Raw genomic sequence first — 461,373 nt, forward strand, 5'->3', positions numbered from 1 at the left:
GGCGCCGAGTTCCGGCGCCGGCAGCGCACGCCGGTCGAGCTTGCCGTTGGTGGTGAGCGGGAAGGCGGTGAGCGGGACCACGACCGGCACCATGTGCCGCGGCAGCAGGCGGGCCGCGTGCAGGCGCAGCGCCGAGGCGTCGGCCGTCGCACCCGGGGCGGTGACGACGTAGGCGACCAGCCGCTGTTCCCCGGGGCGGTCCTCGCGTACGACGACCGTGACCCGGGCGACCTCCGGATGCCGGGCGAGTACGGCCTCCACCTCCCCCAGCTCGATCCGGAAGCCGCGGATCTTGACCTGGTGATCGAGCCGGCCGAGGTACTCCAGGTCACCGTCGGGGCGACGGCGCACCAGGTCCCCGGTGCGGTACATCCGGGAGCCGGGTTCGCCGTACGGGTCGGCGACGAAGCGCTCGGCGGTCAGTGCGGGGCGGCCGAGGTAGCCGGTGGCCAGGCCGGGACCGCCGAGGTGGAGCTCGCCGGGAACACCGGGCGGCACGGGGCGCAGTCCGTGGTCGAGCACGTAGGCGCGGGTGTTCCAGGACGGCCGGCCGATCGGCGGCGCCTGGTCGAACGGGCCCTCGCCGAGCCAGCCCGTGGCGTACACCGGGGCCTCGGTGGGACCGTACACATTGGCGATCCTGGCGCCCGGGAAGGCCGTCGTGATCTCGTTCGCCACCAGGGCGCCGAGTGCTTCACCGGCCAGTACGACGGTGCCGGCCGTCACCCGCGGGTCCAGGCTCGGGATGAGGCCGGAGAAGACGGAGGGCACGCCGCTGACCACGGACGGTGCGGATATCGGGCCGTCCGCGAGTGTCTGTGGTTCGCCCAGGGCCAGAAGGTCGCGATGGATCCGCACGGTTCCGCCCGAGGAGAGCGGCCCGAAGATCTCGTAGACGGAGACGTCGAAGCTGATCGAGGTCGTGGCCTGCACCTGAGCCAGGCCGTCCGGAGCGAGGAACCCGGCGATCCAGGCCAGCAGGTCGGTGAGGTTGGCGTGGGAGACGATCACGCCCTTGGGGCGCCCCGTCGAGCCCGAGGTGTAGATGATGTACGCCGGATCGGCCGGTCGCGGGGCCCTCGGGCGTTCGGCATCGGTGAGGTCCCCGCCGGCATGGTCCGCGAGCCGCGGCTCGGTTTCCGGACCGTCCAGTACGAGCAGTGGGGTATCGGTGGGCGGCAGGGTGCCCGCCGTCTCGACGGTGGTCACGAGGAGTGTCGGCTCGGCGTCCCGGAGGAGCAGGGTGATCCGCTCCGCCGGGTAGTCCGGGTCGACCGGCAGATATGCCGCGCCGGTCTTCAGTACGGCGACCATGGCCACCACCAGCTCGGCCGTCCGGGGCGCGGCCAGTGCGACGATGCGCCCCGGGCCCACTCCCCGGGTGACGAGTTCGCGGGCCAGCCGGTTGGCCCGGGCGTTCAGCTGCGCGTAGTCGAGGACGGTTCGGCCGCAGACGACGGCGGGGGCGTCCGGGCGGGCCTTCGCCGTCGATTCGAAGAGCAGGTGGAAGGGTCGGCCCTCTTCGCGGGGACGGGTTTCGCCGTGCCACTGGTCGAGTTGGCGCAGCTCCGCGGTGGAGAGCAGGTCGGTCTGGTCGTAGCGGTCCTGCGGGGAGGTGGCCAGAGCGGTGAGCGCGCGGCGGTAGTAGCCGCCGATCAGATGCACCTGTTCCTCGGTGAACTGGGCGGCGTCGTAGCGGAGATGGAGGGCCACCGAGGCCGACGCGAGGTCCTGGGAGAACTCGGCCCCGAACGGGATGCTGGTGTTGGTGATCCGCCGTTCGTCGAGCACGTCGAGCTCCGCCGCCTGGTCCAGTACGGACTGGTAGACGTGGAAGCGGGTGAAGTTGAAGAAGCTCTCGAACAGTTCGCGGCCGCCGAGGTCGCGCCGGATCTCTCCCATGGGGTAGCGCCGGTATCGCTGGACTTCTATGTCGGTCCGGTTGACGGCTGCCACCAGGTCGTCCCAGCTGCCGCCGCTCAGAAGGGTGCGGAACGGGAGGGTGTTGAGGAACATGCCGAGGACGCGCTCGCCGTCCCGGTCCTCGGTGCGGCCGTTGTAGACGACACCGCTGACGACGTCCGGGGTGCCGGACAGCAGGCCGATCACCCGCAGGTGGACGGCGAGCAGGGCGGTGCGCACGGGTACGGCGAGGCGCTGGGCGCAGCGTTCCAGCCCGGCGGACACCTCGCCGGGGAGGTCCACGGGCAGGATGCGCATGTCGGGCCGCTCGGCGGGCTGGATCAGCCGCGGCAGGCTGTTGAGGTCGCTGTCCGCCAGAGCATCGACCCAGAAGGCCCGGTGCTCGGCGCTGGCGATGGCCGCCTGTTCCTGCTGGATGAACGCCCCGAAGCGGGCCTGAGGGGGGTCCGTCGCAGGGGGCCGCGAGTCCGTCAGGCCTGCGCGGTAGCGGGCGAACAGCTCGGTGATCAGGGAGCGTTCGCTCCAGCCGTCCAGGATCGCGTGGTGTTCGGTGACCCACAGCTCGAAGGTCCGGTCGGTCAGGCGCTGCACGTGCAGGCGGATGAGCGGGGCTTCCTGCCAGGAGAACGCGCGTCGCTTCTCCTCCTCGAAGCGCTGTTCCAGGGCGGCCCGGCGATCCGGGTCGGAGAGCTGGCGCAGGTCTTCGAAGGTGATCGGCGGCGCGATCCGGCGGTGCACCAACTGGAGCGGCTCGCTGAAGGACTCCAGGTCGAAGGAGACGCGCAGGATCTCGTGCTCGGCGACCATGCCGTCCAGCGCCGAACGCCAGGCCTCCTCGGACCAGTCGGCCCTCAGGTGATACCCCGTCACATTGTGATAGATCCGCTCGGCCGCGCTGAGACCGCTGTGGTACAGCATTCCCGCCTGGAGCCGGGACAGCGGGAAGGCGTCCTCGACGTGGGCCGGGAGCAGCGCGCGGTCCTCGTCGGAGACGAGCGACAGCGGCTGGTATCGCGGACGGGACGCGCCCGGGACGCCGAAGGTGGTGTGCGGAGCGAGGGCCTGGATGGTCTGGTGGCGCAGCAGGTCCTGGAGCTCGAAGTTCAGGCCGAGTTCGCGCGCGCGGCTGACGATGGCGATGGTGCGGATCGAGTCTCCGCCGAGCAGGAAGTAGTTCTCGTCGGTGCCGACCCGCTCGTGCCCGAGCACGTCGCTCCAGACCTGGACGAGGATCTCCTCGGCCCGGTTGGCCGTCGGACCGGCCGTCGAGCCGGCGGTACGGTCGAGGGCGGACAGGCGCCGCCGGTCCACCTTGCCGTTGGCGGTCAGGGGAAAGCGGTCGACCACGACGAAGGCGGCGGGGATCATGTGCGAGGGCAGAACGCCCTCCAGATGGGCCCGCAGTTCGGCCGCGCCCAGTGCGGGACGGTCCGAGACGGCGTACGCCACCAGCTGCCGGTCCGCGTTGCGGTTCTGCTCCGCGGTCACCAGAGCCTCCCGGACGTCGGGGTGGCCGGCCAGCGCGGCCTCGATCTCGCCCGGCTCGATCCGGAACCCCCGGATCTTCACCTGCTCGTCGATCCGGCCGCAGTACTCCAGTTCGCCGTCGGGCAGCCGCCGGGCCAGGTCCCCGGTGCGGTAGGCGCGCCCGGCCGCAAGGGTGACGAAGCGGCTGGCGTCGAGTTCGGGCCGCCCGAGGTAGCCGCGGGCCAGCCCGGCTCCCCGTACGTACAGTTCGCCGGGGACTCCGGTGGGTACCGGCCTGCCCCGCCGGTCGAGCAGGTCCAGGTCCAGGTCGGGGATGGGCTCCCCGATGACACTGCGGCCCTCGCCCTCGCAGTCCCGCCGGTCGATCGGACGGTAGGTGACGTGGACGGTGGTCTCGGTGATGCCGTACATGTTCACGAGCCGTGGGCCGTCCGGGTGCCGCTCGAACCACGGTTGCAGTGACCGCGGGTCCAGCGCCTCGCCGCCGAAGATGACGAAGCGCAGCGCCAGGGGGCGCTGCCGGCTGCCTGGGGACGCGTAGCCCTTGGCGTGCGCCTCCTCCGCCCGCATGAGCAGGGCGAAGGCCGACGGGGTCTGGTTGAGGACGGTCACGCCCTCTGTTCGCAGCAGCCGCAGGAAGTCCTCGGGGGCCCGGCTGATCTCGTGGGGGACGACGACGAGGCGGCCCCCGTGGGCCAGGGCGCCCCACAGTTCCCAGACCGAGAAGTCGAAGGCGTAGGAGTGGAACAGCGTCCAGACGTCGTCCGGGCCGAATCCGAACCAGTGCCCGGTGGCGGTGAACAGCCGGGTCACATTGGCGTGCGGGATCAGGGTGCCCTTCGGCTCGCCCGTGGAGCCCGAGGTGTAGATGACGTACGCCAGGCCGTCGGGCGCGACGCGGTTCGCCGTCGGCTCGGCCGGGCGCGCGGCGATGGCCTCGGCGTCGGCGTCGAGGGAGACCAGGGTGCCGGTGAAACCGTCCAGCCACTCGCCCGGCGGGCCCTGGACCACTACGTGGGTGAGTGCGGCGTCACGCACGACGTAGGCCAGCCGGGCGTCCGGGTAGGCCGGATCCAGCGGTACGTACGCCCCTCCCGCCTTCTGGATGCCCAGGATCGCGACGACCAGGTCCAGGGAGCGCTCGGCGCAGAGTCCGACGAGGACCTCGGGCCCGACTCCGAGCGACTGCAGATGCCGGGCGAGCCGGTTGGACCGCTGGTCGAGCTCGCGGTAGGTGAGGTGCTCGGCACCGAGACTGACGGCGATGGCGCCCGGGCGGGCGGCGGCGTGGCGGGCGAATTGGTCGAGGACGGTTTCCTCGGCCTCCGGCCGGCTGCCTGCGGCTCGTACGGGCGCGGAAGGGTCGGGGTCGCCCGGCGAGCGCAACTCCAGTTCGTGCACCGACAGGCCCGGGTCGCGCACGGCTTCGGTGAGCAACCGCACGTAGTGGTGGGCGAACTGCTCCGTCAGCCACTCCGGCCACGCGGCTTCGATCCGGGCCTCCCGGTCGTCCGTCACGACGAGGCGTACGGCATGACCGTGGGGTGCGGGCACCTCGTGCCGGGTGACGGTGACACCGCCCGGGATCTCGCGGACGGCGGTCGGCGTCTCCCGCCGGACGAAGGCCACCGGGAGCGGGGACGGCTCCGCGTCGTGCCAGCCGTCGTCCTCGGTGGGCTCGCCCGCGGTGCCGGGTGGGGCCAGCCTCCGGAGCCGGCCGATCACGGAAGCCAGGCCGTCTCCGTCTCCGTCGGAGAGGTCCGCGTGGACCGCTTGGGCACGGGTGAACGGACCTACGGTCCGACGGAATTCGTCGCCGCGGTCGTCGGAGTCCGAGGTCGCGATCAGGATGTCGTCGCAGTCGCTGTACCGGTTGAGCAGGATCGCGAAGGCCGCGAGCAGGCCGTCGCCGATCGAGGCTCCGGAGGCCTCGCACAGCGTGCCGAGCGCGGCCATGGTCTCGGCGGGAAGAGCCACCTCATGGGCCTGACCGGCCGAGTGTCCGGTCAGCAGGGGCAGTTGCAGCGCCGGGAACTCCCCCGGGAGTTCCGGGGCATCCGGGGCGAGGTCCATCGCCCGGCTGCCGGCGGCGCGGGCGAAGTCGGTGAACTGGCTCTTCGGAGGTTCGGGTGGGAGGACGCCCGGGGAGAGTCGGGCGTGGTAGGCGGCGAGCAGGTCCTCCAGCAGGATCTCCGCGGAGCGCTCGTCGGCGATGATCCGGTGGAGCGTCAGGCTGAGGAGCAGACCGGTGTCGCCGACGGGCTGAAGACAGGCGCGCACCAGGGGCCCCTGCTCCAGGTCGAACGGGCGGGAGAGATCATCCGCGCCGTGGCAGTGGCCGCTGCCGCTGCCGTGGTCCTCCGCCGTTTGCCAGAGTGGCGGCAGATGGTCCTCAACGGTCTGCACCAAGGTCGTGCCCTCGAACGTGAAACGAGTGCGCAGCGCGTCGTGGTGTTGCACCACCTCTTCCAGCGCTGCCCGCAGCGTGCTCGCGTCGCTCGTACCGTCGAAGGTGAGGCGCAGCGCCAGATGATGGGGGGCGTGCTCCTCGGTCAGCTCGTAGGCCAGGTACAGCTGTTGCTGGAGCGGTGTCGCCGCAGCCATGCCGACGAGCCGTGCGTAGTGCGGTGCCGTTTCCCGGCCCGTCTCATGGGTGCCCACTGATCGTCGACCCTTCTGTCGCCGGTGTCGCTAAGGAGATTGCTCGGTCCGCCTGCGCCATCCGCCCAGGGCTCTGCTCCTCGCGGCGGCGCGCGCAGCGGGCCGGGAGGGCCCCGGATGCACGGGGCCTGCGTCCTCGTCCACGGCGTCGAGATGGCGGGCCAGAGCGCGGACCGTCGTATGACGGAAGAGGTCGGCCGCGTGGAGCTGCGGGTACTGCCGCCGCAGGAGCGCGAGCACCCGCAGGATGCCGCTGGACGTGCCACCGAGGTCGAAGAACCCGGTGTCCAGCCCTGCTACGGGAGCGCCGAGGACGTGTTCCCAGGTGTCCCGGACCAGTTCGGCGGCGGCCGGGGGCTCCCCCGCTGCCGGGACCGCCGGCGGGAGGGAGACCGGTGCGGCCTCGGCCGCCCAGTCGGCCACGGTGGCCCGGTCCAGCTTGCCGTTGGGAAGTTGGGGCAGCTCTGCGGCGAGCAGCCAGCGGGCGGGGATCATCGCCGCGACGAGCGAGGTCGCGGCGTGGCGGCGCATCTCGTCGACGAACGCCGCCGGTGCGGGCACCGCCTGCTTCGAGGAGCCCGGTTCGGTGGGGACCAGGCAGGCGGTGATGGCCGTACCGTCGGCCGTGACCGTGGCCACGGCGTCCCGGACGGTGGGGTGCGCGCGCAGGACGGACTCGATTTCGGCCAGTTCGATCCGCTGGCCGAGCACCTTGACCTGGGTGTCGGCCCGGCCGAGGAAGCGGACTCCGTGCTCGGGGTCGAGGACCGCCAGATCGCCGGTTTCGTAGCAGAGGCGGCCCTCGTGCTCGCGGAACTTCGCGGAGGTCAGCTCCGGCTGCTCCCAGTAGCCGGAGCTCACGCCTTCCCCGAGGATCAGCAGTCGGCCGGGGACGCCCGGTGGCATCCGACGGCCATGGACATCGACCACCCTGCACTCCTGGCCGGTCAGCGGGTGACCGATGTGTACCGGAACTCCGGGCACCACTCGCCACACGGTGGACCAGATGGTGGTCTCGGTCGGGCCGTAGCAGTTGAGGACGGGGCCGGGGACCAGATCGGTCAGCCGGTCGGCCAGGTCGCGGGGCAAGGGCTCGCCGCCGACCAGCAGGGCACCCAGCCCGCCCAGCAGCCGGCGGCCCGCCGGGTCGTCGGCCAGGATCCGGGCCATGGTGGGGGTGCACTGGTAGAGGGCGCCGTGGGGTACCCGGGCGTCGGCGACCTCGCGGTGGCTGGTCAGCAGTACGGTGCGACCGGCGGCGAGGGGCCAGTGCATTTCGAGCCCGCTGATGTCGAAGGAGATGCTGGTGCCGGCGACGGTCACCCGGGGAGTCGAGGGCAGCTGTTCCTCGAAGGCCGCGAAGAGCGCGGACAGATTCTCGTGCCGGACGACCACGCCCTTGGGCCTGCCGGTCGTGCCGGAGGTGTGGATGACGTAGGCCTGGTCCTGCGGGCGCACCACCGGCCACTGTCCCGGCATGGTGGCGGCCACCGCGTCCGGGGCGAGTACGGGGATCTCCACGCCCTGCGGGACCAGGCCCGGGACCGCGTCCCCGATCACCGCGGCCGGCCGGGTGTCCTCGATCATCAGGCGCAGTCGACCGACGGGGTACTGGGGGTCCAGCGGAACGTAGGCCCCGCCCACCCGCCAGACGGCGAGCAGGGCGACGACCAGGGACGCCGTCCTCGGCAGACAGACGCCGACCCGGTCGCCGGGCCGCACGCCCGCCTCCATCAGCACGGCGGCAAGGCCCCGGACGCGGCGGTCGAGCTCGGCGTAGTCGAGCTGCTCCCGGTCGGTCACGAGCGCGACGGCCGCGGGCCGGCGCAGGGCGTGCTCGCCGACGCGGTCCGCCACCGTCGCCCAGGGGCTGCGCGTGACGGCCCGCCGGGGCGGTACGTCCGGGTCGGACAAGGCCAGCTCGGTGAGGGGAACGGCCGGTGTGGCCCCGAACGCCGAGAGCGCCCGGATCAGGTGCTCCGCGAACAACCGGGCCGCGGGCCCGGCCAGTGCGTCGAGTTGGTGCTCGACCGTCAGAGCGAGCGCGCCGGAGGGGTCCTGGTGGAGCGTGACGGCGAGTTCGTACTCGGCCTCCGTGGGGACGGGAGGAAGGAGCTGCCAGCGCAGGGGGCCGACGTCGAGCGCGGCCGGAGCGGTGGACTGGGTGCAGATGATCTGGGTCAGCGGTTTGCGCCCCGGGCTGCGCGCCGCTCCGACCAGCCGGAGGATGTCCTCGATGGGCAGATCGGCGTGATCGACGGCGTCGAAGAGTGCGTCGACCGCCCGGTCGAGCACCGAAGTGGTGTCGGCCCCAGCCAGCTCCAGGCGGACCGGGAGGGTGTTCTGCAGGCAGCCGATCACTTCGCTGTCCTGTGGGGTGCGGTTGGCCGCGACCGTGGCGAGCACGATGTCCTCGGTCCCGCCGTACCAGCCGATGACGGCGGCGACGGCGGCCAGCACTTGGGCGAAGGGCGTTGCGCCGCTTTCCCTCGCACGCCGGCGCAGCGTCGCGGCCGACTCGGAGGTGAGCGGCACGGACACGATGCCGTGCCCGCCCGGCCCCGTGGACGCGATCCGCGGAAGGGCCACGTCTTGGGGGCAGCCGTCGAGCCGGCCGGACCAGAACGCGTCCAGGATCGCGGCACGTTCGGGGCTCGGGAGCCTCGGGCGGTGGGTGGCGTGGGGCAGGGCCTGTGGCCCTTCCTCGTACGCACGGGCGAGCTGCCGCATCAGGACGCCGGTGGAATCCTCGTCGAACACCGCGTGGTGGACGCCCACCAAGCAGTGGGTGGTGTCCGGCGTGGTGACGATCCGGATCCTGCACAGCGGCCCCGCGCCGTGTTCGAAAGGGGCCCGGGTCTCGGCGATCCGGTCGGCGAGATCACTCCCGCGGGCCGCCCGCTCGGCCGTGATGTCCACGTCGGACGCGGGGTGGGCGTACTGCACCAGGCCTTCCGGAGTCAGGTGCAGCGAGGTCCGCAGGGCCGGCTGCGCCTCGCAGACCGCCCGTGCGGCCGCGAGCAGCCGGTCCGGATCGACGGGGCCGTGCACGCTGATGTGGTGGAGCAGTGTCGCCCTGCCACCTTGCTGGTCGAGCAGGAAGAACCTCAACTGCCCGGGATCGGCAGACCTGCCCGCAGTCCCATCCCATTCGCTTCCCGACATGGGACAGCTCCCCCGAGTGGAAATTTCGGCCGAATTTCTGCCGGTCACACTAGGAAGATCATTTTTGCCTGTCAAGCGAGTTTCACCGAAAATACACAGAGGCTGTGATTCGCAGGCGAAATTCAGCCGGATGGAATGGTTCAAGACACTGTGAGCGGGGTCACATTGATTCGATTGACCTGCGCTCTGTAACGTCGCCAAGGCTGTTCGCCCTGCTCATCGACCGACAATCGGCAGTAAGTTGACTTAGCGTCGGCTACGTGTCGATATCGCGCCCAAACGGTCGCGGATGCAGTGCGAAATCGAGACCGTCGGCCTACGGGGGCTTTTCCATGGAATTCGACACTGACTCTTCTCCAATCCTTCCCGGCAATGCAAATAATTCCGCGGAGGTTGCCGAGGGACTCTGGAGAGAAATCCTCGGCCCCGAGGCGAATATCGGTACGGGGTTCCTGGAGAACGGCGGCGACTCGTTCCGTGCGGTCCTCCTGGTCGGCAGGATCTACGAGCTGACCGGTCGGGAGATCGACTACCTCGACGTCCTGCAGGCGACCGAGGCCGACGCGATCGCCCGCCTGATCGCGATCGACAACGCGGGGAGCTGACCATGCGCCGGGAACTGGCCCCCAACCAGGTCGACCTCTACACCGCCGACCGGGCCGCGGAAGACCCCGCCACCTACAACGTCACCGCGGTCTACCGGATCACCGGGAAGCTCGACCCGGTGCGGCTCGCCGAGCGGTTCGAGCTCCTGCTCGACACCCATCCCGTACTCGCCGCGCGCGTCCTGGAGGACGGCGGGACCTGGTACCTGGAGACGGCGCCGAACCGACCGCGTCTGCACCGCGTCGACCTTCCGGTCGAACGCGACGGCGCGGAAGCCCGCCTGCGGGTGCACAGCGAGCTGACGCACCCGCTGGACCTCGCCACCGGACCGCTGCTGAGGGCGACCCTCCTCACCTACCCGGCAGGAACCGCCGACCTCGTACTCGTCGCGCACCACCTCGTGGTCGACGCACCGTCCCTGGAGCTGATCGCACGCCGGCTCCTGGTGGGCGAGGAGACGAAACCCGTCCACACCTTTGCCGACTGGTCGGCCGCGGCTCGCGACCGGCTGCCCGGGCGGGCCGGACGAGCGGCCGAGATCCGGGCCGAACTGGCGGCCGCCGACACCCTCCCCTCCCTGGACTGGGCGGGCGAGCCCGGCGGCACGGGAGCCGCCGGAGGCGGCACCGCCGAGGCGGACGTCCCCGCCCACCTGCACGACGGCGTCCGGAAGCTGGCCTCGGAACTCGGGATCGCCGCCCATTCGGTCTTCCTCGCCGCCGCCGGCTTCGTTCTCGGCCGGAACTCCGCCTGCGCCCGACCGGTCGTCGGCACCACCGTCTCCCGGCGTTCGCCGGCGCACGCCGCCACCATCGGGTACTTCAACAACACCGCGGCCATCCCGGTGCACCTTGACGAGGACTCCCTCGTCACCGACTTCCTGCGGGCCGTGCACGGCCGCAGCGTGCAGGCCTACCGCGACGCCGACTTGCCACTGTCCAGCGTCCTGCCGGAGTCGGGTCTCGCCGCACCCCAGCTGGTCGTCTCGGCCATCGCCGCTCCGCCGGAGCTGCGGGACGGGGACCTGCTCGCCGTTCCGCACCGGGACGAGGGGCTCGGGACGGCCCATTTCCCGTTGACCCTCGGCCTGTACCAGGAGCCCGACCGCCCGGCCGGCATCAGGATGCTGCTCCGTCATCAGCGGAGCCTGGTCACCGAGACGGCAGCCGCCCTGTTCTGCCGTCAGGTGGTGTCCGTACTCGCCGCCTTCACCGAGAACCCCGGGCAGCGGCTCGACGCGGTGGACACCTTGCCGGCCGCCGAACTCGCCCGTCTGCTGGCGACCGGCCGGGGCGAGGCGCTCGGTGAGCCCGCGGCCGCGCTGACCGAGCTGTTCCAGCGGCAGAGCCGTGATGCCGCCGGGCGCACCGCCGTGGTCTGCGGGAACGACCGGCTCAGCTACCGCGAACTCGACGACCGATCCAGGTCGCTGGCCGCCGCGCTGATCGAGGCGGGTGTCCGGGTGGGCGACCGGGTCGGTGTCTGCCTGGACCGCGGGGTGGGCCAGGTGCTCGCCGTGCTCGCGGTGCTGCGTGCGGGCGCCGCCTACGTCCCCCTCGACCCGGACTACCCCGCGCAGCGCCTCGCCTTCATCGTCGAGGACACCGCGATGCGCACCGTCGTCACCCAGCCCGGGATGCTGGCCGACATCGAAGGCCTGCGCAGCATCCCGGTGACCGCGGAACCCGAAGACGGCTCCCGGCCGTTGCCGGCCGTGGGCCCCGACACCACCGCGTACGTCATCTACACCTCCGGATCCACCGGCCGTCCCAAGGGCGTCCTGGTCAGCCATCGCAACGTGGCCGCCCTGCTGGCCGCGACGCGCGGGGAGTACGCGCCGGGCAAGGACGACGTGTGGTCGTACTTCCACTCGCTCGCCTTCGACTTCTCCGTGTGGGAGATCTGGGGCTGCCTGCTGAGCGGCGGTCGCCTGGTCGTCGTCCCGTACGACGTCTCGCGCGACGCGGAGGCCTTCCACGGCCTGCTGCGGACCGAGGGCGTGACGGTCCTCAACCAGACGCCGTCCGCGTTCGCCCAGCTGCTGAACACCGAGGCGTTCCAGGGCGGAGGCCTCGCCGTGCGCCTGCTCGTCTTCGGTGGCGAGGCCCTCGACCGGGGCATGCTGCTGCCCTGGCTGGACCGGTACCCGGCGGACGTCTGCCGGCCCGTCAACATGTACGGGATCACCGAGACCACCGTCTTCTGCACGTGGCACACCGTCGACCTCGCCGAGGCGCGGCGCGGCAGCCGTTCGATCGGGCGGCCGCTGCCCGGGTGGGACATGTACGTCCTGGACGGTCGCGGGCGCCCCGCTCCTCCCGGCGTACCCGGCGAGATCCACGTCGGCGGGGCCGGTGTGACGCAGGGCTATCTGAACCGGCCCGAGCTGAACGCCGACCGGTTCTCCGAGGACCATCTGAAGGGTTGGCCCGACCGGCGCCTGCTCTACCGCAGCGGCGACCTCGGACGCTTCCTCGCCGACGGCTCGCTGGAGTACCTGGGCCGGCTCGACGACCAGGTGAAGATCCGCGGACACCGCATCGAACTCGGCGAGATCCGGCACGCCCTGCTGGAGGACCGCAGGGTCCAGGCCGCCGCGGCGCTGGTCCGCACGCCCGGCGGGTCCTCGACCGCCAGGGTGGACGCGTACGTGGTCACCGAGGCTCAAGGGGACCTCGCCGACATCCGGCAGCTGCTCGCCGAGCGGCTCCCCGGGTACCTGCTGCCCGCCACCCTCACCGCGGTGCCCGAGCTGCCGCTCACCGCGAACGGCAAGCTCGACGCCGCCCGGCTCCCGGATCCGCAACCGGCACGGAGCGACGCGGCCGCGGTTGCGGTGCGGGCCGAACGCTCGGGCCCCGAGGCCGCCATGGCCGGCGTCTGGCAGGACGTCCTTCGCGTCCCCGTCGACCCGGACGACAACTTCTTCGACCTCGGAGGCACCTCCGTGCAGGCGGTGCTGCTGGCCGCTGCCCTGCGGGAGCAGGGCTTCCCCGACATCAAGGTGCGCGACGTGTTCCGCAACTCGACCCCCCGTCGGCTGGCGGCCGTCCTCGGTTCACGCCAGGACGACGCGCAGACCGTACGCACAGCAAGGAGCGGGGCATGACAGAGCCGGACAATGCCGTTGCCGTGATCGGGATGGCGCTTCGGGCCCCGGGGGCGTCGAACCCTGAGGCCTTCTGGTCGAACCTCGTCCGCGGCGAGGTATCGCTGCCGGCGGCCCGGGCCACGTCCACGGCCTCCGCGGATACGGACGCGGATACGGACGCGGACTCGGACGGCGGTGGACTGCCCGCCGGGCAGATCGACCGTTTCGCCGAGTTCGACACCGAGCTGTTCGCCATGCCCCCCGCTCACGCCGCCCTCACCGACCCCCAGCACCGGGTGCTCTGCGAACTGGTCTGGGAAGCGCTGGAGGACGCGGGCCTGGACACCGAGCGTTCCACCGACCGGGTCGGCGTCTTCGTCGGCAGCGGTCCCGACTCCTACCTGCACGGCAACGTCCTTCCCGCCCGGCGGACCGTGCGGGCCCATGGCTTCGAGCAGATCCAGTTCGGCAACTCCCGCGACTACCTGGCCACCTCGCTCTCCTACCGGCTCGGCTTCACCGGTCCCAGCATCACGGTGCAGACGGCCTGCTCGACCTCCCTCGTCGCCGTTCACCAGGCGGTGCGCAGCCTGCTCACCTACGAGTGCGACGTGGCCATCGCGGGCGGGGTGACCGTCTTCCCGGTCGAGCAGCCCCGGTACGACTGGTCCGAGGGCGGCATCCATTCGCCGGACGGGCGCTGCCGCAGCTTCACCCAGGGCAGCCTGGGTACGGTCCCGTCGAGCGGGGCGGGGGTCGTGGTGCTGCGCCGGTCGGCCGACATCGCCGCCGGCCCCGGGCCCGCCCGGGCCCACATCGTCGCCAGCGCCGTCAACAACGACGGCGCCGACCGGATGGCGATGTCCGCGCCCAGCCCGCGCGGCCAGGCCGAGGTGATCCGTGAAGCCCTCGAAATCGCCGGGCTCAGCGCCGGTGACATCGGCCACATCGAGGCCCACGGCACCGGAACGGTCCTCGGCGACCAAGTCGAACTGGCCGCGCTCGCCGAGGTCTACGGGACCGGCGCCGCCGGTCCCCGCTGCGCGATCGGCACGGTGAAGCCGAACATCGGCCACACCGACACCGCGGCCGGTGTGCTGGGCCTGATCAAGACGGTGCTGGCGCTCCAGCACGACGTGCTCCCCCCGGTGCCGGCCCAGCCGGGCGACGGTCCGGACGCCGAGCTCGGCGACGCCCGCTTCTTCATCCCCCGTCAGGCTCAGCCTTGGGGCGGCCGGCTGCCGAGGGGGGCCGCCGTCAGCTCCTTCGGCCTCGGCGGTACCAACGCGCACATGATCCTCGCCCCTGCCGACGCGACACCGGGCCCCACCGAAGCCGCGGCCGGATCCGCCGGTCACCGTGTGGCGGTGCTCTCGGCCGCCGGCCCGCAGGCACTGAGGGACAAGGCCGCGCACCTGGCCGACTGGCTCGGCGGAGCCGGTGCGGACACCGAGCTCCCCGCGCTGCTCGGCACCCTCTGGTACGGGCGCCGCCGGCTCGCCCACCGCGCGGCCGTCGCCCTGCCCGCGGAGCCGGCGGCCGCTCGCGAACGCCTGCAGGAGTTCCTGCGGGAGACCGCAAAGGACGCCGGGCCCCGGCCGGCGGTATCCGAGCCGGCGGTGGCCGTGCTGTTGCCGGGACAGGGCGTGAGTCTGGCGGGGATCGGCGCTCAGTCGGCCGAGGAGGACCCCGCCTTCGCGGCCGATCTCGCGCGGCTGCACGACCTCGTGCTGCGCGTCGGCGGTCCGGATCTGCGCGGCAGCGCCGCCTGGCCGGGCGAGGACCCGCGGCTCCTGGACACCGCCGTGGTGCAGCCGTTGCTCTTCAGCCTCGGTCTGGCGTCCCTGTGGCGGCTGGAACGCCGCGGGGTGCGCCCGGGCACGCTGCTCGGGCACAGCGTCGGCGAACTGACCGCGGCCGCGTACGCGGGCGTGTTCAGCGTCGAGGATGCCGCTGCGGCCGTCGTACGGCGCGGGGCGCTGATGGGTGAAGCACCCGCCGGGGCGATGCTCGCCGTCCCGCTGGGCGAGCGGGCCGCCCGGGATCTCGCGGCCGGGCTGCCCATCGACGTCTGCGGCGTCAACGGCCCCGACGCGACGGTGCTCGGCGGCGGACTCGACGCGGTGACCGAGCTGGAGCGGCGGTGCGCCGAGCGCGGGCTCGTGACGATCAGGCTCGGCACCGCCCACGCCTTCCATTCCGAGGCGATGCAGCTGGCCGCGGACCGGTTCGGGGAGTTCCTCGGCGCTACGAGCCTGTCGGCTCCCCGGCTCACGGTCATCTCCAATCTCACCGGATCCGCGTTGACCGACGCCCAGGCGACCGACGCGTCTTACTGGGCCGCGCAGTTGCGCGGAACCGTGCGTCTGGCGGACGGGGTCCGGACCCTGCTGGCCGGACGTCCCGATGTGGTCGTCGGCCTCCACCAGGGCCGGGCGCTCACCAACCCGGTGCGCAGGGCGGCCCGGGTCCAGGGCGGGGAGCCGGCGCCGAGGGTCATCGAGATGCTCGGCCGGTCCGGCCAGGATGAGGTACTGGCCTGGGAGGACGCGCTGGCCCGGTTGTGGGCGGCCGGTTGCGCGGTGGACTTCGAGCCGCCCAGGCCCCTCCGGCCCACGGCCCTCCCCGGCTACCCCTTCGCGGCCACCCGGCACTGGATCGACGCCCCGCTCCCCGCGCCTTCTCCCGCCCCGGCGGGCGACTCCGTACAGGCCCGGGATCAGGGTGTCGAAGGCCTGCCCCGGCCGGAGGAGCCGGCAGAGGACGGCGGGGAGATCGCCACCGTGATCACCGGCATCTGGCAGGAGGCGTTCGGCGGCGACCCGCTCGGCCCGTCGGACAACTTCTTCGCCCTCGGCGGCACTTCGCTGCAGGCCGCCCAGCTCATCTCCGTGGTCAACGACGCCCTGCTGCTCGGCGCGGGCCTCGGAGACCTCTACGAGCACTCCGACCTCTCCGCGTTCGTCGCCCGCGCCGAGGAGCTCGCCGCCGGGCGCGATGACGCCGAACTCCTCCGCCTGCTCGACGAGATGGAGGACACCCAGTGAACGACCTGTCCCGGCGGCTGGCCGCCCTGACGCCCGAACAGCGGCGCCTGATCGGCCAGGAGATGCGCCGGAGCACCAGCCGTACCGCTGCCACGGACACCGGCGCCGGGGCTTCGGGCGCGCCGGCCCGGCAGAGCCTGTACCTCTTCGCCAGCGCCGACGCCGTCCCCGCGCCGGAGTACTACCGCTTCGTCCTGGACTCGACGGCCCTGGCGGACACGGCGGGACTGCACGCCGTCTGGCTGCCGGAGCGGCACTTCGTGGACTTCGGCGGCCATTCGCCGAACCCGGCGGTGCTGGCGGCCGCCATCGCCGTGCGCACCGAGAAGCTGCACATCCGGGCCGGCAGCGTGGCCGCGCCACTGCACCACGCGGCGCGGGTCGCCGAGGAATGGTCGATGGTCGACAACCTGTCGGGCGGGCGCACCGGCATCTCGTTCGCCAGCGGCTGGCACCCGGACGACTTCGTGCTCTCCCGCACGGACTACGCGCAACGCCGCGAGAGCACCGGGCAGATCATCGAGCAGGTACGGGCGCACTGGCGGGGCGAGGCGGTGAGCCACCCCACCACCGCGGGCGGCCGGGCCGCCGTCCGCACCGGCCCCCGACCCGTACAGCCCGAGCTGCCGGTGTGGCTCACATCGGCCGGCAATCCGGAGACGTTCGCCGCCGCCGGACGTGCGGGGTACGGGGTGATGACGGCGCTGCTCGGCCAGACGCTGCCCGTGCTGCGGGAGAACATCGCCCGCTACCGCGAGGCATGGCGCCTCGCCGGTCACGCGGGAGAAGGCGATGTGGTGACGATGGTGCACGCCTACGTCAGCGACCGGCCCGACCTGGAGGACTTCCTGCGGCCCGCCATGCACGGCTATCTGAGGGCGTACCGCAACCAGACCACGGCCGTTCCCGGCGAGGACGAGGAACTGCTCCTGGAGAGCGCCTACCTCAACTTCCTGTCGGGCCCCTCGCTGCTCGGCCCACCGGAGAAGGCCGCCGCGGTGCTGGGCCAGTTGAAGGCGGCGGGCGTCGACGAAGTGGGATTCCTGGTGGACTTCGGCCTGCCCACCGCCGAAGTGCTGGCGGCCCTGCCCGCCCTGTTCGCCTGTGTACCCGCGGAGCGTGCCCGATGAGCTCCGACAAGGCCGCGCTCGCGGCCCGCCTCGCCGGGCTCGATCCGCGGCAGCGGGCCGCTCTGGCGGCCCGGCTGTCCCAGAACCGCTCGGGCCGCAGTCCCCTGCGGCCCAGGCCCGGCCCGCGCGACACCTTCCCCGTCGGCATGGACCAGGAACGGCTCTGGATCCTCGACCAGCTCTACCCCGGCACCACCACCTACACCCTGGGGTTCGGGCTGCGCTTCCTCGGCGAGTTCGACCGGCAGGCCTTCACCACCGCGGTGGACACCGTGGTGCGCCGGCACGAGCTGCTGCGCTGTTCCATCGAGGTGGACGGCGTACAGCCACGCCTGCGGCTGCACCCGGACCGCGGGGCCGACCTCGAATTCACGGATCTGGCGCACGGGCCCGAGGACGAGCGGGAGCAGCGCCGGGCCGCGTACGTCCGGCAGCAGGTCCGAAAGCCCTTCGACCTCTCGCGCGATCCGGTGCTGCGGATCGGGGTGGCGCACCTGGGCGGTGGCGACCACCAGATCGTCCAGACCATGCCGCACTCGTTCACCGACCAGTGGTCCTACGTCCGGCTGAACCAGGAGCTGATAGAGGCGTACCGGTCCGTCAAGGAGGGCAGGGAAGCGCAACTGCCGGAACTCCCGGTCCAGTTCGGCGACTACGCGCAGTGGCAGCGGGACTACTTCGCGAGCGAGAACGGCGAGCGGCACCGCGCCTTCTGGCGCGAGTACCTTGCCGACCTCCCCGACAAGCCGCTCCTGCCGTACGACCACTCCACCGAGACCGAGGACCGGACCGGCCGCCAGTACAACTTCGTACTGGACAAGGAGACGGCGGCCGCCTTCATCGCCCGTGCCAAGCAGGCGCGCAGCACCGTCGCCAACGCGATGACCGCCGCGTACGCCGCTCTGCTCTTCGAGGAGAGCGGCGTACGGGACATCGTCATCGGGGTGCCGAGCGTGACCCGCAGCCAGGCGGCGGTCAAGGACATGGTCGGCTTCCTGCTCACCAATGTGCCGATCCGGATCCGGATCCCCGAGGAGGCGACCCCGAACGCCATCCTGGCCGCCACCCAGGCGGCGGGCGCCGCCGTCGCGGAACACCACGAGACGCCGTTCGGCGAGATCGTGCGGGCCGCCGCGCCCGAACGGTCCGTCCACAGCTATCCGCTCCTGAAGACCATGCTCGTCCACCTCGATCTCGCCGAGACGGTCGCCTACGAGGTGCCCGGCGCCGTCGTCTACGCGAACGCGGTGCCCGAGGGCATTTCGTCGATGGATGCGACGGTCGCCTGGTGGCATCTGGGCGACCTCGTCTACGGGCGGTTCGAGTACCGTACGGCGCTCTTCGAGCCGGAGACCGTGGAGCGCCTGGCCCGACGGCTGCTGCAGTTGGTGGAGCTCTTCGCGACCGCCCCCGACACACCGCTCACCAGCCCGCGCGACGAGGCCGGGGCGATCGTCACCGCCGCATGGTGTGAGGCGCTCGCCGTGCCCTCGACCGCCGCGCACGAGGGTTTCGCCGCGAGCGGCGGCACTCCGCTGCTGGCCGTACGCCTGGCCCGGCTGCTGAAGGCCCGGGGGTTCACCGTCGGTCCCCGGGACATCGACTCCCGGACCACTCCCGGCGCCCTCGCCGAACTGCTGCTGTCGCGAGGGAACCCCGTCCTGGCCGACGGCGCCTCCGCCACCGAGATACCCGGCCGGGCCGGGGTCTCGGAGCAGTACCTCGAAGACCTCTTCGCCGCCACCCGCGGTGTGCACAAGGAGAACCGATGACCCCGGCCCCCCCGTCCGAAGCCGCAGTGGTGCGCCGTCGCCGGCCTCTGGTGATCCTGCTGATCGCCCACTACCTGTCCTCGTTCGGCAACGCGGTGACGTTGGTGACGGTGCCGCTGTACGTCCTCGGAGTGACCGGCAGCTCGTTCTCCACCGGCCTGGCCGGCTTCGCCAACACCCTGCCGCTGATCTTCGCCGGAGCGGTCGGCGGGGTCTGGATCGACCGCGTCGGCGGGAAGTGGGTGAGCGTGTTCTGCGATCTCCTCGCCGGCGTGTTCATCGGCCTGATCCCGCTCCTCAACGACACCGTGGGACTCTCGCTGCCGGTCCTGATGGGACTGCTCTTCGTCCGCAGCCTCGGCTCGACGCCGAGCGGCGCCGCCCGGCAGAGCACGATCAAGCCGCTCGCCGAACTGGCCGGAGTACGGCTGGAGAGCGCCAACTCATGGCTCCAGGCCGGTCCCAGGCTCGGTCTCCTGATCGGCGCGCCGCTGGCCGGCCTGCTCGCCGTCGCCGCCGGTCCGGTGCTCGGCATGTACATCGACTCCGCGACCTTCCTGCTCTCCGCGCTCCTGATCGCCCTGGCCCTGCCGGCCGGGAAGATCGCGCCCGGCTCCCGGCAGCAGGGCTTCCTGCGCCAGCTCACCGAGGGCGTGGCGCTGGTCAAGCAGATCCCCGTGATCGGCGCGATGACGGCGTTCGTCTTCGTCACCAACCTCCTCGACGACGCCTTCGCCCCGGTCATCCTGCCGGTCTACTCCGACCAGGTGCTCGGCGGCGGCCAGTACCTCGGCTGGCTGCTGGCCGCCTCCGGTTGCGGCGCCGTGGCCGGCACCTTCCTCTACGGTCCCGCCAGCAAGCGCCTGCTCACCAGCCGCCGCTGGACCCTGCTGGGATGCTTCGCGGTCATCGGTGTGCTGCGGCTGGCCTTCGGCGCCGAGCTCGGCCCGGTCCTGAGCATCGCGGTCTCCTTCCTCCTCGGACTGGCTGCCGGACCGCTCAATCCGGCGCTCTCCACCGTGATGCTGGAGAAGGTTCCCGAGGCCATGCGCGGACGGGTCTTCGCGCTGACCGGAGCGGTCGCGATGAGCGCCGCCCCGGTGGGCATCCTGGCGGCCGGCTGGGCCATCGACGGCATCGGCCTGCGCTGGACCCTGTTCGTCTTCGGTACCAGTTACCTCGTCCTGGTCCTCGTCTCGCTGCGCCGGCGTGCACTGCACGACATGGACACCCCGCCCCTGCCCGAGGAGCCGGACCCGGGAGCCGGGACGCCGACCACGGCGGACGCGGCAGACGCGGCAGACGCAGCGGACACGGCGACCACGGTGGACACGGCGGCAGGGGGCCCGCAGGGGACGTCCCGCGGGACGGTCAAGGAACAGGCCCGTGACTGACCGCTCCGAGGGGCGGGTGCGGCCCGCCTCCGCGCTGGAACGGCAGTTCTGGCTCGGTGAGCGGATCGCCCCGTCGAGCCCCGCCAACTGGGTTCTCGCCCACGTCCGCGCCGACGGGCCGGTCGACCTCCCGTCGCTCGACGCCGCGCTGGCCGCGGTGGCGCACCGCCAGGAGGCCCTGCGTACCGGCTTCCGCATCGAGGACGGCGAGGTGGTGCGCGTACTCCTCGCGGAGTCGGTCGCCGAGCCGGCGCTCCGCCTCGCTCCCGGCACGGGCTTCGACGAGGCCGCCGCCGCGCTGCTGGGGCCCGGAACCTTCGACATCACCGCCGGGCGGGTGCACCGCGCAGCCGTCGCACCCGATGCGCAGGGCGCCACGGTCTTCCTGGCGGTCCACCACATCGCCTTCGACGGCCTGTCCCAGGAGATCTTCGCCTCCGACCTGGCTCAGGCCTATGCCCGGGCCGTGGACGGCGGTGACCCTCACCTGCCCGTACGGGAGCGGCAGGCCGTGCCCTCTCTCGATCCCGGGCGGCGCGCGACGCTCGCGGCGCACTGGCGCGCCCTGCTGACCGGTGCGGACGACCTGCCCGGCCCCATCGGCGGCACGGCGGCCGCAACCGGCCCGAGCCAGCGGGAGCTGGCGGCGGCCGGCATGGCCGAGGTGCGCACCGCCTACCCGGCGGCCGGGTGGCAAGCGGTACGCGAGCAGGCCCGGCGCAGCGCCTGCTCCCCGTACGCGGTGCTGCTCGCCGCCTACGGCAGGGCGCTCGCCGAACTGACCGGCGGGGCCGGCTTCTGCATCGGAACCCCGGTGGCCGCCCGGGAGCCCGACCAGCTGGACGAACTGGGCTGCCTGATCAACACCCTGCCGGTCCGGATGCCCGAGCTGTCCGCACCCGGTGTGGTCCAGCGGGTGTGGGCCGCCGTGGGCGACGGCATTGTGGGCGCCGAGCTGCCCTGCGACGAGATCATCCGGGCCGTACGGACCACCGCGAGCCGCCGGATGCCCGTCTACCAGGCCCTGTTCGCCTTCGAGAGCTGGCGGCGTGCCGAGCACCCGGCAGGCCCGGTACGGATGCGCGCCCTGCCGGTGAGGCCGATCGGCGGGCAGGCCGAGATCCAGCTCCAAGTCGGCGAGATGCCCGACGGGACCCTGGAGTGCATCGCCCAGGCCTCGCTGAACGGGCCCTGGCCGCAGCATCTGCCCGGGCTCCTGAACGCCTTTCACGATCACCTCGGCCGTCTGGCCGCCTCCTGCGACTCACCACGCACCCTCACCACGGAAGGCCCCGCATGACCATCAGGCTGATGTGCCTGCCGTACGCGGGTGCGGGAGCCGGGGTCTTCCGCCCCTGGCTGCACCGGGATTCCGCGGTCCTACGGGCCGTTCCCATCCAAGTCCCGGGCCGGGAGGAGGAGTTCACGGAGCCCTTCTACGCGACCATGGCCGAGGCCGCGGCCGGCACCGCGGAACGCATCCGGGCGGCTGCCGGGACGGAGCCGTTCGTCGTCTTCGGGCACAGCTTCGGCGCGACACTGGCCTACGAGGCCACGCACCATCTGATGGCCACCGGCGGCCCGGTCCCCGATCACCTCGTCGTCAGCGGCGCCGTCAGCCCGCGCCACCGCCAGGCCGAAGCGCTCGACGGCGACGACGAGGAGGTGGCGGCCCAGGCGGCGGCCATCGCCGGCCGGCCCATCGCGGCCTTCGCCGACCCCGCTCTGCGCGCGATCCTGCTGCCGGCGATGCGCGCCGACGTCAACCTGCTGGCCGGCTACGCGCCGTCCACCCTCTCCCCTTTGCCCATGCCCCTCACGGCCGTCCGGGGCGAAGCGGACCACCTCGCGCCCGCCGCCGAGTGGCTGGACTGGTCGACGTTCACCTCCGGCGCGTTCCGGACGGTCCAATTCGGCGGCGGTCACATGTACTTGACGGAGCAGTGGTCCGAGCTGTGGAAGACGCTTGAGGAGCTGGTGTGAGCACGCCCGCCGCCATCGTGGCGGATCCGACCTTCACCCCGGCCACCCAGCGTGACCTGCTGCTGCGCGGAGCCGAGGCCCTGACCGCGGCAGACCCGGAGCTGGCCGGCCTGCTGGACGCCGAGGCCGCCGGCCAGCAGGCGACCCTGGCCATGGTGGCTTCCGCGAGCGTCGCCGCCCCCTCCGTGCTCGCCGCCGCCGGCGCGGCCATCGCCAACGTGACCGCGGAGGGCTATCCGGGCGCCCGCTACCATTCCGGCGCGGTCCGCTTCGACGCGGTCGAACGGCTGGCCGTCACCCGGGCCAAGGCCGCCTTCGGCGCCCTCTACGCCAACGTCCAGCCGCACTCGTGCTCGTCGGCGAATCTCGCCGTGCTGAACGCGCTCGTCCCGCCCGGGGGAACCCTGCTCAGCCTGGACCTGGACTCCGGCGGCCATCTGACGCACGGCTCCCGGGCCTCGATGACCGGCAACCACTTCCACGCCGTCCACTACGGGCTGGACCGCGACGGCCGCATCGACTACGCCCAGGTCGCCGCGCTCGCGCGCCTGCACCGCCCCAAGGTGCTGATCGCCGGCGCCAGCGCCTACCCCCGCACCATGGACTTCGCCCGGTTCCGCGCCATCGCGGACTCCGTCGGGGCCTATCTCGTCGCGGACATCTCCCACATCGCCGGACTGGTCGCCACCGGCGAACACCCCAGCCCGATCGACCACGCCCACGTCACCACCACCAGCACCTACAAGCAACTGGGCGGCCCGCGCGGTGGATTGATCCTGATCGGCCGGGACCACGACGCTCCCGCCCCGGGCGGCCGCGGCACGCTCGCCGGCCTCATGCAGCGCGCGGTCTTCCCGCAGTCCCAGGGCACGCCGAACCCCGCGGCGATCGCCGCCAAGGCCCGCGCGCTGAGCCTGGTCGCCACCCCCGACTTCCAGCGGACCGCCCGCCTGATCATCGAGGACGCCCAGGCCGTGGCCGCCGCCCTGGAGGCCCGCGGGCACCGGGTGCTCACCGGTGGCACCGACAACCACATGGTGCTGCTGGACCTCCGCGGCCAGGGCCTGACCGGGGTGATCGCCGAGGGCGCCGCGGAGGACTGCGGCATCCTCACCAACCGCAACCGGATCCCCGGCGACACCAGGCCGCCGCTGGTCACCAGCGGCCTGCGGCTGGGCAGCAACGTCATGGCCCAGCGCGGCATGGGCCCGGCGGAGGCAGCCGAGTGCGCCCGTCTCCTGCACACCGTCCTGACCGCGACCACGGCTCTCGGGGACACCTCGTACCGCCTCGACCCGGAGGTACGAGAACACGTACGGGGTGAAGTGGCCCGCCTGTGCGCGCGACACCCACTGCCGGGCTACGGCCGCTGAACGCCTCCGCCACCAAGAGGGAACCATGACATCGAACGAGACCATCGGCAGGCCGCAGGACGGCGCCGGACCCCGGCTCCCCCTTCCGCCGGACCACCCGCACCGCTCCGCGACGCCTCGCCGCACGGCCGTGCGGCACATCCTTCTCGATCCCGCGTACGAGAAGACACTGACCGCCGTCGGGGTGCCCGAGGACGTCCTCGTCGCCACCCTCGGCGCGCTGCTCCATCGCCTGACCGCGCAGACCGCGATGAACCTGCCGGTCGACTGGCAGGAGGCCGGGACGGTCGGTGTGGGGCTGTCGTTCGTCGGCGACCCGACCGTGGGCGAGTTGACCGAGGCGGTCACGGCCCGAAGGGGCACGGTCGCCGTACCCGCCGCCGTCCGAGTCGAGTTGGGCGAGGCCGGACCGGACGGCGCTCCGGCGGGACTCCAGATGGCCCTCCTGCCCCTCGGCGAGGACGGTCGCCGCCTCGAACTCCACTACGATGCGGGGCTGTTCGCCGCCGAGACCGCCGACCGCCTCCTCGGGCACTTCCACACCCTGCTCGATGCCGCGCTCGCCGAGCCGGACCGCCCGGTGTCACAGCTGCGGCTGCTCACGGCCGACGAGCTGCACCGGATCCTGGTGACGTGGAACAGCACGCAGACCCCTCTCGCCCATCGGGACTGCCTGCACCAGGAGTTCGAGGACCGGACGGCCGGCGCACCCGACGCCACCGCGGTGATCAGCGGCGCCGACCGGTGGACCTACCGGCAGGTGAACGAGTCGGCCAACCGCCTCGCCCACCACCTGCGCGGACTCGGTGTCGGCCCCGGCACCTGCGTCGGCATCTGTCTGGACCGTTCGCCCGAGCTGCTGATCGCCCTCCTCGGCGTACTGAAGGCGGGCGGCGCCTACGTGCCCCTGGACCCCGACTATCCCGCACAGCGCCTCGCGACAATGGTGTCCGGCTCCTCCTGCGCCGCACTGATCAGCCGCAGCGACCTCGCCGGCAACCTTCCGTCTCCGGCGGACGGCCACCGGGCCGAGCTACTGCTGCTCGACCGTGACCGGGCAGTGCTGCAAGCCGGCCCCGAGCACGACGTCGAGAGCGGCGCGGGCCCCGACGACCTCTGCTACGTCATCTACACCTCGGGATCGACCGGTGAACCCAAGCCGATCGCGCTGCGTCACCGCGGTGTCCTCAACAACCTCACCGACCTCAACACCCGCTTCGAGCTGGGCCCGCAGGACCGCGTGCTGGGACTCTCCTCGCCCAGCTTCGACATGTCCGTCTACGAGTTCCTCGGCATCACGGCCGCGGGCGGCACCGTAGTCCTGCCCGACCCCGGCCGGGCCAAGGACCCCGCGCACTGGGCGCACCTGCTGGACGAGCACCACGTGACGGTCTGGAACTCCGCTCCGGCCCTGCTGGAACTCATGACGGAGCACCTGGAGACCACGGATTGCGCCCGGCCGCTGCCCCGGCTACGGCTGGCCATGCTCGGCGGCGACTGGATCCCGCTCACGCTGGCCGACCGAATCCGAGCCCTGGCTCCCGCCCTTCGGTTCATCTCCCTCGGCGGCGCCACCGAGGCCTCCATCCACTCGACGATCTTCGAGGTGGAGGCGGTCGATCCCCGGTGGACGAGCATCCCCTACGGCCACCCGATGGCCAACCAGCGCACGTACATCCTCGATGAGGCCCGGCGGCCCGTGCCCCCCGGCGTCCCGGGCATGCTCCACCTGGCGGGCACGGGCCTGGCCCGCGGATACCTGGAACAGCCCGAACGGACGGCGGAGCGATTCTTCGACTGGTCGTACGGAGAGGTGTCAGGGGAACGCCTCTACCACACGGGCGACATCGCCCGGTACGGGGCCGACGGCCTGATCGAACTGCTCGGCCGCTCGGACTTCCAGGTCAAGGTCAACGGCCTGCGGGTGGAGCTGGGTGACATCGAAGCCGCGCTGCGCACCCATGAGGGCGTCAAGGAAGCCGTCGTCGTCGCGAAGCCGGGTGCGCAGGGCTCGCCCCGGCTGATCGGCTACGTGGCGGCCCGCTCCGGGCACCACCTGGACCCGGCCGCCCTGCGCGGGCATCTCGCCCGCACCCTGCCCGACTACCTGGTTCCCCGCGCCGTCGTGGTCGTGGCCGCCATGCCGCTCAGCCCGAACGGCAAGCTCGACCGCAAGGCACTGCCCGACCCCGCCCCCGTACCGGTCCACCTCGGGGAGAACCGCCCCGACGGTCCCTGGGAGGAGCGCATCGCCGCGGTGTGGCAGGAACTGCTCGGCGTGGACGAGGTGCTTCGCGACGACAACTTCTTCGCGCTGGGCGGCGATTCGATGGGAGCGCTGCGCAGCCTGACCAGGATCGATCCGGCCCTGCGCTGGGCCGACCTCTTCCAGCACCCCACGGTGCGGGCGCTGGCGGAGCACCTGCGCGCCACCGTGGGCACGGCCCCCACCGTGCCCGGCACCTGAACGTGCCGGGCAGGACCGCCGTACACAGGAACTTCTCGGATTCCGATGAACAGGACGTGCGCCATGGCTCCTGCCACCCTTTTCGAACTCTTCGCCGCCAGCGCCGAGCGGCATCCCGAGCGGATCGCGCTGGAGGTCCAGGGCGAGGTCCTGACCTACTCCGAACTGGATGACCTGGTGGCCGGGTTGGCGACGTCCATGGCGGAACGCGGCGACGGCCGGCCGAAGACGGTCGGCCTGCTCGCCTCCCGCAGCCTGGTCGCCTACGCCGGCTACCTGGCGGCGCTGCGCCTCGGTGCGGCCGTCGTACCGCTCAACCCGTCCTTCCCCTCCGCCCGGATCCGGACCATCGCGGCGACGACGAAGCTGGACCTGATCGTCGCCGATCAGGCTGCCGCCCAACAGGCCGAGCTGCTCTTCGCTCCGGAAGCGGAGCCGGCCGAGGAGCTCGGTCCGGCCCTGCTGACCGTCACCGACCCCGAGCTGACCCGGCTCAGGACGGGTGCGCCCGAGAACGGTCGGCTCGCTCCGGTCCATCCGGCGTCGCGGGAGGACGTCGCGTACATCCTCTACACCTCCGGCTCGACCGGGCGGCCTCGCGGCGTCCCGATACGGCATGCCAGGGTGCTGCCCGCGCTCTGGTGGCTGATCGGCAATCACGACTTCGGCCCCGAGGACCGCATCTCGCAGAACGTCGAGCTGTCCTTCGACGTGGCGGTGTACGAACTCTTCGCCACCTGGGCGGTCGGCGCGGCCCTCGTGGTGCCCCGGCCGAACGACGTGTTCCGCCCGTCGGCGTTCGTGAACGCCAAGCGGATCACGCACTGGTTCTGCGTCCCCTCGGTCGGGAGCATCGCGGCCCGCACGGGCGCGCTCGCGCCGGGATCGATGCCGACGCTCGCCGGCGTGATGTTCGGCGGGGAGCGCCTGCTCGCCGAGCAGGCCAGACAGTGGGCCGAGGCAGCCCCCAACTCCCGCTTGTGGAACGGCTACGGTCCGACCGAGGTCGCGATCTGCTGCGTCGAGCAGCCGCTCGGATCCCTGGATTCACTCAAGGCGCCCGGTTCCAACGGAACCCTTCCGATCGGCCGGCTTCCGGCTCACGTGGAGCACGTGATCCTCGACGAGTCGGGCGAGCCCTCGCAGACGGGTGAGCTCTGCGTCCGTGGCGACCAGCGCTTCGACGGCTACCTGGATCCCGCCGACGACACCGGCCGCTTCCTCCTCTGGAGCCCCGGCGGCCGCGCCGTGGTCCACGACGGGACCACCCCTCTGACGAAGGACCACTGGTATCGGACGGGCGACCGCGTACAAGTGGAGGGAGATTCCCTGGTGTTCCTCGGCCGGCTGGACCACCAGGTGAAGGTCCGGGGCCAACGCATCGAGCTGGGCGAGGTCGACACCGCCCTGGCACGGCACCCCGCCGTACGCGACGCCGTGGCCGTGGTCCACGAGACGGAACTCGAATCGGTACTGGTCGCCTACTACGCCGGCGAGGAGACGCCACAGGCCGAACTCACCGCGTTCCTCCGCGAACTGCTACCGCTGTACATGGTTCCGGGCCGCATCACGCACCTCCCGGAGCTGCCGCTCAACGCCAACGGCAAGGTCGACCGCACGGCGATCACCGCACGGGCCGCCCATGGAGCCGGAACCGGATCGTGAGGACCCCGGACGGGTGCCGGTCGAGCGGAACCCTGATGACACGGGCAACCGGTGGCCCGTGTCACGGGAAACGGATACCGTGATCGCCCGCGGCCTCCGTGGCCGTCGTGTGCGCCTGCCGTCCGGACCGGGGGGAAGATGGAAGAGCTCACAGGCCAGGATCCGCGGGTTCTCGGCGGCTACAGACTCCTGAGCCGGCTGGGGCAGGGCGGGATGGGGCGGGTGTATCTGGCCTCGGACGGTGGCGACGGCCTGTTGGCGGTCAAGGTCATCCATCCCGAATACGCGGGGAACGAGGAGTTCCGGCGCCGTTTCCAGCGTGAAGTGCGTGCCGCCGCACGGGTCAAGGCGGTGGGGGTGGCGCGAGTGATCGCGGCCGATCCGCACGCGGAACTGCCGTGGCTGGCCACGGAGTACATTCCCGGCCTGTCCCTGGCAGAGGCTATCGATGCCCATGGCGCTCTGCCGGCCGGCTCCTGCCACCACCTGGCGGCGCAACTCGCGCAGGCGCTGAGCGCCGTCCACACCGAAGGCCTGGTCCACCGGGACCTGAAGCCGTCCAACGTGATCCTGGGGGCGTCCGGCGCCCATCTGATCGACTTCGGGATCGCCCGCGCGGCCGATGACAGCGTCATCACCCATACCGGACAGACTCCCGGCACCCCTGGATTCATCGCTCCCGAGGTGCTGCGGGGCAAGGACTCGGACGCCCGTGCGGACGTGTTCGCACTCGGCGCGGTCCTCGCGTTCGCCGCCCAGGGCCGGCACCCCTACGGAACCGGAGCACCGATCGTCGTCATGGCCCGGCCCCTGGCGATGGATCCGGACCTGTCCGGAGTCTCCGATCCCGTCCTCGCCGACCTCTTACCCCGGTGCCTGGCCACCGACCCGGCGGCGCGCCCCGATCTGGGAACGATCATCCGCGCAGTCACCGACGGCTACACGCCCACCCGGTTCTGGGTACCGGCGACCGTCCTGGACGCCATCGGACAGCGCAGCCTGACCGCCCGGCACCTGACCGCACCACCGTTCCCTCGGCGCCCTTCCGGCCCTCCCGGCCATCTCGGCCCTCCCGGCGGGACCGCTCAGCCGGCCGGCGCGTCCCCGCCCTTGCACCACGCCGAGACCGTGACGCACGCCGGCGATCCGTCAGCCCGTACGCAGCCCGCCCCCGATGCCGCGAGGGCTCGCGCCACCTCACCGGACCCGGCCTCACCCCTGAGCACCATCCGGCCCAGCCGCCGGACCCTGGTGCGCGGGACGCTGGCTGCGGCAGTGATCGCGGCGGGCGCTGCCGGCGGCATCTCGCTGATCGACTCCTACACGAAGGACCGGGAGAAGGACCGTAAGGCGGATCAGCGGGCGAAGGACACCGACGCCAAGAACAAGGACAAGGCCAAGGAAGCACAACGGGCCCACGAGGCCGAGGTCCGTGCTGCCGCCGTGCCGTTGCAGGAGCGGACGATCTGGAGCCGGCCACTGGACGGATGGGTCCGCGCGACCCCGTGCTTGTCGGGGTCCACGCTGTACGTGACGGACAACGGCGACACGCTGCGGTCCGTGAGCCTGAAGGACGGATCCGTCCGGTGGACCCACGGCGTGGACGGATTCGGTACGGGCGATTCGCCCGTGGCCGTCGGTGGCGTGGTGGCCGCCCTCCACACCTCCGGCCTCGACGTCCTGGACGCCGGCAGCGGCAAACGCCTGTGGACCGCCGATGGGCCCATGGGACAGCTCTCCCAGCACCGCGGCCGACTCGTCTTCGACGACGGATACTTCATCTCCTGCTTCACCACCAGCGGTTCACGCGTGTGGAACCGCCGGTACAACACCGTTCAGAAGAAGTCCGGGCCCCTGGTCACGGCGGACGACACTCTGACGATCGTCAGTGGGGACGGGAAGCTGGTCGCCATCAACCTCGCGGATGGCCGGACACTCTGGGAACACCAGGTGGATACGGGCGGCGAAGCCGTGACCGCGGTGTCCGACGGATCGGTCGTCGTCTTCGGGTCGGCCGGAGTCAGCTCGTTCGAGCTGAGGACGGGCACCGAGCAATGGAACGTCAAGGTGCCCGGACTCGGAGGAGGCGTCGAGCTGGTGATCCACACGGACACCGTGTACGTCGGCGCCGGCAGCCACGGATTGTTCGCCTACGAGCTCTCCTCCGGCAAGGAGCGCTGGCACGCGTCCGACGGTCCGCATTCGGGCCTTCGCCCCGCATCCGACATGATCTACGGTTACGGCACCACGATCGTCGCCGTGAACAAGGCCGACGGCTCGACGGTCTGGAGCACCGTCGTGGACAACGATCCCGATCCGGACCTCGTCCTCGGCGCCGAAGGCATCTACATCCACGGCGATGGCGACAAGACGCTGTGCTGCCTGGACCACCGCACCGGACGCTTCCGCTGGACGATCCCCGGCATCCAACTCACCGACGGCTCCCCCGTCCCGACCCCGGACAAGCTCCTGGTCGGGATCGACGGAACCCTCCACGCCCTCAAGGTGTAGTCGGTCACCACGGTTGCAGATCGCCCGGGTCGAGCGCAGGAGAGCGCTCTCCCCCGGCGGGAACCTAACGCGCGTTCCCTGCCGAGGTCAAGGATCCGGGCGATCAACTCACTGACCGGGAAGCCGACTTTCCCCGCGCCACCGGGCGGCCGGGGACCATCGCCCGGGACCGGATCCCCCGATGTTGCGCCAAGGCGTTCCCTCGGCGGGGAGGCCTGGGCTAACTTCTGACCTCAACTCCCCCACCCCCCGCACTCACCCCACCATTCCGAGCTCCGGACGGACCGTCATGAGTCGTTCCATCGTGTTGCGCGATGTCAGCAAGAGGTACGGGCGCAACTCCCTCGCCGTCGAGCGCGTCTCCCTCACCGTAGAGCCGGGCGAGTTCCTGGTGCTGCTGGGGCCTTCGGGCTGCGGCAAGTCCACTGTCCTGCGGATGATCGCGGGCCTGGAGGACATCACCGAGGGCGCGCTGTTCCTCGACGGCGAGTACGCCAACCACATGCCGCCGAGCGAGCGGGACATCGCGATGGTGTTCCAGAGCTTCGCGCTGTATCCGAACATGACGGGGCGCGCCAACATCGGCTTCCCGCTGAAGCTGCGCGACCCCCGTGGTGATCACGAGCCGCAGGTGGAGGCGACGGCCCGGATGCTGGGCATCGAGGATCTCCTCGATCGCTTCCCCGGACAGCTCTCCGGCGGCGAGCGCCAGCGGGTCGCGATGGGCCGGGCCATCTCCCGCAAGCCGTCGGTGTTCCTGATGGACGAGCCGCTTTCGAGTCTGGACTCGAAGCTGCGCAGCCACCTGCGGGCCGAGATCGCCCGGCTGACTGCCGAACTGGGCGTCACCACCGTCTATGTGACGCATGATCAGTCCGAGGCCATGTCCCTCGGCCATCGCGTGGCCGTCATGCGCGGCGGCGTCCTGCAACAGGTCAGCTCACCGCGCGACACTTACGCCCTCCCCGCGAACGTGTTCGTCGCCGCGTTCATCGGCACGCCCCGCATCAGCCTCCTCCAGGCCGTCGTCCACGCCCCGCTGGGCGCCGGAATGTGGGTCGATCTGGGCCGGCACCGGCTCACCCTGCCCGAACCCCTGAGCACCGATCACCAGCTGCTCCGGATCCAGCAAGGGCGCCCGATCATCGTCGGCCTGCGGTCGGAGGCGGTGAGGATCGCCCCGCCGAGCCAGGCGCGGCCGGGTGAGGTGGCGATCACGGGCATCGTCGAGCACGTCGAATACCAGGGACACGAGGCGCTGGTCCACGTGGACACGGGCTCACGACCCGCGGTGGTCACGGATCTGGAGGCGCCCCGTCAGACGGTCGCGACCCGGCGCGCCCGCAAGCAGCGGCAGAGCGGCCTCGGCCGGTTCAGGGACCGGGCCGTGGAACGGCTGTCCGGGTCGGTGGCCGTCCTCGACCCGCCGCCGGAATCCATCCAGGGGCCGGACGCCGGTGCCGCACCGGAACGGTTGGGCGCGGTGCGCAGCGACCTCGTGGTGCGCACGGGACCCCATGTCCGAGTGCGGGTGGGGGCCCAGATCCCCCTGCTGGTCGATCTGGGGCAGCTGTACGTCTTCGACCACACGGGGCGTCGGGTGTCTCCGGCCGGGGACGGGTTCACACCACTGGAGAGGTAGTTCCCTCGCGCCCGTCGGCCCACCACGCAGGCTGCGGGGTGGGCCGGGGGGTCAGTGCGCCGCCCGCTCCTGCAGCGTGGTGCGCCAGGCCGGAAGCGGCTCCTCGCGTTCGGGTTGCGTGCGGTGGCCGCCGTGGGCGAAGAAGTCGGCGAGGGGCAGGATTCCCGCGCCGACCGTGACGGCGTCGGGGCCGAAGGTTCCGAGGTCGATGCGGACGTTGGCGGCCGGGTAGGACAGGGCGTAGGAGGTGGCGTAGGAGCGTACGGAGTCCAGGAAGCGGGTGCCGAGCTGCAGGCCGGCCCAGCCGCCGACGAGGATGCGTTCGGGCTGGAAGAGGTTGATCAGGTCGGAGAATCCCGCGCCGAGGTACTCGGCGGTCTCCTCCAGGACGGCCAGTGCCGTCGTGTCGGCCCCGGGGGTGGTGCCGTCGGTGTCCGGTGCCGGGTAGGCGGCGGCGAGCATCGCGGTCAGGGCGGTCTCCTCGTCCGTGTCGGCCGGCGGGCGCCCCCCGGCCTCGACCCAGCGTTCCAGGAGGGCCTCGGCCCCCGCGTACGCCTCCAGGCAGCCCTGGGCGCCGCAGCGGCAGCGGCGCCCGCGGACACGGACGGTCAGGTGGCCCCACTCGATGGCGCGGCCGGTTCGGGTGTCCTCGCTGACCACACAGGCGCCGACGCCCGAGCCGAAGAGCACGACGACGGCGTTGCGCGCTCCGCGGCCGGCGCCGAACCACATTTCGGCCTGGCCGAGGGTCTTGGCCCCGTTGTCGATGTAGTACGGGACGGTTTCGGGCAGCAGGTGCGAGTCGCGCAGCATCCGCTCCAGCGGGACGGCGTCCCAGCCGATGGTCTGGCCGTGGACGACGGCGCCGTCCGCGGTTCTGGCGACGATGCCGGGAACACCGATGCCGACGCCGAGGAGCCGCTCGGGGGCGATGCCGGCCCTGTGCAGGACCTCGGCGATGCCCTCGCGGAGGTGTCGCACGACGACGGCGACGTCGTAGCGGTCGATCCGGCGGGGCCCGGCAGCCTCCAGGGGGCGCTCGACGCGTGCGAGCTCGGTCAGGGTCAGGTCGAAGAGCTCGATGCGGATCCGGGTCTCACCGACGTCGACACCGATCATGTAGCCGCTGGCCGGGCTGACCCGGAGCAGGGTCCTGGGTCGCCCGCCGGCCGACTCCACGCTCCCGGCTTCCTCCACCAGGCCGTCGCTGACCAGCTCCGCGACCACGTTGCTGATGGATCCGGAGCTCAATCCCGTGGCGGGCCCCAGCGAGAAGCGGCTCAGAGGGCCGTCGAAATACAACCGTTGCAAAACAGCGGTTCGGTTCTCCCGCCGCAGGTCACGCACTGTTCGGCCGCTACGCACGCGCACTCTGTCCCCTGTCTTCGATACCCATAACTGCAAGATACCTGCGTGAACGCTCTTGACGAGTCCTTCGCTTGAGGTTTAACTCACATCCTAAATTAAGCCATGTGGTTTTGGGGGCGAACCGCGGAACGTCCGCCCCCCACCCCGCAGTCGGCATCCCCGTTCCTTCCTGAAAGGCCCATGGAGCCATGCGCAGAATCAGAGTCGCAGCGGTCGGCGCAGTCACCCTCTCCCTCGTCCTCGGAGCGGCCGCCTGTGGCGGCGGCTCCACCGACGGGAGCGGGTCCAACGAGCAGCCGAAGACGCTGACCTACTGGGCCTCCAACCAGGGATCGAGCCTGGAGGTGGACAAGCAGGTCCTCCAGCCGGAGCTCGACAAGTTCGAGAAGCAGACGGGCATCAAGGTCAAGCTCGAAGTCGTGCCGTGGGGCGACCTGCTCAACCGCATCCTGACCGCGACCACCTCCGGCCAGGGCCCCGACGTCCTGAACATCGGCAACACCTGGAGCGCCTCGCTGCAGGCCAGTGGCGCTCTGCTGCCGTGGGACGCCAAGAACTTCGAGAAGATCGGCGGCAGGGACAAGTTCGTCGAGTCGGCGCTCGGCTCCACCGGCGTCCAGGGCCAGGACCCGGCGGCCGTACCGCTGTACTCCATGGCCTACGCGCTCTACTACAACAAGAAGGCGTTCGCCGACGCGGGCGTCGCCAAGCCGCCGACCACCTGGGACGAGGTGATCGCCACCGGCAAGCAGCTGACCAAGGACGGCAAGGCCGGGCTCGGTGTCGAGGGCTCCAACCTGTCGAACAACATCCACCAGGTCTTCGTCCTGGGCAAGCAGCACGGCGCGGACTTCTTCACCGCGGACGGCAAGGCCGACTTCACCTCCGACGGCGCGGTCAAGGCCGTGAAGCAGTACGTCGACCTGATGGCGGACGCGCAGATCGTCGCCAAGGGCAACGCCGAGTACTCCCAGAACCAGTCACTGAGCGACTTCGCCAAGGGCAAGACCGCCATGGTGCTGTGGCAGACCGCGTCGGCGACCTTCGCGGCGCAGGGCATGAAGGAGGACGAGTGGGGCGTGGTCCCCGCGCCCGTGCAGTCCGGTGCGCCGGGGACGGGCACGTCCACCAACTCCATGGTCGCCGGCATCAACATGGCCGTCTTCAAGAACACCAAGAACATCGACGGCGCCACGAAGTTCGTGAACTTCATGACCGGTGACGAGGAGCAGAAGGTCCTCAACAAGGCCTACGGCTCCATCCCGCCGGTCAAGTCCGCGCAGACGGACCCCGCCTTCAACACCCCCGGTCTGGCCGTCCTGCGCGACACGCTCGCCAAGAGCGCCTCCGCCCTCCCGCAGGTCCCCGAGGAGTCGCAGTTCGAGACGGTGGTGGGCACCGCGGTCAAGGAGCTCTTCGCCGACGCGGCGGCCGGCCGTCCGGTGACGCTGGAGTCGGTGAAGGCCAAGCTCGAGAAGGCCCAGCAGCAGATGCCCAAGAAGTAGGCACGGACACCTCATGACGACCACCGCACCCCCTCGTACGGGCAAGCGGACGGTACGGAAGGACCACCCCGGAGCGGCGCCCCGCACGCGCCGCCCCGGGCGGCTCCGCCGCATCTCCCTGCCGTACCTGCTCCTGCTCCCCGCACTCGTCCTCGAGCTCCTGGTCCACCTGATCCCGATGGTCATCGGCATCGTCGTCAGCTTCAAGGAGCTCACCCAGTTCTACCTCCGCGACTGGAGCAACGCGCCCTGGTCCGGCCTGGACAACTACTCCCTGACCGTCGACTTCGACGCACCGGTCGGCGAGGCACTGCTCAGCTCCTTCTTCACCACGTGCCTGTTCACCTTCTTCTCCGTGGGTCTGTGCTGGCTGATCGGCACGGCGGCCGCGATCTTCATGCAGGAGACGTTCAGGGGCCGGGGCATCCTGCGCACCATCTTCCTGGTGCCGTACGCGCTGCCCGTCTACGCCGCCGTCATCACCTGGGCCTTCATGTTCCAGCGCGACAACGGCCTGGTGAACCACGTCATCCACGACCAGCTCGGGCTCACCGACAGCCCGCCCTTCTGGCTCATCGGCGACAACGCCTTCATCACCCTGCTGGTCGTCTCCGTCTGGAAGGGCTGGCCCTTCGCCTTCCTCATCATGATGGCCGGCCTGCAGAACATCCCCCGCGAGATCTACGAGGCCGCGGCCCTGGACGGGGCGGGCGTCTGGCAGCAGATCCGCCGCATCACGCTCCCGTCGCTGCGCCCGGTCAACCAGGTCCTGATCCTGGTGCTGTTCCTGTGGACGTTCAACGACTTCAACACGCCGTTCGTCCTGTTCGGCAAATCGGCGCCGGCCTCGGCCGACCTCATCTCCATCCACATCTACCAGTCCTCGTTCCAGACCTGGAACTTCGGCACCGGCTCCGCGATGTCCGTCCTGCTGCTGCTGTTCCTGCTCGTGGTGACCGGCCTCTACCTCCTGTTCACCTCCCGAGGAAGGAGCGCCACCGATGCCTAAGCACAGTCAGGTGGTGCAGTCCCGGTCGCCCATGGCGCCCCCCAAGTCGTTCCTCGTGAGCCGGCTGGTGTTCCTGACGCTCCTGACCGGGTTCGTCCTGCTGCCGGTGTACGTCATGATCTCCAGCTCGCTGAAGCCGCTGCAGGACGTGTCGGGGAAGTTCCAGTGGATCCCCTCGGGCCTGACCATCCAGCCGTACTTCGACATCTGGAAGACCGTCCCCCTCGGCGACTACTTCATGAACTCGCTGATCGTGGCCGGTGCGGCGACCGTCTTCTCCGTCGTCATCGCGATCTTCGCGGCCTACGCCGTCAGCCGCTACTCCTTCCGCGGCAAGCGCCTCTTCACCGTCACGGTGCTGTCGACGCAGATGTTCCCCGGCATCCTCTTCCTGCTGCCGCTGTTCCTCATCTACGTCAACATCGGCAACGCCACCGGGATCGCGCTCTTCGGCTCGCGCGCCGGGCTGATCCTCACCTACCTGACGTTCTCGCTGCCGTTCTCGATCTGGATGCTGATCGGATACTTCGACTCGGTCCCCCGGGACCTCGACGAGGCCGCGAAGGTCGACGGCTGCGGTCCGCTCGGCGCCCTCTTCCGCGTCATCGTGCCCGCCGCGATCCCCGGCATCGTCGCCGTCGCCGTCTACGCCTTCATGACGGCCTGGGGCGAAGTGCTGTTCGCCTCGGTCATGACCAACGACGCCACCCGCACCCTCGCGGTGGGCCTGCAGGGCTACTCGACCCAGAACGACGTGTACTGGAACCAGGTCATGGCCGCCTCGCTCGTCGTGAGCCTGCCCGTCGTCGGCGGCTTCCTCCTCCTCCAGCGCTACCTCGTCACCGGGCTGACCGCCGGCGCCGTCAAGTAGCCCCCTCCTCCCATTGATCTTCGAAAGGTTCGCTGTGTCGGATTCCATTGACCTCGGCGCCTTCCCTCAGGACTTCGCCTGGGGCACGGCCACTTCCGCGTACCAGATAGAGGGAGCCGTCAAGGAGGACGGCCGCGGCCCCTCCATCTGGGACACGTTCTCCCACACCCCCGGCAAGGTCGACAACGGCGACACCGGTGACGAGGCCTGCGACCACTACCACCGGTGGCCCGAGGACATCTCCCTCATGAAGCGGTTGGGCACCAACGCCTACCGCATGTCGATCGCCTGGCCGCGCATCGTCCCGGACGGCTCCGGGCCGGTCAACGCCCGGGGCCTCGACTTCTACGACAAGGTGATCGACGGGCTCCTGGAAGCCGGCATCACCCCCTCGGTGACGCTCTACCACTGGGACCTCCCCCAGGCCCTGCAGGACCGCGGCGGCTGGACCGTCCGCGAGACCGCCGAACACCTCGCCACCTACACCACCGCCGTCGCGGAGCGCCTGGGCGACCGCGTCACCCAGTGGGCCACCCTCAACGAACCCCTCTGCTCCGGCTGGATCGGCCACCTCGAAGGCCGCATGGCCCCCGGCCTGACCGACCTCACCGCCGCCGTCCGCGCCTCCTACCACCTCCTGCTGGGCCACGGCCTGGCCACCCAGGCCCTCCGTGCCGCAGCACCCGGCGCGCAGATCGGCATCGTCACCAACCACTCCACGGTGGTCCCCGCCACGGACCACCCCGAGGATGTCGCCGCCGCCGTCCGCATGGACGGACACACCAACCGCTGGTGGCTCGACCCCGTATACGGACGCGGCTTCCCCACCGACATGCGCGAGCTGTACGGGGTGGAGCTGCCCGAGCGCCCCGGCGACCTGGACACCATCGCCGCGCCCCTCGACTGGCACGGACTCAACTACTACTTCCCCGCCACCGTCGCCAACGACGCCACGGGCCCGGTCCCCTTCGCCCGCGAGGTCCGCCTCCCGGACGTACCGCGCACCGGCCTGGACTGGCAGATCGACGCCGACGGCATCGAGTCCCTGCTGCTGCGCCTCACCCACGACTACGGCGTGCAGAAGCTCTACGTCACCGAGAACGGCTCCGCGTTCCCCGACACCGTCGGCCCCGACGGGGCGGTCGACGACCCCGAGCGCACCGCCTACCTCGAAGGACACCTGGCCGCCTGTGCCCGCGCCGTCCGCCAGGGCGCTCCACTGGCCGGCTACTACGCCTGGTCCCTGCTGGACAACTTCGAGTGGGCCTACGGCTACGACAAGCGCTTCGGCCTCGTCCACGTCGACTACGCGACCCAGCAGCGCACCGTGAAGACCAGCGGCCGCCGCTACGCGGACATCGTCCGCAGCCACGGCCGGCTCCACGCGTAGTCCGGCGGCCGGACCGGTCCCGACCGGCTTCGCTCCCCGGGGCACGGTCGGCCGTCCTCACCCACGCAGAACGCCCGGCTGGGACACCCAGCCGGGCGTCTGGCTGTTCCGGGGCGCCGCGGGCCGGCCCCGTGGATCCGTTCAGGGGCGCCACTTCGGGTCGTTGCGCGCCGACTCGTGGCGGCTGTAGTCCGGGTGCTCGAAGCGGTGGTACTCGAAGATCTGGTCAGCCCATACCGGGTCGAAGGGGAGGTGGGCGCGGAGGGCGTTCACCTTTCCGACGGTTCCCTGCTTCGCCGCACGGTTGAAATCGGCGATCGCGGCGAGTTCTCCGGTCTCCTCGACGATGGACAGGATGTCGTCGAAGTAGCTCGTGACGCGTGGCAACAGGTGATCGTCGTCCGCGTCGCGGAACAGTGCCAGGGCCGACGTGGTCGAGGAGTAGTAGTCCAGGTCGAAGGAGACGAACCCCAACGGGTTCTTCGCCAGGTGGTCCGCGTGGGTGCGCAGGAACTCGGGTACGGTCTCGGACACGTCACCGAGCACGAGCCCGGCCGAACCGGCGAGCCCGGAGAGCGGCTCGCCTCGCCGCGGCGGGTACTGCCCCCGGGCCCACATGTAGGGCACGTCCCGGTGGTCGGCGGGTTCGGGCAGTCCCTCACCGGAGTCGAACCCGAAGACGTGGACGTCGATCCCGCTGCTTCGTGAGTACCTGCGCGCATGCCGGCTCAAGGCCTCCAGGCCTCCGCCGCCCCCCACTCCGAACTCCACGACGGTGATTCCGCCGCGCCCCAGCGAGCGAGCCAGTTCCACGGCCTTGCGCACACCGTAGGCGTACATGGGGCGGTCCACGAGGCCGAAGGAGTAGCGAAACGCTTCCGAGAACACCGGCATGCGCTCCGCAAAGCGAATCATCGACTGCAGCCGATATCCCGGCATGGACCAGTCCCGCAGGGCGTGGCTGAGATCGGGCATTATCACTCCATTTTCACAGTCGCCGAATCCGAGGTGGACGTCACAGGGTCGGAGCGAATCACAAAGCCCGACACACCAGAAATGCGCCTTTTCACATGGCGCCGCTGCAAACGTAGATCATCGCGGCTGGAAACCTACAGTGAATTTCGAGCCGCCCACCCGGGGGCGTTATATCCGGATCTGAAGCCCCATGGATGACGGAGCGCCGACGACTGGACCGCCACAGACGACACCCGGGCGACGCCCCGCGGAACAGTCTTCGCAGCTCAGGAAGGTGCGAGGCGGAGGACTCTTCCCTCACGAATTAATTGAAGCCATGCAGGACAGGAGGTGGCCGATTCCCACCCCACCGACAGGGCCACAACCTCCCTACAGGCGGCCTGCTCAAACCGCCTCAGCACCATAGGCACCTCAACCCCAGGGGCAACATTCAGCCAATCACCTTGAGGTATGGCTTTTATTAATACATGAAGGAAGAGAGTTCGCCTCCCTGCGCCCTGAGCTGCGAGGAGCCGCCCGCACCGCGCCGGGCGCACCGCGCGAGCCGGCCCGCACCACCGTTCGCAGCGGCCGCCAATTCATACCTGAACCATGACATCCCCCCACCAATCGATGAGGCGAGAAACATGCTGCCTCTTCCGGCCATCGCGATCTACGTTTGTAGTCGTGAATACCTCGTGGCAGCTCCGTTCGGGATCTCGCGAAGACGAGCAAATACCTCGAACGACAACACCGCGGGGTGCACCAAACCGTGAAGGAGGAAGAATGTCTCTGCCGCCGACCACGCGAGATCCCTGGGCAGACGTGGTGAGCGTCCGGGGTTTTCAGTGCGACGAACTGATATCCGCCCTGCAGAAATACATCCGCAGGGGAAACTTGGAGGAAGCCCTCCTCGTCGCCCGGGAGATGTACGAGACGAGCCCTGAGCTCGAAGCACACTTGTGGACCCGACTCCTGGTGATCTCCATTTCTGACTGCAACGACGGAACGTTCACACAGACCCTCGTCGTCGAGTCACTGAACCGCGTGGGCACACGCATGCAACGGGGCACCGGCGAGCGCTGGGGCTTCCTCGTCCAAGCCGTCCGCTACCTGGTGGCGCTCCCCAAGGACGAGACCACGGACGAGATCTGCATGTGGTCGCGGCACACGATGAACAAGGGCCTGCGCGGCCCGGTCATCCCGGACTACGCACTCGACATCCATACCGAGGCGGGCCGCAAGATGGGCCGCGGGATGGCCCATTTCCTCGGAGACGGCACCGTCGTCGCCCATCCCTACTCGGGTGCCGACCCGACCTTCGGCGAGCGGGTCCGGGAGATCGTGGCCCGCGGGGAGTGGGGCTAGACGTGGGCTCGACGGCACTCCCCTCTCCCTCGAGCGCGAGGAAGCGATGGACCGCATGCGCATAGTCGTCACCGGAACCGGTGGTGCCTCCGGCTATGCGGTGGCGTTGCAAGCCGAGCAGCTCGGGTACGACGTCCTGTGGGCCGACGCGGATCCCCTCTGCCCCGCCCTCCTGGCCAACTCCCACCGAGCGAGCCTGCTCCCTCCCGCCTCGGAAGGCCGCACCTACCTCGAAGCCCTCGCGAAGGTGGCGACGGAGTTCGGAGCCCGCCACGTCAGCTTCAACACGGACGCCGAGGTCCGCTACGCCGCCGGCGAAGTGGACGCCTTGAACGAGCTGGGCCTGGCCCAGTGGATGCCTTCGGCCGAAACGGTCCGGGTCTGCTCGGACAAGGCGGAGTTCGCGAGCCGGCTGAGCCGGGACGCCCGATTCCGTACACCGGTCTCCTTCCCGGCCGACGGCCTGCGGGCCGGCCCGCTTCCGGCCGCCGGCGTGTTCGTCAAGAAACGCGCGGGCAGCGGCGGGGCGGACTCCATGGTCTGCTCCAGTCGGCCGGAACTCGATGCCTGGCTCGCCCGGAACCCCGGCGGACTGGTCCAGGAAGTGCTGACGGGGCAGGAGTTCTCCGCCGACTGCCTGTACACGGGCTCGGGGCTGCCGCTCGTCGTCGCCCGACGGAGGCTGAGAACCCGCTCCGGCATGTCCACCGTCACCGAGACCTTCCACGACCCGGAACTCGAACAGCTCATTGCCGAACTGCTGCAGGAGCTGCACGTCGTAGGACCCTCCTGCGTTCAGGGATTCCTTCAGCCCGACGGCATCGTCTTCACGGAGATCAACGTTCGGTTCGGAGGCGGGTGCGCGGCCGCCTTCTGGGGCACGACGCACCTCGTGGAGCAGTACCTGGTGCTCCTGACCACAGGAGACAGGTCGCTGCCCGAGGGTCTGCACGAAGCACGCGCGTTCCGCACGACCAGGCTCGTGCGCGTTCCCGGCTACCAAACCCTCAGAGCCGGGCAGGAGCCCGCGGCGGAGGAGCGCACCGCATCCATGGAGACGCGAACGGGGGAGAAATGAGAACGAAGCGGGGGAGCGTGCTCGTGATCGCACCGCATCCCGATGACGAGACGTTCGGCTGTGGAGGCACCATCGCCACGCTCGCGGCCTCCGGCATGCAGGTCTTCGTACAGCTCATCGTCCAGCACGGGATCAACACGGGCGGCCCGGCGACGGCCCGGGTCGCCGCCGACAGGGGCACGGAGTTCGCGCAGGCCTGCAACAAGCTGGGCGTCAGCGACTTTCACGTGATGATCGAAGACGGGGATCACCACGACACACTGCACACGCAATCGGCGCGGCTCATCGCCTCCATGGAGTCCGGCTCGCCGATCTCCATCGACCGCGTAAGGCCCCAACTGGTGCTGCTGCCGACCCGCGGAGCCTTCCACCAGGACCACCAGGTGGTCCACCAAGCCGCATTCGCGGCATGCCGCAACCGAGGGGCCGGGCACCACACACCGTCCGTGATCCTCGGCTACCAGTGTCCCGAGGACTCCTGGAGCTCTCAACTCGAGCAGGCCACGGCCGTCCTCGACATCACCGAACACTACGGACAGAAGCAGGCCGCGATCGCGTGCTACCAGCACCAGACCAAGCCAGACCCGCACCCGCGGTCCACGAGCGGCATCGAGACGGCCGACGCCCTCCAAGGGGCGGCCATCGGAGTCCCGTACGCGGAATCGTTCGTGACCTACCGGACGGATCTGAAGTTCATCGCCGAGGCGACACGAGCCCAGGAGCCGACGTGCGGGAGCACCTAGAGGACTGGGAGTGGGCCCAGACCATCGTCAGGTTCACCGACCAACGGCCACCGGACGAAGTGGTCCAGAGCGTTCGGGCCATCCCCCTTGCCGAGCACGGCGTCGTGGTCTGTCGGCTCGCCGACGGCACGGCCTTCCTCCCCGGTGGAACCAGGGAAGAAGGCGAGTCGGTCGACGCGTGCATGAGCCGCGAGCTACTCGAAGAAGCGGGATTCCTCATGAAGGGGCGACCCCACTGGTTCGCCGCACACAGCGGCGTCTCCTACCACCGCGTCCCCTACAGGCCCCACGCCCCCTTCCCTTTGAAGGCCTGGCTGTGGGGAGTGGTCGAAGGGAAGCTCACCGGTCCCCCCACGAACCCCGTCGGAGCCGAACAGGTCACCTCCGTCAGCGTGCTACGACCGCAGGACGCCGTAGCCCTCCTCGAAAACGAAGGCCGGGGCTATGCGCAAGCGCTCCGGCACTGGATGAGCTCGGGAGCCCCCGTTGAGTTCTGAGCAGGACACCGAACGCGATCTGATCGTCGACACCGACACGCTGGGAATCAACGACGACGCCCTCGCGCTCCACTACCTCTTCGCCCTGCCACGCGTCCCTCGCCTGATCACCACGGTGTTCGGAAACACCACCGCCGCCATCTCCACGGGACACGCGCGCACGCTGACCCGCGATCACCTGCTCGACGTCGACGTCGACGTCGACGTCGTCCGCGGATGCGAAAAGCCCCTGTGGTGGCACACCCCCGTCCGGGAGGAGGTGCGCGGGATCGTGTCGGCTCTGCCCGCGCACACCTACCTGGCGTCGCTCCGTCCGGACAACGACGGCTTCTGGGACGCCGACGTCGCGGACGGATCGGCTCCCGACGTGCTCGCCGCGGCCCTGACCCGGTCCGAGGGCTCCGACGTGCTCGGCATCGGCCCCCTCACGAACATCGCCCGGGCCCTGCGCGCACTGGGGTCCTCGGGAGTGGCGCGGCACCGTCTGTGGATCGCCGGTGGATCCATCAGGAGCGGAAACGTCACGGAGCGCGCCGAGTTCAATGCGTTCGCCGACCCCGAAGCCCTGCAGGAGTGTCTGTCGGCGGGGTGGGAGGCCGTGGTGATGGTGCCGCTCGAAGTTCTGCAGGCCCCGCGGCTGAGACCGGTGGTGGTCGAACGGATCAGGCGTACCGGCACTCCGCTGGGAGCCGCTCTGGACAAGCTGGAGCGCGAGTCACCGCGCGGTGAGAGCACGGACCGCGAACCCATCTGGGACGTTGTGGCGGCCTTGATCATGGCGGACGGCGCCATGCCGTACGAGGCCGAGGCGGGAACGATCTGCGTTGACACGGATCCGGTGAACCGCGGGGCCATTCGATTCGAGCCGGGGCCAGGGACGCACCGCCGGGTGACGGACATCGATCCCGACACCCTGGTCAGCCGGTTCGAAGCAGCGGTGAGCCGGCCGAGGAGGTCTCCTTGAGCACCGGCGCAGACCTGACGGTCATCATCCCCGTTCGCGACGATCCCCTGGTCTATCGGTGCTTGGCCTCCATCGACGTTCCCTGCCCCGTCATCATCTCCACCAACGGTTCCCCGGACTGGTTCCTCGACGGGTTGAGGACCTATGCGAAAGCCGCATCGCACGTGACCGTCCTGAGCACCCCGGAGAGCGGCATCGGACTGGCTTACAACCGGGCGATCACGGAGGCGGTCACGCCCCTGGTCCTGCTCATGGACTCCGACTGCGTGTTCGAGCCCGGAGCCATCGCCTCGATGCGGGCCGAAGCGTCCCACGGTCTGGTCAAGGGGCGTGTCCGGTTCGAGTCCGAAGGCCGCGGCAGCCGACTGGTGGCCTCGGCGCGACGGCTGACGGAAGACCCTCTGGTCACGAAGAAGGTCAACGCCTACAGCCCGCCGCTGCTCTACCGCACGGACATCGTGCGGAAGATGGGCGGCTACCACTTCAGCACCGCCATGAAATGGCGCGAGGACCGAGATTTCGAGTTGCGCCGGCGAAGGTCGAACATACCCGTCCGGCTCGTCCCCGAAGCGGTCATCTGGCATAAACCCCTCAGCGTGCGGGACGACTTGAGAAGCGTCCGGGCCTACGGGGCGGGCCAGGCCCACGGCGAGTTCCTGAAGGTGCTGCCCATCATGTCGCTGCGCCACGAGCTGAGGAAGGCGCGCAGGGTGGCGTGGCGAGGCGTACGGAGCGGCGATCCCGGCGCGGGGTTCTACGCGGCCTTCAGGAACCTCGTGGTGTTGGTGAGCCGCGGAACCGCGATACGGCGTCAACGGGGGACGAATTGATCAGGGCCGTCTTCTGTGATCTCGACGGGACTCTCGTGCGTCCGGACGGTCTCGTCCTCGACGAGGACATCGACCTGCTGCGACAGGTCTCGGCGGGCGGGGCCCGTCTCGTTTTCGTGACGGGGCGCCCCTCGCGCTGTCTTTCCGACCTGCCGGCAGCCCTCAAGGAACTCTCCCTTCGGATCGTCACCTCGAACGGGGCGTCGGAAGTCGTGGACGGTCGGACGCTGATCCTCGCTCCGCTCGACGGGCAACGGGTGCGGGACTTCTGCGAGGCGCTGCGCCGGGTCGATCCGCACGTCAGCTTCGCGACGGAGTTCGAGTCCGCGTTCGGCTATGAGCCGGGATACGCCTGGTGGCCGGCCACCGATACGGGCGCGGACGGGTTCTGTGCGGACATCACGGAGCTCACCAGCAGTGTTCTGCCCATCACGAAGCTGCTCTGCCGCAGCGGGGACCTGAATGCCGGGGACTTGACCCGCAAGGCCCAGGCCCTGGGGTTCGAGGTCACCATCACCTACTCCTGCACACCGCAGGAGGGCGGACCGGTCGAGGTGCTGTCGCCCCTCGCCTCCAAAGGACACGCGGTGCGCAGGATTCTTGAGGAGGCGGGCGTGACACCGGCCGAGGCGGTCGCCTTCGGCGACCGGGCCAACGACATTCCGATGCTCGAATGCGTCGGTGAGGCGGTCGTGATCGGAGCCCCCGTCGAGCCTCGCCTCGCGGCCTTCCCGTGCGCGGATTCGGTCGGGACATGGCTGGCGGCCCACGACGACCGCTGGCGTACGCACCACCTGGACACCGGGGGAACAACGTGAAGCCCGCTCGTTCCACCACCGGCGAAACCGGGAAGGACGCCCCCGGCGGACGCCGGTCCAGCGGGACGACGGCGTCCCTGGGAATCGCCGCAGGATGCTACGCCCTCGCCATGTCGGTGTTCGGCACCACGCTCAGCCTGTTCCTCGCGGATGCCGTGGGTGCGGGGCCGGGGCTCATCGGCTTGTACTTCATGGGCTGCGCCGTCGCGGGCATCGGCATCAATCTGGCCATGGGTTGGCTCTCCGACCGGCTGCCCGACAGAAGGATCGCCCTCTCCTCGACCGCGCTGGCAGGGGTGGCCGGTGCGCTGGTCTTCGCCGGCGCCCGTGACTACGCCGTGGTGTTCGCCGCCGGAGCCGTCCTCCTCGGTCTCAACGAGGCCTACATCTCGCAGATGTTCGCGTACGTGAAGGAGTTCGCCGATCACACCGGCAGAGAGGTGACCCCGTTCAGCTCCTCGGTGCGGTCCGTCTTCTCCGCCGGATGGGTGATCGGTCCGCCGGTCGGCCTCTTCCTGTTGGTCCACGCCGGGTTCGGGCGCATGTACGCGGGCGCCGCGGGCCTGCTCCTCCTGACCGCGATCCTCGGGCGCTGGTTCCTTCCCGCCCTGCCCCCACCTCCCCGGCCGGAGCCCAGGGACAAGGCGGAGGGGCGTGGTTCGGCCCTCCGCCGCCTCGCCGCCACCGTGCCGTCCCGCTCCTGGCTCCTGCTCGGCGCGGTGACGGCGGTCAACGTCGCCAACGGGATGTACATCATCTCCATCGCCCTGTACGTGACCAAGGACCTGCACTTGTCGCCCTCCTTGGTCGGGTTGATGGCCGGAGTCTGCGCGGCGCTGGAGATCCCCCTGATGATCACGATCGGTCGGCTGGCCGATCGCATCGGGAAGATGCGGGTCGTGGCCGCCGCCGTGGTCCTCGCCGTCGTCTTCTTCAGCCTGCTGCCGATGGCGGGCTCGGCGCCCGTGCTGATCGCCCTTCAGCTGCCGAACGCCTTGTGGATCGCGGTGATCACGAGCATCCCGATGGTGGTGGTGCAGCAAGAGGTCCCCGGCGGGACGGGCACCGTGTCCGCGCTCTACTCCTCCACCTTTCCGATCGCCCAGTTGTTGGCCGGCGCCATCACCGGAGTGGTCGCGGCGCAGGCCGGCTACCGCAGCGTCTTCTGGATCTGCGCCGGTCTGTGCGCACTCGCCGCCGTACTCCTGCTCGTGCGGAGGGCTTCGCGCGGCGCCGGGGGCGACCAGCGTTCCGGCTCGCCCGGGACGGCGGCTCAGCACTCAACGAACACGGGAGAGATCTGACGTGACGATTCGATTCGTATCCGTTGTCGGAGCCGACACCGGCCTGCTGGACTCCGCGATCACCCACTACCGGAGCATGGGTGTCGAGTCCTTCCACATCGCCCGGCACATCGAGTCCTTCGACGATCCGGACTTCCGGCGCTCCCAGGACGTGGTCGCGCGCCACGGCATCTCCTTCGCCGCGGTGCACCAGGGCCCCTGGGACGAGGACCTCAACGGGTACTTGATCTGGGCGCAGATGAGGCGCCATCCCGACGACTGGTGGGTGATCGCGGACCTCGACGAGTTCCACGTCTACGACCGACCGCTGTCCGACGTCATCGCCGCGTGCGAAGCCGGCGGCTACGACCACGTCAAGGGTGCCCTGCTGGACCGGGTGGCCGCCGACGGGAGTCTGGCAGCACTGGACCCGAACGCATCCATCTGGACGCAGTACCCGCTCGCCGGATTCGTGACCCTGCGTCTGCCGGGAGGCGGATCGTCCAAGGTGACCCTGGCGCGCGGTGACGTACGGCTGCACCTCGGCCAGCACGGGGCCGTGGCGGGCAAGCTCATGCCCGCCGAGGAGGCTTTCCCGCAGGTCCACCATTTCAAATGGGACGACTCGGTGCTGGCCCGGCTCGTCCAGCGCGAACGGGCGTACGCGTCCGGCGACTGGCACCTGACCTACCCCGACACCGTGGACGAGTCACGCCGGATGCTCCAGCACCTGCGGGCCAACGGCGGACGCATCGACGTCACGGCCCGGGAGCTTTCACTGAGCCGTTGCGGCAGCGACTACGCGGATTACGCGGCGTGGCCGGAGCTCGTCTCCCAGCTCAAGGACATCAGGTAGGCGGACGCAGGTCGTGGGGGCCTGCCCGTTGCGCACGCCGGGCGTGCGGCACCGGGCGGGCCCCTTGCTTCGCCCAGCGGAACGGTTCAGGCTGAATCGCGTACGACCAGTTCGGCGTCGAAGACGATCGAAGCGGGTTCCGTGCGGGTGCCCTGGATGTGTTCCGCCAAGAGGCGTGCCATCTCAGCGGCCATCTTCTCGACGGGCTGGCGGACCGTGGTCAGCGCGGGGCGGCACGTCGCGGCGACGCTCGAGTCGTCGAAGCCGATGACGGCGACGTCCTCGGGCACCCGCTTGCCCTGTTCGCGCAGGACCTGGCAAGCACCCTGGGCCATCAGGTCGTTCGCGGCGAACACCCCGTCCACGTCCGGATGGCCGATCAGCAACCGGGTCATGGCCGCCGCGCCGCTGTCCACCGTGAAGTTCCCCTCGGCCACCGGAACCTCGGAGATCCCCGCCGAGGTCAGCGCCGCACGGAACCCGTCGAGCCGGTCCTTGGCCGCCGGGATCGACTGGGGAGCGGAGATCGTCGCGATCCGCCGGCGGCCGCGGGCCAGGAGGTGTTCGGCGGCCAGCCGGCTTCCGTCGGCGTGGGCGAGATCGACGTAGCTGACCGCCTGCGCGGGTTCCGGACGGGCGAAGAGCACCACGGGGATCCGTGCGGCGACGAGCATCGCGGGCAGGGGATCGCCGGCCTGGATCGACACCACCAGCGCGCCGTCGGCAGCGCCCTGGCCCAGGTAGTCCACCACCTGTTCCCTGGCGGCCCCGGACTCGGCGACCAGGATGACCGGGTGCATCGCGTGCGCCCGCAGGTACCCCATGGCCCCGCTGACCACCCGTCCGAAGAACGGGTCGGCGAAGACGCGCGAGGCGAAGGTGTCCCCGGCGCCGGAGATGATCAGCGCAACCGTTTCCGTGCGCTGGGTCACCAGGGACCGGGCTGCCCGGTTGGGCCTGTACCCCGTCCGCTCGACCGCGTGACGGACGAGTTCCTGGATGTCGGGATCCACGTTGCGGGTCCCGTTGACCACCCGCGACACCGTTGCCCGGGACACCCCGGCCCTGCGGGACGCCACGGCCGGTCCGGCCGGCCTCGCGAGCACGGGCTCGGCGGCCCCCCGCAGGGGAGCCCGGCCTTCCCTCCGAAGGCATGGCGACCGCGGAAGTCTCCATCCGTAAAGCCATGGTGACGGGGCGTGAGACGGCCTGCCGGACGATCCGCCCCGCACGCCCCACACGTCCACCCCCTCTCACCTCGGAACTTAATGAAAGACTAAAGAAAAGAGTGGCAAGGGCCTTGACCGGTCGATTGCGTTACGGGCAAGGTCTGGAGAGCGCTCTCCCGTTTCAGGTTCGTTAAGGAGCACCAATGCCTACTGGCATACCTGTTGACGCATCGCCACGCAGACGACGTCCTCTCGCAACCCGGAGGGGGATCGCCGGGGCCGTCACCACCGCCCTCTTCGGCACCCTGCTCGCGCTCGCACCCCCGGCCCCCGCCGCACCGGCCGAGCCGGCACTGCTCTCCCAGGGCAAGGCGGTCACGGCCTCCAGCCAGGAGCACTACGGCACCCCGGCCACCTACGCCGTCGACGGCGACAACGGCTCCCGGTGGGCCAGTGCCTCCTCCGACGCCCAGTGGCTGCAGGTCGACCTCGGAGCCGCCGTCGAACTCGGCAAGGTCGTTCTGCGCTGGGAGGCCGCCTACGCCAAGGCCTACCGGATCGAGCTGTCGACCGACGGCACCCACTGGACCACGGCCTACTCCACGACCACCGGAGCCGGCGGCACCGAGACCGTGAACGTCACGGGCAGCGCCCGCTACGTCCGGATGCAGGGTGTGACCCGTGCCACCGGATACGGCTACTCGCTTTGGGAGTTCCAGGTGTTCGGCACGGGCGGAGGAGGCACCGGCCCGGTCCTGCCGGGCGGCGGCGACCTCGGCCCGAACGTGCACGTCGTGGATCCGTCGACCCCCGGCATCCAGGCCGAGCTGGACCGGGTCTTCCAGGAGCAGGAGTCGGCGCAGTTCGGCAGCGGCCGGCACGCCTTCCTCTTCAAGCCCGGCACGTACAACAACCTCAACGCGCAGGTCGGCTTCTACACCCAGATCGCCGGTCTCGGCCTGCGCCCGGGCGACACCACCATCAACGGTGACGTGACGGTCGATGCGGGCTGGTTCAACGGCAACGCCACTCAGAACTTCTGGCGCGGTGTGGAGGGTCTGACCGTCAACCCGGTCAGCGGCACCAACCGTTGGGCGGTCTCGCAGGCGTCCTCCTTCCGCCGCATGCACGTCAAGGGCTCGCTCAACCTGGCGCCGAACGGCTACGGCTGGGCCAGCGGTGGCTACATCGCCGACTCCAAGGTCGACGGCCAGGTCGGCAACTACTCGCAGCAGCAGTGGTACACCCGCGACAGCACCATCGGCGGCTGGTCCAACAGCGTGTGGAACCAGACCTTCTCCGGCGTCGAGGGCGCTCCGGCCAACGCATTCCCCGAGCCGCGTTACACCACCCTCGACACCACGCCCGTCTCCCGCGAGAAGCCCTACCTCTACGTCGACGGCAACGAGTACAAGGTGTTCGCGCCGGCCAAGCGCACCAACGCCCGCGGAACCAGCTGGGCCAACGGCACCCCGCAGGGCGATTCCGTCCCGCTCAGCCAGTTCTACGTGGTCAAGCCCGGCACCACCGCCGCCACGATCAACCAGGCGCTGGCCCAGGGCCTGAACCTCTTGTTCACGCCCGGCGTCTACCACGTCGACCAGACCATCAACGTGAACCGCGCGAACACCATCGTGCTCGGCCTGGGCCTCGCCACGATCATCCCGGACAACGGGGTGACCGCGATGAAGGTCGCCGACGTCGACGGCGTCCGTCTCGCCGGATTCCTGATCGATGCCGGACCGGTCAACTCGCCGACCCTGCTGGAGCTCGGTCCGCAGAACTCCTCCGCCGACCACGCCGCCAACCCCACCACCGTGCAGGACGTCTACATCCGCGTCGGTGGCGCCGGCGCGGGCAAGGCGACCACCAGCGTGGTCGTGAACAGCGACGACGCCATCGTCGACCACACCTGGGTGTGGCGGGCCGACCACGGCGAGGGCGTCGGCTGGGAGACCAACCGCGCCGACTACGGGGTGCGGGTGAACGGTGACGACGTCCTGGCCACGGGCCTGTTCGTCGAGCACTTCAACAAGTACGACGTGGAGTGGTTCGGCGAGCGCGGAAAGACGGTCTTCTACCAGAACGAGAAGGCGTACGACGCGCCCAACCAGGCCGCCATCCAGAACGGCAGCACCCGCGGATACGCCGCCTACCGGGTGGACGACTCCGTCACCACCCACGAAGCCTGGGGCCTGGGCTCCTACAGCAACTACAACGTCGATCCGACGATCATCCAGGACCACGGCTTCAAGGCCCCCGTCAAGCCGGGGGTCAAGTTCCACAGCCTCCTGACGGTGTCGCTCGGCGGCAACGGCCACTACGCGCACGTCATCAACGACACCGGGGCGTCCACGGTCCCGGCCGGCACCTCGACGGTTCCCTCGACGGTCGTCTCCTTCCCCTGAGACGCCGTCCCTCCCCACCGGCTCCGGTGACCCACCGGAGCCGGGCCGACTCCCCGGGCCCGGTTTCCGCCCTGCCGCCGCGGCCCGGGGGTTCCACCGCCCGACCGGCCTCCGCTGACCCGACGGAGCCGGGCTCTACTCCCCTGGGCTGGGTGAACCGGTCTCCCCGCCCCGGCCCAGGGGCCCTGAGCACACCGACCAGCCCGGCATTCCCGGCCGGAGCGAGGCCCGAGCACCTGGCAGGGCCGTGCCCGACGACACAGAGAGCGCTGTCGCGCGGGCGAGGCGCCCCCACGGGAGAGCTGGTCAGTCCCCACCGCCATTGACACCAGGAGCCGCAATGTTCCCCCATCCCCCCTCCACCAGCACCCCACCCCGCCGCCGCACGCGCGGCGCGGCCGCCCTCGTCACGCTCGGAGCGCTCTTCGCGTCCTCGCTGGCCCTTGCCTCCGCTCCCACCGCGGTGGCCGCGGAGACCCTCCTCTCCCAGGGCAAGACGGCCACCGCCTCCTCGAGCGAGGGCGAGGCCTATTCCGCGGCCGCCGCGTTCGACGGAAACCTCACCGGCACCCGCTGGGCCAGCCAGTGGCGCGATGCCGAGTGGATCCAGGTGGACCTGGGTGCGAGCCGCAGCCTCAGCCGCGTCGTCCTCACCTGGGAGGGTGCGTTCGGCAAGAACTACGAGATCCAGGTCTCGGACGACGGAACGAACTGGCGCACCGCCAAGTCCGTCACCGGCAGCGACGGCGGCATCGACGAGATCGCCATCTCCGGCAGCGGCCGCTACGTGCGGATGAACGGCCTGGTCCGCTCCGGCGGCTACGGCTACTCCCTCTGGGAGTTCCAGGTCTACGGCACCACCTCGGTGGAACCCCCGGCCCAGGGCGCCGTGCGCGTGGCCGGATCGCAGGGCAACTGGCAGCTGACCGTCGGCGGGCAGCCGTACACGGTCAAGGGCCTCACCTGGGGCCCGTCCTTCGCCGACGCCCCGAAGTACATGCCCGACGTGAAGTCCATGGGCGTCAACACCATCCGCACCTGGGGCACGGACGCGTCGAGCAAGCCCCTGCTCGACACGGCCGCCGCCAACGGCGTCCGGGTCATCAACGGATTCTGGCTGCAGCCCGGCGGCGGCCCCGGCTCCGGCGGCTGCGTCAACTACGTGACCGACGCCGCGTACAAGAGCAACATGCTCACCGAGTTCGCCAAGTGGGTCGACACCTACAAGTCGCACCCGGCCACGCTCATGTGGAACGTCGGCAACGAATCCGTCCTCGGCCTTCAGAACTGCTACAGCGGCACCGAGCTGGAGGCGCAGCGCAACGCCTACACCACGTTCGTGAACGACGTCGCCAAGAAGATCCACACCATCGACCCGGACCACCCGGTCACCTCGACCGACGCCTGGACGGGCGCGTGGCCGTACTACAAGCGCAACGCCCCGGACCTCGACCTGTACTCGATGAACTCCTACGGAGACATCTGCGGGGTCAAGCAGGACTGGGTGGACGGCGGCTACAACAAGCCCTACATCATCACCGAGACCGGACCGGCCGGCGAGTGGGAGGTGCCGAACGACGCCAACGGCATCCCCGACCAGAAGACCGACGTCCAGACCGCCGAGGGATACACCACCGCCTGGAACTGCATCACCGGTCACCAGGGCGTCGCCCTGGGCGCCACGATGTTCCACTACGGCATCGAGCACGACTTCGGCGGCATCTGGTTCAACCTGCTGCCCGACGGGCTCAAGAGGCTGTCGTACTACGCGGTGAAGAAGGCGTACACCGGGTCGACCGCGGGCGACAACACGCCGCCGGTCATCAGCAACATGGTCGTCGACAAGGCCTCCAACGCGCCGGCCGGCGGTGAGTTCACCGTCCGCGCCAACATCAGTGACCCCCAGAACGACCCCCTGACGTACAAGGTCTTCCTCAGCGGCAACTACGCGAACGGCGACAAGCGTCTGGTCGAGGCCCAGTGGCGCTCCACGGGCAACGGGACCTTCGCGGTCACCGCTCCCGAGAAGCTCGGCGTCTGGAAGGTCTACATCCAGGCCGAGGACGGCCGCGGCAACCTGGGCATCGAGACCAAGTCCGTGAAGGTCGTCGCCCCGCCCGTCAGCGGCACCAACATCGCCCTGAACAAGCCCGCCACCGCTTCCTCTTCGCAGGCCTCCTACGGCGACTGCCCCTGCCCCGCCGGCAACGCCACCGACGGCAACACCACCACCCGCTGGGCCAGCGACTGGAGCGACCCCCAGTGGATCTCGGTGGACCTCGGTGCTTCCAAGGCGATCCGCACCCTGCAGCTGGTGTGGGACCCCGCCTACGCCAAGTCCTACGAGGTACAGCTCTCCGACGACGGCACCAACTGGCGCACCGTCCACTCCACCACGACCGGCAACGGTGACATCGACACGATCAACGTGTCGGCCAACGCCCGCCACGTACGACTGAACCTGACCGCGCGCGGCACCGGCTGGGGCTACTCCCTGCACGAGTTCGGCATCTACAGCTGAACGCGTGACGGCGCGGCCCTGACGGGTCCGTCCGCCCTCGCGGGGCTGCCGCCCCCATGACTCTCCGGCCGCCCGGCGGCGGCCGGAGAACGGGTGGCGGGAAACGAGCCGCTTCCCGCCACCCGCCCAAGAGCAGCCCACACCACCCCCACAAGAACGGCAGGAGAGTTCCATGACAGCACGTCCGAAACGGCTTTCCGCGCTCCTCGTCGGCACCGCCCTCGTCGCCAGCCTCCTGGGCGTCGGCGCGATCGCCAACGCGGCGGATCCCGGCAGCTCGGCCCCCTCTACGTCCGCCGCGTCACACAGCGGACACACGATGGCCGTCTCCCTCCAGGCGTCGGGCGACGACGCCGACGGGGACGGCTACATCCCGGCGGTTCCGCAGGTCACCGGTGTGACACCATCCACGGCCACCCCGCCGCCGGCCTACCACCACGAGTTCCAGGCCGGCTGCGCCGTCACCCACACCGCGCCGGACGACCCGATCGTCTACCCGGGCCAGTTCGGCAGGTCGCACGACCACACGTTCATGGGCAACACCTCCACCAACGCCGCCAGCACCACCGGCTCGCTCTACGGAGGCAACACCACCTGCAAGGCGCCTGCGGACGCCTCCGCGTACTGGATGCCCTCGCTGTACAAGGGCGACCAGAAGATCCTGCCCACCGGGCCGCAGGTCATCTACTACAAGGCGGGCGTGACCGACTACACCAGTGTGCGGCCCTTCCCCAAGGGTCTGCGGTTCGTCGTCGGCAACCCGATGCAGAGCGCCCAGGAGTTCCGCGACCACAAGGGCTTCGTCGAGGGCTGGGAATGCGGTGAAAGCTTCTTCAACACCGACTTCCCGGCGAGCTGTCCGAACCGGCCCGACGTCCAGCTCAACCTCCGCTTCCAGGCACCCAGTTGCTGGGACGGCAAGTACCTCGACACCCCCGACCACAAGAGCCACATGTCGTACACGGTCGTCAAGCCCGGCACCAACGACAACATGTGCCCGGCCTCCCACCCCGTCGCCCTGCCGATGATCGAGTTCAAGATGGCGTGGCCGGTCAACGGCGACATGTCCCAGGTCCGCCTCGCCAGCGGCCGCGGCTACTCCTTCCACTACGACTTCTTCAACGCGTGGGAGGAGCGCACCCTCAAGGCCCTCGTCGACCACTGCATCGTCGGCGGCCTGCAGTGCGACCCGCGCGGCTTCGACCTGTACCGCCCCGAACGCGGGACGGTACTGAACTCGGAGTACCGGCTGCCCTGACCCGGTCGGCCCTCCGTAGCGGCCCGGCCCGCCCCGTCTCCGCGACGGGGCGGGCGGGGCCTTCTCTCTTTGCCGAAGATTCGCCCTCAAAGGGGGCTTGACGCCGGGTCAGCACACACCAAAGCTTGGGAGAGCGCTCTCCCATAAGTGGGGAGCGGAAGACGTGGATGGGGTGGGGATGGGCGAGGACGTGCTCGATCGACTGCTGGAGAAGCTCGATCTCGTACAGAAGGTGCGGCTGCTGTCCGGGGCCACGACGTGGCGGACGGCCGGTGAACAGGCCGTCGGCTTGCGCGAGATGGTGACCTCCGACGGACCCGCAGGGGTGCGGGGAGAGGCCTGGGACGAGCGGCTCACCTCCGCACTGCTGCCCTCGGCGTCCACGATCGGCGCACTGTGGGACGAGGACCTGGTCGAGGAGCTGGGAGGCCTGCTCGCTTCGGAAGCGGCTCGCAAGGGCGTGGACGTCGTCCTGGCGCCCACGCTCAACCTGCACCGCACTCCCCTGGGCGGCCGGCACTTCGAGTGCTTCTCGGAGGACCCCGTACTGACGGGCCGTACGGGCGCGGCGCTGATCCGGGGCATCCAGGCGGCCGGGGTGGCGGCCACGGCCAAGCACTACGTGGCCAACGACTCGGAGACGGGGCGAATGCACGTGGACGTGCGGGCTTCCGAGCGGGTGCTGCGAGAGGTCTACCTGGCGCCGTTCGAGGCCGCTGTCGAGGCGGGCGTGTGGCTGGTGATGGCCGGCTACAACGGCGTGAACGGCGCGACCATGACCGCCAATCCACTGCTCGCCGAACCGCTCAAAGGCGATTGGGGCTTCGACGGGGTGGTGGTCTCCGACTGGGGCGCCCTGCGTTCGGCCCGCGAACCGGCGCTCGCCGCACTGGACTTGGCGATGCCGGGACCGCAGGGCCCGTGGCAGGAGTCCCTCGTCGAGGCCGTCGAAGACGGCCACGTCCCCGAGGAAGCCATCGACGAGAAGGTGCGGCGCCTGCTCCGGCTGGCCGGACGCGTGGGGGCACTCGGATCGAACCGGGGCCCGCGGAAACCGGCGTTCGGTGCGGACGAGACGCGGACGCTGCTGCGCCGCACCGTGGCCGCGGGATCCGTACTGCTGAGCAACCACGAGCTGCTCCCGCTCGCCCCGTCCTCCTTGTCGAAGGTCGCCGTCATCGGCGTGCACGCCGACTCCCCGCGGGTACAGGGCGGCGGCAGCGCGGGCGTCTTCCCCCCGCACGCGGTCACTCCCCTCGAAGGGATTCGCGCCCGGCTCGACGGCCTGGCCCGGGTCGTGCACGTACCGGGTCCGGGACTGGGCGTTCCCCCCGCGCCTCTCGGCACCCGCTGGTGCAGCGACCCGCGGTCGGGGGAGCCGGGTGTGCTGCTGCGCCTGCTGGACGAGGCGGGCGAGGAGCTCCACGCGGAGCACCGGCTGTCGGGTACCCAGCTCGAGCCGCCCGTGGGTCCCTCCGCACGGACCGTGGAGATCAGCGCGCTCATCCGGCCTCCGACGACGGGGGAATGGACCTTCGGCATCGCCGGCTTCGGCCTCATGAGCATCACTCTCGGCGGCCGGACCGTACTGGACGGCGAGTTCCCGTGCACCACCGACGACCCGGCCGTCGTCCATGTGAACCCGCCCCTCCACACGGTGCGGGCCACCGTGGACACGACGGAGCCCGTTCTCCTGACGGCTCGGCGCGAACTGGTCCCGGGGGCCGGGCGCGCCACGATCGTGGCGGCGGCGCCGCCGGAGCCCGAGGCGGCGGCCGCGCTCGCGGAAGCGGTACGGGCGGCACGTGACGCGGACGCCGTGATCGTGGTCGTCGGCACCACCGAGCACACCGAGACCGAGGGCCACGACCGCGGCGACCTCTCCCTGGGCGGCCACCAGGACGCGCTGGTCCGCGCCGTTGCAGCCGTCAACCGGCGCACGATCGCCGTGGTCAACAGCGGCGGCCCGGTCGAACTGCCCTGGCGCGACGAGGTGGGTGCGCTGCTGCTCACCTGGTTCCCCGGCCAGGAAGCCGGAGCCGGGCTCGCCGACGTCCTGTTCGGAGACGCCGAGCCCGGCGGCCGCCTCCCCACCACCTGGGCAGCCGCCTTGGCCGACGCACCCGTCACCCACGCACGGCCGGTCGGCGGCCGGCTCGCCTACGACGACGGCATCCACATCGGACACCGGGGCTGGCTCCTCGCCGGCAAGGAACCCGCCTATTGGTTCGGCCACGGCCTCGGCTACACCAGCTGGGAGTACGAGGCGGTTCAGGCCCCCGACGAAGCGGTGGAAGGCGCACCGTTCACGGTCCGCGTACAGGTACGCAACACGGGAGGCCGGCCCGGCCGTGAGGTCGTGCAGGTATACCTCGCCCGTCCGGAATCCACCGTCGAGCGTCCCGTCCGCTGGTTCGCCGGCTACGCCGCGGTGCACGCGGAACCCGGTGCTTCGGTGACCGCCGTCGTGGAGGTCCCGGCGCATGCGCTGCGGTACTGGTCCGAAACCGGGAAGGCCTGGATCACGGAGCCCGGGACCTACCAGATCATGGTGGGCCGGTCGGCCGACGACCTGGTGTGGAGAGGGGCTCTGCCCCTTCGGGGACCGAGCGGCACGAGGGTCGGGAAGACGGGTGGCAGCCGACAGATCCTGTCCGTCCGGTAAGCGCACGGCAGCTACTCGCGGCGTCCGGCCGCACCCGCGACACCGTCGGCGCCGCCCGGCGGCGGGGCCGGCCTCCCGGTCGGCCCCGTCCCCCGTGTGACCGTCAGCCCAACGACGGGATGATGTCGGAGCCGTACGCGTCGATCGTCGCTTCCCGGGCGTCGTGCATGGCGTACACGGCGAACTGGTCGACGCCGAGGGCCTGCAGGGCGCGGAGCTTCTCGATGTGGGCCTCGGCCGGGCCGAGCAGGCAGAACCGGTCGACGATCTCGTCGGGAACGAAGTCGGCGGACGGGTTCCCGGCGCGGCCGTGGTGGCTGTAGTCGTAGCCCTGGCGGGACTTGACGTACTCGGTGAGCTCGTCCGGGACCATCGAGGAGTGCTCGCCGTAGCGGGAGACCAGGTCGGCGACGTGGTTGCCGACCATGCCGCCGAACCAACGGCACTGGTCGCGGGCGTGGGCCAGGTCCTCGCTCACGTACGCCGGGGCCGCAACGCAGATGGTGATCGAATCGGGGTCACGGCCGGCCTCCACGGCAGCCTGGCGGACCGCCTTGATCATCCACTCCGTGAGGTAGAGGTCCGCGAGCTGGAGGATGAACCCGTCCGCCTTCTGACCGGCCAGGGCCAGCGCCTTCGGCCCGTACGCCGCCATCCAGACCGGGAGCTTTCCGTCCGTGATCCAGGGGATCCGGATGGCGTTGCCCTCGACCTCGGCCTCCCGGCCCTCCGCCAAGTCCCGGATGACGTCGATCGCCTGACCCAGGCGGGCCAGGGTGTTGGGCGCGCGCCCGGCGACCCGCATCGCCGAGTCCCCGCGGCCGATCCCGCAGACCGTGCGGTTGCCGAACATGTCGTTCAGCGTCGCGAAGGTGGAGGCGGTCACCTCCCACGTCCGCGTCCCCGGGTTGGTGACCATCGGACCGACGTGCATGCGTTGGGTGTTGGCCAGGATCTGGCTGTAGATGACGAACGGCTCCTGCCACAGGACCGCCGAGTCGAAGGTCCAGCCGTAGCGGAACCCGTTGCGCTCGCCGCGCTTCATGAGGCTGACGACCTGGGAGGCCGGCGGGTCGGTCTGCAGGACGAGGCCGAAGTCCATGCATGGCTCCTTGCTGCTGCGTGCGGGCTTGCGGCTTACAGGTACTGACAGGTGGAGCGGGGGATGAACGCCCCGTGACCGGCGCGACCGGTGAACTCGCGCCGGTCGATGACCAGTTCGCCCCGGGACAGGACCGTGTCGACGCGTCCGGTGATCCGCTTGCCCTCGTACGCCGAGTAGTCCACGTTCATGTGGTGCGTCTCGGCGGAGATGACCTGCTCGGCGTGCGGATCGTAGAGAACGATGTCGGCATCGGAACCCGGTGCGATCGTGCCCTTCTGCGGGTAGAGGCCGAACATCCGGGCCGGGGCCGCACAGGCGATCTCGATCCAGCGACGGCGGCTGATGTGCCCGTCCAGGACGGCCTGGTGGAGGAGGTCCATGCGGTTCTCCACCCCCGGCAGCCCGTTCGGGATCTTCGAGAAGTCCCCCCGGCCCAGCTCCTTCTGGCCCCGGAAGCAGAACGGGCAGTGGTCGGTGGACACCACCTGGAGGTCGTTCGTGCGCAACCCCCGCCACAGCGCCGCCTGGTGCTCGCGCGGGCGCAGCGGGGTGGAGCAGACGTACTTGGCGCCCTGGAAGTCGGGCTCCTCCAGGTTGTCGGTGGACAGGAAGAGGTACTGCGGGCAGGTCTCGCCGAAGACCGGCAGCCCCTTGTCCCGGGCCGCCGCCAGCTCCGCGACCGCCTCCTCCGCGGAAACGTGCACCACGTACAGCGGGGATCCGGCCACCCGCGCGAGCTGGATCGCCCGGTGGGTGGCCTCCGCTTCGAGGAGCACTTTGCGGACCTCGCCGTGGTGGCGCGGGTCCGTCTCTCCACGGGCGAGGGCCTGCTCCACGAGCACGTCGATCGCGATGCCGTTCTCGGCGTGCATCATGATCAGCCCGCCGTTGCCCGACGCCCGCTGCATCGCGCGCAGGATCTGCCCGTCGTCGCTGTAGAAGACCCCGGGGTAGGCCATGAACAGCTTGAAGGAGGTGACCCCCTCCCCCACCAGGTGGTCCATCTCCTTCAGGGTCCGCTCGTTGACGTCCGAGAGGATCATGTGGAAGGCGTAGTCGACGGCGCACTTGCCGTCGGCCTTGTCGTACCAGGTGTCGAGGCCCTCGCGCAGGGCGTGGCCCGGGGTCTGGACGGCGAAGTCCACGATGGTGGTGGTGCCGCCCCAGGCGGCGGCCCGGGTGCCGGTCTCGAACGTGTCGGAGGCCGCCGTGCCGCCGAAGGGCAGCTCCATGTGGGTGTGGGCGTCGACCCCGCCGGGGATGACGTACTTCCCGCTCGCGTCGATCGTCCGGTCGGCCGTCCAGGTGTCGGCGGCCGCCGTGCCGTGTGCCGCGAGGGCGGCGACCCGGCCGTCCTCGATCAGCACGTCGGCGTGGAGCTCGTCGGATGCGGTGATGACGAGCCCGCCGCGGATGAGGGTGCGGATGCTCATGTACGTCTCCCCCGGTGTTAGTTGAGGCTTCTGAGGGCCTCGGCGAGGATCTCGGCGCCCTCTTCCGCCTCGGCGACGGTGAGGGAGAGCGGCGGCGCGATGCGCAGCACGCTGGTGTTGTACCCGCCGCCCTTGCCGAGCAGCAGGCCGCCCGCCCGGGCGGCCTCCAGTACGGCGGCGGCCGCGTCCGGGTCGGCCTGGTCGGTGCCGGGTTTCGTCAGCTCCAGGCCGGCCATCAGGCCCCGGCCGCGCACTTCCCGTACGGCGGGCACGGTCGCGGCGATGGCCCGCAGCCGCTCCAGCAGCAGGCCGCCGACGCGGCGGGCGTTGCCCTGGAGGTCGTGTTCGAGGAGGTAGGCGAGGTTGGCGACGCCGGCGGCCATGGTGACCGGGGAACCGCCGAAGGTGGAGATGGAGTTGGAGTCGAGGCAGTTCATCACCTCGGCGCGGGCCACGACCCCGCCGATGGACATGCCGTTGCCGATGCCCTTGGCGAAGGTGATGATGTCCGGCGGGCCGTTCTGGGCGTGGGCCTGCCAGCCCCAGAAGTGGTCGCCGGTACGGCCCCAGCCGGTCTGCACCTCGTCGCTGATCCAGAGGATGCCGTGCCGGTCGAGGACCTTGCGGAAGGAGCCGTAGAGCCCGTCGGGAGGCGAGGTGAACCCGCCCACGCCCTGCACCGGTTCGGCGATGAGCGCGGCGACTCCGCCGCGCGCCTGGCCGAGCACGTCTTCCAGGTCGGCGACGGCCGCGGCGGTGAAGGCGGTGTCGTCGAGGTGGGCGAAGGGGCCCCGGGTGCGGACCGCGCCGTGGACGTAGTACGTCTGGAGCGGCGAGAGGCTGGTCGGGGACCAGCCGCGGTTGCCGGTGATCGAGACGGTGGAGAAGGACCGGCCGTGGTAGCTGTTGCGCATCGCCAGGATCTGGTTGGAGCGGCGGTACGTCGTCGCGAGCAGCAGGGCGGTGTCGTTGGCCTCGGTGCCGGAGGTGGTGAAGAAGACCCGGGCGTCGGGGATGCCGGACAACGCCGAGACGCGCTCGGCCAGTTCGATCATCGGGCGGTTGAGATAGAGGGTGGAGGAGTGGATGATCCGCCCGGCCTGTTCGGAGACGGCCTTGGTGACCTCGGGCAGGGCGTGGGCGGTCATCGTGGTGAGGATGCCGCCGAAGAAGTCCAGGTAGCGGTTGCCGTCCGCGTCCCAGACGTGGCGGCCCTCTCCGTGGGTGAGTTCGAGGGGACGGTCGTAGTAGAGCGCGAGCCAGTCGGGCAGGACGGAGCGGTGCCGGCTGTGCAGGGGGATCGGGTTGGTCACGGCTGTACGAGTCCTCCGTAGGCGTCGGGGCGGCGGTCGCGGTAGAAGGCCCACTGGTCGCGAACCTCCTTGATGAGGTCGAAGTCGAGGTCGCGGACGAGGAGTTCCTCTTCCTTGTCGCTGGCGACCTCCCCGACGAACCGGCCGCGCGGGTCGACGAAGTAGCTGGTGCCGTAGAAGTCGTTGTCGCCGTACTCCTCCTGGCCGACGCGGTTGATGGCGGCGACGAAGTACTCGTTGGCGACGGCGGAGGCGGGCTGCTCCAGCTGCCACAGGTACCCGGAGAGCCCACGGGAGGTGGCGGAGGGGTTGTAGACCAACTGGGCGCCGTTGAGGCCTAGTTCGCGCCAGCCCTCCGGGAAGTGCCGGTCGTAGCAGATGTAGACGCCGATCCGGCCGACGGCGGTGTCGAAGACGGGGAAGCCGAGGTTGCCCGGGCGGAAGTAGTACTTCTCCCAGAAGCCCCGGACCTGCGGGATGTGGTGCTTGCGGTACTTGCCGAGGTAGCTGCCGTCGGCGTCGATGACCGCGGCGGTGTTGTAGTAGAAGCCCTCGGACTCCAGCTCGAAGACCGGTACGACGATCACCATGCCGGTCTCGCGGGCGAGGGCCTGCATCCGCCGGACGGTGGGGCCGTCGGGGACGGCCTCTGCCCAGCGGTAGTGCTCGGGCTCCTGGACCTGGCAGAAGTAGGGGGCGTTGAAGACTTCCTGGAAGCCGATGATCTTCGCGCCCTGCGCGGCGGCCCGCCGGGCGTGCTCCTCGTGTTTGGCGATCATCGACTCGGTGTCTCCGGTCCAGGTGGCCTGGACGATTGCGGCGCGGACGACTTGGGCCATGAGCTGCTCCTCGCGACGGGTACGCCGGCTTCTACGCACGTAGAGGGTGTACGACGGCTGCGCGTAGGGAGTTGAAGGTAGGCCTCGGCCAGGCCCGGGGCAAGACCGCCTTGCGCGGTTGGAGTAGTCGATCAGCAAACGCAGGAGTTACGTCGCCACGTGGTCGATTCCGGTCAGGCGACGGGCAGATTCGCGACTCGAAGGGCGTGCAACAGGTCACGGTGATGAGCCCCCGAGAGGGCTTCGGCCGCGCGGAGCAGCCGGGGCGCGAACCACCGGGGGTCCCGGCGCGCGAGCCGGGCCGACTCCTCCGCGGTGCGGACCCGGACGAAGGCGGCGAGCAGCGCGTCCGCCTCCTGGGCGTGCCCGGCCTCCGCGAGCACGAGGGCGGCCTCGGCGATCTCGGCGGCCGGGCGGGCCGCGCCCTGGCGCAGCAGGGCGTCGCGGTCGGCCGGCCCGAGCGCGGCGGCGGCCGCGGCGAACCGGGCGGGCGGCAGCGAGGCCGCCTCCCAGAGCAGGGTGGCCCAGTCCGCCGCCAGGCCCGCCCGTCGCAGCTCCTCCCCCAGTCCGAGCAGCCGCTCGGCGGGCCCGGCGGCCGCCTCGCAGAGCAGCACGTGCGCCTCACCGCTCCGCCCCTGCCCCCGCAAGGCCACGAGCCCCGCCACGAAGCCGCCACCGGGAGCCCCGGCCCACGGGGCGGGCACGCCGTGCGGGTCGCCTCCGGCGGTGGAGCCGGGGGCGGAGGCGGGGCCAGAACCGGGGGCGGAGCCGGGTGCGGAGCCGGGTGCGGAGCCGGGCCACTGGGCGGAGTCCGCGGGCGCTCCGCCGGCGCGGGCCCGGTCCTGCCACGGGGTGGGCTCGCCCTGCGGGTGGGGCCGCGACCCCGGGTCGGCGGCGGGGGCGTATCCCGCGCTCCAGGCCGGGGTGCCGGGCGGGCGTCCGCCCTGGCCCGACGAGCCGGAGTCACCGCCCGGCCGACCGGAAGCCGGGCTCCAGGCGGCCTCGGCCGACGCCCCGGACCCGAGAGGCCGGGCTGCGGGCCCGGCTGCGGGATACCCGCCCGTACGCCCGGATCCGAGGTGCCCATCGGCGGGCCCGGCCCCGGGATGGCCGCCCGCGAGCCCGGCCCCGGGATGGCCGTCTGCGGTCCCGGCCCCGGGATGACCGCCCGCGAGCCCGGCCCCGGGATGGCCGTCTGCGGTCCCGGACCCGGGATGGCCGTCTACGGTCCCGGCCCCGGGATGACCGCCCATCCGCCCGGACCCGGCGTAGCCGCCCTGGCCCGAAGCCGCGGACGCCTGCCCGGGGCCCGGCCCTTCGGAGCCCGGGCGGGCGGGCTCGTACCGGGTTCCCGGGGTCGGGCTCCCCTGCCCGGCCACGCCTGCCGAAGCGTCCTGTTCCGGCACCGGCTCCCCCGCCGGGTCGGGTTCGGCCGCCGCCGGGCGGGAGGGCAGCCCGAAGCGGGCGCCGCGCAGGGGCGTGACGGAGGACGGCTGCCCCGGGGGCGTGGTGACCGCCGGGGCTTCGGGCGCGGCCGCACCCGCGTAGCGGGCTCCGCCGCTGCGCCGCGTGCCGCGCAGCCACCGCCCCTCGGCCCGCCCGACCGGGGCCGCCGCCCCTTCCGGCACCGGGCCCGCCATCGCGTCCGGGGTCGTGTCCGAAGCCGTGCCCGAGGTCGCCCCCCGGGCCTCCGCGGGCGCCTCGCCCCACGCCGCGTCGCGGGACTCCGCCTGCGCGTCCTCCCGCATCCCGTCCCGCGGCCCCGGCCACACCGCGCCCGGCGAGGTCGCGGTGCGCTGTGCGGGCACCCCGTTCAGGGGCTCCGGCCGTGCCGGCGACGGGTACCCGGGCCGGCCGGAAGCCCGGGTCGACGCCGGAGTCGGGGCCACCGCCTCCAGGCGGGTCGTCAGGTCCTCGTGGCGGGCGGTCGCGCGGGCGTCGTCGTCCCGGGTCCAGGAGAGTTCCCGGGACAGGGCCTCCGCCTCCGCCCGGTCCGTCGTTTCCGCCAGCCGCGCCGACAGCGCGCGCAGGGCCGCCCGGGCCCGGGCCCGCTGCTCGGCGGCCGAAGCGAGCAGCGTGCGCAATTCCTCGACCCCGCCGGGCAGCCGGTCCCAGACGCCTACGGCCGCGGCCCGCAGCCCGGCCGCGTACCGGGTCTCCCGCGCGAGCGCCACCGGACCCGTCGACACCGCCAAGTCCCCGAGCAGGGACTCCAGTACGTCCCACGGGGGCATCGCGGCTCCGTCCAGACAGGCCCGCATCCCCTCCGGGTCCCGCCGCAGGAACTCCCCGTACCAGCCTGTCCCTGGATCCAGTCGCTGCGTCAATCCCCGCATGTATCCGGAGAGTTGGCCGATCACCTGCGAAGTCGCGGTCTCCATCCCCGCATTGGATCCCACCCGTGTTACGGGCGGGCTACAGGAGTCTCAAAGCTAGACGGCGGGCGGGGCAAGCGTGACCGCGATCGCGGTGTGAGGGCGCTCGCGCCGGACCAGGGCGGCCGGCACGTCCAGCATCCAGAACTGCCACTTGTACTTGCGCGTCATCAGCTTCCGCACCCGCTTCAGCCCCGCCTCGTCGAGCAGCCGCGCCTCGCCCTCGACCGCGACGGCCCCGTCGGCGACCCGTCCGCGTACGTCACAGGGCACGACGGTGACCCGCCCGTTGTTGCGGATCCGCTTCACCTTCCACGCGTCGTTGCGCGTCCACACGTACAGCTCGCCGCCGTCCACCACGGCCCACACGGGCGTGGCCACCGCGGTGCCGTCCTTGCGGAAGGTGGTGAGACTGACGTACCTCGCTCGGCCCAGTTCCTCGATCGTCATGCCCCCGACCCTACGCGGCCCGCCAGCGGCACCGGCCCGTCAGCGGCATCGCCCGGCACGATCCGAAAGGGGCGTGCTAGCTCTCCCCGTGGGTGAGGGTCTCCCACGCCACGAACAGGTCGTCCGTCCCGGCCGGCCGCGTCTTCTCGACCAGCTCGCGGGTGTACGGGAGTTTCGCGCCCGTCCGCACCGCGTAGTGCTGGAGCGCCACTTCCAGGTCGGGGCCCATCGTGCGCTCCAGCTTGCCGCCGCACAGCCACCCGGGGGCCTCTTCCCCCAGCTGGTACTTCGCGTGGAACTCCAGTGCCGCCCGGAGCCGCTCGCCCTGCTCCCCGTACAGGTCGATGCCCTGGTGCCAGGCCGTCTCCGCGATGTGCGCGGACGCCGCGAGGGCGTAGCCGACGTGCATGAGGTTGCGGCAGGTCTCCTGGGCGATGCCGTCGGCGTACGTCCCCTGGCCGAACCAGTACGACGCGACCTTGTCCGGCGAGTCGATGCCGGTGCGCGGCGGGGCGAGCGGGTGCGCGCCGTCCCGCTCGAGGTAGAAGTACGCGGGGACGCGCTCGCGGAACCGCTCCAGGGACTCCCGGAAGACGGCCTGGTCCTCCAGGAAGACGGAGATGCCGAGGGCGGCGTCGGTCATGGCGAGCTCCCAGTTGCCGTTGTACGCCGGCACCTGCGCGCGGACGGCCGGGAGGTAGGCCGTGCGCAGCATCTCCTTGAAGCGGGCGACCCGCTCGTCCCCCCAGCTCGGGTAGTCGGCGTGGATGATCTCGGCGGTGCGCGCCCAGGTGGAGCCGGACCAGGCGGCCTGGAGGCCGGCGTTGTCCTCGGCGTGGCGCTTCATCACGGCCGACCATCCGTCCATGATCTGCACGGCCTTGCGCGCGTGGGAGGCCTTGCCGTTCACCGACCACAGCAGGGCGTGGGTGTACGCGGCGATCGCGTCCTGCCGTTCGTCGAGGCAGGACTGCGGCCCCGAGTCGAAGGGGCAGGGCACCACGCCGGCCGGGTGCGGCTGGTAGTCGAGGGAGGCGTAGCGGCTCGCGAGGAGCGCCCGGTACGCCGAGCTCCACGGCTCCTTGCCGGCGGCGACCATCTGCTTCGCGTGCTGGAGCCGGGTGTGGCTGACGACGACGCCCGGGTGGCGGAAGACCACGTCGCCCGGGTCCTTGGCGTGGGCCCGGCCCTCGGGGGCGGCGCACGCCGCGAGCAGCAGGCCGCCCGCGAGGAGGGCGCCCACGAGTCCGAGGCCGAGTCGCTTGGATGCGGATGCGTTCATGTCTGACACGCCTTCACGCTTGCCCCGCGCCCCGGCCCTCCCACCGCCGATTGGGCCGTTCGGCCGCCGGGCCCGCCCTAACGGCACGCCGGATGGCGGGCCCGGCGGCCGAACGGCCGCGGCCCACTCGCGGACCCGGACTTCACACGGGCACGAGGGCGCAGCGCCGCATCACTTCGTCCAGGGACAGCCCCAGGGCCCCGGCGAGGGCGGCGACGGTGAAGAAGGCCGGGGTCGGGGCCCGGCCGGTCTCGATCTTGCGGAGGGTCTCGGCGGAGAGCCCGGCACTGGCCGCGACCTCGACCATGCTGCGGCCACCGCGGGCCGTGCGCAACAGGGCGCCCAGCCGCTCGCCGCGCTCGCGCTCTTCGGGGGTGAGGGGGGTACGGACCATGACCTCATCCTACCCCGGAAACCAATAAGTATCCCGTTACAGTTATACCGGTATAGTTATTGGCATGATGGAACTGAAGACAGACCGATCGATCGACCGGATGCGCGCCGCCGGCCGAGTCGTCGCGCAGGCCCTCGCCGCCGTCCGGGACCGGGCCGCCGTGGGGGTGTCCCTGCTGGAGCTCGACCTGGTCGCGCGCGAGGTGCTCCGTGAGGCCGGTGCGAGCTCGCCCTTCCTCGGCTACCGGCCGCGGTTCGCGCCGGTCCCCTTCCCGGCCGTCATCTGCGCCTCCGTCAACGACGCGATCGTGCACGGCATCCCGAACGACTACCGGCTGGGCGACGGCGATCTGGTCAGCATCGACTGCGGCGCGAAGCTGGACGGCTGGGTCGGCGACGCGGCCGTCAGCTTCACCGTGGGCCGGGCCCGCCCCGCCGACCTGCACCTCATCGCGACCTCCGAGGCGGCCCTCGCGGCGGGCATCGCCGCCGCCCGGCCCGGCAACCGCGTCGGCGACATCGCCCATGCCATCGGCAGCGTCTGCCGCGCCGCCGGGTACGGAATCCCCGACGGCTTCGGCGGCCACGGCGTCGGACGCTCCATGCACGAGGAGCCGGGCGTGCCCAACGAGGGCCCGGCCGGGCAGGGTACGAAGCTGCGCGCCGGCATGGTGATCGCGATCGAGCCGATGCTGATCGCGGGCGGCACCGACGACTACGCCTGCGACGCCGACGGCTGGACCCTGCGGACCGTCGACGGCAGCCGCGCATCGCACTCCGAGCACACGGTCGCGATCACCGCCGCCGGCCCGAGGATCCTCACCGCCCTGTAAGGGCTACCGCTCCCCCCTCGGGTGCACCACCATCGCCGAGCCGCCGCCCCGCCGGGTCGTCTCGGCCGCGGCCAGCCACCGCCCGTCGGGCAGCCGCTGGACCCCGGTGGCCGCGCCGATCTCAGGGTTCTGCCGGAAGCCCTGCCCCAGGGCCTCCAGCTCGGCGCGGACCGGGCTGTTCCACAGGCCCGGCTCCAGTTCGGTGGTGGTCTGGTTGCGCTGGCTGGCCCGCGGCGCGGCGATGGCCTCCACCAGCGGCAGTCCGCGGTCCAGGTGCCCGGTCAGGGTCTGGAGCACCGTGGTGATGATGGTCGCCCCGCCCGGGGAGCCCAGCGCCAGCACCGGGCGCCCGTGCTCCAGCACGATGGTCGGGGACATCGAGGAGCGCGGCCGCTTGCCGGGGCCCGGCAGGTTGGGGTCGGGGACTCCGGCTGCGGCCGGGGCGAAGGAGAAGTCCGTCAGCTCGTTGTTGAGCAGGAAGCCGCGTCCCGGGACGGTGATGGCGCTGCCGCCGGTCGACTCGATGGTCAGCGTGTAGGAGACCACGTTGCCCCAGCGGTCGGCGACGGTCAGGTGCGTGGTGTTCTCCCCCTCGTAGGTGGTCGGGGCGGCCTGCCCGGAGCCGCCGCACGCGACCGGGTTACGGGGATCGCCGGGAGCCAGCGGGCTGGTCAGCGCCTTGGCCGGGTCGATGAGGCAGCCGCGCGTGTCCGCGTACCGCTGCGAGAGCAGCTCCTTCGTGGGCACGTCCTCGGCGGCCGGGTCGCCGACCCAGCGGCCCCGGTCGGCGAAGGAGATCCGGGAGGCCTCGATGAACCGGTGCAGGTACTGGGCTTCGGTGAGCGAACCGAGGTCGCTGCGCTCCAGGATGTTCAGCGCCTCCCCGACGGTGGTGCCGCCGGAGGAGGACGGGGCCATGCTGTACACGTCCAGGCCGCGGTAGCCGACCCGGGTCGGGTCCTGCCGCTTGGTCGCGTACGCGCGCAGGTCTGCGGTGGTCAGATCGCCGGAGCGGACCACGCGGGTGGCGGCCGGGTCCACCGGGGGCGTGCGCACGGCCCGGACGATGTCCTCGGCCAGCCGGCCCCGGTAGAGCGCGCCCGCGCCCTTGCGGCCGAGCTCGGCGTAAGTGGCGGCCAGGTCCGGGTTCTTGAAGGTGGAACCGACCACCGGGAGGGCCCCACCGGGCAGGAAGAGCTCCCTCGTGTCGGGGAAGTCCCGGAACCGGGCCTCGTTGAGCGCGGTCTGGGCCCGGAAGGTGGAGTCCACGGCGAAGCCCTCGCGGGCCAGCTTCTCGGCGGGCCCCAGGAGTTGGCCGAGCGGGCGGGTGCCCCAGGACTCCAGCGCGCTCTGCCAGGTCGCCGGGGTGCCGGGGACTCCGACGCCGAGGCCGCTGGTCTGGCCCTCGGCGAAGGGGATGGGCAGGCCGTTCTCCTGGAACAGCGCGGCGGTGGCGCTCGCCGGGGCGGTCTCGCGGCCGTCGATGGTGCGCACCCGGCCGGAGCGGGCGTCGTAGTACACGAAGTAGCCGCCCCCGCCGATGCCGGCGGAGTACGGCTCGGTGACCCCGAGCGCGGCGGCCGTGGCGACGGCGGCGTCCACGGCGTTGCCTCCGGAGCGCAGGACGGCGATGCCGGCCGCGCTGGCGTCGGCGTCGACGCTGGCGACGGCCCCGCCGTAACCGGTGGCGACCGGCACCTTCTCCGGAGCCCCCGGCGCGGACGGCGGGGCGGCGGCGCCGGTGGAGACGAGCGCACCGGTGAGTGCGAGGAGCGCTAACTGACGTGCTGCGGCGGGACGACGCATCCGTACCTCCAGTCGACGGCCTGTCGGCCCCCCTGGCCCAGGCCTGAGTCCGGCACTGTAACTTCACCGCACCCCCCGCGTCAGGACGGCGCAACCCCGGCTACCATCCGCGCCATGAACGACGACGTGCGCAATCTCGTACTGGGGGTGGCGGCCACTGCCATCAGCGGCGGTTTCGGCTGGTTCGCCCGGACCTACTTGTGGCGCCGCACGCTCCGCCGCAAGCAGGCCTTCTTCGGGCTGCCGACCGGTTCCGACTGTCTGTTCGTGGTCAACCGGCAGATGGGCGGCACCGATTCCTCCCTGCACCGCAACGACGCCTTCGCCCTGCTGGAGATATCCGCCCTGATCAAGGACTGCGGGGCGAACGTCCAGATCGTCACCCACGACGGAGCCCGGCAGGGCTTCGGCGAGCGGGCCGAGTTCTGCGTGGGCGGGCCGTCCTCCAACTCCCGGACGACGGCGCACCTGGGCTCCATGCTCCCCGGGGTGCAGATCATCGTCTCCAGCGATCCCGTACCGGACCGCGGGGCGATCACCGTCGGCGGCGAGACGTACCGCTGGGAGAAGGGGCTCGTCGAGCACGTGCTGCTCGCCCGGCTGACCGCCGGACCGGGCTCCCGGCCCGTGTTCCTGCTGTGCGGGCAGACCGCCGTCAGCAATCAGGCCGCGGCCCGCTACCTGGCCAGGAACCACCACAAGCTGGCCGGGAAGTACGGCCACGACTCCTTCTGCCTCCTGCTGAAGGTGATCAACTCCGACGCCTACGGCCCCGACGTGACGGAACTGATCGCCGATGTCACCCGGCCGGCCCGGACACCCGCAGCGGCAGCCGTGTGATCCCGTTGATGAAGTTCGACACCAACCGGCGCGGCTGGCCCGCGAGTTCCGGTGCGGGCATCACCGTGCGCCACTCCTCGTAGAGGACCCGCAGCTGGAGCCGGGCGAAGTGCGCGCCCAGGCACACGTGCGGGCCGTCCCCGAAGGAGACGTGCGGGTTGGGGGCGCGGCCGAGGTCGAGGCGGCCGGGGTCGGCGAAGACCCGCTCGTCGTGGTTGGCGGACGCGTGGAAGACCACCACCTTGTCGCCGGCCCGGATCGGCTGCCCGGCGAGCTCGGTGTCGGCGGCGGCGGTGCGCCTGAAGCTCAGCACCGGCGGGTGCACGCGCAGGAGTTCCTCCACCGCCCGGTCCAACGGGGCCCGGCCGTCCGCGAGTCCGGCGTAGGCGTCCGGGTCGCGGGCCAGGGCGAGCAGCCCGCCCGGTGCGGCGCTGCGCACGGTGTCGTTGCCCGCGACGGTGAGCAGGAAGAAGAACATCTCCAGCTCCGCGTCCTGAAGTCCGGCGAGCGCGAGGGCGGTCATCACGTCGTCGCCCGGGTGGGCCCTTTTGTGGGCGGCCAGTTCGCGGGCGTACGCGAACATCTCCCCCAGCAGCGCCGGTGAGCGCGGGTTGAGCGGCTTCCCGTCGGGGCCCGGCAGCGGAGCCGGGGCGTCCTCGGGATCCTGGTAGCCGATGATCCGTACGGTCCACTCCAGCAGCAGCCCCCGGTCCGCGGCCGGAACGCCCAGCAGGTCGGTGAGGTTCAGCAGCGCGTACTCGTCGGTGACGGTGCGCACCAGGTCGGCGGCCCCGTCCTCGGCGCCGTCGCGGGCGGCGCGCAGCAGCGTACGGGCGCGGCCGCGGACCCGGGCGGCGAAGGCGTCGACGCGGGCCGGGGTGAAGGCGCGTGCCACGGTCCGGCGCAGGGTCCCGTGCTCGGGGGGATCCTGGTTGAGCATGGTGCGCCGCAGGAAGGGCAGGTCGGCCGGGTCGGGGTCGCGGATCTGGGTGGCGCCCAGGTGCGAGGAGTACGTGCGGTGGTCGCGCAGCACCCGGACCACGTCGGCGTGCCGGGTGACGGCCCAGAAGCCGGGGCCGGCGGGCCAGCCGAGCACCTCCGGCTCGCGCTGCCAGGCCACCGGGTGGTGGTCGCGCAGCAGCCGGTAGCGCTCGTACGGGACGCCTTCGGCGTAGAGGCGCGGGTCGAAGACGTCGGGGGCCGGTCCTTGGTCCATGCGCCACACGGTGGCGGGGACGGGACCCTGCCCGCAAGGGGCCACACGGCGGCGGGGACCGGCCCCGGCCCGCAAGGGGCCGCGCGGGAGCGGGGGCCGGGCCTGCCGTCCCGCGCGCCCCGGCCGGGCTCAGTCCTCCGGCCTGACCTCGCACACGGCGTTCTGCTCCTTGCCGTCGGAGCCGATGAGGAGGATCTCGGGGGCCGGCCTGGTGGTCACCGCCGCCAGGGCCGTGCACGCCAGTTGGCGCCGGGCCGGGCCGGACAGCGGCTCGACCGGGACGGGCAGCACGACGCGCAGGGTCTTCCCGTCGCCGAAGGACTTGACGCCCGCCCGGGCGTAGTCCGGGCCGAACGGGTTCTTGGCGTCCGGCACCGGGATCTCGCTGGTCAGACCGGCCTCCCGCGCGGCCTCGTTCGGCCCCTCCAGCAGCTCCCCGATGGTGAAGCCGGCGTCCGACCGCTGCATCCGGTCGGAGACCGGGACCGGGACGAGCGCGCCGTCGGGCGCGATGAAGTACAGCAGGCCCGGATCCGGCGCGGTGGCCAGTTTCACGGTCCCGGCGCGGCCGCTCTCCACGACCCCGCTGGTGGCGATGCCGCAGCCGGTGGCGAGGAGCAGGGGGACGGTCAGCGCGGCCGCGGCCACGGCCTTGCGCACCCGGGTCATACGCGGGCCTCCAGCGGCATGTCGAGGGTGAAGAGGGCGCCGCCGCCGGGGGCGTTGGCTGCGTGCAGGGTGCCGCCGTGCAGGCGGACGTTCTCCAGGGTGATGGCCAGGCCCAGGCCGCTGCCCGTGGAGCGGGTGCGGGCGGCGTCGGCCTTGAAGAACCGGTCGAAGATGTGCGGCAGCACCTCGGGGGCGATGCCGGGCCCGCTGTCGGCGACCTCGACGAGCAGCCGCTCCCCCTCGGGCCCGCCCTCGGTGCGGACCGAGACGCGGACCGGGGTCCCGCCGTGTTTGAGGGCGTTGCCCACGAGGTTGGCGAGGACCACGTCGAAGCGGCGCGGGTCGAGCAGGGCGCGGACGTCCGGGGGCAGGTCGGTGCTGACCCGCCCGTCGGTCCAGTGGCGGCGTTCCAGGGTCTTGGTGACGGCCTCGGCCACGTCGACCTCGTCGAGGTTGAGCTCGGCGGCGCGGGCGTCGAAGCGGGAGATCTCCATGAGGTCCTCGACGAGCACCGCGAGCTTCTCCGTCTCGGCGCTGACCAGGCGCAGCGCCTTGGCGGTGTCGGCGTCGAGTTCCTCGGCGCCCTCGTCGAGGACCTCGGTGACGGCGAGCATCCCGGCGAGCGGGGTGCGCAGTTCGTGGGAGACGTCGGCGGCGAAGCGGCGGGCGCGGGCCTCGGCCTCCCGGAGTTCGCTGACCGACTGTTCGAGGGCGCGGGCCGTCTCGTTGAAGGTGCGGGCCAGTCCGGCGAGTTCGTCGGCTCCGCGCACCTCGATCCGGGTGTCGAGCCGGCCGCGGCCCAGCCGCTGGGCGGCCTTGCGCATGTCCCGTACGGGCCTCAGGACGCTGCGCGCCGCGAGCAGGGCGGGGATCAGGGCGATCGCCAGGCCCGGTACGGCGCCCCTTCTGGCGGCGGCGACCAGGGCCTCGACGGTGGTCTGCTCGGTGTCCAGGGGCACGACGGCGTAGAACACGGCGCCGGTGCTCTCGTAGGCCTCCTTGTACTTGAAGACGGCGGGCATGCCGACGACGAGGGAGAGGTTGCCGCTCCGGTCCTTCGTGCGCTGGAAGGCCCCGTGCGGATGGGCGGTCACCTGGCTGCGGAGCTGTTCGCTGACGGAGGGGGAGACGGTCTTGCCGCCCTGGTTCGAGCTGGCGCGGAGCTTTCCGTACTCCCCGTAGACGATCCAGGGGTGCGGCTGGCCGCGCTTGCCCAGTTCCCCGACGAGCCGCTGGAGTTCCGCCTGCCCCATGGGCAGTTGGGTGTACTGGGAGTCGACCAGGTCGCGCAGGGTGCTGACGGCGGTGTCCTGGCTCTGCTTGAGGATCGCGTTGCGGGCCTGCTGGTAGGTGAGCGCGGCCGTGCTCACCGCGCAGATGGCGGCGACCAGCAGGAAGGCGGCGATCAGCCGGGTGCGCAGGCCCAGCGGTGCGAAACGTCTCATGCTCGGCGCCTACAGCGGGCCGAAGCGGTAGCCGAAGCCGCGCACGGTCTGTATGTAGCGGGGGGCGCCGTCGGGGTCCTCGATCTTGTGGCGCAGGCGGCGTACGCAGGCGTCCACCAGCCGGGCGTCGGCGTGGTAGCTGTGGTCCCACACGTATTCGAGGAGCTGCTGGCGGGAGAAGACCTGCTCGGGCGAGGCCGACAGGTGCAGCAGGAGCTTGATCTCACTGGGGGCCAGGGGGAGGCGCTCGCCGTTCCTGGCGACGGTGAGCCCGGCGCGGTCGACGGCCAGCTCGCCGTGGAACTCCACGTCGGGGCGCCCGCCGGCGGGCTCGCTGAGGCGGCGCAGCACGGCCTTGATGCGGGCTTCGATGACCTCGGTGCGGGCGGGTTTGACGATGTAGTCGTCGGCTCCGGCCTCCAGGCCGACGACTATGTCGAAGTCGTCCCCGCGTGCGGTGAGCATGATGATCGGTACCTGGCTGTTCTCGCGGATCCGGCGGCAGACCTGGACCCCGTTGATGCCGGGCAGCATGAGGTCGAGCAGGACGAGCTCGGGGTGGAAGCTCGCCATGAGTTCGAGTCCGGCCTCGCCGGTCTCGGCGGCGCTCACGTCGTGGCCCCTGCGGCGCAGGCCGAGACCCACGCCCTCCCTGATGGAAGGGTCGTCCTCGATCAGCAGTACGCGTGGCATCGGGTCAGTATTCCAGGATCGTCGATCGGTCCCCTCCCGCTTTCGGCCGATATCGGCGGCCGCAGCGGGTCCGGCCGGGGACGGCCGGTCGCGGGCCTGTCCTATCGGCCGGTCTTGCGGCGTACGGAGTCCAGCAGGTCGGTGATCTCCGTGAGCCGCAGGGGGCGGGCGAGGAGTAGGACGACGAGAACGATCACCGCGGTTCCCGCCGCGACTCCGGCGAAGTTCCCGAGGGGCCCGGAGAGGTGCCCGAACCGGTCGACGGAGCGTGCGGCCGCGTACCCGGCGGCGGCCGCCGGGGTGCAGGCGGCGAGGAGCCGCAAGTGGGTCCGTACGGCGGTGTTCTTGCGCTGCGTACGGGTCCCCGTGCGCGGCCCGAGCCGCCGGGACAGGACGTACGCCGTGAGGGCCGCGCCCGCGGTGAAGGCGATCGAGCAGGCAGCGGCCATGCCGGTGACGGCCCAGCGCGGCGGCAGCACCAGGTACGCGGCGAGCGAGAGCCCGGCGTTGAGGGCGGCGATGGTGAGGTTGAGGAAGAAGGGGGTCCGGGTGTCGGAGAGGGCGTAGAAGCCGCGGGAGAGCACGTACTGCGCGGAGTAGGCGATCAGGCCGGGTGCGAAGGCCGCGAGCATGCCGGCCATGACGGCCACGTCGGCGGGGCCGGTGCGGCCGTACTCGAAGACGCTGCCGATCACCCAGGGGGCGAGGGCGGTGAAGAGCGCGGCGGCGGGGACGACCAAGGCCGCGCTGGAGCGCAGCGCGTAGGAGACGTCCCTGCGCACGGCCCCGAGGTCGCCGTCGGTGGCGGAGGAGCTCATCCGGGGCATGAGGGCGGTGACGAGGGAGACGGTGATGATGCCCTGCGGGACCATCCACAGCAGGTAGGCGTTGCTGTAGGCGGTGTAGCCGGCGCCGCCCGCGAGGCCCGCGTCGACGGCGCGCTGCCCGGTGGCGGTGGAGAGCCGGGTGACGACCCAGTACGCGATCTGGTTGGTCAGGACGAGCAGGACGAGCCAGCCCGCGTTGCGCAGCGGGCGGGCCAGCCCGCTGCCGCGCCAGTCGAAGCGGGGGCGCCAGCGGAAGCGGGCGGCGCGCAGCGAGGGGATCAGGCCGAGGGCCTGCACGACGATGCCGGCGGTGGTGCCGATGCCCAGCAGCCGGGTCTCGGAGGCGCTCAGGCCGTCCGTCGCGCCGTGGGAGACGTACAGGAAGAGCCCGAACACGGCGATGACGACGAGGTTGTTGAGGACCGGGGTCCACATCATGGCCCCGAACCGGCCGCGGGCGTTGAGCACTTGCCCGAGCAGGGTGAACAGCCCGTAGAAGAGGATCTGGGGGAGGCAGTAGCGGGCCAGGGCCACGGTGGTGGACTCCTGGCCGCCGCTGTAGCCGGTGTACGCCGAGACGATGAGCGGGGCGGCCAGTACGGCGGTGGCGGTCAGGACCAGCAGCGCGGCCGTGCAGACGGTGAGCAGCCGGTCGGTGTAGGCGGCGCCGCCGTCCTCGTGCTCCTTGGCGGCGCGGACCAGCTCGGGGACGAAGACCGCGTTGAGGGCGCCGCCGATGAGCAGGATGTACAGGATGTTCGGGACGGTGTTGGCGACCGCGTAGCCGTCGCCGAGCAGGGTGGTGCCCAGCGCGGCGACGATCACGGCGGAGCGGACGAAGCCGGTGGCGCGGGAGACGATCGAGCCGGCGGCCATGAGCGCGCCGCTGCGCAGCACCGAGGTCTTCTTCGGTGCTGCGCGGTCGGCGGCGGGCCCTGTCGCGGCCTCGGCGGCGGTGTCCTGCGGGGCCGGGGTGTCCTGCGCGGCGGGGGTGTCCTGCGCGGCGGGGGTGTCCTGCGCGGCCGGGGTGCCGGCCGCTCTGGGGTCTGCGAGGGTCACCGGCGGGCCATGTACGCCTGGAACGCCTTGTAGAGGGCCGTGTTGGCGTATCCGTCCATGGAGGTCTCCCACTCGCCGAGGGTTTCGACGACCTGTCCGCCGGTGCCGAGCTTCCAGCGCAGCAGCCCGAAGGAACGTTCGTCGGGGTCGAGGGTGGAGGGTACCCCGCGCATGTCGTATTCGTCCGCTCCGAGTGCATGTGCGTCACACATCATGCGCCACTGCAGGGCGTTGCTGGGGCGGACCTCGCGGCGGTGGTCGGCGGAAGCACCGGTCTGGTACCAGACCCGGCTGCCGGCCACGATCATGGTGTGCGCGGCGAGGATCTCGCCCTGGTGAACGCCCAGGTAGAGGCGCATGCGGCCGGGTTCCTCGGCGTTCAGGACCTCGTACTGCTGCTGGTAGTACGCCAGCGAGCGGCCGAGCCTGAAGCCGTCGCGCTCCTCGGTGATGCGCAGCAGCCGGTAGAACTCGGGCAGGTCCGCCGCGGTGCCGACGACGGTCTCGACACCCGCCTTGGTGGCCTTGCGCACATTGCGCCGCCACTCCTGGTTCAGGCCCGACCACAGTTCGTCGCGGGTGCGCCCGGCGAGCGGTACGCGAAAGACGTGGCGGGGCTGGGCGTCGCCGTCGTCCTCGCCTCCGCAGCGCTTCCAGCCGCGGGTGCGCAGCCGGTCGGCGAGCGCGGCGCCGACCGGGTCCACCTCGGTGGCGAGCACGTCGGAGATCTGCCGGCCCGGGCCGGTGCCCGCCTTGGCGGTGGCCGCGTCCCAGCGGCGGTAGGCGGGGGTGGGCCCGATGCGCACGGCGAAGGCGCCGGAGGCCTTGAGGTGGTTCTTGAGGGGGGTCAGCCAGCGGTCGATGTCGGGGTCGGCCCAGTCGGCGACGGGTCCCTCGGGGAGGTAGGCGAAGTATTTGCGGGTGCCCGGGAATTGACGGTAGAGAACGAGACCGGCTCCCTCTATTTCACCGCCGGGATAGTGCCATCCGACCCTTTCCGAGCGCCAAAGGTCCTTTACGCCACCCCAGGACGGGTACTGGAGAAAACTGGCCCGGCCGTTCCCGGAAAGGAATGCCTGGTATTCCGCTTCGGACAGCGAGCGCACGGTGAGCTCCCTGTCCCGGCTTCGGGTCTGGTGCGGCTGGGTGGGGGTCACGAGCAGTGCACACACGGCTGACCGGCCTTCCTGTACGTCCTGTACGCCCAAATCGGTGGATGCACAGGACTCTCACAGGTGACCGTGACGGCGGTGTCCGCCGATTGTGACCGGACGATGACCGTATCGCTGCGGTCCATGTCACATGGGAAATCCTGAAGTTTTCCTGATCTCCCGCAACCTAGAGTCGTTCCGTTCGCATCTTCTTTTGCGGACGATCATTACTTCGGAGGGGTTTTCGTTGAGCCGCACACGCCGGGTCTTCTCTGTACGCAGCCGTACCGCCATCGCGGCCGGTACCGCATTGCTGGCCGCCTCGCTCGCCGCCTGCGGGGGCGGCGGCGCCACCGCGGGTGGCGGAGCCAAGGCGGAGATGAAGGAGAAGCCGGCCATGGCGGTCTCGGTGAACCTCACCGGCGACCAGGTGAAGGCAGGGGCGCCGGTGACCGTGACGATCGCCGAGGGCAAGCTCGCGACGGTGAAGGTGACGGACGCCAAGGGCGGGGAGCTGGCCGGGCAGATATCCGCCGACGGGAAGACCTGGACCTCGCAGGGCAACGCCCTGCCCTCGGCCGAGTACAAGGTCGATGCGCAGAACACCGACAGCCAGAGCGCGACCACGACCTTCAAGACCTCGGCCCCCGACAAGGTGAACAAGGTCTCGATCAACATATCCAAGGGCAGCACCGTGGGTGTGGCCATGCCGGTCTCGATCGTCTTCGACAACCCGGTGAAGGACAAGGCGGCCGTCGAGAAGCAGCTGAAGGTCACCACCTCGAACAACACCGAGGGTTCCTGGGGCTGGATCACGGACTACTCGGGCAAGGACCGGGTGGACTGGCGGCCCAAGGAGTACTGGAAGTCCGGCACCGACGTGAAGGTCCAGATGAACCTGAACGGCGTCGACTCCGGCGCCGGCGGCGGGATGTTCGTCAAGGACTACAGCACCGAGTTCAAGATCGGCAAGGAGCGCCTGATCAAGGTGAACCTCGACACGAAGAAGATGTCGGTCACCGAGGACGGCCAGGCGGCCGGCACCATCCCGATCTCGGCCGGAACTCCCGGCGGCAAGAAGGCCTCCTGGGACGGCAAGATGGTGATGATGGCCAAGGAGGGCACCATCCGGATGGATTCCCAGACGGTGGGCCTGGGCGACTCCTACGACAAGATGGTCGACTACTCGATCCGGCTGACCTGGTCGGGCATGTACGTGCACGCCGCCCCGTGGAACACCGCCAACTTCGGCCGCGCCAACACCAGTTCCGGCTGTGTGGGGATGAGCGACGAGAACGCCAAGACGTTCTTCGGATCGGCCCAGGTCGGCGACCCCTTCGAGGTCGTGGGCCAGGGTTCCAAGGGCAACCCGGACGTCGGCAACGGCTACGGCGAGTGGAACCTGACCTGGGAGCAGTGGCAGGCCAAGAGCGCCGTGGCCGGCACCCCGCAGGTCGGCTGAAAGCCGCCGGGCCGAGACCGCCTCCCCCGCCGAGTTGACCATCGTTCAATCGTTACCGGCACGTAACTTACTCACGGGTTACTTCCGGTAAGCCCCTCCCGTTACCGTCGGGTCACTTTGACACCCCCGGCACACGCGAGGAGCGATCGATGGTCCGCACCGTCCGCACCACCAGCACCGCGACTGCCATGGCAGCCGTACTGGCAGCAGCCGCCCTGGGCCTGGCCCCCCATCAGGCCCAGGCGGCTCCCGCCCGTACGACCACCGCCGTCTCGGCGGCCTCTTCGGGGATCACCTTCCACGACATCCCCGGCTCCGGCGGCATCACCCTCAAGGGCAACGTCTTCACCCCGGCGGGCGCCGGGGCCGGGGCGAAATACCCGCTGATCGTGTTGCCGACCAGCTGGGGCATGCCGCAGATCGAATACATCGCCCAGGCCAAGAAGCTCGCCGACTCCGGTTACATCGTGGTCAGTTACACCTCCCGCGGCTTCTGGCTCTCCGGCGGCGAGATCGAGACCGCGGGCCCGAAGGACATCGCCGACGTCTCCGCCGTCATCGACTGGGCGCTCGCGAACACCCCGGCCGACGCCGCGCACATCGGCACGGGCGGGGTCTCCTACGGCGCGGGCATCAGCCTGCTGGCCTCCGCGAGCGATCCCCGCATCAAGGCCGTGGTCGCGCTCAGCGGCTGGGCCGATCTCATCGAGTCCATCTACTCCGGCCGCACCCAGCACCTCCAGGCCGCAGCCCTGCTCGGCGGCGCCGGATTCCTCACGGGGCGCCCCGGCCCCGAACTCCAGCAGATCCTCGGCGACTTCCTCGGCTCGAAGCTGGACCGGGAGCCGCAGATGATCGAGTGGGGCAAGAAGCGCTCCGCCGCCGAGAAGGTGGACGCGATCAACGCCAACGGCGCCGCGATCATGCTCGGCAACGCCTGGGGCGACACCATCTTCCCGCCCAACCAGTACGCGAAGTTCTTCGAGAAGCTGACCGGCCCCAAGCGCCTGGAGTTCCGCCCAGGCGATCACGCCACCGCCGAGGCCACCGGTCTCCTCGGACTGCCCAACGACACCTGGACCAACGCCCACCGCTGGTTCGACCGCTACCTCAAGGGCGCGGCCAACGGCGTCGACGCCGAGGCCCCCGTCCAGATCAAGCCCCGCAGTGACGGCGGTTACGAGGGCTACGCCGACTGGAAGTCGGTCGGCGACGGTGGCGCCCTGAAGCTGATGCTCTCCGACAGCGAGCACCTCTTCACCGGCATCGACTCCGGCGCCAACGGCGGGATCATCATGCTCTCCAGCCTGCTCGACCAGATCGCCCAGGCACCCCCCACCGCCTCCATCCCGCTGCTCCCCCGCGCCTTCGCCGCCGTCTGGCAGTCGCCGCGCTACGCAGAGGAGCGCCGCGTCCGGGGCACGGTCAAGCTGCACACCACCGTCACGCCCTCGAAGTCCGACGGCACCTTCGTCGCCTACCTCTACGACGTGGGCCCGCTCGGCATCGGAAAGCTGATCAGCAACGCCCCGTACACCTTCCACGGGAAGCCGGCCGGCCAGTCCTTCGGCGTGGACCTGGAACTCTTCTCCACCGCCTACGACGTCCCGGCCGGGCACCGTCTCGCGGTCGTCGTCGACACCGTCGACCCGCTGTACATCGAGCACAACCCGACCGGCGGGCAGCTGACCTTCTCCTCGCCGCGCACCGATCCCTCGTACGTCTCGGTGCCGCTGCGCGAGCAGTGATCCGCGGCTGCTGCCGGGCCGGGTGTGGCTCTGGGGGTACGCCCTCCGGGTCAGATCCGGCCCGGCAGCGCCGTTCCGGGGTCGGCCACGTCGATGTCGATGTCGACCGCCTTGGTCTTGGGGTTGCGCCGCTCGCGCCGGGCCACCCAGGTGGCGAACCAGGACAGGAGCATGCACATCCCGATGTAGATCGGGGAGATGATCATCACGACGGGGATGAAGGGCAGGTCGTAGTCGAGGTTGGAGGCGATCAGCTTGCCCGCGTGCAGGAACTCCTCGTAGGTGATCAGGTAGCCGAGCGAGGTGTCCTTCAGCGCGACCACGAGCTGACTGATGATCGTGGGCAGCATCGCCCGGACCCCCTGCGGGGCCAGGATGTAGGTCATCACCTGGGTCTTGCGCATGCCCAGGGCGTACGCGGCCTCGCGCTGGCCCTTCGCCACCGAGTTGATGCCCGTCCGGAAGACCTCGGCCAGCACCGAGCCGTTGTACAGGGTCAGTCCGGCGACCAGCGCGGGCAGCGGCTGGACCTTGAGCGCGACGAAGATGAAGAAGATCATCACCAGCACCGGCATGGCCCGGAAGAACTCCACGCACAGCGTGGACAGCCAGCGCACCGGCCGGTGGACCGAGAGCCGGCCCGTCGCGAGGACGGCGCCGAGCGCGAGCGAGAGCACCGAGGCGTAGGCGAAGGCCTTGAGGGTGTTCCAGAGCCCCTTGAGCAGCAGCTCCTGGATGCCCGTGTAGGCGAAGGGGCTCCACTTGGCGGCGGTGAACTGGTTCGTGTCGAAGAGCAGGTAGAGCAGCCAGCCGATCAGTCCGAGGATGACGGCCGTCGAGGCGATCCCGTAGAAGAAGTGGCGGCGCCGGGCGCGCGGACCCGGCAGGTCGTAGAGGGCGGTGGACTCCAGGTCACCGTGGAGCGCGTGCGCGGTCATCGGGCGACTCCGTAGCGCTTTTCGAGCACGTTGAACAGCGCGCTGATGGACAGGGTGATGATCAGGTAGCCCACCGCGATCCAGACGAAGGTCCAGATGATGCTGTAGCCCAGCTCGTTGAGGGTCTTGTACGTGCCCAGCAGCTCGGTGACGCTGAAGGCCCCGGCGATCGCCGAGTTCTTGGCGAGCGCGATGAGCGTGGAGCCGATGGGCGGGATGACGGACCGGAAGGCCTGCGGCAGTACGACCGTGCCCAGCGTCTGTCCGAAGGACATGCCGAGGCTGCGGGCCGCCTCGCCCTGGCCCTTGGGCACGGTGTTGATGCCGGAGCGCAGGACCTCGCAGATGAAGGCCGAGGTGTAGCAGCCCAGGGCCAGCACGGCGAAGAGCTGGAAGGGCAGGACCAGGCCGAAGCGGGGCAGGCCGAGCAGGACGGCGAAGAAGAGCAGGGTGAGCGGGGTGTTGCGCAGGATGGTCACCCAGACGGTGCCGAAGACCCGGAAGGAGCCGACGGGGGCGACGCGGAAGGAGGCCATCAGGAATCCGAGGACCAGGGCCAGGAGGGAGGCGTAGACCGTGAGTTCCACGGTGCCGAGGAAGCCCTTCCCGTAGAGCGAGAAGTTGTCGGTGAGTACGTCCATGGCGGTGCGCTCTCCCCTCAGCTCGCCGGGTAGCGGTCGATGGCGGGCGGCGAGGGCGCGGGCTGGCCGGAGAGGCCGAGCGTGGCCTCGTAGGCCTTCTTCCAGTTGCCGTTCTTCTCGTTCGCGGCGAGCGCGTCGTCGAGGGCGAAGCGCAGCGCGTTGTCGGAGCGCGGGACGCCGATGCCGTAGGGCTCCTCGGAGAAGGGCTTGCCGACCACCTTGAGCTCCTCGGGGACCTTGGCCGCGTAGCCGAGGAGGATGGAATCGTCGGTGGAGACGGCGTCGACCTGGTAGGTCAGCAGGTTGTCCACGCAGACCGAGTACGTGTCGTAGGCGACGAGGACGGCCCGCGGGAACTCCTTCTGGAGCCGCTGGTAGGGGGTGGAGCCGGCGGCCGAGCAGACCTTCTTGCCGTCGAGGTCCTCGGGACCCTTGATCTCGGTCTCCCCCTTGCGCACGAGCAGGGACTGGCCGGCCATGAAGTAGGGGCCGGCGAAGCCGACCTGCTTCTTGCGGTTGTCGTTGATCGTGTAGGTGCCGACGTAGTAGTCGATCTGGCCGTTCTGCAGGGCCGTCTCGCGGTTGGCGGAGGCGATGGTCTTGAACTCGATCGTCTTGGGGTCGAAGCCGAGCGAGGCGGACATCATCTTGGCGATCTCGATGTCGAAGCCGGAGTAGCGGCCGCTCGCGGGGTCCTTCTCCCCCATGTACGGCTGGTCCTCCTTGGCGCCGACCACGAGACGGCCGCGCTTCTTGGCCTTCTCCCAGGTCGGGGAGTCCGGCAGCTGGAAGCCGGCCCTGACCTGGTAGACGGGCAGGTCCTCGGGCTGCGGGCCCTTGACCGGCGGACTGCCGGACTTGCCGCAGCCTGCGAGGGCGCCCAGCAGGACGAGGGCGGCGGCGAGGGCGGGCAGGACCCGGGTGCGCGGGGCTTTCGCCCGGGCACCCGCGGCCTTCATCGGAAGCTGTCTCATCGGGCCGCCCCTCAGTGCTTGAGGATCTTGGAGAGGAAGTCCTTGGCCCGGTCGCTCTCGGGGGCGGTGAAGAAGGCCTCCGGGGTCCGGTCCTCGACGATCTTCCCGTCGGCCATGAACACGACGCGGTTGGCGGCGGAGCGGGCGAAGCCCATCTCGTGGGTGACCACGACCATGGTCATGCCCTCCGCGGCGAGCTGCTGCATGACCTCCAGCACCTCGTTGATCATCTCCGGGTCGAGCGCGGAGGTGGGCTCGTCGAAGAGGAGGGCCTTGGGGTTCATGGCGAGGGCGCGGGCGATGGCCACGCGCTGCTGCTGGCCGCCGGAGAGCTGGGCGGGGAACTTCTCGGCCTGGTCCGCGAGGCCCACCCGCTCCAGCAGCTCGCGGGAGCGCTTGTCGGCCTCCTCCTTCTTGCGCTTCCTGACCTTGATCTGGGCGAGGGAGACGTTGGCGAGGACCGTCTTGTGCGCGAAGAGGTTGAAGGACTGGAAAACCATCCCCACGTCCGCCCGGAGGGCGGCGAGCTCCTTACCCTCGGCCGGCAGCGGTTTCCCGTCGAGCGTGATCGTGCCCGACTCGATGGTTTCCAGCCGGTTGATCGCCCGGCACAGGGTCGATTTGCCGGAGCCGGAGGGGCCGATGACCACCACCACCTCCCCGCGGCCGACGGTGAGGTTGATGTCCTGGAGGACGTGCAGTTGTCCGAAGTGCTTGTTGACGTCCCGCAGCTCGATCAACGGATCGACGGCCATCCGCTGCCCTGCCCACTTGTCGGTGTGTCGAGGTCAGCGCAAACTATCCAGCCGCGGAAGGGCACTTCACCGCGACACGCCTAAAAGCCGCATAAAGGCCAGCGAGGTCAGCCTTACGTGGCAGCTCGGCCCTCTTACGTGACAGCTCGGCCCTCTTGCGCGGCAGCTCAGCCTTCCGAGGCCTCGGCGTAGGCCTGGCTGAGCTCGGGGGATCCCGTCATCGCCCAGGACACCCCCGACTCGACCACGTTCAGCTCGCGGCCCGAGGCCAGCCTGATCATCGGCTGGCCGTTGGGCCACACCTGCCAGGCGGCGCCCGGAACGGAGCGGACGATCACCGTTCCGAGGTAGAAGCCCGCGTCGTTGCCGAGCCACGGGGTGATCTCCGGATCCCGGCGCCAGCGCGGCATCAGCTGGTCGATGTCCTCCAACGAGCGCGGGCTCTCGTCGAGTTCGAGCCCGGCCGAGCGCGCCTGGGCGCGCAGCATCTCGCATTCCGCGAACATCTCGTTGATGCCCTCGGGGTCGTCCGCGAGGGCCGCGGCGAGTCCCGCACCCGGTTCCGTTTCGTGTCGATTGATCCAGTTGGCCAGGAAAGGGATGTTCATGGTGCCAGCCTGACACCCGGATCCGCGACGGGCCATAGGACGCGCCTGAAGGACCACAGGCCGTGGGCACAATCCGCGCGCGACGACGACGCACCCGCGGGGCCGGGAGCACGGCGCCGCCGCACCGCTGATCATCGGCGGTGTCCGCCGTACCCTGCCCGCCGTACCCGGTCCGCCGTACAGGGGCGGAAATACGCCGCCCGTTTCCCGGATCCGGCTGCTTTTCGACTCTGCCCACGGCCGGGGGTGCCGCACCATGGCGACACCCCGGAGGACAGCGGGGTGTGCGCAGGGCCAAGGCTTGGGGGAGCCATGACGCAAACGCGCGGCGAACAGAATCCGTTGATTCCAGCGAGCGCCACCGAGGCGCAGACCGGTCCGGAGCCGGCGCCGGAACCCGTCGCCGAGCCGGAACCGGCCGCGGCCGAGGCAGCCCCCACCGGGGACGCGGAACCGGCGGAGCCCGGGACCGAGGACGCAGCCGAAGCCGAGCCCGAGGGCGAGCCCGACTCGGAGCCCGGCACGGGAGCCGAGCCCGACGCCGAGCCGGAGCCCGAGGCCGAGCCCGAGCCCGAGGCCGAGCCGGAGCGGAGGTCGCTCGCCACCTGGTCGCGGGGACGGCTCGGGACGGTGCTGCTGGCCGCCGCCGGAGTAGTGCTCAGCGCCTTCGTCGCCGCGCTCGTGTCCGCGTACCTCGACATCTGGTCGGCGAGCGAACCACCGCCCGGCGCACCCAAGATCAGCGCCGGCACCGACATCTGGTGGGACCTGCCGAGCGAGCATCACCTGGTGCGCTCCGCGCCCGGGTCCACGTACGAGAAGAGCCCCTTCCTCTACAACGATCCCTCGGCCTCGCTCGACCGCATGGTCGACGAAGGCGGTGTCAACGCGGGCATGATGCGGGTCCGCTTGATCCTCACGAACTTCACCCGGGCACCCGCCACGATCACCTCCTTGCGCGCCCGGATCGAGCGCAAGCACCCCGCACCCGACGGCCCTCTCTACCACTGCGGTGGACCCGAGGGCGCCGCCGAGATCAGCCGGGTGCTCCTCGACCTGACCCACCCCGAGCAGCCCGCTGTCGAGCGGGATTCCGAAGACGGCCCGACCAGGCAGTACCCGGCCACCACCCCGGCCCAGGTCGCGGCCCAGGGCGAACCGGCCCACTTCGACATCGAGGTCAAGGCGGGCGACGTGACGGGCCCGGCCGTCACCTACGAGTTCGTGCTCGACGTCACCTACATGCAGGAGGGGAAAGCGGGGCCGCAGCACCTCATCGTGGACCACAACGGACGTCCGTTCGCCCTCGCCCAGGGGATCCCGACATGGCAAACGGGATTCCGCTGCAACTTGAACCTCCACGGGTGGGTGGCCGCTTCCCCCAAGACCGCGGAGGCCACGGGATGACGAGGGCCCGCTCCGCGGCCGCGGTGACCGCCTTCGTCCTCGTCCTCACGCTGTGCTCGGTCCTCACCGTCACCGTGCTGCGCGCACGGTTCCCCGTTCCTCCGGCCTCGGGTGTCCAGGCGACCGGTATGGCCCTGCTGAGGGATCCCTGGACCGCGACCCTGCCCAAGCCCGGCCGGCAGCCGCCGGCCGCGCTGGTGCGCGACGCGCTGGGCTGCCTCCCCCTGTTCCGGTGGGCCTCCGAATCGCGGGCCGTGCCCCGCGGGCAGGCCACGGTCGCCTACGTCGTCGGTGCTCCCTCCTCACACGCCGTGGTGGTGCGCGGGATCCGGGTGGTCAAGGGGCTGCGGCTGCCCGTCCCGCGCGGGGACGACGTCGGCTGCGCGGGCAACTACGGAGAACGGCTGCCGGGTCCGACCAAGTACGACCTCAAATCCGTGTCTCCGGTCCGCTTCTCGCTGGACGCCGGGGCCACCAGCCAGAGCACCACGCTCCCCGTCCGGGCCGGTGGTTCGGCCACCGGCTTGGTCAGCGTCACGACGGCCTCCTGCACCTGCGCCTGGTGGCTCGAACTGGACGTGGAGGAAGACGGCAGACAGGTCACCGTACGCGTGGACGACGACGGCCGGCCCTTCACCCTGGCACCACCGGTCACGACCCCGCTGGCCACACCCGCCGACGAGGAGCTCCATGGCCCGCGCCCGTTGTCCCGGGCCCTCGGCGACCCACGGCCGATGACGGCCGGGATCTCCGCGGCCGCCATGCTGCTGCCGAAACCCGAGAGCTGGGAGGCGGAGTCCGACACGCCGCAAGACCCGGCGCACACGTTCGGAACCGAGGCGGCCCTGCGTGGCGTGGGCTGCCGCCGAATGTACGCGTCCGTGCTGCAGGCCGGGGGCGTTCCGGCGGGCGACCACGAGCTCCGACTGGAAATCAGCGGCCCCGGCGGCATGGAGGGGGCCGTGCTGGACGCACGGGTGCGACTCGCATCGGTCCGGGAGGGCGCCGGGCAGCGCTACCGCTACTCTTGCGCGCCGGCCGGCGTGGACGCTCACGCGCCGTACGACTGGCCGGGCGTCCAACGGAAGCTGTACCCCGACACGCTGCACGCGCTCGGTCCGTTCCCCAGCGGCTCGCTGAGGTACGACCCGGACTGGACTCCCGAGCAAGGCGTCGGCGGGACGATGCCACTCGCCGTGGACGAGAAGTTCACCTTCCTGGAGGGACCCGTGGGCGGTGGCCCGGGCACATCCGGGATCTCCGCCGTCATCAGCCCCGAGCAGGCCACCTTCGGGTTCACGGTGGAGGTGACCGTCACCCTGCCGACGGGCGAGCGTGCCGAGTTGACCCTGTCCGACCACGGGAAGCCGTTCCTCCTCGGCCCGGGCACGGCCAAGCTGCAGCCCTCGCACCAGGAAGACCTCCACGAGCGCTAGTGCTGTGGCCGGAAAGGTTCACCGGGCCCCGGCCCGGGCCGACGGCCTAGACCTCCAGGTCGACGACGACCGGGGCGTGGTCGGAGGCACCCTTGCCCTTGCGCTCCTCGCGGTCCACGTAGGAGTCGGTGACCGCCTTGGCGAAGGCCTCGTTCCCGTAGACCAGGTCGATGCGCATGCCCCTGTTCTTCGGGAAGGCCAGCATCCGGTAGTCCCAGAAGGTGTACGGGCGGTCGTACTTGAGCGCGCGCGGGAAGACGTCGCTGAGCCCGGCCGCCCGCAGCTGCTCCAGGGCGGCCCGCTCGGCCGGGGTGACGTGGGTCAGGCCCTCGAAGACCGCCGGGTCGTAGACGTCCTCGTCGGTCGGGGCCACATTGAAGTCGCCGAGCACCGCGAACGGGCGCTCCCCCGCCGCGTCTTCGGCGATGGCGGCGGACAGGGCCCGGAACCAGTCCAGCTTGTAGCCGTAGTGGTCGTGCTCGACCTCGCGCCCGTTGGGCACGTACACCGACCAGACGCGCACGCCGCCGCAGGTGGCGGAGATGGCGCGGGGCTCCTGGACCCCCTCGTAGTCGGGCCCGCCGGGCAGCCCCACGACCACGTCCTCCAGACCCACCTTGGAGAGCAGGGCCACGCCGTTCCACCGGCCGGTGGCGTTGACGGCCGACTCGTAGCCCAGCGCGCGCAGCTCCTCGTACGGGAACTGCTCCGCGGAGCACTTGGTCTCCTGGATGCACACGACATCGGTGCCGGAGCTCTCCAGCCAGGCCAGCAGGCGCGGCAGCCGGGCGGTGATCGAGTTGACGTTGAACGTGGCGATACGCATGCCGTCCAACCTACCGCCCGGCACCGACAGTCACAGGTCGGCCGTGTCCCCGGCGGTGAGTCGGGTGTGCGGGGAGCCGCCGAGGGCGTTCAGGGCGGAGTCGTAGACCGGGCGGGCGATGTCCGCGAGGTAGGCGTCGTGGATGTCGATGGCCACGCGCGGCTTGACCGCGCGGACGTAGTCGACGACCTCGGCGATCTTGTTCCAGGGGGCGTGCACCGGGAGCATCAGCGTGTCGACGGGGGCGTCCGGCACGGTCAGCGCGTCGCCGGGGTGGAAGAGCGAGCCGTCGACCAGGTAGCCGACGTTGGTGACCCGCGGGATGTCCGGGTGGATCACGGCGTGCAGTTCTCCGTGCACCTGGACGTCGAAGCCGGCCGCGGTGAAGGTGTCCCCGTGGCCCACGGTGTGGACGCGGCCCGGATACGCGGGGGCGAGCTTCTCCGCGACGCTGCGCAGGGTCCACAGCCCCGCCGCCGGGTTCGCGTCGAGGGCGGCGCGCAGCCGGCCCTCCTCGAAGTGGTCGGGATGCTCGTGGGTGACGAGCAGGGCGTCGGCGCCGAGGCCGGCGTCCGCTTCGCTGAAGGCGCCCGGGTCGATGACGAGCACGAGCCCGTCCTTCTCCAGCTGGACGCAGGAGTGCAGCCGCTTGGTGAGCTTCATGATCGAAGGCTAGCGGGACGGTCGGCGGGAAGGCGGAGCCGACCGGATTCGAACCGGCGTCCTCGCGATTTTGGAGACCGCGCGCGACGACCTCTGCGCTACGGCTCCGCCCCCGGCCCCACCCTATCCGTGAGGGGGCGGGGCGCGCCCGGCGTCTACGGCACGGTCGTGGAGACCACGAACACCTTGGAGACGCGGGGGTCCGTGAGGTCGACCGTGATGTCCCGGGTGGGGCGCGGGTCGTCCGCTTCGAGGGTGGTGCCGAGCCACTTGATCTCGGGCGTCCAGGTCCAGCCGGCGACCGAGGCGTCGTGCGCGGAGATCGACGACCCGGGGGTGAGCGCCTCGCGGCTGGTGCCGACGGAGGCAAGGAAGGCGTCCAAGTCGCCCGGGACGACCGCGAACTGCGTGTACAGCCGGCTGGTGCGCCAGTTGTTGGTCTCCAGGAACCCGACGCGCCAGGCGTTCGGCGGGATCGGCACCTCGTAGATGCTGCGCTGCACCTTGGACGGCCAGCCGGGGCGCACCTTGGCGGCGCCGACCTTGGCGGCCTTGTCGCGGCCGCTCTGGCGGCTCTGCTGGGCGGAGACGGCGAGGTAGCCCGCAGGGACACCGACCAGCAGCAGGATGATGATCGCGGTGATCCAGCGGCGCCGCACCACGTGTCTGCGGTCTTCGGTGGGGGCCGGCTCGCCGGGCCGCTCGTCCGGGGACGGGGCCTGGCGGGGCAGGGAGGGCGGGGTCACTGCTGTTCCTGGTCCTCGGGGCCGGTGGTGGTGTCGCGCCGGCCGAACTGCGCGTAGCGCTCGTACCGCTCGACGCGCCGGCGGGTGGCGCGGCGGAAGCGGCGGGCGACGAGCCGGGAGAGGTCGGCGGCGCCGACCATGCCGGCCTCGGGGCCGAGCTGGGCCTTGGCGATGCGGGCCTCGGGGCGGTAGCCGCGGCCGGTGAGGTGGCGGCGGAAGGCGTCGCGGGCGGGGCCGATGAGCAGGTCGTCGGCGGCGCTGACGCCGCCGCCGATGACGAAGCAGGAGGGGTCGAGGGCGGCCGCGAGGTTGGCGATGCCGACGCCGAGCCACTGGCCGATGTCCTGGAGCAGCTCGACGCACATGGCGTCGCCCTCGCGGGCCAGCTCGGTGATGAGCGGCCCGGTGATCTCGGAGACGTTGCCGCCGACCCGGGCGATGAGGTTGTGCGCGACCGGGGAGTCGGCGGCGGCCAGCTCGCGGGCCTCGCGGACCAGGGCGTTGCCGGAGCTGTACTGCTCCCAGCAGCCGCGGTTGCCGCAGGGGCAGCGGTGGCCCCCGGGGACCACCTGCATGTGGCCGAACTCGCCGGCGACCCCGTAGCGGCCGCGCTTGACCTGGCCGCCTTCGAGGATGGCCCCGCCGATCCCGGTGCCCAGGGTGATCATGACGAGGTGGTCCTCGCCGCGGCCGGCGCCGAAGCGCCACTCGGCCCAGGCGGCGGTGTTGGCATCGTTGTCCACCATGACCGGGACCGCGAGCCGGGACTGGAGGGCGTCGCGCAGCGGTTCGTCGCGCCAGGCCAGGTGCGGGGCGAACAGGACGCGGGAGCGGTCGGCGTCGACCCATCCGGCGGCCCCGATGCCCACGGCGTGCACGTCGTGCCGGTCGGAGAGGTCCAGGACCAGCTCGACGATGGTGTCCTCGACCACCTTGGGGCTCTTGGACTTGTCCGGGGTCTCGGTCCGGATCTTCTCCAGGATGACCCCGTCGGCGTCGACGACCCCGGCCATCACCTTGGTGCCGCCGATGTCGATGCCGACGGTCGGAACGCGCGGTGCGGTCAGGTGCGAGCGGCGCTCACGGGTCCCGATGGTCCGCAGGACGGTGCCTCGCGCCGCCCCCCGGTGGGCGAGCGTGAAGTCCCGGTACGTGCTCATCGAGTCGTGTCGTCCCTCATGGTGCGGCGGGGCCCTTGGTGGGGCCGGATGCCTGATCGGATGGAGTGGCCGGTGGAGTGGCGGATGGTGTGGCGGATGCGCTGTCAGGACCTGATTCTGCCACTCGCTCCAGTTCGTGGCTCAGTTCGTCGAGCTCGGAGCCGCCCGCCATCTGCCGGGTGAGCTCGTCCAGGGTGATCGAGTCGCGGGTGTGGCTGCCCGCCATGGTGCCGCGTTTGAGCAGCACGAACCGGTCTCCGACCAGGTGGGCGTGGTGGGGATTGTGCGTGATCAGGACCACGCCGAGGCCCGCGTCACGGGCCGCGGCCACGTACTTGAGGACCACCCCGGACTGTTTGACGCCGAGGGCGGCCGTGGGCTCGTCGAGTACGAGGACCTTCGCGCCGAAGTGGACGGCGCGGGCGATGGCCACGCACTGGCGCTCGCCGCCGGACAGGGTGCCGATGGGCTGGTCCACGTCCCGCAGGTCGATGCCCATGCGCAGCAGCTCGGCGCGGGTGGTGGTGCGCATGAGCTCCACGTCGAGGCGGCGGAAGGGGCCGCGGCCCTTGGTGGGCTCGGAGCCGAGGAAGAAGTTGCGCCAGACGGGCATGAGCGGGACCACGGCGAGGTCCTGGTAGACGGTGGCGATGCCGTGGTCGAGGGCGGCGCGCGGGTTGGCGAGCACCGTCTCCTCGCCCTCGATCTCGAAGGTGCCGGCGTCGTGCCGGTGCAGCCCCGCGATGATCTTGATGAGGGTGGACTTGCCGGCGCCGTTGTCGCCGAGGACGCAGGTGATCTCGCCGGCCGAGACCTCCAGGGAGACGTCCTGGAGGGCGCGGATGTTGCCGTAGTACTTGCTGACCCCGGTCAGCTTCACCAGGGCGGGGGCGTCGGCCGGGGATGCTCCGGTCTCGGTGGTGTCGGTCATCGTCACTTCGCCTCCGCCCGCTTGCGGACCCATGCGTTGAGCAGCGTGGCCAGGAGCAGCATCGCGCCGAGGAAGAACTTGAACCAGTCCGGGTTCCACTGGGCGTACACGATGCCGTTGCTGGTCATGCCGAAGATGAAGGCGCCCACGGCGGAGCCGATGGCCGAGCCGTAGCCGCCGGTCATCAGGCAGCCGCCGATGACGGCCGCGATGATGTAGAGGAACTCGTTGCCGACGCCCTCGCCCGACTGGACCACGTCGAACGAGAAGAGGATGTGCTGCCCGGAGATCCAGGCGCACAGCGCGACGCCCATGTACAGGCCGATACGGGTCTTCACGACGGGCACGCCGGTCGCGCGGGCCGCGTCCGCCCCGCCGCCGACGGCGAAGATCCAGTTCCCGGCGCGGGTGCGCAGCAGGATCCAGGTGGCCACGGCGACCAGGACCAGCCACCACAGGATGGTGACCTTGAGGGTGACCGAGCCGAAGGTCCACTGCGAGGCGAAGAGCGCGCGGGCTGAGGGGAAGCCCTCCATGTCGGCGATGGTCTTGGTGGAGACCGAACCGCTGATCAGCTTGGTGAAGCCGAGGTTCAGGCCGGTCAGCATCAGGAAGGTGCCGAGCGTGATGATGAAGCTGGGCAGTTTCGTGCGGGTCAGCATGAACCCGTTGAAGAACCCGATCCCCAGGGTGACCAGCAGCGATACGAGGACGCCGACCCATACGTTGGCGGTCATCTGGTAGCTGAACATCGAGCTGAGCAGCGCCGACGAGGTGACCATGACCCCGGCCGACAGGTCGAACTCGCCGCCGATCATGAGCAGGGCCACGGGGACGGCCATGATGCCGATGGTGGAGGCCGAGTACAGGATCGTGCTGAGGCTGGAGGCCCGCAGGAAGCTGTCGGCGGCGAAGGAGAAGAAGACGAAGACGGCGGCCGCGCCGACCACCGCGCCGAGCTCGGGCCGGCCGAGCAGGCGGCGCAGCAGCGAGGTGGGTGCGAGCCGCTCGTCGCGCGGGCCCGCGGCGGGGGCCGGGGTCTTGGTGGCGGTGGTCATCGGCTGCCCCGGTTGATGAACTTCTCCAGGGTGGCGGCCTCGGTCCCCGTGACGATCTGCGGTCCGGTGAGCACCGGTCGGCCGCCGCCGAGCACGTCGGCGTTGTAGCGGTAGAGCCAGAGCAGGTCGACGGCCTCGTAGCCCTGGAGGTAGGGCTGCTGGTCGACGGCGAATCCGAGGGCGCCGGACTTCAGGTCGCGGGCGACGGAGGCGTTCAGGTCGAAGGTGTCGACCTCGGCCTTGCTGCCCGCCGCGTCCTTGGCCTTGACGGCCGTGGGGGCGAAGGGCGCGCCGAGGGTGAGGATCGCGTCGACGGAGGGGTCGGCCTGGAGCTTGGCCTGGAGGGCGGCCTGGACGGACGGCATGTTGGTGCCCTCGACGTACAGGTTCTCCATGGTCCCGCCGGACTCGCCGAAGGTCTTCTTGGCTCCGGCGCAGCGCTGCTCGTGACCCACGTTGCCCTGCTCGTGCAGGACGCAGACGGCCTTCTTGCGGCCGCGCTTGCCCAGCTCGGTGCCGACCGCCTCGCCGGCGATCTCCTCGTCCTGGCCGATGTGGGTGAGCGCCCCGTACTCGGCGGACTGGGCGGATCCGGAGTTGACCGTGATCACCGGGATGCCGGCCTTGACGGCCTTGGCGAGGACGTCCTTGAGCGCCTCGGGCTTGGCCAGGGAGACGATCAGCCCGTCGACCTTCTGGTCGATGGCGTTCTGGACGAACTGGGCCTGCTGCTGCGCCTGGTCGTCGTGGGCGTAGACGAAGTTGATGTTGTCCTTCGCCGCGGCCTCCTTGGCGCCCTTCTGCACGATGTCCCAGAAGGTGTCGCCGTCTCCCGCGTGGGTGACCATCGCGAAGGTCCAGCGCGGGGTGGAAACGGCGGGCCGGCCCGCCGCCTCGGCCTTCGCGCGGTCCTCGGCGCGCTTGCCGCCCGTACTGCTGCAGCCCACGAGGGAGGCACCCAGTACCGCCGCGAGCACCGCGCCCACGAGGCGTACCCCTGTCCGAACCCTAGCCACGTCTGCCCGTGCCTTTCGTTTGTCGCGCCGTACCGGCCGGCGCCGTCCCGGCGGCGCTGTCCCGCCGCGGCACCCGCTCGCCGGAGCGGTCTTTTCTTTCGAGTCGCAGCCGCCCAGTATCCGTCACAGTGCACCATGCAAGGTCATCGGGGCCATTGCGGACCGTGCCGGACACAGCGGGACAGATTGACAGCTCCCCCGGACGGGGTCACGTTGAGTGCATGCGCATCGGGCTCATCGGCACGGGCCGGATCGGTTCCTTCCACGCGTCGGCACTGGCCCGCCAGGCGGACGCGAGCTCGCTCCTGCTCGCCGACGCCGACCCCGCGCGGGCGGCGCGCCTCGCCGACCGGCTCGGGGCCACCGCCGCGCCCACCGTCGAGCAGATCTTCACCTGGGGCGTGGACGCCCTGGTGGTGTCCTGCGCCACCGAGGGGCACGCCGACCTCGTCGTACGGGCGGTCCGCGGCGGGCTGCCGGTGTTCTGCGAGAAGCCGGTCGCCCCTGACCTGGCCCGCACCCTGGCGGTGCTGCGCGAGGTGGCCTCGGCCGGCGGGGTGCTCCAGATCGGGTTCATGCGCCGCTTCGACGCGGGCTACACGACGGCGCGCGACCTGGTGCGCTCCGGAGCCCTGGGCCGGCTGCACACCGTACGGACCACGACCGCGGATCCCGCGCCGCCGAGCGCCGAGTACCTGCGGACCTCGGGCGGGCTGTACCGGGACTGCCTGGTGCACGACTTCGACATGGTCCGCTGGGTGACCGGGCGCGAGGTGCGCGAGGTGTACGCGACCGGGTCGGACGCGGGGCCGGCGCGGTTCCGGGAGGCGGGCGACGTCGACACCGCCTCCGCCGTCCTGACCCTGGACGACGGGACGCTGGTCTCCAGTACCGGTACGCGGTGCAACGGCGCCGGGTACGACGTACGGATGGAGCTGGCCGGGGAGCTGGACCAGGTCTCCACCGGGCTGGACGACCGTACGCCGATCGCCTCCACCGAACCGCAGGGACCGCCCCCGGCGACCAAGCCGTGGCCCGGGTTCCTGGAACGCTTCGCTCCCGCCTACGAGGCCGAGCTGGCGGCCTTCGTCCGGCTGGTGCGGGGCGAGGGCCCCAATCCGTGCGACGGCGTCGAGGCGCTCGCCGCGTTCCGGGTGGCGGAGGCCTGCGAGCTCTCGCGGCGGGAGCGGCGCCCGGTCGCGCTGGAGGAGCTCGCGGATCTCTGAGGCCCGCGCGCGGATGCCCGGGGTGCGTAAGCCGCCCGTCCCGTCCATGCCGGCTACCAGCTCACCGGGTGCCGGGTCGTCCCGCGGACCAGGGTCCCGGGCGCCCATTCGAGGACGGCCGGCTCCTCCCGGAGGTGGGGGAAGCGCTCCACGAGGGACCGGATCGCGATCCGGCCCTCCAGCCGGCCGAGCGGGGCGGCGACGCAGTGGTGGATGCCGTGTCCGAAGGCGATGTGGCCGCCGCGGCAGGTGCGGCGGATGTCGAAGACGTCGGGGCGGTCGAAGCGGGCGGGGTCCCGGTCCGCCGCGGCGAGGCAGACGAGTATGCCGGAGCCGGCCTCGATGAAGGTGTCGCCGATCTCCAGGTCCGTGGCGGCGAAGCGGAACGTGGCCGTTTCCACCGGACCGTCGTAGCGCAGGATCTCCTCGACGGCGCCGTCGATCAGTCCGCCCGGGTCGGCGCGCAGGGCGGCGAGCTGGTCGGGGTGGGTGAGGAGCGCCCGCATCCCGTTGGAGACCAGGTGCACGGTGGTCTCGTGCCCGCCGACCATCATCAGGACGGCCATGGCGACCAGTTCCTGCCGGGAGAGCCGGTCTCCCCCGTCCCCCCGGCTGGTCACCCAGTCGCTGAGCAGGTCCTCGCCCGGATCGGCGATCTTGGCGTCGACCAGCCCGGCCGTGTAGGCGGTCATGGCGCGCACGGCCGCGTTCTCGGACTCGACCCCGGTGGGCGAGACCATCTCGGTGATCCAGCCGTGGAAGGCGCCGCGGTCGGCCTCCGCGACGCCGAGGAGTTCGCAGATCACGGTCATGGGCAGTGGCTGGGCGAAGACTTCAATCAGGTCGGCGCGGCGCTCGGGGAGGGCCTCCATCCCGTCGAGCAGCCCGTCGACGATCTCCTGGATGCGCGGGCGCAGCGTCTCGATCCGGCCGGGGGCGAAGGAGCGGCCGACCAGCCGGCGCAGCCGGGTGTGGTCCGGCGGGTCGGCGCGCATCATGTTGGCGCTGGCCTCGGTCCGCTCCCGGTCGGCGTAGAGCCCGGAGGTCAGCCAGTTCTTGGACACCGCGGGGTGGGTGAGGACCTGGCGGGCCTCCTGGTGACCGACGATCAGCCAGACCTGCTGGCCGTCCGCCGCCTTCACGCGGTGAACGGGCCCCTCGGCGCGCAGGCGCGCGTAGTGGGGGTACGGGTTCTCGTTGAAGTCTTCGGCGATCGTACTGAGGTCCAGGACCGGCATGTGGCCACCCTAGAGCGGGAGTTGATCTACTCCGGAGCGAGTTTCGGCCATTCGCTCAGCCAGCCGCGCGCCGCCCCCAGGCGGTACCCGCGAGTACGAGCGCGACCCCCGCGAAGCCGGCCGCCCCGAGCCGCTCGCCGCCGATGGCGATGCCCGCGGCCGCGGCCCACAGGGGTTCGGTGCCGAGCAGCAGGCTGACGCGGGAGGGCGAGGTGCGCCGGACGGCCCACATCTGCACGAAGAAGGCGAACAGGGTGCAGAAGACGGACAGGAAGGCGAGCCCGGCCCACTCGGCCGCGCCGAAGTCGGCGGCGGCCGCCCAGGGGCTCGCGCCGGTGCCGGGCAGCAGGGCCAGTACGGCGAACACGGCGACCGCGGTCCCGAGCTGGACGGTGGTCAGGGAGAGCGAGTCCGCCTCCTGCACGGCCTTGATCCGGGCCATGAGCAGGACGTGCACCGTCCGCGCGAGCGCGGCGCCGAGGATGAGCAGGTCACCGAGGGTGGGGGTGGTGAACCCCGCCCCCTGGGTCAGCAGCACCACTCCGCAGACGGAGACGGCCGCGGCGCCGAGGAAGGCCGCCGAGGGGGCCTCGCGGCGGACGGCGGACTCGGCGAGCGGGGTGAAGATCATGGTCAGGCTGATGATGAGCCCGGCGTTGGTGGCGGAGGTGTGGACGACCCCGTAGGTCTCCAGCAGGAAGATGCCGCCGAGTACGAGTCCCAGCGCTCCGGCGCCGCGCAGTTGGGCGGGGGTGAGCGCGCGCAGCCGCCGGCGGCCGGCGACGGCGAGGACGGGCAGGACCAGCGCGAAGCGCAGGACGAGCACCGCGATCACGGTGTGCGTGGTGGTGACGCCCTTGGCGGCGAGGTAGCTGCCGCCCCAGACGACGGCGACGAGCAGGACCGGCAGATCGGCGAGCCAGGCCCTGCGGGGCGAGGCGACGGGAGCAGGGGTGGGGGCGGCGATGGTGGACACCGGTTCTCCAACGGCAGAAGGCAGGTGGAGACTTCGGCGGCTCGCACGGGGGAAGAGCCCAAGCTACCCGAGCGCGATCGGCCGGTCGAGCCTTTTGATCCCCGGGCGCCGCCGCCCGCCCGCGGGCCCGCAGATCCGTAGACCCGCAGGCCAGGGGCCCCGCGTCAGGCGAAGGTGCCGAACGCGGCGCGCCCCTTCGGCCGGTAGGTGTGGATGGCCGTGCCGGCCGAGGTGGTGCGGGAGTCCTTCAGCTCGAAGGCCGTCGGCAGCCCGCCCGTCGGGAACAGCCGCCGTCCGCCGCCCAGGAAGACCGGGAAGACCAGCAGGTTCAGCTCGTCCACCAGGTCCCGCGCCAGCAGCCACTGCGCGAGCGCGCCGCTGCCGTGCACCTGCAGCTCCCCCTCGGTCGCGTCCTTGACCCGTACGACCTCGCTCTGCAGCTGCTCCCCGTCGATCACGGTGACGGGGCCCCAGGCGGGCTCCTTGAGCGTGGTCGAAGCCACGTACTTGGGCAGCCGGTTGAGCCTGCTCGCGACCGGGTCGGCGTGGTCGTCGTGCAGCGGCCAGTACGAGGCGAAGATCTCGTAGGTCCGGCGCCCGAACAGGAAGGCCCCGGCCCGGTCGAAGACCTCGGTGACGAACTCCCCCATGCCCTCGTCGGCGAAGGGCACGAGCCAGCCGCCGTACGAGAACCCGCCGCTGGTGTCCTCCTCCGGCCCGCCGGGGGCCTGCATCACACCGTCGAGGGTCAGGAAGGTGGTGAGGGTCAGCTTTCCCATGGCTCTGCGCTCCTTGGCTCCGGTACGTCGTCTGTCACGGGTTCAGACTCCCGGGCCGGGCCGAACTCATCGATCCGGCGCGCGCGAACGCGATGTCCGTTTCCTGCCAGCACCGTTGACCTCCGGACGATTTCATTGAACTCGCAACCAACCGACGCGGGAGGAACGCCATGGACGGCAACGCAGTGGCCCTGGTGACAGGTGGCAGCAGGGGAATCGGCGCGGCGACGGCGCTGCGGCTCGCGCAGGACGGGGCCGACGTCGCGATCACCTACGTCAGCGACGTTGCAGCGGCCGCCGAGGTGGTCGGCAAGATCGAGGCGCTCGGCCGGCGAGGCCTGGCACTGCGCGCCGACTCGGGGAACGCCGAGCGGGCCGCCGGGGCGGTGGAGGAGACCGTACGGGGCCTGGGCCGGCTCGACGTCCTGGTGAACAACGCCGGGGTGGGCGTGCTCGGCCCCCTGGAGGAGCTCACCCCCGCGGACGTGGACCGGGTCCTCGCGGTCAACGTCCGGGGCACCTTCCTGGCCTCCCGGGCCGCGGCCGGCCGGATGGGCCGGGGCGGGCGGATCATCACCATCGGCAGCTGCATGACCCAGCGGGTGCCGGGCCCGGGCGGCACCCTGTACGCGATGAGCAAGGCGGCGCTGACCGGCTTGACCAAGGCCCTCTCGCGGGAGCTCGGCGAGCGCGGGATCACCGCGAACCTGGTCCACCCCGGCCCGGTGGACACCGGCATGAACCCTGCGGACGGCCCCTACGCCGCCCCGCAGGCGGCCATGACGGCGCTGGGCCGCTTCGCCACCCCGCAGGAGGTGGCCGCCATGGTGTCCTTCCTCGCGGGACCGGACTCCGCGTACGTCACGGGCGCCGAGTTCTCGGTGGACGGAGGCCACGCGGCGTAGGGCGTCAGGGCCGTCAGAGCGTCAGGACCCTCAGGCCGTCAGGACAGCCAGCGGCCGGCCTTCATCAGGTCGCGTCCGGCGATCTCGTTCACCTCGCGCCAGGCCTGGATCCACACCGGCGTGACCCGGAAGTACGGATAGGGCGTCTTGAGGCTGCTCGGGTCGAAGCCGGAGTGCGCCGCGAAGGCCTCGATCTCGCCGGGCGCGAGCTCCGCCGCCTCCAGCCGGGTCACGGTGCCCTCGACGAGGACCACGTCGCGGGTCGTGCCGAAGGCGAGGCGCACACGGCCGCTCGCCGCGAGGTTGCGTCCGGTGGGCAGGGTGCGACCGGTCGACAGCAGGAAGCCCTCGCCGTCCCACCGGAACGAGAGGGGCACGAGGCAGGCGACGCCCTCGGCGTCCGCGGTGGCGACCCAGACGTCGATGTCGCTCTCGAACCGTGCCAGCGCGTCCTCGCGCCGCTGCTCCGTCGTGCGTGGCGCGCTCTGCTCCATCGTGGCCCCCCTGGGTGTTCGCCGTAGCGGCAGGCTAGCGGGCCCGACCGGTCCGCACGTCCCGCGGGGCCACAAAGCCGGTGGGGCACGAAGCCCGCAGGGGCGCACCGTCAAACGGTGCGCCCCTGCGGGGTGTTCGAGCATGCCCCGGGGGTGTCGGCCCCCGGGGCGGTCACGAGGGTGGCGTCAGCCGCCCAGCTCCTGGTGACGGGCGGTGTGCGCGGCGGTGCCGGCCTCCGTCAGCGCGCCGAAGAGGCGCAGGCGGGAGAAGCCGCCGTCCGGGAAGATGTCGATGCGCACGTGCGTGCCGACCGCCGGGGCGTCGAGCACGAAGCGGTGGTTGGTGTCGGGCTGCAGGCGGGTGCGCGGCAGGAACTCCGTCCACTCGCCCTCCTCGCCGGTCTTGATCGACAGCGAGGCCCAGCCGGCCGAGTTGCCCTTGAGGTACGCGGTGTCGATCTCGACGGCGCGGATCTCGGACTCGGCGACGAGCTGGTAGCGGATCCAGTCGTTGCCGTTGTCACGGCGGCGGGCGGTCTCCCAGCCGTCGTCCATCTTGCGGGAGCGGCCCGGGTTGATGGTGTTGGTCGGCGGGGAGTAGAAGCGGTTGGAGGCGTCCTGGACGGAGCCGCCGTTCTCCAGGGCCACCACGTCGAAGGAGCCGAGCGCCGCGAGCCACTTGGGGTCGGGAACGACCTCGCCGTAGACGCGCAGGCGGGCGATGCCGCCGTCGGGGTGCTGGTTGACGCGCAGGTGCGTGAAGCGCTGCTCGGCGTCGATCTCGAAGCCGTTGGCCGCGTGGCCGCCGACGGTGGTGCGGGCGACGATGGTCGTCCACTTGATGTCGTCGCCCTGGAGCTCCGCCGGGGTCGGCGCGAGGGCGCCTTCCCAGTTGGTGGCCTCTACGGAGACGGCCTGCGGCATGTTGCCGCGGAAGTGGGCGGTGTCGACGACGATGCCGCGGATGACGCCGGGGGCGCCCAGGCGGACGAGCGCCCAGTCGTGGTCCTCGGGGGTCGGCCAGGGCTGGGTGGCGGAGATGCCGCGGCGGCGGCGGGTCTCCCAGCCGTCCATGACCTTGCCCTTGTGGCCGAAGTCCTCGGGGTCGAAGTGCGCGGCCTCGGAGATCAGCAGGTTCTCGCGCTGGGCGAAGAACTCGTCGTTGGCCTCGATGACACCGGCGCCGAGCTCACGGGCGGCGAGGTTCGCGTACTGGGTGAACGGGAAGTCCGCGCTGCGGTAGTCCGCGTACGGGTCGCCGCCTCCGTACGGGTTCGCGTTGCCGGTGAAGGATTCAATCGCCACTGTCAGTTCTGCCTTTCAAGGAGTCGGCCGGTGGGCTCGGACGGGGTGCCGTGGTCGGCGATCTGCGCGCCGCGCAGCCAGGTGGACTTCACGACGCCGTGCAGGGTCTTGCCCGCGTACGCCGTGACCTGGTTGCGGTGGTGCAGTTCCGCGGGGTCCACGGTGAAGGTCTCTTCGGGGGCCAGGACGGCGAAGTCGGCGTCGCGGCCGGCCTCGATCGCGCCCTTGCTCGCCAGACCGGCGAGGGCGGCCGGGGCTGCGGACATCCAGCGGACCACGTCCTCCAGGGCGTGGCCGCGCTTCTTCGCCTCGGTCCAGATGGCCGGCAGGCCCAGCTGGAGGGAGGAGATGCCGCCCCACGCGGTGGCGAAGTCGCCGGTCTTGAGGTCCGCGGTGGAGGGGGAGTGGTCGGAGACGATGCAGTCGATCGTGCCGTCGGCGAGCGCGTCCCACAGGACGTCCTGGTTGGCGGACTCGCGGATGGGCGGGCAGCACTTGAACTCGGTCGCGCCGTCCGGGACTTCCTCGGCCGTCAGGGTGAGGAAGTGCGGGCAGGACTCGACCGTGATCCGGACGCCCTCGGCCTTCGCGGCGGCGATGAGCGGCAGCGCGGAGGCGGAGGACAGGTGCAGGACGTGAACGCGCGCGTTCAGTCGCTTCGCCTGGTCGATCAGGTTCTGGATCGCGGTGTTCTCGGCGTCCTGGGGGCGGGAGGCCAGGAAGTCGGCGTACTTGGGGCCCGCGTTCTGCGGCGCGGACTCCAGGTGGTGCGGGTCCTCGGCGTGCACGATCAGCAGGCCGCCGAAGCCGGTGATCTCGGCGAGCGAGGCGGCCAGCTGCTCCTGGTCGAGGAGGGGGAACTCGTCGACGCCGGAGGGCGACAGGAAGCACTTGAAGCCGAAGACGCCGGCGTCGTGCAGCGGGCGCAGGTCCTTGACGTTGTCCGGCAGCGCACCGCCCCAGAAGCCGACGTCCACGTGCGCCTTGGTCCGGGCCACGTCCTGCTTGACCACCAGGTTGGCGGTGGTCGTGGTCGGCGGCAGGGAGTTGAGCGGCATGTCGAGGATGGTGGTGATGCCACCGGCCGCGGCGGCGCGGGTGGCCGTCCAGAAGCCTTCCCACTCGGTACGACCGGGGTCGTTCACGTGGACGTGGGTGTCGACCAGGCCGGGGAGGAGCACGTCGTCGCCGAAGTCCTCCAGCCGGGCACCGGCCGGTACGTCGGCCTCGTACGGCAGCACGGCCGCGATCTTCCCGCCGGCGACGGCCACCGAAGCGGCACGCGTCCCCTCGGGGGTGATGACGCGCGTCGAGCGCAGTACCAGTTCCACAGCCAGGTCGGACACCGGAACCTCCCCATCTACTTCCACAGAGCGAAATTCAACGTTCTGTTGACGGAGTCTTCACGTCGATCCGGAACCAGTCAAGAGCGCCCGGACGGACCACTGACGACCGCGTATCGCAATTGGATGTTTCCACAGGATGGAATTAAGATTTCGCTATGCAGAATGTAGCTACCGCCACCGGGAACCGGACGGGTAACTTCCCGAGGACGTCCGCCACCAGGACAAACCGCCTCTGACCGGCGGGGACGGCATCGACCCGGCCCTAGGGCCGACGCCGACCGACCGGTAGGCTGCTTGCTTGCCTGCCAGCACCGAAAGGACCGCGCCCGTGCCGACGTCCAGCGCCAGCACCACCGACGCCTCCACCAAGCCCACCGCCGCCAGCGGTGGCGTCCAGTCCCTTGAGCGCGCCTTCGATCTGCTCGAACGCATGGCCGATGCCGGGGGCGAAGTCGGCCTCAGTGAGCTCTCCGCCGCCAGCGGTCTGCCGCTGCCCACCATCCATCGCCTCATGCGCACCCTCGTGGCGTGCGGCTACGTCCGGCAGCAGCCCAACCGACGTTACTCCCTCGGACCCCGGCTGATCCGCCTCGGCGAGTCCGCGTCGCGGCTGCTGGGCACCTGGGCCCGCCCCTACCTGGCGCGTCTGGTCGAGGAGACCGGCGAGACCGCGAACATGGCCCTGCTCGACGGGGACGAGATCGTCTACGTCGCCCAGGTGCCGTCCAAGCACTCCATGCGCATGTTCACCGAGGTCGGCCGCCGGGTGCTGCCGCACTCCACCGGCGTGGGCAAGGCGCTGCTCGCCTACACCCCCGCGGACGAGGTACGGGCCCTGCTCGCCCGCACCGGGATGCCGGCCGCGACCGAGAAGACCATCACCACGCCCGAGGGCTTCCTGGACGCCCTGGAGGTCGTCCGCCGGGTGGGCTACGCGGTCGACGACAACGAGCAGGAAATAGGAGTCCGCTGCCTGGCGGTCTCCGTGCCGAACTCCCCGACCGCCGCCGCGATCTCCATCTCCGGCCCGGCCGGCCGGGTGACCGAGTCGGTGGCCGAGTCCTTCGTGCCGATCCTCCAGGGCGTCGCGGCCGAGCTGTCCGTGGCCCTGCAGAGCCAGAACCCTGCGTAGGCGACCCTCGTACGAGGAAGGCCCCGGTACCCCTTCGAGGGGGTACCGGGGCCTTCCTCGTACGCCCTACGGCGCCGGGACCGGCTCCACACCCTGAGTGAGGCGGCCGTCCGTCATCGTCGTGGTGCGGTCCATCCGCTCCAGGTGCGCGTGGTCGTGGGTGACCAGCACCGTGGCGGTGGAGCGCTCCCGGGTGAGGGTGACCAGCAGGTCCAGGATCGCGGCGCCGCGCTCGTGGTCCAGGGCGCTGGTGGGCTCGTCGACCAGCAGCACGGCCGGCTCGTTCATCAGGGCGCGGGCGATGTTGATCCGCTGGCGCTGCCCCCCGGAGAGCTGGTGCGGCCGCTTGTCGGCCTTGTCGGCCAATCCCACCGCGTCCAGCAGCTCCAGGGCCCGCCGGCGCAGGGCGCGCGCGGGCCGGCCGGAGAGGTGGGCCATGACCTGCAGCTGTTCGGCGGCGGTGAGCGAGGCCAGCAGGTTCGGCTGCTGGAAGACGATGCCGATCTTCTCCCGGCGCAGCGCCGACTTCTCGCCCGGGCCGAGCGTCGAGGTGTCCTGCCCGGCCACCACCACCCGTCCCGCGTCGGGCGTGACGAGGGTGGCGGCGACCGCCAGCAGGCTGGACTTCCCGGAACCGGAGGGGCCGACCACCGCCGTCAGGGTGCCGGCCGGCACCTCCAGGCCGACCGCGTCCAGCGCGGTGAGGCGGCCGTCGCCGTCCGGGTAGGTGAGCGTGACGTCGTGCACGAGCAGGGTCATCGGGCGCTCCCGAGAGCGGTCAGGGGGTCTACGGCGGTGATCCGCCGGATGGACAGGGCCGCGCCCAGCGCGCCGAGCGCGATCATGACGGCGGCCGGGACCAGCACGGTGGCGGCGTCGAGCACGAAGGGCACGTCCCCGCCGCTGATCAGGGCACCGAAGCCGGCCGCGAGCGCGGTGCCCGCACCGGTGCCGAGCGCCAGCATCACCACGGCCTGCCCAAGGGCGTCCTTGAGGAGGTACGGGGTGGAGGCACCCAGTGCCTTCAGCACGGCGATGTCCCCGCTGCGCTGGATGGTCCACACGGTGAAGAAGGCTCCTATGACCAGGGCCGAGATGGCGAAGAGGAACCCGCGCATCAGCTGGAGCGAGCCGTTCTCGGAGGTGTAGGAGCCGATCGCGCTCAGCGCCCCGTCGATGGTCTGCGCCTCGGTGCCGGTGGCCTCGTCCCCGGCCGCCCAGTCGACGCCGGAGCCGTCCAGGGCGACGACGGTGGCGAGGGTGTCGATGGAGGTGCCGGGGTTCCCGACGCGCTGCCAGTCGTTGAGGTCCATCCAGACGACCGGGGTGTGGCTGTAGGCGGCGGTGCCGGAGACCGCGGCCACGGTCAGCTCGACCTGGCCGATCCTGATCCTGCCTCCGGCGGTCAGCCCGCCGAGCTCCTTGGCGGCCTTCTCCGTGAGGACCACCTGTCCCTGGGCGAGCCCGCTCCCCCGGGGCGCCAGGGATCCCGCCGGATCCACGCCGAAGACGGACACGCCCGCCGTGCGCTCACCGGAGACGACGTTGGTGGTGCGGATGCCCAGCGGCTGCGCCGAGGTCACCCCCGGCTGCTCCCGCCAGGCCAGCCAGGCCTTCTCGGGCACCTGGGAGTTGGTGAAGGAGACCTTCTGGTCCCCGGCGGGCGCGGCGAACGCGAGGCGGGTGGTGGCGGGCAAGCCGGTGATGGCCGAGATGTTCTCCCGGGCCAGGCCGGCGGTGAGCCCGGACAACAGGCCGACCAGCAGCGTGATCAGCAGTACCACCGAGCCCATCAGGGCGAAGCGGCCCTTCGCGAACCGTAGATCTCTCCATGCGACGAACATGTTCCCCACCTTGGTCTTCCCCGTGGACACAAGGCATCGCGCCACAGTAGGGATCCTCGTATCGAAGGGCGCACCAAGACATCAATCCTTTGGTTGACCGGCGCCCCCGGACCCGGACTTACGCTGGTCAGGCCATGACCGCTCACCTCCCGCCCCCCACGCCCGGTGCCCCCGCCGACCCCGGCGCCCGCGCCCTCACCCCCGTCTCCCGCGTCCTGCGGCTGTGCCTGCACGCGCTGCTCTTCGGCCTGCTCGCCCTCGCCGCCGGGCGGGCCGTCGCCGACTCCGCGCCGCGCGCGGGCTGGGTGGTCGCGGCCTGCGCGCTGCTGGCCGCCGTGTACCTCGCGGGCGTACGGACCCCCGCGGTGCACAGCTCGGCGCGCGCCGGGGCGGTGTGGCTGGCCGCCCTGGGCGCGGCCTGGGCCGCGCTGCTCGTGGTCTCCCCCGACGGGCTGTGGATCGCCTTCCCGCTGTACTTCCTGGAGCTGCACCTGCTGCGGCTGCGCTGGGGCGTGACGGCCGTCACGGTCACCGCCTGTGCGGCGATCGCCGGCTTCCTCGCACACAGCGGCGCGGTGACCCCGGGAGCCTTCCTGGGGCCGCTGCTGGGCGGGGCCGTGGCGGTGGCGACCGTACTGGGCTACCAGGCGCTGTACCGGGAGAGCGAGCGGCGCCGCGAGCTGATCGAGGAGCTCATCACGACCCGGGCCGAGCTGGCCGCGGCCGAGCGGAGCGCCGGGATCCTGGCGGAGCGGGAGCGGCTGGCCAGGGAGATCCACGACACCCTGGCGCAGGGCCTGTCCTCCATCCAGCTCCTCCTGCGGGCCGCCGAGCGCGGTCTGCCCGAGGACTCGGCGGCCCTCGCGCACATCGGCCGGGCCCGGGAGGCCGCGCAGGAGAACCTCGCCGAGGCACGGCGCTTCGTACGGGCCCTCACGCCTCCGGACCTGGAGCACGGGTCGCTGCCGGCGGCGCTGGAACGCTTGTGCTCGGGGGCTCCGGGCCCCCGGGTCCGGTTCTCCCTGAGCGGCACCGCGCGCCCCCTCCCGACCCCCTACGAGGTGGCCCTGCTGCGGATCGCGCAGTCGGCGCTGGCCAATGTGGTGCGGCACGCCGGGGCCGGGCGCGCCGAGATCACCCTGACCTTCATGGACTCCTCCGTGACCCTGGACATCGTCGACGACGGCAAGGGCTTCGACCCCGGCGCGGCGTCCGCCGCCCCCTCGGACGGCGGCGGCTTCGGCCTGCCGGCGATGCGCTCGCGGGCCGAGAGCCTCAGCGGCCTGTTCACGGTGGAATCCGCCCCGGGCCAGGGCACCGCCGTGGCCGTCACCCTTCCCCTGCCCGCGGAGACCCTGTCATGACGATCCGGCTGCTCCTCGCCGACGACCACCCGGTGGTCCGGGCCGGGCTGCGCGCGGTACTGGACACGGAGCCGGACTTCGAGGTGGTGGCGGAGGCGGCGACGGCGGAACGCGCGGTGGAGCTGGCCCGCTCCGCCGGGGTCGACGTGGTCCTGATGGACCTCCAGTTCGGCCCCGGCGGCGGCATGCACGGCTCGGCGGCCACGGCCCTGATCACGGCCGGGTCCCCGTCCCCCCGGGTGCTGGTCCTGACCACGTACGACACGGACGCGGACATCCTGGCGGCGGTGGAGGCGGGCGCCTCGGGCTACCTCCTCAAAGACGCCCCGCCGGAGGAACTGGCGGCGGCGGTCCGCACCGCGGCGGCCGGCCAGTCCGCGCTGGCCCCGGCGGTGGCGCTGCGCCTGATGGACCGCATGCGGACCCCGGCGGAGGCCCTGACCAAGCGGGAACTGGAGGTCCTCCAACTGGTCGCAGACGGCCTGTCGAACCAGCAGATCTCCAAACAGCTCTTCCTCAGCCAGGCCACCGTCAAATCCCACCTGGTCCACATCTACGCAAAACTGGGCGTCGACTCCCGCACCTCGGCAGTAGCCGCGGCGGCCACCCGCCGCCTGATCCGCACGCCGTAGCAATTCCAGCGGTCCGGCGTTCGAGGACCGGCGTCCGGGGCGCAGCCCCGGGGGGTCCGGGGCACAGCCCCGGGGGGTCCGGGGCACAGCCCCGGGGGGTCCGGGGCACAGCCCCGGGGAACGGTGGAAGGGCGGGTAGGGGACTCCGCCCCGCAGGGCCCACCCACCCGCACCGGGGGCCGGGGCCCGCCGGCCCGGGGCGCGGGGCGCGGGGCCGCGGGCCCCGCTAAGCCACCCAGTACGGCCGCTCCACCGCCGAAGGCAGCGGCACGCCCCCGTGAAAGGCCTCCGCCAGTCTCCGTACGCCCTCGTCCAGCCGGTCCGCCGACAGGGTGTACGGGATCCGCAGCCGGTGCTCGAAGGTCCCGGGGTCCACCCCGAACCGCGCGCCCCGCCCGATGATGACCCCGGCCGCCGCCGCCCGGTCCGCCAGCGCGGAGCTGACCGGCTCCCCCAGGTCCACCCAGAGCGAGAGCCCGCCCGGCGGAACGTGCCAGGACCACTCCGGGGTGTGCCGCTCCAGCGAGGCGATCAGCGCCGCCCGCTGCCCGCGCAGCCGCTCCAGCCGGGCGGGCAGCGTCCGCTCCAGGCCCTCCAGCAGGGGCAGCGCCACCAGCTGGTCCAGGACCGAGCCGGTCATGTCGGCCGCCACCCGTACCGCCGTGAGCTCCGTGATCATCTTGGCGGTGGCCCGGATCCACCCGACCCGCAGCCCGCCCCAGTGGGTCTTGCTCAGCGAGCCGATGGTCATCACGTGATCGGCCCCGCCGGGCCCGCCCGGCGCCAGCGAGGCCAGCGGGGCGGGCGCCGGCACGTCGAGCGCGATGTCGGCGATGGTCTCGTCGACCACCAGCCAGGTCCCGGTCCGCCGGGTCGCCGCCAGCAGCCGCAGCCGCTGTTCCTCCGGCATCAGCGCGCCCGTCGGGTTGTGGAAGTCGGGGATCACGTACGCGAGCCTCGGCACGGTCTGGCGCAGCGCGGACTCGGCGATCTCCAGGTCCCAGCCCGCGTCGGAGACGGCGATCGACCCGGTGCGCAGCCGCGCGTGGCGCAGGGCGTCCAGGGCGTTGGCGTAGGTCGGGTTCTCGGTCATCACCCGGTCCCCGGGCCGGCACAGCAGACTCACCACCAGCGCGAACGCCTGCTGCGCGCCCGCCGTGACAAGGATCTGCTCGGGGCGGGTCGCCAGTCCCCGCCGGGTGAACCGCTCGGCTATGGCGGTCCGCAGGTCGGGCAGCCCGAAGGGGTGGTAGCCGGGGCTGCGGGCGAAGGCCGGGAGTCTGGGCGCGGCCCAGGCCACCGCGTCGGTGAGGCTGTCCTCGGGGGCGCCCATGGCGGCGATGGCGAGGTCGATGCCGGGATCTCCGTCGGCGCTGTAGCCGCCGGCGCCGACGATGGCGTGCGCGCCGACCGGGCGGTGGCCTTCGGGGAGCTCGGTCCAGGTCCCGGAACCGCGGCGGCTGCGGACGTAGCCGCTCTCGCGCAGGAGGTCGTAGGCGCCGGTGACGGTGGCCCGGCTGGCGCCGACCGCCTCGGCGAGCTCGCGTTCGGCGGGCAGGCGCACGTGCAGGGCGATCCGGCCGTCGAGGATCAGGGTGCGGACGGCGTCGGCCAGGGCCCGGTAGCCGGGGCGGGCCAGTACCTCCGCCGGGAGCAGGGCCGCGAGCTGGCGGCTGCCGATCATTCTGTCCGCCGTCTGGACCACTCGCCCGTTTGCCATGCCAACCTCCCCTGATTGGCTCTGCCGGCCAGGCCAATCCGGGTCCAGACTCGCTGCATTGGCCGCCGATTGGCAAGGAGATGCCGCCGATGTTGACCGACCGTGACGAACGGGCCCTGCTCACCGCCACCGAGAACCGGATCGCCGACCCCCTGCGCGTGGGGGCCGCGCTGGCCGCCGTACGGCGCCTCCTGCGGCGCGAGCGAGAATCGGTGACATGTCACCCCGCAACAGCACACCCGACCAGCAACGCAACCAGCAGTCCGCCGCGGCGGGCGCCGGCTCCGCTCCCCCGGTGATCGCCGGCCTGCTCCTCGCGGCCGGCGGCGGCCGTCGCCTGGGCGGCCACCCGAAGGCCCTGCTGACCTATCGGGGCCGCCCGCTGGTGGAGAACGCCGTACGGGTCCTGCGCGAGGCGGGCTGCGGCCCGCTGCACGTGGTGCTCGGCGCCTCCGCGGCCGAGGTGCGCGAGCGCGCCGACCTGAGCGGCTGCGTGGTGACCGACAACCCGGACTGGGCCGAGGGCATGGGCTCCTCCCTGCGGGTCGGCCTCGCCTCACTGGCCGGTACGGGCGCCGGGGCGGCCCTGGTCTCCCTGGTGGACCAGCCGGGCATCGGCCCGGAGGCGGTGGCCCGGGTCCGGGCCGCCTACCGCTCCCCGGCGAGCCTGGTGGCGGCGGCCTACGACGGCGAGCGCGGGCACCCGGTGCTCTTCGGGGCGGACCGCTGGCCGGACATCGTGGCGACGGCCACGGGCGACAAGGGCGCGCGGGTGCACCTCGCGGCGCACGCGGCGGAGCTCACACTGGTCGAGTGCGGGGACATCGCGGAGGCCTTCGACATCGACACCCCTCCCGACCTGGCACGACTTGCCTGAGCGGGCTGTGACCGCGATGGCACTGAGGGCCACGAGGAAGGGGTCGAGAAGCGGAATCTGTCGACTCAGAGAATCTCGACATCAACAAACCATTGAACTTCCACCATGAGGAAATTACTATCCACTGGTCAGAAGCGCCCTGAACCCCAGACGGCGCCCGCGACCGTATCCCGGAACTCTCCACACCCGACGGCACTGCGTGCCGTCCAGCGCGAGCATTCCCCGCGGCCGCCAGGCACCGCCGCTGAAGGAGTGACAGATATGTCCGCACCAGCGCCGTCATCGCTGGCCATCGTCGACGCCGAGCCCCTGCCCCGGCAGGACGAGGTCCTCACCGAAGCGGCTCTCGCCTTCGTGGCCGAGCTCCACCGGCGGTTCGCCCCCCGTCGTGCCGAGCTCCTCGCCCGCCGCTCCGTGCGCCGCGCCGAGATCGCCCGCACTTCCACGCTCGACTTCCTCCCGGACACCGCACAGGTCCGCGAGGGCGACTGGAAGGTGGCGCCGGCCCCGGCCCCGCTGAACGACCGCCGTGTGGAGATCACCGGCCCCACGGACCGCAAGATGACCATCAACGCCCTGAACTCGGGCGCCAAGGTCTGGCTCGCCGACTTCGAGGACGCCTCGGCTCCCACCTGGGAGAACGTGGTCCTCGGCCAGCTCAACCTGATCGACGCCTACGAGCGCCGCATCGACTTCACCGACGCCCGCACCGGCAAGGCGTACGCCCTCAAGCCCGCCGAGGAGCTCGCCACCGTCGTGATGCGCCCCCGCGGCTGGCACCTGGAGGAGCGCCACCTGCAGTTCGAGGGCGGCCCGGCCTCCGGCTCGCTCGTGGATTTCGGCCTGTACTTCTTCCACAACGCCAAGCGCCTCATCGCGCTCGGCAAGGGCCCGTACTTCTACCTGCCGAAGACCGAGTCCCACCTGGAGGCGCGCCTCTGGAACGAGATCTTCGTCTTCGCCCAGGACTACGTCGGCATCCCGCAGGGCACCGTCCGCGCGACCGTCCTGATCGAGACGATCACGGCCGCGTACGAGATGGACGAGATCCTCTTCGAGCTGCGCGACCACGCGGCGGGCCTGAACGCCGGCCGCTGGGACTACCTCTTCTCCATCGTCAAGAACTTCCGTGACGGCGGCGAGAAGTTCGTCCTGCCGGACCGCAACGCGGTGACGATGACGGCGCCCTTCATGCGGGCGTACACCGAACTCCTCGTCAAGACCTGCCACAAGCGCGGCGCGCACGCCATCGGCGGCATGGCGGCCTTCATCCCGTCCCGCAAGGACGCCGAGGTCAACAAGGTCGCCTTCGAGAAGGTCAAGGCCGACAAGGACCGCGAGGCCGGCGACGGCTTCGACGGCTCCTGGGTCGCCCACCCCGACCTGGTCCCGATCGCGATGGCCTCCTTCGACGCCGTGCTGGGCGAGAAGCCCAACCAGAAGGACCGCCTCCGCGAGGACGTCTCCGTCGCGGCCGGCGAGCTCATCGCGATCGACTCCCTCGACGCGAAGCCCACGTACGACGGCCTGCGCAACGCCGTCCAGGTCGGCATCCGCTACATCGAGGCGTGGCTGCGCGGCCTCGGCGCCGTCGGCATCTTCGGCCTGATGGAGGACGCCGCCACCGCCGAGATCTCGCGCTCGCAGATCTGGCAGTGGATCAACGCCGGCGTGGTCTTCGAGAACGGCAAGCTCGCCACCGCCGACCTCGCCCGCGAGGTCGCGGCCGCCGAACTCGCCGCGATCCGCGCCGAGGTCGGCGAGGAGGCCTTCACCTCGGGCAAGTGGCAGCAGGCCCACGACCTCCTCCTCCAGGTCTCCCTGGACACGGACTACGCGGACTTCCTGACCCTCCCCGCGTACGACCAGCTCATCGGCTGACACCCCGTCTTCGGCTGAAACGCACAGCAGCCGAAACGTCCACGACAGCGCCCCCGAGGCCTTTTGGCTCCGGGGGCGCTGTCGTGCGTCCGGGCCGGCTCCGGCCGGTTCCGGCCCGTTCCAGCCGAACGACCGATCGGTTGTTACTTGTTCGTAACTTGCCTGTACCTAGCGGTAACAACGCGCGGGGTGGCACCTTTCCGATTGCCACCGGCCGGAGGTAACCCCCACTTACCCAGCCATGCGCCGGAGTTGTTCCTGGCTCCCGCATGGCCGACCGCAGGAGTTCCGCAGTGATCGGATTCCGCAACGACAGCATGGACCGGGCCCGTCGGGTGCGACGACTGGCCGGGATCGGGACGGCGGCGGCGCTCGGCGCCGGGGCCCTGGTCGCCGGAGGGGCCGGGACGGCCGTGGCCGGGCCGGGGAACGGACCCACCGCCGTGGTGTCCCTCGGCGACAGCTACATCTCCGGCGAGGCCGGACGCTGGAAGGGCAACAGCCTGACCAACAGCGGGAACCGGACCGGGACCGACCGGGCCTGGGTGAGCGGCAGCTCCTACGACCCCGGCAAGGTCTACGGGGCCACCGCCGGCGGCTGCCACCGGTCGGACTCCGCCGAGGTGAAGAGCGCCGGGCCCATCGCCGACGTCGCTATCAACCTGGCCTGCTCCGGGGCCGTCTCGCAGAACGTGTTCCGCGCCTCCAACGGTGGCGTCGCCTTCAAGGGCGAGGCCCCGCAGGCCGATCAGCTCGCCGCCGTGGCCGCGAGCCACGACGTCAAGGTCATCGCGCTGTCCATCGGCGGCAACGACCTCGGCTTCGCCGACATCATCAAGGAGTGCGCGTACGACTTCGTGCTCTGGAACTCCTACTGCTACGACGACCAGCAGGAGGGCGTGAACCAGAAGATCGACGGGGTCATGGCCAACGTCGGCAAGTCCGTCGACGAGGTACGGGCCGTCATGCGCGGCGCCGGGTACGCGGACTCCTCGTACCGGATCGTGCTGCAGTCCTACCCGTCACCGATCCCGCGCGGCGCGGAGAACCGGTACACCCAGAGCGACTGGAGCCGGCTCAACACCGGCGGGTGCCCCTTCTGGAACCGGGACTCCGACTGGGCGCGGGACTCGCTCGTGCCGCAGATCGCAGGACGGCTCAAGGCCGTCGCCGCGGCCAAGGGCGCGCAGTTCCTGGACCTGAAGGACATGATGCAGGGGCGCGAGGTGTGCGCGAAGGCGAGCAAGCAGGTGACCACCGCGGCGCCGGCCTCGGCGAAGACCAGCGAGTGGGCACGCTGGATCGACAGCAGCGAGACGCAGGGGCTGGTCCAGGAGTCCATGCACCCGAACCACTTCGGACAGCTCGCGGCCGGTCGCTGCCTGGCACTGGCCGTGGCCCAGCCGGCGAGCAGCGGCTTCGGCTGCAAGAACACCGCCGGGGCCGACCAGAGCGGGATGTACCTGACCCCCGCGCCGTAGCGCCGAAGGTGCGGCCCTCCCGTTAATTCGGGTGATCGCGGGCGGTGCCGGCTGGGATGCTCCGGGCATGACCTCAGTCGGCACCTCCCGCTCCGCCCGTCCGCCCCGGCCCAGCCTCTACATCTCCGTCGACATCGAGGCCGACGGGCCCATCCCCGGGCCGTACTCGATGATCAGCTTCGGGGCCGCCGTCGCGGGGCGGCAGGACGGCGCTTCGTATACGGCCGCCGATCCCGAACAGGACACCTTCTACCGGGAGTTGCGCCCGATCAGCGAGGCGTACGTACCGGAGGCGCTGGCCGTCAGCGGGCTGGACCGGGACCGGCTGCTCCGGGAGGGGGCCGAACCGGCGCTCGCCATGGCGGAGTTCCGGTCATGGGTGCGGAAGGTCTCGGCGGGGGCGCAGCCGGTGATGTGCGCCTACCCGGCCTCCTTCGACTGGACCTTCCTGTACTGGTACTTGATGAGCTTCGGCGGCGACAGCCCGTTCGGGCACTCCGGTTGCCTGGACATGAAGACCCTGTACGCGGCCAAGGCCCGGGTCCCGCTCCGCGCAGCCGTCAAGGGGCGGATGCCGAAGGAGCTCCTCTCGCGCCGCCCGCACACCCATCACGCGCTGGACGACGCGGTCGAGCAGGCCGAGCTGATGAGCAACCTGATGGCGTGGACGCCGCCCGCCCGCGCCCCTCTCGTCACGCACCTCTCCTGGGGCCGCATGGAGGTCGAGGGGCTCCCGGCAGGGAAGGACTTCGTGCTGTACCCGGGTGGTGGCCGCGCCTGGGACTGGGGCCGGCACGGCACCCGGCACGAGCCGGGAATCCAGCCCGGCGATGTGGCCGAACTCCTCGACCGGGGCTGCACGGTGGTCGTCCTCAGCCGCGGGATGGAGCTGCGGCTCCACACCGCGCCCGAGACGCTGCGGCTGCTGCGGGATGCCGGGGTGGAGGTCCACACCGAGGAGACGACCGCCGCGGTCGCGCTCTACAACCGGCTGGCCGCGACCGAGCGCGTGGGCGGGCTCTTCCACTCGACCTGCTGAGAGATGCCCCCTTGAACTCCGCGTCTCAGCCGGCCAGTTCCGGCAGCAGCTCGCGCAGTGGCGTCCGGGCGCCGGAGGTGTAGGCCGCGCGGAAGGCCTGGGGGGTGAGGCGGGTGCGGACCGTGTGCTGGGCGCGGGGGGCGCAGGCCGCGTGCGGGCGGGTGCGGGAGACCGCGCCGAGGAGGCGGGCGGCCTCTGCGTAGCGGCCCTGGTCCGCCTCCAGTTCGGCGAGGAGTTCCACCGACAGGGCCTGCCCGAGCGTGTCGTCCAGCGCGAACTGGGTCCGTAGCGCGCTCAGCAGTTCGCGGCGGGCCAGCGCCGGGCGGCCCTCGTGGCGCTGGACCAGGGCGTGGGCGTAGCTCACCCAGGAGCGGGCCCACAGGTCGGCCGGGAGGTCCGGCGCGCCGTCCGGCGGGCCGTCCTCGACCGGGACCGAGGCCGGGTCCGTGCGGGCGAGCGCCAGCGTGTGCGCGGCCCGCAGGGCTTCCCGGCCGGGGCCGAACTCGGGATCGGCCGGCAGGGCTTCCAGGGCGTCCCGGTACTCCGCCGCGGCGTCTTCGTGCCGCTCCTCCCACAGCGCGATCGTCCCGCGCAGGTGCGCGAGGTAGGCCAGGCAGGCGTCCTCCCCCTCGTGTACGGCCGCGGTCCACGCCTCCACCATCAGGGGATCGGCGCCGTCCGCCTCGCCGAAGGCGGCGACCAGCCAGGCCGCGAGCCACAGCGCCCGGGCGGGCCGGGGCGCGGGGTGCACGGCCAGGGCCCGTTCCACGTGTCTGCGCCCCTCCGCCGGCATCCCGCAGGCGGACCACAGGAACCACAGGGACACCACGATCTCCAGGGCCGCCCCCGGCCCTCCGGCGGCCAGCGGGTTCATCGCCGCGCGCAGCTCGGGGAGTTCCCGCAGGGCGAGGGCGCGCGCTTCCCGCTGCGCGCCGGCGCGCCACAGCTGCGCGGCCCGCTCCGCCACCACCCGGCAGCGCTCGCGGTGGCGCCGGGCCGTCGTCGCGCCGTCCCCGGCCGCTCCGTGCGCGAGCCGCCGGGCCGCGTACGCCCGTACGGACAGCGGCAGCCGGTAGCGGCCCGGCCCGGCGTCCGCGAGCAGGCCCGGGGCCAGCCGGAGCAGCGCATCGACGGCCGTGTCCGCCGTGAGCGCCCCGAAGCCGCACACCTCGGCGACGGCCGCCCTGTCGAAGGAGCCCGCGAAGACGGAGAGCCGCTCCCAGAGCAGCCGTTCGGCGGGGGTGGCCAGCCGCAGCGAGCGTTCGGCGTCGACCCGGGTGCTGCGGCCGGCGCCGCCGGCGAGGAAGCCCAGCGGATCGGAGCCGAGTCTGCGCAGCGCCTGCGCGGGCGCGTACTGGTGCGAGCGCCCCGCCGCGAGCTCCAGCGCGCCGGGGATCCCGTCGAGCGCCCGGCACAGCGCGGCCACGGCGCCCGCGTTGCGGTCGGTCAGCTCGAAGAAGGGGTCGGCTCCGCGCGCCCGTTCCTCGAAGAGCCGTACGGCCGCGTAACCGGCGACGTCGGCCACCGGGAACCGCCGGCTGGGGTCGGGCGCGGCCTGTCCCGGCAGGGCCGACAGCGCGGCGGGCAGCGGCTGGACGGAGGGCGCGGTAGGCACCGACAGCGGCGGTACGGCGAACACCACTTCCCCCGGGAGCCGCAGCCGCCGCTGCGAGGTGGCCAGAATCCGCAGCCCCGGCAGGCGCCGCAGCAGCTCGGCCGCGAGCCCCGCGCCGGCCTCCCCGAGCTGTTCGCAGCCGTCGAGCACCAGCAGCGCCTCACGCCCCGCGAGGCGCTCCGCGAGCTCCGCTCCGAGGCGGTCCCAGCACCGCTCGGGCAGGGCACCCAGCTCCGCCCAGACGGTGTCCAGCCCGTCCCTGTCGCCCAGGGTGCGGACGGTGCGCACCGCGAGCCGGGTCTTGCCGATGCCGGCCGGTCCGGTGAGCGTGACCAGGCGCTGCGTGGCGAGCAGGGAGGCGAGGGCCGTGAGCTCCCGCTCCCGCCCGATGAAGCTCGACAGTTCGGCGGGCACCGCCTGCCGCACGCCGGAACCGGCCTTCCCCACACGTCCTCCAGCCATGTCCGACCCGTGCGCGCCCGTCATGTGGTCAACAGTTGAACGCACAAAGAGAGATGATCGGCTCATAATCCCGTTGTCCCGTCACCGACCGGGAGAACCACCAAGGGGAGGGTATGAACTCGGCCATTTCCGCCATCGACGACACGGACCGGGCACTGGTCCACGCACTCCAGCTCGCACCCCGCGCGAGCTGGGAGCTGCTGGGTCCGGTCCTCGGCGCGCGCCCGGACACCCTGGCGCGCCGCTGGGAGCGGCTCACCGGGTCCGGCGAGGCGTGGCTGAGCGGACTCGGGCTGCGCACCGGCGTCACGAAGCCCTGCATGGCGTGGGTGGAGGTCACGTGCACCGCGGGCACCTCGCCCTCGGTGGGGGACGTCCTCGTGGCGGATCCGCACGCCCTGGGGGTCGAGCACACCACCGGGGGCCGGGACCTGCTCGTCTTCGTGGCCGTACCCGACCTGCCCACGCTGTACTCGTACCTGTCCGCCCGGGTGCAGCGGATCCCCGGCGTGATCGGCACCCGCAGCTCGATGGTGACGGCGGTGCACTACGCCCCCGACCGCTGGCGCCTGGACCAGCTGACCCCGGCCCAGATCGGCCTGCTGACCAGGCGGACCCGGCGGCCGGTGGCTTCCGCCGGCCCGGACCGGCCGGCGGTGGCGCCGCTCCAGGAGGAGGACCGGTCGCTGGTCCTGGCCCTGGCCTCGGACGCGCGGCGCAGCGTGGCCTCGCTGGCGCGGGAGTTCGAGATGAGCGAGTCGACGGTACGGCGCCGGCTGGCGCGGCTGGAGGGCGGTCTGAGCCTGCGCTACAGCTGCGCGCTGGCCTCCGGGCTGTCGGGCTGGCCGGTGTCGGCGACGCTGTGGGCGGAGGCGTCGGAGTTCGAGCTCGCCGACTGCGCGGCGGTCGCCGCGGGGCTGCGCGAGACCCGTACCTGCATGTCCGTCAGCGGCCCCTGGAACTTCATGATCAGCGCCAGGCTGCGCACGGTGGAGGACCTCTCCCGCTACACGGCGGAGCTCACCCGGCGCCTGCCGGGCCTGCGCATCACGGACTCGGCGGTGGCCCTGCAGGTCCGCAAGACGGAAGCCCAGGAACTGGACCGCCGCGGCCACCGCGTACGTACGGTCACCCCGGACATCTGGTCGGACCCGGTTTCCACGGACACTGCCTGAGCCCCTCGCCGGGGCTCGGGAGGGCAAATCCAGCCCCGCCGGCGTTTGAGGCGCGGGGTCCGGGGCGGAGCCCCGGGGACCTCGGCCGGAGCCGGCCCGCACGCCACCGCACCACCCCGTCCCGCCAACGCGTACGGCGGTGCGGACGCCAACCCCGCAGTGGGTGACGTACGCACCGCCGTATCCCGCGCACGGGCCGGGCAGAGCCCGCTCGCCGCGCGCCGACCGGGACCGGCCCGGTCAGTGCACCGACCGGGACCAGCCCGGTCAGTGCGCCGGCCGGGACCGGCCCGGTCAGTGCACCAGTACCGGATCCGGAGCGGCCGCGGCCGATCCCTTCCTGGCACCGAGGTGGTTGAAGGCGAGGTTCAGCGCGATGGCCACGACGCAGCCGGTGCTGATGCCGGAGTCGAGGACGACCAGCAGGTCCTCGGGGAAGGCGTGGTAGAAGTTGGGGGCCGCGATCGGGATCAGGCCGATGCCGAGCGAGGCGGCGACGATCAGGGCGTTCTCGCCCTTCTCCATGGCCGCGCCGGCCAGGGTCTGGATGCCGCTGGCGGCCACCGAGCCGAAGAGGACGATGCCCGCGCCGCCGAGGACCGGCAGCGGTACGACTCCGATGACGGAGGCGGCGATGGGACACAGGCCCAGCAGGATCAGGATGCCGCCGCCGGCCGCGACGACGAACCGGCTGCGGACCTTGGTCATGGCGACCAGCCCGATGTTCTGTGCGAAGGCACTGCACATGAACCCGTTGAACAGCGGACTGAGCGCACTGCCCAGGGTGTCGGCGCGCAGGCCGCCCTCGATGGTCTTCGCGTCCGCCGGACGGCCGACGATCTTGCCCAGGGCGAGGATGTCGGCGGTGGACTCGGTCATGCACACCAGCATGACGATGCACATGGAGATGATCGCGGCGACCTGGAACTGCGGCGCCCCGAAGTGGAACGGCGTCGGGAAGCCGACGAGGTCGGCGTTCCGTACGGCGTCGAAGTTCGTCATGCCCAGCGGCAGCGCTATGAGCGTTCCCACGACCAGGCCGAGGAGGATGGAGATCTGCTGGAGGAAGCCGCGCAGGAACTTGCGCATCAGCAGGACGATCGCGAGGGTGACGGCGGCCATGGCGATGTTCTTCATCGAGCCGTAGTCGGTGGCGGTGCTGTTCCCGCCCTGCGACCAGTTGAAGGCCACGGGGAGCAGTGAGACGCCGATCAGGGTGATGACCGTACCGGTGACGACCGGTGGGAAGAACCGGACCAGTTTTCCGAAGTACGGGGCGGCGAAGAAGCCGAGGATTCCGGCGACGATGATCGCGCCGAAGATGATCGGGATGGCGTTGTCGCCCTCTCCCTTCCCGATGGCGATCATCGGGGTCACACCGGCGAAGGAGACGCCGTTGACGAAGGGGAGCTTGGCGCCGATCTTCCAGAACCCGAGGGTCTGGAGGAGGGTGGCGAGCCCTGCGGTGAAGAGCGAGGCGCCCATCAGGAAGGCGGTCTCGGTGGCGGAAAGGCCTACGGCCGGGCCGACGATCATGGGCGGGGCCACTACACCCGCGTACATGGCGGCCACGTGCTGGAGACCGCTGGTGAACATTTTCAGCGGGGGCAAGGTCTCGTCGACCGGGTGCTTCACCCCTGCGTCGCCTTCGGCCTGCGGTACTGCGACTGCGTCTTTGCGAAACCTGGGCGCCTGGGCCACGGCTTCCTCCGAACTGTTTAACACGCCGGCAGGGACGTGATGTGTCTGGGAGGTGGTGCGAAAGCTGTGCGAGTCGAGCCTGTATGGAGTTGTGGGTGCTGCGAATGCTTGTCCCAAGGGGTGCGGAAACGATTCGCCCGAGGCGTTTCCACGCGGTGGCGTCCGAAGAGCCGCCGGTCAGGAAGTCGAAAGAGAGCTGGAGGTGCCGTAGCGGCGGCGCGGTACACGAGCTGCGGGGCACGTGGCACGAACTGCTGAGCGACCGGCACGATTCACCGCCCCCGGGGCGCCCTCGGAAAAACCTCGGGCGCTACCCGGGAACGGCTGCCGCGAACCCCGCTCGGGTCCGCGGCCGCCGGCCGGGGGCCGTCCCCCCCGGCCGGACTCCGTGGGATCAGGCCTGCGCGGAGATCCGCGCGAGGCGCTGGGCCTCTTCCCGAGTGGACACCGCGATGGCGTCCTCGTCGGCGAAGAGCAGACGGTTGTTCTCGACGATCTGCTTGCCGTTGACGAACGACGCGGTGACCGGGGCCGCCGCACCGAAGACCAGGGCGGTGACCGGGTCGGCGATCGAGGAGTGCAGGAGGGTGTTCAGGTTCCAGAGCACCAGGTCGGCGCACTTGCCGACCTCCAGCGAACCGATGTTCGAGGCGCGGCCGAGGACCTGGGCGCCACCGAAGGTACCGAGGCGCAGGGCCTGACGGGCGTTCAGGGCACGCTCGCGGTGGACCGGGTTCAGACGGTTGATCAGCAGCGCGTTGCGCAGCTCGGTGTGCAGCTCACCGGACTCGTTCGAGGCGGTGCCGTCCACGCCGAGGCCGACCGGGACACCGGCGGCGAGCATGTCCGGGACGCGGGCGATGCCGGCGGCCAGACGGGCGTTGGAGGACGGGCAGTGCGCGACGCCGGTCTTGGTACGGGCGAACGCGGCGATGTCGGAGTCGTTCATGTGGACGCTGTGCGCCATCCACACGTCCTCGCCGAGCCAGCCGGTCGACTCGAAGTAGTCGGTCGGGCCCATGCCGAACAGTTCCTTGCAGAACTGCTCTTCCTCGACGGTCTCCGAGCCGTGCGTGTGCATGCGCACACCCAGGCGGCGGGCCATCTCGGCGCCCTGCTTCAGCAGCTCGGTGGAGACCGAGAAGGGGGAGCAGGGGGCGACGGCGACCTGGGTCATCGCGTCGAAGGAGGAGTCGTGGTACTTCTTCACGGTCGCCTCGGTGTCCGCCAGGGCACCTTCGAGGGTCTCGACCGCGTGGTCCGGCGGCAGGCCGCCGTCCTTCTCGCTGCGGTCCATCGAACCGCGGGCGAGGGTGAAGCGGACGCCCATCTCGGACGCGGCGCGGATGATCGACCCGGAGAGGTCACCCGAACCCTTGGGGAAGACGTAGTGGTGGTCCATCGCGGTGGTGACGCCACCCTTGGCCATCGCGGCGAGGGAGCCCTGCGCGGCCGTGTACGTCATCTGCTCGTCGATGCGCGCCCACGTCGGGTACAGCGCGACCAGCCAGTTGAAGAGGTTGTGGTCGGTGGCCAGACCACGCGTGATCCACTGGTAGAAGTGGTGGTGCGTGTTGACCAGACCGGGGGTCACGAGGTGCCCGGTGCCGTCGATGCGGCGGACGACGTTCTCGAGGTTCTCGGGGGCCTTGCCCGCACCGACGAACTCGATCTTGTTACCGGCGAGCACCACGTGACCCGAGGCGTACTCGGTGTCGTTGGCGTCGACGGTCGCAATCGCACAGTTTTCGATGACGATGCGCTCTACGGCGCTGTCATTGGCTGCCGATGCTGCCATGGGACTTCCTCGTGCTTTCAGTGGCGGTGCGGGCACGGCAAAACCCAGGGGATTTGAGTGCCGGAGCCGGGGGCCTTGACAGCTGACAGTACTGCCGCCCCGTGTGGTGCGTCCGGGTGCCGATTCAGGAAGTTGAAAGTGTTGAGAGCGCTGACGGGTGTCGCGCCGCCCCGGGGCCACTGCGGAGCCCCGGGACGGGCGTGCCACATCAGAGGTTGGTCATGTCCACGGGGATACGGGCGTCTACGCCGTCGCGGAGGACCGTCGCCTCGATCAGACCGTACGGGCGGTCCGCGGCGAAGTAGACCTCGTTGTCGTTCTTGAGACCGAAGGGCTCGAGGTCGACGAGGAAGTGGTGCTTGTTCGGGAGCGAGAAGCGAACCTCGTCGATCTCCGAACGGTGGTTGATGATGCGCGAACCCATCTGGTACAGGGTCTGCTGCAGCGACAGGGAGTAGGTCTCCGCGAAGGCCTGCAGCATGTGCTTGCGGGTCTCGGCGTAGGACTTCTCCCAGTTGGGCATCCGCTGGTCGTCGTCCGACCAGTTGAAGCGCCAACGGGCCGACACCTGGGTGGCGAGGATGCGGTCGTACGCTTCCTTCAGGGTCGTGTACTTGTCCTTCACGTAACCCCAGAACTCGGAGTTCGTGGAGTTCATGACGACGAGGTCCTTGAGGCCGGAGATGACCTCCCAGTTCTTGCCGTCGTACGTGATCTGGGTGACCCGGGTCTCCATGCCCTCGCGGACGAAGGAGTGGTTCACCTCGTCGGAGCCGATGAACTTGGAGTTCGCGTCCGAGGTCGCGATCCGGGACCAGGAGTACTCCTCGATCCGGATGCGGGCCTTCTGGATCGGCTCCTGGCTGTTGACGAACCAACGCGCCAGGTGGATGCCGAACTGCTCGGCGGACTCGATGCCGTACTCCTTGGCGAACGCGTACACCGTGTTCTTGGTGGTGTCCGTCGGCAGGACGTTGGCGTTCGAGCCGGAGTAGTGGACGTCGTCCATGTCGCCCGAGAGGGCGACCGAGACGTTCAGGTCCTTGATGTGGTGGGTGTCGCCGTCCCGCGTGATCTTGACTACGCGGTTCTCTGCTTTGCCGTACTGGTTCTGGCCCAGAATGGTGGCCATGCTAGCTCCCTCGGTAAACGGAGTAGCCGAACGGGTTGAGCAGCAGCGGTACGTGATAGTGCTCGCCCGGGTTCACCGCGAAGGTGATGGTGACCTCGGGGAAGAACGCACCGCTGTCCCTTACGCGGGGGGCGTCCTGCTGTGCCTCGGCGGCTTGCTTCTTGGAGAAGTACGTCTCGGTCTCGAAGTCGAGGCGCACGTGGGTGGTGCCCTCCGGCAGGGCCGGCAGGTCCTTGCAGCGCCCGTCGGCATCGGTGGCGGATCCGCCCAGGGCCGCCCACTCGCCGTCGAGACCCGTACGGGCCGACAGGGAGATCGCGACGCCTTCGGCGGGCTTTCCGATGCTGGTGTCCAGGATGTGCGTGGACACCGACGCGGTGGTCTCAGTGCTCATGCTCGGTCTTACTCTCCTTCTACGGATTCCACGAGACGGGTCAGGCGGATCCGGTTGATCTTGACGAGCTCGCCACGAGCGATTTCCCGCTCCTGTTCCGGCGAGTTCTCGATCCGGACCTTGACCGCGTCCCGCATGAACTCACCGGTCGCACCGGTGGCGCAGATGAGGAAGACGTGGCCGAACTTGTCCTGGTAGGCCAGGTTCAGTTCGAGGAGCTCGGTCTTGAGCTCCTCCGAGGCACCGGCCATGCCGCGCTGCTCGCGGGCGGAGGTCGGGTCTCCCGGCTTCGGCCGGCCGATCGGCGCGTGGCCGCCCATCGCCTCGCCCAGGTCCTCCGCGGTGAGCTCGGCCATGGCGGCCTCGTTCGCGGAGAACAGGGTGTCGACGCTGGTGAAGGGGCGCTGGGCGAGCAGCTTGCCGCCCCATGCCGAGCTGGCGCACACCTCGTGCAGCTCGGCCGTGGCCTCGCTGTCGTCCAAGGCGTTGAACCGGGTGAGACCCGGGGTCGGACTCGAAGTCACGGTAGGCCTCCGTGGCCTGTTGTTGCTTTGACGGGCTGCGCATAGCTAACGCCCTCGACAACACGGCGTCAACACTTTGTTGAAACTTCCCGTACACAAAAGCCGCCGCCCGGGTGAATTGGGCGGCGGCTCGTCACGGTGGGTCAATCAGGATTCACTCTTGGTTGGTCCCGGCGGACCCTTTGGGGGTGCTTGAGTCCCGGTTCAGGTAGTTGTAGACCGTGAAGCGGCTTACGCCCAGGGCTCCCGCGACCGTTTCCACACCGTGCCGGACCGAGAAGGCGCCGCGCGCCTCCAGTATCCGTACGACGTCCTGCTTGGACTTCCGGTCGAGCTGGGACAACGGTACGCCGTGCCGGCGCTCCAGGGCCGCCAGGATGTGATCCAGCGAGTCGGAGAGCTGCGGCAGCCGCACGGCGAGCAGGTCCTGCCCCTCCCAGGCGAGCACGACGTCGTCGGGCTGGGCCAGGGACGGATCCATCAGCTCGCCGCCCATCGCGTCCACCAGCGGCTTGACCGCGGCGACGAAGGGGTGGTCCCGGGGCTCGGTCATGGCGTCTCCTCCCCGGCCCTGATCACGTTGACCTGGAGCGAGACGCGCGTGGCTCCGGCCTCCAGGGAGTTGCGCAGCAGCGCGGCGACCGCGGTCAGCACCGCTTCGGACTCCCCCTCGGCCGTGTTGCCGAACGGGCCGACATCCACCGCGTCCAGCTGGGCCGTCTGGATGACCTCGCGAGCGGCTACGGCATGGGCAGGGGCCTCTTCTAGATCGAAGGGCTCGGTCGTGAACTCCACTCTCAATCGCACGCCGCTCAAGCTACCTGGCAGTCCGGACTTTTCGGGAGGCGGCACTTGACAAGCGGGCCGCCCTGCTTGCAGTCTTCCATCAGGCAGAAACTAACTTCCGCAATACGGAAGGAGCGCACACCCCTCATGGGATACACGGACCAGCGCTTCGATGTAAATCTTTCGATCCTCTTCACGGAACTCCCGCTCCTGGAGCGTCCCGCGGCTGCCGCCGCAGCGGGCTTCACGGCGGTCGAGCTGTGGTGGCCCTGGATCGAGACCCCCACCCCCGCTCAGGAGGAGCTCGACGCCCTCAAGACCGCTCTTGAGGACGCCGGCACCCAGCTGGTGGGCCTGAACTTCTACGCCGGCCAGCTGCCGGGTCCGGACCGCGGTGCGGTCTCGGTTCCCGGTGAGGAGTCGGAGCGCTTCAACGCCAACATCAACGTGGCTGCGGACTTCGCCGCCTCGGTCGGCTGCAAGGCGCTGAACGCCCTCTACGGCAACCGCGTCGAAGGCGTGGACCCGGCCGTTCAGGACGAGCTCGCGCTGAAGAACCTGGTCGTGGCGGCTCAGGCCGCGGACCGCGTCGGCGCGATCCTCCTGATCGAGACCCTGAACAAGCCCGAGTCGCCGCTCTACCCCCTGGTGAGCGCCCCGGCCGGCATCGAGGTAGTGGACAAGGTGAACGAGGCCACCGGCCTCGGGAACGCCAAGTTCCTGCTCGACCTGTACCACCTGGCGATGAACGATGAGGACCTCTCCGAGGTCATCGAAAAGTACGCCGCCAAGACCGGACACGTCCAGATCGCGGACAAGCCCGGACGAGGTGCCCCCGGCACCGGCGAGCTGCCCCTCGAAGAGCTGCTCGACCAGCTCCAGAAGGCCGGCTACCAGGGCTTTGTCGGTCTCGAGTACAAGGCCGCCGACGCCGCCGCCTCCTTCGCATGGCTGCCGGCCGAGGCCCGCGCCGCGAAGTAAGCGGAAAAGTCCGGGCGAACAGCCAGGCACCTGACGAACTTTTCGTACGAAGCATTAAGAGAAGGACCCTCATCATGAGCAACCTCCCCAAGATCGCGTGGATCGGTCTCGGCATCATGGGCTCCCCCATGGCCGAGAACCTCCTGAAGGCCGGCTACTCGGTCACCGGCTTCACGCTGGAGCAGGACAAGCTGGACCGCCTCGCCGCGGCCGGTGGCGGCGCCGCCGGTTCGATCGCCGACGCGGTCAAGGACGCCGACGTGATCATCACGATGGTGCCCGCCTCCCCGCAGGTCGAGGCCATCTCCTACGGTGAGAACGGCATCCTCGAGAACGCCAAGTCCGGCGCGCTGATCATCGACATGTCGTCGATCACCCCGCAGACCTCGATCGACCTGGCGAAGAACGCCGCCGCCAAGGGCATCCGCGTCATCGACGCCCCGGTGTCCGGTGGCGAGGCCGGTGCCATCGAGGCCGTCCTGTCGATCATGGTGGGTGGCGAGCAGGCCGACTTCGACGAGGCCCTCCCGATCCTCGAGGCCCTCGGCAAGGTCATCGTCCTGTGCGGCCCGCACGGCTCCGGCCAGACGGTGAAGGCTGCCAACCAGCTCATCGTCGCGGTGAACATCCAGGCGTGCGCCGAGGCCGTCGTCTTCCTCGAGAAGTCGGGCGTGAACCTCGAAGCCGCTCTGGACGTGCTCAACGGCGGTCTGGCCGGCTCCACGGTCCTGACCCGCAAGAAGGCCAACTTCCTGAACCGCGACTTCAAGCCCGGTTTCCGGATCGACCTGCACCACAAGGACATGGGCATCGTCACCGACGCCGCCCGCAACGTCGGTGCGGCCCTCCCGGTCGGCGCGGTCGTCGCCCAGCTGGTCGCCTCGCTGCGCGCCCAGGGTGACGGTGGCCTGGACCACTCCGCGCTGCTGCGCGCGGTCGAGCGCCTCTCCGGCGCCCAGATCTGAGCTCCGCTCGGATAGGCGGCCCCCTCAGCGGGCCGCCACCCGCCCCGCTCGCGGGGCCCTGAGTTTCCGGATGGTGCCGGTGCTGACACCTGTCCTGTCGCGCCCAAGTGCCGGCACCGTCCGGATTACCTCTCCCTCCACTCTTTCTTTCAACAAACTGTTGACGTCGAGTTCATGCCGAAATTAGGCTGTTCCGCATGACGGAAGACGGATTCCGTCAGCAGTTCCCCGTACGGAAGGTCACCATGTCGAAGCGCACGCTGACGACCGAGTCTGGCGCCCCGGTCGCCGACAACCAGAACTCCGCTACCGCCGGCGTCGGTGGCCCCCTGCTGATCCAGGACCAGCAGCTCCTGGAGAAGCTCGCCCGCTTCAACCGCGAGCGCATCCCGGAGCGCGTGGTGCACGCCCGCGGTTCCGCCGCGTACGGCCACTTCGAGGTGACCGACGACGTCACCGCGTACACCAGCGCCGCGTTCCTGAACACGGTCGGCAAGAAGACCGAGACCTTCCTGCGGTTCTCCACCGTCGCCGACTCGCTGGGTGGCGCTGACGCCGTCCGCGACCCGCGCGGCTTCGCGCTGAAGTTCTACACCGAAGAGGGCAACTACGACCTCGTCGGCAACAACACCCCGGTGTTCTTCATCAAGGACCCGATCAAGTTCCCCGACTTCATCCACTCCCAGAAGCGCGACCCCTTCACGGGCAAGCAGGAAGCGGACAACGTCTGGGACTTCTGGGCGCACGCCCCCGAGGCGACGCACCAGATCACCTGGCTGATGGGTGACCGCGGTATCCCGGCGTCGTACCGTCACATGAACGGCTACGGCTCCCACACGTACCAGTGGACCAACGCCCAGGGCGAGGCCTTCTTCGTCAAGTACCACTTCAAGACGAACCAGGGCATCCGCTGCCTGTCGGGCGAGCAGGCCGCCGAGCTCGTCGGCTCCGACGCCAACTCGCACCAGACCGACCTGCTGCAGGCCATCGAGCGCGGTGTGAACCCGAGCTGGACCCTGTACGTCCAGGTCATGCCGGCCTCCGAGGCCGCGGACTACCGCTTCAACCCGTTCGACCTCACCAAGGTGTGGCCGCACAGCGACTACCCGCTGCAGCGCGTGGGCCGTCTGGTCCTCGACCGCAACCCGGACAACGTCTTCGCCGAGGTCGAGCAGGCCGCGTTCTCCCCGAACAACTTCGTCCCGGGCATCACCGCCTCGCCGGACAAGATGCTCCAGGGCCGCCTCTTCGCGTACGCCGACGCCCAGCGCTACCGCCTCGGTGTGAACCACACCCTGATCCCGGTCAACGCTCCGAAGGCGACGAAGGCCGACAACTACGGCCGCGACGGTGTCATGGCGCTGCGCAACGGCTCGCGCTACGACAAGAACTACGAGCCCAACTCGCACCAGGGTCCGGCCGAGACCGGTCTGGCGCTGGGCGCCCCGAAGGCCGTCTCCGGCTACACGGGCACCCACGAGGCTCCGGCCCACACCAAGGACGACGACTTCTTCCAGGCCGGTGAGCTCTACCGCCTGATGTCGGAGGCCGAGAAGCAGCGTCTGGTGGCGACCATCGCCGGCGGCCTGTCTCAGGTCACCCTCGAGGACGTCATCGAGAAGAACCTGGCTCACTTCCACGCCGCGGACGCCGACTACGGCAAGCGCGTCGAGGAGGCCGTCCGCGCCCTGCGCGACGCCTGAGCCCCAAAGCTGCGCCGGGATCCTGACGGGAGGTCAGGATCCGGGTGCTGAGCCCACACTGCGGACCCGGATGAGGGGTGGTACGCGGTGAGGGCAGGACGAGGACCGTGGCGAGCGTGCGAGCCAGTGCGGTGGTAATGGGTTCCGAGGCCCGTCTCTTGACCTGAGGGAGACGAAGCCGGAGTTCTCGTCGCCGCTCGCCGCGGTCCCAGCCAAATTCACTCCTCTCTATACAGGGGCCACGCACAGAGCCCCCTGTATGCGGAAGAGAACCTCCCCCACCCTCTCCGCCCGGCGGTGCGAACGTCCTGTCGCGCCAGCCTCGTACCGTCGGGCGGTAACAAGCAACACACACTCAAAGAGCCGAGTCACGGACGGTCCCGTGACTCGGCTCTTTGTCATGCGCTGGGTGAACGACGCCGTCAGTACGCGCCGAAGGACCAGAAGACCCCGACCTCGTCCCCGGACACGGCGATGAGGCCCAGCTCTTCGAACAGGTCGAGGCCGTTGATGTACTCGCCCGTGATGAACGTGTGGACCCTCGTCCCTGTGAGGCCGGCCTGGACGAAGTCCCTGGCCGGGTCCGAGGCCGCATCCAGGGCGTTCGTCCAGAACCGGGCGTCCGGACCGTAGCGGTCCAGCAGGAACCGTGCGTCGGCCAGCAGCGCGTCCCGATCCGGCCGGCTCCGGACGGATCGGTGGTCGACCCACTCCTCCGCCATGACGGCGAGCGCGGTGACGGCCCCCGCCGCCTCCAGCTCGTGCAGGCGCTCCCGGAACCCGGCGGCGGGCGGCGGCTCGAAGGGGTACGTCGGCACGAACTGGCGGGCGTTGTTGGTGAGGTCGCCGTCGATCCGCAGCCAGCCGCGCGGGTCCGGGACCTCGCGGCGCATCAGGGCGAGCACGTCCTCGGCCCAGTCCTCGTGCCGGCGCGGCCCGGTGGCGAGGAAGACGTACGGATCCTCCAGCAGGCGCAGGGCCGCCGCGTTCCAGGGGCTGCGGCGTCGCCGTAGCTCCATGAGGGTAGTGCCGACGCCGTGGGCGAACACCTCGGCCGGTGAGCGCGGGACGCCGGCCAGCTCTCCGTAGCCCCACCGCAGGAGTTCCGTGGCCGCACCGTCCGCAGCGGCCCCACTCAGCTCCCGCGGCGCCTCGGGGACGACGGCCCGGTTTCCCCTCTGCAGTTCGATGGCTGCCCGCCACACGTCTTCCAGGTGGGCGTCGAGGAGGTCGAGGGCGGTGCGGTCGAGGGCGGTGCGGTCCAGGGCGGTGCGGTCGTCGTCTGCGGTGCTCATGGGGCAAGCCTAGGAGGCCTGACGTCGCGTACCGCCTGGTGGGACGGCTCCGGGACCTGGGGCCCGTAGGGAACGCGGAACGGCCCCCGTTCCTCCTGGAGGAGGGACGGGGGCCGTTCGGTGGTGCTAGACCAGCCTGGTGGGACTAGGCGGGCAGGGTGTTGCGGAGCGCGGTCGGGGCGTGGCCCAGCTCGGTCGCGACCTCTTCGAACTCGGTGACGTCGCTCATGTCGACCGTCTTGCTCATCGAGATGTTGGTGATGCGCTCGAGGATGGCCTCGACGACGACCGGGACCTGGTGCTCCTGGGCCCACTTCTTGGCCGTCTCGAAGGCCTCGCCCAGCTTGTCCGGGTCGGTGACGCGGATCGCCTTGACGCCCAGGCCCTCGGCGACCTTGACGTGGTCGACGCCGTAGACACCCAGCTCGGGGGTGTTGATGTTCTCGAATTCGAGGTTGACCTCGAAGTTGATGCCCAGGCCGCCCTGCGCCTGACGGATCAGACCCAGGTAGGCGTTGTTCACGAGGACGTGAACGTAGGGGACCTTGTGCTGGGCGGCGACCGCCAGCTCCTCGATCATGAACTGGAAGTCGTAGTCGCCGGACAGCGCGACGATCGGGGTCTCCGGGTCCGCGGTGGCGGCACCGATCGCGGCCGGGATGGTCCAGCCGAGGGGGCCGGCCTGGCCACAGTTGATCCAGTTGCGCGGCTTGTAGACGTGCAGCATCTGCGCACCGGCGATCTGGGACAGACCGATGGTGGTGACGTAGCGGGTCTCGGGGCCGAACGCCTTGTTCATCTCCTCGTAGACGCGCTGCGGCTTCATGGGGATGTTGTCGAAGTGCGTGCGGCGCAGCAGCGTCGCCTTGCGCTCCTGGGCGGAAGCGGCCCAGGCGCTGAAGTCGGGCAGCTTGCCCTCGGCCTTGAGCTCCTTGGCGATCTCGACGAAGAGCTCCAGGGCCGCCTTGGCGTCCGAGGCGATGCCGAAGTCCGGGGCGAAGATCTTGCCGATCTGGGTCGGCTCGATGTCGACGTGGACGAACTTGCGGCCCTTGGTGTAGGCGTCGAGGTTGTAACCGGTGTGACGGTTGGCCCAGCGGTTGCCGATGCCGAAGACGAAGTCCGACTCCAGGAACGTGGCGTTGCCGTAGCGGTGCGAGGTCTGGACACCGACCATGCCGGCGGCCAGCTCGTGGTCGTCCGGGATGACGCCCCAGCCCATGAGGGTGGAGATGACCGGGACGTTCGTCAGCTCGGCGAACTCGACCAGCAGGTCGGAGGCGTCGGCGTTGATGATGCCGCCACCGGCGACGATCAGCGGACGCTCGGAGTCGAGCAGGAACTGCAGGGCCTTGCGGGCCTGGGCGCGGGTGGCGCTCGGCTTGTAGACCGGCAGCGGCGAGTAGGTCTCGGGGTCGAACTCGATCTCGGTCAGCTGGACGTCGATCGGGAGGTCGATCAGGACCGGGCCCGGACGGCCGGAGCGCATCAGGTGGAAGGCCTCCTGGAACACGCCCGGAACCTGGGCGGCCTCCAGAACGGTCGTCGCCTTCTTGGTGACCGGCTTGGCGATCGAGGCGATGTCGACGGCCTGGAAGTCCTCCTTGTGGAGCTTCGAGACCGGAGCCTGACCGGTGATGCACAGGATCGGGATGGAGTCCGCGATCGCCGAGTACAGGCCGGTGATCATGTCGGTGCCGGCCGGGCCCGAGGTACCGATGCAGACGCCGATGTTGCCGGCCTTGGCGCGGGTGTAACCCTCGGCCATGTGCGAGGCACCCTCGACGTGGCGGGCCAGCGTGTGCGCGATTCCGCCCACGTTCTTGAGCTCGCGGTAGAACGGGTTGATCGCAGCACCGGGAACGCCGAACGCTTGTTCGACACCCTCAAGCTTGAGGATCTCCACTGCAGCGGCGGCGGCTGTCATACGAGGCATCGAGTTCTCCTGCGGGTCTGGCGGGTCAGGCTTTTCCGTAATCCGGAAGTTTTGTTCTGCTATACGGAACAAGCTAAGCGGGGACTCCCCGCAACGTCAAGGCGGTACGGCACCCCGGAACCCACCAAAAGCCGCCGATGGGGCAGTGAGTTGTACGAAAATCCAGTGCCCGACCGAAAATCGGGGGTCTGCCCACCCCTCCGGTGGCAGGTGGTGGACCATGGGCCTACGCACAGCTACGGAGGGGGTCCGGTTCTGATGGCGGATGCGGTACCGGTGCGCTGCCCGGCGTGCCTGCGCGAGAACGGCTACGCCGTGCCGGTGTTCCCCTGCGCCTGCGGGAACCCGGTCACCCCTCCCCTGGACCTGACGTCACCGCCCCGGGAGCTGACCCACCGCACCTGGACGCAGAGCTGGGTCGCGGTGCGCTGCGAGGCCTGCGGCCGGGAGAGCGAGTGGCCGCATCCGGAGGTGGGGTGCACCTCGTGCGGGACGGTGGTGCTGGTTCCGGTGCATCCGCTGGCGCCGGTGGGCGGGGTTCCGCGGACTGCCGCGGCGGCTCAGCCACCCGGGTCCCAGCCGCCCGGGTCTCCCCTTACCGGGTCCGCGCCCCGCGCGGCGGAATCGCCCGGGTGGCCGGTGTCGCCGGCGGGGCCGGCCGCGGCGGGTCCGGGACCCGGCCCGGCACGCGACCCGTCGGACACCCCTGGCAGCCGGACCCCGGCCGACCCCGCGGTGCCCCGTCCCGACTTCCGGCCCGTGACCATCCGTACGGCCCGGGACGCGGTGGTCACCGCCGCGCTGTACCTGCGCTGGCTCGGCTTCCAGGACGTGCGCCAGCCCGACGGACGGCCGATCCCGTCGACGGCGGTGGACCTGCGGGCCCCGGGCCTGGTCGCCCAGGTGGACCCGACCACGGCCCCGGCCGGGCTGCGGGCGGTGGAGTGCGTCTGGCTGAACGGGCTCACGGCCTGCGCGACCAGCGTCTACTTCTCGCTCGCCGGATACACGGAAGACGCGCGCGCCCGCGCGGACGACCTCGGGATACCGCTCTTCGTCATGGACCTCACGGGCATGCCCCAGCCGGTCAACGACCCGGCGGAGGACCTCCTCGGCATGGGGGCCTAGGCTCGGGGGGTATGACGCGTGTCTGCCTGCCGAGGAGAGCTTGATGAGCCTGTACGACATCCCGCTGACCACCCTGTCCGACGAGCCCACCAGCCTCGCCGCGCACAAGGGCAAGGCGATCCTGCTCGTGAACACCGCCTCGCAGTGCGGTCTCACCCCTCAGTACTCGGGCCTGGCCCGTCTGCAGTTCAAGTACGAGGAGAAGGGCTTCACCGTCATCGGTGTGCCGTGCAACCAGTTCGGCGGGCAGGAGCCGGGCAACGCCGACGACATCCAGACGTTCTGCGCGGCCGGCTTCGGGGTCACCTTCCCGATGCTGGAGAAGTCCGAGGTCAACGGCGAGAACCGCCACCCGCTCTACAAGGAGCTGGTGAAGGTTCCGGACGCCGAGGGCGAGGCCGGTGACATCACCTGGAACTTCGAGAAGTTCCTGATCTCCCCCGCCGGCGAGGTCGTGGCCCGCTTCCGCCCGCGCACCGAGCCCGAGGCCGCCGAGGTCATCGCGGCGATCGAGGCCCTGCTGCCGGCGTAGCACCGCCCGCGAGTCGAGGGCCGAGGGCCGGTACGGGGCTGCGCGCGCAGCCCCGTACCGGCCCTCGCTCGTCCGCGGGGGTCAGTTCACCTGCCGCTCCAGGCCCGACCAGTACGGCTCGCGGAGCTTGAACTTCTGGATCTTGCCGGTGGCCGTACGCGGGATGCCGGCGCGGAACTCGACCGTCGTCGGGGCCTTGTACCCGGCCAGCCGCTGCTTGCAGTGGGCGATGATCTCCGCCTCCTGGACGGACTCGCCCTCGACGAGGACCACGAGCGCCTTGATCGTCTCGCCCCACTTCTCGTGCGGCACACCGATGACGGCGACCTCCGCGACCGCCGGATGGCTGAAGATCGCGTCCTCCACCTCGATCGAGGACACGTTCTCGCCGCCGGTGATGATCACGTCCTTCTTCCGGTCGGAGATCGTCAGGTGGCCGTCGGCCTCGTCGACCGTGCCGCCGTCGCCGGTGTGGAACCAGCCGTCCCGCAGGGCGGCCGTGGTCTCCTCCGGCTTGTCCCAGTACCCCTCCAAGACGACGTTCGACCGGGCCAGTACCTCCCCGTCCTCGGACACCCGCAGCTTGACCCCGAGCGCCGGCAGCCCCGCGCGCGACAGCCTGCGCGCCCGCTCCTCGGCCGGCAGCTCCGCGTCGGCGGGCAGGGTCCGGTTGAAGGTGAGCAGCGGCGAGGTCTCGGTCAGGCCGTAGATCTGAGTGAACTCCCAGCCCAGCTCCTCGCCCATGCGCTGGATCGTCCGGCTCGGCGGCGGGGCGCCCGCGCAGACGACGCGCACCCGGTCGCGGCCCGGGATCTCGCCCTCCCAGCTCGCCGCCGCGTCCAGCACCGTGTTCCACACGGCGGGCGCGCCGCACATCAGCGTGACGCCGTGTTCCTCGACCCGGCGCAGGATCTCGGCGCCGTCGACCTTGCGCAGCACGACCTGCTTGACGCCGAGCCCGGCCATCACGAAGGGCATGCCCCAGCCGTTGCAGTGGAACATCGGCAGGGTGTGCATGTAGACGTCCCGCTCCCAGACCCGGGTGTGCAGGCCGAAGGTGAGCCCGTTCACCCAGATGTTGCGGTGGGTCAGCTGCACCCCCTTGGGACGGGCGGTGGTCCCCGAGGTGTAGTTGATCGTCGCCGTCGCGTCCTCGTCCGGGTGCGACCAGGGGCGCGGCTCCACTCCGAAGCGCATCAGCTCGGCGTCGGTCTGCGGGCCGAGGACGAAGCGGTGGCGTGCCTTGACGCCCGACAGCGCCTCGTCCAGCTCCGGGTCGACGAGCAGGACCGAGGCCCCGCTCTGCCGGACCACGTAGTCGACCTCCTCCGGCTTCAGCCGGAAGTTGACCGGTACGCAGACGCGCCCGCTCATCGGCACCGCGAACAGCAGCTCCAGGAGCCGGGCGGAGTTGTGGCTGACCACCGCCACGCGCTCGCCCTCGCCGACCCCCAGCGCGTCGAATCCCGCCTGCCAGGCCCGTACGCGCTCGCCGAGCCTGCCGTAGGTCGAAACGGGGACCGGTGGACCGGGCTGATCCGGCTCGTCCACCACGCCCGGACTGGACGAGAACCCCAGCTCCGCCCGGTCGAGGAAGTCCGTGACGGTCATGGGAATCCGCATTGCTCTCTCCTAGGTCCCGAATCCCGAACAGCTGCCTGGACGACGCGCCGCGCTGCCCCCCAGGGCGAGCGGCCCGCCACGAACGAGAACGATCGCGGGTGATCTCGGTCGTGCCAGGCATCGTGCCGTGTCCGGTGTACGGGCCACCAGAGCGCGGCGGGGCCGGGTCGCCCGGGTCGCCCGCCCTCCCGGCCGGCTCGCCCGCCCGGCCGGCTCAGCCGCGGATGGGCCCGAAGCGAACGGAGCCGCTGGAAGGCCCCTGGCCCTGGCCCTCGCCCTCGCCCTGGCCCTCCCCTCCTCCCGCGCCGCCCCCATCCCCCATGGCGGCGAGAAGCGCCTCCCCCTCGGCCACGATCTCCGCCTTGCCGGCCTTGGAGACCTCGGCGAACAGCTGGACGGTGAGCGTCCCGCCGTCCAGCTTCCAGAGCCCGGCGAGGAAGCCGTCGAGGAGCAGCGTGCAGTGGGCCTGGTTCCCGGACCAGGTGCTCCCCTTCAGCTCGGGCGCGATCACCCGGGAGCGGTCGGCGTGGGAGAGGAGCAGGTTGTCGAACTCGGGAAGGAACCGGGGCGGCGCGGGCTGCTCCGCATCGGGTCGGGGCCCGTCGGGCAGATCGAAGAGCTCGACGCCGTTCTCGTCCTGGAACACCTCCAGGCCGGGCCTGAGCCGCTCGAAGGCCTCGCGCAGCCGGGTGAGCCCGGCCCACGTCTGCATGTCCTTGACGGAGGCGGGCCCGAAGGCCCCGAGATACCGCAGAACCACCTCATCGATCCCCGGCGTCTCCCCGCCCGGGCCTCGCCCCTCCTCTCGAACCCACTCGGTCAGGGTGGTGAGGCGGACCTGCCCGCTCTTGCCCCACACCCCGCGCGGGGTGACCTGGACGAGCGGAAGCCGGCAACGCGCGGCGACGGACAGCGACTGCGGGTCGGCTCCGGGCCACTCCTTGAGCAGCTCCTCCCGTATCTCCGCCATGGTCCGCGGCTCGGCCTCCACGAACGCCCGCGCGCGCTCGGCCAGCCTGTCCAGGTCCACTCCGACCAGGCCCTTGCGGAAGTAGTTGATCTCCCGGTCGCGGGCGGGCTGGACGAGCGGGCGCAGGGTGAGCGCGTCGTGGACGGTGTGGGTGTGGATGGTGGACCTCATGGTGACCATCCGGACCACCTGACGGGACTCCATCAGCCCGGCGAGCTCGGCCGGCCCGAATCCGGCGAGTCGGGCGTGCAGCTGGAAGTAGGGCGGCTTCACGTTCTGTGCCTGAAGTCCCAGCAGGTGCTGCGTGGCGTCCTGCGCGGACATCTCGGCGCGGGTCAGGAGCAGCTGGCGGGCGAGCGTGGCACGGTTCAGCGCACGGGTGTCGAGTACGGGACGCGTCGTCTTGGAGGCCATGACAGCAACGTAGCGGCCCATGCGGACACCTTCTGTCCGCAACTCCGAACCGGTCGCACCCGAGCGCACGGACCCGCGTGAACCTCCTCCACCCCGGGATCCATCCACCCGGATATCCTGCCCTTTGCCCGTAAACACCCGTTCGACCGGGAGCTGACCTGCGATGTCGGAGCGACCAGACCGCCGCCCCTCGCCCCCGTCCGCCTCCGCGCCCGCGAAGCGTGCGGGTTGGCGGCGCCCGGCCGCCCCTCCCGCCGCTCCCCCGGCCACACCCCCACGGGCCCCGAAGCCGGCCCCGCCGGCCCCCACCCCCGCCGACCACCGCAGCGTGATCGACTCCGCCGTCTACCGCGACGGCGTCCGGGTCGCCTCCCCCACCACCCTGGCCGACACCTTCCGCCGACTGCGCGAACAGCCCGACGGCATGGCCTGGATCGGCCTGCACCGCCCCACGGAACCCGAACTCCACTCCCTGGCGGATGAGTTCAACCTCCACCCGCTCTCCATCGAAGACGCCCTGGAAGCCCACCAGCGCCCCAAGCTGGAGCGCTACGGAGACACCCTCTTCGTGGTCCTGCGGGCCGCCCGCTACCTGGACGCACTGGAGGAGGTCGACTTCGGCGAACTCCACATCTTCGTCGGCCCCGACTTCCTGATCACGGTCCGCCACGGCGCGGCCCCGGACCTCTCAGCGGTCCGCCGCCGCATGGAGGAGTCCCCCGAACTCCTCTCCCTCGGCCCGGAAGCCGCCCTGTACGCCATCCTCGACGCGGTGGTCGACGGCTACGCCCCGGTCGTCGAGGGCGTCCAGATCGACATGGACGAGATCGAGACCGAGGTCTTCAGCGGCGACCCGGAAGTCTCCCGCCGCATCTACGAACTCTCCCGCGAAATGGTCGAGTTCCAACGCGCGACCCGCCCCCTGGTCGGCATGCTCCACAGCCTGATGGCCGGCTTCGCGAAGTACGGCACGGACGAGGAACTCCAGCGCTACCTCCGCGACGTAGCCGACCACGTCACCCACACCAGCGAACGCGTAGACGGCTTCCGCCAGGCCCTGACCGAAATCCTGACGGTCAACGCCACCCTGGTCTCCCAACAACAGAACGCCGAAATGCGAGCGTTGGCGGAGGCTGGCTTCGAACAGAACGAGGAGATCAAGAAGATCTCCTCGTGGGCCGCCATCCTCTTCGCCCCCACCCTGGTGGGCACGATCTACGGCATGAACTTCGAGGACATGCCGGAGCTGAAGTGGGCAGGCGGCTACCCCTTCGCAATCCTGCTGATGGCCGTGGTCTGCGTCAGCCTGTACGTCATCTTCAAGAAGCGCGACTGGCTGTAGACCGCACAGCAGCACCATCGATCAACTTAGCTCCTGCGAACGTCGAGAAGTGGCCCACAGGACCCCCTGGGGAGAATCTGGGGAGAATCCGCAGCCCGCCCATGCCGGGCGCTCCCCCGGACCTTGGGGCCAGCCTTCCCGCACCGCCGACCACCTTCGACGGCACGCGATTGCGGAGGGTAACGACAACGGGTGGCACAGCAGATACTGTGCCACCCGTTGTCGCGACCAGGCCTGTCCTGTCTCCCCCGACGACTGCAAGCCGGCAGTCGTCCAACGACCTTGCCCGTGGGGCGTCGATGTCCGACCCCCTGTCTAGCCTGTCTCCGTGAAGCCCACCGATGACCGCCAGTTCCCCGCCGCGCTCGCCACTGCGATGGCCGTTCGATTCGACTACGCGGACGGGAAGACCGGGGTCGACTTCGAACCCTTCCCGGCCTTCCTGTCCGCTGCCGAGACCACCGACTGGTTCCAGGCATGGACCGGGAACAGCGAACTGGACGGCAACGACTTCCGCGTGTTCGGACAAGACGGCACGGGCGGGTACGCGGCGATCTGGCTCATCCGCCCGAGCCGCCCTCTGGCCGAGCAGCCCATCGTCTTCCTCGGCTCCGAGGGCGAAACCGGTGTCGTAGCACGCGACCTGGGCGACTTCCTGTGGCTCCTGGCCGACGGCTTCGGCCCCTGGGAAGCCGCCACGTCCTACGAGCCGGACTGGAAGGCGAGCCCCAACCCGGAGTTGGCAGCCATCGCCGAAGGATTCGCACCGCACCAACGCCGGTCGGCGGCAGCCGTGATCGAGCTGGCGACCCGGGAGTTCCCCGACTTCGACGACACCATCATGGAACTCTGCCGCTGAACCCAGCGCCGTCCCCTGCACGACCAGCCGGAATCACGGAAATGACGGAACGCTCAAGTCACCGCGCCCCTCTGTCGCGTTCGAGCATCGCTGTAGCCTCTGGCCATGAAGCACGGGGAAGGCGGGGACGCGCTCGTTCTGGAGGCCCGCGCGATGCCGGCCGCGGGACAGGGCGAGGAGGAGACCAAGTGCTGGACGGCCGCGGCGAGCGGATCCGCACCCTGTTGTGGACTGCCGCCTGCGCCCGCGGAGGCTTTCCTGGCGGCATGATCCCCTGGTTTCGTACCGGGGAGCTCACCAAGATCTTCCTCCTCTTCGCGCAGACCCGGTTCCGGAACGGGCGGCGCTCACCTCCCGAGTTCCGGGCGGCCATGGTTACGGCCGGGGAACTTCTGGCGACCGCGCAGGCGACCTCCCGCCATGCCGACGGCCCCCCAGCACGTCGCCCCCTTCGCCGCGCTCGTCCGCGACGAAGGAGCGGCCCGCCTTTGGCAGGGCCAGTCCCTCTGCGCCGACACCCAGCAGGTCTTCGCCTACCTGGCCGGTATGGGCTACCGCGTCCCGGTCGGGACCAGTGTCGCCCTCATGCCGCTGCGGCATCCGCTGGACGCAGCGATCCAGGCCCGCTCCCTGTCCGTCCTCACCGGACACCGCACGACCCTCGGACTCGGTCCGGCGACCCCCGACGTCGTCGCCGGACTGCACGGAAAGCCGTACGACAGCCCACGCGACGCCTGTGTGGAATACCTGACCGAGGTGCGGCGCCTGATCGGGACCGAGGACGGGGTCGCCGGACCCGGCATCGGCGCCGCCATCGGCCTGCCGGGCCTGTCACATCCGGGGGTGAAGACCGGACTCGGTGTGCTCCGGCCGACGCTCGCGCGGGCCGCGGGCCGGGTGGCGGACGCGGCGATCAGCTGGATGACCCCGCCCGGCTACGTCCGCGACACCCTGCTGCCCGCCATGGCGAAGGGTGCGACCGAGTCGGGCCGCCCGGTGCCCCGCATGGTCACCGTCGTGCACGCCGCCGTCGACCGCCCCGGGCGCCACGCCTACCGGCTCGCCTTCGCGGCCGCCCATGTCCACCTGGCCGGGCCGCACTACTGCGACATGCTGCGCCGCGCCGGACTGCGCGTCCACCACAGCCGCCCAGGGCTCGGCGCCCGCGCCCTGGTCGATTCCGGAGTCTTCCTCTACGGCACGCCCGGGAGCATCGCCGCACAGCTGGCCGAATTCGATCGGGCGGGGGTGGACGAAGTTGTCGTCAACGTCGCGGGAGTGTATTTCGAGCATGGCCGACCGGACGCCGTACAGGACCTCCAGGAGATCCTCGTGGCCTGCCGGAAGGCGACGAACTGACCCAGGAACGGGTGCGGAAGGCCGGGGCATGCCCGCGTGTCGCCCTCCCGTACGCGGTGAGGAGAGGCAAGACGGTGCCCGACGACATCGCCCGATGGCTGAACGAGCACGCCAACCCCTTGAGCACCCTGACCCCCGGCGCGCCGGTGGAGGACCTGAAACCCCTGGGCGAGGCACTGCGGGGAACACGGATCGTCGGTCTGGGGGAATCCACCCACGGCACGGGCGAGTTCTTCCGGCTGAAGCACCGCATCGTGGAGTTCCTGGTCCGTGAGGAGGGGTTCACCACCCTCGCCATGGAGGCCAGCCAGTCCGCGGCCCGCGCGCTCGACGCGTACGTCCGGTACGGCACGGGCGCCCCCGAACGGCTCGTCGCCCGGCTGGGCTTCTGGACCTGGCGCACCCGCGAGATGGTCGACCTCGTCGAGTGGCTGCGCGCCCACAACCGCGACCTGCCCGAAGGGCGCCGGGTCCGCTTCGTGGGAACCGACCCCCAACTCTGCGCCGACTCGGTCGAGGCCGTCACCGCCTTCCTGCGCCGCGCTGCGCCCGAACAGGCCAGGCGCGTCAGCGCCCTGGACGTCCTGGCCCGGGCCCGCCCGGGCTCGCTTCCGGACCCGGACAAGGCCCTGATGCGACGCGCCGAGGAGATCGCCCGCCTCGTCGCGGACCACGCCGGGCGGCCGGGTTCCGGCGACGACGCCTGCGAGGCGCTGGAACACGCGCGGATCCTGGTCCGCGCCGCCGACCTGGTGACCCGGCCCTTCGCGGCCTCGGCCGGCGAGGACGGCGTGTTCGCCGCGCGTGACCGCTACATGGCCGAGGCCGTCGCACGGCTCGTGGACGACGACCCCGGTGCGCGCGTCATGGTCTGGGCACACAACGGGCACATCGCGAAGGGCACGTACGGGGACCAGGTGCCGGCGCTCGGCAGCAGGCTCCGCGAACGGTACGGCGACGCCTACTACGCGCTGGCCCTCCTCTTCGGCAAGGGGTCCTTCCTGGCCCGCCGCGGCAACGACCTCCAGCGCCCGCCGGTCCGCCACCGCATCGGCACCGGCCTCCGCTCACTGGAGGCCAGACTCACGCACGCCCTGCCCGGCGACTACTACGCGGACCTCCGCGCCGCGAGTTCCCCCACCCGCCCCGCGTCCTGGCTGCACGCCCCGCACGCGCAGCGCAGCTTCGGCGCCAACGTCCAACGGTTCCTCTACCGCTTGAACACCGCCCCGCTCGTCCCTGCCGAGGACTATGACGGCATCGCGTTCGTAGCCCGCTCGACCTGCTCCCACCTGCTGCCCCCGGCGGAGGACTGACGTTCCCTCACGGCCACAGGTCGAGCGCGGCGTTCAGAGTGAGCTGCCACATCGGTTCGGCACCGGTGCCGAATGCCGCGGCGAGCCCGTACCCCACGGACGTGTCGTACGGGTCCCTGGCGCGCTCGGACTCGCCCGTCGCCTCCCAGTCGGCCGACACGCGCCCGTCGCCGCTCGATGTGAAGACGCCGAGCAGCCGCTCGTCCCGCAGCAGCCGGCTGGTGCCGAGGGAGTCCGGAACCAGCAGATAGCTGCACTCCCGCGCCCCTGACACGGCCTCGACCCGGTACGAGCGTCGGGTCAGGAACCCCTTGGACGGCCGCAGGGTCTCCTCTGCACCGTCGACGAGCAGAGTGAGGTGCTCGGGGTCGCGCGTCCCGATCGGCACATGGCTCTCCGGCACGGTGTGCGGGGCCCGCCGGATCTCGACCGGCGGCAGACCGTCCCCGCTCACGCCCAGCGTCCCGCCCTCATGGTCGAGTTCGATCCGGACCGCGCCGAAGAGCGGATCGTCGTCGGGCACGTACGCGTACGGATTCATCGGGACCCTTGCCTCCTGTTCATCCTGGTGATCGTCTTCCCCCAGTCTCGTCCGGACGCGGTGGACCGGTTCCCTTTCCGGCCAGAGGCGGGCCCGTGGGCGACGGCCACCGGCTCCCGCCTCGCTGCCACTACATCGCGTAGCCGGTCACGCCAGGCGCTTCGCGGTCCCGACCAGCGGCGATCCGTCTTCAGAGGCAGCCGCGGCTGGGGAGAATCCGGGGAGAACGAAGCCTCGTTGGGGAGCGGCTGGGGAGAATCGGCCGTACAAACGGGCAGCACGGTGAAAGGGGCGGAAAGGCCGATCACCGCAGGTCGGACCGTCTGTTCGGGCGATTTCCGCAGGTCAGCGGGGTGAGGGTGACGACTTCAAGAAGATCTCTTCCTGGGCGGCCATCCTCTTTGCCCCCACCCTCGTCGGCACGATCTACGGCATGAACTTCGAGGACATGCCGGAACTGAAGTGGGCCGGCGGCTACCCCTTCGCGATCCTGCTGATGGCGGTCGTCCGCGTCAGCCTGTACGTCATCTTCAAGAAGCGCGACTGGCTGTAGACCGCACACCAGCACTGTTGATCAACTTAGCTGTTGCGAACGCCTGAAAGTGGCCTGCAGGGCCCTCTGGGGATTACACCTCCCCCTCCAGGTCGGCTTGCCGCTTGCATTCGACATCGACCACAGCCTGCGCGATCTCCCCCATGGTGACAGTGGGATCGGACACCTCTCTATGCCCAGCTCTCCCAGGTCGTCCAGAGGGTGCCTGCGGTCGTAGCGCTTGGTCTTCATGCATGACACCCACTTGCTGGCCGCACCGGCCACCTTCGCGTCATTGCGTGAGTCCTGGAAGATCCGGCCCGAGATAGCGGTGGGTTCGGGCGTCTGCGGCAGGGGGCAGAAGTGCCTGGCCTCTCCCCGGCACCCGCCGTCCGGGATCTCCTTCCCCCTCTACGTGCCACCCTCGACCTCTGCGCCAGCTCCGGTGAACACCGCCGACTCGGCCCCGGCAGCCGGCTCCCAATGAGGCGGTCCAGGGAGGTCGTTCGGAAGGTGGTATCCGTACTTCCTCGCCGCGTCGATGTCGGACATCGGCCCGGCTGGAAGCGACCAGGTCGGTCAGGAGGTCACCCAGGTGGTGCGCCTGTCCGGCAAGTTGTTCCGTACGACAACGCCTCGCAGCTTGAAAGTCGTGGAGTACTGGCCGCTCTCGACGGTGCCAGGGTTTCCGTCGTCGGCCGGGCCGCTAGGTTCTGGGCAGGGAAATCGCGAAGCCCAGGGCCTGACAGAGGAATTGCTTCAGGTCCCGCCGGACAGGCTGCAGGCCCCCGCCTGCTGCCGAGCGGGCGGGCGGGCGGGCGGGCGGGCGGGCGGCATCATGGGGTCGGGTGTTGAGGGAGGGCTGACGGTGATACTCAAGTGTGACCCCGTGTGCGACGTGGTGGAAGTCCAGGGATCGGCCGAAGAGCTGGACCGCCTGGCGTACATGGTGGCCGGGGGAAAGGGGAGTCTCCGCTGCGCGCCCGTGCTGGACGGCGAGACCCTGGCAGGGGTCGAGGTCCGAACGGGTTCCGGCCCCGGGGTTCTCATCCACCTCGATCACGAGCGGCAGGTCCTCGTGATCGACGGCGACGCCGAAGCAAGGACGCTGCTCGCGGACGAGCTGCGCGGCATGGCCGCCGCCGAAGACGGAGGCCACCTCCACATCGAGTACTACGCCGAGTACGGCTACCTCGCGGAAGGGTCCGTGTCGTTGGTGGTCAACAGCCCGCACGGAGGTATGCCCAGGCGGCGAGCCGGGCGGGCCAGGCAAGATCCGAAAGAGACGGCCTAGGCCCGTTCTTGTTCCAGAAGGTCAGCAGGGTGCTGGAGTTGGCGTTGCGGTAGTACTCCGACTTCACCTGGTAGCCGGTGCCGAGGTCCCGGAGGTTCAGGATGCTGTTCGAGGCTTCGGTCCACGTGGCAAGCTCAGCCCCGTACTTGGTCTCGAGAGCGAAGGCGGGTGAAGCGGCGGTGAGAGCCGAGGTCGCGACGAACCCGGCCGCTAAGCGCGCAGCGGTTTTGCCTTTCGCAGTTTTCCTCCTGCCAGTGGAGCCTGAAGGGGTGGTGTGGGACCAACCATTCGGGTCGATGAATGCAGGTTATATGCATTTAGCGATCTATCCGAGTAGGTAAACTCGCCATTCCCTGCCCCGCACCGTGGAGTCCCGATGCCCGAACGCCGCTTTGACGCCTCCGGGTTCCGTAGCGCACGTGTCTTGAGGGCCATGACTCAGGCGCAGGTGGCTGCCGCGCTCGGAATCAAGGACCAGTCCGTCGTCTCGCGCTACGAGAGCGGAGACGCATCCCCACCTGCGGAGAAGCTGCCTCGACTTGCGGCCCTGGTGGGCGAGCGCCTGGACGACCTGTTCCCGCGGCCCGGCCTGCCGACTCTCGCGGATCTCCGGTGCGACGCCGGCATGACGCAGAAGGACACCACGGCCGTCACGCAGACCGGCTCGCCCTCTCCCGTGCGGGCGGCTGAAGGAGGTCGGCGCAAACTCGCCCCCCACTACGTCGCTCCTTTGGCAGAGGCGTACGGAGTAAGCGTCGAAGAGCTCCTCGCCGCGGAGAGGCGTTCCTTCGGTGAGGACGTGCCGGCAGCGCCTCAGCATCCCCAGGTCCGGCAGCCCGTGGGGCCGCAGAGCATCGCGAGGAAGATCACCGCACTCCTCGAAGGAGCCTCGGAGCAGGAGCGCCCCACCGACACCGAACTCGCCGAGCTCGGCAACGCTCGGGCGGGGCGGACGATCCTGAGCGGGCCTCTGGTGACAAGCCTCCGTCTCGGCCGGAGGACGCACGCCGGCCCCGAAGTCCTGGACGCGCTGGCGGCTGCCCTTGACGTGCCCGCCATGTTCTTCGAAACCGGCGACGCGGAAGTCACGGCCGTCGTCACGAACTTGCGTGCGGCGCGTATCGGCCTTGCCGCCGTGGTGGCCCGCGGAGCCGAGGGCGAGTCCCAGAACGCCGAACTCATGCGCTGGGTCGCCGACATGTTCGCAGGAGGCAAGCACGGGGATGCCTCCCCGCCCCAGGCCACGAGCTGACTCCACCGGCGCCACATGCGGTGGCCGGGACGGGCGTTCGGCAAACCTCCGTCGAGTTCCCTCTCGCCGCGACGTTCGGAGAGATGTGCGCTCTCAAGGAATGACGAAGAAGGCGCGATCGCACCTGCGGATCGCTCCTGCCCTGCAGAACCGGCTCAAGCTCGGTGCATTTTCGGATATCAGCGCCCTATCGGAGCACGCCATGAGCGCTGCGTCGCGCCCCAGCGTGATCCCCGCGATCCTCCCGGGAAACGATCGTTTCATTGCGGATCTGACCGTTCCGTGATCTAGTGGCGGCGGGGATTGTCGGCACATCTTGACCACAGGTTCCCCTTCCAGCCGACCGGGAGGGTCTGTGAGCTACGGGTACGAGCAGCTCGCCAGGACCGTGAAAGAAGTCGAGGAGCTCCAGTCGGAGGCAGGACTCGACAGAGCATCAGTCTTCAATCTGCGAGACCTCACCTTCCATACGTCCATTCCAGAGGCAGACATCCTGCGACTGCTCGACGGTGAGCTCGTGGAGTCGCCGAGGACTGCGGGGGCCGAGCTGGCCCGCCGCATCGTGTTCCTCAGGAAAACCCGGCTGACGGTGGACAAGCACACAGGTAGCCCGCGTCAGTACACGACCGCCGAGATCGCTGCGGGCAGTGGGATGACCCCGCAATGGCATGGCAAGTTGCTGAACCACAGCACGCCCAACATCTGGCATGGCGCCGGCCTCGCCAAGTTCTTCGGCGTTCCCATGGAGTACTTCACCCAGACTCCGCCGGAGGCCGTGAAGCGGGTTCTGGACAGCAAGGTCATCCCGGACCTCACAGCGTTCCTCAAGAGTCCATCCGGGGCTGTGAGGAACCGTCACGCCATGCAGGTCCAGCTCCGCCTTGGCGACAAGGAGCTGTCCCCGAATCTGGAGACGGCTCTGATCGCCTTCGTGGACGCGATCACACGAGACGGCTCCGAACCCTAAGGTGGTCCGGACGCGACGGCTGACCTGACCTTCAGTCACCGGCAGCAGCAGGGCGGGCCACGGCTTCACCGCCCATCGGAGGGGAACTCAAAGTGGGGGCATTCGGATGAACGAGGGGAAGATGGCGGGCTTTCACAAGGGGGCACTCGCGACCCTCGGCAGGCTGCCATCCCATCACGGCGTACTGAGAGTGCCAAAGGCCCACCTGGCGCGGCGATCCGCCGCGCGCAGGATCGCGAAATTCTGCGACGCAGTGCTCACGGGTCTCGACAAGCCGATCCCTTCGGATCCGGACAGCCTGTTCGCCGTGTTGAGGGCCGACGTCGAGCGGCGCTGCAACGAGGACCGCGCTGCGCTCCCGTTCCGCCCGGTCTTCCTGTACTTCCGTGAGTTTCCCGAGGAGACGGCCAGTGGCCTCACGGCGATGTTCGACGACCGGATCGTCATCGTCGTCGAAAGTCAGACGACCACGCTGCACCAGTTCGTGATCTTCGCACACGAGATGTGGCACGCCTTGATGGGAGAGTGCCTGTCTCACGGGGCCCACAGCAACGTCGCCACGGCTGCCGCCAGGTCACTCGGTGGTGAACTGGCGGGCGACGACCTCGTCGCCCTGGCCGCGAGGAGCCACGCCGACACCCAAGAGGAAAGCGATGCGGAGGAGTTCGGGCTGCAGATGGGAGCCCGGCTGCGAGAGTGTCTGCGAGGGGGCGGCGCGGTGCCGACAACCGGTTTGGCGGGCCGGATCCAGTCCAGTATGGGTAGAGGCTACTGAGCATGACCGGGTCGGACTATTACATTCCCGCCGGCGTTCTGGCGATCGCTTTGATGGTGAAGGCTCCCTCGTTCTGGCGCAGCTGGCACTCGCCGATGTCGAATTCGATTTTCGTGATCCTCACGGCCTCGGCGGCAGGTTTCGTGTTCGGTGCTCCGCCGACGATCGAGCGGGTCAACCGGATCACCGGCGTCCCCAACATCTCGGCGCTCATCGTCTACTGCATCCTGTCGTGCCTGTCGTGCGGCTCGATCGTGCTCCTCATCCACTGGCGAGGGGGGCCCGAAGAGATCCTCCGGAAGCACACCAGGGTGTGGATCGCGGCCACCGCCGTGGTGATCGCGACGTTCTGTGCCCTGTTCTCTCTCAGCAGCGTGCCCATCGAGCAGCAGCGCGACTTCGACACCTTCTACGCGAACACCCCGTACGTGCGGGAGATGATCGTGCTCTATCTGACCGCGCACTTCGCCATGAGTCTCGTCGTGGCGACGAAATGCTGGCGGTGGGCCCGTGAGCTTCGAGATCTCCAGGCGGCGTGGACCCACTGGGGCCTGCTCATCCTCGTAGCCGCGTTCGGTATCGGCTTGTCGTTCGCCCTGTTCAAATTCCTGGCTGTCGGTGCCCGATGGGCCGGTACGGACAGATGGGACTCGCTCAGCACCGATGTCGCCCCTCCCCTGGCAGGACTGGGCGCAGGCCTGACGACGATCGGCTTCCTGGTGCCTGTCGTCGGGCCACGGCTGGGGTCGATGTGGGTGTCCTGGCGGGCCTACCGGGCAATGGAGCCCCTCTGGCGTGCGCTTGAGCCCTTCGCGGGACCCGGGAAGCCCACCTGGATTCGCCTTACCTCGTCACCGGAGATCCGGGCGATGGCCAGGTCCACCGACATTTCCGATCGCCTGCTCAACCTGGCACCCCACCTGAACGGCAGCCACCGCGAGGCAGCCGAGCGATACGCCTCTTCGCAAGGCTGCGAACCGGAGGTGGCTCTCATCTTCGCCGAAGCAGCGACGATCCACGCGGCCTTGGCCGCTGCGGAGGCCGCCGGGAGGCTGTCATCCGGGCCGATGGCCATCGCTGCCGAAACGGGCGCCACCATCGACACTCGTGTGTCAGGAACGAATGGTCTTGCCCGGCTGAGCATCCAGTTCTCCAAGATCCGCCGCTCCGACCTGCCCGTCGGCGACGCCGCCCACTCAGAGGGCAACTGATCATGCTCACTCTCCCCCACGGGGCTTGCGGGAGTCGTTGGTGAACGCGGGAACGGCGTACCTGTCCGTGGCCGTCGGCTTCTTCGTCGCTACCGCCGTCAAGGTCTGGGCGCTGCGGAAGAACCCTCGAGACCCGCTCCTGAGGGCCGTCGCCGCGACTCTTTTCGTCGCCGCATTTCTCTTCGTCACGGCCGCTCCCCCGAATCTCGCGGTCATCAACGAGATGGTCGGCATACCGAACATCGCGGCACCCATCGTGTACTCGATCCTGACCGCGTTCGACGGCATCAGCATCGTGTTGCTGATCCACTGGCGGGGAAACGAGGATTCGCGTGTCACCCTGCGGCAGACCCGGCTGTGCCTGACCACCTACGCCACAGTGATGATGGCCATATATGCCCTGTTCGCGCTGGGCGACGCACCAGTCGAACGACTCCGGGACCTGGACACCTACTACTCCAGCACGCCCTGGATCCGCGAGATGATCCTTCTCTACCTGGCGGCACACACCGTCGCGGCCGTCACCATGGTGCTCCTCTGCCTGCGTTGGTCGAGGCAGGTCCCCGGCACCTTGAAGGTCGGACTGCTGCTGATCGCCGCGGGGGCGGTGTGCATGTTCGGCTACGACCTTCTCAAGTTCACGGCGATCGTTGCCCGCTGGCTCGGCCACGATTGGGACTCCCTGAGCACCGACGTCGCCTTCTCACTGGCCGGTTTCAGCGCCTTGCTCGTTTCTGCCGGTTTCATGCTCCCGCCCATCGGACAAGGCGCGGGCTCCCGGTGGCGGGCTCTTCGCCGCTTTCGCCGGCTACAGCCTCTCTGGTTGGAAATCCGCCCGGAGGTACCTCCTACGAGCCCACCGCCGATGCCGTGGTGGCAGCCCGTGGAGCGTCGCCTCATGCAGCGCGAGAGGGACATTTTCGACGCGGTACTGCGGCTGACGCCCTGGTTCGACCGGTCGACCGGCACGGAGATCTACGCACTCGCCTTGGCCGAGTACTCCGAGATCCGCCGTGCCCGCGTCGAAGCCGATGCCTGCGTCATAGCCCGCGCGGTGATCCGGAAGGGGGACGCCGTGCCCGCCCTCACTCCCGAGCGTCGATGGACGGTCAGCTCCATCGAGGATGCCGAAGACCTCGTCGACATGTCCGCCGCCATGCTGCGCTCCCCGCGGGTTCAAGTGACGCGGCAGTCCCTCGCACTGGCAGACCACAGTGCATGACCGCAGCGAGCAGTCTGAAAAGCCCCTGCCCGTCCGCCGCACCGAGACCCCCCACAGAGAGACGACCATGGTCACCACACACCCGAAGCACGTCGAAGCCCTCATCATCGGCGGGGGGTACGCCGGCCTGCTGGCAGCATCTGTGGTCGCCCTGGCCGGCTACGACGTACTCGTTCTCGCGGCCGGCCAACCCGCCACCCACCAGGAGACGGGTTTCGAGCGCGCTCAGCATGGCGAGGTGCTCCACGTCGGCGGGATGTGGGATGTCAACGATCTGGCCTACGGCTCGGGTGCGATGCTGCAGCGCCGCGGTGCGCGGACGTTCCCCTTCCCAGCTGGGGACCACCTGTCCCGGACACGCCCACGAGCCTGGGGGACCCGTGAGTTGCTGACGTGCAGCCGCGACCTCTTGACCAGAGTGCTGCGTGAGGTCGTTGTCGCCAACCCCGCACGTGAGCGGGACACCACGATTCTGGATGGCGCGCAGGCCGTCGGGCTCATCGGCGACGAGTCCGCTGTGCTCGGCGCGCGCGTGCGGTTCGATGACGGGACCGAGCAGGATGTCACCGCGCAGCTCGTCGTCGACGCGAGCGGCGCCGATGCGTGTACGGCGATCTGGCTGAAGGATCTCGGCGTTGCCGCCGTACCGGTCACCACACGTGGCACGGCCGGGTTCTCCGCCAGCCGTCTCTACCAGGTACCGGAGGGGGAGGCGGACGTTCCCCTCACCGCTGTTGCGGACGGCGCCCGCAGTGCGGTGCTCGTCCCGATCGAGGACGGATTGTGGGCCGTCACCCAGACCGCCCCGGATCGTGAGCAGATAGCCGACGCGGATGCCTTCGCGGGCGCCGCACTGGCCCTATCGGACCCCAGCGTCGGCCGGCTCATCGCCGGGGCAGAGCCCGCAGGCGACGTGGTCGTCACACCCACTTCGGCCCTGCGCTGGCACCGGTACGAGCGAATCCGCGGGCCCCGCGGCATCGTCGTCATCGGGGATGCCCTGGCGACCTTCAGCCAGCTGGACGCACGAGGTCCGCTGGCGACCGAGGCCGCCGCCAGAGCCCTGCGCGTGGCACTCGGACGGGGCATCAGCCACCCGGCGGCGTCCCGCAGAGCCCAGCAGGCGATCGCCGAGGAGGTCGCGCACCTGTGGGCCGATCCCCAGACGGACCTGATGGGTGGGGGTCGGCCCAGGCCCGTCGGCCCGGGCCTCTCCGCACGCCTCTCACGCGTACGGGCGGCAGCAGGTCGGGTTCTGAAGCTGCGGGCCCGCTGAACTGAAAACCACGCTGCTCAGACTGAGCACGGACCGAGAACGGCACCGCACACGCGGGCCACAGCCGGACCTCACATAACGACATCCAGAGGGGAATCTTCTATGCACCTGTCCACACCTCTTGTACTGCAGAGCGGCGCCCGCATTGCCAACCGGATAGCCAAGGCCGCCATGGAGGAGAGCCTCGCCCGCCAGCCCGGCCAACTGCCCGGGCCGGAGATCGAGGAGCTCTACGCCAGCTGGGCACGTGGCGGAAGCGGACTGATCATCACCGGGAACGTGATGATCGACCGACGGGCCCTCACGTCTCCGGGAACGATCGTGCTCGACGCTGAAACCGACCTGGCCCCCTTCCGTCGCTGGGCCGCGGCCGCCGGCTCGGAGGGCGGCCAGGTGTGGATGCAGATCAACCACCCCGGCCGGCAAGTCAGATCGGACCTGCCCGGTATCGCATGGGCGCCGTCCGACATCGGCGTCAGCCTCGGGAAGCACACGAGCGTGTTCGCCCGCCCGACCGCGATGACCGAGGCAGATATCCAGGCCACGATCGGCCGGTTTGCCACCACAGCACGCCTCGCGGAGGAGAGCGGCTTCCACGGCGTCCAGATCCACGCGGCCCACGGATACCTCCTCAGCCAGTACCTCTCCCCCCTGGTCAACCACCGCACCGACCAGTGGGGAGGCAGCCTGGAGAACAGGTCGCGGATGCTTGTGGAGGTGGTGCGAGCCGTTCGCGCGGCCGTGTCCCCGGGCTTCACCGTAAGCATCAAGATCAACACTGCCGACTTCCAGCGCGGCGGCTTCGACGTCGACGAGGTGGAACAGGTACTCGCGTCTGTCGCAGACCTCGGCGTAGACCTGGTGGAACTCTCCGGCGGAAGCATGGAGAGCGCGGCGACCATGGGCCGCACAGCCGATGACAGGAAGCTCGACCGGGAGGCCTACTTCCTGGAGATCGCCCAGCGGCTCGTCGCATCCGCGCCCATGCCCCTCATGCTGACAGGCGGCATAGGTCGACGCTCCTCCGCGGAGAAGGTCCTGACCAGCGGATTCGCAATGGTCGGGCTGGCCACCGCCCTCGCTCTCCACCCCGACCTCCCCGCACGCTGGGCTGAGGGTGACGACATCGAGGTTGCCGCACTGCGCCTCAACTGGCGGGACAAGGACATCGCCAGCGCGGGCGTACTAGCCGTCGTGCGGGCGCACATGAGCCGCATCTCCCGCGGCCTGCCGCCTCGCGCCCGGACCTCTGCGTACCTCGCCCTCATCCGCGACACCCTGCGGAATCGAGGACTGACCCGGAACTACGGACGGTGGCTTTCCCAGAACCCGGCCCCAGAGGTAACCATGCCGCTCAGCGGCTGACGGGCCCGGAGAGCGCCACAGCCTCTTCGGCGCAGGTGGGGTGGACAAGGTCACCTGGGGCCGGGGCCGGGGCCGGGGGCCGGGGGCCGGGGGCCTTGTCGGCGACCGGCCCGAGGTTTCTCCGAAACCCCTGCCGCGATACGGATCCTCCTCAGCCTAATCTTGGACGTGCAGCCGAGTCCGAAGTCAGCGCATGTCCACGCTGGACCCACGGAAGAACACCGATCAACGCCGAACGGCATGGGATGCGCAGGTGAGGAGTCAGGGATGAGAATCGTGAGGAACCGCCGGCTGGAGCAAGAGATGGTACGGCTGTGCGATGAGCTGTACGCCGGCCTGGGTGAGCCCGCCCCCCGCGACATCACCGAGCTGATCGACCGAATAGCCGTGCAACTCACCGCCTACCGCGGCGATCCCGAACGACCTGTGCGCATCGTGCGCCGGGACTTCCCGCAGGGCCTTGGCATCGTTTCGGGGCTCTGGCTCGACCGGGAGACCGAAGACATCATCGTCGTCGCGAAGAGCACCAGTCCCTTCCACGCTCTGGTCATCCTGGGGCACGAGATCTGGCACATGATCAAAGGCCACTGCGGTACGTACGTCCTGGGTGCGCAGGTCGCCACTCGTCTGATCGGTGATGACGTCCTGACCCCGGCGGACCTGGACGAAGCCGTACGGCTCGTCGCCGCGCGGACGCACGCCGCGGGGGGCGACGAAGCCGAGGCCGAGCAGTACGGGCGCATGCTCGGCCGGCGGTTTCGCCACCTGCTCGAAGTCGACTCCACCCAGCAGGTGCTCCATGGTCCCGCTGCCCGCATCCAGGCCTCTCTCGGCAACGGCTGATGAACGGCTCGGACTACTACATCCCGGCGGCTGCCCTTGGCGTCGCCTTCCTCTCCAAGCTCCCCGGATTGATCCGACAGTGGAGCAACCCCATGGTCCGGGCCGTCGCGGGACTGCTCCTCATGGCCAGCGCCGGATTCGTTTTCGCCGCGCCCCCCACGATCACCGTGGTCAACCGATCAGTGGGGCTGCCGAACGTCTCCGCGCCGCTGGTCTACGTCATCCTCAGCGTGTTCAACACGTGTTGCATCGTGCTCCTCGCGTACTGGCGCGAGGGATTCGGCGTCGAGGTTCAACGCCGCGTGCGGTGGTGGTTCGCCGTATGCGGCGTGGTCGTCGCTCTGCTCGCCCTGTGCTTCGTCCTGGGTGACGCCCCTGTGGAGAAACTCCGGGACCTCGACACCCATTACGCGTCCACGCCCTGGATCCGCGAAATGATCGTCATCTACCTCTCCTGGCACATCGTTGTCGGCACGGTCGTACCAGTGATGTGCTGGCGGTGGTCGCGTGTAGTCGACGGGTGGCTACGGGCAGGCCTGTTGACCCTCGTGGCCGGCTTCGTCTTCAGCACCGGTTTCGGTCTGGCCAAGGCCGCGGCCGTCGTCGCCCGCTGGACGGGCGGCAACTGGGACTTCCTCAGCACGGACGTCGCCCCGCCCCTGGCCAGTGTCGGAGCCGTCCTGACCACCTCCGGCTTCCTGTTGCCCCAGGGCCGCCGCCTGGCCAAGGCCTGGGAAACATGGCAGACCTACCGGTGGATGGGGCCGTTGTGGCGCAGGCTCCGCCTCCTCATGGGCCTGCCGGTGTCCACCAGCTGGTGGACACCGATCGGATCCCGGCTCTTCGATCGCGAAACGGACATCTACGATGATCTACTCGCCCTGGCCCCGTACTGCGACCTTGAAATCATGACGGCGTATCACGACAAGGCACTCGACGACGGAGTCTGCCCCCATGAGGCATGTGCCGCGGCCGCGGCCGTAATGATCGCGTTCGCCATAGAGGCCAAGGAATCCTCTACGGAGAGCGGCGGGGACTGCCCGGAACAAGGCGCTGCCGCACTCAGCGCTGTGCTCGGCGCCGGCACCAGGGGCATCGCCCGCATCTCTCGCCAGTACGGGGCTCTTCGCCCCCACACCTCGGCCACCCCGCCAGGAAGACATTCCCCGTGAACGGCACCCGTCGCTCCTTGCCGCGCTCAGCCCCGCCTTCCATGCTGTCGGCCTTGTAATAATTTCCCAGCCTCTGTCGATACTCCCCATCGTCCGAGCCACCCGCGAAGCGGCAGTCCTAGAGAGCAACACACGATGACCCAGCAGCCCAACGGCGCTACCGGCACCACCCGCGCCGTCATCCTCGGCGGCAGCCTTGCCGGTACACTCGCGGCCGCCGCACTCGCACCCCATTTCGCGGACATCCTCATCCTCGAACGCGACAAGAAGCTGCCCAGTACCGCCGCGCCCCGGCCCAGACTTCCCCAGGCCGCCCACGCCCACATGCTGTGGTCGGGTGGCGCGGACGCAATCGAAGCCCTGCTTCCCGGCACGACCGACCGGTGGCTTTCGGCCGGGGCCCACCGCGTACCGATCCCCAACGGCATGGTCTCCTACTCGGCCGCAGGCTGGTTCCGGCGGTGGACCGAGACCCACTACCTCATAGGCGCCAGCCGTGACCTCATCGACTGGGGCATACGCACCGCCGCCCTGGCAATCCCCAACGTCAGCGTGCGTACGGGCATGACGGTCACATCGCTGGTGGGCAACGCGTCGAAGGTGTGCGGTGTACACGTGCGGAACGAGGACGGCGAGGAAAGCGTGATCGACGCCGACCTCGTGATCGACGCCACCGGTCGTGGCTCCAAGGTCCTGGAGTGGCTCGAGCAGATCGGCACCCCCACGGTGGATGAGACCGTTGTGGACGCCGGGGTACGGTACGCCAGCCGCCGCTACCGCGCCCCTCAAGGCGCCGAATCCGACTGGCCCGTCATCCACATCCAGGCCGACCCTCGGCAAGGCAAGCCCGGCCAGGTCGTCTCGATCATCCCCATCGAAGACGGTCAGTGGCACGTCAGTCTCTCCGGCACCCGCGGCGCTGAACCGAGCGCCGACGAGAACCTCTTCGAGGAGTTCGCCAGAGGCGTCCGCCACCCGCTGGCCGCCGAGTTCCTCGCCCGCGCGGAGCCGATCAGCGACGTCATCGTCTACAGCCGGACCGCCAACCGGCAGCGGCGCTTCGAAAAGGCCACGATGCCCGCCGGCTTCGTCGTCCTCGGCGACGCCGCCACCAGCCTCAACCCCGTCTACGGCCACGGAATGTCAGCCGCCGCCCTCGGCGCGCTCGCCCTACGCGAAACCGCGGCGAAAACGCCCGTGACCGCACCCAAGTTCGCCGCCCGGGCCCAGAAGGCGATGGCCCGCCCCGCTGCCGCGGCGTGGCTGCTCGCCGTCGGCCAGGACCGCTTCTATCCAGGTGCTGTCGGCAAGACGCCCAACCTGGCTGACAAGCTCGCAGCACGCTACGTCCACCGCCTCAGCCACACCGCCATCGGCAACTTCCTCGTCGTCAAGGCGCTCACGGACGTCATGACGATGCAGAAGCCCGCCTCCGTCCTCGGGACCCCCGACGTCCTGATCGCTGCGGCACGCGGCTTGCGCAAACCCCTGCTGGACGGTCCCGCACTCACCACGAGGGAGCAGAACATCCTCGACCGCGAGCCGCTTCGTCGAGCAAAAGAGATCAAGACCTCCGACTGTTGAGCCTCCCCCGTCACGGCCGGACGGGGTGGCCCGCCGACCGGACTTCGCCTCCGGACGAGTCGGCTGCTCGAACGGGGCGAAAGCTCCGCGCGTGAACTTCGAAAGCCCGCCCATGCCAGGCGCTCCCCCGCACCTTGGGGCTGGCCGTGCCACACCGCCGATCAACTTCGACGGCACGGGATTGCGGAGGGTAACGACAACGGGTGGCACAGCAGATGCTGTGCCACCCGTTGTGGCGACCAGGTCTGTCCTGTCTCCCCCGACGACTACGAACCGGCAGCAGTCCAACAACCTTGCCCGTAGAACGTCGATGTCCGGCCCCCTGCCTAGCCTGTCCCTGTGAAGCACACCGACCGCGACCTGGGCGACTTCCTGTGGCTACTGGCCGACGGCTTCGGCCCCTGGGAAGCCGCCACCTCGTACGAGCCCGGCTGGGAGGCGCAGCCCAATCCGGAGCTGGCAGCCATCGCCGAAGGATTCGCACCGCACCAGCGCCGGTCGGCGGCAGCCGTGATCGAGCTGGCGGCCCGGGAGTTCCCCGACTTCGACGACACCATCATGGAGCTCTGCCGCTGAACCCAGCGCCGTCCCCTGCACGACCAGCCGGAGTCACGGAAATGACGGAACGCTCAAGTCACTGCGCCCCTCTGTCGTGTTCGAGCATCGCTGTAGCCTCTGGCCATGAAGCACGGGGAAGGCGGGGACGCGCTCGTTCTGGAGGCCCGCGCGATGCTGGCCGCCGGGCAGGGCGAGGAGGAGGTCTTCGCCGAACTGGCCGCGCGCACCGGTGACTGGGACGCCTGCGCGTTGGCCCTATGTCTGGCCCTGGGAGTGCCCCGGCCGGACGCCGAAGCTCGAATCCACGAGGAACGGCCCCTCTTCGACGAGTTCGAGGCGGGAGAGGAAGACATCGTCGCCATGCTCCTCGCCTGTGGGCACACCAGTGTGGTGGTCAACGGTCCGGCCGGCGCCTCTCTGTCGAGGGGCGCCGGCCGGGCCGTATTCATGCCGTACCGCTTCATGCCGTACGAACGGCTGGACTCCTCGCTTTGTCCAGCACCTAGCGGACGGTGAAGCGGGTCTGGATCACCTTGCCGTTGGCCAGGACCTCGGAGGCCATGATCGAGGCGGTGGCCGGGTCCTTCACGGTGAAGTTCAGTGCGAACGTGCCGTCCAGCCCGATCATCCGGGTGACACAGGCGTCTGAGGTCTTCGACCCGTCCGCCTTCCGGCCCGTTACCGCGACCGTCGCCACCGGGGCGAAGCTGCGCCCGGTGACCTGCACGACGGTGCCCACGGGGCCGCTGTCGGGAGACAGGGCGTACGAGGGCGCGGGCGGCGGCGGGGTGCCGCCGACGGCGAAGCGGGCCAGTGCCTTCTTCCCGTTGACGAGCCACTCGCGCGCCTGGAGGGCGACGGTGGCGGGGTCGTTGACGGTGAAGGTCTGGGAGAAGCTGCCGTCGAGGCCGACCACCTTGGTCCGGTAGGAGTCACCGGTCTTGGAGCCGTCCGCCTTCAGCCCGTCGATCTGGACGGTGCTGACCGGGGCGAAGCCCTGGCCCACGACGGTGACCTTCGTACCGGTCGGCCCGGTGGACGGGGAGAGGGTGATGAAGGTCTTCGCCACCGTGAGCGGGGCGGTGACGTGCAGCCCGCCGGAGCTGATCTGGACCCGGTAGGCACCTTCGCCCGCCGAGGAGGCGAGGGTGACCGTACCGGACAGGGCTCCGGAGGCGTTGACGCCCAGGTTCGTCGCCGAGAGCTTCGCCGGATCGCAACCGGAACCGTCCGCCGCGCACAGGGCCGCCGAGGCGGCGGCGCCCGCGGGCCAGCCGGTGCCCGAGAGGGAGACCGTGGCGCCCGGTTTCACCGTGGCCGCGCCCGCGGCGAGGGTGACGGGGTTGGTGGTGACGGTGAAGGGCACGTTGGTCTCGGTGCCTTCCACGGCGCCTTCGTCGGTGTGGATGAAGGCGATGGCCGGGTCGCTGATGGTGAACTCGGTGGTGAAGGTGCCGTCCGTGGTGGTGCTCGGATAGACGGCCGTGTCGTCAAGGGTGTTGCCCTCGGCGTCCAGCGCGACCACGTTGAGCTGCTGGTCCTGGTGGTAGTTCTTCCCCGACACCGTGATCACGGAGCCGACCGGACCGTGATCGGGACTCGGGGTCAGCTCGTACGGGCCCGCCGGGACGTACGCCTTCACCTGGAGCGGAGCCCTCGCCTGCTTCGTGCCGTCGCTCACCTGGACCGCGTACGAACCATCGGCGAGCGTCCAGGAACTCGCGAGGGCGATGCTGCCGCTCAGGCCGCCCGAGGCGTCGATGGCCAGGGTGCTCGACGCGATCTTGGCCGCGTCGCAGTTGCCGCCCGCCGCGTCGCAGAGGGTCGGGGTCGCGGTGGCGCCGGGGGTCCAGCCACCGCCGGCCAGCGGTACGGACGTACTCGGTTTCACCGAACCGGTCGGGGCCGACACCGTCGCCTCCGTGCTCCCGCCACCCTGGGCCGTCACCGTCGCCACGGTCCCGCCGCCGGCGGTCACGTCGCAGGGGGTCTGGTAGGTACCGCCGAAGACCACGGTGGTGGTCCGGGTCCGCAGGGGGGTCAGGTTGACCACACCGGACGCGGTGGCCGGGAGGAAGAAGTCGCCTTCGAACGGCGGCAGGACGACGGCTTGGCCGCTGGTGTAGTCGAGGTTCACCGTCGGGCCCTGGATGGTGACGGTGCCCGTGGCCCCGCCGGACAGCGCGAGGTCGATCGCCGGGGTGGTCGGGATGTTGCTGAGGTTGGTGGTGCTCTTCGCCGGGCTGACGCCGAGGGTGATCTTGGCGTGGACCTTGCCGCCCGGCGGGGCGCTCGTGGTGGTCAGGTCGACGGTCATGTTCTGCGGACCGGTGGCTTCGCCCTGCCCGGCGGGCAGGGAGCAGTGCACGGTGGGGGTGACGGTGCCGGCCTGGGCCACGGGGGCCAGGGCCAGGCCGCCCGCGGCCAGGATCAGGGCGATACCGCCCGTGGCCAGCGGCGTGCGCCGCAGCAGTCTTCGGTGCGAGAGCATGCGATCTCCCTTTGTCGGTGGGGGGGGTGGGAACGTGGATGTGGACGTGGATGTGGATGTGGGCGGGTGTGGACGTGGGGGTGGTGCGGGCCAGGACCCCGCGTGGTGTGCGTGGGATCCCGGCCCGGTGATGCGTGGTGCCGGTGCGGCCGAGCTTGGTGCCCGTGCCGCCGTAGGTGGTGCCGATGCCGCCGTGCTGCGTGCAGCCGACCCGCGTGCGGCTCAGGACAGCGAGAGCGTGAGCGTCGCCGCGTAGTTCCCGCCGGGGATGACCGCCGGGGTGTGGAGGTTCAGCCCGGCGGAGGCGTCGAAGACTCCGCCGACCACCTGGCCGCCGCCGGCCGGGAGTTCGCACAGGCCCGCCGGGGTGGCGCCGAGTGCTCCCGGCGCTCCCGCGGTCGGTGTGCCGATCGCGTCGGCGTGCGCCGCGCAGGACGGGGTCCAGCTCACGGCGCCGGCCGGGATCACGGCCGTACCGCCCCCGGCGGCGGCGAAGTCGCTGAGCGTGCCGGTCAGCGACCAGCCGACGGTGGTGCCGCGGGCGTCCGAGACCTGGATCGGGTTGAGGGTGCCGGGGACGTCGTGGCTCGATCCGTCCAACTGGACGGTCCCGAAGTTCACTTCCGCGCCGGACTGGCTCATCGAGAGCGGGCCGGGGGTGACGGAGAACGTGAACCTCTGGGTGCCGGTGCCGCCCTCGCCCGGGTCGGTGACGGTGAAGGGGACCTTGGTGTTGGTGCCTTCCACGCCTCCTTCGTCGGTGTGGATGAAGGCGATGGCCGGGTCGCTGATGGTGAACTCGGTGGTGAAGGTGCCGTCCGTGGTGGTGCTCGGATAGACGGCCGTGTCGTCGAGCGTGTTGCCCTCGGCGTCCAGCGCGACCACGTTGAGCTGCTGGTCCTGGTGGTAGTTCTTCCCCGACACCGTGATGACCGAGCCCAGCGCGGCCCGGTCCGGGTAGGCCCTCAGCTCGTACGGGCCCGCCGGGACGTGGGCCTTCACCTGGAGCGGAGCCCTCGCCTGCTTCGTACCGTCGCTCACCTGGACCGCGTACGAACCGTCGGCGATGGTCCAGGAGTTGGCGAGGGTGATGGCGCCGCTCAGGGCGCCCGAGGCGTCGATCACCAGCGAACTGCCGGTCACCTTCGTCGCGTCGCATCCACCGCCGCCCGCGTCGCACAGGGTCGGGGTCGCGGTGGCGCCCGGGGTCCAGCCACCGCCGGACAGGGGTACGGACGTACTCGGTTTCACCGAACCGGTCGGCGCCGACACCGTCGCCTCCGCGCCCCCGCCGCCCTCGGCGGTGACCGTGGCGACCACGCCGCCGCCGCTGACGACCTCGCAGGGGGTGTTGTAGTTGCCGCCGAAGACCACGGTGGCCGTGTTCATCTTGACGGGGGTGAACTGGATCGGCCCGGAGGCGTTCGCCGGGACGAAGAAGTCGCCCTCGTAGGGCGGGATCACGATCGGGGCCGGCTGCATGGGAACGTCCACCAGGACCGTCGGGCCCTGCACGGTCACCTTGCCCGTGGCGCCGCCCGACATCACCAGGTCGATCGAGGGCGTGGACGGTACGTCGTCGAGCTTCATCGGGCTGACCGCCGGGCCGGGGCCGAGGGTGATCTTGGCGTGCACCTTGCCGCCGGGTGCCACGGTGGCCGGGGACAGCTCGACGGTGACGTCCTGCGGGCCGGATGGGTCGCCCTGGCCGGCCGGCAGGACACAGTGCACGGTGGGGCGAATCGTTCCCGCTTGCGCGGCGGGCGCCAGCACCGCGCCCGCCAGGGCGAGGGCGGTGGTCACACCGCCCCCTAACAACACCGATCTCCGGGCCACCGGACTTCGCTGGAAGAACACCTGATCTCCTCATTCGCGAGTAGGAGTTCCGGCCCGCTCGTGGATGAGCCGGCCGGCGGTCCGAGCGGCCGACTGCGAGCGGTTTCCCTTTCGGGTAATTTCCGCATCCATCGCACAGAATGCCTACGGTGCGCCGAAATGGACAAGGGAATGCCCGGGTGTGGGAAACGCGCCTCTGTAACGCCCGACCACTCTTTGATACAGCCCGCCCAACCGACTGTCCGACCTGATCAACCGCATACGGTCCGGAGCGGCCGACGGACGCCACGGCCCCTCGGATCGACAGCTTTGCGCAGCGAAGGAGAGAAGGGAATAGGCAAGTTGACGATACGTCAGATGGCACTTTACGGGCCCACCCGCAAAGTCAAGTGGGGAGCGCCGGGCCACCTTTGCTTTACACCGCCGACTCACCTCCGTAATCGAAAAGAATTCAACGAAAAGCCTTGACCGCCACCCGAAAGCGCCGCTTCACTGCAATTCGGGATGCTGGATCCAGCCACACCCGGGGTACCGGCGAACCGGGCGCCACCGAGCCTCCGGACGTCGTCCCTCCGGGGAATTCCCGTCACCAAGCGGCACGCCTTCGATTCGGCGTGCCCGCGTTCCTGCGCCACCCCTCATGTCCGCCAGCCCCTCGAAGGGAGCACCACCATGTCCCGCCTCAAAATCGCCACCGTCGCAGCCGTCGGCGCGGCCGCGTTAACGGCCTCGGTCGCCCTGTCGACCAGCGCCTACGCCGTCGCCCCGGCCACCACGACCGCCACCTTCAACTGCGCCACCTGGGGAAGCGGCAGCGTGACCCTCACCGCCACCGACTCGGGCGGCGTCAAGAAGATCAAGCTCGCATCGACCGCGATCAAGGTCCCCGCGGGCACGGCCCCGATCGGGGCCAACACCATCGCGACCGTCATCAAGGTCACGAAGAACGGCGTCGCCGGAACCACGCAGTTCTCCGGCACCATCAACCCGCCCATGGTCGCCGGCGGTTCGGTCACGGTCGGCCCGCTCCCGCTCACCACGGGCACCCTGACCACGGGCAACAAGACCAACGTCGCACCGCTGGCCGGGGCCCCGGGTGCGGCCAACTTCACGGTCTCGATCACCCCGCCGGGCGTTCCCAGCATCTACTGCACCGCGACCAGCGCGCAGGCGTCGGACTTCACCTGGTAGCCCCGGCCGGCACCTGAGAACACCCGGCCACAAGGTCAGGGGTGGCTGGCCGGAACTCCCGGCCCGCCACCTTGGTCGAGTACGGCCCGCTGCACTTTCCGGTCGACCGACCGACACCCCGGCCGGACCGTGACAGGCCAGCCCAACACCCGTGGAAGGGGTGGCTCTTTGGGGCCGCGCCTGTTAACTTCCCTCCGCTGGTCATACATTCACGCATCACATGTATGAATGGAGGAAGCATGCAAGGGAAGACGGCCGTGGTGCTCGGCGGCAGCGTCGCGGGGCTGTGCGCCGCGGGAGTGCTCGCGAGGCACTTCGACGAGGTGATCGTCCTGGAGCGGGACCTGCTCCCCCCTGACGCGCAGCATCGGCGGGGTGTGCCGCAGAGCAAGCACCCGCACTTCCTCCTGAACTCCGGGCGTCGCGCGATCGGTGAGATCTTCCCCGGCTTCGAGGAGGCGCTGATCGCCGCGGGCGGGATGCACCTGATGCCGTCGATGGACGCGGCGTACTGCGAGGACGAGGGGTGGGCGCCGCGCAAGTCCGGGTCGATGACGATGGTCTACAGCTCCCGCGTGCTCATCGAGCGGGTGCTGCGCGACCTGGTCCGCGGGTTCCCGACCATCGAGATCCGCGAGGGCGTGACCGTCACCGGGCTTCGTTCCAGCGGGGTCGGCACCGCGCGCGGCCGCGTCGAGGGAGTCGAGTACCGTGCCGGCGACGACTCGGGCCACCTCTCCGCAGACCTGGTCGTCGACGCGCTGGGGCGCGGCTCCTCGGTGGGCGACTGGCTGACCGCGGCCGGATGGCCGACGCCGCCCGAGAAGACCCTCGACGCCAAGGTCACCTATACCTCGCGGTGGTACGACCTGCCGCCCGCCGAGCGGCGTCCGGAGTCGTGGTGGTGGAAGCACTTGGTCATCACTCCGACCCAGGACACCGGCACGCATCCCGAGGAGCACGAGTTCCTCAGCAACTTCTTCCCGATCGAGGGCGACCGCGCCATCGTGTGCATGGGCGCGTGGGGCATCCGGATGCCCCACGAGACCGACACCTTCGAGGCTGCGGTGGACCGGGTGCGGGCCACGGCGTTCGGGCAGGCGACGCGGGCCTGCACTCCGACCTCCGAGGTGCACCTCACCCGTTCGACCGGCAACAAGTGGCGCCGCTTCGACCTCCTGGACCAGCCACCGCTCGGGCTGGTCTGCGTCGGTGACTCGATCTGCGCCTTCAACCCGTTCTACGCCCAGGGGATGAGTTCGGCGGCCCGCTCGGCGCTCATCCTCGCCGAGCTGCTGCAAGGCCGCGACGTGCTCGACCTCGCCTTCTTCCGTACGTTCCTCACCCGGCAGAAGAAGTCACTCGACGTGCCCTGGATGCTCGCCATGGCCCGTGACCAGGCCTACGACTTCGCGACCGGGAGTGAGGTCGTGGCTCCCTGGCGCCGCAAACTGGCCGCGCGCTTCAGCTGGCCGATCTTCAACGCCATCAACGCGACCAGCCGCGAAGACGCCTACGTCGAGCGGACGTTCGCCCAGGTCTTCAACCTCGACAAGTCGCTCAGGGAGATGACCACCGATCCGCGGTTCTGGTTCGGCATCGTGCGCTACAAGGTGCGGCAGCGGCTGGGACGGACGGTCGTGCCCGGCGGGTTCGACGACCAGCAGGACCCGCCCGGCACCGACTTCACCGGCCACACCCGCGCCGGCCGATCACCGCTCGCCGAAGCGGCCCTGTCGACGACCGCCCCGAGGAGCAAGGAATGAGCTACTCCTGCGACTCGGCCGCCGAGCGCCTGGCCGAAGGGCTCGGCTTCTCCTGCCATGACGCCGATCCCGTGGTGGAGTTCCGCAACCCGTTCGGGCTTGAGAACGCCACCATGCCGTTCCTCGAACTGCTCGTCATCGGCGGCGCGGTGTTCGCCCTCGTCCACGCGTGGCGACGGTGGCGACGCGACGGCGACCCGGTCAACATCTCGCTGTGGTTCGCCTCGGTCGTCTACCTCGCGGTGATCGAACCGCCGTTGTACTTCCCGAGCTGGTTCGACCTGGAGAAGGACGTGGGACTCATCTTCTCCCACAACGTGTTCAGCGTGCAGTTCATGTACGACCGGCTGCCGCTCTACATCGTGGCCTTCTATCCGGCACTGTCGCAGCTCGCCTACGAACTGGTGCGCGCCCTCGGCGTCTTCGCGCGGCGCGGGCCCCTGGCCGGTTCCCTGCTGGTCGCGTTCACCTGTCAGGCGTTCTACGAGATCTTCGATCAGCTCGGACCCCAGCTCACGTGGTGGGCCTGGAACCCGGACAACAAGATGATCAACGAGCCGGCCCTCGCCTCGGTCCCGATGAACAGCATGTTCCTGTTCGCCTCGGTGTCCTTCGGCGCGATGACCTACCTAGTCGTCCGGCTGGTCGGCGCGAAGGAGGGCCGGGGCACGCTCACCGGCCGGCAGATCAGCCTGCGCACCGTCGCCGCCGGAGTCCTGACACCGTGGGCGATGACGATCGCCGGTCTGCCGAGCAACGCCTTCCGCGGTGAGGACCAGCGGGGAATCCAGCAGGCCGTCCTCGGTACCGAGCTCGCCCTGCTCTGGATCGTCGGCCTCTACCTCCTCACGGAAGCCTGGCGCGCATGGCGAACAGATCCGGCCCCGGCCGTGTCACCGCTGTTCGCGCGGACCTATCCGGCGCTGTACCTCGGCGTCCACATCGCGCTCTGGGCGGTCGCATTGCCGTCCTACTTCGGCGCGGTCGACGGCGTCACCGAGCAGGGCACGCCGATCGGCAGTCTCTGGTACGCCGCGCTGTGCACCGTCGCCGCGACCGGGCTCATCGTGGCCGCTGTCCGCTCGACCTCGCCCCGACGGACCGCAGCGCCTGTGCGATCCTGACGGCATGGGGCACCATGGTTGGGGAGGCAGGCCTCCCGCATCGGACGCCGAGGCACGGCAGCGCATCATCGACGCAACCGACCGCTGCATCGACAGGTACGGCGTCGCGAAGACGACCCTGTCCGACGTCGCCGGCGAACTCGGCGTCACCCGCCAGACCGTCTACCGTCACTTCGGCCGCATCAGCGACATCATCGGTGAGGTAGCGGCCCAGGGCGCCGAGTCGTTCGTCGAGCAGATGATCGCGCACCTGCAGGGGATCACCAACCCGGCGGAGGCCGTGATCGAAGGCATGGTCTTCTGCGTACGGACCATCCCCACCGACCCGCGGTTGAGCCTTCTGCTGCAACTCGGAGACCCCACCGCGTTCGGCCGCGGGGCCACCACCAGGGACACCATCGACCGCGGCGCCAAGATGCTGCAGCGCTTCCCCGTCGACTGGGCCGCCGCCGGCATCGGTGAGGACGACCTCAACGGCCTCAACGGCCTCGCCGAGATGATCATGCGACTCCTGACGTCACTGTTGCAGCACCCGAGCGAAACACCGCAGGACGAAGCCCGGCTCCGCACCCTCCTGGGCCGCTGGCTGGCACCGGCGCTGAACCGCAGCTTGTGACTCGCTTTCAGCTTGAAGATCACGAGTGAGCCCGTCGGGGCAGAACCGCGCACTGACGGGTGCGGGGGGAGTATCACGTGGGCAGGAAATCACCGGAGCGTCGGCCAATTAGATCATCCGAGTTGCAGCCATAACCAAGGGTGCCTTCTCTTTCCACTTCCGGCCAAAGAAGGACCTCGCGGTAGCGGTCCTGGAATCGACTCTTCAAGTCGACGGGATTGTCCCGCAGGGAATCAGGCTTCAAGAGGCGGTCGACGCCGGATTGATCCTGAGCCACAGGATCTCTCGGGACCCGAAAATCATGGCTGCCTTTCGCCTGTCGCCGCAAGACTGCCGACCAGGTGCACCAGATCTCCGGTACCTGGTCAGGCCTCGTTCGGACAGGTCACTCCGCCTACGGGACTACTCGCCCACTCGCGGTCGGGATCTCCATCAGGCCTTCCTCGGCCAGCGACCCCGAGGGCCTGCGACCCTTCCGTGAAGTGCGTGTGAACCCAGGGCGTTTTGCGCCGTCTGTCCATGAAAGCGACGATCCTTCGCACTCTCAAATGCGCGGTGTGACACAGATCGATGTGGGAAAACTCTCTTTTTGCGTGGACGTTCGACGGTGAGGGTAGGCAGCGCTGGCCATCACTGTTCGATCTTGCAAGAAAGAGTTGTTTTGAATACTTCCACGGCTATTCTCGGCGTCGACCGGCGGGCGCTGACGGCTCTTTTTTCCCGGCTGCGAACCGAGGCCGGACAGTCGGATCCATTGCCCGCCTATCGGCAACTCGCGAAAATGGGAGAGCTCATACCGGCGCCATGGGGCGGATCCATTATCACGTCCTACGCCCTCTGTGACCAGATCCTGCGAGACAAGACTTGGAGCGTTCCCGACGCCGATTGGCGGACAAGCCACTCGGCTCGATGGAATTCACCCGCCTCTCAGCAGATGGGCGCGTCTCTGCCGATGCTCAACCCGCCCCAGCACACGAGGGAACGGCGGTCTCTGGGGAGCCTCTTCCCCCACAGCTCACTCGAAGTCCTTCGTCCGTCCGTGGAGCGGGCCGTCGACCGGCTGCTCACCGACTTTACGGACCAACTGCGCCATGGGCCAGCCGATTTCCACACACTCGTCAGCGAAGAGCTGCCCATCATCGCCATCGGCGAGTGGATGGGGATACCTGCCACCGACTACGGACTCCTGCGCACCCTGACGCATGACCAGGTTTTCGCGCAGGAGCTCTTCCCCACGCCGAGCCAGCTGGCCCTCTCCGATAGCGCTACGAGGCAACTGCGGACCTACTTCGCCGAGTTGATCCGTGCGCGCCGTGAGAAACCGGGGAACGACCCGGTTTCGGAGTGGCTTCGGACCTGGGATGCGCTCGAACCTGACCGGCACCGCGCAGACCAGGCCGTTCACGCTCTCGCGCTCTTCATGATTCTCGCGGCGCTGGAGACAACCTCGCACGTCCTGTCCACGGCGGTGCGCCTGCTCCTCGAATACCCCGAGCAACTGGAATCACTCCGCCGTGACCCCGAACTCATCCCTGGCGCCGTCGATGAAATACTGCGCTACGACGCCCCTATCCACATGATCAGCCGTGTGGCCCAGACGGATACCGAGCTCGGAGACACCCTGGTGCCGGCCGGCGACATGGTGCAGCTCATGGTGGGGGCCGCCCATCACGATCCCGCACGCTACCCCGACCCCCATCGTTTCAGCGTCCGTCGCGGAGCGTCCCACCTGGCCTTCGGAGCAGGAATCCACTATTGCGCAGGCAACGCCCTGGCACGGCTGGAAGCCGTCACCCTGCTCACCTCGCTCCTCAGTCGCTCGATACGACCGCGCCTGAGCGGGCCCCCGCGATGGGCGCCCCGCGTGGCCTTCCGACGGATCACGTCCCTGCACCTCACCCTCGCCTGACCATCAACCGAGAAACGAGACGAAGCCCCACATGTTCACGGACTTCAAGGCCCTCCAGGTGACCGACGAAGGGCCCATCCTCAGGGTGCAGCTCAACCGCCCCGAGACAGGCAACAGCGTCGACGGTCAGATGCTCAGCGAACTGCTGGAGGTTCTGCGCGCCTTGGAGGACGACAGCACCGTCCGCGTGATGGTGCTGTCCGGTGCGGGAGACCATTTCTGCCAGGGAGGTGACCGCGCGGAGTTCCCCGCACTGCTGGAGAGAGACCCATCCGGCTCCGAGCTGAGGTCCCTCGCCGAGAAGGCCCAGCGCGTGTGCTCGACGCTCTCGCAACTGAGACTCGTGACCATCGCCCGCCTCCACGGCGATGTCATAGGCGCCGGCCTCGGCCTCGCGGTCTTCTGCGATCTGCGCGTCGGAGCGGACACCTGCCGATTCCGGATGCCGGAGGTCGGCCTCGGAGTCCCGCCCGCCTGGGGCGGTGTCCTTCCCCGTCTCGCGGAAGAGGCGGGCCAGGCCTGGGTTCGCCGACTCCTGCTCACGGCCGAGCCGTTCGACGCCGCCAGGGCGGAGCAACTGTCCATCCTGCATGAGGTGGTGCCCGAAGGTGATCTCGACGCTGCAGTCGCGCGCTGGGCGAAGCCGATCATTCGCCGCGACCCGACTGCCGTGCGGATCACGAAGAGCATGCTGAACGCGCGCGCGGGCGCAACTCAGCTTGCCGTCGCCTCGCACTTCGACGACGAGTTGCTGACGGCCGCTTTCGCCAGGCGGGCGTTGCACCGGCGGTAGCTTCAGGCAGCGGCAAGACCCCGTGCACACCCCCGGTACCAATGGACCGGGCGCCGCCACCCGCCGTCGAGGAGCAGTCGTCCGGGGTTCGGTTGGCGGTGCGTCAGATAGATGTGAGAGATCGCCGCTGCTCTCGTGAAGAACTGCTTAACAGATCGATTGCGAGAGGGCCGGTCGGCGGCGGATACAGGGGACCGAAAGGCCATGTCAACCCGGGCTCGTGGCAGTCGGGTTGGGGCCGTGAGGTGCCGTAGCGGGCGTCCAGGGGGTCGAACATCCGGTGATAGCATCCCGGCATCTGTGATCTTGTTCCGTTTCGACGCAGATGCTGATTTGGATCGGCGGCATGCTCTCCGCGTAACAGCAGGTGAACAGTGCTGATCAGCTGTGTTGCGGGGCCTCGCGAGGTGTATCTGCAGCCGTCCGCATGACACGCGCCGGGAAAGGTTTCCATGAATCGAGACGCACTTGTGTGGTGCCTGGTTGCGGTTGCGGCGATAGCCGTTGCCGCGGTCGTGGCACTCGTCGCCCGCAACAGAGCGCTGGGGGCGAAGAAGGAGCACACCGAGGCCGAGCTGAGGCACCAGCTGCTCACGGCGGACAGCTACTTGCACGCGTCGCACGCCGAACTGCAGAGGTTCCGCGGTGAGCAGGACGCCACGCTCCGCGCGGCCAAGGAAGCGGCGGAGGAGAACACCAAGGCCGTCCTCAAGGGCGCCGCCAGCCTCCTGCAGAGCCTCGCCGCCGAACAGACGACTCTTCTGGACGGCATCCAGCGCAAGTACGGCGGACACACCGTCCTCAGCGACCTGTTGGACGTGAACCACGCCAACGCCCAGATGGCGCGCAAGGCCCAGGGCATCGCCGTCATGTGCGGTGCGCCGCTCGGCCGTCGCAGCAGGCCCGCCAGCGTCTACGACGTGGTGCGCAGTGCCCAGGGGCAGATCCGCAACTTCCACCGGGTCGCCATCATGCAGCAGACGAGTCTCGCGCTGAAGGCGTCCGCGGTCGCGCCCGTCGCCCTCGCCGTGGCGGAGCTGCTCGACAACGCTGCCAGCTTCTCGCAGCACGACGCACCGATCGAGGTGACGTTCCAGCGCGTGCAGAACAACCTGTGCATCGTCATCGACGACGCCGGTGTCAGCATGAACGACGAAGAGCGGCAGCGGGCGACCGCGCTGCTCTCCGGGGAGGTCGCCCCCCGTCTGTCGCAGCTCGGGACCCAGCCGAAGTTCGGCTTCCCGGTGGTCGGCCTGATCGCGCGTCAGCACGGTTTCAAGGTCGACGTCACCGGAGTCTCCCGATACGGCGGCGTCAGGGCCGTCGTCCTCTTGCCCGAGGAGCTGTGGACCATGGAGGAGATCCCGCCCGTCCAGGAGGCTCCGGTCAGCGAGATCCGGCGCGCCGCCGAGAGCCGGCCCGTGCAGAGCACCGCGCCGCACGGCGTGCCTTCGCAGAGCACGCCGCCGCCGCCGAGCGTGGCGCCCCACAGCGTGACCTCGCGCACGATGCACGGCCTGCCCAAGCGCGGCGCACGCCAGGCACCCATCGCGAGCGTCCCGGATCCGGACGCCACCGCGCCGGCGCCGCGGACCCCGGGGGAAACGGGCCGTGCTTCCGGGCGCAGCCTGGGTGCCTTCCAGCGCGGCACGCTCTCCGGCCGCAACCTTGACGCCACCTCGTTCGAAGGGCCCGAAGAGGCATGAGCGCAGACCTTTCGTGGATGCTCGAGGACATCGTGCACAACGTGCCCCGTGCACGGCACGCCGTTCTGCTCTCCGCCGACGGCCTTCCTCGCGGCGCGACCGAAGGCCTGGCCGAGAAGGACGTACGCACCATTTCCGCGGCGATGGCCGGGATGCAGTCGCTCAGCCGGGCGACGGCCCACTTCGCCGGACCGGAGGAGGAGCGGCAGTGGAACCAGACCATCATCGAGTTCTCGCACGGCTGGAGCTTCCTGATCGGGGCGGGGCAGGGCTCCTACCTGGCGGCCGCGGCGGAGCCCGATGTGGACATGCAGCAGATCTCCTTCCGCATGCACCGCCTCGTCGCCCGGCTGGGCAACAACCTCACCTCGCCTCCCCGGGTGAGCAGCGAGGACGCCGGAGTCCCGCGCGCAAGCGCCCCCCGGCAGCAGAGCGCCGGTGACGCGGGGTTCGTGCTCGGCGAGCTGGACCGGGTGATGTCCGAGGTCAAGGGCGCCCGCCACGCCGTACTGCTGGGATCCGACGGCCTGCCCCGCGGGGCGACCGCCGGAATGAGCCGTGACCTCGCCGACACGATCTCCGCGGCCATGACGGGCATCCACGCCTACAGCCGGGTCACCTCCCAGTTCGCGGGGGCCGCCGAGGACGCGCAGTGGCGTCAGACGGTGATCGAGTTCCAGCACGGCTGGATCTTCCTGATGGCGGCCGGCCCCGATGCCTTCCTGGCCGCCGCCGCCGAACACGACTGCGACATAGAGCAGTTCACGACGCGTCTGCACGAGGTGGTTCCGCGGCTGACTGCGACGGCGACAGCAGGGAAGGGGACGGCCCGTGCCTGATGGGTTCGCACAGGACGAAGAGCTCGAACTGACCTCTCCATTAGTCCCGCTCTTCGTGATCACGAACGGTCGGGCGCTGCCCCCGGAGCACGAGTACGAGCACACGACGCTCGTGACGGCGGCGGTGGAGAACGGACAGGTCGCAGCGCGCACGCTGTCGCCGGAAGCGGGACAGGTCATGGACTTGGTCGCGAAGGGCTTCCTGTCCGTGGCCGAGGTGGCAGGGCACACGCACCTGCCCCTGGGCATCGTCCGCATTCTGCTGGCGCAGTTGGAGGATGACGGCCTCATCCTGGCGAGGTCACCGATACCGCGCGCCGAACGTGTCGACAAGGAACTGGTCAGCGCCGTGCTCGAAGGCCTGAAGAATCGATTCGGAGCGTAAACGCGTGTACCTGGATCCAGACGTCTCCCACGCGGTGAAGATCCTCATAGTGGGTCACTTCGGGGTCGGCAAGACCACCTGCATCGGCAGTCTCTCCGAGATCGAGCCCCTGCGGACCGAGGAAGAGATCACCGAAGCCAGCGTGGGCTTCGATGACTTGTCGGGCACGCCCGACAAGACGACCACCACCGTCGCCATGGACTTCGGCCGGCTCACCCTGAGCGACACCCTGGTGCTCTACCTCTTCGGAACGCCCGGCCAGGAGCGCTTCAAGGAGATGTGGGAGGAGCTCTCGCGGGGCGCTCTGGGCGCGCTGGTGCTCGTCGATCCGGAGCGGCTGCACGAGTCCTTCCCCGTCCTGGACCTCGTCGAGCGTTTCGGCCTGACGTACGCCATCGCCGTGAACCACTTCGAGGGCACCACGCACTACCCGCTCGACGAGGTCCACGAGGCCCTGAACCTCACCCCCGAGACCCCTGTCGTGGAATGCGACGTACGGGACGAGAACTCCTCCGCGCGGGCCCTCATCACCCTCGTGAAACACCTCATGTCCCAACTCGGCTAGGAGCGCAGGAATGCAACAGCCACACGACCCGCACGAGATACCCCCCGGCTGCCCTGCGCACGGGAACGTCCAGATGTACGGCCCCTCGTTCGGAGCCGACCCCGACAGCCACTACGCAGAGCTGCGCCACTACGGTCCCAGCGCGCCCGTGGACATCGCCCCGGACGTCCAGGTCGAGCTCGTCACGAGCTACGACGCCGCGCTGTACGTCCTGCAGAACCCCGCCTCCTTCGTGCGCGACTCGCGCCGCTGGAACGCCCTGGCCGAGGGCCGCGTCCCGGCCGACAGCCCGGCACTGCCCATGATGGAGTACCGCCCCAACGCGCTCCTCAGCGACGGCGCGGCACACGCCCGACTGCGGCGGGCCGTCACGGACAGTCTCGCCACGGTCAACGAGCACCAGCTCATCCGGCAGACCCAGCAGTCCGCCAACTACCTGATCAGTCAGTTTAGTACGGACATCCGCGGCCAGGCGGAGCTGATGGCCGAGTACGCCCAGCCGCTGCCCCTGCTGGTCTTCAGCGACCTGTTCGGCTGCCCGCCCGAGATCGGCGACCGCGTGATCGCCGGCATCAGCGGCCTCTTCGAGGGGACCCCCGGCTCCGACGAGGTGCTCGGCGGGGCGCTCACCGAGCTGATCGCCCTCAAGCGGCGGCGCCCGACGGACGACCTGACGACGCGCCTGATGGAGCACTCGGCCCAGCTGACCGACGAGGAGGTGCTGCACCAGCTGGTCACCCTGCTCTCCGGTGGCACCGCGCCGTTGGCCGCGGCCATCGGCACCAGTAGCGCCCTGTACCTCGGCGAGGACTGGCAGGCCGGCTTCCCCGTCGAGGACGCGGTCTCCCGGACGCTCTGGAACTTCGCGCCGATCGCCAACTACGCCGCCCACTACCCGACACACGACGTGGAGCTCGGCGGCAGGGTGGTCCGGGCCAACGACCCGGTCCTGATCTCGTTCGCCGCGGCCAACACCGACCCGAAGCTGACGCAGCACCGCGAACAGCTGAGCGCCAAGGCGCACTTGGCGTTCGGAGCGGGCCCGCACGCCTGCCCCGCCAAGGACCCGGCCTTCATGATGGTCGTGACCGCGGTCGAGACACTGCTCAACCAGCTTCACGACATCGAGCTGCGCGTGCCGTTCAAGTCGCTGACCTGGGCGCCGAATCCGTGGACCCGCTCGCTGGTCACCCTCCCGATCCGCTTCACCCCGAGGAGCGTTGCCCAGGCAGCGGGCCCGGCCGCGGCGGCCGCGGCCGCCGGATCGAACGCGGGCTGGGCGGCTCAGCAGCAGACGCCCCCCTCCGCTCCCGCCAACTCCGGTCCCCCGCGTACGGGTTCCGGTGCCGCGCCGCAGCCCAAGGGCGGGCTGTTCAGCCGCTTCCTGGCCTGGACCAGAGGCGAGTAGACCAAAGAGGAAGAAGCAGGCGGGCCCGGCACGGCACTAGGAAGGCGTGATCCGTTCGAGGACCTCCGCGTAGAGGGACCGTTTGTCGGGGCGGGCGTGGTCGGTGGCGTGTTTGAGCGCCGGGATCGCCGGCGTGCCCAGGGAGACGAGTCCCTCGGCCGCGGCCCTGCGGACGACGGGGTGCGGGTGCTCCAGCAATCCCGTCACCGCGGGGATCGCGGGTACCCAGGCCGCGTGGCAGAGGGTACGGATCGCCGTGCGCACCAGGTCCGGCTGGGGGTCGTCCAGCAGGACCGACGTGTGGTGCAGGTGGGTCCGCCGGTCCAGCATCGCCCGCGAGGTGCGGTGGGCGTGCAGGCGGACCCCGGGCTTGGGGTGGCGCAGCAACTCGCCGATCAGGTCCCGTAGTCCGGGGTCCTGGTCGGCGTCCGGACCGGTGTGCGCCTCGGACAGTCGCGTGAGTGCCCGGCGTGTCCCCGCCGGGTCTCCGGTGCGGGCCAGATCCAACAGTTCCTGCCGGGACGGGGGGTGCGGCGCACCGGTCGACGCGGCCGGGCCACGGTCGCGGAGCGCGGCCAGTGCGGCCGCATCCTGTCGCTCGGTGTCCGGACCGCGCAGCGGACCTTCCACGAGGAGCAGTCCGTCCGCGAGGTCTTCGCGCCCTTCGGCGCGCAGCCGGCGGCAGGTCTCCGTGAGCGCGGGGGTGCGCAGCAGGGGACGCCCGGCGAGCAGGTCGAGGAACCCCCAGGTACCGGCGTCGAGGCGGTCGCCGAGGCGCTGGGCCAGTACGTCGGCGGGGACCAGGCTCAGGGCCCGCCCGGCTGCGGAGCTGCCCGCCGGCGGGTCGTGCTCCCACCATTCCAGCAGCAGCGGGACCAGCGGTTCCAGGTCCCACGGGTCGAGTCGGCTCGCCACGAGGGCGACCCTGTCGTGCAGGACCTCCTCCGCGCGCAGTTCCCTCTCGTCGAGGGCGCTCAGTGCGTGGGCCAGGCCGGCGCTGACGGGTACGTCCACGCGGCCGCGCAGGAACGCTCGGAGCACGGGGAGCCTGCACTCGGGCTCGGGCCAATCCAGGAGGGCGAGGGCCGCGGTGTGCCGGCGGTCCTGGGCGGGTGCCCGCAGCATGGCCAGCAGGCGGTCCCGCAGTGCGGTCGATCGGGGTTGGTCGAGGTCGTCGATGTGCACGGTCCTCGGTCGCGGCGCCGGCGCGTGGGCGGTTTCGGTGAGGGTCCAGGGCGGTACGTCGAGGGGCTGGATGTCCGTCATCCAGTCGATGAGGGCTGCGCGGACCTCGGCGCCGGCCGAGGGGTAGACGTCGATCAGCGCGGTCAGGCGCTCCCGGGAGTCCGGGACGGTGCCTTCGTCCTCCCGGCCGAGGCGGTCGCGTCGGCGGAATCCCTCCAGGGCGTCCGGTGTGCGCACCGCGGCATCCAGGGCGGCCCGCCACGCTTCGGCTTCGGCCTCAGCGGTGGTGGTGTCGGTGGCGGCGTCGGCGGTGGCCGACCCGGTGGTCTCAGGCGACCGCGGCGCTGCGAAGGCGGCCCGCAGTGCGGCCCTCTCGGCCTGCCGGGGGCTGGTGCCCAGCCGGGCCGAGGCCAGTGCCCGGTCGAGGTCGGCGCGGACGAGGACCGCGCCGAGGCCGCGCAGCAGCGTCAGTGCGGACGGGCTGTCCGAGGGGGCGCGGGGCAGTGCCCGTACCGCCTCGGCGACGGCCTGCTTCTCGAACGCGGGCAGGGTCGGTGCGACCGCTTCGAGTACCGCCATGAGCGCGTGCCGGTCTTCCGCGCAGGCCCCGGCGAGCCCGTCCAGCAGGACCCCGGTGGACCGGGCGAAGGCGGTCAGTTCCCCGGCCGTCCACGGTGCGGGGCAGAGCCGGAGCGTGAGCCGCAGGACGCGGTCTCGCCCGGCGGGTTGTTCGGCGGCGGCCAGCCGCAGCCAGTCCGCCAGCATGGGCCGAAGCTCCCGGAGCCAGACGGGACGCGGGAGTTCGTGCCGTGCGGCGAGGCGCAGGGCGACCGTCGGCTGCCAGCCCTGCGTCTCCAGCGCCCTGACGTCGGGGTCCGCCCTGCCGTCCACCGCCGGCCGCGGCACGGCGGGCACGGTGATCCCGTGCCGGGCCATGGCCGTCGACAGGTCCCCGGCCGTCCCGGAGGCGAGGCCGACCCGGCCGGTCGCCACCAGGGCGAGCAGGGCGGGCGCGACCGGTGAGGCCTGGTCGTGCAGCGCGAGGACCGAGCGCGCCGGCAGTGTGTGGTCGAGGCCTTCCAGCAGCAGGGCGCGGGCGCGGCCGTCGTCGGTGTGTTCGGCGGCGGCGAGGACGGTCGCCGCGTACGCGTCGCCGAGGACGGCGCGCAGCGCCTCGACGAGCGTGCCGCGCAGCCCCGGATTGTCGTGACGCCCGAGCCGGCGGAGCAGCTCCGGCACCGCCGCGGGGGTGCCCGCGGCGACCAGGACCGTGGCGGCGGTCTTCTTGATGTTCATGTTCGGATGGCCGAGGCATGCGGCGATCGCCCCGGAGGCCCAGCGGGCGCGCGCGTGACCGAGGGCGAGCAGGGCCTGTCGGACGGTCTGGACGTCCTGGGCGGCGGTCAGCGCGATCAGCGTCGCCGACAGCGCCTGCGCGTCGTCCCCCGTGGCGTCCCGGGCGAGCAGCGCGATCACGTGCTTGCGCACGTGCCGGTCGCGGTGGCGCAGTAGGCGGTGCGCCCGCGCACGGGTGCCCGCGTAGGGGGCTCGGAGCAGGAGTTCGACCAGGATCGCCTGCTCGCCGCTCGACAGTCCGGGCCGCTCCAGCAGGTCCAGCGCCATGGTCGCGACGAGGGCGTGCCCCGCCTCCTGTGCGGTCTGCGCGTCGAGCAGGCAGGACGGCCTGATCCGTCCCCGCTCGTGGAGCCGGCGGCCCAGGCCGTGTACGGCGTCCAGGATCTCCTGGGGTACCACGGGCTCCCCGGCCGGCTGTCCGCTGTCGGGCCGCGGGGCGGCTCCGCCCGGCTCCCCGGACGCCGCCAGCTCGCCAACGACGCGTAGCAGCAGGTCCGCGATGACCGGCAGCGTACCGGCGCCGCCGTGGGCGGCCAGTCTGCACAGGGCGGCCACCGGCTCGTCCGGGTCCAGATGGGAGCTCAGGAGCGCCAGTTCGCGCTCGTCCGGCCCGCCGAGGTCCGCCGCGATGCGGGCCGGCAGATCGGTGGGATCGAGGCGTACGAGGAGCGCACGCCGCCGTGCCGGATCGTCGGTCAGATGCCACAGCACCTCAAGTGCCCGGCTGCGCACGGCGCGGAGGTGCGGCGCGATCCCTCCCGTGCCGTTCCGCGTCCGGTCCGCGGCGAGACCGAGCCCTTCCCTGAGAGCCGTCGCCGTACGGGGCCCGCCGATGGCCTCCAGGGCCTCCAGGGCCGCCGCGGGCGCCGATGGCAGGAGGGCGATCACCGCGGCCTCGGCATCCGCGTGGCGCAGCGCACGGATCGCGTCGAGGAACGGCCCCGGCACGGGGGCCGAGGGAAGGACCCGGGTGACCGCGTCCCCGATCGGGAGCTCCCCCGCCCCCTGTCCGGCCAGGGCGACCAGCAGCGCGAGCCGACGCGGCCAGCCCGGATCGGCGGCGGGCGCGTCCACCAGGACGCGGAGCATCTCCCGTCGGCAGGTGAACAGGATCGTCGCGACCTCGTGGGGCGCGATCGTGTGATCGGCCAGCGCCAGGCCGATGAGGGACGGGACCTGCGGGCCGTCCGGGAAGTGCCCGCGCCGGTGGAGCCCGCGCAGGCAGGTCATCGCCGGACCGCCGAACAGCAGCGGGTCGCGGGCGGCGACGGCCGTCAAGGCGCCGATGTCCTCGCGGTCGGCCAGCTCACCGAGCCGTTCCATCGCGCGTCGGCGAAGACCCGGCGGCAGACCCGGATCGTCGATGACCTGCCACAGCAGGCCGCGGTGTCCGTGGTGGGCGGCGGCCGTGAGTGCGGCGTCGGCGGCCTCGGGCCGTGCGGTCGCCGAAGCGGCGGCGAGGAAGGACGACAGCCGGCTCGGGGGGATCGGATCCAACGCCGCCCAGGGTTCGGCGAGTTCCGCCAGTGCTGCGGCGACGAGGTCGGCGCTGCCCGCGCCGAGCAGGGTGATCACGTGGGCGCGGACCCGTACGGGAGCCAGCAGGCCGGCGTGCAGCCCCTGCCGGGCCAGCCGCAGCGCATCGGCCTGGAACACCGGGTCGCCGCTGTCCACCAGCTCCTTCACGAGGGCCTCGGGCCGGTGCGCGGACGTGACGGCCGCTTCCCGCACGGCCTGGTACAGCAGTTCGCCCGGAGGCTCCTCCCGGAACACTCCCGCCGGATCGTTCATGAGCTCGGCGCGCAGCCAGGCGATCCGTACCCGAACCGGCAGCCCGGCCGTACGCCACGACGGCCGGCGGGGCTCCGGGAGGTAGGGGCCCAGTCGTTCGTGGAGCCGCGCCAAGAGGAGCGCCTCCTCCGGGGCCACCCCGGCCGGCGATGCCGGCAGCAGGCCCGCGAGTTCGGCCATCTCCTGCTCGTCGCCCGCCCGGTCCGAGGTGACGCGCTCGGACAGGAGGACCAGGCCCAGGTACCGCACGCGGGAATCCTCGTGCCGGACGAGGAGTCCGAGGACGGCGGGCCGGCAGACCTGCGCGTCGAGATGGCGGGCCAGCCAGCCGACGTCGGCCCGGCGCACCGCGTCGAGGAAGGCCCCGTCCGTCGGCGTCGTCATCGTCGCCTTCATCGTCGTCGCCCTCATCGTCGTCGCCATCGCCGTCATCGTCGGACTCTAACCGGGACGTTCCCGGCGCCGGCAACTTGATTTCGCGCGCTGATGGCGAGGCCGGAGGGGGCGGCGACCGGGCGCGCGGAGTCTGAGCGCGACCGACGGAGCGGCCGGGGACGGCCCACGTGTTTGTTCCAGTACGGCGATGGAGGCGACGGAGGCGGCTACCCGGAGAGCGAGCCCCAAGCGGTCAGATCCAGCCCCGTCGGGCCGCGATCGCTCCCGCCTGAAAGCGGTTGGCCGCGCCGAGTTGGTCGTGCAGGCGGCTCATCCGGCGGCGCATGGTGCGGACCGACCAGCCCAACTGGCGGGCTATCGCCTCGTCCTTCAGGCCGCTGACCAGCAGGGCGAGTAGCAGCCGGTCCTCCTCGCCGGGTTCCCCGGACTCCTCGCCGGGGGCCGTCGCCTCCGGCGGGGCGAGGAGCGGGGTCGCCAGGGTCCAGCACAGCCGCCAGTAGTCCGTGAGCGCGTCGAGCAGCGAGGACGGGCGGATCACCGCCGCCCGTACGTCCGTCAGGTCCAGCGACAGGGGCATCAGGGCCAGCGCGTCGTCCGCGATCGCCAGCTTGATGCGCAGTCCGGGCAGCACCCTGGCCTGCTCCCCCTGGGCGACCAGCCGCCGGATGTCGTCCAGTACGCCCGGCCACTCCAGCGCCTCCGGGGCGTACACCGCGCGGTACGTCAGACCGCCGCGCATCGCCGTCTCCTCCACCGGATTGGCGGTGGTCAGTGCGTAGGGCGGCCGGTCCAGGGTGCGGACCTGCTGCTTCGCCTCCTGCTGGAGCCGTACGAACCAGCGGCCCAGCGCCTCCCGGCCGGAGACGATCTCGACCTCCTTGGCGTCGCCGCGCCGGGCGGCCTCGAAGAGTCCGGCCAGCTCGCCGGCGGCCGACCGTACCCGGCCCAGTTCCATCGTGCGCTCCTGGATCAGCGCTTCCACCGCGTGCTGCGGGTCGATGGCCGCGTAGCGCCGCCGGGGGCCGGACAGCCGTCCGACCAGCCCGCGGTCGTGCATCCGGTCGAGGGCTCGCGCCACCCGCTCCGAGGACGCGCCGAGCTCGCCCGCGAGCTCGGCGGGCGCGGCCGCCTGCCGCGCGAGCAGTGCGCGGTAGACCTGTTCGTCGAAGGCGTCGATACCGACGGCAGCCAGTTCCTGGGACATGCGGGCCATCGTGGCCCACCTGTGCCAGCGGCAGCAATGGGCCACAGGGAATCGTTGCCCTATCCGGACCGGGCCGCATTAGGTACCGCCTATGGGTCACTCACACCGAAGAACTGCGCACATGGGCCTGGTGGCCGCGGTGCTCGGCGGACTGCTCGTCTCGGTCCCGCCGGCCGTCGCCGCCCCCGATCCCGAACCGGATCCCGCGAGCCAGGGCACGCAGCGGGTCATCGTCGAGCTCGAGGGCGCCGCCGGGCTGGAGGCCGCGGCCGGCTCCGCCAAGAACGCCGGGAACGCGAAGGCCGCCGAGGTGACGGCCGCGCGCAAGAACCTGACCGGCAAGCACGACGCGCTCCTGGCCGGGGCGAAGGACGCCGGCGTCACCGCCAAGTCCGTACGCCGGCACACGCTGCTGCTCAACGCCGTGGCCATGACCGTCGGGGCGCAGGACCTGGCGAAGCTGCGGAAGCTGCCGGGCGTGAAGTCCGTCAGCCCCGCCGGCACCTCGCGCGCCCTGGACACCGACGCCAACGAGGTCGTGGGCAACCCGGCCCTGTGGGCCCGGGAGGACCCCGGCGGCGCCAAGGTCACCGGCAAGGGCGTCACCGTCGCCGTGATCGACACCGGGGTCGACTACACCCACCCCGATCTGGGCGGCGGCTTCGGTGAGGGCCACAAGGTCGTCGGCGGCTGGGACTTCGTTGACAACGATGCCAACCCGATGGACGACAACGGCCACGGCACCCATGTCGCGGGCATCGTCGCGGGCAAGGCCGCAGCCTCGGGCGGCATCACCGGCGCCGCGCCGGACGCCGAACTGCTGGCGTACAAGGTGCTCGGCGCGAACGGCAGCGGTGACGACTCCGGCATCATCGCGGCCATCGAAGCGGCGATCGACCCGGCCAACCCGCACCGCGCCGACATCATCAACATGAGCCTCGGCAACAGCGCCGGGACCGCGAGCGACCCGCTCTCCCGGGCCGCGTCCGCGGCCGTGGACGCCGGCGCCCTGGTCTTCGCCTCGGCCGGCAACTCCGGTCCCGGCTACTGGACCGTCGGCTCCCCGGCCGCCGCCCCCGGCGTCATCGCCGTCGGCGCCTCCACCAGCGGGATCCGGCTGCCCGTCCTCACGGTGGCGGGCGACACCCTGCAGAGCTACCGCGGCGGACGGTCCGCGAACCCGCCGGCCGCGCCGGTGACCGCCGGGGTCGTGAACATCGGCATGGGCACCGCGGAGGACTGGGCGAAGGCGGGCGACGTCACCGGCAAGGTCGTGCTGTACGCGATCCCGCCGGCCGTGAACCCGTACGACGTGTGGTCCGAGGAGCTGGAGACCTGGCGCGAGGCCGAGCGCCGCGGAGCCGCCGCCCTGGTGGGCGGCGTCGGCGGCGGAGGCGGCCCGGTCGTGTTGGGCGGCAAGAGCCGCGCGAACCCGCTCCAGCCTCAGCGCGAAGGGGCACCCGCCCGCACCGCGGCCGCCGGCCGGAGCGAGGTGCTGCTCGGTGCCACGCCCGCGGAGTCCGGCGACTCCCTGCGCCTGGACCGGCTGGTGGTGGCCGGCGTGGACCCCGAGACGGGCGGGCGGCTCGCCTCGCTGGCCGAGTCGGGCGGCACGCTGGTGCTCGGCGGCCGCGACTCCACCGACGAGATGGCCTCGTTCTCCTCCCGCGGCCCGGACTCCGAACGGCTCGGCCTGAAGCCCGAGATCGTCGCCCCCGGCGTCGAGATCCTCTCCGCGGTGCCCAAGAGCATCGAGCCCACGGGCTACCGGCGGATGTCCGGCACCTCGATGGCCTCGCCGCTCGCCGCGGGCTCCGCGGCGCTGCTGCGCCAGCTGCACCCGGACCGCCCCGCGGACCGGCTGCGCGCCGAGGTGATCGGTTCCGCGAAGCCGCTCGACGGCCCCGACCTGCAGTCGCAGGGCAGCGGCCGGCTCGACACCGCCGCCGCGGCCCGGACCGGGCTGTACGCCTCCCCCGCCACCGTCTCCTTCGGCCTGGCCCACATGGACCAGCCGAAGGTCACGGGCAGCCGTGAGGTCACCTTCCACAACACCGGCGGCGCACCTCTGCGCGGCAAGGTGACCGTCACCGGCCCCGCCACCGTCACCCCGGACCACGTCGACATCCCGGCGGGCGGCACCGCGAAGGTCACGCTGACCGTCGAGCGCGACCGGCCGGACGTCACGGACTACGCCACCAACTACCTGAGCGGCCGCGTCACCCTCACCCCCGAGACCCCCGGGGAGGGCGGGGCGCTCACCGTCCCGTACCTGATGGCGGCGATCCCGCTGTACGTGGACCCGGCCGAGGACCCGTCCAACGACGGCTCCACCACCGTCTACGTCTACAGCCCGACGCCCCTCACCACCCCGCCGGTGCTGACGGTCACCCCGCCCAAGGGCAAGGCCTACACCAAGGCGACGGCGCCCACCTCGGACCCGTCCTACTACCGGGCCGATTTCACGGGCCTCGGCTCGGGCGTCCACACGATGACCGCCCGCGCCACCACCTCCACCGCCGTGCGCCAGTACGGTACGGGCGCCTTCGAGGTGACCCTGGCGGCGTCCAAGGCCAAGAACTGGAAGGCGGTCGGCCCGAACAGCGCCGTGGGCACCACCCAGCTGGCCCCCGGCGCCCCGGACCGGGCCGTGATGACCCTGGGCACCCGCCCGGGCGCCTGGCTCACCACCGACGGCGGCAAGAACTGGCAGCAGCGGGGCCACACCCCGGTCAGCAACGCGCTGACCGAGCCCTCCCTGGTCATCGACTCCCGCAATCCGAACCGCTGGTGGGAAGCCGTGGTCAGCGCGCACCCGTCGGCGTTCCCGGAGGGCGGCGCGCTGATGCGCACCGAGGACAGCGGCCGCAGCTGGGAGCGGATGGCCGGTCCGCCGGCCCCCATCACCGAGCTGAGCGCCGATGCCCGCACCCGCGTACTGCTCGCCACGTCCGAGTACACCGGTGAGCGGTTCGTCAGCCGGGACCGGGGCGCCACCTGGACACCGGTCGACCTCACGGGGATCACCGGGTACGTCGCCAAGAGCGTGATCGGCGGCGATGACCTGTACCTCTGGGCCGGCCAGGCGATCTGGGTGATCCGCGACTTCGTCACCGGCGCCCCCAAGCCCGCGCAGAAGGTCTTCCAGACCACGCCGCGCGTGCAGCTCATCGGCGGTTTCGACGCCGACGGCGCGCTGCTCGCCATCAAGGTGCAGGGCCAGGACTCGGGCCTGTACGTGAGCCGTGACGGGGGCCGCAGCGTCGAGAAGACCAGCCGCACCTTCAGCGGTCTGGTCGACGTCTCCGGCGGCGACATCTACCAGGACGACCTGAGCGGAACCGGCGCCCTGAGCCGCGACGGCGGGCGTACGTGGACCACGACCGCGCAGCCCGTACCGGGTTCGGTGGTCTACGACTACGACCGCTGGGCCGACGGCTCCCACACGATCGGCTCCGGCGGCGCCGGTCTCTTCCGCTCCACCCGGGAGGGCGGCTACCGAAGGATCGGTGTCCAGGGCGAGTCCGTGCCCGCGCTGGCGACCTTCGGGAACCAGCTCCTCGCCGGGACCTCGGTCGGCACCTACCGCACCACGGTGCCCGCCGCGAACCCCGAGTGGGGTGCGGCGGAGCGCGAGGGCACGACCGGTAGCAATGTCGTCGGCTTCCAGCCGTCCGCTGCGGACCCGAAGTCCGGCTGGCAACTGGTCAACCACCTCTACAACGTGGTGCTGCAGAAGACCGCGGACGCCGGCCGGACCTGGTCGGACGTGGCCACGCGCGAGGCGAACGGCACCGCGTTCCTGGTCGACCCCGGGAACCCGGACCGGATGATGATCTCGTACAAGAGCTCCGACTCGGCGGGCCTGTACACCACCACCGACGGCGGAGCCCACTGGAAGACCTTCGACCAGGGCCGCTACTACGACACCATCGTGGCCGACCCCGGCAAGCCCGGGCGGATCTGGTTCGGCGGCTGGTGGGGGCTGTTCCACTCGGACGACTTCGGGGCCACCATGACCCGGGTGTCCGAAGCCGAGGTGCACGCCATCGAGTTCACGGCGGGCGCCATGGTCACGGGCGGCCAGGCGATCCGGGTCAGCAAGGACGGCGGCAAGACCTTCACCAAGGCCGACACCGGCGCCCTGCGGATCAGCGTCTCCGACCTCCTCAAGGTCGGCAACACCCTCTACGCGGGCACCAGCACCCGCTGGATGGACTTCACCCCCACCGGCGGGCGCGGTGTGCTGCGCTCCACCGACTCCGGGCTGACCTGGCACAACGTCTCCCGCTCGATGCCGAACAAGGACGTGCTGTCCCTGGCGGCCTCGCCCGACGGCCGGTACCTCTTCGCCGGCGTCGACCAGGGCGGCGTCCACCGCCTGGAGCTGGACGACTGAGGTCGCCCTTCACGGTTCGGAGCGTCACGGTCCGGAGCCTCGCGGTCCGGGCCGTGACGCTCCGGGCCGGTGCGGCCGCCGTACGACAAGGCGGCCGCGCCGGCCCGGACTTCGCGGTCGACGCGATCTTGACAAGTCTTCATGGGCATGACACCAGTGGAAGCCGCACCACTCCACCTCCCGTCAGCGGCACCACACCCCGAAGGGGGCGATCAGCGCATGCCCACGCCTGAGAGCGCGGAACACGACTACGACGTCGTCATCAGCGGAGCCAGCCTCGCGGGCAGTGCCGCGGCGATCCTGCTCGCCCGGCGCGGCGTCCGCGTCGCACTGCTGGAGCGCCGATCGGACCCAGGGGCGTACAAGGTGCTGTGCACCCACTCCATCACCGCCAACGCCCATCCGGTGCTGGACGAACTCGGGCTCCTCCCCGCCCTGAAGGAGGCCGGAGCCCTCGGCAACGAGGCCCGCTGGTACACCCGTTGGGGATGGATCGAGCCGAAGGCGGCCCCGGGAGGACCCGAGTTGCCGCACGGGTACAACGTCCGGCGCAGCACCCTCGACCCGTTGATCAGGTCCCGTGCCGAGCAGACCCCCGGCGTCGATCTGCTGCTCGGCCACCGCGTGACCGGGCTGCTCCGGGAAGCCGGACGGACGGTCGGGGTCCGCGCGTCGACCCCGCACGGCGAGCGCGAGATCCGGGCCCGTCTGGTGGTCGGCGCCGACGGCAAGGACTCGGCCGTGGCGGAGTTCGCCGGGATCCGCACCCGGAAGTACGAGAACACGCGGTTCGGCTACCTCGCGCACTACCGCGGCCTTCCGCTGCCCGGCGGGGTCGGCCAGACCTGGTTCCTCGAACCGGACATGGCGTACGCCTTCCCGAACGACGACGGGGTGACCGTCATCGCGGTGCTCCCGGACAAGAAGCGGCTCCCGGCCTTCCGGGAGGACCTGGAGGGCAGCTTCTCCGCGTTCGTCCGGGCCCTGCCCGAGGCGCCGCCCATCGACTCCGCCGAGCGCGTTTCGAAGATCATCGGCGCGGTCGACTACCCCCTCCTCAACCGCAAGCCGACCGCACCGGGCATCGCGCTCGTCGGCGACGCCGCCCTCACCGGCGACCCCCTGTGGGGAGTGGGATGCGGGTGGGCCCTGCAGAGCGCGCAGTGGCTGGCCGAGGCGGTCGCCCCCGCACTGACCGGCCGGGGCGATCTCGACAAGTCGCTCTCCCGGTACGGGCGCAGGCACCAGTGGCGGCTTCGCGGGCACCAGGGCCTGGCGGTCGACTTCGCCAAGGCCCGTCCGTTCAATCCCGGGGAGAAGCTGGTGTTCTCGGCGGCGGCCCGCGATGCGTCGATGGCGCGGCACATGCACCGGTTCGCGTCCCGGCTGATCGGTCCGGCGCGCTTCTTGAACCCCCTGGCGCTGGCCAGGGCCTCGGCAGTCAACTTCAGGCATCGCGGGGCGCCCGGAGCGCCGGACGGTCCGGAGGGCGGCCGGGCGACCGCCTGACGGGGATCGGCCCGATACGGCTCGACCGGATCAACTCCGCTGGGCCCCGCGCCCGCTGCGGGCCGGCAGCAGAACGCGGACGTCGAGTCCCCCGCCCGCGCGGGGCGTGGCCACGATCTCGCCGTGGTGCGTGGCGGTGATCGCCCGGACCACGGCGAGCCCGAGCCCGAACCCGCTGCCGCGCTCCCGGCCCTGGTGGAACGGTGCGAACAGGGCGGGCACCTCCTCCGGCAGCAGGACGGGGCCGGTGTTGGAGACCTCCAGGAACACCGTGCCGTCCGCGGCTCCGGTCCTGATCACCGCGGTGCCGTCGTGGTGGTTGTGGCGCACCGCGTTGGCCAGCAGGTTGAGCGCGACCTGCCGGAGCAGCGCGGGGTCCCCGTCCAGCGGCGCGGGCCCCGCGTCGAGCGTGACCCGGATCCCGGCGCTGCCGGCCTCCTCCGCCAGCTCCTGGGCCGCGGCCCGGGCGGCGTCCGCCAGATCCGTCGACCGCAGCGCCAGCCCGGCGGTCTCCGCACGCGCCAGGGTCAGCAGGGCCGCGATCAGCCGCTCGATCCGCACGTTGGCGTCCAGCGCGCGGAGCACCGAGGGCCGCAGGTCGTCGGGGACCCTGCCGCGGGCCAGGGGGATCTCCAGCGCGGTGCGCAGTACGGTCAGCGGGGTCCGCAGCTCGTGCGAGGCGTGCGCGGTGAAACTGCGCTGGGCCGTGAAGCTGCGGTCGAGCCGGTCCAGCATGGCGTCGAAGGTGTCGCCGAGTTCGCGGATCTCGTCGTACGGACCGTCCAGCGCGAGCCGCTCGTCCAGGCTGCTGCCGGTGCTGATCCGCCGTGCGGCCGCGGTCACCTGGTGGAGCCGGAGCAGGGAGCGGTGGCTCGCCCACCAGGCCAGCAGGGCGGCGAGCGCCGTGAAGACGGTGAGCAGCACCGCGGAGCGGGCCAGCAGGTCGCCCAGGATGGCGTGCTGGAAGTTGTCGAAGGCCTCGGCTGGGGTCGTGAGGGCGGCCTGAGTGGACCCCGGGGGTACGTCGGCGGTCCCCGGGGGCACCTCGGCCGCCTCCGGGGGCACCTCGACCGTCCCCGAATCGGGGAACGGTGCCTCCGGCATTCCGGCGGACGCGATGATGATGTCGCGGTTGGCCTCGATGAGCTGGCGCGAGCTGAGCCAGTTCAGCGCCAGCACCCCGCAGCCGAGTACCGCGAAGACTGCCGTGGTCACCAGGGTCAGCCGGGCGCGCAGCGGGAGGCGGCCGGGGCGGAGGCGGAGGCGAAGGCGGCTCACAGCCGGTATCCGTAACCGGTGTCGTGCACGATCAGCGGCGGATCGCCGATCTTGCGGCGCAGCGCGTGCACGGTGACCCGGACCGCCGTGGTGGCCGGGTCGAGTCCGGTGTCCCACAGCCGCTCCCGCAGTTCCTCGGTGGTGACCGGGGCGCCGTCCGCGGCCAGCAGCAGTTCCAGGACGCCCAGTTCCTTCGGCGTCAGGTGCAGCGGGCGGCCGTCGCGTTCGGCGACGCGGCGCACCGTGTCGAGGCTGATTCCGCGCCGGCTGAGCACGACCTCGGCCCGGCCGGCCGCGGCGCGGCGGCCGAGCGCGCGCAGCCGGGCGACGAGCTCCAGGTAGGAGAAGGGCTTGGTCATGTAGTCGTCGGCGCCCTGACCGAGACCTTCGACCAGGTCGGACAGGGTGTCCGCGGCGGTGAGCATCAGGATCCGGGCGGGGTGGTCCATCGCGAGGAGCGCGCGGCACACGGCGTCGCCGCCCAGTCCGGGCAGGTCCCGGTCCAGGATCACCACGTCGTAGTCGGCCTCACCGGTCCGCCGGAGCGCCTCCAGGCCGTCGTGGGCGAGGTCGCAGAGCATCCCCTCGTCGCGGAGCCCTTCGGCGAGCATCACGGCCAGTTCCCGCTCGTCCTCGACAATCAGCACCCGCATCGCGTCCCGCTCCGTTCGCCCGTGCCGCCGCTGTTCCCTGCGGGCCGGCGCCGGGGACCAGCCTGCCCGCCGGGGGGTTAGCCGGTGGTTAGGCGCGCGATCACCGGTGGCTCACCGCGCGAACCGTAGAACTTGGGCGTTCATCGGCAACGCTCAGGGAGTGTGGGACATGCGAAGCTCATCCGCCGCGATACGCGAACGGTCCGTACGAGGTCTACGAGGCCTGCGCGCACTGCCGGCCGCGGCCGCCACGGCGGCGGTGCTGGCCCTGGCCGGCTGCTCCGCCGCCGCCCCGGCGCCCGAGGTCGCCGGGGGCGAGCGCGGGGGTCAGAGCAAGCCGCAGGACGACAACGCGGTCCGCCGGGCCTGGGTGGACTGCATGCACAAGCAGGGGCAGACGAGCGTAGAGCAGGACAAGGACGGCAACATCGGCTTTCCGGCGGCGAGCACGGACACGGGTCTGCCGTCCGGGTACGACGCCGCGAGCAGGCTGTGCGACGAGAAGGTGCCCGGCATCCACCAGGTCCAGCAGGCCGACAACGCCAAGTACGTCGAGATGGCCCGCAAGTGGGTCGAATGCGCTCGCAAGAACGGCTACGCCGACATGCCGGACCCCGATCCCAAGGAGGGCGTGGTCGTCATCCCGCGCGCCGTGTTCGACGCGGCCAAGTGGGACGCCGCCGCGCGCGCCTGCGATGCGCAGTTCCCGCTGCCGGGCTACCGGATCGGTGAGTGACCGTGACCCGGACGGTGGAGCCCGTGGAACCCCTTGAACCTGCGGGGCCCCTTCGGCCCGAGGAACCCGCGGAGCCCGCGGAGCCCGCGGAGCCCGTAGCGCGCCGGAAGAAGCGCGGCAGGGTCCTCGTCCCGCTGCTGCTCGTCGCCGTGCTGGCCGGGGCCGGGGCCGTCGCCGTCGCCCGCCCGTGGGACCGCGGCACCGGGGGGACCGAGCGGGACGGCGTGGAGTTCGGCCTCGCCCCGGTGGAGCAGGGCTCGCTGTCCAGCAGCATCCAGCTCACCGGCTCGCTCGTGTACGACGCGCCCACCCCCGTCCTCCCGGCCGGCAGGGGCACCCTCACGGGGCTGCCGGCCGTCGGCGCCGTCGTCAAGGCCGGACAGAGGCTCTACGAGGTGGACGGACAGCCGGTGGTGCTGATGGTCGGCGACCGCCCGATGTGGCGCGATCTGGGCCCGGGTGTTCCCGCCGGCTCCGACGTGGAGCAGCTGAAGCGCAACCTGCTCCGGCTGGGCCACGCCAAGGGACTCGGCTTGGCCGCCGACCGGAAGTTCACCCCGGACACCGCCACTGCCGTGAAGCGCTGGCAGAAGTCCCTGGGCCTGAAGGAGACCGGCACGGTCCCCCTCGGCGGCATCACCATGCTGCCGCAGGAATCCGTACGCGTGCAGCAGGTCGGCGCGCAGCTCGGCGCGGCCCTTGCCGGTTCCCCGGTCATGACCGTCACCCGCGAGGGTCTGGTGGTCACCGCGCAGCCGGCCGAGAACCAGCTCTCCCGGTTCAAGCCGGACGGGCGGGTCCGGGTCAAACTGGCCGACGGCTCCGCCGTCGACGGCCGCATCCGTTCGCTGATCCGCGGCTCAGGCTCCGGCTCCGGCTCCGGCGGGGAGGGCGGCGGCTCCGGCGAGGGCCAGGGCCAGGGCCAGGGTGGAGCCAAGACCACCGTGACGATCGTGCTCGACGCCCAGGAACAGGCGCAGCGGGCAGGGCAGTCCACGGTCTCGATCACCGTGGTGGGCGACACCGCCGAGCACGCGCTCATCGTTCCGGTCACCGCGTTGCTCGCCCTGGACGGCGGCGGCTACGGCGTGCGGGTCTCCGACGGCCCCACCCCACGGCTGGTCAAGGTCCAGCTCGGCCTGATAGCCGACGCGAAGGCGCAGATCACGGGCGACGTCCGGCCCGGCGCGCAGGTGGTGATCCCGAAGTGACGGCTCCCTTCGCGGCGAACGCCGCCCCCGTCCTGGAGTTGTCCGCCATCGTCAAGGAGTACCCGGGCACGCCGCCGCTGCGGATCCTGCACGGCATCGACCTCACCGTCGAAGCCGGTGAACTCCTCGCCGTCGTCGGCCCGTCCGGCTCCGGCAAGTCCACCCTCCTCGCACTGCTCGGCTCGCTCGACCGGCCCACCTCGGGCCGGCTCCGCTTCGAGGGCCGCGATCTGGCCGGCCTGTCCGACCGGGAGCTGGCCGCGCTGCGGGCGCACCGGATCGGTTTCGTGTTCCAGCAGTTCTTCCTGCTGTCCGGACTCACCACGGTCGAGAACGTCGCGACCGGGCTGCTGTACGCCGGGGCGCCGGTCTCCGAGCGGCGCGCGCGGGCCGTCGAGGCGCTGCGCGCCGTGGGCCTCGGGCACCGGCTGGACCACCATCCCGACCAGCTCTCGGGCGGTGAGAAGCAGCGCGTGGCGATCGCCCGCGCGCTGATCGGCCGCCCGGCGCTGCTGCTCGCCGACGAGCCCACCGGGGCCCTGGACAGTGTGTCCGGCGCCGCCGTGGTCGAGCTTCTGCACACCCTCAACGCGGGCGGCACCACGGTGGTGGTCATCACCCACGACCGTTCGCTGGCCGCCTCGTTCCCCCGGCGGGTCGGCATCCAGGACGGCCGCATCGAGTTCGACGAACATCTCCCGGAGCCCGCCGGAGCCGGCCGATGAAGCACCGACCGAGGAAGGGCGGACCTATGCGGGGCCGACCGATGGAGATGCCTCGCACCCGGCTGCGCCCCATGGACCTGCTGCGCCTGGGCATGATCGGGCCGCGTACCCGCAAGATGCGTACCGCCCTGTCCGCGCTGGGCATCTCGCTGGGCATCGCCGCCGTGGTCGCGGTCACCGGCATCTCGAACTCCAACCAGCAGCACCTGCTGGCACGGCTGGACCAGCTCGGCTCCAACCTGATCACCGTGGCCCCCGGCAAGGGGCCCGACCAGCAGCCGGTGCCGCTCCCGCTCACCGCGGAGAAGATGCTCTCCGCCATCGCGCCCGTGCAGCGGACCACCGCCACCGGGGCCACCAAGGCCCAGGTGTACCGCAACGACCTGGTGCCGGCGCAGCAGACCGGCAGCCTCACCGTGCTGGCCGCGCGCCTCAACCTGCTGGAGGTGCTGCGCGCCGAACTGCACACCGGCCGGTGGCTGGACGCCGCGAGCGAGAACCTCCCGGTGACCGTGCTCGGCGACCAGGCCGCCCAGCGCCTCGGCGTCACCGGACCGGGCGAACGGGTGTGGCTGGGCGGACAGTGGTACCAGGTCCTCGGCATCCTCGCTCCGAACGAACTCGCCCCCGAACTGGGCACCGCGGCCCTGGTCGGCTGGCCCCAGGCGGTCGCCCACCTGGGAGCGGACGGCAGCGCCGCGACCGTCTACCTGCGGTCGTACTCCGAACGCGTGCCCCAGGTCCAGGCGGTGGCCGCGGCCAGCGCGAACCCCGCCAGCCCGACCATGGTCGCGGTGAGCCGGCCGTCCGATCTCCTGCTGGCCCGCACCGAGACGGAGAACAGCCTCACCGCACTCGTACTCGTCCTGGCCGGCGTGGCGTTGCTGGTGGGCGGTGTCGGGATCGCCAACACGATGGTCGTCGGCGTCATGGAACGCCGCGGCGAGATCGGGCTGCGCCGCGCCCTGGGCGCCCGGGGCGGCCAGATCTCGGCGCAATTCCTGCTGGAGGCCGTGCTGATGGGCTTCATCGGCGGGATGGGCGGGCTGCTCCTCGGCAGCCTGACCGTGTACGGCTACGCGCTGGTCCAGGGCTGGCCCGCGGCCATCCCGCTCTACACCCTGGTCGCCGGGCCCTCGGTCTCGGTGGTGGTGGCCGCCCTGGCCGGGCTCTATCCGGCGCTGCGGGCCGCCCGGGCCTCCCCCACGGACGCGCTGCGCTCGGCGTGACGCCCGCGGGTCCGCGCGGGCCGGGGCCTTCGCGGTACAAGTGCGCAGGTCCGGGATAGGGTGCCGCCGACGGATGTACTCGGTGGGGTGGGGCGGGACATGACACTGCGGGACGGGGATCCGCGCGCGATCGGCGGGTATGTCCTGATCGCCCGGCTGGGTTCCGGCGGGATGGGCACGGTGTACTCGGGGCGGGCCGCTTCCGGGCGGCTCGTCGCGGTGAAGCTGGTGCACCAGCAGTTCGCGGACGACCCGGAGTTCCGGACCCGGTTCCGGCAGGAGGTGGCGGCCGCCCGGCGGGTGAGCGGGGCCTTCACCGCCGCGGTGGTGGACGCCGACCCGGACGCGGAACGGCCCTGGATGGCCACCCAGTTGGTGCCGGGGTGGACCCTGGGCGCGCGGGTGAAGGCGGACGGGCCGCTGCGCGGCAGCGCGCTGCGCGTGCTCGCGCTGGGACTGGTGGAGGCGCTGCGCGAGCTGCACACCACCGGGGTGATCCACCGTGACCTGAAGCCGGACAACGTCATGCTGACGGACGACGGGCCGCGGGTCATCGACTTCGGGATCTCGCGGGCGGCCGGGCAGCAGACGCTGACCTCGACCGGGCAGATCCTGGGGACGCCGCCGTACATGTCGCCGGAGCAGCTGTCGGCCCCGGCCCGGGTGCGGGCCTCGTCGGACGTGTTCTCACTGGGCTCGGTACTGGCGTTCGCGACGACCGGGCGGGGGCCCTTCGACGCGGAGTCGCACTACATGACGGCCTACCGCGTGGTGTCGGAGGCGCCGGACATCGCGGAGCTGGCCGATCCGCTACGGGCCGTGGTCGCGGCCTGCCTGTCCAAGGAGGCGGCCGCCCGGCCGGGACCGGACGAGCTGCTGGCCGCGCTGGCGCGGATCCCGGCGGCCGACTGGGAGAACCCGCTCCGCGAAGGCGACGGCCGCGGCGGGGAAACCCGTAAGCCCGTCGGGGCCGGGACCTGGACCGGCTCGCGGGCCGGCGACGAAGCGGGGCCGGGGGCGGGCGGCGACGCCGGCGCTGACGCACGTACAGACGCGGGCACAAACGCGGACGCGGACGCCGACGGCACCGGAACCGCCGCGTCCCGGGAAGGGACCGGGGACACCGGCGGGCCGCTCACCCGGCCTTCGGGGCCCCCGACCGGCCCCGCCGGCGACCCGGTGGCCCTGCGGCCACGGCGGATGTCCGGGCCGCGCCGACGCGCCCTGCTCACCGGGGTACTCGTGGCTTCGCTGCTGGTCGGCGGCGGGTACTACTTCGGGTTCGCCCCGCGGGAGGGCGGCACACGGGACGACGCCAAGGCCCCCGCCTCGTCCTCCGGAACACCCGGCCCCTCCGGCGGCGCATCGCGTACGCCCTCCCAGCCGACGCCCACCGGGAGCCTCGCCCCGTACCTGGCCACCGACGGCGGCAGCCCGGGCGGCAGCCGTGCCTACGCGGACTCCCCCGCCCGGCGCCCCGCCGGGTGGCGGGCCTGGGACGGCATCAAGGAGATGGCGTCCTGCGTGTACGCGGCCTACTCCCTGGTGTGCACGTCGCCCGACCCCGGCAAGGACCATTCGGGCGACGGGCTCAACCGGTACGACGCGGCGACGGGCAAGCTGCTGTGGGGGCAGCTGCTGCAGGACGGTGTGGACGGGCAGCCCCCGCTGGTGGCACCCGGGACGGTGGCCGGAACCCACACGGTGATCGTGCCCGGCAGCAAGGGGTTCACCGCGCTGGACCTCGCCGAAGGCACCCCCCGGTGGGAGTTCCCCACCAAGGAGAAGCTGAAGCGGGCGGTCCTGGACGCCGACGGCAGCCGGGTGTTCGCGGTCTCCGCCTCCGGCACGGTCACCGCCCTGGAGACCCGGTACGGCAAGCTCCTGTGGCAGCAGCCGGTGTCCGGATCCGAGGACGGCTACCCGGCGCTGAGGGTCGACGGGGACCGGGTGTACGTACAGGGGCGGACCCAGAAGGCCGACATGGGGTTCCAGACCTTCGTGACCGCCCTCGACGGGGCCACCGGGAAGAAGCTGCCGTTCGGGACCCCCCAGGACGGCACCCGGTTCGCGATGCCCGGGACCTGCGAGACCCGTGGGCTCACGCTGGCCAGGGATGTGTACGACGACACCGTCTTCCTGTGCAGCAAGGAGAACGGGGCGGGTGTGCTGCGCGGCGAGCCGGCCCATCAGCGGAGCGCGGACCTCCCGTACGCCGGAACGACCCTGTCCGGGCCCGCCGCGGCCGGGGACAAGGTCTACCTGATGGCGACCGCGGCGGGCGGCGAACCGGGCTTCATGGAGCTCAACCAGGAGTCCGGCGGCGCCGTGTGGCGGATTCCGCTGGCGAAGGAGTGCACCGACCCGGAACGCCCGGAGGCCGCGAACGCGGTGGTGGTGACCGACGGGCTGGCCTACGTACGGTGCCGGACCTCGGGCGTGGTCATCGACCTGGCCTCCCGCAAGCAGACGGGCAGGTTCACCGTCCCGGGCGGCGTCCGCCCGGGAACGGACGGCCCGGCCGGCTTCCTGGTGGTGGGCGGAATCGTCTTCACCCCCACCGCCAAGGGGTGGTCCTCCGTCGAACCCTCCCCGGTCTAGCGGGTGTTCTCCGGGAGGATCAGGATCCAGACGATCTCTAGCCGACGCCGGGGATCTGGCGGTCCCTGAACGCCGTCCGGACCGCGTCGGCGGCGCTCGTCCCGTACATGCTCCGTGCGGTGGCGATCGTGGCGAGCGCCGCGTCCCGGAAGCTGGTGTCGGGGGCGAAGTCGAACTGTGCGTTGACGATGATGCGGTCGGCCGTCCTCGCGCCCAGGGCCCCGCGGATGTCGAGGAGGGCGCGGGACCAGATCTCGCCGTCCGCGTGCACCTCCCCGGTGCGGTCCGCGTAGACCTTGTCGCCGTCGATGCGGCGCAGGCAGTGCGGGGCCGCGCTGTAGCCGACCGAGTCCCAGTCGGCCACGCACGCGGGGTCGGTCCCGCGCGGCCAGCCGCGGACGGCGGCGGCGTGGTCGCCGACCGAGACGGCCAGGTAGTCGCCGAAGGCCTCGCCTATCGCCCCGGCCTCCGGGGAGGTGCCGAAGCCGGGGACCTGCGCGTGGTGCACCGCGTGCCCGTACTCGTGGACGATGACCTCCGCGTCCTCGGCGTCGTCGACGCCGCCCTTGCCGAAGCGGATCTCGGCCTTCTTGTCGGTGAAGAAGGAGTTGTCGGCGCCCCACTGGTTGATGCGCACGGGCTGGGCTCGGTCGTTGGCCCCGGGCAGTTCGCTGCCGAAGCCGAGGCCCTGCAGGTACTCCTGCGCCTCGTTGACCCAGAAGTAGGCCATGACCTGCTCGAATTGGTCGTCGGCGCGGTTGTAGCGGCCGGCGTCCCGGGCGGCGGCGGGCGCCCCGGTCTCCGACTTGATGTACGCCCACCGGCCGGAAAGGCCCCCGCCGGCGTCCAGGTTGCGCAGCGCGGCCGAGGCGTAGGCGGAGTCCGGTACGGCGCCGGCCGAGTCCTTGGCGTCGACGAGCGTCTGATCACCGGTGGACTGGACGGGGTTGACCATGAAGACGCGGCCCTGGGGCGGGGCGGACGCGGGCGCCGAGGCGTCGGCCGAGGCCGGTACGGCCAGGCCGAGCACGGTCAGTGACGCGATCACGGCAGCGGAACGGCCGCGGGAGGTACGGCGGGGCATGGACATTCTCCTGTGCTGGGCGTGTGGTGCCGGAAGAACGTGCGTGGTGCGGTGCGGTGCGGACGCGATCCTTGCTCAACGTCCCCGCGTTTGACCAGCCCCGGAGCGAAGCAACCGATCCGGCGGCCCGTCGGTGGGGGATGAGCCCTCGGGTCCGGGTGGCGCATGATGTCCCGCGTGCACACTGCGGAGGAGTTCGGCGGAGCCGACAGCGGAGCGGGCAGCGGAGCCGACAGCGGAGCGGGCAGACCGGGGGCCCGCGCGCCGGGAAACCGGAGCGCCCCGGGGGACATGACGGATGCCGTCCGGGCGGCGCAGCAGGGGGACGAGGCGGCCTTCCAGGCCCTGTTCCGCGCGGTGCAGCCGGTACTCCTGCGCTACCTGACCGTCCTGGTCGGTGAGGACGCGGAGGACGTGGCTTCCGAGGCCTGGCTCCAGATATCCCGGGATCTGGGCTCGTTCACCGGGGACTTCGACGGGTTCCGCGGCTGGGTGTCGACGATCGGCCGGAACCGGGCCATGGACCTGCTGCGGCGGCGCCGCCGCAGACCGTCCGTGAGCGTACCGGTGGAGTCCCTGCACGACCGGGCGGCCGCGGAGGACACCGAGGGGGCCGCGCTGACCACGATGGGGACCGGCGCGGCGCTCGCCCTGATCTCCCTCCTGCCCCGCGACCAGGCGGAGGCCGTGCTCCTGCGGGTGGTCATGGACCTGGACGCGGCCAGTGCCGCACGGGTGCTGGGGAAGCGAGCCGGGGCGGTACGGATGGCCTCGCACCGCGGGCTGCGCAGGCTCGCCGAACTCCTCGAACAGCAGGGTGTGGGGGGCGCGGGGGCCGCAGGGGCCGCGGGCAGTGGGGGCATAGCGGGTGAAGCGGTCGATCCGGGGCGGTCTGAAAGAACTTCTGCCCCAGGAGTGACACCGACGACGGCTCCGACGCTGAAGGGCACGACATGAGCACCCACCGATCCCGCCGGATCGACCGCGCCACGGCCGAGCAGTTGCTCGCCGATGCCCGGTCGCGGGCGTCGGGCACGCAAGGCATGTCCGAGGCAACGGAGTTGGCGGAGTCGTCCGGCACCTCGGGCGGCCACGAGGCACTCGCGGGGCTGCTCGCAGCCGCCGCCGCTCCGGCGGGGAAGGCCGAACTGGCCGGCGAGCAGGACGCCCTGGCCATGTTCCGGGCCGCCCGCCTCGCCCCCGCGGCCGACCCCTCGGCCGCGCCTGCGGCCACCCACTCGGCCACACCGGCACCCGCAGCCGTAGCCGTAGCCGTAGCCGTAGCCGCACCCGCACCCGGATCCGCAGCCCCCACCGCTCCCGCCCCGACGCCCCGGAAGCGGTCGCTGCGCACCCCGGCGACGCTCCTCGGTGCGAAGGTCGCGGCCGCCGTACTGGCTGCCGCCCTCGGCGGTGTGGCCGTCGCGGCCGGTACGGGCAACCTCCCCCCGGTCCTCGGCGGCGCCCCCGCGCACGGCCTCCCGGCCGCCTCCCCCGCGCCCGCCACCCGGGTCACGGACGCGCCGTCCCCACGGGTGTCCGGCCGCCCGTCCGCGGTGGTTCCCGCCGACCTGGCCGAGCTGTGCCGGGCCTTCACCCGCGCTCCCGGCCCGCGCCCCGAAGAGGCCCTGGCCGAGCAGCGGTTCGCCGCGCTGGTCGCCGCGGCGGGAGGCCGGTCCCGCGTTCCGGGCTACTGCACCCCCGTCCGGGGCGACGGACCGCAGCCGAGCGGCTCCGCGCCATCCGCATCGCCGACGCGCAACCCGCGGGCCGGCGCCCCCACCCATCCCGGCAAACCCGATCCGAGCCGACGTCCCGTCACCCCGGGCCCGGGCGCCGGGGAGCACGGGCCCGCCACCCGTCCGCCGGGCCGCCCGAGCACCCGCCCGTCCCCGCCCCGCGGGGACGTCCCGACCGGGCGTCCCCGCGGCGCGAACCCCTGACCCGGGCCGGGATCCGGTCCGGCGCAGCGCGGGTCGCCCCCGTGTCCGTACCCCCACCCGGGTCCCGTCCACCGCGCCGTGTGGACGCACCGCGGCGCCCTCGAACCCCGCCCGTCGGGACGCCGACCGGTCGGTGCGAGCGCGCCTGGTCACCGTCGGCGTACGCCCACGACTGCCCGGAACGAGCCGGGAACAGGTGCTCGGTTTGGCGGGTGCGGGGAATCTCAATACGATCCGGCGATGATCACTAGAAGATGGGTGAGGGCCAGTGCGTGCGGCCTGTTCGTCACCCTCGCTGTCGGGTTGTTCCCGTCAGGTGCCGCCGCCGGTGAACCGGTGGCGAAGGAAGCTCCCAAGGTCGAGTTGGTGCTGGACGTCAGCGGCTCGATGCGCGCACAGGACATCGACGGGCAGACCCGGATGTCCGCGGCGAAACAGGCGTTCAACGAGGTACTGGACGCCGTGCCCGACGAAGTGCAGCTCGGCATACGGACCCTGGGCGCCAACTACCCCGGTCCCGACAAGAGCCTCGGCTGCAAGGACACCAAGCAGCTCTATCCCGTAGGCCCCTTGGACCGGACCGAGGCCAAGACGGCGGTGGCCACGCTGGCCCCCACCGGGTGGACGCCCATCGGACCGGCGCTGCTCGGGGCCGCCGAGGACCTGAAGGGCGGCGACGCCACCCGGCGGATCGTGCTCATCACCGACGGCGAGGACACCTGCGCCCCGCTCGACCCCTGCGAAGTGGCCCGGGACATCGCGGCCCAGGGGATCCACCTGGTCATCGACACGCTCGGGCTCGTTCCCGACGCCAAGACCCGCGACCAGCTGATCTGCATCGCCGAGGCCACGGGCGGCACTTACACCTCCGTGCAGCACAAGGCCGAACTGTCGGGCAGAGTACGGCAGTTGGTGGGCCGCGCGGCCACGCCGGTGGTCAATCCGGTGGCCGCCGAGGGCGCCAAGGAGTGCGCGGGAGCACCAGAGTTGAAGCCCGGTCTCTACAGCGACCGCGAGAGCTTCTCGGAGCACCGCTGGTACCGGGTCTCCGTGGCACCGGGCCAGGAACTGCGGGCCTCGGTCAGCATCGGGTCCGACCGCGCCGTGAACAACGACTACGGCGTGCTGCTGCGCGCCACGACGACGAGCGGCCGGGAGATCGTACGCGGCCAGGAGGCCGGCGACGGGCGGACCGACCTGATCTCGTCCGGGCTGCGCTACCCGAAGGCCGGGGACGCGGACGACGAGGAACCTGCCGAGACCGTGTGTCTCCAGGTCAGCAACTCCTTCTCGGCGCCCGCCTCGGTCAAGACCACCCCGGGCATGCCGGTCGAGCTGACCATCGACGTGGTGGACGGCCCGGACGGGGCCTCCGACGTGGCCTCCTTCGGCCTCGGCCGCGGCTGGTGGCTGCTCGGCGCACTGGCGCTCACCGGCCTCCTCGCCGGACTGGTGTGGGGCTGGGTCTCGCGCTGGCGTATCGCGGTCTGGAGGACCAACTGATGAGTGCCCTGAGACGTGAACGACGCGTGCGGCGCGCGCTGACCGCCGCCCTGCTCGTGGGCGGCGGCCTGCTCGGGGTGGCGGCCTCGCCGTCGCCGAGCCCGAGCGGCACCGGGGAGGGTCCGACCGAGGCCGGCACGGCCTTCCGTACCGCCACCCCGCTCCAGCTGGACCAGGACGCCACGGCCGACGCTTCCACGGGCGACTACCTCTACTGGGTGCTCCCCCTGGACTCGGGCCAGCGCGCCACCGTGCGGGCCTCGGTCACCCTGCCCGCCGCGACCGGCCGGCACTCGGCCTCCACGTGGCAGCTCGACGTGTACGACGGTCTGCGCCGCCGCCAGCCCTGCATGTACGGCACGCAGACCGGTACGGCCTCCAAGGACGCCGCGGCCGTCGACCTGTCCTGCACCCTGCGCCCGGTCCGCTCGGGCGCCGACCAGTGGGCCAACGACCCCCTGCCGGGGGCCTATTACATCCGGCTCACGGTCACCGACCTCGCGCAGGAGGACCTCGGCCAGCCGGTACGGGCACGCCTGCGGGCCGAGGCCAAGGACGTCGGCGGCGCCTACGCCGCCGACAACGCCCTGGCCGTACCGCTCGTCCCCGGCGCCGGCACGGCGTCCGGTGTCGAACCGGCCGACGGCTGGTCGGGCTCCTGGTGGTCGGACCGCTGGCTCTGGACGGCGGCCGGCGGTCTGCTCGCCGCCCTCGCGGGCATCGGCGGCTACCGCCTGACCCGCGGCGCCGGCCGCCCGGGACGGGTACCGCCCACCGCCTGACCCCGGCCCGGGTGCGGGGCCGACAGGCCCCGCACCCGGGAATGGCGCGGCATCCGCACGCCGGAGCCCTCGGCTTCGGCTTCGGCTTCGGCTTCGGCTTCGGCTTCGGCTTCGGTCCCGGCCCGTTCTCCCCGCTCCCGCGGGGCGGGAGGCGCTCGGCGGTTCAGGGCCTCCGCGCGCCGGAACCTCCGTCCCGGCCGCCCAGGCGGAACGTCGCGGAGCCCGTGGGCGGCAGGAGCGGCCGCCACGCTTCGGGAAGCGCCGCCGGATCGGCGAAGGTCACGTTCACGAAATCCCCGGACCCCGCGAAGTCGGCCCCGGCGAAGGTGGCCCGGTCCGCGAAGACCGTGTCGAAGAAGGCCGTCAGGGCGGCGAAGGTCGCACGGTCGAAGGTGACCGGCCCCTGGAAGCGGACCTCCTCGAACCGCAGATCGGCTCCCCACACCGTAGAGGCGAAGGAGACGGGCCCCTGGAAGACCGTCCGCCTCAACTTGCTGCGGCCGCGGAAGACCGCGTGCGCGAACTCGGCCGCCCCCCGCACCCTCATCCCGCTCATCCGTGCCCCCGCCCACAGTTCGGCCATGGTCAAGTCGAGGCCCCGGGCGAACTCGGCGTCCGTGAAAGTGGCGTTGCCGTCGAAGTCCGCCCTGACGAAACGCGCTTCGCCGTCGAACACGGCCGAGTCGAAGGTCGCGCCGCGCCGGAAATCGGCCCGCCCGAAGGAGGCGCTCTCCTTGAAGTGGACCGCGTCGAACCCCGCCCCGCCTTCGAAAACGGCCCGGTCGAAGGAGGCCGCGCCCTCGAACTCCCCTCCGGGCGTCGCCCAGTCACCGGTGAACCGCGCCCGGTCGAAGCGGGCGCGCCCCACCCGCACCTGCCCCACCCCGGGCTCGCGCAGCGCGAGCAGCAGGTGGCCGAGCAGGTCGTCGCCGAGGGTGGTGCCCCGCAGGTCCACCTCCGCGCCCGGTCGCAGCGCGTGGAGGTACTCGGCCCGTTCCACCGCCGCCACATGGGTGAGACAGCGCAGGCGGCCCGGCAGGCGGACACCGATGCACCCGCCGGGATCCGCCTGCGTGCCGCCGTACCCGCAGCGCGGCCAGTCGACGCCCGGGACCTCGATCCTCAGCTCGGCATCGATCAGCGCCCGCCCCACCTCGGCGGCGGAGGCGGACCAGATCCACCCGCGCGGCTCCGTCCCCGTGTGCGCCAGCGGCTCGGCCGCGAGGGTTTCCAGCCCGCGGACACCGAGCAGTGATTCGCCCTTCACGACGACGACCGTTGCCGGGTCCCGGGAACCGGCCGGCCTCCGGGCGCGCTCCGCGCCGTCGGCCAGCGCCCCGGCCTCGTCCGCCGCCGGTCCCCGCAGATCGGGCGTGAACCGTCCTCCGGCCAGAGCCACCACCAGGGAGATCTCCCATTCGCCGGAGCCCGCGCGCAGCCGCTCCAGCGCCGGGGGGAGCGCGGCCAGCAGTCTCCCGGCCCTGGCGAGGGCGCCCGGATCCTCCAGGGGGACGAACAGGGCCCCGTCTCCTGCGGAGAACACCGAGCCGGCCCCGCCCGCGCCCGTCTGCGCCCGCAGGAGGATCTGGGTCACTTCCTCCGTCGCCGACCGGTCGGCCGGCCCCTGCTCCACCTGGATCCGCACCGCCATGCAGACACCCGAGCGTTCCCTCCCGGTACCCGCGTGCGCCGCCACCACCGCACGGAATCCGGGCTGCTCCAGCAGGGCCTGCCCCGTGAGGAACACCATCCGGTCCGGCAGCACCGAGTGCACGATGCCCGCCAGCAGGCCGTCCCGGGAGACCGGGGAGCCCGTGTAGTGGGTCCAGGCCTCCGGTTCGGCGGAGAGCCGGACGAGCTCGCCGTTGCGCTCCCCCTCGTACGGGAGCACCTCGGCGGCCAGCGCCACCGCCTCGCCCTGATCCGTCGCACCGTCCACGACCAGGTGCTCCCCCGGGGCCGCGAACCCCTCCGCCCAGGCCGGCTCCGCCCGGTCCGCGGAGTCCGCCAGGTCCACCTCGGAGACGAGCAGGAGCACTTGGGGCGACCCTCCGTCTCCCCAGGCCTGGCGGCAGAGGAACTCCTGGTCTTCGACCCTGACCCAGGCGAAGTCGCTCGGGCGCGGGTTCTGCGCCGCATCACCGACCGTCAGGACCAGTCGGGGCGACAGCAGCACGCCCACCGCCTGCGGATCGCGCTGCGACTCGTAGCGGACCCGCACCACGCGGTCGGCCAGTCCCGACACCGGCCCGGCGGCGAGGGCGAACGGCATCGCACCCGGGGCCAGTTCGCGGCGCCCCCTGCCACGGGGCCCCCGGCGGATCGCCGTGAAGTCCCGGCCGGTGCCGCGCTTGTGGGACATGTACTCCCACACGCGCCGCCGCACCAACTCCCGTACGGCGGCCACGTCTCCGCGCAGCTGCGACCCGAGCAGGGCTTCCCGTACGCCCGGCAGGAACTCGAACTGGGCCGAATCGGCGTCCTGTTCGCCATCCCAGGGGGCGAGCAGCCCGCCCAGGGCCACTTCCGCGAGGTGGCCGTGTTCGGACTCCCGCAGCAGGGAGCGGCGTACGAGGGTCATCACGGGCAGGGTCAGCGGTACGGCGGCCAGGTGGTCGGCGAGACGCTGGGCGGTCGGAGAGGCGCTCGCGCGGAAGCGCTCCACCGCCTCCAGGGGGTCCGGAACGAGCTTCGGGGCGCCGGGTGTCCCGTACGGGCCCCCGCGCGCGGGTTCCGCGTCGAGGCGCAGGCACGCGAGGCGCCGCCACCGGCCGTCCCCGGACACCACCCGCACCAGCCGGGCCAGACTCCCGGAGGCGATGCCGACGACCGGGATCACCGCCCCGCCGCCGCGGGCCCGCCGGGCGGCCGGGACCCGCTGCCAGGAGCGGGTGGCAGCGGCGGGCCGGTCCGCGCGCACGGCGAAGGGGACCGGCTGGACCGCCCCGCGCGTCCAGAGCCGCTCGGGCAGGACGTTCAGTACGGCCACGGCGTTGTGCGCCGACCACTGCCGCAGCACACCGCGCAGGGGGGCTTCGCGCCAGCCGCCGGCGACCGTGTCGGAAAGGACCAGGATCAGCCGCCGGCCCGCCGGGTCGACCAGCTCCAGGGGGTTGCGGGGCGGGCTGTCGCGATGGTGCGCGACCATGGGGGCGCCGCCGGGGCCGGTGCCCGTGAGCCGCCAGGTCCGTACGTCGCGGAAGACCCCGCTGCGGGTGAGGACCCCGCGCACCTCCTCCACCAGGTCGGACCAGAGCAGCATCGAGTGGTGCGAGTCGACGACCAGGGCCACGTCCAGCCAGCGGCTCTCGGCGGGGCGCAGGACGGGGGTGAGCACCATCCGCTCGATGCTGCGCTCGACGGTGAGCTGTTCGTCCAGCTCCTCCCCCGGGCCGCCGATGCTGCGGCGGCCGATCGGGCGCAGGGCGCGCATCAGGGCGAGCGGGTCGTCGAGGGTGGCGGCGCGCGGCAGCCGCACCGCGGTGCCCCGGCGTGCGGCCGGCGCGGGCGCGCGGCCGGGGGTGGCTCCCGCGGCCCGGCCGGCGACGGGCTCCGCGGGACCCTCGGGGGCGGGGGCCTGCGCGGGTGCGGGGAAGTACTCGACTCCCGGTTCGACGGCGCCGCCGCGCGCCTTGGCGGGTAACTCCGTCCCGTCGAGGGCGGGTTCGGGTCCGGCTTCCGGGGGTGTCCCGGGGCGCTCCGGGGGCAGGACGGACGCGTCCACCCGGGTGGCGAGCCACAGGATGTCGGCGATCTCCTCCGCCCCGACCCCGGGGCGCGGGCCGATGTCCTCGGCGCCTTCGGCCAGGGCGGCGAGGAGCTTCTCGATCACGCGGAGGGTCCGGTGAGGTGGTGCATGACGGTGGCGAGGAAGCGTTCGCGGTCCCCGGGGGCGGACCAGGCGCCGGCCAGGCGGAGCTGGATGGCGTTGAGGAGCTGGTCGGTGGCGAGGTCGCCGTCCTCGGCGCGTTCCAGGAAGCTCCGCACGAGCTCGCGGTACTCCTCGCTGTTCTCGATGTCGACGCCGAGCCGGCCGCGCACGATGCGGGCGAGCTTGTCGGGTCCCGGCGGGTCCAGGTGGAGCCGGACGCAGCGGCGCAGGAAGGCGGGCGGGAAATCGCGTTCGCCGTTGCTGGTGAGGACCACGATGGGGAAGTACCTGCACTGGACGCGGCCTTGGGAGATCCGGACGGCCCCGCCCGTGTCGTCGTCGGTGCCGATGGCGACGGTGGGGGCCTCCTTGACGAGCCGGGCGAGCTCGGGGATGACGAAGCCGCCGTCCTCGAAGACGGTGAGGAGGTCTCCGGGGAGGTCGATGTCGCTCTTGTCGATCTCGTCCACGAGCAGGACGCGGGGGCGGTCCTGGGGCAGGAGGGCCGTGCCGAGGGGGCCGAGGCGCAGGTAGCGGGCGATGGACGGTCCGCCACCGGCGGGGGCGGGGGCGGGTGCTTGCCCGCTCCCGCCCGGCGCGGCCGGCTCGGCGCCGGGCGTGCGCAACTGCTCCAGCCCGGCCTCCTGGAGCCGGCCGATCGCGTCGTAGAGGTACAGGCCGTCGCGCAGGACGGTGCGGCTGGTGACCGGCCAGTGCAGGACCGGCCCCAGGCCGAGGTCGGCGGCGATGCTGGAGGCGAGCGTGGACTTGCCGACACCCGGCTTGCCGGTGATCAGGAGCGGCCGGCGCAGGTGCAGGGCCGTGTTGACCACGTCCTTCTCCAACTCGTCGGGTACGTAGCCCTCGCCGCGCCGCCAAGTGCGCTCCCAGGCCGGCCCCTCGCAGCCGGGGGGCGCGTACGCCGGGTCGGGGACGCCCTTGAAGTCGCGCCAGGGCGGTGGCGGTCCGGCCTCCAGCCTGGCCCGGCGTTCGGCGGCCTCGCCGGTCCCTTGGTACAGCCACCAGTCCTTCACCACAGCCTCTGCCTCCATCGTCGGTGTCGCGGGCCGTCGCCGCGAGCGGTCATCGGGATCGGTGCCGGATTCGGATTCGGAGTCGAAGTCGGGGGCGGGGGCGAGGGCTTGATCGGGCGCGGGGCCCGGCCCGGGGTCCACCTCGGGGTCCGAGGAGAAGTCGGCATCGGCGTCGGTGTCGTGGGCGGGTTCAAGCCAGGGACCGGACGGTGAGGGTGTCGTCGGGATCGTCCCACAGGAGGACCAACCGGTCTCCCCCCGGCGGCTGTCGGCGATCCCCGCCGGGGGCGCCCGCGCCCGCGACGGCCGCCGCCCGGCGCACCGCGCGCACGCGGGCGGGCAGCGCGAGCACGTCGAGTGCGCCGGGGTCGGGCGGCCGCCCGTCCTCGCCGGCCGGTGCCAGCAGATCGAGCAGGCCGCCCGCGGACCCGCCCGGAGCCGCCCCCCGGGCTGCGGCGGGGTCGGCGCCCGCCGGGTCGGGGCGGTGCCAGAGGGCCACCGGGACACCGCCCTCCAGGACGGCCTCGACCACCGCCGCCGTGATCGCCCCGGCCCGGGTGTGTGCCAGTACGCACGCGGGCGCCGGTCCCGCGCCCAGTTCCATGCCGAGCCCGTCGTCCGCGTCCGCGTCGGTCACCACCCGGACCGCCTCCGGGTGCCGGCGGCCCTGGGCCCACAACCAGCGCCACTTGCCGCGCCATTCGGCTCCGGTGTACTCCCGCTCCTGCGGGCAGCGCACCACCACCTGGTAGAGCACGCCCAGGGGCCGGGTCCGCCTGCCCGGGCCGCGCGGGACCGGCCACTGGTCGAAGTCCAGTTCCAGCAGTTCGTACGGCACGTGGAACTCGATCCGCTCCACCGCGCCGGACGGCCGCCCGGCCTGCGCGTCGGCGCCCGACACCCGTGCCGCCGCCATGAGTTGTCGTACGAGTGCGTCCCGTACCGCCTCCAGCCGCACCGGTTCCCCCTCCGATTCCCAGATGTGCTCGGTCGCCTCCCGCCGCAGCCACATCCGGGCGAGGAACCCGTCCTCCCCGCCCGGCGGCGTCTCCAGCCGTACGTGCAGGGCCGTCCTGCGGGGCGGCGGGGGCGGGGGTGGCAGCGCGGGCAGGGCGAGGCGGTCGCGGGTGTCGCTCACCCAGTCGCGCAGCCGGGCCGCCCACCGCTCGTCGCCGGGCGCTCCCTGTTCCGCGAGGAACCGTACGAAGGGCACCGGGAGCGGCATCCCGCCCGGCCCGCCGAGGCGTTCGTCGAGGTCCTGGACCACCTCCAGCAGGGTGTCGCCGGGCAGGCCGCCCCGGGCGGGGGCCGCGCAGCCGGCCGCCTTGAACGCCCACAGGTACGCCTCGTAGGCGCAGCGCGGCAGGTCGCGGTCCTCGAAGAGCTCGCCGAGCCCGTCCCAGGCGGCCTGGTCGAGCCGGCCCGCGCGCGGGGGCGCCAGCCCGGGGGGCCCGTCATCGGGGAAGTCGAGGAAGGAGCAGGCGTCCCAGTCGCGGTCCACGACGAACTGCGGGAGCTGCCAGCCCTCGCCGCGTTCGCGCAAGTCCAGGAAGGTGCGGTGGATGGAGCGGGCGGTGTCGGCGAGCCCGGTGACGGCCTCGCGCACCGGGCGTTCGCCGAGTTCGGCGAGGAGTTCCTCGGTGAAACGGCCCGCGCCGCGCTCGGCGTCGTTCTTCGCGGCCTCGCCCTCGCGGGAGGCGTACAGCCGGAACTGGCGCCGTCCCGGGACGGTGGCGCCGCCGCCGTAGTCGCTCGTGCCGAAGTTCCACCGGGCATCGCGGGGTGCGTCGACCCGGCAGGCGTCCACCAGGGCGGCCTGGTAGCGGAAGAGCTCGCGCTTGACGAGGCTGGTGCGCCACCAGCGCAGCGCGGAGTCGAGGTTGAGGTGGCGGATCTGGCCGGGCCGGGCGTCCGCCGAGGGCAGCATGAGTTCACCGCGGCGCGGTTCCGTGTAGCCGTGCCCGGCCCAGAAGATCACGAGCAAATCGCCGTCGCAGGCGGGAAGTTCGTCGAAGAGCACCGATTTCACGTTCGCCTCGGTCGCCGGGCGGTGCGTGGTGCGCAGGGCCTGCAGTGCGGCGGAGTCCGACCAGTCGAGGGAGTCCGGGTCATCGAGCGGGGACAGCAACAGCCGTACGTGGCCGGGCGGCACCTCTCCCGGTCCGGTCAGCCATCGGGCGAACCGCAGGGCGTCGCGGGCCGGGCCGCGCAGGTTCCAGTGGCGGCTGACGTCGTAGCTCTCGACCCCGGCGACGAGCGCGAAGGTGCGCGGCCCCAGGTCGCGGGGCAGGAGGTCGAGGGAATTCACCCGATCTCCGCTTCGGCCACCGCCTGTTCGATGCGTGCGTAGAGGGAGTCCTGTTTCCAGTAGGCGCTGTGGCAGGCCGGGAAGGGCTGGCGGCTGGCGATCTCCTGGTCGCTGACGCGCGGGTCGCCGGGGAAGACGGGCTCGGCGAGGTAGGAGAGCACGTCCTGGCGGTCGTAGACGTTGAGCCAGCGCGGGAAGGCGTACGGGAGCCTGGTGCCCGGCACGATCCCGGCCAGGGCGCCGAGTTCGTGGAGGAAGGGCGCCTGCGAGCCGACGGTGACGAGCAGTTCGACGCCGGGCACCGGCTCGCCGCGGGCGGCCGCCAGGGCGAGGAGGTCGACCAGGGCGATGCCGCCGAGGCTGTGGCCGATGAGTACGGTCGGCCCCGGCTCCGCGGTGATCCGCTCGTGCAGGAAGGCACGGAGGTCGGCGCCCCGGGCCTGGTAGCGCAGGATGTCGCCGAGGGCGGGGGTGGCCCCGACGGTGAGGGAGCCGCGCCAGGCGTTGAGCAGGGGCTGGGTGGTGACGCGCATCGCGAGCCGGCCGAGGACGGCGGCGGCGCGGGCGCCGGGGACCCGGGCGTCGCCCCCGAGGCGGGCGGTGATCAGCTCGACGAGGCGGTCGCGTTCGGCTCCGGTGCAGTCGGCCTCGGCTCCGGCCGAGGCGAGGGCGGCGGCGGTCACCGCGCGGGCCAGGGCCTTGGCCAGCTCCCGGGCCTGCGGCTCGCCGACGGCGCGGGCCCCGGCGCGGGCGGCCTCGGCGGAACGGGAGACGGTCTTCAGGGCGGCGGGGAATCCGGCGGCGAGGCCGGTGCCGAGCAGTAACGCGGCCTGTTCGCCGCCGTCGGGGACCGCAGAGAGTTCGGCGAGCTCGGCGAGCAGGTCCAGTACGCGCTCGCCCGCGGACTGCACGCCCGGCATGGCGAAGCCGTCGTCATCGGGTGCGCCGCCGGGGTGGCCAAAGGGGTGACCCTCGGGGTGGCCGACCGCGTGGCCGTCGGGGTCGCCGTCGGCCGCGGTGTCCCAGCCCGCTTCCGCCAGCACCCGCAGCTCGCAGAGCGGGTCGGCGACCAGCAGCCCCCACTCGGCGATCTCCTCGTCGTCCGGGCCGGGGGCCGCGCCGGGAGCGCTCAGTCCGGGCACGGAACGGCCCTGGGCGCTCAGGGTGGCCCCGTACCGCTCCCCCCAGAAGCAGGAGTCGACTCCCGCCCCGGGGAACCGGGCGGTCAGCCGGTCCCGGACCAAGGCGAAGAGCAGGTCGTGCCGCTCGCGCCGCACCCCCGTGCCGTGCACAAACAGAAATCGCATCGCGGCTCCGCCCCCTCGCACAGTCGTCCCCCGCTCGGCACGATAGCGCCGCGCGGCGAACGGGGCCCTCGGAACGTCGAGTTCGGGAGCCGGGGCGGACACCCGACCGCACCGGGCATCCGCCCTGGCCGCACCCGGCAGCCCGCTCGACCGCACGCGGCGGCCCGCCCCCTCCCCCACACCTATCAATCACCTGTCACATGTGAAATATTACTCCCGCTCCGGCCAACCCGACCGACCGGAACCTCCAGAAAGGTCAGCTACCTTGCGCAGACTCGCTGCGGTGGGAGCGGCGATATCCCTCGCCCTCCTCGCCGCCCCCGCGCTCGCCGCCACCGCACCCCCGACACCGGCCCCGACGCCCGCCGGGCAGCAGCAACAAGCCGATCAGCAGCAGGCCCGGCAGGCCGCCGCCCCGCCGCCCGCGCCCCTGGAGCTCCAGCGCCAGGCCCTGCGCCGCCAGGCCCTCGAAGAGGTGGCCGCCGGCCGCCCCGGCGGCCTGCGCGCCGAGGCCGACGGCAGGCTGCCGCGCCTGGCCAAGGTGGGCAAGCGGTACGTCGAGCTGGCCCGGGAGCGCAAGGACAAGGTCTTCGTGATCCTCGCCGAGTTCGGCGACCAGGTGGACACCACCACCGAGTTCGAGGGCAAGCCGCGCTTCGGCGGCGCTCCGGGCCCGGCGCACAACACGATCGGCAAGCCCGCCGCGGACGACAACCACACCCTGTGGCGCAAGGACTTCGACCGGTCCTTCTACGCGAAGCAGTTCTTCTCCACCGACCCGCAGTCGGCCTCCCTGCGCGCCTACTACCGGCTCCAGTCGTCCGGCCGGTACGACATGGACGGCATGGTCACCGACTGGGTCAAACTCCCCTGGAACGAAGCCCGTTACGGCACCGACAACTGCTCCGAGTCCGGCCAGTGCCGGACCAACTGGGACATGATCCGGGACGCCACCGACTCCTGGTACAAGTCCGAGCGGGCGAAGGGCCGTACGCCCGAGCAGATCAAGGCGCAGCTCGCCGAGTACGACGTGTGGGACCGCTACGACGCCGACCACGACGGCAACTTCGACGAGCCGGACGGCTACCTCGACCACCTCGTCGTCGTCCACGCGGGCAAGGACCAGACCTGGGGCGGCGGTACGCAGGGCAAGGACGCCGTGTGGGCGCACCGCTGGTTCGCCTACTGGAACCAGGCCGGCAGCGCGGGCCCGGAGGGCAACAAGGCGGGCGGCACCCCGGTCGGCGACAGCGGCATCTGGGCCGGCGACTACCTGACCGGCGGGGAGAACAGCGGCGCGGGCCTCTTCGCGCACGAGTTCGGGCACGATCTGGGCCTGCCCGACCTGTACAGCTCCGACGGGGACAACAGCGTCAACTTCTGGTCGCTGATGTCCTCGGCGTCCTACCTGGGCAAGGGCCGCAATTCCACGGGCGAGTTCCCGGGCGACCTCGACCCCTGGAGCAAGCTGCAGCTGGGCTGGCTCCGGTACACGGAGGCCGACGCGGGCCGCACGACGCGGGCGACGCTCGGGGTGTCCGGCTACAACACCGAGGATCCGCAGGCCCTGTTGGTGCACCTGCCGCCGTCCTCGACCACGACCGAGCTGGTCGACCCGTACGAGGGTGGCAGCCAGTGGTGGAGCGGCACGGGTGACTTCATGGACAACACGCTGTCGCGCACGGTCGATCTCTCGGGGATCGCGGCCGGGACGGCGGCCCGCCTGGACGCCCGGGTCTGGTACGACATCGAGCAGGACTTCGACTACCTGACGGTGGAGGCCTCCACGGACGGCGGGGCCGCCTGGACGGCGCTGCCGGGCACGGTGGACGGCGCGCCGATCGGGTCGAAGGGCATCTCCGGCACCTCGTCCGGCTGGACGCGGCTCTCGGTCCCCCTGGACCAATTCGCGGGTACATCGGTCCAGTTGAGGCTGCGCGTCACCTCGGACAGCAACACCCACGGCAAGGGCGTCACCTTCGACGACATCCGCGTCACGGCGGGAGCCGACGGCCGGGAGCTGCTGCGCGACGGAGCGGAGCAGGGCGCGAACGGCTGGACCGCGGTCAAGTGGTCGCGTACGGAGGGCCGCACGGGCAGCGAGCAGCACCCGCGCGCGTACTTCGTGGAGAACCGCCGCTACACCGGCTACGGCAACCTGCTCAGGACCGGGCCGTACAACTTCGGCTTCACGGGCGACAAGGTGGAGTTCTACCCGTACCAGCAGGGCGTGCTGATCTGGCTCTGGGACACGGCGTACAGCGACAACACCACCAAAGCGCACCCCGGCGGCGGCATGCTGCTGCCCGTCGACTCCCGCCCGGAGCCGCTGACCCACGCGGACGGCACACTGCTGAACGCGCGGGCGCAGACCTTCGACGCCCCCTTCTCCCTCGGGAAGAGCGACCGGATCGTGCTGCACAAGGCGGGCGCGCCGACCGTGATCCCGGCCCGGAGCGGCGTACCGGTCTTCGACGACCGCCACGGGTCGTACTGGAACGCGGGACTGCCGCAGCTCGGGGTCAAGGTGCCGGACACCGGGACCCGGCTCGCGGTGGTGAAGGAGGCCGCGGGCGGGGCGCTGACGACGGTACAGCTCAGCCCGTCGAAGTGACCTGCCACAGCTGAACGCGGGGGTGGCGGGGACCGCCGGTCAGTGGCGCACCAGGCAGAAGGGGTGGCCGGCCGGGTCGGCGTAGACCCGCCAGCCCTCGCCCGCCCGGTCCCCGTCCAGCGGGGTGGCACCGCAGGACAGAGCCTGCGCATGGGCCGCGTCCAGGTCCGCCACGGCGAAGTCCAGGTGGAGCTGCTGGGGCCGGGCCGGGTCCGGCCAGCGGGGCGGCCGGTGGTCCTCGGCGTACTGGAAGGCGAGGACCTGGCCGGCCGGGAGGTGCAGGGTCGCCCAGGTCGCGTCGGTCGCCCAGCGCCGGTCGGGACGGTTGACCTCACCGCCGGTCAGGCGCTGGTAGAACGCGGCCAGCGCCGCCGGGTCGGGACAGTCCAGCACCACGCACTGCATCTCGGCGATCATGAACCGATCCTAGGGCGTGTCTTTCGGAGCAGGCCGGGCCTGCTCCGAAAGACACGCCCTACGCGTTGCGGCGCTCGTGCCGCTCCACCGGCGGGGCGTGGTGGGCCGGGTAGGCGGTGGTTTCCGGGGTGGTCGGCAGGTGCCGCTTGGACAGGACGCGGAGCATCGTGACGGGGTCGAGCAGGGTGCCCGGCGGCCTGGTCAGCGACAGCACGCCGAAGAAGCGGGCGGCGATCGCCTGGTCGGCGTTGGCTCCCGCCATCACCCGGGACATGTAGCGCTGCAGGATCCGCGTGGCCCGGTCCGGCGGCGGCCCCTCCGTCACCGGGTACCGCATGTCCTCGCTGGTGGCGATCTGCCAGGGCACTGCGGCCGCCGCGAGGGTCCGGCGCTGGATCCGGCGGGAGGCCGCGGCGATCTGCTCGGGGTCCAGGGTGCGGATCTCCTTGGCCAGGGTCTCCGCGGCGAGCGCGGCGACCGTCATCCCGTGTCCGTACACGGGGTTGACCCGGCAGGCGGCGTCACCGAGGACCACGAAGCCGGCCGGCCAGTGCTCCAGGCGCTCGTAGTGGCGCCATTCGTTCATGTTGTTCCGGAAGGCGGTGGGCGAGGACAGCGGGACCGCGTCCCGGATGGCGTCGTACAGGGCCGGACTGCGCAGGCTCCGGGCGAACGGGAGGAACTCCTCCTCCTGTACGGGCGGCGCGTGTTCGCCGTTGCCGACGAGGGTCACCAGCCAGCGGTCCCCGTCCAGCGGCATCAGCACACCGCCGCGCGGGAGTTCGGGCCGGCCCTGGACGTACATGCCCTGCCAGCGCCGGTCAGGATCCTTCGGGATCTCGAAGTAGCGGCTGGAGTAACCGAGATGGGAGTCGTAGCGGGTGACCGCCGGCGCCGGGTGGCCGAGGGCCGTGAGCCAGGCGGGGGCCTTGGAGGAGCGTCCGGTCGCGTCGACGACGAGGCGTGCGGCCAGCCGCTCGCCGCCGCGCAGTTCCACGCCGGTGACCGTACGGCCGTCCGGCCCGGCCACGAGCCCGGTGGCGGTCGCACCGGACCGGACCCGGACGCGTGCGTTGCGGAGCACTTCCGCGCGCACCGTCGAGTCGAGCAACTCCCGGCTCGCGAGCAGCACTCTGGCCCCGGACACCGGCCCGAACCAGTCGGCCGGGCTGAGCCAGAGGAAGTCGCGCGGCGAGTCGAAGAGGCCCGCCCCCGCCGCCACCAGTTTGTCGGTGATGCCCGGCAGCATGAGCTCGATCAGCTCCACACCCCGCGACCACAGGATGTGCGCGTGCCGGGACTGGGGTATCCCGGGGCGGAACACCGGCTCGCCCTGCGGCAGTTCGTCCCGCTCGATCAGGGTGACCCGGGGGAACCGCATCGCGAGCACCCGTGCGGCCAGCAGCCCGGCCATGCCGGCGCCGAGGACCACCGCATGGTCCCCGGCGCGGTCCTCGGCGTGCGGTCCGGTCTGCGCATCGGTCTGCGGGCCGGTGGTACGTAGGTGGTTGTCCGTCGCGTCGTCGTCCATGCCACCAAGTGTGGCCGCGAACGGGGCGCCCTGGTCAGGCCCCGGACGGGGCGCCCGGGGGCTCGACGGGGGCGGACGGGCTCATGCCGGGGCGCGCCCCCACCGGGCCCCCGGCCGGACCCCCGGACGGACCCCCGGACGGCCTCGTCGGGAGGGGGGCCGGATCAGGGGCAGAGGACGGTCCAGGTCACCTTCACGTGCCCTCCGTCGTCCCCGCGGAAATCGCTGGTACGGGTCCCCGGCTGATCCGTGTACGGATCCCAGGCCACCGTGCCCCGGGCGACCAGGTCGTCGGCCGAGGAGGCGTCGTAGTCCCAGAGGAAGACGCCGATCTCGAACGGGCCGGGCCCGTACGTGGCCCCCGAGCCGACGCGCTGGTAGAAGTACGGGTCGGGGTCGGTGCGGCCGCCCTGGTTGGGGAAGGTCGACGGGTCCGAGCCGGAGCGCGACCACACGGCGGTGCGCGCGCCGTCACCGGTGCGGACCGCGATGTCCCCGTAGAGCGCGGGGCGGGTCGTGCCGTCGTCGAAGTAGGTCAGTTCCGCCCGGTCCACGCGGACCCGGCAGGCGGGGACGCCCTGCACCGGGGTGACGGTGTAGGTGACGGAGGCCTCGCCGCCGTCCACCCCGGCCATCTTCGCGGTGAACCGGCCGAAGCCGAGCGCCGGGTCCCAGTGGACGCGGCCGGCGGCCATCACGTCGTCGTTGTTCCCGGCGCTGTAGTCGGCGTCGACGAGATAGGCGGTGAGGGTGGCCCGGCCGCTGAAGACCTGACTCCGGGTGGAGTCGTCGAGGCCGAACCACGGGTCGTAGTCGGGAAAGGCGGTGGCGCCGGACCGGTCGCGGTGCCAGAGGGAGCGGGCCGTCCCGTCGGTGGTGAGGGTGAGCCCGTCGTAAAGCTCGGGTCCGCTCTCGCCACTGGAGGTGAACCGGGCGGAGTCGACGGTGATCCGGAACGGGCCCTTCTTCAGCTCTACTTCGCTCACCGGGTCCTTGGAGAACTCGGCGACGATCTGCCGGCGCACCCAGTCGTTGCCGAGCAGCCCGTAGTGCGCGGGGCAGCCGCTGTCACCCACCGGCAGGACGTGGTTGACGGCTCCGGCCAGCTCCGTGGAGCGCGGGGCGCGGCTGTCGCCGGGCGGGATCTGCTGGTCGCAGGTGGAGCTGAAGGTGGTGTAGCGGGTGGCTCCCGGGGTTTCGTCACCCGCGTTGAGCGAGTTCAGGAAGGGGCTGCCCGGAGTCATGTCGGCGAGCGAGGCCGCGTGGATGTCGCAGAAGGTCGCGAAGGGTCCGCAGGGCGCGGCGTCCCCCGCCCCGTGATTGGGCCCGCCGAGCGAAACCCAGGCACGGACCCGCGAACTCCCGCCGTCCTTGAGGTACTTGCGCGTCAGCAGCGATCCCATGCTGTGAGCCACCACGTCAACCGGCCGGCTGCCGAACCGTTCGGCGAGGAAGGCACCGAAGCGGGCGGCGTTGGAGTCGTTGGTGGCGGCCCAGTCGTAGCCGAATTGGGCGAGGTCGCTGGAGAGCCACCCCTGGGCGTGCAGGTGGTCCTCCAGCCCGTCGAGAGAGGCCGCGGTGTCCCCGAAACCATGGACGAGCACGACCGGCGTACGCCGCTGCGCGCGGGCGGCGCCCTCCACGGCCTGATCGGCCCGCGCCGTCGGGGCGGTCAGCAGGGTGGCGACGAGCGCCGCGGCGAGGGCCGCGGCCAGGGCGACGAGCATCGGGAACAACAGGGGCACGGGCAGGGCGGATCTGCGCATGGCTCTCCCAGGGGGATGCGGCGTGACGCGACTCGGGACTCGGACTCGGCAGCCTGAAGTGACTGGCGAGTAGCAAGTTAGCCCCCGGGGATTCAGCGCGATAGAGACGCGTACGAGACTCCGGTGAGCTTTTCCGAGGCGGCCCAGAGCCGTTCGCCGGACTTGTCGTCCAGGGTCCATTTCGCCCGCCAGGAGCGGTGCGGCGCGCCGCGAACGCTGAACCGCGGCCCGATGAACTCGTCCGGCCGGACCCCGGGCGCGGTGGCCGCGTACAGGGTGGGCAGCGCGCCGGAGGCCGCGGACTGGGCGATGACCCCGTTGCCGATGACGACGCCGAGGCCGTTGGCGGCGACCGCGAGCCGCGAGGTGAGGGTGGTGCCCGCCTGCGGGGCCGCCGCGACGTGCAGGTTGGTGGAGGAGTAGCCGGGGTGGGCGGCGGCCGCGACGATCCCGGATCCGGCGCTCGCGAGGCGCCGGGCGAGCTCGTGGGTGAAGAGCAGGTTCGCGGTTTTGGAACGGCCGTAGGCAATCCAACGCCGGTAGTTCCGCTCGCCGTTGAGGTCCTCGTGGTCCACGTCCCCGAAGACGTGGAAGCCGCTGGAGAGGTTGACGATCCGGGCTCCGGGCGGGGCGTCGAGGAGCCGGGGCAGCAGAAGTCCGGTGAGGGCGAAGTGACCGAGGTGATTGACCCCGAACTGCGTCTCGAACCCGTCGGCGGTCCGCCCGTACGGCAGGGCCATCACGCCGGCGTTGTTGACGAGCAGATCAAGGGCCCCGCCCCGGCGCCGCCCGTACGCGGCAGCGAACTCCCGCACGGAGCGCAGCTCTGCGAGGTCCAACGCCATGAACTCCACATCAGCGCCGGGCAGTTCGGCCCGCAAAGCGACCTCGGCGGCCCGCCCCCGGGCCGCGCTCCGGCAGGCCAGCACCACCGAGGCGCCGTGGCGCGCGAGTTCCCTGGCGGCGGCGTAGCCGATCCCGCTGTTGCCTCCGGTGACGATGGCCGCCCGCCCGCTCTGATCCGGCATCCGGCTAGCCTTCCAGCCCGCCATGGCAGCTCCTCCCGTCCCGGCGCCCCCACGGCCCACCGGCCCCCGCACCCTACTCCCGGAGCCCCGCCCGAAATCGAATGCGGCTGAATGCCGCCGCCAGGACGGATGAACAAGCGGTCCCGCCTACGTGTGGACGCAGCACGCCTCCGGCCAGACTGGGCGGCGTGAGCATGCACAGCGAGCCGGCCTCGAAAAAGGGCAGCGCAGACCACTCCGCTCCGACCTGGATCACCATTTCACTGTCCGGAGGTGGCTACAGGGCGGCCGTGTTCGCGGCTGGTTCCCTGCTCGCCGTTGCCGACTCTTCGCTCCGTTCCTCCGTGGCGTCGGTCAGCTCCGTGTCGGGAGGCAGCATCACGTCCGCCGTGACGGTAGGGGGGTTCGCCGAGCCCACGAGCGACGAGCCCGACCCCATGGGGCAACGCGTCCGCCTCCTGGCCGGGCTCGTGCAGACCCGAGTGATCGCCACCGAGTACCTGATCTCGATGCTCAAACCACTCCCGCTGGGACTCGCGGCTCTGCTTCTCCTGTTTCTCGCTTTTCCGGATCCGCGAGAAGAATCACAGAAAGTAATCTGGTTCGCCGCATTCATCCTCTCCGGAGTGTTCTTCCTCTTCGCCACGCATAGCCCCCTTGCACTCACCGCCATCCCCCGAAGCTGGTACGCAGTCCAGCGGGCCGTGGAAACACTCGTCTCACAGGTTCGCGGAACCATCGGATCAAGAGCAGGAACAACCCTGGAAGACATTGCACAAGATGAATCTACGCGGCGAATCTTCTGCACTACCGACCTCAGCTCAGGATCCCATGTATATTTCACGCCTGGCCACATTCTCACACCGGATGGGACTGGGCGGAACCCGAACGTATTCCTCTCGGACGTCGTGACAGCCTCCGCCTGCTTTCCAGGATTCAGACCGGTCGTCTTCCGGCGCACCGAGCTCGGACTTTCAGGAATTCCCCCAGCCAGGCAGCCGCGGGTCCATCACTACGGAAGACGCCTGCTCGTAGGACTGGCAGGATTCATTGGGGTTGGCGTAATTCTGTCAGCGCTTGCGATGAGACTCGCTGGACCGCTGAGCGACAACGAGAACTGGCGAAGTACAGTGCCGATCTTCGCAGCCATGGTGTTGGGCGGGGCGGCCATGGCAAGTCTGTGCGCTCGGACCTTGTGGGTTCGCGACGATCTCACCCTCGTTGACGGCGGAGTCTGCGACAACCTGGGCACAGCCTTCGCACTCCTCGCGCAAGATACCCGCTACCCAGACCTGCCCAGAATTGCCGGCACGGACAAGCCAGGGCTGATCCTGGTGGTCGACGCCTCGCAGCCATTCACCGCGCCAGAGCCTGGTTGGCGCGGGTTTGGCGAACTCATCCCCCTTCGCCTTCGGGGCGCTCAGCGCACAGTGCTCAAGTTGCTCGGAAATGCAAATTCAATGGCCCGAAAGCGCGCCATCCAACTTCTACTTTCCCCCGGATTCTCAAGTGCCGGCGCCATCGTCTCGATTGAACAAATCCCCGAACTTGGTCACGGTCAGGACTGGCCGGCCTTGGTCGAACGATCAAAACGCGTACGGACAACCTTGAACGCGCTAGACAACCTGGCGGTGCGCGATCTGCTCCAGCAGTCGTATCGACTCACCCAGACCGTTCTCGGAGACCATGGCGCAACACCAACCAGAGAGCGTTCCACAGAGGAGATCAACTCTTTGACTGAAGAGATCACGAACGACGAAATCATAGGGCTTTACAAGCAGGCGAAGGGACCGTATGCACGCAAGGATCGGCACGTCATTCTCATCGGTACGCTGACGGCAATTCTGTCCGTAAGCCTGATTGCGCGGTACCTGGCAGATTGGCTCTTCTTTCGCTAGCCGGCAGTGACCGCAGATCCTTCGCCGGCGGCAGCGCCAGCAGTTCCGGCTCTGGCCGCCGGGGCCGCCCGCCGGGGGTGCGGGGCGGGCCCAGTAGGCTGCGGGTCCACCCGCTTCCGTACCCCGAGGTCCACCCAGTGAGCTCCGCACCGCCCCCCGTACCCGTGTCGGTCGTCGGCCTCGGCGCCGACGGCTGGGACGGGCTGACCGCCCCCGCCCGGGCCGCGCTGGCCGGGGCCGAGGTGCTGATCGGCGGGCCCCGGCAGCTGGACCTGCTCCCCCTCGGGGAATGCGGCGGCATCCGGGTCGCGTGGCCCAGCCCGCTGCGCCCGGCCGTGCCGAAGCTGATGGCCGAGCACGCGGGCCGCCGCATCGCGGTGCTGGCCAGCGGCGACCCGATGTTCTACGGGATCGGCCGCGCCCTGTCCGAGGAGCTCGGCCCCGACGCCCTGCACGTCCTGCCGCACCCTTCCTCCGTCTCCTACGCCTGCGCCCGCCTCGGCTGGCCGGTGGAGGACACCGAGGTGGTCACGGTGGTCGGCCGCCCGGTGGCCCGCCTCTCGGCCGCTCTGTACGAGGGCCGCCGGGTCCTGGTGCTGAGCGCCGGAGCACCGACCCCAAACGAGATCGCCGCTCTGCTTCGAGAGCGGGGCTTCGGCCCCAGCCGGATGCGCGTCCTGGAACAGCTCGGCTCCGAGCACGAGGACGCGTACGAGGGCCTCGCCCAGAGCTGGGAACACCCGCCCGGCGACCCCCTCAACGTGGTCGCCGTCGACTGCCGCCGCGACCCCCGCGCCGAGACCCCCCGGCTCGGCGCGACCCCCGGTCTCCCCGACGCCGCCTACGAGCACGACGGCCAGCTCACCAAGCGCCACGTCCGCGCCGCCACCCTGTGCGCCCTCGCCCCCGCCCCCGGTGAACTGCTGTGGGACATCGGCGGCGGCTCCGGCTCCATCGGCATCGAGTGGATGCGCACGCACCCCTCCTGCCGGGCGGTGACCGTGGAGCGGGTGACGGAGCGGGCCGCGCGGATCACCCGTAACGCGGCCGCGCTCGGCGTGCCCGGCCTGCGCGTGGTCACCGGCTCCGCACCCGACGCGCTCGCCGGTCTGCCCGCCCCCGACGCGGTGTTCATCGGCGGCGGCCTGACCGCGCCGGGCCTGCTCGACGCGGCCTGGGAGGCACTGGCTCCCGGCGGCCGGCTTGTCGTCAACACCGTCACCCTGGAGTCGGAGGCGGTACTCGCCGACCGCTACCGCCGCCACGGCGGCGAGCTGGTGAAACTGGCCGTCGCGCACGCCGTGCCGGTCGGCGGTTTCACGGGCTGGCGCCAGGCGATGCCCGTCACCCAGTGGACGGTCACCAAGCCGCACCCGTCCCGCCCCCATCCCCAGCTCGACCAGACCGACCAGACCGACCAGACCGACCAGCCCAAGCCCAAGCCCGAAATGGTGGACCAGACGATATGACCGTGTACTTCATCGGTGCGGGCCCCGGCGCCGCCGACCTGATCACGGTGCGCGGCGCCCGGACGCTGGCCGCCGCCCCCGTCTGCCTCTACGCGGGCAGCCTGGTCCCGCGCGAACTGCTCGCCGAATGCCCGCCGGACGCCCGCCTGATCGACACCGCGCAGCTGAACCTGGACGAGATCATCGCCGAGTGCGTACGCGCGCACGCGGCCGGCCAGGACGTCGCCCGGCTCCACTCCGGCGACCCCTCCGTCTTCAGCGCCGTAGCGGAGCAGATGCGGCGGCTCGACGCGGCCGGCATCCCCTACGAGGTCGTCCCCGGCGTCCCCGCCTTCGCCGCGGCGGCCGCCGCGCTGAAGCGGGAGCTGACGGTCCCCACCGTCGGCCAGACCGTGATCCTGACCCGGATCTCCCAGCAGGCCACGCCGATGCCGCCCGGCGAGGACCTCGCCACCCTGGGCCGCAGCGGGGCGCTGCTGGTGCTGCACCTGGCCACCCGCTACGTCGACCGGGTCGTGGACGAACTCCTGCCGCACTACGGGGCCGAGTGCCCGGCGGCGGTGGTCGCGATGGCCAGCCGCCCCGACGAGCTGATCCTGCGCGGAACGCTGGCCGACATCGCCGCCCAGGTGAAGGAGGCCGGGCTGGTCCGCACCGCCGTCATCCTGGTGGGCCGCACCCTGGGCGCCGAACAGTTCCGCGACAGCCACCTGTACTCCGCCGAGCGCGACCGGCATGCCTGCTGATCCGACCGGCCCGGGTCCGCACGTCCTGATCCTCGGCGGCACCACGGAGGCCCGCCGCCTGGCGGAGGCGCTGGCCGTCGCCCCGGACTCCCCCCGGGTGACCACCTCCCTGGCCGGCCGGGTCGCCGCCCCGGTGCTCCCGCCCGGCGAGACCCGGATCGGCGGCTTCGGCGGTGCCGACGGGCTGGCGGCCTGGATCACCGCGCACGGGGTCACGCACCTGGTCGACGCCACGCACCCCTTCGCGGAGCGGATGAGCTTCAACGCGGCCGGGGCGGCGGCCCGTTCGGGCGTCCCCCTCCTGGCCCTGGGCCGTCCCGGCTGGTCCCCGGGCCCCGGGGACGACTGGCACTTCGCGGACTCCCTCACGGAGGCGGCCGCTCTTCTCCCCGGCCTCGGCACCCGCGCCTTCCTGACCACCGGCCGGATGGGACTGCACAGCTTCGCGCACCTCACCGAGCCCTGGTTCCTGGTGCGTTCGGTGGACCCCCCGGCGGGGCCCGTACCGCCGCGCCTCGAAGTGCTTCTGGCCCGGGGCCCGTTCACCCTCGCCGACGAACAGGCCCTCCTGGCCCGCCACCGCATCGACCTCCTGGTCACCAAGGACAGCGGCGGCTCGGCCACCGCCCCCAAACTCGCGGCCGCCCGCGACGCCGGCATCCCGGTCCTGGTCGTCCGCCGTCCGCCGGTCCCGGAGGGCGTCCCGCGGACCGGGTCGGTCGACGAGGTGTGCCACTGGTTGTCTCGCTGACTACCCTCGGCCCATGGACCCGGAAGAAGAGCACGGCGGCGAAGTCGTTCTGAGCGCCGCGGAGTACGAGGCCGTCGGAGCCGCCCTCTCCTCCCTCCCCGGGCCCGCGCGCGGCGGACCGGCCCCCTCCCTCGACCACCTCCTCCAGCGGTGGAAGGACCTGGTGGACGAGGTCGAGGAGGGCTACGGATGGTGTGCTCCCGAACTCGACAACGACCTCGCGTGCCGGGCCGCGCTCGCCCGGATCTGGCCGCTGCTGCCCCCTCGGGTCCGCGCGATCAGGCAGCCGGAACTCGACAGCGCGGACGAGCGCTACCGCCTCGCGACGGTTCCGTGGCCAGGGCGCCCCGAGGCGACCGCCGGCTGGTGGAAGTGGCGGATTCCCCGGCGCCTGGAGGTCGAGGCCTGCGAGGAGCGCGGAACGGACTGGCCGACGGGGTGGGAGATGATGCCGTTCCCCCGCCCGGCGGCCGTGGAAGTCTCGACATGACGCGACGACCGGCCGCGCCCCACGGCCGGCCACCGGCCACCGGCCCCGGCAACGCCGGAGGCCCGGCGCGGCGTTCCGCCCCGGGCCCCCTCGCTTCGTCAACCGACCGGGATCACCCGTACCGGCGCGGGGTCCAGGTCACCCGTGACCCGTCGGGACGCTCGGTCACCTGGGTCTGCGAGGAGCCGATCAGCAGGATCGTCCGCATGTCCACCTCGGACGGCTCCAGTTCGGCCAGCGTGACGATGCGGACCGACTGCTCCGGCCCGCCCACGTCGCGCGCCACGACCACCGGGGTCTGTGGTGCGCGCAGCTCCAGGAGCAGTTCGCGGGCCTGGGCCACCTGCCAAGTCCGGCTGCGGGAGCCCGGGTTGTACAGGGCCAGTACGAGATCGGCCGCGGCGGCCGCGCGCAGTCGCTCCGCGATGACCTCCCAGGGCTTGAGCCGGTCCGAGAGGGAGATGGTGGCGTAGTCGTGGCCGAGCGGGGCTCCGGCCGCGGCGGCCGCCGCGTTGGCGGCCGTCACCCCGGGCAGGACCCGTACGGGCACGTCCTTGTACTCGGGCTGCCCCGCGACCTCCAGGACGGCGGTGGCCATGGCGAAGACCCCGGGGTCGCCGCCGGAGACCACTGCCACCCGCTTGCCGCGCCGGGCCAGGTCGAGGGCGAACTCGGCGCGCTCCGACTCGACCTTGTTGTCCGAGCCGTGCCGGATCTGGCCCGGCTTGACCGGGACCCGGTCCAGGTACGTCGTGTATCCGACCAGCACCTCGGCGTCGGCCAGCACCCGCCGGGTCTCGGCGGTCAGCCACAGCGGTCCGGCCGGGCCGGTGCCGACGACGGCGACCTCACCGGGTCCGGACGGCACGCTGCCGGGGTTGCCGATCCGGCTGGGCACCACGGCGACGGCGAAGTACGGCACGGAGTCCGGGTCGGTGTCCGCCAGGACTCCGGTCCGCTCGCCGGCCATCGTCGCGCGTTCCACGTAGCGCGCCTCGGCGAGCCGGCCGCTGTTCTCCATGGCCCGCCGGATGGCGGGGAAGGTGCGGCCGAGCTTCATCACGACCGCGGAGTCGGTGGCGGCGAGGCGGGCCGTGAGCTCCTCCTCGGAGAGGGTGCCGGGCAGGATCGTCAGCACCTCCTCGCCCTCGACGAGCGGCATGCCGAGCCGGGCGGCGGCGGCGCTCACCGAGGTCACCCCGGGGATCACCTCGGTCTCGTACCGGTCGGAGAGCCGCTTGTGCATGTGCATGTACGAGCTGTAGAAGAGCGGGTCGCCCTCCGCGAGTACGGCGACGGTGCGGCCGGCGTCCAGGTGGACGGCGAGCCGGGCGGCGGAGGCCTCGTAGAACTCCTCCATCGCGCCCTGGTAGCCGCCGGGGTGGTCGGTGGTCTCGGTGGTGACCGGGTAGACCAGCGGCTCCTCGATGTGGTCGGCGCGCAGGTGCTTCGCGGCGATGGAGCGGGCGATCGAGCGGCCGTGGCGGGCGGAGTGGTACGCGACCACGTCGGCCTCCGCGATCACCTCGACGGCGCGCAGCGTCATCAGCGAGGGGTCGCCGGGCCCGAGCCCGACTCCGTAAAGGCGTCCGGTGCTCATTCGGCCACGCTCGCGATGGCGTTGACGGCGGCCGCGGCCATGGCGCTGCCGCCGCGCCGGCCACGGACGATCAAGTGGTCGAGCGCGGAGGGGTGTTCGGCGAGGGCGTCCTTGGACTCGGCGGCGCCGATGAACCCGACGGGGACCCCGATGACCGCGGCGGGGCGCGGGGCGCCCTCCTCGATCATCTCCAGCAGCCGGAAGAGCGCGGTCGGTGCGTTCCCGACGGCGATCACCGAGCCCTCCAACAGGCCCCGGTCCCGCCAGACTTCGAGGGCGGCGGCGCTGCGGGTCGTGCCCATCTTCGCGGCGAGTTCCGGCACGGCCGGGTCGGAGAGGGTGCAGATCACCTGGTTGTCGGCGGGCAGCCGCTTGCGGGTGACCCCGCTGGCGACCATCTGCACGTCGCACAGGATCGGCGCACCGGCCTCCAGGGCGGCGCGCGCCCGCAGGACCACCTCGGGCGAGTAGCCCAGGTCCCGGGTCAGGTCGGTCATCCCGCAGGCGTGAATCATGCGCACCGCGACCTGGGCGACCGAGGCGGGCAGCCCGGAGAGGTCCGCCTCGGCGCGGATCGTGGCAAAGGACTGGCGGTAGATCTCGGCGCCGTCCTTCTCGTACTCGAACACGGTGTACTCGCTCATTTCTTCACTGCGTCTTCGGACACTCGGGGTTGGCTGCGCGCGTCGGCGACGGCCTGGGCAAGTTCGTGGGACGGCACCGGGCGCCCGTCGAGCCGGTACCCGTCGGGGGTGGCGACGAGGTCGACCCAGGCGGCGCCGCGCGGATGCCCGCACCGGCGCTCGCACCCGGACCAGTGCACGGGCGCGCCGGCGGGCCCGGCGGGCCCGGCGGCCGGAGCCTCGCCGGCCGCGTCCACTACGGCCCGCGCGTCGGCGCGTACGTCGGACAGCGCCTTGGCGCAGCCCGGCCGCCCGGTACAGGCGGTGACGGATTCCCAGGGGCCGTCGGGCGCGACGGACAGGCCGGCGGCCACGAGCTGCGCGTAGCCGTCGACGGGCCTACGGGTGCTCGCCCGGGGCAGGACGATGCTCCGCCACGGGGTGATCCGCAGCTCGCCGTCGCCCGCCTTGCCGTCGCCCGCCTCGCCGTCGCCTTCCTCGCCCTCACCTGCGTCCGCGACGCTCACCAGCACCCGCCACTGGCCGGCGGTGAGCCGGCCGAGCGGGGGCAGGACGCACAGCGGCGTCCGGTCACCGGTGCCGGGTCCCCACGGTGCGGGCGGCGGCGCGTAGGGCCAGGCCACCTCGGGAACGACGGCCGCCGCGATACCGGCGGCGCCGAGCCGTACGGCGAACTCCCCGGTGTCCAGGGCGTGTACGGCGGGGAGTTCGGAGACCCGCCAGGCGCGGGTGCCGGCGGCGTCCGCGGAGTCGAGGAAGTACTCGGCCGCGAGCAGCGCGGCCCGCGGCGCGTCGGAGGCGTCCACCTCGACGGCACCCCGTGCCGCGCCGAGGCGGACCAGTGCCCGGCCCCGCGGTCGGCCGAGCACGGTGACATCGGGGTCGAGCGCGGCGACGTCCCCGCGCCCGTCGTCGATGGCGAACAGGAACCGTCCGGACAGGGCCGCCGCGCGGGTGCTCGCGCACAGCAGCCGGTCCAACTCCCCCACCCAGGGGGTGACATGGGGCCGCTCGGAGCCCAGGATCCCGGACAGCGGGGTCGCCACGATGTTCCGTATCCGCTCGTGGCCGGGGGCGGGCAGCAGCCCGGCTCCGTCCAGCAGCTCCGCCAGCCCGGCGCCGCAGCCTTCGGCGAGCCCGCGCAGCTGCACGTTCCCGCGCGAGGTGAGTTCCAGGTGCCCGTCCCCGAACCGGTCGGCGGCGAGCGCCAGTACCGAGGCCTGCCGGGCACTCAGCAGACCCCCCGGGATCCGCACCCGCGCCAGGTACCCGTCATCGGCGGCATGCAGGCGCAGCGCGCCGGGGCAGGCGTCGCCGCGATCCCGTATGACGGGTTCGTCCCGCACTGCGGCGGAGGGGGGCGTGGGCATGGCGGCGAGCATACCCACGATTCTGCGCCCACCCCCTGTGGCCCACACCACCCCGTTCCAGCCTGACGGCTGCCCGAATCCAGCCCACGGCCCGCCTCCGCGGAAACCGTCCGGGCTCCGCCCGAACCCTCCGGACCACCCGGACCCGCCGGGACGCCCGCGTGCCGCTGCGCGGGGCGAACTCCCCCACCCGCCCTTCCACCGTTCCCCGGGCCGGCCCTGACCCGGTCCTCAAACGCCGGACGGGCTGAAAGCAGGGGCCCGGGCTGCGCCCGGACCCCCTGGGGCTCCGCCTCAGACCCCGCGCCTCAAACGCCGGCGAGGCTGGATGTGGCCGACCTCCGATTGCACCTGCCCGCAGAGCAATTCCAGCCCCTCCGGCGTTTGAGGAGCGGGGGGCCGGGGGCCGGCCCCCCGGCGACGGCGCCGCACCCGGGGCGCCCACGGCCCCTGGAGGGCCCCCGCTCCCGGCCGGGGACCTGGCCCCCTAGGATGAGTCCAAGGCGGCCAACAGGCCCGCCATCGCCGAGGACGGCGACATGGGAGGAAGCCCGGTGCGAATCCGGCGCGGTCCCGCCACTGTGAATCCGCGCGGCAGCGAGCCGCACCGGATGAGTCAGGAACTCCCGCCGTCCTCACTGCCCGGGGCGCGGAAACCCCGAGGAAGGCCTGCCGCCGCATGATCCTGCTGCTGTCGACGTCCGACACCGATCTGCTCAGCGCCCGCGCAGCGAACGCCGGTGACGCTCCCGTCCCGTACCGCTTCGCGAACCCCTCCCGCCTTCCCCTCGACGACCTGCCCGGTCTCCTGGACGGCGTCACCCTGGTCGTCGTACGCCTCCTCGGCGGCCTGCGCGCCTGGCAGGACGGCCTCGACCTGCTCCTGGCCTCCGGCCAGACCCGCCCGGTGGTCGTGCTGACCGGTGAACAGGCCCCCGACGCCCAGCTGATGGAAGCCTCGACCGTCCCGATCGGCATCGCCGCCGAGGCGCACGGCTACCTCGCCCACGGCGGCCCGGCCAACCTGGAGCAGCTCGCCCGCTTCCTCTCCGACACCGTGTTGCTGACCGGCCACGGTTTCGAGCCCCCGGCGGCCTCCCCCACGTGGGGCCCGCTGGAGCGCACCCCCCAGATCACCGAGGGCCCCCGGATCGCGGTGCTCTACTACCGCGCGCACCAGATGAGCGGCAACACCGCCTTCGTGCACACCCTCTCCGAGGCGATCGAGGCCCACGGCGCCCAGGCGCTCCCCCTCTACGTCTCCTCCCTCCGCTCCCCGGAGCCGGAGCTGATCGAGCAGCTCGCGTCCGCCGACGCGATCGTCACCACCGTCCTGGCCGCAGGCGGCACCAAGCCCGCCACCGCCTCGGCCGGCGGTGACGACGAGTCCTGGGACGCCGGCGCCCTGGCCGCCCTCGGCGTGCCGATCCTGCAGGCCCTGTGCCTGACCGGCTCCCGGTCCGCCTGGGAGGAGAACGACGAGGGCCTGTCCCCCCTCGACGCCGCCACGCAGGTCGCCGTACCGGAGTTCGACGGCCGTCTGATCACCGTCCCGTTCTCCTTCAAGGAGCTGGACGAGGACGGCCTGCCCGCCTACGTCGCGGACCCCGAGCGGGCCGCCCGCGTGGCCGGCATCGCCGTGCGCCACGCGCGCCTGCGCCACATCGACCGCCGCGACAAGAAGATCGCCCTGGTCCTCTCCGCGTACCCCACCAAGCACTCCCGCATCGGCAACGCGGTCGGCCTCGACACCCCGGCCAGCGCCGTGGAGCTGCTGCGCACGCTCATCGCGGGCGGGTACGACTTCGGTCCCGTCGAGGACGTCCCGGGTCTGGTCTCCGGCGACGGCGACGAGCTGATCCGCGCCCTGATCGAGGCCGGCGGCCACGACCAGGACTGGCTCACCGAGGAGCAGCTCGCCCGCAATCCGGTCCGCATCCCGGCGGCCGACTACAAGCGCTGGTTCGCCGAGCTGCCGGCCGATCTGCGCGACAGCGTCACCGAGCACTGGGGCGAGGCTCCGGGCAACATGTTCGTGGACCGCTCCGCGAACCCCGAGGGCGACATCGTGCTGGCCGCACTGCGCCGCGCCAACCTCCTCATCCTCATCCAGCCGCCGCGCGGCTTCGGCGAGAACCCGATCGCGATCTACCACGACCCGGACCTGCCGCCCTCGCACCACTACCTGGCCGCGTACCGCTGGATCCAGGCCCGCGCCGAGGACGGCGGTTTCGGCGCCGACGCGATGATCCACCTGGGCAAGCACGGCAACCTGGAGTGGCTGCCGGGCAAGAACGCCGGCCTGTCGGCGTCCTGCGCCCCCGATGCCGCGCTCGGCGACCTGCCCCTCATCTACCCGTTCCTGGTCAACGACCCGGGCGAGGGCACCCAGGCCAAGCGCCGGGTGCACGCCACGCTGGTCGACCACCTGGTGCCGCCGATGGCGCGCGCGGAGTCGTACGGCGACATCGCGCGCCTGGAGCAGCACCTCGACGAGTACGCCCAGATCTCCGCGATGGACCCGGCGAAGCTGCCGGCCATCCGCGCGCAGATCTGGACCCTGATCCAGGCCGCGAAGCTGGACCACGACCTGGGTCTGGAGCAGCGCCCCGACGACGACGGCTTCGACGACTTCCTGCTGCACGTCGACGGCTGGCTGTGCGAGATCAAGGACGCCCAGATCCGCGACGGTCTGCACGTCCTGGGCGGCGCCCCGACCGGCGACGCCCGGGTCAACCTGGTCCTGGCCATCCTGCGCGCCCGCCAGATCTGGGGCGGTACGACGGCCCTGCCCGGTCTGCGCGAAGCGCTCGGCCTCGACGAGTCCGCGGCCACCCGCACCACCGCCGACGAGGCGGAGGAGACGGCCCGCGCGCTGGTCCAGGCGATGGAGGACGCGAACTGGGCCCCGGAGGCGGTGGCTTCGGTCGCCGCCGGATACTCGGCGGACGTGGCGGCCGTACTGGACTTCGCGGCCCGCGAGGTCGTCCCGCGCCTGGCCGGCACCACCGACGAGATCACCCACGTGGTCAGCGCCCTGGACGGCAACTTCGTCCCGGCGGGCCCCTCCGGCTCCCCGCTGCGCGGTCTGGTCAACGTGCTGCCGACCGGCCGCAACTTCTACTCGGTGGACCCGAAGGCCGTCCCCTCGCGCCTCGCGTGGGAGACGGGCCAGGCCCTGGCCGATTCCCTACTGACCCGCTACCGCACGGACAACGGCGAATGGCCCGCCTCCGTCGGCCTGTCCCTGTGGGGCACGAGCGCGATGCGCACCTCGGGCGACGACGTGGCCGAGGCCATGGCGCTGCTTGGTGTCCGCCCGGTCTGGGACGAGGCCTCGCGCCGCGTCACCGGCCTGGAGCCGATCCCGCTCGCCGAGCTCGGCCGGCCGCGCATCGACGTGACCTTGCGCATCTCGGGCTTCTTCCGCGACGCGTTCCCGCACGTCATCGGCCTGCTGGACGACGCGGTACGGCTGGCCGCCTCGCTGGAGGAGCCCGCGGAGGACAACTTCGTACGGGCCCACGCGCAGGCCGACCTGGCCGTGCACGGGGACGAGCGGCGGGCCACCACCCGGATCTTCGGCTCGCGCCCGGGCACGTACGGCGCGGGCATCCTGCAGCTGATCGACTCCCGCGACTGGCGCACCGACGCCGACCTCGCGGAGGTCTACACGGTGTGGGGCGGGTACGCGTACGGCCGTGGCCTCGAAGGGCGCGCGGCGCGCGAGGAGATGGAGACCGCCTACAAGCGGATCACGGTCGCGGCGAAGAACACCGACACCCGTGAGCACGACATCGCCGACTCCGACGACTACTTCCAGTACCACGGCGGCATGGTGGCCACCGTCCGCGCCCTGCGCGGCACGGCCCCCGAGGCGTACATCGGCGACTCGACCCGGCCCGAGACGGTCAAGACGCGCACGCTGGTCGAGGAGACCTCCCGCGTCTTCCGCGCCCGCGTCGTGAACCCGAAGTGGATCGAGGCGATGCGCCGCCACGGTTACAAGGGTGCCTTCGAGCTGGCCGCCACCGTCGACTACCTCTTCGGCTACGACGCCACGACCGGCGTGGTGGCCGACTGGATGTACGACAAGCTGACCGAGACGTACGTCCTGGACCCGGAGAACCGCGCCTTCCTGGAGGAGGCCAACCCCTGGGCCCTGCACGGGATCGCGGAGCGACTGCTGGAGGCGGAGTCCCGCGGCATGTGGGAGAAGCCGGACCCGCAGGTCCTGGAGGCGCTGCGCCAGGTGTACCTGGACACGGAGGGCAACCTCGAAGGCGAAAGCGACTAACCGGGCACCGGCTGGATCAGACTGAGCCGCATGTGCCATTACTGCGGCTGCCGCGAAATCCCCCTGATCAAGGAGTTCATCGCCGAGCACGAGGCGGTGACGAACGCCGCGGGCGACGCCCTGCGCGCCCTGGACGCGGGGGACCTCCCGAAGGCGCGGACCCTCGTCGCGGAGATGACGGCCGTTCTCCTCGCCCACTGGACGGGCGAGGAGGACGGCTTGTTCGCCGTCATGGGGCGGGACCCGGAGTACGCCCCGTACATCGCGGCGCTGGTGGCGGAACACCGCGAACTGGCGGCGTTCCTCGCCCGCGCCGATCTGGCGGACCCGGCGGACACGGCGGCGCTGCGCCGGGCGGTGGAGGAGCTCCACCACCACATCGCGAAGGAGGAGGACGGCCTCTTCCCCGCGTCCCTCACCGCCCTGACGGGCGATGATTGGGACCTGTCCATCAAGGCCTGGCGCACGGCCCATCCCGACGGGGACCTGAGGCCCGCCGGGTGACGGCCGGGGCGCCCCGGCGGCCTCCTACTTCGTGGTCTGGTTCAGCGCCACCAGGGCCTGCGCCCAGCGCGCGTACTTCAGCTGGCCGAAATCGGCGACGGTCTTCACGCCGAAGGCTTCGAGCAGCAGCTCGCCGTCCTTGTCGGTGACGCCCTTGAGCGCGGCCACCGGCGCCGCGAGCACCTCCGCGAGCGGCTTGTCGGCCCACGCCTTGTCCAGCACCTTGTCGAGGTCGATCGCCATGAGTCTCTCTCCCGGAACTCGAAAGTATGAACTGATGGCACAAACCTAGAACAATCGGACAAGCATCCCGGGGTGCGACACCCTGACCTTCCAGTGCCCCGACCACTCGCCCGGCCGGAAGCGGACCAGGGCCAGACCGAAGGCCACCGGGGGGCGGACCGAAGGGCGGGCAGCCCCCCTTGCCCCACGCGATTCCACGTATAATCCGCCCCGTTCACCCTGTACTTCGCGTCGGATTTCGGAATCGAAAAGGCTGTGACCAAGAAATGAATTCACTGCGGGCGCTTCTCGACGGCGGGATTCCGCTGGTGGCCGTCAGCTTCGACGACAGCGAGACCGAGCCGCGCGCAGACGCCGCGAAGAGCGCCGGCGTCGATGTGGCCGAACTGCGCGTCGACCGGTACGCGGCGACCGACACGGCCCACGTTCTGGCGCAGGTGGACGCGTTCAAGACACTGCCGGTACTGGCCACCATCCGGTCGGCCCGCGAAGGCGGCGACTGGAAGGGCACCGAGGCGCAGCGCCTCGAACTGTTCCGTGCGCTGGCTCCTCAGGTCCAGGCCGTGGACATCGAGCTCTCCTCCGGGGAAATCCTGTCCGAGGTGATCGAGGCCGCCCACCGGCACGACACGGTGGCGCTCGTCTCCTATCACAATTTCGAATTCACCCCGGCCACCGAGGAACTCCAGACCGTCATCGACGACGCGAAGAGCGCCGGCGCCGATGTGGTCAAGGTGTCCACCATGGTCCGGTCCGAGGGCGACGTGCGACGGCTGGCCTCGCTGCTGCTGCGCGCCGGAGCCGAGGACACCCGGCTGATCGTCATCGCCATGGGCGAGGCCGGAGCGGTCTCGCGCGTCTTCTTCCCGGCCCTCGGGTCGCGGATCACGTACTCCTTCTTCGGCGCCAGCTCCGCCCCGGGCCAGCTCGACTTCCCCGAGACCTTCGGCTTGCTGCGCAAGTTCTACCCGTCCTTCGACGAGCGGAAGTCCACCGGGGCCTGAGTCCCCGTGCGCCGGGGAGGGTCACCCACCCTTCGCCCCTCCCCGGCCACCATCACGGCAGCCTCTCTACCGGTCTCCAGCCCCACCCGTGACAGAACGGCACACACGTCACCTGATGAAGTGAACTCCCCCTTATCCCACCGGCAACACGGGTAGTGCCCTGCTGATCTCGTGAGGAATCAACGAGACAGTCAGATGAAAGGCCCACCCTGCCGTGACGCAGCCGTTTCAACTGCCGGATTTCTATGTGCCTTATCCGGCGCGACTGAACCCCCACCTGGAGGACGCCAGGGTCCACACCAAGAAGTGGGCCCGCGACTTCGGGATGCTGGAAGGTTCCGGCGTCTGGGAGGAGAGCGACCTCGACTCGCACGACTACGCCCTGCTCTGCTCGTACACCCACCCCGACTGCGGCAGCGAGGCGCTGTCCCTGGTCACCGACTGGTACGTGTGGGTGTTCTTCTTCGACGACCACTTCCTGGAGATGTACAAGCGCTCCCAGGACCGGGCGGGCGCCAAGGCCTACCTCGACCGGCTCGGCGCCTTCATGCCGATGGACCTGTCCGACGGGTTCCCCGAGGCCACCAACCCCGTCGAGGCCGGCCTCGCCGACCTGTGGGCCCGTACCGTCCCCGCCATGTCGATGGACTGGCGGGAACGGTTCTCCCTGTCCACCAAGAACCTGCTCGACGAGTCGATGTGGGAACTCGCCAACATCAACATCGGCCGGGTCTCCAACCCCCTCGAATACATCGAGATGCGCCGCAAGGTCGGCGGCGCGCCCTGGTCGGCCGGCCTCATCGAGTACGTCGCCGCGGAGGTTCCGGCCCGCGTCGCGCACTCCCGGCCCCTCGGCGTGCTGCGCGACGCCTTCTCCGACGCCGTGCACATCAGGAACGACATCTTCTCCTACCAGCGCGAGGTCTCCGAGGAGGGCGAACTCTCCAACGCCATCCTGGTGTTGGAGACCTTCCTCGGCTGCACCACCCAGGAGGCCGCCGAGGCCTCCAACGACCTCCTCACCTCCCGCCTCCAGCAGTTCGAGCAGACCGCCCTCGCCGAACTCCCCCAGCTCTTCGCCGACCACGCCATGAACCCGGCGGAGATCGCCGCCGTCCTCGCCTACGCCAAGGGGCTCCAGGACTGGCAGTCCGGCGGCCACGAGTGGCACATGGTCTCCAGCCGCTACATGAACAAGGAGGCCCGGGCCACGGCGCCGCTCACCCTGCCGTTCATGCCCTCGGGCCTCGGCACCACCGCGCTCGACCTCCGCTCCATCCTCGCCCCCCGCGCCCTGGAGCTGCGCCGGCGCTCCTTCACCCACGTCCCCTTCGAGCCCACCGGCCCCTCGATCGTCCCCGACATCTACATGCCGTTCCCGCTCGGCCTCAGCCCCCACCACGCCCGCGCCCGCGAGGAATCCGTCGCCTGGGCCAGGGAGATGGGCCTGATCGATCCGCAGCCCGGCGACCCCGGCTCGGCGATCTGGAACGAGGACAAGCTGCGCGGCTACGACTTCGCCCTCTGCTCCGCCGGCATCGACCCCGACGGAACACCCGAGGCCCTGACCCTCAACGCCTGCTGGCTGACCTGGGGAACGTACGGGGACGACTACTACCCGGTGGTCTTCGCCCAGTCCAAGAACCTCTCCGCCGCCAAGGCCACCACCGCCCGGCTCGTCGCCATGATCCCGGTGGACCACGCGGAGCAGCCGGTCGGGCTGACCGCGATGGAGCGGTCCCTCGGCGACCTGTGGGTGCGCACCAGCAAGGACATGACCCCCGAGATCCGGGCCGAGTTCCGGGCCACCCTCGTGAACATGCTGCACAGCTGGCTGTGGGAGATGGAGAACCAGATCCAGAACCGCATCCCCGACCCGGTGGACTACGCGGAGATGCGGCGGCACACCTTCGGCTCGCACCTCACGATGTACCTGTGCCGGCTCGGCCAGGCGGGCCGGGGCATCCCCGACGACATCTACGCCTCGGGCACCATCCGCTCCCTGGAGAACGCGGCCGCCGACTCCGCGTGCCTGATGAACGACATCTTCTCGTACCAGAAGGAGGTGGAGGTCGAGGGCGAGGTCCACAACTACGTGCTCGTGACCCGCAACTTCTTCGACATCGGCTACGAGGAGGCGCTGCACATCTGCCACTCGCTGATGACCCAGCGCACCGAGGAGTTCGAGCACATCGTCGCCCACCAGCTGCCGCTGCTCTACGAGGACTGGAAGCTGGACGCCGCAGCACGTGCCGGACTCGACGCGTACGTGGGCGAGTTGAAGGACTGGCTGGCCGGAATCCTGAACTGGCACGAGAAGACGGTCCGTTACCGCGAGGAGGACCTGCACCGCCTGGGCGACGGGATCTCCACCGCCGTCCTGAGCTCCGACTTCGGCATGTCGGCGGCCCGGATCTCCCTGCCCACCCCCTGAGCCAGGTCGCGGCGGGGGCCGTCCTCCCCCGCCGCGGACCCTTCAGAACTCGTCCGCCGTGTGCGGCAGCAGCGCGGTGCGCAGCCCCGCGTCCAGGGCCGCGGCCGCGCCGGGGGTGTGCTCCACCAGCAGGCCGGCCGCGGCCAGTTCGACGGCCCGGGTCCCGCCGAGGTAGCAGGCCGCGAGCTCCCGTACGTCCAGGGTCAGGTCCGGGTCCCGGCCGGCGGCGGGCTCGTACGCCGCCCCGTCGGGCCCGGCCTTCAGGAGGAACCGCCCCGCGTTCGCGGGCAGTCGTACGTCGGTCAGCTCCAGTACGAGTTCCACGGGCGCGGCCCACGACCGCCCGGTCAGCGCCGCCGCCACGTCGACCAGCCGCAGCCAGAGCGCCGGGAACACGGCGGTGACCCGGACCTGGTCGCGGTCGGCGGCGAAGTGCAGCAGCGGATCGTCGGCCGGCCGGCCCCAGGCGGTGATCCGGCCCGTGAGGTCGAGGGAGGCCAGGCATTCCCACAGGGCGGCCGCGGCCCGCGGGGTGTCGGCCTCCAGCTCGTCGACCCGGACCAGACCCGGGGTCCGCACGCCCTTGGTGTTCTCCTCGGGCTTCGTGCGGTAGAGGACGTAGCCCGCGATCGGCTCGCCCGGCTCCCCCAGGACGATGATCCGCGGCGGGCTGAGCTCCTCGTCCTCCTCGTCCTGCTCGATGAGCCACTCCTCGGTCCAGCGGCGCTCGCTGCGGGTGGGCCGCCCGGCCCGGACCGCGCGGGCCGCCTCGTGGTACGGGCCCACGACGGCGACGGCGTCCTTGGGGTCCGCGGTGGCGACCAGCCGCAGCGGCCGCCGGTCGGCCTCGATGCGCAGGGCCAGCGGCCGGGTGGAGTCGATCTCGATGGTGGCGCCCTGGGTGGCGCTGCCGTAGCCGAAGCGCCCGTAGATGGCGGCCTCGGAGGCCCACAGGGCGGCGACGGGGCTGCCGGCCGCCCCGGTCCGCCGCAGCATCTCGGCCATCAGTGCGGTCAGTACGCCGCGCCGGCGGTGGGTGGGGGCGACGGAGACGAAGGTGAGTCCGGGGCAGGGCAGGTCCGCCCCGGGCACCGAGAGCCGGAACGCGTGCGCGGCCATGAAGCCGACGATCGCGTCTCCGTCGTAGGCCCCGATCCGCGTGCAGTGACCGAGCAGCTCGTGGTGGCGCTCGCGCGCCTCCTTCTCGGGGCGGTCGTGGAAGACCAGGTACGCGAGCTCCAGAGCACGGTCGATGTCGGCCTCGGGCACCTCGCGGATCTCCACCATGATCCGGAGACTAATCGGTCATGGCGGACCAGTCACTTCATAAAGGGCACTTTCCGGCCCGCGCCAGGCGGGTTCCGCCCCCTCGACCGGGCGGGCTCCCGGCAGACCGGCCCCCGCCCGGTGCCGGATCAGCGCGCCGCGGGCCCCGTCCAGTCCGCCGGGACGTGTCCGAGGCGGACCCGCTGCGGGTGGTCACCGACGGGTACGGACACCCGCTTCGTGCCGGTCGCGAAGTCGATGGCCGTGACCTGGTCGGCGCCGCTCTCGGAGATCACGCAGCCGGAGCCGTCGCCGTCGACGGTGGCCCAGTAGGGCTTGGCGGCGGGCACGAGCGGTCCTTGTTCCAGGGTGGCCCGGTCCACGACGGTCACGTAGTCGTCCATGGTCCCGGCGACGCACAGCTTGGCCCCGTCCGGGCTCATCGACATGCCGTGGTGCCGGGAGTCGTTGACCCAGGTCGTGCGGTCGGCGCTGGTGGCGGGGTTCTCGGGGAGGGTCTTGATCCGGGTGATCCGGTCGGCGGCCACGTCGTACTCGACGAAGCCGTTGAAGAACGAGACCTGGAAGTAGAGCTTCGACTCGTCCGGGGCGAAGGACATGGGCCGCACCGCGTCGGACAGGTCGGAGCGGCCGAAGGCGTCGAGGCGGGCCCGCATGTCGATCACCCGGACCGGGCGCAGGGTCTGCGCGTCGGCGACCGTGATCTTGCGGTCGCCCTTCGTCCAGTCCAGCCAGGGCGCGTCGAGGGCGGAGGTGACGTCACCGATGGAGCTGTTCCACAGGTGGCGGCCGTCCCGGGTGAAGGCGTTCTCGTGCGGCTTGTCGCCCGTGGCGAAGGAGCCGACCTGGCGGCCGCTCGCCATGTCGAGGACGTGCACGGTGTTGGCGGTGGAGGCCGAGACCGCCACGCGGGTGCCGTCCGGGGAGACCGCCATGTGGTCGGCCCGGTAACCGGCGACGGGGAAGCGCCAGTTGACCCGGCCGGTGCGGACGTCGATGGAGACGACGTCGGCGAAACTGGGACGGGAGGCGACGACGGCGGAGCCGTCGGGGGTGGTGTACATATCGTCCACGAACTGGTCGTGGCCCTCGCCCGCGGTGGCCCGGACGCCCAGGAAGAAGCCGAGCTTCACCGGGTTGAGGTAGATCTCGCGGAGCCGCTCCTCCTTGTCCGGAACCATGTTGATCCGGCCCACCTTGGCCAGGTTCCCGGTGGAGGCGAGGACGTCGGCGGTGCCCTCCCAGTTGTTGCCCACGAACAAGACCTCGCGCGGGCCCGGGCCGGCGGACCCGGCGCCCGCCGGCGCCCCCGCCCCCGAACCCGCCGGCAACCCGGCGCCCGCCGCGGGCGCCGGACCCACGGCGAGGGCGGCCAGAGCCAGCGCGGCCACGGCCGCCAGGACCGGCAGAGCCGGCAGGGCGCGGTGGTTACTCGATCGACTGGCGAACATCCGGTCAACTCCGTTACGGGAAGACGCTGTTACCGGCCGGTAAGATAGGCGCAACAACGAAAGGGCGCAACCCCCAACGGGGTTGCGCCCTTTCCACACCGTGCTACAGCCCGTCACCTCTTCAAGCGACGGAACCGATCCTGCTGATCACCGTGTTCGCGACGTCCGGGTGGATCGGGATGTGCGCGCCGGTCAGGGCCGCGCCGCTGCCGCCGCGCCGGTTGGCGACGATCTCGGCGGCGATGGACAGCGCGGTCTCCTCCGGGGAGCGGGCCCCGAGGTCCAGGCCGATCGGGGAGCGCAGCCGGGCCAGTTCCAGCTCGGTCACACCGACCTCGCGCAGCCGCTTGTTGCGGTCCTCGTGGGTGCGGCGGGAGCCCATGGCGCCGACGTAGGCGACGGGAAGTTTGAGGGCCAGTTCGAGGAGCGGGACATCGAACTTGGCGTCGTGCGTGAGGACGCACAGGACCGTCCGGCCGTCGACCGTACCGGCGGAGGACTGCTCCTCCAGGTAGCGGTGCGGCCAGTCGACCACGATCTCGTCCGCTTCGGGGAAACGCTTCTTCGTGGCGAACACGGGCCGGGCGTCGCACAGCGTCACCCGGTAGCCGAGGAACTTGCCGATCCGCACCAGGGCGGAGGCGAAGTCGATGGCCCCGAAGACGATCATCCGGGGCGGCGGGACACTGGACTCGACCAGCACCTTGAGCGGCTCTCCGCAGAGGCGGCCGTCGGCGCCGATCTCCAGCACGCCGGTCTTGCCGGCGTCGAGCATGGCCCGGGCCTCTTCGGCGATGGCGCGGTCCAGCTCGGGGTGACCGCCGAACCCGCCCTCGTAGGAGCCTTCGCCCCGGACGAGTACGGCGCGGCCCATGAGCTCGGCCGGGCCTTCGGCGATCCGGGCGACCGCCGCCGCCTCCCCGCGGGCGGCGGCGGCCAGCGAGGCCGCGAACACCTCCCGTGCGGGAGAGCCCACGGGGACCGGGGTGACCAGGATGTCGATGATTCCGCCGCAGGTCAGACCGACGGCGAAGGCATCGTCATCGCTGTACCCGAAGCGCTCCTGGACGGTCTCGCCGTCTTCGAGCGCCTGCTGGCACAGCTCGTACACCGCACCCTCCACGCATCCGCCGGAGACCGAACCGATGGCCGTGCCGTCGGTGTCGACGGCGAGGGCCGCTCCGGGCTGCCTGGGCGCGCTCCCGCCGACCGCCACGACCGTGGCGACGGCGAAGTCACGTCCCTGCTCGACCCACCGGTTCAATTCTTCGGCGATATCCAGCATGGGGGCCTCCTCGGAGGGGTTCAGTTTCCAGTATCGGATACGTGGAGGGTGCGGTCGTGCGCTACGGATCAGGTCGATCGGACCTGGTCAGGTCGGCTCAGCCGACGCCGAGCCAGCTCTCGATCGGGTGGAGCGCGAAGAAGACCAGGAAGATTCCGGTCAGCGCCCACATGAAGCCACCGATCTCACGGGCCTTGCCCTGCGCGACCTTGATGGCGACGTAGGAGATGACACCCGCGGCGACACCGGCGGTGATCGAGTACGTGAAGGGCATGACCACGACGGTCAGGAAGACCGGGATCGAGGTCGAGCTGTCGGCCCAGTCCACGTGGCGGGCGTTCTGCATCATCATCGCGCCGATGACGACCAGGGCCGCGGAGGCGACCTCACCCGGGACGATCTGCGTGATCGGGGTGAAGAAGAGGCAGGCGGCGAAGAAGAGGCCGGTGACGACGGAGGCGAGGCCTGTGCGGGCACCCTCACCGACGCCGGTCGCGGACTCGACGAACACGGTCTGGCCGGAGCCACCGGAGATGCCACCGATGGCGCCACCGGCACCGTCGATGAACAGCGCCTTGGACAGGCCCGGCATGCGGCCCTGCTCGTCGGCCAGCTTGGCCTCGGTGCCGACGCCGATGATGGTGGCCATCGCGTCGAAGAAGCCGGCAAGAACCAGGGTGAAGACGATCATGCCGACCGTCATGTAGCCGACGTCGCCCCAGCCGCCGAAGGAGACGTCACCGAAGAGCGAGAAGTCCGGCGCCGAGACCGCGGAGCCGTTGAGCTCCGGCGGGCCGTTCTTCCAGGCCTTCGGGTCGATGTCCACGATGGCGTTGAGGATCGCGGCGAGGACGGTGCCACCGACGATGCCGATCAGGATCGCGCCGGGCACCTTGCGGGCCTGGAGCATGAAGATGGCGATCAGGGTGACGGCGAAGAGCAGGACGGGCCAGCCGGAGAGCTCACCGGTCGCGCCGAGCTGGACGGGGGGCATGAACTCCCCGCCGTTGCCGACGAAGCCCGCCTTCACGAAGCCGATCAGGGCGACGAAGAGGCCGATGCCCATGGTGATGGCGTGCTTGAGCGCGAGGGGTATCGCGTTCATGATCATCTCTCGGAGGCCGGTGACGACCAGGAGACAGATCACGACGCCGTAGACCACGCACATGCCCATGGCCTGCGGCCAGGTCATCTGGGGGGCCACCTGCGATGCCAGCACGCCGGACACGGAGAGGCCGGCCGCGAGCGCGAGCGGGACCTTGCCGACGAAGCCCATGAGGAGCGTCGTGACGGCTGCGGCGAAGGCGGTGGCGGTGATGATCGCCGAGGCGGCCATCTTGTTGCCGTCGACGTCCGCGCCCGAGAGGAGCAGGGGGTTCAGCAGGAGGATGTAGGCCATGGCCATGAAGGTCGTGATACCGCCACGAACTTCGTTGCCGACCTTGGATCCGCGCTTGCTGATGTGAAAGTAACGGTCGAGCCAAGACTGTCCAGCGGGGGTCGAAGGGCCGTTTCCGGCTTCCTCCGCACTGGTCTTGGGCTCCACAGAAGACTGGGTCATGGTGCCTAACTCCCAAGGTTCAAAGGGGCACCCGCATAAAGATTGGAGACACGGGATTTGGGAAAACGCGTTTGGCTGCACGACCCGGGGTGACGGCCCGAGGCGACGCAAATTGTGCACTGCGTGTACTGCGGGTACTGCGAGGGTTCTGCGGTACGGCTGGTACTCCTGGTGTCACCTGGGGTAGGCGGTGCACCGGGGGGTACTACGTGGGGGTACTTCCGGGGAAAACTTGACCGCGAGCGGTGCGGTGCTGATGACTCCGGACTTCGTGCTCCGGGCGGTGCGGCTGGAAGTGTGACGTTCCCGTGTCACACCGCCCGGAAATCTGGGGGGTCCGGGGGCCTCGCGGCCCCCGGACCAGCCGTCCTAGAGAGTGCCGGTGAGCAGTTCCGGACGGATCGGCGTCTTGTTGATCTCCAGACCGGTCGCCGCCCGGATCGCCGCGATGACGGCCGGGGTGGACGAGAGGGTCGGGGCCTCGCCCATACCGCGCAGGCCGTACGGGGCCTTCGGGTCGGCGAGCTCCAGGACGTCGACCGGGATGGTCGGGGTGTCGAGGATGGTCGGGATCAGGTAGTCCGTGAAGGAGGGGTTGCGCACCTTCGCGGTCTTCGGGTCCACGATGATCTCTTCCATGATCGCGACGCCCAGGCCCTGGGTGGTACCACCCTGGATCTGGCCGACCACGGAGAGCATGTTCAGCGCCTTGCCGACGTCCTGGGCGGTCGCCAGCTCGACGACCTTGACGAGGCCGAGCTCGGTGTCCACCTCGACGACCGCGCGGTGCGCGGCGAAGGTGTACTGGACGTGGCCGTTGCCCTGGCCGGTGACCAGGTCGAAGGGCTCGGTCGCGGCGTGGCGGAACTCGAGCTCGATGTCGATCGCGTCCTCGCCCTCCAGGATGTCGGCCAGGTCCGCGAGGACCTCTCCGCCGTCCGTGACGACCTTTCCGCCTTCGAGGAGCAGCTCGGCGGTCGCCCACGCGGGGTGGTACGAGCCGTTCTTGCGCCGGCCGATCTCCAGGACCGCCTCGCGGACGGCCTCACAGGTGTTCTTCACGGCGCCACCGGTCATGTACGTCTGCCGCGAGGCGGACGTGGAACCGGCGGAGCCGACCTGCGTGTCGGCCGGGTGGATGGTCACCTGCGTGACACCCAGCTCGGTACGGGCGATCTGCGCGTGGACGGTGATGCCGCCCTGGCCGACCTCCGCCATGGCCGTGTGGACCATCGCGACCGCTTCGCCGTTGATGGCCTCGAGGGTCACGCGGGCGGTGGAGTAGTCGTCGAAGCCCTCGGAGAAGCCGACGTTCTTGATGCCGACCGCGTAGCCGACGCCGCGGACGACGCCTTCACCGTGGGTGGTGTTCGACAGACCACCGGGCAGCGCGCGGACGTCCGCGCTCTCGCCGGCGGACTCCCACTGGCGCTCCGGCGGCAGCGGACGGGCCTTGACCCGGCGCAGCAGCTCGGCGACGGGCGCCGGAGCGTCCACGACCTGGCCGGTGGGCATGATCGTGCCCTGCTCCATGGCGTTGAGCTGGCGGAACTCGACCGGGTCCATGCCCAGCTTCGCCGCGAGCTTGTCCATCTGGGCCTCGTAGGCGAAGCAGGCCTGGACGGCGCCGAAGCCGCGCATCGCGCCACAGGGCGGGTTGTTCGTGTAGAGCGCGATCGCCTCGATGTCCACGTCCTCCAGGACGTACGGACCGACCGAGAGGGAGGAGGCGTTGCCCACGACCGCCGGGGAAGCGGACGCGTACGCGCCGCCGTCCAGGACGATCTTGCACTTCATGTGCGTGAGCTTGCCGTCCTTGGTGGCGCCGTGCTCGTAGTACAGCTTCGCCGGGTGACGGTGCACGTGGCCGAAGAAGGACTCGAAGCGGTTGTAGACGATCTTGACCGGCTTGTTCGTGGCCAGGGCCAGGAGGCAGGCGTGGATCTGCATCGAGATGTCTTCGCGGCCACCGAACGCGCCGCCGACGCCCGAGAGCGTCATGCGGACCTTCTCCGGCGGCAGGCCCAGGACCGGGGCGATCTGCTGGAGGTCCGAGTGCAGCCACTGGGTGGCGACGTACAGCTCGACACCGCCGTCCTCGGACGGCACGGCCAGGCCGGACTCCGGGCCGAGGAAGGCCTGGTCCTGCATGCCGAAGGTGTACTCGCCCTCGACGATGACGTCGGCGCGCTTGCGGGCCTCTTCCACGTTGCCGCGGATGATCGGCTGGCGGTGCACGATGTTCGGGTGCGGGACGTGACCGATGTGGTGGTCGTCGCGGCCCTCGTGGATCAGCGGCGCGCCCTCGGCGAGGGCGGAGGCCTCGTCCGTGACGAGCGGCAGCTCACGGTAGTCGATCTTGATCTTGGCGGCCGCGCGGCGGGCGGTCTCCGGGTGGTCGGCGGCCACGAGGGCGACCGGCTCACCGTGGTGACGTACCCGGCCGTTGGCGAGAACCGGGGTGTCCTGGATCTCCAGGCCGTAGTTCTTCATCTCGGCCGGCAGGTCGTCGTACGTCAGGACCGAGTAGACACCCGGCATCGCCAGGGCCTCGGAGATGTCGATCGAGACGATCTCGGCGTGAGCCACGGTGGAGCGCAGGGTCTGGCCCCACAGCATGTCCTCGTGCCACATGTCCGAGGAGTACGCGAACTCACCGGTCACCTTGAGGGTGCCGTCCGGGCGCAGCGTGGACTCGCCGATGCCGCCCTTGTTGTGCTTCTGCGTGACGTTGGTCGGCGTACCCGCCGGGACCGTGCGCGTGTTCTGGGCCATGGTCAGACCGCCTCAGACTGACGGGCGGCCGCGAGGCGGACCGCGTCGAGGATCTTCTCGTAGCCCGTGCAGCGGCAGAGGTTGCCGGACAGGGACTCGCGGATGTCCTGGTCGGACGGGGAGGGGTTCTCCTCCAGCAGCGCGTCTGCCTGGACCAGGAGGCCCGGGGTGCAGAAACCGCACTGCACGGCGCCGGCGTCGATGAACGCCTGCTGGATGGTGGAGAGCTCGACGCCCTCACCGGTCTGGGAGTCGCCCGGCTTGGCCTGCCACTGCTTGGCCGCGTCCAGGGTGACGCCGCCCTTGCTGCCGCAGCCGCCGCCGGTGCCGCAGGCACCGCCGTGGCCGTGCTCGTCGCGCTGCTTGGCGAACTCCGCCAGGCCCTCGACGGTCACGACGTCGCGGCCCTCGACCTGACCGGCCGCGACCAGACAGGAACAGACCGGCACGCCGTCGAGACGGACGGTGCAGGAACCGCACTCGCCCTGCTCACAGGCGTTCTTCGAACCGGGCAGGCCCAGGCGCTCGCGCAGGACGTAGAGAAGGGACTCGCCCTCCCAGACGTCGTCGGCTTCCTGCTGACGGCCGTTGACAGTGAAATTGACGCGCATGATTACGCAGCCCCTTCAAGCGAGCGGCCGTTGTTCGAACCGCGGTACTGCTCCCACGTCCAGACGAGCTGGCGGCGAGCCATGATGCCGACCGCGTGGCGGCGGTACTTCGCCGTGCCGCGGACGTCGTCGATCGGGTTGGCCGCGCCGGAGGCGAGGTCACCGAACTGCTTGGCGATCGACGGGGTGATGACCTTGCCGGACTCCCAGAAGCCGCCCTCTTCGAGCGCGGCGTTGAGGAACTCCTCGGCGGCCTTCGCCCGGATCGGGGTCGGCGCGGCCGAACCGATGCCGGTGCGGACCGTGCGGGTCTCGGGGTGCAGCGCCAGGCCGAACGCGCAGACGGCGATGACCATCGCGTTGCGGGAGCCGACCTTGGAGTACTGCTGGGGGCCGTCCGCCTTCTTGACGTGGACGGTCTTGATGAGCTCGTCGGCGGCCAGCGCGTTGCGCTTGACGCCGGTGTAGAACTCGTCGATCGGGATCAGGCGGGATCCGCGTACGGACTCCACCTCGACCTCGGCTCCCGCCGCGAGCAGCGCGGGGTGGGAGTCGCCGGCCGGCGAGGCGCAACCGAGGTTGCCGCCGACACCGCCGCGGTTACGGATCTGCGGGGACGCGACCGTGTGCGAGGCGAGCGCGAGTCCCGGAAGCTCCGTGCGGAGGTTCTCCATGATCTGCGTGTACGGGACGGAAGCGCCGAGCCGGACCACGTCCTCCCCGACCTCCCACTCCCGCAGGAGACCGATGCGGTTCAGGTCCAGGAGGTACTCCGGCCGACGGTGGTCGAAGTTGATCTCGACCATCACATCGGTGCCACCCGCAATCGGCACAGCTGTGGGGAACTCGGCCTTAGCGGCGAGCGCCTCCTCCCAGCTGGCGGGGCGAAGGAAGTCCATGTGCGGCTCTCTTCTTCTTAATCGGGTCGTTCACTTCAAGCCAGGAGGCCCTTGGGCCCTCGACTGGTCGTTCACGTGCTGTTAACGCGGTGTGGACTCAGTACAGCGGCCATCCGTCCCTCGGGTGCAGTCACCGAAACCATGAAGGAGTTGGCTGGGGACCTCCCTCGTCTTGTAGATTCGTATGAAAGGCAGGATGCGACGACCTGCCCGATTTCCAACGGCAACATTCGAGACAGATCGGCGGCGACATCATGCGGCTGCGCGCACTGCTGGAAACCGAGGCGCTGGGGCTGCGGCTGCTGGGCGGCGAGGAAGAACTCGACCGGACGGTCCGCGGGGTCATGACGACCGACCTGAGGGATCCCAGCCGATACCTATCCGGAGGGGAGCTAGTCCTCACTGGCCTGGCCTGGAGACGAAATTCGGCCGACTCCGAGCCGTTCGTACGAATCCTCGCGAGCGCCGGAGTGGCCGGGCTCGCGGCCGGCGAGGCGGAACTGGGTGACATTCCCGACGACCTGGTCACGGCGTGTCTGCGCAACCGTCTTCCGTTGTTCGCTGTAAACGAAGACGTTGCATTCGCCACCATCACCGAGTACGTGGTGCGGCAGGTGTCGGGAGAGCGTGCCGGGGACCTCGCGGCGGTCGTGGACCGCCATCGGCGGCTCATGACCTCCGGTCCCGCCGGTGGCGGACCCGATGTGGTGCTCGATCTGCTCACCACGGACCTCGATCTCCGGGCCTGGGTGCTCTCGCCCACGGGCCGGCAGATCGCCGGGGCGGGCGAGCCGCTGGCGCCGGGCATCTGCGCGGCACTGGCGAGCGAGCACCTCGCGGCGGTCCGGACGGGCCGCAGAGGCCCGCACCGGATCTCCCTCCAGGGTATTACCTACTCCCTCTTCCCGATCAGGGGACACGGGCGCGGCCCCGCAGGTCCGGCGGCCCGGGACGTCCGCGAGAGCGTGCTCTCCGACTGGCTGCTGGCCGTCGAGGCCGACGCCGGCGACTGGCCGGCCGAGCGCCTCGACCTGCTCCAGGGCGTCACCCAGCTCATCGCCGTCGAGCGGGACCGCCGCGACGCGGCCCGTACGGTGCGCCGCCGCCTCGCCCAGGAGGTCCTGGAGCTGGTCCAGACGGGCGCCCCGCCCGCCGAGATCGCCGCCCGCCTGCGGGTGGCCGCGCCCGTCCTCCTGCCCGGCCTGGGCACCGCCCCGCACTGGCAGGTCGTCGTGGCCCGGGTGGACTGGGACGGCGGTGACATCGCGGGCGGCCCCGTCGCCCAGTCGCTGCTGGAGGAGATCCTCGTCGACCCGTCGGTCTCCGGGCCCGAACCCTCGGACCGGATCGCCGTCGCGCACGCCGGGGACGAGGCGATCGCCCTCGTACCGCTGCCCGCGCCCGCCGGGGAGCCCGGCGAGGAGAAGGGCCCCGACACCGCCCTGCACGCGGAAACGCTGCTCGCGGCCGTACGGGACCCCCTGGCGGCCGGACTCGCCGACGACGGCCGGCTCACCCTGGGCGTCAGCGCGGCCGTGTCCTCCGCCGAAGGGCTCCGCGGGGCCCTGGAAGAGGCCCGGCACGCCCGCCGGGTCGCCGCGGCCCGCCCGGGCCGGGTCTGCGCCGCCGGGCACCACGAGCTCGCCTCGCACGTCCTGCTGCTCCCGTTCGTCCCGGACGACGTCCGCCGCGCCTTCACCGCCCGGCTGCTGGACCCGCTGCGGGACTACGACCGCCGCCACCGGGCGGAGCTCATCCCCACGCTCGAAGCCTTCCTGGACTGCGACGGCTCGTGGACCCGCTGCGCGACGCGGCTGCACCTCCACGTCAACACGCTGAGGTACCGGGTCGGGCGAATCGAGCAGTTGACGGCACGGGATCTTTCCCGGCTGGAGGACAAGCTCGACTTCTTCCTCGCACTGCGGATGAGCTGAGAAGATCCACCGCCTGACCGGCCGGGGGGCCGGTCGGCGGCCGAGTGGGGGGCGGCCGGGGGCGACTGATGATCCGTCCGGACTTTGTGAAAGAGTTCACCCGACCCCTTGGCCGAACCTGCCGATCCGTGCTCTCATTTCGCCCCAGGGCTCAACGACGTGCTGCTTGGTTGCTTTGGGGAGGGCAATGTGGCGGATACCGCCATGTCCAGTGCCGGAACTATCGGGGGAGACGACCCCCTCCAGCGGGCGATATGGCGGCTGCGCTCGCGCGGCTGTTGGACCGACGCGGCGGCCCTGCTGACGCCGCACCTGTCCGATGCCGGAGCCGCCGTACAGCGGACCGGACTCCTGGTCGAGCGCTGCCTGTTCACGGGGCAGGGCTGGGCCGAGGCGGAGGACGCCCTGCGGGTGGCCGAAGCGGTCTCCCAGGACGACGACGACCGGGGCGCGGCCGCCTGCGAACGCGGTCACCTCGCGTACGCGGCGACCGTACTGGGCGTACGCGACCGGGCCGACGAGGCCCGCTCCGCGCTCGGCCGCGCGGCGGCCCTGCTGTCCCCCGGGTCGCGCACCCGGCCACTGCTGGACTTCCGGCGCGGCCTGGTCGCGGAGCACCTGGCGGACGCACCCTCCTCCGCCCTGCCCGCCTACAGGCGGGCCCACGCGGGCGCCCTGGCCCACGGGGACACCCTGCTGCTCTCCTTCACCTGGCGGCACCTGGCGGCGCTGGCCCTGCGGGACGGGGAGGTCGCCGAGGCCCGCAAGGGCTTCGCGGAGTCCCTCCGCATCCGGGAGGACCTGGGCTTCCTGGTCGGCACCGCCCCGGCGCTGGCGGCCCTGGCCGAAGCCGAACCGGAACCGGAGGCGGCCCGCCTCCGCGCGGAGGCCCGCCGCCTCTTCCACCTCCTGGGCGGAATCCCCACCTGGCTGGCAGACCAACTCCACCCCACCCCAACCCCTTCTTGACGCGCCAGGCGGGCCTCCCCGACTCCGCGCCGGGCACCGTCCCGGCGGTGGCCCGGCGGGGTGCTCGCCACCCCCGTCCCGGCGTGGGGGGCCCGGTGGGCGGGTGGGGATGCCCTGCGGGGCGAAGTCCCCGACCCGCCCTTCCACCGTTCCCCGGGCTCCGCCCGGACCCGCGCCTCAAACGCCGGCGAGGCTGAGGATGCCCCGGGCTGCGCCCGGGAAGGGGCCCCGGGCTACGCCCGGACCCCTGGGGCTCCGCCCCAGACCCCGGTCCTCAAACGCCGGACGGCTGAAAAGACCCAACCCCCGGGCGACTGAAAGGGCCCCAGGCGGCTCCACGCCCCGGCCAGAGACGAAGCCACCCGAGCCGGGCACGTCGGCACCCCCAGTCGGGTGCATTGGCACCCCGGCCAGGAACGGACGAACGCCGAGCCGGGCACGACACCCCCGGTCGAAGTCGGGGCACCCGAGCCGGGCATGCCGCCCCCCGGTCGGGGTTGGGGGCGCGCCGGGGTCGGGGACGGGGGCGGGGTGGGGTGTCGGCCTGGACGTAAAGCGTGATTTGTGGCGCAGGTACAGCCCGAACCCTGTCGGAGTAGAGCAGGGGGCGCCTAAATCATGCAGTCCAGGCCGACACCCCACCCCGCCCCCGGCACCGGCCCCCACGCAGCCAGGCAGACGCCGACCACACCCCAGCCCCGCCGGCGTTTGAGGCGCAGGGGCCCGGGGGACCGGTCCCCCGGGATCCGTCAGGGGGACGCGAAGTGGGTGCGGATCAGGGACTCCGCCTCCGGGAGGTCGCCCGTGGAGAGGGCGGCCAGTACCGCCACGTGCTGCGCCGCGTCCGCGACGAGGTCCGCCCGGCGGATGCGGCGGGGGCCCGGCAGGGGCCACTGGGAGCGGCGGTGGAGGTCCTCCGCCACCAGAAGGAGCTGGGCGTTGCCCGCCAGCGCGAGCACCGCCCGGTGGAACGCCCGGTCCGCATCGGCGTACCGCGCCGCATCACCCGCGGCTGCCGCCGCCTCCGCCTCCGCCGCCGCAGGCACCACCGCGGCCCAGGCCCCCGCCGGCACCGTACGGGCCAGCCGCAGCATCACGGGCACTTCGAGCAACGCCCTGACCTCGGCCAGCTCCGCCAGCTCCCCGGGGGTCCGGGTCAGGACCCGGAAGCCCCGGTTCGGGAGGCATTCGACGACCCCCTCCAGCGCCAGCTGCTGCATCGCCTCGCGCACGGGCGTCGCGGAGACCCCGAACCGCTCCCCCAAGGCCGGCCCCGAGTAGATCTCCCCCGGTGCCAGCTCGCCCGCGAGCAGCGCCGCACGCAGGGCGTCGAGGATCTGCCCCCGCACGGAGTGGCGTACGACCTTCCGGTTCTGCTGCTCCGGTACCCGGGCTCGGGCCGTCTCGCGCACTCGGTCCTCCACGGGTTTCGATCTGCACCCGAAGAATAGCCCGCCTTCCCACACCCCACAGAGATCAGGTAAGGTAAGGCTTACCTGTTAACGATCGCGTGATTCGGTGGTTCGCCATGACCGTCACGGCCGTCGCGCCCGCCCAGGGCCACGTCCACCCCGTCCGCCCCGTACGCACCCCCGCCCCGGCCGGCTCTCCGGTGGCGGACGCCTACGCGCGGCTGACCGAGGCCTACGCCGGACTGCGCGTCACCGAGCTCGCCCCGCACGAACCCTCCCCTCGCGGTGTGGGGTGGGTCGGTGCGGACGAGCTCGCGGCGGGCGGCGAGGCCCTGGAGGCGTTCCTCGCGTGGGACGAGGCCCAGATCCTGCGCGACTACGGGCGCCCGGGCCGACCGGACGTCGTGGCGGGGTTCGGACTGCACCGGTACGCGTGGGAGGCCTGTCTGCTGTTCACGGCTCCCTGGTTCCTGGACCGGCGCGTGCCGCTCCTGCCCCCGGAGGCCGTGTCCTTCCACCGGACCGACGGCCGGATGGCAGTCCGCGTCCACTCCTTCGCCTGCCTGCCGGACGACCCGGCCGCAGCGCTCCCCGGGGCCCGGGTCGTGCCCGACGAGGACGCGCTGCGCGCAGAGGTACGGGCTGCGGTGGCCCAGCACCTCGAACCGCTCATGGAGGGCTTCGGCCCGCGCATGCGGCGCGGCCGGCGCGCCCTGTGGGGCATGGTGACCGACGACGTGGTCGAGAGCCTCTGGTACGTGGGCAACCTGCTCGGCGAAGCCGAGGAGCAGCGGGCGATGCGCGAGCTGGACCGGCTCTTCCCCGGCTCGACCGCCCCGTACACCGGCGGCGCCGGCTTCCGCACCCTCGAAGCCCCGGACGGCCGGGAGCTGCCCACCCGTGACCGGGCGAGCTGCTGCTTCTTCTACACGATCCGCCCGGACGACACCTGCGTCACCTGCCCCCGCACCTGCGACGAGGACCGGATCACGCGCCTGACGGCCGACGACTGAGCGAAGCGGTCCGGCCTACGGCGCCAGGGTCCGCAGTACGCAGAACTCGCTGCCCTCGGGATCGGCCATGACCTCCCGGCTCCGATCCGGGCCCTGTCCCACGTCCGCCCTGGTGGCGCCGAGGCCGAGCAGCCTGGTCACCTCGTCCTCGGTACTGGCGTCGATCGGGCTGACCAGACCTTCTCCGGGGCAGTGTGGACCGGCGCCGCGCAGGGCGCCGAAGGGCGGCCGGTGTCACCCACCCGGCCGTACGCCCGCCACCGAGTTTCCGCGCCGCCGCCCCCGCCGACTCAACCCACCCGTCCGGCTGACGAAAATCGAACTCAACTCGTCCCACACGAGCGGGAGTTCGATCCGCAACACCCTATCCGGCGGGCTCCGCCCCCCGTTGGCGTCCACTTGCCCCGAAACCCGCGTGTACGGCTCACCGGCTGCGCCACTATGGCGCCCGGAAAGCCGCACCGGCCACAAGCCGAACAGCCGCATACGCGAGGCAAGGGACAACCGCATGAGACTGACCGACATATCGCTGGACTGGCTGCTGCCCGGCAGCCTGCTGATCCTGGGCGTACTTGCGGCAGTGGCGGTACTGGCCCGGGGCAAGCGCGAAGGCGAGAAGGCGGGGGTCGCCGAGGACAGCTGGGAGCGCAGCGAGGAGCGGCGGCGGCGCAAGGAAGCCGTCTACGGGACCGCCTCGTACGTCCTGCTGTTCTGCTGCGCGGCGGTCGCCGCGGCGCTCTCCTTCCACGGGCTGGTCGGCTTCGGCCGGCAAAACCTCAACCTGTCCGGGGGCTGGGAGTACCTGGTCCCCTTCGGTCTCGACGGCGCCGCCATGTTCTGTTCGGTGCTCGCCGTCCGCGAGGCCAGCCACGGCGACGCGGCCCTCGGTTCGCGCATGCTGGTCTGGCTGTTCGCGGGAGCCGCCGCCTGGTTCAACTGGGTGCACGCCCCGCGCGGATTCGGCCACGACGGCGCTCCGCAGTTCTTCTCCGGCATGTCCCTCTCGGCGGCCGTGCTCTTCGACCGCGCGCTGAAGCAGACCCGCCGGGCCGCGCTGCGCGAACAGGGCCTGATCCCGAGGCCGTTGCCGCAGATCCGGATGGTCCGCTGGCTGCGGGCGCCCCGGGAGACCTTCGGCGCCTGGTCGCTGATGCTGCTGGAGGGGGTCCGCACGCTCGACGAGGCCGTGGACGAGGTGCGCGAGGACAAGAAGGAGAAGGAGAACGACCGGCACCGCCGACGGGAGCAACACCGCCTGGACCGGGCGCACATCAAGGCGCTCGGCCGGCAGAACCGGGCGTTCGGGCGCGTGGCCCGCGCCCGTCAGGTCGAGGCGCCGGGGCTGGCCCCCGGAGCGGGCTCCGCGCCGGTCGGCGCGGAGCCGGCCATAGCGGAAACCGGACAGCTGCCCCTACGGCGCCGGCCCTCCCTGCAGGCCGTGAGCGGAACGGAAGCCCATCACACGGCCGAGAAGGCCGACACGGTCGTCGGCTCCCGGACGGTGGATCTCACCGCCGAGGACGATACGCAGACGCTCCCCCGGCTCGACTCGCTGGAACGCAAACTGAAGGATCTGGAGCAGCAGTTCGGATGATCACCTGACGGGCCCGGGCCCGTCCGGGATCCGGCTCGCGGGGTCCGCCCGTCCGCTCAGGCGGGCCCCGCCTCCTTCGCTCCGTCGAGCTCGAACCACACCACCTTGCCGCCCCCCAGCGACAGCCCGAGCGCGTCCACGCCCCAGGCGTCGGCGAGCGACTGCAGCAGCACCAGTCCCCTGCCGTGCGTACCGTCGTCGGCGGACGGTACGTGCGGCCGGGGCCGGCGGGCGGCGTAGTCGCGGACCTCCACCCGCAGCCGGTCGGCGGCGAGCGTCGCGGAGACCTCGGCTCCCTGATCGGTGTGGACGAGGGCGTTGGTGACGAGCTCGGTGATCAGCAGCTCGGCCACCTCGGCGGCCTCCGCCCTGCACCGGTGGCGCATCAACTCCCTGAGATCCCTGCGGACTTCCCCCACCGCTTTGAGATCGGCCCGCCGCACGCTCCGGGTGATCCCCGACGCGTGCACCGCCGCCTTGTCCTCGGCCGACGGTTCGCGCGGCACCGGCCGCCCTCTCCGCCACAACTTTCCGGCCTTCGCCCCCACCCGCACGGCGATGTACCTCCCGCGTGTCCACTTCCCGACGGCCCGCCGGTCGAACAGGCCTACGGGATGCATGCCCCCCGGGCGAATCCGCACGCATACGGGCTCAAGGGCGCGGCACGTTGCGGAGGTTGGATCGCGCCATCTGGATCATCCGGCCCACCCCTCCGTCCAGCACGATCTTGCTGGCCGAAAGCGCGAATCCGGTCACCATTTCAGCGCTGATCTTCGGTGGAATGGACAGGGCATTGGGGTCGGTGACCACGTCCACCAAAGCGGGTCCCTTGTGCTTGAAAGCGTCCTTCAAAGCCGCTGTGAGCTGCTTGGGCTTCTCCACCCGGACGCCGTACGCGCCCGCCGCGCGGGCGATCGCCGCGAAGTCGGGGTTCTTGTTCGTGGTTCCGTACGAAGGAAGGCCGGAAACCAGCATCTCCAACTCGACCATACCGAGGGATGAGTTGTTGAAGAGGACCACTTTGACGGGGAGGTCGTACTGCACCAGGGTGAGGAAATCTCCCATCAGCATGGAGAAACCGCCGTCGCCGGACATCGACACCACTTGACGTCCGCGATCGGTGAACTGTGCGCCGATGGCCTGCGGAAGGGCGTTGGCCATCGAGCCGTGGCTGAAGGAGCCGATGATGCGGCGCTTACCGTTCGGGGAAAGATAGCGCGCCGCCCATACGTTGCACATGCCTGTATCCACGGTGAACACCGCGTCTTCGTCGGCGAGTTCGTCGAGGACCGCGGCCACGTACTCGGGATGGATGGGCGTGCGCTTCTCCACCTTGCGCGTGTACGCCTTCACCACCCCCTCCAGGGCGTCCGCGTGCTTCTTCAGCATCCGGTCGAGGAACCGGCGGTCCGTCTTGGCCTTCACCCGGGCGTTCAGCGCGCGCAGGGTCTCGCGTACGTCGCCCCAGACCGCGAGTTCCAGTGTGGTGCGGCGGCCGAGGTGTTCGGGCCGGATGTCCACCTGGACGATCTTGACGTCGTCGGGGAGGAAGGCGTTGTAGGGGAAGTCCGTGCCGAGCATGATCAGCAGATCGCACTCGTGGGTGGCCTCGTAGGCCGCGCCGTAGCCGAGCAGCCCGCTCATGCCGACGTCGTACGGATTGTCGTACTGGATCCATTCCTTGCCGCGCAGGGCGTGCCCGACGGGCGCTTTGACCCGGCCGGCGAACTCCATCACCTCGGCGTGCGCGCCGGCGGTGCCGCTGCCGCAGAAGAGGGTGACCCGGTCGGCCTCGTCGATGAGCCGGACCAGCTTGTCGATCTCCCCTTCGCCGGGCCGTACGGTCGGCCGCGCGGTCACCAGCGCCTGCTCGGCGCTCTGCTCCGGTGCGGGCAGGGAGGCGATGTCCCCGGGCAGGGACACCACGCCGACGCCACCGCGCCCGATGGCGTGCTGGATGGCGCTCTGCAGGACCCGGGGCATCTGGCGGGGGTTGGAGATCAGCTCGCTGTAGTGGCTGCATTCGGTGAACAGCCGGTCGGGGTGGGTCTCCTGGAAGTAGCCGAGGCCGATCTCGCCGGAGGGGATGTGGGAGGCCAGCGCGAGGACCGGGGCCATCGAGCGGTGGGCGTCGTAGAGCCCGTTGATCAGGTGGAGGTTGCCGGGGCCGCAGGAGCCGGCGCACGCGGCGAGGGTGCCGGTGATCTGGGCCTCGGCGCCGGCCGCGAAGGCGGCGGTCTCCTCGTGGCGCACCTGGATCCACTCGATGCCGCCGGTGCGGCGGATCGCGTCGACGACGGGGTTGAGGCTGTCCCCGACGACTCCGTACATCCGGCGCACGCCGGCGCGCACGAGAATGTCGATGAACTGCTCCGCCACGTTCTGCTTGGCCATGGTGGGGGCGCCCTTTCCGGTTCGGCTCTGCCGGGTGCGCCTCCCATCCACGCATGATCCGCCGGGTTACGCCTCCCAGACCGCGGCGGCCGTCCGGTCGTCGGCGTAGCCCTTGAGGCGGAGCTGGGTGTCCGCGAGGAAGGCGGCGAGGCCCGGCGGGGGTGCGTCGGCCCAGCGGTCGGCGAGCTCGACGGAGAGCGGTTCCTCCTCGCGCATGGGGTCCGCGAGGCCGCCGGAGCACAGGAGCAGGGTGTCGCCGGGGCGGGCCACGGAGGCCCGGAAGCGGAAGCGGAACCCGCCGGGGGGCTCGGCGGATGCGGGTGCCGGACCGGTTGCCGGGCCGGTTGCCGGCGGGGGCTCCTCCAGGTCCCGCCACTGTCCGTCCCGGAGCCGGAACAGCCCGCCCGCGCCCGCGCCGAAGCAGACCCGGGTGCGGCAGCCGGGGTCGACCGGCAGCAGCAGTCCGCGCAGCCCGGCCGTGTAGCCGTCCTCCGGGAGCCCCAGCTCGGCGGCGCGGGCGCGCAGCTGCCCGTAGCCGCGGTCGGTGAGCCGCTGGAGCCCCGAACGCAGGGCTTCGCGCCGGCCGTCCCTGATGTCCTGCGACAGCCGCTCCTGGCTGCGCCCGACGGCTGCCGCGACGGAGCGGCACACCTCGGCGGCGGCCTCGGCGGCTCCGGGCGCGGCCCGGTCCCCGCCGGCGAGCACCACCAGGACCAGCGCGTCGGGCCCGGTGCCGAAGCGGGCGGTGAGCAGGAAGTCCCGCCGGGCTTCGCCCCGGAACCGGGCGGAGTCCCCGCGCACGGAGGCGGCGCGCAGCGTGTAGCCGCCGTACTGGGCCCCCTCCAGCACGGTGTCGGGGGTCAGCGCGGCGAGCCCGGCCGGGTCGGCGGCGGGCAGCGCGATGGGCTCCGCGGCGTAGGTGGGCGGCCGGTCCCCCAAATGCGCCACCACGGGCCGCGGCACCCCGAAAACCCCGTCCCCCGAGCCACCGCCCCCGTCCGTGGGAGCAGCCCCCCAGCCCGCCCCGGACCCCGGATGCGACCCGAGGGCAAAGCCGGTACCGGCACCAGAACCGAGCCCAGAACCGAAGCCGGCCCCCGGCACGACCCCAGAGCCGGGGCCGGACGCTGACACGGGGCCAGAGCCCGGCCCGGAGGCGGGCACGGAGCCGGGGCCGGGCCCGGGGCTGACACCAGCCCCGGAATCGAGTCCGAACCCGGGGCCGGGTCCGAAGCCCGACCCCGGTACGGGTCCAGAACCAGGGCCAGGCCCGGGGCCCTGACTGACGCCGGACCCGGAATCGCGTCCCGACCCCGGACCGACCCCAGGGCCGGACCCGAAGCCCGACCCCGGAACGGGCTCAGAGCCAGAGCCAGGCCCAGGGCCCTGGCCGATGCCGGACCCGGAACCGAGTCCCGACCCCGGACCGACCCCAGGGCCGGACCCGAAGCCCGACCCCGGAACGGGCTCAGAGCCAGAGCCAGGCCCGGGGCCCTGACTGACGCCGGACCCGGAATCGCGTCCCGACCCCGGAACGGGGCCAGAGCCAGGTCCGGAACCGGGACCGGGAGCGGCGCCGGGGCCAGAACCGAAGCCCGAGCCCGGAACAGACCCGGAGCCGTGGCTGACGCCGGACCCGGGGTCGACGCCGGACCCAGAATCGCGTCCCGACCCCGGAACGGGGCCAGAGCCAAGGCCGGAACCAGGACCGGCGCCGGGGCCGGACCCGAAGCCCGAGCCCGGAACAGGATCGGGGCCGTGGCTGACGCCGGACCCGGGGTCGACGTCGGGGCCGGAACCGAAGCCCGACCCCGGAACGGGGCCAGAGCCAAGGCCGGAACCGGGACCGTGGCTGACGCCGGACCCGGACCCTGGACCTGAGTCAAGACCAGGACCTGCACCGGGGCCGGACGCTGACACGGGGCCAGAGCCCGGCCCGGAGGCGGGCACGGAGCCCGGCCCGGGAACAGGACCAGAGCTGGGACTGGGCCCAGAGCCGGGACCGGAACCGGAGGCGGCACCGAAGCCGGCGTCAGACCCGGGACCGAACCCCTGGCCCGGGGTGCCACCGGGCCCGTGGCCAAGTCCGGACTTGGGAGCGGCGGCAGGGCCTGACCTGGGATCCGCCCCGGAGACGACGGAGCCGGCGCCTGGCGTCGGATCAGAGCCTGCGCCTGCTCCCGGAGCCGGACCAGAGCCCAGGACGGGGCCCGGGCCGGACCCGTACGCGGGCCCCGGCGGTGAGCCGGCGCCCGGACCCGTCCACGGATCGCCGGCGCCACCCGCTCCCGGTGCCGGGGTGGCCTGGACCGGGTGCCCGGCTTCGCCGTACGCGCCCGCGGGGCCGTGCCCAGCCTCCGCCGGGGGCGCAGCCGCTGTGGGCCCCTCGTCCCGCGGGCCCCAGCTCCAGTCGGATGGTTCGCCCGACTCCTCGGCGGGCAGCGCGGGCGGGACGGCGACGCTACCGAGTGCGTACCAGGTCTGGCCGCCCTCCCGGGGGTCCCGGGGCGGCGGCAGCGGCGAGCCGCCGTACGCGTCCCCCGTCCAGGCCTCCGACGCCGCCGCCGGTCCGGAATCCGCCACGGGCGGCTCCGCTTCCGCCTGGGGCACCAACCTGGGACCCGGCGTACGCGGCCCCGCCTCCGGCACGAAATCAGCCACCGGCGGCGTCCCCCCGGGCACCGGCCCCGGCTCAGGGACAGACGGCCCCACCACCGTCGCGGGCCCAGGAACAGGCGACCCCGCCTCCAGCACGGGCACAGCAACAGGCGGCCCTTCCACCACCGCAGCCCCGGCAGCCGGCACCTCGGGCGCAGCAACAGGCGGCCCCACCTCCGGCACGGGCACAGCAACAGGCGGCTCCACCTCCGGCCTGGGCCCAGGAACAGGCGACCCCGCCTCCGGCACGAAATCCGCCACCGGCGGCGTCCCCCCGAGCACCGGCCCCGGCTCAGCAACAGGCGGCCCCACCACCGACGCGGGCCCAGGAACAGGCGACCCAGCCTCCAGGACGGGCGCAGCAGCACGCGGCCCCGCCTCCGGCACGGAACCCGCCACCGGCAGCGTCCCCCCGAGCACCGGCCCCGGCTCAGGGACAGACGGCCCCACCACCGTCGCGTGCCCAGGAACAGGCGACCCAGCCTCCGGCCCCGGCGCAGCAGCAGGCGGCCCCGCCCCCGCATCCGGGGCGTGTTCCGTCACCGTCCCCGGATCCCTCCGCGGACGGGGTACCGGTGACGGAGGCGGGGACGGAGACGGCGTCGGCGCCACCAGCACCGCCGCCGAGCGGAAGCGGTGTTCCAGGGTGTCCCGGGGATCGGGTTCCGGTCCCGCGTCGGGGTCTTCGTAGAGCTTCTGCCACCAGTCATCCGCGCCCGCGTCCCGCTGACTCATGGCCCTCATTGTCGGGCTCCGGCGCAGCCGAAATCCGGCGAACGCAGGAAAAAGGGGGGCCCATCGGACCGCCGTCCGATGGACCCCCCGGCTCTATGTCGTACGACTTAGCGAATGTCGTACGCTCGCGCGACCGTCTGGGTGACGGTGGCGCCCTTCGCGTCGGTCAGCTCGACCTTGAGCATGACCTGCTTGCCCGCGGCTCCGGCGTGGTCCACGGTCGCGGTCCACTGCCCACCGCGCCCGCTCACCTTCGCCTCGGTCCAGCTGCCGCCCTCGTCGTACGAGTACGACAGCTTGGCCGACTTGAGCGCGCCCGGCGCGTAGCCCGCGTGCCCGCTGACCGCCAGGCCGATCTGCTGGCCGTTGGCCGCGGCCAGGGTCTTCATGCCGTCCAGCGGGGCGGAGATCCGCGGGAAGATGACCGGCAGCGCCTGCGAGTACTGCGTCGCGTCCAGCTTCGAGCGGAAGGTCCAGGTGGTCTGGATCCCCGAGGAGCGCTGCCAGGTACGGGCCGGCTGGCCGACCTTCTCCAGGTACTGGGTCATCTCGTACGTGGCCTCGCCGGCCGGGACCTCGAAGACGCCGAACGGGTAGCCGGTGTCGCCCAGCGACTCGCCGTCACGCTTGAGCGAGACGTTGCCGAGGTCGCCGAAGCCGCCCTGCTGGGCGTAGTGCCCGGTGTCGCCCCACATGGCGGAGGAGAAGCCGATCAGGTTGCCCTGCCGCTCGGCGGCCAGCTGCTCCTTGCCCGCGGTGTCGCGCGGCGCGACCGGGCCGATGACCCCGTCGTACCAGTTCTCGGCGCGCTGGGAGCCCGCCTTGTAGGTGCGGTGCTGGTCGGTCATGAACTCGCCCCACGGGAAGCTGCTGGAGACCAGGTGGTCCCAGGCGGTGTCCCCTGCGGAGTAGTACTCGGTGCGCTTGCCCGGTACCGCGACGGTGTCGATGGAGCCGAAGTACACGGCGTTGCCGAGCGGCCGGTAGGCGCCGGTGACGTCGATGAAGTCGGCCGCCACGCCCATGGACTGGTACGAGGACTCGACGGTGCCCAGGTCACGGTCGCGCACCCGGTAGGTGCGGTCCCCGTGGACCTGGCCCTTCTCGATCTGGGCCAGGTTGTAGACGTACGGGCTCTTCGCGCTGCCCTTCCAGCTCAGCGTGACCGCGCCCTTGGCGAGCTTGGCCAGCAGGGCCTGGCCCTCGGCGGATTCGACGGCCAGCACCGGGAGGGCGCCGCCCGAGTAGCCGATGAAGGCCTGCCAGCGGCCGGGGGCGTCGCGGTGGACGAGGAGGGCCTTGACTCCGGCCGCCTTCGCGTTCTCCGCGATCTGGTAGACCGAACCCTCCTCCGCCGTCTTGACCAGGGCGAACGCACCCTTGGCGGCGACGGCGGCGAGCTCCTCGGGGGTGCCCGAGCCGGCGTTGACCAGCGGGGCGCTGCCGACTCCGTCGAGGTTCTCACTGCCGGTGGAGGCGGTGATCGGGTGCAGCACCGGGCCGCCGTTCACCTTCAGCTCGGAGAGCAGCGGCGCCGCCGCCCGCCAGTAGCTGCCGAACTCGTAGTCGCCTTCCTTGGCCGTGCCGTCGACCGAGGCGTAGTAGCCGCGGATCGTGCGGCCGCCCATGGCGGTGCCGGCGTGCTGCCAGCCCTCCTCGCCCCAGGAGCGGGAGAAGGCCAGGGTGGTGGCGCGCGCCTCGGTGGGCTTGTCGGTGGCGATGCTCAGCTTGGCCGCCTTGCGGGCGTCCAGCACGATCACCGTGTCCTTCTTGATCTCGGTCTGCGGGCGGCCGAGGTAGGTGAGCGAGTCGTACATCCCCGGGTTCTCGCCGGCGTCGGGGGTGCCGACGAAGGCGGAGAGGAGGTACGAGCCCGGGCGGACCCGGTAGACCTGGTCGGCGGCGCCCTCGTTGAAGCGGCGCTCACCGGTGGCGTCGTCGGTGCCGATCACGTCCAGGGAGGACGGTCCGGCGGCCGGCTTGCCCGTGCGGTCGAGGAGCTTGACGCGCAGGGTGACCGTCTCCGGCTCCACGTAGAGGGAGAAGGGGGTGGAGACGTGCACGCCCTTGGCCGTGGCGACGACGCGGCCGGTGACGTCCCCGTACTGGGAGCGCTCCAGCTTCGCGGCGGGGTCCAGGGCGAGCGGCACCTTGACGGTGGCGCCGGCCGGGACGGTCACGGTGCGCTTGTCCAGACGGGCGACCTGGCTGCGGACGGCGGAGCCGTCGTTGCCGGTGACCTTCTCGACGGAGAGGTTCAGCGTGACGGGCTTGGTCCCCGTGTTGGTGTACGGGACCTCGACTGCGGTGCGGTCGCTGCGGTCCTGCGGCCAGTTGTACGTGCCGCCCTGGAGCGCGGGGGCGCTGGTGACCGTGGTGTCGATGGCGGCCTTGACGTCGAGCCGGCCACCGCCGGTCTCCCGTACGTCGCCCGGGACCGCGGTGTTGGCGGAGCCGACCAGCGCTGCCTTGATCTGCTGCGCGGTCCAGTCGGGGTGGCGCTGCTTGACGATGGCGGCGGCGCCCGCGACGTGCGGGGTGGCCATCGAGGTGCCCGACATCGACTGGTACGCGTACACCCCGCGGCCGCCCGCGGCGGCGGCGGAGATCTGGACGCCGGGGGCGGCGATCTCGGGCTTGAGGGTGTGGTTGAGGCCCGCCGGACCGCGGCTGGAGAAGGAGGCCGTCTTGTCGTCGCGGTCGACGGCGCCCACCGTCAGCACGCTGGGCACGCAACCGGGCGAGGAGACCGTGTTGTTGCCGGGGCCGGCGTTGCCGGCGGCGATGACGAAGAGGCTGTTGCTGCTCTGGGCCAGCGCCTCGGTGGCCGCGGCCATCGGGTCGTCGCAGGAGAGCTGGGAGGGGTCTCCCAGGCTCATCGAGATCACGTCGGCCTTGCTGTCCACGGCCCACTGCATGCCCGCGATGATCCACGAGTCCAGGCCGTAGCCGGAGTCGTTGAGGACCTTGCCGCTGAGCAGCTGCGCGCCGGGGGCGACGCCCTTCTTCGCTCCGCCGCTCTCGGCGCCGGAGCCGCCGACGGTGGAGATGGTGTGGGTGCCGTGGCCCTGGCGGTCCTCGGCGGTGTCCGAGTCGGTGAAGTTCTTCGCCTCGGCGACCCGGCCCTTGAGGTCGGGGTGTTCGAGGTCGGTGCCGGTGTCGAGGACGGCGACCTTGGTGCCCGTGCCGTCGAATCCGGCGGCCCACGCGGCGGTGGCGCTCACCTGCTTCGTGGAACGCTCCAGGTTCGCCTGGACCTTGCCGTCCAGCCACAGCTTCTTCAGCCGGGGGGCGGCGGCCGAGCGCGCGTGCGGGTTCACGTTCGCGCCGGTGACGTCGGCCCAGAAGTCCGCGGCCTTCTCCTTGTCGGCTGCGAGCGCGACGCCGCCGATGGAGCCGAGGACCAGCGACTGCTCGGCGCCGGCCGGGACGGGCGGGGCGCTGCGCGCCAGGCCCGCGGAGGCCTCGTAGACGGCGATCAGCGGGAGCTTCTTGGCGTGCACGTCGTCGTAGCCCTGGCGGATCAGGGCGGTGACGTTGAAGAGTTCCTCGTCGGCCTTGCCCGCGGCGAGCGCCTTGATCGCGCTCTCGGGGTAGACGTAGAGGTCCTTGCCCGCCTGGCGGGTCTGCACGATCGGCTGAGAGCCGTCCTCGCGGGGCATCGCGGTGGCGGCGGTGCGGCCCGCCGCGTCGGTGGACACCAGGATCCGGTCACCGGTGACGAGGGTGACCGTGACGGGTGCGGTGGGCTGCCGGGAGGCCGCCTCGCTCCCGGTGAGGGCCCTCTTCTCGGTGCCGGTCCCTGCTCCGGACGCTCCGTCGCTCGGCTGTGCCGTGGACGGGCCCACGGCCGTGACGGCCAGGACTGCGGCGATGGCCGCTCCCAGTGCCGTACGCGATATCGGGCGCATCGCTCTCTCCAGGTGAATTCCGGCCAACCACTGCATTGCACGACGAAAGCGCCGCGTAAATGGCTTCTGGCCAGCGGATGTTGGTGCTGCGGTGGCGCCACCTTGGCAGAGGGGCGGGGGGTGCGGCGATGATGTCCGCGGCGGGTTTGCGCCGTGGCCGCTTCCCGCCAGGAACGGCACTGAGAGGGTTGGGTGGACGGGTTGCTGAGTGCGATAGGTCTCGACGAAGGACAGGAGTCCGCTTACCGCGCGCTGGTCGCGCTGGGGGCGGCGGAGATACCGGACCTCGCGCACCGGCTGACGCTGCCGGTGCAGCAGACCGAACGGACCCTGCGCCACCTGGAGCGCCACGGGCTCGCCGCCCAGTCCTCCGCCCGGCCCGGCCGCTGGGTGGCGGCCCCGCCCGGGGTGGCCCTGGGCGCCCTGCTCACCCAGCAGCGGCACGAGCTGGAGCAGGCGGAGCTGGCGGCAGCCCTGCTGGCGGAGGAGTACCGGGCGGAGGCCGCCGAGCCGGCCGTGCACGACCTGGTGGAGGTGGTGACGGGCGCCAGCGCGGTGGCCCACCGCTTCCACCAGCTCCAGCTCGGCGCGGTGGAGGAGGTGCTCGCGCTGGTCAGCGGCCGGCCGCAGGTGGTGACGGGGACGGACAACGACGCGGAGGACCGGGCGGCCGTCCGCGGGGTCTCGTACCGGGTGGTCATCGAACGGGATGTGCTCACCCAGCCCAGCGGGATCCGCGAGGCGTCCACGGCGCTGGCCCGCGGCGAGCACATCCGGGTGACGGCCGCGGTGCCGACCAAACTCGTCATCGCGGACCGGTCGCTCGCGATGGTCCCGCTGACGGCGCGCGGCGCGGAGCCGGCGGCGCTGGTCGTGCACGCGTCGGGGCTGCTGGAGTCCCTGATGGGCCTCTTCGAGGCGGTCTGGCGGGAGTCGCTCCCGCTGCGGCTCGGCTCCACCGGCGCGCCGGAGGAATCGGACGGCGGACCCGACGCCACCGACCTGGAGATCCTCACCCTCCTCCTGGCGGGGATGACGGACGCGAGCGTCGCGAAGCACCTGGAGCTGGGCCTGCGGACCGTCCAGCGACGGGTCAAGGGCCTGATGGAACTGTCGGGCGTCACGACCCGGCTGCAGCTCGGCTGGCACGCGTACGAACGGGGCTGGGTGGCCCGATAGCCCCGGGCCGGGCAGGCTGAGCAGATGGACCTGCCTCAGCTGCCCCAGTTGCTGCTGGTGGGGCTGGTGCTGGTGCTCGGACTGCTCGGGGTACTGGTCCCCGGCGCCCCCGGCACCCTCCTCGTCTGGGCCGGAGTCCTGTGGTGGGCGCTCCACGAACGGTCGACGGCCGCCTGGGGCCTGCTGGCGGGCGCGACGGCGCTGCTGCTGGTGGTGCAGGTGGTGAAGTGGCTGTTGCCCCCGCGGCGGCTCCGTGGGGTCGGCGTCACCCGCCGGATGGTGGTGTACGCGGGTGTGGGCGCGGTACTGGGCTTCGTGCTGCTCCCGGTGGTCGGCACGGTCCCCGGCTTCGTGGGCGGCATCTACCTCTGCGAGCGACGCCGCCTGGGCGCCCACGGGGAGGCGTGGGCGTCGGTGCGGGCGGTGATGCGGGCGGTGGGGACGAGCGTGCTGGTGGAGCTGTTCGCGTGCCTGCTGGTGGTGGGGGCGTGGGTGGGGACGGTGCTGTGGGCGTAGCCGCACCTCAGCCGGGCCGCCGCCCGGCTCCCCGCCCCGCCCTTCGCCCGGCCTCTGCCGACCCCTCGCCCTGATCCCGGTCCGGCGCTCTCGCCCCGCCTCCGCCGGCGCTCTCGCCCGGCCCCCTCACCGACCCCGCCGGCCCCTCGCCCTGATCCCGGTCCGGCCTCTCGCCCTGATCCCGGTCCGGCTTCTCGCCCGGCCCTCTCGCCGGCCTCTGCCGACCCCGCCGCCGGTCCCTCTCCCTCATCTTGATCAACCGAACGCGCAATCCTCTTGCGCAATGGTCAAGAAACATTGACCATTGGCGACATGCCTACCGACGAGCTACCCGAAACGCTTCACGTCACCACTGACGACCAGATGCGCGCGGTCTCCAACCTCACGCGCCACCGGATCATGGCCATGCTCCGGTTCGAGCCGGCGACGATCACCCAGATCGCCGCCCGGGTGGGCCTGGCGAAGGGAAGCTCCAGCTATCACGTACGGCTGCTGGAGCGGGCCGGTCTCGTGAAGGTGGTGCGGACCCGGAAGGTGCGGGGGGTCACCGAGCGGTACTACGCGATGGCCGCGCGGTCGATCGTGCTGCCGGATCGGGGCGAGGGCGGGCCGGACGTGCTGATGCGGCATGCGGTGGCGGACCTGGAGGAGTCGCCGGCGGAGAGCCAGCGGCACGTGGGGATGATGCATCTGCGGCTCACCGAGGAGCAGTTCGCGGAGCTGGGGGCGCGACTGGGGGCATTGGCCCGCGAGTACCGGGAGTTGTCCGATCCCTCACTGCCGGACACGTCACTCGTCTTCGCACTGTTCCACCCGGCACGCCGCAACGAGACCGAGGGAGACGCCAAGTGACTTCAGAACTCAAGAAGTTGCCGTCCGGGTTCGGACGACTGTGGACCGCGCAGACGGTGTCCTCGCTCGGCGACGGGGTGACGCATGCCGCACTGCCGCTGATCGCGTTGACGCTGACGCGGGATCCGATGGCGCTCGCCGTCGTCACCGCCGCCGGCACTCTGCCGTGGCTGCTCTTCGGGGTGCTCGGCGGTGCGCTGGTGGACCGCTGGGACCGCCGGCGCACGATGTGGGTCGCGGACGCCGCACGCGCGGTGCTCCTCGCGATACCGGTGGCAGCGGCCGCGCTCGACATGCTGAGCATTCCACTGCTCGCGGTCGTCGGCTTCCTGCTCGGCCTCGGCGGGCTCTTCTTCGACACGGCCGCCACGGCCTATCTGCCGGATCTGCTCGGCCGTGACCCCGCGCTCCTGGAGCGCGCCAACTCCCGCCTGCGCGGCGCCCAGACCGCCGCGTCCGGCTTCGCCGGGCCGCCCGCGGGCAGTGCGCTGCTCGCGCTGGGGCGGGCGGTTCCGCTGCTCGCCGACGCGGTGTCGTTCGCGGTCTCCGCACTGCTCGTACGGTCGCTGCCCGCCGTGCCCCGGCCCGCACCGCAGGCCCGCGAGTCGCTGCTGCGGCAGGCCCGGGCCGGGGCCTCGTACGTCTTCAAGGACCAGCTGCTGCTCGGGCTCGCACTGCGCCCGGCGGTCGGCAACATCGCGTTCCTCGCCGTGGAGACCGTGCTCGCCCTCTTCGCCCACGACCGTCTCGGCATCGGCGCCTTCGGCTTCGGCCTGCTCCTCACGGCGGAGGCCACCGGCGGCCTGCTCGGCGCGGGCATCGCCTCCTTCCTCGGCCGGCGCCTCGGCACCGGCACCGCGCTGACCTGCACGGCCGCGGTCGAGGGGCTGGCCATCCTGGGACTCGCCACCGCCACGAACCCGTACGTGGCCGGCCTCGCGCTCGCCGTCTGCGGGGCGGGCATGGGCGCCACGATGGTGCTCGCACCCTCCCTGAGGCAGACGATCGTCCCCGCCCACCTGATGGGCCGGGTCGCCTCCACCTCCCGCATGCTCGCCATGTGCGCCGCCCCGTTCGGCGCCTTCCTCGGCGGCTGGCTGGCCACCGTGTACGACGTGCGCACCCCGCTCTACGCCGCCTCCGGCCTCCTGCTCGCCATGACCGCCGTCACGGCGACCATGACCAGCAACCGCCGGGTCGAGGCGGCGCTGCGCGCAACCGCCGCGACCGGCACGCCGGATCACCAGGACTCCGAGGAGCAGAGCAAGGCAGTACACGGGTAGTCCACGGGTAGTCCGCACCCCGCCCGTAGGCGGCGGGGTACGGGACCGGGTCCCGGGGCGGGTACGAACCTGCCCCGGGACCCAGTGGGTCCCGGGGCAGGCGCATCCGGGGGGGGCGGGCCTCCGGGGGCAGTGCCCCGGAGGCGGTGGCCGTCAGGCCCGGCCCGTGCGCTTCGCGGAATAGTTCGCGCGGCCCTCCGCCGAGCGGAGCCGCCAGTCGCGCCTGATCTCCGCCCGGAGCCGTGCGTCGGTCTTCGCGACGATCCGCTGGTTCTCCCGCAGCAGCTTGCGGTAGCTCTCCAGCCGCCGCTCGGCCAGCTCCCCGGAGTCCACCGCGGCCCGCACCCCGCACCCCGGCTCCGCCTCGTGCGCGCAGTCGTGGAAACGGCAGCGCTCCGCGTACTCCTCGATCTCCGAGAAGACCTGCCCGACTCCGGCCTCCGCGTCGAAGAGCCCGACGCCGCGCAGCCCGGGGGTGTCGATGAGCACGCCGCCGCCGGGCAGCGCGAGCAGGTTGCGCGTCGTGGTGGTGTGGCGGCCCTTGCCGTCGACGTCGCGCGCCGCCTGGACCTCCATCACTTCCTCCCCCAACAGGGCGTTGGCCAGCGTGGACTTGCCCGCGCCGGAGATCCCGAGGAGCACGCTCGTACCGCCCCCGACCACCGCGGCGAGCACGTCCGTGCCCTCCCCGGTCACCGAGGAGACCGTGAGGACCGTGACCCCGGGGGCCGTCGCCTCCACGTCCTCGACGAGGTGTCCGAGGGTGACCGGGTCCGGGACCAGGTCCGCCTTGGTCAGGACCACGAGGGGCTGCGCCCCCGATTCCCAGGCGAGCGCGAGGAACCGCTCGATGCGGCCGAGGTCCAGTTCGACGGCCAGGGACACCGCGATGATCGCGTGGTCCACGTTCGAGGCGAGGATCTGCCCCTCGGACCGCTGGGAGGAGGTGGACCGTACGAAGGCGGTCCGGCGCGGCAGGTACGTCTTCACGTAGCGCGGGTTGCCGTGCGCCTCCAGCACCGCCCAGTCGCCGGTGCAGATGACCCGGAGCGGGTCGTGCGGGGTGACGAAGGCGGTGTCGGCGCGGACGATGCCGTCCGCGGTCATGACATCGCACTGGCCGCGGTCGACCCGTACCACCCGGCCGGGCAGCAGGCCCTGATCCGCGTACGGGGCGAACTCGGCCGCCCACGCGTCGTCCCAGCCGTAGGGGGTGAGGGCGTGCGAGAGAGAAGCCTGCGGGAAAGAAGAGAAAGACAAGGGAAACCCTTCACAGGGTGGCCCCGGCGGTGCGCGCCGCTACCGGGCGCGAAAGGGGTTCGAGGTCAGCCGGAGACCACAGAAGTGACATTGATGGTCTTCTGAGTGCGGGCAACGCCCTGCGCCATGACAGTCATCAATGAACTCACCTCCGGGTCTGCATACGTGCTGACGAACCGTCCCGCACCGATCAGGCGGGAACGACCCCACCGTAACAAGCACCCTCAGGCGTGCGCCACTTCTTTTACGGGGCGTCCTGAAGCCGGGTTTCGAACTTACCGCCGGTCAGGCCCGGCCGAAGAAATCGGCAGTCAAGTCGGCTACAGAACATAAGCTGTTCCGATGGAGACCAGCAGAACCGCAGATTCTGAGACGATTTACGAGACGCAGTGCACCGTAGCCGCCGCGTCGCGGAACACGTCGACGACCGAGACCGCCCCCGACACCCGGCAACGGATCCTGCGGGTCTCCATGGAGCTGTTCGCGGTCCACGGGTTCCACGAGACCTCGCTGCGGGAGATCGCCGAACGGGTGGGCGTCTCCAAGCCGGCGGTGCTCTACCACTTCCCCGGAAAGGCCGACATCCTCGGCGCCCTGGTCGAGCCGATGCTCCGCGATCTGGCGGCCGCCCTGGCCCGCGCCGCCGCGTCGGCGCGTCCCGGTGGATCCGGCGCGGCGGGCGGCTCCGGTTCCGGTGCCGAGCGTGCGCGGTGGGCCGCCATCGAGGGGGTCCTCGACGTCTGGCTGCAGCACCGCCACCTGCTCCGGCTGAACCTGCAGGACATGGCCCTGGCCACCCCCGGACCGGCCTTCGCCCGCCTGCGCGACGCCACGCTCCGGGCGAACTCCCTGGTCGCGGGGGCGGAGCCCGGCTTCGCGGAGCGGGTGCGCGCCGCCCAGGCCGTCGCCATGCTCTCCGACCCGGTGGTGCTCTTCGCCGACGCCCCCGTCCCCGCGCTGCGCGAGGCCGTGCTGGACGGCGTACGGCGCCTGCTGGACGGGCCCGCCGAGCCCGCTCCCCCGACCGCACGGCCCGTACCGGGAGGCCGGCGCGGGCGGCCCGCCGCCATGAGCCCCGCCATGATCGAGGCCGCCCGCCGGATGCACGCGGCGGGCAGCGGGGCCACCGCGATCGCCGCCGCCCTCGGGGTCTCCCGGGCCACGGTCTACCGGCACCTGCCCCAGGAGGAAGCCCCCGGGTGACGGGCCCGGACCGGATCGGCCGGCCAACCACGGCAGCGCCGCCGCCGGTGTCCGATTCGTTCAAGACCGGCCCGGCCGGGCGTGCCTAGGGTGAGTCCATGACTCCCCGACTCGACATGATCGGCATCATCGTCTCCGACATGGCCGCATCGCTCGCCTTCTACCGCCGTCTCGGCATCGACGTGCCCGCCGAGGCCGACTCCCAGCCGCACGTCGAAGCCGTCCTGCCGGGCGGGCAGCGGATCGGTTTCGACACGGAGGAGGTCATCCGCTCCTTCGACCCGTCCTGGACCCGCCCCACGAGCGACGGCCGGGTGGGGCTCGCCTTCCTCTGCGACTCCCCCGCCGAGGTGGACTCGCTGTACGCGGAGCTGACGGAGGCCGGGAACACGGGCCACCTGAAGCCCTGGGACGCCTTCTGGGGGCAGCGCTACGCCGTGGTCCTGGACCCGGACGGCTCCGGGGTCTCCCTCTTCGCACCGGCGGACCCGGCGGACGGCCCCTCCGCCACCGGCCCCGCCGCGTAGGCCCCCGGCGTGGTCCCCGCCAGGGCGCGCACCTCGCGGCTGTAGTGGGCCTGGTCGGCGTATCCGGCCGCCGCGGCCACCGCCGCCTGCGGCAGCCCGCGCCGGGTCAGCGCGAGGGCCCGCTGGAGGCGCAGGATCCGCCCCAGCGTGCGGGGGCCGTAGCCGAAGGCGTCGAGGGAGCGCCGGTGCAGCTGCCGCTCCCCGAGGCCGACCGCCCCCGCCACGGCGGCCACCCCCTGCCCGGCGCGCAGCCGGGCCGTCACCTCCGTGACGACGGGGTCCGGGGGGCCGCCCTCGGCCGTGCGGAGCCGGGCCAGCTCTTCCAGTCCCTCGCGGGGATCCCCGTACGCGGCCACGAGCGCGGTGAGGCGCCGTACCTCGGCGGCGGGCCACAGGTCCGCCAGCTCGACCCGCCGGTCCCGCAGGACCCGGGCCGGTACGCCGAGCAGCGCGGGCGCCGTGCCGGGGGCCAGCCGGATCCCGGCGAAGCCCGAGCCCGGTACCTCTCCGGAGGGGTGCGCGGCGGTGTCGGGCCCGGCGACCAGGAGCCGTCCGTCCACCCACAGCAGGTCCATGCACCCGTCGGGCAGCACCAGGCCGGCGCCGGTGCCGCCGGCCCGCCAGAGCACGGCTCCGGCGACCGTCCGGGACGGCCGTTCCTCGTACGGCGCCTCGCCCCGTGGCCCGTCCCGCACTTCGTCCCGTGCCCCGTCCCGTGCCCCGTGCCGTGCTTCGTGCCGTGCCTCGTGCCCCGAGCCGGGCACGGCGTCGTCCGCGCTGTCCGCCACGGACACCACGCTACGGCGGCGGTCAGTGCTTGCGCAGGCGGGAGTGGTAGTCCTCGGGGGGCAGGAACTTCGACCAGCGCTCCGGGAACTCCGAGGGCATGCCCCCGTCCTCCTCGCCGTCGTCGTCCTCCGACTCCCCCTCGGCCATGGCCCGCCAGGCGGCGGCCCGGGCCACGAGCTGGGCGGCCTCGGCCTCGCGGACCCGCTCGTTCGCCTCGCGGGCGGCCGCGGTGGCCACCGAGGGCCAGACCCGGTCGATCGCGGCGTTGACGGCGGCCCCGACGAGGACGGCGAAGGCGGAGATGCCGATCCACAGCAGGATCGCCACGGGGGCGGCCAGCGATCCGTAGATGGTCGGGCCCTCCACCGTGTTGGTGAGGTAGATCCGCAGCAGGAACGAGCCGAGCACCCACATGGCGAGGGCGACCAGCGCGCCGGGCACGTCCTCGATCCAGGGCGAGCGGACCGGGACGGAGACGTGGTAGAGCGTGGTCAGGAAGGCGATGGAGAGCAGCGTGACGACGGGCCAGTACATGACCGCGATCACCTCCGTGCTCCAGGGCACCAGCCGCACCACCGCGTCCGGGCCGACCACCATCAGCGGCAGCACGATGGCGCCGATCAGCAGGGCGGCGATGTAGAGGACGAAGGCGAGCAGCCGGGTCTTGACGATGCCGCGGTGTCCGTCGAGCCCGTACATGACGGTGATGGTGTCGATGAAGACGTTGACGGCGCGCGAGCCCGACCAGAGGGCGAAGGCGAACCCGAGGGAGATGAGGTCGGGCCGGCCCCGGCCGGTGACATCGTCGAGCATCGGTTTGGCGATGTCGTTGACGCCCCGGTCGGACAGGATGGTGCCGACGGCCCGCAGGATGTTCTCCTCGATGCTGGCGACGGTCGTGCCGCCCGACCAGCCGTCGACGTAGCCGAGGAGTCCCAGCAGGCCCAGGAAGAGCGGGGGCAGCGAGAGCAGGGTGAAGAAGGCCGCCTCGGCGGCGAGTCCGAGGATCCGGTACTCGATGCACGAGTTCACGGTGTCTTTGAGCAGCAGCCACGCCATCTTGCGCTTGGAGACGTTGCGGTAGAGGGCGCGGGCCCGGTGGAGGCGTCCCGGAATCCGCTCGGGTGTTTCTTTCGCGTGCTGCACGTCCTTACGGTATCGGCATGGCAGCCACCACCCACACAGTCAGCAATCAGGCCCCGCCCCTCGTGGGCCACGACGTCTACGGCAGCGACCGGGTGCTGAGCGAGGGGGTCGAACGGCACCTCGCGGACTCCGCGCCCGAACTGGCCTCGGAGGTAAGGGAAGAGCTCGGCGATCTCGGGCGCGCGGCGGGGTCCCGGCAGGCGCAGGACTGGGGCGCGCAGGCGAACGAGAATCCGCCGAAGCTGCGGACGCACGACCGGTACGGCAACCGGATCGACGAGGTGGAGTTCCATCCCTCCTGGCACCGGCTGCTCGGGCACGCCGTGGGCTCCGGGCTGACCGACGCGTGGGGGCGGCCTGCGGGGCACCTGCGGCGGGCGGCCGGGTTCTTCGTGTGGTCGCAGGCCGAGGCGGGGCACGGGTGCCCGGTCTCGATGACGCACGCGGCGGTTCCGGCGCTGCGGACCGATCCGGAGCTGGCGGCCGAATGGGAGCCGCGGCTGACCTCGCACGTGTACGAGGAGGGGCTGCGGCCGGCCGGGCAGAAGGCCGGGGTGCTCTTCGGGATGGGCATGACGGAGAAGCAGGGCGGCAGCGACGTCCGGGCGAACACGACGGCGGCCGTGCCGCTGGACGCCTCGGGCGAGTACCTGCTGACGGGGCACAAGTGGTTCTGCTCGGCGCCGATGTGCGACGGGTTCCTCGTACTGGCCCAGGCGCCGGGCGGGCTGACCTGCTTCCTGGTGCCGCGGGTGCTGCCGGACGGGACGCGCAACGTCTTCGCGATCCAGCGGCTGAAGGACAAGCTGGGCAACCGGTCGAACGCGTCGAGCGAGGTGGAGTTCGACGGGACGTGGGCGCGGCGGGTGGGCGAGGAGGGCCGGGGGGTGCGGACCATCATCGAGATGGTCGCGGCGACCCGGCTGGACTGCGTGATCGGTTCGGCCTCGCTGATGCGGCAGGCGCTGACGCAGGCCGCTCACCATGCGGAGCACCGCTCTGCTTTCGGAGCGCCGCTCATCGATCAGCCGCTGATGCGGAACGTGCTCGCCGACCTCGCCCTGGAGTCGGAGGCGGCCACCACCCTCACGCTGCGCCTCGCGGCCGCGTACGACGCCGTCCAGAGCACCGGCAACGAGCAGGAACGGGCCTTCCTGCGCATCGCGGTGCCCGCCGCGAAGTACTGGGTGACCAAGCGCTGTACGCCGATGGTGGCGGAGGCGCTGGAGTGTCTGGGCGGAAACGGCTACGTCGAGGAGTCCGGGATGCCCCGGCTGCTGCGCGAGTCCCCGCTGAACTCCATCTGGGAGGGATCGGGCAACGTCCAGGCCCTCGACGTGCTGCGCGCCCTGCAGCGCGAGCCGCAGGCGCTGAACGCCTTCCTCCAGGAGGTCGGGCTGGCGCGCGGAGCCGACCACCGGCTGGATTCGGCCATCAAGAACCTGCTGACCGAGCTCGCGGACCTGGAGGGCATCGAGGCGCGTGCCCGGCGGGTCGTGGAGCGGATGGCCTTGGTGCTGCAGGGATCCCTACTGGTCCGCTGGGCCCCGCCGGAGGTGGCCGACGCCTTCTGCGCCTCGCGCCTGGGCGGTGACTGGGGTGCGGCCTTCGGCACGCTGCCCCACACTCTTGATCTGGGATCCGTGGTGGAACGGGCCCGGATCGCGGACTGAGAGAGGGCCCCAACCCTCCGCTCGCCGTCTGACGGAAGGCCCCAACCTTCCGAAGCAGAACCGCCCGGCGACATCCGGGCCCGTTGACCTGGAACAGGGATGGCGCCGCGCCGACTCGGCACCACCCCTGATCCGAGAAGCCCCGAGGAAGGAGCTGTCACGTCGCTCGGCGACGTCCGTACAGTTTCGATCGGGCGACCGGGACTTGGCGAGAGTTGCAAGACGTTGCAACCTTTGACTTGGAACCGCCCTCCGGGCGCACCGGTCCGCCCCCGGAAGTGGCGCGCACCGGACGGCCCGCCGGGCGGAAGCCGTCGTACGTCTGTTTTGCACGGGGAGGTTCCGGTGGCCCAGACCACAGGTGGCGCGGTCGATGCGGCACGCATCTCGGCCATGGACGCGCGGGAGGCCGCGCGTCTGCTCAAGGGGGTACGGGCGGCCGCGCTGGCCGGGGACCGGCCGCCGGCCGCGCCGCGCCCGGAGATCGCCGAGTCCTGGCGCCGGATGATGGCGGGCGGGGTCCACCCGGACCGCGACAGCCGTTCGCGGATGCTCTCGCTCGCCGAGACCGAGGAGCGCCGCCAGACCTCTCCGCTACGGGACCTGCTGCCCGTCCTGCGCGAAGGGCTGCTGCCCTCGCTGGACGAGGCCCTGCACATCATGGTCGTCGCCGACGCCGACGGGCGGCTGCTGTGGCGGGAGGGCCACTCCTCGATCCTGCGCAACGCGGACCGGCTCGGCTTCGGGGTGGGCGCCGACTGGGACGAGTCGGTGGTCGGCACCAACGGGGTCGGCACCGCCCTGGTGGCCCGCAGACCGGTCCAGGTGTTCTCGGCGGAGCACTTCGTCTCCAGCCACCACGACTGGACCTGCGCCGGAGCCCCCGTCCGGGACCCCCGCGACGGCTCCCTGCTCGGGGTGCTCGACGTCAGCGGGCCGCTGGCCACCATGCACCCGGCGACCCTGGCGTGGGTGAGCTCGGTGGCCCGGCTCGCGGAGCGGGAGCTGCGGATACGGCACCTGGAGTCGCTGGAGCGGCTGCGGTCGGTGGCGGCCCCGCTGCTGGCCCGGATGCCGGGGCGGGCGCTGGCCGTGGACGGCAACGGCTGGGCGGCGGCGGTCACGGGCCTCGCACCGGTCGACCGGATCCCGCTGCCGAAGTCCTTCGGGCCCGGCCGGGTGTGGGTGCCGCAGCTCGGCGACTGCCTGGTGGAGCCGCTGCCGGGCGGCTGGCTGCTGAACGTCGCCGAGGCCCGTAGCGGCGCCGGGGCGGCCGCCCGCGTCGTCCTCGACCTCAGCCGGCCGGGGGCCTGGCGGGCCACCGTCTACGGGGCCGCGGGGAGCTGGTCGCAGGAGCTGAGCCCGCGCCACGCGGAGCTGCTGTTCCTGCTGGCGGAGTCCCCGCGGGGGCGCTCGGCGGCGGAGCTCTCGCAGGAACTGTTCGGGGACCCGACGCGCACGGTGACGGTCCGCGCGGAGATCTCCCGGGTGCGCCGCAACCTCGGCGGCGTGCTCGCCCACCGCCCGTACCGCTTCGCGCACGACGTGGAGGTGGAGCTGATCCGCCCCGCGAACCCGGCCTCGCTCCTGCCGCACTCCACGGCCCCCGCGGTGATCAGCGCCCGGCTGGGCCCGGCCGGTGGCGGCATGATTCCCTGAAGTCCATGAGCACCATCACACTGACCACTTGGTCCCTGGAAATGACCGCACCGTCCGACCTCGTCCCGGCGGCCGTGCCGGGCCCCGAGATCCGGATCGTGCGGTCCGAGGTCCCCTCCCCCGAGTTCAGCCGGTTCCTCTACGCCTCGGTGGGCGGCGACATCCACTGGACGGACCGGCTCGCGCTGACCCGCGCGCAGTGGGTGGAGCAGCTGGACCGTCCCGGCGTGGAGACGTGGGTGGCGTACGACCGGGGCACCCCCGCGGGGTACGTGGAACTCGACCCGCAGCCCGACGGTGTGGTGGAGATCATGTACTTCGGCCTGATCCCCGATTTCCGGGGGCGGCGCATCGGCGGCCACCTGCTGACCGTGGGCATCGAGCGGGCCTGGTCCCTGGCCGAGCGCTGGCCGGAGCTGGCCCCTACGCGGCGCGTCTGGCTGCACACGTGCAGCGACGACGGCCCGACCGCCATGGCGAACTACCTCAGGCGCGGCTTCAAGGTCTTCAAGGAGGAGACGGAGGAGAAGGAGTCCGCTCCGACCCCCGGCCCCTGGCCTGGCGCGTAACCCTGCGGGGCGATTCCCTACCCGCCCTTCGCCCGTTCCCCGGACCCCGCCCGGACCTGGTCCTCAAACGCCGGACGGGCTGGAAATCGCGCTGCGCCGCATCATCCAGCCTCGCCGGCGTTTGAGGCGCGGGGTCTGGGGCGGAGCCCCAGGGAACGGGCGAAGGGCGGGTAGGGGACGAGCCCCGCGCAGCGGTGTGGCCGACGGGGTCAGAGAGGCCCAGGGGGTGACCCCCGTCACCGGGATCTTGCGATGCGAGACGAGTTCGTCCGGATAGTGGACAGTAGTGGACTCCTCCAATCGCCACATGCCACGCTTCCCCCCATGAACGGAGCTGGAATTGCCTTGGTGAGTCGGCGGCACGTCGACCTCGGCCGCATGTCCAGCGCCATCTGTCCGGCGCGCTGACGCACAGCACCGCCGCGACAGCGCCCCGCACCGACGTCGCCGCGGAAGCGAACACACCGCCCGCCTCGTCACCACCGCAGTCCCCTGTAGGCCGGTCGTCGCCCCAAAAAGGCGGCGAATCAGCCACATCCGCTCCACGCGCGCCAGGGGTCACGCCGCCGCTCCCCCTGCCCCTGCCTCGAGCCGCCGAAGAAGGACGTACCGCCATGGCCGCCACCCCCGATACGACCGCAGCCGCCGCACCCGCCGCCGCCGCGCGCCGCAAGACCGGCCGTCACCGCGGTGAGGGCCAGTGGGCCGTCGGCCACCACACGCCCCTCAACGGCAACGAGCAGTTCAAGAAGGACGACGACGGTCTCAATGTGCGGGCGCGCATCGAGAACATCTACTCCAAGGCGGGCTTCGACTCGATCGACCCCAACGACTTGCGCGGCCGTATGCGCTGGTGGGGCCTCTACACCCAGCGCAAGCCCGGGATCGACGGCGGCAAGACCGCGATCCTGGAGCCGGAGGAGCTGGACGACAAGTACTTCATGCTGCGCGTCCGCATCGACGGCGGCCGGCTGACCACCGAGCAGCTGCGCGTCATCGGCGAGATCTCCGAGGAGTTCGCCCGTGGCACCGCCGACCTCACGGACCGGCAGAACGTGCAGTACCACTGGATCCGCATCGAGGACGTCCCGGAGATCTGGCGCCGTCTGGAGGCCGTCGGCCTCTCGACCACCGAGGCCTGCGGTGACACCCCCCGCGTGATCCTGGGCTCGCCCGTCGCCGGCATCGCGCTGGACGAGATCATCGACGGCACCCCCGCCATCGACGAGATCTACGCCCGCATCGTGGGCAACCCCGCCTTCTCGAACCTGCCCCGCAAGTTCAAGTCCGCGATCTCCGGCTCGCCGCTGCTCGACGTGGCGCACGAGATCAACGACATCGCCTTCGTGGGCGTGAACCACCCCGAGCACGGCCCCGGCTTCGACGTCTGGGTCGGCGGCGGCCTCTCCACCAACCCGAAGCTGGGTGTGCGCCTGGGCACCTGGGTCTCGCTCGACGAGGTCCCGGACATCTACGAGGGCGTCATCTCGATCTTCCGCGACTACGGCTACCGCCGGCTGCGCACCCGCGCCCGCCTGAAGTTCCTCGTCGCAGACTGGGGCCCGGCCAAGTTCCGCCAGGTCCTGGAGGACGAGTACCTGAAGCGCAAGCTGACCGACGGCCCCGCGCCCGAGCAGCCCACCGGCCAGTGGCGCGACCACGTCGGCGTGCACCAGCAGCAGGACGGCAAGTTCTACGTCGGCTTCGCGCCCCGCGTGGGCCGCGTCGACGGCGCCACCCTGACGAAGATCGCCGCCGTCGCCGAGCAGCACGGCTCCGGCCGGCTGCGCACCACCGCCGAGCAGAAGATGATCGTGCTCGACATCGAGGCGGGCCAGGTCGACTCGGTCGTGGCGGCCTTGGAGGCGCTGGACCTGCGGGTCAACCCGTCCCCGTTCCGCCGCGGCACGATGGCCTGCACCGGCATCGAGTTCTGCAAGCTGGCCATCGTCGAGACGAAGGCGCGCGGCGCCTCGCTGATCGACGAACTGGAGCGCCGCCTGCCGGAGTTCGCCGAGCCGCTCACCATCAACATCAACGGCTGCCCGAACGCCTGCGCCCGTATCCAGGTCGCGGACATCGGTCTCAAGGGCCAGCTGGTCCTGGACGACGAGGGCAACCAGGTCGAGGGCTACCAGGTCCACCTGGGCGGCGCACTCGGACTGGAGGCCGGATTCGGCCGCAAGGTCCGCGGTCTCAAGGTCACCTCGGCCGGTCTGCCCGACTACGTCGAGCGGGTCGTCTCGCGCTTCGAGGACCAGCGCGAGGACGGCGAGCGCTTCGCCTCCTGGGTCACCCGTGCCAAGGACGAGGACTTGTCGTGAACGCAGTGAACGACACGAGGAGCACAGTGTGAGCGAGCGCGCCGCACCGTTCTACTGCCCGTACTGCGGCGACGAGGACCTGTTCCCGAACGAAACAGGTCACGGCGCCTGGGAATGCAGGGCCTGCAATCGAGCCTTCCAGCTGAAGTACCTCGGGCTGCTGGCCCGGGGTGTTCAGTCCAATGACGCTGGAGGGGACGAGATATGACCACGATTCAGGACGCGAGTCTCAAAACCCTGGCCGAGCAGGCGGGCCGGGACCTGGAAGAGGCCTCCCCGCTGGAGATCCTCACCTGGGCGGCCGAGACCTTCGGCAAGAAGTTCGCCGTGACCTCCTCCATGGAGGACGCGGTCGTCGCCCACCTCGCCTCCCGCGCCTTCCCCGGCGTGGACGTGGTCTTCCTCGACACGGGCTACCACTTCGAGGAGACCATCGGCACCCGTGACGCGGTCGAGGCCGTGATGGACGTCAACGTCATCACGCTCACCCCGCGCCAGAGCGTCGCCGAGCAGGACGCGGAGTACGGCCCCAAGCTGCACGACCGCGACCCCGACCTGTGCTGCGCCCTGCGCAAGGTCAAGCCGCTCGAAGAGGGCCTGACCGCGTACGACGCCTGGGCGACGGGCCTGCGCCGCGACGAGTCCCCGACCCGGGCGAACACCCCGGTGGTCGGCTGGGACGAGAAGCGGCAGAAGGTCAAGGTCTCGCCGATCGCCCGCTGGACCCAGGACGACGTGGACGCGTACGTCCTGGAGCACGGTGTGCTCACCAACCCGCTGCTGATGGACGGTTACGCCTCCGTCGGCTGCGCCCCCTGCACCCGCCGGGTGGCGGCGGGCGAGGACGCCCGCGCCGGCCGCTGGGCCGGGCTCGGCAAGACCGAGTGCGGACTGCACGGCTGATGACCACCACCAGCACGGACACCGGTACCGCCACCGGCAAGACCAACGCACGTACAGAACCGACGGAGACGAACCAGATGAGCGTGAGCGACCAGGGCGCCACCGTGTGGCTGACCGGGCTGCCGAGCGCGGGCAAGACCACCATCGCCTACGCGCTGGCCGAGCGGCTGCGCGCCGAGGGCCACCGCGTGGAGGTCCTCGACGGCGACGAGATCCGCGAGTTCCTCTCCGCCGGCCTCGGTTTCAGCCGCGAGGACCGGCACACCAACGTGCAGCGGATCGGCTTCGTCGCCGAACTCCTCGCGTCCAACGGCGTGAAGGCGCTCGTCCCGGTGATCGCGCCGTTCGCGGACAGCCGTGAGGCCGTCCGCAAGCGGCACGCCGCCGAGGGCACCTCGTACCTGGAGGTCCACGTGGCCACCCCCGTCGAGGTCTGCTCCGAGCGCGACGTGAAGGGCCTGTACGCCAAGCAGGCGGCGGGCGAGATCTCCGGTCTGACCGGGGTCGACGACCCGTACGAGGCACCGGAGTCCCCGGACCTCCGTATCGAGTCGCACACGCAGTCCGTACAGGAGTCGGCTTCGGCCCTGCACGCGCTGCTCACCGAGAGGGGTCTGGCATGACCGCCACCGTCGCACACGTCCACGAAGGGACGGACGCGCCCTACGCGCTGTCGCACCTCGACGCCCTCGAATCGGAGGCCGTGCACATCTTCCGCGAGGTGGCGGGCGAGTTCGAGAAGCCGGTGATCCTGTTCTCCGGCGGCAAGGACTCCATCGTCATGCTGCACCTGGCGCTGAAGGCGTTCGCGCCGGCGCCGGTGCCGTTCACCCTGCTCCACGTGGACACCGGCCACAACTTCCCCGAGGTCCTGGACTACCGCGACCGCGCGGTCGCCAAGCACGGCCTGCGCCTGCACGTGGCCTCCGTCCAGGAGTACATCGACGCCGGCAAGCTCCGCGAGCGTCCCGACGGTGTCCGCAACCCGCTGCAGACCGTCCCCCTCACGGAGGCGATCCAGCAGCTCAAGTTCGACGCCGTCTTCGGCGGCGGCCGCCGCGACGAGGAGAAGGCCCGCGCCAAGGAGCGCGTCTTCTCCCTGCGCGACGAGTTCTCCCAGTGGGACCCGCGCCGCCAGCGCCCCGAGCTGTGGCAGCTCTACAACGGCCGCCACGCGCCGGGCGAGCACGTGCGCGTCTTCCCGCTGTCCAACTGGACCGAGCTGGACGTGTGGCAGTACATCGCCCGCGAGAAGATCGAACTGCCGGAGATCTACTTCGCCCACGAGCGCGAGGTCTTCAAGCGCAACGGCATGTGGCTGACGGCCGGCGAGTGGGGCGGCGCCAAGGGCGACGAGACCACCGAGACCCGTCTGATCCGCTACCGCACCGTCGGTGACATGTCCTGCACCGGTGCCGTCGACTCCGACGCCACCACGCTGGACGCCGTGATCACCGAAATCGCCGCTTCCCGCCTCACCGAGCGGGGCGCGACCCGCGCCGACGACAAGCTGTCCGAGGCCGCGATGGAAGACCGCAAGCGCGAAGGGTACTTCTAGAAATGACCTCCACCACCGAGCAGTTCGCCGATCTCTCGGCGACCACGCTGCTGCGCTTCGCGACCGCGGGCTCCGTCGACGACGGCAAGTCCACCCTGGTCGGCCGCCTCCTGCACGACTCCAAGTCGGTCCTGACGGACCAGCTGGAAGCCGTGGAGCGGGTCTCGGCCAGCCGCGGTCAGGACACCCCCGACCTGGCGCTGCTCACCGACGGCCTGCGGGCCGAGCGGGAGCAGGGCATCACCATCGACGTGGCCTACCGCTACTTCGCGACCGCCCGGCGCCGGTTCATCCTGGCCGACACCCCCGGGCACGTGCAGTACACCCGGAACATGGTCACCGGCGCCTCCACCGCCGACCTCGCCGTGGTGCTGGTCGACGCCCGCAACGGCGTGATCGAGCAGACCCGCCGGCACGCCGCCGTCGCGGCCCTGCTGCGGGTCCCGCACGTGGTCCTCGCGGTCAACAAGATGGACCTCGTGGGCTACGAGGAGACGGTCTTCGCGTCGATCGCCGAGGAGTTCACCGCGTACGCCACGGGCCTCGGCGTCCCGGAGATCACCGCGATCCCGATCTCCGCCCTGGCCGGCGACAACGTGGTGGAGCCCTCCGCGAACATGGACTGGTACGGCGGTCCCACGGTGCTGGAGCACCTGGAGACCGTTCCGGTCAGCCACGACCTCACCGCCTGCCCGGCGCGTTTCCCGGTGCAGTACGTGATCCGTCCGCAGACCGCCGAGCACCCGGACTACCGGGGCTACGCGGGCCAGATCGCCTCCGGCGTGCTGCGGGTCGGCGAGGCCGTCACCGTCCTGCCGTCGGGCCGCACCTCGGTCATCGAGGGCATCGACGCGCTCGGCGAGAGCGTCGACATCGCGTGGGCCCCGCAGTCGGTGACCCTGCGGCTGAAGGACGACATCGACATCTCGCGCGGCGACCTGATCGCGCCGTCGTCGAGCTCCCCCGCCACCACGCAGGACGTCGTGGCGACGGTCTGCCACGTGGCGGACCAGCCCCTCGCCGTGGGCGCCCGGGTGCTGATCAAGCACACCACGCGCACGGTGAAGGCGATCGTCAAGGAGATCCCCTCGCGGCTGACCCTGGACGACCTGTCCCAGCACCCGAACCCCGGGCAGCTCGTGGCCAACGACATCGGCCGGGTCGTCGTCCGTACCGCCGAGCCGCTCGCGCTCGACTCGTACGCCGACTCGCGCCGCACCGGTTCCTTCCTGCTGATCGACCCGGCGGACGGCACGACCCTGGCGGCCGGCATGGTCGGCGAATCCTTCGCCTCGACCGCGGCGACCACCGTCCAAGCCGATGAGGAAGGGTGGGACTTCTGATCATGCTTGCCGATATCTACTCCACCTTCGCGAAGGAGGGCGGCCGCGTAGGCAGCGGCTCCCTCGGCAGCGGCCAGGGAGGTGTGGGGCGATGTGCGTGATGACGTACGCGCACCGCATGCGCGCCCACACCCCCCACGAGCCGTACCTGCCCTTGCTCAGCAAACGAAGACGTGCGTCGTGACACGACGCTACGAGAGGAAGTCCTCCCGTGCCTGCCATCGGTACCTCCGCTAAGACCCTGCGCCGCAGCATCGTCGCCGCTGCCGCCCTCCCGCTCCTGATCGGCGCGCTCGCCTCGTGCGGCTACGGTTCCGAGGCCAAGAAGGACGACGCTCCCGCGAAGGAGAACGTCGCCGCCGACGCCGGCAAGAAGCTGTCCGCCTCCGAGGTCCGCATCGGCTACTTCCCGAACCTGACCCACGCCACCGCGCTGGTCGGTCTCCAGGAAGGCCTGATCGCCAAGGAACTCGGCGCCACCGCCATCAAGCCGCAGTCCTTCAACGCCGGCCCGTCCGAGATCGAAGCCCTCAACGGTGGCTCTCTCGACATCGGCTTCATCGGCCCCTCCCCCTCGATCAACGCCTACGTCAAGTCCAAGGGCTCCAACCTGCGGATCATCTCCGGCTCCGCCTCCGGCGGCGTCAAGCTGGTCGTGAACCCGGCGAAGATCAAGACCCTGGACGACCTCAAGGGCAAGAAGATCGCCACCCCCCAGAAGGGGAACACCCAGGACGTCGCGTTCCTCAACTGGATCGCCGAGAAGGGCTGGACGGTCGACCCGGAGTCCGGCAAGGGCGACGTCTCCGTCGTCCGCACCGACAACAAGGTCACCCCCGACGCCTTCAAGTCCGGCTCCATCGACGGCGCCTGGGTCCCCGAGCCCACCGCCTCCAAGCTCGTCTCCGACGGCGGCTCCGTCCTCCTCGACGAGACCGCCCTGTGGCCCGACAAGAAGTTCGTGATCACGAACGTCATCGTGTCGCAGAAGTTCCTCAAGGAGCACCCCGACGTCGTCGAGGCCGTGCTCAAGGGAACCGTGAAGACCAACGAGTGGATCAACGCCAACCCGGACAAGGCCAAGGCCTCCGCGAACGCCAAGCTCGCCGCCGAAGGCGGCAAGCCCCTCGACGCCAAGGTCATCGACCCCGCCTGGCCCAGCATCCTCATCACCAACGACCCGCTCGCCGCAACCCTCAAGACCCAGTCCGAGTGGGCCGTCAAGGCCAAGCTCATCGAGAAGCCCGACCTGGGCGGCATCTACGACCTGACGCTCCTGAACAAGGTCCTCAAGGCCGCCGGCCAGCCCGAGGTCTCCGACGCCGGACTCGGCGCCAAGTAACCCCGTAATCCAGCAACCCCAGGAGGTGACGACCATGGCCACCACGCTCGCCAAGGCTGCCGAGGGCACGGTAGCGGAGCAGACGCACGCCGCACGCATCGAGCACGTCTCGAAGTCCTTCTCCGGCCCGGCCGGATCGCAGCTCGTCCTGGACGACATCAGCCTCGATGTCGCTCCCGGCGAGTTCGTCACCATCCTGGGCGCCTCGGGGTGTGGAAAGTCCACCCTGCTCAACCTGGTCGCCGGCCTGGACAAGCCGTCCGCGGGGTCCATCGAGACCCCTGGCGGCCGTCCGTCGCTCATGTTCCAGGAGCACGCCCTCTTCCCGTGGCTCACCGCGGGCAAGAACATCGAACTCGCCCTGCGCCTGCGCGGGGTGCCCAAGGCCGAGCGCCGTCCGGAGGCCGAGCGGCTGCTGGAGCTGGTCCGGCTCTCCGGTTCGTACGGCAAGCGGGTCCACGAGCTGTCCGGCGGCATGCGCCAGCGCGTGGCCCTGGCCCGGGCGCTCGCCCAGGACAGCCAGCTGCTGCTGATGGACGAGCCGTTCGCGGCGCTCGACGCCATCACCCGCGACGTGCTGCACGGCGAGCTCACCCGCATCTGGGAAGAGACGAACCTGTCCGTCCTGTTCGTCACGCACAACGTCCGCGAGGCCGTACGGCTCGCGCAGCGCGTGGTCCTGTTGTCCTCGCGACCCGGCCGGGTCGCCAAGGAGTGGACCGTGGGCATCCCGCAGCCGCGCCGCATCGAGGACGCGGACGTCGCGGAGCTGTCCCTTGAGATCACTGAACACCTGCGTGGGGAGATCCGCCGCCATGGCCAGCACTGAAACGAAGGCGAAGACGGACGACCTCGCAGGGCTGGAGGCGGGCCTCGACGCGCTCGACGCCGTCCAGACGCACCGCACCCCGGTCCGCGAGGTCCTCGTCAAGAAGGTCCTGCCGCCGGTCATCGCCGTCGGCCTGGTCCTCCTCGTCTGGCAGATCCTCGTCGCGGCGAAGGTCACCGACGAGACCAAGCTCCCCGCCCTGTCCTCCGTCTGGGACAGCCTGTCCGACATGTGGATGAAGGGCACCCTGCTCGAAGTCATCTGGACCAGCGTCTCGCGCGGTCTGCTCGGCTTCCTGCTGGCCCTGGCCATCGGCACCCCGCTCGGTCTGCTCGTCGCCCGGGTGAAGTTCGTCCGCGCCGCGATCGGTCCGATCCTGCAGGGGCTGCAGTCGCTGCCCTCGGTCGCCTGGGTGCCCCCGGCGGTGCTCTGGTTCGGGCTCAACGACGCGATGATGTACACCGTCATCCTGCTCGGCGCCGTCCCGTCGATCGCCAACGGCCTCGTCTCCGGCATCGATCAGATCCCGCCGCTGTTCCTGCGGGCCGGCCGCACCCTGGGCGCCACCGGCCTGCGCGGCGCCTGGCACGTGGTCATGCCGGCCGCGCTGCCCGGCTACCTGGCCGGCCTCAAGCAGGGCTGGGCCTTCTCCTGGCGCTCCCTGATGGCCGCGGAGATCATCGCCAGCTCCCCCGACCTGGGCCTGGGGCTGGGCCAGCTCCTCGAAAACGGCCGCAACAACATCGACCTGCCCGGCGTGTTCCTCGCGATCATCCTGATCCTGGTCGTCGGCATCGCCATCGACCTGCTGATCTTCAGCCCCGTCGAGCGGTGGGTGCTGCGCACCCGCGGCCTGCTGGTCAAGAGCTGATCACGTGTCCGCGCACGTCACGCACTCCACGCAGGCCCCCGCCCTGCTGGTCATCGCCCACGGCAGCCGCGACCCGCGGCACGCGGCGACCGTGCACGCCCTCACCCGGCGGGTACGGGCGCTGCGGCCGGGGCTGCGCGTGGAGACCGCCTTCCTGGACTTCGACACCCCGACCGTCGACCAGGCGGTGGCCTCGCTCTACCTCTCGGGCGTACGCGAGATCGTGGCGCTCCCGCTCCTTCTGACGCGGGCGTTCCACGCGAAGTCCGACATCCCGGCGGTGCTCGCCGGAGCCACGTCCCGCCTGCCGGACCTCTCGGTCCGGATCGCGGATGTGCTCGGCCCGTCGCCGCTGCTGCTGGCGACCCTGGAGCGCCGGCTGTGGGAAGCCGGCCTCACCCCGGCGGACCGCGCCACCACCGGTGTGGTGCTCGCGTCCGCCGGTTCCTCAGACCCGGAGGCGATCGCAGTGATCGCTGAAACCGCGCGGGAGTGGCGGCACACCGGTTGGTGCGCCGTGCGGCCTGCGTTCGCCTCCGCTGTTCTCCCCCGGACGGAGGACGCCGTACGCGCCCTGCGCGCGGAGGGCGTCCGCCGGATCGCGGTGGCCCCCTACGTCATCGCCCCCGGGCGGCTCCCCGACCGCATCGCGGCGGGCGCCGAAGCCGCGGGCGCGGACGTGATCTCCGCCGTCCTGGGCCCCTCCCCGGAACTGGCCCGCCTGCTGCTGCGCCGCTACGACGCAGCCGCCGCGACCCAGTCCCGCATCCCGGCCCTGGCGGCCTGACCCACCGCTGCGCGGGCCGAAGCCCCCGACCCGCCCCAGCGTGCGGCGCCGTTGGATTCGCCCGGCGCGGGCTGGGTTTGCCGCTGCGCGGCACATCTCAGCCTCGCCGGCGTTTGAGGCGCGGGGTCTGGGGCGGAGCCCCGGGGAACGGTGGAAGGGCGGGTAGGGGACCCAGCCCCGCAGGGCCAGCCCACCCGCGTCCGGCGGCTACGCCCGCGCCGCGGCCTCGTCGGCCAGGGCCGTCAGGTCCTCGATGGACATCGCGCCCGGCGGCAAGCCCTCCCGCGCAAAGATGTTCGCCGCGTGCCGCAGCGTGTCGTTGACCGGCGTGGCCACCCCGTGCAGCCGCCCCAACAGCACGATCTCCCCGTTGAGATAGTCCGCCTCCACCGACCCCGTCCCCCGCGCCAGGCTCTGCCAGGACGACCCGCCCCGCACAGCCCCGGCCGGCGCGTCCACCTTGCCGTCCCGCGCGGCCGACTGCTCGGCCTCCGAGGCCCAGTCGATCCCCGCGGCGGCGAAGGCGGCCTTCGCCTCCCGCACGGCCCGCAGCAGCAGCGCCGCCTTCGCGGGCTCCGGCTCGGGGCCGGTCGTCGCCTGGATCGCGTTGCCCAGATTCCCCAGCAGCTTCGCGTGCTTCCACCGCATGACGTCCTCGACGACCGGCGCCCCGAACCCGGCCTTCTCCAGGTCGGCCGCGACCCTCCGGACGGACCCGTCGGCGCCTCCGGCGGCCTTCCCCAGATGCAGGATCCCGGTCAGCGGAGCACACAGCGCCGAGACCACCCCCGGCTCCAGGAAGGTCGCCGGCAGCCACACGCAGACCCCGTACACGCGCGCGAAGCGCCGTAGGGCGAGGCGTTCGCTCTCCACGCCGTTCTGCGCGCACAGCACCGGCAGCCGCTGGGCGGCCGTGCCGCCGCCCACGACCTCCGCGTCGGCCCACGCGTCGAGCGCGGCGAGCGCGTCCTGGGTCTTCACGGTCAGCAACAACACGTCGTCGGGGCGCAGTTCGCCCAGCTCGGCCGGCCCTGTGACGACGGGGAGCCGGTGCGCCCGCTCCCCGTCCGCCGTGGTGAGCCGCAGCCCGTCCGTCCGCAGGGCCTGCGCGTGCGGGCCGCGCGCGACGAGGACGACTTCGCTGCCCGACTCCGCGAGCCGTCCGCCGATGGTCGCGCCGATCGCTCCGGCGCCGATGATGATGTAACGCATGCCCACGAGCCTGGCACATCCGCGGGCCTGGGTTACGGTCGGGCCATGTCTGTTGACGTGGATGAGACGTTCGCCCTCGGCGGGGACCTGCCCGTACGCCGCCTCGGACTCGGCACCGGCGGCCTGGTCGGCACCGGCTACTGGGGCCCGCGCGCCGCGCGCCCCGCATCGGTCGCCCTGCTGCGCACCGCCGTCGCGCGCGGGGTCACCCTGATCGACACCGCCGACAACTACGGCCCCCACCTGGCCGAGGAACTGGTCGCCGAGGCCCTCCACCCGTACGGGGAAAGGCTGGTGGTCTCCACCAAGGGCGGGGTGGTGCGCACCGGCCCCGACCAGTGGCACGCGGCGGGCCGCCCGGAGGACCTGCGCTCCATGTGCGAGGCGAGTCTGCGCAGGCTCCGCCTGGACCGGATCGACCTCTACCAGCTCCACCGCTTCGACCCGGCCGTCCCGCCGGCGGAACAGCTGGGCACGCTGGCCGAGCTCCGTGCGGAGGGCAAGATCCGCCACATCGGGCTGAACACGGTGACGGCGGACCAGCTCAGGCAGGCCCTGTCCCTGGTCCCGGTGGCCTCGGTGCAGAACCCGTACAACCTCCTGGACCGCTCCTCGGCGGAGCTCCTCGCCCTGTGCGAGGAGCGCGGCATCGCCTTCCTCCCCTACTACCCGCTGGGCAGCGGCGCGCTGACCCGGGAGAGCGCCGCCGCACTGACGGCGGTCGCCACCGAGCACGGCGCCTCCACCGGCCAGATCGCCCTGGCCTGGCTCCTCCAGCACTCCCCGGTCCTGTGCCCCACTCCGGGCACGGGCTCCCCGGACCACTTGGCGGAAAACCTGGACGCGGCAACGGTCCGCCTGACCGCGCACGAGATGACCCTGCTCAACGGGCTGGCGGACTAGGTGTATTGACCCGCAGGGTTGTTGACTCGGGTGATGGGTGGGTGTCCGCCCAGTGCGGTGTGGCTGCGGTGGTGGTTGTAGGTGTGGAGGAAGTCTGCCAGGGCCGCTGTCCGTTCCTGGTTGGAGGTGTAGGGCCGTAGGTAGGCCCATTCGTCCAGGAGGGTGCGGTTGAAGCGTTCGACTTTCCCGTTGGTTTGTGGCCGGTAGGGCCTGGTCTTCTTGTGGGCGATGCCGGCCGCGGCCAGGGCCTGGGTGAACAGCTTCGACTTGTAGCAGGAGCCGTTGTCGGTCAGGACGCGTTCGACGGTGATGCCGTGGCGGGTGAAGAAGACGTTCGCCCGTTGCCAGAACCCGGCGGCGGTTTCCTTGCGTTCGTCGGTGAGGACTTCGCTGTAGGCCAGACGGGAGTGGTCGTCGACCGCGGAATGGACGTAGGAGTAGCCGATCACTGGCGTGGAGCTTCTGCGCTCGGTGGTGCTGCTCTGGCGGTTTCGGTCGCCTGCCGTCCGGCCGACCGTGCGCCAGCCGCCACCGTCCGGGATGTTCCCGAGTTTCTTGATGTCGACGTGGATGAGTTCGCCCGGGTGCTCGCGTTCGTAGCGGCGGATCGGCTGCCCGGTGGGCCGGTCCAGCCAGGCCAGGCGGCCCAAACCGTGGCGGGTCAGGATCCGGTGCACGGTCGAGGCGGGCAGCCCCAGGATCGGGCCGATCCGGGCAGGGCCGAGCTTTCGGGTTCTGCGCAGGTCACAGACCCGGGCTTCGACCGCTGCGGTCGTGCGGTGCGGTGTTGTGCGCGGCCGGCTGGATCGGTCGTGCAGGCCCGCTTCGCCCTCGGTCCGCCATCGGCGGACCCACTTGTGGGCGGTGGCCCGCGAGATACCCATCTCGGCCGCGACGTGCGCGACGGGGCGGCCCGAGCGGACTCGTTCGACCAGCAGGCGCCTACCGAAGACGGTCAGCCGGGCATTACGGTGGGACACGAAGACCTCCGTCGTGCAATGGGTTCCTAGACAGCTCCCACCACACCGGAGGTCTTCGCCATGTTCAAGACCTCGGCAGTGTCAACAACGCTCGTGATCAATACAACTAGGCCGTCCCTTTCGGATCTCGCCGGGCCTCAGCTGCGGGCCAGTGCGTCGGTGATGAAGCGTGCGGCGCGGTCCAGGGCCGCTGCGGCCTCGTCCAGGAGGCCTTCGAAGGTCTGGAAGACGTGGGGGACGTCGGCGGTGACGTCGAGCTGGACGTCGACCCCGGCCGCGGCCGCCAGGGCGGCGAACCGGGTGGAGTCGTCGAGCAGGACCTCGTTGGAACCGGCCTGGAGCAGCAGCGGGGGCAGTCCGGTCGGATCGGCGTGGAGGGCCGGGCTCAGCAGTGGCTGGTGGGGGTCCTGTCCGGCCAGGTAGTGGGCGAAGGCGGTGGCCAGTTCGGCGCGGGTGAAGAGCGGGTCGGCGTCGTGCTTGGTGGTCATGCTGTCGCCCGAGAGGGTGGTGTCCAGGACCGGGGAGAGGGCGACCGCGGCGGCCGGCATCGGCACTCCGGCCTCGCGGGCGGCGAGCAGGGTGGTGACGCTCAGGCCGCCACCGGCCGATTCCCCGGCCAGGACGATCCGCTCGGCCGGAACTCCCTGGTCCAGCAGGTCGCGGTAGGCGGCGAGGCCGTCCTCGACGGCAGCGGGGAAGGGGTGTTCGGGGGCCAGCCGGTAGTCGACCGAGACGGCGCGGACTCCGGTGCGGCGCACCAGTGCGGCGGTGAGTTGCAGGGCCGTGGCGGGTGAGCCGAAGACCCAGCCCCCGCCGTGGAAGTAGACGATCGTCCCGTCGGCGGGGGTGCCCTCGGGCTCGATGGTCAGGGCAGGACGCCCGCCGAGGACGGAGGGGGTGACGCGCACACCGGCCGGGGCCGGGCCCGAGGTCATCTGGTTCTCGAAGTCCTTGCGCAGCTGCTCCGGCGGGAGACTGCCGTCGAAGGGGGCCTGACGCATCAGGGCGTCGATCGTCGCGCGCTGTGCCTTGCTCATGCGATCCTCCAGACGAAGTTCCGTTCTTCACCAGGAACTATATTCCTAGGAATAACATTCCCTAGAATCTGGAGCAGATCGTGACCGACCTCGCGCAGGTGTTCATGGACCTCGTCCGCTACGAGACCAGGCTCTACAACGCGCTGGGCGAACAACTGCGCACCGAACACGGCCTGACGATGGGCCAGTACGAGTTCCTGCGCATCATCGACAGCCGGGACGGCTGCCGGGTCAACGACCTGGCCGAGCAGGCCGCCATCACCGTCGGGGCGACCAGCAAGGGGGTGGACCGCCTGGAAGCCGCCGGCTGGGTGGTCCGGCGGCCCAATCCCGCCAACCGCCGCTCGTCGCTGCTGGAGCTGACCGCCGAGGGCCGCGAGCTGCTGGCCGCCGCCACACCCTCGTTCGAGGACGGGCTGCGTTCCTGGCTCGCCGGGCCACTGACGGCAGGCTCGCTGGAGCAGCTGGCGTCCACCGTCGCCCTGCTGCGCAGGACGCTGGAGGATGCCGCGGCGGGAACGCCCGCCGGCTAGAACCGACGGCCGCGACCCGGGGGAACGCTCAGTCCCGCGTGAGCTCCACCAGCTTGGCGACCGTGTTCCAGTTGCGGGTGGTCACGTCCAGGCCCTTGACCACCGCCGGCTTGGCGAGGGCCTCGCCCAGCTTGGAGCGGCCGAGGCCGTTGGGGGCGTAGAGGTAGATGACGCGGTCGCCCACCCGGTACTCCTCCGGGAGGTACGCGGGGGCGTCGATCGAGGCGAAGCGGGACTCTGCGGGCTGTTCGGAGCAGAAGGTGGCGTGGAGCTGCTTGCCTTCGAGGTCGGCGGCCGGGAAGGGGCAGGCCTCGGCGACGGCGCGCAGGTGGGCGCCGTCGACCACCAGGCAGGGAACGCGGAAGCCGAAGTGGGCTTCGATGGCCGCCTCCAGGTCGCGGGCGAGGGCCTCCGGGGCCTTCCCGCTCGCGCTGGTGAAGACGGCGTTGCCGCTCTGGAGGTACGTCTGCACGTCCTCGTGGCCGAGGCCGCCCAGGACCTGGCGCAGCTCGGCCATGGGGACCTTCTTGTTCCCGCCGACGTTGATGCCACGGAGTAGCGCCGCGTACTTGGCCTTGGTCGCCTTGGTCGTCTTGGTCATTCCTGCACGATAGGGCGCACCCCTGACAGTGGCGGTCATACGGGCAGTTCGGCCTCGATCAGGTCGGCCGCCTGGCGCGTGCCGCCCTCCGTCGCCATCTCGCGGCGGATCCGGTCCGCGCGGGCGGCCACCTCCGGGTCGGCGACCAGGGCGAGGACGGCCTCCCGCAGGGTCGCGGCGTCGGCCTCGGCCATCGGGACGTGCCGGGCGACGCCGAGGGCGGCCAGCATGTCGGCGTTGCCGAACTGGTCGACGGCCTGCGGGACCGCGACCATCGGGGTGCCGGTGGCCAGGCCCTCCTGGCAGCCGCCCGTGCCCGCGTGGGTGATGAAGGCGTCGGCCTGGGTCAGGATGTCCAACTGGGGAACCCAGCGGTGGACTTCGACGTTGGCGGGGATCGCGCCCAGCTCGGCCTCGTCGGTGAACTTGCCGATCTGGAGCACCACGTGCCAGTCGGCCAGGTCCCCGAAGGCCTCCACGCAGGCCCGGTAGAAGGCCGGCTGCTTGGTGAAGGTGGACCCGAAGGAGACGAGGAGGACCTTCTTCCCCTCGGCGCCCGCGGGGCGCGTCCAGGTGCCCTGGGTGGCGCTGCGGTCGCCCTGGCAGGCGCCGACGAAGGTGTGCACGGCTTCGTCGACCCGGTCGGCGTGGGGCTGGAGGGCGCGCGGCATGAGCACGACGCTGCGCCGGGGGCGGCCGACGAAGCGGTCGCTGTCCTCGTCGATGCCGTTCTCGTCGAGCCAGGCGCGGAAGCGGGCGTAGTAGGCCTTCCCGCGCTCGGACGCCCGCAGTTCGGCGGTCATCGGCTCGCCGACCTCTTCCTCGTAGCCGGTCCAGGCGACCAGGGTCGGGGAGAGGGAGACCGCGGGGACGCCCCAGCGGTGGGCGAGGACCCTCGCGGGATAGGCGGTGATGTCGTGGAGGACGAGGTCCGGCTCGTCGCCCGCGAAGGCGGCCGCGAGCTGCGGGAGGGCCTGGACGGCGTCGGCGAGGAAGGGCTCGATGTTGTCGATGAGCTCGGTCCCCCACGCGTCGGGGTCCTCGTCGGTGGGCAGCGTGGAGTCCCAGATCACCGGGGTGGCGCCGGTCTCGGCGATCTTGTCCGCGTAGGCGGCGGGGATGGCGTAGCTGACGCGGTGGCCGCGGGCGACCAGTTCACGGATCACTTCGATGCTCGGGTTCACGTGGCCGGCGGCGGCGATGGAGAACATGGCGATGTGGGCGGGCTTCGCAGTCGTGGTCATGGGGGAACCATAACGAGACGAGACGTCTCGTGCAACCTATTCGGGAATCCGGGGCGGAGGGAAGGATCGGCGGTCGGCCCGGGACGGGCGGGCCGGATGCGAAACTTGTCCGGTCATGAGCACCCGGGTACGCCCGGTGGCCCCCGGAGTACCGGGGTTACGGACGGACTGCGGAGACGGCATGGACGAGGCACGCGCCCGGGAAGCCCTGACGGCGGCGGGCCTGGCACGGGCGGGGGCCGGGGCAGGGGCGTCCGCGCCCCGGCTGCTGGCCCTCGGCGAGAACGCCGTCTTCGCACTCGACGACGGCCTCGTCGCCAAGGTCGGCCGGGAGGCGGCCCTGCTGCCCCGCGCCGAGCTGGAACTCGCGGTGGCGGCCTGGCTCGCGGACCGCGGGGTCCCCGCGGTCCGCGCGGCCGAGCCGAAGCCCCGGCTGGTCGACGGGCACCCGGTGACGTTGTGGCACCGGCTCCCCGACGCGGTCCGCCCGGCCGGCCCGGGGGACCTCGCGGTGCTGCTGCGGCAGATCCACGCCCTGCCCGCGCCCCCCTTCGTACTGCCCCCGCGCGATCTGCTGGGCGGGGTCGAGCGCTGGCTGCGGCTGGCGGGCGGGGCGATCGATCCGGCGGACGCGGCGTACCTGCGGGCCCGCCGCGACGGCTACGCCGCCCAGGTCGCCGCCCTCACCCCGCACCTCGCGCCGGGCCCGATCCACGGCGACGCACTGCCCCGCAACGTCCACGTGGGCCCGGACGGGCCGGTGCTCGTCGACCTGGAGACGGTCTCGGCCGACCTGCGCGAGCACGACCTGGTGGTGATGGCCCTCTCCCGCGACCGGTACGGACTGCCCGGCGCGGCGTACGAGGAGTTCACGGCGGCGTACGGCTGGGACGTGCGCGACTGGGAGGGCTGCGCGGTCCTGCGCGGCGCCCGCGAGACGGCCAGCTGCGCCTGGGTCTCCCAACACGCCCCGGCCAACCCGAAAGCCCTGGCGGAGTTCCGCCGCCGGGTGGCCTCCCTGCGCGAGGGCGACCCGGAAATCCGCTGGCACGCGTTCTAGGGGTGCCGTATCAATTCCCGCATATGAAGCTTCCCCTCTCCATCCACCGGGCCCGCCTCGGCCCGGAGGAGTTCAAGGTGATCCGCCCGGCCCGGCCGCCGGCGCGCGCGGCGCTGTCGGACGGCTACTGGTACCTGGACGTCCAGGTCGACCAGCGGGCCGCCCAGCTCGTCGCCGGGCTGTGGTCCCTCGCCGCCACGTCACCCCGCTCGCTGGTCCACGTACCGCTGCGGCGCGCCGACCCCGACACCGGGGAACCGGGCCTCGACCTGGTTCTCCTGCACCACTCGCTCCAGTTCGCGCCCTCGCGCTGGAAGGAGCTGCGGGCCCGGCTGGGCCCGGGCCGGCCGCAGACCGCGGACCTTCCCGGACCGCCTTCGGCCGACCGCGGCGCCGACCGCCGGCCGGATCGGCACCACCGGGAGAACCGGGACCGGTTCCACCAGCGCGTCCACGCCGGGACGTTGTTCATGACGGGCAGCGCCCAGCTGTTCGCCGACACCTCATGGCTCTTCGCCGACGTGGCCCACCGGGGGCCGGGCCACGTCCGGGCCCACCCCGGCCACGCGCACTACTGCGCCCGGATGGGCCAGGGCGACGGCCTCATCGCCGACCACGGCGGCAGCGGGCTCCACGTCGTCTACCGCGATCAATGGCCGGAGCGCTGACCCGCCGCCCCTCGTGAGGGTCAGGCCGCCGCGCCGGAGCCCGTACGGGCCTGCCATTCGCGGCCGATGCCGCGGATCAGCGCCGGGTACACGCCCAGGTACCGGAAGGGCTTGATGCCCGCCATGTACACGGCGCCGAGGAGGCCGTTCGGCTTGACCAGGACGGCCATCTGGCCGCGGTAGCCGCCGGTTCCGTCCGGGACCCAGCTGATGTGCATCACTCCGTGCACGGTCCGGTTCGCCGTCTCCGCCGCCCACTCGTCGTGCGTCTGGTAAACGGAGGTGAACGGAACCGAGCCGAGGTCGGGCCCCCGGGGACCCTCGCGGAGGTCCGCCGGCAGCCGATCGCGCAGCGTCGTCGCCCGGCCCTCCAGGCCGTCGGCGGGCTTGTCCCAGCCGAACAGGGCCCCGAGCTTCCAGCGGATCGCGAAGAGCGCGCGACCCACGCGGGAGGGGACGGGGTCCCCCGAGCCGCTCGCGAACTGCTCCACGAGCCGTGCGAGGTCGTCCGGTCCGCCCGGTGTCGGCAGCTCCCACACGTCTTCGAGGTGGAAGTCGCCGGCGATCTCGTGGATCCGCCACGGACGCTCGGTGTGTGCGGTTCTGGGGAGTCTCATGGGCAAGCCCCGATCTATACGATGCCGTATAGACAGCAGACTAGCACCGATCTATACGGCACCGTATAGATCGGGACCGGCACACCACTCCGAGGGGAGACGCATCGTGGGCGCGACCCGTACGCCGCGCGGCAACTGGATCGAGGAAGGGCTGCGCGCACTCGCCGCCGGAGGCCCGGAAGCCGTCCGGATCGAGCCGCTCGCGCAGGCCCTCGGCGTCAGCAAGGGCGGCTTCTACGGGTACTTCGGCAACCGGGACACGCTGCTCACCGAGATGCTCGACACCTGGGAGCGCGAGGCCGCCGAGGCCGTGATCGAACAGGTCGAGGGTGCGGGCGGAGACCCGAGGGCCAGGCTGAAGCGGCTGTTCGCGATCGCCTCGGCCGCCGACAGTCCGGCGCGGGGCGTCGCCACCGACCTGGCGATCCGCGACTGGGCGCGGCGCGACGAGTCCGTCGCGGAGCGGCTCCGGCGTGTCGACAACCGCCGCATGGACTACCTGCGCTCGCTGTTCGGCGCCTTCTGTCCCGACGAGAAGGACGTCGAGGTCCGCTGCATGATCGTCTACTCGATGCGGATCGGCAGCTACCTCATCGCCGCCGACCACGGCCCCCTGAGCCGCTCCGAGGTCATGGAGCACACCCGGGACTGGCTGCTCCGCTAGCGAGAGCGCGAGAGAACGAGAGAGCGAGGGCGCGGTTGCCCGGGCCCCGGGCCGCCGTCAGACCCGGTACGGCACGACGGGCCAGGCCCGCTCGACTATCGCCTCGGGGTCCGAGGTCCGCCGCAGGTAGCTCTGCAGCGAGGCCGCCTGCTCGGCCGCCGCACGGATCTGGAGCTCGTGCAGGTCCGCCAGGGCGACCGTCCCTATCGCCGCGTGCACGGCCCCCATCCGCCGCGCGGCGCGGGCCGCCGCCAGTGCGTCGGCTCCCGCGTCGTGCGCCGCTTCCAGGGTCACGCCGTAGTGCTCGCAGAGGGCCTGGAGGGTCCGCCGCCCCTTGCGGTACCGGTCCGCGTGCTTGTCCAGCACCAGCGGGTCGATGACGGGCGGCACGGAGTTCACCGGCCAGCGCTCGCCGAGCGGGCGGATCCCGTGGCGGCGGCACTCGCGGTCCAGCAGGGTCAGGTCGTACCGCGCGTTCATCACCACCAGCGGGGTTCCCGAGCTCAGCGCCTCCACGAGCGTCCGGGTGATCTCCTCGATCGCCGCGGCCGCCACCATCCCCCGTGAGCGGGCGTGGTCCGTGGAGATGCCGTGGATGGCCGAAGCCTCCTCCGGGATGGGCACGCCCGGGTCGACCAGCCAGGACCGCTCCCGCGCCACCTGACCGTCCGGCCCGACCGCCACGACGGCCGCCGTCACGATCCGGTCGGACTCGATGTCGGTCCCCGTGGTCTCCAGGTCGAAGGCCACCATCGGCCCGCCGTGCCAGTCCCCCATCCAGTCCCCCGCCCAGTCCCCCATCGCGTGCCCCCCGTACCCGTCCCTCTACGTCAACGGCTTTCAGCCTGACACGGGCCACTGACAGCCCCGGAGCCGGGGCGGCCGGCGACCGCTCACGACACCGGGCGGGAGTCCTGCCAGATCGACTCGAACTCCTCCCGGTACGTCGGGAACAGCCCGGGCTCGGCGTCCCTCGCCGCGCGCCCGCCGCCCCGCAGGACCAGGACCGGTGCCTCCATGCCCCGCGCCCGGCGCAGGTACGACTGGACCACCGCGATGCCCGAGGACTCGCCCTCCACCAGGTACGCGGTGAAGCGCGGGGTCTCGTCGAAGACGTGGATCTCGAAGCCCGAGGCGTCGCGCAGGCCGGCCCGGACCCGTCGCACGTGCAGGATGTTCATCTCCACCGAGCGGCTCAGCTCGCCCTTGCGCAGGCCCAGCTCCCGCTCGCGCCGCTTGACCGCGCTGCTCGCCGGGTTCAGGAACAGCAGCCGTACCCGGCAGCCGGCCTCGGCGAGGCGTACGAGTCTTCGGCCCGAGAAGTTCTGGACCAGCAGGTTGAGCCCTATGCCGATGGCGTCGAGCCGCCGCGCACCGCCGAAGAGGTCCTCCGCCGGGAGCTGGCGCTGCAGCCGCACCCGGTCCGGGTGGACGGAGATGACGTCCGCGTACCGGTCGCCGACGAGGTCCTCGACGGCGTCGATGGGCAGCCGGTCCGCGGCCGGCGAGCCCGCGCCGCCGCCCAGTACCTCCAGCAGCCGCGCCGACGCCCGTTCGGCCTGTTCCAGGACCGCCCGCGACAGGGCCCGGTTGCGGGAGACGACGTTGCGGGTGACCTCCAGCTCGTCCAGCGCCTGCTCGATCTCGCGCCGGTCGTCGAAGTACGGCTCGAAGCAGGGCCAGTGCTGGACCATCAGTTCGCGCAGCTGCGGCAGGGTGAGGAAGCTCAGCACGTTGTCGTCGGCGGAGTCCAGCAGGTAGCCCTTGCGGCGGCTGACCTCGCGCACGGCGACCGCGCGCTGCACCCACTCCTGGCCGGCGGGGCCCGCGGCCGCCACCACCCAGTCGTCGCCGCCGTGCACGGGCTCGTAGACCGGCCGGAGCACCGCCCCGACCACGGACCGCAGCCGCTGCTCGATGAGGTTCAGCCAGATGTAGGCGCGGCCGGCGCGCTGGGCCCGGGTCCGGACCTCGCTCCAGGCGTCCGCGCCCCAGTCCAGCTCGGCACCGGCTCCCGCCTGCGCCTTCCCGGTCCCACCGGCCTCCGGCGGGGCCAGCGACACGGCCCCGGCGGGAATCCCGCCGGCCGCACCGCCCGCGTCCGCCGGGCCGCCCTCGTGACCGCTGTCACCAGGGGGCAGCTCCAGACCTCCCGAGCTCACCCGTGCACCGCCTCCTGCGTCTGGACGCCCGTCTCCAGTGATCACGGAAGGGTACTCCGCGCGTGCGGCACCCTGCAGCCCGATGCGCGGCCCTGCGGCCGGGCGCGAACCCACGGTCCGTGCCCGGGCCGTCCGTTGGCCCATTATCCGCTCTGGTGACGGTCCGATCTTCCCAAGGTCCGTCGAACCTCTTATCAGCTCTCCGGGTCACCCGGTAGGACCCTCCCAAGTCCCCGCGTGGAAGCCCTCTTTCGGGGAAGATCTGGCATTGACTCCTCCCCTCCCTGAAGGGAGGGGATTCCTGGCTCACTTCGCCTGCGGCCCGGCGGGCACGCAGGTCTTACAAGATCAACACCAGCCGGGTACGAGACCAGCCCGGACGAGCATCACTCGGGCGGAGTTCTTGTCCCTCGGGGACACAGCTCCGCACACGGTGCACGTATACGTTCTCTCGGAGAGGGGGAGGCGGTGCTTGGCTCTCGCTCCGCAGTGTGCGCAGTCCATGGTGGTGTGCGCGGGGTGGACAAGGTGCACGGTCCGTTCGTGCTTGCGGGCCATCTCGATCAGGGCCGTCTTGGTTGCGCCGATCGCGGCGTCGGCCGCTTTGCGGGACATGTTCCGGGACTTGGCGAGGAACTTCGGCTTGAAGTCCTCGACTGCGATGTGGCCGAAGTCGCGGACGAGGCGCTTGGCCCACTTGCGGCCGGTGTCCTGCCGCTGGCGGGCGATCTTCTTCGATACCTTCGCCACGGCCCGGCGAGCCTTGCGGTAGCCAGCGGTGTCGGACCGGTTCTTCGGGGTCCGGCGCCGGGCCATCATCCTCTGGTAGTGCGCCAGCTTCGCGGCGGCCGTCTTTCCATGCTCTGCGTGTGGCAGGTCGTGGGCGTCGGACGTGGTGGTCGCGGTCTCCTTCACGCCCCAGTCGATACCGATGACGGCGCCGGTCTCCGGCAGGTCCTCGGTCACCGTGGGGACGACGAAACTCGCGTACCAATGACCGAGGCTGTCCCGGTACACGCGGACGCTGGACGGCGGCTTGGGCAGTTCCCGCGACCACACCACCGTTACGGCGATCCCGCCGGCCAGGTGCAGGCGGCCATCCTTGAGCCGGAATCCGCGCTGCGTGTAGTTCAACGACGGCGCAGCTTCCCGCTTCCTCTTGATCCCGGGCATCCCCGCCCGCTGCCGCATCGGCAACCGGGCCTTGATGTCCTTGAGCGCCTTCGCCCGGGACTTGGCGAAGTCCCGGATGATCTGCTGCTGAGGAACGCTGCTTCCCTCACGCAGCCAGGACATCGAACCGCGCGCCTCAGTCAGCGTCTTGTCGAGCTGTCCCGGCCCGCACGTCGTCTTTCCTTCGGCCGTCTTGTTCAGGTTGTGGACCTTGCGGGACATCGCCACGCACTCGTTCCACACCCAACGACACCGCGCCCACTCCCCCTCCAGGGCAGCAAGCGCGGTCGACGACACGCGAAGCCGGTAGGTGAACCGGGCGTACCCGGTCACCTCGTCGGCTGCCGCTCCGGTCGTCATGCCCGGAACGTAACACCCGCCACTGACAACGCCAGAAAAAGCAGGTCACAGCAGATGCGCAGAGAGTTCCGCCGCTATGCGGCTCCGCCCCAGGGCCCGTTCCTCCCCGGGCTGAGGCCCGGAGAATCCTGGATGAAGCCAGCTGACGTGGTCCACGCCGGATCAGCCCGACACAACAGAGGGGAAGAGTCGTTTTCTATGCAGGTCTGGCCGGGACAGGCGTATCCGCTCGGTGCCACGTATGACGGCGCCGGCACCAATTTCGCGGTCTATTCGGAGGCCGCCCGACGCATCGAGCTGTGCCTGCTGCACGACGACGGTTCGGAGACCGCGATCGAACTGCGCGAGACCGACGCGTTCGTCCGGCACGCCTACCTGCCGGGCATCATGCCCGGCCAGCGGTACGGATTCCGGGTGCACGGCCCCTACGAGCCCGAGCGCGGCCGGCGCTGCAACGCGGCGAAGCTGCTCCTGGACCCGTACGCGCGGGCCATCGCGGGGAGCGTCGACTGGGGCGAGGAGGTGTACGGCTACCACTTCGGCCGGCCCGACTCCCGCAACGATCTGGACTCCGCGCCCAAGAGCATGAGTTCGGTCGTGGTCAACCCGTACTTCGACTGGGCCAACGACCGGCCGCCGCGCCACGAGTACCACCACACCGTGCTCTACGAGGCCCACGTGAAGGGTCTGACCATGCGTCACCCGGACCTCCCCGAGGAGCTGCGCGGCACGTACGGGGCCCTCGCGCACCCGGCGGTCATCGGGCACCTGACCAAACTGGGGGTGACGGCGCTGGAGCTGATGCCGGTCCACCAGTTCGTCAACGACCACCGCCTGGTCGACGACGGGCTCAGCAACTACTGGGGCTACAACACCATCGGTTTCTTCGCCCCGCACAACGGCTACGCCTCGGGCGACCGCGGCCAGCAGGTGCTGGAGTTCAAGTCGGCCGTCCGGGCCCTGCACGAGGCCGGCATCGAGGTGATCCTCGACGTGGTCTACAACCACACGGCCGAGGGCAACCACCTGGGGCCGACGCTGTCCTTCCGGGGCCTCGACAACGCCTCGTACTACCGGCTCGCGGACGATCCCCGGCACTACATGGACACCACGGGCACCGGGAACTCGCTGCTGATGCGCTCCCCGCACGTGCTCCAGCTGATCATGGACTCGCTGCGCTACTGGGTCACCGAGATGCACGTGGACGGCTTCCGCTTCGACCTGGCGGCCACGCTGGCCCGCCAGTTCCACGAGGTGGACCGGCTGTCCTCGTTCTTCGACCTGGTCCAGCAGGATCCGGTGGTCAGCCAGGTCAAGCTGATCGCGGAGCCGTGGGACCTGGGCGAGGGCGGCTACCAGGTGGGCAACTTCCCCCCGCTGTGGACCGAGTGGAACGGCAAGTACCGGGACACCGTACGGGACTTGTGGCGCGGGCAGCCGCGCACGCTCGCGGAGTTCGCGGGCCGCCTGACGGGCTCCTCCGACCTCTACCAGGACGACGGCCGGCGGCCGCTGGCCTCGATCAACTTCACCACCTGCCACGACGGTTTCACCCTGAACGACCTGGTCTCGTACAACGAGAAGCACAACGAGGCCAACCGCGAGGGCAATCGGGACGGCGAGACCCACAACCGCTCGTGGAACTGCGGGACCGAGGGGCCGACGGAGGATCCCGGGATCGGGGAGCTGCGCGAGCGCCAGATGCGCAACTTCATCGCCACGCTGATGCTTTCGCAGGGCGTGCCGATGATCAGTCACGGCGACGAGTTCGCCCGCACCCAGGGCGGCAACAACAACGCCTACTGCCAGGACAACGACCTGTCGTGGGTGACCTGGCCGGAGCCCGGCAAACCGGCCCCCGCGCTGCTGGAGTTCACCCGGCGGATGGTGTGGCTGCGGCGGGAGCACCCGGTGTTCCGGCGGCGCCGGTTCTTCCACGGCCGGCCTGTGGAGGGGACGCACGACGAGCTCTCGGACATCGCCTGGTTCACCCCGCACGGCGAGGAGATGCGGGCCCGCGACTGGCAGGCGCAGCACGCGCGGGCGCTGGCGGTGTTCCTGAACGGGGAGGCCATCTCGGAGCCCGGCACCCGCGGGGAGCGGATCACCGACGACTCGTTCCTGCTGATGTTCAACGCGGGCGCCGAGGCTCAGGACTTCACGGTCCCGGCGGGGCACGGAGCGCAGTGGCGGCTGATCGTGGACACGGCGCGGCCCGAGGTGCTGGCACCCGGTACCGGGCCGCAGTACGCGGCCGGGGACCGGGTGACGCTGACAGGACGGTGTCTGGTGGTGCTTCAGCGCCCGGCGTAGGCGGCGCCTTCCAGGACGGCGTCCGGGCGGGCGCCCCCGCCGGATGCCACCGGAGCGTGCGTACGGGCCGCCGGCACCTTGGTGACCAGGGCCAGGACCAGGCACAGGGCGGCCGCGCCCACGGCCACCGCGAAGGCGGCCCAGGGCCCGTACCACTCGGCGAGCCGCCCGGAGACGGCGAGCGAGGCGGCCTGGCCGGCGACGAGCGAGCTGGCGGCGAAGGCCATCGACTCGGCGAGCCTGCGGGGCTCCACCGCCCGCTCGGTGAGCGCGAAGGCGGTGATCAGGTGCGGGGCGTAGGCGGCTCCGAGCACGGTGACGACTACGTACAGCGGCCACAGGGTGTCCGTGAAGAGCAGCGGTACGGAGAGCACGAGCGCGGCGGCCGTGGCCACCCGCCAGCGCAGCCGCAGACCGAAGCGGGCGGGCAGCGCGCCGAGCGAGAGCCCGACGGCGGCGCTGACGACGCCCATGGCCGCGTACACGATGCCGGCCTGGCCGGGGACGCCCAACTGTGCGGTAAGGGCGGCGATTCCGGCCTGGCAGGCGCCGAACATGGCGCCCTGGAGGGCGAGGGAGCCCCGTACCGCCAGGACCACGCGCGGCGGGCGGACCCGGGCGCGCTCCTTGTCCCGGCGGACTCCGGCGGGGACACCGGCCGTGACGGCGGCGGTCGGGTGCAGCGCGTAGAGGGTGCCGAAGACGGCGACGAGGGCGGCCGCGCCGCCCAGCGCGATGGCCGGGTGCAGGGCGAGGGTGGCCAGGCCCACGAGGGCGGGCCCGAAGACGAAGGAGACCTCGTCCAGGGTGCCTTCGAGGGAGTGGATGGCGCCCACGACGCTCTCGTCGGACTTGGCGCGGTGCGCCAGGGCCACGGAGCGGGTACGGGCGAGCGGTCCGATCAGCGGGACGGAGGCCCCGGTGACGAAGCCGATCGCGGCGAGCGGGACGGTGGCCAGGTCGGCGAGCGCCCCGGCCACCAGGGCGGCGGTCGCCACCGCGTTGACCGCGGCGGCCGCGAGGACGACGGAACGCTGCCCGTGCCGGTCGGCGAGCCGGCCCAGGACGGGTCCGAAGACCACCTGTCCGGCGGAGAGGGTGCCGCCGACTATGCCCGCGGTGGCGAGGGAGCCGCTGGTCTGGGCGACCAGGAGGACGCTGCCGAACTGCGACATCGCGACGGGCAGTCGGGCGAGGAAGGAAACGAGCGGGAGTAGGGGCCCGGTCAGGGCAATGACTTTTCGATAGGTGTTGACGGTTCCAAACACTTGAGCAACGTTAACCCGGTGCAGTCACCCGGATGCATTGGGTAATGGCACGGAATCCCGCATCCTGGGTACGTACGTTCTCATGAGCCTGCCCCCGCGCACCGGTCGCACGAGTCCTGAGTTCAACCGTCCGGAAACCGATGGACCACCGGCCTTCACCCCGGCGTCGACCTACCGCCTCCAGCTGCGCCCCGAGTTCACCTTCGGACACGCGCGGGCCGTCGTACCGTACCTCGCCTCGCTCGGGGTCTCCCACCTGCACCTCTCCCCCGTACTGGAGGCGGTGCCCGGATCGTCCCACGGGTACGACGTCACCGACCACACGCGGGTGCGGGTGGAGCTGGGCGGGGAGGACGGGCTGCGGGCCCTGGCCGCCGACGCCCGCGCGCACGGGCTCGCACTGGTGCTCGACATCGTGCCGAACCACATGGCACTGCCGACGCCGCTCGGCCTCAACCGGCCCTTGTGGGAGGTGGCCCGGGAGGGGCCCGGCTCGCCGTACGCGCGCTGGTTCGACATCGACTGGGAGGCGGGCGGGGGGCAGCTGCTGCTGCCCGTGCTCGCCGCGCCGCTGGATCCGGGAGAGGTCAAGGTCGACGGGCGGGGAGGGCGGGCGGTACTGCGGATCGGGGAGCTGGAGTTCCCGCTCCGGGAGGGCACGGCCGGGCTGGAACCGGCGGAGCTGCTCGCCGCCCAGTGGTACCGGCCGGCGTGCTGGCGGGAGGCCCGGACCGGGCTCAACTACCGTCGCTTCTTCACCATTTCGGAGCTGATCGGGGTCCGCGTCGAGGACCCGGACGTCTTCGCCGCCACCCACGCCAAGGTGCTGGAACTGGTCCGGGACGGGGTCGCCGAAGGGCTGCGGATCGACCACGTGGACGGCCTCGCCGACCCCGGGGGCTACCTGCGGCGGCTGCGGGAGGCCGTCGGCCGGGACTGCTGGGTGGTGGTCGAGAAGATCCTCGCCCGCGAGGAGCGGCTGGCTCCCGACTGGCCGGTGGCCGGGACCACCGGGTACGACGCGCTGTACCGGGTGGACGGGGTACTGACCGACCCGGCCGGGGCCGCGCGGCTCGACGCCCGGTTCCGCGGGGCGACCGGGCAGCCCCGCTGGGAGCGGACGGCCGCGGCGGGCGCCCGGGAGGTCCTGACCGGCGACCTGGCCGCCGAGCTGGCGACCCTGGAACGCCTGGCTGGGCCCGAACTGGGCTCTGCTGTACGTGAGTTGCTCATCGCCTATCCCGTCTACCGGCCCTACCCCGGCGATCCGCAGCTCGCGCCCGAGGCCCTGGAGCGGGCCGCCGCACGGGCCGGCGCGGGTCCGGTGGCCGGCGTACGCGAACTGCTGCTGCGGGACCCGGCCTTCGCGGCCCGCTTCTCCCAGACCTCGGCAGCCCTGCGCGCCAAGTCCCTCGAGGACAGGGCGTTCTACCGGTACGCCCCGCTGCTGTCGGCCACGGAGGTGGGCGGGGATCCGGGGGCTCCGGCGGTCACGGTGGCGCAGTTCCACGCGTACTGCGCCGAGCAGGCGAGGCTGTGGCCCCGCGCCGGGACGGTGCTCACCACGCACGACACGAAGCGCAGCGCGGACGTCCGGGCACGGATCTCGGCGCTCTCGCAGGACCCGGAATCCGTACCGGCGCCGACCGGGGCGGATCCCCAACTCGCCTGGGTGGCCTGGCAGACGGCATTCGGACTCGGGGCCGACGGCGCCGCTCCGGAGCGCGCCGACCGCTTGGCGCAGGCCCTGCTCAAAGCCGCCCGCGAAGCCGCCCTGCACACCACCTGGACCGAGCAGAACCCCGCGTACGAGGCCACGGTCCCGCAGTACGTACCGGCGGCCCCGGTCGAGCCGGCCGGGCCCCTGGCGGCGGCGGCCCGGGCCAACCTGCTCGGCGCGGCGCTGCTGCACCTGGCCATGCCCGGGGTCCCGGAGGTGTACCAGGGCGCGGAGACGGAGTACCGGGCCCTGGTCGACCCGGACAACCGGCGGCCCGCCCGCTTCCCCCGGGAGGCCCTGGCCCGGCTGGACGCGGGGGCCGAGCCGTCCGGGACGGCCGAGGAGAAGCTCGCCCTCACCGCCGCCCTGCTGCGGCTGCGCCGGAGCCGGCCCGGGCTGTTCGCCGGCTATGCGCCGCTGCTCGCCCGGGGCCCGGCGGCGGAGCACTGCGTGGCCTTCGCCCGGTCGGCCGGCCTGGTGGCGGTGGCCACCCGCCTGTCGCACCGGCTGGCGGGGGGCGGGGGCTGGCGGGACACCTCTCTGCCCCTGCCGCCGGGGCGGTGGCGGCGGCTGCCGGTGCTCGGGGCGGATGCGGCTGCCTCGGCCCCGTACGCGGGCGAGCTGCCGCTCGCGGAACTCCTCGGCGAAGCCTCCCCGGTGGCCGTCCTACTCCGGGAGCCCCCGACCCGGGGGTGACCCCCCGCTGCGCGGGGCGAGGTCCCCTACCCGCGCTGCCGCCCGGCAGATGGCGGCCCGCGGTACCGCTGCGCGGGGCGGGGCTCCCACCTGCGGTGCCCGCGCTGCCGCCCGGTAGGTGGCGGCCTGCGGTACCGCTGCGCGGGGCGAGGTCCCCTACCCGCCCTTCCACCGTTCCCCGGGCTCCGCCCGGACCCCTGCCGGGTGCGGCACCGTTCCCGGGGGCCAGCCCCCGGACCCCCGCTCCTCAAACGCCGGAGGGGCTGGATTTTGCCCGGCGCGGGCTGGATGGGGCCGGCGTGAGCTGGATGGCGCGGAGCGCCATTTCAGCCTCGCCGGCGTTTGAGGCGCGGGGTCTGGGGCGGAGCCCCAGAGGGGTCCGGGCGCAGCCCGGCACCCCTCCCCAGCCCGTCCGGCGTTTGAGGACCGGGTCAGGGCCGGCCCTGGGAACGGTGGAAGGGCGGGTAGGGGAACTCCGCCCCGCGCAGCGGCACGGCAGCCGCGGCGCAGCCCTGCACGGAGCGGCACTGCGCGGCACGGCCCTGCACGGCACGGCACGGCCCTGCCCTGCACGGCACGGCACGGCACGGCCCTGCACGGCCCTGCACTGCGCGGCACGGCACGGAGCACGGCGCAGCACGGCACGGCACGGCACCGCACCGCGACACGGCCCGCCGCCCGGGCCGGGCGAAGACGGCTAGGGCAGGCCCGCGGCGGGCATGGGGTCACCTGTGACCCTCATCCGTGACATGTGCTACCCCACCCCCCACGAACTGGCCCTGGCCGCCCGCGCCCTGGCCGATGAGCACCCCACCCTGGCCCGGCTCCGCCAGATCGGCGCGTCCCGGGCCGGGGAGCCCCTCTGGCTGCTCTCCGTAGGCGGCCCCACCCCGGCCACGGAAGCCGCACCGAGCGTGCTCGTCGTCGCCGGAGCCCACGCCAACGAGCCCGTCGGCGGGGCCACCGCCATCGCGCTCGCCCGGCACCTGATCCGCGTACCCGCCGCCGGAACGGCCTGGCACTTCCTGCTCTGTGCCGACCCCGACGGCGCGGCCCTGCACCGCACTCCCCGCCCGTACTCCCTGCTGGACTACCACCGGAACTTCTTCCGGCCGCCCGGCCCCGAACAGCCCGAGTGGGCGCCGTCTTTACTGCCCCCGGACCGCCTCCCGCCCGAGACCCTCGCCCTGACCCGGCTCATCGACGAGCTCCGGCCCGCCCTCCAGGTCTCCCTGCACGGCACGGATCTCGGCGGCTCCTGGGTGCAGCTGACCCGGGACATACCCGGTCTCGCGGAGCCCTTCGGCAAATCGGCCGCCGAGCTGCGCATCCCGGTGGAGACCAGCGCCTCCGACGCGGCCGGCTGGCCCTCGCCGGGCGCGGGGATCTTCGTGATGCCCGCCCCCGGGGCCGGCGCGGACGGCCCCTTCCACCCCGAGGACACCCGGCTCAGCACCTGGTACCACGCCCACCGCCACGCCGGCACCACCGCGATCGTCGAAGTCCCCATGTGGGCCTCGGACCTGGTCGACGACCCGGCCCCGCACCCCGACCCGCGCGCCGCCCTGCGCATCCTGGCCGGCCGGCTCACCGCCGACGCCGCGCGGGTGGCGGCCCTGCGGGAGGGCGCGGCCGACGGTACGGACCCGGCCGCCGCGGCCCTGCTGCGCGCGGTGGACTGGACGCTCGCGCTGATCCCGCGGATCACCGCCGAGTGGACGGGACCCGGGGCTCCCGCCGAGGCCACGGCGGCGTACATCGGGAGCATCGACGCCTTCGGGCGGCGGCTCTCGCTGCGCGCCGCGGCGATGCTCCTCCGGGTGCTGCGCGCCCAGGGGCAGCCGACGGCGCCTGCCGTGGACCGGCTCGTCGCGGGGTGGTGCGAGGAGTTCGCGGACCGCTTCCAGGCGCGCTGGGTCCCGGTGGCCACGCAGGTGGAGCACCAGTCCCGGGTCGTCCTGGCGGCCTACGACCGGCTCGTGGCAGCGGGCCGGTAGGCGGGCGGCCACCGGCGCGCGGCTACTCCACCGGCAGGGCGTACCGGAGCTTCTGCTTGCCGGTCGCCCCGAGCCGGTCGTAGAAGCGGATCGCGCCCTCGTTCCAGTCGGGCGTCTGCCACTCGACGCGGCCGAGGCCCAGCTCCCGGGCGAGTGCGGCCACCCCGTCCATCAGGGCGGCGCCGAGGCCGTGTCCGCGGGCCTCCTCGGCCAGGTAGAGGCAGTCCATGTGGAGGTAGTGGCCCGCGTCCCAGAAGGAGAACTCGGCCGAGCAGGCGGCGTACCCGGCGATCTCGCCCCGCGGGGTCTCGGCCAGCAGCACCCACAGCCGGGCCCCGTCGGCGAACAGCTGCGCACCGAGGCGGCCGGCGAGACCTGCCGGGCGGGGCGCGGACCTCTCGTACACCATGTGCTCGCGCATGAGCTCGACCAGACGGGGCAGGTCATCGGGGCGCGCGGGCCGTACGACGGGGGCAGCGGGCATCTGTTCCATGAGTGACATCCTGCGCGCGGCCCGCATCCACCGGGCAACCGGGGCACGGGTGGGGGCGGCCCGCGCCCGGATCCTCAGCCGCCCGACAGCCTGAAGCTCATCCGTCCGAAGCCGATCTGGTCCCCGTCCCGCACCACCGCCGAGCCCGTCACCCGGTGCCCGTTCACCGTGGTGCCGTTCGTCGAGCCGAGGTCCCGCACCACCCAGACCCCGTCCCGGATGCCCAGTTCCGCGTGGGCCCGCGACACGGTCTCGTGGCTCAGGCGCAGCCCGTTGCCCGGGTCGCGGCCGATCCGCAGCGGTCCGGCGTTCGGGTGCGGCAGGAGCAGCGTGGGCAGCTTCTCCACCGCCCAGGCCCGCCGTACGCCCACGGACACCGCCGAGACCCGCCCCACCCAGCCGAACAGCCGGCGGGTCCACGGGCTCTCCGCGCCCTCCCGGCCCTCCAGGTCCGCGGTGAGCGCGGCGAGGTCCTCGGAGCGGCGGGCGACGAGGGCGAGTTCCATGCGGCGCAGGAAGGTGTCGTGCGACAGCTTGCCGACGGCGGCGCCCTCCCTGAGCTGGCCCAGAGCGCGGTCGCGCTCGGCATCGGAGAGCCGCGGAGCGGGGAAGGCGGAGAACTCGAAACTCGACGTCACCAGGTGATTGTCGGCCTGTCGGGGGCAGAGTGTCCAGAACTCCCGCGCACGGCCGGGGATGATGGCCCGGACACGCAGGTTGGGGTACCGCCGCGAGACGAGGGGACCGTCCGTGCAGTTCGAGGTGTGGGCACCGCTGACAGACCGGGTCGCACTGCGGCTCGACGGGGCCGCGTACGCGATGGAGCGCGATCCGGAGCGGCCCGGCTGGTGGGTCGTGGAGGCCGGGGCACGGGACGGATCCCACTACGGCTTCCAGCTGGGAGGCGTTGCGGAGGTCCGCGTTCCCGGGGACGATCCGCGCGACCCGGTCCATCCCGGGCAGCACGCGGAGCATCCGGACCACACTCGCCTCGGACCCCCCGTACGCCCCGATCCGCGCGGCCGGCGCCTGCCGCAGGGCCCCGACGGGCTCTCGGCCGTGGTCGACTTCGCCGCCCTCACCCCCGCCGAGCCGGCCCCCTCACCCCGGGTGCCGCTGCAGGACGCCGTCCTGTACGAGCTGCACATCGGCACCTTCACCCCCGAGGGCACCTTCGACTCGGCCGCCGCCCGCCTCGGCCACCTCGTCGCCCTCGGCGTCACCCACGTCGAGCTGATGCCGGTGTGCTCCTTCCCCGGGCGGCACGGCTGGGGGTACGACGGGGTCGCGCCCTGGGCGGTGCACGAGCCGTACGGGGGCCCGGCCGGGCTGGTCCGGTTCGTGGAGGCCGCGCACGCCGCCGGCCTCGGCGTGGTGCTCGACGTGGTCCACAACCACCTCGGCCCCTCCGGCAACCACCTACCCGCCTTCGGCCCGTACTTCACCGAGACCCACCACACCCCCTGGGGCGCGGCGGTGAACCTGGACGCGCCCGGCTCCGACGAGGTGCGCGCGTACCTGCTGGGCAGCGCCCTGGCCTGGCTGCGCGACTACCGGATCGACGGGCTGCGGCTGGACGCGGTGCACGCGCTCGCCGACGACCGGGCGCTGACCTTCCTGGAGGAGCTGTCCGCGGCGGTGGACGAGCTGGCCGCCGAGACGGGCCGGCCGCTGTTCCTGATCGCGGAGTCGGACCGCTGCGATCCCCGCACCACGAACCCGCGCTCCGCCGGGGGCCTGGGCCTGCACGCGCAGTGGAACGACGACTTCCACCACGCCCTGCACTGTGCGCTGACCGGCGAGTCCCAGGCGTACTACGCGGACTTCGCCGAGGCCCCGATCGGGGCCCTCGCCAAGACCATGACCCGGGCCTTCTTCCACGACGGGACCTGGTCCTCCTTCCGGGGCCGCCACCACGGCCGCGCGGTGGACCGGGGCCGCACCCCGGCGCACCGCTTCCTCGGCTACACCCAGACCCACGACCAGATCGGCAACCGCGCGCTGGGCGACCGGCTCGCGGCCTCCCTGTCCCCCGGGCTGCTGGCGTGCGCGGCGACGGTGGCGCTGACCGGGCCGTTCGTGCCGATGCTGTTCATGGGCGAGGAGTGGGGCGCCGGCACGCCGTGGCAGTACTTCACCGACCATCCCGACGAGGAGCTCGCCGAGGCCGTACGGGCGGGCCGGCGGCGGGAGTTCGCGGAGCACGGCTGGAAGGCGGAGGAGATCCCCGCCCCCCAGGATCCGGCGACCCGGGACCGCTCCTGCCTGGACTGGGCCGAGCCGGGCCGGGAGTCGCACGCCCGCCTGCTGGACTGGTACCGCGCCCTGATCACGCTCCGCCGGACCCACGCCGACCTGCGCGATCCCGATCTGGCGGCGCTGCGGATCGCCCATGACGAGGAGCGCCGCTGGCTGACGTTCCGCCGGGGCGACGTCCGCGTGGTGGTGAACCTCTCCGGGGAGCCGGTCACCGTCGCGCTCGGCCGCAACGGGGTCCGGGTGCTGGCCGCTTGGCTCCCCGTCGAGCATCCGGACGCCGACGGGCGGGTCCACGTACCGGCCGAGTCGGCGGTGGTGCTGGGCCCGTAAACCCGGTCGCGGCGGGGCGGGACCGTCTGATGGGGTGGGCCCCATGAAGATCGATTCCTCCGCGAGCGGTCGCGGACACACGGCCAAGTACGACCGGATCGGGGTGGGGTACCGGGAGATCCGGCGGCCCGACCCGCGGCTCGCCTCGCTGATCGCGGGCGCCCTGGGGGACGCCCGGACGGTGGTCAACGTCGGGGCGGGCGCCGGTTCGTACGAACCGGAGGACCGCGAGGTGACCGCCGTGGACCCCTCCCAGGTCATGCTCGACCAGCACCCGGGGACCCGCAAGATCAAGGCCGGGGCGGAGGAACTCCCCTTCGAGGACGGGCAGTTCGACGCGGCGATGGCGGTGATGACCGTCCACCACTGGCCGGATCCCGCGCGCGGGCTGGCGGAGCTGCGGCGGGTCTCCCGGCGCCAGGCCGTCTTCACCTGGGATCCGGAGCACAGCACGGAGCTGTGGTTCTTCGAGGAGTACCTGCCGGAGATCGGGGAGCGGGAGCGCTCCACCTTCGTCCCGCTGTCCGTGGTGACCGGGGCGCTGGACGCGCACACCGTGGTGCCCTTCCCCGTCCCGCACGATTTCACCGACGGGTTCCGGGCCGCCTTCTGGCGCCGGCCCGAGTCCTACCTCGACCCGGCCGTACGGGCCGCCAGCTCCACCTTCGCGAGCCTGCCGGCCTCCGTGGTGGAACCGGCGGTCGAACGGCTGCGCGAGGACCTGCGGTCGGGGGCGTGGCAGCGCCGCCACGCCGGCCTGCTGGAGCGGGAGAGCGTCGACTACGGCTACCGCCTGGTCCTCGCCGGGGCCTGAGCCCCGGCGAGGCGGCGCCCTCCCGCCGCCGGCCGTCTACTCCACGACGGCCAGCTCGCGGGAGGCGTTGTTGAAGCTGCGGCAGCCGTTCTCGGTGACCGTGATGATGTCCTCGATGCGGACCCCGAACCGGCCCGGAAGGTAGATCCCCGGCTCCACCGAGAAGCACATGCCGGGGACGAGGGGCTGCTCCTCCCCCTCCACCATGTACGGCGGCTCGTGCGTGGTGACCCCGATGCCGTGGCCCGTGCGGTGGATGAACTGCTCGCCGTAGCCGAACTCCGTGATCACCGCGCGGGCCGCCCGGTCCACGTCCTGGCAGGCGGCCCCCGGCCGGGCCGCCGCCACGCCCGCCAACTGGGCCTCGCGGACGATGTCGTGGACGCGCTGCTCCTCTTCCGTGGGCTCGCCGACGTGGACGGTACGGGAGATGTCGGATCCGTAACCGTGCTTGAGGCCGCCGAAGTCGAGGACCACCATGTCCCCGTGCTCGATGACCCGGTCACCGGCCTCGTGGTGCGGGTTGGCGCCGTTCGGACCGGATCCGACGACGGTGAAGTCCACCTGGGAGTGGCCGTGCACGCGCAGCAGCGCGGCCAGGTCGGCGGCGACGTCGCTCTCGCGGCGCCCGGCGAAGGGGACGTGGAGGATCTGGGCGTACGCGGCGTCCGCCGCCTCGCCGGCCGCCGCGAGCCGGGCCAGCTCGCGCTCGTCCTTGACCGCGCGCAGCATCGGCAGCGCATCGCTCAGCGAGACGTACGAGGTCGTCGGCAACTCCCTTTGCAGTCCCAGCAGATGCAGCGCCCAGGCGTTGTCGCTGACCCCGAAGCGGCCTGCCACGTCCAGCAGCGGGGAGGTGACGGCGTACGGGTTCTTCCCGTCGGCCCAGTCCCGCAGGGTCAGCGCGCCCGCGCCGGGGGACTTCGCCGCGTCGGGGGCTTCCAGCGCGGGGACGACGAGAACGGGGTCCTGCCCGGCGGCGAGGACGAGCAGGGTCATCCGCTCGGTGTCGACGGGCCGGTATCCGGTGAGGTGGGCCAGGTCGGGCCCGGGGGCGACCAGCAGGCCGGCCAGCCCCGCGTCGGCGGCGGCCTGCGCGGCGGCGGCCATCCGGGCGGCGTAGTCGGCGGCCGTGAAGGGATCGAAGTCGTGGTCCATGCCGCGATCCTCCCGCGCCCCACCCCCGCCCGGCAGGGGGCCGCGCCGATCAGCCGGGGGGGCTGGATCTTGCCGCGCAGCGGTACAACCAGCCCGCCCGGTATTGGAGGGCACGGGCGGGCAGCGCACGTACGGGTCCGGGCGCAGCCCGGGGAACGGTGGAAGGGCGGGTGGGGGACGGCCCCGCAGGGCAGCGCACACGGCTGCGCGTCACGCCGGGGTCAGCACCCGCAGCGCCCACTCCAGCGGCCCCCGCCGCAGCTCCGTACCGCGCAGGAAGTGGCCCCAGGCCAGGCAGCCGAGCATCGCGGCGCCCGAGAAGCCGGCCAGCGCCTCCCACCCGCTCCAGCCCCGCAGGAACACCGCCAGCACGAGCGCGTGCACCACGTACACCGTGAGGGCCATCGCCCCGACGGCTGCGAGCGGCCGCAGGAGCCGCGTCGCCGCCCGGCCCGCGCCGTGCGCGGCCAGGGCGAGCAGGCCTATGAGGGCCGCCCCGACCCCGGAGTTGCCGAGGGTCTCCAGAGGGGTCTGGCTGTAGGGGCCGGCCACCAGCAGCCAGTGCCAGGAGGTGCTGGGGATCGCCCCGAACTGCTCGCCCAGCACCGCCGCGACCGGGTCGGGCGCCGTCACCGCCCAGGGGTGCTCCCGCGCTATGGCCTCCAGCAGCGGCCCGCGCCGCCCGCCGGGTCCCAGCGCGAGCCAGGAGGCGCCGTACCCGGCGGCGGCGGCCGCCGCCCCGAAGCCGGTCAGCAGCCGCAGCGACCGCCCGCTGCGCAGGTCGGCGAGGCGGCCGAGGGCCATGCCCACCAGGATGTACGGGAAGTAGGTGAGCAGCGGGTACGCGCCCGAGAGCAGCAGGTCCCGCAGCATCCCCCCGGCCCCCTCCCAGCTCGCCAGGTCGGCGGGGACCGGTGTGGCCCCGCGCCCGCCGGTGCGCAGCCCGAGGGCCGGACCCAGGGCGTACGAGAGGACCGGGCCCAGCGCCACCGAGGCGCCGGCGACGACCGCCAGGGTGCGGGTGCGCAGCCGGGTGAAGGGTTCGGCGGCCAGGAAGTAGGCGGCGTAGAAGGCCAGGATCACGAGGATGCCGGGCGAGAGCGCGGCGAGGCACAGGCCGAGCGCGGCGAGGATCGCGCAGCGGGTCAGGGTGGCCCGCAGGGGCGGCGGTCCGGCGGCGCGGGCGCGGGCGAGCGCGAGGGAGAAGCCGGCGATGAGGGTGAAGACGGCGGGCGCCCGTCCGTCGGCGGCCACGAGCAGCCAGCCGGGGCCCTCGGGCGTGGGCGGCGGGCCGACGTGCACGGCGAACATGCCGAGGACGGCGATGCCGCGGGCGGCGTCCAGGCCGGTGAGTCGGTTGGGTCCCATACGGATAGTGATGACGATCCGGGGCGCGGGGTTGCCTGCGCCCCGCCCGGAGCGGGGCCCCTGGTTGCCGGTCCTCCGGTCCGCCGGAAAAGGCGTCGCGGGAGCACCCCGCTGATCAGCTATGCTGTGCTTGCACATCGAACGGGTGGTCCGCCGCCCTTCGTGGTGGGTGTAGCTCAGTTGGTAGAGCACCTGGTTGTGGTCCAGGTGGCCGCGGGTTCAAGTCCCGTCACTCACCCTGTTGATCCCGTGGGGGTTACGAGTTTTCCTCGTAGCCCCCACGGGTTTTTTCGTTCCCCCTGCGGGAGCGACGCGTCGCGACCGGCCGGGCCCGGCGGCCCGGGCCCTGGCAGGATCAACCGCATGGAATGGGACATCGGGGGCACCCCGGCGCTGCTCCTCGCCGCCCTCGTCGCGGCCGCGGTGTTCGGGGCCGCCGTGTGGCTGTGGCCCCGGCTCGCGGGGTCCGGGGTGCGGCCGCTGCTGGGGCGGGCCGGACTCCAGCTCGCGATCACCCTGACGGCCGGGTCGGCGCTGCTGCTCGCGGTGAACTCCTCGTACGGTTTCTACGGCTCCTGGCGCGACCTGCTGTCCCTGCGCCGCGAGGACCCGGCGCCGGCGGGCGCGCGGGCCCCGGGGCGGGAGGCGCTGCTGGTGCGGGGGACCCGCTCCTGGCGGCACGCGGGCTCCGACGATCCGGCGGTGATCGGCCGGATCGAGGCGGTGACCGTGCTCGGGACGCGCAGCGGGCTGTCGGGGCAGGGCTACGTGTACCTGCCGCCGCAGTACGTGCACGCGTCGGCCGGGCGGCGGGCGGAGTTCCCGGTGGTGCTGGCGCTGAGCGGGTTCCCGAGCACGCCGGGGGTGCTGATCGACCGGCTGCGGTATCCGCAGCTGGCGCTGGACGCGGTACGGGCGGGGCGGATGCGGCCGGCGGTGCTGGTCCTGATGACACCGACGGTGGCGCCGCCCAGGGACACGCAGTGCGTGGACGTGCCGGGCGGGCCGCGGGCGGAGACCTTCTTCGCCCGGGACCTGCGGGCGGCGGTCTCCTCGTACTACGGCCTCACCCGCGATGCCCGGGGGTGGGGCGTGATGGGCAATTCGGTGGGCGGCTACTGCGCGCTCAAGCTGGCCCTGCGCACGCCGGACGCCTACCGGGCGGCGGCCGCGCTCTCGGCCCCGTACGCGGCGGCGCGGGACGCGGACACCGGTGACCTGTTCGGCGGGGACGCGGACCGCCGGCGGGAGAACGACCTGCTGTGGCGGCTGCGGAGCCTTCCGCAGCCGCCGGTGTCCCTGCTGGTGACGAGCAGCCGCAAGGGCGAGCACCAGTACCCGCAGACGCTGGAGTTCATCGACGCGGTACGGGCGCCCGCGCGGGTGTCCTCGATCCTCCTGGCGAGCGGCGGGCACAACTACGAGACGTGGGCCCGCGAGGCGCCGTCGGCCCTGGAGTGGCTGGTGGGACGGCTGAGCCCGCCCTGACGCCGCGTCATGCCATGCCTCGCCGCGTCATGCCATCACCCGCGCAGGAAGGCCTCCACCTCGGTGGCGAAGGCCACCGGGCTCTCGTGCGGCGGGTAGTGGCCCGCGCCGGGCAGGAGCCGGATGCGGCAGTTCGGGTACGAGACCTGCCAGGTGGCCCGCATGAAGTCGGCGGTGAGCGCGAGGTCGTACTCGCCGACGAGGACCAGCACCGGGACGGTGCTGCCCTTCACGGCGGCGGACAGGTCGAGCGGCTGCCAGCTCGCGAGGTACGCGGCGAAGGCCTCGGGCCGGGACACGGCGAGCGAGTGCGCGACCATCCGGTCCAGCCAGTACGGGCTCGCGCGGCGGCCGGTGACGATGTCGAGGATGGCGCGGCGGTTCTCCGCGCCGGCGGCGGCCCCGTAGAAGAGCCCGTGGGTGGCGTCGTCCATCTCGTAGGGGCCGGCCGGGACCGGGTTGATGCCGATCAGCTTCTCCACGCGCTCGGGGGCGCGCACCAGGACCTGCTGGATGGCCTTGCCGCCCATGGAGTGGCCGAGGAGGGAGAAGGTGTCCCAGCCGAGCTCGTCGGCGAGCGCGAGGACGTCGTCGGCGATCTCGGGGAGCGTGTAGCGGCCGGGGACGTCCCGGCGGTCGCCGTAGCCCCGGTAGTCGAGGAAGGCGTACGAGAACTCCCCCGGGTCCAGGTGGTCCAGTACGGAGCCCCAGTTGGCGGAGGTGCCGAACCAGTCGTGCAGCACGATGACGCGGACGGGGCCGGTACCGATCCTGCGGTGGGCGATGGCCATGCGTTCTCCCTCGGTGACGGGGGCGGAAAGAATTGCCGCCGTAGGTTCTGCCCACCGCGCCTACCATCACACCGTGCAGCCGATACTCCGCAGTCAGGCGACGGTGTACTCGGTGTCCCCGAAGTCGGCCACCACGCGCAGCCGCCCGCCGAGCGCCTCGACGTACGACCTGAGGGTCGCGACCTCCGTACGGTCGGTCTCGCCGTTCTCGATCGCGGAGACCCGCGGGGCTGAGACGCCCATGGTGTCGGCCACGTCCTTCTGGGTCAGCGCCTGCTCCTGGCGGATCTCCGCCAGCCGATAGGCCCGCACCTCCGCCATGAGCCGGTCCATGGCCGCCTGCTTCTCCGCCGGGGACCGCACCGGCAGCCCGGCGGCGGCCCGGCGCTCGCGCACCTGGCGCTTGGTCTCCTCCCAACCGACAGCGTTCATTCGTACTCCCTGGTGTCCAGTTCAGCGATGTGGGCCTGGTACCGCTTCTCCGCGAGGGGCACGTTGACGTCGTACCACCGCTGCCAGTTTCCGGCCTTGTCCCCGGCGACGAGCAGCACCGCGCGGCGCACCGGGTCGAACGCGAACAGGATCCGGATCTCGCTGCCGCCCGAGGAGCCCGGACGCAGTTCTTTCATGTGGTGCTGCTCCGCACCCTTGATGCGATCGACGAGAGGCCGCCCGAGCGTGGGCCCGAACATCGTGAGCGCGTCCACCGCGTCCTCCACCTGTTCGGCGCTGCCCCAGTCCGTCTCGGCCAGCGCCTCGAACCACTCCGCCACCTCGCCCACGAGGATCACTTCCCATTGAGCCACGCCCGCGAAGTTAACGCAAGCGTTAACCTCGCGGGTGGCCAGAGCGGCGGGGTTCACCCGTACGGGAACGGTCAGACGGTCTTGATCGCCGGGTCCGAGACTCCGGCCGCGCCCGTTTCCACGTGGCCGGCGAAGCGGCGCAGGAAGGTGGCGTCCGCGTCGGAGACGACGGTGACGTCGTACCAGCGGGCCGTGCCGGACAGGGCCACGGTGTGCGCGACGGTGCCGCCCGCCGCGACGCGCACGACCTGGGCGGTGCCGCCGTAGGCGTTGGTGACGGTCAGGTTGACGGCCGCCGTGCCCTCGTTGGTCAGGGACAGCACCAGGTTGCCGGTGGCCTTGTCGTGGCGGGCCGTCGCCTCGGGGCCGGCCTTCTTCGCCGGGCCCTTCCAGGTGCGCAGGAAGCCGTTCGGGCCCCAGACCGTGAGGTTGATCTGGTTGCCGGTGGAGCTGCTCGTGCTCCAGGTGTCCGACAGGGTCTTGCCCGCCTCGACCGTGTAGGGCCAGGGGCCGTCCGTACGGTTGCCCGAGGTGCTGTGGAAGTGGGCGCCGAGGGAGGGACCCGAGGAGAAGGTCAGGGTGAACTTGCCCGTGGAGACCGCGGCCTTGCCGTCCACGTACGGGGCGTAGCCCAGTGCGCGGGTCGGCTTGGAGCCGGCTTCCTGCTTGGGCAGGGTGCCCGTCGCGGGCGGGGCCGGGTTGTAGGACGCGTGGCGGTTCTTGTCCGGCGGCACGTACGCGGCCGTGGACGGCAGGGCGGCGGGCGCGGAGTCGGCCCGGGTGAAGTCGAAGGCCGAGGTCAGGTCTCCGCAGACCGCGCGGCGCCACGGGGAGATGTTGGGCTCCTGCACGCCGAAGCGCTTCTCCATGAAGCGGATCACCGAGGTGTGGTCGAAGGTCTCGGAGCAGACGTAGCCGCCCTTGCTCCACGGGGAGACCACGATCATCGGGACGCGCGGGCCGAGGCCGTACGGGCCGGCGGCGTAGCCGGAGACGCCCCCGGTGTACAGGTCGCCGGTGACGCTCGCCGTGGACAGGCCCCAGGCCGAGGACGCGGGCGGGTACGGCGGGACGACGTGGTCGAAGAAGCCGTCGTTCTCGTCGTAGGTGATGAACAGGGCCGTCTTCGCCCACACGTCGGGGTTCGCGGTCAGCGAGTCCAGGACCTGCGAGATGTACCAGGCGCCGAAGTTCGTGGGCCAGTTGGCGTGCTCGCTGAACGCCTCGGGGGCGGCGATCCAGGAGACCTTCGGGAGGGTGCCGCCCACGACGTCCGCGCGCAGCTTGTCGAAGTAGGTGCCGCCCGACTTGACGTCGGTGCCCGTACGGGCCTTCTCGTACAGGGCGCTGCCGGGCTGGGCGCCCCGGAAACTGTTGAAGTACAGCAGCGAGTTGTCGCCGTAGTTGCCGCGGAAGGCGTCGTTGATCCAGCCCCAGGATCCGGCGGCGTTCAGACCGTCGCCGATGTCCTGGTAGACCTTCCAGGAGACCCCGGCCGCCTCCAGGCGCTCGGGGTAGGTCTTCCAGCCGTAGCCGGCTTCCTGGTTGCCGAGGACCGGGCCGCCGCCCACGCCGTCGTTGCCCGTGTAACCCGTCCACATGTAGTAGCGGTTGGGGTCGGTGGCGCCGATGAAGGAGCAGTGGTAGGCGTCGCACACCGTGAAGGCGTCGGCGAGCGCGTAGTGGAACGGGATGTCGTTCCGGGTCATGTACGCCATGGTCGTCGCCGTCTTGGCCGGGACCCACTTGTCGTACTTGCCGTTGTTGTACGCCTGGTGGCCGCCGGCCCAGTCGTGGTTCAGGCCCGTCAGGAACTGCATGCCCAGGTCGTTGATCTGCGGGTTGAAGGGGAGGATGTCCTTCGTGCCGTTGGACTGGTGGAAGACGGACTTGCCGTTGTCCTGGATGACCGGCCTCGGGTCCCCGAACCCGCGGACCCCCTTCATCGCACCGAAGTAGTGGTCGAAGGAACGGTTCTCCTGCATGAGGACGACGATGTGCTCGATGTCCTGGATCGTGCCGGTACTGCCCTGGGCCGAGATGGCGGCGGCCCGCGCGATGCTCTCGTTCAGCATCGTGACGGCGGCGGCGCCACCAGCGATCTGCAGGAACCTGCGCCGATTCAATTCAGTCATGGAGAACGACCTCTGCGGGTGAGACGGGTGCGGGGGGATGTCGCTGGGCGCCCCAAGAACAGCGGCCCCGGGGTACCGGTCGGCATTGCTTTCATGACAGTGAGCCGTACACCTGGAGAACGGAATACCTCGTCAGACGGTTCATGCCCCACCTGCCACACCTCTTCGCGATCTCTTCGCGATCCCTTCGCAGCCGTGGTCACCGTGCGGCGGGCCGGCGGTCGCGGGTACTCATCCGGCCGACGGGCGGGATGAGCATCCGTACTCAGGACCGGGGCCGGACGGCGCGTCATCGTGAAGGCATGCCGAATCAGCCATCCGTACCGCACCCGCGGCTCCGCGCCGGGATCACCGCCGTCGCCGGCGTGCTGCCCGAGGACGTCCTCACCTCCGACCGGCTCCAGCGCGAGATCGCCGGCCGGGCCGGACTGGCGCTGCCGCCCCGGCTGCTGACCCAGGCCACCGGGATCCGTACCCGCCGGGTCGCGGCCGACGGGGTCTACGCCTCCACGCTCGCGGTGGGCGCCGCCCGCCTGGTGCTGGACAACGCCGGGCTCGGGCCCGCCGACATCGACCTGCTGCTCTTCGCCTCCGCCTCCCGCGACGTCGCCGAGCCCGCCACCGCGCACATCGTGCAGGCCGAACTCGGCACGAAGGCGCACGCCTTGGACGTCACCAACGCCTGCAACAGCTTCGTCAACGGCATCGACCTCGCCCGCGCCATGATCCTCGCCGGCCGGGCCCGGCGGGCCCTGGTGGTCACCGGGGAGACCCCGAGCCGGGCCGTGCGCACGGCGCCCGCCGACTTCGCGGAGTTCCGCGCGGGCTTCGCCGGCTACACCTTCGGCGACGCGGGGGCCGCCGTGATCGTGGAGCCGGTGGAGCGCGGCGGGATCCTCGACGTGGACACCGAGACCCACTCCGAGCACTGGGAGGTCGGGGGCATCCCGGGCGGCGGATCGCGCCACCCGCGCGGGGACGCGTACACCTACTTCCGCGGCGACGGGCACGAACTGCGCGGGGTCTTCGAGAAGGTGGGCACCGCCGTCATCGACCGGACCCTGCACCGCACGGGCATGGGCTGGGACGATTTCTCCAAGGTGCTGGTGCACCAGGTGACGGTGCCCTATCTGGAGCGGTTCGCCGAGCTGACCGGGGTGCCCGCCGGGAAGCTGGTGGTGACCGTGCCCGAGCTCGGCAACATCGCGAGCGCGACGATCGGGGTGCAACTGGACCGGATATTCGGTGAACTGAGCTCTGGTGAGCGGGTGTTGTTCGTCGGACTCGGCGGCGGGATCAGCATCATGACGATGGTCTGGGAGAAGTCGTGAGTGCGGCCGGGCGGCTGTGGGTGGTGGTGCCCGCGCACGAGGAGGAGGCCCGGCTCGCCGGGACCCTCGCCGCGCTCGCCCGCCAGCGGGACCGCGATTTCACCCTGTTGGTCGTCGACAACGCCTCGGCCGACCGGACGGGCGCCGTGGCGAGGGAGTTCGCGGCGGGCGCCCCCTTCACGGTGGAGGTCATCGAGGAGCCGGAGAAGGGCGTCGGCTCCGCCGTGGACACCGGCTTCCGGTACGCGATCGGGCGCGGCGCGACCCTGCTCGCCCGCACCGACGCCGACTGCCTGCCCCACCCGGGGTGGACGGGCGCGGCCCGGGCGGCGCTGGTCCGCAGCCCCGGGCTGGTGTGCGGGCGGATCGTGGCCCGCCGCGACGAGCACGGCCCGCTGGGCCGGGCCGGGTTCGGGGCGCTCGTACGGCTCGCCGGGCTCTTCGGCCGGCTGCGCCCCGAGCACGCGCGGCGCCGCGGCTACCGCGCCCCGTACCGGATGCACGCCGGGAACAACATGGCCATCACCGCCGAGCTGTACCTGGCCGTCGGCGGGATGCCGCGGCGCCCCTCCCCCACCGACCGGCTCTTCCTCAACGCGGTGCGCCGCCACACCGACCGGATCACGCGCTGCCGGGCGATGGTCGTGGAGAACTCCACCCGCCGGCTGCGTGCGTACGGGATCGCCGGCACGGCCCGCTGGTACCTCGGCCGCGGCAGCGGCCCGCACGGAACGGACGACCCCCGCTGATGCTGGACCGCCTCGACCACGCGCTGCGCGCCCGCCCCGAGCGGCCCGCCGTCCTGACCGCCACGCGTACGGGAGCCACCCGGACCGCCGCCACGCGCGGGGAACTCGCCGAGCTGGCGGACGCGTTCGCCGCCGGGCTGTACGCGCGCGGGCTGCGCGCCGGGGACACGGTCGGGGTGGCCGTACGCCCCGGGCCGCGCGCGCTCGCCGTCCTGCTCGCGCTGTGGCGGCTCGGTCTGCGCGGGGCCGTCCTGGACCCGGGCGCCGGACCCGACGTACTGCGCGCCCGGCTGGCTTCGGCGCGGCCCGCGCTGGTGCTGGCCGACGCCGCCGCGCAGGCGGTGGCCGGCTGGGCGCGGCCGCTGGCCCGGCGGGCGGCCGGGCTCGAACTGCCGGAGCTGGACGGTCTGGGCGCACCGGTGGCCACGGTCGGGCGGCGGCTGCCGGGGTGCGCGCCCGCGCTGGACCTGCGGGCGGCACGGGGCGGGGTTCCCCCGCGGTTCACGGGCGACGGGGACGCCGACGCCGTCATCGTGTTCACCTCCGGGACCACGGCGCGGCCCCGGGCGGTGGTACACACGCGGGCGAGTCTGGCCGCCGGGATGGAGACGGTGTCGGCGCTGTTCTCGCCCGGTCCCGGCGAGGCTCGGGCTTCCGCCGCGGCTGCCGAGCCCGTACTCGGCGGAACCTTCTTCGTGCTGGTCCCCGCCCTCGTGCGCGGCGCCCCCGTGGCCCTCCCGGCGCGTTCGCCCCGGGTGCTGGCACGCCAACTGGCCCGGCTGGCACCGCGGGACACCTACCTCACCCCGCCGCAGCTGCGGGACGCGCTGCGGGCGGGGGCCCGCTTCCGGGGCCGGGTGTGGACCGGATCGGCTCCGGCGAGCGCGGAACTGCTGGGACGCGTAAGGGAGTCGGGGGCGGATGAGGCCTGGGGGGTGTACGCGCTGACCGAGTTGTTCCCGGCCGCCGCGGTGGAGTCCCGGGAGAAGGCCGCCCACGAGGGTCCGGGAGACCTGGTGGGCGCCCCGCTGCCCGGGGTGCGCGCCGAGTCCGGCGCGGACGGGCAGCTGCTGCTGACCGGACCCGGGGCCCGGCACCGCTACCTCGGCGAGGACCCCGACCCGTGGGTGCGTACGGGCGACCGGGCGCGCCTGGACGGCGCGGGCCGGATCGTGCTGGGGGGCAGGACCAAGGACATGGTGCTGCGCCGGGCCGAGAACATCTACCCGGGCCTGTACGAACCGGCCCTGCACGTGCCCGGGGTGGAACTGGCGCTGCTCGTCGGGGTCCCGGCGGACACCGGCGACCGGGACGGCGACCGCTACGGCGACGAGCGGCTCGTGGCGGTCGTCCAGCCCTGCCACGGGGTCGCCGAGCCCGCGCTGCGGTCCGCGCTTGCGGGCCCGCTGCGCCGCATGGGCACGGCAGCGCCCGACGCCCTGCTGTTCGCGCGGATCCCGCTGTCGGGACGCTCCCGCAAACCGGACCGCGCGGCGACGGCAGCCCTGGCGGCCCACCGGCTGGGCTCCCCCAGCGGCTCCGGCTCCGGCTCCGGCTCCCGCTCCGGCACCGGCACCGGCTCCGGCTCCGGTTCCGCACGCAACGGCGCGCCCAGGCCGTGAACCCCCACCCCGGCCGAGGCCTCCCCCGCGCGGCGTCGCACCCCGCGAAGGCCGCACCCGCGTGGCGGGCCCGCGCCGCGGCCGCCCGGGGGCGGGTCATGGCCTCCCATCGCCGCTACACCCGGGCCAACGGCGACGCGCTCGCGGGCTCGCTCACGTACGCCCTGCTCGTCGGGACGGCCCCGGCGGTGCTGCTGCTCGGCTCGCTGGCCGGCCGGGCCGGGGCGGGCGGGGGCGCGGCCGGGCGGGCCGTGGACGGGCTGGCCGCGGCCCTGCTGCCCGCCGCCGCGGCTCCGCTGGCCGGGCGGCTGCCCACCGCGGCCCCGTACTGGCGGCCGCTGCTCGTCCTCGCCCTCGGCTGGTCGGTGGTGCGGCTGACCCGGGCGCTGCGTACGGGGATCCGGGCCATGTGCGGGCAGAACGCGGGCAGCGGGAACCCGGTGCGCGACGCGGCCCGGGACGTCGCGGGCGCGGCCGCGCTCTGCCTCGCGGGCACCGCCGTCGCCGCCGTGGTGACGGCGGGCGGGCCGGGCTGCGCGGTGCCCGCGCTGTGGGCGCTGTTCGCGGCCGTCCTGTGGCTCGCCCCGCACCGGGCCCCCGGCAGGCCCCGGCCGGCCGCCGTCGCGGGTCCGGCGCTGGCGGCCGCGCTGGCCTGCCGGCTGCTCGCCCTCGCCGCGGGCCCGTACCTCGCCGCGACCGCCGAACTGCACGACGTCCTCTACCGCGGGGCCGGGCCGCTGATCGGACTTCTCGTCTGGGGCAGCCTGTGCGCCCGGGTGCTGCTCCGCGCGGCGTCCTGGGCCGCCACCACCAACCAACCCGAAGGAGCCAGGAGTTGACGAACCCGATCCTGTGGGTGGTCGTGCCCGCGTACAACGAGGCGGCGGCCATCGGGGCCACCCTGGCCGCGCTCGGCGCCCAGTACGACACCGGATTCACGCTGGCGGTCGTGGACAACGCCTCCACCGACCGGACGGCCGAAGCGGTACGGGACTTCGCGCGCTCGGCGCCCTTTCCCGTCGAGCTGGTCGCGGAGGAGCGGCCCGGCGCCGGGACCGCCGCCGACACGGGCTTCCGGCACGCCATCGCCGCCGGCGCCACCCACCTGCTGCGCACCGACGCCGACTGCCTGCCCGCCCCGGACTGGACGGCCGTCGCGAAGGCGGAGTTCGGGCGGGGCGCCGAGATGCTGTGCGGCCGCAGCGTGCCGCGCCGCGACGAGCGGCCGACCCTTTTCGAAGCCCGGCTGCTGCCGGCGCTGATCCGGCTCACCTCGCTCTACGGGCGCTACCGGCGGGCCCACCGCGACCCGCGCTACCGCACCCCGTACGTCCTGTGCCACGGCCACAACCTGGGCATCACCGCGGGCCTCTACCTGCGCTGCGGCGGCGCCCTGCGGGTGCCGCTGCACGAGCGGTCCGAGGACGTGGCCCTGCTGAACCGGGCCCGCGAGCACAGCGAGCGGATCGTCCGCGCCGAGCACCTGGTGGTGCAGAACAGCTTGCGCAGGCTGCGCAGTTGGGGAGCCCGCCGCACCCTGCTCTGGTACTGGGGCCGGCGCTACCGGCCCGCCGACACCGCGGAGGCACACGTCCGATGACCACCACCGACCCAACGATCCGCGCCCAGGCCCGCACCCAGACCCGCACCGATGCCCACACGAAGGCCCGCCGCCGCGACCGGCGGGTCTACCTGCACGCCCACCCGCTCCTGTTCGCGCTGCTCGCCGCCACCCGCGGGCGGCCCGTGCGCCGGCTCGGCCGCGGCACGCTGCTGGTCCACGGCGCGGAGGCCTACCGGGAGGCGCTGACCCGGCTGCCGCTGGACCGCACCGCGCCCGGCACCACGGGTGGCGCGGCCCGGGCCGCCCGGGTGGAGGGCGTGCTCTTCGACCAGGAGGGCTCCGGCCACCGGACGGCCCGGCGGGAGCTCGCCGAGCCGCTCGGCGCGGCCGGGACCCGGGAACTGCGCTCGGTGTGGCATCCGTTGCTCCTGCGACGGCTCGCGCCGCTGGCGCTCGGGGGCACGGTGGACCTGGTGCCGCTGGCCCGGGAACTGGCCGGCTCGGTGGTGTACGCGCTGCTGCGCCCCGGCTCCGGGGCCGACGCCTCCCCCCTCGCCCTCGCGGAGGCCGCCGCCGAGGCAGCGGCCGCCTCCGTGCGCAGCCACCTCCCCGGCCCGCCCCGCCCCGGCGCCGAGTCCGCGGCGATCCGCGCCGCCGGGCGGCTGCGCGGGCTCCTGGGTCCCGGGGCGGACGACCGGGCGGCGATGCTGGCGGTCGCCGCCGTCAACACCACGGTCGCGGCGCTGCCCCGGGCCGTGGCCTGGTGCGCCGACGCGGGCCTGTGGGACCAGGCGGCGGACCCGGCCCTGTGCCCCGCCCTGGCCGACGAACTGCTGCGCGTGACGGCCGCCTCCCCCCTCCTCCCCCGGGTGGCCGCGGCCGGCGGCTCGGTCGGGGGCTGCCCGGTCCGGGCCGGGGACCGGCTGCTGCTGGTGGCCCGGCACGCGGCCGGAGCCCACCTGCGGGACCCCGACGGACGCGGCCCCGCCGAGCCGGGCATCGGCCGCCTGGTCTTCGGCGCCGGGCCGCACGCCTGCCCCGGAGCCCGCCTGGCGCGGGAGCAACTGGCCGGCGTACTGGCGGCGCTGGCTCCGTACCGGCCTGTCGTGACCCGGGCCCGGGTGGACCGCCGGGCGGCTCTGCCCGGGTGGCGTTCGCTGGTCGTACGGGCGGCGGCATGACGTCCCGTAGCCGGGTCCGGATCGCCGTCACGGGCGCGAGCGGCTTCTGCGGCGGGCACGTCGCCCGCGCCGCGGCGGCGGCCGGGGCGCGGGTGGTGTGCGTGGGCCGCAGGCCGGGCCCGCTCGGGGAGCACCGCTTCTGGGACGCGTCCCGCGGGGAGCCGGACCTCTCGGGCGTGGACCTCGTCGTGCACTGCGCGGCGGCGGTCGGCGATCCGGCGCCGGGCTCCCCCGCCGAGGCCGTCATGCACGCGGTCAACGTGACCGGCACCGAACGGCTGCTGCACGCGGCGGGCGGCCGCCCGGTGGTCTGGGTCAGCAGCGCCAGCGTCTACGACCCCCGCCTCGACCGCACGCTCGTCCGCGAGGACCATCCGCGCACGGGACACCTGAACGCCTACGGCCGTACGAAGGCGGCCGGCGAGGCCCTGGCGCTGGCCGCGGGCTCCGTGGTGCTGCGCCCGCGCGCGGTGTACGGCCCCGGCGACACCCAGCTCCTGCCCCGGCTGCTCTCCCGGGTCCGCGCCGGGACCCTGTTCCTGCCGGGCCCGGACGTCCCGCTCAGCCTGACGGCGGTGGAGAACCTGGCCGGCGCCTGCCTGGCGGCCCCCGCCTGGCCCCCGGGCGCGTACAACATCGCGGACGCCCTCCCGTACCGGCGCGACGAGGCCGTCACCGAGGTGCTGCGGGCCCACGGGGTCCGCGCCCGCGTACGCCACCTCCCGCCGGCCCTGGCGGCCCTCGCGGCCAGGGCCGCGGAAGCCCTGCCCACGGGCGAACCGCTGCTGAGCCGCTATGCGGTGGACCAGCTCGCGCACCCGGTGGTCCTGGACCTGACCCGGGCCCTGGCCCAGGGCTGGGCCCCGCTCCGGACCCTGTCGGACCACCTCGCCACCCTGCGCGGGTGAGCCGCGCGGGAGGAACGGCAGCGCGGGGGGCCGGATCCGGCCGCACCCGGCCAACCGGTACAGGTGCGAGCCCTGTTGTTAGGGTGGCGCACATCGACGAAGGGGGGGGCCATGGCAAGCGATGCGGATCTCAACGCGTCCGAGAGCGATCTGACGCGGCTCGCCGACGACATGGATTCCATGCAGCGGCACCTCGACGCCCAGGTCAGGCGCATGGACGCGATCGTCGACCGGATCGAGGCGGGCTGGAAGGGCGAGACCGGCAAGGCCTACCGCGCCCTGCACCGGGGCGCCGCCGAGGACGCCGTGCGCATCCGGGAGATCCTCGTCGTTCTCGAACAGGCCGTGCGCATGGGCCGCGACGGGTTCACCCAGCAGGAGCTGGACGTGCTCCAGGCGTTTCGCCGGGTGCGCAGCTCGGTCGACGTCGCGAGCGAAGTGGACCGGCTCTCCGAGGGCACGGCGCCGGCAGTGCCGCGCAGCGCCCTCTCGGACATCTGACGCACACGTATTTCCGAGGAGGGGGGGCTCCGCATGTCCGGTGGTGACCACATAGGGGTCAGCTTCGGCACGCTTCAGGGACTGGCGCGGGAGCTGGAGGACATCCTTCGCCAGCTCAACGGGCAACTGGAGACGCTGTACGCGCGCACCGAGAAGGTGGCGCTGAGCTGGGAGGGCGAGGCCCGTGACGCCTTCGTCGACGAACTCGACCGGTGGGACCGGCAGATGCAGGACCTGGAAGCCGCCCAGAAGTGGCTGCACGAGGTCGTGACGACGGGCCACTCGAACTACACCGCCGCCCACCGGGCCGTGCTGCGCGGCTGGGGCGCGGGCTGATGGCCGGGCCCACGGCACCTGCCCAGGGCAGCGGGTTCGATGTCACCCCCTCCCAGCTGAACGGTGTCGCCGGGAACGTGGCCCTGCAGCAGAACATGCTGCACACGGCGGCGAACGACTTCCTCTACGACCTCGTGGAGTACATGGACTGCGGGGGGTACGGGAGCGCCGCGCAGGGCGTGTCCACCGCGTACGTCACAGTGGGGAATCGTTTCCTCGAAGTGTGGGCCCGGAGCGTCGCCGGCGTGGGAGGCGTCGCGGTCGGGTTCGTCACGACGGCGAACAACTACTCCAGGGCGGAGGCCGCCAGTCATCCGTCCGGCACGGCTCCCCCCGTCCAGTTCCCCGTCCCCAAGGTCATCGACACGCCCCCGAAGTACCAGCAGATCACCGATCTGCGCTGGGGCGACATGGACGACTACAGCAGTGGCTTCATCTCCTGGCTGATGGAGGGCGTTCCCGACTGGGCGGCGGACATCCTGCGCGGGCTGCTGCACCACGTCGGCAGGTGGGGAAAGGCCGCCGACATCCTGCCCCTTCCGGACTATCTGGAGATCGACAAGATCGCCCTGGCCTGGCTGCGGCCCGGTTTCGCCGTCACGCAGGTGGACAGCGCCCTGACCGGGCTGGTCGGCTCCATCTCCGACCCCAACAACGGCGAGTGGCAGTCGGCGATGCGCCAGTTCGTCAGCTCCCTCTGGGGCACCACGGCATGGGGCACCTCGACGGCGGGCTACCAGTGGAAGCACGACGCCGCCGGCGGGCAGGGCAGCGGGAGCCATCCCGTGATGGGCGTGCTCTTCGACACCACCCAGGAAGTCAGCCAGGCGATGCGCGCCTTCGCCGAGTCGGCCGCGAAGATGCGCCAGGAGGTATGGCGCATCTACAAGAAGGCCATCCGGGACGCGCTGGCCGAGCTGACGGACCTGCCCGACTTCGACGACGCCAAAAGGATCGGCAAGAAGCTGCTGGGGTTGGGCAAGGAGGTGGCCATCGGCATCACGCTCAAGGTGGACACCGCCGCGATCAACCGGGCGGTCTCGACGTACGAGATCGAGCTGCGCGGGGTGGAGAGCCGCCTCAACGCGCTGATGCCGGCCCTCGACGAGGCGTACCGGAGCGCTCCGACCTTCCAGTCGGAAGAGGGCCGCTCCCAGGCCTTCGGCGCCCGCTCCCTGAACGACTTCAAACCCGAGCACCGCTTCACCATCCCGGGCCAGGACCCGGACAACATGTTCTATCCGATCGACCTGGCGAACCAGGAGGGCCTCTACGACAGTCATCCCGTCGACAAGCACGTGGGCCTGACCGACGACCAGCTCCGCCAGCGCCTGCGCGATCAGGCGGGCGCACCCGCCGCTTCGTCCTTCACCGATCTCGGCTCCGCGCAGAGGTACACCCAGGCGACCATAGAGGACATCGACAACGCCGATCGCATCTCGAAATGGATCGAAAGCGTCGAAAAGAAGATACAGAACAACCCGAATTACGACCCGAACAAATCCGAAATCCAGCCGCCGCTCTATCTGGAATTCCCCAACGAGTCCACGGGGCGCAGCGTATCGCGCGACGACTATGCTGTGGACGGGATGAACGCCCAGGCCACGGACAAGAGCTGGGTCCAGGTGCGACTCATCTACAAGGACGGCCTGGTGCCCCCGTTCATCGTGCTCACCGCCATGCCGCACAACGGAAAACCCTAGAAAGGTGGATTGCGTGCAGCCATCCCCTACGGCGCTGTTCACGGGCGGCCCGGCGCTGCGGCTGATCGATATCGCCCTCGCGGCCCAGGAGTCGGGCGGAAATCTGTCCCTGGACGACGAGATCCGGCGCTATGTCCGGGTCGTCGCGAAGGACTGGGCCTCCCACTGGAACTGCCCCCCTCCTGTCGCGGCCGGGGTTCTGGAGTTCACCGCGGACTGCGTCGCGCGCGCCGGCGCGCTCGATTCGTTTCCGCCGGACTTCAGGGAAAAGGTGGCACGGGCCTCCGCCGGAATGGACCCCGCCGAATACCTGCGCACGCTCGCGGAAATGGTGCGGATCATCGCCCGCGAACCGGCTCCCGAGTACGACGAGCTGCCGATGGCGGGGTGGGAATTCCTTCAGGTCTTCCCCCACCTCTTCGGATTCGACGCCGTCCTCATGGACGAGGGGGACCTGCCGTTCGCGGACAACGTCCGCAGGTTCGTGACGGCCGAGCATCCGTACTGCACGGACCGCGCCGTCACCCTCACCACGGAGGCGCAGCGCGCCCTCGCCCTCTTCCCCGGTGCGCAGTGCCTCAAGGGGAGCCTGTCCTGGGCCACCCGCGACGGGCTGCGCGCGCTCGTCGACACCGTCAACGACCACCTGCTGCGAGAGCACCCATGACCCCCGCCGAGAGCGCGGCCCCGGCCGCGAACCGCGCCGCCACGTATCCCGACCGCGAGACGGCCCAGTGGGCCACCCAGCAGGTCGTCACCCGCAACGAGCAGGTGATCCACCGCTGGCTGGCGCAGTCCACCCGGCAGCGGCTCACCATCGAGGCCGCGTGGCCCTCCCGCACCGAGCCCGTCGGCCGGGTGCTGCTCCAGGCGATGATGCTGGCCGGCCGGGACGCCCTGGACGTCCGGGCCGCCCGCGTCGTGCTCCGGCGCGATACCGCCGCCGCGCACGGGTTCAGCGTCCACCGCACCTTCCCGATCTACCTCTAGAGGCCGCACCGTGTCCCTCAAGCCCCTCGAACACGACCGGAAGTACGGCGAACTCGACCAGGTGATCCGCGCACACCTGGGCCGCACCGCGGGCGACGAAGAGGCCCTCACCGCCTACCTCCGGCACTCCTGGCGCACCCGCCCCTGGGCCATCGCCGTCGCCGAGCACCAGCTCCGCGAGTACGCGCAGAACCCGCCGGGGCGGCTGCGGCTGCGCCTCGGCGAGTTCTACCCCGTGCCCGACGTCGGGCTGCCAGACAACGAGATCCAGGACTGGCTGCTGCGGCTGGCGGACCGACTCAAGGAGAGCGTGGAGACGGGCGCGGCCCCGGCCCCCGCCACCCCGCGGACCCGCTGGGAGTGGCACGCCCGGTTCCCGGAACTCGGGCAGTTGCTCGGCGGCTGGTTCTCCCAGGACATGCCGGACGAGTTCGAGGACCACGGGGCGGCCCTGCGGGACTACCTCGACGGCACGGATCCGGGCCTGATCGCCCAGCTCGCCGGCGAACTGCACGACCTGCTGTCCCTGCCGCTGGACGAGTCGGACTACGCGGTCGCGCTGGCCGAGCTCGGCATGGAGGTCGATCCGCCCGCCTCCCAGGGTCCCGGCGCCTGGCTCGCCGAGCTGGCGGACCTGCTGCGCTGACAGCGCACGGACCCGCTCCCTGCCGGGGGCGGGTCCGTGGGCCGGCGGGCCCGGTCAGCCCTCGGCGGACGCCGGGCCCGGGGTGAGCCGCAGGGAGATGCTGTTGATGCAGTACCGCTGGTCCGTGGGGGTCGGGTAGCCCTCGCCCTCGAAGACGTGGCCCAGGTGGGAGCCGCACTTCGCGCACAGGACCTCGGTGCGGACCATGCCGTGGGCGACGTCCGCCTTCAGCTCGACCGCGTCGGAGTCCTTCGGGTCGTAGAAGGACGGCCAGCCGCAGTGCGATTCGAACTTCTCCGTGGAGCGGAACAGCTCGGAGCCGCAGCCGCGACAGCTGTAGACGCCCTCGGTCTTGGTGTCCGTGTACTCACCGCGGAAGGCGGGCTCGGTCCCGGCGAGGCGCAGCACCTGGTACTCGGACGGGGTCAGCTCCGCCTGCCACTGCTCGTCCGTCTTCTCTACCTCGTACGACATGACTGATCTCCCGTTTTCCCGCTCTTCCCAGAGCCGTCAGTTCGACAGACGGGCCAGGATGGCCGGCCCCAGGTCCGTGACATCGCCCGCACCCATGGTGAGAACGAGATCGCCGGGCTTGGCCATTCCCGCGATGACGTCGGCGACGGCTTCCTTGGAGTGCTCGGGAGTGACGTCGGCCCCGGCGGCGCGCGCGGCGTCGATGATGATCTCGCTGGTGATCCCGGGGATCGGGTCCTCGCGGGCCGGGTAGATGTCGAGGACGACCGAGGCGTCGGCGAGGGCGAGGGCCTGGCCCATCTCCTTGCCGAGTTCCTGGGTGCGGGAGAAGAGGTGGGGCTGGAAGACGACCAGGATGCGGGAGTCCCCGGCGGCGCCGCGGATGGCTTCCAGGTCCGCGGTCATCTCGGTCGGGTGGTGCGCGTAGGAGTCGATGACCTGGACCCCGGCGGCCTCGCCCTTGAGCTGGAGGCGGCGCTTGACCCCGGTGTACTTGCCGAGGGCGGAGGCCAGGTTGTGCGCCGGGATGCCGAGTGCGACGCCGGCGGCGAGGGCCGCGACGGCGTTGTGCGCGTAGTGGCGGCCGGGCACGGAGACGGTGAAGGTGAGCATCCGGCCGTCGATGACGACGGTGACCTCGCTGCTCAGCCCGCGCGGGGTGATCTTGGTGATCTGGACGTCGGCGGTGGGCTCCTCGCCGTACGTGACGATCATCAGGTCGGGGTTGCCGCTGACCCGCCCGGCGATCTCGGCCGCGCCGGCCTGGCCGTGGGCGATGACCAGGGTGCCACCGGCCGGGATCTTGCCGACGAAGGTCTCGAAGGACGCGTAGATCTCTTCCATCGACGCGTAGTTCGCGTGGTGGTCGAGTTCGGCGTTGAGGATGATCGCGACCTGCGGGGTGTACTTGTGGAAGCTGCGGTCGCTCTCGTCGGCCTCGGCCACGAAGATGTCGCCCTCGCCGTGGTGGGCGTTGGAGCCGGGGGCGTCCAGGTCGCCACCGATGGCGTACGAGGGGTCCAGGCCCAGCGCCGAGAGGGAGACGGCCAGCATCGAGGTGGTGGTCGTCTTGCCGTGGGTGCCGGCGACGGCGATCGGCCGCAGGCCGTCCATCAGCCCGGCCAGGGCGTCGGAGCGGTGCACGACGGGGATGCCGAGCTCGGCGGCGCGGGCCAGCTCCGGGTTGTCGGCGCGGATGGCGCTGGAGACGACCACGCAGGTGGCGTCGTCGGCGAGGTGACCGGCGGCGTGCCCGATGTGGACCGTGGCGCCGTGGGCGCGCAGCGCCTGGGCGGTCTCGGAGTCACGGGCGTCGCTGCCGGCCACCTTGGCGCCGCGCTGGGCCAGGATCTTCGCGATGCCGGACATGCCGGCGCCGCCGATGCCGATGAAGTGGGGCCGTTCCATGGCGGTCGGCAGGCCGGGCTTCATTCAGGTAGCTCCAGGATCGAGTGCGTACGTACGGCAGCCGGGTGCGCGGATACGGGATCGCGCGGTCCGGCCGCCCCCACCCTATTCCTTGTGGGCGAAGAGCTTGAGCACCGGAACGCCGACCTTGTGGCGCGCCCGCGAGGCCCAGTCCCGGTGGAAGAACTCCTCGACGTAGTGCGGGGCGGTCAGCACGATCACCTCGTCGGCGTTGGTCTCGTCCACCACCGCCTTCAGCTTGTCGAGCGGATGCTCGTCGACGATCTGCCCGACGGCCTTGGCTCCCTTGGCCCGCAGCGACGCGAGGGAATGCTCGATCGCCAGTTCGGCCGGGCCGCGGGCCGCGTCGCCCTCCGGTTCGTCGCCCTCGTGGATGGCCTCGGGAAGCTCACCGAGCGCTACGTCGTCGATGGCGCGCAGCAGCCGGTCCCGGTCGCCGCGGGGTTGCATGAGGACGATGAAGGAGACCTGCTCGTCTCCGTGGAGGGTGGTGACGAAGTCCACGTCGACGGGGGTCAGCGGCTGCTCGATCATCAATACGCTCGTGAACACGGACGCCCTCTCCTTCGTGGGCCGAGACCGGCCGGCCGGCCCCTGCGGAAACCATCCTGCCCCGCTGTCGCACGGGGCCTGTGCGGTTATACCTGCCCACTACTGTGCCCAGCGGAAGCTAAGCGGAACGACAAATTCCGCCTCTCTTCAGATCCGACGGTAACGCGTGAAGAGAAACCCGGCCTCTTCCAGCAGGCAGGCCGGTGCGAGCCGGTGCGGAACCGTGACGGACGGCCCCCCGGAGATCCGCTGGGCGTCACCCGCCGTGAGCATCGGCGAGATGGTCAGGCACAGCTCGTCCAGCGCGTCCGCGGCCACGAACTGGCCCAGCAGCCGGGGCCCGCCCTCGGTGAGCTGGCGGCGCAGCCCCCGGTCCGCGAGTTCCCGTACGGCCCGGGCCGGATCCACGCCCGCCCCGTCGCCGGCCACCACCACCTGCGCCCCGGCCTTGGCGGCCTCGGCGACCCGGTCGGCGGGGGCGGCGGCGCCCGTGAGCACCAGGGTGGGCTCCAGCGGGGAGGTGAAGAGCGGCAGCGAGAAGTCCAGGTCCAGGCTCGCGGAGACCACGGCGATGACTGCGGCGGGCCCCTGACCGGCCGCCGTGCGGCGGGCGGCGAAGGCCTCCCGGGCCCGCGCGGGGCGGTAGCCCTCCTGGCGAACCGTTTCCGCACCGACGACGATCACATCGGCCAGCGCCCGCAGGGTGCCGAAGATCCGCATGTCGGTCTCGTTGGAGATGGGCTGGGAACGACCGTCGTGCTGGGCCGCGCCGTCCAGGGTGGAGACCATGTTGGCCCGCAGCCAGTGGCCGTCCGGGCCGAGCCCGGGGTACTCGTACGCCTCGGCGAGTTCGTCCAGCGACCAGGCACGGTCGGTCTGGTCCGCTGATGTCTGATCGGTCACAGGGAACAGGCGTCGCATCGGTGCAGTGTGCCACGCCCCGTAGAGTTAAGAGCTGTGTCAACATCACTCTCGCCCTCAGCGTCAGCCTCCGGGCGGCCCCCGATAGCCGACGCGGGACCGCAGTCCCTGTGTGCCCGCGAGCCGCGGGTGCCCGCCGAACGGCTCGTGGCCGAGATGGTGCCGCCGCCGCGCTTCGACTCGGTGCGCTTCGACACCTACGACCCGGACCCGTCCCAGCCCAGCCAGTCCGAGGCCGTCACCGTCCTCGCGGACTTCGCCGCGGGCCTCGGCGGGGCGCACGCGAGCGGCGCCGGCAAGCGGCGCTGGTTCGCGAAGAAGCCGGTGGCCCCCACCGGCCCGCGCGGGGTCTACCTCGACGGCGGCTACGGCGTCGGCAAGACCCACCTGCTCGCCTCCCTCTGGCACGCCACCCCGGCCGAGCCGGCCCTCAAGGCCTTCGGCACCTTCGTGGAGCTGACCAACCTCGTCGGCGCGCTCGGCTTCCAGCAGACCGTGCAGACCCTCGGCGGGCACCGCCTGCTGTGCATCGACGAGTTCGAGCTCGACGACCCGGGTGACACCGTCCTCGTCTCCTCCCTGCTCAGCCGCCTGGTCGAGCAGGGCGTGGCGCTGGCCGCCACCTCCAACACCCTGCCCGGCAAGCTCGGCGAGGGCCGCTTCGCCGCCGCCGACTTCCTGCGGGAGATCCAGGGGCTCTCCGCGCACTTCCGCCCGCTGCGCATCGACGGCCAGGACTACCGCCACCGCGGCCTGCCCGAAGCCCCCGCGCCGTTCTCCGACGAGCAGGTGGCGAAGGCCGCGTACGCCACCGAGGGCGCGAGCCTCGACGATTTCCCCGGGCTGCTGGAACACCTGGCCAAGGTCCACCCCAGCCGGTACGGGGCCCTGACCGACGGCATAACGGCCGTCTGCCTCACCGACGTCGGCCCGGTCCCGGACCAGTCGACGGCGCTGCGGCTGGTGGTCCTCGCCGACCGGCTGTACGACCGGGAGGTCCCGGTCCTGGCGGCGGGCGTCCCCTTCGACAAGCTGTTCAGTGACGAGATGCTGAACGGCGGCTACCGCAAGAAGTACTTCCGGGCCATCTCGCGGCTCACCGCGCTGGCACGCGACGCGAAGCCCCTGGTGTCCCAGTAGGTTTGGAGCCGTCGGCCCGTTCCACGGGCCGGCCGTTTCCACTTCTGCGAAGGGATCCACCATGGCTGGCGCCACCCGCAATGCACACGCCGTCTGGGAAGGCGACCTGTTCGAGGGCAAGGGCGAGGTCACGCTCGACTCCTCCGGCCTCGGCAGCTACCCCGTCTCCTGGCCCGCACGGACCGACGCGGAGGCGAACGGGCGGACCAGCCCGGAGGAGCTCATCGCCGCCGCGCATTCGAGCTGCTTCAACATGGCCTTCTCGAACGGTCTCGCGAAGGCGGGCAACCCGCCGGCCAAGCTGACCACCTCTGCCGCCGTCACCTTCGTGCCGGGCAAGGGCATCACCGGCATCCACCTCACCGTCGAGGGCGAGGTGCCGGGCCTGGACAACGACGCGTTCGTCGCCGCGGCCGAGGACGCCAAGCAGAACTGCCCGGTCAGCCAGGCCCTGACGGGTACGACCATCACCCTCAGCGCGAAGCTGGCCTGACACCCGGCTGCCCCGGCGCGGTCGGAATCGGCCGCGCCGGGCACCGGCGGCAGGGTACGGCGCGGCGGAGCCGGTCACGCCGGGCACCCGTGGTACCACGGCTCGGTCCCATGTCATGCACCGCCGCCGGGAGTTGCCCATGCCGCCCAAGCCGCCGATGTCCCTCAGCCGGCGCAGCCTCCTCGCCGCCGGCTCCATCGCCTTCGCCGGATCGCTCGGAGCCCTCTTCGCCGGAGCCGGACCGGGGGCCGGAGCGGGAGCAGGTGCCGGAGCAGGAACGGGAGCAGGTGCCGGAGCGGGTAGCGCGGGCAAGGGTACGAGCGCGGGCGCGGGCAGGCGTACGGCCGCCCCCGCCGCCGCCCGCGGCTACGGCCCGCTCGTGACCGACCCCGCCGGGCTGCTCGACCTGCCGGCCGGGTTCACGTACCGCGTCCTCTCGCGCGCAGGCGACCCGCTGCCTTCGGGCGAGGGCACCGTCCCGGGCAACTTCGACGGCATGGCCGCCTTCGACGCCGGGCAGGGCCGCGTCCGGCTCGTGCGCAACCACGAGAACCGCACCACCGCCGCCCTGCGGGTCCCTCCCGTCGAGGGGCTCACCTACGACCCGTACGCCCTCGGCGGCTGCACCCTCCTCGACCTGGACGCGGCCGGCCGGGTCACCTCCGAGCGGGTCGCCCTCGCGGGCACCGCCGTCAACTGCGCGGGCGGCCGTACCCCCTGGAACACCTGGCTGTCCTGCGAGGAGACCGAGGACCGGGCGGGCACCGCCGGCTACACCCGCGACCACGGCTACGTCTTCGAGGTCGACCCCGCCGACCCCCGCCGCTCCGGCGCCGTCCCGCTCACCGCGATGGGCCGCTTCGCGCACGAGGCCGTCGCCGTGGACCCGTACCTCGGTGTGGTCTACGAGACCGAGGACGCCTTCACCGAACCCTTCGGGCTCTTCTACCGGTTCCTGCCCGCCCGCCCCCTCGGCGGCCTCGGCTCCCTGCGCGCGGGCGGCGAGCTGGAGGCCCTGCGGGTCCCCGGGCTGGCGAACCTGGCGGTGGTGGACGAGCCCGGGTCCGAGTTCCCGGTGGAGTGGGTCCCCGTCCCGGACCCGTCCGCGTCCGGGACCCCGATCCGGCTCCAGGACTTCGGCCCCGGCGGGATCACCCACGCCCAGAAGCTGGAGGGCTGCTACTGGGGCGACGGCGGCGTCCACTTCGTCTCCAGCTACTCCCGCACCCACGAGGGCTCCCCCGCCGACCACCACGGCCAGGTGTGGTTCTACGACCCGCGGCGCGCGCGGCTCCGGCTCGACGTGGTGTTCGGCCCGGCCGCCGACATCCAGCTGCCCGGCGACTCCCCGGACAACATCTGCCTGGCCCCCGACGGCGGCCTGATGGTGTGCGAGGACGGCGGCGGCGCGCAGTACGTCCTCGGCGTGACCCCCGGCGGCGAGGTCTACCCGATGGCCCGCAACGCCGCCGACGTCGGAAAACCGGGGGCGCCGGAGTGGGGCGAGTTCGCCGGGGTCACCTTCTCCCCGGACGCCCGGACCATGTACGTGAACGCGTACACGCCCGGGACCACCTTCGCGGTGACCGGTCCCTGGCAGTGATCCGTACTGCCTTCCGGCCCGCCCGCACCGCCTTCCGGCCCGCCCGGCCTGGTCTTTCGCCACGTCGCGGTCCACTGCGTTGTGGTGGAGGATCGTATGGAGTCGACGGAGCGAGGTAGGTAGCGGTGGCCAAGAAGGACAAGCACAAGTCGGCGGGGCCGGCCGAGCCGACGGAGACGGCGAAGTCCGGGAAGGGCACCAAGCCCGGCAAGGGCGAGAAGGCGAAGGCCGGGGCGTCGGCCAAGCCGGCCAAGGCCGAGAAGCCCGAGAAGGCGGAGAAGGCCGAGAAGGCGGAGGCCAAGGCAAGGGCCGAGGCCGCCGGCTCCGAGAAGCCCGCCAAGGTTCCGAAGGCCCGCAAGGCCCCCAAGGCCGCCCCCGAGAAGCCCGCCGAGCCGGCCGCGCCCGCCAAGGGCGAGAAGGCTGCCAAGGCGGAGAAGCAGACCGACCCCGCTGCCGCCACCAGCGGCGGCGGGAAGCCGAAGTCCAAACCCCTCTCCCTCCGCGAGCTGCTCCGCATCTCCGCCGAGAGCTCCAAGGGCTCCAAGGGCGGCGCCCGCAAGGCCGGAGGCCACGGGCACGGACCCGGGTACGAATACGGGTACGACGCCCCCCTGAGCCCCCTGCTCCGCGTCCCCTCCGGCGAGCGCGTCGACCTCGGGGCCTTCCATCCCGGAGCGACCCCGGCCGGTCCCACCGACAAGGCGGCCGGCGTGGCGGCCACCGCCCAGATGGGTGAACGGCTCGCCTCCCTCCAGGAGCGGCTCTACGCCGCCAGCACCGCCGGCGACCGCCGCCGCGTCCTGCTCGTGCTCCAGGGCATGGACACCAGCGGCAAGGGCGGCACCGTCAAGCACGTGATCGGCCTGTTCAACCCCTCCGGCTGCCGGATCAAGGCCTTCAAGGCACCCACGTCGGAGGAGCAGAACCACCCCTTCCTCTGGCGCATCATGAAGGCGCTCCCCCAGCCCGGCGAGATCGGCATCTTCGACCGTTCGCACTACGAGGACGTCCTCATCGCCCGCGTCCGCGACCTGGTGCCGCGCAGTCAGCTGGGCCGCCGCTACGCGCAGATCAACCGGTTCGAGAAGTCCCTCGCCGACGACGGCGTCAGCGTGGTGAAGGTCTTCCTCCACATCGGCTACGAGGAGCAGCGCAAGCGGCTCCTGGAGCGGCTCGACAACCCGGACAAGCACTGGAAGTTCAACACGGGCGACATCGAGGAACGCTCCATGTGGCCCGCGTACCAGCAGGCGTACGAACTGGCCCTGGAGCGCTGCTCCACGGACGCCGCGCCCTGGTACGTCGTCCCCTCGGACCGCAAGTGGTACCGCAACTGGGCGATCAGCAAACTGCTGCTGGAGCATCTGGAGGGCCTCGCGCCGCAGTACCCGAAGGGTGACTTCGACGTGGAGGAGTGCCGCACCCGTCTGCTTGCCACATAGTCATATATTTTGCGTATGTGACCATCTCAGTGCGCAGGACGGCTGCCGTCGCGGCCGTAGCAGCTCTCAGTGCCGCCCTCGCCGCGTGCGGGGGCGGCACCGGTACGTCGGACCCCGGCGGCCAGGCCCGGATGGGAGCCTCCACGGCCCCCTCCGCTCCGGCCTCCGCTCCGGCCGCCGCCTCCCCATCCGCCGCGGGGTCCTCCGCCCCGGCGGCCCCGCCGGCGAGCCCCGGAAGCAGTCCGTCGGCCGTCCCGCAGCCCGGTGCCCCGGGCAAGGCGCCGACCATGGCTCCCGGTCCGGGCGGTCTGACCCCCGTCTTCGACCGCGCGAAGCAGCAGACCGACAAGACGGTGGCGCTGACCTTCGACGCCGACATGACCTCCGATCAGGGGCCGCGCGCGGCGGACGGCGAGCGCTTCGACAACCCGCAGCTGATCTCCACGCTGCGCACCCTGAAGGTGCCCTCGACGGTGTTCATGACGGGCCGCTGGGCCGAGGAGTACCCGGACCAGGCGAAGTCCATCGGCACCGACCCGAACTTCGAGATCGCGAACCACTCGTACAGCCACCACGCCTTCAAGTCCCCCTGCTACGGACTCCCCACCCTCGACGAGGCCGCCGCCCGCGCCGATGTCGACCGGGCCTTCGAGGCCTTCCACAAGGCGGGCGCGGTCAACACCGTCCCGTACTTCCGCTTCCCGGGCGGCTGCTACGACGACCAGGCGCTGCGCGCCATCTCCACGGCCAAGGTCACGGCCGTCCAGTGGGACGTGGTCAGCGGGGACGCGTTCGCGAAGGATCCCGACGCGGTGGCCGAACAGGTCCTGGCCGGGGTGAAGCCCGGCTCGGTCGTGGTCATGCACTGCACGCGCAGCGCCGCCCCGGTCACCGAGGAGGCGATCCGGAAGATCGTCCCCGAGCTGCGCAAGCGCGGCTACCGGTTCGTCAAGGTCTCCGACCTGATCGGAAAGTAGCCCGGGCCCCGCGGTCTCAGCCGGAGCAGGCCGTGCGCTGCGCTTCCTGCCACTCGCACACCGGGCACAGCACCACGCCCGGTGTCGCGACCCCGTACTCGGTGGGCTTCCCGCACTGCACGCAGTCGGCGTAGGGCGGCCCGGCCACCCGCCCGGCGGGGGCCGCGGGGGCGGGGCAGTACGAGGAGTCGGGCGCGGTCTGCTCCGTCTGGTCCATGCGTACGAGCCTACCCACCCGCGCCGCGCCCGCGGCATGAGCGGTCGACGGGCAGCCGACGGGCGGTCAATGGCCGGCGGCCGGCTCCGTGGCCTCGCCCGGGCGGACGATGACGAAGCCCTCGCCGCTGAGCTTCAGCTGGACCGCCTCGCCGGAACCGCCCCGGATCATCGAGCCGACGGACTGGGAGCGGTGCAGCGCCGCCTCCAGCCCGGCGCTCCAGCCGACCACCGCGTCGGTGTCCACGTGGACCGGGGCCTGCGGGGTGACCGGGATGACGATGGGGTTCCCGTCACAGACGACGGCGAGCTTTCCGGTGCCGGTGAAGAGGCTGTTGAAGAGGCCTCCCCCGGCCATGCCTGCGCCCTTGAGCATCTTGATCTCGTAGCCGAGGGACGGGTCGAAGCACAGGACGTTGCGGCCGTTGACGGTGAGCGCGTCGCCGGGCTCGAACTCGATGACGAAGCAGTGGCCCGCCCGGCGCGCGAACCAGACCTCGCCCTGCCCGCGCACGGACATCAGCGGGAGCCCCTCGCCCGTGACGGCGCGCCTGAGCATGCGGCCGACGCCCTCCCCCTTGCGCTCGAACCGCAGGTCGCCCCGGAAGGCGACCATGGAGCCCTGCCGGGCGAGCACCTCACCGTCGACGGCGTACTTCACGGACTTGGCGTTCTGCAGGGTCATCCCGGGTACGGCGGACGTCTCGGCCAGGTTCCCGGACGCGAAAAGGTCGCTCTTCATGCCGTCGATCCTCGCCCGCACCGGGCCCCTCGGGCATCAGCCCGGAGGTGGAGGCTGGCATCCTTGGCCGGATGAGCACCGAGGACACGCGCCACAGCACCCTTGTACCCGCAGTACCCGCAGTCGGGTCCGACAGCCCCTTCCGGCAGGAGCGGATCGCCCGCGACGACGCACCGCAGTACGTCCTCCCGCTGGTGGTGCGGATCGAGAAGACGGAGCCGCCGGCCCGGACCGACGCGCTGGAGACGGCCGCCCGCGCGGTGCTCGTCCTGCTCACCGACGAGCGGTCGGCCGGCGAGGGCGAGTGGGCGGCCCTGGTCCGGGACTGGCAGGACGCGCGGATCCGCAAGGTGGTGCGCCGGGCGCGCGGGGCGGAGTGGCGCAAGGCCGCGACCCTGCCGGGCCTCACGGTGCACGGCGCGGACTCGGAGGTACGGGTCTTCCCGCCGGTGCCGCTCGACGGCTGGCCCAAGGAGCTGGCCAAGCTCCAGGTGTCGGGCACCGACCTGGACGACCCGGAACCGGTAGCCCCGGCGGAGGCCGGCCTGCCGGTCCTCTGGCTCAACCCGGACCTGGACATGTCGGCCGGCAAGGCCATGGCCCAGGCCGGACACGCGGCGCAGCTGGCGTGGTGGGAGCTGACCGGCCCGGAGCGGGCCGCGTGGCGGGAGTCCGGCTTCCGGCTGGCCGTACGGACGGCCGCGCCCGAGCGGTGGGCGGAACTGTCGGGGAGCGGTCTGCCGGTGGTGCGGGACGCGGGGTTCACGGAGATCGCGCCCGGCTCGTGCACGGTGGTCGCGGACCATCCGGCGCTGCGGGCGCGGCTTTGAACCGGAGAGCGTCCTCGATGTCACCGGGGTCACCTCTCCGACGGGTTCGCCCGTGCCTCTACGCGAGCGGGTAGCCGCCGACGCCGGCGAAGACGGTGTCGGCAACGGGGCGTTCTTGTTCGTTGCCGTCGGAGGGGTGGTTGACGACGGTGTTCTGCCACACGAGCGTGGTGGAGCCACCGCCGTCCATGTTGAGGGCGTCGACGGCTCCGAGGTCCTTGAGGAGGGTGGCCAGTTCCAGGCGGGTGGCTCCCTTGCTGACCGTGGCGTCGTCGCCGTCCACGGTCACCAGCATGATGCGGCCGGTCGCGTCGGAGGCGACCGCGGTACGCGGGTTCGGGTCGGGTGAGCCGGCGGCGGGCTGCTTGTAGTCGATCTTGCCGTTCTTCAGGAGGAGGTCGCCGCCGGGCGTGACGTACATCGAGGGATCGAGTGTGAGGGTGTCGGCGATCCGGGTGTCGAAGACGGTCTCGGGGAATTCCAGTTCGGCGCCGACCGGAGCGTTGTCGCGGAGCCAGGTGGTGCCGTCACCGGTTCCCTGCAGGATCCGCCCGCCGGAGGGGACGTTGCGTCCGCCCCTGTTGCCGATCTTGCAGGTACTGCCCTTGGCCGGTGCCGGCTCGTAGCATTCGGTGACCTTGTTGCCGGAGTCGAGCAGTACCTCGATGCCCTCGTCCGTACTGATCACGCCCCCGACACTCGGGTTGTCGGGGTCGTTGGAACTGGCCAGGAAGGCCGTGGTCGGCGTCGCACCCGCGTACTCGGGGGTGAAGGAGACGATCTCGGAGAGATCCCGGCAGACCCCGTCCTTGTCGAAGGTCTCCTCCTTGTCGATGGGATCGGGGCCCTCGCAGTGCGCGTTGCGCCCGGGGACGCGGTTGATGCCGTCCAGCTGCCGCTGCTTGAGGGGGCCGTTCTTCGGCTGGACCTTCAGCGTGGTACTGAGCTCGGCGATGCGCGCTCTGCCGTGCTGCAGCACCAGAGCGGAGCCGACCGGTTTGCTGCCCTTGCCCTTGGCGGCTTCGCTGAGCAGCTTGCCGCCGCGGACCACGATGCCGCTGGGGTCTCCGTCGTGGGTGCCGTTGGCGGGGTTCGTCACGTTGCCGTCGAAGAAGGCGCCGTTGATGCCCACGCGTGGCCGGCGCACGGTGGTGGTGGACACGTCCTTCAGCATCGAGGAGCTGGTCTGGGAGGTGGCCAGAGCGGTGCCGAACGTGCCCTTCAGGGTGAGGGGAGCCAGGTCCGGGTCGATGACCACCACGTTGACGTTCCACGGGCCGCCGGTGCGAGCCGAGTAGGTGGTCCGAGTGATGCCCGGGGCGCTGACGTCCGTGCTCGTGGGAACCAGCTTGGCCAGTTCCAGACCGGTCGGGCCGGCGGTCGCACCGTACACGGCGGCCGGTGCGCCCAGGACCGCTGAGGCCGTCAGGAGGAGAACTGCGGCGCCGGTCGTGGCGGTGCGCTTGATGATGGGCCTCTTGATGGTCAGCACTGATCCGTCCCGGTGACGAGCTTGTGGGAAGAGAGGTGGGCGTCGAACGGATCGGGGATTACGGTGCTGTCGCCCTTGAGCACCACGAACTTCCCGTATGCCGTCCCGGTGAACACGCCGGAGTGGTTCGGGTCGGCGTAGAAGCACGTGTGCGAACCGGTGTGGTTGGCGACCGATGCCACCCGGTCGTTCCAGGTGGCGTTGTACTGCGCCATGTCGCTGCGAGTGGCGGTCATCTGACCGCGACCGCCCGGCTCGGCGAACAGGCAGAGGTTACCGCTCTGGCACCGCTCGAAGCCGGTGAAACAGCCGGCTTGGGATTTGGCCAGCTTGTGGGAGCTGACCTTGCCGTTCAGCGTGCCGGGGGAAGTGGCGAGGTTGCTCTTGGAATCGGGAGGCAGCGCCTGCACGGTGCCGCCGTAGGAGGGGTCCTCGTACACGCACGCCCAGTACGGCGAGTTGTTGTGGACCGAAGAGATCTGGTCGTTCCACTCCGCCAGGGACACCTGCGGGCTGTCCGGGCCGTACGTCTGGGCCGTGCCGTTGCCATCGCTGTCGGAGTACACGCACATACGGCCCGTCTCACAGGTCGGCCAGTCGGGCGCCGGAGGGCCGTCGGGGAGATCTTCGACGGCATGGGGCATGGTGCCGGCGTCCGCGGCGGTGACCACAGCGGGCGTGGCGGAGGCCAGGGCCGGTATGACGAAGGAGGTGAGTCCCAGGACGGCGGCCACGGTGATGAGCGGCTTCAGGGCGCGTCGTATCACGCGGATTCCTTTTGAGTTGATCGGATCGGGGTGGCTGGGGTGGTCGCGCCGTGGGTCAGCCGTTCCAGTTGGCGGTGACGGTGACGGTGTCCGGGGCGGCAGGAAGGCCCTGCAGGGGCACCGTGGAGGTGCCGGCCCAGGTGCGGTCGGTGTGCCGGGTGGTGTGCAGGACCTTGCCGGCGGTCGTGGTGACGGCGACCTGGACCTCTCCGCCCACGGTGGCCGCGGCGACGGACTTGGCGGTCACGACACCCAAGATGCCGTTCAGCTCACCCCAGGTGCTCCACGTCGCGTTGAAGTTGCGGATGGCGTGGTACTGGCGGGTGCCGTTGTCGGTGGCGATGACGAAGTGGGTCTCGTCTCCGGCGCCGGCCATGCTGATCGAGGTGACGGGGCCGGTGGGACCGACGGCCTGGGCCACGTTGCCCCAGCCGAGCCAGTTCCCGTTGGTCTGGCGGATGGTGTGGTAGGGCTTGCCGCCGCTGACGAGTCCGACCTGGAGTTCGCCGCGGACACTGGCGGTCGCGGCGGCCGTCACGTTGGAGACGGAACCGCTGGAGATGTCGCGGAAGGGGGTCCACTGGCCCGCGGCGTTGCGGACGGTGTGGAAGGCAATGCCGTTGGCGACGGCCACGACATGGAGGTCGAGGCCGGTGGAGACGGCGGAGACCTGGGTGAGGTTGCCGAGGGCGTTGGCGACGGAGAAGACGTCCCCGAAGGCGGCCCAGCTGCCGTCCGCCTTGCGCACCGTGTGGAAGAGACCGCCGGCGTTGCTGATGGCGAGGACGTGCGTGTCGCCGTTGATCCCGGCGGCGGTGGCGCTGCGGATGCCGCCGAGGCTGCCGGCCTTGGCCTGCACGTCGGTGAACCCGGTCCAGGACTCGTCGGGCAGGCGGACGCCCAGATAGAGGCTGCTGCCGGACTGTATGAGGGTCTTGGCCTGCCAGCCGGGGGTCTTGGCACGGTTCTCGTCGATCCACTGGCCGAGGTCGTCGACGCGGGCGGAGATGGCGCCGGTCCGGGTTTCGGTGGGATTGTCGGCCAGACAACCGCCTTGCCAGGAACGGCTGTTGACTGCGACGAGTTCGCCCGCCGCGTTCAGGAGCGGGCCGCCGGCGTCGCCCTTGCAGATGGCGTCGGTGCCCTTGCCGGTGATGGACAGGGTCGTGGTGTCGGCGGCGTTGAGGGTGAACGTGCCGGTGTGGAGCTTGCCGGGCACCCAATCGGCCTTCGTCCGCCCGAACCCGGCCGCTGTCAGCTCGGCGGCGACGGCGGGGGCGGCGGCGGCCCGCTTGACGCCCTGGAAACCGCCGGCGGGTGCGGCAAGGCGGGCGAGGACGATGTCGCGGTCACTGCGAGGCGCCAGCTCGGCCACCTCGACGGCCGTGCCGTCGGCGAGCGTGACGGTGGTCTTGAGGGCGGGCGGGCCGGCCGGGATCGTCGCACCGGGGGTGGAGGCGAAGCAGCTCGCGGCGGTCAGCACCCACGAGGCGTCGACCAGTGTGCCGGTGCAGGCACGACTGTTGGGCTTCTCGCCCAGACTCAGCTTGACGCTGTAGGCGTGCTGGCCGTACGGGGCTTCGGGACCGGTGATGGCCTGGACGGCACCGGCGAAGACCAGACACGCGGCAACAGCCGTGGCGGTTGCGAGCAGGCCGGTCATCCGCGCGGAACGCGGACGGTGGATGGACATGTGAACTCTCCATGAGCAACGGACGGAACCATGCGCAGGCGCAGGGTTTGGCAGTGCCCGCTGCCCGGTGTCGGCCGGGTGAAGGCTTGAGCGTCGGCCGGTGACGCGGAGGAAGCCGCCAGGGACGGGGCCGAGGTTCTTCCGCGTGGTGAGGCGGCGCCCCGGCACGCACGGTGCCGGGGCGCAGGTTTCCGCGGTGGGGCGGGCACGCGGTCCGCGACCGCGTGGGCGACTGCGCGGGGGTCAGCCGGTGTAAGTGGCGGTGATGGCCAGTGCGCCCGGCGCCGCGGGCATGCCCTCGAGGGGTGCCGTCACCAGCGCGTCCCAGGTGCGGTTGGTGTGGCGGGTGGTGTGGAGGAGCTTGCCGTCGGTGGTGGTGACGGCGACCTGGACCTCACCGTTGACGGTTGCGGCGGACACGGACTTGGCGGTCACCGCGCCCAGGACGCCCTGGAGATCGCCCCAGGTGGCCCAGGTTCCGTTGAAGTTGCGGATGGTGTGGTACTGGCGGGTGCCGTTGTCGGTGGCGATGACGAAGTGGGTCTCGTCCCCGGCGCCGGCCATGCTGATCGAGGTGACGGGGCCGGTGGGACCGACGGCCTGGGTGACGTTGCCCCAGCCGAGCCAGTTCCCGTTGGTCTGGCGGATGTTGTGGTAGGGCTTGCCACCGCTGATGAGACCGACCTGGAGCTCACCGCGGACGCTCGCGGTCGCCGCCGCGGTCACGTTGGTGAGGGAACCGTTGATCTGGAAGAAGGGAGTCCAGTTGCCCGCGCCGTTGCGGACGGTGTGGAAGGCCTTGCCGTCGGCGACGGCGACGACGTGGAGGTCGTGGCCGATGGAGACGGTGGAGACCTGGGTGAGGTTGCCGAGGGCGTTGGCGACGGAGAACACGTTCCCGAAGGAGCCCCAGGTGCCGTCCGCCTTGCGCACCGTGTGGAAGAGACCGCCGGCGTTGCTGATGGCCAGTACGTGCGTGTCACCGTTGATGCCGGCGGCGGCGGAGCTGCGGATCCCGCCCAGGTTGCTCGCCTTGTTCTGGACGTCGGTGTATCCGGTCCAGGAGCCGTCGGACAGCCGGGCGGCCTGGTAGAGGCTGGTGCCGGACTGCACGAGGGCCTTGGTCTGCCAGCCCGGCGTCGTGGCCCGGACCCCGTCGATCCACTCGCGCAACCCGTCGGTACGGGCCGCGATGGCGCCGGTACGGGTTTCGGTGGGGTCGGTGGCCAGGCAACCACCCTGCCAGGAACGGCTGTTGATGCCGACGAGTTCGCCGGCCGCGTTCAGCAGCGGGCCGCCGGTGTCGCCCTTGCAGACGGCGTCAGTGCCCTTCCCCGTGATGGTCAGGGTCGTGGCGTCGGAGGCGTTCAGGGTGAAGGCACCGGTGTGGGCCTTGCCCGGCGCCCACTCGGTACTGGTCCGTCCGACGCCCACGGCGGTCAGATCGGCGCCCGCTGCCGGGGCGACATTCGCCTGCTTGAGCCCCGCGGGGCCGGCGGCGGGGGTGGTGAGGCGGGCCAGGACGACGTCCCGGTCGGCGCGCGGGGCCAGCTCGGCGACCTCGACGCGCTTGCCGTCGCCGAGGGTCACGGTGGCCTTCAGCGCGGGCGCACCGGCCGGCACCGTGGTACCGGGCGTCGCGGCGAAGCAGCTCGCGGCGGTCAGCACCCACGAGGCGTCGATGAGTGAGCCGGTGCATCCGCGGCCGGTCGCCTCATCGCCGATGTTCAGCTTGACGACGGAGGTGTGCTGGCCGGCCGCCGCCTCCGGGCCGGAGACGGCTTGAGCGGAGCCGGCGGGAACGAGGCCCGCGGCGACCGCGGTCGTGGTGACGAGCAGACCCGAAATGCGTGCGGTGCGCGGACGGAGTGCAGACATGTGCTTTTCCTTCAGGAACAGGATTCGGTGAGCGAATGCGCCAGAGTTCGGTCGTACGTGTGCGGGACCGGTGGTCGGCCGGTGACACGGAGCACGACGGGGATCGAGAGAGCCCCGCAGTCGCCTGCTTCGCCGAAGACTTGTGGTGGACGGCTGGGATGCAGGCACAAGCCGTGCCGAGGGTGCGATTTCCTCCTGCGAGGCGGATCGGCTACTTGGTGATCCGGATCTCGACCAGGACGTGCTCCCGGCCGTCCACGGACTCGCCGACGCCTTCCCAGGTCTTGGCGGGGATGTTGTATTCGACGCGGTCGTCCTCGGCGGTCATCGCCAGGTGGGTGTTGCCGGAATCGTCGGTCCGCACCCCGTGCACCGACGGGATCTCCAAGGTCAGGAAGCCCTCATCGGCGGTGACCTTGAAGCACACGTCCCCCCGGTCCCGGGCGAGGAACTTGAGGAGGTTCTCCTCGCTCCGGCAGTCGGCGAGCACGATGTGGCCGTCTCCCCGCTTGAGGACGATTCCCTGCTCGGCCAGGATCTTCGCGGCGTTCGGGTAGTTGTAGTCCTCGATGGCATATCCGGGCCCCGTCTCGGCGACGGGGCTGGTGGTGGTGGCGACGCCGGAGGGCTGGCCCCCGGCCACCACGGCCCACGCCAGAGCACCGGCCACGGTCGCGGTTCCCAGAATGCGCGTCCATGCCTTGCGTGAATTCATCACAGTCCTAGAAGTAGAGATCAGTCGGGGCGAAGAGAGGTTCTCCGCGCCCCCTTGTATGCAAATCCGGTGGTGCAGGCGGGTGTTCGCCGACGGACTCGATTCCGAAAGGCGGCGGCGCCCTGCCTCTACGGCGCCGTCTGTCTGGCGAGTTTCAGGGAAGGCGGTCCGTCGGGATCCGGACGGAACTCCAGCGAGTTCCGTCCGCTCGGGTAGATCTGAATGCCGGCGCTGAGGCCGAGCCCGCCGTTCTCCACCGACAGATAGACGAAGTCGCTGGACGCCCGCTCGCCGAGCCACTCCCATCGGCCGCCGAAGTCGGCGGGGTCGGAGAATCCGTCCGTCACCACGCCGGTCGCGGAGAACTTCCCGTCGGACTCGAGCCGCAGCTCGGCGCCCGTCTCGTCGTTGCGGTACACGCCGGGCAGCTCGTCGGGGTCGACGGAGCCCATGCATCCCGAAAGGAGCGCCACGGAGGCGGCCAGGACGGCGACGAGCCGCCCTGCGCTCGTCCTACGGGGCGTCACGGACCCAGCGTGACGTCGAACTCGATGACCTGGGTCTTGGGCGACAGCGGACCGGTGTCGCCGACGATCTTGTCGACGAGCGAACCGACGGAGTTGCTCCACCAGTCCGTGTAGCCGATGACCGGGGGGTGCGTCGCGGACTCGATGTCCGACTCGTTGTAAGCGGTGTACCGCCACACCACGGAGCCGTCCGCGTTCTTGCGGATGGGAGTCATCCGGACCTGGTGCGAACCCATGAACGTGTACGCGAGGTTTCCGGTGAGGCCGGCCGTGGAGAGCGTCCCGTAGTCCTGGAGATACTTCCACGCACCGTCGAACCCGCCGAGCGTGTAGTCGTTCATGAGTGTGTGGCCGAGCTCGTACTCCCCCGTACGCGTACGGTTGGCGAAGAAGGCGAGCGTCTCCTGTGTGTTCTTGTGCTCACGGTAGAGGCGGGTGAACTCGTCGTTCGGGCCGAAGCACTGCGAGCTCGGGCCCTTTCCGGTGAGCCAGCTCCAGCCCAACTCCCACGGGTTGGAGCTGTTGCCGGACTCGATGGGGCTGCCGAACGGCGTCAGGCAGCTCTCGGCGCCCTCCGGAAGGCCGGTGGCGCCCGGCTTGATCGGGGTCTTCGAGTTGTCCAGCGCCTTCTGGATCGCTTCGCGCACCGCGGCCTCGATGACGAGGTGCTTGGCCTGCAACGCCGCCTGCGCGGCTGCGGCGGCGCTCTGACCTGCCGCAAGTGATGCCTGGCGGGCGGCCACAGCCGAGGTCGCGGCATCCGCGGCGTAGGAAGCGGCCTCGGTGGCGGACCGCACGGCGCGGGTCGCCGCGCTCCGGGCCACGCTGCTCGCCTTCCGCGCCGCGGCGGCTGCCTGACGGGCGGTTTCGGCGGAGCGCGCGGCAGCGGCTGCGGACCCCTCGGCGGCCTCGGCGTTCTTGCGCGCCTCCTCGGCGGACAGCTTGGCCGCCGCGGCGTACCCCTTGGCGAGGTCGGCCCACTCGGTCGCCTTCGCGGCGGCGTCGCGTGCGAGGGCTGCCGCCTCGGAAGCCCGTGCCGCGTTCTCCTGAGCCTCCTGGGCCACCTTGGCGGCGCCCGCGATCATCGCCCGGACCGCGCTGATGTGCGTGGCGTGGTCGTGGTCGATCCGTGCGAACTCGTGCTGCGTGGTGCCGATGAACTGGCGCAGCATGTGCGTGTCGCCTTCGAGCGCGATCCTGGCGGCCGCCTTGACGTAAGGGCCCCCGTTCGCCAGCAGGGTGGTGGCCTTCACCCGGTCGTCCTCACGGACGGCCTTGGTGCGCTCGACGTGCAGGAACACGTGCAGGGCCGGGGCCGTGCCCTTCTCCAGCGCGGCCACGGCCGCGCGTCGCACCGCGGGGCCGGTGTTGTCGTCGGCCAGGAGCGTCGTCACCTCGACCCGGTTGTCCTCCTTGGCCGCCTCCACCGCCCCGCTCTCCAGGAACGTCCTGAGCTTCGCGGCGTCCTCGGTCTTGAGCACGTCCACGGCAGCCAGTGCCACGTTCTTCGTCGAAATCGCCGCCATGGCCGCGACGTTCTCGACGTTGTCCTGCTGCAGAGCGATGAGACGGTCGGCGTCGATCCAGTGGACGACGTCCTCGTCCGAGCCGGCCAGCGCGAACTGCGCTGCCTCCCGGGTCCACGTGCCCGACCGGTCGATGAGCTGGATCGCCGCCTTGCGCCCGGCTGCCACGGCCTCCGCGGGCTTGCCGCCCCTCAGCGCGGACTCCGCGGAGCCGATGAGCGCGAGCAGCTCCGCGGACAGACGCGCTTCCTGCGTCCGCTCCCGGTTGTACCGTTCGAGGCGGTCCGTCTCCGCGGCCGCCTCCAGCTTCGCCCGCTCGATCGCCTCGGTGGTCTCCTCGGCCAGCCTGGCGGTTTCGGCCTGACGAGCCGTCTGCTCCACTTCACGTGCCTTGTCGACCGCCGCGGCAGCAGTGTTCGCGGCCTCGACCGCCGCGTTGGCGGCTGCCGTCGACCGGTTGGCGTAGTCGACCGACTGGCCGGCGTGGTTCGCCGCTTCCATGGCCGCCGCGGCCGCCTTCTCGGCGTGGTCGGCTGCGCTGTTGGCCGCGTCGCGTGCCAAGCGGGCACAAGCGGCGGCCTGTCCGGCCAAGGTCCGCGACTGGCCCGCGGCCTGCGTCGCCCTGGCCGCGGCGGCCTCTGCCACGGCGGCTTCCCGCTGCGCAGTGGCAGCCTCGGACTGTGCGGCGCCGGAGGCCACGGCCGCGTCGGCCGATGCCCGGGCGGCGGCGGCGGCGTTGACCGCCGATCCGGCGGCGGCCGCGCCCGCGGCGTCGGCCGCTTGGGCGGCCTGGGCCGCGAGGTCGGCCTTCTGAGCCACCGTGCGGACGAACTTGACCATCGACGTCGCTGCCTGGGCAGCGGCTCGGGCCGCGTCCGCCATCGATGCGTCCTTGGAAGCCCCGATCGCGGCATGGTAGGCCCGGGCCGCGGCGCGTCCTGCCGCTGCGGCCGCTGCTGCGGCGGCCTGTGCGGCCGCCACCGAACGCTGCGCGGCGGCCTGCGCGGTCCGCGAGGCCGACACCGCGGTCGCCGCGGCAGCGGCCGCTCCCCTGGCCGCCTGCGCGGCCTTGTTCGCGGCCCTGGCGGAAAGCTGGACGTCGTGTTCGGCGGCCTCGGCCTCGGCCTTCGCCTCCAGCGCCGCCTTCTTCGCGCTCTCGGCGGCCTTGACCGCCTGCTGGGACAGCTCGACGGCCTCGTCGGTCTTGCGGCCGGCGCGCTGGCCCTCCGCCTCCACGACCTTGACCAGCTGCTGGATCGTCGCCGTTTCCTCGTCACGGGCCCGGGCGATGTACTGGCCCGTCTCGAGGAACCACCGGATCGCTCTCGGCGTCCCGTCGTCCAGTGCCCGCTTCGCGTACTCCCGCACTTGCGGTGACGCCGTCACGAGGATGGACGTCACCTGCACACGCTCGTCCTCTTCCTGCGCGGTGAACTGGCCACCGCTGAGGAAGGCGCGCAACGCGAAGTCCGACCCGGCCTCCAGCGCAGCGGAGCCCTCACGCTTCACGGCACGGGCACCGCGCGCCATGACCGCGGTCACGGCCACCCTGAGATCCTCGCGCACCGCGGTCTGGAAGCCGCTCGTGAGGTAGGTCTCGATCGCGGCCGTTCCGCCGGACAGCGCCACCCCGATGCTTTCGCGGGTCGCCCTGCCCGCCATGACCAGGGACTGCGTGAGCGTGAACCTGTTGTCCTCGGCACGGGCCGCGGCCAGCTTCTCGTCGAGGAACACCCGCACGTCCGCGGCACTCCCCACCAGGGCGGCGGCCGCAGCGGTACGGACGGCGCGGCCGCCTGTCCTGTAGGCCCAGACCACCATGCCGCGTTCGGTATCCGGCAGACCGGATCCCTTGGGCAGTGAGGCGGATCCGGTCGCGCCGGCCGCGTACGCGGGCCTGCTGAGCACCGTGCAGTTCGGCAGCGCGCAACCGGCTGCCACTCCGGCGAAAGCGGCGAGTATCTGACGTCTGCTGAACTGTCGTGAACGTGGTGCCATCACGACTCCCTTCTTCTGCGCTGAGCCCGACCAGGAGGTGCTCCCGACCTGACGGACTGCCGCGGTCGGTGGTCCGCAACCGCTGTGCAGCGTCGGACTCTGGTCCTGTCCCGTGGAGCGTGTTCGCCGGTGATGCCGGCTGGTTCGCGTTCCACTCCCTGGTGGCGATCACCACTGTCGGCGCACCGAGAAGGCGGGGGAAGGGGGTTCGGGTGGACGGAAGCGTCCCTGACCCGATCCGGCCCGGGTGGGCTTCCACCGGCGCTCCGCGGCACCGCGGCCGGCGCGTTCCTACGAGGTCTCAGCCGGTCAGGGGTCGTGGGCGAGGACGGACCCGGGCGGACCGGCTCCCGGAACGCACCTCGCGGGTGGAGCCGAACCGGGCCATGGCCGGGAAGCGTCGCCGGCCGGCGGAAGAGGGGGCCGGGACCGGAAAACGGCCCATGGACTGGACGCTTGCGGCCCAGGCCTCTTCAGGCCAGCGCCCTCGGCTTTCGCGGACGCCGGGAAGCGGAAACAGTGGGCTGTGTGACGACAACGCGCAGGGGGGGGGCTCGCGGGACCGCTGTCCCGGAAGCCCCTGACCACACTTTGCCTCACCCTGGTGAGCGGGCCGGTGCGGGTGACACGGCATCACCGGCCGCGCACCCCGCGAACCGCTTTCAGCCACAACCCATTTCGGGATCACCATGCCTGCTCATCACACAGCGACCGGCACGCCCCGCTCGCCGGCCGGCCGGAGCGACCGCTCCGGCCGGTTACGTCAAGGCGGCGCCCCGCGCGGGCAGGGGCGTCGGGACGGTCGAGGAGCTCTCGCACCCCGCCCGGACGCGAGGGCTCCCGGCGAGGCGGACTCAGCCCTGTTGAGCGGGCAGCCATCCGTGCTGGACCGCCCGGACGCCTGCCTCGAACCGGCTGCGCGCGCCCAGCCGCTCCATGAGATCGTTCGCGATCCGCCGGGCCGTACGCGCGGACACACCCAGCCGCTTGGCGATCGTCTCGTCCGTGTGCCCCTCGGAGAGCAGGGAGATGATGGTGCTCTCCTGCGCACTCAGGCCGTGTACATCCCGGACAGGTGCCTCACCCAGCGGCTGCGCCGCAGCCCACACGCTCTCGTACAGCGCGCACAGCGCGGTCAGCGTTCCCTGCCCGGTCAGTACGACGGCGCCGCCCGCGGTGTCCTCGCTGCTCACCGGTATCACGGCGGTCGACCGGTCCACGATGATCAGCCGGGTGGGCAGGGAAGCCACGGTGCGGACCTGTCCGCCCAACGAGGCGGTCCAGCGTGCGTACTCCACGGTCGGCCGGTGGAGGCGGACACTGTCCAGGTACACCACCCTGGTGCGCACCCCGCGCCCCAGCAGCTCGGCGTCCAGTGGACGTGACGCGGCGATGTTCCCCTCGGTCTGCGGCCCTCCGGGTGCGAACGTCATGACTTCATGGCGGACGTCACGGGTCAGACGCGTGAGGCAGTCCCTGATCTGGTCCAGGCCGATCAACTGCTCGACTCCCGGGCTGACGGTGGTCGGCCTCAGGTCGGCGTACTGGGCGATCAACTGCGCGGCGACCGCGCGCGAGGCCTCCAGCCGCTGCTGCTGGGCGGCGATCTCGGCCTGCTGGCGGGCCATCAGGACTTCCATCCCGAGGTCCGGCGAGACCGCGCGCAGCCCCCCGTTCTCGGCCGAAGGGCGGACCAGCGCGAGCTTGCTGAGGACGTCGAGTCCGTCGCGCACCCGCTGTTCCGTCGTGCCGATGCGGACGGCCAGGGCCGCGACCCCGCCCCCCGGGTCGGCCAGCATGGCTCGATAGACGGCCTCCGCCATCGCGTCGAGCCCCAGCGTAGACAGCATGAGATTCCCCCCCAAGACATGCCCATCTCGAGCACAAAAGGATCATCATATGCCCGCGGTGGGGTGGCAGAAAGAGAAGCCATGTACCTCGTACACGCACACTTGAGGCGGCCGGCCCAGGGCGGCGAGCTGCCATCCGATCTGCGCGCCCTCGTCTACGAGTCCGCCCGTCCCGAGGATGGCGTCGAGCACGTCAGCGTGCACGCAGACGAGTCCTCGGCACCGGTGCTGGGCCTCTTCCTCACGGCCGGCTCACTGGCCCAGGCGGAGGAACACGCGGCAGCCGTTTGCACCCGGCTGCTGCGGACGCACCCTGAACTGTCCGGCTGGATTCTCGGGCGTGCCGAGGCCCCGCTCCTCGTCATCGACTGACCCTACGGCCGGTGGACACAACCGGCCGCTGCCGTTTCCGTCCACTCGCCGGCCCTTCCACCTGCCCTGACCTGCGGCGAAAGTGGTTCTTGCCCGGCCGGACACGATCCGGAAGGCAGTCGGATCGGAAAGCGCCACCGCGGGACGCGACCGGTTCAGGACACCCGTCCGCCTTACCGTCAACGCTCAGGAACCGAAATCTCATGATGCGCATTCGTACCGCCCAGGCCGCCGCGGTCTTCACGCTCACCCTCGTCACCGCGCTGTTCGCCACCGGCACCGCCACCGCCGCGCCTGCCCAGTCCGCCCCCAGCACCACGGCGCAGGACAACATGGGCTGGCAGTAGGAGCGGCGGTCCGGGCCGGGAACCTCAAATGTTGCTCTGAACGTCCCTCTTGGCGGGTTGACCCGGCTCCGTCGGGGCCATGACATCGGCACACGGACCGATGAGAGGGGGCGAGGGGACATGAAGCCCATGGCACACCTGGGGGTGGGCATCGGCTGGCGGCCGGAGATCGCGGGGGCGGTGGAAAGCCTCCCGGGCTTGGACTGGGTCGAGGTCGTGGCGGAGAACATCTGTCCCGGCCACCTGCCCGAGTCCCTGGAGCGGCTGCTCGCACGCGGGGTCCGCGTCGTGCCGCACGGGGTCTCGCTGGGCATCGGCGGCGCCGACCGGCCCGACCCGGCGAAGCTGGCCGCGCTCGGGGAGCGGGCGGTGGCGCTGGGGGCGCCGCTGGTCACCGAGCACATCGCCTTCGTACGGACCTCCTCGGTGGCGCCGGGGCCGGTGCTCGAAGCCGGGCACCTGCTGCCCGTGGCGCGGACCCGGGACGCGCTGGACGTGCTCTGCGAGAACGTACGGATCGCTCAGGACGCGCTGCCGGTGCCGCTCGCGCTGGAGAACATCGCGGCGCTGGTGTCGTGGCCCGGGGAGGAGCTCACCGAGGCGCAGTTCCTGACCGAGCTGGTGGAGCGGACCGGGGTGCGGCTGCTGATCGACGTGGCCAACCTGCACACCAACCGGGTCAACCGGGGGGAGGACCCGGTCGCCGTGCTGGACGGGATCCCGCTGGAGGCGCTGGCGTACGTGCACGTCGCCGGGGGCGTGGAGCGGGGTGGGGTGTGGCACGACACGCACGCGCATCCCGTGCCGGCCGCGGTGCTGGAGGTGTTGGCGGAGCTCCGGTCCCGCGTGGATCCGCCCGGGGTGCTGCTGGAGCGGGACGACGACTTTCCGTCTGACGCGGAGCTGGCCGGTGAGCTGGCCGCGATCCGGGGCGTGCTGGGCGGCCCTGCGGGGGCTGTCCCCTACCCGCCCTTCGACCGTTCCCCGGGCTCCGCCCGGACCCGCGCCTCAAACGCCGGCGAGGCTGAATCGGGGGCCACCCCCGTCCGCGCCTCGGACGCCGGCGGGGCTGAATCGGGGGCCACCCCCGTCCGCGCCTCGGACGCCGGCGGGGCTGAATCGGGGGCCGCCCCCGTCCGCGCCTCAAACGCTGGCGAGGCTGGATCGGGGAGCGGGCTCGACGCCGCTCGGACGCGGGTCGGGATCGGGCAGGCCGCGCTGTTGTCGGCGTTGGTGGCCGGGACTCCCGTGCCCGAGGGGTTTGACCGGCAGCGGGTGCGCGTGCAGGCGCGGGCGCTCGCGGCCAAGCGGGCCGGGGTCGTGGCGAAGCTGGCGCCCGAGCTGCCCGGGATCCTGGGCGGGGAGGACGCGTACCGGGAGGCCTTCCTCGGCTATGCCCGGCAGCGGCCCATGACGGCCGGGTACCGGCGCGACGCGCTGGACTTCGCCGAGCACCTGCTGGTCCGGGACCTGCCCGCGGACCCCGCCGCCCGGCGCCGGCTCACGCTCTGGTGGCGGGACCGGGCCGGGGCCCGGCCACCGGGCCGGGCCGTGCGCTGGGCCCGCGCCCTGGTGGGGAGGGCGGCGTGAACTTCTTCGACTTCCTCGCCGTGGCCGTCTGGATCGGCGTCATCGCCTCCAGCGTCGTGCTCGTGCGCGGCCTGCGGCAGTCGCGGCCGCCCGCCCTCGGCCCCGCCCCGCGTCTGCACGACCTGTCCGAGGCCGCCTTCATGGCCGGTGGACCGGGCGCGGTGGTGGACGCCGCGCTCGTCTCGCTGCTCTGCGACGGCCGGATGCTGGTCGGCGGGCCCGGCATCGTCCAGGTACGGCCCGGGGTGCGGGGCGGCGACCCCGCCCAGCGGGCCGTGCTCCAGGCCTGCCAGGGCGCCCCGTCCGGGTGGCTGTACCAGATCCGCTACGCCGCCATGCGGGACCCGTCCGTGCAGGAGACCGGCGACGCGCTGGCCGACCGCGGGCTGATCGCCACCCCCGGCGGCCGGCACCGCTGGCTGCGCCACGGGGTGATCCAGGCCGTGGTGTGCGGGGTGCTGCTGGTCCTCTCGCTGCCGCTGTCCTTCGTCGCCTTCGTGCTCCAGGAGGGGGCCGGGTCGGTCCGGGTGCCGTTCATCGCCGAGGTGCTGCCCGTGCTGCTGGGCGGCATCATCGCCGGCACCGTCGGCGCCTCCCGCGCCCGGCAGCGGATCACCCCGGCGGGGGCCGCGGCGCTGCGCGCCATCCGCGCCCACTACGGGGCCGACCAGAGCCCGTACGTCCAGACCTCGCTGTTCGGGCTGCGGGGGCTGCGGGATCCGTACCTGCGCGAGCAGTTGGTGCCGGCGGCCCGCGGGACCCGGCTGGCGGCGGCCCAGTCCCGCGGGCGTTCCGCAGGCTCCGACTCCTCCTGGGGCTCCGGGGCCGAGATGATCCCGGTCGTCTGGTGCGCGGGTTCCGACGGCGGCGGATCCGGCGGGTCCGGCGGGTCGGGCTGCGGCTCCTCGGGGTCGGTCTGCGGGTCCTCCGGGAGCAGCTGCGGGGGCGGCGGGTCCAGCGGTTCGAGCTGTTCCAGCAGCTCGGGCGGATCGAGTTGCTCCAGCAGCTCCAGTGGATCGAGTTGTAGCAGTTCGTCCAGTTCCAGCTGTGGCAGTAGTTCCTGACCGTCCATCACGGACCCGTCACGAGCTGCTCACACCTCGGCAGAGCCCTGTACCGGCCGGTTCCACATCTTGTAGAACTCGGACATGTTCTGGGTCCTGTTCCTCCTCCTTGCCTGGGCAGGGCTGCTGATCGCGTGCACCCGCCTGCTGAAGGCCGCCGCCGAACTGGCGGAGCCCCCGCCGGGCAGTGCCGTGCGCCACGACCACCACTCCGACGAGCTGAACCTGTACGAGGCCGCCTACCTGGCCGGTGGCCCGGAGCGGGTGGCCGAGCTGACGCTGCTGTCGATGCAACGCCAGCGGCGGCTGCTGCTCGCGCACACCGGCTGGGCGACGGTGGTCGACCCGGTGGGCCGCGATCCGCACGAGTGCTCGGTGCTCGGCGCGTTCGGGCCCGACGGGCAGGAACCGGTGACCTCCGTACGGGCCTTCGCGGCGCGGGATCCGGCCGTACGAGCCCTCGCGGACCGGCTCTCCGAAGCCGGGCTCGCGCTGCGCGACGGGGCCCAGCAGGAGGTACAGGCAGGGATCCGGGCGGTCCGGCAGGCCACCTTGCTGGTCCTCGGCATGCTGGTGGCCGCCCTGTGCGTACCCGAACCGGGGACCACGACCACGATGATCCTGTGCTGGTTCGCGCTGCCGCTGATCCTCGCCCTGGGCTGCCTGGCCATAGCCCGCGTCGAGGGGCACGCGCAGTCCGGATGGGCCTCCCCGGCCGGCCGGCGGCTCCTCGTGGAGCTGGGCCGGGAGCGCGGTGTGCGGGGCTCGCTCACCGCGGTGGCGCTGCGGGGGCCGCGCGCGGTCCCCGATCCCGAGCTGCGGGCGGCGCTGACGTACGGCAAGCGGGGGCGGATCCCGCGGCAACGGGGGCATTGAGCGCGACACCGGCCGCCGGTCCTGTACAGGGGGCCGCCCGCCGGATCTCATCGGAAGGTCCGTTGAGATGAGAGGCCCGCCATGCGCATGCCCCGGGTGCCCGCCACGGTCGCGCTGGCCGCCCTGGCGCTGGCCGCTTCCTTGCCGATGACCTCCGGCGCCGAGGCCGCCGCCGGGACCGCTCCCCCGGGCCCTGTGCGGGTGGCCGCGGGCCCGGCCTCTTCGGGCCCCTCGCCTGCGGGCCCCTTGCCCCCGGGCCCCGCCGCCACCGCCCGGTTGGCCGCGGAGGCCGCCGGGGCCGACCTCGTGGCCCGGCGGGCCGCTGCCGTCGCCGCGCTCGCGGGGCTCCCGGGCCCGGCCGGGGTGTCGCCGCCGGAACGTCAGCACGCCCGCGACGGGCTGGAGTTCGGGCCGTGCCCCGTCTCCGAGGGACTCGGGCCCGACGTGCGGTGCGGCACGCTCCGCGTCCCGGTCGACTACGCCCGGCCCTTCGGGGCGCAGACCGCGATCCTCGTCAGCCGGGTCGCCGCGACCGGCGCGGGCGGGGCCCGGCGGCAGGGTGCGCTCGTGTACAACCCCGGCGGGCCGGGCGGCAACGGGCTGTTCTTCCCGCTCGTCGCCGGCCTGCCCGAGTGGCGCCGCGTCGGGGCCGCCTACGACCTCGTCGGCTACGCCCCGCGCGGGGTGGGCCGCTCGGGGCGCCCGCTGTCCTGCCAGGACCCCGAGCGGTACGACCGGGCCCCGGCGGAGGCGGCCGGCGCGCGGCCGGACGCCGCCGCGAAGGAGACCCGGATCGCCGCCGCGCGGGCCTACGCCCGCGGCTGCGGTGAGCGGGCCGGGGCGGCCCTGGGCTCGTACACGACCCTGAACAACGTCCGCGACCTGCACGTGCTGCGTGCCGCGCTCGGCGAGGGCCGGCTGACCTTCATGGGGGCCTCGTACGGCACGTACCTCGGTGCGGTCTACGCCACCCTCTACCCCGGCCACGTCCGCCGGATGGTCTTCGACTCGGCGGTCGACCCCGACCCGGACAAGGTCTGGTACCGCAACAACCTCGCCCAGGCCCCCGGCTTCGAGCGGCGCTGGGCCGACTTCCGCGCCTGGGCGGCCCGCCACCACGCCGTGTACGGGCTCGGCTCCACCGCCGAGGCGGTGCAGGCGAGTTACGACCGGGTGCGGGCGGCGGTGGCCCGCGAGCCGGCGGGCGGGGTGGTCGGCACCGGACAGCTGCACTCCGCGTACTTGCGGGCCGCGTACTACGACGAGGTCTGGCCGGGCCGTGCGGCGGCCCTTGCGGCGTTCCTGCGCGGCGACCCGCGCCCGCTCCTCTCGCTCGCCGCCCCGGACCCGTCCGCGGCCGTCGAGGGCGAGAACGCGACGGCCGTCTACACGGCGACCCTGTGCAACGACGCCCCGTGGCCCGCCGACTGGGAGAGCTGGGACCGCGACAACACCGAACTGGCCCGCACGGCCCCCTTCGAGACCTGGGCCAACGCCTTCCTGAACCTGCCCTGCGCCTTCTGGCCGGTGCGCGAACGGCAGCGCCCGGTGGACGTCGGGCCGCGGCCGGGCGCCCCGCTACCCGGGATGCTGATCGTTGCGGCCGAGCGCGACGGTGCCACCCCGTACGGGGGCGCCCTGGAGCTCCAGCGGCGGCTCGGGCCGCGGGCCGGGCTGGTGACGGAGACGGGGGCCGGCACCCACGGGGTGGTCGGCGGACGCAATGACTGCGTGGACGCCCACGTGGAGCGGTACTTGCTGACGGGTGACACGGCAGGGTCACGTGTCACATGTGCGCCGCATCCGGAGCCCGCACCGGTGTCGCTGGACGACCGGGCAGCGACCGCCCAGGGGCACCCCAGGGCACTGCTGCCGCCAGTCGTCTGAACTTCCGGGCGGGATCTCCGGCTGCGTCGATTCGGGGGCAGGGCCTCCCGATCCCCGGAGGACGCCGGTCAGCGGTCCTCCGGTCCTTCCCCCCAGGGGAGGTCTCTAGGCGAGTCCGGCCACCAGATCGGCGACGGACTTGCGGCGCCCGGTGTAGAAGGGCACCTCTTCGCGGACGTGCATGCGGGCCTCGGAGGCGCGCAGGTGACGCATGAGGTCGACGATGCGGTACAGCTCGTCGGCCTCGAAGGCCAGCAGCCACTCGTAGTCGCCGAGCGAGAAGGAGGCGACGGTGTTGGCGCGCACGTCGGGGTAGCCGCGGGCCATCATGCCGTGGTCCTTGAGCATGCGGCGGCGGTCCTCGTCGGGCAGCAGGTACCAGTCGTAGCTGCGCACGAAGGGGTAGACGCTGACGTAGTCGCGCGGCGTCTCGTCGGCCAGGAAGGCCGGGATGTGGGACTTGTTGAACTCGGCCGGGCGGTGCAGGGCCATGTTCGACCAGACCGGCTCCAGCGCGCGGCCCAGCTTGGTGCGGCGGAACAGGTTGTAGGCGGTCTGCAGCTCGTCGGAGGTCTCCGCGTGCCACCAGATCATGATGTCCGCGTCGGCGCGCAGGCCGGAGACGTCATAGGTGCCGCGGACGGTGATGTCCTTGGCGGCCAGCTGGTCGAACAGCTCCTGGACCTCGTCGGCGAAGCCGGCGCGGTTCTCGGGGAGCACGTCCTTCAGCTTGAAGACGGACCACAGGGTGTAGCGGATGACCTCGTTGAGGTCCTTCGCCTTCTTCCCCGCGTTGGGAATCTTCTCTGGTGCAGTCATGTGTCTATTGTCCCGTGTGCTGATCAGTGGTCGGTGCCAGGGGTACCCCAGCGGCGCCCAACGTGGCGATCACCACGTCGGCGGCCTTGCCCGCGCTCGCGATGCAGGCCGGGATGCCGACCCCGTCGTACAGCGCTCCGCACACCGCGAGGCCCGGCAGGGCCGCGACGGCGGTACGGATCCGGGCCACCTTGCCGAGGTGGCCGACGGGGTACTGGGGCAGGCCGCCGTCCCAGCGGGTGACGGTGGTGGCCACCGGGCGGACGGTGGGCGCGAGGCCCACGGCCTGACCGAGGTCGGCGAGGGAGACCTCGACCAGTTCCTCGTCGGAGCGCTTCAGGTCGCCCTCGTCGCCGTGGCGGCCGACGGAGGTGCGCAGCAGGAAGAGGTCGGGATCGGTCCCGGCCCAGGCCCACTTGTTGCTGGAGAAGGTCGAGGCCTTGATCGTCCGGCCGTCGACGGGCGGTACGAGGAATCCGCTCGCGCCGCCGTCGGCGATCCCGGCCGGCAGGTCGGAGCGGCGCAGGGCCATCGTGACCAGGGCCATGGAGGCGTACTCGACCCCGCGCAGCTCGGTGGCGGCGGTGGGCGCGATCCGGTCGAGCAGCCGGGCGGCGGGCCCGGCCTGGACGGCCACGACCACCCCGTCGGCCTCGATGACCTCGGCGCCGCCCGGGGCGTCGGCGACCACCCGCCAGCCGGTGGCGGTACGGGTCAGCTCGCGCGCGGGGGTGTCGAGGAGGATGCGGGCTCCGGCCGCCCGGCAGGCCTCGGCGACGGCGAGCGGGAGCCTGCCGATGCCGCCGTCGATGCCGGAGAAGACGGGTCCGGTCTGCCCCGCGCGGGCCGCCCGGGCCTGCAGTTCCCGTACACCCTCGCCGAGGGAGGCGTGGCTGCGGGCGACGTCGAAGAGCTGGGGGACGGCGGCCCGCATCGAGATGCGGTAGGCGTTGCCGGCGTAGACCCCGCCGAGGAGGGGTTCCACGAGCCGGTCGACGACCTCGTGGCCCAGCCGGGCGGCGACGTACTCGCCGAGCGCCACGTCCTCGCCGATCTCCTGCGGTTCCAGGGCGTCTTCGGCTCCGGCGCGGGCCAGGCCCTCGGCGGACAGCACCCCGGAGGCGGCGAGCGGGCCCAGGTCGCCTGGTACGCCCATGACGTGACCGCCCGGCAGGGGGCGCAGCACGCCGCGGGTCCAGAGGCGGGCGGTGGCGGTGGCGGGTGGCTGCAGGGCATCGCCGAGGCCCACGGCGCGGGCCAGTTCGAGTGCTTCGGGGCGGCGGGCGAGTACGGATTCGGCGCCGAGGTCCACGCGCAGGCCCGCCAGTTCGCCCGAGCGCAGCTTGCCGCCGAGGCGCGGGCCGGCTTCCAGGAGGGTGACGCGAAGGCCCTCGGCGAGCAGCCGGTGGGCCGCCGCGAGGCCCGCGATCCCGCCGCCGATGACGACGACGTGCCCGGCGGGGGCCGGCCGGTCCGTACGCGTGTCCGCTTCGTGCATGGACACATCGTCTCAGACCGCTCATGGGGCGATCGCCGAGGCCTGACCGTGACCGCTTCGGGATCACCTCGGGACCGTACGTACGAAACCCGGGACGAGGCCCCGTACGTCAGAACGTCGAGGCACGGACGGACCCGCATCCAGCGATTCCGACGATGACCAGGGGGACCCAACGATGCACACCCAGCACAGACGTTACGGGCGGTACGGACGGCGTTCGGCGACGGCTCTGGCGGCGCTCTCCCTGACCGGGGCGCTCGTCCTCACGGGCTGCGGCGCCGACGGCACCGCCTCGGACAAGGCGGCGGTCGCGGCGGATTCGAAGGGGCAGGAGGCCGCCGGGCAGGGTGGGGCGGCCGCTCCTGCCCCGGCGGCATCGGGCGCACCGGCTCCGGCCGCCGACAAGAACCAGCCGCAGGCTCCCGCCGCCCGCACGCAGATCATCCGGACGGCGACGCTGGGCGTGGAGACGGCGGACGTCCAGAAGGCGACGGCGGGCGCCCGGACGGCGGCGGAGAACGCGGGCGGGTACGTGGGCAACGAGACCACCGCCCGCGAACCCGGCGGGTCGATGACCTCGACGGTGACCCTGCGGGTGCCGGGCGAGCGCTTCGACGCGGTCCTGGCCGCGATGGAGGGCAGCGGAAAGCTGCTCGCCCGCAAGGTCGAGGCGCAGGACGTGACGCAGAAGGTCGCGGACGTCGACAGCCGGGTCAAGTCCCAGCAGGCGAGCGTGGTGCGGGTGCGCGAGATGATGGAGAAGGCCTCGGGGCTGACCGAGGTGGTCACGCTGGAGTCCGAACTCAGCAAGCGCCAGGCCGATCTGGAGTCGCTGCTCGCCCAGCAGACGGCGCTGAAGGACCAGACCTCGCTCGGCACGATCACGCTGACGTTCTCGGAGCCGGGGAAGCAGCCCGTCAAGGAGAAGGAGAAGCCGGATCCGGGCTTCTCCGACGCTCTGGCCGGCGGCTGGAAGGTCTTCGCCGCCGCGGTCCTGTACCTGCTGATGGCGCTCGCCGCGGCCTCGCCGTTCCTGCTCAGCGGCGCGTTCCTGCTGCTCGCGTTCCGGCAGTACCGCAAGTGGCGGCCGGCGCAGGAGAAGCCCGGCGCCGCGCGGCGCCTTCCCGCGCAGAGCGGGCCGAAGTGGCCGGGACACACGGCCGCCACTCCGGCGGAGCCCGCGCGCCCGGACGCGACGCCGCCGCAGGTCCAGGACTGATCACCCGTGCGCCCGTAGCGTGGGGCCCGCAGGCAACAGGCGGCGGGGAAGGACGGTACGGGCACATGGGGAACGGCACGGAACGGCTGGTGGTGGTCGGCGGTGACGCGGCGGGGATGTCCGCCGCGTCACAGGCCCGGCGGCTCAAGGGCCCGGCGGAGCTGGAGATCACCGCCTTCGAGCGCGGGCACTTCACCTCGTACTCCGCGTGCGGGATCCCGTACTGGATCGGCGGCCTGGTCGAAGGCCGGGACGAGCTGATCGCCCGGACGCCCGAGGAGCACCGCGCGCGGGACATCGACCTGCGGACGCGGACGGAGGTCGTGGAGCTGGACCTCGCGGGAGCGCGGGTGCGCGCCCGGGATCTGGAATCGGGTGCCGAGTACTGGACGGGGTACGACAAGCTCGTCCTCGCCACCGGCGCCCGCCCGGTCCGCCCCCGGCTGCCCGGCATCGGCGCGCACGGGGTGCACGGGGTGCAGACGCTGGACGACGGGCAGCGGCTGATGGCGGATCTGGAACGGACGGCGGGCCGCCGGGCGGTGGTCGTGGGCGCCGGCTACATCGGCGTGGAGATGGCGGAGGCGCTGCTCGGGCGGGGCTTCGAGGTCACCGTGCTGCACCGGGGCGAGCAGCCGATGTCCACGCTGGACCCGGACATGGGCGGGCTGGTGCACAGCGCGATGAACGCCATGGGCATCCGTACGGTCGCCCGCGCCGAGGTGACGGAGATCCTCACCGACGAGGAGGGCCGGGCCCGCGCGGTGGCCACGTCGGCCGGGGAGGAGTACCCGGCGGACGTGGTCGTCATGGGCATCGGCGTCGAGCCGCGCACGGCCCTGGCCCGCGCGGCGGGCCTGCCGCTGGGCGAGTCGGGCGGTCTGCTGACCGACCTCTCGATGCGGGTCCGCGGCCACGAGAACATCTGGTCGGGCGGTGACTGCGTGGAGGTCCTGGACCTGGTGGCGGGCCGCATGCGGCACATCCCGCTGGGCACGCACGCGAACAAGCACGGCCAGGTCATCGGCTCGGGCGTGGGCGGCGGCTACGCGACCTTCCCGGGCGTGGTCGGCACGGCCGTGAGCAAGGTCTGCGACCTGGAGATCGCCCGTACGGGCCTGCGCGAGCGGGACGCCCTGTCCGTCGGCCTCCGCTTCGTCACGGCGACGATCAGCTCGACGAACACGGCGGGCTACTACCCGGAGGCGGCGGAGATGACGGTGAAGATGCTGGCGGAACGCCGCACGGGCCGCCTCCTGGGCTGCCAGATCGTCGGCGGCGCGGGCTCCGCGAAGCGGGTGGACATCGCCGCGGTGGCCCTGACGGCCGGTATGACGGTGGACCAGATCGTCTCCCTGGACCTGGGCTACGCCCCGCCCTTCTCCCCGGTCTGGGACCCGGTGCTGGTCGCCGCCCGCAAGGCGGTGTCCGCGGTGCGGGCGGCGGGGGTCTAGTCGGTCCGGTCCTCGGCGGCGGCCGCGCCCGCGGCGGCGAGTTCGGAGCGGATCAGCTCCAGCAGGCGGCCCGTCCAGTTCCGGCCGCCGCGGGGGCCCTCGTCGCGCCAGAAGGGGGCGTCGGAGAAGCCGGTGTAGCGGATCGATCCCTCCCCCGTGGCGACCAGCAGTTCCGCGAGCCGCGGGTGCTGCCCGAACTTGGCCCGCAGCAGCGCCGCCATGACGGCGACCCTCCGGGCGGCCCAGTCCGTGCGCCCGGCGGCCGCTCCGCCCAGTTCCCGCGCCTCGCGGGCGTTCGCCGCGGCGCGGATCCGGTCGTGGTCGGCCCGGTCGGCGGCGAAGAGGGCCCAGTAGCCGTGCACCACGGTGGGGTAGGTCTCCCCTTCGTACGTGAAGGGGGCGTCGTAGTCGTTGCGCAGCGCGAAGGCTCCGAGCTCGGCCGGCCACCCCCGGGGGTACACGGTCTCGTGGAGGACGACCGGGGGCTGCGGGTCACCGACCGGCGCGTCCGCGTGACGGACAGCCTGCTCCCGCTCGGCGCGCTCGTCCCCGTCGGCGAAGTAGTCCAGGGCGTCCCGGTGCATCTCCGGCGTGGCCGCCGGACCGTCCCCGTCCACGGGCTCGCCGAGATCGGTCACCAGGATCCGCAGCGGCCGGTCCTGCCGGTCCATGTCGCCCAGGACGTAGACCCGCAGGTGGGCCGGGACGGCCAGGTACGCGTCGCGGAGCAGGGACCGGTTGGCCTCCGTGGTGTCCCGCTGGTAGCCGCTGATGGCCTCGTGGAGCAGGTCCACGGTGGTGGGCCGGCCCGCCAGCCGGGAGATCTCGTCGGCCACTTCCCCGAGGAAGCTCTCGTCGGTCAGCGGCTCGGGGTAACGGGCGAGCCACTTCGAAGGCGGCGGGGTCCACTCCCGGCCGTCCGGCCGGGAAAGTGCCAGCTTCCCCGATGCCAGCAGTCCCGCGAGCCCGGCGAGGTCGGTCGCCTCGTAGCCCCCGCGGCTGATCCTGCCGTCCGCGTAGACGAACAGGTCCTCGGGGTAGTAGTCGTCCTGCCAGTCGTGCTTGCGCCACACGAGGCGCCAGGCCCCGTCGATGGTTTCTCCGTCGGATATGCGAAACGTCGGCCCGTGCCATGTCATGCACGGCACGGTACCGACGTCGGTCAGGCTCGGGCCTAGACGGCCGTCTGGGTGTGGACGTAGTCCACCAGGCGGGTCAGGGCGTCCGGGTTCGTCGTCGGGAGGACGCCGTGGCCCAGGTTGAAGATGTGGCCCTCCAGGTCCGCCGCGGCGTCCAGCACCTCGCGGGTCTTGGTCTCCACCGCCTCGGTGGTGGAGAAGAGGACCGCCGGGTCCAGGTTGCCCTGGAGCGCCTTGCCGGGGCCGACCCGCTTGACGGCCTCGTTCAGGGAGACCCGGTAGTCGACGCCCATGACGTCCGCGCCGGCCTCGCCCATGAGGCCGAGCAGCTCGCCCGTGCCCACGCCGAAGTGGATGCGCGGGACCCCGTACGAGGCGACGGACTCCAGGACCTTCGCGGAGGCGGGCATCACCGAGCGGCGGTAGTCCGCCGGGGCGAGCGCGCCGACCCAGGAGTCGAAGAGCTGGATCGCGGAGGCGCCGGCCTCGATCTGGACCTTCAGGAAGGCGGAGGTGATCTCGGCGAGGCGGTCCAGCAGGTCGGCCCACAGCTCCGGGTCCCCGTACATGAGGGCCTTGGTGTGCTCGTGGTTCTTGGAGGGGCCGCCCTCGACCAGGTAGCTCGCGAGGGTGAAAGGCGCGCCCGCGAAACCGATCAACGGCGTGGAGCCCAGTTCACTCGTGAGCATGCCGATCGCCTCGGTGACGTACGAGACGTCCTCCGGGGTGAGGTCGCGCAGCTGTGCGAGGTCCTCGCGGCGGCGGATCGGCTGGGCCACGACCGGGCCGACGCCCGGCTTGATGTCCAGGTCGATGCCGATGGCCTTCAGCGGGACCACGATGTCGGAGAAGAAGATGGCCGCGTCCACGTTGTGGCGCCGGACCGGCTGCAGGGTGATCTCGGTGACCAGGTCGGGCCGCATGCAGGATTCCAGCATCTGCGTGCCCTCGCGCACCTTGCGGTACTCGGGGAGCGAGCGCCCCGCCTGCCGCATGAACCACACGGGGGTGTGCGGCACCGGCTCGCGCCGGCACGCCTTCAGGAAGGCGGAATCGTACGTCTGGCTCGGCGTGCCCGTGGGGCGGGTGTTGGCGCTCACGACTCAAATCTTCGCACGTATGAAGAAGTGCCCGGCCCGGCGCGGGTGTGGCTGCGCCGTACGGGCGCTCGTTCCGCCTAGTCTTCCCCGCATGGCTGCGGCTCAGGGACGATTTTCAGATGGCGCTGACGGTACGGACAGCGCGAAAGACAGCTCCGTCCCACTCCCGTTCCGGCGGGCGGTCGACGGCTTGAAGAAGGCGAGGCTGCGGCAGGGGATCGAGATCGATCCCACCAAACCGCCACAGAGGCTGGCACCCCACGCGTACGCGCTGGAAGCGGCGGTCGTGGACGGTGACGAGGACCTGGCAGACGGCCGGCTCATCCTCTTGCACGACCCGGCCGGGCACGACGCCTGGCAGGGCACCTTCCGGCTGGTGACGCTCGTACGGGCGGAACTGGAGCCGGAGATGGCCGTGGACCCGCTCCTCCCCGAGGTGTGCTGGTCCTGGCTGACGGGGGCGCTGGACGCGCGCGGGCTGACGTACGGGGAGGCGAGCGGGACCGTGACCATGGCCGCCTCGCACTACTTCGGCGGGCTCGGAGAGCGGCGGCCGGCGACGCAGATCGAGATCAGGGCCTCGTGGACGCCGCGCGAGGGGGTGGGCGGGGTGCCGGACACCGCCGCACATTTGTCGGCCTGGTGCGAACTGCTGTGTCAGATCGCGGGGCTGCCGCCGGTCGGACCGACCGAGACGGTGACCGGCGTGGTCTCACTGCCCCAGCGGCGCGGCCCCCATCACCCTCAGGGGTAATTCCGCGAGGCAGGGGGCGGCGCCGACCCGTGTCGCCCCGCACCCACCCGCACCGACCTGCACCGATCCGTGTCGACCCGCGCCCCGGCCGCGGGGCCGGATGTCGTTAGAGGGCGCCCGTTGCGGGCTTCTGATCACCCTATGATCGATCGTGCGTCCGAATTGCCCGAATTGTTACTCACCAAATCGTGATCATTCCCTAAAGCCGGGCGGGTGACGTGCCGAAGGAGTCATAGACCATCCGCACGGTTCGCACCGGCTTCCTTCCCCGAGCCGGCCGTCCCGCCACTCCCCCCCCCAGGAGGCCTAGGTGTCCGTTCTTCTCGAGCAGCCCGCAAGCCTGGTCGCCTACCGCCCGAACAAGCCGACGGCCATGGTCGTCGTGGCCGACCCGCGCGTACGCTCCACCGTGACCCGCCATTTGTGGGCCCTCGGAGTACGCGACGTGATCGAGGCTTCGTCCATCGCGGAGGCCCGTCCACGCATCGGCAGCCCGCGCGACATCTGCGTGGCCGACGTGCACCTGCCCGACGGTTCCGGTCTCACCCTGCTCTCCGAGACCCGCGCCGCCGGTTGGCCGAACGGCCTGGCCCTGTCCGCCGCCGACGACATCGGCGCCGTGCGCAACGCCCTCGCGGGCGGAGTGAAGGGCTACGTCGTCACCGGCACCCGGACCAACATCGGGCTCCCGTCCCGGCCCGGCGCCGCCCCCATCGGCGCCGCCGCGGCCCGTATGCACCGCCGCCCCCCGGGTGCCCCGAGCCACCCGGGCGGCTACCGAGAGCTCTCCGGCCGCGAGGTCGAGGTCCTGCGCCTCGTCGCGGAGGGCCAGTCCAACAAGGCCATCGGCGTTTCGATGGGCCTGTCCGCCCTGACCGTCAAGTCCCACCTCGCACGGATCGCCCGCAAGCTGGGCACCGGCGACCGGGCCGGGATGGTCGCCGTCGCCCTGCGGACCGGGATCATCCACTGACCCGGCCGATATCCCCCGAAGTCCCCCGGGAGAACTCCCGGAGAACCTGGGGAAACGTCCGTACTCCCCCCTCGCGCCCGTCGCCGGAACGTTCCGGCGACGGGCGCGGCGCATCCACGGATACCCTTGACCGGTGACCGACGCCCAAGAAACCGCAGCAGGCCTGCGCACCACCACCGGGGGCGGCCCCCCGGACGACGAGGTTTCGTCCGACGGGCTGCCGATTCCCTTGCTAGAACCCCGTGAGGGCATCCCTCCGGTGGTCGCCGACGCCGCCGCGCTCGCCGAGGTGGTCGCGGCCTTCGCCGCGGGCACCGGCCCCGTCGCCGTGGACGCCGAGCGCGCCTCCGGCTACCGCTACGGCCAGCGCGCCTACCTCGTCCAGCTGCGCCGCGAGGGTGCGGGCTCCGCGCTCATCGACCCGGTGGGCTGCCCCGACCTCTCCTCCCTCGGCGAGGCCCTGTCCGGCACCGAGTGGATCCTGCACGCCGCCACCCAGGACCTGCCGTGCCTGCGCGAAATAGGCATGGCACCCACCTCCCTCTTCGACACCGAGCTGGCCGGCCGCCTCGCCGGCTTCCCGCGGGTCGGACTCGGCGCGATGGTCGAGGGGGTCCTCGGCTACGTGCTGGAGAAGGGCCACTCCGCCGTCGACTGGTCGACCCGCCCGCTCCCCGAGCCGTGGCTGCGCTACGCCGCGCTCGACGTGGAGCTGCTCGTGGACCTGAGGGACGCGCTGGAGAAGGAGCTGGACCGGCAGGGCAAGCTGGAATGGGCCCACCAGGAGTTCGACGCCATCTGCGCCGCCCCGCCCGCGCCGCCGCGCAAGGACCCGTGGCGCCGCACCTCCGGCATGCACAAGGTGCGCCGGCGCCGGCAGATGGCCGTCGTCCGGGAGCTGTGGGAGTCCCGGGACCGCATCGCGCAGCGACGTGACGTGTCACCGGGCAAGGTGCTGGGTGACGCCGCGATCGTCGAGGCCGCGCTCGCGCTGCCGCTGAACGTGCAGGCCCTCTCCGCCCTGCCCGGCTACGGCCAGCGCATGGGCCGGCGCCAGCTGGACCAGTGGATGGCCGCCGTGGACCGGGCGAAGGCCCTGCCCGAGGCCGAGCTGCCGCAGCCGGGGGCGACCCCGGCGGGTCCGCCGCCGCCGCGTTCCTGGGCGGACAAGGACCCGGCGGCCGCGGCGCGGCTGGCCGCGGCCCGGACGGCCGTGTCGGCGCTGGCGGAGGGGCTGAACCTGCCGCAGGAGAACCTGATCACCCCCGACACGGTCCGCCGGCTGTGCTGGGAGCCGCCCGAGCGCCTGGAGGCGGACGCGGTGGCCGAGGCCCTGGCCGGCTACGGCGCCCGCCCGTGGCAGATCGAACAGGTGACGGCGGCGCTGACGACCGCACTGGCGACGACGCCGCCGCCCGAGCCGGAGCCGGAGCCGGCCGACTGAGGCGTCGCGCCGTGGCCCGAGTCGGCCGCCCGTGATCGCGTGCAAGAGCCCCCCGTCCTGTGGACGGGGGGCTCTTGTGCGTCCAGGTCCCTTCGGAGAGTCCGGTCCGCACATCTTTTGAACACGCTCAAAGTCTTGTAGTTTTTGAACGTGATCAAACACGGGTGGGGATACGAGGAGTGGGTGGCCGAGTTCGAGGCCGAGCGCGAGCGGCGGGCCGAGAGGGGCGATCCGGACTGGAGCCGGGTCCCGACGCTCCCCGCGGAGCTCACCGGAAGCCTGCAGCGGTTCCAGCTGGGAGAGGGCGGGGACGGCGCCGAGCTGGTCGCCAAGGCCGAGCGGGCGGGCGATCCGGTGTACGCGCGGGCCGTACGGCTCTTCGTGGCGGAGGAGCAGAACCACGCGCGGATGCTGGCCCGGCTCCTGGAGGCCGAGGGCGGGGGGACCCTGGCCGGTCACTGGAGCGATGCCGCCTTCGTCGGGCTGCGCAGGCTGCTCGGGCTGAAGGTGGAGCTGCTGGTGCTGATGGTCGCGGAGGCGGTCGCCCTGCGGTACTACGAGGCGGTGCGCGACGGAGCCGCCGACCCGCTGACCTCGGAGGTGGCGGGCCGGATCCACGCCGACGAGGTGCGCCACGTCCCCTTCCACTGCCTGCGCCTGCGCGAGGCCCTGGCGCCCCTGCCCGCCCCCGCCCGCCGGGCGGCGGCCCTGGCCTGGCGGGTCCTGCTCACCGGCGCGGCCGCCTTGGTCGCGGTGGACCACGGCCCGGCGCTGCGCACCCTGGGCGTCAGCCGCCGCGTCTTCGTGGCGGACACCGTCCGCTCCTCCTCCCCCATGGCCGCCGCCATGAGCGCGGACCGGCCCACCGCGCCGCGGCCCGGCCGGCGGGTCCTGCTCGGGTAGCGCCGGGGCCGCGATGACCGGTGCGGCGGCCCTGAGGGGCGGCCCGGCGGTCCCGAGGAGCGGGGCGGCGGAGTGTGACCTTCGCCGCTCCTCCCGTGGGGGCTGTGCATGCCGGTTACCGGCAAGTAGCATGGAGAGGTGAGCGGGCGCTCAGTAATGGGCACGCCCCCGCGCAGCAGTGCACACCCGCACCTGGAGGAGAGCCAACGTGCCTCGTACCGTCAGGGACGTCGTCTTCGTCGACGGCGTCCGCACCCCGTTCGGCAAGGCGGGCCCGAAGGGCATCTACAACGAGACCCGCGCCGACGATCTCGTCGTCAAGGCGATCCGGGAGCTGCTGCGCCGCAACCCGGACCTGGACCCCGCGAAGATCGACGAGGTCGCCATCGCCGCGACCACGCAGATCGGCGACCAGGGCCTGACGCTGGGCCGTACGGCCGGCATTCTCGCGGGCCTCCCGCAGTCCGTCCCGGGCTACTCGATCGACCGCATGTGCGCCGGCGCGCTCACCGCCGTGACCGCCGTCGCGGGCGGCGTGGCCTTCGGTGCGTACGACGTCGCCCTCGCCGGCGGTGTCGAGCACATGGGCCGCCACCCCATGGGCGAGGGCGTGGACCCGAACCCGCGCTTCGTATCCGAGAAGCTGGTCGACGAGTCCGCCCTGTTCATGGGCATGACCGCCGAGAACCTGCACGACCGGTACCCGACGATCACCAAGCTCCGCGCCGACGAGTACGCCGTGCGCTCGCAGGAGAAGGCCGCCAAGGCGTACGCCGACGGCAAGATCCAGCAGGACCTGGTGCCGATCTCGGTGCGCAACAACAACGAGGCGGCCGGTGAGACGGGCTGGGGCCTGGTCACCGCCGACGAGCCGATGCGTCCGGGGACCACCCTGGAGAACCTGGCGGGCCTCAAGACCCCGTTCCGGGTCCACGGCAACGTCACCGCGGGCAACGCCGCCGGTCTCAACGACGGTGCCACGGCCGCGATCATCGCGTCCGAGGACTTCGCCCGCGAGAACAACCTCCCGGTCAAGATGCGCCTGGTCTCGTACTCCTTCGCGGGTGTCGAGCCGGAGGTCATGGGCTACGGCCCGATCCCGGCCACCGAGAAGGCGCTGGCCCAGGCCGGTCTGACGATCGACGACATCGGCCTCTTCGAGGTCAACGAGGCCTTCGCGGTCCAGGTCCTCGCGTTCCTGGAGCACTACGGCATCGCCGACGACGACGCCCGCGTCAACCAGTACGGCGGCGCCATCGCCTTCGGTCACCCGCTCGCCTCCTCGGGCGTGCGCCTGATGACCCAGCTGGCCCGCCAGTTCGAGGAGCAGCCGGAGGTCCGCTACGGCCTGACCACCATGTGCGTCGGCTTCGGCATGGGCGCCACGGTCGTCTGGGAGAACCCGAACTTCACCGCCGAGGGAGACAGCAAGTGAGCACCACCACCACTGAGCTCCTGAAGGGCGCGGCCGAGCTGTTCCCGGACGAGGTCGTCACGCGCGCGCTCGTACGCCACCTGGACCTGCCCTTCGGCGCCGGGCGCTTCGCGCTCGTCACGCTGGACAACGGCCTGGACCACACCAAGCCGACCACCTTCGGCCCGCAGTCCCTCGCCAACCTGAACGCGGCGATCGACCAGGTCGAGCAGGAGGCCCTCGCGGGCTCCATCGTCGGTGCGGGCCTGACCGGCAAGCCGTTCATCTTCGCGGTCGGCGCCGACCTCAAGGGCGTCGAGCTGCTGAAGAAGCACGACGAGGCGCTCGCCATCGGCAAGGGCGGCCACGACGTCTTCAAGCGCCTCGCGGCGCTGGCCGTCCCCACCTTCGCGTACTACAACGGCGCGGCGATGGGCGGCGGTGTCGAGGTCGGTCTGCACTGCACCTACCGCACCGTCTCCAAGGCCATCCCGGCCTTCTCCCTGCCCGAGGTCTTCCTCGGCCTGGTTCCCGGCTGGGGCGGCTGCGCCCTGCTGCCGAACCTGATCGGCGCGGACCGCGCGGTCTCGGTCATCATCGAGAACTCGCTGAACCAGAACCGCCAGCTCAAGGGCAAGCAGGTCTTCGAACTCGGCATCGCGGACGCGCTGTTCGAGGGCGCGGACTTCCTGGAGCAGTCGCTCCTGTGGACCGCCCGTGTGCTGAAGGGCGAGACCGAGGTTGTCCGCGACGAGATCGACCGCGGCGAGGCCTGGGACGCGGCGGTCGCCCGCGGCCGCTTCATCGCCGACTCCAAGGTGCACGGCGCGGCCCCGGCCGCCTACCGCGCGCTGGAGATCATCGAGGCTGCCAAGGACGGCGACCTGCAGAAGGGCTTCGACGCCGAGGACACGGCCCTGGCCGACCTCATCATGGGCGGCGAACTGCGCTCCGGCATCTACGCCTTCAACCTGGTCCAGAAGCGCGCCAAGCGCCCGGCCGGCGCCCCGGACAAGAACCTGGCCCGCCAGGTCACCAAGGTCGGCGTCGTCGGCGCGGGCCTGATGGCCTCGCAGCTGGCGCTGCTGTTCCTGCGCCGCCTGGAGGTGCCGGTGGTCCTCACCGACATCGACCAGGAGCGCGTGGACAAGGGTGTGGGCTACGTCCGCGCCGAGATCCAGAAGCTGCTGGGCAAGGGCCGCATCAACCAGGACAAGGCCAACCGCCTGACCGCCCTGGTGACCGGCGTCCTGGACAAGGCCGAGGGCTTCGCGGACGCGGACTTCATCATCGAGGCCGTGTTCGAGGAGATGTCCGTCAAGCAGAAGGTGTTCGCGGAGGTCGAGGCGGTCGCCCCGGCGCACGCGATCCTCGCCACCAACACCTCCTCGCTGTCGGTCTCGGAGATGGCCTCCAAGCTCCAGCACCCGGAGCGCGTGGTCGGCTTCCACTTCTTCAACCCGGTCGCGATCCTCCCGCTGCTGGAGATCGTCCGCGGCGAGCAGACCGACGACGCCTCGCTGGCCACGGCCTTCGGTGTCGCGCGCAAGCTGAAGAAGACCGCGGTCCTCACCAAGGACGCCCCGGCGTTCGTCGTGAACCGCATCCTGACCCGCTTCATGGGCGAGATCCAGAACGTCATCGACGAGGGCACCCCGGTGGTCACCGCCGAGAAGGCCATCGAGCCGCTCGGCCTGCCGATGTCCCCGCTGGTGCTGCTGGAGCTCGTGGGCCCGGCGATCGGTCTGCACGTGTCCGAGACCCTGAACCGCGCCTTCCCGGAGCGCTTCACCGTCTCGCCGAACCTGGCTGCCGTCGTCAAGGCCGGCAAGCGCGGGTTCTACACGTACGACTCCGGTAGGCCGGAGCTGGACCCCGAGGTCGCCGCCCTCCTCGTACAGGGCGATGTCGTCCTGACCGAGGAGCAGGTCCGCGACCGCGTCCTGGACGCGGTGGCGCAGGAGATCGGCCTGATGCTGGAGGAGGGTGTCGTGGCCGAGGCCCAGGACATCGACCTCTGCCTCATCACGGGCGCGGGCTGGCCCTTCCACCTGGGCGGCATCACTCCGTACCTGGACCGCGAGGGCGTCTCCGAGCGGGTGAACGGCAAGAAGTTCCTGGCCCCGGGCCTGGCGAGCGTTCCCGTCTAACCCCTGCGACACCGGTTCGACTGCTCCCGTACCAGGCCCTCGGGCCGGGTGCGGGAGCAGTTTCGTCCGGGCTCCTGCCGCGGCCGCGGTGACCGTGACCGTGGCCGTGACCAAAAGCGTCTCGAACGTCACAGACGGGCCTGGAGTTCCGGGGTCGACCTCGGGATGGGCCTCTCGGTAGACTTCCGGGGCTTCCGGCAGGCGGCGACGGATATCAACAGGGGCAGGAAAGCACACTTCATGAACTCAGAACTTCCTCCGCTCGTGCCGAATGCGGCGGCCATCGACCGGCGCGCGATCGTATCGGGAACCGACACGACCGGCCTGGTGCCCGTGGAGTACAAGTTCCGCCCCGCCGAGGGCGACGCCCGCCACCTCATCGTCGTCTTCTCCGGTTTCGCCGCGCCCCAGGGCTACCATTTCGCCGGAAAGTCGCTGAACGGTCTGCGTGCGAACGTTCTGTGGATCCGTGACCACTTCGACGAGCACTACAGCTATTACATGTGCCGGAACATGTCCTTCGACATCGAGTTCTCGGTGCTCTCGCTCATCGACCGCACCCTGGCCGGCCTGAATCTGACCCGGAACGACGTCAGTCTCCTCGGAGTCTCCAAGGGCGGCAGCGCGGCGCTGTACTACGGGCTGAAGTACGGGTTCCGCAACATCGTCTCCGTGGTTCCGCAGTTCCTCATCGGCGACTACGTGCGCGACCGGGCGGACACCGGCCGGTACATGCTGGGCGCCGACATGCCCCAGATGAACGTGGACGCGCTCAACGGCGCCATTCCCGAACTGCTGAAGACCTACGGCGCCCAGGGCCACAACGTCTATCTCTTCACCTCTGAAGCGGACGAGCAGTATCCGATCGAGATCGCACCGCATCTGAACCTTTTCTGGAACTGCCAGAATTTCAATGTGGTCCGGACGAAGTCCGAGATGGTCCGCGCGCACGGCGAGGTCTCGGGATACAACATGCCGCTGGTGAGCGGCCTGCTGGCCGCCCTCACCGACGGCGCCGAACCCCGGCTGGGATTCCTGGAGAACGGCTCCGTTCCCGATCCGGCGGCGCGCCGGCACACCCTGATGCAGCGGCGTCAGTCGGACACCCTGCTGGCCGTGGTGAACAAGCAGGACATCCGCGCGAACTACCTCCAGATCAGCGGCCACGCGTTCATCCCCGGCGAATCGGCCTACGGCGAGGTCCAGACCTTCAAGCACCTGGTCGTCGAAGGCGGCGGAAAGACCTGGGAATTCCCGCTCTCCGTGACCCCCGCCAAGCACACCTACAGCCTGTACTTCGACCAGTACGCCTGTGATTACGTCAACGGCGGCTTCGAACCCGAGCACCCCAACGGCATAGCCATGACCGGCATACCCGGCGGCAGGTTCGACCTGTCGATACGGGTGACCAGCCCGTCCGAGGGCATCGACCGGCGGACCCCGCTGGTCGCCCGGCGCCCCTTCGACCTGCGCCGGCCCTTCGGCTCGATCGAGATCTGCCTGACCGGCGACGAGAAGAGCGTCAAGCTCGTACGGCGCCCGATCATCGGGCACGTATCGCAGGAGACCGCCTTCTCGCTGGAGAAGACCTGGCAGAAGGGCCGCGTCCTGCACGTCGAGGGCGTGTTCTTCATCCACGGCCTGGACGCCTCCCAGCACGGCCATGCCACCTACTACATGGTGCTGCGCAGCCCCAAGGCCACCTACTCGTTCCGCCTCGGCATCTCCGGCAAGGCCGCGGTGATCCGGCCCCACATGCGGCGCGGCGATTTCAACAGCTACGACTTCGGCTACTTCGCCACCTCGGGCTACAAGGGCATCGACCTGAAGACCGCGGCGGCCGGCGAGTACGAGGTCTTCATCTCGATGAGCCGCGGCGGGGCCATGTTCTCCGCCCCCGCGGGCACGGTCCGCCTCGACTGACCGGTCCGGTCCTCGCACGAGGCGGACGGACGCACGGCGGAAGGGGGGACGAGCGCAGGCTCGTCCCCCCTTCCGCCGTGCGTCTATTCCTCGAAGATCCCGATCCCGTTGGAGACCGGCCGCTCGGTGACGTCGTCCTTCGCGCCGCCCCGGGGGCGGTTGCGGAGTTCGCCGTTCACGATCATGGTGGTGGATCCGCCACCGTCCAGGTTGACCGCGTCGACAGCGCCCAGCGAGAGCATGAACCGGGCCGCTTCGGCGAGGGTGGCACCGGCGCTCACTCCCACCTCCCGGCCGTCGATGGTGACGAGCAGCAGGGTGCCGTCCGCCTTCACCCCCGCGAGGGTGCGCGGGTTGGGCTTGCCCCCCGCCGCGTCGGAGGCGACGGTGACCTCGCCGTTCCTGAGCAGCCGGTGACTGCCGCCGACGGCCGTGTCGACCGGCTCGCCGATGGGCAGGCCCGCCCCGTCCGTCATCTCCTGCGCCACGTCGATGTGGCTGCCCTTGAGCACGTGGCCCTGCAGCCACCCGGCGGCGGGGCCGATGCCGTACAGGGTGCTGCCGCCCGCCGGGATCCGGCCGCCCGCCGGAACCCGCACCTCACGGACCGTGCCGTCCGCGGTCAGCACGGCCTCCGCGCTGCGCGGCGGGCCGGGCGGGGTCCGGGTCGACCACTGCTCGGTGAACTGGACGATCTCGTCACCATCGGTGCACAGCCCCGTGTACGGGTCGGACATGGGCTCCTCGGTGGTGGCGATCCGGTCGCCGCCGACGCCGCCGCAGCCGAGCACCCGGCCGGGCACCCGGTTGACTCCGTCCAGTTCGCGCTCCGCGGTGTCCTCGGCGCGCAGCCGGCCGATGGTCTGCGTCTCCTCCACGCGCGCCACCAGCCGCCCCTGCTCGTAGCCGAGCAGCAGCGCGGCCCGGCCGTTGCTCGCCTCGCTGAGGATCTTCCCGTTCTCGGCGTAGAGGCCCAGGGGGTCTCCGTCGTAGCCGGCGAACTGGCGTCCCGTGTCGATGTCGAAGAACGAGCCGTTGACGGCCGCACGGGCCCCGGAGCCCTTCGCCATGTCCCGTACGGTCGTGGTCCCGGCGAGCTCCTTGCTGTGGATGCCGGCCACCCGGGCCTTGGCGTCGGGGCTGACGCTCAGCACCTTGACGGCGGAGGAGCCCCTGCGGCCGAACTCCTGGGAGGTCTCGCTGTACTCCACGCCTTGGGGCAGGTGGAGGTCGACGACGGCGCTCGGCGAGGGCGCCGGGCGGGCGTCGTCGGGTGCGGCGGTGCAGGAGGTGGCCGCCACGGCCAGGCAGAGCAGGGCGGCGACGGTGGTGCGTCTAGCCATGCCGGACCGGCAATGCTCCGGGCAGGGCGAGGTCGCCGACGTACACGGTGACGTCCGACCAGACCGTGTTGCCCCCGGCGTCCTCGTAGCGGCAGGAGAACCGGTCGTACCCGAGGTACGAGGGGTGGGGCTGGTAGGTGACCGCCCCGTCCGGGGTGCAGCTGATCATCCCGCCGCGGGCCAGGGAGACCCCGGTCAGCCGCAGCCCGGGGGCCGGGCTCTCGGCGGGCAGCACGGCCCGCGTTCCGGGGTGCAGCTTCAGGACGCGTCCGGGCAGGGCGTAGCGGCGGACGTAGAAGCACTGGTCGTGGACGACCGCGCAGGCGACGAGCTTGTCCCCCTGGGCCGGCATGATGCCCACGATGACCTTCGGGATCAGGACCGATCCGTCGGCGGTGTCCTTGCCGATCTTCACGGTTCCGACGGCGGTGCGCGGCTCGTCGCCCGTGGCGAAGGTGGTGAAGCGCCCGTTGGTCAGGTGGCGCAGCCCGTCCAGCTTCTCGAAGGTCGCGACGTCGCCGAACATCTCGTCGAGCAGATAACCGTAGGTGCGGAACGAGCCGCCGGTCGCCGTGATGCTCATCGCGACCTGGAACTCCTGTCCCGGGGCGACCGGGAGCGCGGGGTCCACCTCGGACACCAGGTCGAGCACGCCGGTGCGGCCCTCGTGGGAGACCCACGCCCGGACGAGCGGATACCAGTCGGTCATCGTCGTACCTCCGCGACCCGTTCCTTGGTCTGCTGGTCGAAGACTTCGTCGGGCAGGAACTCGACGGCGCGCTCCGGATCGAACTGGGACTGAAGATTGCGGAAGTACGGGGGCGGCAGCAGCTCGTGGGCCTGCATCTCCCCCGCGATGAAGCGGGAGCACTCCACCGCGCCGTGGGCGCGCAGGTGGGTGTTGTCCCCGACACCGTCCGGGTAGTTGGGATGCTCGCCCGGATCCAGGTAGAGGAAGATCTGCTTGGTTCCCTCGGGGCCGGCGTGCCGCCACCAGGCGACACTCCATTCGTTCAGGTCGATCAGCGGCACCGTGAGCTGGGCCGCGACCTCCCGCATGGCCGCCGGGTACAGGGTCAGCGGGCGGCGCATGTTGGCGAACTTGTCGAAGACGCGGCGCTCGTGGCTGGTGACGAGGACCGGGTGGATGCCCCGGTCGCGCGCCGCGTGGACGTACTCGCGCAGGAAGGCCTGGTACTCCTTGAACGGCTCGGTGAAGCGGCCGTCACCGGGCTTCATGTCGATGAGTCCGAAGGAGATGAGCATCAGGTCGCCGGGAGCCGCGTTCTCCAGGATCCAGGCGAGTCGCCCGCGCTCCAGGAAACTGCGGGTGCTCGAACCGGCGCGCGCGCAGTTGATCACCTCGGCGCCCTGCACGAACAGCTGCAGGGTCTGGCCCCATCCCACCATCGGGGCCATGCTGGCCTGCCGGCTCGTGACGCTGGAGTCGCCGGCGAGGAAGATTCTCGTCATGCTTTCGTGCACTTCCTATCAGAACTCGCCGAAGCCCCGTGCTCCGAGATAGAGCTGAGCCCGCTGGTCGCCGACGGCATTCGCGTCCATCGTCTCGATGACCTGGTAGGCGCGCTCGCAGTTGGAGGTGTCGCGCAGGACGAAGAACTCCTCGGCGCGCCGGCGGTACTGGGGTTCCACCTCGAAGTTCCGCTCGATGGTGGCGATGATCTCGTGCACCGCCTGGTCGACGGTGCCGCAGGCCGGGCCGAAGCCGTCCCGCGCGAGGTCGAAGTAGCCGCGCTTGTAGTGCTTGGTGTAGAAGGACTCGTCGTCGAAGTTCGTGTAGACGATGGGCTTGCCCATGTAAGCCACGTCGAAGAACACCGACGAATAGTCCGTCACCAGCATCGAGCACTCGCGCATGGCGAGCTGCACGTCGCGGCCCGTGGTCGACACGCTGATCGACGGGTGGTCGATCTTGAAGTGGTGGAGGTAGGGCCGGATCTCGTAGTGCGGCATGAATTCCAGCTCGACGCCGTAGTACTGGGCGGCGCTCAGCAGCCGCTCGTTGCGCAGCAGCGCGGAGAAGAACCGGTAGTACTCGGACGCCGCGAACGGGATCTCGGGCTTGGCCGCCTTGTTGTACGAGGGCGCGACGATGTCGCGGCGCCAGGTCGGCATGACCAGGATCCGCCGCGGGCCGCGCACCGGCTCCAGGGCGTCGAACCGGGGCAGGCCGGTCGCCGCCACGCGCGCGTAGCCGTAGCCGCAGTGCTCGGCGTAGTACGAGCGCTCGCTGCGTCCCGTGGTGAGCACCATGTCGACGTTGGTGGCCTGGCCGTGGATCGAGGCGACGACGTCGTTGTAGACGACGCCGTGCTGGAGGAACACCCGCTTGTAGCGCAGCAGGTCGCCGTAGCCGCGCAGGAAGGCGCGCTTGAGGAGACCGGGGAAGCCGAGGTAGGCCTCCAGGTCGTACGCGTTGATCAGGCGTTCCGCGTGGAGCAGGTAGGCGCGGTGCTTCCACGACATCCGGTCGATGACCTGGCCGTACTTGGCCACCTTGTCCCAGTCGGGGGAATCGCCGTTGATCGAGTAGTAGACCTTGGTCTTGGGGCGGTTCTGCCGGATCCACTTGAACAGGTGGTAGCTGTTGTCCTGGGCGGTGTCCTCGCGTTCACCGATGATCCAGATGCCCCGGTTGTGCAGGTAGGGGTACGTCAGCCAGTACATGAGGCGGGTGCGCCAGCCGGGCCGTCCGGGCAGCGAGTTGCGCAGCTCCCACTTGAAGCGGCGCAGCTTGTCCTTGGACCGGGCCGCGAAGCCGCGTACCCAGCGGACGGTGACCTGCTCGTCGTCGTCGATGGACAGGACGAAGCGCTGCCGGCCCTCGGTGTGGACGCCCTTGAAGCGGTGCAGCATCTGGCGGGCCGCCAGCGGGACGTCGTGGTGGCGGTCCCGGTCGATGACCCGGATCACCATGCTCAGCTCGGTGTTGGCCAGCTTGTCGAGGGTGCCCGGGCGGGCGGTGGCGCGCCAGCCGGAGAACCAGTCCTGGTTCTTGCGGGTGCGCCAGCGGTCGCGGCGGTAGTTCTGCTCCAGGGGGAGCGTCACCTCGCGCTGCCCGTCGGAGAGCACGAGCTGGATCCGGTTGGTGTACCGGGCGTTGATGTCCACGCCGGAGAGGACGAGGAGCCCCTCGAAGTGGATCTCGCCGTCGGTCCAGTCGAAGGTCTCCAGGACGGCGCTGGCCCGCGGAACGCGCAGCAGCGTGGTGCGCACCGGGTCGGACACGAGTCTTCGGTAGACGCCCTCTTCGTCGAGGAAGAGCGTGGGAAGGTACTCCGGCGCTCCCAGCGGGTCCGCGAAGAGGTCGAGGTTGCCCGTGACGATCGCGTGGTGCTGGACCTTGGACTGCGGGTGGACGGCGTACTGGAGGATCACGTCGTCGGGGATCTGGCTGTAGACCGAACCCAGCAGGGGCAGGACCGAGGCGAGCTCGGGCCTGCTCATGATGCGGTGCATGTTGCGCACGTAGGGCTGGAGGGTACGGACGACGAAGCGCTGGGCCAGGACGACGGTCCGCGGCGGGGCGCCCTGGACCGAGGCCAGGACGTGCGCGGCCAGCCGGACCCGGTCCACCGTCTTGACGGGGTCGTTCCAGGGCGAGTCGAAGAGCGAGTTCTGGTTCTCCTCGTCCCGCTCGAAGAAGCGGGCGTTCTGCGCGATCGCCACGCTCCGCGCGTACAGCACGGCCGGGACGGTGAACCAGTCGTCCTCCAGGCCAGGGCCCGGGCCTCCGCGGAAGCCGTGCTCCCGGATGTAGGAGGTCTTGAACAGCTTCCCGCCCAGCAGCGTGGAGAAGACGAGGTACGGCGCGTCGGACAGGCGGCGGACCGAGGTCTTGGAGGTGAAGTACCGCTGCCACGGCTCGTCGTCGCTGCGCCAGGGGCCGGGGAAGTTGTCCGCCTGGCCGGCGACGACGTCGGCGCCCTTGACCCGGCGGCCGGCCGAGAGCAGCCGGCCGATGGAGTCCTCGCCGAGGATGTCCCGGGCGCGCGAGAACATCACGTAGGGGGCGACGGCGTACTGCAGGCCGTGGTCGAAGGCCGCGCTGGCGCCGAGGCTGTGCTGGGTGACGACGCCCGCGTTGGGGTAGTAGGCGGCGAAGGCCGCGAGCTGCCGTGCGGTGCTGTCGTTCGACCCGTCGTCGACGAACACCACCTGGGTGCGGGCGAAGCTGCGCTGGGCCACGAGCGAGGAGAGGAACTCGCGCAGGTGGTACTCGTCGTTGTGGCAGTGGACCACGAGCGTGGCGGCGTAGCTCTCGGGCAGTTCCACGGGCCCGGTGGGGGCGACGTCCTGCCACCACAGCCACGGGGTGCCCCGGTCCGAGGTCTTGACCCGCTGTTCCCCGGTCTCCGGGCGCAGGCCCAGGTTGCCGCTGACGGTCTCGTAGACCTCGAAGACGCCCGCGTCGCAGGAGTGCCGCATGCTGCTGACGTCGACGCCGCTGATGTTCAGCGCCGTGGAAGCGCGCTCGCCGGCGTGCCGGAGCTGGACGAAGAAGTTCCAGTTGCCGACGCGCTCGGTCTTGTCCAGGGTGGACTTGAGGTCGATGGTGGTGTGGTACCGGATCCAGTCCTTGTCGATCTCCACACCGGAGACGGGGAAGTGGTGGTCGGCCTTGGTGCTGCGGCGGCGCAGCACGGCGATGATCTCGACCTTGTCGTCGGCGGCGAACCGGCTGAACTGGTTGCGGATCGCGCCGGAGATGTGCAGCTCGCCGTCGACCATCTCGATCGACGCGGCCTTGTTGTACATGCGGGAGTCGGCGAGCTTGTGCCCGGTCAGCTCCAGCTCGGTGACTTCGAGGAAGCGCTCGGCATTGGGGTAGCCGAGCAGCGACCCGGACCAGAACACCCTGCCGTCGCGCTCCACGATGTCGGAGCTGATGACGCTGCGGCGCTTCATGTAGTCGGAGGCCGACACGGCGATGTCGACGCGTCCGTGCATGAGGCCGAAGGCGCGGATGCGCTCCATCGGGCCGCACAGTTCGAAGGTGCCGGGGTCGAGGCTGTGCAGGTACGGGGCCACGGCCGCGAGGAACCCGCTGTGGAAGGCGTGGTCGCCGGTGCGCAGCTCGGGCGTGTAGAGCCGCAGGTCGTGCGAGAGGAACTTGGAACCCTTGCGGGCCAGCAGGTCCGGGCGGCCGACGCTGCGCAGGAAGCTGTCGGTGTACTGGTGCACCAGGACGCGGTCGCTGATGCTGCGCAGCTCGTGGCGGCGGTTGGTGATCGACGGCTGGTCGGACTCCCGCTCCCACATCCACCGGTAGACGGGGGTGGCGAGGATGGTGAAGGAGCGCGCGTAGAAGTTCGCGACCGTGGAGAAGTAGGTGTCCTCGAAGTAGACGCCCTCGGGGAAGCGGATGCCGTGGTTGTCGAGGAAGTCCCTGCGGTACAGCTTTCCGGCGGCGATCGGGTCGTCGATCAGCTCGGGCATGCCGCCCAGGCCCGCGACCGTCTGGTCGGCGGGGTAGAGCTGGGGCTGCCAGACGGTGAGCTCGTCCGTGGCGTGGTTGATGCGCACGACACGGCCGGCGGTGATCTCGGAGCCCGTGACGAGCGCCGAGGACAGGAGCGTCTCGGCCGCCTTGAGCGGCAGCTCGTCGTCCGCGTCGAGGAACATCACGAACTGGCCGGAGGCCGCCTCGATGCCGTTGTTGCGGGGTGCGCCGCAGCCGCCGCTGTTCTGCGGCCGCTCGATGACCCGCACGCGCCCGTCCTGGGCGGCGAACTGGTGGGCGAGGGCCAGGGTGCCGTCGGTGGAGCGGTCGTCGACGACGAGGACCTCGATGCCGCGGTGCGTCTGCCCCAGGGCCGACTGGAGGGCCCGCGCCAGCGTGGCGCTGGCGTTGAAGGCCGGTATGACGATGGTGACGCCGTAGTGCGATATGTCGACCGGGAAGCTCATCGAGAGTAGTGCTCCGGTTCGACGTAGCCCGGCCGCAGGGCCTGGGCCGGAATCTTGGAGAGCTGCATGGTGTCCGTCACGGCGCCCGTGTACTCGTTCGGGTAGGGCGCGGGGTACGGCACGAAGCCCGGGTCCTCGTACGGCTCGGGGGCGGGGAACCGCTGGGCGGCCTCCACGACCTCCTGCAGCTCCTCATCGCCGCGGCGGCGGTGACGGCCGGCGTGCAGGTGCGGGGCTATGGAGCCGGCGCGCGAGGGGATGTTGCCCGGGTCGAGGCGTTCCATCGTGCGCGTGAAGTCGCGGGTGGAGAGCCAGAACTTGAACATGATGACGAGCTCGAAGCCGCCCATCAGCACGGCCGACGCGGCCGTGGTCCACAGGATGTGGCCGATGACGGGGCCGATGATGAAGATGAACATCTGGAACTCGATGCCGCTGATGAGGTGCGGCCGGATGCGGCTCTGCACCAGGGCGTGGCGGAACCGGGCGTACCAGGGGAACCGCGTGCGGAACTGCTCGTGGAGGTCGATGACCTCGGACTGCTCCGCCTGCGCGCTCTGGGCCTTGAGCTCGTCCGCCTGTCCCAGGGGGTTCTCGCGCAGCAGGTCCTCGATGAAGACGACCTTGCGCTCCTCCTCCTCGACCCCCTGCTCCGCCTGGCGGGCGAGGGTGACGGCTTCGATCTTGCCGCGCATGGACATGCGCATCTTGTAGATCTGGAGGGCGTCGACGTAGCGGAGCATGTCGAGGAAGATCACGACCAGGGCCGCGAGCAGGTAGACCTCTTCGTCGTGCTGCAGGAACTGCCCGCCCATCAGGGCGAGCGCGCAGAACAGGACGCGGATGCGGTCGAAGACGTAGTCGAGCCAGCCGCCGAAGACGGTGCCGTTGCCCTTGAGGCGGGCGAGCTTGCCGTCGATGCAGTCGAGGATGAAGCTGAGGTGGTAGAGCGCCGCGCCTATGCACAGCGACATCCAGTCGGCCTGGAGGAAGAAGAAGGCCGAGCCGAGGCCCACGAAGAGAGCGGCCCACGTCACCCGGTTCGGCGTGACGAAGTTCCACCGCGCCAGGACGACGAGCATGCGCGTCGCTATCGGGTCGACCAGAAGGACCGTCCACCAGGCGTCCCGCTTTTTGCAGGTGAGCTTCTGGACGGCCTTCAGAGACAGCTTGGACATAACCCCTCAGTCGTCGACACAGTGAACCGGGCGTGCAGGCGGGACCTTCACCCTGTGATCACTCGTGACGGCAAGTGGCCGCCACTGTGACGCCAACCGTCCACTTATGGTTCAGGTAAAGGGCGTTCTTTGACCTTACCAACACGTCGATGACGCGAGCTAGCGCGCAAGTCGACAGCTACCGTCGTCAAACCCACATATGAATTGACGAAACGGCCGCTATAGGACACTCCACGGAGTGAACTCCAGGCCATCAGATCCCAGTTGCTGCCGGGCCACCCGCAGCCTTCCGTCCATCCCCACCGTGACGATCACCACACGGCCCCGGGCGTCGAAGGCGGCCGCGGGCGGGACGATCGAGCGCTCGCCCGATTCGGACCACCACACTCCCGTATCCGGGCGCCCGTCCGGGTGGGCGCCGATCGACGGCACTCCCCCGTGGCCCCCGCGCACGAGCACGGTGCAGCCCCAGCCCTGGATGTCGGCGCCCGCCACCCCGGTGACCGGGCCGTCCCCGTCGGGCCCGCCGAGGCCGATCGGCGCGTGCGCACCCGGCCACCAGACGCAGACCTCGTTCGTCATCGAGTAGCGGAACCGCACCAGCCCGGACTCCGGAGCCGCCGAAAGGCTGCCGGGGCGCAGGCTCACCGGGATCCGGCTGTCCTCCTGCCACGCCGAGGCCGGGTCCCCGAGGTACCAGTGCACGGCGGCGTCCGCGTCGCGCGCCCGGGCCACCAGGTGCACACCGCCGTCCGGCGCCGCGAAGGCGGTCATCTCGTCGGCCACCTTCTGCCCGCGCAGGGCGTCCCAGCGGCTCAGCGCGCCCTTCGGCGACTGCTTGCGCACGCTGACACCGTGTCCGAAGTTGCGGACGAAGACGTGCATGAAGCCGTCGCCGGAGAAGGCGGCGGCCGGGAAGCCGACCGAGCGGGCCACCTGCCAGTTCGGGGCGTGGGGGTTGCCCAGCGGGACCCAGGGCCCGAGGGGCCGGCCGGTCTGGTACTGGGCGGCGCACACCACCTCGATGTCAGCGCCGCCCTCCTTGCGCTTGGTCCGGCTCAGGCCGATCAGGTACGCGTAGCCGTCGGGCCCCTGCAGCACGTTCAGCCCGGGCATGAGCTCCGGTCCCCCGAGCAGCTCGGGTCCGCTCCACGGCTCGGCCTCGGTGCGGCCCTCGGTCCACCGCACGACACCGGCGGCCGTGGGCAGGTAGGCGGACAGCCGGCCGTCCTTGCCGCTGACCAGCCATTTGGCGGGCATCGGATACCGGGCGGCGCTCTCGGGAGGCAGTGCGGCGTCCGATCCGGCCCGGCGGCAGTCGACGAAGACGGGGGTGCCGACGTCCAGCTGGTAGCGGCGGGCGGCCCTGAGCGCGCTGCGCGCGGCCCGGCCTCGCGCGGCCGGCTCGTTGACGATGGGGAGCTTGCGCTCGGTGTCGAAGGAATCGTGCGCGGGATCCGGGTCGAGGGTCCGTACCCGTACGGGACCGGTCTCGTGGAGGACATCGAGGATCTGCCCTGTGATGTTCCCCGCTCCGGCGTCGAGCACGAAGGGCTCTCCGGAGAACCTGCAGCCGCGCCGGGCAGCCCCGGCCATGGCCGATTCCAGCGCCCGGTACTCGGTCGCGCTGCCGTCCGCGAGGCAGACGACCTCGATCACCGCACCGTCCGGCTCGGAGGCGATCAGAGGGATCGCCTCCCCGGGCGTGGCAACGACGATCACCACCGGAGCGGCCTGGACCGCCGCACCTCGGGGGGCCGCCGACGTCTGCTCACGGGAGGTGTCACCGCGTCTCGCACGACGTCCGGTTGATCGGACCATTGCTCTGCTCCCCCTTCCTCTCACGGACTGCGCACATCTGTCCCACACCGGCCACGAAGACGATAGGCGCTCTCCCGTTCGAGTTGGAAATCTGCCTATAGTGCAGCGGCATCCGGCCCACCGCGCCGTCCGTCAGCCGACCGAGGCCCTGAGGATTCGAGCAGTATGACCCAACAGACCGCCACACCCAGTCACCGGAGCACCGGGCGGCGAGGAGTGCGTCCGCCCAGGTCACGCGGACGCCGCGCGATGAAGATCGTCCTGGTGGTGGTGGTCCTGCTCCTGCTCGGGGCCGCCGGCACGGGCTGGTGGGCATACAACCACCTCAACGGAAACATCGACAGCGTCGACCTGAACCAGCAGATCGGCGCCGACAACCGGCCGGCGAAGGTTCCGGACAGCGGGCAGAACATCCTGGTGCTCGGCTCGGACTCGCGCGACGGCGCCAACGGTGAGCTCGACAAGGGCGACGTCAGCGGCTCCCGCTCGGACACCAACATGCTGGTGCACATACCCGAGGGCCGTAAGAAGGCCACCGCGATCAGCATCCCCCGTGACACCCTCGTGACCCGGCCGGACTGCAAGGACAAGAACGGCAAGACGATCGCCGGCGCGAACCGCGTCATGATCAACGGCGTCATCGGCACCGCCGGCCCGGCCTGCGTCGTCAAGACCATCGAGAAGATGTCCGGCGTCCGCATCGACCACCTGGTGAAGGTGGAGTTCGCCGGCTTCAAGGAGCTCGTGGACGCCCTCGGCGGCGTGGACGTCACCCTCGACAAGCCCATCAAGGGCGGTCTGAACCTCGACGCGGGCACGCACCGCCTCAACGGCACGGACTCGCTCAAGTTCGTTCGCACCCGCCACGGTTACGGCGACGGCAGCGACCTCGGACGCATCGATCTGCAGCAGAAGTTCATGATCGCGATGCTGTCCGAGATCAAGAAGCAGGACGTCCTCAGCAGCCCCGCCCGGCTCTACAAGCTCGCCGACGCCGGCACCAAGGCGCTGACCACCGACGCCGAACTCGACTCCCTCAAGGGTCTGTCGGACTTCGCCCAGAGCATGAAGGGCGTGGACCCGGAGACCATGGAGACGATCATGCTCCCGGTCGCCTACGACAAGATCGACATCAACCGCGTCGTCGCCGTGGAGCCGCAGTCCGGCCAGCTGTGGGAGGCCCTGCGCAACGACCAGCCGATCCCGGCCTCGGCGAAGAAGTCCCCCGCCACCGGCGGCTGACCCGCCCCGCCTCCGTCGCGTGGCGCCGGCCCCCCGCGGGCCGGCGCTACGCGCCGTTCGCGCCCAGCTCCGCACGCCAGTCGCCGCTCGTGTGCCACTGCCCCGGCGGGTACTCGAACCGCACCTCACCGAGGAGCACGAACCCCGCCGCGCGGCACACCGCGCTGGACGCCGCGTGGTCGACGGCCGGGAAGGCGTGCAGGTGGCGGCGGGTGCCGTGGACGCCCGCGTGGGCGATGACCGCCCGGGCCGCGCGGGCCGCGAGGCCCCGGCCCTGGAACTCGGGGAGGATGCCCCAGCCGGCCTCATAGACCTCCTCCCCCTGCCAGTGGCGCTCCCAGAAGCCGACGCTGCCCACGCTCTCGCCGTCGGCGACGACCCGGAACATCCGCCCGGCCCCCGGCTCCCGCGCGCTCAGCGCCAGGTAGCGCCGGTGCCGGTCGCGGAGCTTGGCCTCCGTCTCCGGGCCGCCCAAGTGCTCCGTCATGGCCGCCTCGTTCTTGCGCAGCAGCAGCCAGAAGTCGTCTTCCGCCCAGGGTTCCAGTCCTACGGTGATCTCCATGCCCCCACCGTAGAACGCGCTCAGCGGCCCTCGCGCGCCGCGTTCGGTGTCATGCCCTCGCCCCGGCCCAGCCGGCTGTGCTTCTTCCCGTAGAGGTAGTAGACGGCGATGCCGATCACCATCCAGATCCCGAAGCGCAGCCAGGTCTCGGCCGGCAGGTTCAGCATCAGCCAGACCGACGCGGCGATCGACAGGATCGGCACGAGCGGCACCCACGGGGTGCGGAAGGCCCGGTGCAGGTCGGGCCGGGTGCGGCGCAGGACCATCACGCCGAGCGCGACGACGACGAAGGCGAAGAGGGTGCCGATGTTCACCAGGGTCGCCAGCTCGTTGATGCTGGTGAATCCGGCGACGATCGCGATGATCACGCCGAGCAGGATCGTCGGCCTGTAGGGCGTACGGAACTTCGGGTGCGTCCGCGAGAAGAACCGCGGCAGCAGTCCGTCGCGGCTCATCGCGAAGAACACCCGGGTCTGGCCGAGCAGCAGGATCATGCAGACCGTGGTCAGGCCCACGGCGGCGCCGAAGCTGATGATGCCTCCGTAGACCGGATGGCCGGCGGATTTGAAGGCGTCGGCCAGCGGGGCGCTGACGGAGAGCTCCTTGTAGTTCTGCATGCCGGTCACCACGATCGAGACCGCCACGTAGAGCACGGTGCAGATGATCAGCGAGCCGAGGATGCCGCGCGGCATGTCCCGCTGCGGCAGCTTGGTCTCCTCGGCGGCGGTGGCCACCACGTCGAAGCCGATGAAGGCGAAGAAGACCACGGAGGCGGCGGTGAAGATGCCCATGATGCCGAAGTTGGTGGGCTCGTAGCCGAAGATGAGCTGGACGAGCGGGGCGTCCAGTCCGGAGCCGCCCTTCTGGGCTTCGGCCGGCGGGATGAACGGCGTGTAGTTGGACTTCGTGATGAAGAACGCGCCCGCGATGATCACGATGAGCACCACCGTGACCTTGATCGCGACGACCACCGCGGTGATCCGCGCGGACAGCTTCACCCCGACGACCAGGATCGCGGTGAGGACCAGGACCAGGACGAAGGCGAGCAGGTCGAAGCTGCCGCCCGGAACGTCGGGCCCCTGCAGCGCGGCGGGCAGGTGGACGCCGGCGTTGTCCATGAGCGAGCGGACGTACCCCGACCAGCCGACGGCCACGACCGCGGTGCCGAGCGCGAACTCCAGCACGAGGTCCCAGCCGATGATCCAGGCGGGCAGCTCGCCGATCGAGGCGTACGAGAAGGTGTACGCGGATCCGGCCACCGGGACGGTGGAGGCGAACTCGGCGTAGCACAGGGCGGCCAGCGCGCACACGATGCCGGCGGCGACGAACGCGAGGGCCGTGGAAGGTCCGGCGGTCTCCTTCGCGACCTTGCCCGTCAGGACGAAGATGCCGGTGCCGATGATCACGCCGACGCCGAAGACGGTCAGGTCCCAGGAGGAGAGCGACTTCTTGAGCGCGTGTTCCGGCTCTTCCGTGTCGAGGATCGACTGTTCGACCGATTTCGTACGGAAGGGACTCTTCAGGTTCCTACTCACCGACGCACCTCCGCTGGGCAGACCGCATCGAAACGAAACGGGCCGGAAGGCCCACCCTTCAAGGGTGAACCTCCCGGCCCGTGGCGTGCAACCGCAGATGATCAGTCGCGGCGGTCGCAGGGGTCGGCCGAGAGCCGTCCCGCCGCTCAGTCGACGGCGGCGGCCGGCTCGCTCTCGTAGCGCCCGTCCAGCTTGGCCACCAGGCCCGTGACCTGCCGCGCGATGTCCGGGGCGGTCAGACCGATCTCGGCCATGACCTCCTTGCGCGTGGCGTGGTCCAGGAAGCGCTGCGGAATGCCGAAGTCACGCAGCGGTACGTCGACCCCCGCGTCCCGCAGTGCCTGCGCCACGGCGGAGCCGACACCGCCGGTACGGCTGTTGTCCTCCACGGTGACGACCACGCGGTGGCGGTCGGCGAGCGGGGCCAGAGCCTCGTCCACCGGCTTGACCCAGCGGGGGTCGACCACGGTCGTGGAGATCCCCTGCTTGTCGAGGAGGTCGGCGATCTCCAGGCACATCGGGGCGAGCGCGCCGACCGAGACGAGCAGTACGTCCGGCCGGGTGACCTCGTCGGCCGGACGGCGCAGCACGTCCATGCCGCCGATCTTGCCGATGGCCGGCACGGCGGGGCCGACGACGCCCTTGGAGAAGCGCACGACGGTCGGCGCGTCCTTCACCAGGACGGCCTCGTTCAGCTGCGCGCGCAGCTGCTCGGCGTCGCGCGGGGCCGCCAGGCGCAGGCCCGGGACCACCTGGAGGATGGACATGTCCCACATGCCGTTGTGGGAGGCGCCGTCGGTGCCGGTGACACCGGCACGGTCCAGGACGAAGGTGACCCCGCACTTGTGCAGGGCCACGTCCATCAGGACCTGGTCGAAGGCGCGGTTGAGGAAGGTCGCGTACACCGCGAAGACCGGGTGGGCGCCGCCGGAGGCCAGGCCCGCCGCCGAGGTGGCGCCGTGCTGCTCGGCGATGCCGACGTCGAAGATCCGGTCCGGGTAGGCGTCGGCGAACTTCTTCAGGCCGACGGGCTGGAGCATGGCCGCGGTGATGGCGACGATGTCCTTGCGCTCCCGGCCCAGCTTGACCATCTCGTCGGCGAAGACGGAGGTCCAGCTGGCGGCGTCGGTGGAGACCGGCAGGCCGGTGTCCGGGTGGATCACGCCGACCGCGTGGAAGCGGTCGGCCTCGTCCTGGACGGCCGGCTCGTAGCCCCGGCCCTTCTGGGTGAGGCAGTGCACGATGACCGGTCCGCTGAAGCGCTTGGCGCGCTGCAGGGCCGATTCCAGGGCCTCGATGTCGTGCCCGTCGATGGGCCCGATGTACTTCAGGCCCAGGTCCTCGAACATGCCCTGCGGGGCGATGAAGTCCTTGAGGCCCTTCTTGGCGCCGTGCAGGGTCTCGTAGAGGGGCTTCCCGACGACCGGGGTGCGCTCCAGGAGGTCCTTGCCGCGGGCCAGGAAGCGCTCGTAGCCGTCCGTGGTGCGCAGGGTGGCCAGGTGGTTCGCGAGGCCGCCGATGGTGGGGCCGTACGAGCGCTCGTTGTCGTTGACGACGATCACCAGGGGGCGGTCCTTGGCGGCGGCGATGTTGTTCAGCGCCTCCCAGGCCATGCCGCCGGTGAGGGCTCCGTCGCCGATGACCGCGGCGACGTGGTGGTCCTCCTTGCCGAGCACCTCGTTGGCCTTCGCGAAGCCGTCGGCCCAGCCCAGCACGGTGGACGCGTGCGAGTTCTCGATCACGTCGTGGTCGGACTCGGCGCGCGAGGGGTAGCCCGACAGGCCGCCCTTGGTGCGCAGGCCGCCGAAGTCCTGGCGGCCGGTGAGCAGCTTGTGCACGTAGGCCTGGTGGCCGGTGTCGAAGAGGACCTTGTCCTTGGGCGAGTCGAAGACCCTGTGCAGAGCGATCGTCAGCTCGACGACACCGAGGTTGGGGCCGAGGTGCCCGCCGGTCTTGGAGACGGCGTCGACGAGGAAGGTCCTGATCTCTGCGGCGAGCCTGTCGAGCTCCTCCTGGCTGAGCCGGTCCAGATCGCGCGGTCCCTTGATGCGGGTCAGCAGCACCCGTGCCTCCTTGCAGTCGCTTGCTGGTCTGCCGAGTCTAATCTTCGCCACTTGGGCGTTAGTGAAGCGCGGTCCCGGTCAGGTCACACCTTTGTCATACCTGTACACATCAGCACGGAGTCACACCCGCCAAATGGGGGTATACCCGCACATCTGTACGTACACGCTCACGCGCAGGTGCCCGGTGCCACATGAAGTGGCACCGGGCACTGTGACGGTTCTTACCGCCGCATCACGCTCCGCGCACGCCGGTCAGGCGCGCCCGGCCGTCTTCTGCGTCTTGCGGGTGATCGAGTCGATCACCACGGTGGCGAGGAGGACCGCGCCCGTGATCATGTACTGGATCGGCGTCGCGATGCCCTCCAGGGCCAGACCGTACTGGATGGAGGTGATGACCATGACGCCGAGGAGGGCGTTCCAGGTCCGGCCGCGTCCGCCGAAGAGGCTGGTGCCGCCGATGACGGCCGCCGCGATCACGTTCATCAGCAGGTCGCCGGCGCCGGCGCTCTGGTTCGCCGCCGCGATCTTGGAGGCCCAGAAGAGGCCGCCGATGGCCGCGAAGGTGCCGGCGATCGCGAAGACCGTGATCCGGACCCGGTTGACGTTGATGCCGGCGCGCCGGGAGGCCTCGACGCTGCCGCCGAGGGCGAAGACCTGGCGGCCAAAGGTGGTGCGCCGCAGGAGGAAGTCCGTGCCGACCAGGGCCAGCAGGAAGAGCACGATCGCCAGCGGCAGGCCCTTGTACTGGTTGAACACCATGGCCGGACCGAAGGTGAACACCGCGAGGAGCCCGGTGCGCAGCAGGATCTCGCCGAGCGGGCGGGAGGGGACCCCCGCGGCCGCGCGGCGCCGGTTGTCGGAGAACGTGGCGAGGAAGTACCCCGCCACGGCGAGGGCGGCGAGCCCGTAGCCGACGGCCACGTCCGAGAAGAAGTACGTGGTCAGCTGCCCGACCACGCCCTCGGAGTCGAGGTTGATCGTGCCGTTGCTGCCGAGGATCTGCAGCATGGCGCCGGACCAGAAGAGCAGGCCCGAAAGGGTGACCGCGAAGGCCGGGGCGCCGATCTTGGCGAAGAAGAAGCCGTGGAGGGAGCCGATCAGGGCGCCTCCGGCGATCGCCGCGAGGATGGCCAGCCATTCGTTGACGCCGTTGGTGACCGAGAGGACGGCCACGATCGCGCCCGAGACACCGCTGACCGAGCCGACCGAGAGGTCGATCTCACCGAGCAGCAGGACGAAGATGATGCCGACCGCCATCATGCCGGTGGCCGTCATCGTGATCGCGATGTTGGTGAGGTTCTCGGCGCCGAGGAAGTTCGAGTTCAGGCCCTGGAAGATGCTCCAGATGATGATCAGGCCGAGGACGACGGGCACGGAGCCCAGGTCGCCGGCCTTGAGCTTGCGGCCGAACTCGTTCACGTACCCGGCGAAGCCCTGCTCGCGGACGAGCAGGCGGGGGTCCACGGCCGGAATGGCGTCGTGGGCGGCAGCCGGGTTGACGGGGTCTATGTGCTGGGTGCTCACTTGCGGGCCTCCCCTGTGCGGGCCGCCCGGCGGGTCACGGCGTTGTCCGTGGCCCCGGTGATGGCGGAGATGATCTCTTCCTGCGACGTGTCCTTCACGGAGAAGACGCCGTTGTTGCGGCCCAGCCGCAGGACGGCCACCTTGTCGGCCACGGCCTTCACATCGGCCATGTTGTGGCTGATGAGGATGACGGCGTGACCGCGCTCGCGCAGCCGCTCGACCAGGTCGAGCACCTGTGCGGTCTGCTCGACGCCGAGGGCGGCGGTGGGCTCGTCGAGGATCACGAGCTGGGGCTCGCCCAGCATGGAACGGGCGATCGCCACGGTCTGGCGCTGGCCGCCGGAGAGCGAGGCGATGGGGATGCGGACACTGGGGATCCGGATGGACAGGGTGGTCAGGAGCTCGCGTGCGCGCCGCTCCATCTCCACCTCGTCGAGGATGCCGCGCCGCTTGAGCTCGCGTCCCAGGAAGAGGTTGCCGACGACGTCGATGTTGTCGCACAGCGCGAGGTCCTGGTAGACCGTCGCGATGCCCAGGTTCTGGGCGTCGTGGGGCTTGGTGATCGAGACCGGACGGCCCTCCCACTCGATGACTCCGTCATCGATGGGGTGCACGCCGGCGATCGTCTTGACCAGCGTGGACTTACCGGCGCCGTTGTCGCCGACGAGGGCGACCACCTCGCCGGAGTGGATCTCGAGTTCTACGTCGGTGAGGGCCTGAACGGCGCCGAACCGCTTCGAGACCCCGCGCAACGCCAGTACGGGCGCAGCGGACACATGAACCATCTCCTTGCCGCCTGACCGGCGGGGATGTCGTGCAAAAGAGCAGGACCACGGGGGGATTTGAGAGAAAGCGAAGGTGCTTGAGAGAAACGTTTCTGTCCGGCGCCCCGCCGGTGGCGGGATGGAGGCGGGAGCGCCGGACAGGTATGGGGGCCGCTCGGCGGACCGAGCGGCGGGGGCCTACTTCAGGCCGATGGCGGCGCAGGCGGCCGCGTACTTGTCGGTGCAGATCTCGTCGGCCGTGTAGACGTTGTCACGGATGACGGTGTCCTTGACGTTCGCCTTGGTCAGCGAGACGACCGGGATCAGCAGGGACGGGACGCCCTTGGTGGTGGGGCTGTCGACCTTCGCGGTGGCGGTGGTCGCGATCGGCTCGCCCTTGGCGAGGGCCACGGCCATCTTCGCGGCGGCCTCGGCCTCGGGGGCGTACGGCTTGTAGACGCTCATGAACTGCTCGCCCGCCACGATCCGCTGCACACCGGCGAGTTCGGCGTCCTGGCCCGTGACCGGGGGCAGGGGGGACACGCCGGCCGCCTTGAGGGCGGTGATGATGCCGCCGGCCATGCCGTCATTGGCGGAGTAGACGCCGATGACCTTGTCCTTGCCGAGCGCCGAGAGCGCGGCCGCCATGTTGGTGTTGGCGTTCTCCGGCTTCCACTCGACGGTGTCGTACTCCTTGCCGACGTTCACCTTGCCGTCGAGGACGGAGTGCGCGCCCTTCTTGAACAGCGCGGCGTTCGGGTCGGTGACGGAGCCGTTCATCATGACGATCTGGCCGGCCTTGGCCTTGTCGCCCAGGGCCTCCAGGAGCGCCTTGCCCTGGACCTTGCCGACCTCTTCGTTGTCGAAGGAGGTGTAGGCGTCGATCGGGCCCTCGGCGAGGCGGTCGTAGGCCACGACCGGGATGCCGGCCTCCTTGGCCTTCTTGACCGAGCCGGCGATGGCCTTGGAGTCCACCGCGTCGATGATCAGGACGTTCACCTTGTTGGTGATCATCGTGTCGACCTGCGAGTTCTGCGTGGTCGCGTCCTGCTTGGCGTTGGCGTAGACGACCTCGCCCTTGCCCGCGGTGAGCTCCTTGACGGCCTTCTCGATGAGCGGCTTGTCGAACTTCTCGTAACGCGCGGTCTGGTTCTCCGGGAGGAGCAGACCGACCTTGATCGCGCCGCCCTTGACCGCTCCGGAGGCGTTGTCCTTCTTGTCCCCGGACTCCTTCGCGCTGCCGCAAGCGGCGAGCGAGACGGCCATGGTGCCGGCGGCAACGGCGACGGCGACTCTGCGCATACGCGTGTTCATTACTTGAACCTCCCTGACGAGGCCGCAGCACTGCGGCCGAGGTGGATGTGAGTCAACCCCGGCCGCAAGTTTGTCGTCAAGGAGTGAATGCTTAACGAGATGACAACGACGCCATTCGTTATCTAACTGAAGACAAGACGGCGGGAGCTCGCACTCCACTTCCATTTTCCGCCAAAAGTGTCGAATCGCCCATCTCACTCAGTACGAGGGCCAGCGCGCCCAGCACCTCGGCCCGCCCGCCCAGGGACCCCGTGAGCACCGACAATTGCCGGGCGGCACTGGGGATCGCGTACCTCCCCACGGATTCACGGATGGGGGCCAGGACCAGTTCACCGGCGTCCGCGAGGGAGCCTCCCAGGACCACCCGGCTCGGGTTCAGGAGATTGCACAGACTGGCCACGCCGCTGCCGATGTGGCGGCCCACGTCGGTGATGACGCGACGGCAGCCGGGGTCCCCGTCCCGGGCGAGTTCCACCACCCGTTCCATCGTCAACTCCGGTCCGTGGCTGCTCTGCAGGAGCGGCAGCACGTACCGGGCCGCGGCGAAGGTCTCCAGGCAGCCGCGGTTGCCGCAGCGGCAGACGGGACCCGATTCGTCGAGCGTGATGTGCCCGATCTCGCCGGCCGTGCCGCCGGGTCCGCGGTAGATCTGGCCGTTGATGACCAGCCCCGCGCCGACGCCGCTGGCGACCTTGATGTAGGCCAGGTCCTTTACTCCCCGCCCGCTCCCCCAAACGAGTTCGCCGAGCGCCCCGAGGTTCGCGTCGTTGTCCACGTACACCGGTACGCCCAGGCGCTGCGAGAGCTCGCGGCGCGGGTTGATCCCGGCCCAGCCCGGCAGGATCGCGGTGGAGCCGAGGGTGCCGGACTCCAGGTCGATGGGGCCCGGTACGCCGAGCCCGACGCCGATGACCTTGTCGCGGCCGATCCCGATGCCCTCGACCAGCCGTCCCACCAGGGCTTCGGCCCGGTCGAAGCCGTCGACCCAGGAGGCGTCCACGTCCAGCGGCTCGGACTCCTCGGCCAGCACCTGGTGGGCCAGGTTCCCCACGGCCACCCGCAGGTGGGTGTGGCCGAAGTCCACGCCGATCACGATGCCGGCGTCCCCGCTGAGCGAGACGCTGCGCGCCCGCCTGCCCCCGGCGGAGGTGTCCGTGACCTCGACGGTCCCGGCCTCCTTGAGTTCCCGGACGATGTTGGAGACCGTGGCCGCCGACAGTCCGGTGCTCCGGGCGATCTCCGCCTGGGTCAGCGAACCGGCGAGCCGCACCGCCCGTACGACGCGCTCCAGATTGGCGCGATGCAGCGAAGACTGCGATCCGGGAGTCTGCACGACTCATCCACTCCTGCCCATAAGCAACGGCAAGCCGTCGCCCCCCGGCCGGGGTGGTCAGTGGCTGCATGCCCCGACTGACACGAGACCCCGGCGTCTCTCCAACTTGTGAACCTTAAGTCGAGCCTTTGCGCCTCACGACGTCAAGAGGCCGCCGCAGTACGAATCGGTCACTACCGGCCATAAGTATGAGAGAACCTCCATCCTGATCGTGCTACGGTCGCCGTGGCGCTGGTCAACACGGTCTTCACGGCCGGATCGGGCGCCCTCTGTCATGCAAGCGCTACGCAAGGAGGTGTTCGGGATGAGTCCCGATCGAAGTCCTTGCAGCGCTCTCTTCGGCTGAGCTCCCTGAGCGGCCGGTCTCTCTTCGAGTGTGCACGCCCTCGGCCCTTCGCCGCTGCGTTGCGTTTCTGCATTCATCTTCGTAACCCCTTCCGCACGCCCTGACGCTTCCGTCGGGCGCGCGTCATCCATGCCCATCGGCGTGCCTCACGGCCTTACGTGCCGCCTCGCGCCGACCCATGATCACTCCACGTGACCGCGCGGCTTCGTGCTGCCCGGACGCCGTGGAGGGAGGTTTTTGCCATGACCATGCTCACCCCCCGTACCCCCACGAAGCTCGCACCCCCGGGCCGGGCACGCCGCGAACGCAAGGCGGCCGAGCTGGAGGCCCGTACCCGGGTCGTCGGCGAGCGGCTCGCCGAGGTCAGCGCCCGCCCGGGCGTCCAGGTCCTGCAGGACGTGGACGCCTCCCGCAACGGCCTCACCCACGCCGAGGCCGCGCTGCGCCTGGAGCGCCACGGCTCCAACGTCATCGCCCAGGAGCGCGCCCCGCGCTGGTACGTCCAGCTGGCGAAGGCGTACGCCAACCCCTTCATCGCCGTCCTGATCTTCCTCGCCTGCCTCATCTACTGGCAGGACCCCGAGTCGCCGAGCGTGATCATCCTCTCGGTGATGATCACGATCAGCGGGCTGCTCCGATTCTGGCAGGAGTACCGCTCGGGCCGCGCGGCCGACGCCCTGAAGCAGCTCGTCACCACCACCTGCGCGGTGCAGCGCCGGGCCGGCAGCGGCTCGGGCCCCACCACCTTCGAGATCCCGATGGACCGCGTGGTCCCCGGTGACGTGGTCAAGCTGGCCGCGGGCGACCTGATCCCGGCCGATCTGCGCATGATCACCTCCAAGGACCTGATGGTCAGCCAGGCCGCGCTGTCCGGCGAGTCCCTGCCGGTCGCCAAGGCCGACACCCGGACGGACGACCTCGGCCAGTTCGAGACCTCCGACCCCGTCGAAGCCGACAACATCTGCCTCATGGGCACCTCGGTGACCTCCGGGACCGCCACCGGAGTGGTCGTCGCCACCGGGGCCGGCACCTACTTCGGCTCGATGGCCGGCTCCCTGGTCGGCGAGCGCCCGGAGACCAACTTCGACACCGGCGTGCGCAAGGTCAGCTTCCTGCTGATCCGCTTCATGCTGGTGATGGTCCCCATCGTCTTCGTCATCAACGGCGTCACCAAGGGCGACTGGAACCAGGCGCTGCTCTTCGGCATCGCCGTGGCGGTCGGCCTGACCCCCGAGATGCTGCCGATGGTGGTCTCGGCCAACCTGGCCCGCGGCGCGGTCGCCATGTCCAAGCGCAAGGTGGTCGTCAAGCGGCTCAACGCGATCCAGAACCTGGGCGCCATGGACGTGCTCTGCACGGACAAGACCGGCACCCTCACCGAGGACCGGATCGTCCTGGACCGCTACCTGGACGTGCACGGCTCCCCGGACGACGAGGTCCTGGAGTACGGCTACCTCAACTCGCACTTCCAGACCGGCCTGAAGAACCTGATGGACCAGGCGGTGATCGACCGCGTGGGCGAGGCCGAGGAGGTTGTCGTCGACGCACGGTTCTCGATGGTCGACGAGATCCCCTTCGACTTCGCCCGGCGCCGGATGTCCGTGGTCCTCAACCGCAACAGCATGGTGGGCTCGGCCGGCCGCGCCGAGCACGTCATGATCACCAAGGGCGCCGTCGAGGAAGTCCTCGCCCTGTGCACCCACATGACGGACCGTGGCCGGAAGGTCGAGCTGACCGGACAGCTGCGCCACCACGTCACCCGCATCGCCGAGGACAACAACCGCCAGGGCCTGCGCGTCCTCGCCGTCGCCACCCGCACGATCGGCGCGCCGCGCGACACCTACACGGTCGCGGACGAGAACGAGCTGACCCTGGTCGGCTTCCTCGCCTTCCTCGACCCGCCGAAGGCCGATGCGGCCCGGGCCCTGCAGGGCCTGGCCGACAAGGGCATCGCGGTCAAGGTCGTCACCGGCGACAACGAGCTCGTCGCCGCCCGGGTCTGCGCCGATGTCGGCCTGAGCGTCGGCCACGTCGTCAACGGCAGCGAGATCGACTCCCTCGACGACCCGCAGCTGCGCGCGCTGGCCGCCCGTACGACGGTCTTCGCCAAGGTAAACCCGGTCCAGAAGGCCCGGATCGTTCGGGCCCTGCAGGCCGACGGCCACACGGTCGGCTTCCTCGGCGACGGCATCAACGACGCGGCCGCGCTGCGCGACGCCGACGTCGGCATCTCGGTGGACACCGCCGTCGACATCGCCAAGGAGTCGGCCGACATCATCCTGCTGGAGAAGGACCTGACCGTCCTGGAGCAGGGCGTGATCCAGGGCCGGACCACCTTCGGCAACACGATCAAGTACATCAAGATGACGGCCAGTTCCAACTTCGGCAACGTCTTCTCGGTGCTGGTGGCGAGCGCCTTCATCCCCTTCCAGCCGATGCTGGCGATCATGCTGCTGGTGCAGAACCTGGTCTACGACATCGCCCAGCTGGCCACCCCGTGGGACCGGATGGACGAGGAGTACCTGCGCAAGCCCCGGAACTGGGACGCCAAGGGCATCGGCCGGTTCATGGTCTGCATCGGCCCGATCAGCTCCATCTTCGACATCACGATGTACGTGATCATGTGGAACGTCTTCGCCGCCAACACCGAGGCCCACGCGGCGCTCTTCCAGTCCGGCTGGTTCATCGAGGGGCTGCTCTCGCAGACCCTGATCGTCCACATGATCCGCACCCGCAAGATCCCCTTCATCCAGTCCCGTGCCTCCTGGCCGGTGATGGTGATGACGATCCTCGCGGTGCTGACCGGGCTCTTCCTGCCCTTCTCGCCGCTGGCCTCCTCGCTGGGCTTCGTACCCCTGCCCGCGAGCTACTTCCCGTGGCTGATCGGCGTGCTGCTCGCGTACTGCACGCTCACGCAGCTGCTGAAGACCGTTTACATCCGCAAGTTCGGTACCTGGCTCTAAGAGCCGGCGAGGAAGGAAGAAGGGAGAAGGCCGATGATGCTCACCGAATGGGAGATGGCCGGGCACCTGGTCGCGGCGCTCGGATTCGGGGCGGCCATCGGCCTGGAACGGCAGTGGCGGGCCCGGATGGCGGGCCTGCGGACCAACGCCCTGGTGGCGGGCGGGGCGGCGCTGTTCGTACTGCTCTCGCAGTACGGGTTCATGAGCGAGGTCTCGGAGGTCCAGTACGACGGCTCGCGGGTCGCCGCCCAGATCGTCTCGGGGATCGGCTTCCTGGGCGCCGGCGTGATCATGCGCGACGGGCTGAGCGTCCGGGGCCTGAACACGGCCGCCACCCTGTGGTGTTCGGCGGCCGTGGGCTGCCTCGCGGGCACCGGGATGTTCGTCCTGGCGGCCTGCGGCACGGTGGGCGTGGTGGGGGCGAACCTCCTGCTGCGCCCGCTGGGCCGGCGGATGGACCGCGAGCCGGGGGGCGGGGCCGAGGTGGCCACCGACTTCCACTTCGAGGCCGTGTGCCTGGAGGCGGAGGAGGCCCACATCCGCCACCGGCTGGTCGACGCGCTGGGCCGGCCGGGGTACCAGCTGCGCTCGATCCGCAGCCAGGACGGCCCGGAGGCCGGCCTGGTGACGGTGTCCGCGCTGCTGACCGCCGAGGGCGAAGGGGGCCGGATGCTGGAGGAAGCGGTGAGCAACCTCTCGCTGGACCCCTCCGTCTCGGCGGTCAGCTGGTCGGTCGTGCCCGACCCGTCCGCTGCTTGAGCGGCCGCGCTACTTGATCGTGGCGGAGGTCAGGCCCGCCTGGATCTGCCGCTGGAAGGACAGGTAGACCACCAGCATCGGGATCATCGCGATGGTCACACCGGCGAACAGCACCGGCAGGTCCGTCTCGTAGCCCATCTGGTACTGCAGCTGGATCAGGCCCTGGGTGAGCACGTAGCGCTCGGGGTCCGATCCGGTCTGCGGCTGCATCAGCACGGAGGGGAGGATGTACTGGTTCCACTGCCCCAGGACATTGAATATCCCCACGCTGATCAGGCCGGGCTTGGCCATCGGCATCATCACCTGGAAGAAGATCCGGGTGTGCGAGGCACCGTCGATCACCGCCGCCTCGTGCACGGCCGTCGGCAGCGTCCGGAAGAACGAGTGCATGAAGAAGACGGTGAACGGCATCGAGTACGCCACGTACACCAGGATCAGACCCTGGTACGAGTTGAGCATGTCCAGCCGCTTCACCATGAAGAACAGCGGGACGAGCGCCAGGAAGACCGGGAACATGGCCCCGCTGACGAAGAAGTAGTAGATCGGCCGGTTGCCCCGGAAGGGGTAGCGGGCCAGGACGTACGCGGCCATCGAGCCGAGCAGCATCGTCAGCGGGACCGAGAACACCATCACGATCAGCGTGTTGGCGAAGTAGTCCCCGATGCCCTTGTCCCAGGCACGCCCGAAGGCGTCGAAATGCCAGTTGGACGGCCAGCTCAGGGCCGAACTGCCGATCTGCACGTCGGTCTTGAAGGAGCCGAGCACCAGCCAGATCAGCGGCAGGACGATCAGTATCCCCCACACGGCGAGGAAGCCGTGCGAGAAGACGTTGAGCACCATGCCGTCGGAACCGCTCTTGTTCTTCCCGCGGGGCTGCCCGGTGGCGGCGGAGCGCTTCTTCTCGGCTGCCGCCTCGCCCGGCGCTTTGACAACTGTGGTCATCGTGGTCTCCCGCTAGAACTCGACGTGCTCGCGGCGAGTGGCCCGCAGCGTGATGGCGGAGAGGATCAGGGTGAGGACGAGCATCACGACCCCCATGGCGCAGGCGTAGCCCGCATTGCCGAAGTAGAGGAAGTTACGCATCAGCACCGTCGCCATGACCTCGCTGTGGTGGTCCGGTCCGCCGCCGAACTGGCCCGAGGTCATGGTCGACACGAGGACGAACATGTCCATCGCGGCGATGCCGAGATAGACCGCGGAGGTCTGCACAGAATCCCACAGCAGGGGCAGCGTGACCTTGAAGAAGGTCTGGGCGCGCCCCGCGCCGTCGAGCAGTGCGGCTTCGTAGATGTCCTTGGGGACCGACTGCATGGCCGCCGAGAACAGGACGAGGTAGAAACCGACCCCGTGCCATACGACGACGAGCAGCAGGCACCAGAGGACGAAGTTGGGCTCGTTGAGCCATTCGATGGGGTGGGACGGGTCGACCAGTCCCAGTGTGGTGAGGAAACCGTTCAGCAGGCCCCCCTCGTCACTGCGGTACACGGCTCCGAAGAGCACCGCGAGGATGGCGAGGGAGAGCACCTGCGGGAAGAAGTAGATCACCTTGTAGAGGGCTGATCCCGCCACTCCCTGAACTCCGCCGGCTCCGCTGCGCCCTCCGGCGTTCAGCATGAAGGCGAAGAACAGGGAGATCAGGATGGTGATCGCCGGGACGAACACCAAGAGCAGCAGGTTGTGCAGCAGAGCGCCGCCGAAGACCTCGTCCTTCATCAAGGCCGAGTAGTTGTCCAGCCCGACGAAGTCGAAAGTCGGTGACTGACCCGTCCAGTTGGTGAAGGAATAGCCGAACGTCTGAATGTACGGCCAGATGACAAAGGTCAGGTACAGCGCAAGGGGCAGGATGAGGAAGCCGGCGATGAAGCCGCCCCGCCCCTTGCTGTTTGCTACGTGGCTCATGGTGTCCGTCCCTGGTGTTTCCGGATGCCCGGTGGACGCGGTGTCAGCTGCGCTTGTTGTTCTTGGCGTTCGGGTCCTCGGTCGCCTTGTTTACCGCAGCCTGGGCCCGCTTGATCCATTCCTTGGGCTGGATGCGCTTCGCCATCAGCTCATTGGACGCGTTCTCCAGCTCGGTACCCATCGCGCTGTACCAGTCGCCGTAGCGGTAGTTGAACGTGTTGTCCCCGGCCGCCTTGAGGGCGGCGACGGCCGACTGGGTGCCCGGGCGGAGCTTGACCGCCGGGTCCACGCCGTCCTTGAGGACGGTGAGGGAGTTGGCCTGCTGGGCGAAGAGGGTCGACCACTCGCGGGACAGCATCGAGCGGAGGAACTCCAGGCCACCGGCCTTGTTGGCGGCCTTCTCCGGGACGATGAAGGGCTCGCCGGCGCCGGCGCGGATGGCCTCGAAGGGCAGCTTCGAGCCGGGCAGCACCGGCATCGGCAGGAACTGCATGTCGAAGTCTTCGGGGGTCTGCTTGAGCTGCTCGTTCTCCAGCCAGGAGCCGGAGGTGATGAAGGCGGCCTTGTACTGGTTCCACTGGGTCTGGGACTCGGTGTGCGTCAGGCCGTTGGTGCCCGGCATGAGCAGGTCCTTCTCGACCAGCTCGTAGACCGCCTCGACGGCCTCCAGGGCGATCGGGTTGTCCGCGAAGGCGTTCGGCTCCAGGTTGTCGATCGCCTTCATGGCATCCAGGCCGCCCTTCTTGGCGATCAGGTCCATGATGGCGACGTTGATGTAGTACGGGTACTTGCCCTGGTGGGCCAGACCGCCGATGCCGGCCGCCTTGGCCTTCTGACAGATGTCCATGAACTCGGCCCAGGTCTTCGGCGCGGCCCAGCCCTTCTCCTTGAAGAGCTTGCCCGAGTACCACAGGCCCCAGACCGTGTAGACGTACTGCAGGGCGACGAACTTGCCGCCGATCATGCCGCCTTCGATGGTGCCGGGCATCAGCGTGTCCCGGACCTTCTTGGCCGGGTCGTCGAGCGACGGGGCGTCGAGCACCACGGTGAGGTCGGCGAGCTGGTTGCCCTTGGCGAGCACGTCCAGCTTGATCTGCTGGGCGCCGGAGTCGTCGACGACGTCCGGCGGGTTGCCGCCGTTGAAGCGGGGCTGCAGCTTGGAGGTGATCTCCTGGGTGGAGAGGTGCGAGGAAGTGGTGCCCCACTTCTTGTCGAACGCCGCTTCCCAGGCCTTGGCGTAGTCGTCGCCGTAGCCGCCCTTGAAGACGACCACGTCGAGCTTGCCGCCCTTGGCGACGCCGAACGGGTTCTCCTTGGTGACGGCCACCTTGGACTCGTTGCCCTTGGTGGTCTCTTCGGAGCCGGAGGCGCACGCGGACAGGAAGCTCATCGTCGGTACGGCGATCAGTCCGAGTGCCGCGGAGCGCTTGATCAGGTCCCGGCGGCCGAAGCCCTCACCGTTGCTGTTCTCGCCGTGGGCGGAGGTGGATCCCATGCTCAAGTCCTCGCCTTCGTCAGGAGTGTGAAGGAGGAAGGAAAGTGCGACTGCTGCCGCCCAGCGGACATCACCGCAGGTCCCCGCCATCCCCCCGTCCGAGGCCGCTCGTTTCGCGGTGACCCGGACGGGCACAGGTATAGTCCACTTCCGCTCCTGTGAGCAAGATCATGTACCGGTATGGGCCCCTACTTTTCCGAGTTGAGACCTCACCGTCACCTGAGCCGGACCGTCGGAGCCGCCCGCAGAAACGGAAGGGCCGTACCCCCTTAACGGAGGTACGGCCCTTTGGTGCCGGTATGCGCCGTGTGCTTAGCCGCGGATGAGGTTGCGGAGCACGTACTGCATGATGCCGCCGTTGCGGTAGTAGTCGGCCTCGCCCGGGGTGTCGATGCGGACGACCGCGTCGAACTCCACGCCGGTGTCGGTGGTCACCTTGACCGTGCGCGGGGTGGTGCCGTTGTTCAGCTCCTCCACACCGGTGAAGGAGAAGGACTCCTCGCCGGTGAGGCCCAGGGAGGCCGCCGTGACGCCCTCGGGGTACTGCAGGGGCAGGACGCCCATGCCGATCAGGTTGGAGCGGTGGATGCGCTCGTAGGACTCCGCGATGACGGCCTTGACGCCGAGCAGGGCGGTGCCCTTGGCGGCCCAGTCGCGCGACGAGCCCGAGCCGTACTCCTTGCCCGCCAGGATGACCAGCGGGATGCCGGCGGCCTGGTAGTTCTGCGAGGCGTCGTAGATGAAGGAGACCGGCGCGCCCTCGACCGTGAAGTCGCGGGTGAAGCCGCCCTCGGTGCCCGCCGCGATCTGGTTGCGGAGGCGAATGTTGGCGAACGTACCGCGGATCATGACCTCGTGGTTTCCGCGGCGGGAACCGTACGAGTTGAAGTCGCGGCGCTCGACGCCGTGCTCCGTGAGGTACTTGCCGGCCGGGGTGTCGGCCTTGATCGCACCGGCCGGGGAGATGTGGTCGGTGGTGACCGAGTCGCCCAGCTTCGCCAGCACACGGGCGCCGGCGATGTCGGAGACCGGGGTGGTCTCCATCGTCATGCCCTCGAAGTAAGGGGGCTTGCGCACGTAGGTGGACTGCGGGTCCCACTCGAAGGTGTTGCCCGTCGGGATCGACAGCGCCTGCCACTGGGCGTCGCCCGCGAAGACGTCCTGGTAGGACTTGCTGAACATGTCTTCGCCGATCGCGTTCGCGACGACGTCGTTGACCTCGGCCTCGGTGGGCCAGATGTCCTTCAGGAAGACCGGGTTGCCCTCGGAGTCGGTGGCGATGGCGTCCCGGGTGATGTCCACCTTCATGGAGCCCGCGATGGCGTACGCGACGACCAGCGGCGGGGAGGCCAGGTAGTTCATCTTGACGTCGGGGTTGATGCGGCCCTCGAAGTTGCGGTTGCCCGAGAGGACCGAGGTGACCGCGAGGTCGGCGTCGTTGATCGCCTTGGAGATCTCCTCCTCCAGCGGACCCGAGTTGCCGATGCAGGTGGTGCAGCCGTACCCGACGAGGTTGAAGCCCATCTTGTCGAGGTACGGGGTCAGGCCGGCCTTGTCGAAGTAGTCGGTGACGACCTTCGAGCCCGGGGCCAGGGTGGTCTTGACCCACGGCTTGCGGGCGAGGCCCTTCTCGACGGCCTTCTTCGCCACGAGCGCCGCGGCGACCATGACGTAGGGGTTCGAGGTGTTGGTGCACGAGGTGATCGCGGCGACGGTGACGGCGCCGTGGTCGATCTCGAAGGAGGTGCCGTCGGCCAGGGTCACCGGGGTGGGCTTGCTGGGAACGCCGTTGGCCGCCGCCGGGGAGTCGGACGCCGGGAAGGACTCCTTGCCGGCCTCCTCGTCGTCGGAGACGTAGTTGCGCACGTCCTGGGCGAACTGCTGGGAGGCGTTCGCGAGGATGATGCGGTCCTGCGGGCGCTTGGGGCCGGCGATGGAGGGGACGACCGTGGAGAGGTCGAGCTCCAGCTTCTCGGAGAAGTCCGGCTCGGCGGCCGGGTCCAGCCACAGGCCCTGGGCCTTGGCGTACGCCTCGACGAGCGCGACCTGCTGGGCGTCGCGGCCGGTCAGGCGCAGGTACTTCAGGGTCTCGTCGTCGATCGGGAAGATCGCGGCGGTGGAACCGAACTCCGGCGACATGTTGCCGATGGTGGCGCGGTTCGCGAGGGAGGTGGCGGCGACGCCCTCACCGTAGAACTCGACGAACTTGCCGACGACGCCGTGCTTGCGGAGCATCTCGGTGATGGTCAGCACGAGGTCGGTGGCGGTGGTGCCGGCCGGCAGCTCGCCGGTCAGCTTGAAGCCCACGACGCGCGGGATCAGCATGGAGACCGGCTGGCCGAGCATCGCGGCCTCGGCCTCGATGCCGCCGACGCCCCAGCCCAGTACGCCCAGGCCGTTGACCATCGTGGTGTGCGAGTCGGTGCCGACGAGGGTGTCGGGGTACGCCTGGCCGTTGCGGACCATGACCGTACGGGCCAGGTGCTCGATGTTGACCTGGTGGACGATGCCGGTGCCCGGGGGGACGACCTTGAAGTCGTCGAAGGCGGTCTGGCCCCAGCGCAGGAACTGGTAGCGCTCCTTGTTGCGGCCGTACTCCAGCTCGACGTTCTGGCTGAACGCCTCGGCCGTGCCGAACTTGTCGGCGATGACCGAGTGGTCGATGACCATCTCGGCGGGCGAGAGCGGGTTGATCTTCGCCGGGTCGCCGCCGAGGGCCTTCACGGCCTCGCGCATGGTGGCGAGGTCCACGACGCAGGGAACGCCGGTGAAGTCCTGCATGATCACGCGGGCCGGCGTGAACTGGATCTCCTCGCTGGGCTGGGCCTGCGAGTCCCAGTTTCCGAGCGACCGGATGTGGTCGGCGGTGATGTTCGCGCCGTCCTCGGTACGGAGCAGGTTCTCCAGCAGGACCTTCAGGCTGTAGGGAAGGCGGGCGGAGCCCTCGACCTTGTCCAGCTTGAAGATCTCGTACGACTCGTCGCCCACCTGCAGCGTGCTGCGGGCGTCGAAGCTGTTCGCCGACACGACAGTCTCCTTCATGCATGAATTCGCGCGTATTGCCGCAATCCTGCCGCGAGGCACTCTGGCCTTTCCGCTAAGGTGAGGCTAAGTTAGGTAACCCTTACCAGCGGGGCGGCTGCGGCACGTCCGGGGCAGATATCTCGATGTCGAGATAACTCTAGTACATGCCGGGGGGCCGGGACGAGGCACGCACCCTGAGGCCCGCCGGAACGGTGAGCCGCCCAGTGGATTGCGCATGTCCGGATTCGATGAGCTTGACCAGGGACGAAACCGCCGATTCCGCGATCCGCTCAGGATCGAAGGTGACGGTGGTCACGGCAGGATCGTTCTCGGCGTACGCCGGGTCCTCGCTGGCACAGACCAGCAGCAGGCCCTTCTCCTCCGGGCCGGGGCCGGATCCCGGTACGGGGGACGGGCCGGGGCCTGGGGACGGGTCGGCGCCGGGGATGGCGATGGCGTGGCGCGCGGCGGCGGCCAGCACCTGCCGGCCCCCCGGGTCGTATACGCAGTACACGGCGTCGGGCCGGTCCGGCCCCGCGAAGGCGGAGTCGAAGGCGTGCCCGGCGTCGTCATTGGGGTCGAAGGGGATCACGAGCGGGACCCGGCGCCGCTCGGCGCACCAGTGTTCATAGGCTGAGGTGACGGCCCCGGTGTAGAACTCCCCGCCGTAGCCCGCCTGCAGCGCGATCCGCCGGGCCCCGGAGGCCGCCAGGTGGTCCAGTACCTCGCGCGTGGTGGCGGTGTGGTCGTTGTCCACCCATACGTCGCCCGGCCGCGGATCGGCGGGAGGCCCGTCGAAGACCACCGGCACCCCCCGCGCCCGCAGTGCGCGCAGCACCGGGTCGTCGGCCGGACTGTCGATCAGCAGCATCCCGTCCACCGCCAGGGTGTGCCACAGCGGCTCGGCGCCGCGGTCGGCGGGCAGCGTGGTCAGGGCGTAGCCGTGGGCGTGCGCCGCCGAGGTCGCGGCGAGGAGCAGCCGGGCGTAGTAGGCGATCTTGGCGAAGTCCCAGGCGAAGCCGGCGTACGTGGTCACGGCGATGCCCAGGCTGCGGTTGTGCGGGCCGCGCCGGGCTCCGTAGCCCAGGCCCCCGGCGACCTCGCGCACCCGGCGGCGGGTGGACTCGCCGACGCGGCCGGTGCCGTTGAGCGCGTGCGAGACGGTCGCGGTGGAGACCTCGGCGGCGCGGGCGATGTCGGCCAGGGTCGGACCGGGCACGGGCGCGGGCGCGGGCATCGGGACATGTCCGGGTGCGTGAAGGAAGGGGACGGGCACGGCGCCATCGTACGGATTTCGTCGCCGGAGGCGGCTTCTGGTTAACCCCTTAACCAAACAACGTCCTGCCACACCAACGTTTGGAGTGTGCATGCGTCCTTCTCCCTCCCCCCGGTCCCCGCTGTCCGACCGCTCCCCCCTGTCCCGCCGGGGGCTCCTCGCGGCCGCCGGAGCCGCGGGAGCGGCGGGTCTGCTGGGCGCGGCACCCGCCGCGGCCGCGCCCGCCCCGTCCGCCGGCGGGCGGAACTCGGCCGCGCTGGTGATCCGCAACGCCTCGGTTTTCACGGGGGTCCCCGGGACCGAACGCCGGGGCCCCGTGCGGGCCGTCGCGGTCGGCCGGGACGGGAAGATCCTGGCCACCGGGACCGACGCGGCACTGCGCCGGTACGTGGGCCGGGACACCGAGGTGCTCGACGCCCGCGGCAACACCGTGATGAGCGGGATCCACGACGGCCACGTCCACCCGCTCGGGGCCGGCGAGCGCTCGCTGTCCCCCTCCCTGGAGAGTGCGGAGACCACCCCGGCCGAGCTCCTGGAGATCCTGACCGGCTTCCTCGCCGACACCGGCGGCGCGGGCGCCAAGCCCGACGGCTGGCTGGTGGTCGAGGACTGGAACCCGGTCGGGCTGCTCCCCGTGGGCACCGCTCCGCACCACTCGATGCTGGACGCGCTCCCGACCCGGCGGCCGATCGTCCTGATCGGCGGCGACGGACACAACTGCTGGGCCAATCAGCGGGCCCTGGACATCGCCGGGATCACGGCGGCCACGCCCGACCCGGTCGGCGGCAAGGTGGTCAAGGGCGCGGACGGGAAGCCGACGGGGGTCCTCAAGGACGACGCCCAGGGGCTGGTGCGTCACCTGATACCGGAGCACACCCGCGCCGAGCTGGTCGCGGCGTGCGCCGAGGCGCTGGGGCTGGCCGCCGCGTCCGGGATCACCACGATGATGGACGCCCTGGTGGGGCGCCGCGAACTGGAGCTGTACCAGGCGCTCTCCGCGGCGGGCCGGCTGCCACAGCGGATCGTCCCCGCGATCCGGCTGGACGCGGACCAGGCCAAGGACCCGGCGGGCTCGCTGGCGTACGCGCGCGGCCTGCGGCGGGAGTTCGGGGGCGTGCGGGGCCTCCGCTTCGGGATGATCAAGGTGTTCCTCGACGGGGTCATCGAGTACCCGGCGCAGACCGCCGCCCTGCTGGAGCCGTACCTCGACGGGAACGGCAAGCCGACCGCGAACCGGGGCGAGCTCTACACCTCGGCCGCGGACTACGGCCGGCTCAGCGCCGCCTTCAACCGAGCGGGCTGGCAGATGCACGCCCACGGGCTCGGAGACCGGGCGGTGCGCACCGCCCTGGACGGGTACGAGTACGCCCGCAAGGTGACGGGGCGGCGCGACGCCCGCAACGCGGTGGCGCACCTGCAGATCGTGGACCCCGCGGACCTGCGGCGCTTCGCGCGGCTCGGGGTCGCGGCGTGCATGCAGCTCCAGTGGGCCACGCGGGACACCTGGACGGTGGAGGCGCTGCTCCCCTACATCGGGCCCGAGCGGCACCGGTGGCTGTACCCGGCGCGCAGCCTGGAGAGGGCGGGCGCGCGGCTGGCGGGCGGTTCGGACTGGCCGGTGGACGCCCTGCAGGTGTGGAACCAGCTCCGGACGGCGATCGACCGGCAGGGCGCGGTGGGGGCGGGCGAGCTGTACCGGCAGCAGGAGGCGCTGAGCCGGGACACCACGCTGCGGATGCACACCTCGGGAACGGCGTGGCAGCTCCGCCAGGAGGAGCTGACCGGAACGCTGGAGCCGGGCAAGGCGGCGGACCTGGTGGTCCTGGACCGGGACGTGACGCGCTGTCCGGTGGCCGACATCAGCGGGACGGGCGTACGCATGACCCTGGTCGGCGGCCGTGTCGTGCACGAAGCGGATTCGGCGTCGGGCCGGGCGGCTTCGGCCCGGCTGGCCCGCGCGGCGGCGGCGGGCGCGCGCCCGGCCTCGTACGCCTCGGTCCACGGCGGTGGCGGCAAGGGCCGGCACCACGCCTGCGGGCACTGAGCGAGCCGGGTTCCGGGTCGGGGCCACGCGTGGCCCCGGCCCGGCCGGTCAGCCCGCAAGGCCGTGGCGCGCGGCCCAGGCCGTGACGGCGGCGGCGATCTCCTCGGGCCGGTCCTCAGGGCAGAGGTGCGCGGCGGCGCCGCAGTACTCGCTCTCCAGCGCGGAGATGTTCTCCTCGCTCCACGCGACCAGCTCGGGGCCGACCATCAGGGCGGGCGAGCCGTCGAAGTGGAGCAGGAGCTTGGGCACCTGCGGGCTGGCGGCCAGCCAGGCGTCGTAGGCCTCGACCCGGGCGACCACGTCGGCCGGTTCGCCGCCGATCGGCAGGGAGCGGGCGAAGCGGAGCAGGGGGACCCGGCTCTCGGGGGTGGGGTAGGGGGCGGCGTAGACGGCGTGGTCGGCCTCGCTCATCGTGTTCAGCACGGTCTTGCCGATGCTGTCCTCGATGAAGAGGTTCCGCTCCAGGATCATCTCCTCCCCCACTCCCGGGGTACGGATCGCCTCGAACCGGGCGCGGGCCGCGGGCGGGTACTCCTCCCAGGTCATCGGCCGCAGGATCGTCTCCATGAAGGCGAGGCCGCGGACCTGCTCCGGGCGGCGGGCGGCCAGGTCGAAGGCGAGCGCCCCGCCCCAGTCCTGTCCGACGAGGACGAACTCGTCGAGGCCGAGGGCGTCGAACCAGGCTTCGAGGTAGCGGGCGTGGTCGGCGAAGCGGTACTCGCCGCCGGGCTTGCCGGAGCGGCCCATCCCGATGAGGTCGGGGGCGAGGACGCGGACCCGGCCCCCGATCCGGGGCAGTACGCCCCGCCACAGGTGGGAGGAGGTCGGGTTGCCGTGCAGGAAGACGAAGGGGACGCCGTCGGGGGCGCCGAGCTCCTCGTAGTACACGGTCGAGTCGAGTACGTCGATGACGGGCATGGGGAACCATCCGTTTCATTTCGTTGGTGTCACGAACGTTCGTGACACCAACGAACTTAAATCGTTAGTGCTCCGAACGCAAGGGGTACGATCCCGCCATGACCACGGAAGAGGACCAGGGCGCCTCCGCCCTCCCGGAGCGACTGCGCGAACTGCCCAGCCGACTGCTCTCCCAGGCCTCGGCGCACGCCACACGGCTCGTCACCGAGGGGCTGAGCGGGGCGGACGCCCGCAAATGGCACTACGCGACCCTGGTGGCCCTGGACGAGTTCGGGCCCGCGAGCCAGGCGGCCCTGAGCGGCCGCACCGACATCCACCGCAGCGACCTGGTCGCCGTCATCAACGAACTCGCCGCGCGCGAGCTGGTCGAGAGGACCCCCGACCCCGCCGACCGGCGGCGCAACGTCATCACCCTCACGACCGCCGGCCGGCGCCGCCTGCGCAAGCTGGAGCAACTGCTCGCCGCGGCCCAGGAGGAGCTTCTGTCCCCTTTGTCCGCGCCGGAGCGCGAGCAGCTCGTCGACCTGCTCGGGCGGCTCGTCGCGCACCACGCACGCGGCGGCCCCACGATGGGAGCTGACGGGCGGTAAGTCCGCTTTCGGGTACGTTGACACCCGTCTGCCACGCCCAGCGCGGGCAACATCTCATATCTGAGATACGGTGCATCCATGGCAGACGACTACCTCGTACGCATCGGCAAGCTCATCCGTGACGCCCGGCAGCACCGGGGCTGGACACAGAGTCAGCTCGCGGACGCTCTCGGCACCAGCCAGAGCGCCGTGAACCGAATCGAGCGCGGCAACCAGAACATCAGCCTTGAGATGATCGCCCGCATCGGGGAAGCCCTCGACAGCGAAATCGTCTCCCTGGGCTACGCCGGTCCGATGCACCTGCGCGTGGTCGGCGGCCGCCGCCTGTCCGGCGCCATCGACGTCAAGACGAGCAAGAACGCGTGCGTGGCCCTGCTGTGCGCCTCGCTGCTCAACAAGGGCCGCACCGTCCTTCGCCGGGTCGCCCGCATCGAGGAGGTCTACCGCCTCCTGGAGGTCCTGAACTCCATCGGCGTCCGCACCCGCTGGATCAACGACGGCGTCGACCTGGAACTCGTACCGCCGGCCCGCCTCGACATGGACGCCATGGACGCGGACGCGGCGCGCCGCACCCGCAGCATCATCATGTTCCTCGGTCCCCTCCTGCACCGGATGGACCACTTCAAGCTGCCCTACGCGGGCGGTTGCGACCTCGGCACCCGCACCATCGAGCCGCACATGATCGCCCTGCGCCGCTTCGGCCTGGACATCACCGCGACCGAGGGCATCTACCACGCCCAGGTCGAGGCCGGGATCTCCCCGGACCGCCCGATCGTGCTGACCGAGCGCGGGGACACCGTCACCGAGAACGCGCTGCTCGCCGCCGCCCGGCACGACGGCACCACCGTCATCCGCAACGCCTCCTCCAACTACATGGTCCAGGACCTGTGCTTCTTCCTGGAGGCGCTCGGCGTCCGGGTCGACGGCGTCGGCACCACCACCCTGACGGTCCACGGCGTCCCGAACATCGACGTGGACGTGGACTACTCCCCCTCGGAGGACCCGGTCGAGGCGATGAGCCTGCTGGCCGCCGCCGTGGTCACGGAATCCGAGCTGACGATCCGCCGGGTCCCCATCGAGTTCATGGAGATCGAGCTCGCGGTCCTGGAGGAGATGGGCCTCGACCACGACCGCTCCCCCGAGTACACCGCCGACAACGGCCGCACCCGCCTGGTGGACCTCACCGTCCGCCCGTCGAAGCTCGAAGCGCCGATCGACAAGATCCACCCGATGCCCTTCCCCGGGCTGAACATCGACAACGTCCCCTTCTTCGCCGCCATCGCGGCCGTGGCACAGGGTCAGACCCTGATCCACGACTGGGTGTACGACAACCGCGCCATCTACCTCACGGACCTCAACCGCCTCGGCGGCCGCCTCCAGCTCCTGGACCCCCACCGCGTCCTGGTCGAGGGCCCCACCCGCTGGCGCGCGGCGGAGATGATGTGCCCGCCGGCCCTGCGCCCCGCGGTGGTCGTCCTCCTGGCGATGATGGCGGCCGAGGGCACCTCGGTCCTGCGCAACGTCTACGTCATCAACCGCGGCTACGAGGAACTGGCGGAGCGCCTCAACTCGGTGGGCGCGCAGATCGAGATCTTCCGCGACATCTGACAAAAGGACGCCGCCACACCTCATTTGACCTGCCAAAGGCGAGTCAGCACGGGGTGCGGCGGTGTCTGTGCGAATTCTCCGGGACTTTGGGGCGCTTCCTGGTCTTGGCCGCCCCGGGCGGGTCTACCTGAACACGGTGCTCTCGTCGACCTGCGCAGCACGACCCACCGCGTTCGCGACGCTCCACCGCCAAGTACAGCAATGCGCGAACGCAATCGATGGTCCACACGATCCCCGGTTTCGGAAACCGGGGATCGCGGCGTACGCATCCGTCAGCAGACGGCGGTGAATTACCCGGAAAGGTCACCGCAGGAAGTCCGGCTCCTCGCGCGGGTCGGGGACCGGGGCCCAGCCCGCCTCCGCATGCTTGTAGGTCCAGCGCGGGCCCTCGCTCAACAGGCCGGCCAGTGCCGTGAGCAGTCGTTCGACGTGCTCGGGCGTCGTTCCCAGGCCGACGCTGGCGCGCAGGGCGCGGCTGGGGCCCTCGGTGTCGCCGACGAGGTGCCGCACGACCTGGTGGGCGCAGAACGCGCCGTGCCGGATGCCGATTCCGTGCTCGGCGGCGAGTACGGCGGCCAGGAGTTCCTGGTCGGCCGGGTTTCCGGTGCGGTCCACGACGGTGAAGGCCACGACGCCGACCCTCGGGTGGTCCGGGCCCCACATCCCGAGCAGGCGCACGCCGGGTATCTCCCCGAGGCCCCGGCGCAGCCGGTCGGCGAGCTCCCGCTCGTGTTCCGTGATCGCTTCCCAGCCGGTGGCCGCCAGGGTGTCGCAGGCGACGGCCAGCGCGTGGGCGCCCACGACGTTCGGAGTGCCCGCCTCGTGCCGGTGGGGCAGCTCCGCCCAGGTCACCGTCTCCCGGCCGGCCTCCTCGGCGACGAGCGCGGAGGCCCCGCCGCCGGCCAGGTAGGGTTCGGCCGCTTCCAGCCAGTCCGGGGCGCCGACGAGGACGCCCGCGCCGAAGGGGGCGTAGAGCTTGTGCCCGGAGAACGCCACCCAGTCCACGCCCAGGGCGGTCATGTCCAGGGGCTGGTGCGGCACCAGCTGTGCGGCGTCGAGCACCACGCGGGCGCCGTGCCGGTGGGCCACCTCGGCCAGTGCGGCCACGGGCCACACCTCGCCGGTGACGTTGGAGACGGCGGTGATCACCACGAGCCGGGGCCCGTCCGGGGCGGCGGCCAGCACGGCGTCGAGCAGGCGCAGCGCGTCGTCCGGGCCGGCCGGCATCCCCAGCCGGCGAACCTCGGCGTCGCGCCACGGCAGCAGGGCGGCGTGGTGGTCGGCCGAGAAGCGGAACACCGTGGTGCCCGGCGGCAGCGCGCGCGCCAGGAGGTTGAGCGAGTCGGTGGTGTTGCGGGTGAACAGGACGCAGTCGTCGGGCCCGGCTCCCACGAACGAGCGCACCGAGGCCCTGGCCCGCTCGTAGACCCGCGTGGACACGCCGGAGGTGAACCCGGAGCCCCGGTGCACGCTGCTGTACCAGGGCAGGAAACGGTTCACCTCGTCCTGGACGGCGGTGAGGCACGGAGCGCTGGCGGCGTGGTCGAGATTGGCGTCGGGCACCCACCGTCCGTCGACCAGCGGTACCAGCAGTCGCGCTCCCACAATTCCGGGAATGCGGTCGGCACCGGCCGTCACACATGACTCCATTAACATATCAAGCCTCCATTGTCATTTGCGTGTGCGCGGCTACTCGATTCACACGGACCGGAGCTGATGGCCCCCTTTGCGCCTTTTGCGTGGTCGGCACAGAAGACGTACAAAGTCTTTACCCTTGCGCGTCCGGGTGAGCCACCCGTACGCAAGGAAGCGCCCGCGCCTACGGGACGTCGGCGGCGCCGATGCGGAGCTGACCTGAGAAGATTTCCCGAACCACCCTCCCGGTCCGCCCACTTGACGCGGCTTCCCCGGACGGTGCCGCGCGCGGCAGGTGCGATCGAAGCGGGGGGACGAACCGCCCACCCCCGGACTCCGCACCATGCCCCACACCCATGCTCCACTTTCCCAGTGGCCGAATCAATGCCTCATCCATTAACATGTAGAGACTGCGTTAAGCTAAACATGATGAATCGAGGGGGAATTCAGATCATGGGGGATCCGACAATTCACCAGCTGAGATTACTGCTCGTCTTAGCCGAGGAACTTCACTTCAAGAACGCGGCCGATAAGCTCTTCCTCACCCAGTCCGCACTGAGCCAGCAGATCCGCTCACTGGAACACCGGCTCGGCGTGACGCTCTTCACCCGCACCAGCCGACGCGTCGAGATGACCCCCACGGGCACCGCGCTGCTCCCCCTGGCCGAGAAGGTCGTCAACGCGACGGAAAACCTCCGCCTCGCGGCATCCCGCTCCGCGATCGGCGACACCCGGCTGAGGCTCGGCGTGTGCGAGAACGTCGCCGCGCTGGAACCCACCCGGAACGTGCTCGGCGCGATCAGCTCGCTGTACCCCTGTCTGGGCCCCGAGATCCACGTGTTCGACTTCGCCGAGCAGATGATCGCCCTGGAGAACGGCAAGATCGACGCCGCGTTCGCGTACATGCCGGTGCCCAGCGGCCTCGACAGCTACCCGCTGGCCTCGGAGCCGCGCCTGGTGTGCGTCTGCAGCTCGGATCCGCTGGCCACGCGGTCCTCGGTGACCCTGGCGGACCTGGCCGGCCACCCGGTGGTCAGTCTGGCGCCGGAGATGTTCCAGGAGGGCCGCGACTACTGGGCCGCCGACCCGCGCCCGGACGGCTCCCCCGTCCTCTACACCGACCACCGCGTCACGAGATTCGAGTCGCTGCTGTCGATGGCCTCCTTCGGCGGGGCCATCGCCTTCGTACCGGCCGCGGCGGCGCGCCTCTACCCCCGCCCCGACCTCCGCTACCTGCCCGTGCGGGACCTGACGGACTGCACCCTGAGCATGGTCTGGCCCAAGGCGGACGGCAAGAAGCCGCACATCTCCGCCCTGAAGGATATCTGCGAGCAAGTGCGCCGCCGGAGCCTGCCGGTGGGCACCGAGCAGGACCTCACGCGGCCGATGGAGCTGGAAGCCGCCTACTGCTGAGCGGCGCTCGCCGTCATGGAGGCCTGGTAGGCGGTGGATCGCGGTCGCCACACCGCCTACCAGGAGCTTCATCGTCGGGTGCGGTCTGATCCCGACCGCTCGAACCGGCCGCCGTAGAACACCAGGGCCTCGTCCTCGTAACCGGTGACGGAGGAGAGCACCTCGCCGAGGAACAGCGAGTGGTCCCCGGCGACGTGTGATTCGACCAGTTTGCATTCCAGCCACGCCAGTGCGCCGGGCAGCAGCGGCGCACCGGTCAGCGGGCCCGGATTCCAGTCGATGCCCTCGAACTGGGCCATGCCCAGCGGCCGGGACTTGTCGGCGAAGTGCCGGGCGGCAGGCTCTTGGTCCGCGCTCAGTATCGAGACGCCGAAGCTCCGCGCCCTGATGAGGCTGCCGTGCATCACCGCCGTGTGGGAGACGCAGCACTGGACGAGCGGAGGGTCGAGCGAGACCGACCCGAAGGCGTTGGCGGTCATCGCGTGGACCTCGGGCGCGCCGACCGAGAGCACGACGACGCCCGAGGCAAAGGTAGACATCGTATGTCGAAACGAATCCTGAACGGACCGTCCCCCGTATTCGGACACCGATACTCCTTCCTGACAGCTGAACAGCTGGATCTGTGGACGGACGGGTACTAGATCGAGGGGAGCCGCTCTCCCCCGTGGTGCCGGATGGCGAGGCCGGCCAGTTCCTTTACGCGGGCCGCCGGCACCGCGACGCCCGAGGTCTCCTCGAACCAGCGCTGCAGGACCTCTGGCTGCGCTCCCCACGGCGGCATCCCGGGGAAGTACGGCCGCACGTAGACCGGCGTGCCGGGTTCACTGCGCCAGCTGTCGGCGAGAGTGCCGATGTCCACCGTGTCGTAGCCGAGTACGTCCAGCAGCGCGGCCACCTCGGCCTTGGCCGTCGGGTCGTCGCCGGCGACCGGCAGTGCGTTGCGGTCCGGCGACCCGGCGGGCCGGGCGGCGGTCAGCAGGCTGATGAAGAAGATGTTGTTGCACGCCTTGACCACGCGGGAATCGGCCAGGTGACGCTGCACCAGGGTGCTGGAGGTCGCCTCGCGGCTGTCCAGCGCGGCGAGGGCCCCGTCGCGCTCCGGGTAGTAGTTCATGGTGTCGATCACCGTCTTGCCCGCCAGCGCCTGGGCGGGAAGCCGGTCGTAGGCGTGCAGCGGGATGGTCGCCACCACCAGGTCGCCGGCCCGGGCGGCTTCGGCGGGGGTGGCCGCGCGGGCCCGCGGTCCGAGTTCGGCGACGAGGTCGGCGAGGGTCTCGGGGCCACGGGAGTTGCTCAGTACGACGTCCAGCCCGGCCGCCACGGCCAGCCGGGCCAGCATGCCCCCGATCATGCCGCTGCCGATCAGCCCCAGGGTCTTGGTCACGATGTCACTTCTCCATTTCGGTAGGTAGGCCGGTCAGCGCCCTGGATCGGGCCCCGTTACGCGAACGGGGTCACGGTGTTCTCGGCACCCACCAGAGCGGCGCCGTACACCTCCAGGTTGACCTGCGGGATGAGCATGCCGTGGCGGGCGGCAACGCTGGCATCGCGCCAGATCCGCTGCAGCGGGCTCGCGTCGGCCAGGCCGCTCGAGCCGTGGGCGGTCATCAGCGTCTCCAGGGCCCGGTTCACGTGGCGGGCGGCCACGGCGCCGTCGGCGCGGTAGCGGGCGCGGAGCAGTTCCGAGGGGTAGCTGACCTCGCTCGCGTGGTGGTCGAGGCCGTCCGCGGCGCGGTAGGCGTGCAGTTCGGCGCTGTCCAGAGCGGTGGCGGCCTCGGCGATCTGCAGCTGGAAGCCCACGGAGTCGCTCTGGCGCGCGAAGTTGGTGAAGGCGATGCCCTTGTGGCCGGCGCCTTCGATGACGTGGTTCAGGGCCGCGCGCCCGAGCCCGAGCTGGGGACCGGCGACCATCATCACCAGTGAGGGCACGATCGCCGCGCGGTAGGAAGCGGCGAGGGTGTCGGTGACGTTCGCACCGCCCACCAGCGGGGCGAGCTTGAGCACCCGGTGGTCCGGGACGAACACGTCGTCGATCACGTAGCGGTTGCTGCCGGTCGAGCGCATGCCCGCCATGTGCCACTCGTCCACGATCTCGTAGTCCTCGCGCGGTACGAGGAGAGCCGCGGGACCGTCTTCGAGGACGACGGACGCTATGACCCACGACGCGTGCCATATCCCGGACGCGTAGCTCCAGCCCCCGCTGAGCCGGAATCCGCCCGGCACCCGGCGGACCGGGCCGTCGGGCTTGAGGGTGCCGCTGACCAGGGCGTCGGGGGTCTGGCCCCACACGTCGTCCTGCGCCTGCTCGGGGAACAGGGAGACGCACCAGGCGTTGCCGTTCCACAGGGAAGTCAGCCAGCCGGCGCCGCCGTCGATCGCGGCGACGGCGGACGCCACCTCGAGGTGGGTGCGGATCGAGGCCTCACCGCCCCCGTAGCGCTTGGGCATCGCGGCGCGGAACACGCCCGCCTCCTGCATCGCCGCCACGGTGTCGTCGGCGAGCCGACGGTCGGCGTCGGCCCGGGCGGCGGCGCCCTGCAGACGCGGCGCCAGGGCGGCTATGGCGGCCAGGACGTCGGAGCTCATTGCGAACCTCTTCTTCCGGATCGGGCCACGGCCACCGCGGAGGGCGGCCGTGGTTCGGGGCATGTCGTTCATGGGGCGCCGGGCGCTCCGGACGGGGCGCGGCCGCTTCAGAGCGAGCCGTCACCGCGTTCCACGGGCACTCCCAGCAGCGAGCCGTACTCGCCCCAGGAGCCGTCGTAGTTCTTCACGTCGGGCCAGCCGAGCAGCTCGCTCAGGACGAACCACGAGTGGGCCGAGCGGGCGCCCACCCAGCAGTAGGTGATGGATCCGCGCTCCGGGTCCAGGCGCCCGTAGATCCGGCGCAGTTCTTCCTCGGACTTCAGGGCTCCGTCCTCGTCGAGGACGGAGTCCCATTCGAGGTTGACCGCACCGGGTACGTGACCGGCGCGCTGTGCCACGTCGTGCGGGCTGTTGCCCGGGGTGAACGCCTCGCCGGCGAAGCCCGGTGCGAAGATGCGGCCCGCGTACTCGTCGGGGGTGCGCACGTCGAGCAGGTTCTTGGCGCCGATCGCGGCGAGTACGTCGTCGCGGGTGGCCCGGATCGAGGTGTCGGGCTCCTCGGCCCGGTAGCCGGTGGCCGGGCGGACGGTCTCATCGGAGGTGAGGGGGCGGCCGTCTCGCTGCCACTTCTCCCGCCCGCCGTCGAGCAGTCGGACCGACCGGTGGCCGTAGAGCCTGAAGTACCACAGCGTCAGGGCCGCGAGGAGGTTCGAGTTCACCGAGTAGACCACGACGGTGTCCTCGTTCCCGATGCCCTTCGCGCTCAGCAGCTCCTCGAAGGCACCGCGGTCGATGACGCCCAGCCTGATTGCGTCCTGGAATTCGTCCCAGCCGATCCAGACGGCACCGGGAACGTGCCCCTTCTGGAAGTCGGCGTCGCTGTTCCCGGTTTCGACGAAGACCGTTCCGGGATCGGTGAGGTGGGCCGCGGCCCATTCACCGGTGACGACAGCTGATGCACGAGCCATGCTGTGCTCCTTCTTCGGCGGGCGGGTCAGGCGACCGAGGCCTCGGTGTCGGCTCCGGCTCCGGCTCCGGCTCCGGCTCCGGCTCCGGCTCCCTTGGCCACGGCCGTACGGGTGTCCCGGTACCAGGCGAACGCGCTGACCAGGATTCCGAGGAAGGTGACGCCGGCCGCCACCGGGTAGATGGCGCGCAGGCCGAGGTCGCTGTCGATGATCCGGCCGCCGATCCACGAGGCGAAGGCCGCCGCGAGCTGGTAGGCGGAGGAGTTCACCGCGAGGGCGAGCGTGGGCGCCGACGTGGCGGTGCCCAGGACCCGGGCCTGAGTGCCGGGGACGATCGAGAAGCCCAGCGCGCCGAGCACGAAGACCATGATTCCGGAGCCGACGATGCTGTCGCCGACGGCCCACATCACCAGCAGGCCCACGGTCAGCGCGGCGAGCAGGCCAACCAGCGAGGGCATCAGCGCCCGGTCCGCCAGCTTGCCGCCGGCGAGGTTGCCCACGGTCGCGCCGACGCCGTAGACCAGCAGCAGGATCGGGACCGAGGAGACGGCGTACCCGGAGATGTCGACCAGGAGCGGCGAGAAGTAGGTGAAGACCATGAGCAGGCCCGCGTTGCCGACGACGGTGACCAGGATGGCCAGCTGTACGGGGGCGTTGCGCAGCACCTTCAGTTCGCCGAAGGCCGAAGTGGTCGTGTCGTTGGCGACGGGGGGCACGAACTGCATGACCATCACCAGGCCGAGGGCGCAGATGACGGCGATGGCGACGAACGTCGCACGCCAGCCGAACTCGTTGCCGACGAAGGTGCCCAGCGGGGCGCCGAGGATCATCGCCAGGTTCATGCCGAGGATCAGCTTGGAGACGGTGGAGGCCGCCTTCTCCGGTGCCACGGTCGACACTGCGATGACGATCGCGTTGGCGAAGAACGTCGACGTGACCAGGGCCGTGATGACGCGTGCCACGAACTCCACGCTGTAGACCGGCGCGACCGCGGAGACGACGTTGCCGAGAACGGCGATCACCAGCAGCACCATGATCAGCCGCTTTCGCGGGTACCTGGCGGTGAGGGCCGTCACCACCGGGCCACCGAAGATCATTCCGATGGCGTAGGCGGTGACGAGGAGGCCGGCTGCCGGAATGGAGACGCCGAGGCCGTCGGCGACGTCCGGCAGGATTCCGGCGACCACGAACTCACCCGTGGTGATACCGAAAACGCACAGAATTAAGGACACGATACGGATTGGCATGTTCCCTCTCGGACTTTCATCGGGGCGGGGGCCCGGTTGATCGCACAGATATGTGGAAAAGGTCGAGCTGCGGCGGCGGGGGCCGCCTCGGACTCAGCTCTTGAGGAAGGAGTCCACGCCGTCGGGGGTGGACAGCACGGCCCACATCGCGACCGGGTCGTGGAAACCGCCGACGAACGCGTCGGCGATCCTCTTGTCCCCGGCCGCCCGCCCGAACAGTTGCTGGACATGCGGCGGGGGCGGCATCAGGAAGGCGTTGCTCCACTCGACGACATGGCGCGCGTGGTCCCACAGCCGGGCCGACGCGTCGGCGCAGAACGCGGCGTCGAACGGTCCGGCGGCCGAGGCGATGAGCTCGGCCAGGGCGAACGCCGTGTGGGAGCCGAGGTTGGCGCCCTGGGCGGTCAGCGGGTCGTTGGTGATCCAGGCGTCACCGATGGCCAGCGCGCACGTGCCGTCGGCCAGGATCGCCCACCCCTCGCGGACCACCGGTGTGACGGCGCCCTGCGCCAGCTCTCCCGGCGCGATGAGGGCGAACCGGTCGGTGTCCACGCGTGCGCGCAGGCTCGGCGCGAACTCCCCCACCGCCCGCAGGACTTCGCGGTGGAAGCCGGCCGGATCGGCGGCGGAGTCCAGGTGGGCGAGCCCCTCCAGCGGTCCGCCCGGCACCGCTTCGAAGGCCAGCACGTGCGCCGGTCCGAGGCGGGACAGGAAGGGGATCCGCAGGATCTCCCCGGCGCCGGGCACGAAGTGGATGTCCAGCTGGTGCGGGACGTCCTCCTCGATGCCGTGGTAGAAGCCGCTGCACAGGATCCGCTGCGGCGTCGTGTGGGGCGAGCGCCCTTCGTCGACCGGGAACAGGTCCCGCATGGACCGGTTGCCGTTGGCGACCACCACCAGGTCGTGCCGGCGGCCCACCTCGGCCACGTCGGCGGGACCGGTGCGGACGTCCCCGCCGCGCCGGGCGAACTCGTCCAGCAGGTGCGGCAGGTAGAGACGGAAGTCCACCACGCTCGACGGGGGCGTCAGCGACGCGGTGAACTCCAGGTCGCCGCCCTCGCCGTGCATGGTGATCGCCCAGCTGTGCACCCGGGACTCGTCGGACTTCCAGGCCTGGACGCCGAGCGAGTCCTCCCGCTCCTGCGTCGGGGCGAACCGGGCCGGGAAGTTCCGCGGCCGCACCGAGCCGAGCTCCTCGGAGGTCTGCTCGGAGTACAGCGTCACGGGCACGTCGAGCTGCTGGAGGCGCAGGGCCAGCTGCAGCCCGGAGATCCCGGATCCGATGATGCCGATGCCGCTCATGCCGTCACCCGCCCGGCGGTGAAGGAGTCCGAGCCCAGTTCCCCGGCCAGCCAGACCAGGCTCTCCACCGTGTACCCGGCGGCCTCGGGGGACGCCAGGGCGGAGGCGGGGATCAGCACGGGCAACTGGAGTCCGGCGTCGACCAGTTCGCCGATCCGGTCCAGTACGGTCTGCCGGCTGCCCACGATGGCCAGGTCGGTGACCAGCTCGTCGGGGACGACGGCCAGGGCCCGCTCGACCTCCTCGCGTGTCAGCCGGTGCGGCAGCAGGTGCGACAGGCCCTGGTAGTCCTCGCCGAACGGGTGGGCCACGCCGTACTCGCGCCACTGGGCGGCGCCCGCGTGCAAGGCCAGGAAGCTGATCGCCTTGGCCTTGCACAACTCCTGCGCGGCCTCGTCCGTTTCGGCCACGATGACCGGTATGCCGCCCGCGGCGACGATCCGGCCGGGGTCCCGGCCCGCGGCGACGGCGGCTTCCCGTACGACGGCCAGCCGACGGGCGTACTCAGCCGGGCGCATCAGGTCCGAGGGGATCCAGCCGTCACCGTACCGGCCCGCGAGCGCGGTCATACGGGGTCCGCTGCCGCCGACCCAGATCTCCGGGACGCCGCCCCCGGGAGCGCGCAGGTCCATGACGGCCTGGTCCAGGGCGAAGAACTCGCCCTTGAACTCGTACGGCCCCTCGGTGTCGAAGAACATCCGCAGGATCTGCAGGGCCTCCTCGACCCGGCCCACCTTACGGTCGTGCCGGATGCCGTAGGGCTGGAGGTTCTCCTGCGCGCCCGCGCCGATGCCGATGACCGGCGGACGCTCGGTGAACTGCGCCAGGGTCAGCGCGGTCTGCGCCAGCACCGCCGGGTGTCTGCGGTGCGGATCCGTGACGCCCACGGCCAGCCGCACCGGACCGGCGCTCGCGGCGAAGTTGCCGAGCACCGTGGCGAATTCGAGCGACAGGTCGGGGGACGGGAGGACTTCTGCCAAGTAGCTGAAATCACTGTCCCAGGCCTGCCGCGGAAAGACGTTGATCAAGTGGTCGAACACCAGGAAGGTGTCCATCCCAGCGGAGCGCGCGAGTTCGAGCAGACCCCGCCCGCCGTCGACCGGCCCGACGGCGTCCCATGCCAGCCCCACCCTCATAACCCGCTCCTCACGGCCAGTACTTCTCATCCGATTGACTCGTCGGCCGCCGCCCGGGCGGCGGCCGACGCTCCTGCGTGCCTGTTTCACCGGGCCCGGTGCGGGCACGGCGGCCGGGTCGAGAACCGCCGTGCCCGCACCCGGATCCGTCCCTCGGTGGGGGTGCTCCGGTCTCAGATGACCTCGACCCGCTGGAGGTGGCGCTTGGTCGGACCGGTGAACGCGTTCCGCCCGTGGATGAGCGAGAAGTTGTCCGCGATCACGATGTCGCCGGCCTGCCAGTCGTGGTCGTAGCAGTACTCGGGACGGTGGACCCGCTCGGCCAGCTCGGTGAGGAAGGTGTCCTCCTCGGACGCCTCGATCCCGTTCACCTTGACGTAGACCGGGTTCTTGTACGTCTCCGCGGAGAGCGGCTCGGCGAACCGCAGCACGGGCAGGCCGGTGGCCGGGTGCTGGGTGACGAGTCCCTCGGTGACCTCGCCGCCGTAGTGCACGACCTTGTCGGTCGAATAGGTCATGCTGATGCGGCTCCAGCGATCGCGCGTCTCCTCGTCCGCGTCCCGGTAGACGCGCGAGGTGTCGGAGAAGACCGTCTCCCCGCCGACGCCCGGCGTCACGTCCAGGCACTGGAAGAAGAACCAGCGGGGGTCGGCCTCCACGAAGGCGCCGTCCCAGTGGAAGGGCACGTCTCCGCTGTCGAACAGGTAGTTCTTCGGGTTGTCCTCGACCACCAGGTCGACCACCTCACCCGGTTCCCACTTCAGGACCTCGCCCCACTGCCGGCAGTAGTCGGCGAACTCCTGCTTGGCCAGCAGGCTGAAGCCGCGCAGTACCACTACCCGCGACTCCACGGTCCAGCGGGCGAGCGTCTCGACCGGGATGTCCTCGACACGAGCGCCTCCGCCGAGCGCCTCCACGACGCGGCCGAACGGGCGCAGCGGGGTGTGCTTCAGCTTCAGGGTCTCGGTGGAGCCGCAGGGGTAGCTCTTGGTGTCGGGCTTTGATGCGGAATTCGTCAAGGGGTCATCCTCCTAGGAATCGATGGCCGACTTGGGGTCGACGAAATGGCTCGGGCGGCCGTTGCGCATGACAACGGAAGCCTCGAGGTTCTCCGCGTCCCACCTTTTGACCAGTGAAAGTTTGACGCCGTCGTCGAGTACCACTCCGTGCCACGGCGTCAGCCACGCGTCGTCGGTACGGAGCAGCCGGACGCCGATCTTTTCGGAATGCGGCGATTGCGGGTGTATGGAAAGGCGGACCGCCCGCGGGAACTTGTCGGCCACCACCCGGCTCCAGGCATTGGAGCGGCTGATCGTCTGGTAGGCCAGCTCCTTGGACTCGTTGCGCAGGGCCGTCCGCGAGACCGTGTCGCCCTTGATCCCCACGGCGTCCTCGAACATGAAGCGGTGGATCCCGTTGAACATGTTCCGGGTGGCGCTGTCGGTGCGCACGTTCTCCTTCAGCTCCGAGACCGCGGGCGCGTAGTCGTCTTCGAGCACCTGGCGCAGCTTGGTGTAGTCCAGGGAGCCGAAGGCGTCGTCGAGCCCGTACATGTCCAGCGAGGAGAAGTTGGCCGACTTGATCATCTCTTCCAGGCACACGCGGTAGTCGGTGACCACGTCGTCGGCCACGCCGACCACGTCACCGAAGACGTGGCCGTCCGAGCAGATCGTGATCCGCGCACCGGCGGGGTGGAAGTGGCCTATGTACTCGCACAGCGACTGGAGCGCTCCCAGCCCCACGTACTCGCCCAGGTCCGGGAGGGCTCCCAGCACCTTGGTCCGGTTCGGCGACTTCGCCGGGAAGGCGGGCAGGACCAGGTGGATGGGCTCCGACCGGCGGATGAAGTAGTCCAGCTTGGCCCGGTGGCTCTCGAGACAGCTCATACAGGGTGCGGAACTACAGTCCTCGCCGGCGGCCTTGTCGATGGAGGATTTCTCGATCCGCCGGAAGTGGTAGAGAAGCTTGACGATCTTTTCCGATAATCCTGAGGAAGAACTGCTCTCTTTCGGGTGTGCACTCATTTCTACTCCCCCGTTGAAACAGCATGCGGAATGGAACGGACTGACGGCATGGCGAGAGGAAGCGCCCGTCGCGGTATCTCGGCGACATCGCCTCGTGATCGCAGCCTCGAGGCCAGATCCGGAATCAGGCCCGAATCGGCACCTCGGGACGCCATTCAGATTTGCACACCGCGAAGCGGCCCTGCAATAGCAGACCGATTAGACCCGACACCGATCGATAAGGAAAAGATTATGGAACGCCGGGGAGCCGGCACCCGGGGGGACGGGTCCGGCTCCGGAGGCGGAGTGCCGAGGTACGGAAAACGGGGGCGGCCACCGCTTCGACGCGGCCGCCGCCCCCGTGGTGCTCCGTGCGGGGTCAGCTGACGTTGCCGGCCTTCCAGGCCGCCGCCACCTGCTGGTACCCGGCGCCCGTCGTGCCGCAGAGGTCGGCCGTGGCCTGCAGGGTCGCGGTGCGCGCCCCGGCGTAGTCGGTGGTCGAGGTCATATAGGTCGACAGTGCTTTGTACCCGATCTTGTACGCCTTGACGCGGCCGATGCCCGTCATCGTCGAGTTGTCGTAGGTCGGCGCGTTGTAGGCCACCCCGTTGGCCGTCTTGGCGCCGCTGCCCTCCGAGAGGAGGAGGAAGAAGTGGTTCGCGACGCCCGAGGAGTTGTGGACGTCGAGGCGGCCCACCGTCTTCTACCAGGAGTCGGCGGAGGCGCCGTCCTTGCTCGGCTTGCCCATGCAAGGACGCGAGCGCGAGGGGGACGGCCATCGTGGCCAACGCCGGCGTGGCCCTCCCCTGGCGCGTCCCCGGCCCGCGTACCGCCTGCACGGTGGTCTGGGCCGCGTCCGCCGTGATGCCGGCGGTGCTGCTCATCGGAGCGCCGTAGCCCGCGGAGAGGTGCCCGGGCTCGCCGTACGGGGAAGTGGGCCCGCCCTCCATGCGACCGGCCCACCGCCACCCGCTTCAGCCGGGGTAGTTGGTGCGCCAGGGCTCGTAGTACGGGTTGTCCTCGCAACGGTCCATGATCTCCACCTTCTTCACCGTGTCCACCGGGCAGACGGCCACGATGAACGAGCGCTCGATGCCGCCCGGGAAGGCCACCTCGACCTGGGAGGCGTACTTGTGGGTGTCGCCGATGGTCTGGTTGACGTCGACACCGCCCGGGGCGTCGATGTAGTAGTTCCAGCCGCTCTTCCAGGACTTGTACAGGTCGTGGTTGTACGTGGTGGAGACGTACGGGGAAGGCTGGTTGACCAGGACGTAACTCTCGATGTCGTACTGGCCGTTGAGGGTGTCCCTGGGCAGGAAGCCCTCCTCGAAGACCACCGACGGCGGGCGGCCGTCCGAGCGGTAGAGCTGCTTGCAGTTGATCCGCCAGGACGGGGAGGGGGTGATGCGCTCCACCTCCACGCGTTCGTCGGCGGCGGCGAAGAGGTGGTCCCGGACCCGGGGACAGGAGTTCGCGGGAGCGGCCGCGTGGAGCGATCCGGAGGCGGGGGCGATGACGGAGGCGGACGCGGACGCCGACGCGGATGCCGGGGGCAGCAGGGCGGCGGCGAGGGCGGTCGCGAGCACGGCGGCCCGCCGGCGCAGAGCAGAGATGATCATTCCCCCACCCTCGCGGCCCCACGACCCCCTCACGGGCATCCTCACTCGATGGTGAGCGTGTCGCCGGCCGCACCGACTTCCTTTCTCTGACGGGGAGTTGATGGCGTAACGATCCTTCGCCGAACCCCGTTCCCACGCCCCGGCCCGATCTGCTTCGAAGAGCGCCACGCTCGGCCAGGGACTCCCCCCGCCGAGCGTTTTGCGTGAGCAGCGCTCCGACACCTCGGCCTGCGACAGGTCCGGCCGAGTACGTCGCGGGCTACGGCGCGGTCAGCACCCACCACTGCCGCAACGTGCGGCGAGTGCGCAGGAAGATGTGCGGACCCCGACAGACGGGGCGGGCGTAGCGCCTGACGGGGTCGCCGTTCGGGAAGGCCAGGTCCTCGCGGCTCACCACCACAGCCCCCTCGTCCGTCAGCCGGATGTGGCGGAGGGCGTTCACCCGGGTAGTGCCGGCGACACCCTGTTCGTTCCCTCCGAGCAGGAGCAGCCGGTCCCCGCGGATCGCGAGGCCGACCGGGGCCGAGACAGGAAGGGCGTGGATGCGGAGGGTCCCGCTGCGCCCCGTTCGGGCGAGTGGTGCGCCGGGCCAGTAGGTGGCGTGGACCGCGGAGTCGGAGACGTTGACGGTGCCGACCTCCGCCACGTGGTCGTAGGGCTTCGGCGGGCGCAGGTCCCCTGCGGGGTTGCCCCTGCCGTCCCAGCGGACCAGCCCGCCCGCGCTGACGCGATCACCGCTGTAGATCCCCTCGTCGGAGTACCCGGTCCAGAAGCCGCTCCTGGGGTCCGCGACCAGGTGCTTGAGATGCGTTCCCAGCGGGAACCGGCGCCGGGAGCGGCCGTCGGGGCCGAAAATCTGGCCGGACCGCGCGTTCGGCCCTCCGCTGCCCGAGAGCACGAACCCGCCGCCCGGGAGGGCGTCGAAGGCGTCCGGGTCCACGGCCACCGCGTACAGGGTCCGTTCCCGAACCTCGCCCCGGTCGCTGATGACGACGAGGGCGTCGAAGGGCAGTGCCGCGGGCTCCGGGATGTCCCGGCCACCCCACCTGTAGGGAAAACGCGTGTCAGGGCAGATCAGCCAGAGAGCCCGGCCCCACGGATCGATCGTGGAGGCCAGTACCTTCCGCTCGTCGTACCGCCGAGGCAACAGTGCGTAAGGACGCAGTGCCACCTTCGTCAAAAGATCACCTCGCGGGCGAAGGAACGCAACGCCTCCATGATCACACGGGCGCCTGAGGGCTCGGCCTTCCAGGGGCACGCTGAGGCGCCGCCGCCCTTCCTGCGTACCGGCGATCGTTCCGGGCCGGGCGTTCGCGGGTACGGCCCTGGCGCGGGGAGCCGCGGGCCGGGTGAAAATGCGTTGGTGCGGGGCGTCACCTGGCCGGAACATGGGGGGCCGCCGTGTCTTGCCCGGACGGGGGCAGCTCGTGTGGCGCCCTGGGAGGGACCCTGCATGCCCCTTGCTCCGATCGTCCGACGCGTCCTCGGCGACGGGCCGTTCGCCGAGATCGGAGAACCGGGCTTGGCCGTCGCCGACGATCGGTCGCGGCACCCCGTACGGTCGCTCGCCTTCCACCCCGCCCTTCCCCTGTTGGCGGTGGGCACGGGGCGCTACGACGGCGGCCACTCCTCCGAAGGTGAACTGCTGCTGGTCCACCTGGACTCGGCCTCGTGGTGTCCGCCCTGGAGCCGCCGCGGGACGCGCTCGCCGTCGAGTGGTGCGGTGAGACCGCGCTGCGTCTGGTCCCGGCCCCGTACGACGACTGTCTCGCGGCCGCCGCCGGCCGGCAGTGGTCCGTACGCCGGAGGGTGTGGACCGTCGAGGGGCCGCAGGACGGCCGCGTACTGGCTGCTGCGGTGCTCGTCCCGGGTGGTCGGTGGCCGGTGCCGAGGCCGTTGGGAGGCCGCCGCGAGCGGCCGGTGCGGCTGCATCATTTCGGGGGTCCGGCGGTCGAGATCGAGGAGTCCCCGGTGTACGCGGGCGCCGTTCATCGCGGTCACGGTCTCCAACCCGGTGGGGCCCACTTCGTACGGCGGTCCCTGGACGGCACGGTGCGGTGGCAGCACCGTGCCGATCATCCCGTCACCGCCCTCGACTCCGACGGCACTGCGCACCGAGCTGGAGGTCGGCGGAACGCCGACCACCGTGCTGTCCCTCGCGGTGGCGCCCCAGGGACACCTGCTCATCGGGACCGCCGACGGCCGCGTCCTGGAGTGCAAACCCCGGTGATGACCCTGCCCGGCCGGGCCCGGGCGGGTCCGTATCACAGGAAACGAATTCGTTCGCACGTTCGGAGGTTGGGTGCACATCGCAGATCACACCGGGTGGGACCGGGACTTCCCGGTGAAGTACCTCTTGGTTCAGGACGCCGAGGACGGCACAGACGGGGCAGATGGCGCGGAGCGGCTCTGGGGGAAGTGCGCGGGCGTCGTGGGGCTGTTCGCCGACCCGGTCCCGCTGCCGCGCGAGGTGGTCACCCTTCGCGGATGCAGCCCGGACGGCCTCCTGAGCGATGTCCTGGCGGAGCCCGGAGGATCGCTGCGGAGTCTGGGCGACGTGTGCGTCGAAGTCTGGGACGACGAGCGGCCCGTGCAGTGGTGGACTCTCGTCGACGCGGTCGTGGTGGCCCATCAGCCTCACCCCGCGGACCCGGCGCGGTACGACATCGTGCTCGACGCCGCCGTCACGAGCGAGGAGAGCTTCTCCGAACCGCCCACGGAGCCGCGCTTCGAGCTCTTCGCCGCAAGGGCGCCAACGGCGACGCCGAGCGCGGGGTGGTGCTCCGCCGTCGACGGCCTGTTCAGGGAGCGGGCGTGCCCGGACCCCGTTCCGATGGAGCTGATCGGCTGCGAGCCCGCGGAGCCACTGCTCGCGGCGCTACGGCGCCCCCGCCGGTCGGAACGCGACTGGGCCCACCTCCTGGTCCTGGACCGTCACGGTGCCGTACTGGCTTCCCCCGTCGTGGGCCTGGCCATCACCGGAGCACGGCCGTCCGTGCTCGGCGGCACGCTCGTCGACATCACCCTCACCGACGGCGGCGACGACCGGCCGTCGCCGGCGGTCCGCCCCGTCTGGGAGAAGTGGTACCAGGGCCCGCCGGCGGAGCCCAACGCGTGGGCGCCGTACGACGCGCAGGGCAGGGCCGCCTGGCTTGACCTCAGCACCCGTGCCTGGCGGGTGCCCGTGCCCCGGCCTGACCGCTCGGGCGGCGAGTACCACCTCGACGGCCGGTTCGTCACGGACGTTCCCGGGCTGCACTGCGCGATCGCCGAGGCCCTGCTCGGGCCCGGCCGCTACTACGGCCGGGAGTGGAACGCCTTCAAGGACTGCCTGTGCGGTGGATTCGGAGCGGCCCCGCCCTTCACCTTGACCTGGCACGACTCCGAGGTCGCACGCCACGCCTTCGCAGCCGATGCGGAAGGCGCTCAAGGCCCTGGCCGGCTCTCCTACTTCGAGGAGATCGTCCACTTGCTCGAACGCAGCGGCGTCACGGTCGTGCTCCGTTGAGCCGCGGACGGCCGACCGGTAACGGCCCGGGGCGGTCGACCGGTAACGGCCCGCGGGCGGTCGACCTGTAGCGGCCCGGGGGCGGCCTCGGAGGCTGCACCATGCTCCGGCTCCCGGGCTCCGGTTCCGGGTTCCCGGTTCGGCTTACACGCGGGGATGATCACCGTATTCTGTGCCGGTTCGGCTCGACAAGGACCATGGGGGGTCATATGTCCCAGCGAAACACGCACCGGAGACGGCGAGTTGTCGCCACGACGGCGATGGCGGCGGCCGTCGCCCTGTCCCTCGCCGGCTGTGGGGGCACAGCCGCGAAGAGTTCCGACAAGCCCGGTTCGGCGGCGAACGCCTCCTCCCCGGGTCCCGTGATGCCCGCGCTCGTCGGCAAGAAGTCCGACGAGGCCGAGAGCCTCGTCAAGAAGGTGTCCACCAAGCCGGTCGAGGTGCGCAGCGCGTACGCCGACGTCGAGCTGCCGAAGATCCACGCGCTGTGGCTGGTCTGCTTCCAGACTCCGGCGGCCGGGGCCCCGCTGCCGCCCGACAGCGCCGCCGAGATCACCGTCACCGACACGCTCACCCCGTGCCCGGAGAAGGCCGGAGCCACCCTGCGGCCCGCCGGAACACCGACTCCGACCCGGCCCCCGGGCTCCGGCAAGACGCCGGCCCCCGCCACGACGGGCAAGGCGAAGCCGCCGGCGTCCTCCCCGACCCCGGCCCCGGCTCCCAAGGACGTCTCCTACAAGAACTGCACCGAGGCCAAGGCCGCCGGAGCCGCCCCGATCCGGCGCGGCCAACCCGGTTACGGAGAACACCTCGACCGGGACAACGACGGCATCGCCTGCGACACATAGGAGGGGGTGGGGAGGGAGAGCCGGGGCCCTGCCCGGTGCTGCGGCGAGATTCGGCCTGATGCCCCGGCAGCCCTCGCCCTCCGTGGGCCGGCGTGCGCAGAATCGCCCTGTCGCAACAGTTCTGAGGGTGGGCGGAGCCATGGGATTAGCAGGCAGTACGGAGATACCGCGGCTGGAGGGCGCCCCGCTGCTCGGGTCGCTCGCCGACCTGAAGTCGGACGCCCTCGGTACGTATCAGCGGGCGCGGCACCGGCACGGTGACGTCGTGCGGATCACGGCCGGTCCGCCGGGGCTGCGCACCGAACTGCACTGCGTGTTCTCGGCGGAGGGGGCGCAGCAGGTACTGGCCTCGCAGGCGGCCAACTTCCGCAAGGACAACGCCATTTACCAAGAGGTCCGCGACGCCCTCGGCAACGGCCTGCTCACCAGTCAGGACGAGGACTACCTGCGCCAGCGGCGACTGGTCCAGCCGCTGTTCACCAAGCGCCGGGTGGACGGGTACGCCGACGCGGTGGCGACCGAGACCGCTGCCACCCTCACCGCCTGGGAGGCGGCCCGGGACGGGGTGGTCGACGTCTCGGACGAGATGATGACCCTGGCGCTGCGCGCCGTGGCCCGGATCCTCTTCGGCACCGACGTGGACGCCACCGCCGACGTCGTGGACCGGTGCTTTCCGGTCATCACCGCCTATGTGATGCGCCGCGGCTACTCCCCCGTCAATCTCCCCCGCGACTGGCCCACTCCGGGCAACAAGCGGGCGGCCGCCGCGATGGACGAGCTGTACGCGGTGTGCGACGGGATCATCGCCGAGCGCCGCAGCGCGGGAGCGGGAGCGGGTGGGAGTGAGAGCAAGGGCGAGGGCGAGGTCGAGGGCGAGGACCTGCTGTCGCTGCTCGCCGCCGCGAGCAGCGCGGACGACGGGGAGTTCGACGCCACGGAGTTGCGCGAACAGGTACTGATCTTCCTGCTCGCCGGGCACGAGACGACCGCCACCTCGCTCGCCTTCTCCCTCCACCTGCTGGCCCGCCATCCCGATCTCCAGGACCGGGCCCGCGCCGAGATCGCCGCGGTGCTGGGCGACCGTACGCCCGGGGCCGCCGATCTCGACCGGCTCCCGTACCTCACCCAGGTGCTCAAGGAGGCCATGCGGCTCTATCCCGCGGCCCCCGTCCTCGGCCGCCGCTCGGTCGACGCGGCCGAGGTCGACGGGCACACCATCCCGGCCGGCGCCGATGTGATCGTGGCGCCCTGGGTGATCCACCGCCACCCCGACTACTGGCCGGACCCGGAACGCTTCGACCCCGACCGGTTCACCCCGGAGGCCGAGGCGGCCCGGCCGCGGTACGCCTGGCTGCCCTTCGGCGGCGGTCCGCGCGCCTGCATCGGACAGCACTTCTCCATGCTGGAGTCGGTGATCGCACTGGCGATGCTGCTGCGGACCTACGAGTTCGAGGCGGTGGACACCGAGGTCCCCGTCGTCGCCGGGATCACCCTGCGCACCACCGGTCCGGCGCGCTGCCGGATCCGTCGCCTGAAGGGCTGAAGGGCTGAAGGGCACGCGGGCGGCCTGGGGGACGGGCCGCCCGCCTCGGGGTCAGCCGCCCGCCGCCGGTGTGTGGTTGCCCTGGAGGCGGGCGAGGTCCGAGGGCCGCACCTGGATGACGAAGAGCGCGATCAGCGCCGTGACCAGGGTGAACGCGGCCGCCGCCACGAAGGCGGCGCTGACGCCCGAGGTGAGGACCTGGTCGCTCCAGGGCTTCGGGTACTGCTTGGTCTTGGCGAAGAAGAGCTTCTGCTCGGGGGTGGCGGTGCGCAGGAACGAGCCCGCCTGATCCCTGGCCTCGTTGCGGCTGGCCGTGCCGAAGACCGTGACCAGGATGGACAGGCCCAGCGAGCCGCCCACCTGCTGCATCGCGTTCAGCAGTCCCGAGGCCGCGCCCGATTCCCGGTCGGGGACGTTCGAGAGGGCCATCAGGGTCAGGGACACGAACTGCATGCCCATGCCGGCGCTGAAGAGCAGCATCGGTCCCAGGATGCTGCCCAGGTACGTCGAGTGAATGTCGGTCTGCGTGAGCCAGGCCAGTCCGGCGGCCGAGAACAGGGAGCCGGCCACCATGAACGGTTTGGGCCCGAACTTCGGCAGCAGCTGGGAGGTCATCCCCGCCGTCACCGCGATCATCGCGCTGACCGGCAGGAAGGCGAGCCCGGCCCGCAGCGGGCTGAAGCCCAGCACGTTCTGCACGAACAGGGTCAGGAAGAAGAACATGCCGAAGATCGCGCAGGCGAAGAAGAGCATGATCGCGTACGTACCGGCCCGGTTGCGGTCGGCGAACATGTGCAGCGGGGTGATGGGCTGGGGCGAGCGCCGTTCGTTGACGACGAAGAGGGTCAGCAGGACCACCGCCGCCGCGAAGGAGCCGAGCGTCAGCCCGTCCAGCCAGCCGTCCTGGGACGCGCGGATGAAGCCGTAGACCAGCGCGACCATGCCGAGGGTGGAGAGCAGGGCGCCCGCGAGGTCGAAGTGTCCGGGCCGGCGCGCGGATTCGCGGATCACCTTCGGGGTGACCAGGGCGATCAGCAGGGCGATGGGGACGTTGACGAAGAGCACCCAGCGCCAGTTCAGCCACTCCACGAGCACCCCGCCGGCCAGCAGCCCGATCGCGCCGCCGCCGGCCGAGACGCCGGCGAACACCCCGAAGGCCCGGTTGCGTTCCGGGCCTTCGCGGAAGGTGGTGGTGATCAGCGCGAGGGCGGTCGGCGAGGCGATGGCGCCGCCGACGCCCTGGAGGGCGCGGGCGCCCATCAACTGGCCGGAGTTCTGGGCGAATCCGCCCAGGAGCGAGGCCAGGCCGAAGAGCAGGACGCCGAAGACGAAGACGCGCCGACGGCCGAGGATGTCGCCGGTGCGGCCGCCGAGGAGCAGCAGGCCGCCGAAGGTGAGGGTGTAGGCGTTGACGACCCAGGACAGGCTCTCGGTGGAGAAGTCGAGTGCGGTCTGGATGTGCGGCAGCGCGATGTTCACGATGGTGATGTCGAGAACGACCATGAGCTGGCAGGAGGCGAGCACGAGCAGAGCTAGTCCGTGACGGCCTTCATTGCCTTGGACCTTGCCGTCGGTCCCGGTGCTGGTACTGCTCGGCGTAGCGTTCGGGTCCACTTTTTCGACGCTAAACCCGTCACGGGGGTGACACCACTCGAACGGCCTAGACTATGTGGCACATGGTATGTGGTATTTCACATGACACACTGATTCCATGGACCGCATGGATGACTTCCTCAGGCTCTCCGCGAGCACCGCCCGCTTCACCTACGGCGCCCCGCGCGCCTTCTCCTTCGGGGACGAAGGCCGGCTCCTCTGGTTCCTCCGCTCCACCGGCCCCACCGATCCCTTCGACAGCCTCTGGGTCCTGGACACCGCCACCGGCGCCGAAACCCGGCTCGCCGACCCCCGCGAACTGTCCCCCGAGCCGGGGCCGCTCCCCCTCGTCGAGCGCCGGCTGCGCGAACGCTCGCGGCTCGTCGCCGCCGGGATCGGCTCGTACGCGCTCTCCGCCGACGGGCTCACCGCGCTGTTCGCGCTCTACGGGCGCCTGTACGAGGTCACCCGCGAGGCCGGCGCCGGAGCGCCCGCGCAGCCCAAGGAGATCCCCACCGCCGGTCCCGTCTTCGACCCGCGCCCGAGCCCCGACGCCTCGCGCATCGCCTACGTCACCGACGACGCCCTCCACACCGTCCCCGGCGGCCGGGTCAGCCCCGACGACGGAGCCCGCTGGGGCGTCTCGGAGTTCGCCGCCGCCGAGGAGCTGGACCGGCACCGGGGGCACTGGTGGTCCCCCGACGGGGAGCGCCTGCTGGCCGCCCGCGTCGACGAATCCGCCCTCCAGCGGCGCTGGTTCGCCGACCCGGCGCACCCGGAGCTGCCGGCCGAGGACTTCGCGTACCCCGAGGCGGGCGGCCCCAACGCCGACGTGCGGTTCTGGGTGCTCGGACCGGGCGCGGACAACGCCGTGCGGCTCGACTGGGACACCGAGACCTACCCGTACGTCTCCGACGTGGAGTGGCCCCCGAGTGACACCGTGCCCCCCGAGATCCTGCTCACCGTGCAGGACCGGCTCCAGCAGAACGTCCTGCTGCTCTCCGCCGACCCGGACACCGGGCGCACCCGGGAGCTGTCGCGCACCACGCACCCCCAGTGGGTGGACCCCATGCTCCCCGGCACCCCGGCGCGGCTGGCCGACGGCCGGATGCTCACCTCGGCCGACACCCCCGGCGGGGCGGCCCGCGCGCTCGCGCTGGACGGCGTACTGCTCACCGGGGAGGGGCTCCAGGTCCGCAAGGTGGCCGGCACCCACGGGAACCGGCTGCTGATCGAGGCCGCGCTGCGCGACCCCGCCGAGCAGCAGGTGCTCCTGCTGGATCCGGACACGGGCGAGCTGACCCCGCTCGCGGACGGGCCCGGGGTGCACGCCGTCCAGTCCGCCGCCGGGGCGCTGCTGCTGACCTCCGCCGACGCCGACGGCATCCGGCGCGTCCTGCGCACCGCCGACGGGCGGGAGTTCGCACCCGTCGACCTGTCGCAGCCGCTGCCGTACCGGGTGGTCCCGGTGCTGGAGCGGGTCACCGAGCACGGGGTGCCCACCGCCCTGGTGCTGCCGCGCGGGCACGTCCCCGGCACGCGGCTGCCCGTCCTGATGGACAGCTACGGCGGCCCCGGCATGCAGGACGTCAGCGCCGAGCCGCGCCGCTGGCAGCACCGGCAGTGGTGGGCCGACCAGGGCTTCGCCGTGGTCACCGTCGACAACCGCGGCACCGCGCACGTCTCCCCGCGGTTCACCCACGCCATGTTCCGGGGCTTCTCGGAGGTCACCCTGGAGGACCAGGTCGCCGCCCTGCAGGCGCTCGGGGCGCGCCACGCCGACCTCGACCTGAACCGGGTCGGCATCCGCGGCTGGTCGTACGGCGGGTACCTGTCCGCGCTCGCGGTGCTGCGCCGCCCGGACGTCTTCCACGCGGCGGCGGCCGGGGCCGCGCCGACCGACTTCCGGCAGTACGACACGGCGTACACCGAGCGGTACCTGGGTCTGCCCCAGGCGCACCCGGAGGTGTACGAGCGGGACAGCCTGCTCTCCGACGCGGCGGGTCTGAGCCGGCCGCTGCTGCTGGTCACGGGGCTGGCCGACGACAACGTCCACCCCTCGCACACCTTGCGGCTCTCGCAGGCCCTGACCGACGCGGGCCGCCCGCACCAGCTGCTCGCGCTGCCGGGCGTCACGCACATGACCCCGGGCGGGGTGCGCGAGAAGGTCATGGCGCTGGAGCTGGAGTTCTTCCGCAAGGAGCTGGGCCTGGTCTGAGGCCGGGCAGATCCCGGAACGACGGCAGGGCCCCGGAGCGAGATCATCGCTCCGGGGCCCTCCCCGTTGCCCGGGTTCCCCGCCGGTCACCCGGGCGCCTGCGGCTACGCCAGGTGACAGGCCACCTCACGGGAGGCGACCGTCCGCAGCAGCGGCCGTTCGGTGCGGCAGATCTCCTGCGCCACGGGGCACCTGGGGTGGAAGGTGCAGCCGGGGGGCGGGGCGGCCGGACTCGGCGGATCGCCGAGCAGCACGATCCGCTCGCGCCGCCGCTCCGCCGCCGGGTCGGGCAGCGGTACGGCGGACAACAGCGCCCTGGTGTACGGGTGCTGGGGGTTCTCGTAGAGCGACTTCTTGTCGCCCATCTCCACGATCCGGCCGAGGTACATGACGGCGACCCGGTCGCTGACCCGTTTGACGACGGAGAGGTCGTGCGCGATGAACACGTAGGCCAGGCCCAGTTCGGCGCGCAGCCGCTCCATCAGGTTGACGATCTGCGCCTGCACGGAGACGTCGAGCGCCGAGACCGGCTCGTCGGCGATGATCAGCCGGGGGCTGGTGGCGAGCGACCGGGCGATCCCGATGCGCTGCGCCTGGCCGCCGGAGAACTCGTGCGGATAGCGGTCGATGTGCTCCGGGATCAGTCCGACGAGCTCCATGAGCTCGGCGGCCCGGCGGCGGGCGTCCGCCGCGCTCGAACCCTGCACCAGCAGCGGGTCGGAGATGATCCGGGCCACCGTCTGGCGGGGGTTGAGGGAGGAGTGCGGGTCCTGGAAGACCATCTGGAGGTTCCGCCGCAGGGGACGCAGGGCGCTCTGGGAGAGCCGGCTGATGTCCTTGCCGTCGAACTCGACGCTTCCGGAGGTCGGTTCCAGCAGCCGGACCAGCATCCGCCCGGTGGTGGACTTCCCGCAGCCCGATTCTCCTACGAGGCCCAGGGTCCGGCCGGCCTCCAGGTCGAAGGAGACCCCGTCGACGGCGCGCACGGGCGCCCCCCGGCGCCCGGTCGCGGACCGCTTGCCGGGGAAGGACATCGTCAGGTCGCGCACCCGCAGCAGCGGGGGCGGGTCCTCCCCGCGGGCCGCCGGGATCCGGTCGGTGCGGGCGGCGGTGTGCGGCTGGTTCGTCGTGGTCATCGGGTCACCTCCCGGACGGCGCCCGCGAAGTGGCAGGCGGATTCGCGGCCGGCGTCGCCGTAGGGTCGCAGTTGCGGCCGCACCGTGGCGCAGCGCTCGCGGTCCGCGTCGTCGGCCGCGGCGGCCACGGGGCAGCGCGGGGCGAAGGCGCATCCCGGGGCCGGGGCGAGCAGGGAGGGCGGGGAGCCGGGGATGGCCCGCAGCGGCTCCTCGTCGGCGTCGTCCAGCCGGGGCAGGGAGTCGAGGAGCCCCCGGGTGTAGGGGTGCGCCGGATCGGCGAACAGGTCGTCCACCGGGGCCTGTTCGGCGGCGCGGCCGCCGTACATGACGAGTACCTCGTGGGCGACCCGGGCGACCACGCCCAGATCGTGGGTGATCATGACGACGCCGAGTCCGCGCTCCTGCTGGAGACCGGCGATCAGCTCCAGGATCTGCGCCTGCACGGTGACGTCGAGGGCGGTGGTGGGCTCGTCGGCGATGAGCAGGTCGGGCTCGCACGCCAGCGCCATGGCGATCATCGCGCGCTGGCGCATGCCGCCGGAGAACTGGTGGGGGTACTCCCCCGCCCGGCGGGCGGGTTCGGGGATGCCGACCTCGCCGAGCATGTCGACGGCGCGCCGTTTCGCGGCGGCCCGGCCGGCCCGGAAGTGGACCCGGAAGTGCTCGGCGATCTGCTCGCCGACCGTGTAGTAGGGGTGCAGGCTGGACAGCGGGTCCTGGAAGATCATGGCCATCTTGCGGCCGCGCAGCTTGGAGAGCTCCTTCTCGGACTTGGTGGTCAGCTCCTGTCCGTCGAGGGCGATGGAGCCGCCGATCTCGGCGCCCCGGTGCAGGCCCATCACGGCGAGGGAGGTGACGGACTTGCCCGATCCGGACTCGCCGACGATCCCGAGCGTGCGGCCGGCCTCGACGGTGAAGCCGAGGGAGTCCACGGCGCGCACGGTGCCGCGCGGGGTGGTGAAGGTGACCTGCAGGTCCCGGACTTGGAGCAGCGGGGCCGCGGGGGCCGCGGCTTCGTGAGGAGGAGCCATCAGTACCTCACCCTCGGGTCGATGACGGCGTACAGGAGGTCGACGGCGAGGTTCGCGACGACGATGAAGAAGGCGGCCAGCAGGGTGACCCCGAGCACGACGGGCTGGTCCGAGCTGACCAGGGCCCCGTAGAACAGCCGCCCGATGCCCGGGAGTCCGAAGATGGACTCGGTGATGACGGCTCCGGCGAGCAGGCCGCCGAGGTCCATGCCGAAGATGGTGAGGATCGGGGTCATCCCGGAGCGCAGTCCGTGTTTGACCACGACGGTGCGCTCGGGCATCCCCTTGGCGCGGGCGGTACGGATGTACGGCTCGGCCATCGCCTCGATCATCGAACCGCGGCTCTGGCGGGCGTACATGGCGGCGTAGAGCAGGGCGAGCGCGGTCCAGGGCAGGAGCAGGTTGCCGGCCCAGGCCAGCGGGTTGTCGGTGAAGGCCTGGTAGGTGGGGTAGGGCAGGAGCCCGGCGATCCGGATGACTCCGTAGATGAGCATCACGGAGGTGAAGTACACGGGCAGGGAGGCCGCGGCGACCGCGCCGACCATGAGGACCTTGTCCGTGGCCGTGTCCTTGCGCAGGGCGGCGGTGACTCCCGCGCCGAGTCCGAGGACGAGCCAGAGGACGGCCGCGCCGACGGCGAGGGAGGCGGAGACCGGGAGCCGGTCCATGAGCAGGTCCCATACGGGCAGGGAGTTCTCGTAGGAGTAGCCCAGGCAGGGGAAGTCGCACTGGACGGCGTACTGGCCGGTGCCCAGGGTGCGTCCGGTGAAGATCCCGGTGAGGAACTCGCCGAACTGCCGCCACAGCGGCCGGTCCAGGCCGAGGTACGCGCGTACGTCGGCCAGCCGCTCGGCGCTGCAGGTCTTGCCGCAGGCGGCCGCGGCCGGGTCGGAGGGGAGCACGTAGAAGATGAGGAAGGTGACGGCGGCGATGGCCAGGAGGACGCCGGCGAGGGCGAGCAGCCGGCGTGCGAGGTAGAGGATCACGTCCGGCCGCCCCTCGGGTCGAGGATGTCGCGCAGGGCGTCGCCGAGCAGGGTGAAGGCGAGGACCGCGAGGAAGAGGAAGAGGCTGGGGATGACGAAGTACATGGGGTCGGTCTCGTAGAAGGCCACGGACTCGGCGATCATCTGGCCCCAGGAGGGGGTGGGCGGGCGGACGCCCACGCCGAGGTAGCTGAGCGCGGCCTCGGTGCTGATCATGCCGGGGATGAGCAGGGTGGTGTAGGCGATGACCGGGCCGGAGACCCCCGGGAGGATGTCGCGGGTCAGGATCCGCCAGGAGCTCGATCCGCCGACGCGGGCGGCGTCCACGTACTCGCGGTGTTTGAGCGAGAGGGCCTGCCCGCGGACGACGCGGGCGACGCCGGGCCAGCCGAAGACGCCGATGACGACGGTCATGAGGACGATGCGGTTGACGTCCTTGGCCACCGACAGCATCGCGATCATGAAGATGAGGGACGGGAAGGACATCGTCAGGTCCATCAGCCGGGACAGGACGGCGTCGGTGCGCCCGCCGAAGTAGCCGGCGGCGATTCCGGCGGCGGTGCCCGTCACGACCACGATGGCGGTGGCGGCGAAGGCGATGAGGAGCGAGACCTGGGCGCCGTGGACGACGCGGGCGAACAGGTCGCGGCCGCTGACGGGTTCCACGCCGAGCCAGTGCTCGGGGCTGATCCCGCCGAAGGAGCCCAGCGGCTGGCCGCCGAGGTAGGGGTCGATGGCGGACTTGTCGAACTCGTCCGGGGACCAGCCGCCGAGCGCGCCCAGCCAGGGGGCGGTGACGGCCATCAGGACGAAGAGCAGGACGACGCAGAGACTGACGCGGACGGCGGGGCGGCGGCGGAGTTCCCGCCGGGCGAGCTGCCAGGGGCTGCTGCCCGGGGGGACGGTCCCGGCCGGTGCGCCGTCCGGGGCTGCCGGACGGGCGGCGCCCGGTCCGGCAGCGCCCGGTGCGGTGGTGGTCATGGTGTCAGGGGCCCCCGCGTCCTCAGCCCTGGCTCTTCGACGGGTCCTTCAGACCGACGGTGGCGTAGTCGATCTGGCCGACCCAGACGGGGTGTCCGAAGGCTCCCGCGATGTTGGTGCCGACGAGCAGCGGCTTGCGCTCCAGCAGGAGGGGGACGGCCGGGGACTTCTTCATGATCTCGGCGTCGAGGTCGATCCAGGCCTGGTTGGCCTGCTTGGCGTCGGCCATGGCGTTGATCTCGTCGATCCGCTTCATCGTGGCGTCGTCGCGGAACTGGGCGTTGTTGCCCTGGTTGCCCTTCTCCTTGATGGTGCGTCCGTCGAAGACGAAGGGGATCCAGGTGGAGCCGGAGGGGTAGTCGGGGCACCAGCCGGCGAGCGACATGTCGGGGGTGGTGGAGAGGTCGCCGATGACGTCGTAGTAGGCGCCCGGGTCGACCGTGTCGATGACGACCTCGACGCCGGCACGGGCCAGGCCCTGCTGAAGGGCCTCCGCCTTGCCCTTGTCTCCGGTGGAGACGGCGAGCGAGACCTTCAGGGTCTCCTTGCCGGCCGCCTTGAGAAGTTCCTTGGCCTTGGCGGGGTCCCCGGAGGGGGCGATCCCCAGGGTGTCGGCCTGCTTGCCGCCGGACATGGCCGGGGGCAGGTAGGCGGTGGCGATCTCGTTGAGGGCCGGGCCGCCGCCCGCGGTGATCACGGCCTCCTTGTCCACGGCGTACTGCATGGCCTCGCGGACCTTGGGGTCGTTGAAGGGGGCGCGGGAGTTGTTGAGGTGGAGCATCTCCGTACAGCCCTGGGACTCGGCCAGCAGCCGCGACTTGATCTCCGGCTTGGGCAGCACCTTGGGTGCGCTCTCGGGCCGCATGTCGGACCACTGGACGGAGGAGGCGTCGGCGCCCTCCCCGGCGATGATCCGGTCGTCGATCTGGCCGCCCTTGAGGCCCATGACGACCACGAACTTGTCGGGGTAGGCCTTGCGGACGGTGTCGGTCTTGGCGTCCCAGTGCTCGTTGCGGACCAGGACGAGCTTCTTGTCCCGGTCGTACGACTCGATCTTGTACGGGCCGGAGGAGAACGGGCGGGCGTCGTACTGCGTGCCCTTCTCCTGGGACTCGGGGACCGGGGCGAAGGTGGGCAGGGTCGCGGTCGCGGAGAACTCGGCGACGGGCCGCTTCAGTTCGAAGACGATCGTGCGGTCGTCGGGGGTCTTCACCGAGTCGAGGTGCTTGCCCTGGAGCGGGCCCTTGTAGCCCTCGGCGCCGGCGAGGTACTGGGCCGCGTAGTCGGGGCCGCCCGTGAGGTCGGGGGCCATGGAGCGCTCGACGTTGTACTTGATGTCCTGCGCCTTGATGGGCGAGCCGTCCTCGTACTTCACGCCCTCCTTCAGGGTGAAGGTCCAGGTCTTGCCGCCGTTGGAGGGGGTACCGAGGTCGGTGGCGAGGTCGGGGACGAGCTCGCTGCCGGCCTTGCCCGGTTCGGCCTTGAAGGTGACCAGGGTGCGGTAGAGGAGGCGGGTGCCGAAGTCCATCGTCGGCATGACCCAGTTGCGGGCGGGGTCGAGGTGGGCGAAGTCCTGGTTGGACAGGACGGTGATGGTCCCGCCCTTGACGGGGGTCCCGCCGAGGATCTTGCCGTCGTTGGCGGAGGCGGGGTTGGAGGCCCCGGCACCTGCGGCGGAGCCCTTCTTGGGGTCGGAGCAGCCCGAGGCGCCGAGTGCGAGTGCGGCCACCAGGGCGGTGGCGAGGGCGAGTTGGGTGCGCTTGGTCATGGGTCACTCCAGTGAAGGGCCGCGCTCTATGATGTGACCGGTAACATAGTAATGTGAAATTGTACTGACAAGGGGTTGGACCCCGGTTGGACCCACCGTTATCCAGCCGTGTCCAAATGGGTACGGACGCCAGGGCGTTGGGCATGCCGAACGCCGGGCGCGCTGCTGCGCGGCCCGGCGTCGAGGGAGGGGCGGGGGCTAGAGGCCCGCGCCCAGGCGGCCCTTCGGGCGGCCCACCGGTTCGTCGCGGCCCTGGGCCCAGAGGGAGCGGACGTGGCCCAGGTGGCGGGTCATGCAGGCTTCGGCCGCCTCCGCGTCGCCGGTGAGCATCAGGTCCAGGAGCTCGATGTGCTCCTCGGCGGAGGAGACCAGCTTGCCGGCCTCGTCCAGGCCCGTCAGGCCGTACAGCCGGGAGCGCTTGCGCAGGTCGCCGACGGTTTCCACCAGGCGGTCGTTGCCCGAGAGGCCGAGGAGGGTGAGGTGGAAGCGGCGGTCGGCCTCCAGGTAGCCGATGAGGTTGTGCTCGCGCGCGCTGGTGACGATCTCCTGCGCGATGGGGCGCAAGGCCTCCAGTGCCTCGGGCGCGGCGATCTTCGTGATCTTGCCGATGGTCGGGACCTCGATCATCGTGCGCAGCTCGGTGTACTGGTCCAGATCGCGCTCGCTGACCTCCGTGATGCGGAAGCCCTTGTTGCGGACCGGTTCCACCAGGCCCTCGCGGGCCAGGTCCAGCATGGCCTCGCGCACCGGGGTGGCCGAGACGCCGAGCTCGGCCGCGAGGCCGGGAGCGGAGTAGACGCTCCCGGGGCGCAGTTCACCCGCTATCAGGGCTGCCCGCAGGGCGTGGCCTACCTGGTCGCGGAGCCGTTCCTGAGCCTTGATGAGACTGTGCTGCTTCAGGTCACCCATTGCATTTCCTCCGAGACCGCTCACACCATCGGCGTGCGGAGGAACAGCGTACAATGTCACGTTGCGCTCGTTCCTCAGTGGACACCGCTCCCGGCGGCCTCGAACAGGGCCACCGCCACAGCGAGATCTTCCCAGGCCATGCCCACACTCTTGAAGAGCTGTGGACAACTCGCCGCCCCCGCACCCGGCATCCGGCCCGCGACCAGGTCGGCCAGGGTGCCGCTGATATGACCGGCGCCGATCGCCCCTTCGGCCTCCGGCACCAGCAGGTCCCCCGCCTCGCGCAGAGCCGCCGCACGCGACTCCACGTACACCGCCGCCCGCCGGACCAGCGCCGTGTCCACCTCGCGGGCGTCCGGCTCGTGCGAGCCGACCGCGACCACGGTGGCGCCCGGCGCGATGAGCCGCCCGTCGAAGAGGGGCTCGCGGGAGGTGGTGCAGCAGATCACCAGGTCCGCGTCGGCCACTTCAGCCGCCACCCCCGGCCGGGCGGGGACGCCCAGCCCGCGCGCGTGCGCCGCCAGCTTCTCCGCGGCGGCGGCGCTGCCCGCCGACCCCGCACGGGCCACGACCACCACCTCCGCCAGCTGCCGCATCGCGTGCACCGCTTCGAGGTGCCCGTACGCCTGCGGTCCCGATCCGAAGATCAGCAGCCGCAGCGGCCGCCCGGCCGGGGCCAGGTGGCGCAGCGCGAGCGCCGAGACCGCCGGGGTGCGCAGGGTGGTCAGCACCGCCCCGTCGAGCAGGGCGAGGGGGCGCAGGGTGGGCCCGTCCAGGAGGAGGTAGGACCCGGTGATCCGGGGCAGCCCGAGCGCCGGGTTCCCCGGGGCCACTCCGGCGATCTTCACTCCGGCGTAGGCCCCGGTGGCGGCCGGCATCAGCAGCAGCTCCCCGCCGCCGGGCACGGGCAGGGCGCTGCGCGGCGGGCAGGTCTCCGGGTCCAGCCCGGAGCGCAGTACGCCGGCCAGCGCGTCGGCGGCGGCGGCCGGGGTGAGGAGCCCGGCCATCTCCGCGCCCGACAGCTGGGGGATCACAGGAGGAACCCGGCGCCGAGGGCGTCCTGCGGGTCGACGCTGAAGAGGTGTTCGCCGGTGCGGTACGCCGTACCGGTGACCTCCGTGACCACACCGGCGGCCACCCGGGCGGCGACGCGGCCCGTGAACACCGTGCCCACGACCGACTCGTGCAGCAGGTCCTCCCCCTCACCCAGCCGCCCGTCCTCGGCCAGCAGCGCGAGCCGCGCCGAGGTGCCGGAGCCGCAGGGCGAGCGGTCGATCTGGCCGTCGGCGAAGACGGTGACGTTGCGCTGGTGCGGACCGAAGGGGGTGTCGGGGAGCTCCTCGAACAGGGTCACCCCGTACACCCCGGAGAGCAGCGGCCCGTCCGGGTGCCAGGTCCCGGGGTGGGTGGCGAGGGCGGCCCGGATCTCCTTCCCGGCGCGCACGAGCTCGGGCAGGGAGGCCGGGCTCACGTCGAGGCCTAGGTCCCGGGCGGGCAGGGAGGCGTAGCAGGCCCCGGCGTGCGCGATGTCCACCTCGGCCATGCCCAGCGTGGTGGCGACGGGCACCTTGCGGGCGCTGGTGCGGGCCGGGACGTTGCGGAAGGTGACCCCGGTGGTGCGGCCGCCGGCGCGGTGCACGGTCGCGGCGACCCGCCCCGAGGGCACGTCGATCCGTACCTGGACGTCCCCGTCGTCGGGGGCGGCGACCCGGCCGGTGTCCACGGCCCAGGCGCCCAGCGCCATGGTGCCGTGGCCGCAGGCGGTGGAGTAGCCGTCCTTGTGCCAGAACAGCACCCCGAAGTGGGCCCCGTCGTCGTCGGGCGGGACCACGAAGCCCCCGTACATCCCCGCGTGCCCGCGCGGCTCCTGCACGAGGAGCCGCCGTACGTCGTCCAGCGCGCCGCGCCGGGGGGCCGTGCCCGATCCCCCCGGTCCGATGGCGGTGGCGCAGCGCTCGGCGACGGTGTCCCCGGGCACGGGCGGAGCGCCGCCCGTGGTGAGATCGACGATGCGGAAGGGCTCGCCGGCGGTGTGGTAGTCCACGGTTCGTACGACGGTCACAGGAGGAACCCTCCGGGGAACGGGTCGGACGGGTCGAGGAAGTACTGGGCGGTGCCGGTGATCCAGGCCCGTCCGGTGACGGTGGGCACGAGGGCCGGGCGGCCGGCCACCGTGGTCTCGCCGATGAGGCGGCCGGTGAACTCGGTGCCGATGAAGGACTCGTTGACGAAGTCCGTTTCCAGGGACAGGAGTCCGCGGGCGTGCAGCTGCGCCATGCGCGCGCTGGTTCCCGTACCGCACGGCGAGCGGTCGAACCAGCCCGGGTGGATGGCCATCGCGTGCCGGGAGCGGTGGGCGTCGGAGCCGGGGGCGGCGAGGTAGACGTGCTTGACCCCGCCGAAGGAGGGGTTCTCGGGGTGCACGGGCCGGTCCGGGGAGGCGTTGATCGCCTCCATGAGGGCCAGGCCGGCGGCGAGCAGGTCGTCCCCGCGCTCGCGGTCGAAGGGGAGCCCGAGGGAGTCGAGTTCGACGAAGGCGTAGAAGTTGCCGCCGTAGGCGAGGTCGTAGGTGACCGTGCCGTACCCGGGAACCTCGGCCTTGAGGTCGAGGCCCACGCAGAAGGCCGGCACGTTGGTGAAGGTGGCGGCGGTGGCCGCCCCGTCCTCGACGCGGACGTCCACGCTGACCAGCCCGGCCGGGGTGTCGAGCCGGACGGTGGTGACCGGCTCGACGACGGGCACCATGCCCGTCTCGACCAGGACGGTGGCGACCCCGATGGTGCCGTGCCCGCACATGGGGAGCAGGCCCGACACCTCGATGTACAGGACGCCGAAGTCGGCGTCGGGGCGGGTCGGGGGCTGCAGGATGGCGCCGCTCATCGCGGAGTGGCCGCGCGGCTCGTACATGAGCAGGGTCCGCAGGTGGTCCAGGTGCTCGATGAAGTGGAGCCGCTTGTCGGCCATGGTGGCGCCGGGGATCACCCCGACTCCCCCGGTGATCACCCGGGTGGGCATGCCCTCGGTGTGCGAGTCCACCGCGTGGTAGATGTTTCGGGTGCGCATCAGGTCCCCCTTGGAATGGCTTAGTTGAGACCCTCGGCGAGGGCCTTCTCGGTGGCGGCGCGGACACCGGCCTCGATCTCGCCGGTGAGCGGGAAGCGCGGCGGGCGGGTCGGACCTCCGGGGCGGCCGGCCAGGTCCATGGAGAGCTTGATGGCCTGGACGAACTCGGTCTTGGAGTCCCAGCGCAGCAGGGAGTGCAGGGACTTGTAGAGCGGCAGGGCGGTGTCGAGGTCTCCCGCGACGGCGGCGCGGTAGAGGGTGGCGCAGGCCTGCGGGAGCGCGTTGGGGTAGCCGGCGATCCAGCCGACGGCGCCGGCCAGGGCCAGTTCGAGCAGCACGTCGTCGGCGCCGATCAACAGGTCCAGGCCCGGGGCCAGTTCGGCGATCTCGTAGGCGCGCCGCACGTCCCCGCTGAACTCCTTGACGGCGACGATGGAGCCGTCGGCGTGCAGCCGGGCCAGCAGGTCCGGGACGAGGTCCACCTTGGTGTCGATGGGGTTGTTGTACGCGACCACGGGCAGGCCGGCGCGGGCGACCTCGGCGTAGTGGGCACGCACGGCGTCCGCGTCGGCCCGGAAGGCGTTGGGCGGCAGCAGGAGCACGGATCCGGCGCCGGCCTCGGCGGCCTGCTCGGCCCAGCGGCGGGATTCGGCGCTGCCGTAGGCCGCGACTCCGGGCATCACGCGGGCACCGTCGCCGGCGGCCTCGACGGCGGTACGGACGACGGCGGCGCGCTCCTCGTCGGTGAGGGTCTGGTACTCGCCGAGGGAGCCGTTCGGAACGACGCCGTCGCAGCCGTTGGCGATCAGCCAGGCCACGTGCTCGGCGTAGGCGTCGTGGTCGACGCTCAGGTCTTCCCGCAGGGGCAGGGTGGTGGCGACCATGATGCCGTGCCAGGGGCGGGTGCGGGTGTCCGCGGCGGCGGGCGCGGGGGTGTGCGCGTGGGTCATGAGAGTGCTCCCTAGGGTGATGTGTGACATTTTACTAGTGGGTGTGACGTGGCCACAAGAGGTGCGGCCGCCCTGTCGGCGGTCCCGTCAGGGAAGTTCGGGGGAAAGCGCGGCCGGGGGTTCGGCCGGGAGCGCGGCGAGGTGGCGCAGCGGAACCGGGCAGGACAGCGGCCTGCGGTCGGGAGCGGGATCGGTACCGGCCAGGGCGGCGACGGCCGGGCCGCACATCCGGCCCTGACACCAGCCCATGCCGGCCCGGGTAAGGAGTTTGACCGTACGGGCGTCCCGCGCCCCCAGATCTTCGACGGCTTCCCGGATCCGGCCCGCCGGCACCTCCTCGCAGCGGCACACGTCGGTGTCCTCGCGCAGCCAGCCGGTCCAGCCGGGACCCGGGCGGTGCGCGCCGGCCATCGCGGCGGCGAAGGCGCGCAGCCTCGTACGGGTACGGGCGAGGCGCGCCGGAACCGGCCGGCCCGCGACCGAATGAGCGGCGATCTCCCCTTCGACCAGGGCCAGCTGAGCTCCGCCGATGCCGCCGGTCTCCCCGGCGGACCAGACCCCGGGGACGGAGGTCCGCTGCCCGGCATCCACTTCCAGGGCGACGGTGGCGTCCGGGCTCGGACGGGTGGCGCAGCCGAGACCGGTGGCCAGCTCCAGCTGGGGCACCAGCCCGTGGCCGACGGCCACGGCGTCGCACGGGATGCGGCGGGCGGTGCCCGGGACCGGGCGCCAGTCGCGGTCGAGCCGGGCCACGGTGACGGCCTCGACCCGGTCGGTGCCGTGGGCCTCGGTGACGGCGTGCCGGGTGAGCAGACGCACCCCGTGGCGAACCAGCGCCCCGCCGTACGTGGCCCCTTCCACCAGCTTGCCGGGGTTGCGGAGCAGGGCGGGGGCGTGGGCGGCGTAGCCGGTGTACGCAGCGGCCTCCACGACGGCGGGCACCCGGGCCCCGGCTGCGGCGAGCGAGCCGGCCACGGCGAGCAGCAGCGGCCCGCTCCCGGCGACGACGACCCGGCTGCCCGGGAGCACGAGCCCACCCTTGAGCATGGCCTGCGCCCCGCCGGCCCCGACGACCCCGGGCAGGGTCCAGCCGGGGAAGGGGAGCTGGCGCTCGTAGGCCCCGGTGGCGAGCAGAACGGCACGGGCCCGGACCGTGGCGGGATCCTCGTCGGGGCCGGCGACGGCGTGCAGGGTCCAGCCGGGGCTCTCACCGGAATCCGGGGTCACCGTCCAGACGTGGTGATGGGGCAGGTACGTGATCCGCCCGGCCGACACGTGGGCGCGCAGGGCGGCTTCGCGTGAGGCGAAGGCGGACCATCCGTGGTGCAGGGCCTCGGGGCGGGTGGCGCCGAGTCCGGGCGCGGGGTGTCGGTAGTACTGCCCGCCGGGGCGCTCCCCCGCGTCGAGCAGGATGACGCTCAGGCCCAGCCCGGCGGCCGCGACCGCGGCGGCGAGGCCGGCGGGGCCGGCACCGACGACGGCGAGGTCAGACGGCGAGGTCGTCATGGCCGGTCCCTTCCTGGGTGGTGACGTGGTCGCCCGGGCGGGCGGGGACGAGGCACGCGCGCTGGTTCGGGCGGCCGTTGACGGTGACGAGGCAGTCGTAGCAGCTGCCGATCCCGCAGAACGCTCCGCGGGGGGCGGCGGTTTCGCGGGTGGTGCGCCAGGCGAGGATGCCGGCGGACCAGAGGACGGCGGCGATGCTCTGCCCGGACTGGGCCGGGAGCTCGCGGTCGTCGAAGCGCAGGCTCCAGCTTTCCGCGGCGGTTCCGCCCACCAGGTCGCGGGGCGACCTTCGCCGCCCCCTCATCGCTTCGCTCATCGCTTCCGTCCTCCTAGTTCCTCTGACGCGGAGCGTGTCCCGCACCACGACTGCCCTGCGGGGCCAAGTCCCCTACCCGCCCTTCCACCGTTCCCCGGGCGCTGCCCGGACCCGCGCCTCAAACGCCGGCGAGGCTGGGAATGCCCCCGGGCTCCGCCCCGACCCGGTCCTCAAACGCCGGACGGCTGAAAAGACCCAACCCCCGGGCGACTGAAAGGGTCCCAGGGACTCCGCGCCCCAACCACCGGCGGGGCCGAAGGGCCTGGGCTCCCCCCGTTCGGGGCTGATGGCGGCCCGGGGCGGGGACGGGGGCGGGGTGGGGTGTCGGCCTGGACGTAAAGCGTGATTTGTGGCGCTGGTACACCCCACACCCTGTCGGAGTTGAGGAGGGGGCGCCTAAATCATGCAGTCCAGGCCGACACCCCACCCCGACCCCGGCACCGACCCACCCGACGCAGCCAAGCAGACCCCGACCACACCCCAGCCCCGCCGGCGTTTGAGGCGCAGGGGCCCGGGGACCGGTCCCCGGCAACGGCGCCGCACCCACAGTCATCGCGGGGACTCCGCAAAGCGGGCCGGCGCAAAAGGACCGGGATCCAGAGCAGGCATCGCAGAAGTCAGCGCCGCCGCGATCAGCACCCCCGTCCCCGGCGCAAGCCCAATACCCGCCCCCTCGTGCCCACACGCATGGAACAGCCCCGGCACCCGCGGATCCGCACCGATCGCCGGAAGATGATCCGGCAGGTACGGCCGGAAGCCGTGATAGGTCCGCAGGACCTTCACGTCCGCCAGGACCGGAAAGAGCGCGGCCGCCTGCGCCGCGAGCCTCCGCAGCGCCTCCGTGGACAGCGAGCGGTCGAACCCGACCCGCTCCCGCGTGGCGCCGATCAGGACCGGCCCCGCCGGGGTCCCCTCGACCACGGCGGAGGACTGCAGCGACGCCGACCCGCTCGCGACGTCCGCGATGTAGTCCGCCGCGTAGACCTTGTGCCGCACCACCCTGGGCAGCGGCTCCGTCACCAGGACGAACCCCCGCCGGGGCAGCACCGGAAGCTCGACTCCGGCCAGCGCCGCCACCGCCCCGCCCCAGGTGCCGGCCGCGTTCAGCACCGCCGGGGCCAAGAGGTCGCGGCGAGCCGTACGGACGCCACGCAGCTCGCCCGAAGGACCACGGAGCAGCTCCGTGACCTCCTCCCCCAGGTGCACCTCCACACCCCGCGCCGCCGCCAGCAGCCGCGCCGCCGCCTGGGCCGGCTGGACCTGGGCGTCCTGCGGGTAGAGGAAGCCACCCGCCAGGCCCGGGGCGAGGTGGGGCTCCAGTTCGCGCAGCTCCCCCGGTCCCACCTCGACCGCGTCGACCCCGGCCGCGCGCTGGCCGTCCGCGAAGCCCCGCAGGGCCTTCACGGTGGCCTCGTCGGCCGCGACGACCAGGCCGCCCTTGGCCTCGTACTCGATCTCCTCCGGGAGTTCGAGCGCGAGCTCGCGCCAGAGCCGCGCCGACAGCAGCGCGAGGTCCAGCTCGGGGCCGGCCTCCTTGTCGGAGACGAGCAGGTTGCCTTCGCCGGCGCCGGTGGTGCCGCCGGCGACCGGGCCGCGGTCGACGACGGCCACGCGGAGTCCGGCACGCGCCGCGTAGTACGCGCACGCGGCTCCGACGACGCCGGCGCCGATGATCACGAGGTCCGGGGAGTGTCTGGGCACGGCAGTAATATGTCACATATCTCTAGGGGTGGACAGAGGTGGCCGAGGTCAGCCGCGCAGCGGCCCTTCGCAGCTGTAACTCGACGTACCCGCGACCCGGTTGGTCCAGACGTCCAGTACGCCGAAGGAGCAGTTCATGTCGGCCAGATTGTTAGAGGCCGCGCCCGCCCGGTCCAGGATGAAGTAGTCGACCGTCTCGGACATGTCCTTGAAGTTCTGGTCCTCGCTGCGCCAGTCCTTCAGGTTCGCGGTGATCCTGCCGGTACAGGTGAACCGGCGCTTGCCCGGCTCGCCGTTCTCCACGCAGTCCGGGGTGCTGTACGTGGCCGTCGCGAAGGCGGACTTCACGTCCGCGAGCGCCGCGTCGCGCAGCTGCGCGTTCGGGGTGAACGAAGTGTTCGGCACGAACAGCTGGTCGACCTTGGCTATCTGGGCGTCCAGGAACCGGTCGTAGCCGCTCTGGACGGCCGCGTCCCGGCCCATCCGGCTCCGCCAGGCGTCGAAGCCCGCCGGGTCGTCGGCCCGCAGGTACCCGTACATCTCCCGCAGCTTCGAGGGCTGCTCGGTCCACAGGAACTCGAAGAAGGCGCCCGAGTACCCGTAGAAGCGGAAGCCGTCGTTGGCGTAGGTGGCGTGCAGGAGCTGGTCCACCGACATGCGCGGGCCGCCGCCCGCCGTGTCGTTGATGATGCTCTTGATCAGCGACTTGCGTACGGCGATGCCGTTGTCGCGGGTCGCGCCGTCGAAGAACTCGGCGGTGCCCTCGTCCATGGCGGTCGTACGGTCGCCCTGGTACCAGGCGCCCTGGCCGAAGGTGCCGGGGACGGCGAAGCGGCCGTTGAGGTAATGCGTGTACTCGTGGCGGAAGAGCTCTTCCAGGGTGAGCTGGGAGTCCTGCGGGACGCGGCGCTGGTAGGTGTAGAAGGTGGCGCCGTTCTCGATGTAGATGCCGCCGTTGTTGGTGCCGTAGCCGGTGAGGACCGGGTGGTAGTTCACGTAGTCGGCGCGCGAGGCGTAGAGCACGATGTTCAGGGTGGTGTTGGCGTCCCCGGCGATCGGCTGGTCGGTGCCCACGACCCGGTGGTACTGGGTCTTGACCTGCTTGCTCGCGTAGTAGAGCTGGTCGACGGTGGCCCGGTCGAGGGCGGTGCGGACCTTGATGGCGCCGTTGTCGTACGTGTAGGTGTTCGGGAAGAGCTCCCGCTCGATGTCCTCCTTGCACACCCCGTACGGCTTGCAGGCCTGGTAGAAGTTGAGCCAGGAGACGGCCTTCGCCCACGGCTCGCTGCCGTCGCCGAAGGCGGCCCTGGCCGGGGCCAGGAGCGCGCCGAGGTCGGCGGTGACGGCGTCCTTCAGCCCCGCGATCTGGCCGAAGCGGCCGAACTCGGCGATGGCGTCGCGCGCCACCCAGGCGTTCGCGGTGCCCTTGAGGTGGGCGTACGTCGCGAAGTTCTTGAAGCCGGCGCGGTACGGGGCGTCGGCGGCGGCCGCCGCGTGGAACGCGGTGTCGTTGTTGTACACGCCGAGGTAGTTGACGGAGAGGGCGGCGAGCGCCGCGCCCGCCCAGGCGGTGTCCAGATGCGTCGCCGTGTGCGACGGGTCCATGGTGGCCAGGACGTTCCCGATCAGGCCGAGCTGGTGGTGGCGCAGGCCGGGGGCGCTGCCGGCGTAGAGGGCCTCGCGCAGGGTGCGGGCGTTGGATGCGGTGGCGTCGAAGGTGCGGGCGGCGCCCGCGAAGGCGGCGATGGCCCGGCGCATGGCGTCGACGGTCGGGGCGTCGGTGACGTCGATCTCGGTGCGGGAGTGGTCGTGGTAGGCCACGGCGTGCAGGTAGGTGAACATCTCCTCCAGATGGGAGGAGTTCAGGCCGTCGTGGGAGGCGGCCAGGCCGGATATCCGGCGGGAGACGGCCTGTACGTGGGCGTCCGACATGACCGGGGCCAGGCGGGCGTCCCAGGTCCAGATGAGGCCCGAGAGACAGCCGCCCTTGGCCGCGGTGACGGCCGGGTCCGCGAGGAAGTCGGCGAACTGCTCCGGGGTGAGCCCGGTGATCCCGTCGAGGGTGCAGGGGACGCCCGCGGCGGTGCCCCGGGCGGCGGGGGCGGCGAGCCTGCCGCTCTTCGCGGCGGGCGAAGGGGCGGCGGCCGACGCGGGGGCGGCGCCCGCCTCGGCGACCGCGCCGGGTACCTTGCCGTCGGCGACGGCCCGGCCGCCGCCCGGGACTTCGCCGCCGGGGGCCGGTGCGGGCGCGGGGGCCGCCGGCCGCGCGTCGGCGAGGTGCTCGACCTCGTCGAACGGGTTCGCCCCCGCCTCGGCGCCCGCGGCTCCCGCGGCGCCACCGGCGAAGGCACCCGGCGCGGTGACACCCGCGGCGTCGGCGCGGGCGCCGGTCTCGGCGGCCAGGGTCACGGCCTGGCCGGCAGTGGCGAGGAGGGTGACCGCGACGGCGGCGGAGAGGAGGGACGTGCGCACGACTCTGTGCTGGGACACCAAGGACTCCTGGCTGGGAGGGGCGGTGAGGGGAAAGTGCGGAACTGCCCTGCTTCGCGCGGTGTTTGGCGGGGATTAACGGCGACCAACACAGCGCGGTGTGAGCTGTAACATAGTAATGTGAAATTGCACTGACAAGACCTGTGCGCCCACCAGTTCGCATCTTCTTGAGGGAGCCCCTGTGCCCGACACCCCCTCCCGCCCCACCACCGGGCTCAACATCGGCAGTCACGACCTGCCGGTATCAGCCGAGTTGTCCCGCTTCATGGCGTCGGACTGGGCGGCCTCCCCGCTACCGGACGCCGCACGCGTCCCCGCGTACGCCGTCACCCCGGCCCGCCGCGCGCGCCTCTCCGCCCGCTTCCCCGGCGAACGGCTGATCATCCCCGCGGGTGAGCTGAAGGTCCGCAGCCACGACTGCGACTACCGGTTCCGCCCGCACAGCGCGTACGCCTGGCTGACCGGGCTCACCGGCGAGGACCAGGTCGGCCACGTCCTGGTCCTGGAGCCGGCCGGCCCGCACGGGCACGAGGCCGTCCTGTACCTGCGCCCGCGCTCACCGCGCACCGGCGGCAACGAGGAGTTCTACCGCGACCGCCGCTACGGGGAGTTCTGGGTCGGCCGCCGCCCCGACCTCGCGGAGGCGGAGCGCCTCTGCGGCATCCGCTGCGCCCACCTGGACGCGCTCGGCTCACCGACGGGGCGCAACGCCGCCGCCGACCCGGAACTGGCCACCGCCCTCTCCGAACTGCGCCTGGTCAAGGACGCCTGGGAGGTGGCCGAGCTGCAGCTCGCCGTCGACCACACCACCGCCGGGTTCGAGGACGTCGTACGGGACCTCCCGCGCGCCCTGGCCCACCCGCGCGGCGAGCGGTGGATCGAGGGGGTCTTCAACCGCCGCGCCCGGGCCGAGGGCAACGGCACCGGCTACGAGACGATCGCCGCGTCGGGCGCGCACGCCTGCGTGCTCCACTGGATCCGCAACGACGGCCGGCTGAACGCGAGCGACCTGCTCCTGATGGACGCGGGCGTGGAGACCGACGGCCTCTACACGGCGGACGTCACCCGCACCCTCCCGCTGTCGGGCCGGTTCTCCCCCGTCCAGCGCCAGGTGTACGAGCTGGTCCTGGCCGCGCAGGACGCGGGCATGGCGGCGCTGCGGCCGGGCGCGAGCTTCCGCGACTTCCACCGGGCCGGCATGCGCGTGATCGCGGAGGGGCTCGCCGAGTGGGGGGTGCTCAAGCACGCCGAGGGCGATCTGCACCGGCGCTACACCCTGTGCAGCAGCGGGCACATGCTCGGGCTCGACGTGCACGACTGCGCGCAGGCGCGCGCGGACACGTACCTGGACGGGGTCCTGGAAGAGGGCCAGGTCCTCACGGTGGAGCCCGGGCTCTACCTCCAGCCCGACGACGAGACCCTCCCGCCGGAGCTGCGCGGCATAGGCGTCCGCATCGAGGACGACCTGGTGATCACGGCCGAAGGCGCCCGGCTGATGTCGGGCGCCCTGCCGCGCACGGTGGCGGGCATCGAGGAATGGATGGGGAACCTGCTGGAGGACGGCGGCCGGTAGCGGGCCGTGGAGCGGGGCGGGCCCCGGCGCGGTCCACCGCGCCCGGGCCTCGCGCCCCGCTGCGCCCGGTCCCGGCAGGCCCGGGTCCGGGCGGTCAGTCAGTCGTTCCAGTTGTTCCCGTTGCGGTAGCCGCCGTCGTTCCGGCCGCCGTCGCCGTCACGCCAGTTGTTGCCGTTGTCGTGGTTCCAGTTGCCGTTGTCGTGGTTCCAACTGTCGTTGTCGTTCCAGTTGTCGTGGTGGTTCCAGTTGTCGTTGTTCCAGCTGTCGTTGTCCCAGTTGCTGTGCCAGCTGTTGTTGTCCCAGTCGTTGTCGTCCCAGCACCAGCTGGGGCGGTCCCCGCGCGAGGTGTCGCAGCAGTAGCGCCACCAGTCGTCCGCGCGCCAGTCGCTGCCACGCCAGTCGGAACACCGATACGTCTGCGGAAGACTCGTGGCAAAGGCACTGCTGACGGGCATCAGGCCGAGCGTGATCCCGGCGGCCCCTGCCACGGCGGCCGCAACGAACCCACGGCGCATAGTCATACACCTCCGAGAATGAAGGGTTGATTGGTCCGGATTACTCCGTTATGAGCCAATTCCACCCTCCCCCCTCCCCTGGCCACTGTCAAAAGCACCCGCTCCCACCAGCGAAAAGGCCTACGGGAGCACCGCGAGCCCGTCCAGCTCGACCAGCGCCTCCTCGTCCCACAGCCGGACCACGCCGATGACCGCCATCGCCGGATACTCCCGGCCCGCCAACCGGCGCCAGATCCGGCCGAGTTCGTGAGCGCGGGCCCGGTAGTCCGCCACGTCCACGGCGTAGACGGTCACCCGCGCCAGCTCGGCCGGCGAGCCGCCCGCCCCCTCCAGCGCCGCCAGCAGGTTCGCCAGCGCCCGCTCGAACTGGTCCGGCAGCGTCTCCCCCACCACCTTCCCCGCCCCGTCGAGGGCCGTCTGCCCGGCCAGGTACACCAGCCGGCTCCCGCTCGCGACGACGGCGTGCGAGAAGCCCGTCGCCGGGGACAGCTCCTCCGGGTTGATCCGCTCCAGGCTCATGCTCCTTCCCCCGCCTTCGGCATCTCCTGCGTCTCCTGCATCTCCCGCGCCTCCCGGTAGAGCTCCTTGGCGATGATCGTGCGCTGCACCTCGCTCGCCCCCTCGTAGATCCTCGGCGCCCGCACCTCCCGGTACAGGTGTTCCAGCAGGTGGCCCCGGCGCAGGGCGGCCGCCCCGTGCAGCTGTACCGCGTGGTCGACGACGTACTGGGCGGTCTCGGTGGCCAGCAGCTTCGCCATGGCCGCCCGCCTCGGCACCTGCGGGGAGCGCGCGTCCGCGTCGTAGGCCTCCGCCGCCGCGTACACGAGGAGCCGGGCCGCCTCGGTCCGGGTGGCCATCTCGGCCACCCGGTGCGCCACGGCCTGCAGGTCGCCCAGTACCCCGCCGAAGGCGGTACGGGCCGCCGTGTGCGCCACCGTCGCGTCCAGGGCGGCCCTGGCCATCCCGACGGCGAAGGCGCCCACGCTGGGGCGGAAGAGGTTCAGGGTGTCCATGGCCACCTTGAACCCCCGGCCCGGCTCCCCCAGCAGGTCGGCCGGGCCCACCGGGACCCCGTCGAAGGCGAGCGCGCCGATCGGGTGCGGGGAGAGCATGTCGAGGGGCTCCCCCGAGAGCCCCGGCCGGTCCGCCGGGACCAGGAAGGCGCTGACCCCCTTGGCCCCCGGGCCCTCGCCGGTGCGGGCGAAGACGGTGTAGAAATCGGCCTCGGGCGCGTTGGAGATCCAGCACTTCTCCCCGCTGAGCCGCCAGCCCCGGCCACCGCCCGCGCCCTCGGGCACCGCTCCGGGCACCGCTTCGAGCGCCAGCGCCCCCGCGTCCGACCCGGCCCCCGGCTCGCTCAGCGCGAAGGCCGCCACCGTGCGCCCGGCCCGCACCCCGGGCAGCCAGCGCTCGCGCTGTGCGTCGCTGCCCGAACGCAGGACCGGATAGGCGCCCAGGCCCTGGAGGGCGAGGGCCGTCTCCGCCTCCGTACAGCCGTAGGCGAGGGACTCGCGCAGCAGGCACAGGTCCAGCGCGCCCGAGGTGAACACCCGCCCCAGCAGCCCCTCTTCGCCGAGTGCGGCGAGCAGCGGCCGGTTGACCCGGCCCGGTTCCCCCTTCTCCGCCAGCGGCCGCAGCCGCTCCGCCGCCAGTGCGCGCAGTCGCGCGCACCACTCCTCCTGGTCCGTCCCGAGCGCGAATCCCGTGAATCGGGTCATCCGTATGCCCCAGCCTCTATCGCGTCCTGTTGACTCCCGTCACCATGACGATACGCTCGTGCTGCGTTCGCACGGCCCGGCTCTTCCACTTCGGTCCACAGTCCATACGCAGGGTCCGGCCCCCACCCGGGGCGCGGGCCGTCGCAAGGGGGCGAACCCGCCTTGGAGCTCAAGCCTTCCGCTCACCGAGACACCTTCGCGCGCGACCACCTGCCGCCCGCGCACGCCTGGCCGCGGCTCCTCTTCGAACTCCCCGCCCTGGCCTACCCCGACCGGCTCAACTGCGGCGTGGAGCTGCTCGACGCCACCATCGCCCGGCTGGGCCCCGACCGGCCCGCCTTCCGCGGCGCGGACGGCTCGGTGTGGACGTACGGGGAGCTGCACGCCCGCGTGGACCGGCTCGCGCACGTCCTCACCCGCGACCTCGGCGTGGTCCCCGGCAACCGGGTGCTCCTGCGCGGCCCGACCGGCCCCTGGCTCGCCGCGTGCTGGCTGGCGGTGATGAAGGCGGGCGCGGTGGCCGTCACCGTCCTGGCCCAGCAGCGTGCGCAGGAGCTGGCCACGGTCTGCTCGATGGCCCGGGTGAGCCACGCCCTGTGCCACGCGGAGGTCGTGGACGACCTGGTGAAGGCGGGGGTGCCGGGTCTGCGGATCACCGCGTACGGCGGCGCGGACCCGGACGACCTGCTGCGCCTGGCCGAGCGGCATCCGGAGCCCTTCCCGGCGGTGGAGACCTCCGCCGACGACGTGGCGCTGATCGCCTTCACCTCGGGCACGACCGGACGCCCCAAGGGCTGCATGCACTTCCACCGCGATCTGCTCGCGGTGGCCGACACCTTCTCCCGCGAGGTGCTGAGACCCCGCCCCGAGGACGTCTTCGCGGGCAGTCCGCCGCTCGGCTTCACCTTCGGCCTCGGCGGTCTGGTGGTCTTCCCGCTGCGGGCCGGCGCCTCGGCGCTGCTGCTGGCCGACGGCTCCCCGCGCCGGCTGCTGCCCGCGCTGGCCGAGCACCGGGTGTCGGTGCTGTTCACCGCGCCCACCGCGTACCGGTCGATGCTGGACACGCTGGGCCCGTACGACACGGGCGCCTACGACCTCTCCGCGCTGCGCCGCTGCGTCTCGGCGGGCGAGAACCTGCCGGCCGCCACGTGGCAGGCCTGGTACGAGCGCACGGGCCTGCGGATCATCAACGGGATCGGCGCCACCGAGCTGCTGCACATCTTCATCTCGGCGGCCGACGAGGACATCCGGCCCGGTACGACGGGCCGCGTGGTGCCGGGCTGGGAGGCCCGGGTGGTGGACGCGGCGGGCCTGCCGGTCGCGGACGAGGTGCCGGGACTGCTGGCCGTACGGGGTCCGGTGGGCTGCCGCTACCTGGCGGACCCGCGGCAGGGCGAGTACGTACGGGACGGCTGGAACCTCACGGGCGACACCTACGTCCGGGACGCGGAGGGCTACTTCCGCTACGTGGCCAGGGCCGACGACATGATCATCTCGGCGGGGTACAACATCGCGGGACCCGAGGTCGAAGAAGCGCTGCTGCGCCACCCCGACGTGCTGGAGGCGGCCGTGGTCGGCCGCCCGGACGAGCGGCGCGGGCAGATCGTGGTCGCGTACGCGGTCCCCCGGGAGGGCGCGGTCCTCACCGAGGACGCCCTGCGCACCTTCATGCGCGCCGAGCTCGCCCCGCACAAGTGCCCGCGCACCTTCGTCTTCCTGCCCGCCCTGCCCCGGACCGCGACGGGCAAGCTGCAGCGCTTCCGGCTCCGCGATCAGGAATTAGAGTGAAGCCGTGGTCGAGCAGCACACCCCGCGATCCCTGATCGTCACGTTCTACGGCGCCTACGGGCGGGCCTTCCCGGGCCCGGTCCCGGTGTCCGCGCTGGTCCGCCTGCTGGGCGCGGCCGGCGTGGACGCTCCGTCCGTCCGCTCGTCGGTGTCCCGGCTGAAGCGGCGCGGCTTCCTGCTGCCCGCGCGCACCGGGGACCGCGCGGCGGGGTACGAGCTCTCCGGGGAGGCCCGCCGGCTCCTGGAGGACGGCGACCGGCGGATCTACGGGGCCGCCCGCCCGGCGGAGTCCCAGGAGTGGCTGCTGGCCGTCTTCTCCGTACCGGAGCAGGAGCGGGCCAAGCGGCACCTGCTGCGCTCCCGGCTCGCGGGGCTCGGCTTCGGCGCGGTGGCGCCGGGCGTCTGGATCGCCCCGGCGCACCTGGACGGGGAGACCCGCCGCACCCTGGAGCGGCTGCACCTGACGGCGTACGTGGAGCTCTTCCGGGGCGCCCACCTGGGCTTCGCCCCGACGGCGGAGTCGGTGGCCCGCTGGTGGGACCTGGCGGCGCTGGCCAAGCAGCACGAGGAGTTCCTCGACCTCCACGAGCCGTCGCTGCGCGCCCTGCAGACGGGCGGGGCCGTCCCCACCCCGGAGGCCGCCTACCGCGGCTACCTCCTCGCACTGGACACCTGGCGCCGGCTCCCGTACGCCGACCCGGGCCTGCCGCGCGAGCTGCTCCCCGCGGACTGGCCGGGCGACCGCTCGGCGGCGGTCTTCGCGGAGCTCCACGACCGGCTGCGGGACCTCGGGGCGGGCTTCGTGGAACCGTAGCGGGGACCGGGGCGTCACCTGGTCTCGTGACAGGAACCGAGCACCCGCCGCGCCGAGCCCCGGCCGAGCCCCTGCCCGCGGACCCGGCCCCCGGCCCCGTCCCGGACGGCCCCCGCACGTGGCCCCACGTCCTGTCGCTGGTCGCTTCCGGGGTGCTGGGCGCGGCCGCCGGAGGCCTGGCGATCTCCCTCGCCGCCCACTCGCGCGCCTCTTGCGACGCGGGCCGGGACGCGGGCGGCAGGACCGAGCTGGCCTTGCTGCTCCCGGTCCTGGTGGTGGGCTTCGCGTTCTGCGGGGTGATGGTCGCGATGCTCACCCCGCGCAGGCACCCGCTGCTGCGGATGCTGCCGGTGGTGCTCGCGCTGGGCGCGCTGGTGCTCTGGTTCTTCGCCGTCAGGGGCACCCTGGACGGGTATCCGGGGGACCTGGGCCGGTGCGGGCCGGACAACGTGCCGCCGTGGTGGCCGGGATGGCTGCCGAGCTGACCCGGCCACGGGCCGCCCCCGGCGGGCGGGAAAAGGCTGTACCGCGCGCCGGACACGGGTGATCATGTGCCATGACGTGGACCTTCACCCCTGACCTGGCGTCCTGGCTGGCCGCCGTGCGCCCCTCCGTGGCGGCGCAGCCCGTGCCCAACACCCAGCTGGTCACGGTCATCGACGCGCTGGAGCGGCAGGGCCTGGACGCCTTCGGATCCGAGCCGCCGTTCTTCGGGGCGTGGACCGGACCCGACGGGCTGGTCGCGGGGGCCGTGGTGCAGTGCCCGCCGCACCCGCTGCTGATCGGCGCCCTGCCCGGCGAGGCGGTCCTGGAACTGGGAACCGCGCTCGCCCGCGAGCCGCTGCTCGCCGGGGTCGACGCGCTCAACGCCCGCCGCGAGGACGCGCGGGAGCTGGCCGTCTCCTGGGGGAAGCCGACCGAGGTCGTGGAGGAGAACCGCCTCTACCGGCTCGCCGGGCTCATCGCCCCCGACCCCGTCCCGGCCGGGCGGGCCCGTCCCGCCGGGGAGGCCGACCTCCCGCTGCTGCTGGAGTGGGTGACCGCCTTCAGGCAGGAGTCCGGCGAGGGCGGCGCCGCTTCCGAAGCGGCCCTGCGCGACCGGCTCTCGTACGGGGGCATGCTGCTCTGGGAGGACGCCGGGGTCCCGGTCTCGCTGGCCGGGTTCTTCCGCCCGATCGACGCGGTGACCCGGATCGGGCCGGTCTACACCCCGCCGGAGCTGCGCGGCCGCGGGTACGCGGCCGGGGTGACCTACGCCGCGACCGAGGCGGCGCACGCGGCCGGGGCCGCGGAGGTGCTGCTCTTCACCGACCTGGCGAACCCCACCAGCAACGGCGTCTACCAGCGGCTGGGCTACACCCCGGTGGAGGACCGGGTGGAGGTGGCACTGACGTGAGCACCCCTGCGGACGACGAGGAACCTGTCGAACCCTTCTGGATGATCGCCGCGAACGTGGTCCTGTGGCGCCGCTACGGCGAGGGCGGCCAGGGGCAGCGCCCGGGCACGAAGATGTTCAAGGGCGGCTCCAGGGTGTACGTCGGCACCACGCGGGGCGGCCTCCGGGACTGCGAGGTCGCCGGGCGGCCGCGACACGGTCGCGGGTACCGGCAGTCCTACGTGGCCACCCGGCACCTGCACGGCTTCCGCCCCGTGCTCGTGCGCTCTCCTGCCCTCCTGCGGTTCGAAATGGGCTACCTGAAGGAGGAGTACGCCCGGGACCTCGCGGTGCTCCTGGAGCGCTACGCCTGGGAGCTCCGCTCCGGCGCCTGGCCCGACTGGCCACATCCGGAGCCCTGTCACTGCCACGAGTGCCTGGCCCTGCGGCCGCACCGTTAGCCCGGGCTACCCCCGCCCCGTCGGCGGCTTGCGGCTGCCGGCGCGGTAGGGGGCGGGCCAGGGCGCGGCGGGGCCGGTGTAGGACTGGTCGGCGGCCGCGTGCAGGGTCCAGTGCGGGTCGTAGAGGTGGGGGCGGCCGAGTGCGCAGAGGTCGGCCCGGCCCGCCAGCAGCAGGGAGTTGACGTCGTCCCAGGAGGAGATCGCCCCGACCGCGATCACCGGGACGTTCAGGGCGTTGCGGATCCGGTCGGCGTACGGGGTCTGGTACGCGCGTCCGTACTCGGGGGTCTCCTCCGCCACCACCTGGCCCGTCGAGACGTCGATGGCGTCGGCGCCGTGGGCCGCGAAGGCTCCGGCGATGGCCACCGCCTCCTCGGGCGAGGTGCCGCCGGGCGCCCAGTCGGTGGCCGAGAGGCGGACCGTCATCGGCCGGTCCGCGGGCCAGACGGCGCGGACCGCGTCGAAGACCTCCAGCGGGAAGCGGAGCCGGTTCTCCAGCGGACCGCCGTAGGCGTCGGTGCGGTGGTTGGTCAGCGGGGAGAGGAACCCGGAGAGCAGGTAGCCGTGCGCGCAGTGCAGTTCCAGCAGGTCGAAGCCGCTGCTCGCGGCCCGCACGGCGGCGGCCGCGAACTCGGCCCGGACGGCGGCCAGGTCTGCGGCGCCCATGGCCCGGGGCACGGCCGAGATTCCTGGGCGGTAGGGCAGTGCGGAGGCGGCCATCAGGGGCCAGTTCCCCTCGGGCAGCGGGGCGTCCATGCCCTCCCACATCACCCGGGTCGAGCCCTTGCGGCCGGAGTGGCCGAGCTGGACGCCCAGCGCGGTGCCGGGCGCCGAGGTGTGCACGAAGTCGGCGATCCGCGCCCAGGCGGCCGCCTGCCCGGCGGTGTACAGGCCCGTGCAGCCAGGGGTGATCCGGCCCTCGGCGCTGACGCAGACCATCTCGGTCATCACCAGCGCGGCCCCGCCCAGCGCCCGCGCACCGAGGTGCACCAGGTGGAAGTCGCCGGGCACTCCTTCGCCGGCCGGAGCCGAGGCCCCTGCACCTGCCGCATACATGTCCATCGGGGACACCACGACCCGGTTGCGCAGGGTCAGCCCCCGCAGGGTGAACGGCGTGAACATGGGCGGGGTTCCCGCCCCGTCCGGGCCGTCCTCAGGAGCCTCCGGGCAGCCGAAGTCACGCTCCACCGCGCCCGTGAACCGCGGATCGCGCAGCCGCAGGTTGCCGTGGGTGACGCGCAGGCTGCGGGTGAGGAGGTTGAAGGCGAACTGCCGGGCGGGCTGCTCCACGTACCCGGCGAGTTCCTCGAACCACCGCATGCTGGCGGCCGCCGCCCGCTGGGTGGAGGCCACCGCCGGCCGCCGCGCGGCCTCGTAGGCGGCCAGCGCGGCCGGGACGTCCGCCTCGCTCTCCACCGCCCGCGCCAGTGCGAGCGCGTCCTCCACCGCCAGTTTGGTGCCGGAGCCGATCGAGAAGTGCGCGGTGTGCGCGGCATCGCCGATCAGCACCGTGTTGCCGTGCGACCAGCGCGCGTTGACCACCGTACGGAACTGCGTCCACGCGGAGCCGTTGCCGCGCAGCGCTCGTCCCCGCAGGGCCTCGCCGAAGATCTTCGCGCAGCGCGCCGCCGATTCCGCCTCGTCGCAGAGGTCGAAGCCCGCGCCGCGCCAGACCTCCTCGCGCATCTCGACGATCACGGTCGAGGAGTCCGTCGCGTACGGGTACGCGTGCAGCTGCATCACCCCGTGCTCGGTCTCCGCGATCTCGAAGCGGAAGGACTCGAAGGGGAAGTCGGCGGCCAGCCAGATGTAGCGGCACCGCCCGCCCGTCAGCGTGGGCCCGTAGTGCTCGGCCGCGGCCTCCCGGGTCGGGCTGTGCACCCCGTCGGCGGCGACCACCAGGTCGTACGCGGCTGCGAGCGCCTCCGGTTCGGGCGCCCGGGTGCGGAAGCGGAGCCGGACCCCGAGGGCCGCGCAGCGCTCGTGCAGGATCTCCAGGAGGCGGCGGCGCCCGAGCGCGGCGAACCCGTGGCCGCCGGAGGTCAGCAGCCGGCCCCGGTGCACGATGTCGATGTCGTCCCAGCGGACGAACTCGGCGCTCAGGGCCGCGTAGACCGCGGCGTCGGCCGCTTCGATGCCGCCGAGGGTCTCGTCGGAGAGGACCACCCCGAAGCCGAAGGTGTCGTCGGGGGCGTTCTTCTCCCACACGTCCACCGCGTGCCCCTGCCGGGCCAGCAGTGCGGCGGCGTACAGCCCGCCCGGGCCCCCGCCGACCACCGCGACCCGCAGGGCGGCGGGTGTCCGGCCGGTGCTCATCGCGCCGGCGCTCATCGAACCGGTGCTCATCGAACTACCGGCCCTTCCACTGGGGCGGCCGCTTCCCGGTGAAGGCCGCGTGGAACTCCCGGTAGTCCTCGCCGTTCATCAGCAGCGCCTGGGTGTTCGCGTCGAGTTCCACCGAGGCGGCGAGCGGCATGTCCAGCTCGGCGGTCAGCAGCGCCTTGGTCTGCGCGTACGCGAGGGCCGGGCCGGCGGCGAGGTGCGCGGCGAGCTCCGCCGCGCGCACGGAGGCCTTGCCCTCCTCGGTGACCTCGCTGAGCAGCCCGATCCGCTCGGCCTCCGGGGCCCTGACCTGCTCCCCCAGCATCAGCAGCCGGGTGGCGTGGCCGAGCCCGACGACGCGGGGCAGCAGGTACGCGGCGCCCATGTCCCCGCCGGAGAGGCCGACGCGGGTGAAGAGGAAGGCGAAGCGGGCGGTGGGGTCGGCGATCCGGAAGTCGGCGGCGAGCGCGATGACGGCCCCGGCGCCGGCGGCGATCCCGTGGACGGCGGCGATGACCGGGAAGGGGCATTCGCGCAGGGCGCGGACGACCTGTCCGGTCATCCGGTTGAAGTCGAGGAGCTGCGCGGTGTCCATCGCGAGGGTGGCGCCGATGATCTCGTCGACGTCACCTCCGGAGCAGAAGCCGCGCCCTTCGCCGCCGAGCACGAGGGCGCGTACGGACCGCTCCCTGGACAGTTCGGCGAGCAGGTCGCGCAGGTCGGCGTAGGCGCCGAAGGTGAGCGCGTTGAGCTTCTCGGGGCGGTCGAGGGTGACGGTGGCGACGCCGTCCCGCCGGTCCACCCGGAGGTGTTTCCAGCGTTCGGTCGCGGGTGTGGAACCGAGGAAGGGACTCACCCTCCCGAAGGTATCACCGGTCCATGACTGTCGTCAGGGAAGCGCGATAACCATGGGTCCGTGCCGGCGGCCGGACGCCACACGCACCGAACGTCCCGACCGGGTGTGCCCGACGTCCCTTGCGATCACGTCGGGGTGCCCTACGGCAGGACATTTCCACTTCGTATCGTTGAAAACAGGATTTCCCCCCGCCCCTACGACCCCACGGAACGGACGGTCCTCCTTGTCCGATGCCTCCGCCTGGCGGATAGCCCTGCCCCACACGACAGCGGCCGTACCGATCGCCCGCGCCCTCGTCCGTACGGCCCTCGCCGACATCGACGCACCCGCCGACAGCGACACGGCCGAACTGCTCACCGCCGAACTGGTCGCCAACGCCGTGGAACACACCCCCGGCGACGCACCGATCGAGCTCGTCGTGGAACTGCTGGCGAACGGCTGCCAGGTCGAGGTCCACGACGGGGATCCGCAGCCCCCCGCCGACCTGACCGCCCCCAGCCCCCACGACGCCCATCCCGACCCCTGGCAGGAGCACGGCCGCGGCCTGCTGCTGATCCGGACCCTGAGCTCGGACTGCGGCCACCGCCCCACCGCGCACGGCAAGGCCGTGTGGTTCACGCTGCCGTCCCGGCCGGCCATCTAGCCCGCGGGCCCGCCCGCCTTCCGGACCCGGCGCATGACTATGCGGCCGGCTCCCCCAGGGTCGCGACGAGCACGGCCTTGATGGTGTGCAGCCGGTTCTCGGCCTCGTCGAAGACGACGGAGTGCGCGGACTCGAAGACCTCGTCCGTCACCTCCAGCGACTCCAGCCCGTGCCGCTCGTGGATCTCCCGGCCCACCTTGGTGCCGAGATCGTGGAACGCCGGCAGGCAGTGCATGAACTTCACGTCCGGGTTCCCGGTGGCGCGCAGCACGTCCATGGTGACGGCGTACGGGCTCAGCGCCTCGATCCGCTCGTCCCAGACCTCCTTGGGCTCCCCCATGGACACCCAGATGTCGGTCACCACGAAGTCGGCCTGCCCGACGCCCTCCGCGAGGTCCTCGGTGAGCGTGATCCGGGCGCCGCTGACGACCGCCAGCTCGCGCGCCGCGGCCACCACGGGCGCGGCCGGCCAGTAGCGCTCCGGCGCGACGATCCGTACGTCCATGCCCAGCAGCGCGCCGGTCACCAGGTAGGAGTTGCCCATGTTGAAGCGGGCGTCGCCGAGGTAGGCGAAGGCGATCCGCTCCAGCGGCTTGGTGCAGTGCTCGGTCATCGTGAGCACGTCGGCCAGCATCTGGGTGGGGTGCCAGTCGTCGGTGAGGCCGTTGAAGACGGGCACGCCGGCGTGGGCGGCGAGCTGCTCCACGGCGTCCTGCGCGTCGCCCCGGTACTGGATGCCGTCGAACATCCGGCCCAGCACCCGCGCGGTGTCCTTGACCGATTCCTTGTGGCCCATCTGGGAGCCGGAGGGGTCGAGGTACGTGGTGTGGGCGCCCTGGTCGGCGGCGGCGACCTCGAAGGCGCAGCGGGTGCGCGTGGAGGTCTTCTCGAAGATCAGGGCGATGTTCTTGCCCTGGAGACGGCGCCGCTCGGTCCCGGCCTTCTTGGCCGCCTTGAGTTCGGCGGCGAGCTCGACCAGGCCGCGGAACTCGGCGGCGGTGAAGTCGAGCTCCTTGAGGAAACTGCGGCCGACAAGATCGGTGGCCATGGGGGCGCTCCAGAGTCACGGTGACAGGGGATGCTGGAAGTCTATACGACGGCCTGCATTGATATACAGAGCCTTCGTGTACGGACCCGGGCCCCGGCGTCCCTGCCCTTCCTGCCCCGCCTCCCCTGCCCGGCTTCCCCTCCACCGCCTCCCCTGCCCTGCCCCGCCCCCGCCTCCGCCCCCTGTCGGCTAGGCCACCGCGTCCCGCTCCACCGGACAGCTCATGCAGCGCGGCCCGCCCCGCCCCCGCCCCAGCTCGCTGCCCGGGATCTCGATCACCTCGATGCCCTGCTTGCGCAGGTGGGTGTTGGTCGTGACGTTCCGCTCGTACGCGACGACCACGCCCGGCTCCACGGCGAGCACGTTGCAGCCGTCGTCCCACTGCTCGCGCTCCGCCGCGTGCACGTCCTGGGTGGCCGTGAGCACCCGGATCGCGTCCAGCCCGAGCGCGGCGGCGATGGCCCGGTGCATGTGCTCGGGCGGGTGGTCGGTGACCTTCAGCTCGCTCGCACCGCCGCCCGGCTCGATCGTGTAGGAGCGCAGCATGCCCAGGCCCGCGTACTGGGTGAACGTGTCCGCGTCGACCATCGTCATCACCGTGTCCAGGTGCATGAACGCCCGCCGCTTCGGCATGTCGAGCGCCACGAT

Annotated in this window: 367 protein-coding genes, 2 tRNA genes, 5 pseudogenes and 1 riboswitch (2 of these 375 only partly in view); of the genes and pseudogenes, 193 read left to right on the plus strand and 181 right to left on the minus strand. The window is 71.7% G+C overall.

Annotated features, from left to right (window positions below; genetic code table 11):
• Both OG276_RS05995 and OG276_RS06000 read right to left on the minus strand, forming a co-directional pair.
• Positions 1–6,072: the 5' portion of a non-ribosomal peptide synthetase gene (locus tag OG276_RS05995; RefSeq protein ID WP_266903425.1), read on the minus strand. It extends 1,089 nt beyond the left edge of the window; the window shows 6,072 of its 7,161 coding nt (coding positions 1–6,072); its start codon is at positions 6,070–6,072; its stop codon lies beyond the left edge, outside the window.
• 30 nt (positions 6,073–6,102) lie between these two features.
• Positions 6,103–9,237 (minus strand): amino acid adenylation domain-containing protein, encoded by a 3,135-nt coding sequence (locus tag OG276_RS06000; RefSeq protein ID WP_266903426.1) that lies wholly within the window; start codon positions 9,235–9,237, stop codon positions 6,103–6,105.
• 332 nt (positions 9,238–9,569) lie between these two features.
• On the opposite strand from OG276_RS06000, the gene OG276_RS06005 reads away from it, so the two are divergent.
• From OG276_RS06005 to OG276_RS06065, 13 genes are all read left to right on the plus strand, one after another.
• Entirely contained in the window at positions 9,570–9,842 is a 273-nt protein-coding gene (locus OG276_RS06005; RefSeq protein ID WP_266903427.1) for a phosphopantetheine-binding protein, read from the plus strand.
• 2 nt (positions 9,843–9,844) lie between these two features.
• A complete protein-coding gene (locus OG276_RS06010) occupies positions 9,845–12,952 on the plus strand; it encodes an amino acid adenylation domain-containing protein (protein ID WP_266903428.1) in 3,108 nt (1,035 codons plus the stop codon).
• Positions 12,949–15,981 carry a type I polyketide synthase gene (locus OG276_RS06015; RefSeq protein ID WP_266903429.1) on the plus strand — a complete coding sequence of 1,011 codons (3,033 nt, stop codon included), beginning with the start codon at positions 12,949–12,951 and terminating at the stop codon, positions 15,979–15,981. Before OG276_RS06010 ends, OG276_RS06015 begins: the two co-directional genes overlap by 4 nt.
• Positions 15,978–17,111 carry a MupA/Atu3671 family FMN-dependent luciferase-like monooxygenase gene (locus OG276_RS06020; protein WP_266903430.1) on the plus strand — a complete coding sequence of 378 codons (1,134 nt, stop codon included), beginning with the start codon at positions 15,978–15,980 and terminating at the stop codon, positions 17,109–17,111. Before OG276_RS06015 ends, OG276_RS06020 begins: the two co-directional genes overlap by 4 nt.
• Complete coding sequence (locus OG276_RS06025; protein WP_266903431.1) at positions 17,108–18,883, plus strand: condensation domain-containing protein; 1,776 nt, start codon at positions 17,108–17,110, stop codon at positions 18,881–18,883. Before OG276_RS06020 ends, OG276_RS06025 begins: the two co-directional genes overlap by 4 nt.
• Positions 18,880–20,277: an MFS transporter gene (locus OG276_RS06030; protein ID WP_266903432.1), complete on the plus strand. Its 1,398-nt coding sequence runs from the start codon at positions 18,880–18,882 to the stop codon at positions 20,275–20,277. Before OG276_RS06025 ends, OG276_RS06030 begins: the two co-directional genes overlap by 4 nt.
• Entirely contained in the window at positions 20,270–21,577 is a 1,308-nt protein-coding gene (locus OG276_RS06035; RefSeq protein WP_266903433.1) for a condensation domain-containing protein, read from the plus strand. Before OG276_RS06030 ends, OG276_RS06035 begins: the two co-directional genes overlap by 8 nt.
• Positions 21,574–22,260, plus strand: coding sequence for a thioesterase II family protein (locus tag OG276_RS06040; protein WP_266903434.1), 687 nt, complete (start codon positions 21,574–21,576; stop codon positions 22,258–22,260). The genes OG276_RS06035 and OG276_RS06040 overlap by 4 nt, the downstream gene beginning before the upstream one ends.
• A complete protein-coding gene (glyA, locus tag OG276_RS06045; RefSeq protein ID WP_266903435.1) occupies positions 22,257–23,633 on the plus strand; it encodes a serine hydroxymethyltransferase in 1,377 nt (458 codons plus the stop codon). Before OG276_RS06040 ends, glyA begins: the two co-directional genes overlap by 4 nt.
• Before the next feature lie 25 nt (positions 23,634–23,658).
• Positions 23,659–26,100, plus strand: a complete 2,442-nt coding sequence (locus OG276_RS06050) for an amino acid adenylation domain-containing protein (RefSeq protein ID WP_266903436.1) — start codon at positions 23,659–23,661, stop codon at positions 26,098–26,100.
• 63 nt (positions 26,101–26,163) lie between these two features.
• Positions 26,164–27,765 (plus strand): amino acid adenylation domain-containing protein, encoded by a 1,602-nt coding sequence (locus OG276_RS06055; RefSeq protein ID WP_266903437.1) that lies wholly within the window; start codon positions 26,164–26,166, stop codon positions 27,763–27,765.
• Positions 27,766–27,903: 138 nt separating this feature from the next.
• Positions 27,904–30,276: a PQQ-binding-like beta-propeller repeat protein gene (locus OG276_RS06060; protein ID WP_266903438.1), complete on the plus strand. Its 2,373-nt coding sequence runs from the start codon at positions 27,904–27,906 to the stop codon at positions 30,274–30,276.
• Between the two features lie 289 nt (positions 30,277–30,565).
• Entirely contained in the window at positions 30,566–31,918 is a 1,353-nt protein-coding gene (locus OG276_RS06065; RefSeq protein WP_266903439.1) for an ABC transporter ATP-binding protein, read from the plus strand.
• Between the two features lie 51 nt (positions 31,919–31,969).
• Here the strand turns inward: OG276_RS06065 and OG276_RS06070 are convergent, their stop codons facing one another.
• Complete coding sequence (locus OG276_RS06070; protein ID WP_266903440.1) at positions 31,970–33,289, minus strand: ROK family protein; 1,320 nt, start codon at positions 33,287–33,289, stop codon at positions 31,970–31,972.
• Between the two features lie 185 nt (positions 33,290–33,474).
• Here OG276_RS06070 and OG276_RS06075 point away from each other — a divergent pair, with 185 nt between their 5' ends.
• From OG276_RS06075 to OG276_RS06090, 4 genes are read left to right on the plus strand one after another with little or no spacing between them, the layout of a single operon-like run.
• Positions 33,475–34,791 carry an ABC transporter substrate-binding protein gene (locus OG276_RS06075; RefSeq protein WP_266903441.1) on the plus strand — a complete coding sequence of 439 codons (1,317 nt, stop codon included), beginning with the start codon at positions 33,475–33,477 and terminating at the stop codon, positions 34,789–34,791.
• Positions 34,792–34,804: 13 nt separating this feature from the next.
• Positions 34,805–35,800 (plus strand): carbohydrate ABC transporter permease, encoded by a 996-nt coding sequence (locus OG276_RS06080; protein WP_266903442.1) that lies wholly within the window; start codon positions 34,805–34,807, stop codon positions 35,798–35,800.
• A gap of 31 nt (positions 35,801–35,831) precedes the next feature.
• Complete coding sequence (locus OG276_RS06085; protein ID WP_266912565.1) at positions 35,832–36,671, plus strand: carbohydrate ABC transporter permease; 840 nt, start codon at positions 35,832–35,834, stop codon at positions 36,669–36,671.
• A 34-nt stretch (positions 36,672–36,705) separates the two neighbouring features.
• Complete coding sequence (locus OG276_RS06090; protein ID WP_266903443.1) at positions 36,706–38,061, plus strand: GH1 family beta-glucosidase; 1,356 nt, start codon at positions 36,706–36,708, stop codon at positions 38,059–38,061.
• Positions 38,062–38,202: 141 nt separating this feature from the next.
• On the opposite strand, the gene OG276_RS06095 is transcribed toward OG276_RS06090, so the two are convergent.
• A complete protein-coding gene (locus OG276_RS06095) occupies positions 38,203–39,036 on the minus strand; it encodes a hypothetical protein (protein WP_266903444.1) in 834 nt (277 codons plus the stop codon).
• An 876-nt stretch (positions 39,037–39,912) separates the two neighbouring features.
• On the opposite strand from OG276_RS06095, the gene OG276_RS06100 reads away from it, so the two are divergent.
• Genes OG276_RS06100 through OG276_RS06140 form a run of 9 tightly spaced genes read left to right on the plus strand, consistent with a single transcriptional unit; the run spans position 39,913 to position 47,452 of the window.
• Positions 39,913–40,383, plus strand: a complete 471-nt coding sequence (locus OG276_RS06100) for a hypothetical protein (RefSeq protein ID WP_266903445.1) — start codon at positions 39,913–39,915, stop codon at positions 40,381–40,383.
• A gap of 55 nt (positions 40,384–40,438) precedes the next feature.
• A complete protein-coding gene (locus OG276_RS06105) occupies positions 40,439–41,461 on the plus strand; it encodes an ATP-grasp domain-containing protein (protein WP_266903446.1) in 1,023 nt (340 codons plus the stop codon).
• 23 nt (positions 41,462–41,484) lie between these two features.
• Positions 41,485–42,204 carry a PIG-L deacetylase family protein gene (locus OG276_RS06110; RefSeq protein WP_266903447.1) on the plus strand — a complete coding sequence of 240 codons (720 nt, stop codon included), beginning with the start codon at positions 41,485–41,487 and terminating at the stop codon, positions 42,202–42,204.
• On the plus strand, positions 42,189–42,701 hold the full coding sequence (locus OG276_RS06115) for an NUDIX domain-containing protein (RefSeq protein WP_266903448.1): 513 nt from the start codon (positions 42,189–42,191) through the stop codon (positions 42,699–42,701). The genes OG276_RS06110 and OG276_RS06115 overlap by 16 nt, the downstream gene beginning before the upstream one ends.
• The gene (locus tag OG276_RS06120) at positions 42,691–43,665 is read left to right on the plus strand and encodes a nucleoside hydrolase (protein ID WP_266903449.1); all 975 of its coding nucleotides are present in this window, start codon (positions 42,691–42,693) and stop codon (positions 43,663–43,665) included. The genes OG276_RS06115 and OG276_RS06120 overlap by 11 nt, the downstream gene beginning before the upstream one ends.
• Positions 43,662–44,495, plus strand: a complete 834-nt coding sequence (locus OG276_RS06125) for a glycosyltransferase family 2 protein (protein ID WP_266903450.1) — start codon at positions 43,662–43,664, stop codon at positions 44,493–44,495. The genes OG276_RS06120 and OG276_RS06125 overlap by 4 nt, the downstream gene beginning before the upstream one ends.
• Positions 44,381–45,313 (plus strand): HAD family hydrolase, encoded by a 933-nt coding sequence (locus tag OG276_RS06130; RefSeq protein WP_266903451.1) that lies wholly within the window; start codon positions 44,381–44,383, stop codon positions 45,311–45,313. Before OG276_RS06125 ends, OG276_RS06130 begins: the two co-directional genes overlap by 115 nt.
• Positions 45,310–46,617, plus strand: coding sequence for a sugar efflux transporter (locus OG276_RS06135; protein WP_266903452.1), 1,308 nt, complete (start codon positions 45,310–45,312; stop codon positions 46,615–46,617). Before OG276_RS06130 ends, OG276_RS06135 begins: the two co-directional genes overlap by 4 nt.
• A 1-nt stretch (position 46,618) precedes the next feature.
• Entirely contained in the window at positions 46,619–47,452 is an 834-nt protein-coding gene (locus tag OG276_RS06140; RefSeq protein ID WP_266903453.1) for a hypothetical protein, read from the plus strand.
• 86 nt (positions 47,453–47,538) lie between these two features.
• On the opposite strand, the gene OG276_RS06145 is transcribed toward OG276_RS06140, so the two are convergent.
• Positions 47,539–48,558 (minus strand): LacI family DNA-binding transcriptional regulator, encoded by a 1,020-nt coding sequence (locus OG276_RS06145; RefSeq protein WP_266903454.1) that lies wholly within the window; start codon positions 48,556–48,558, stop codon positions 47,539–47,541.
• Positions 48,559–48,824: 266 nt separating this feature from the next.
• Here OG276_RS06145 and OG276_RS06150 point away from each other — a divergent pair, with 266 nt between their 5' ends.
• From OG276_RS06150 to OG276_RS06165, 4 genes are all read left to right on the plus strand, one after another.
• Complete coding sequence (locus OG276_RS06150) at positions 48,825–51,029, plus strand: discoidin domain-containing protein (protein ID WP_266903455.1); 2,205 nt, start codon at positions 48,825–48,827, stop codon at positions 51,027–51,029.
• A 340-nt stretch (positions 51,030–51,369) separates the two neighbouring features.
• On the plus strand, positions 51,370–53,550 hold the full coding sequence (locus OG276_RS06155; protein WP_266903456.1) for a discoidin domain-containing protein: 2,181 nt from the start codon (positions 51,370–51,372) through the stop codon (positions 53,548–53,550).
• Positions 53,551–53,722: 172 nt separating this feature from the next.
• The gene (locus OG276_RS06160) at positions 53,723–54,808 is read left to right on the plus strand and encodes a DUF1996 domain-containing protein (protein ID WP_266903457.1); all 1,086 of its coding nucleotides are present in this window, start codon (positions 53,723–53,725) and stop codon (positions 54,806–54,808) included.
• Positions 54,809–54,986: 178 nt separating this feature from the next.
• Positions 54,987–57,473, plus strand: a complete 2,487-nt coding sequence (locus OG276_RS06165) for a glycoside hydrolase family 3 C-terminal domain-containing protein (RefSeq protein ID WP_266912567.1) — start codon at positions 54,987–54,989, stop codon at positions 57,471–57,473.
• A gap of 103 nt (positions 57,474–57,576) precedes the next feature.
• Here OG276_RS06165 and OG276_RS06170 read toward each other — a convergent pair whose 3' ends face one another.
• From OG276_RS06170 to OG276_RS06205, 8 genes are all read right to left on the minus strand, one after another.
• Positions 57,577–58,575 carry a TIGR03842 family LLM class F420-dependent oxidoreductase gene (locus OG276_RS06170; RefSeq protein ID WP_266903458.1) on the minus strand — a complete coding sequence of 333 codons (999 nt, stop codon included), beginning with the start codon at positions 58,573–58,575 and terminating at the stop codon, positions 57,577–57,579.
• Between the two features lie 35 nt (positions 58,576–58,610).
• Positions 58,611–60,011 (minus strand): dihydropyrimidinase, encoded by a 1,401-nt coding sequence (hydA, locus tag OG276_RS06175; protein WP_266903459.1) that lies wholly within the window; start codon positions 60,009–60,011, stop codon positions 58,611–58,613.
• 17 nt (positions 60,012–60,028) lie between these two features.
• Complete coding sequence (locus tag OG276_RS06180) at positions 60,029–61,324, minus strand: aspartate aminotransferase family protein (protein ID WP_266903460.1); 1,296 nt, start codon at positions 61,322–61,324, stop codon at positions 60,029–60,031.
• Complete coding sequence (locus OG276_RS06185) at positions 61,321–62,163, minus strand: nitrilase-related carbon-nitrogen hydrolase (RefSeq protein WP_266903461.1); 843 nt, start codon at positions 62,161–62,163, stop codon at positions 61,321–61,323. Before OG276_RS06185 ends, OG276_RS06180 begins: the two co-directional genes overlap by 4 nt.
• A 173-nt stretch (positions 62,164–62,336) precedes the next feature.
• On the minus strand, positions 62,337–64,544 hold the full coding sequence (locus tag OG276_RS06190) for a hypothetical protein (protein ID WP_266903462.1): 2,208 nt from the start codon (positions 64,542–64,544) through the stop codon (positions 62,337–62,339).
• A gap of 51 nt (positions 64,545–64,595) precedes the next feature.
• On the minus strand, positions 64,596–64,988 hold the full coding sequence (locus OG276_RS06195) for a PPOX class F420-dependent oxidoreductase (RefSeq protein WP_266903463.1): 393 nt from the start codon (positions 64,986–64,988) through the stop codon (positions 64,596–64,598).
• Between the two features lie 76 nt (positions 64,989–65,064).
• Positions 65,065–66,270 carry an alginate lyase family protein gene (locus OG276_RS06200; RefSeq protein WP_266903464.1) on the minus strand — a complete coding sequence of 402 codons (1,206 nt, stop codon included), beginning with the start codon at positions 66,268–66,270 and terminating at the stop codon, positions 65,065–65,067.
• Between the two features lie 142 nt (positions 66,271–66,412).
• Positions 66,413–66,664: a helix-turn-helix domain-containing protein gene (locus OG276_RS06205; RefSeq protein WP_243339177.1), complete on the minus strand. Its 252-nt coding sequence runs from the start codon at positions 66,662–66,664 to the stop codon at positions 66,413–66,415.
• 64 nt (positions 66,665–66,728) lie between these two features.
• Here OG276_RS06205 and map point away from each other — a divergent pair, with 64 nt between their 5' ends.
• Positions 66,729–67,496 (plus strand): type I methionyl aminopeptidase, encoded by a 768-nt coding sequence (map, locus tag OG276_RS06210; protein WP_266903465.1) that lies wholly within the window; start codon positions 66,729–66,731, stop codon positions 67,494–67,496.
• A 3-nt stretch (positions 67,497–67,499) separates the two neighbouring features.
• Here map and ggt read toward each other — a convergent pair whose 3' ends face one another.
• Positions 67,500–69,302: a gamma-glutamyltransferase gene (gene ggt / locus OG276_RS06215; protein WP_266903466.1), complete on the minus strand. Its 1,803-nt coding sequence runs from the start codon at positions 69,300–69,302 to the stop codon at positions 67,500–67,502.
• Positions 69,303–69,416: 114 nt separating this feature from the next.
• On the opposite strand from ggt, the gene OG276_RS06220 reads away from it, so the two are divergent.
• Positions 69,417–70,142: a hypothetical protein gene (locus OG276_RS06220; RefSeq protein ID WP_266903467.1), complete on the plus strand. Its 726-nt coding sequence runs from the start codon at positions 69,417–69,419 to the stop codon at positions 70,140–70,142.
• Here OG276_RS06220 and OG276_RS06225 read toward each other — a convergent pair.
• The 6 genes from OG276_RS06225 to OG276_RS06250 form a co-directional block, all read right to left on the minus strand.
• Complete coding sequence (locus OG276_RS06225; protein ID WP_266903468.1) at positions 70,102–71,358, minus strand: cytochrome P450; 1,257 nt, start codon at positions 71,356–71,358, stop codon at positions 70,102–70,104. The two genes, OG276_RS06220 and OG276_RS06225, sit on opposite strands and share 41 nt — an antisense overlap.
• Positions 71,359–71,487: 129 nt before the next feature.
• On the minus strand, positions 71,488–72,027 hold the full coding sequence (locus OG276_RS06230) for a hypothetical protein (RefSeq protein WP_266903469.1): 540 nt from the start codon (positions 72,025–72,027) through the stop codon (positions 71,488–71,490).
• Positions 72,024–73,472 carry a HAMP domain-containing sensor histidine kinase gene (locus OG276_RS06235; RefSeq protein ID WP_266903470.1) on the minus strand — a complete coding sequence of 483 codons (1,449 nt, stop codon included), beginning with the start codon at positions 73,470–73,472 and terminating at the stop codon, positions 72,024–72,026. Before OG276_RS06235 ends, OG276_RS06230 begins: the two co-directional genes overlap by 4 nt.
• Before the next feature lie 9 nt (positions 73,473–73,481).
• Positions 73,482–74,165 (minus strand): response regulator transcription factor, encoded by a 684-nt coding sequence (locus OG276_RS06240; RefSeq protein ID WP_266903471.1) that lies wholly within the window; start codon positions 74,163–74,165, stop codon positions 73,482–73,484.
• A 101-nt stretch (positions 74,166–74,266) separates the two neighbouring features.
• Positions 74,267–75,889, minus strand: coding sequence for a murein biosynthesis integral membrane protein MurJ (gene murJ / locus OG276_RS06245; RefSeq protein WP_266912569.1), 1,623 nt, complete (start codon positions 75,887–75,889; stop codon positions 74,267–74,269).
• A gap of 158 nt (positions 75,890–76,047) precedes the next feature.
• A complete protein-coding gene (locus tag OG276_RS06250) occupies positions 76,048–77,157 on the minus strand; it encodes a peptidoglycan bridge formation glycyltransferase FemA/FemB family protein (protein WP_266903472.1) in 1,110 nt (369 codons plus the stop codon).
• A 292-nt stretch (positions 77,158–77,449) separates the two neighbouring features.
• On the opposite strand from OG276_RS06250, the gene OG276_RS06255 reads away from it, so the two are divergent.
• Together OG276_RS06255 and OG276_RS06260 are read left to right on the plus strand one after the other, a co-directional pair.
• On the plus strand, positions 77,450–78,664 hold the full coding sequence (locus tag OG276_RS06255; RefSeq protein ID WP_266903473.1) for an Ig-like domain-containing protein: 1,215 nt from the start codon (positions 77,450–77,452) through the stop codon (positions 78,662–78,664).
• 149 nt (positions 78,665–78,813) lie between these two features.
• Positions 78,814–80,412, plus strand: a complete 1,599-nt coding sequence (locus OG276_RS06260; RefSeq protein ID WP_266903474.1) for a CocE/NonD family hydrolase — start codon at positions 78,814–78,816, stop codon at positions 80,410–80,412.
• A 50-nt stretch (positions 80,413–80,462) separates the two neighbouring features.
• Here OG276_RS06260 and OG276_RS06265 read toward each other — a convergent pair whose 3' ends face one another.
• The 5 genes from OG276_RS06265 to OG276_RS06285 form a co-directional block, all read right to left on the minus strand.
• A complete protein-coding gene (locus OG276_RS06265) occupies positions 80,463–81,350 on the minus strand; it encodes an amino acid ABC transporter permease (protein ID WP_266903475.1) in 888 nt (295 codons plus the stop codon).
• The gene (locus OG276_RS06270) at positions 81,347–81,991 is read right to left on the minus strand and encodes an amino acid ABC transporter permease (protein WP_266903476.1); all 645 of its coding nucleotides are present in this window, start codon (positions 81,989–81,991) and stop codon (positions 81,347–81,349) included. Before OG276_RS06270 ends, OG276_RS06265 begins: the two co-directional genes overlap by 4 nt.
• A 17-nt stretch (positions 81,992–82,008) precedes the next feature.
• Positions 82,009–82,950: a glutamate ABC transporter substrate-binding protein gene (locus OG276_RS06275; protein WP_266912571.1), complete on the minus strand. Its 942-nt coding sequence runs from the start codon at positions 82,948–82,950 to the stop codon at positions 82,009–82,011.
• Positions 82,951–82,976: 26 nt separating this feature from the next.
• Complete coding sequence (locus OG276_RS06280; RefSeq protein ID WP_266903477.1) at positions 82,977–83,720, minus strand: amino acid ABC transporter ATP-binding protein; 744 nt, start codon at positions 83,718–83,720, stop codon at positions 82,977–82,979.
• A gap of 167 nt (positions 83,721–83,887) precedes the next feature.
• Entirely contained in the window at positions 83,888–84,328 is a 441-nt protein-coding gene (locus OG276_RS06285) for a DUF6278 family protein (protein WP_266903478.1), read from the minus strand.
• Between the two features lie 312 nt (positions 84,329–84,640).
• Between OG276_RS06285 and OG276_RS06290 the strand changes: the two genes are divergently transcribed.
• Positions 84,641–85,735 carry a hypothetical protein gene (locus OG276_RS06290; RefSeq protein ID WP_266903479.1) on the plus strand — a complete coding sequence of 365 codons (1,095 nt, stop codon included), beginning with the start codon at positions 84,641–84,643 and terminating at the stop codon, positions 85,733–85,735.
• Entirely contained in the window at positions 85,732–87,171 is a 1,440-nt protein-coding gene (locus tag OG276_RS06295) for a hypothetical protein (protein ID WP_266903480.1), read from the plus strand. The genes OG276_RS06290 and OG276_RS06295 overlap by 4 nt, the downstream gene beginning before the upstream one ends.
• Before the next feature lie 46 nt (positions 87,172–87,217).
• Here OG276_RS06295 and OG276_RS06300 read toward each other — a convergent pair whose 3' ends face one another.
• From OG276_RS06300 to OG276_RS06335, 8 genes are all read right to left on the minus strand, one after another.
• Positions 87,218–87,997, minus strand: a complete 780-nt coding sequence (locus OG276_RS06300; RefSeq protein ID WP_266903481.1) for an exodeoxyribonuclease III — start codon at positions 87,995–87,997, stop codon at positions 87,218–87,220.
• Between the two features lie 30 nt (positions 87,998–88,027).
• Positions 88,028–88,660: an MBL fold metallo-hydrolase gene (locus OG276_RS06305; RefSeq protein WP_266903482.1), complete on the minus strand. Its 633-nt coding sequence runs from the start codon at positions 88,658–88,660 to the stop codon at positions 88,028–88,030.
• A gap of 33 nt (positions 88,661–88,693) precedes the next feature.
• Positions 88,694–88,768: transfer RNA gene (locus OG276_RS06310), tRNA-Trp, on the minus strand.
• A gap of 47 nt (positions 88,769–88,815) precedes the next feature.
• Positions 88,816–89,406, minus strand: a complete 591-nt coding sequence (locus OG276_RS06315; protein ID WP_266903483.1) for a hypothetical protein — start codon at positions 89,404–89,406, stop codon at positions 88,816–88,818.
• The gene (locus tag OG276_RS06320; protein ID WP_266903484.1) at positions 89,403–90,566 is read right to left on the minus strand and encodes an ROK family glucokinase; all 1,164 of its coding nucleotides are present in this window, start codon (positions 90,564–90,566) and stop codon (positions 89,403–89,405) included. Before OG276_RS06320 ends, OG276_RS06315 begins: the two co-directional genes overlap by 4 nt.
• Positions 90,567–90,582: 16 nt before the next feature.
• Positions 90,583–91,497: an ATP-binding cassette domain-containing protein gene (locus OG276_RS06325; protein WP_266903485.1), complete on the minus strand. Its 915-nt coding sequence runs from the start codon at positions 91,495–91,497 to the stop codon at positions 90,583–90,585.
• A gap of 2 nt (positions 91,498–91,499) precedes the next feature.
• Positions 91,500–92,555, minus strand: coding sequence for an ABC transporter permease (locus tag OG276_RS06330; RefSeq protein WP_266903486.1), 1,056 nt, complete (start codon positions 92,553–92,555; stop codon positions 91,500–91,502).
• The gene (locus tag OG276_RS06335) at positions 92,552–93,541 is read right to left on the minus strand and encodes a sugar ABC transporter substrate-binding protein (RefSeq protein WP_266903487.1); all 990 of its coding nucleotides are present in this window, start codon (positions 93,539–93,541) and stop codon (positions 92,552–92,554) included. Before OG276_RS06335 ends, OG276_RS06330 begins: the two co-directional genes overlap by 4 nt.
• Before the next feature lie 251 nt (positions 93,542–93,792).
• On the opposite strand from OG276_RS06335, the gene OG276_RS06340 reads away from it, so the two are divergent.
• Positions 93,793–94,797 (plus strand): Gfo/Idh/MocA family oxidoreductase, encoded by a 1,005-nt coding sequence (locus tag OG276_RS06340; protein WP_266903488.1) that lies wholly within the window; start codon positions 93,793–93,795, stop codon positions 94,795–94,797.
• A 53-nt stretch (positions 94,798–94,850) separates the two neighbouring features.
• Here OG276_RS06340 and OG276_RS06345 read toward each other — a convergent pair whose 3' ends face one another.
• The 3 genes from OG276_RS06345 to OG276_RS06355 all read right to left on the minus strand — a co-directional run bounded on the left by OG276_RS06345 (position 94,851) and on the right by OG276_RS06355 (position 97,790).
• Complete coding sequence (locus OG276_RS06345) at positions 94,851–96,035, minus strand: cytochrome P450 (protein ID WP_266903489.1); 1,185 nt, start codon at positions 96,033–96,035, stop codon at positions 94,851–94,853.
• A gap of 55 nt (positions 96,036–96,090) precedes the next feature.
• Entirely contained in the window at positions 96,091–97,011 is a 921-nt protein-coding gene (locus tag OG276_RS06350; RefSeq protein ID WP_266903490.1) for a DMT family transporter, read from the minus strand.
• Positions 97,012–97,175: 164 nt separating this feature from the next.
• Positions 97,176–97,790 (minus strand): dihydrofolate reductase family protein, encoded by a 615-nt coding sequence (locus tag OG276_RS06355; protein WP_266903491.1) that lies wholly within the window; start codon positions 97,788–97,790, stop codon positions 97,176–97,178.
• A 170-nt stretch (positions 97,791–97,960) separates the two neighbouring features.
• On the opposite strand from OG276_RS06355, the gene OG276_RS06360 reads away from it, so the two are divergent.
• Complete coding sequence (locus OG276_RS06360) at positions 97,961–98,695, plus strand: 3-oxoacyl-ACP reductase family protein (protein WP_266903492.1); 735 nt, start codon at positions 97,961–97,963, stop codon at positions 98,693–98,695.
• A 38-nt stretch (positions 98,696–98,733) separates the two neighbouring features.
• Here OG276_RS06360 and OG276_RS06365 read toward each other — a convergent pair whose 3' ends face one another.
• From OG276_RS06365 to allB, 3 genes are all read right to left on the minus strand, one after another.
• On the minus strand, positions 98,734–99,189 hold the full coding sequence (locus OG276_RS06365; protein ID WP_266903493.1) for a pyridoxamine 5'-phosphate oxidase family protein: 456 nt from the start codon (positions 99,187–99,189) through the stop codon (positions 98,734–98,736).
• A gap of 186 nt (positions 99,190–99,375) precedes the next feature.
• Positions 99,376–100,494 carry an allantoicase gene (gene alc / locus OG276_RS06370; RefSeq protein ID WP_266903494.1) on the minus strand — a complete coding sequence of 373 codons (1,119 nt, stop codon included), beginning with the start codon at positions 100,492–100,494 and terminating at the stop codon, positions 99,376–99,378.
• A gap of 2 nt (positions 100,495–100,496) precedes the next feature.
• A complete protein-coding gene (allB, locus tag OG276_RS06375; protein ID WP_266903495.1) occupies positions 100,497–101,840 on the minus strand; it encodes an allantoinase AllB in 1,344 nt (447 codons plus the stop codon).
• Between the two features lie 328 nt (positions 101,841–102,168).
• On the opposite strand from allB, the gene OG276_RS06380 reads away from it, so the two are divergent.
• Positions 102,169–102,972: an IclR family transcriptional regulator gene (locus OG276_RS06380; RefSeq protein ID WP_266903496.1), complete on the plus strand. Its 804-nt coding sequence runs from the start codon at positions 102,169–102,171 to the stop codon at positions 102,970–102,972.
• Between the two features lie 66 nt (positions 102,973–103,038).
• On the opposite strand, the gene OG276_RS06385 is transcribed toward OG276_RS06380, so the two are convergent.
• The gene (locus OG276_RS06385; protein WP_266903497.1) at positions 103,039–103,731 is read right to left on the minus strand and encodes an ABC transporter ATP-binding protein; all 693 of its coding nucleotides are present in this window, start codon (positions 103,729–103,731) and stop codon (positions 103,039–103,041) included.
• On the minus strand, positions 103,728–104,816 hold the full coding sequence (locus OG276_RS06390; RefSeq protein WP_266903498.1) for an ABC transporter permease: 1,089 nt from the start codon (positions 104,814–104,816) through the stop codon (positions 103,728–103,730). The genes OG276_RS06385 and OG276_RS06390 overlap by 4 nt, the downstream gene beginning before the upstream one ends.
• Before the next feature lie 134 nt (positions 104,817–104,950).
• Here OG276_RS06390 and OG276_RS06395 point away from each other — a divergent pair, with 134 nt between their 5' ends.
• A complete protein-coding gene (locus OG276_RS06395; protein ID WP_266903499.1) occupies positions 104,951–106,180 on the plus strand; it encodes a sensor histidine kinase in 1,230 nt (409 codons plus the stop codon).
• Positions 106,177–106,812: a response regulator transcription factor gene (locus tag OG276_RS06400; protein ID WP_250740518.1), complete on the plus strand. Its 636-nt coding sequence runs from the start codon at positions 106,177–106,179 to the stop codon at positions 106,810–106,812. Before OG276_RS06395 ends, OG276_RS06400 begins: the two co-directional genes overlap by 4 nt.
• A gap of 226 nt (positions 106,813–107,038) precedes the next feature.
• Here the strand turns inward: OG276_RS06400 and OG276_RS06405 are convergent, their stop codons facing one another.
• A complete protein-coding gene (locus tag OG276_RS06405) occupies positions 107,039–108,532 on the minus strand; it encodes a PLP-dependent aminotransferase family protein (RefSeq protein WP_266903500.1) in 1,494 nt (497 codons plus the stop codon).
• 217 nt (positions 108,533–108,749) lie between these two features.
• On the opposite strand from OG276_RS06405, the gene OG276_RS06410 reads away from it, so the two are divergent.
• The 4 genes from OG276_RS06410 (at position 108,750) to OG276_RS40780 (ending at position 113,810) form a co-directional block, all read left to right on the plus strand.
• Positions 108,750–109,409: an NTP transferase domain-containing protein gene (locus tag OG276_RS06410; protein ID WP_266903501.1), complete on the plus strand. Its 660-nt coding sequence runs from the start codon at positions 108,750–108,752 to the stop codon at positions 109,407–109,409.
• Between the two features lie 261 nt (positions 109,410–109,670).
• A complete protein-coding gene (gene aceB / locus OG276_RS06415) occupies positions 109,671–111,290 on the plus strand; it encodes a malate synthase A (protein WP_266903502.1) in 1,620 nt (539 codons plus the stop codon).
• 269 nt (positions 111,291–111,559) lie between these two features.
• Positions 111,560–112,771: a GDSL-type esterase/lipase family protein gene (locus OG276_RS06420; protein ID WP_266903503.1), complete on the plus strand. Its 1,212-nt coding sequence runs from the start codon at positions 111,560–111,562 to the stop codon at positions 112,769–112,771.
• 67 nt (positions 112,772–112,838) lie between these two features.
• The gene (locus OG276_RS40780) at positions 112,839–113,810 is read left to right on the plus strand and encodes an MTH938/NDUFAF3 family protein (protein WP_323182313.1); all 972 of its coding nucleotides are present in this window, start codon (positions 112,839–112,841) and stop codon (positions 113,808–113,810) included.
• A 25-nt stretch (positions 113,811–113,835) separates the two neighbouring features.
• On the opposite strand, the gene OG276_RS06435 is transcribed toward OG276_RS40780, so the two are convergent.
• Positions 113,836–115,887 (minus strand): hypothetical protein, encoded by a 2,052-nt coding sequence (locus OG276_RS06435; protein ID WP_266903504.1) that lies wholly within the window; start codon positions 115,885–115,887, stop codon positions 113,836–113,838.
• 113 nt (positions 115,888–116,000) lie between these two features.
• Between OG276_RS06435 and OG276_RS06440 the strand changes: the two genes are divergently transcribed.
• Positions 116,001–117,062, plus strand: coding sequence for an Lrp/AsnC family transcriptional regulator (locus OG276_RS06440; RefSeq protein ID WP_266903505.1), 1,062 nt, complete (start codon positions 116,001–116,003; stop codon positions 117,060–117,062).
• A 294-nt stretch (positions 117,063–117,356) separates the two neighbouring features.
• Here the strand turns inward: OG276_RS06440 and OG276_RS06445 are convergent, their stop codons facing one another.
• From OG276_RS06445 to OG276_RS06475, 7 genes are all read right to left on the minus strand, one after another.
• Positions 117,357–118,658: a nucleobase:cation symporter-2 family protein gene (locus tag OG276_RS06445; protein ID WP_323182403.1), complete on the minus strand. Its 1,302-nt coding sequence runs from the start codon at positions 118,656–118,658 to the stop codon at positions 117,357–117,359.
• Between the two features lie 499 nt (positions 118,659–119,157).
• Positions 119,158–120,561: an 8-oxoguanine deaminase gene (locus OG276_RS06450; RefSeq protein ID WP_266885243.1), complete on the minus strand. Its 1,404-nt coding sequence runs from the start codon at positions 120,559–120,561 to the stop codon at positions 119,158–119,160.
• 208 nt (positions 120,562–120,769) lie between these two features.
• Positions 120,770–121,693 carry a factor-independent urate hydroxylase gene (gene pucL, locus OG276_RS06455; RefSeq protein WP_266903507.1) on the minus strand — a complete coding sequence of 308 codons (924 nt, stop codon included), beginning with the start codon at positions 121,691–121,693 and terminating at the stop codon, positions 120,770–120,772.
• A gap of 1 nt (position 121,694) precedes the next feature.
• Entirely contained in the window at positions 121,695–122,087 is a 393-nt protein-coding gene (uraH, locus tag OG276_RS06460; RefSeq protein ID WP_250740538.1) for a hydroxyisourate hydrolase, read from the minus strand.
• 8 nt (positions 122,088–122,095) lie between these two features.
• Positions 122,096–122,611, minus strand: coding sequence for a 2-oxo-4-hydroxy-4-carboxy-5-ureidoimidazoline decarboxylase (gene uraD, locus OG276_RS06465; RefSeq protein ID WP_266903508.1), 516 nt, complete (start codon positions 122,609–122,611; stop codon positions 122,096–122,098).
• A gap of 154 nt (positions 122,612–122,765) precedes the next feature.
• Positions 122,766–123,164 carry a helix-turn-helix domain-containing protein gene (locus tag OG276_RS06470; protein WP_266903509.1) on the minus strand — a complete coding sequence of 133 codons (399 nt, stop codon included), beginning with the start codon at positions 123,162–123,164 and terminating at the stop codon, positions 122,766–122,768.
• Positions 123,161–123,418: a hypothetical protein gene (locus tag OG276_RS06475; RefSeq protein ID WP_266903510.1), complete on the minus strand. Its 258-nt coding sequence runs from the start codon at positions 123,416–123,418 to the stop codon at positions 123,161–123,163. The genes OG276_RS06470 and OG276_RS06475 overlap by 4 nt, the downstream gene beginning before the upstream one ends.
• A gap of 126 nt (positions 123,419–123,544) precedes the next feature.
• Here OG276_RS06475 and OG276_RS06480 point away from each other — a divergent pair, with 126 nt between their 5' ends.
• From OG276_RS06480 to OG276_RS06490, 3 genes are all read left to right on the plus strand, one after another.
• Positions 123,545–124,378 carry a TIM barrel protein gene (locus OG276_RS06480; RefSeq protein ID WP_243339126.1) on the plus strand — a complete coding sequence of 278 codons (834 nt, stop codon included), beginning with the start codon at positions 123,545–123,547 and terminating at the stop codon, positions 124,376–124,378.
• A 74-nt stretch (positions 124,379–124,452) separates the two neighbouring features.
• The gene (locus tag OG276_RS06485; protein ID WP_266903511.1) at positions 124,453–125,343 is read left to right on the plus strand and encodes a 2-hydroxy-3-oxopropionate reductase; all 891 of its coding nucleotides are present in this window, start codon (positions 124,453–124,455) and stop codon (positions 125,341–125,343) included.
• Positions 125,344–125,588: 245 nt separating this feature from the next.
• A complete protein-coding gene (locus OG276_RS06490) occupies positions 125,589–127,046 on the plus strand; it encodes a catalase (protein WP_266912575.1) in 1,458 nt (485 codons plus the stop codon).
• Between the two features lie 422 nt (positions 127,047–127,468).
• Here the strand turns inward: OG276_RS06490 and OG276_RS06495 are convergent, their stop codons facing one another.
• Together OG276_RS06495 and gcl are read right to left on the minus strand one after the other, a co-directional pair.
• Positions 127,469–128,341, minus strand: coding sequence for a hypothetical protein (locus OG276_RS06495; RefSeq protein WP_266903512.1), 873 nt, complete (start codon positions 128,339–128,341; stop codon positions 127,469–127,471).
• Positions 128,342–128,486: 145 nt separating this feature from the next.
• A complete protein-coding gene (gcl, locus tag OG276_RS06500) occupies positions 128,487–130,268 on the minus strand; it encodes a glyoxylate carboligase (protein WP_266912577.1) in 1,782 nt (593 codons plus the stop codon).
• Between the two features lie 267 nt (positions 130,269–130,535).
• Here gcl and OG276_RS06505 point away from each other — a divergent pair, with 267 nt between their 5' ends.
• Together OG276_RS06505 and OG276_RS06510 are read left to right on the plus strand one after the other, a co-directional pair.
• Complete coding sequence (locus tag OG276_RS06505) at positions 130,536–131,405, plus strand: hypothetical protein (RefSeq protein ID WP_266903513.1); 870 nt, start codon at positions 130,536–130,538, stop codon at positions 131,403–131,405.
• Between the two features lie 43 nt (positions 131,406–131,448).
• A complete protein-coding gene (locus tag OG276_RS06510) occupies positions 131,449–131,937 on the plus strand; it encodes a glutathione peroxidase (protein ID WP_266903514.1) in 489 nt (162 codons plus the stop codon).
• An 81-nt stretch (positions 131,938–132,018) separates the two neighbouring features.
• Here OG276_RS06510 and OG276_RS06515 read toward each other — a convergent pair whose 3' ends face one another.
• Both OG276_RS06515 and OG276_RS06520 read right to left on the minus strand, forming a co-directional pair.
• On the minus strand, positions 132,019–133,560 hold the full coding sequence (locus tag OG276_RS06515) for an AMP-binding protein (RefSeq protein WP_266903515.1): 1,542 nt from the start codon (positions 133,558–133,560) through the stop codon (positions 132,019–132,021).
• 214 nt (positions 133,561–133,774) lie between these two features.
• Positions 133,775–134,944 (minus strand): winged helix DNA-binding domain-containing protein, encoded by a 1,170-nt coding sequence (locus OG276_RS06520; protein WP_266903516.1) that lies wholly within the window; start codon positions 134,942–134,944, stop codon positions 133,775–133,777.
• A gap of 163 nt (positions 134,945–135,107) precedes the next feature.
• On the opposite strand from OG276_RS06520, the gene OG276_RS06525 reads away from it, so the two are divergent.
• The 5 genes from OG276_RS06525 to OG276_RS06545 all read left to right on the plus strand — a co-directional run bounded on the left by OG276_RS06525 (position 135,108) and on the right by OG276_RS06545 (position 139,820).
• A complete protein-coding gene (locus tag OG276_RS06525; protein ID WP_266903517.1) occupies positions 135,108–136,286 on the plus strand; it encodes a magnesium and cobalt transport protein CorA in 1,179 nt (392 codons plus the stop codon).
• 328 nt (positions 136,287–136,614) lie between these two features.
• Positions 136,615–137,145: an SMI1/KNR4 family protein gene (locus OG276_RS06530; protein WP_266903518.1), complete on the plus strand. Its 531-nt coding sequence runs from the start codon at positions 136,615–136,617 to the stop codon at positions 137,143–137,145.
• A 105-nt stretch (positions 137,146–137,250) separates the two neighbouring features.
• On the plus strand, positions 137,251–137,415 hold the full coding sequence (locus OG276_RS06535; protein ID WP_266903519.1) for a hypothetical protein: 165 nt from the start codon (positions 137,251–137,253) through the stop codon (positions 137,413–137,415).
• 150 nt (positions 137,416–137,565) lie between these two features.
• Entirely contained in the window at positions 137,566–138,504 is a 939-nt protein-coding gene (locus OG276_RS06540) for an LLM class flavin-dependent oxidoreductase (protein WP_266903520.1), read from the plus strand.
• Positions 138,505–138,578: 74 nt separating this feature from the next.
• A complete protein-coding gene (locus tag OG276_RS06545) occupies positions 138,579–139,820 on the plus strand; it encodes an erythromycin esterase family protein (protein ID WP_266903521.1) in 1,242 nt (413 codons plus the stop codon).
• A 7-nt stretch (positions 139,821–139,827) separates the two neighbouring features.
• Here OG276_RS06545 and OG276_RS06550 read toward each other — a convergent pair whose 3' ends face one another.
• Positions 139,828–140,361, minus strand: coding sequence for a hypothetical protein (locus OG276_RS06550; RefSeq protein WP_266903522.1), 534 nt, complete (start codon positions 140,359–140,361; stop codon positions 139,828–139,830).
• A 361-nt stretch (positions 140,362–140,722) separates the two neighbouring features.
• Here OG276_RS06550 and OG276_RS06555 point away from each other — a divergent pair.
• From OG276_RS06555 to OG276_RS06625, 15 genes and pseudogenes are all read left to right on the plus strand, one after another.
• Positions 140,723–140,914 (plus strand): annotated as a pseudogene (locus tag OG276_RS06555) (CorA family divalent cation transporter); the annotation flags it as partial.
• Positions 140,915–141,434: 520 nt separating this feature from the next.
• Positions 141,435–142,187, plus strand: a complete 753-nt coding sequence (locus OG276_RS06560) for a hypothetical protein (RefSeq protein ID WP_266903523.1) — start codon at positions 141,435–141,437, stop codon at positions 142,185–142,187.
• A 376-nt stretch (positions 142,188–142,563) separates the two neighbouring features.
• Entirely contained in the window at positions 142,564–143,439 is an 876-nt protein-coding gene (locus OG276_RS06565; protein WP_266903524.1) for a helix-turn-helix transcriptional regulator, read from the plus strand.
• Positions 143,440–143,539: 100 nt separating this feature from the next.
• A complete protein-coding gene (locus tag OG276_RS06570) occupies positions 143,540–143,725 on the plus strand; it encodes a hypothetical protein (RefSeq protein WP_266903525.1) in 186 nt (61 codons plus the stop codon).
• Between the two features lie 69 nt (positions 143,726–143,794).
• Positions 143,795–144,406 carry a hypothetical protein gene (locus tag OG276_RS06575; RefSeq protein ID WP_266903526.1) on the plus strand — a complete coding sequence of 204 codons (612 nt, stop codon included), beginning with the start codon at positions 143,795–143,797 and terminating at the stop codon, positions 144,404–144,406.
• A gap of 106 nt (positions 144,407–144,512) precedes the next feature.
• Positions 144,513–145,181: a hypothetical protein gene (locus OG276_RS06580; RefSeq protein ID WP_266903527.1), complete on the plus strand. Its 669-nt coding sequence runs from the start codon at positions 144,513–144,515 to the stop codon at positions 145,179–145,181.
• Positions 145,182–145,183: 2 nt separating this feature from the next.
• Positions 145,184–146,392, plus strand: a complete 1,209-nt coding sequence (locus tag OG276_RS06585) for an MAB_1171c family putative transporter (RefSeq protein ID WP_266903528.1) — start codon at positions 145,184–145,186, stop codon at positions 146,390–146,392.
• Between the two features lie 40 nt (positions 146,393–146,432).
• The gene (locus OG276_RS06590) at positions 146,433–147,614 is read left to right on the plus strand and encodes an MAB_1171c family putative transporter (protein WP_266903529.1); all 1,182 of its coding nucleotides are present in this window, start codon (positions 146,433–146,435) and stop codon (positions 147,612–147,614) included.
• Between the two features lie 67 nt (positions 147,615–147,681).
• Entirely contained in the window at positions 147,682–148,890 is a 1,209-nt protein-coding gene (locus OG276_RS06595) for an NAD(P)/FAD-dependent oxidoreductase (RefSeq protein ID WP_266903530.1), read from the plus strand.
• A 102-nt stretch (positions 148,891–148,992) separates the two neighbouring features.
• Positions 148,993–150,255 (plus strand): NADH:flavin oxidoreductase/NADH oxidase family protein, encoded by a 1,263-nt coding sequence (locus OG276_RS06600; protein WP_266903531.1) that lies wholly within the window; start codon positions 148,993–148,995, stop codon positions 150,253–150,255.
• Between the two features lie 267 nt (positions 150,256–150,522).
• Positions 150,523–151,098, plus strand: coding sequence for a toxin-antitoxin system, toxin component (locus tag OG276_RS06605; protein ID WP_266903532.1), 576 nt, complete (start codon positions 150,523–150,525; stop codon positions 151,096–151,098).
• Positions 151,098–152,270 carry an MAB_1171c family putative transporter gene (locus OG276_RS06610; RefSeq protein ID WP_266903533.1) on the plus strand — a complete coding sequence of 391 codons (1,173 nt, stop codon included), beginning with the start codon at positions 151,098–151,100 and terminating at the stop codon, positions 152,268–152,270. The genes OG276_RS06605 and OG276_RS06610 overlap by 1 nt, the downstream gene beginning before the upstream one ends.
• A 135-nt stretch (positions 152,271–152,405) precedes the next feature.
• On the plus strand, positions 152,406–153,854 hold the full coding sequence (locus tag OG276_RS06615; RefSeq protein ID WP_266903534.1) for an FAD-dependent monooxygenase: 1,449 nt from the start codon (positions 152,406–152,408) through the stop codon (positions 153,852–153,854).
• 339 nt (positions 153,855–154,193) lie between these two features.
• The gene (locus OG276_RS06620; RefSeq protein ID WP_266903535.1) at positions 154,194–154,430 is read left to right on the plus strand and encodes a hypothetical protein; all 237 of its coding nucleotides are present in this window, start codon (positions 154,194–154,196) and stop codon (positions 154,428–154,430) included.
• Positions 154,431–154,535: 105 nt separating this feature from the next.
• On the plus strand, positions 154,536–154,928 hold the full coding sequence (locus OG276_RS06625; protein ID WP_266903536.1) for a hypothetical protein: 393 nt from the start codon (positions 154,536–154,538) through the stop codon (positions 154,926–154,928).
• Here OG276_RS06625 and OG276_RS06630 read toward each other — a convergent pair.
• On the minus strand, positions 154,915–156,903 hold the full coding sequence (locus tag OG276_RS06630; RefSeq protein ID WP_266903537.1) for a hypothetical protein: 1,989 nt from the start codon (positions 156,901–156,903) through the stop codon (positions 154,915–154,917). The genes OG276_RS06625 and OG276_RS06630 overlap by 14 nt on opposite strands.
• A 222-nt stretch (positions 156,904–157,125) precedes the next feature.
• Positions 157,126–158,706 (minus strand): hypothetical protein, encoded by a 1,581-nt coding sequence (locus OG276_RS06635; RefSeq protein ID WP_266903538.1) that lies wholly within the window; start codon positions 158,704–158,706, stop codon positions 157,126–157,128.
• Positions 158,707–159,411: 705 nt separating this feature from the next.
• On the opposite strand from OG276_RS06635, the gene OG276_RS06640 reads away from it, so the two are divergent.
• The 11 genes from OG276_RS06640 to OG276_RS06690 all read left to right on the plus strand — a co-directional run bounded on the left by OG276_RS06640 (position 159,412) and on the right by OG276_RS06690 (position 171,041).
• Positions 159,412–159,930: a hypothetical protein gene (locus tag OG276_RS06640; RefSeq protein WP_266903539.1), complete on the plus strand. Its 519-nt coding sequence runs from the start codon at positions 159,412–159,414 to the stop codon at positions 159,928–159,930.
• A 239-nt stretch (positions 159,931–160,169) separates the two neighbouring features.
• Positions 160,170–161,696: an NAD(P)/FAD-dependent oxidoreductase gene (locus tag OG276_RS06645; protein WP_266903540.1), complete on the plus strand. Its 1,527-nt coding sequence runs from the start codon at positions 160,170–160,172 to the stop codon at positions 161,694–161,696.
• On the plus strand, positions 161,693–162,820 hold the full coding sequence (locus OG276_RS06650) for a hypothetical protein (RefSeq protein ID WP_266903541.1): 1,128 nt from the start codon (positions 161,693–161,695) through the stop codon (positions 162,818–162,820). Before OG276_RS06645 ends, OG276_RS06650 begins: the two co-directional genes overlap by 4 nt.
• 4 nt (positions 162,821–162,824) lie before the next feature.
• Entirely contained in the window at positions 162,825–163,436 is a 612-nt protein-coding gene (locus OG276_RS06655; protein ID WP_266903542.1) for a TetR/AcrR family transcriptional regulator, read from the plus strand.
• Positions 163,437–164,475: 1,039 nt separating this feature from the next.
• Positions 164,476–165,345: a cytochrome P450 gene (locus tag OG276_RS06660; RefSeq protein WP_323182314.1), complete on the plus strand. Its 870-nt coding sequence runs from the start codon at positions 164,476–164,478 to the stop codon at positions 165,343–165,345.
• A 31-nt stretch (positions 165,346–165,376) separates the two neighbouring features.
• The gene (locus OG276_RS06665) at positions 165,377–166,138 is read left to right on the plus strand and encodes an enoyl-CoA hydratase/isomerase family protein (RefSeq protein WP_266903543.1); all 762 of its coding nucleotides are present in this window, start codon (positions 165,377–165,379) and stop codon (positions 166,136–166,138) included.
• Positions 166,139–166,590: 452 nt separating this feature from the next.
• Positions 166,591–167,844, plus strand: a complete 1,254-nt coding sequence (locus tag OG276_RS06670; RefSeq protein ID WP_266903544.1) for an ATP-binding protein — start codon at positions 166,591–166,593, stop codon at positions 167,842–167,844.
• Positions 167,841–168,683: a roadblock/LC7 domain-containing protein gene (locus OG276_RS06675; protein WP_266903545.1), complete on the plus strand. Its 843-nt coding sequence runs from the start codon at positions 167,841–167,843 to the stop codon at positions 168,681–168,683. The genes OG276_RS06670 and OG276_RS06675 overlap by 4 nt, the downstream gene beginning before the upstream one ends.
• Positions 168,676–169,068 carry a DUF742 domain-containing protein gene (locus OG276_RS06680; RefSeq protein ID WP_266903546.1) on the plus strand — a complete coding sequence of 131 codons (393 nt, stop codon included), beginning with the start codon at positions 168,676–168,678 and terminating at the stop codon, positions 169,066–169,068. The genes OG276_RS06675 and OG276_RS06680 overlap by 8 nt, the downstream gene beginning before the upstream one ends.
• Before the next feature lie 4 nt (positions 169,069–169,072).
• A complete protein-coding gene (locus OG276_RS06685) occupies positions 169,073–169,633 on the plus strand; it encodes an ATP/GTP-binding protein (protein WP_266903547.1) in 561 nt (186 codons plus the stop codon).
• A gap of 10 nt (positions 169,634–169,643) precedes the next feature.
• The gene (locus OG276_RS06690; protein WP_266903548.1) at positions 169,644–171,041 is read left to right on the plus strand and encodes a cytochrome P450; all 1,398 of its coding nucleotides are present in this window, start codon (positions 169,644–169,646) and stop codon (positions 171,039–171,041) included.
• 36 nt (positions 171,042–171,077) lie between these two features.
• On the opposite strand, the gene OG276_RS06695 is transcribed toward OG276_RS06690, so the two are convergent.
• Together OG276_RS06695 and OG276_RS06700 are read right to left on the minus strand one after the other, a co-directional pair.
• Positions 171,078–175,805: a HEAT repeat domain-containing protein gene (locus tag OG276_RS06695; protein ID WP_266903549.1), complete on the minus strand. Its 4,728-nt coding sequence runs from the start codon at positions 175,803–175,805 to the stop codon at positions 171,078–171,080.
• Positions 175,806–176,001: 196 nt separating this feature from the next.
• Complete coding sequence (locus tag OG276_RS06700; RefSeq protein WP_266903550.1) at positions 176,002–176,973, minus strand: helix-turn-helix domain-containing protein; 972 nt, start codon at positions 176,971–176,973, stop codon at positions 176,002–176,004.
• A gap of 121 nt (positions 176,974–177,094) precedes the next feature.
• On the opposite strand from OG276_RS06700, the gene OG276_RS06705 reads away from it, so the two are divergent.
• Positions 177,095–181,372, plus strand: a complete 4,278-nt coding sequence (locus tag OG276_RS06705) for a S8 family serine peptidase (protein WP_266903551.1) — start codon at positions 177,095–177,097, stop codon at positions 181,370–181,372.
• A 219-nt stretch (positions 181,373–181,591) separates the two neighbouring features.
• The gene (locus tag OG276_RS06710) at positions 181,592–182,881 is read left to right on the plus strand and encodes an NAD(P)/FAD-dependent oxidoreductase (protein WP_266903552.1); all 1,290 of its coding nucleotides are present in this window, start codon (positions 181,592–181,594) and stop codon (positions 182,879–182,881) included.
• A gap of 30 nt (positions 182,882–182,911) precedes the next feature.
• Here the strand turns inward: OG276_RS06710 and OG276_RS06715 are convergent, their stop codons facing one another.
• Positions 182,912–184,159, minus strand: coding sequence for a HAMP domain-containing sensor histidine kinase (locus OG276_RS06715; protein ID WP_266903553.1), 1,248 nt, complete (start codon positions 184,157–184,159; stop codon positions 182,912–182,914).
• Complete coding sequence (locus OG276_RS06720; RefSeq protein ID WP_266903554.1) at positions 184,156–184,812, minus strand: response regulator transcription factor; 657 nt, start codon at positions 184,810–184,812, stop codon at positions 184,156–184,158. Before OG276_RS06720 ends, OG276_RS06715 begins: the two co-directional genes overlap by 4 nt.
• Before the next feature lie 169 nt (positions 184,813–184,981).
• On the opposite strand from OG276_RS06720, the gene OG276_RS06725 reads away from it, so the two are divergent.
• From OG276_RS06725 to OG276_RS06745, 5 genes are all read left to right on the plus strand, one after another.
• Positions 184,982–185,548: a hypothetical protein gene (locus tag OG276_RS06725; RefSeq protein WP_266903555.1), complete on the plus strand. Its 567-nt coding sequence runs from the start codon at positions 184,982–184,984 to the stop codon at positions 185,546–185,548.
• Positions 185,549–185,571: 23 nt separating this feature from the next.
• The gene (locus tag OG276_RS06730; RefSeq protein ID WP_266903556.1) at positions 185,572–186,759 is read left to right on the plus strand and encodes a peptidoglycan-binding protein; all 1,188 of its coding nucleotides are present in this window, start codon (positions 185,572–185,574) and stop codon (positions 186,757–186,759) included.
• On the plus strand, positions 186,756–187,484 hold the full coding sequence (locus OG276_RS06735; protein ID WP_266903557.1) for an ABC transporter ATP-binding protein: 729 nt from the start codon (positions 186,756–186,758) through the stop codon (positions 187,482–187,484). The genes OG276_RS06730 and OG276_RS06735 overlap by 4 nt, the downstream gene beginning before the upstream one ends.
• A gap of 41 nt (positions 187,485–187,525) precedes the next feature.
• Positions 187,526–188,713, plus strand: a complete 1,188-nt coding sequence (locus OG276_RS06740; protein ID WP_266903558.1) for an ABC transporter permease — start codon at positions 187,526–187,528, stop codon at positions 188,711–188,713.
• A gap of 99 nt (positions 188,714–188,812) precedes the next feature.
• Positions 188,813–191,314, plus strand: coding sequence for a protein kinase (locus OG276_RS06745; RefSeq protein ID WP_266903559.1), 2,502 nt, complete (start codon positions 188,813–188,815; stop codon positions 191,312–191,314).
• A gap of 37 nt (positions 191,315–191,351) precedes the next feature.
• Here the strand turns inward: OG276_RS06745 and OG276_RS06750 are convergent, their stop codons facing one another.
• A complete protein-coding gene (locus OG276_RS06750; protein ID WP_266903560.1) occupies positions 191,352–192,398 on the minus strand; it encodes a M4 family metallopeptidase in 1,047 nt (348 codons plus the stop codon).
• A gap of 168 nt (positions 192,399–192,566) precedes the next feature.
• Here OG276_RS06750 and OG276_RS06755 point away from each other — a divergent pair, with 168 nt between their 5' ends.
• The 4 genes from OG276_RS06755 to OG276_RS06770 all read left to right on the plus strand — a co-directional run bounded on the left by OG276_RS06755 (position 192,567) and on the right by OG276_RS06770 (position 196,626).
• Complete coding sequence (locus OG276_RS06755) at positions 192,567–193,355, plus strand: RNA polymerase sigma factor (RefSeq protein ID WP_323182404.1); 789 nt, start codon at positions 192,567–192,569, stop codon at positions 193,353–193,355.
• Positions 193,352–194,341 (plus strand): hypothetical protein, encoded by a 990-nt coding sequence (locus OG276_RS06760; protein ID WP_266903561.1) that lies wholly within the window; start codon positions 193,352–193,354, stop codon positions 194,339–194,341. The genes OG276_RS06755 and OG276_RS06760 overlap by 4 nt, the downstream gene beginning before the upstream one ends.
• A gap of 240 nt (positions 194,342–194,581) precedes the next feature.
• On the plus strand, positions 194,582–195,844 hold the full coding sequence (locus OG276_RS06765; protein ID WP_266903562.1) for a VWA domain-containing protein: 1,263 nt from the start codon (positions 194,582–194,584) through the stop codon (positions 195,842–195,844).
• A complete protein-coding gene (locus tag OG276_RS06770; RefSeq protein WP_266903563.1) occupies positions 195,844–196,626 on the plus strand; it encodes a hypothetical protein in 783 nt (260 codons plus the stop codon). The genes OG276_RS06765 and OG276_RS06770 overlap by 1 nt, the downstream gene beginning before the upstream one ends.
• A 163-nt stretch (positions 196,627–196,789) precedes the next feature.
• Here the strand turns inward: OG276_RS06770 and OG276_RS06775 are convergent, their stop codons facing one another.
• From OG276_RS06775 to OG276_RS06790, 4 genes are all read right to left on the minus strand, one after another.
• Positions 196,790–200,458: an SAV_2336 N-terminal domain-related protein gene (locus tag OG276_RS06775; protein WP_266903564.1), complete on the minus strand. Its 3,669-nt coding sequence runs from the start codon at positions 200,456–200,458 to the stop codon at positions 196,790–196,792.
• Positions 200,455–201,534 (minus strand): MoxR family ATPase, encoded by a 1,080-nt coding sequence (locus OG276_RS06780; protein WP_266903565.1) that lies wholly within the window; start codon positions 201,532–201,534, stop codon positions 200,455–200,457. Before OG276_RS06780 ends, OG276_RS06775 begins: the two co-directional genes overlap by 4 nt.
• A gap of 187 nt (positions 201,535–201,721) precedes the next feature.
• The gene (locus OG276_RS06785; RefSeq protein WP_266903566.1) at positions 201,722–203,839 is read right to left on the minus strand and encodes a caspase family protein; all 2,118 of its coding nucleotides are present in this window, start codon (positions 203,837–203,839) and stop codon (positions 201,722–201,724) included.
• Entirely contained in the window at positions 203,836–205,146 is a 1,311-nt protein-coding gene (locus tag OG276_RS06790; RefSeq protein WP_266903567.1) for an alpha/beta fold hydrolase, read from the minus strand. The genes OG276_RS06785 and OG276_RS06790 overlap by 4 nt, the downstream gene beginning before the upstream one ends.
• A 265-nt stretch (positions 205,147–205,411) precedes the next feature.
• On the opposite strand from OG276_RS06790, the gene OG276_RS06795 reads away from it, so the two are divergent.
• Complete coding sequence (locus tag OG276_RS06795) at positions 205,412–207,760, plus strand: immune inhibitor A domain-containing protein (protein ID WP_266903568.1); 2,349 nt, start codon at positions 205,412–205,414, stop codon at positions 207,758–207,760.
• Between the two features lie 39 nt (positions 207,761–207,799).
• On the opposite strand, the gene OG276_RS06800 is transcribed toward OG276_RS06795, so the two are convergent.
• The 4 genes from OG276_RS06800 to OG276_RS06815 form a co-directional block, all read right to left on the minus strand.
• On the minus strand, positions 207,800–208,177 hold the full coding sequence (locus OG276_RS06800; protein ID WP_266903569.1) for a VOC family protein: 378 nt from the start codon (positions 208,175–208,177) through the stop codon (positions 207,800–207,802).
• A gap of 58 nt (positions 208,178–208,235) precedes the next feature.
• Positions 208,236–209,708, minus strand: a complete 1,473-nt coding sequence (locus tag OG276_RS06805) for an NAD(P)/FAD-dependent oxidoreductase (protein WP_266903570.1) — start codon at positions 209,706–209,708, stop codon at positions 208,236–208,238.
• 164 nt (positions 209,709–209,872) lie between these two features.
• Positions 209,873–211,474 (minus strand): triacylglycerol lipase, encoded by a 1,602-nt coding sequence (locus OG276_RS06810; protein WP_266903571.1) that lies wholly within the window; start codon positions 211,472–211,474, stop codon positions 209,873–209,875.
• A gap of 92 nt (positions 211,475–211,566) precedes the next feature.
• On the minus strand, positions 211,567–212,526 hold the full coding sequence (locus OG276_RS06815) for an oxidoreductase (protein ID WP_266903572.1): 960 nt from the start codon (positions 212,524–212,526) through the stop codon (positions 211,567–211,569).
• Positions 212,527–212,690: 164 nt separating this feature from the next.
• Here OG276_RS06815 and OG276_RS06820 point away from each other — a divergent pair, with 164 nt between their 5' ends.
• From OG276_RS06820 to OG276_RS06840, 5 genes are all read left to right on the plus strand, one after another.
• Positions 212,691–214,400, plus strand: coding sequence for a hypothetical protein (locus OG276_RS06820; RefSeq protein ID WP_266903573.1), 1,710 nt, complete (start codon positions 212,691–212,693; stop codon positions 214,398–214,400).
• Positions 214,401–214,537: 137 nt separating this feature from the next.
• Positions 214,538–215,869 carry a precorrin-6y C5,15-methyltransferase (decarboxylating) subunit CbiE gene (cbiE, locus tag OG276_RS06825; protein ID WP_266903574.1) on the plus strand — a complete coding sequence of 444 codons (1,332 nt, stop codon included), beginning with the start codon at positions 214,538–214,540 and terminating at the stop codon, positions 215,867–215,869.
• Positions 215,866–216,615: a precorrin-4 C(11)-methyltransferase gene (cobM, locus tag OG276_RS06830; RefSeq protein ID WP_266903575.1), complete on the plus strand. Its 750-nt coding sequence runs from the start codon at positions 215,866–215,868 to the stop codon at positions 216,613–216,615. Before cbiE ends, cobM begins: the two co-directional genes overlap by 4 nt.
• On the plus strand, positions 216,605–217,366 hold the full coding sequence (locus OG276_RS06835; protein ID WP_266903576.1) for a cobalt-precorrin-6A reductase: 762 nt from the start codon (positions 216,605–216,607) through the stop codon (positions 217,364–217,366). Before cobM ends, OG276_RS06835 begins: the two co-directional genes overlap by 11 nt.
• A gap of 13 nt (positions 217,367–217,379) precedes the next feature.
• Positions 217,380–217,856, plus strand: a complete 477-nt coding sequence (locus tag OG276_RS06840; protein ID WP_266903577.1) for a hypothetical protein — start codon at positions 217,380–217,382, stop codon at positions 217,854–217,856.
• 112 nt (positions 217,857–217,968) lie between these two features.
• On the opposite strand, the gene OG276_RS06845 is transcribed toward OG276_RS06840, so the two are convergent.
• From OG276_RS06845 to OG276_RS06855, 3 genes are read right to left on the minus strand one after another with little or no spacing between them, the layout of a single operon-like run.
• The gene (locus OG276_RS06845) at positions 217,969–219,456 is read right to left on the minus strand and encodes a precorrin-2 C(20)-methyltransferase (RefSeq protein WP_266903578.1); all 1,488 of its coding nucleotides are present in this window, start codon (positions 219,454–219,456) and stop codon (positions 217,969–217,971) included.
• Positions 219,453–220,100, minus strand: a complete 648-nt coding sequence (locus OG276_RS06850) for a precorrin-8X methylmutase (RefSeq protein ID WP_243338785.1) — start codon at positions 220,098–220,100, stop codon at positions 219,453–219,455. Before OG276_RS06850 ends, OG276_RS06845 begins: the two co-directional genes overlap by 4 nt.
• On the minus strand, positions 220,097–221,470 hold the full coding sequence (locus OG276_RS06855) for a cobalamin biosynthesis protein CobG (RefSeq protein ID WP_266903579.1): 1,374 nt from the start codon (positions 221,468–221,470) through the stop codon (positions 220,097–220,099). The genes OG276_RS06850 and OG276_RS06855 overlap by 4 nt, the downstream gene beginning before the upstream one ends.
• 543 nt (positions 221,471–222,013) lie before the next feature.
• A riboswitch (cobalamin riboswitch) is annotated at positions 222,014–222,096 on the plus strand.
• A 53-nt stretch (positions 222,097–222,149) separates the two neighbouring features.
• Here OG276_RS06855 and cobN point away from each other — a divergent pair.
• The gene (cobN, locus tag OG276_RS06860) at positions 222,150–225,767 is read left to right on the plus strand and encodes a cobaltochelatase subunit CobN (RefSeq protein ID WP_266903580.1); all 3,618 of its coding nucleotides are present in this window, start codon (positions 222,150–222,152) and stop codon (positions 225,765–225,767) included.
• Between the two features lie 30 nt (positions 225,768–225,797).
• On the plus strand, positions 225,798–226,271 hold the full coding sequence (locus OG276_RS06865; RefSeq protein ID WP_266903581.1) for a hemerythrin domain-containing protein: 474 nt from the start codon (positions 225,798–225,800) through the stop codon (positions 226,269–226,271).
• A 24-nt stretch (positions 226,272–226,295) separates the two neighbouring features.
• On the opposite strand, the gene OG276_RS06870 is transcribed toward OG276_RS06865, so the two are convergent.
• Positions 226,296–226,514 carry a hypothetical protein gene (locus OG276_RS06870; RefSeq protein WP_243338778.1) on the minus strand — a complete coding sequence of 73 codons (219 nt, stop codon included), beginning with the start codon at positions 226,512–226,514 and terminating at the stop codon, positions 226,296–226,298.
• Between the two features lie 266 nt (positions 226,515–226,780).
• Here OG276_RS06870 and aroD point away from each other — a divergent pair, with 266 nt between their 5' ends.
• Positions 226,781–227,518, plus strand: a complete 738-nt coding sequence (gene aroD, locus OG276_RS06875; protein ID WP_266903582.1) for a type I 3-dehydroquinate dehydratase — start codon at positions 226,781–226,783, stop codon at positions 227,516–227,518.
• 214 nt (positions 227,519–227,732) lie between these two features.
• A complete protein-coding gene (locus OG276_RS06880) occupies positions 227,733–229,952 on the plus strand; it encodes a germacradienol/geosmin synthase (RefSeq protein ID WP_266903583.1) in 2,220 nt (739 codons plus the stop codon).
• Between the two features lie 42 nt (positions 229,953–229,994).
• Here OG276_RS06880 and OG276_RS06885 read toward each other — a convergent pair whose 3' ends face one another.
• The 7 genes from OG276_RS06885 to OG276_RS06915 form a co-directional block, all read right to left on the minus strand.
• Positions 229,995–231,239, minus strand: a complete 1,245-nt coding sequence (locus OG276_RS06885; RefSeq protein ID WP_266903584.1) for a GNAT family N-acetyltransferase — start codon at positions 231,237–231,239, stop codon at positions 229,995–229,997.
• Between the two features lie 128 nt (positions 231,240–231,367).
• Entirely contained in the window at positions 231,368–232,690 is a 1,323-nt protein-coding gene (locus OG276_RS06890; protein WP_266903585.1) for a YncE family protein, read from the minus strand.
• Positions 232,691–232,811: 121 nt separating this feature from the next.
• Positions 232,812–233,975 (minus strand): XdhC family protein, encoded by a 1,164-nt coding sequence (locus OG276_RS06895; protein ID WP_266903586.1) that lies wholly within the window; start codon positions 233,973–233,975, stop codon positions 232,812–232,814.
• Between the two features lie 97 nt (positions 233,976–234,072).
• Complete coding sequence (locus OG276_RS06900; protein WP_266903587.1) at positions 234,073–235,536, minus strand: NCS2 family permease; 1,464 nt, start codon at positions 235,534–235,536, stop codon at positions 234,073–234,075.
• Positions 235,537–235,905: 369 nt separating this feature from the next.
• Positions 235,906–238,311: a xanthine dehydrogenase family protein molybdopterin-binding subunit gene (locus OG276_RS06905; protein WP_266903588.1), complete on the minus strand. Its 2,406-nt coding sequence runs from the start codon at positions 238,309–238,311 to the stop codon at positions 235,906–235,908.
• 2 nt (positions 238,312–238,313) lie between these two features.
• A complete protein-coding gene (locus OG276_RS06910; protein ID WP_243338761.1) occupies positions 238,314–238,922 on the minus strand; it encodes a (2Fe-2S)-binding protein in 609 nt (202 codons plus the stop codon).
• A 2-nt stretch (positions 238,923–238,924) separates the two neighbouring features.
• Positions 238,925–239,821 (minus strand): xanthine dehydrogenase family protein subunit M, encoded by an 897-nt coding sequence (locus tag OG276_RS06915; RefSeq protein WP_250744166.1) that lies wholly within the window; start codon positions 239,819–239,821, stop codon positions 238,925–238,927.
• A 254-nt stretch (positions 239,822–240,075) separates the two neighbouring features.
• On the opposite strand from OG276_RS06915, the gene OG276_RS06920 reads away from it, so the two are divergent.
• Positions 240,076–241,755: a PucR family transcriptional regulator gene (locus tag OG276_RS06920; protein WP_266903589.1), complete on the plus strand. Its 1,680-nt coding sequence runs from the start codon at positions 240,076–240,078 to the stop codon at positions 241,753–241,755.
• Positions 241,756–241,944: 189 nt separating this feature from the next.
• Positions 241,945–242,724, plus strand: coding sequence for a hypothetical protein (locus OG276_RS06925; RefSeq protein ID WP_266903590.1), 780 nt, complete (start codon positions 241,945–241,947; stop codon positions 242,722–242,724).
• Between the two features lie 749 nt (positions 242,725–243,473).
• Here OG276_RS06925 and OG276_RS06930 read toward each other — a convergent pair.
• The gene (locus OG276_RS06930) at positions 243,474–244,136 is read right to left on the minus strand and encodes a GntR family transcriptional regulator (RefSeq protein ID WP_266903591.1); all 663 of its coding nucleotides are present in this window, start codon (positions 244,134–244,136) and stop codon (positions 243,474–243,476) included.
• Between the two features lie 116 nt (positions 244,137–244,252).
• Between OG276_RS06930 and OG276_RS06935 the strand changes: the two genes are divergently transcribed.
• Positions 244,253–245,149 carry a (2Fe-2S)-binding protein gene (locus OG276_RS06935; protein WP_266903592.1) on the plus strand — a complete coding sequence of 299 codons (897 nt, stop codon included), beginning with the start codon at positions 244,253–244,255 and terminating at the stop codon, positions 245,147–245,149.
• A gap of 15 nt (positions 245,150–245,164) precedes the next feature.
• On the opposite strand, the pseudogene OG276_RS06940 reads toward OG276_RS06935, so the two are convergent.
• A pseudogene (locus OG276_RS06940) lies at positions 245,165–245,323 on the minus strand (VOC family protein); the annotation flags it as partial.
• A gap of 334 nt (positions 245,324–245,657) precedes the next feature.
• Between OG276_RS06940 and OG276_RS06945 the strand changes: the two are divergent.
• Positions 245,658–246,743, plus strand: a complete 1,086-nt coding sequence (locus OG276_RS06945) for a DUF2637 domain-containing protein (protein ID WP_266903593.1) — start codon at positions 245,658–245,660, stop codon at positions 246,741–246,743.
• Between the two features lie 56 nt (positions 246,744–246,799).
• On the opposite strand, the gene OG276_RS06950 is transcribed toward OG276_RS06945, so the two are convergent.
• The 4 genes from OG276_RS06950 to OG276_RS06965 all read right to left on the minus strand — a co-directional run bounded on the left by OG276_RS06950 (position 246,800) and on the right by OG276_RS06965 (position 256,441).
• A complete protein-coding gene (locus OG276_RS06950; protein ID WP_323182405.1) occupies positions 246,800–247,186 on the minus strand; it encodes an ATP-binding protein in 387 nt (128 codons plus the stop codon).
• 208 nt (positions 247,187–247,394) lie between these two features.
• Positions 247,395–249,137 carry a pyruvate dehydrogenase gene (locus OG276_RS06955; protein WP_266903595.1) on the minus strand — a complete coding sequence of 581 codons (1,743 nt, stop codon included), beginning with the start codon at positions 249,135–249,137 and terminating at the stop codon, positions 247,395–247,397.
• A 66-nt stretch (positions 249,138–249,203) separates the two neighbouring features.
• Positions 249,204–250,088 carry a protein phosphatase 2C domain-containing protein gene (locus OG276_RS06960; RefSeq protein WP_323182315.1) on the minus strand — a complete coding sequence of 295 codons (885 nt, stop codon included), beginning with the start codon at positions 250,086–250,088 and terminating at the stop codon, positions 249,204–249,206.
• Between the two features lie 2,549 nt (positions 250,089–252,637).
• The gene (locus tag OG276_RS06965) at positions 252,638–256,441 is read right to left on the minus strand and encodes a S8 family serine peptidase (protein ID WP_266903596.1); all 3,804 of its coding nucleotides are present in this window, start codon (positions 256,439–256,441) and stop codon (positions 252,638–252,640) included.
• A 201-nt stretch (positions 256,442–256,642) separates the two neighbouring features.
• On the opposite strand from OG276_RS06965, the gene OG276_RS06970 reads away from it, so the two are divergent.
• The 4 genes from OG276_RS06970 (at position 256,643) to OG276_RS06985 (ending at position 260,271) form a co-directional block, all read left to right on the plus strand.
• On the plus strand, positions 256,643–257,620 hold the full coding sequence (locus OG276_RS06970; protein WP_266903597.1) for a helix-turn-helix domain-containing protein: 978 nt from the start codon (positions 256,643–256,645) through the stop codon (positions 257,618–257,620).
• A 24-nt stretch (positions 257,621–257,644) separates the two neighbouring features.
• Positions 257,645–258,136 carry a DUF456 domain-containing protein gene (locus tag OG276_RS06975; protein ID WP_266903598.1) on the plus strand — a complete coding sequence of 164 codons (492 nt, stop codon included), beginning with the start codon at positions 257,645–257,647 and terminating at the stop codon, positions 258,134–258,136.
• A gap of 312 nt (positions 258,137–258,448) precedes the next feature.
• The gene (locus OG276_RS06980) at positions 258,449–258,988 is read left to right on the plus strand and encodes an ArsR family transcriptional regulator (protein WP_266903599.1); all 540 of its coding nucleotides are present in this window, start codon (positions 258,449–258,451) and stop codon (positions 258,986–258,988) included.
• On the plus strand, positions 258,985–260,271 hold the full coding sequence (locus tag OG276_RS06985; RefSeq protein ID WP_266903600.1) for an MFS transporter: 1,287 nt from the start codon (positions 258,985–258,987) through the stop codon (positions 260,269–260,271). Before OG276_RS06980 ends, OG276_RS06985 begins: the two co-directional genes overlap by 4 nt.
• Before the next feature lie 153 nt (positions 260,272–260,424).
• Here OG276_RS06985 and rsgA read toward each other — a convergent pair whose 3' ends face one another.
• On the minus strand, positions 260,425–261,531 hold the full coding sequence (gene rsgA / locus OG276_RS06990) for a ribosome small subunit-dependent GTPase A (protein WP_266903601.1): 1,107 nt from the start codon (positions 261,529–261,531) through the stop codon (positions 260,425–260,427).
• 342 nt (positions 261,532–261,873) lie between these two features.
• Between rsgA and OG276_RS06995 the strand changes: the two genes are divergently transcribed.
• Entirely contained in the window at positions 261,874–262,734 is an 861-nt protein-coding gene (locus OG276_RS06995) for a TetR family transcriptional regulator (protein ID WP_266903602.1), read from the plus strand.
• Between the two features lie 98 nt (positions 262,735–262,832).
• Positions 262,833–263,261: a VOC family protein gene (locus OG276_RS07000; protein WP_266903603.1), complete on the plus strand. Its 429-nt coding sequence runs from the start codon at positions 262,833–262,835 to the stop codon at positions 263,259–263,261.
• On the opposite strand, the gene OG276_RS07005 is transcribed toward OG276_RS07000, so the two are convergent.
• Together OG276_RS07005 and OG276_RS07010 are read right to left on the minus strand one after the other, a co-directional pair.
• On the minus strand, positions 263,165–263,956 hold the full coding sequence (locus OG276_RS07005) for a helix-turn-helix domain-containing protein (RefSeq protein ID WP_266912583.1): 792 nt from the start codon (positions 263,954–263,956) through the stop codon (positions 263,165–263,167). The genes OG276_RS07000 and OG276_RS07005 overlap by 97 nt on opposite strands.
• Positions 263,957–264,071: 115 nt before the next feature.
• Entirely contained in the window at positions 264,072–265,196 is a 1,125-nt protein-coding gene (locus OG276_RS07010) for a YihY/virulence factor BrkB family protein (RefSeq protein WP_266903604.1), read from the minus strand.
• Between the two features lie 17 nt (positions 265,197–265,213).
• Here OG276_RS07010 and OG276_RS07015 point away from each other — a divergent pair, with 17 nt between their 5' ends.
• From OG276_RS07015 to OG276_RS07075, 14 genes are all read left to right on the plus strand, one after another.
• On the plus strand, positions 265,214–266,869 hold the full coding sequence (locus OG276_RS07015) for an acyl-CoA dehydrogenase family protein (RefSeq protein ID WP_266903605.1): 1,656 nt from the start codon (positions 265,214–265,216) through the stop codon (positions 266,867–266,869).
• A 393-nt stretch (positions 266,870–267,262) separates the two neighbouring features.
• Entirely contained in the window at positions 267,263–268,528 is a 1,266-nt protein-coding gene (locus OG276_RS07020; protein WP_266912585.1) for a GAF domain-containing protein, read from the plus strand.
• Positions 268,529–268,533: 5 nt separating this feature from the next.
• The gene (locus OG276_RS07025; RefSeq protein WP_266903606.1) at positions 268,534–269,097 is read left to right on the plus strand and encodes a GNAT family N-acetyltransferase; all 564 of its coding nucleotides are present in this window, start codon (positions 268,534–268,536) and stop codon (positions 269,095–269,097) included.
• 324 nt (positions 269,098–269,421) lie between these two features.
• Complete coding sequence (locus OG276_RS40945; protein WP_312847410.1) at positions 269,422–269,505, plus strand: putative leader peptide; 84 nt, start codon at positions 269,422–269,424, stop codon at positions 269,503–269,505.
• Between the two features lie 206 nt (positions 269,506–269,711).
• Entirely contained in the window at positions 269,712–271,421 is a 1,710-nt protein-coding gene (locus OG276_RS07030; protein WP_266903607.1) for a nitrite/sulfite reductase, read from the plus strand.
• Positions 271,422–271,449: 28 nt separating this feature from the next.
• The gene (locus OG276_RS07035) at positions 271,450–271,629 is read left to right on the plus strand and encodes a DpnI domain-containing protein (protein ID WP_214956597.1); all 180 of its coding nucleotides are present in this window, start codon (positions 271,450–271,452) and stop codon (positions 271,627–271,629) included.
• Positions 271,626–272,324, plus strand: coding sequence for a phosphoadenylyl-sulfate reductase (locus tag OG276_RS07040; protein ID WP_266903608.1), 699 nt, complete (start codon positions 271,626–271,628; stop codon positions 272,322–272,324). Before OG276_RS07035 ends, OG276_RS07040 begins: the two co-directional genes overlap by 4 nt.
• Before the next feature lie 77 nt (positions 272,325–272,401).
• Positions 272,402–272,947 (plus strand): adenylyl-sulfate kinase, encoded by a 546-nt coding sequence (cysC, locus tag OG276_RS07045; protein WP_215148038.1) that lies wholly within the window; start codon positions 272,402–272,404, stop codon positions 272,945–272,947.
• A complete protein-coding gene (gene cysD / locus OG276_RS07050) occupies positions 272,944–273,882 on the plus strand; it encodes a sulfate adenylyltransferase subunit CysD (RefSeq protein ID WP_266903609.1) in 939 nt (312 codons plus the stop codon). The genes cysC and cysD overlap by 4 nt, the downstream gene beginning before the upstream one ends.
• Before the next feature lie 2 nt (positions 273,883–273,884).
• Entirely contained in the window at positions 273,885–275,225 is a 1,341-nt protein-coding gene (locus OG276_RS07055; RefSeq protein WP_266903610.1) for a sulfate adenylyltransferase subunit 1, read from the plus strand.
• Positions 275,226–275,436: 211 nt separating this feature from the next.
• Positions 275,437–276,567 (plus strand): aliphatic sulfonate ABC transporter substrate-binding protein, encoded by a 1,131-nt coding sequence (locus tag OG276_RS07060; RefSeq protein WP_266903611.1) that lies wholly within the window; start codon positions 275,437–275,439, stop codon positions 276,565–276,567.
• 34 nt (positions 276,568–276,601) lie between these two features.
• A complete protein-coding gene (locus OG276_RS07065) occupies positions 276,602–277,396 on the plus strand; it encodes an ABC transporter ATP-binding protein (protein WP_266903612.1) in 795 nt (264 codons plus the stop codon).
• Entirely contained in the window at positions 277,383–278,267 is an 885-nt protein-coding gene (locus OG276_RS07070; RefSeq protein WP_266903613.1) for an ABC transporter permease, read from the plus strand. Before OG276_RS07065 ends, OG276_RS07070 begins: the two co-directional genes overlap by 14 nt.
• A 4-nt stretch (positions 278,268–278,271) precedes the next feature.
• The gene (locus OG276_RS07075) at positions 278,272–279,054 is read left to right on the plus strand and encodes a sirohydrochlorin chelatase (RefSeq protein WP_266903614.1); all 783 of its coding nucleotides are present in this window, start codon (positions 278,272–278,274) and stop codon (positions 279,052–279,054) included.
• Positions 279,055–279,261: 207 nt separating this feature from the next.
• Here the strand turns inward: OG276_RS07075 and OG276_RS07080 are convergent, their stop codons facing one another.
• Positions 279,262–280,266 carry a ketopantoate reductase family protein gene (locus OG276_RS07080; protein WP_266903615.1) on the minus strand — a complete coding sequence of 335 codons (1,005 nt, stop codon included), beginning with the start codon at positions 280,264–280,266 and terminating at the stop codon, positions 279,262–279,264.
• 45 nt (positions 280,267–280,311) lie between these two features.
• Here OG276_RS07080 and OG276_RS07085 point away from each other — a divergent pair, with 45 nt between their 5' ends.
• Positions 280,312–281,169 (plus strand): aldo/keto reductase, encoded by an 858-nt coding sequence (locus OG276_RS07085; RefSeq protein WP_266903616.1) that lies wholly within the window; start codon positions 280,312–280,314, stop codon positions 281,167–281,169.
• Here the strand turns inward: OG276_RS07085 and OG276_RS07090 are convergent.
• Positions 281,166–282,149: an IS481 family transposase gene (locus tag OG276_RS07090; protein WP_266901552.1), complete on the minus strand. Its 984-nt coding sequence runs from the start codon at positions 282,147–282,149 to the stop codon at positions 281,166–281,168. The genes OG276_RS07085 and OG276_RS07090 overlap by 4 nt on opposite strands.
• A gap of 137 nt (positions 282,150–282,286) precedes the next feature.
• Entirely contained in the window at positions 282,287–283,186 is a 900-nt protein-coding gene (locus tag OG276_RS07095; protein ID WP_266903617.1) for an alpha/beta hydrolase, read from the minus strand.
• A gap of 80 nt (positions 283,187–283,266) precedes the next feature.
• Here OG276_RS07095 and OG276_RS07100 point away from each other — a divergent pair, with 80 nt between their 5' ends.
• Positions 283,267–283,719 (plus strand): MarR family winged helix-turn-helix transcriptional regulator, encoded by a 453-nt coding sequence (locus OG276_RS07100; protein ID WP_266903618.1) that lies wholly within the window; start codon positions 283,267–283,269, stop codon positions 283,717–283,719.
• Positions 283,720–283,747: 28 nt separating this feature from the next.
• On the opposite strand, the gene OG276_RS07105 is transcribed toward OG276_RS07100, so the two are convergent.
• The gene (locus OG276_RS07105) at positions 283,748–284,320 is read right to left on the minus strand and encodes a DUF1697 domain-containing protein (protein ID WP_266903619.1); all 573 of its coding nucleotides are present in this window, start codon (positions 284,318–284,320) and stop codon (positions 283,748–283,750) included.
• Between the two features lie 35 nt (positions 284,321–284,355).
• Complete coding sequence (mgt, locus tag OG276_RS07110) at positions 284,356–285,564, minus strand: macrolide-inactivating glycosyltransferase (RefSeq protein WP_266903620.1); 1,209 nt, start codon at positions 285,562–285,564, stop codon at positions 284,356–284,358.
• A gap of 181 nt (positions 285,565–285,745) precedes the next feature.
• Between mgt and OG276_RS07115 the strand changes: the two genes are divergently transcribed.
• Together OG276_RS07115 and OG276_RS07120 are read left to right on the plus strand one after the other, a co-directional pair.
• Positions 285,746–286,624 (plus strand): phosphotransferase enzyme family protein, encoded by an 879-nt coding sequence (locus OG276_RS07115; RefSeq protein WP_266903621.1) that lies wholly within the window; start codon positions 285,746–285,748, stop codon positions 286,622–286,624.
• A gap of 23 nt (positions 286,625–286,647) precedes the next feature.
• Positions 286,648–287,292, plus strand: a complete 645-nt coding sequence (locus OG276_RS07120) for a hypothetical protein (protein ID WP_266903622.1) — start codon at positions 286,648–286,650, stop codon at positions 287,290–287,292.
• A gap of 20 nt (positions 287,293–287,312) precedes the next feature.
• On the opposite strand, the gene OG276_RS07125 is transcribed toward OG276_RS07120, so the two are convergent.
• Positions 287,313–287,909 (minus strand): DUF2867 domain-containing protein, encoded by a 597-nt coding sequence (locus tag OG276_RS07125; RefSeq protein WP_266903623.1) that lies wholly within the window; start codon positions 287,907–287,909, stop codon positions 287,313–287,315.
• Positions 287,910–288,015: 106 nt separating this feature from the next.
• Here OG276_RS07125 and OG276_RS07130 point away from each other — a divergent pair, with 106 nt between their 5' ends.
• Positions 288,016–288,573 (plus strand): TetR/AcrR family transcriptional regulator, encoded by a 558-nt coding sequence (locus OG276_RS07130; RefSeq protein WP_266903624.1) that lies wholly within the window; start codon positions 288,016–288,018, stop codon positions 288,571–288,573.
• A 57-nt stretch (positions 288,574–288,630) separates the two neighbouring features.
• Here OG276_RS07130 and OG276_RS07135 read toward each other — a convergent pair whose 3' ends face one another.
• The 3 genes and pseudogenes from OG276_RS07135 to OG276_RS07145 form a co-directional block, all read right to left on the minus strand.
• Positions 288,631–289,374: an exonuclease domain-containing protein gene (locus OG276_RS07135; RefSeq protein ID WP_266903625.1), complete on the minus strand. Its 744-nt coding sequence runs from the start codon at positions 289,372–289,374 to the stop codon at positions 288,631–288,633.
• A gap of 92 nt (positions 289,375–289,466) precedes the next feature.
• Positions 289,467–290,735: an SAV2148 family HEPN domain-containing protein gene (locus tag OG276_RS07140; RefSeq protein WP_266903626.1), complete on the minus strand. Its 1,269-nt coding sequence runs from the start codon at positions 290,733–290,735 to the stop codon at positions 289,467–289,469.
• A 329-nt stretch (positions 290,736–291,064) separates the two neighbouring features.
• A pseudogene (locus OG276_RS07145) lies at positions 291,065–292,268 on the minus strand (RNA-guided endonuclease InsQ/TnpB family protein); the annotation flags it as partial.
• 198 nt (positions 292,269–292,466) lie between these two features.
• Here OG276_RS07145 and glgX point away from each other — a divergent pair.
• Positions 292,467–294,581, plus strand: coding sequence for a glycogen debranching protein GlgX (glgX, locus tag OG276_RS07150; protein WP_266903627.1), 2,115 nt, complete (start codon positions 292,467–292,469; stop codon positions 294,579–294,581).
• Here glgX and OG276_RS07155 read toward each other — a convergent pair.
• Positions 294,566–295,849, minus strand: a complete 1,284-nt coding sequence (locus OG276_RS07155; RefSeq protein WP_266903628.1) for an MFS transporter — start codon at positions 295,847–295,849, stop codon at positions 294,566–294,568. The two genes, glgX and OG276_RS07155, sit on opposite strands and share 16 nt — an antisense overlap.
• An 82-nt stretch (positions 295,850–295,931) precedes the next feature.
• Between OG276_RS07155 and treY the strand changes: the two genes are divergently transcribed.
• Both treY and OG276_RS07165 read left to right on the plus strand, forming a co-directional pair.
• The gene (gene treY, locus OG276_RS07160) at positions 295,932–298,265 is read left to right on the plus strand and encodes a malto-oligosyltrehalose synthase (protein WP_266903629.1); all 2,334 of its coding nucleotides are present in this window, start codon (positions 295,932–295,934) and stop codon (positions 298,263–298,265) included.
• A gap of 731 nt (positions 298,266–298,996) precedes the next feature.
• Entirely contained in the window at positions 298,997–300,262 is a 1,266-nt protein-coding gene (locus OG276_RS07165; RefSeq protein WP_266903630.1) for a M14 family zinc carboxypeptidase, read from the plus strand.
• A 22-nt stretch (positions 300,263–300,284) separates the two neighbouring features.
• On the opposite strand, the gene OG276_RS07170 is transcribed toward OG276_RS07165, so the two are convergent.
• Both OG276_RS07170 and OG276_RS07175 read right to left on the minus strand, forming a co-directional pair.
• Entirely contained in the window at positions 300,285–300,755 is a 471-nt protein-coding gene (locus OG276_RS07170; RefSeq protein WP_323182316.1) for a GNAT family N-acetyltransferase, read from the minus strand.
• 74 nt (positions 300,756–300,829) lie between these two features.
• Positions 300,830–301,393: a DUF1707 and FHA domain-containing protein gene (locus OG276_RS07175; protein WP_266903631.1), complete on the minus strand. Its 564-nt coding sequence runs from the start codon at positions 301,391–301,393 to the stop codon at positions 300,830–300,832.
• Between the two features lie 112 nt (positions 301,394–301,505).
• Here OG276_RS07175 and treZ point away from each other — a divergent pair, with 112 nt between their 5' ends.
• Positions 301,506–303,344, plus strand: coding sequence for a malto-oligosyltrehalose trehalohydrolase (gene treZ / locus OG276_RS07180; RefSeq protein ID WP_266903632.1), 1,839 nt, complete (start codon positions 301,506–301,508; stop codon positions 303,342–303,344).
• Positions 303,345–303,387: 43 nt separating this feature from the next.
• A complete protein-coding gene (locus tag OG276_RS07185; RefSeq protein ID WP_266903633.1) occupies positions 303,388–304,158 on the plus strand; it encodes a class I SAM-dependent methyltransferase in 771 nt (256 codons plus the stop codon).
• A gap of 36 nt (positions 304,159–304,194) precedes the next feature.
• On the opposite strand, the gene OG276_RS07190 is transcribed toward OG276_RS07185, so the two are convergent.
• Both OG276_RS07190 and OG276_RS07195 read right to left on the minus strand, forming a co-directional pair.
• Entirely contained in the window at positions 304,195–305,316 is a 1,122-nt protein-coding gene (locus tag OG276_RS07190) for an aminopeptidase P family protein (protein ID WP_266903634.1), read from the minus strand.
• A 210-nt stretch (positions 305,317–305,526) separates the two neighbouring features.
• Positions 305,527–306,684, minus strand: coding sequence for a heparan-alpha-glucosaminide N-acetyltransferase domain-containing protein (locus OG276_RS07195; RefSeq protein ID WP_266903635.1), 1,158 nt, complete (start codon positions 306,682–306,684; stop codon positions 305,527–305,529).
• 165 nt (positions 306,685–306,849) lie between these two features.
• On the opposite strand from OG276_RS07195, the gene OG276_RS07200 reads away from it, so the two are divergent.
• Positions 306,850–306,922: transfer RNA gene (locus OG276_RS07200), tRNA-His, on the plus strand.
• A gap of 125 nt (positions 306,923–307,047) precedes the next feature.
• Positions 307,048–308,172: an esterase family protein gene (locus OG276_RS07205; protein WP_266903636.1), complete on the plus strand. Its 1,125-nt coding sequence runs from the start codon at positions 307,048–307,050 to the stop codon at positions 308,170–308,172.
• Positions 308,173–308,207: 35 nt separating this feature from the next.
• Here the strand turns inward: OG276_RS07205 and OG276_RS07210 are convergent, their stop codons facing one another.
• From OG276_RS07210 to OG276_RS07225, 4 genes are all read right to left on the minus strand, one after another.
• The gene (locus OG276_RS07210) at positions 308,208–308,963 is read right to left on the minus strand and encodes an alpha/beta fold hydrolase (RefSeq protein WP_266903637.1); all 756 of its coding nucleotides are present in this window, start codon (positions 308,961–308,963) and stop codon (positions 308,208–308,210) included.
• A gap of 93 nt (positions 308,964–309,056) precedes the next feature.
• Positions 309,057–309,395, minus strand: a complete 339-nt coding sequence (locus OG276_RS07215) for an XRE family transcriptional regulator (protein WP_254384594.1) — start codon at positions 309,393–309,395, stop codon at positions 309,057–309,059.
• Positions 309,392–309,769: a type II toxin-antitoxin system RelE/ParE family toxin gene (locus tag OG276_RS07220; RefSeq protein ID WP_266903638.1), complete on the minus strand. Its 378-nt coding sequence runs from the start codon at positions 309,767–309,769 to the stop codon at positions 309,392–309,394. Before OG276_RS07220 ends, OG276_RS07215 begins: the two co-directional genes overlap by 4 nt.
• A 71-nt stretch (positions 309,770–309,840) precedes the next feature.
• Positions 309,841–311,904, minus strand: a complete 2,064-nt coding sequence (locus OG276_RS07225) for a phosphocholine-specific phospholipase C (protein ID WP_266903639.1) — start codon at positions 311,902–311,904, stop codon at positions 309,841–309,843.
• 302 nt (positions 311,905–312,206) lie between these two features.
• On the opposite strand from OG276_RS07225, the gene OG276_RS07230 reads away from it, so the two are divergent.
• The 13 genes from OG276_RS07230 (at position 312,207) to OG276_RS07290 (ending at position 323,435) form a co-directional block, all read left to right on the plus strand.
• Positions 312,207–313,235, plus strand: coding sequence for a 3-oxoacyl-ACP synthase III family protein (locus tag OG276_RS07230; RefSeq protein ID WP_266903640.1), 1,029 nt, complete (start codon positions 312,207–312,209; stop codon positions 313,233–313,235).
• Positions 313,232–313,984 (plus strand): glycosyltransferase family A protein, encoded by a 753-nt coding sequence (locus OG276_RS07235; protein WP_266903641.1) that lies wholly within the window; start codon positions 313,232–313,234, stop codon positions 313,982–313,984. Before OG276_RS07230 ends, OG276_RS07235 begins: the two co-directional genes overlap by 4 nt.
• Positions 313,984–315,606 (plus strand): class I adenylate-forming enzyme family protein, encoded by a 1,623-nt coding sequence (locus OG276_RS07240; protein ID WP_266903642.1) that lies wholly within the window; start codon positions 313,984–313,986, stop codon positions 315,604–315,606. Before OG276_RS07235 ends, OG276_RS07240 begins: the two co-directional genes overlap by 1 nt.
• Positions 315,607–315,704: 98 nt before the next feature.
• Positions 315,705–316,445, plus strand: coding sequence for a YhjD/YihY/BrkB family envelope integrity protein (locus OG276_RS07245; protein ID WP_266903643.1), 741 nt, complete (start codon positions 315,705–315,707; stop codon positions 316,443–316,445).
• Entirely contained in the window at positions 316,442–317,206 is a 765-nt protein-coding gene (locus OG276_RS07250) for a glycosyltransferase family 2 protein (protein ID WP_266903644.1), read from the plus strand. Before OG276_RS07245 ends, OG276_RS07250 begins: the two co-directional genes overlap by 4 nt.
• On the plus strand, positions 317,203–318,351 hold the full coding sequence (locus OG276_RS07255; RefSeq protein WP_266903645.1) for a cytochrome P450: 1,149 nt from the start codon (positions 317,203–317,205) through the stop codon (positions 318,349–318,351). The genes OG276_RS07250 and OG276_RS07255 overlap by 4 nt, the downstream gene beginning before the upstream one ends.
• A complete protein-coding gene (locus OG276_RS07260) occupies positions 318,348–319,259 on the plus strand; it encodes an NAD(P)-dependent oxidoreductase (RefSeq protein ID WP_266903646.1) in 912 nt (303 codons plus the stop codon). The genes OG276_RS07255 and OG276_RS07260 overlap by 4 nt, the downstream gene beginning before the upstream one ends.
• Positions 319,260–319,370: 111 nt before the next feature.
• Complete coding sequence (locus OG276_RS07265; RefSeq protein ID WP_266903647.1) at positions 319,371–319,760, plus strand: WXG100 family type VII secretion target; 390 nt, start codon at positions 319,371–319,373, stop codon at positions 319,758–319,760.
• Positions 319,761–319,793: 33 nt separating this feature from the next.
• Positions 319,794–320,096 carry a WXG100 family type VII secretion target gene (locus OG276_RS07270; protein ID WP_266903648.1) on the plus strand — a complete coding sequence of 101 codons (303 nt, stop codon included), beginning with the start codon at positions 319,794–319,796 and terminating at the stop codon, positions 320,094–320,096.
• Positions 320,096–321,799, plus strand: coding sequence for an RNase A-like domain-containing protein (locus OG276_RS07275; protein ID WP_266903649.1), 1,704 nt, complete (start codon positions 320,096–320,098; stop codon positions 321,797–321,799). Before OG276_RS07270 ends, OG276_RS07275 begins: the two co-directional genes overlap by 1 nt.
• A gap of 13 nt (positions 321,800–321,812) precedes the next feature.
• Positions 321,813–322,466, plus strand: a complete 654-nt coding sequence (locus tag OG276_RS07280) for a hypothetical protein (protein ID WP_266903650.1) — start codon at positions 321,813–321,815, stop codon at positions 322,464–322,466.
• A complete protein-coding gene (locus OG276_RS07285; protein ID WP_266903651.1) occupies positions 322,463–322,789 on the plus strand; it encodes an RNase A-like domain-containing protein in 327 nt (108 codons plus the stop codon). Before OG276_RS07280 ends, OG276_RS07285 begins: the two co-directional genes overlap by 4 nt.
• Positions 322,790–322,799: 10 nt before the next feature.
• Positions 322,800–323,435 carry a contact-dependent growth inhibition system immunity protein gene (locus OG276_RS07290; protein WP_266903652.1) on the plus strand — a complete coding sequence of 212 codons (636 nt, stop codon included), beginning with the start codon at positions 322,800–322,802 and terminating at the stop codon, positions 323,433–323,435.
• A 54-nt stretch (positions 323,436–323,489) separates the two neighbouring features.
• Here OG276_RS07290 and msrB read toward each other — a convergent pair whose 3' ends face one another.
• The 4 genes from msrB to OG276_RS07310 all read right to left on the minus strand — a co-directional run bounded on the left by msrB (position 323,490) and on the right by OG276_RS07310 (position 326,810).
• Positions 323,490–323,909 carry a peptide-methionine (R)-S-oxide reductase MsrB gene (gene msrB, locus OG276_RS07295; protein ID WP_266903653.1) on the minus strand — a complete coding sequence of 140 codons (420 nt, stop codon included), beginning with the start codon at positions 323,907–323,909 and terminating at the stop codon, positions 323,490–323,492.
• 36 nt (positions 323,910–323,945) lie between these two features.
• Positions 323,946–325,340, minus strand: coding sequence for a UDP-N-acetylmuramate--L-alanine ligase (gene murC / locus OG276_RS07300; protein ID WP_266903654.1), 1,395 nt, complete (start codon positions 325,338–325,340; stop codon positions 323,946–323,948).
• A gap of 81 nt (positions 325,341–325,421) precedes the next feature.
• Positions 325,422–325,889 (minus strand): indole-3-glycerol phosphate synthase, encoded by a 468-nt coding sequence (locus OG276_RS07305; protein ID WP_266903655.1) that lies wholly within the window; start codon positions 325,887–325,889, stop codon positions 325,422–325,424.
• Positions 325,890–326,036: 147 nt separating this feature from the next.
• Complete coding sequence (locus OG276_RS07310; protein WP_266903656.1) at positions 326,037–326,810, minus strand: pyrimidine reductase family protein; 774 nt, start codon at positions 326,808–326,810, stop codon at positions 326,037–326,039.
• Between the two features lie 36 nt (positions 326,811–326,846).
• On the opposite strand from OG276_RS07310, the gene zapE reads away from it, so the two are divergent.
• The 5 genes from zapE (at position 326,847) to OG276_RS07335 (ending at position 332,465) form a co-directional block, all read left to right on the plus strand.
• The gene (gene zapE, locus OG276_RS07315) at positions 326,847–327,950 is read left to right on the plus strand and encodes a cell division protein ZapE (protein ID WP_266903657.1); all 1,104 of its coding nucleotides are present in this window, start codon (positions 326,847–326,849) and stop codon (positions 327,948–327,950) included.
• 61 nt (positions 327,951–328,011) lie between these two features.
• Positions 328,012–328,443: an OsmC family protein gene (locus OG276_RS07320; RefSeq protein WP_266903658.1), complete on the plus strand. Its 432-nt coding sequence runs from the start codon at positions 328,012–328,014 to the stop codon at positions 328,441–328,443.
• A 139-nt stretch (positions 328,444–328,582) separates the two neighbouring features.
• Positions 328,583–330,046, plus strand: a complete 1,464-nt coding sequence (locus OG276_RS07325; RefSeq protein ID WP_266903659.1) for an alkaline phosphatase PhoX — start codon at positions 328,583–328,585, stop codon at positions 330,044–330,046.
• A gap of 611 nt (positions 330,047–330,657) precedes the next feature.
• Entirely contained in the window at positions 330,658–331,488 is an 831-nt protein-coding gene (locus OG276_RS07330) for a PPK2 family polyphosphate kinase (protein ID WP_266912589.1), read from the plus strand.
• Positions 331,489–331,619: 131 nt separating this feature from the next.
• Positions 331,620–332,465, plus strand: a complete 846-nt coding sequence (locus tag OG276_RS07335; RefSeq protein WP_266912591.1) for a polysaccharide deacetylase family protein — start codon at positions 331,620–331,622, stop codon at positions 332,463–332,465.
• 16 nt (positions 332,466–332,481) lie between these two features.
• Here the strand turns inward: OG276_RS07335 and OG276_RS07340 are convergent, their stop codons facing one another.
• Both OG276_RS07340 and OG276_RS07345 read right to left on the minus strand, forming a co-directional pair.
• Positions 332,482–332,682, minus strand: coding sequence for a hypothetical protein (locus OG276_RS07340; RefSeq protein ID WP_266903660.1), 201 nt, complete (start codon positions 332,680–332,682; stop codon positions 332,482–332,484).
• Between the two features lie 66 nt (positions 332,683–332,748).
• Complete coding sequence (locus OG276_RS07345) at positions 332,749–333,423, minus strand: AIM24 family protein (protein WP_266903661.1); 675 nt, start codon at positions 333,421–333,423, stop codon at positions 332,749–332,751.
• 71 nt (positions 333,424–333,494) lie between these two features.
• Between OG276_RS07345 and OG276_RS07350 the strand changes: the two genes are divergently transcribed.
• Complete coding sequence (locus OG276_RS07350) at positions 333,495–334,253, plus strand: aminoacyl-tRNA hydrolase (RefSeq protein ID WP_266903662.1); 759 nt, start codon at positions 333,495–333,497, stop codon at positions 334,251–334,253.
• Positions 334,254–334,311: 58 nt separating this feature from the next.
• On the opposite strand, the gene OG276_RS07355 is transcribed toward OG276_RS07350, so the two are convergent.
• From OG276_RS07355 to OG276_RS07390, 8 genes are all read right to left on the minus strand, one after another.
• Entirely contained in the window at positions 334,312–335,745 is a 1,434-nt protein-coding gene (locus tag OG276_RS07355) for a phosphodiester glycosidase family protein (protein ID WP_266903663.1), read from the minus strand.
• Positions 335,739–336,512: a peptidase inhibitor family I36 protein gene (locus tag OG276_RS07360; protein WP_266903664.1), complete on the minus strand. Its 774-nt coding sequence runs from the start codon at positions 336,510–336,512 to the stop codon at positions 335,739–335,741. Before OG276_RS07360 ends, OG276_RS07355 begins: the two co-directional genes overlap by 7 nt.
• A 55-nt stretch (positions 336,513–336,567) precedes the next feature.
• Positions 336,568–338,205 carry a S1 family peptidase gene (locus OG276_RS07365; protein ID WP_266903665.1) on the minus strand — a complete coding sequence of 546 codons (1,638 nt, stop codon included), beginning with the start codon at positions 338,203–338,205 and terminating at the stop codon, positions 336,568–336,570.
• A 243-nt stretch (positions 338,206–338,448) separates the two neighbouring features.
• Positions 338,449–340,083: a trypsin-like serine protease gene (locus OG276_RS07370; RefSeq protein WP_266903666.1), complete on the minus strand. Its 1,635-nt coding sequence runs from the start codon at positions 340,081–340,083 to the stop codon at positions 338,449–338,451.
• Positions 340,084–340,294: 211 nt separating this feature from the next.
• The gene (locus OG276_RS07375; protein WP_323182317.1) at positions 340,295–340,753 is read right to left on the minus strand and encodes a hypothetical protein; all 459 of its coding nucleotides are present in this window, start codon (positions 340,751–340,753) and stop codon (positions 340,295–340,297) included.
• A gap of 173 nt (positions 340,754–340,926) precedes the next feature.
• The gene (locus OG276_RS07380; protein ID WP_266903668.1) at positions 340,927–341,325 is read right to left on the minus strand and encodes a hypothetical protein; all 399 of its coding nucleotides are present in this window, start codon (positions 341,323–341,325) and stop codon (positions 340,927–340,929) included.
• Positions 341,322–344,849: an ALF repeat-containing protein gene (locus OG276_RS07385; RefSeq protein WP_266903669.1), complete on the minus strand. Its 3,528-nt coding sequence runs from the start codon at positions 344,847–344,849 to the stop codon at positions 341,322–341,324. Before OG276_RS07385 ends, OG276_RS07380 begins: the two co-directional genes overlap by 4 nt.
• Positions 344,850–345,703: 854 nt before the next feature.
• On the minus strand, positions 345,704–346,699 hold the full coding sequence (locus OG276_RS07390; protein WP_266903670.1) for a helix-turn-helix transcriptional regulator: 996 nt from the start codon (positions 346,697–346,699) through the stop codon (positions 345,704–345,706).
• Positions 346,700–346,780: 81 nt separating this feature from the next.
• Here OG276_RS07390 and OG276_RS07395 point away from each other — a divergent pair, with 81 nt between their 5' ends.
• From OG276_RS07395 to OG276_RS07420, 6 genes are all read left to right on the plus strand, one after another.
• On the plus strand, positions 346,781–347,071 hold the full coding sequence (locus OG276_RS07395; protein WP_266903671.1) for a hypothetical protein: 291 nt from the start codon (positions 346,781–346,783) through the stop codon (positions 347,069–347,071).
• 203 nt (positions 347,072–347,274) lie between these two features.
• On the plus strand, positions 347,275–347,418 hold the full coding sequence (locus OG276_RS07400; RefSeq protein ID WP_266903672.1) for a hypothetical protein: 144 nt from the start codon (positions 347,275–347,277) through the stop codon (positions 347,416–347,418).
• A 120-nt stretch (positions 347,419–347,538) separates the two neighbouring features.
• Positions 347,539–349,008: a DUF692 domain-containing protein gene (locus OG276_RS07405; RefSeq protein ID WP_266903673.1), complete on the plus strand. Its 1,470-nt coding sequence runs from the start codon at positions 347,539–347,541 to the stop codon at positions 349,006–349,008.
• Positions 349,005–350,072, plus strand: a complete 1,068-nt coding sequence (locus OG276_RS07410) for a TIGR04222 domain-containing membrane protein (RefSeq protein WP_266903674.1) — start codon at positions 349,005–349,007, stop codon at positions 350,070–350,072. Before OG276_RS07405 ends, OG276_RS07410 begins: the two co-directional genes overlap by 4 nt.
• A gap of 84 nt (positions 350,073–350,156) precedes the next feature.
• Positions 350,157–350,948 (plus strand): TIGR04222 domain-containing membrane protein, encoded by a 792-nt coding sequence (locus OG276_RS07415; RefSeq protein WP_266903675.1) that lies wholly within the window; start codon positions 350,157–350,159, stop codon positions 350,946–350,948.
• Positions 350,949–351,029: 81 nt separating this feature from the next.
• The gene (locus OG276_RS07420; protein WP_266903676.1) at positions 351,030–352,835 is read left to right on the plus strand and encodes an alpha/beta hydrolase; all 1,806 of its coding nucleotides are present in this window, start codon (positions 351,030–351,032) and stop codon (positions 352,833–352,835) included.
• A 105-nt stretch (positions 352,836–352,940) separates the two neighbouring features.
• Here OG276_RS07420 and hemQ read toward each other — a convergent pair whose 3' ends face one another.
• Positions 352,941–353,654 (minus strand): hydrogen peroxide-dependent heme synthase, encoded by a 714-nt coding sequence (gene hemQ, locus OG276_RS07425; RefSeq protein ID WP_243331434.1) that lies wholly within the window; start codon positions 353,652–353,654, stop codon positions 352,941–352,943.
• Positions 353,655–353,658: 4 nt separating this feature from the next.
• The gene (hemG, locus tag OG276_RS07430) at positions 353,659–355,152 is read right to left on the minus strand and encodes a protoporphyrinogen oxidase (protein ID WP_266903677.1); all 1,494 of its coding nucleotides are present in this window, start codon (positions 355,150–355,152) and stop codon (positions 353,659–353,661) included.
• Between the two features lie 175 nt (positions 355,153–355,327).
• Between hemG and OG276_RS07435 the strand changes: the two genes are divergently transcribed.
• Positions 355,328–356,371, plus strand: coding sequence for a DUF4349 domain-containing protein (locus OG276_RS07435; RefSeq protein ID WP_266903678.1), 1,044 nt, complete (start codon positions 355,328–355,330; stop codon positions 356,369–356,371).
• A gap of 65 nt (positions 356,372–356,436) precedes the next feature.
• Entirely contained in the window at positions 356,437–357,825 is a 1,389-nt protein-coding gene (locus tag OG276_RS07440; RefSeq protein WP_266903679.1) for an FAD-dependent oxidoreductase, read from the plus strand.
• On the opposite strand, the gene OG276_RS07445 is transcribed toward OG276_RS07440, so the two are convergent.
• Together OG276_RS07445 and hemE are read right to left on the minus strand one after the other, a co-directional pair.
• On the minus strand, positions 357,822–358,964 hold the full coding sequence (locus tag OG276_RS07445; protein ID WP_266903680.1) for an NADAR family protein: 1,143 nt from the start codon (positions 358,962–358,964) through the stop codon (positions 357,822–357,824). The genes OG276_RS07440 and OG276_RS07445 overlap by 4 nt on opposite strands.
• Positions 358,965–358,999: 35 nt before the next feature.
• Complete coding sequence (gene hemE, locus OG276_RS07450; protein ID WP_266903681.1) at positions 359,000–360,064, minus strand: uroporphyrinogen decarboxylase; 1,065 nt, start codon at positions 360,062–360,064, stop codon at positions 359,000–359,002.
• 91 nt (positions 360,065–360,155) lie between these two features.
• Between hemE and OG276_RS07455 the strand changes: the two genes are divergently transcribed.
• From OG276_RS07455 to OG276_RS07485, 7 genes are all read left to right on the plus strand, one after another.
• Positions 360,156–360,818 (plus strand): DUF3000 domain-containing protein, encoded by a 663-nt coding sequence (locus tag OG276_RS07455; RefSeq protein ID WP_243331447.1) that lies wholly within the window; start codon positions 360,156–360,158, stop codon positions 360,816–360,818.
• A gap of 310 nt (positions 360,819–361,128) precedes the next feature.
• Complete coding sequence (locus tag OG276_RS07460; RefSeq protein ID WP_214956508.1) at positions 361,129–361,791, plus strand: response regulator transcription factor; 663 nt, start codon at positions 361,129–361,131, stop codon at positions 361,789–361,791.
• 133 nt (positions 361,792–361,924) lie between these two features.
• Positions 361,925–363,235 carry a ribonuclease D gene (locus OG276_RS07465; protein ID WP_266903682.1) on the plus strand — a complete coding sequence of 437 codons (1,311 nt, stop codon included), beginning with the start codon at positions 361,925–361,927 and terminating at the stop codon, positions 363,233–363,235.
• 144 nt (positions 363,236–363,379) lie between these two features.
• Complete coding sequence (locus OG276_RS07470) at positions 363,380–364,138, plus strand: ferritin-like domain-containing protein (RefSeq protein ID WP_266903683.1); 759 nt, start codon at positions 363,380–363,382, stop codon at positions 364,136–364,138.
• Positions 364,139–364,346: 208 nt separating this feature from the next.
• Positions 364,347–365,573 (plus strand): acetyl-CoA C-acyltransferase, encoded by a 1,227-nt coding sequence (locus tag OG276_RS07475; protein ID WP_112447308.1) that lies wholly within the window; start codon positions 364,347–364,349, stop codon positions 365,571–365,573.
• Positions 365,570–367,702 (plus strand): 3-hydroxyacyl-CoA dehydrogenase NAD-binding domain-containing protein, encoded by a 2,133-nt coding sequence (locus OG276_RS07480; RefSeq protein WP_266903684.1) that lies wholly within the window; start codon positions 365,570–365,572, stop codon positions 367,700–367,702. Before OG276_RS07475 ends, OG276_RS07480 begins: the two co-directional genes overlap by 4 nt.
• A gap of 240 nt (positions 367,703–367,942) precedes the next feature.
• Positions 367,943–369,625, plus strand: coding sequence for a hypothetical protein (locus tag OG276_RS07485; protein ID WP_266903685.1), 1,683 nt, complete (start codon positions 367,943–367,945; stop codon positions 369,623–369,625).
• Between the two features lie 83 nt (positions 369,626–369,708).
• Here OG276_RS07485 and OG276_RS07490 read toward each other — a convergent pair whose 3' ends face one another.
• The 6 genes from OG276_RS07490 to OG276_RS07515 all read right to left on the minus strand — a co-directional run bounded on the left by OG276_RS07490 (position 369,709) and on the right by OG276_RS07515 (position 379,802).
• Positions 369,709–370,968, minus strand: a complete 1,260-nt coding sequence (locus tag OG276_RS07490) for a phosphodiester glycosidase family protein (protein ID WP_266903686.1) — start codon at positions 370,966–370,968, stop codon at positions 369,709–369,711.
• A complete protein-coding gene (locus OG276_RS07495) occupies positions 370,961–371,677 on the minus strand; it encodes an Ig-like domain-containing protein (protein ID WP_266903687.1) in 717 nt (238 codons plus the stop codon). Before OG276_RS07495 ends, OG276_RS07490 begins: the two co-directional genes overlap by 8 nt.
• Positions 371,674–372,441 carry a rhamnogalacturonan acetylesterase gene (locus tag OG276_RS07500; protein ID WP_266903688.1) on the minus strand — a complete coding sequence of 256 codons (768 nt, stop codon included), beginning with the start codon at positions 372,439–372,441 and terminating at the stop codon, positions 371,674–371,676. The genes OG276_RS07495 and OG276_RS07500 overlap by 4 nt, the downstream gene beginning before the upstream one ends.
• Before the next feature lie 18 nt (positions 372,442–372,459).
• Positions 372,460–376,899: a glycosyltransferase gene (locus tag OG276_RS07505; RefSeq protein WP_266903689.1), complete on the minus strand. Its 4,440-nt coding sequence runs from the start codon at positions 376,897–376,899 to the stop codon at positions 372,460–372,462.
• Complete coding sequence (locus OG276_RS07510) at positions 376,896–378,077, minus strand: CDP-alcohol phosphatidyltransferase family protein (protein WP_266903690.1); 1,182 nt, start codon at positions 378,075–378,077, stop codon at positions 376,896–376,898. The genes OG276_RS07505 and OG276_RS07510 overlap by 4 nt, the downstream gene beginning before the upstream one ends.
• A 219-nt stretch (positions 378,078–378,296) precedes the next feature.
• The gene (locus OG276_RS07515; protein WP_266903691.1) at positions 378,297–379,802 is read right to left on the minus strand and encodes a hypothetical protein; all 1,506 of its coding nucleotides are present in this window, start codon (positions 379,800–379,802) and stop codon (positions 378,297–378,299) included.
• Between the two features lie 345 nt (positions 379,803–380,147).
• Here OG276_RS07515 and OG276_RS07520 point away from each other — a divergent pair, with 345 nt between their 5' ends.
• Positions 380,148–381,140, plus strand: a complete 993-nt coding sequence (locus OG276_RS07520) for an LCP family protein (protein WP_266903692.1) — start codon at positions 380,148–380,150, stop codon at positions 381,138–381,140.
• A gap of 46 nt (positions 381,141–381,186) precedes the next feature.
• Here the strand turns inward: OG276_RS07520 and OG276_RS07525 are convergent, their stop codons facing one another.
• From OG276_RS07525 to OG276_RS07555, 7 genes are all read right to left on the minus strand, one after another.
• Positions 381,187–381,702 carry a GNAT family N-acetyltransferase gene (locus tag OG276_RS07525; RefSeq protein ID WP_266903693.1) on the minus strand — a complete coding sequence of 172 codons (516 nt, stop codon included), beginning with the start codon at positions 381,700–381,702 and terminating at the stop codon, positions 381,187–381,189.
• A gap of 20 nt (positions 381,703–381,722) precedes the next feature.
• Complete coding sequence (locus OG276_RS07530) at positions 381,723–383,237, minus strand: amino acid permease (protein ID WP_266903694.1); 1,515 nt, start codon at positions 383,235–383,237, stop codon at positions 381,723–381,725.
• Positions 383,238–383,383: 146 nt separating this feature from the next.
• Positions 383,384–385,300, minus strand: a complete 1,917-nt coding sequence (dxs, locus tag OG276_RS07535; protein ID WP_266903695.1) for a 1-deoxy-D-xylulose-5-phosphate synthase — start codon at positions 385,298–385,300, stop codon at positions 383,384–383,386.
• Positions 385,301–385,552: 252 nt separating this feature from the next.
• Positions 385,553–386,824, minus strand: coding sequence for a sugar ABC transporter permease (locus OG276_RS07540; protein WP_266903696.1), 1,272 nt, complete (start codon positions 386,822–386,824; stop codon positions 385,553–385,555).
• Positions 386,821–387,609: an ATP-binding cassette domain-containing protein gene (locus tag OG276_RS07545; protein WP_112447331.1), complete on the minus strand. Its 789-nt coding sequence runs from the start codon at positions 387,607–387,609 to the stop codon at positions 386,821–386,823. The genes OG276_RS07540 and OG276_RS07545 overlap by 4 nt, the downstream gene beginning before the upstream one ends.
• A 177-nt stretch (positions 387,610–387,786) precedes the next feature.
• Entirely contained in the window at positions 387,787–388,902 is a 1,116-nt protein-coding gene (locus tag OG276_RS07550; RefSeq protein WP_266903697.1) for a sugar ABC transporter substrate-binding protein, read from the minus strand.
• A gap of 118 nt (positions 388,903–389,020) precedes the next feature.
• Positions 389,021–390,235, minus strand: coding sequence for an ROK family transcriptional regulator (locus OG276_RS07555; RefSeq protein WP_243331471.1), 1,215 nt, complete (start codon positions 390,233–390,235; stop codon positions 389,021–389,023).
• 588 nt (positions 390,236–390,823) lie between these two features.
• Between OG276_RS07555 and mgtA the strand changes: the two genes are divergently transcribed.
• Together mgtA and OG276_RS07565 are read left to right on the plus strand one after the other, a co-directional pair.
• Complete coding sequence (mgtA, locus tag OG276_RS07560) at positions 390,824–393,544, plus strand: magnesium-translocating P-type ATPase (protein ID WP_266903698.1); 2,721 nt, start codon at positions 390,824–390,826, stop codon at positions 393,542–393,544.
• Between the two features lie 33 nt (positions 393,545–393,577).
• A complete protein-coding gene (locus OG276_RS07565; protein WP_266885779.1) occupies positions 393,578–394,303 on the plus strand; it encodes an MgtC/SapB family protein in 726 nt (241 codons plus the stop codon).
• Between the two features lie 9 nt (positions 394,304–394,312).
• On the opposite strand, the gene OG276_RS07570 is transcribed toward OG276_RS07565, so the two are convergent.
• The 5 genes from OG276_RS07570 to OG276_RS07590 form a co-directional block, all read right to left on the minus strand.
• Entirely contained in the window at positions 394,313–395,245 is a 933-nt protein-coding gene (locus OG276_RS07570) for a carbohydrate ABC transporter permease (RefSeq protein ID WP_266903699.1), read from the minus strand.
• Positions 395,246–395,257: 12 nt separating this feature from the next.
• Complete coding sequence (locus OG276_RS07575) at positions 395,258–396,202, minus strand: carbohydrate ABC transporter permease (protein ID WP_266903700.1); 945 nt, start codon at positions 396,200–396,202, stop codon at positions 395,258–395,260.
• A gap of 43 nt (positions 396,203–396,245) precedes the next feature.
• Positions 396,246–397,697 carry an N-acetylglucosamine/diacetylchitobiose ABC transporter substrate-binding protein gene (gene ngcE / locus OG276_RS07580; RefSeq protein WP_266903701.1) on the minus strand — a complete coding sequence of 484 codons (1,452 nt, stop codon included), beginning with the start codon at positions 397,695–397,697 and terminating at the stop codon, positions 396,246–396,248.
• Positions 397,698–398,009: 312 nt separating this feature from the next.
• Entirely contained in the window at positions 398,010–400,739 is a 2,730-nt protein-coding gene (acnA, locus tag OG276_RS07585) for an aconitate hydratase AcnA (protein WP_266903702.1), read from the minus strand.
• A 139-nt stretch (positions 400,740–400,878) separates the two neighbouring features.
• Positions 400,879–401,958 (minus strand): LacI family DNA-binding transcriptional regulator, encoded by a 1,080-nt coding sequence (locus OG276_RS07590; protein WP_266903703.1) that lies wholly within the window; start codon positions 401,956–401,958, stop codon positions 400,879–400,881.
• Positions 401,959–402,088: 130 nt separating this feature from the next.
• Here OG276_RS07590 and OG276_RS07595 point away from each other — a divergent pair, with 130 nt between their 5' ends.
• Positions 402,089–404,041 (plus strand): amidohydrolase, encoded by a 1,953-nt coding sequence (locus OG276_RS07595; protein WP_266903704.1) that lies wholly within the window; start codon positions 402,089–402,091, stop codon positions 404,039–404,041.
• A 48-nt stretch (positions 404,042–404,089) separates the two neighbouring features.
• On the opposite strand, the gene OG276_RS07600 is transcribed toward OG276_RS07595, so the two are convergent.
• Complete coding sequence (locus tag OG276_RS07600; RefSeq protein WP_266903705.1) at positions 404,090–404,959, minus strand: haloalkane dehalogenase; 870 nt, start codon at positions 404,957–404,959, stop codon at positions 404,090–404,092.
• Between the two features lie 98 nt (positions 404,960–405,057).
• On the opposite strand from OG276_RS07600, the gene OG276_RS07605 reads away from it, so the two are divergent.
• Both OG276_RS07605 and OG276_RS07610 read left to right on the plus strand, forming a co-directional pair.
• Complete coding sequence (locus OG276_RS07605) at positions 405,058–405,549, plus strand: MarR family winged helix-turn-helix transcriptional regulator (RefSeq protein WP_266903706.1); 492 nt, start codon at positions 405,058–405,060, stop codon at positions 405,547–405,549.
• 78 nt (positions 405,550–405,627) lie between these two features.
• Positions 405,628–407,157: a UDP-N-acetylglucosamine 1-carboxyvinyltransferase gene (locus OG276_RS07610; RefSeq protein WP_243331486.1), complete on the plus strand. Its 1,530-nt coding sequence runs from the start codon at positions 405,628–405,630 to the stop codon at positions 407,155–407,157.
• Positions 407,158–407,460: 303 nt separating this feature from the next.
• On the opposite strand, the gene OG276_RS07615 is transcribed toward OG276_RS07610, so the two are convergent.
• The gene (locus tag OG276_RS07615) at positions 407,461–408,795 is read right to left on the minus strand and encodes an aminotransferase class V-fold PLP-dependent enzyme (protein WP_266903707.1); all 1,335 of its coding nucleotides are present in this window, start codon (positions 408,793–408,795) and stop codon (positions 407,461–407,463) included.
• Positions 408,796–409,245: 450 nt separating this feature from the next.
• Between OG276_RS07615 and OG276_RS07620 the strand changes: the two genes are divergently transcribed.
• Positions 409,246–410,205 carry a LysR family transcriptional regulator gene (locus OG276_RS07620; protein WP_266903708.1) on the plus strand — a complete coding sequence of 320 codons (960 nt, stop codon included), beginning with the start codon at positions 409,246–409,248 and terminating at the stop codon, positions 410,203–410,205.
• Between the two features lie 68 nt (positions 410,206–410,273).
• Here the strand turns inward: OG276_RS07620 and OG276_RS07625 are convergent, their stop codons facing one another.
• The 10 genes and pseudogenes from OG276_RS07625 to OG276_RS07670 all read right to left on the minus strand — a co-directional run.
• Complete coding sequence (locus tag OG276_RS07625) at positions 410,274–410,744, minus strand: flavin reductase family protein (RefSeq protein WP_266903709.1); 471 nt, start codon at positions 410,742–410,744, stop codon at positions 410,274–410,276.
• Between the two features lie 98 nt (positions 410,745–410,842).
• Positions 410,843–411,589 carry an NADPH-dependent F420 reductase gene (locus OG276_RS07630; protein ID WP_266903710.1) on the minus strand — a complete coding sequence of 249 codons (747 nt, stop codon included), beginning with the start codon at positions 411,587–411,589 and terminating at the stop codon, positions 410,843–410,845.
• A 56-nt stretch (positions 411,590–411,645) separates the two neighbouring features.
• Positions 411,646–412,791 carry an acyl-CoA dehydrogenase family protein gene (locus OG276_RS07635; RefSeq protein ID WP_266903711.1) on the minus strand — a complete coding sequence of 382 codons (1,146 nt, stop codon included), beginning with the start codon at positions 412,789–412,791 and terminating at the stop codon, positions 411,646–411,648.
• A gap of 107 nt (positions 412,792–412,898) precedes the next feature.
• Positions 412,899–413,759 (minus strand): sulfurtransferase, encoded by an 861-nt coding sequence (locus OG276_RS07640; protein ID WP_266903712.1) that lies wholly within the window; start codon positions 413,757–413,759, stop codon positions 412,899–412,901.
• 26 nt (positions 413,760–413,785) lie between these two features.
• The gene (locus OG276_RS07645; RefSeq protein WP_266903713.1) at positions 413,786–415,006 is read right to left on the minus strand and encodes an MFS transporter; all 1,221 of its coding nucleotides are present in this window, start codon (positions 415,004–415,006) and stop codon (positions 413,786–413,788) included.
• Positions 415,007–415,099: 93 nt separating this feature from the next.
• Positions 415,100–416,308, minus strand: coding sequence for a styrene monooxygenase/indole monooxygenase family protein (locus OG276_RS07650; protein WP_266903714.1), 1,209 nt, complete (start codon positions 416,306–416,308; stop codon positions 415,100–415,102).
• Entirely contained in the window at positions 416,305–417,444 is a 1,140-nt protein-coding gene (locus OG276_RS07655) for an LLM class flavin-dependent oxidoreductase (RefSeq protein ID WP_266903715.1), read from the minus strand. The genes OG276_RS07650 and OG276_RS07655 overlap by 4 nt, the downstream gene beginning before the upstream one ends.
• 173 nt (positions 417,445–417,617) lie before the next feature.
• A complete protein-coding gene (locus OG276_RS07660) occupies positions 417,618–418,463 on the minus strand; it encodes a TauD/TfdA family dioxygenase (RefSeq protein ID WP_266903716.1) in 846 nt (281 codons plus the stop codon).
• 12 nt (positions 418,464–418,475) lie between these two features.
• A complete protein-coding gene (locus OG276_RS07665; RefSeq protein WP_266903717.1) occupies positions 418,476–419,330 on the minus strand; it encodes an isocyanide synthase family protein in 855 nt (284 codons plus the stop codon).
• A gap of 496 nt (positions 419,331–419,826) precedes the next feature.
• Positions 419,827–420,195: pseudogene (locus OG276_RS07670) on the minus strand (M4 family metallopeptidase); the annotation flags it as partial.
• A 29-nt stretch (positions 420,196–420,224) separates the two neighbouring features.
• Between OG276_RS07670 and OG276_RS07675 the strand changes: the two are divergent.
• Positions 420,225–420,329 (plus strand): annotated as a pseudogene (locus OG276_RS07675) (C4-dicarboxylate ABC transporter); the annotation flags it as partial.
• A 92-nt stretch (positions 420,330–420,421) separates the two neighbouring features.
• Here the strand turns inward: OG276_RS07675 and OG276_RS07680 are convergent.
• The 3 genes from OG276_RS07680 to OG276_RS07690 all read right to left on the minus strand — a co-directional run bounded on the left by OG276_RS07680 (position 420,422) and on the right by OG276_RS07690 (position 423,133).
• Entirely contained in the window at positions 420,422–421,066 is a 645-nt protein-coding gene (locus OG276_RS07680) for an ADP-ribosyltransferase (protein WP_266903718.1), read from the minus strand.
• Between the two features lie 259 nt (positions 421,067–421,325).
• Positions 421,326–422,246: a hypothetical protein gene (locus tag OG276_RS07685; RefSeq protein WP_266903719.1), complete on the minus strand. Its 921-nt coding sequence runs from the start codon at positions 422,244–422,246 to the stop codon at positions 421,326–421,328.
• 431 nt (positions 422,247–422,677) lie between these two features.
• Positions 422,678–423,133 (minus strand): hypothetical protein, encoded by a 456-nt coding sequence (locus tag OG276_RS07690; RefSeq protein WP_266903720.1) that lies wholly within the window; start codon positions 423,131–423,133, stop codon positions 422,678–422,680.
• A 1-nt stretch (position 423,134) separates the two neighbouring features.
• On the opposite strand from OG276_RS07690, the gene OG276_RS07695 reads away from it, so the two are divergent.
• The 4 genes from OG276_RS07695 to OG276_RS07710 all read left to right on the plus strand — a co-directional run bounded on the left by OG276_RS07695 (position 423,135) and on the right by OG276_RS07710 (position 426,965).
• Complete coding sequence (locus OG276_RS07695) at positions 423,135–423,296, plus strand: hypothetical protein (protein ID WP_266903721.1); 162 nt, start codon at positions 423,135–423,137, stop codon at positions 423,294–423,296.
• Positions 423,297–423,368: 72 nt separating this feature from the next.
• Positions 423,369–424,574, plus strand: a complete 1,206-nt coding sequence (locus OG276_RS07700; RefSeq protein WP_266903722.1) for a barstar family protein — start codon at positions 423,369–423,371, stop codon at positions 424,572–424,574.
• 209 nt (positions 424,575–424,783) lie between these two features.
• On the plus strand, positions 424,784–425,422 hold the full coding sequence (locus tag OG276_RS07705) for an excalibur calcium-binding domain-containing protein (RefSeq protein WP_266903723.1): 639 nt from the start codon (positions 424,784–424,786) through the stop codon (positions 425,420–425,422).
• A gap of 139 nt (positions 425,423–425,561) precedes the next feature.
• Positions 425,562–426,965, plus strand: coding sequence for a cytochrome P450 (locus OG276_RS07710; protein WP_266903724.1), 1,404 nt, complete (start codon positions 425,562–425,564; stop codon positions 426,963–426,965).
• A 51-nt stretch (positions 426,966–427,016) separates the two neighbouring features.
• Here the strand turns inward: OG276_RS07710 and OG276_RS07715 are convergent, their stop codons facing one another.
• Entirely contained in the window at positions 427,017–428,579 is a 1,563-nt protein-coding gene (locus OG276_RS07715; RefSeq protein WP_266903725.1) for an MFS transporter, read from the minus strand.
• Between the two features lie 97 nt (positions 428,580–428,676).
• Between OG276_RS07715 and OG276_RS07720 the strand changes: the two genes are divergently transcribed.
• Positions 428,677–430,776: a prolyl oligopeptidase family serine peptidase gene (locus tag OG276_RS07720; protein ID WP_266903726.1), complete on the plus strand. Its 2,100-nt coding sequence runs from the start codon at positions 428,677–428,679 to the stop codon at positions 430,774–430,776.
• A 104-nt stretch (positions 430,777–430,880) separates the two neighbouring features.
• Here OG276_RS07720 and OG276_RS07725 read toward each other — a convergent pair whose 3' ends face one another.
• The 14 genes from OG276_RS07725 to OG276_RS07790 form a co-directional block, all read right to left on the minus strand.
• Complete coding sequence (locus tag OG276_RS07725; RefSeq protein WP_266903727.1) at positions 430,881–431,912, minus strand: ABC transporter ATP-binding protein; 1,032 nt, start codon at positions 431,910–431,912, stop codon at positions 430,881–430,883.
• On the minus strand, positions 431,909–432,943 hold the full coding sequence (locus OG276_RS07730) for an ABC transporter ATP-binding protein (RefSeq protein WP_266903728.1): 1,035 nt from the start codon (positions 432,941–432,943) through the stop codon (positions 431,909–431,911). The genes OG276_RS07725 and OG276_RS07730 overlap by 4 nt, the downstream gene beginning before the upstream one ends.
• On the minus strand, positions 432,943–433,929 hold the full coding sequence (locus tag OG276_RS07735) for an ABC transporter permease (protein WP_266903729.1): 987 nt from the start codon (positions 433,927–433,929) through the stop codon (positions 432,943–432,945). Before OG276_RS07735 ends, OG276_RS07730 begins: the two co-directional genes overlap by 1 nt.
• Positions 433,926–434,909: an ABC transporter permease gene (locus tag OG276_RS07740; RefSeq protein WP_266903730.1), complete on the minus strand. Its 984-nt coding sequence runs from the start codon at positions 434,907–434,909 to the stop codon at positions 433,926–433,928. Before OG276_RS07740 ends, OG276_RS07735 begins: the two co-directional genes overlap by 4 nt.
• A 22-nt stretch (positions 434,910–434,931) precedes the next feature.
• Positions 434,932–436,677 carry an ABC transporter substrate-binding protein gene (locus tag OG276_RS07745; protein ID WP_266903731.1) on the minus strand — a complete coding sequence of 582 codons (1,746 nt, stop codon included), beginning with the start codon at positions 436,675–436,677 and terminating at the stop codon, positions 434,932–434,934.
• 198 nt (positions 436,678–436,875) lie between these two features.
• On the minus strand, positions 436,876–437,586 hold the full coding sequence (locus OG276_RS07750; protein WP_266903732.1) for a GntR family transcriptional regulator: 711 nt from the start codon (positions 437,584–437,586) through the stop codon (positions 436,876–436,878).
• A gap of 74 nt (positions 437,587–437,660) precedes the next feature.
• Positions 437,661–438,620 (minus strand): ornithine cyclodeaminase family protein, encoded by a 960-nt coding sequence (locus OG276_RS07755; RefSeq protein WP_323182318.1) that lies wholly within the window; start codon positions 438,618–438,620, stop codon positions 437,661–437,663.
• Positions 438,617–439,648, minus strand: a complete 1,032-nt coding sequence (locus OG276_RS07760) for a proline racemase family protein (protein ID WP_266903733.1) — start codon at positions 439,646–439,648, stop codon at positions 438,617–438,619. Before OG276_RS07760 ends, OG276_RS07755 begins: the two co-directional genes overlap by 4 nt.
• Positions 439,645–440,649 (minus strand): proline racemase family protein, encoded by a 1,005-nt coding sequence (locus OG276_RS07765; RefSeq protein WP_266903734.1) that lies wholly within the window; start codon positions 440,647–440,649, stop codon positions 439,645–439,647. Before OG276_RS07765 ends, OG276_RS07760 begins: the two co-directional genes overlap by 4 nt.
• Before the next feature lie 20 nt (positions 440,650–440,669).
• A complete protein-coding gene (locus OG276_RS07770; protein ID WP_266903735.1) occupies positions 440,670–441,599 on the minus strand; it encodes a dihydrodipicolinate synthase family protein in 930 nt (309 codons plus the stop codon).
• Positions 441,600–441,686: 87 nt separating this feature from the next.
• Positions 441,687–443,105, minus strand: a complete 1,419-nt coding sequence (locus OG276_RS07775; protein ID WP_266903736.1) for an NAD(P)/FAD-dependent oxidoreductase — start codon at positions 443,103–443,105, stop codon at positions 441,687–441,689.
• Positions 443,086–443,409, minus strand: coding sequence for a (2Fe-2S)-binding protein (locus OG276_RS07780; RefSeq protein ID WP_266912595.1), 324 nt, complete (start codon positions 443,407–443,409; stop codon positions 443,086–443,088). The genes OG276_RS07775 and OG276_RS07780 overlap by 20 nt, the downstream gene beginning before the upstream one ends.
• Positions 443,410–443,970: 561 nt before the next feature.
• Complete coding sequence (locus OG276_RS07785) at positions 443,971–445,122, minus strand: FAD-binding oxidoreductase (RefSeq protein WP_266903737.1); 1,152 nt, start codon at positions 445,120–445,122, stop codon at positions 443,971–443,973.
• Between the two features lie 48 nt (positions 445,123–445,170).
• Complete coding sequence (locus tag OG276_RS07790) at positions 445,171–447,612, minus strand: collagenase (protein WP_266903738.1); 2,442 nt, start codon at positions 447,610–447,612, stop codon at positions 445,171–445,173.
• A gap of 181 nt (positions 447,613–447,793) precedes the next feature.
• On the opposite strand from OG276_RS07790, the gene OG276_RS07795 reads away from it, so the two are divergent.
• Positions 447,794–449,185, plus strand: a complete 1,392-nt coding sequence (locus OG276_RS07795; protein ID WP_266903739.1) for an aminopeptidase P family protein — start codon at positions 447,794–447,796, stop codon at positions 449,183–449,185.
• A gap of 98 nt (positions 449,186–449,283) precedes the next feature.
• On the opposite strand, the gene OG276_RS07800 is transcribed toward OG276_RS07795, so the two are convergent.
• The 3 genes from OG276_RS07800 to OG276_RS07810 form a co-directional block, all read right to left on the minus strand.
• A complete protein-coding gene (locus OG276_RS07800; RefSeq protein WP_266903740.1) occupies positions 449,284–449,700 on the minus strand; it encodes a hypothetical protein in 417 nt (138 codons plus the stop codon).
• Between the two features lie 120 nt (positions 449,701–449,820).
• Complete coding sequence (locus OG276_RS07805) at positions 449,821–450,219, minus strand: RidA family protein (RefSeq protein WP_266903741.1); 399 nt, start codon at positions 450,217–450,219, stop codon at positions 449,821–449,823.
• A complete protein-coding gene (locus OG276_RS07810) occupies positions 450,216–451,418 on the minus strand; it encodes an acyl-CoA dehydrogenase family protein (RefSeq protein WP_266903742.1) in 1,203 nt (400 codons plus the stop codon). The genes OG276_RS07805 and OG276_RS07810 overlap by 4 nt, the downstream gene beginning before the upstream one ends.
• Before the next feature lie 162 nt (positions 451,419–451,580).
• On the opposite strand from OG276_RS07810, the gene OG276_RS07815 reads away from it, so the two are divergent.
• The 5 genes from OG276_RS07815 (at position 451,581) to OG276_RS07835 (ending at position 455,856) form a co-directional block, all read left to right on the plus strand.
• Positions 451,581–453,206: an AMP-binding protein gene (locus tag OG276_RS07815; protein WP_266903743.1), complete on the plus strand. Its 1,626-nt coding sequence runs from the start codon at positions 451,581–451,583 to the stop codon at positions 453,204–453,206.
• A 4-nt stretch (positions 453,207–453,210) separates the two neighbouring features.
• On the plus strand, positions 453,211–454,020 hold the full coding sequence (locus OG276_RS07820) for a PaaX family transcriptional regulator C-terminal domain-containing protein (RefSeq protein WP_266903744.1): 810 nt from the start codon (positions 453,211–453,213) through the stop codon (positions 454,018–454,020).
• A gap of 26 nt (positions 454,021–454,046) precedes the next feature.
• The gene (locus OG276_RS07825; protein ID WP_266903745.1) at positions 454,047–454,505 is read left to right on the plus strand and encodes a hypothetical protein; all 459 of its coding nucleotides are present in this window, start codon (positions 454,047–454,049) and stop codon (positions 454,503–454,505) included.
• A 71-nt stretch (positions 454,506–454,576) separates the two neighbouring features.
• Positions 454,577–455,416 carry a GNAT family N-acetyltransferase gene (locus OG276_RS07830; RefSeq protein ID WP_266903746.1) on the plus strand — a complete coding sequence of 280 codons (840 nt, stop codon included), beginning with the start codon at positions 454,577–454,579 and terminating at the stop codon, positions 455,414–455,416.
• Positions 455,413–455,856: a hypothetical protein gene (locus tag OG276_RS07835; RefSeq protein WP_266903747.1), complete on the plus strand. Its 444-nt coding sequence runs from the start codon at positions 455,413–455,415 to the stop codon at positions 455,854–455,856. The genes OG276_RS07830 and OG276_RS07835 overlap by 4 nt, the downstream gene beginning before the upstream one ends.
• 6 nt (positions 455,857–455,862) lie before the next feature.
• Here the strand turns inward: OG276_RS07835 and OG276_RS07840 are convergent, their stop codons facing one another.
• Positions 455,863–458,187, minus strand: a complete 2,325-nt coding sequence (locus tag OG276_RS07840; protein ID WP_266912597.1) for a bifunctional salicylyl-CoA 5-hydroxylase/oxidoreductase — start codon at positions 458,185–458,187, stop codon at positions 455,863–455,865.
• 19 nt (positions 458,188–458,206) lie between these two features.
• Positions 458,207–459,034, minus strand: a complete 828-nt coding sequence (locus tag OG276_RS07845; protein ID WP_266903748.1) for an enoyl-CoA hydratase family protein — start codon at positions 459,032–459,034, stop codon at positions 458,207–458,209.
• Between the two features lie 223 nt (positions 459,035–459,257).
• Here OG276_RS07845 and OG276_RS07850 point away from each other — a divergent pair, with 223 nt between their 5' ends.
• Positions 459,258–459,677: an ATP-binding protein gene (locus tag OG276_RS07850; protein WP_266903749.1), complete on the plus strand. Its 420-nt coding sequence runs from the start codon at positions 459,258–459,260 to the stop codon at positions 459,675–459,677.
• 37 nt (positions 459,678–459,714) lie between these two features.
• Here OG276_RS07850 and argF read toward each other — a convergent pair whose 3' ends face one another.
• Entirely contained in the window at positions 459,715–460,725 is a 1,011-nt protein-coding gene (gene argF, locus OG276_RS07855; protein ID WP_266903750.1) for an ornithine carbamoyltransferase, read from the minus strand.
• Between the two features lie 189 nt (positions 460,726–460,914).
• Positions 460,915–461,373 carry the 3' portion of an arginine deiminase gene (locus OG276_RS07860; protein ID WP_266903751.1) on the minus strand. It continues 771 nt past the right edge of the window, so only the last 459 of its 1,230 coding nucleotides appear in the window; its start codon lies beyond the right edge, outside the window — the gene reads right to left on this strand; its stop codon occupies positions 460,915–460,917.

This window comes from Streptomyces sp. NBC_00086 (genome assembly GCF_026343255.1).
Classification (GTDB): Bacteria; Actinomycetota; Actinomycetes; order Streptomycetales; family Streptomycetaceae; genus Streptomyces.

Bases quoted from the DNA above. Each gene is read 5' to 3' on its own strand.
- OG276_RS06030 (WP_266903432.1), top strand. From the start codon at position 18,880: ATGACCCCGGCCCCCCCGTCCGAAGCCGCAGTGGTGCGCCGTCGCCGG.
- OG276_RS07680 (WP_266903718.1), bottom strand. From the start codon at position 421,066: ATGATCATCTCTGCTCTGCGCCGGCGGGCCGCCGTGCTCGCGACCGCC.
- OG276_RS07665 (WP_266903717.1), bottom strand. From the start codon at position 419,330: ATGAGCTGTCTCGAGAGCCACCGGGCCAAGCTGGACTACTTCATCCGC.
- OG276_RS07775 (WP_266903736.1), bottom strand. From the start codon at position 443,105: ATGACGACCTCGCCGTCTGACCTCGCCGTCGTCGGTGCCGGCCCCGCC.
- OG276_RS06260 (WP_266903474.1), top strand. From the start codon at position 78,814: ATGGTCCGCACCGTCCGCACCACCAGCACCGCGACTGCCATGGCAGCC.
- pucL (WP_266903507.1), bottom strand. From the start codon at position 121,693: ATGGCCACCATTCTGGGCCAGAACCAGTACGGCAAAGCAGAGAACCGC.
- OG276_RS06355 (WP_266903491.1), bottom strand. From the start codon at position 97,790: ATGGGAAAGCTGACCCTCACCACCTTCCTGACCCTCGACGGTGTGATG.
- OG276_RS06320 (WP_266903484.1), bottom strand. From the start codon at position 90,566: ATGAGCACGTACCGGGACTTCACGCTCGCCCACCGGGGGGCGGCGCGA.
- OG276_RS06150 (WP_266903455.1), top strand. From the start codon at position 48,825: ATGCCTACTGGCATACCTGTTGACGCATCGCCACGCAGACGACGTCCT.
- OG276_RS07830 (WP_266903746.1), top strand. From the start codon at position 454,577: ATGACGTGGACCTTCACCCCTGACCTGGCGTCCTGGCTGGCCGCCGTG.
- OG276_RS06075 (WP_266903441.1), top strand. From the start codon at position 33,475: ATGCGCAGAATCAGAGTCGCAGCGGTCGGCGCAGTCACCCTCTCCCTC.
- OG276_RS07415 (WP_266903675.1), top strand. From the start codon at position 350,157: ATGTTCTGGGTCCTGTTCCTCCTCCTTGCCTGGGCAGGGCTGCTGATC.
- OG276_RS06905 (WP_266903588.1), bottom strand. From the start codon at position 238,311: ATGGCCCAGAACACGCGCACGGTCCCGGCGGGTACGCCGACCAACGTC.
- OG276_RS06445 (WP_323182403.1), bottom strand. From the start codon at position 118,658: ATGTTCACCAGCGGTCTCCAGCACGTGGCCGCCATGTACGCGGGTGTA.
- OG276_RS07595 (WP_266903704.1), top strand. From the start codon at position 402,089: ATGCGTCCTTCTCCCTCCCCCCGGTCCCCGCTGTCCGACCGCTCCCCC.
- OG276_RS06225 (WP_266903468.1), bottom strand. From the start codon at position 71,358: ATGGACCAAGGACCGGCCCCCGACGTCTTCGACCCGCGCCTCTACGCC.
- OG276_RS06290 (WP_266903479.1), top strand. From the start codon at position 84,641: ATGACGCAAACGCGCGGCGAACAGAATCCGTTGATTCCAGCGAGCGCC.
- OG276_RS06525 (WP_266903517.1), top strand. From the start codon at position 135,108: ATGTCGGAGCGACCAGACCGCCGCCCCTCGCCCCCGTCCGCCTCCGCG.
- OG276_RS06065 (WP_266903439.1), top strand. From the start codon at position 30,566: ATGAGTCGTTCCATCGTGTTGCGCGATGTCAGCAAGAGGTACGGGCGC.
- OG276_RS06060 (WP_266903438.1), top strand. From the start codon at position 27,904: ATGGAAGAGCTCACAGGCCAGGATCCGCGGGTTCTCGGCGGCTACAGA.
- murC (WP_266903654.1), bottom strand. From the start codon at position 325,340: ATGAAGCCCGGCCTGCCGACCGCCATGGAACGGCCCCACTTCATCGGC.
- OG276_RS06855 (WP_266903579.1), bottom strand. From the start codon at position 221,470: ATGCCCACGCCCCCCTCCGCCGCAGTGCGGGACGAACCCGTCATACGG.
- cysD (WP_266903609.1), top strand. From the start codon at position 272,944: ATGACCGCCACCGTCGCACACGTCCACGAAGGGACGGACGCGCCCTAC.
- OG276_RS06390 (WP_266903498.1), bottom strand. From the start codon at position 104,816: ATGTTCGTCGCATGGAGAGATCTACGGTTCGCGAAGGGCCGCTTCGCC.
- OG276_RS07040 (WP_266903608.1), top strand. From the start codon at position 271,626: ATGACCACGATTCAGGACGCGAGTCTCAAAACCCTGGCCGAGCAGGCG.
- OG276_RS06535 (WP_266903519.1), top strand. From the start codon at position 137,251: ATGAAGCACGGGGAAGGCGGGGACGCGCTCGTTCTGGAGGCCCGCGCG.
- OG276_RS06190 (WP_266903462.1), bottom strand. From the start codon at position 64,544: ATGGAGACCGCGACTTCGCAGGTGATCGGCCAACTCTCCGGATACATG.
- OG276_RS07800 (WP_266903740.1), bottom strand. From the start codon at position 449,700: ATGCGCCGTGGGTTCGTTGCGGCCGCCGTGGCAGGGGCCGCCGGGATC.
- OG276_RS06915 (WP_250744166.1), bottom strand. From the start codon at position 239,821: ATGGACTTCCTTCGCCCCGCCAGCTGGGAGGAGGCGCTCGCCGCTAAG.
- OG276_RS07565 (WP_266885779.1), top strand. From the start codon at position 393,578: ATGATGCTCACCGAATGGGAGATGGCCGGGCACCTGGTCGCGGCGCTC.
- OG276_RS07730 (WP_266903728.1), bottom strand. From the start codon at position 432,943: ATGGCTCCTCCTCACGAAGCCGCGGCCCCCGCGGCCCCGCTGCTCCAA.
- OG276_RS07345 (WP_266903661.1), bottom strand. From the start codon at position 333,423: ATGAAGAGCGACCTTTTCGCGTCCGGGAACCTGGCCGAGACGTCCGCC.
- OG276_RS07725 (WP_266903727.1), bottom strand. From the start codon at position 431,912: ATGACCACGACGAACCAGCCGCACACCGCCGCCCGCACCGACCGGATC.
- OG276_RS06765 (WP_266903562.1), top strand. From the start codon at position 194,582: ATGATCACTAGAAGATGGGTGAGGGCCAGTGCGTGCGGCCTGTTCGTC.
- OG276_RS07000 (WP_266903603.1), top strand. From the start codon at position 262,833: ATGACTCCCCGACTCGACATGATCGGCATCATCGTCTCCGACATGGCC.
- OG276_RS07485 (WP_266903685.1), top strand. From the start codon at position 367,943: ATGAACTCAGAACTTCCTCCGCTCGTGCCGAATGCGGCGGCCATCGAC.
- OG276_RS07265 (WP_266903647.1), top strand. From the start codon at position 319,371: ATGGCAAGCGATGCGGATCTCAACGCGTCCGAGAGCGATCTGACGCGG.
- OG276_RS07505 (WP_266903689.1), bottom strand. From the start codon at position 376,899: ATGAGCTTCCCGGTCGACATATCGCACTACGGCGTCACCATCGTCATA.
- OG276_RS06040 (WP_266903434.1), top strand. From the start codon at position 21,574: ATGACCATCAGGCTGATGTGCCTGCCGTACGCGGGTGCGGGAGCCGGG.
- OG276_RS06845 (WP_266903578.1), bottom strand. From the start codon at position 219,456: ATGAGCACCGGACGCCTTTACGGAGTCGGGCTCGGGCCCGGCGACCCC.
- OG276_RS07070 (WP_266903613.1), top strand. From the start codon at position 277,383: ATGGCCAGCACTGAAACGAAGGCGAAGACGGACGACCTCGCAGGGCTG.
- OG276_RS06625 (WP_266903536.1), top strand. From the start codon at position 154,536: ATGAAGCACGGGGAAGGCGGGGACGCGCTCGTTCTGGAGGCCCGCGCG.
- OG276_RS07520 (WP_266903692.1), top strand. From the start codon at position 380,148: ATGAAGATCGTCCTGGTGGTGGTGGTCCTGCTCCTGCTCGGGGCCGCC.
- OG276_RS06920 (WP_266903589.1), top strand. From the start codon at position 240,076: ATGCGGCTGCGCGCACTGCTGGAAACCGAGGCGCTGGGGCTGCGGCTG.
- OG276_RS07545 (WP_112447331.1), bottom strand. From the start codon at position 387,609: ATGGTTCATGTGTCCGCTGCGCCCGTACTGGCGTTGCGCGGGGTCTCG.
- OG276_RS06900 (WP_266903587.1), bottom strand. From the start codon at position 235,536: ATGACCCAGTCTTCTGTGGAGCCCAAGACCAGTGCGGAGGAAGCCGGA.
- OG276_RS06615 (WP_266903534.1), top strand. From the start codon at position 152,406: ATGACCCAGCAGCCCAACGGCGCTACCGGCACCACCCGCGCCGTCATC.
- OG276_RS07445 (WP_266903680.1), bottom strand. From the start codon at position 358,964: ATGACATGGCACGGGCCGACGTTTCGCATATCCGACGGAGAAACCATC.
- OG276_RS06540 (WP_266903520.1), top strand. From the start codon at position 137,566: ATGCCGACGGCCCCCCAGCACGTCGCCCCCTTCGCCGCGCTCGTCCGC.
- OG276_RS07105 (WP_266903619.1), bottom strand. From the start codon at position 284,320: ATGACCAAGACGACCAAGGCGACCAAGGCCAAGTACGCGGCGCTACTC.
- OG276_RS06605 (WP_266903532.1), top strand. From the start codon at position 150,523: ATGAGAATCGTGAGGAACCGCCGGCTGGAGCAAGAGATGGTACGGCTG.
- OG276_RS06270 (WP_266903476.1), bottom strand. From the start codon at position 81,991: ATGGACGTACTCACCGACAACTTCTCGCTCTACGGGAAGGGCTTCCTC.
- OG276_RS06805 (WP_266903570.1), bottom strand. From the start codon at position 209,708: ATGGACGACGACGCGACGGACAACCACCTACGTACCACCGGCCCGCAG.
- OG276_RS07400 (WP_266903672.1), top strand. From the start codon at position 347,275: ATGATGCGCATTCGTACCGCCCAGGCCGCCGCGGTCTTCACGCTCACC.
- OG276_RS06700 (WP_266903550.1), bottom strand. From the start codon at position 176,973: ATGTCCCAGGAACTGGCTGCCGTCGGTATCGACGCCTTCGACGAACAG.
- OG276_RS07065 (WP_266903612.1), top strand. From the start codon at position 276,602: ATGGCCACCACGCTCGCCAAGGCTGCCGAGGGCACGGTAGCGGAGCAG.
- OG276_RS06995 (WP_266903602.1), top strand. From the start codon at position 261,874: ATGGAGACCAGCAGAACCGCAGATTCTGAGACGATTTACGAGACGCAG.
- OG276_RS07645 (WP_266903713.1), bottom strand. From the start codon at position 415,006: ATGCCAATCCGTATCGTGTCCTTAATTCTGTGCGTTTTCGGTATCACC.
- OG276_RS07605 (WP_266903706.1), top strand. From the start codon at position 405,058: ATGACCACGGAAGAGGACCAGGGCGCCTCCGCCCTCCCGGAGCGACTG.
- OG276_RS07015 (WP_266903605.1), top strand. From the start codon at position 265,214: ATGGCAGCCACCACCCACACAGTCAGCAATCAGGCCCCGCCCCTCGTG.
- OG276_RS06610 (WP_266903533.1), top strand. From the start codon at position 151,098: ATGAACGGCTCGGACTACTACATCCCGGCGGCTGCCCTTGGCGTCGCC.
- OG276_RS07025 (WP_266903606.1), top strand. From the start codon at position 268,534: ATGAGCACCATCACACTGACCACTTGGTCCCTGGAAATGACCGCACCG.
- OG276_RS06485 (WP_266903511.1), top strand. From the start codon at position 124,453: ATGAGCAACCTCCCCAAGATCGCGTGGATCGGTCTCGGCATCATGGGC.
- OG276_RS07195 (WP_266903635.1), bottom strand. From the start codon at position 306,684: ATGGGACCCAACCGACTCACCGGCCTGGACGCCGCCCGCGGCATCGCC.
- ngcE (WP_266903701.1), bottom strand. From the start codon at position 397,697: ATGGGATCCACCTCCGCCCACGGCGAGAACAGCAACGGTGAGGGCTTC.
- OG276_RS07120 (WP_266903622.1), top strand. From the start codon at position 286,648: ATGAAGCTTCCCCTCTCCATCCACCGGGCCCGCCTCGGCCCGGAGGAG.
- OG276_RS06385 (WP_266903497.1), bottom strand. From the start codon at position 103,731: ATGACCCTGCTCGTGCACGACGTCACGCTCACCTACCCGGACGGCGAC.
- OG276_RS07510 (WP_266903690.1), bottom strand. From the start codon at position 378,077: ATGTCCAAGCTGTCTCTGAAGGCCGTCCAGAAGCTCACCTGCAAAAAG.
- OG276_RS06890 (WP_266903585.1), bottom strand. From the start codon at position 232,690: ATGTTCGCCAGTCGATCGAGTAACCACCGCGCCCTGCCGGCTCTGCCG.
- OG276_RS06205 (WP_243339177.1), bottom strand. From the start codon at position 66,664: ATGGTCCGTACCCCCCTCACCCCCGAAGAGCGCGAGCGCGGCGAGCGG.
- OG276_RS06395 (WP_266903499.1), top strand. From the start codon at position 104,951: ATGACCGCTCACCTCCCGCCCCCCACGCCCGGTGCCCCCGCCGACCCC.
- OG276_RS07245 (WP_266903643.1), top strand. From the start codon at position 315,705: ATGGCCTCCCATCGCCGCTACACCCGGGCCAACGGCGACGCGCTCGCG.
- OG276_RS06240 (WP_266903471.1), bottom strand. From the start codon at position 74,165: ATGCCACGCGTACTGCTGATCGAGGACGACCCTTCCATCAGGGAGGGC.
- OG276_RS06725 (WP_266903555.1), top strand. From the start codon at position 184,982: ATGCGAAGCTCATCCGCCGCGATACGCGAACGGTCCGTACGAGGTCTA.
- OG276_RS06705 (WP_266903551.1), top strand. From the start codon at position 177,095: ATGGGCCTGGTGGCCGCGGTGCTCGGCGGACTGCTCGTCTCGGTCCCG.
- OG276_RS06330 (WP_266903486.1), bottom strand. From the start codon at position 92,555: ATGACCACCGCCACCAAGACCCCGGCCCCCGCCGCGGGCCCGCGCGAC.
- OG276_RS06440 (WP_266903505.1), top strand. From the start codon at position 116,001: ATGAACTCGGCCATTTCCGCCATCGACGACACGGACCGGGCACTGGTC.
- map (WP_266903465.1), top strand. From the start codon at position 66,729: ATGATGGAACTGAAGACAGACCGATCGATCGACCGGATGCGCGCCGCC.
- aceB (WP_266903502.1), top strand. From the start codon at position 109,671: ATGTCCGCACCAGCGCCGTCATCGCTGGCCATCGTCGACGCCGAGCCC.
- OG276_RS06710 (WP_266903552.1), top strand. From the start codon at position 181,592: ATGCCCACGCCTGAGAGCGCGGAACACGACTACGACGTCGTCATCAGC.
- OG276_RS07635 (WP_266903711.1), bottom strand. From the start codon at position 412,791: ATGAGCTCCGACGTCCTGGCCGCCATAGCCGCCCTGGCGCCGCGTCTG.
- OG276_RS06690 (WP_266903548.1), top strand. From the start codon at position 169,644: ATGCAACAGCCACACGACCCGCACGAGATACCCCCCGGCTGCCCTGCG.
- OG276_RS06955 (WP_266903595.1), bottom strand. From the start codon at position 249,137: ATGGCCAAGCAGAACGTGGCGGAGCAGTTCATCGACATTCTCGTGCGC.
- OG276_RS06450 (WP_266885243.1), bottom strand. From the start codon at position 120,561: ATGGCAGCATCGGCAGCCAATGACAGCGCCGTAGAGCGCATCGTCATC.
- OG276_RS07385 (WP_266903669.1), bottom strand. From the start codon at position 344,849: ATGGCACCACGTTCACGACAGTTCAGCAGACGTCAGATACTCGCCGCT.
- OG276_RS06420 (WP_266903503.1), top strand. From the start codon at position 111,560: ATGGCCGACCGCAGGAGTTCCGCAGTGATCGGATTCCGCAACGACAGC.
- OG276_RS06675 (WP_266903545.1), top strand. From the start codon at position 167,841: ATGAGCGCAGACCTTTCGTGGATGCTCGAGGACATCGTGCACAACGTG.
- OG276_RS07455 (WP_243331447.1), top strand. From the start codon at position 360,156: ATGGCTGCGGCTCAGGGACGATTTTCAGATGGCGCTGACGGTACGGAC.
- OG276_RS07620 (WP_266903708.1), top strand. From the start codon at position 409,246: ATGGGGGATCCGACAATTCACCAGCTGAGATTACTGCTCGTCTTAGCC.
- OG276_RS07490 (WP_266903686.1), bottom strand. From the start codon at position 370,968: ATGGCTAGACGCACCACCGTCGCCGCCCTGCTCTGCCTGGCCGTGGCG.
- OG276_RS06980 (WP_266903599.1), top strand. From the start codon at position 258,449: ATGCCTACCGACGAGCTACCCGAAACGCTTCACGTCACCACTGACGAC.
- OG276_RS07500 (WP_266903688.1), bottom strand. From the start codon at position 372,441: ATGACGAGAATCTTCCTCGCCGGCGACTCCAGCGTCACGAGCCGGCAG.
- OG276_RS07205 (WP_266903636.1), top strand. From the start codon at position 307,048: ATGGAATGGGACATCGGGGGCACCCCGGCGCTGCTCCTCGCCGCCCTC.
- OG276_RS07420 (WP_266903676.1), top strand. From the start codon at position 351,030: ATGCGCATGCCCCGGGTGCCCGCCACGGTCGCGCTGGCCGCCCTGGCG.
- OG276_RS06405 (WP_266903500.1), bottom strand. From the start codon at position 108,532: ATGGCAAACGGGCGAGTGGTCCAGACGGCGGACAGAATGATCGGCAGC.
- OG276_RS06570 (WP_266903525.1), top strand. From the start codon at position 143,540: ATGACGAAGAAGGCGCGATCGCACCTGCGGATCGCTCCTGCCCTGCAG.
- OG276_RS07750 (WP_266903732.1), bottom strand. From the start codon at position 437,586: ATGGGTGACCTGAAGCAGCACAGTCTCATCAAGGCTCAGGAACGGCTC.
- OG276_RS07370 (WP_266903666.1), bottom strand. From the start codon at position 340,083: ATGTCTGCACTCCGTCCGCGCACCGCACGCATTTCGGGTCTGCTCGTC.
- OG276_RS07575 (WP_266903700.1), bottom strand. From the start codon at position 396,202: ATGAGCCACGTAGCAAACAGCAAGGGGCGGGGCGGCTTCATCGCCGGC.
- OG276_RS07440 (WP_266903679.1), top strand. From the start codon at position 356,437: ATGGGGAACGGCACGGAACGGCTGGTGGTGGTCGGCGGTGACGCGGCG.
- OG276_RS06165 (WP_266912567.1), top strand. From the start codon at position 54,987: ATGGGCGAGGACGTGCTCGATCGACTGCTGGAGAAGCTCGATCTCGTA.
- OG276_RS07770 (WP_266903735.1), bottom strand. From the start codon at position 441,599: ATGACCCACGCGCACACCCCCGCGCCCGCCGCCGCGGACACCCGCACC.
- OG276_RS06230 (WP_266903469.1), bottom strand. From the start codon at position 72,027: ATGACCCGGGTGCGCAAGGCCGTGGCCGCGGCCGCGCTGACCGTCCCC.
- OG276_RS07080 (WP_266903615.1), bottom strand. From the start codon at position 280,266: ATGCGTTACATCATCATCGGCGCCGGAGCGATCGGCGCGACCATCGGC.
- OG276_RS07325 (WP_266903659.1), top strand. From the start codon at position 328,583: ATGCCGCCCAAGCCGCCGATGTCCCTCAGCCGGCGCAGCCTCCTCGCC.
- OG276_RS06515 (WP_266903515.1), bottom strand. From the start codon at position 133,560: ATGCGGATTCCCATGACCGTCACGGACTTCCTCGACCGGGCGGAGCTG.
- OG276_RS07395 (WP_266903671.1), top strand. From the start codon at position 346,781: ATGTACCTCGTACACGCACACTTGAGGCGGCCGGCCCAGGGCGGCGAG.
- OG276_RS06945 (WP_266903593.1), top strand. From the start codon at position 245,658: ATGAGACTGACCGACATATCGCTGGACTGGCTGCTGCCCGGCAGCCTG.
- OG276_RS06895 (WP_266903586.1), bottom strand. From the start codon at position 233,975: ATGCTGGATATCGCCGAAGAATTGAACCGGTGGGTCGAGCAGGGACGT.
- OG276_RS06340 (WP_266903488.1), top strand. From the start codon at position 93,793: ATGCGCATCGGGCTCATCGGCACGGGCCGGATCGGTTCCTTCCACGCG.
- OG276_RS06740 (WP_266903558.1), top strand. From the start codon at position 187,526: ATGGAGATGCCTCGCACCCGGCTGCGCCCCATGGACCTGCTGCGCCTG.
- OG276_RS06155 (WP_266903456.1), top strand. From the start codon at position 51,370: ATGTTCCCCCATCCCCCCTCCACCAGCACCCCACCCCGCCGCCGCACG.
- hemG (WP_266903677.1), bottom strand. From the start codon at position 355,152: ATGCACGAAGCGGACACGCGTACGGACCGGCCGGCCCCCGCCGGGCAC.
- OG276_RS06655 (WP_266903542.1), top strand. From the start codon at position 162,825: ATGGGGCACCATGGTTGGGGAGGCAGGCCTCCCGCATCGGACGCCGAG.
- OG276_RS06435 (WP_266903504.1), bottom strand. From the start codon at position 115,887: ATGGCTGGAGGACGTGTGGGGAAGGCCGGTTCCGGCGTGCGGCAGGCG.
- OG276_RS06645 (WP_266903540.1), top strand. From the start codon at position 160,170: ATGCAAGGGAAGACGGCCGTGGTGCTCGGCGGCAGCGTCGCGGGGCTG.
- OG276_RS07170 (WP_323182316.1), bottom strand. From the start codon at position 300,755: ATGGAACAGATGCCCGCTGCCCCCGTCGTACGGCCCGCGCGCCCCGAT.
- glgX (WP_266903627.1), top strand. From the start codon at position 292,467: ATGCAGGTCTGGCCGGGACAGGCGTATCCGCTCGGTGCCACGTATGAC.
- OG276_RS06510 (WP_266903514.1), top strand. From the start codon at position 131,449: ATGAGCCTGTACGACATCCCGCTGACCACCCTGTCCGACGAGCCCACC.
- OG276_RS07435 (WP_266903678.1), top strand. From the start codon at position 355,328: ATGCACACCCAGCACAGACGTTACGGGCGGTACGGACGGCGTTCGGCG.
- OG276_RS07190 (WP_266903634.1), bottom strand. From the start codon at position 305,316: ATGGACCACGACTTCGATCCCTTCACGGCCGCCGACTACGCCGCCCGG.
- OG276_RS06305 (WP_266903482.1), bottom strand. From the start codon at position 88,660: ATGAAGCTCACCAAGCGGCTGCACTCCTGCGTCCAGCTGGAGAAGGAC.
- OG276_RS07225 (WP_266903639.1), bottom strand. From the start codon at position 311,904: ATGACTGAATTGAATCGGCGCAGGTTCCTGCAGATCGCTGGTGGCGCC.
- argF (WP_266903750.1), bottom strand. From the start codon at position 460,725: ATGGCCACCGATCTTGTCGGCCGCAGTTTCCTCAAGGAGCTCGACTTC.
- OG276_RS07745 (WP_266903731.1), bottom strand. From the start codon at position 436,677: ATGACCAAGCGCACCCAACTCGCCCTCGCCACCGCCCTGGTGGCCGCA.
- OG276_RS06520 (WP_266903516.1), bottom strand. From the start codon at position 134,944: ATGGCCTCCAAGACGACGCGTCCCGTACTCGACACCCGTGCGCTGAAC.
- OG276_RS06105 (WP_266903446.1), top strand. From the start codon at position 40,439: ATGCGCATAGTCGTCACCGGAACCGGTGGTGCCTCCGGCTATGCGGTG.
- OG276_RS06745 (WP_266903559.1), top strand. From the start codon at position 188,813: ATGACACTGCGGGACGGGGATCCGCGCGCGATCGGCGGGTATGTCCTG.
- OG276_RS06160 (WP_266903457.1), top strand. From the start codon at position 53,723: ATGACAGCACGTCCGAAACGGCTTTCCGCGCTCCTCGTCGGCACCGCC.
- OG276_RS07780 (WP_266912595.1), bottom strand. From the start codon at position 443,409: ATGAGGGGGCGGCGAAGGTCGCCCCGCGACCTGGTGGGCGGAACCGCC.
- ggt (WP_266903466.1), bottom strand. From the start codon at position 69,302: ATGCGTCGTCCCGCCGCAGCACGTCAGTTAGCGCTCCTCGCACTCACC.
- OG276_RS40780 (WP_323182313.1), top strand. From the start codon at position 112,839: ATGACCTCAGTCGGCACCTCCCGCTCCGCCCGTCCGCCCCGGCCCAGC.
- OG276_RS07275 (WP_266903649.1), top strand. From the start codon at position 320,096: ATGGCCGGGCCCACGGCACCTGCCCAGGGCAGCGGGTTCGATGTCACC.
- OG276_RS07260 (WP_266903646.1), top strand. From the start codon at position 318,348: ATGACGTCCCGTAGCCGGGTCCGGATCGCCGTCACGGGCGCGAGCGGC.
- OG276_RS06325 (WP_266903485.1), bottom strand. From the start codon at position 91,497: ATGACCGACACCACCGAGACCGGAGCATCCCCGGCCGACGCCCCCGCC.
- OG276_RS07740 (WP_266903730.1), bottom strand. From the start codon at position 434,909: ATGACCACCACCGCACCGGGCGCTGCCGGACCGGGCGCCGCCCGTCCG.
- OG276_RS06490 (WP_266912575.1), top strand. From the start codon at position 125,589: ATGTCGAAGCGCACGCTGACGACCGAGTCTGGCGCCCCGGTCGCCGAC.
- OG276_RS07590 (WP_266903703.1), bottom strand. From the start codon at position 401,958: ATGCCCGCGCCCGCGCCCGTGCCCGGTCCGACCCTGGCCGACATCGCC.
- acnA (WP_266903702.1), bottom strand. From the start codon at position 400,739: ATGAAGGAGACTGTCGTGTCGGCGAACAGCTTCGACGCCCGCAGCACG.
- OG276_RS06005 (WP_266903427.1), top strand. From the start codon at position 9,570: ATGGAATTCGACACTGACTCTTCTCCAATCCTTCCCGGCAATGCAAAT.
- cobN (WP_266903580.1), top strand. From the start codon at position 222,150: ATGATCCTGCTGCTGTCGACGTCCGACACCGATCTGCTCAGCGCCCGC.
- OG276_RS06275 (WP_266912571.1), bottom strand. From the start codon at position 82,950: ATGAAGGCCGCGGGTGCCCGGGCGAAAGCCCCGCGCACCCGGGTCCTG.
- OG276_RS06185 (WP_266903461.1), bottom strand. From the start codon at position 62,163: ATGGCCCAAGTCGTCCGCGCCGCAATCGTCCAGGCCACCTGGACCGGA.
- uraH (WP_250740538.1), bottom strand. From the start codon at position 122,087: ATGAGCACTGAGACCACCGCGTCGGTGTCCACGCACATCCTGGACACC.
- OG276_RS07085 (WP_266903616.1), top strand. From the start codon at position 280,312: ATGTCTGTTGACGTGGATGAGACGTTCGCCCTCGGCGGGGACCTGCCC.
- OG276_RS06790 (WP_266903567.1), bottom strand. From the start codon at position 205,146: ATGCGATTTCTGTTTGTGCACGGCACGGGGGTGCGGCGCGAGCGGCAC.
- OG276_RS06010 (WP_266903428.1), top strand. From the start codon at position 9,845: ATGCGCCGGGAACTGGCCCCCAACCAGGTCGACCTCTACACCGCCGAC.
- OG276_RS07335 (WP_266912591.1), top strand. From the start codon at position 331,620: ATGGGAGCCTCCACGGCCCCCTCCGCTCCGGCCTCCGCTCCGGCCGCC.
- OG276_RS07310 (WP_266903656.1), bottom strand. From the start codon at position 326,810: ATGCGACGCCTGTTCCCTGTGACCGATCAGACATCAGCGGACCAGACC.
- OG276_RS07270 (WP_266903648.1), top strand. From the start codon at position 319,794: ATGTCCGGTGGTGACCACATAGGGGTCAGCTTCGGCACGCTTCAGGGA.
- OG276_RS06400 (WP_250740518.1), top strand. From the start codon at position 106,177: ATGACGATCCGGCTGCTCCTCGCCGACGACCACCCGGTGGTCCGGGCC.
- msrB (WP_266903653.1), bottom strand. From the start codon at position 323,909: ATGTCGTACGAGGTAGAGAAGACGGACGAGCAGTGGCAGGCGGAGCTG.
- OG276_RS06480 (WP_243339126.1), top strand. From the start codon at position 123,545: ATGGGATACACGGACCAGCGCTTCGATGTAAATCTTTCGATCCTCTTC.
- OG276_RS06670 (WP_266903544.1), top strand. From the start codon at position 166,591: ATGAATCGAGACGCACTTGTGTGGTGCCTGGTTGCGGTTGCGGCGATA.
- OG276_RS06200 (WP_266903464.1), bottom strand. From the start codon at position 66,270: ATGAACGCATCCGCATCCAAGCGACTCGGCCTCGGACTCGTGGGCGCC.
- hemQ (WP_243331434.1), bottom strand. From the start codon at position 353,654: ATGACTGCACCAGAGAAGATTCCCAACGCGGGGAAGAAGGCGAAGGAC.
- OG276_RS07840 (WP_266912597.1), bottom strand. From the start codon at position 458,187: ATGAGCGCCGGCGCGATGAGCACCGGCCGGACACCCGCCGCCCTGCGG.
- OG276_RS06280 (WP_266903477.1), bottom strand. From the start codon at position 83,720: ATGGCCGTCGATCCGTTGATCGAGCTGCGGGACGTCAACAAGCACTTC.
- OG276_RS40945 (WP_312847410.1), top strand. From the start codon at position 269,422: ATGAACGGAGCTGGAATTGCCTTGGTGAGTCGGCGGCACGTCGACCTC.
- OG276_RS06300 (WP_266903481.1), bottom strand. From the start codon at position 87,997: ATGCGTATCGCCACGTTCAACGTCAACTCGATCACCGCCCGGCTGCCG.
- OG276_RS06345 (WP_266903489.1), bottom strand. From the start codon at position 96,035: ATGCCGGTCCTGGACCTCAGTACGATCGCCGAAGACTTCAACGAGAAC.
- OG276_RS06360 (WP_266903492.1), top strand. From the start codon at position 97,961: ATGGACGGCAACGCAGTGGCCCTGGTGACAGGTGGCAGCAGGGGAATC.
- OG276_RS07720 (WP_266903726.1), top strand. From the start codon at position 428,677: ATGGACCGCATGGATGACTTCCTCAGGCTCTCCGCGAGCACCGCCCGC.
- OG276_RS06565 (WP_266903524.1), top strand. From the start codon at position 142,564: ATGCCCGAACGCCGCTTTGACGCCTCCGGGTTCCGTAGCGCACGTGTC.
- OG276_RS06235 (WP_266903470.1), bottom strand. From the start codon at position 73,472: ATGAGACGTTTCGCACCGCTGGGCCTGCGCACCCGGCTGATCGCCGCC.
- OG276_RS06910 (WP_243338761.1), bottom strand. From the start codon at position 238,922: ATGCGCGTCAATTTCACTGTCAACGGCCGTCAGCAGGAAGCCGACGAC.
- OG276_RS07610 (WP_243331486.1), top strand. From the start codon at position 405,628: ATGGCAGACGACTACCTCGTACGCATCGGCAAGCTCATCCGTGACGCC.
- OG276_RS07625 (WP_266903709.1), bottom strand. From the start codon at position 410,744: ATGTCTACCTTTGCCTCGGGCGTCGTCGTGCTCTCGGTCGGCGCGCCC.
- OG276_RS07705 (WP_266903723.1), top strand. From the start codon at position 424,784: ATGTCCCAGCGAAACACGCACCGGAGACGGCGAGTTGTCGCCACGACG.
- OG276_RS07650 (WP_266903714.1), bottom strand. From the start codon at position 416,308: ATGAGCGGCATCGGCATCATCGGATCCGGGATCTCCGGGCTGCAGCTG.
- OG276_RS06170 (WP_266903458.1), bottom strand. From the start codon at position 58,575: ATGGACTTCGGCCTCGTCCTGCAGACCGACCCGCCGGCCTCCCAGGTC.
- OG276_RS06630 (WP_266903537.1), bottom strand. From the start codon at position 156,903: ATGCTCTCGCACCGAAGACTGCTGCGGCGCACGCCGCTGGCCACGGGC.
- OG276_RS07525 (WP_266903693.1), bottom strand. From the start codon at position 381,702: ATGGAGATCACCGTAGGACTGGAACCCTGGGCGGAAGACGACTTCTGG.
- OG276_RS07550 (WP_266903697.1), bottom strand. From the start codon at position 388,902: ATGAACACGCGTATGCGCAGAGTCGCCGTCGCCGTTGCCGCCGGCACC.
- OG276_RS06720 (WP_266903554.1), bottom strand. From the start codon at position 184,812: ATGCGGGTGCTGATTGTCGAGGACGAGCGGGAACTGGCCGTGATGCTC.
- mgt (WP_266903620.1), bottom strand. From the start codon at position 285,564: ATGACCACGACTGCGAAGCCCGCCCACATCGCCATGTTCTCCATCGCC.
- OG276_RS07285 (WP_266903651.1), top strand. From the start codon at position 322,463: ATGACCCCCGCCGAGAGCGCGGCCCCGGCCGCGAACCGCGCCGCCACG.
- OG276_RS06640 (WP_266903539.1), top strand. From the start codon at position 159,412: ATGTCCCGCCTCAAAATCGCCACCGTCGCAGCCGTCGGCGCGGCCGCG.
- OG276_RS07255 (WP_266903645.1), top strand. From the start codon at position 317,203: ATGACCACCACCGACCCAACGATCCGCGCCCAGGCCCGCACCCAGACC.
- OG276_RS07655 (WP_266903715.1), bottom strand. From the start codon at position 417,444: ATGAGGGTGGGGCTGGCATGGGACGCCGTCGGGCCGGTCGACGGCGGG.
- OG276_RS06665 (WP_266903543.1), top strand. From the start codon at position 165,377: ATGTTCACGGACTTCAAGGCCCTCCAGGTGACCGACGAAGGGCCCATC.
- OG276_RS07805 (WP_266903741.1), bottom strand. From the start codon at position 450,219: ATGAGCCTGGAGCGGATCAACCCGGAGGAGCTGTCCCCGGCGACGGGC.
- OG276_RS07350 (WP_266903662.1), top strand. From the start codon at position 333,495: ATGAGCACCGAGGACACGCGCCACAGCACCCTTGTACCCGCAGTACCC.
- OG276_RS07320 (WP_266903658.1), top strand. From the start codon at position 328,012: ATGGCTGGCGCCACCCGCAATGCACACGCCGTCTGGGAAGGCGACCTG.
- OG276_RS06495 (WP_266903512.1), bottom strand. From the start codon at position 128,341: ATGAGCACCGCAGACGACGACCGCACCGCCCTGGACCGCACCGCCCTC.
- OG276_RS06025 (WP_266903431.1), top strand. From the start codon at position 17,108: ATGAGCTCCGACAAGGCCGCGCTCGCGGCCCGCCTCGCCGGGCTCGAT.
- OG276_RS07570 (WP_266903699.1), bottom strand. From the start codon at position 395,245: ATGACCACAGTTGTCAAAGCGCCGGGCGAGGCGGCAGCCGAGAAGAAG.
- OG276_RS07185 (WP_266903633.1), top strand. From the start codon at position 303,388: ATGAAGATCGATTCCTCCGCGAGCGGTCGCGGACACACGGCCAAGTAC.
- OG276_RS06965 (WP_266903596.1), bottom strand. From the start codon at position 256,441: ATGCGCCCGATATCGCGTACGGCACTGGGAGCGGCCATCGCCGCAGTC.
- OG276_RS06870 (WP_243338778.1), bottom strand. From the start codon at position 226,514: ATGGCGATCGACCTCGACAAGGTGCTGGACAAGGCGTGGGCCGACAAG.
- OG276_RS07240 (WP_266903642.1), top strand. From the start codon at position 313,984: ATGCTGGACCGCCTCGACCACGCGCTGCGCGCCCGCCCCGAGCGGCCC.
- OG276_RS06365 (WP_266903493.1), bottom strand. From the start codon at position 99,189: ATGGAGCAGAGCGCGCCACGCACGACGGAGCAGCGGCGCGAGGACGCG.
- OG276_RS06550 (WP_266903522.1), bottom strand. From the start codon at position 140,361: ATGAATCCGTACGCGTACGTGCCCGACGACGATCCGCTCTTCGGCGCG.
- OG276_RS06755 (WP_323182404.1), top strand. From the start codon at position 192,567: ATGTCCCGCGTGCACACTGCGGAGGAGTTCGGCGGAGCCGACAGCGGA.
- OG276_RS07030 (WP_266903607.1), top strand. From the start codon at position 269,712: ATGGCCGCCACCCCCGATACGACCGCAGCCGCCGCACCCGCCGCCGCC.
- aroD (WP_266903582.1), top strand. From the start codon at position 226,781: ATGAATTCACTGCGGGCGCTTCTCGACGGCGGGATTCCGCTGGTGGCC.
- OG276_RS06095 (WP_266903444.1), bottom strand. From the start codon at position 39,036: ATGCCCGATCTCAGCCACGCCCTGCGGGACTGGTCCATGCCGGGATAT.
- OG276_RS06585 (WP_266903528.1), top strand. From the start codon at position 145,184: ATGACCGGGTCGGACTATTACATTCCCGCCGGCGTTCTGGCGATCGCT.
- OG276_RS07710 (WP_266903724.1), top strand. From the start codon at position 425,562: ATGGGATTAGCAGGCAGTACGGAGATACCGCGGCTGGAGGGCGCCCCG.
- OG276_RS06000 (WP_266903426.1), bottom strand. From the start codon at position 9,237: ATGTCGGGAAGCGAATGGGATGGGACTGCGGGCAGGTCTGCCGATCCC.
- mgtA (WP_266903698.1), top strand. From the start codon at position 390,824: ATGACCATGCTCACCCCCCGTACCCCCACGAAGCTCGCACCCCCGGGC.
- OG276_RS06470 (WP_266903509.1), bottom strand. From the start codon at position 123,164: ATGACCGAGCCCCGGGACCACCCCTTCGTCGCCGCGGTCAAGCCGCTG.
- OG276_RS06840 (WP_266903577.1), top strand. From the start codon at position 217,380: ATGGACCCGGAAGAAGAGCACGGCGGCGAAGTCGTTCTGAGCGCCGCG.
- OG276_RS06810 (WP_266903571.1), bottom strand. From the start codon at position 211,474: ATGCGCAGATCCGCCCTGCCCGTGCCCCTGTTGTTCCCGATGCTCGTC.
- OG276_RS06195 (WP_266903463.1), bottom strand. From the start codon at position 64,988: ATGACGATCGAGGAACTGGGCCGAGCGAGGTACGTCAGTCTCACCACC.
- OG276_RS07230 (WP_266903640.1), top strand. From the start codon at position 312,207: ATGCCGAATCAGCCATCCGTACCGCACCCGCGGCTCCGCGCCGGGATC.
- OG276_RS06285 (WP_266903478.1), bottom strand. From the start codon at position 84,328: ATGAACATCCCTTTCCTGGCCAACTGGATCAATCGACACGAAACGGAA.
- OG276_RS07810 (WP_266903742.1), bottom strand. From the start codon at position 451,418: ATGACCCGATTCACGGGATTCGCGCTCGGGACGGACCAGGAGGAGTGG.
- OG276_RS06885 (WP_266903584.1), bottom strand. From the start codon at position 231,239: ATGGTGGAGATCCGCGAGGTGCCCGAGGCCGACATCGACCGTGCTCTG.
- OG276_RS07210 (WP_266903637.1), bottom strand. From the start codon at position 308,963: ATGGCCATCGCCCACCGCAGGATCGGTACCGGCCCCGTCCGCGTCATC.
- OG276_RS06935 (WP_266903592.1), top strand. From the start codon at position 244,253: ATGACCGTCACGGCCGTCGCGCCCGCCCAGGGCCACGTCCACCCCGTC.
- OG276_RS06760 (WP_266903561.1), top strand. From the start codon at position 193,352: ATGAGCACCCACCGATCCCGCCGGATCGACCGCGCCACGGCCGAGCAG.
- OG276_RS06080 (WP_266903442.1), top strand. From the start codon at position 34,805: ATGACGACCACCGCACCCCCTCGTACGGGCAAGCGGACGGTACGGAAG.
- OG276_RS06055 (WP_266903437.1), top strand. From the start codon at position 26,164: ATGGCTCCTGCCACCCTTTTCGAACTCTTCGCCGCCAGCGCCGAGCGG.
- OG276_RS06015 (WP_266903429.1), top strand. From the start codon at position 12,949: ATGACAGAGCCGGACAATGCCGTTGCCGTGATCGGGATGGCGCTTCGG.
- OG276_RS06560 (WP_266903523.1), top strand. From the start codon at position 141,435: ATGTCGGACATCGGCCCGGCTGGAAGCGACCAGGTCGGTCAGGAGGTC.
- OG276_RS07095 (WP_266903617.1), bottom strand. From the start codon at position 283,186: ATGAGCAAGGCACAGCGCGCGACGATCGACGCCCTGATGCGTCAGGCC.
- OG276_RS06085 (WP_266912565.1), top strand. From the start codon at position 35,832: ATGGCGCCCCCCAAGTCGTTCCTCGTGAGCCGGCTGGTGTTCCTGACG.
- OG276_RS06815 (WP_266903572.1), bottom strand. From the start codon at position 212,526: ATGGCGGGCTGGAAGGCTAGCCGGATGCCGGATCAGAGCGGGCGGGCG.
- OG276_RS06220 (WP_266903467.1), top strand. From the start codon at position 69,417: ATGAACGACGACGTGCGCAATCTCGTACTGGGGGTGGCGGCCACTGCC.
- cysC (WP_215148038.1), top strand. From the start codon at position 272,402: ATGAGCGTGAGCGACCAGGGCGCCACCGTGTGGCTGACCGGGCTGCCG.
- OG276_RS06835 (WP_266903576.1), top strand. From the start codon at position 216,605: ATGCCTGCTGATCCGACCGGCCCGGGTCCGCACGTCCTGATCCTCGGC.
- OG276_RS07115 (WP_266903621.1), top strand. From the start codon at position 285,746: ATGGACGAGGCACGCGCCCGGGAAGCCCTGACGGCGGCGGGCCTGGCA.
- OG276_RS06050 (WP_266903436.1), top strand. From the start codon at position 23,659: ATGACATCGAACGAGACCATCGGCAGGCCGCAGGACGGCGCCGGACCC.
- hydA (WP_266903459.1), bottom strand. From the start codon at position 60,011: ATGAGCATCCGCACCCTCATCCGCGGCGGGCTCGTCATCACCGCATCC.
- OG276_RS07765 (WP_266903734.1), bottom strand. From the start codon at position 440,649: ATGCGCACCCGAAACATCTACCACGCGGTGGACTCGCACACCGAGGGC.
- OG276_RS06750 (WP_266903560.1), bottom strand. From the start codon at position 192,398: ATGCCCCGCCGTACCTCCCGCGGCCGTTCCGCTGCCGTGATCGCGTCA.
- OG276_RS06295 (WP_266903480.1), top strand. From the start codon at position 85,732: ATGACGAGGGCCCGCTCCGCGGCCGCGGTGACCGCCTTCGTCCTCGTC.
- OG276_RS06650 (WP_266903541.1), top strand. From the start codon at position 161,693: ATGAGCTACTCCTGCGACTCGGCCGCCGAGCGCCTGGCCGAAGGGCTC.
- OG276_RS06600 (WP_266903531.1), top strand. From the start codon at position 148,993: ATGCACCTGTCCACACCTCTTGTACTGCAGAGCGGCGCCCGCATTGCC.
- OG276_RS07495 (WP_266903687.1), bottom strand. From the start codon at position 371,677: ATGACCGACTGGTATCCGCTCGTCCGGGCGTGGGTCTCCCACGAGGGC.
- OG276_RS06505 (WP_266903513.1), top strand. From the start codon at position 130,536: ATGGCGGATGCGGTACCGGTGCGCTGCCCGGCGTGCCTGCGCGAGAAC.
- OG276_RS07365 (WP_266903665.1), bottom strand. From the start codon at position 338,205: ATGTCCATCCACCGTCCGCGTTCCGCGCGGATGACCGGCCTGCTCGCA.
- OG276_RS07020 (WP_266912585.1), top strand. From the start codon at position 267,263: ATGGACGCGCGGGAGGCCGCGCGTCTGCTCAAGGGGGTACGGGCGGCC.
- OG276_RS07055 (WP_266903610.1), top strand. From the start codon at position 273,885: ATGACCTCCACCACCGAGCAGTTCGCCGATCTCTCGGCGACCACGCTG.
- OG276_RS07215 (WP_254384594.1), bottom strand. From the start codon at position 309,395: ATGAACGCTGTCGGTTGGGAGGAGACCAAGCGCCAGGTGCGCGAGCGC.
- OG276_RS06580 (WP_266903527.1), top strand. From the start codon at position 144,513: ATGAACGAGGGGAAGATGGCGGGCTTTCACAAGGGGGCACTCGCGACC.
- OG276_RS07405 (WP_266903673.1), top strand. From the start codon at position 347,539: ATGAAGCCCATGGCACACCTGGGGGTGGGCATCGGCTGGCGGCCGGAG.
- OG276_RS06595 (WP_266903530.1), top strand. From the start codon at position 147,682: ATGGTCACCACACACCCGAAGCACGTCGAAGCCCTCATCATCGGCGGG.
- OG276_RS06800 (WP_266903569.1), bottom strand. From the start codon at position 208,177: ATGATCGCCGAGATGCAGTGCGTGGTGCTGGACTGTCCCGACCCGGCG.
- OG276_RS06975 (WP_266903598.1), top strand. From the start codon at position 257,645: ATGGACCTGCCTCAGCTGCCCCAGTTGCTGCTGGTGGGGCTGGTGCTG.
- cobM (WP_266903575.1), top strand. From the start codon at position 215,866: ATGACCGTGTACTTCATCGGTGCGGGCCCCGGCGCCGCCGACCTGATC.
- OG276_RS06865 (WP_266903581.1), top strand. From the start codon at position 225,798: ATGTGCCATTACTGCGGCTGCCGCGAAATCCCCCTGATCAAGGAGTTC.
- gcl (WP_266912577.1), bottom strand. From the start codon at position 130,268: ATGACAGCCGCCGCCGCTGCAGTGGAGATCCTCAAGCTTGAGGGTGTC.
- OG276_RS06265 (WP_266903475.1), bottom strand. From the start codon at position 81,350: ATGACCGCGCACGCGCTCCACGGTGACCTGGAGTCCACCGCCCTCTAC.
- OG276_RS07390 (WP_266903670.1), bottom strand. From the start codon at position 346,699: ATGCTGTCTACGCTGGGGCTCGACGCGATGGCGGAGGCCGTCTATCGA.
- treY (WP_266903629.1), top strand. From the start codon at position 295,932: ATGAGCCTGCCCCCGCGCACCGGTCGCACGAGTCCTGAGTTCAACCGT.
- OG276_RS07125 (WP_266903623.1), bottom strand. From the start codon at position 287,909: ATGAGACTCCCCAGAACCGCACACACCGAGCGTCCGTGGCGGATCCAC.
- OG276_RS06695 (WP_266903549.1), bottom strand. From the start codon at position 175,805: ATGACGGCGATGGCGACGACGATGAGGGCGACGACGATGAAGGCGACG.
- OG276_RS07640 (WP_266903712.1), bottom strand. From the start codon at position 413,759: ATGGCTCGTGCATCAGCTGTCGTCACCGGTGAATGGGCCGCGGCCCAC.
- OG276_RS06850 (WP_243338785.1), bottom strand. From the start codon at position 220,100: ATGAGCGAGTACACCGTGTTCGAGTACGAGAAGGACGGCGCCGAGATC.
- OG276_RS06770 (WP_266903563.1), top strand. From the start codon at position 195,844: ATGAGTGCCCTGAGACGTGAACGACGCGTGCGGCGCGCGCTGACCGCC.
- OG276_RS07135 (WP_266903625.1), bottom strand. From the start codon at position 289,374: ATGGGGGACTGGGCGGGGGACTGGATGGGGGACTGGCACGGCGGGCCG.
- OG276_RS07600 (WP_266903705.1), bottom strand. From the start codon at position 404,959: ATGCCCGTCATCGACGTACTCGACTCGACCGTGTACTACGAGGAGCTC.
- OG276_RS07340 (WP_266903660.1), bottom strand. From the start codon at position 332,682: ATGGACCAGACGGAGCAGACCGCGCCCGACTCCTCGTACTGCCCCGCC.
- OG276_RS06410 (WP_266903501.1), top strand. From the start codon at position 108,750: ATGTCACCCCGCAACAGCACACCCGACCAGCAACGCAACCAGCAGTCC.